This window comes from Brevibacillus centrosporus, from assembly GCF_046622605.1.
GTDB lineage: Bacteria > Bacillota > Bacilli > Brevibacillales > Brevibacillaceae > Brevibacillus > Brevibacillus centrosporus.
Genome location: NZ_CP176856.1, coordinates 3,427,955 through 3,889,327, shown reverse-complemented (window position 1 = coordinate 3,889,327; position 461,373 = coordinate 3,427,955). Strand labels below are relative to the sequence as shown.

452 protein-coding genes, 1 other RNA gene, 2 pseudogenes, 3 riboswitches and 2 other annotated features (1 of these 460 running past the window's edge) are annotated in these 461,373 nt (G+C 49.8%); of the genes and pseudogenes, 380 read left to right on the top strand and 75 right to left on the bottom strand.

Annotation, left to right across the window (positions count from 1 at the left end; genetic code table 11):
* Positions 1–445, top strand: the 3' end of a protein-coding gene (locus ACLIN2_RS19600) for a CapA family protein (RefSeq protein ID WP_411501885.1). Its footprint begins 854 nt before the window's first position; the window shows 445 of its 1,299 coding nt (coding positions 855–1,299); its start codon lies off the left edge, out of view; it ends in the stop codon at positions 443–445.
* Positions 446–470: 25 nt separating this feature from the next.
* Here ACLIN2_RS19600 and ACLIN2_RS19595 read toward each other — a convergent pair whose 3' ends face one another.
* Entirely contained in the window at positions 471–1,544 is a 1,074-nt protein-coding gene (locus tag ACLIN2_RS19595) for a coiled-coil domain-containing protein (protein ID WP_411504566.1), read from the bottom strand.
* Positions 1,545–1,674: 130 nt separating this feature from the next.
* Between ACLIN2_RS19595 and ACLIN2_RS19590 the strand changes: the two genes are divergently transcribed.
* Positions 1,675–2,808, top strand: a complete 1,134-nt coding sequence (locus ACLIN2_RS19590; protein WP_400587213.1) for a class I SAM-dependent methyltransferase — start codon at positions 1,675–1,677, stop codon at positions 2,806–2,808.
* Between the two features lie 44 nt (positions 2,809–2,852).
* On the opposite strand, the gene ACLIN2_RS19585 is transcribed toward ACLIN2_RS19590, so the two are convergent.
* Both ACLIN2_RS19585 and ACLIN2_RS19580 read right to left on the bottom strand, forming a co-directional pair.
* On the bottom strand, positions 2,853–3,119 hold the full coding sequence (locus ACLIN2_RS19585; RefSeq protein ID WP_055746684.1) for a DUF2626 family protein: 267 nt from the start codon (positions 3,117–3,119) through the stop codon (positions 2,853–2,855).
* A 133-nt stretch (positions 3,120–3,252) separates the two neighbouring features.
* Complete coding sequence (locus ACLIN2_RS19580; RefSeq protein ID WP_400587214.1) at positions 3,253–3,951, bottom strand: helix-turn-helix transcriptional regulator; 699 nt, start codon at positions 3,949–3,951, stop codon at positions 3,253–3,255.
* A 283-nt stretch (positions 3,952–4,234) separates the two neighbouring features.
* On the opposite strand from ACLIN2_RS19580, the gene ACLIN2_RS19575 reads away from it, so the two are divergent.
* The 3 genes from ACLIN2_RS19575 to ACLIN2_RS19565 all read left to right on the top strand — a co-directional run bounded on the left by ACLIN2_RS19575 (position 4,235) and on the right by ACLIN2_RS19565 (position 6,326).
* Positions 4,235–4,612, top strand: coding sequence for a Spx/MgsR family RNA polymerase-binding regulatory protein (locus ACLIN2_RS19575; RefSeq protein ID WP_092267736.1), 378 nt, complete (start codon positions 4,235–4,237; stop codon positions 4,610–4,612).
* Positions 4,613–4,779: 167 nt separating this feature from the next.
* A complete protein-coding gene (locus ACLIN2_RS19570) occupies positions 4,780–5,538 on the top strand; it encodes an enoyl-CoA hydratase/isomerase family protein (RefSeq protein WP_092267916.1) in 759 nt (252 codons plus the stop codon).
* Between the two features lie 143 nt (positions 5,539–5,681).
* Positions 5,682–6,326: an RsfA family transcriptional regulator gene (locus tag ACLIN2_RS19565; protein ID WP_092267737.1), complete on the top strand. Its 645-nt coding sequence runs from the start codon at positions 5,682–5,684 to the stop codon at positions 6,324–6,326.
* 72 nt (positions 6,327–6,398) lie between these two features.
* On the opposite strand, the gene ACLIN2_RS19560 is transcribed toward ACLIN2_RS19565, so the two are convergent.
* Entirely contained in the window at positions 6,399–6,866 is a 468-nt protein-coding gene (locus ACLIN2_RS19560) for an N-acetyltransferase (protein WP_092267738.1), read from the bottom strand.
* 275 nt (positions 6,867–7,141) lie between these two features.
* Here ACLIN2_RS19560 and ACLIN2_RS19555 point away from each other — a divergent pair, with 275 nt between their 5' ends.
* The 10 genes from ACLIN2_RS19555 to ACLIN2_RS19510 all read left to right on the top strand — a co-directional run bounded on the left by ACLIN2_RS19555 (position 7,142) and on the right by ACLIN2_RS19510 (position 17,255).
* Positions 7,142–8,488, top strand: coding sequence for an acetyl-CoA carboxylase biotin carboxylase subunit (locus ACLIN2_RS19555; RefSeq protein WP_411501884.1), 1,347 nt, complete (start codon positions 7,142–7,144; stop codon positions 8,486–8,488).
* 15 nt (positions 8,489–8,503) lie between these two features.
* Positions 8,504–8,716 carry an acetyl-CoA carboxylase biotin carboxyl carrier protein subunit gene (locus tag ACLIN2_RS19550; protein ID WP_092267740.1) on the top strand — a complete coding sequence of 71 codons (213 nt, stop codon included), beginning with the start codon at positions 8,504–8,506 and terminating at the stop codon, positions 8,714–8,716.
* Positions 8,717–8,767: 51 nt separating this feature from the next.
* Complete coding sequence (locus tag ACLIN2_RS19545) at positions 8,768–9,697, top strand: hydroxymethylglutaryl-CoA lyase (RefSeq protein WP_411501883.1); 930 nt, start codon at positions 8,768–8,770, stop codon at positions 9,695–9,697.
* Positions 9,694–10,467 (top strand): enoyl-CoA hydratase-related protein, encoded by a 774-nt coding sequence (locus tag ACLIN2_RS19540; protein WP_092267742.1) that lies wholly within the window; start codon positions 9,694–9,696, stop codon positions 10,465–10,467. Before ACLIN2_RS19545 ends, ACLIN2_RS19540 begins: the two co-directional genes overlap by 4 nt.
* A gap of 13 nt (positions 10,468–10,480) precedes the next feature.
* Positions 10,481–12,019 (top strand): acyl-CoA carboxylase subunit beta, encoded by a 1,539-nt coding sequence (locus ACLIN2_RS19535; protein ID WP_411501882.1) that lies wholly within the window; start codon positions 10,481–10,483, stop codon positions 12,017–12,019.
* Positions 12,020–12,299: 280 nt separating this feature from the next.
* A complete protein-coding gene (locus ACLIN2_RS19530; RefSeq protein WP_411501881.1) occupies positions 12,300–13,265 on the top strand; it encodes a ketopantoate reductase family protein in 966 nt (321 codons plus the stop codon).
* Entirely contained in the window at positions 13,262–13,660 is a 399-nt protein-coding gene (locus ACLIN2_RS19525) for a DUF3397 domain-containing protein (RefSeq protein ID WP_092267745.1), read from the top strand. Before ACLIN2_RS19530 ends, ACLIN2_RS19525 begins: the two co-directional genes overlap by 4 nt.
* A 52-nt stretch (positions 13,661–13,712) precedes the next feature.
* On the top strand, positions 13,713–14,270 hold the full coding sequence (locus ACLIN2_RS19520; protein ID WP_411501880.1) for a helix-turn-helix domain-containing protein: 558 nt from the start codon (positions 13,713–13,715) through the stop codon (positions 14,268–14,270).
* A gap of 115 nt (positions 14,271–14,385) precedes the next feature.
* On the top strand, positions 14,386–16,008 hold the full coding sequence (bshC, locus tag ACLIN2_RS19515) for a bacillithiol biosynthesis cysteine-adding enzyme BshC (RefSeq protein WP_411501879.1): 1,623 nt from the start codon (positions 14,386–14,388) through the stop codon (positions 16,006–16,008).
* A 188-nt stretch (positions 16,009–16,196) separates the two neighbouring features.
* Complete coding sequence (locus tag ACLIN2_RS19510) at positions 16,197–17,255, top strand: S-layer homology domain-containing protein (RefSeq protein ID WP_092267748.1); 1,059 nt, start codon at positions 16,197–16,199, stop codon at positions 17,253–17,255.
* Between the two features lie 47 nt (positions 17,256–17,302).
* Here the strand turns inward: ACLIN2_RS19510 and ACLIN2_RS19505 are convergent, their stop codons facing one another.
* The 3 genes from ACLIN2_RS19505 to ACLIN2_RS19495 all read right to left on the bottom strand — a co-directional run bounded on the left by ACLIN2_RS19505 (position 17,303) and on the right by ACLIN2_RS19495 (position 20,657).
* Positions 17,303–18,514 (bottom strand): CynX/NimT family MFS transporter, encoded by a 1,212-nt coding sequence (locus ACLIN2_RS19505; protein WP_411501878.1) that lies wholly within the window; start codon positions 18,512–18,514, stop codon positions 17,303–17,305.
* Positions 18,511–19,212 (bottom strand): FadR/GntR family transcriptional regulator, encoded by a 702-nt coding sequence (locus tag ACLIN2_RS19500; protein WP_411501877.1) that lies wholly within the window; start codon positions 19,210–19,212, stop codon positions 18,511–18,513. The genes ACLIN2_RS19505 and ACLIN2_RS19500 overlap by 4 nt, the downstream gene beginning before the upstream one ends.
* Positions 19,213–19,376: 164 nt before the next feature.
* Complete coding sequence (locus ACLIN2_RS19495; protein WP_411501876.1) at positions 19,377–20,657, bottom strand: APC family permease; 1,281 nt, start codon at positions 20,655–20,657, stop codon at positions 19,377–19,379.
* A 127-nt stretch (positions 20,658–20,784) separates the two neighbouring features.
* Here ACLIN2_RS19495 and ACLIN2_RS19490 point away from each other — a divergent pair, with 127 nt between their 5' ends.
* The 34 genes from ACLIN2_RS19490 to ACLIN2_RS19325 all read left to right on the top strand — a co-directional run bounded on the left by ACLIN2_RS19490 (position 20,785) and on the right by ACLIN2_RS19325 (position 57,499).
* Positions 20,785–21,699: a LysR family transcriptional regulator gene (locus ACLIN2_RS19490; protein WP_411501875.1), complete on the top strand. Its 915-nt coding sequence runs from the start codon at positions 20,785–20,787 to the stop codon at positions 21,697–21,699.
* Positions 21,700–21,837: 138 nt separating this feature from the next.
* Positions 21,838–23,097: an adenosylhomocysteinase gene (locus tag ACLIN2_RS19485; RefSeq protein ID WP_411501874.1), complete on the top strand. Its 1,260-nt coding sequence runs from the start codon at positions 21,838–21,840 to the stop codon at positions 23,095–23,097.
* A 148-nt stretch (positions 23,098–23,245) separates the two neighbouring features.
* Positions 23,246–23,677: a division/cell wall cluster transcriptional repressor MraZ gene (gene mraZ / locus ACLIN2_RS19480; RefSeq protein WP_092267754.1), complete on the top strand. Its 432-nt coding sequence runs from the start codon at positions 23,246–23,248 to the stop codon at positions 23,675–23,677.
* Between the two features lie 17 nt (positions 23,678–23,694).
* Positions 23,695–24,639, top strand: coding sequence for a 16S rRNA (cytosine(1402)-N(4))-methyltransferase RsmH (gene rsmH, locus ACLIN2_RS19475; protein WP_411501873.1), 945 nt, complete (start codon positions 23,695–23,697; stop codon positions 24,637–24,639).
* A gap of 42 nt (positions 24,640–24,681) precedes the next feature.
* Complete coding sequence (locus ACLIN2_RS19470) at positions 24,682–25,101, top strand: cell division protein FtsL (protein WP_411501872.1); 420 nt, start codon at positions 24,682–24,684, stop codon at positions 25,099–25,101.
* A gap of 189 nt (positions 25,102–25,290) precedes the next feature.
* Positions 25,291–27,729 (top strand): penicillin-binding protein, encoded by a 2,439-nt coding sequence (locus tag ACLIN2_RS19465; protein ID WP_411501871.1) that lies wholly within the window; start codon positions 25,291–25,293, stop codon positions 27,727–27,729.
* Positions 27,730–27,791: 62 nt separating this feature from the next.
* Positions 27,792–29,711: a stage V sporulation protein D gene (locus ACLIN2_RS19460; protein WP_400586745.1), complete on the top strand. Its 1,920-nt coding sequence runs from the start codon at positions 27,792–27,794 to the stop codon at positions 29,709–29,711.
* Positions 29,712–29,838: 127 nt separating this feature from the next.
* Positions 29,839–31,317, top strand: coding sequence for a UDP-N-acetylmuramoyl-L-alanyl-D-glutamate--2,6-diaminopimelate ligase (locus tag ACLIN2_RS19455; protein ID WP_411501870.1), 1,479 nt, complete (start codon positions 29,839–29,841; stop codon positions 31,315–31,317).
* A gap of 41 nt (positions 31,318–31,358) precedes the next feature.
* Entirely contained in the window at positions 31,359–32,330 is a 972-nt protein-coding gene (gene mraY / locus ACLIN2_RS19450; protein WP_122921818.1) for a phospho-N-acetylmuramoyl-pentapeptide-transferase, read from the top strand.
* Positions 32,327–33,676 (top strand): UDP-N-acetylmuramoyl-L-alanine--D-glutamate ligase, encoded by a 1,350-nt coding sequence (gene murD, locus ACLIN2_RS19445; protein ID WP_411501869.1) that lies wholly within the window; start codon positions 32,327–32,329, stop codon positions 33,674–33,676. The genes mraY and murD overlap by 4 nt, the downstream gene beginning before the upstream one ends.
* Positions 33,677–33,755: 79 nt before the next feature.
* Positions 33,756–34,850 (top strand): stage V sporulation protein E, encoded by a 1,095-nt coding sequence (spoVE, locus tag ACLIN2_RS19440; protein WP_411501868.1) that lies wholly within the window; start codon positions 33,756–33,758, stop codon positions 34,848–34,850.
* A 12-nt stretch (positions 34,851–34,862) separates the two neighbouring features.
* On the top strand, positions 34,863–35,966 hold the full coding sequence (murG, locus tag ACLIN2_RS19435) for an undecaprenyldiphospho-muramoylpentapeptide beta-N-acetylglucosaminyltransferase (RefSeq protein ID WP_092267763.1): 1,104 nt from the start codon (positions 34,863–34,865) through the stop codon (positions 35,964–35,966).
* Positions 35,967–36,069: 103 nt separating this feature from the next.
* Positions 36,070–36,975, top strand: a complete 906-nt coding sequence (gene murB / locus ACLIN2_RS19430; protein ID WP_411501867.1) for a UDP-N-acetylmuramate dehydrogenase — start codon at positions 36,070–36,072, stop codon at positions 36,973–36,975.
* A gap of 15 nt (positions 36,976–36,990) precedes the next feature.
* The gene (gene murA, locus ACLIN2_RS19425; protein WP_092267765.1) at positions 36,991–38,247 is read left to right on the top strand and encodes a UDP-N-acetylglucosamine 1-carboxyvinyltransferase; all 1,257 of its coding nucleotides are present in this window, start codon (positions 36,991–36,993) and stop codon (positions 38,245–38,247) included.
* A 147-nt stretch (positions 38,248–38,394) separates the two neighbouring features.
* Complete coding sequence (locus tag ACLIN2_RS19420) at positions 38,395–39,180, top strand: cell division protein FtsQ/DivIB (protein ID WP_092267766.1); 786 nt, start codon at positions 38,395–38,397, stop codon at positions 39,178–39,180.
* Between the two features lie 31 nt (positions 39,181–39,211).
* Positions 39,212–39,922, top strand: coding sequence for a DUF881 domain-containing protein (locus tag ACLIN2_RS19415; protein ID WP_092267767.1), 711 nt, complete (start codon positions 39,212–39,214; stop codon positions 39,920–39,922).
* Positions 39,923–39,941: 19 nt separating this feature from the next.
* On the top strand, positions 39,942–40,688 hold the full coding sequence (locus ACLIN2_RS19410; RefSeq protein WP_092267768.1) for a DUF881 domain-containing protein: 747 nt from the start codon (positions 39,942–39,944) through the stop codon (positions 40,686–40,688).
* A 2-nt stretch (positions 40,689–40,690) separates the two neighbouring features.
* Entirely contained in the window at positions 40,691–41,038 is a 348-nt protein-coding gene (locus tag ACLIN2_RS19405; protein WP_092267769.1) for a small basic family protein, read from the top strand.
* Positions 41,039–41,177: 139 nt separating this feature from the next.
* Positions 41,178–42,428 (top strand): cell division protein FtsA, encoded by a 1,251-nt coding sequence (ftsA, locus tag ACLIN2_RS19400; RefSeq protein ID WP_122959556.1) that lies wholly within the window; start codon positions 41,178–41,180, stop codon positions 42,426–42,428.
* A gap of 156 nt (positions 42,429–42,584) precedes the next feature.
* Positions 42,585–43,730 (top strand): cell division protein FtsZ, encoded by a 1,146-nt coding sequence (ftsZ, locus tag ACLIN2_RS19395; protein WP_092267771.1) that lies wholly within the window; start codon positions 42,585–42,587, stop codon positions 43,728–43,730.
* A 321-nt stretch (positions 43,731–44,051) separates the two neighbouring features.
* A complete protein-coding gene (gene spoIIGA / locus ACLIN2_RS19390; protein WP_122921809.1) occupies positions 44,052–45,014 on the top strand; it encodes a sigma-E processing peptidase SpoIIGA in 963 nt (320 codons plus the stop codon).
* A 2-nt stretch (positions 45,015–45,016) separates the two neighbouring features.
* A complete protein-coding gene (gene sigE, locus ACLIN2_RS19385) occupies positions 45,017–45,739 on the top strand; it encodes an RNA polymerase sporulation sigma factor SigE (RefSeq protein ID WP_092267773.1) in 723 nt (240 codons plus the stop codon).
* Positions 45,740–45,885: 146 nt separating this feature from the next.
* Positions 45,886–46,665 carry an RNA polymerase sporulation sigma factor SigG gene (gene sigG, locus ACLIN2_RS19380; RefSeq protein ID WP_092267774.1) on the top strand — a complete coding sequence of 260 codons (780 nt, stop codon included), beginning with the start codon at positions 45,886–45,888 and terminating at the stop codon, positions 46,663–46,665.
* A gap of 156 nt (positions 46,666–46,821) precedes the next feature.
* Positions 46,822–47,106 carry a YlmC/YmxH family sporulation protein gene (locus tag ACLIN2_RS19375; protein WP_092267775.1) on the top strand — a complete coding sequence of 95 codons (285 nt, stop codon included), beginning with the start codon at positions 46,822–46,824 and terminating at the stop codon, positions 47,104–47,106.
* A 92-nt stretch (positions 47,107–47,198) separates the two neighbouring features.
* Positions 47,199–48,047 (top strand): peptidoglycan editing factor PgeF, encoded by an 849-nt coding sequence (pgeF, locus tag ACLIN2_RS19370; RefSeq protein WP_411501866.1) that lies wholly within the window; start codon positions 47,199–47,201, stop codon positions 48,045–48,047.
* Entirely contained in the window at positions 48,044–48,739 is a 696-nt protein-coding gene (locus tag ACLIN2_RS19365) for a YggS family pyridoxal phosphate-dependent enzyme (RefSeq protein ID WP_327930765.1), read from the top strand. Before pgeF ends, ACLIN2_RS19365 begins: the two co-directional genes overlap by 4 nt.
* Before the next feature lie 55 nt (positions 48,740–48,794).
* The gene (locus ACLIN2_RS19360) at positions 48,795–49,214 is read left to right on the top strand and encodes a cell division protein SepF (protein WP_092267778.1); all 420 of its coding nucleotides are present in this window, start codon (positions 48,795–48,797) and stop codon (positions 49,212–49,214) included.
* Between the two features lie 29 nt (positions 49,215–49,243).
* Positions 49,244–49,510 (top strand): YggT family protein, encoded by a 267-nt coding sequence (locus ACLIN2_RS19355; RefSeq protein ID WP_092267779.1) that lies wholly within the window; start codon positions 49,244–49,246, stop codon positions 49,508–49,510.
* A gap of 26 nt (positions 49,511–49,536) precedes the next feature.
* Positions 49,537–50,310 carry an RNA-binding protein gene (locus tag ACLIN2_RS19350; RefSeq protein WP_411501865.1) on the top strand — a complete coding sequence of 258 codons (774 nt, stop codon included), beginning with the start codon at positions 49,537–49,539 and terminating at the stop codon, positions 50,308–50,310.
* A gap of 99 nt (positions 50,311–50,409) precedes the next feature.
* Positions 50,410–50,895 carry a DivIVA domain-containing protein gene (locus tag ACLIN2_RS19345; RefSeq protein WP_122921918.1) on the top strand — a complete coding sequence of 162 codons (486 nt, stop codon included), beginning with the start codon at positions 50,410–50,412 and terminating at the stop codon, positions 50,893–50,895.
* 56 nt (positions 50,896–50,951) lie between these two features.
* Positions 50,952–51,200: a binding site (T-box leader), on the top strand.
* 49 nt (positions 51,201–51,249) lie between these two features.
* Positions 51,250–54,033, top strand: coding sequence for an isoleucine--tRNA ligase (gene ileS, locus ACLIN2_RS19340; RefSeq protein WP_411501864.1), 2,784 nt, complete (start codon positions 51,250–51,252; stop codon positions 54,031–54,033).
* A 154-nt stretch (positions 54,034–54,187) separates the two neighbouring features.
* Positions 54,188–54,961: a TraR/DksA C4-type zinc finger protein gene (locus ACLIN2_RS19335; RefSeq protein WP_122959554.1), complete on the top strand. Its 774-nt coding sequence runs from the start codon at positions 54,188–54,190 to the stop codon at positions 54,959–54,961.
* A gap of 15 nt (positions 54,962–54,976) precedes the next feature.
* Positions 54,977–56,095, top strand: a complete 1,119-nt coding sequence (locus tag ACLIN2_RS19330; RefSeq protein ID WP_411501863.1) for a mandelate racemase/muconate lactonizing enzyme family protein — start codon at positions 54,977–54,979, stop codon at positions 56,093–56,095.
* 15 nt (positions 56,096–56,110) lie between these two features.
* Positions 56,111–57,499 carry an MFS transporter gene (locus ACLIN2_RS19325; protein WP_122959552.1) on the top strand — a complete coding sequence of 463 codons (1,389 nt, stop codon included), beginning with the start codon at positions 56,111–56,113 and terminating at the stop codon, positions 57,497–57,499.
* Positions 57,500–57,565: 66 nt separating this feature from the next.
* On the opposite strand, the gene ACLIN2_RS19320 is transcribed toward ACLIN2_RS19325, so the two are convergent.
* Positions 57,566–58,039 (bottom strand): NUDIX domain-containing protein, encoded by a 474-nt coding sequence (locus ACLIN2_RS19320; RefSeq protein ID WP_411501862.1) that lies wholly within the window; start codon positions 58,037–58,039, stop codon positions 57,566–57,568.
* Positions 58,040–58,067: 28 nt separating this feature from the next.
* Positions 58,068–58,985 carry an NAD(P)/FAD-dependent oxidoreductase gene (locus ACLIN2_RS19315; RefSeq protein ID WP_092267786.1) on the bottom strand — a complete coding sequence of 306 codons (918 nt, stop codon included), beginning with the start codon at positions 58,983–58,985 and terminating at the stop codon, positions 58,068–58,070.
* A gap of 221 nt (positions 58,986–59,206) precedes the next feature.
* Here ACLIN2_RS19315 and ACLIN2_RS19310 point away from each other — a divergent pair, with 221 nt between their 5' ends.
* Together ACLIN2_RS19310 and ACLIN2_RS19305 are read left to right on the top strand one after the other, a co-directional pair.
* Positions 59,207–60,604, top strand: a complete 1,398-nt coding sequence (locus tag ACLIN2_RS19310; RefSeq protein ID WP_411501861.1) for an LCP family protein — start codon at positions 59,207–59,209, stop codon at positions 60,602–60,604.
* A gap of 95 nt (positions 60,605–60,699) precedes the next feature.
* Entirely contained in the window at positions 60,700–61,314 is a 615-nt protein-coding gene (locus ACLIN2_RS19305; RefSeq protein ID WP_328211161.1) for an Hsp20/alpha crystallin family protein, read from the top strand.
* Positions 61,315–61,427: 113 nt separating this feature from the next.
* Here ACLIN2_RS19305 and ACLIN2_RS19300 read toward each other — a convergent pair whose 3' ends face one another.
* The 6 genes from ACLIN2_RS19300 to ACLIN2_RS19275 form a co-directional block, all read right to left on the bottom strand.
* The gene (locus tag ACLIN2_RS19300; protein ID WP_092267788.1) at positions 61,428–61,643 is read right to left on the bottom strand and encodes a spore germination protein; all 216 of its coding nucleotides are present in this window, start codon (positions 61,641–61,643) and stop codon (positions 61,428–61,430) included.
* 35 nt (positions 61,644–61,678) lie between these two features.
* Positions 61,679–62,053 (bottom strand): spore germination protein GerPE, encoded by a 375-nt coding sequence (locus tag ACLIN2_RS19295; protein ID WP_411501860.1) that lies wholly within the window; start codon positions 62,051–62,053, stop codon positions 61,679–61,681.
* Positions 62,054–62,145: 92 nt separating this feature from the next.
* Entirely contained in the window at positions 62,146–62,334 is a 189-nt protein-coding gene (locus tag ACLIN2_RS19290) for a spore gernimation protein (RefSeq protein WP_411501859.1), read from the bottom strand.
* Positions 62,324–62,965 (bottom strand): spore germination protein GerPC, encoded by a 642-nt coding sequence (gerPC, locus tag ACLIN2_RS19285; RefSeq protein WP_411501858.1) that lies wholly within the window; start codon positions 62,963–62,965, stop codon positions 62,324–62,326. The genes ACLIN2_RS19290 and gerPC overlap by 11 nt, the downstream gene beginning before the upstream one ends.
* A gap of 32 nt (positions 62,966–62,997) precedes the next feature.
* Entirely contained in the window at positions 62,998–63,240 is a 243-nt protein-coding gene (locus tag ACLIN2_RS19280; RefSeq protein WP_400586698.1) for a spore germination protein GerPB, read from the bottom strand.
* A complete protein-coding gene (locus ACLIN2_RS19275) occupies positions 63,237–63,488 on the bottom strand; it encodes a spore germination protein (protein WP_092267792.1) in 252 nt (83 codons plus the stop codon). Before ACLIN2_RS19275 ends, ACLIN2_RS19280 begins: the two co-directional genes overlap by 4 nt.
* A 160-nt stretch (positions 63,489–63,648) precedes the next feature.
* On the opposite strand from ACLIN2_RS19275, the gene ACLIN2_RS19270 reads away from it, so the two are divergent.
* Entirely contained in the window at positions 63,649–63,837 is a 189-nt protein-coding gene (locus tag ACLIN2_RS19270; protein WP_373863281.1) for a hypothetical protein, read from the top strand.
* On the opposite strand, the gene shc is transcribed toward ACLIN2_RS19270, so the two are convergent.
* Positions 63,828–65,738, bottom strand: a complete 1,911-nt coding sequence (shc, locus tag ACLIN2_RS19265) for a squalene--hopene cyclase (RefSeq protein ID WP_174769274.1) — start codon at positions 65,736–65,738, stop codon at positions 63,828–63,830. The genes ACLIN2_RS19270 and shc overlap by 10 nt on opposite strands.
* A gap of 50 nt (positions 65,739–65,788) precedes the next feature.
* Here shc and ACLIN2_RS19260 point away from each other — a divergent pair, with 50 nt between their 5' ends.
* From ACLIN2_RS19260 to ACLIN2_RS19090, 35 genes are all read left to right on the top strand, one after another.
* Complete coding sequence (locus ACLIN2_RS19260; protein WP_411501857.1) at positions 65,789–66,931, top strand: DUF2515 family protein; 1,143 nt, start codon at positions 65,789–65,791, stop codon at positions 66,929–66,931.
* Positions 66,932–67,055: 124 nt separating this feature from the next.
* The gene (locus tag ACLIN2_RS19255; RefSeq protein WP_328211163.1) at positions 67,056–69,206 is read left to right on the top strand and encodes a DNA topoisomerase III; all 2,151 of its coding nucleotides are present in this window, start codon (positions 67,056–67,058) and stop codon (positions 69,204–69,206) included.
* Between the two features lie 151 nt (positions 69,207–69,357).
* Complete coding sequence (locus ACLIN2_RS19250; protein WP_092267794.1) at positions 69,358–70,023, top strand: PspA/IM30 family protein; 666 nt, start codon at positions 69,358–69,360, stop codon at positions 70,021–70,023.
* A 95-nt stretch (positions 70,024–70,118) separates the two neighbouring features.
* A complete protein-coding gene (locus ACLIN2_RS19245) occupies positions 70,119–70,523 on the top strand; it encodes a DUF350 domain-containing protein (RefSeq protein WP_092267795.1) in 405 nt (134 codons plus the stop codon).
* Between the two features lie 24 nt (positions 70,524–70,547).
* Positions 70,548–71,054, top strand: coding sequence for a DUF4178 domain-containing protein (locus tag ACLIN2_RS19240; protein WP_411501856.1), 507 nt, complete (start codon positions 70,548–70,550; stop codon positions 71,052–71,054).
* A 12-nt stretch (positions 71,055–71,066) separates the two neighbouring features.
* Complete coding sequence (locus tag ACLIN2_RS19235) at positions 71,067–71,861, top strand: DUF4247 domain-containing protein (RefSeq protein WP_092267797.1); 795 nt, start codon at positions 71,067–71,069, stop codon at positions 71,859–71,861.
* Between the two features lie 149 nt (positions 71,862–72,010).
* Positions 72,011–73,603, top strand: coding sequence for a long-chain-fatty-acid--CoA ligase (locus tag ACLIN2_RS19230; protein ID WP_411501855.1), 1,593 nt, complete (start codon positions 72,011–72,013; stop codon positions 73,601–73,603).
* 391 nt (positions 73,604–73,994) lie between these two features.
* Positions 73,995–74,639, top strand: a complete 645-nt coding sequence (locus ACLIN2_RS19225) for a DUF4912 domain-containing protein (protein ID WP_328211164.1) — start codon at positions 73,995–73,997, stop codon at positions 74,637–74,639.
* A gap of 14 nt (positions 74,640–74,653) precedes the next feature.
* Positions 74,654–77,509 (top strand): 1,4-alpha-glucan branching protein domain-containing protein, encoded by a 2,856-nt coding sequence (locus ACLIN2_RS19220; protein ID WP_411501854.1) that lies wholly within the window; start codon positions 74,654–74,656, stop codon positions 77,507–77,509.
* 54 nt (positions 77,510–77,563) lie between these two features.
* Entirely contained in the window at positions 77,564–79,939 is a 2,376-nt protein-coding gene (locus tag ACLIN2_RS19215) for a sugar phosphate nucleotidyltransferase (protein WP_411501853.1), read from the top strand.
* Between the two features lie 13 nt (positions 79,940–79,952).
* Positions 79,953–81,914 carry a glycoside hydrolase family 15 protein gene (locus tag ACLIN2_RS19210; protein ID WP_411501852.1) on the top strand — a complete coding sequence of 654 codons (1,962 nt, stop codon included), beginning with the start codon at positions 79,953–79,955 and terminating at the stop codon, positions 81,912–81,914.
* A 16-nt stretch (positions 81,915–81,930) separates the two neighbouring features.
* Positions 81,931–83,358 carry a phosphoglucomutase/phosphomannomutase family protein gene (locus tag ACLIN2_RS19205; RefSeq protein ID WP_411501851.1) on the top strand — a complete coding sequence of 476 codons (1,428 nt, stop codon included), beginning with the start codon at positions 81,931–81,933 and terminating at the stop codon, positions 83,356–83,358.
* 109 nt (positions 83,359–83,467) lie between these two features.
* Positions 83,468–84,109: a serine/threonine protein kinase gene (locus tag ACLIN2_RS19200; protein WP_092267804.1), complete on the top strand. Its 642-nt coding sequence runs from the start codon at positions 83,468–83,470 to the stop codon at positions 84,107–84,109.
* A gap of 65 nt (positions 84,110–84,174) precedes the next feature.
* Positions 84,175–84,630, top strand: a complete 456-nt coding sequence (lspA, locus tag ACLIN2_RS19195) for a signal peptidase II (RefSeq protein ID WP_092267805.1) — start codon at positions 84,175–84,177, stop codon at positions 84,628–84,630.
* A gap of 83 nt (positions 84,631–84,713) precedes the next feature.
* Entirely contained in the window at positions 84,714–85,643 is a 930-nt protein-coding gene (locus ACLIN2_RS19190; protein ID WP_411501850.1) for an RluA family pseudouridine synthase, read from the top strand.
* Positions 85,644–85,657: 14 nt separating this feature from the next.
* Positions 85,658–86,059: a VOC family protein gene (locus ACLIN2_RS19185; protein ID WP_411501849.1), complete on the top strand. Its 402-nt coding sequence runs from the start codon at positions 85,658–85,660 to the stop codon at positions 86,057–86,059.
* Positions 86,060–86,160: 101 nt separating this feature from the next.
* Positions 86,161–87,525 carry a hypothetical protein gene (locus ACLIN2_RS19180; protein WP_411501848.1) on the top strand — a complete coding sequence of 455 codons (1,365 nt, stop codon included), beginning with the start codon at positions 86,161–86,163 and terminating at the stop codon, positions 87,523–87,525.
* Positions 87,526–87,821: 296 nt separating this feature from the next.
* The gene (gene pyrR / locus ACLIN2_RS19175) at positions 87,822–88,361 is read left to right on the top strand and encodes a bifunctional pyr operon transcriptional regulator/uracil phosphoribosyltransferase PyrR (protein WP_092267809.1); all 540 of its coding nucleotides are present in this window, start codon (positions 87,822–87,824) and stop codon (positions 88,359–88,361) included.
* Positions 88,362–88,621: 260 nt separating this feature from the next.
* Complete coding sequence (locus tag ACLIN2_RS19170) at positions 88,622–89,968, top strand: solute carrier family 23 protein (protein ID WP_400586674.1); 1,347 nt, start codon at positions 88,622–88,624, stop codon at positions 89,966–89,968.
* Positions 89,969–90,227: 259 nt separating this feature from the next.
* Positions 90,228–91,175: an aspartate carbamoyltransferase catalytic subunit gene (locus tag ACLIN2_RS19165; RefSeq protein WP_092267811.1), complete on the top strand. Its 948-nt coding sequence runs from the start codon at positions 90,228–90,230 to the stop codon at positions 91,173–91,175.
* On the top strand, positions 91,142–92,422 hold the full coding sequence (locus tag ACLIN2_RS19160; protein WP_411501847.1) for a dihydroorotase: 1,281 nt from the start codon (positions 91,142–91,144) through the stop codon (positions 92,420–92,422). The genes ACLIN2_RS19165 and ACLIN2_RS19160 overlap by 34 nt, the downstream gene beginning before the upstream one ends.
* 73 nt (positions 92,423–92,495) lie before the next feature.
* Complete coding sequence (locus ACLIN2_RS19155) at positions 92,496–93,593, top strand: carbamoyl phosphate synthase small subunit (RefSeq protein ID WP_411501846.1); 1,098 nt, start codon at positions 92,496–92,498, stop codon at positions 93,591–93,593.
* Entirely contained in the window at positions 93,577–96,789 is a 3,213-nt protein-coding gene (carB, locus tag ACLIN2_RS19150; protein WP_411501845.1) for a carbamoyl-phosphate synthase large subunit, read from the top strand. The genes ACLIN2_RS19155 and carB overlap by 17 nt, the downstream gene beginning before the upstream one ends.
* 47 nt (positions 96,790–96,836) lie before the next feature.
* Positions 96,837–97,574 carry an orotidine-5'-phosphate decarboxylase gene (gene pyrF / locus ACLIN2_RS19145; RefSeq protein WP_400586661.1) on the top strand — a complete coding sequence of 246 codons (738 nt, stop codon included), beginning with the start codon at positions 96,837–96,839 and terminating at the stop codon, positions 97,572–97,574.
* Positions 97,575–97,598: 24 nt separating this feature from the next.
* Positions 97,599–98,237: an orotate phosphoribosyltransferase gene (pyrE, locus tag ACLIN2_RS19140; RefSeq protein WP_301169258.1), complete on the top strand. Its 639-nt coding sequence runs from the start codon at positions 97,599–97,601 to the stop codon at positions 98,235–98,237.
* Between the two features lie 267 nt (positions 98,238–98,504).
* Positions 98,505–99,803 carry an MFS transporter gene (locus ACLIN2_RS19135; RefSeq protein WP_411501844.1) on the top strand — a complete coding sequence of 433 codons (1,299 nt, stop codon included), beginning with the start codon at positions 98,505–98,507 and terminating at the stop codon, positions 99,801–99,803.
* A gap of 565 nt (positions 99,804–100,368) precedes the next feature.
* The gene (gene ltrA, locus ACLIN2_RS19130; protein WP_411501843.1) at positions 100,369–101,667 is read left to right on the top strand and encodes a group II intron reverse transcriptase/maturase; all 1,299 of its coding nucleotides are present in this window, start codon (positions 100,369–100,371) and stop codon (positions 101,665–101,667) included.
* 204 nt (positions 101,668–101,871) lie between these two features.
* Positions 101,872–103,485, top strand: a complete 1,614-nt coding sequence (locus ACLIN2_RS19125; RefSeq protein WP_122921773.1) for a PucR family transcriptional regulator — start codon at positions 101,872–101,874, stop codon at positions 103,483–103,485.
* Between the two features lie 104 nt (positions 103,486–103,589).
* Positions 103,590–104,891: a M20 family metallo-hydrolase gene (locus tag ACLIN2_RS19120; RefSeq protein WP_301169256.1), complete on the top strand. Its 1,302-nt coding sequence runs from the start codon at positions 103,590–103,592 to the stop codon at positions 104,889–104,891.
* On the top strand, positions 104,888–105,673 hold the full coding sequence (locus ACLIN2_RS19115; protein ID WP_411501842.1) for a dihydroorotate dehydrogenase electron transfer subunit: 786 nt from the start codon (positions 104,888–104,890) through the stop codon (positions 105,671–105,673). Before ACLIN2_RS19120 ends, ACLIN2_RS19115 begins: the two co-directional genes overlap by 4 nt.
* Positions 105,670–106,608 carry a dihydroorotate dehydrogenase gene (locus ACLIN2_RS19110; RefSeq protein ID WP_411501841.1) on the top strand — a complete coding sequence of 313 codons (939 nt, stop codon included), beginning with the start codon at positions 105,670–105,672 and terminating at the stop codon, positions 106,606–106,608. The genes ACLIN2_RS19115 and ACLIN2_RS19110 overlap by 4 nt, the downstream gene beginning before the upstream one ends.
* Complete coding sequence (gene allB, locus ACLIN2_RS19105; RefSeq protein ID WP_411501840.1) at positions 106,609–108,009, top strand: allantoinase AllB; 1,401 nt, start codon at positions 106,609–106,611, stop codon at positions 108,007–108,009.
* Between the two features lie 48 nt (positions 108,010–108,057).
* A complete protein-coding gene (gene nfsA, locus ACLIN2_RS19100; RefSeq protein ID WP_122959539.1) occupies positions 108,058–108,798 on the top strand; it encodes an oxygen-insensitive NADPH nitroreductase in 741 nt (246 codons plus the stop codon).
* A 42-nt stretch (positions 108,799–108,840) separates the two neighbouring features.
* Entirely contained in the window at positions 108,841–110,142 is a 1,302-nt protein-coding gene (locus ACLIN2_RS19095) for a CapA family protein (protein ID WP_092267824.1), read from the top strand.
* Positions 110,143–110,307: 165 nt separating this feature from the next.
* Entirely contained in the window at positions 110,308–111,375 is a 1,068-nt protein-coding gene (locus ACLIN2_RS19090) for a peptidoglycan-binding domain-containing protein (RefSeq protein ID WP_411501839.1), read from the top strand.
* Positions 111,376–111,433: 58 nt separating this feature from the next.
* Here the strand turns inward: ACLIN2_RS19090 and ACLIN2_RS19085 are convergent, their stop codons facing one another.
* Positions 111,434–112,363, bottom strand: coding sequence for a bifunctional helix-turn-helix transcriptional regulator/GNAT family N-acetyltransferase (locus ACLIN2_RS19085; protein WP_411501838.1), 930 nt, complete (start codon positions 112,361–112,363; stop codon positions 111,434–111,436).
* A gap of 234 nt (positions 112,364–112,597) precedes the next feature.
* Between ACLIN2_RS19085 and ACLIN2_RS19080 the strand changes: the two genes are divergently transcribed.
* From ACLIN2_RS19080 to ACLIN2_RS19070, 3 genes are read left to right on the top strand one after another with little or no spacing between them, the layout of a single operon-like run.
* A complete protein-coding gene (locus tag ACLIN2_RS19080; protein ID WP_411501837.1) occupies positions 112,598–113,053 on the top strand; it encodes a hypothetical protein in 456 nt (151 codons plus the stop codon).
* Positions 113,034–113,921, top strand: a complete 888-nt coding sequence (locus ACLIN2_RS19075; RefSeq protein WP_411501836.1) for a tetratricopeptide repeat protein — start codon at positions 113,034–113,036, stop codon at positions 113,919–113,921. Before ACLIN2_RS19080 ends, ACLIN2_RS19075 begins: the two co-directional genes overlap by 20 nt.
* A 5-nt stretch (positions 113,922–113,926) precedes the next feature.
* Entirely contained in the window at positions 113,927–115,117 is a 1,191-nt protein-coding gene (locus ACLIN2_RS19070) for an ATP-binding protein (RefSeq protein WP_092267830.1), read from the top strand.
* 63 nt (positions 115,118–115,180) lie between these two features.
* Here ACLIN2_RS19070 and ACLIN2_RS19065 read toward each other — a convergent pair whose 3' ends face one another.
* Together ACLIN2_RS19065 and ACLIN2_RS19060 are read right to left on the bottom strand one after the other, a co-directional pair.
* Positions 115,181–116,383, bottom strand: coding sequence for a saccharopine dehydrogenase family protein (locus ACLIN2_RS19065; RefSeq protein ID WP_092267831.1), 1,203 nt, complete (start codon positions 116,381–116,383; stop codon positions 115,181–115,183).
* Between the two features lie 12 nt (positions 116,384–116,395).
* A complete protein-coding gene (locus ACLIN2_RS19060) occupies positions 116,396–116,524 on the bottom strand; it encodes a hypothetical protein (RefSeq protein ID WP_400586620.1) in 129 nt (42 codons plus the stop codon).
* Positions 116,525–116,827: 303 nt separating this feature from the next.
* On the opposite strand from ACLIN2_RS19060, the gene ACLIN2_RS19055 reads away from it, so the two are divergent.
* The 10 genes from ACLIN2_RS19055 (at position 116,828) to ACLIN2_RS19010 (ending at position 125,286) form a co-directional block, all read left to right on the top strand.
* Positions 116,828–116,971: a hypothetical protein gene (locus tag ACLIN2_RS19055; protein WP_411501835.1), complete on the top strand. Its 144-nt coding sequence runs from the start codon at positions 116,828–116,830 to the stop codon at positions 116,969–116,971.
* A gap of 12 nt (positions 116,972–116,983) precedes the next feature.
* Positions 116,984–117,349, top strand: coding sequence for a winged helix-turn-helix transcriptional regulator (locus tag ACLIN2_RS19050; protein ID WP_092267832.1), 366 nt, complete (start codon positions 116,984–116,986; stop codon positions 117,347–117,349).
* A 126-nt stretch (positions 117,350–117,475) separates the two neighbouring features.
* The gene (gene zwf, locus ACLIN2_RS19045) at positions 117,476–118,975 is read left to right on the top strand and encodes a glucose-6-phosphate dehydrogenase (RefSeq protein WP_411501834.1); all 1,500 of its coding nucleotides are present in this window, start codon (positions 117,476–117,478) and stop codon (positions 118,973–118,975) included.
* 34 nt (positions 118,976–119,009) lie between these two features.
* Positions 119,010–119,912 carry a phosphogluconate dehydrogenase (NAD(+)-dependent, decarboxylating) gene (gnd, locus tag ACLIN2_RS19040; RefSeq protein ID WP_411501833.1) on the top strand — a complete coding sequence of 301 codons (903 nt, stop codon included), beginning with the start codon at positions 119,010–119,012 and terminating at the stop codon, positions 119,910–119,912.
* Positions 119,913–119,928: 16 nt separating this feature from the next.
* Positions 119,929–120,924: a Gfo/Idh/MocA family protein gene (locus ACLIN2_RS19035; protein ID WP_122959534.1), complete on the top strand. Its 996-nt coding sequence runs from the start codon at positions 119,929–119,931 to the stop codon at positions 120,922–120,924.
* A 54-nt stretch (positions 120,925–120,978) separates the two neighbouring features.
* Positions 120,979–122,316, top strand: a complete 1,338-nt coding sequence (locus ACLIN2_RS19030; protein WP_411501832.1) for a glucose-6-phosphate isomerase — start codon at positions 120,979–120,981, stop codon at positions 122,314–122,316.
* 94 nt (positions 122,317–122,410) lie between these two features.
* A complete protein-coding gene (locus tag ACLIN2_RS19025) occupies positions 122,411–123,037 on the top strand; it encodes a cyclase family protein (RefSeq protein ID WP_411501831.1) in 627 nt (208 codons plus the stop codon).
* Positions 123,038–123,183: 146 nt separating this feature from the next.
* The gene (locus ACLIN2_RS19020; protein ID WP_411501830.1) at positions 123,184–123,426 is read left to right on the top strand and encodes a hypothetical protein; all 243 of its coding nucleotides are present in this window, start codon (positions 123,184–123,186) and stop codon (positions 123,424–123,426) included.
* A gap of 22 nt (positions 123,427–123,448) precedes the next feature.
* Complete coding sequence (locus ACLIN2_RS19015; RefSeq protein WP_411504565.1) at positions 123,449–124,732, top strand: ATP-binding protein; 1,284 nt, start codon at positions 123,449–123,451, stop codon at positions 124,730–124,732.
* Between the two features lie 38 nt (positions 124,733–124,770).
* The gene (locus ACLIN2_RS19010) at positions 124,771–125,286 is read left to right on the top strand and encodes a DinB family protein (protein ID WP_092267839.1); all 516 of its coding nucleotides are present in this window, start codon (positions 124,771–124,773) and stop codon (positions 125,284–125,286) included.
* Positions 125,287–125,348: 62 nt separating this feature from the next.
* On the opposite strand, the gene hxlB is transcribed toward ACLIN2_RS19010, so the two are convergent.
* Together hxlB and hxlA are read right to left on the bottom strand one after the other, a co-directional pair.
* Positions 125,349–125,906, bottom strand: a complete 558-nt coding sequence (hxlB, locus tag ACLIN2_RS19005) for a 6-phospho-3-hexuloisomerase (RefSeq protein WP_400586603.1) — start codon at positions 125,904–125,906, stop codon at positions 125,349–125,351.
* Positions 125,907–125,921: 15 nt separating this feature from the next.
* Positions 125,922–126,557, bottom strand: coding sequence for a 3-hexulose-6-phosphate synthase (gene hxlA / locus ACLIN2_RS19000; RefSeq protein ID WP_092267841.1), 636 nt, complete (start codon positions 126,555–126,557; stop codon positions 125,922–125,924).
* 416 nt (positions 126,558–126,973) lie between these two features.
* Positions 126,974–127,081: riboswitch (SAM riboswitch) on the top strand.
* 80 nt (positions 127,082–127,161) lie between these two features.
* A riboswitch (SAM riboswitch) is annotated at positions 127,162–127,271 on the top strand.
* An 81-nt stretch (positions 127,272–127,352) separates the two neighbouring features.
* Between hxlA and ACLIN2_RS18995 the strand changes: the two genes are divergently transcribed.
* Positions 127,353–128,621: a homoserine dehydrogenase gene (locus ACLIN2_RS18995; protein WP_411504564.1), complete on the top strand. Its 1,269-nt coding sequence runs from the start codon at positions 127,353–127,355 to the stop codon at positions 128,619–128,621.
* Between the two features lie 72 nt (positions 128,622–128,693).
* Here ACLIN2_RS18995 and ACLIN2_RS18990 read toward each other — a convergent pair whose 3' ends face one another.
* Both ACLIN2_RS18990 and ACLIN2_RS18985 read right to left on the bottom strand, forming a co-directional pair.
* Entirely contained in the window at positions 128,694–129,818 is a 1,125-nt protein-coding gene (locus tag ACLIN2_RS18990) for an aminotransferase (RefSeq protein WP_400586600.1), read from the bottom strand.
* Between the two features lie 30 nt (positions 129,819–129,848).
* Positions 129,849–130,904: an ornithine cyclodeaminase family protein gene (locus ACLIN2_RS18985; RefSeq protein WP_411501829.1), complete on the bottom strand. Its 1,056-nt coding sequence runs from the start codon at positions 130,902–130,904 to the stop codon at positions 129,849–129,851.
* A gap of 142 nt (positions 130,905–131,046) precedes the next feature.
* On the opposite strand from ACLIN2_RS18985, the gene ACLIN2_RS18980 reads away from it, so the two are divergent.
* The 4 genes from ACLIN2_RS18980 (at position 131,047) to ACLIN2_RS18965 (ending at position 135,740) form a co-directional block, all read left to right on the top strand.
* Positions 131,047–131,925 carry a LysR family transcriptional regulator gene (locus ACLIN2_RS18980; protein WP_411501828.1) on the top strand — a complete coding sequence of 293 codons (879 nt, stop codon included), beginning with the start codon at positions 131,047–131,049 and terminating at the stop codon, positions 131,923–131,925.
* Between the two features lie 198 nt (positions 131,926–132,123).
* Complete coding sequence (locus ACLIN2_RS18975) at positions 132,124–133,530, top strand: YfcC family protein (RefSeq protein WP_411501827.1); 1,407 nt, start codon at positions 132,124–132,126, stop codon at positions 133,528–133,530.
* A gap of 15 nt (positions 133,531–133,545) precedes the next feature.
* On the top strand, positions 133,546–134,700 hold the full coding sequence (locus ACLIN2_RS18970) for a M20 metallopeptidase family protein (protein ID WP_411501826.1): 1,155 nt from the start codon (positions 133,546–133,548) through the stop codon (positions 134,698–134,700).
* A 74-nt stretch (positions 134,701–134,774) separates the two neighbouring features.
* A complete protein-coding gene (locus ACLIN2_RS18965; RefSeq protein WP_092267847.1) occupies positions 134,775–135,740 on the top strand; it encodes a threonine ammonia-lyase in 966 nt (321 codons plus the stop codon).
* Positions 135,741–135,748: 8 nt separating this feature from the next.
* On the opposite strand, the gene ACLIN2_RS18960 is transcribed toward ACLIN2_RS18965, so the two are convergent.
* Positions 135,749–135,880 (bottom strand): hypothetical protein, encoded by a 132-nt coding sequence (locus tag ACLIN2_RS18960; RefSeq protein WP_258957656.1) that lies wholly within the window; start codon positions 135,878–135,880, stop codon positions 135,749–135,751.
* 57 nt (positions 135,881–135,937) lie between these two features.
* A complete protein-coding gene (locus tag ACLIN2_RS18955; protein WP_411501825.1) occupies positions 135,938–137,086 on the bottom strand; it encodes a CapA family protein in 1,149 nt (382 codons plus the stop codon).
* 137 nt (positions 137,087–137,223) lie between these two features.
* Here ACLIN2_RS18955 and ACLIN2_RS18950 point away from each other — a divergent pair, with 137 nt between their 5' ends.
* A complete protein-coding gene (locus ACLIN2_RS18950; protein WP_092267848.1) occupies positions 137,224–138,036 on the top strand; it encodes a VOC family protein in 813 nt (270 codons plus the stop codon).
* 352 nt (positions 138,037–138,388) lie between these two features.
* A pseudogene (locus tag ACLIN2_RS18945) lies at positions 138,389–139,387 on the top strand (FecCD family ABC transporter permease).
* Between the two features lie 56 nt (positions 139,388–139,443).
* On the opposite strand, the gene ACLIN2_RS18940 reads toward ACLIN2_RS18945, so the two are convergent.
* Together ACLIN2_RS18940 and ACLIN2_RS18935 are read right to left on the bottom strand one after the other, a co-directional pair.
* Positions 139,444–139,923 carry a CcdC family protein gene (locus tag ACLIN2_RS18940; protein ID WP_411501824.1) on the bottom strand — a complete coding sequence of 160 codons (480 nt, stop codon included), beginning with the start codon at positions 139,921–139,923 and terminating at the stop codon, positions 139,444–139,446.
* 100 nt (positions 139,924–140,023) lie between these two features.
* Positions 140,024–141,223 (bottom strand): MFS transporter, encoded by a 1,200-nt coding sequence (locus ACLIN2_RS18935; RefSeq protein WP_092267850.1) that lies wholly within the window; start codon positions 141,221–141,223, stop codon positions 140,024–140,026.
* Between the two features lie 193 nt (positions 141,224–141,416).
* On the opposite strand from ACLIN2_RS18935, the gene ACLIN2_RS18930 reads away from it, so the two are divergent.
* Both ACLIN2_RS18930 and ACLIN2_RS18925 read left to right on the top strand, forming a co-directional pair.
* Entirely contained in the window at positions 141,417–142,097 is a 681-nt protein-coding gene (locus tag ACLIN2_RS18930) for a CPBP family intramembrane glutamic endopeptidase (protein ID WP_411501823.1), read from the top strand.
* A gap of 23 nt (positions 142,098–142,120) precedes the next feature.
* Positions 142,121–142,684: an RNA 2'-phosphotransferase gene (locus ACLIN2_RS18925; RefSeq protein ID WP_411501822.1), complete on the top strand. Its 564-nt coding sequence runs from the start codon at positions 142,121–142,123 to the stop codon at positions 142,682–142,684.
* Positions 142,685–142,688: 4 nt separating this feature from the next.
* Here ACLIN2_RS18925 and ACLIN2_RS18920 read toward each other — a convergent pair whose 3' ends face one another.
* Complete coding sequence (locus ACLIN2_RS18920; protein ID WP_411501821.1) at positions 142,689–143,225, bottom strand: DUF309 domain-containing protein; 537 nt, start codon at positions 143,223–143,225, stop codon at positions 142,689–142,691.
* 89 nt (positions 143,226–143,314) lie between these two features.
* On the opposite strand from ACLIN2_RS18920, the gene ACLIN2_RS18915 reads away from it, so the two are divergent.
* Complete coding sequence (locus ACLIN2_RS18915) at positions 143,315–143,563, top strand: hypothetical protein (RefSeq protein ID WP_411501820.1); 249 nt, start codon at positions 143,315–143,317, stop codon at positions 143,561–143,563.
* 55 nt (positions 143,564–143,618) lie between these two features.
* On the opposite strand, the gene ACLIN2_RS18910 is transcribed toward ACLIN2_RS18915, so the two are convergent.
* Positions 143,619–143,789 (bottom strand): YjzC family protein, encoded by a 171-nt coding sequence (locus ACLIN2_RS18910; RefSeq protein ID WP_092267855.1) that lies wholly within the window; start codon positions 143,787–143,789, stop codon positions 143,619–143,621.
* A 141-nt stretch (positions 143,790–143,930) separates the two neighbouring features.
* On the opposite strand from ACLIN2_RS18910, the gene ACLIN2_RS18905 reads away from it, so the two are divergent.
* From ACLIN2_RS18905 to ACLIN2_RS18870, 8 genes are all read left to right on the top strand, one after another.
* Positions 143,931–144,878, top strand: a complete 948-nt coding sequence (locus ACLIN2_RS18905; RefSeq protein WP_301169223.1) for a GntR family transcriptional regulator — start codon at positions 143,931–143,933, stop codon at positions 144,876–144,878.
* A gap of 67 nt (positions 144,879–144,945) precedes the next feature.
* Positions 144,946–145,842, top strand: coding sequence for a DMT family transporter (locus ACLIN2_RS18900; RefSeq protein WP_411504563.1), 897 nt, complete (start codon positions 144,946–144,948; stop codon positions 145,840–145,842).
* A gap of 432 nt (positions 145,843–146,274) precedes the next feature.
* The gene (locus ACLIN2_RS18895) at positions 146,275–146,625 is read left to right on the top strand and encodes a DUF4870 domain-containing protein (RefSeq protein WP_092267857.1); all 351 of its coding nucleotides are present in this window, start codon (positions 146,275–146,277) and stop codon (positions 146,623–146,625) included.
* 139 nt (positions 146,626–146,764) lie between these two features.
* Positions 146,765–147,913 (top strand): CaiB/BaiF CoA transferase family protein, encoded by a 1,149-nt coding sequence (locus ACLIN2_RS18890; RefSeq protein ID WP_092267858.1) that lies wholly within the window; start codon positions 146,765–146,767, stop codon positions 147,911–147,913.
* A 20-nt stretch (positions 147,914–147,933) separates the two neighbouring features.
* Positions 147,934–148,701, top strand: coding sequence for an enoyl-CoA hydratase/isomerase family protein (locus ACLIN2_RS18885; RefSeq protein ID WP_411501819.1), 768 nt, complete (start codon positions 147,934–147,936; stop codon positions 148,699–148,701).
* Between the two features lie 82 nt (positions 148,702–148,783).
* A non-coding RNA gene (ssrS, locus tag ACLIN2_RS18880) (6S RNA) lies at positions 148,784–148,975 on the top strand.
* Between the two features lie 141 nt (positions 148,976–149,116).
* The gene (locus tag ACLIN2_RS18875) at positions 149,117–149,434 is read left to right on the top strand and encodes a helix-turn-helix domain-containing protein (RefSeq protein WP_122923884.1); all 318 of its coding nucleotides are present in this window, start codon (positions 149,117–149,119) and stop codon (positions 149,432–149,434) included.
* Positions 149,395–150,267, top strand: a complete 873-nt coding sequence (locus ACLIN2_RS18870) for an IS3 family transposase (RefSeq protein WP_411501818.1) — start codon at positions 149,395–149,397, stop codon at positions 150,265–150,267. The genes ACLIN2_RS18875 and ACLIN2_RS18870 overlap by 40 nt, the downstream gene beginning before the upstream one ends.
* Before the next feature lie 99 nt (positions 150,268–150,366).
* On the opposite strand, the gene ACLIN2_RS18865 is transcribed toward ACLIN2_RS18870, so the two are convergent.
* Genes ACLIN2_RS18865 through ACLIN2_RS18855 form a run of 3 tightly spaced genes read right to left on the bottom strand, consistent with a single transcriptional unit; the run spans position 150,367 to position 153,026 of the window.
* Positions 150,367–150,870: a hypothetical protein gene (locus ACLIN2_RS18865; RefSeq protein ID WP_411501817.1), complete on the bottom strand. Its 504-nt coding sequence runs from the start codon at positions 150,868–150,870 to the stop codon at positions 150,367–150,369.
* Positions 150,871–150,902: 32 nt separating this feature from the next.
* Positions 150,903–151,247, bottom strand: coding sequence for a DUF2512 family protein (locus ACLIN2_RS18860; protein WP_092267861.1), 345 nt, complete (start codon positions 151,245–151,247; stop codon positions 150,903–150,905).
* 48 nt (positions 151,248–151,295) lie between these two features.
* Entirely contained in the window at positions 151,296–153,026 is a 1,731-nt protein-coding gene (locus tag ACLIN2_RS18855) for an Rqc2 family fibronectin-binding protein (protein ID WP_411501816.1), read from the bottom strand.
* Positions 153,027–153,228: 202 nt separating this feature from the next.
* Here ACLIN2_RS18855 and ACLIN2_RS18850 point away from each other — a divergent pair, with 202 nt between their 5' ends.
* The 14 genes from ACLIN2_RS18850 (at position 153,229) to rpe (ending at position 167,365) form a co-directional block, all read left to right on the top strand.
* Positions 153,229–154,116 (top strand): YicC/YloC family endoribonuclease, encoded by an 888-nt coding sequence (locus ACLIN2_RS18850; RefSeq protein WP_411501815.1) that lies wholly within the window; start codon positions 153,229–153,231, stop codon positions 154,114–154,116.
* Between the two features lie 24 nt (positions 154,117–154,140).
* Positions 154,141–154,401, top strand: a complete 261-nt coding sequence (gene remA, locus ACLIN2_RS18845; protein WP_015891999.1) for an extracellular matrix/biofilm regulator RemA — start codon at positions 154,141–154,143, stop codon at positions 154,399–154,401.
* 16 nt (positions 154,402–154,417) lie between these two features.
* Complete coding sequence (gene gmk, locus ACLIN2_RS18840) at positions 154,418–155,038, top strand: guanylate kinase (protein ID WP_411501814.1); 621 nt, start codon at positions 154,418–154,420, stop codon at positions 155,036–155,038.
* 3 nt (positions 155,039–155,041) lie between these two features.
* Positions 155,042–155,248, top strand: a complete 207-nt coding sequence (gene rpoZ, locus ACLIN2_RS18835) for a DNA-directed RNA polymerase subunit omega (RefSeq protein ID WP_092267865.1) — start codon at positions 155,042–155,044, stop codon at positions 155,246–155,248.
* Positions 155,249–155,316: 68 nt separating this feature from the next.
* Positions 155,317–156,555: a bifunctional phosphopantothenoylcysteine decarboxylase/phosphopantothenate--cysteine ligase CoaBC gene (coaBC, locus tag ACLIN2_RS18830; protein WP_411501813.1), complete on the top strand. Its 1,239-nt coding sequence runs from the start codon at positions 155,317–155,319 to the stop codon at positions 156,553–156,555.
* On the top strand, positions 156,552–158,987 hold the full coding sequence (priA, locus tag ACLIN2_RS18825; protein ID WP_411501812.1) for a primosomal protein N': 2,436 nt from the start codon (positions 156,552–156,554) through the stop codon (positions 158,985–158,987). Before coaBC ends, priA begins: the two co-directional genes overlap by 4 nt.
* A 16-nt stretch (positions 158,988–159,003) precedes the next feature.
* Positions 159,004–159,480: a peptide deformylase gene (gene def / locus ACLIN2_RS18820; protein WP_092267868.1), complete on the top strand. Its 477-nt coding sequence runs from the start codon at positions 159,004–159,006 to the stop codon at positions 159,478–159,480.
* 6 nt (positions 159,481–159,486) lie between these two features.
* Positions 159,487–160,437 carry a methionyl-tRNA formyltransferase gene (fmt, locus tag ACLIN2_RS18815; protein WP_301169212.1) on the top strand — a complete coding sequence of 317 codons (951 nt, stop codon included), beginning with the start codon at positions 159,487–159,489 and terminating at the stop codon, positions 160,435–160,437.
* 3 nt (positions 160,438–160,440) lie between these two features.
* A complete protein-coding gene (rsmB, locus tag ACLIN2_RS18810; protein WP_411501811.1) occupies positions 160,441–161,787 on the top strand; it encodes a 16S rRNA (cytosine(967)-C(5))-methyltransferase RsmB in 1,347 nt (448 codons plus the stop codon).
* A 200-nt stretch (positions 161,788–161,987) separates the two neighbouring features.
* Complete coding sequence (rlmN, locus tag ACLIN2_RS18805; protein ID WP_122922138.1) at positions 161,988–163,058, top strand: 23S rRNA (adenine(2503)-C(2))-methyltransferase RlmN; 1,071 nt, start codon at positions 161,988–161,990, stop codon at positions 163,056–163,058.
* Positions 163,059–163,062: 4 nt separating this feature from the next.
* A complete protein-coding gene (locus ACLIN2_RS18800; RefSeq protein WP_301169210.1) occupies positions 163,063–163,818 on the top strand; it encodes a Stp1/IreP family PP2C-type Ser/Thr phosphatase in 756 nt (251 codons plus the stop codon).
* Between the two features lie 5 nt (positions 163,819–163,823).
* The gene (gene pknB, locus ACLIN2_RS18795; RefSeq protein ID WP_411501810.1) at positions 163,824–165,812 is read left to right on the top strand and encodes a Stk1 family PASTA domain-containing Ser/Thr kinase; all 1,989 of its coding nucleotides are present in this window, start codon (positions 163,824–163,826) and stop codon (positions 165,810–165,812) included.
* Positions 165,813–165,830: 18 nt separating this feature from the next.
* On the top strand, positions 165,831–166,724 hold the full coding sequence (rsgA, locus tag ACLIN2_RS18790) for a ribosome small subunit-dependent GTPase A (protein ID WP_092267874.1): 894 nt from the start codon (positions 165,831–165,833) through the stop codon (positions 166,722–166,724).
* Positions 166,718–167,365 (top strand): ribulose-phosphate 3-epimerase, encoded by a 648-nt coding sequence (rpe, locus tag ACLIN2_RS18785; RefSeq protein WP_411501809.1) that lies wholly within the window; start codon positions 166,718–166,720, stop codon positions 167,363–167,365. The genes rsgA and rpe overlap by 7 nt, the downstream gene beginning before the upstream one ends.
* Positions 167,366–167,426: 61 nt before the next feature.
* On the opposite strand, the gene ACLIN2_RS18780 is transcribed toward rpe, so the two are convergent.
* Both ACLIN2_RS18780 and ACLIN2_RS18775 read right to left on the bottom strand, forming a co-directional pair.
* A complete protein-coding gene (locus ACLIN2_RS18780) occupies positions 167,427–167,855 on the bottom strand; it encodes an RDD family protein (protein ID WP_092267925.1) in 429 nt (142 codons plus the stop codon).
* A gap of 108 nt (positions 167,856–167,963) precedes the next feature.
* Complete coding sequence (locus tag ACLIN2_RS18775) at positions 167,964–169,094, bottom strand: M20 family metallopeptidase (protein ID WP_122959521.1); 1,131 nt, start codon at positions 169,092–169,094, stop codon at positions 167,964–167,966.
* Positions 169,095–169,421: 327 nt separating this feature from the next.
* On the opposite strand from ACLIN2_RS18775, the gene ACLIN2_RS18770 reads away from it, so the two are divergent.
* The 6 genes from ACLIN2_RS18770 to spoVM all read left to right on the top strand — a co-directional run bounded on the left by ACLIN2_RS18770 (position 169,422) and on the right by spoVM (position 174,243).
* The gene (locus tag ACLIN2_RS18770; RefSeq protein WP_328211187.1) at positions 169,422–170,240 is read left to right on the top strand and encodes a transporter substrate-binding domain-containing protein; all 819 of its coding nucleotides are present in this window, start codon (positions 169,422–169,424) and stop codon (positions 170,238–170,240) included.
* A gap of 64 nt (positions 170,241–170,304) precedes the next feature.
* Positions 170,305–170,964, top strand: a complete 660-nt coding sequence (locus ACLIN2_RS18765) for an amino acid ABC transporter permease (protein WP_122922146.1) — start codon at positions 170,305–170,307, stop codon at positions 170,962–170,964.
* Complete coding sequence (locus ACLIN2_RS18760) at positions 170,957–171,679, top strand: amino acid ABC transporter ATP-binding protein (protein ID WP_092267879.1); 723 nt, start codon at positions 170,957–170,959, stop codon at positions 171,677–171,679. Before ACLIN2_RS18765 ends, ACLIN2_RS18760 begins: the two co-directional genes overlap by 8 nt.
* Positions 171,680–172,277: 598 nt before the next feature.
* Complete coding sequence (gene ltrA, locus ACLIN2_RS18755) at positions 172,278–173,540, top strand: group II intron reverse transcriptase/maturase (protein ID WP_411501590.1); 1,263 nt, start codon at positions 172,278–172,280, stop codon at positions 173,538–173,540.
* 422 nt (positions 173,541–173,962) lie between these two features.
* Entirely contained in the window at positions 173,963–174,139 is a 177-nt protein-coding gene (locus ACLIN2_RS18750; protein WP_170184276.1) for a hypothetical protein, read from the top strand.
* Positions 174,140–174,159: 20 nt separating this feature from the next.
* Entirely contained in the window at positions 174,160–174,243 is an 84-nt protein-coding gene (spoVM, locus tag ACLIN2_RS18745) for a stage V sporulation protein SpoVM (protein ID WP_055746831.1), read from the top strand.
* A 144-nt stretch (positions 174,244–174,387) separates the two neighbouring features.
* Here spoVM and rpmB read toward each other — a convergent pair whose 3' ends face one another.
* Positions 174,388–174,576: a 50S ribosomal protein L28 gene (rpmB, locus tag ACLIN2_RS18740; RefSeq protein WP_005831020.1), complete on the bottom strand. Its 189-nt coding sequence runs from the start codon at positions 174,574–174,576 to the stop codon at positions 174,388–174,390.
* Between the two features lie 244 nt (positions 174,577–174,820).
* Here rpmB and ACLIN2_RS18735 point away from each other — a divergent pair, with 244 nt between their 5' ends.
* The 8 genes from ACLIN2_RS18735 to ACLIN2_RS18700 all read left to right on the top strand — a co-directional run bounded on the left by ACLIN2_RS18735 (position 174,821) and on the right by ACLIN2_RS18700 (position 183,657).
* On the top strand, positions 174,821–175,186 hold the full coding sequence (locus ACLIN2_RS18735) for an Asp23/Gls24 family envelope stress response protein (protein ID WP_092267880.1): 366 nt from the start codon (positions 174,821–174,823) through the stop codon (positions 175,184–175,186).
* 17 nt (positions 175,187–175,203) lie between these two features.
* Positions 175,204–176,901 (top strand): DAK2 domain-containing protein, encoded by a 1,698-nt coding sequence (locus ACLIN2_RS18730; protein ID WP_092267881.1) that lies wholly within the window; start codon positions 175,204–175,206, stop codon positions 176,899–176,901.
* 21 nt (positions 176,902–176,922) lie between these two features.
* A complete protein-coding gene (locus ACLIN2_RS18725; protein WP_092267882.1) occupies positions 176,923–177,777 on the top strand; it encodes a DegV family protein in 855 nt (284 codons plus the stop codon).
* A gap of 31 nt (positions 177,778–177,808) precedes the next feature.
* Positions 177,809–178,114: a DUF3238 domain-containing protein gene (locus ACLIN2_RS18720; RefSeq protein WP_411501808.1), complete on the top strand. Its 306-nt coding sequence runs from the start codon at positions 177,809–177,811 to the stop codon at positions 178,112–178,114.
* A 145-nt stretch (positions 178,115–178,259) separates the two neighbouring features.
* Positions 178,260–178,925, top strand: coding sequence for an L-serine ammonia-lyase, iron-sulfur-dependent subunit beta (gene sdaAB, locus ACLIN2_RS18715; RefSeq protein WP_122922150.1), 666 nt, complete (start codon positions 178,260–178,262; stop codon positions 178,923–178,925).
* Between the two features lie 53 nt (positions 178,926–178,978).
* Positions 178,979–179,863, top strand: a complete 885-nt coding sequence (gene sdaAA / locus ACLIN2_RS18710; RefSeq protein WP_092267885.1) for an L-serine ammonia-lyase, iron-sulfur-dependent, subunit alpha — start codon at positions 178,979–178,981, stop codon at positions 179,861–179,863.
* Positions 179,863–181,917 (top strand): ATP-dependent DNA helicase RecG, encoded by a 2,055-nt coding sequence (gene recG, locus ACLIN2_RS18705; protein WP_092267886.1) that lies wholly within the window; start codon positions 179,863–179,865, stop codon positions 181,915–181,917. Before sdaAA ends, recG begins: the two co-directional genes overlap by 1 nt.
* 183 nt (positions 181,918–182,100) lie before the next feature.
* Positions 182,101–183,657 carry a hypothetical protein gene (locus ACLIN2_RS18700; RefSeq protein WP_411501807.1) on the top strand — a complete coding sequence of 519 codons (1,557 nt, stop codon included), beginning with the start codon at positions 182,101–182,103 and terminating at the stop codon, positions 183,655–183,657.
* 171 nt (positions 183,658–183,828) lie between these two features.
* On the opposite strand, the gene ACLIN2_RS18695 is transcribed toward ACLIN2_RS18700, so the two are convergent.
* Entirely contained in the window at positions 183,829–184,188 is a 360-nt protein-coding gene (locus ACLIN2_RS18695) for a VOC family protein (protein WP_092267888.1), read from the bottom strand.
* A gap of 203 nt (positions 184,189–184,391) precedes the next feature.
* Between ACLIN2_RS18695 and ACLIN2_RS18690 the strand changes: the two genes are divergently transcribed.
* From ACLIN2_RS18690 to ACLIN2_RS18645, 10 genes are all read left to right on the top strand, one after another.
* A complete protein-coding gene (locus tag ACLIN2_RS18690) occupies positions 184,392–185,633 on the top strand; it encodes a DNA polymerase IV (protein WP_092267889.1) in 1,242 nt (413 codons plus the stop codon).
* Positions 185,630–186,022, top strand: coding sequence for a hypothetical protein (locus ACLIN2_RS18685; protein ID WP_411501806.1), 393 nt, complete (start codon positions 185,630–185,632; stop codon positions 186,020–186,022). Before ACLIN2_RS18690 ends, ACLIN2_RS18685 begins: the two co-directional genes overlap by 4 nt.
* Entirely contained in the window at positions 186,019–186,369 is a 351-nt protein-coding gene (locus ACLIN2_RS18680) for a YolD-like family protein (protein ID WP_092267890.1), read from the top strand. Before ACLIN2_RS18685 ends, ACLIN2_RS18680 begins: the two co-directional genes overlap by 4 nt.
* 249 nt (positions 186,370–186,618) lie before the next feature.
* Positions 186,619–186,903, top strand: a complete 285-nt coding sequence (locus ACLIN2_RS18675; protein WP_092267891.1) for a hypothetical protein — start codon at positions 186,619–186,621, stop codon at positions 186,901–186,903.
* 195 nt (positions 186,904–187,098) lie between these two features.
* A complete protein-coding gene (locus ACLIN2_RS18670) occupies positions 187,099–187,350 on the top strand; it encodes a spore coat protein CotJB (RefSeq protein WP_092267892.1) in 252 nt (83 codons plus the stop codon).
* Between the two features lie 18 nt (positions 187,351–187,368).
* On the top strand, positions 187,369–187,959 hold the full coding sequence (locus ACLIN2_RS18665; protein WP_411501805.1) for a manganese catalase family protein: 591 nt from the start codon (positions 187,369–187,371) through the stop codon (positions 187,957–187,959).
* On the top strand, positions 187,956–188,294 hold the full coding sequence (locus ACLIN2_RS18660) for a hypothetical protein (protein WP_411501804.1): 339 nt from the start codon (positions 187,956–187,958) through the stop codon (positions 188,292–188,294). Before ACLIN2_RS18665 ends, ACLIN2_RS18660 begins: the two co-directional genes overlap by 4 nt.
* A gap of 151 nt (positions 188,295–188,445) precedes the next feature.
* Complete coding sequence (locus tag ACLIN2_RS18655) at positions 188,446–188,967, top strand: TetR/AcrR family transcriptional regulator (protein WP_400586536.1); 522 nt, start codon at positions 188,446–188,448, stop codon at positions 188,965–188,967.
* A gap of 110 nt (positions 188,968–189,077) precedes the next feature.
* Complete coding sequence (locus ACLIN2_RS18650) at positions 189,078–190,043, top strand: NAD-dependent epimerase/dehydratase family protein (protein ID WP_411501803.1); 966 nt, start codon at positions 189,078–189,080, stop codon at positions 190,041–190,043.
* A 111-nt stretch (positions 190,044–190,154) separates the two neighbouring features.
* The gene (locus tag ACLIN2_RS18645) at positions 190,155–190,652 is read left to right on the top strand and encodes a GNAT family N-acetyltransferase (protein ID WP_411501802.1); all 498 of its coding nucleotides are present in this window, start codon (positions 190,155–190,157) and stop codon (positions 190,650–190,652) included.
* Positions 190,653–190,688: 36 nt separating this feature from the next.
* On the opposite strand, the gene lgt (ACLIN2_RS18640) is transcribed toward ACLIN2_RS18645, so the two are convergent.
* The 4 genes from lgt (ACLIN2_RS18640) to ACLIN2_RS18625 form a co-directional block, all read right to left on the bottom strand.
* A complete protein-coding gene (gene lgt / locus ACLIN2_RS18640; protein WP_411501801.1) occupies positions 190,689–191,480 on the bottom strand; it encodes a prolipoprotein diacylglyceryl transferase in 792 nt (263 codons plus the stop codon).
* Positions 191,481–191,509: 29 nt separating this feature from the next.
* Positions 191,510–192,913 (bottom strand): MDR family MFS transporter, encoded by a 1,404-nt coding sequence (locus tag ACLIN2_RS18635; RefSeq protein ID WP_411501800.1) that lies wholly within the window; start codon positions 192,911–192,913, stop codon positions 191,510–191,512.
* A 6-nt stretch (positions 192,914–192,919) separates the two neighbouring features.
* Positions 192,920–193,363, bottom strand: a complete 444-nt coding sequence (locus ACLIN2_RS18630) for a MarR family winged helix-turn-helix transcriptional regulator (RefSeq protein ID WP_328211191.1) — start codon at positions 193,361–193,363, stop codon at positions 192,920–192,922.
* Positions 193,364–193,508: 145 nt separating this feature from the next.
* Complete coding sequence (locus ACLIN2_RS18625; RefSeq protein ID WP_411501799.1) at positions 193,509–194,228, bottom strand: 3-ketoacyl-ACP reductase; 720 nt, start codon at positions 194,226–194,228, stop codon at positions 193,509–193,511.
* 460 nt (positions 194,229–194,688) lie between these two features.
* Here ACLIN2_RS18625 and ACLIN2_RS18620 point away from each other — a divergent pair, with 460 nt between their 5' ends.
* Complete coding sequence (locus ACLIN2_RS18620) at positions 194,689–195,300, top strand: TetR/AcrR family transcriptional regulator (RefSeq protein ID WP_170184278.1); 612 nt, start codon at positions 194,689–194,691, stop codon at positions 195,298–195,300.
* Positions 195,301–195,393: 93 nt separating this feature from the next.
* Here the strand turns inward: ACLIN2_RS18620 and ACLIN2_RS18615 are convergent, their stop codons facing one another.
* A complete protein-coding gene (locus tag ACLIN2_RS18615) occupies positions 195,394–195,819 on the bottom strand; it encodes a NucA/NucB deoxyribonuclease domain-containing protein (RefSeq protein ID WP_411501798.1) in 426 nt (141 codons plus the stop codon).
* 337 nt (positions 195,820–196,156) lie between these two features.
* Between ACLIN2_RS18615 and ACLIN2_RS18610 the strand changes: the two genes are divergently transcribed.
* From ACLIN2_RS18610 to ACLIN2_RS18600, 3 genes are all read left to right on the top strand, one after another.
* Positions 196,157–197,266: a M48 family metallopeptidase gene (locus ACLIN2_RS18610; RefSeq protein ID WP_411501797.1), complete on the top strand. Its 1,110-nt coding sequence runs from the start codon at positions 196,157–196,159 to the stop codon at positions 197,264–197,266.
* A 119-nt stretch (positions 197,267–197,385) separates the two neighbouring features.
* Complete coding sequence (locus ACLIN2_RS18605; protein WP_411501796.1) at positions 197,386–197,907, top strand: NUDIX hydrolase; 522 nt, start codon at positions 197,386–197,388, stop codon at positions 197,905–197,907.
* Positions 197,894–198,544, top strand: coding sequence for a hypothetical protein (locus tag ACLIN2_RS18600; RefSeq protein WP_411501795.1), 651 nt, complete (start codon positions 197,894–197,896; stop codon positions 198,542–198,544). The genes ACLIN2_RS18605 and ACLIN2_RS18600 overlap by 14 nt, the downstream gene beginning before the upstream one ends.
* Positions 198,545–198,736: 192 nt before the next feature.
* On the opposite strand, the gene ACLIN2_RS18595 is transcribed toward ACLIN2_RS18600, so the two are convergent.
* Positions 198,737–200,044 carry an MFS transporter gene (locus ACLIN2_RS18595; RefSeq protein WP_411501794.1) on the bottom strand — a complete coding sequence of 436 codons (1,308 nt, stop codon included), beginning with the start codon at positions 200,042–200,044 and terminating at the stop codon, positions 198,737–198,739.
* A gap of 214 nt (positions 200,045–200,258) precedes the next feature.
* Here ACLIN2_RS18595 and ACLIN2_RS18590 point away from each other — a divergent pair, with 214 nt between their 5' ends.
* Complete coding sequence (locus ACLIN2_RS18590; protein WP_411501793.1) at positions 200,259–201,857, top strand: amidohydrolase; 1,599 nt, start codon at positions 200,259–200,261, stop codon at positions 201,855–201,857.
* A gap of 127 nt (positions 201,858–201,984) precedes the next feature.
* Here the strand turns inward: ACLIN2_RS18590 and ACLIN2_RS18585 are convergent, their stop codons facing one another.
* Together ACLIN2_RS18585 and ACLIN2_RS18580 are read right to left on the bottom strand one after the other, a co-directional pair.
* A complete protein-coding gene (locus ACLIN2_RS18585) occupies positions 201,985–204,696 on the bottom strand; it encodes a phosphoenolpyruvate synthase (RefSeq protein ID WP_411501792.1) in 2,712 nt (903 codons plus the stop codon).
* A gap of 132 nt (positions 204,697–204,828) precedes the next feature.
* The gene (locus ACLIN2_RS18580) at positions 204,829–205,728 is read right to left on the bottom strand and encodes a DMT family transporter (protein WP_411501791.1); all 900 of its coding nucleotides are present in this window, start codon (positions 205,726–205,728) and stop codon (positions 204,829–204,831) included.
* Positions 205,729–205,876: 148 nt separating this feature from the next.
* On the opposite strand from ACLIN2_RS18580, the gene ACLIN2_RS18575 reads away from it, so the two are divergent.
* Entirely contained in the window at positions 205,877–206,758 is an 882-nt protein-coding gene (locus tag ACLIN2_RS18575; RefSeq protein ID WP_400586500.1) for a LysR family transcriptional regulator, read from the top strand.
* 152 nt (positions 206,759–206,910) lie between these two features.
* On the opposite strand, the pseudogene ACLIN2_RS18570 reads toward ACLIN2_RS18575, so the two are convergent.
* Both ACLIN2_RS18570 and ACLIN2_RS18565 read right to left on the bottom strand, forming a co-directional pair.
* A pseudogene (locus ACLIN2_RS18570) lies at positions 206,911–207,003 on the bottom strand (NAD(P)-dependent oxidoreductase); the annotation flags it as partial.
* 156 nt (positions 207,004–207,159) lie between these two features.
* Positions 207,160–207,900, bottom strand: coding sequence for a TIGR02206 family membrane protein (locus ACLIN2_RS18565; RefSeq protein WP_411501790.1), 741 nt, complete (start codon positions 207,898–207,900; stop codon positions 207,160–207,162).
* Between the two features lie 123 nt (positions 207,901–208,023).
* Here ACLIN2_RS18565 and ACLIN2_RS18560 point away from each other — a divergent pair, with 123 nt between their 5' ends.
* Both ACLIN2_RS18560 and ACLIN2_RS18555 read left to right on the top strand, forming a co-directional pair.
* Positions 208,024–208,149, top strand: coding sequence for a hypothetical protein (locus tag ACLIN2_RS18560; protein WP_258957551.1), 126 nt, complete (start codon positions 208,024–208,026; stop codon positions 208,147–208,149).
* Between the two features lie 270 nt (positions 208,150–208,419).
* A complete protein-coding gene (locus tag ACLIN2_RS18555; protein ID WP_092266562.1) occupies positions 208,420–210,003 on the top strand; it encodes a PTS sugar transporter in 1,584 nt (527 codons plus the stop codon).
* Positions 210,004–210,060: 57 nt separating this feature from the next.
* Here ACLIN2_RS18555 and ACLIN2_RS18550 read toward each other — a convergent pair whose 3' ends face one another.
* The gene (locus ACLIN2_RS18550; protein ID WP_411501789.1) at positions 210,061–210,576 is read right to left on the bottom strand and encodes a Gmad2 immunoglobulin-like domain-containing protein; all 516 of its coding nucleotides are present in this window, start codon (positions 210,574–210,576) and stop codon (positions 210,061–210,063) included.
* A 159-nt stretch (positions 210,577–210,735) separates the two neighbouring features.
* Between ACLIN2_RS18550 and aspA the strand changes: the two genes are divergently transcribed.
* Entirely contained in the window at positions 210,736–212,160 is a 1,425-nt protein-coding gene (gene aspA / locus ACLIN2_RS18545) for an aspartate ammonia-lyase (protein WP_092266564.1), read from the top strand.
* Positions 212,161–212,225: 65 nt separating this feature from the next.
* Here the strand turns inward: aspA and pdaA are convergent, their stop codons facing one another.
* Positions 212,226–212,960 carry a delta-lactam-biosynthetic de-N-acetylase gene (pdaA, locus tag ACLIN2_RS18540; protein ID WP_328211279.1) on the bottom strand — a complete coding sequence of 245 codons (735 nt, stop codon included), beginning with the start codon at positions 212,958–212,960 and terminating at the stop codon, positions 212,226–212,228.
* Positions 212,961–213,281: 321 nt separating this feature from the next.
* On the opposite strand from pdaA, the gene ACLIN2_RS18535 reads away from it, so the two are divergent.
* The 4 genes from ACLIN2_RS18535 to ACLIN2_RS18520 all read left to right on the top strand — a co-directional run bounded on the left by ACLIN2_RS18535 (position 213,282) and on the right by ACLIN2_RS18520 (position 220,283).
* On the top strand, positions 213,282–213,488 hold the full coding sequence (locus tag ACLIN2_RS18535; RefSeq protein WP_092266565.1) for a hypothetical protein: 207 nt from the start codon (positions 213,282–213,284) through the stop codon (positions 213,486–213,488).
* Positions 213,489–213,631: 143 nt separating this feature from the next.
* Positions 213,632–216,913, top strand: coding sequence for an SNF2 helicase associated domain-containing protein (locus tag ACLIN2_RS18530; protein ID WP_411501788.1), 3,282 nt, complete (start codon positions 213,632–213,634; stop codon positions 216,911–216,913).
* Between the two features lie 213 nt (positions 216,914–217,126).
* Entirely contained in the window at positions 217,127–219,106 is a 1,980-nt protein-coding gene (locus ACLIN2_RS18525; protein ID WP_411501787.1) for a CotS family spore coat protein, read from the top strand.
* A 25-nt stretch (positions 219,107–219,131) separates the two neighbouring features.
* Complete coding sequence (locus tag ACLIN2_RS18520; RefSeq protein ID WP_411501786.1) at positions 219,132–220,283, top strand: glycosyltransferase family 4 protein; 1,152 nt, start codon at positions 219,132–219,134, stop codon at positions 220,281–220,283.
* Positions 220,284–220,504: 221 nt separating this feature from the next.
* Here the strand turns inward: ACLIN2_RS18520 and ACLIN2_RS18515 are convergent, their stop codons facing one another.
* Positions 220,505–221,131, bottom strand: coding sequence for a hypothetical protein (locus ACLIN2_RS18515; protein ID WP_411501785.1), 627 nt, complete (start codon positions 221,129–221,131; stop codon positions 220,505–220,507).
* Between the two features lie 226 nt (positions 221,132–221,357).
* Between ACLIN2_RS18515 and ACLIN2_RS18510 the strand changes: the two genes are divergently transcribed.
* From ACLIN2_RS18510 to ltrA (ACLIN2_RS18480), 7 genes are all read left to right on the top strand, one after another.
* The gene (locus ACLIN2_RS18510) at positions 221,358–222,455 is read left to right on the top strand and encodes a threonine aldolase family protein (RefSeq protein WP_411501784.1); all 1,098 of its coding nucleotides are present in this window, start codon (positions 221,358–221,360) and stop codon (positions 222,453–222,455) included.
* Positions 222,456–222,641: 186 nt separating this feature from the next.
* Positions 222,642–223,160, top strand: a complete 519-nt coding sequence (locus tag ACLIN2_RS18505) for a hypothetical protein (RefSeq protein WP_411501783.1) — start codon at positions 222,642–222,644, stop codon at positions 223,158–223,160.
* Entirely contained in the window at positions 223,150–224,220 is a 1,071-nt protein-coding gene (locus tag ACLIN2_RS18500) for a phosphodiester glycosidase family protein (RefSeq protein WP_411501782.1), read from the top strand. The genes ACLIN2_RS18505 and ACLIN2_RS18500 overlap by 11 nt, the downstream gene beginning before the upstream one ends.
* Positions 224,221–224,375: 155 nt before the next feature.
* Positions 224,376–226,406: a gamma-glutamyltransferase gene (gene ggt, locus ACLIN2_RS18495; RefSeq protein ID WP_411501781.1), complete on the top strand. Its 2,031-nt coding sequence runs from the start codon at positions 224,376–224,378 to the stop codon at positions 226,404–226,406.
* 18 nt (positions 226,407–226,424) lie between these two features.
* Positions 226,425–227,315, top strand: a complete 891-nt coding sequence (locus ACLIN2_RS18490; RefSeq protein WP_411501780.1) for an NAD-dependent dehydratase — start codon at positions 226,425–226,427, stop codon at positions 227,313–227,315.
* A gap of 80 nt (positions 227,316–227,395) precedes the next feature.
* Complete coding sequence (locus tag ACLIN2_RS18485; RefSeq protein ID WP_411501779.1) at positions 227,396–228,217, top strand: M15 family metallopeptidase; 822 nt, start codon at positions 227,396–227,398, stop codon at positions 228,215–228,217.
* A 602-nt stretch (positions 228,218–228,819) separates the two neighbouring features.
* Positions 228,820–230,082 carry a group II intron reverse transcriptase/maturase gene (gene ltrA, locus ACLIN2_RS18480; protein ID WP_411501590.1) on the top strand — a complete coding sequence of 421 codons (1,263 nt, stop codon included), beginning with the start codon at positions 228,820–228,822 and terminating at the stop codon, positions 230,080–230,082.
* Positions 230,083–230,169: 87 nt separating this feature from the next.
* Here the strand turns inward: ltrA (ACLIN2_RS18480) and lepB (ACLIN2_RS18475) are convergent, their stop codons facing one another.
* On the bottom strand, positions 230,170–230,730 hold the full coding sequence (lepB, locus tag ACLIN2_RS18475) for a signal peptidase I (protein WP_122922199.1): 561 nt from the start codon (positions 230,728–230,730) through the stop codon (positions 230,170–230,172).
* 402 nt (positions 230,731–231,132) lie between these two features.
* Between lepB (ACLIN2_RS18475) and ACLIN2_RS18470 the strand changes: the two genes are divergently transcribed.
* The 4 genes from ACLIN2_RS18470 (at position 231,133) to ACLIN2_RS18455 (ending at position 233,769) form a co-directional block, all read left to right on the top strand.
* Positions 231,133–231,561, top strand: coding sequence for a MarR family winged helix-turn-helix transcriptional regulator (locus ACLIN2_RS18470; RefSeq protein ID WP_092266578.1), 429 nt, complete (start codon positions 231,133–231,135; stop codon positions 231,559–231,561).
* A gap of 77 nt (positions 231,562–231,638) precedes the next feature.
* Positions 231,639–232,205, top strand: a complete 567-nt coding sequence (locus tag ACLIN2_RS18465) for a hypothetical protein (protein WP_328211211.1) — start codon at positions 231,639–231,641, stop codon at positions 232,203–232,205.
* Positions 232,206–232,338: 133 nt separating this feature from the next.
* Entirely contained in the window at positions 232,339–232,494 is a 156-nt protein-coding gene (locus ACLIN2_RS18460) for a DUF4025 domain-containing protein (RefSeq protein ID WP_411501778.1), read from the top strand.
* Positions 232,495–232,653: 159 nt separating this feature from the next.
* On the top strand, positions 232,654–233,769 hold the full coding sequence (locus tag ACLIN2_RS18455) for an aminopeptidase (protein ID WP_122922203.1): 1,116 nt from the start codon (positions 232,654–232,656) through the stop codon (positions 233,767–233,769).
* Positions 233,770–233,787: 18 nt separating this feature from the next.
* On the opposite strand, the gene ACLIN2_RS18450 is transcribed toward ACLIN2_RS18455, so the two are convergent.
* From ACLIN2_RS18450 to ACLIN2_RS18440, 3 genes are all read right to left on the bottom strand, one after another.
* Positions 233,788–234,069 (bottom strand): hypothetical protein, encoded by a 282-nt coding sequence (locus ACLIN2_RS18450; protein WP_246070789.1) that lies wholly within the window; start codon positions 234,067–234,069, stop codon positions 233,788–233,790.
* Positions 234,070–234,343: 274 nt separating this feature from the next.
* Positions 234,344–234,862 (bottom strand): isoprenylcysteine carboxyl methyltransferase family protein, encoded by a 519-nt coding sequence (locus ACLIN2_RS18445; RefSeq protein WP_092266581.1) that lies wholly within the window; start codon positions 234,860–234,862, stop codon positions 234,344–234,346.
* 4 nt (positions 234,863–234,866) lie between these two features.
* Positions 234,867–235,934, bottom strand: a complete 1,068-nt coding sequence (locus tag ACLIN2_RS18440) for a type III polyketide synthase (protein WP_411501777.1) — start codon at positions 235,932–235,934, stop codon at positions 234,867–234,869.
* A 328-nt stretch (positions 235,935–236,262) separates the two neighbouring features.
* Between ACLIN2_RS18440 and ACLIN2_RS18435 the strand changes: the two genes are divergently transcribed.
* From ACLIN2_RS18435 to ACLIN2_RS18425, 3 genes are all read left to right on the top strand, one after another.
* Complete coding sequence (locus ACLIN2_RS18435; RefSeq protein ID WP_411501776.1) at positions 236,263–236,907, top strand: GGDEF domain-containing protein; 645 nt, start codon at positions 236,263–236,265, stop codon at positions 236,905–236,907.
* Positions 236,908–237,116: 209 nt separating this feature from the next.
* On the top strand, positions 237,117–237,734 hold the full coding sequence (locus tag ACLIN2_RS18430) for a DUF47 domain-containing protein (protein ID WP_092266584.1): 618 nt from the start codon (positions 237,117–237,119) through the stop codon (positions 237,732–237,734).
* Entirely contained in the window at positions 237,727–238,746 is a 1,020-nt protein-coding gene (locus ACLIN2_RS18425; RefSeq protein ID WP_092266585.1) for an inorganic phosphate transporter, read from the top strand. The genes ACLIN2_RS18430 and ACLIN2_RS18425 overlap by 8 nt, the downstream gene beginning before the upstream one ends.
* Positions 238,747–238,854: 108 nt before the next feature.
* Here the strand turns inward: ACLIN2_RS18425 and ACLIN2_RS18420 are convergent, their stop codons facing one another.
* The 3 genes from ACLIN2_RS18420 to ligD form a co-directional block, all read right to left on the bottom strand.
* Positions 238,855–239,094 carry a hypothetical protein gene (locus tag ACLIN2_RS18420; protein WP_122922208.1) on the bottom strand — a complete coding sequence of 80 codons (240 nt, stop codon included), beginning with the start codon at positions 239,092–239,094 and terminating at the stop codon, positions 238,855–238,857.
* A gap of 117 nt (positions 239,095–239,211) precedes the next feature.
* Positions 239,212–240,009, bottom strand: a complete 798-nt coding sequence (lgt, locus tag ACLIN2_RS18415; protein WP_122959490.1) for a prolipoprotein diacylglyceryl transferase — start codon at positions 240,007–240,009, stop codon at positions 239,212–239,214.
* Positions 240,010–240,083: 74 nt separating this feature from the next.
* Positions 240,084–240,986, bottom strand: a complete 903-nt coding sequence (gene ligD / locus ACLIN2_RS18410) for a non-homologous end-joining DNA ligase (protein ID WP_411501775.1) — start codon at positions 240,984–240,986, stop codon at positions 240,084–240,086.
* A gap of 140 nt (positions 240,987–241,126) precedes the next feature.
* On the opposite strand from ligD, the gene ACLIN2_RS18405 reads away from it, so the two are divergent.
* The 6 genes from ACLIN2_RS18405 to ACLIN2_RS18380 all read left to right on the top strand — a co-directional run bounded on the left by ACLIN2_RS18405 (position 241,127) and on the right by ACLIN2_RS18380 (position 247,389).
* Positions 241,127–242,737, top strand: coding sequence for a spore germination protein (locus tag ACLIN2_RS18405; RefSeq protein ID WP_411501774.1), 1,611 nt, complete (start codon positions 241,127–241,129; stop codon positions 242,735–242,737).
* A gap of 5 nt (positions 242,738–242,742) precedes the next feature.
* Positions 242,743–243,891, top strand: coding sequence for a Ger(x)C family spore germination protein (locus ACLIN2_RS18400; RefSeq protein ID WP_411504562.1), 1,149 nt, complete (start codon positions 242,743–242,745; stop codon positions 243,889–243,891).
* A complete protein-coding gene (locus ACLIN2_RS18395) occupies positions 243,891–244,127 on the top strand; it encodes a hypothetical protein (protein WP_310239387.1) in 237 nt (78 codons plus the stop codon). Before ACLIN2_RS18400 ends, ACLIN2_RS18395 begins: the two co-directional genes overlap by 1 nt.
* Before the next feature lie 13 nt (positions 244,128–244,140).
* Positions 244,141–245,499 (top strand): GerAB/ArcD/ProY family transporter, encoded by a 1,359-nt coding sequence (locus ACLIN2_RS18390; protein ID WP_310239385.1) that lies wholly within the window; start codon positions 244,141–244,143, stop codon positions 245,497–245,499.
* Positions 245,500–245,678: 179 nt separating this feature from the next.
* On the top strand, positions 245,679–246,524 hold the full coding sequence (locus tag ACLIN2_RS18385) for a lipase family protein (RefSeq protein WP_411501773.1): 846 nt from the start codon (positions 245,679–245,681) through the stop codon (positions 246,522–246,524).
* 82 nt (positions 246,525–246,606) lie between these two features.
* Positions 246,607–247,389, top strand: a complete 783-nt coding sequence (locus ACLIN2_RS18380; protein WP_411504561.1) for a lipase family protein — start codon at positions 246,607–246,609, stop codon at positions 247,387–247,389.
* A gap of 17 nt (positions 247,390–247,406) precedes the next feature.
* On the opposite strand, the gene ACLIN2_RS18375 is transcribed toward ACLIN2_RS18380, so the two are convergent.
* Entirely contained in the window at positions 247,407–247,718 is a 312-nt protein-coding gene (locus tag ACLIN2_RS18375) for a hypothetical protein (protein ID WP_411504560.1), read from the bottom strand.
* A 159-nt stretch (positions 247,719–247,877) separates the two neighbouring features.
* Positions 247,878–249,229, bottom strand: a protein-coding gene (locus ACLIN2_RS18370; protein WP_411504510.1) for an IS1182 family transposase whose coding sequence is annotated in 2 segments (ribosomal slippage) — positions 247,878–248,662 and positions 248,662–249,229 — 1,353 coding nt in all. Because the reading frame shifts where the segments join, the coding sequence is not laid out codon by codon here.
* A gap of 174 nt (positions 249,230–249,403) precedes the next feature.
* Here ACLIN2_RS18370 and ACLIN2_RS18365 point away from each other — a divergent pair.
* From ACLIN2_RS18365 to ACLIN2_RS18320, 10 genes are all read left to right on the top strand, one after another.
* Positions 249,404–250,348: a DNA ligase gene (locus ACLIN2_RS18365; protein WP_411501772.1), complete on the top strand. Its 945-nt coding sequence runs from the start codon at positions 249,404–249,406 to the stop codon at positions 250,346–250,348.
* 670 nt (positions 250,349–251,018) lie between these two features.
* Positions 251,019–251,870: an exosporium leader peptide gene (locus ACLIN2_RS18360; protein WP_411501771.1), complete on the top strand. Its 852-nt coding sequence runs from the start codon at positions 251,019–251,021 to the stop codon at positions 251,868–251,870.
* Between the two features lie 649 nt (positions 251,871–252,519).
* On the top strand, positions 252,520–253,662 hold the full coding sequence (spoIIP, locus tag ACLIN2_RS18355; RefSeq protein ID WP_411501770.1) for a stage II sporulation protein P: 1,143 nt from the start codon (positions 252,520–252,522) through the stop codon (positions 253,660–253,662).
* A gap of 53 nt (positions 253,663–253,715) precedes the next feature.
* A complete protein-coding gene (locus ACLIN2_RS18350; RefSeq protein WP_170184280.1) occupies positions 253,716–253,874 on the top strand; it encodes a hypothetical protein in 159 nt (52 codons plus the stop codon).
* 299 nt (positions 253,875–254,173) lie between these two features.
* Complete coding sequence (locus ACLIN2_RS18345) at positions 254,174–254,503, top strand: DUF1904 family protein (RefSeq protein ID WP_092266595.1); 330 nt, start codon at positions 254,174–254,176, stop codon at positions 254,501–254,503.
* A 298-nt stretch (positions 254,504–254,801) separates the two neighbouring features.
* A complete protein-coding gene (locus ACLIN2_RS18340) occupies positions 254,802–256,250 on the top strand; it encodes a polysaccharide deacetylase family protein (protein WP_411501769.1) in 1,449 nt (482 codons plus the stop codon).
* Positions 256,251–256,278: 28 nt separating this feature from the next.
* Positions 256,279–257,592 (top strand): nucleotide sugar dehydrogenase, encoded by a 1,314-nt coding sequence (locus ACLIN2_RS18335; protein WP_411501768.1) that lies wholly within the window; start codon positions 256,279–256,281, stop codon positions 257,590–257,592.
* Positions 257,593–257,613: 21 nt separating this feature from the next.
* Complete coding sequence (locus tag ACLIN2_RS18330) at positions 257,614–259,488, top strand: glycosyltransferase (RefSeq protein ID WP_170184281.1); 1,875 nt, start codon at positions 257,614–257,616, stop codon at positions 259,486–259,488.
* A gap of 42 nt (positions 259,489–259,530) precedes the next feature.
* Positions 259,531–261,297: a polysaccharide deacetylase gene (locus ACLIN2_RS18325; protein WP_411501767.1), complete on the top strand. Its 1,767-nt coding sequence runs from the start codon at positions 259,531–259,533 to the stop codon at positions 261,295–261,297.
* 27 nt (positions 261,298–261,324) lie between these two features.
* On the top strand, positions 261,325–262,392 hold the full coding sequence (locus ACLIN2_RS18320) for a glycosyl hydrolase family 18 protein (protein ID WP_411501766.1): 1,068 nt from the start codon (positions 261,325–261,327) through the stop codon (positions 262,390–262,392).
* A gap of 73 nt (positions 262,393–262,465) precedes the next feature.
* On the opposite strand, the gene ACLIN2_RS18315 is transcribed toward ACLIN2_RS18320, so the two are convergent.
* On the bottom strand, positions 262,466–262,636 hold the full coding sequence (locus ACLIN2_RS18315) for a hypothetical protein (RefSeq protein ID WP_411501765.1): 171 nt from the start codon (positions 262,634–262,636) through the stop codon (positions 262,466–262,468).
* A 23-nt stretch (positions 262,637–262,659) separates the two neighbouring features.
* Positions 262,660–264,420 (bottom strand): phosphomethylpyrimidine synthase ThiC, encoded by a 1,761-nt coding sequence (gene thiC, locus ACLIN2_RS18310; protein ID WP_411501764.1) that lies wholly within the window; start codon positions 264,418–264,420, stop codon positions 262,660–262,662.
* Between the two features lie 151 nt (positions 264,421–264,571).
* Positions 264,572–264,683: riboswitch (TPP riboswitch) on the bottom strand.
* A 254-nt stretch (positions 264,684–264,937) separates the two neighbouring features.
* Here thiC and ACLIN2_RS18305 point away from each other — a divergent pair.
* Complete coding sequence (locus tag ACLIN2_RS18305) at positions 264,938–265,825, top strand: cation diffusion facilitator family transporter (RefSeq protein ID WP_411501763.1); 888 nt, start codon at positions 264,938–264,940, stop codon at positions 265,823–265,825.
* A 48-nt stretch (positions 265,826–265,873) separates the two neighbouring features.
* Here the strand turns inward: ACLIN2_RS18305 and ACLIN2_RS18300 are convergent, their stop codons facing one another.
* Positions 265,874–266,830: a Ku protein gene (locus tag ACLIN2_RS18300; protein WP_411501762.1), complete on the bottom strand. Its 957-nt coding sequence runs from the start codon at positions 266,828–266,830 to the stop codon at positions 265,874–265,876.
* A 131-nt stretch (positions 266,831–266,961) separates the two neighbouring features.
* A complete protein-coding gene (locus tag ACLIN2_RS18295) occupies positions 266,962–267,105 on the bottom strand; it encodes a hypothetical protein (protein ID WP_170184283.1) in 144 nt (47 codons plus the stop codon).
* A gap of 436 nt (positions 267,106–267,541) precedes the next feature.
* On the opposite strand from ACLIN2_RS18295, the gene rsmD reads away from it, so the two are divergent.
* Together rsmD and coaD are read left to right on the top strand one after the other, a co-directional pair.
* Positions 267,542–268,150 (top strand): 16S rRNA (guanine(966)-N(2))-methyltransferase RsmD, encoded by a 609-nt coding sequence (gene rsmD, locus ACLIN2_RS18290; RefSeq protein WP_411501761.1) that lies wholly within the window; start codon positions 267,542–267,544, stop codon positions 268,148–268,150.
* Positions 268,151–268,156: 6 nt separating this feature from the next.
* Positions 268,157–268,636: a pantetheine-phosphate adenylyltransferase gene (gene coaD, locus ACLIN2_RS18285; protein WP_411501760.1), complete on the top strand. Its 480-nt coding sequence runs from the start codon at positions 268,157–268,159 to the stop codon at positions 268,634–268,636.
* 3 nt (positions 268,637–268,639) lie between these two features.
* On the opposite strand, the gene ylbJ is transcribed toward coaD, so the two are convergent.
* The gene (gene ylbJ / locus ACLIN2_RS18280) at positions 268,640–269,869 is read right to left on the bottom strand and encodes a sporulation integral membrane protein YlbJ (RefSeq protein ID WP_400586021.1); all 1,230 of its coding nucleotides are present in this window, start codon (positions 269,867–269,869) and stop codon (positions 268,640–268,642) included.
* Between the two features lie 135 nt (positions 269,870–270,004).
* Between ylbJ and ACLIN2_RS18275 the strand changes: the two genes are divergently transcribed.
* The 29 genes from ACLIN2_RS18275 (at position 270,005) to ACLIN2_RS18135 (ending at position 295,692) form a co-directional block, all read left to right on the top strand.
* Positions 270,005–270,799 carry a patatin-like phospholipase family protein gene (locus ACLIN2_RS18275; RefSeq protein ID WP_411501759.1) on the top strand — a complete coding sequence of 265 codons (795 nt, stop codon included), beginning with the start codon at positions 270,005–270,007 and terminating at the stop codon, positions 270,797–270,799.
* Complete coding sequence (locus ACLIN2_RS18270) at positions 270,796–271,863, top strand: SepM family pheromone-processing serine protease (protein ID WP_411501758.1); 1,068 nt, start codon at positions 270,796–270,798, stop codon at positions 271,861–271,863. Before ACLIN2_RS18275 ends, ACLIN2_RS18270 begins: the two co-directional genes overlap by 4 nt.
* Before the next feature lie 83 nt (positions 271,864–271,946).
* Complete coding sequence (locus ACLIN2_RS18265) at positions 271,947–272,468, top strand: YceD family protein (RefSeq protein WP_400586015.1); 522 nt, start codon at positions 271,947–271,949, stop codon at positions 272,466–272,468.
* Positions 272,469–272,611: 143 nt separating this feature from the next.
* Positions 272,612–272,782, top strand: coding sequence for a 50S ribosomal protein L32 (gene rpmF, locus ACLIN2_RS18260; protein WP_005834357.1), 171 nt, complete (start codon positions 272,612–272,614; stop codon positions 272,780–272,782).
* 184 nt (positions 272,783–272,966) lie between these two features.
* Positions 272,967–273,737, top strand: coding sequence for a DeoR/GlpR family DNA-binding transcription regulator (locus tag ACLIN2_RS18255; RefSeq protein WP_411504559.1), 771 nt, complete (start codon positions 272,967–272,969; stop codon positions 273,735–273,737).
* A 257-nt stretch (positions 273,738–273,994) separates the two neighbouring features.
* Entirely contained in the window at positions 273,995–274,567 is a 573-nt protein-coding gene (fapR, locus tag ACLIN2_RS18250) for a transcription factor FapR (protein WP_122959585.1), read from the top strand.
* Positions 274,568–274,600: 33 nt separating this feature from the next.
* Positions 274,601–275,608, top strand: a complete 1,008-nt coding sequence (gene plsX / locus ACLIN2_RS18245) for a phosphate acyltransferase PlsX (RefSeq protein ID WP_122959481.1) — start codon at positions 274,601–274,603, stop codon at positions 275,606–275,608.
* A 5-nt stretch (positions 275,609–275,613) separates the two neighbouring features.
* Positions 275,614–276,633, top strand: a complete 1,020-nt coding sequence (locus ACLIN2_RS18240; protein WP_092266963.1) for a beta-ketoacyl-ACP synthase III — start codon at positions 275,614–275,616, stop codon at positions 276,631–276,633.
* Positions 276,633–277,577 (top strand): ACP S-malonyltransferase, encoded by a 945-nt coding sequence (gene fabD, locus ACLIN2_RS18235; protein ID WP_411501757.1) that lies wholly within the window; start codon positions 276,633–276,635, stop codon positions 277,575–277,577. Before ACLIN2_RS18240 ends, fabD begins: the two co-directional genes overlap by 1 nt.
* Positions 277,577–278,317: a 3-oxoacyl-[acyl-carrier-protein] reductase gene (gene fabG, locus ACLIN2_RS18230; protein ID WP_411501756.1), complete on the top strand. Its 741-nt coding sequence runs from the start codon at positions 277,577–277,579 to the stop codon at positions 278,315–278,317. Before fabD ends, fabG begins: the two co-directional genes overlap by 1 nt.
* 115 nt (positions 278,318–278,432) lie before the next feature.
* A complete protein-coding gene (acpP, locus tag ACLIN2_RS18225) occupies positions 278,433–278,666 on the top strand; it encodes an acyl carrier protein (protein ID WP_005834336.1) in 234 nt (77 codons plus the stop codon).
* 147 nt (positions 278,667–278,813) lie between these two features.
* A complete protein-coding gene (gene fabF, locus ACLIN2_RS18220; protein WP_327928738.1) occupies positions 278,814–280,055 on the top strand; it encodes a beta-ketoacyl-ACP synthase II in 1,242 nt (413 codons plus the stop codon).
* Positions 280,056–280,109: 54 nt separating this feature from the next.
* The gene (gene rnc / locus ACLIN2_RS18215; protein ID WP_281274546.1) at positions 280,110–280,796 is read left to right on the top strand and encodes a ribonuclease III; all 687 of its coding nucleotides are present in this window, start codon (positions 280,110–280,112) and stop codon (positions 280,794–280,796) included.
* Positions 280,797–281,054: 258 nt separating this feature from the next.
* Positions 281,055–284,627: a chromosome segregation protein SMC gene (gene smc / locus ACLIN2_RS18210; RefSeq protein ID WP_411501755.1), complete on the top strand. Its 3,573-nt coding sequence runs from the start codon at positions 281,055–281,057 to the stop codon at positions 284,625–284,627.
* Between the two features lie 42 nt (positions 284,628–284,669).
* Positions 284,670–285,677: a signal recognition particle-docking protein FtsY gene (ftsY, locus tag ACLIN2_RS18205; protein ID WP_092266617.1), complete on the top strand. Its 1,008-nt coding sequence runs from the start codon at positions 284,670–284,672 to the stop codon at positions 285,675–285,677.
* A gap of 143 nt (positions 285,678–285,820) precedes the next feature.
* Positions 285,821–286,159 (top strand): putative DNA-binding protein, encoded by a 339-nt coding sequence (locus tag ACLIN2_RS18200; RefSeq protein WP_327928741.1) that lies wholly within the window; start codon positions 285,821–285,823, stop codon positions 286,157–286,159.
* A gap of 10 nt (positions 286,160–286,169) precedes the next feature.
* Positions 286,170–287,585 carry a signal recognition particle protein gene (gene ffh, locus ACLIN2_RS18195; protein WP_411501754.1) on the top strand — a complete coding sequence of 472 codons (1,416 nt, stop codon included), beginning with the start codon at positions 286,170–286,172 and terminating at the stop codon, positions 287,583–287,585.
* Between the two features lie 112 nt (positions 287,586–287,697).
* Complete coding sequence (gene rpsP / locus ACLIN2_RS18190) at positions 287,698–287,970, top strand: 30S ribosomal protein S16 (protein WP_092266620.1); 273 nt, start codon at positions 287,698–287,700, stop codon at positions 287,968–287,970.
* 23 nt (positions 287,971–287,993) lie between these two features.
* Positions 287,994–288,221, top strand: a complete 228-nt coding sequence (locus ACLIN2_RS18185) for a KH domain-containing protein (RefSeq protein WP_055746934.1) — start codon at positions 287,994–287,996, stop codon at positions 288,219–288,221.
* An 84-nt stretch (positions 288,222–288,305) separates the two neighbouring features.
* On the top strand, positions 288,306–288,728 hold the full coding sequence (locus ACLIN2_RS18180) for a YlqD family protein (RefSeq protein ID WP_092266621.1): 423 nt from the start codon (positions 288,306–288,308) through the stop codon (positions 288,726–288,728).
* A 24-nt stretch (positions 288,729–288,752) separates the two neighbouring features.
* Entirely contained in the window at positions 288,753–289,268 is a 516-nt protein-coding gene (gene rimM, locus ACLIN2_RS18175; RefSeq protein ID WP_411501753.1) for a ribosome maturation factor RimM, read from the top strand.
* A 17-nt stretch (positions 289,269–289,285) separates the two neighbouring features.
* Positions 289,286–290,032, top strand: a complete 747-nt coding sequence (trmD, locus tag ACLIN2_RS18170) for a tRNA (guanosine(37)-N1)-methyltransferase TrmD (protein ID WP_092266623.1) — start codon at positions 289,286–289,288, stop codon at positions 290,030–290,032.
* A gap of 157 nt (positions 290,033–290,189) precedes the next feature.
* On the top strand, positions 290,190–290,537 hold the full coding sequence (gene rplS / locus ACLIN2_RS18165) for a 50S ribosomal protein L19 (RefSeq protein WP_055746938.1): 348 nt from the start codon (positions 290,190–290,192) through the stop codon (positions 290,535–290,537).
* A 138-nt stretch (positions 290,538–290,675) separates the two neighbouring features.
* Positions 290,676–291,239, top strand: coding sequence for a signal peptidase I (lepB, locus tag ACLIN2_RS18160; RefSeq protein ID WP_092266624.1), 564 nt, complete (start codon positions 290,676–290,678; stop codon positions 291,237–291,239).
* 43 nt (positions 291,240–291,282) lie between these two features.
* Complete coding sequence (ylqF, locus tag ACLIN2_RS18155) at positions 291,283–292,176, top strand: ribosome biogenesis GTPase YlqF (RefSeq protein WP_411501752.1); 894 nt, start codon at positions 291,283–291,285, stop codon at positions 292,174–292,176.
* Positions 292,177–292,315: 139 nt separating this feature from the next.
* Positions 292,316–293,092, top strand: a complete 777-nt coding sequence (locus ACLIN2_RS18150; RefSeq protein WP_092266626.1) for a ribonuclease HII — start codon at positions 292,316–292,318, stop codon at positions 293,090–293,092.
* 40 nt (positions 293,093–293,132) lie between these two features.
* Positions 293,133–295,034 carry a hypothetical protein gene (locus tag ACLIN2_RS18145; RefSeq protein WP_411501751.1) on the top strand — a complete coding sequence of 634 codons (1,902 nt, stop codon included), beginning with the start codon at positions 293,133–293,135 and terminating at the stop codon, positions 295,032–295,034.
* Positions 295,031–295,324, top strand: a complete 294-nt coding sequence (locus ACLIN2_RS18140; RefSeq protein WP_092266628.1) for an EscU/YscU/HrcU family type III secretion system export apparatus switch protein — start codon at positions 295,031–295,033, stop codon at positions 295,322–295,324. Before ACLIN2_RS18145 ends, ACLIN2_RS18140 begins: the two co-directional genes overlap by 4 nt.
* Positions 295,321–295,692 carry a YraN family protein gene (locus ACLIN2_RS18135; protein WP_411501750.1) on the top strand — a complete coding sequence of 124 codons (372 nt, stop codon included), beginning with the start codon at positions 295,321–295,323 and terminating at the stop codon, positions 295,690–295,692. Before ACLIN2_RS18140 ends, ACLIN2_RS18135 begins: the two co-directional genes overlap by 4 nt.
* A 205-nt stretch (positions 295,693–295,897) precedes the next feature.
* Here the strand turns inward: ACLIN2_RS18135 and ACLIN2_RS18130 are convergent, their stop codons facing one another.
* Positions 295,898–296,716: a methyl-accepting chemotaxis protein gene (locus ACLIN2_RS18130; protein WP_411501749.1), complete on the bottom strand. Its 819-nt coding sequence runs from the start codon at positions 296,714–296,716 to the stop codon at positions 295,898–295,900.
* A gap of 225 nt (positions 296,717–296,941) precedes the next feature.
* Here ACLIN2_RS18130 and ACLIN2_RS18125 point away from each other — a divergent pair, with 225 nt between their 5' ends.
* The 6 genes from ACLIN2_RS18125 (at position 296,942) to ACLIN2_RS18100 (ending at position 303,276) form a co-directional block, all read left to right on the top strand.
* Entirely contained in the window at positions 296,942–298,255 is a 1,314-nt protein-coding gene (locus tag ACLIN2_RS18125) for an Ig-like domain-containing protein (protein WP_411501748.1), read from the top strand.
* Positions 298,256–298,404: 149 nt separating this feature from the next.
* Positions 298,405–299,106 carry a hypothetical protein gene (locus tag ACLIN2_RS18120; protein WP_411501747.1) on the top strand — a complete coding sequence of 234 codons (702 nt, stop codon included), beginning with the start codon at positions 298,405–298,407 and terminating at the stop codon, positions 299,104–299,106.
* Between the two features lie 91 nt (positions 299,107–299,197).
* Positions 299,198–299,671, top strand: coding sequence for a signal peptidase II (gene lspA / locus ACLIN2_RS18115; protein ID WP_411501746.1), 474 nt, complete (start codon positions 299,198–299,200; stop codon positions 299,669–299,671).
* Positions 299,668–299,931 carry a hypothetical protein gene (locus tag ACLIN2_RS18110; protein WP_411501745.1) on the top strand — a complete coding sequence of 88 codons (264 nt, stop codon included), beginning with the start codon at positions 299,668–299,670 and terminating at the stop codon, positions 299,929–299,931. The genes lspA (ACLIN2_RS18115) and ACLIN2_RS18110 overlap by 4 nt, the downstream gene beginning before the upstream one ends.
* A 333-nt stretch (positions 299,932–300,264) precedes the next feature.
* Positions 300,265–301,662, top strand: a complete 1,398-nt coding sequence (locus ACLIN2_RS18105; protein WP_411501744.1) for an aldehyde dehydrogenase — start codon at positions 300,265–300,267, stop codon at positions 301,660–301,662.
* Between the two features lie 66 nt (positions 301,663–301,728).
* On the top strand, positions 301,729–303,276 hold the full coding sequence (locus tag ACLIN2_RS18100) for a YifB family Mg chelatase-like AAA ATPase (RefSeq protein WP_411501743.1): 1,548 nt from the start codon (positions 301,729–301,731) through the stop codon (positions 303,274–303,276).
* Between the two features lie 15 nt (positions 303,277–303,291).
* Here the strand turns inward: ACLIN2_RS18100 and ACLIN2_RS18095 are convergent, their stop codons facing one another.
* Positions 303,292–303,603 carry a protease inhibitor I42 family protein gene (locus tag ACLIN2_RS18095; protein ID WP_411501742.1) on the bottom strand — a complete coding sequence of 104 codons (312 nt, stop codon included), beginning with the start codon at positions 303,601–303,603 and terminating at the stop codon, positions 303,292–303,294.
* A 553-nt stretch (positions 303,604–304,156) separates the two neighbouring features.
* On the opposite strand from ACLIN2_RS18095, the gene ACLIN2_RS18090 reads away from it, so the two are divergent.
* From ACLIN2_RS18090 to ACLIN2_RS17530, 113 genes are all read left to right on the top strand, one after another.
* Positions 304,157–304,879 carry an EAL domain-containing protein gene (locus ACLIN2_RS18090; RefSeq protein WP_411501741.1) on the top strand — a complete coding sequence of 241 codons (723 nt, stop codon included), beginning with the start codon at positions 304,157–304,159 and terminating at the stop codon, positions 304,877–304,879.
* 30 nt (positions 304,880–304,909) lie between these two features.
* Complete coding sequence (locus ACLIN2_RS18085) at positions 304,910–305,266, top strand: hypothetical protein (protein ID WP_092266639.1); 357 nt, start codon at positions 304,910–304,912, stop codon at positions 305,264–305,266.
* Positions 305,263–306,069, top strand: coding sequence for a GGDEF domain-containing protein (locus tag ACLIN2_RS18080; RefSeq protein WP_411501740.1), 807 nt, complete (start codon positions 305,263–305,265; stop codon positions 306,067–306,069). Before ACLIN2_RS18085 ends, ACLIN2_RS18080 begins: the two co-directional genes overlap by 4 nt.
* A gap of 146 nt (positions 306,070–306,215) precedes the next feature.
* On the top strand, positions 306,216–306,530 hold the full coding sequence (locus ACLIN2_RS18075) for a YbjQ family protein (RefSeq protein WP_092266641.1): 315 nt from the start codon (positions 306,216–306,218) through the stop codon (positions 306,528–306,530).
* A gap of 95 nt (positions 306,531–306,625) precedes the next feature.
* Positions 306,626–306,958 (top strand): SCP2 sterol-binding domain-containing protein, encoded by a 333-nt coding sequence (locus tag ACLIN2_RS18070; protein ID WP_411501739.1) that lies wholly within the window; start codon positions 306,626–306,628, stop codon positions 306,956–306,958.
* Positions 306,959–307,042: 84 nt separating this feature from the next.
* The gene (locus ACLIN2_RS18065) at positions 307,043–307,936 is read left to right on the top strand and encodes an AlbA family DNA-binding domain-containing protein (RefSeq protein ID WP_092266643.1); all 894 of its coding nucleotides are present in this window, start codon (positions 307,043–307,045) and stop codon (positions 307,934–307,936) included.
* 39 nt (positions 307,937–307,975) lie between these two features.
* Complete coding sequence (locus ACLIN2_RS18060; RefSeq protein ID WP_411501738.1) at positions 307,976–309,034, top strand: hypothetical protein; 1,059 nt, start codon at positions 307,976–307,978, stop codon at positions 309,032–309,034.
* A 186-nt stretch (positions 309,035–309,220) separates the two neighbouring features.
* A complete protein-coding gene (gene sucC / locus ACLIN2_RS18055) occupies positions 309,221–310,381 on the top strand; it encodes an ADP-forming succinate--CoA ligase subunit beta (RefSeq protein ID WP_092266645.1) in 1,161 nt (386 codons plus the stop codon).
* A gap of 48 nt (positions 310,382–310,429) precedes the next feature.
* On the top strand, positions 310,430–311,332 hold the full coding sequence (gene sucD, locus ACLIN2_RS18050; protein ID WP_092266646.1) for a succinate--CoA ligase subunit alpha: 903 nt from the start codon (positions 310,430–310,432) through the stop codon (positions 311,330–311,332).
* A gap of 125 nt (positions 311,333–311,457) precedes the next feature.
* Entirely contained in the window at positions 311,458–312,561 is a 1,104-nt protein-coding gene (gene dprA, locus ACLIN2_RS18045) for a DNA-processing protein DprA (protein WP_411501737.1), read from the top strand.
* Positions 312,562–312,669: 108 nt separating this feature from the next.
* A complete protein-coding gene (gene topA / locus ACLIN2_RS18040; protein ID WP_310230353.1) occupies positions 312,670–314,748 on the top strand; it encodes a type I DNA topoisomerase in 2,079 nt (692 codons plus the stop codon).
* A gap of 30 nt (positions 314,749–314,778) precedes the next feature.
* Positions 314,779–316,092, top strand: a complete 1,314-nt coding sequence (gene trmFO / locus ACLIN2_RS18035; protein WP_092266648.1) for an FADH(2)-oxidizing methylenetetrahydrofolate--tRNA-(uracil(54)-C(5))-methyltransferase TrmFO — start codon at positions 314,779–314,781, stop codon at positions 316,090–316,092.
* 61 nt (positions 316,093–316,153) lie between these two features.
* Complete coding sequence (xerC, locus tag ACLIN2_RS18030; RefSeq protein WP_310230356.1) at positions 316,154–317,095, top strand: tyrosine recombinase XerC; 942 nt, start codon at positions 316,154–316,156, stop codon at positions 317,093–317,095.
* A 17-nt stretch (positions 317,096–317,112) separates the two neighbouring features.
* Entirely contained in the window at positions 317,113–317,655 is a 543-nt protein-coding gene (gene hslV, locus ACLIN2_RS18025) for an ATP-dependent protease subunit HslV (RefSeq protein WP_092266650.1), read from the top strand.
* Positions 317,656–317,675: 20 nt separating this feature from the next.
* Positions 317,676–319,073, top strand: coding sequence for an ATP-dependent protease ATPase subunit HslU (gene hslU, locus ACLIN2_RS18020; RefSeq protein ID WP_281274547.1), 1,398 nt, complete (start codon positions 317,676–317,678; stop codon positions 319,071–319,073).
* Positions 319,074–319,113: 40 nt separating this feature from the next.
* Positions 319,114–319,893 carry a GTP-sensing pleiotropic transcriptional regulator CodY gene (codY, locus tag ACLIN2_RS18015; protein ID WP_092266652.1) on the top strand — a complete coding sequence of 260 codons (780 nt, stop codon included), beginning with the start codon at positions 319,114–319,116 and terminating at the stop codon, positions 319,891–319,893.
* Between the two features lie 374 nt (positions 319,894–320,267).
* On the top strand, positions 320,268–320,681 hold the full coding sequence (gene flgB / locus ACLIN2_RS18010) for a flagellar basal body rod protein FlgB (RefSeq protein ID WP_092266653.1): 414 nt from the start codon (positions 320,268–320,270) through the stop codon (positions 320,679–320,681).
* Between the two features lie 3 nt (positions 320,682–320,684).
* Positions 320,685–321,143: a flagellar basal body rod protein FlgC gene (flgC, locus tag ACLIN2_RS18005; protein ID WP_092266654.1), complete on the top strand. Its 459-nt coding sequence runs from the start codon at positions 320,685–320,687 to the stop codon at positions 321,141–321,143.
* 18 nt (positions 321,144–321,161) lie between these two features.
* On the top strand, positions 321,162–321,461 hold the full coding sequence (gene fliE / locus ACLIN2_RS18000; RefSeq protein WP_092266655.1) for a flagellar hook-basal body complex protein FliE: 300 nt from the start codon (positions 321,162–321,164) through the stop codon (positions 321,459–321,461).
* Positions 321,462–321,492: 31 nt separating this feature from the next.
* Positions 321,493–323,076, top strand: a complete 1,584-nt coding sequence (gene fliF / locus ACLIN2_RS17995) for a flagellar basal-body MS-ring/collar protein FliF (protein ID WP_092266656.1) — start codon at positions 321,493–321,495, stop codon at positions 323,074–323,076.
* Positions 323,077–323,088: 12 nt separating this feature from the next.
* The gene (gene fliG, locus ACLIN2_RS17990) at positions 323,089–324,102 is read left to right on the top strand and encodes a flagellar motor switch protein FliG (protein WP_092266657.1); all 1,014 of its coding nucleotides are present in this window, start codon (positions 323,089–323,091) and stop codon (positions 324,100–324,102) included.
* Positions 324,086–324,904, top strand: coding sequence for a FliH/SctL family protein (locus ACLIN2_RS17985; protein ID WP_092266658.1), 819 nt, complete (start codon positions 324,086–324,088; stop codon positions 324,902–324,904). Before fliG ends, ACLIN2_RS17985 begins: the two co-directional genes overlap by 17 nt.
* Entirely contained in the window at positions 324,901–326,220 is a 1,320-nt protein-coding gene (gene fliI, locus ACLIN2_RS17980) for a flagellar protein export ATPase FliI (protein ID WP_411501736.1), read from the top strand. The genes ACLIN2_RS17985 and fliI overlap by 4 nt, the downstream gene beginning before the upstream one ends.
* A 1-nt stretch (position 326,221) precedes the next feature.
* Positions 326,222–326,668 carry a flagellar export protein FliJ gene (gene fliJ / locus ACLIN2_RS17975; protein WP_092266660.1) on the top strand — a complete coding sequence of 149 codons (447 nt, stop codon included), beginning with the start codon at positions 326,222–326,224 and terminating at the stop codon, positions 326,666–326,668.
* Positions 326,669–326,680: 12 nt separating this feature from the next.
* Entirely contained in the window at positions 326,681–327,592 is a 912-nt protein-coding gene (locus tag ACLIN2_RS17970; protein WP_310230371.1) for a MotE family protein, read from the top strand.
* A 66-nt stretch (positions 327,593–327,658) separates the two neighbouring features.
* Positions 327,659–328,879, top strand: coding sequence for a flagellar hook-length control protein FliK (locus ACLIN2_RS17965; RefSeq protein ID WP_411501735.1), 1,221 nt, complete (start codon positions 327,659–327,661; stop codon positions 328,877–328,879).
* Between the two features lie 24 nt (positions 328,880–328,903).
* Positions 328,904–329,299, top strand: a complete 396-nt coding sequence (locus ACLIN2_RS17960) for a TIGR02530 family flagellar biosynthesis protein (protein WP_092266663.1) — start codon at positions 328,904–328,906, stop codon at positions 329,297–329,299.
* A gap of 93 nt (positions 329,300–329,392) precedes the next feature.
* A complete protein-coding gene (gene flgG, locus ACLIN2_RS17955; RefSeq protein WP_092266664.1) occupies positions 329,393–330,211 on the top strand; it encodes a flagellar basal body rod protein FlgG in 819 nt (272 codons plus the stop codon).
* Between the two features lie 68 nt (positions 330,212–330,279).
* On the top strand, positions 330,280–330,501 hold the full coding sequence (locus ACLIN2_RS17950) for a flagellar FlbD family protein (protein ID WP_092266665.1): 222 nt from the start codon (positions 330,280–330,282) through the stop codon (positions 330,499–330,501).
* A 14-nt stretch (positions 330,502–330,515) separates the two neighbouring features.
* The gene (locus ACLIN2_RS17945) at positions 330,516–330,971 is read left to right on the top strand and encodes a flagellar basal body-associated FliL family protein (protein ID WP_327928772.1); all 456 of its coding nucleotides are present in this window, start codon (positions 330,516–330,518) and stop codon (positions 330,969–330,971) included.
* 40 nt (positions 330,972–331,011) lie between these two features.
* Positions 331,012–332,007 (top strand): flagellar motor switch protein FliM, encoded by a 996-nt coding sequence (fliM, locus tag ACLIN2_RS17940; RefSeq protein ID WP_092266667.1) that lies wholly within the window; start codon positions 331,012–331,014, stop codon positions 332,005–332,007.
* Positions 332,000–333,361 (top strand): flagellar motor switch phosphatase FliY, encoded by a 1,362-nt coding sequence (fliY, locus tag ACLIN2_RS17935; protein ID WP_310230378.1) that lies wholly within the window; start codon positions 332,000–332,002, stop codon positions 333,359–333,361. Before fliM ends, fliY begins: the two co-directional genes overlap by 8 nt.
* A gap of 35 nt (positions 333,362–333,396) precedes the next feature.
* Positions 333,397–333,759 carry a response regulator gene (locus tag ACLIN2_RS17930; protein WP_055746983.1) on the top strand — a complete coding sequence of 121 codons (363 nt, stop codon included), beginning with the start codon at positions 333,397–333,399 and terminating at the stop codon, positions 333,757–333,759.
* A 53-nt stretch (positions 333,760–333,812) separates the two neighbouring features.
* The gene (locus ACLIN2_RS17925; RefSeq protein ID WP_411501734.1) at positions 333,813–334,436 is read left to right on the top strand and encodes a flagellar biosynthetic protein FliO; all 624 of its coding nucleotides are present in this window, start codon (positions 333,813–333,815) and stop codon (positions 334,434–334,436) included.
* Positions 334,433–335,194: a flagellar type III secretion system pore protein FliP gene (fliP, locus tag ACLIN2_RS17920; protein ID WP_092266670.1), complete on the top strand. Its 762-nt coding sequence runs from the start codon at positions 334,433–334,435 to the stop codon at positions 335,192–335,194. Before ACLIN2_RS17925 ends, fliP begins: the two co-directional genes overlap by 4 nt.
* 30 nt (positions 335,195–335,224) lie before the next feature.
* A complete protein-coding gene (gene fliQ / locus ACLIN2_RS17915; RefSeq protein WP_092266671.1) occupies positions 335,225–335,494 on the top strand; it encodes a flagellar biosynthesis protein FliQ in 270 nt (89 codons plus the stop codon).
* Between the two features lie 3 nt (positions 335,495–335,497).
* Positions 335,498–336,283, top strand: coding sequence for a flagellar biosynthetic protein FliR (gene fliR / locus ACLIN2_RS17910; RefSeq protein ID WP_092266672.1), 786 nt, complete (start codon positions 335,498–335,500; stop codon positions 336,281–336,283).
* Positions 336,280–337,377 carry a flagellar biosynthesis protein FlhB gene (gene flhB / locus ACLIN2_RS17905; RefSeq protein WP_092266673.1) on the top strand — a complete coding sequence of 366 codons (1,098 nt, stop codon included), beginning with the start codon at positions 336,280–336,282 and terminating at the stop codon, positions 337,375–337,377. The genes fliR and flhB overlap by 4 nt, the downstream gene beginning before the upstream one ends.
* Before the next feature lie 18 nt (positions 337,378–337,395).
* On the top strand, positions 337,396–339,438 hold the full coding sequence (flhA, locus tag ACLIN2_RS17900) for a flagellar biosynthesis protein FlhA (RefSeq protein ID WP_411501733.1): 2,043 nt from the start codon (positions 337,396–337,398) through the stop codon (positions 339,436–339,438).
* The gene (gene flhF / locus ACLIN2_RS17895; RefSeq protein ID WP_411501732.1) at positions 339,435–340,772 is read left to right on the top strand and encodes a flagellar biosynthesis protein FlhF; all 1,338 of its coding nucleotides are present in this window, start codon (positions 339,435–339,437) and stop codon (positions 340,770–340,772) included. The genes flhA and flhF overlap by 4 nt, the downstream gene beginning before the upstream one ends.
* 4 nt (positions 340,773–340,776) lie before the next feature.
* The gene (locus ACLIN2_RS17890; protein ID WP_411501731.1) at positions 340,777–341,640 is read left to right on the top strand and encodes a MinD/ParA family protein; all 864 of its coding nucleotides are present in this window, start codon (positions 340,777–340,779) and stop codon (positions 341,638–341,640) included.
* Positions 341,641–341,673: 33 nt separating this feature from the next.
* Complete coding sequence (locus ACLIN2_RS17885; RefSeq protein WP_122959460.1) at positions 341,674–342,816, top strand: protein-glutamate methylesterase/protein-glutamine glutaminase; 1,143 nt, start codon at positions 341,674–341,676, stop codon at positions 342,814–342,816.
* Between the two features lie 21 nt (positions 342,817–342,837).
* The gene (locus tag ACLIN2_RS17880; RefSeq protein ID WP_328211236.1) at positions 342,838–344,880 is read left to right on the top strand and encodes a chemotaxis protein CheA; all 2,043 of its coding nucleotides are present in this window, start codon (positions 342,838–342,840) and stop codon (positions 344,878–344,880) included.
* A 39-nt stretch (positions 344,881–344,919) separates the two neighbouring features.
* Positions 344,920–345,396, top strand: coding sequence for a chemotaxis protein CheW (locus tag ACLIN2_RS17875; RefSeq protein WP_092266679.1), 477 nt, complete (start codon positions 344,920–344,922; stop codon positions 345,394–345,396).
* A gap of 5 nt (positions 345,397–345,401) precedes the next feature.
* The gene (locus ACLIN2_RS17870) at positions 345,402–346,028 is read left to right on the top strand and encodes a chemotaxis protein CheC (protein ID WP_092266680.1); all 627 of its coding nucleotides are present in this window, start codon (positions 345,402–345,404) and stop codon (positions 346,026–346,028) included.
* On the top strand, positions 346,015–346,500 hold the full coding sequence (locus tag ACLIN2_RS17865; RefSeq protein WP_092266681.1) for a chemotaxis protein CheD: 486 nt from the start codon (positions 346,015–346,017) through the stop codon (positions 346,498–346,500). Before ACLIN2_RS17870 ends, ACLIN2_RS17865 begins: the two co-directional genes overlap by 14 nt.
* A gap of 2 nt (positions 346,501–346,502) precedes the next feature.
* Positions 346,503–346,880: a hypothetical protein gene (locus ACLIN2_RS17860; protein WP_092266682.1), complete on the top strand. Its 378-nt coding sequence runs from the start codon at positions 346,503–346,505 to the stop codon at positions 346,878–346,880.
* Positions 346,881–346,897: 17 nt separating this feature from the next.
* Entirely contained in the window at positions 346,898–347,686 is a 789-nt protein-coding gene (locus tag ACLIN2_RS17855) for a FliA/WhiG family RNA polymerase sigma factor (RefSeq protein ID WP_122959458.1), read from the top strand.
* Between the two features lie 37 nt (positions 347,687–347,723).
* Complete coding sequence (locus ACLIN2_RS17850; protein WP_411501730.1) at positions 347,724–349,139, top strand: DUF342 domain-containing protein; 1,416 nt, start codon at positions 347,724–347,726, stop codon at positions 349,137–349,139.
* 45 nt (positions 349,140–349,184) lie between these two features.
* A complete protein-coding gene (locus ACLIN2_RS17845) occupies positions 349,185–349,523 on the top strand; it encodes a hypothetical protein (protein WP_092266685.1) in 339 nt (112 codons plus the stop codon).
* Between the two features lie 39 nt (positions 349,524–349,562).
* On the top strand, positions 349,563–350,087 hold the full coding sequence (locus ACLIN2_RS17840) for an RNA polymerase sigma factor (protein ID WP_092266686.1): 525 nt from the start codon (positions 349,563–349,565) through the stop codon (positions 350,085–350,087).
* On the top strand, positions 350,080–350,724 hold the full coding sequence (locus ACLIN2_RS17835) for a DNA polymerase III subunit gamma/tau (protein ID WP_411501729.1): 645 nt from the start codon (positions 350,080–350,082) through the stop codon (positions 350,722–350,724). The genes ACLIN2_RS17840 and ACLIN2_RS17835 overlap by 8 nt, the downstream gene beginning before the upstream one ends.
* A 279-nt stretch (positions 350,725–351,003) precedes the next feature.
* A complete protein-coding gene (gene rpsB / locus ACLIN2_RS17830) occupies positions 351,004–351,711 on the top strand; it encodes a 30S ribosomal protein S2 (protein WP_092266688.1) in 708 nt (235 codons plus the stop codon).
* Between the two features lie 116 nt (positions 351,712–351,827).
* Positions 351,828–352,715 carry a translation elongation factor Ts gene (gene tsf / locus ACLIN2_RS17825; protein ID WP_092266689.1) on the top strand — a complete coding sequence of 296 codons (888 nt, stop codon included), beginning with the start codon at positions 351,828–351,830 and terminating at the stop codon, positions 352,713–352,715.
* 158 nt (positions 352,716–352,873) lie between these two features.
* Positions 352,874–353,596 (top strand): UMP kinase, encoded by a 723-nt coding sequence (gene pyrH / locus ACLIN2_RS17820; protein ID WP_092266690.1) that lies wholly within the window; start codon positions 352,874–352,876, stop codon positions 353,594–353,596.
* A gap of 2 nt (positions 353,597–353,598) precedes the next feature.
* On the top strand, positions 353,599–354,156 hold the full coding sequence (gene frr / locus ACLIN2_RS17815) for a ribosome recycling factor (RefSeq protein WP_411501728.1): 558 nt from the start codon (positions 353,599–353,601) through the stop codon (positions 354,154–354,156).
* A gap of 68 nt (positions 354,157–354,224) precedes the next feature.
* Positions 354,225–354,995 (top strand): isoprenyl transferase, encoded by a 771-nt coding sequence (locus ACLIN2_RS17810; RefSeq protein WP_092266692.1) that lies wholly within the window; start codon positions 354,225–354,227, stop codon positions 354,993–354,995.
* A 17-nt stretch (positions 354,996–355,012) separates the two neighbouring features.
* Complete coding sequence (locus tag ACLIN2_RS17805; protein WP_411501727.1) at positions 355,013–355,798, top strand: phosphatidate cytidylyltransferase; 786 nt, start codon at positions 355,013–355,015, stop codon at positions 355,796–355,798.
* 37 nt (positions 355,799–355,835) lie between these two features.
* A complete protein-coding gene (locus ACLIN2_RS17800) occupies positions 355,836–356,996 on the top strand; it encodes a 1-deoxy-D-xylulose-5-phosphate reductoisomerase (protein WP_411501726.1) in 1,161 nt (386 codons plus the stop codon).
* Positions 356,997–357,022: 26 nt separating this feature from the next.
* Positions 357,023–358,294 carry an RIP metalloprotease RseP gene (gene rseP / locus ACLIN2_RS17795; RefSeq protein ID WP_122922292.1) on the top strand — a complete coding sequence of 424 codons (1,272 nt, stop codon included), beginning with the start codon at positions 357,023–357,025 and terminating at the stop codon, positions 358,292–358,294.
* Between the two features lie 49 nt (positions 358,295–358,343).
* Entirely contained in the window at positions 358,344–359,426 is a 1,083-nt protein-coding gene (gene ispG, locus ACLIN2_RS17790; RefSeq protein ID WP_092266696.1) for a flavodoxin-dependent (E)-4-hydroxy-3-methylbut-2-enyl-diphosphate synthase, read from the top strand.
* Between the two features lie 110 nt (positions 359,427–359,536).
* Entirely contained in the window at positions 359,537–361,282 is a 1,746-nt protein-coding gene (locus ACLIN2_RS17785) for a proline--tRNA ligase (protein WP_411504558.1), read from the top strand.
* 100 nt (positions 361,283–361,382) lie between these two features.
* A complete protein-coding gene (locus ACLIN2_RS17780; protein WP_411501725.1) occupies positions 361,383–365,687 on the top strand; it encodes a PolC-type DNA polymerase III in 4,305 nt (1,434 codons plus the stop codon).
* Between the two features lie 167 nt (positions 365,688–365,854).
* Positions 365,855–366,313, top strand: coding sequence for a ribosome maturation factor RimP (gene rimP, locus ACLIN2_RS17775; protein WP_092266699.1), 459 nt, complete (start codon positions 365,855–365,857; stop codon positions 366,311–366,313).
* Between the two features lie 42 nt (positions 366,314–366,355).
* Positions 366,356–367,447: a transcription termination factor NusA gene (gene nusA / locus ACLIN2_RS17770; RefSeq protein ID WP_411501724.1), complete on the top strand. Its 1,092-nt coding sequence runs from the start codon at positions 366,356–366,358 to the stop codon at positions 367,445–367,447.
* A gap of 2 nt (positions 367,448–367,449) precedes the next feature.
* Positions 367,450–367,740 (top strand): RNase P modulator RnpM, encoded by a 291-nt coding sequence (gene rnpM, locus ACLIN2_RS17765; RefSeq protein ID WP_400585899.1) that lies wholly within the window; start codon positions 367,450–367,452, stop codon positions 367,738–367,740.
* Positions 367,737–368,036 (top strand): YlxQ family RNA-binding protein, encoded by a 300-nt coding sequence (locus ACLIN2_RS17760; RefSeq protein ID WP_092266701.1) that lies wholly within the window; start codon positions 367,737–367,739, stop codon positions 368,034–368,036. Before rnpM ends, ACLIN2_RS17760 begins: the two co-directional genes overlap by 4 nt.
* Positions 368,037–368,058: 22 nt before the next feature.
* Entirely contained in the window at positions 368,059–370,602 is a 2,544-nt protein-coding gene (gene infB / locus ACLIN2_RS17755) for a translation initiation factor IF-2 (RefSeq protein WP_411501723.1), read from the top strand.
* Complete coding sequence (locus tag ACLIN2_RS17750) at positions 370,602–370,883, top strand: DUF503 domain-containing protein (RefSeq protein ID WP_092266703.1); 282 nt, start codon at positions 370,602–370,604, stop codon at positions 370,881–370,883. Before infB ends, ACLIN2_RS17750 begins: the two co-directional genes overlap by 1 nt.
* 23 nt (positions 370,884–370,906) lie before the next feature.
* Positions 370,907–371,278, top strand: coding sequence for a 30S ribosome-binding factor RbfA (gene rbfA / locus ACLIN2_RS17745; protein ID WP_092266704.1), 372 nt, complete (start codon positions 370,907–370,909; stop codon positions 371,276–371,278).
* Positions 371,262–372,257, top strand: a complete 996-nt coding sequence (locus ACLIN2_RS17740; protein WP_411501722.1) for a DHH family phosphoesterase — start codon at positions 371,262–371,264, stop codon at positions 372,255–372,257. The genes rbfA and ACLIN2_RS17740 overlap by 17 nt, the downstream gene beginning before the upstream one ends.
* Complete coding sequence (gene truB, locus ACLIN2_RS17735) at positions 372,250–373,176, top strand: tRNA pseudouridine(55) synthase TruB (RefSeq protein WP_092266706.1); 927 nt, start codon at positions 372,250–372,252, stop codon at positions 373,174–373,176. The genes ACLIN2_RS17740 and truB overlap by 8 nt, the downstream gene beginning before the upstream one ends.
* Before the next feature lie 2 nt (positions 373,177–373,178).
* Positions 373,179–374,123, top strand: coding sequence for a bifunctional riboflavin kinase/FAD synthetase (locus tag ACLIN2_RS17730; protein WP_411501721.1), 945 nt, complete (start codon positions 373,179–373,181; stop codon positions 374,121–374,123).
* Between the two features lie 133 nt (positions 374,124–374,256).
* Positions 374,257–374,526 carry a 30S ribosomal protein S15 gene (gene rpsO, locus ACLIN2_RS17725; RefSeq protein WP_049738821.1) on the top strand — a complete coding sequence of 90 codons (270 nt, stop codon included), beginning with the start codon at positions 374,257–374,259 and terminating at the stop codon, positions 374,524–374,526.
* 311 nt (positions 374,527–374,837) lie between these two features.
* Positions 374,838–376,985, top strand: a complete 2,148-nt coding sequence (pnp, locus tag ACLIN2_RS17720; protein WP_411501720.1) for a polyribonucleotide nucleotidyltransferase — start codon at positions 374,838–374,840, stop codon at positions 376,983–376,985.
* A gap of 135 nt (positions 376,986–377,120) precedes the next feature.
* Positions 377,121–378,098, top strand: coding sequence for a polysaccharide deacetylase family protein (locus ACLIN2_RS17715; RefSeq protein WP_411501719.1), 978 nt, complete (start codon positions 377,121–377,123; stop codon positions 378,096–378,098).
* 113 nt (positions 378,099–378,211) lie between these two features.
* A complete protein-coding gene (locus ACLIN2_RS17710; protein WP_411501718.1) occupies positions 378,212–379,465 on the top strand; it encodes a M16 family metallopeptidase in 1,254 nt (417 codons plus the stop codon).
* Positions 379,466–379,549: 84 nt separating this feature from the next.
* On the top strand, positions 379,550–379,810 hold the full coding sequence (locus ACLIN2_RS17705) for a YlmC/YmxH family sporulation protein (protein ID WP_092266711.1): 261 nt from the start codon (positions 379,550–379,552) through the stop codon (positions 379,808–379,810).
* A 137-nt stretch (positions 379,811–379,947) separates the two neighbouring features.
* Positions 379,948–380,847, top strand: a complete 900-nt coding sequence (gene dpsA, locus ACLIN2_RS17700; protein ID WP_092266712.1) for a dipicolinate synthase subunit DpsA — start codon at positions 379,948–379,950, stop codon at positions 380,845–380,847.
* Positions 380,844–381,440 (top strand): dipicolinate synthase subunit B, encoded by a 597-nt coding sequence (locus ACLIN2_RS17695; protein WP_092266713.1) that lies wholly within the window; start codon positions 380,844–380,846, stop codon positions 381,438–381,440. Before dpsA ends, ACLIN2_RS17695 begins: the two co-directional genes overlap by 4 nt.
* Before the next feature lie 66 nt (positions 381,441–381,506).
* Positions 381,507–382,547 carry an aspartate-semialdehyde dehydrogenase gene (locus ACLIN2_RS17690; RefSeq protein WP_400585878.1) on the top strand — a complete coding sequence of 347 codons (1,041 nt, stop codon included), beginning with the start codon at positions 381,507–381,509 and terminating at the stop codon, positions 382,545–382,547.
* 11 nt (positions 382,548–382,558) lie between these two features.
* Positions 382,559–383,785, top strand: a complete 1,227-nt coding sequence (gene dapG / locus ACLIN2_RS17685) for an aspartate kinase (RefSeq protein WP_411501717.1) — start codon at positions 382,559–382,561, stop codon at positions 383,783–383,785.
* 32 nt (positions 383,786–383,817) lie between these two features.
* Entirely contained in the window at positions 383,818–384,684 is an 867-nt protein-coding gene (dapA, locus tag ACLIN2_RS17680; protein WP_411501716.1) for a 4-hydroxy-tetrahydrodipicolinate synthase, read from the top strand.
* A gap of 227 nt (positions 384,685–384,911) precedes the next feature.
* Positions 384,912–386,588 carry a ribonuclease J gene (locus tag ACLIN2_RS17675; protein ID WP_411501715.1) on the top strand — a complete coding sequence of 559 codons (1,677 nt, stop codon included), beginning with the start codon at positions 384,912–384,914 and terminating at the stop codon, positions 386,586–386,588.
* A 130-nt stretch (positions 386,589–386,718) separates the two neighbouring features.
* Entirely contained in the window at positions 386,719–387,546 is an 828-nt protein-coding gene (locus tag ACLIN2_RS17670; protein WP_122922308.1) for a ClpP family protease, read from the top strand.
* Entirely contained in the window at positions 387,543–387,773 is a 231-nt protein-coding gene (locus tag ACLIN2_RS17665) for a YlzJ-like family protein (protein WP_411501714.1), read from the top strand. Before ACLIN2_RS17670 ends, ACLIN2_RS17665 begins: the two co-directional genes overlap by 4 nt.
* A 128-nt stretch (positions 387,774–387,901) precedes the next feature.
* Positions 387,902–390,277: an FtsK/SpoIIIE family DNA translocase gene (locus tag ACLIN2_RS17660; RefSeq protein ID WP_411504557.1), complete on the top strand. Its 2,376-nt coding sequence runs from the start codon at positions 387,902–387,904 to the stop codon at positions 390,275–390,277.
* Between the two features lie 223 nt (positions 390,278–390,500).
* Positions 390,501–391,226 carry a GntR family transcriptional regulator gene (locus ACLIN2_RS17655; RefSeq protein WP_092266721.1) on the top strand — a complete coding sequence of 242 codons (726 nt, stop codon included), beginning with the start codon at positions 390,501–390,503 and terminating at the stop codon, positions 391,224–391,226.
* 58 nt (positions 391,227–391,284) lie between these two features.
* Positions 391,285–392,340, top strand: coding sequence for a BMP family lipoprotein (locus ACLIN2_RS17650; RefSeq protein WP_092266722.1), 1,056 nt, complete (start codon positions 391,285–391,287; stop codon positions 392,338–392,340).
* Between the two features lie 120 nt (positions 392,341–392,460).
* Positions 392,461–393,975, top strand: a complete 1,515-nt coding sequence (locus tag ACLIN2_RS17645; RefSeq protein WP_400586066.1) for an ABC transporter ATP-binding protein — start codon at positions 392,461–392,463, stop codon at positions 393,973–393,975.
* Complete coding sequence (locus ACLIN2_RS17640) at positions 393,968–395,041, top strand: ABC transporter permease (RefSeq protein ID WP_301169054.1); 1,074 nt, start codon at positions 393,968–393,970, stop codon at positions 395,039–395,041. The genes ACLIN2_RS17645 and ACLIN2_RS17640 overlap by 8 nt, the downstream gene beginning before the upstream one ends.
* Positions 395,041–396,000: an ABC transporter permease gene (locus tag ACLIN2_RS17635; protein WP_092266725.1), complete on the top strand. Its 960-nt coding sequence runs from the start codon at positions 395,041–395,043 to the stop codon at positions 395,998–396,000. Before ACLIN2_RS17640 ends, ACLIN2_RS17635 begins: the two co-directional genes overlap by 1 nt.
* An 80-nt stretch (positions 396,001–396,080) precedes the next feature.
* The gene (locus ACLIN2_RS17630; RefSeq protein WP_411501713.1) at positions 396,081–397,274 is read left to right on the top strand and encodes a stalk domain-containing protein; all 1,194 of its coding nucleotides are present in this window, start codon (positions 396,081–396,083) and stop codon (positions 397,272–397,274) included.
* 48 nt (positions 397,275–397,322) lie between these two features.
* Complete coding sequence (locus ACLIN2_RS17625) at positions 397,323–397,478, top strand: hypothetical protein (RefSeq protein WP_170184285.1); 156 nt, start codon at positions 397,323–397,325, stop codon at positions 397,476–397,478.
* A 589-nt stretch (positions 397,479–398,067) separates the two neighbouring features.
* A complete protein-coding gene (gene ltrA / locus ACLIN2_RS17620) occupies positions 398,068–399,330 on the top strand; it encodes a group II intron reverse transcriptase/maturase (protein ID WP_411501590.1) in 1,263 nt (420 codons plus the stop codon).
* A 193-nt stretch (positions 399,331–399,523) separates the two neighbouring features.
* Entirely contained in the window at positions 399,524–400,819 is a 1,296-nt protein-coding gene (gene yfmF, locus ACLIN2_RS17615) for an EF-P 5-aminopentanol modification-associated protein YfmF (RefSeq protein WP_411504556.1), read from the top strand.
* A gap of 3 nt (positions 400,820–400,822) precedes the next feature.
* On the top strand, positions 400,823–402,115 hold the full coding sequence (gene yfmH / locus ACLIN2_RS17610; RefSeq protein WP_411501712.1) for an EF-P 5-aminopentanol modification-associated protein YfmH: 1,293 nt from the start codon (positions 400,823–400,825) through the stop codon (positions 402,113–402,115).
* 9 nt (positions 402,116–402,124) lie between these two features.
* On the top strand, positions 402,125–402,859 hold the full coding sequence (ymfI, locus tag ACLIN2_RS17605; RefSeq protein WP_092266728.1) for an elongation factor P 5-aminopentanone reductase: 735 nt from the start codon (positions 402,125–402,127) through the stop codon (positions 402,857–402,859).
* Positions 402,860–402,961: 102 nt separating this feature from the next.
* Positions 402,962–403,231 carry a DUF3243 domain-containing protein gene (locus ACLIN2_RS17600; protein ID WP_092266729.1) on the top strand — a complete coding sequence of 90 codons (270 nt, stop codon included), beginning with the start codon at positions 402,962–402,964 and terminating at the stop codon, positions 403,229–403,231.
* Between the two features lie 106 nt (positions 403,232–403,337).
* A complete protein-coding gene (locus ACLIN2_RS17595) occupies positions 403,338–404,117 on the top strand; it encodes a YmfK family protein (protein WP_092266730.1) in 780 nt (259 codons plus the stop codon).
* 12 nt (positions 404,118–404,129) lie between these two features.
* A complete protein-coding gene (locus ACLIN2_RS17590; protein ID WP_092266731.1) occupies positions 404,130–405,029 on the top strand; it encodes a helix-turn-helix domain-containing protein in 900 nt (299 codons plus the stop codon).
* Between the two features lie 111 nt (positions 405,030–405,140).
* Positions 405,141–406,487 (top strand): 30S ribosomal protein S12 methylthiotransferase RimO, encoded by a 1,347-nt coding sequence (rimO, locus tag ACLIN2_RS17585; protein WP_411501711.1) that lies wholly within the window; start codon positions 405,141–405,143, stop codon positions 406,485–406,487.
* A complete protein-coding gene (gene pgsA / locus ACLIN2_RS17580) occupies positions 406,488–407,063 on the top strand; it encodes a CDP-diacylglycerol--glycerol-3-phosphate 3-phosphatidyltransferase (protein ID WP_092266733.1) in 576 nt (191 codons plus the stop codon). It begins immediately after the preceding gene.
* A 107-nt stretch (positions 407,064–407,170) separates the two neighbouring features.
* Positions 407,171–408,415, top strand: coding sequence for a competence/damage-inducible protein A (locus tag ACLIN2_RS17575; RefSeq protein ID WP_411501710.1), 1,245 nt, complete (start codon positions 407,171–407,173; stop codon positions 408,413–408,415).
* 7 nt (positions 408,416–408,422) lie between these two features.
* Entirely contained in the window at positions 408,423–410,012 is a 1,590-nt protein-coding gene (locus ACLIN2_RS17570; RefSeq protein WP_092266735.1) for a DEAD/DEAH box helicase, read from the top strand.
* Between the two features lie 171 nt (positions 410,013–410,183).
* Complete coding sequence (gene recA / locus ACLIN2_RS17565; RefSeq protein ID WP_092266736.1) at positions 410,184–411,242, top strand: recombinase RecA; 1,059 nt, start codon at positions 410,184–410,186, stop codon at positions 411,240–411,242.
* A 107-nt stretch (positions 411,243–411,349) separates the two neighbouring features.
* A complete protein-coding gene (locus ACLIN2_RS17560) occupies positions 411,350–411,991 on the top strand; it encodes a RecX family transcriptional regulator (RefSeq protein ID WP_411501709.1) in 642 nt (213 codons plus the stop codon).
* A gap of 284 nt (positions 411,992–412,275) precedes the next feature.
* The gene (rny, locus tag ACLIN2_RS17555; RefSeq protein ID WP_092266738.1) at positions 412,276–413,817 is read left to right on the top strand and encodes a ribonuclease Y; all 1,542 of its coding nucleotides are present in this window, start codon (positions 412,276–412,278) and stop codon (positions 413,815–413,817) included.
* Between the two features lie 148 nt (positions 413,818–413,965).
* A complete protein-coding gene (locus ACLIN2_RS17550; protein WP_122959440.1) occupies positions 413,966–414,760 on the top strand; it encodes a TIGR00282 family metallophosphoesterase in 795 nt (264 codons plus the stop codon).
* Between the two features lie 117 nt (positions 414,761–414,877).
* Positions 414,878–415,138, top strand: a complete 261-nt coding sequence (gene spoVS, locus ACLIN2_RS17545; protein WP_003385776.1) for a stage V sporulation protein SpoVS — start codon at positions 414,878–414,880, stop codon at positions 415,136–415,138.
* Positions 415,139–415,248: 110 nt separating this feature from the next.
* Positions 415,249–416,187 (top strand): dipeptidase, encoded by a 939-nt coding sequence (locus ACLIN2_RS17540; protein WP_411501708.1) that lies wholly within the window; start codon positions 415,249–415,251, stop codon positions 416,185–416,187.
* A 182-nt stretch (positions 416,188–416,369) separates the two neighbouring features.
* Positions 416,370–418,148, top strand: a complete 1,779-nt coding sequence (locus ACLIN2_RS17535; RefSeq protein ID WP_092266741.1) for a 2-oxoacid:acceptor oxidoreductase subunit alpha — start codon at positions 416,370–416,372, stop codon at positions 418,146–418,148.
* The gene (locus tag ACLIN2_RS17530; protein ID WP_411501707.1) at positions 418,120–418,986 is read left to right on the top strand and encodes a 2-oxoacid:ferredoxin oxidoreductase subunit beta; all 867 of its coding nucleotides are present in this window, start codon (positions 418,120–418,122) and stop codon (positions 418,984–418,986) included. Before ACLIN2_RS17535 ends, ACLIN2_RS17530 begins: the two co-directional genes overlap by 29 nt.
* Positions 418,987–419,036: 50 nt before the next feature.
* Here the strand turns inward: ACLIN2_RS17530 and ACLIN2_RS17525 are convergent, their stop codons facing one another.
* The gene (locus ACLIN2_RS17525; protein ID WP_411501706.1) at positions 419,037–420,077 is read right to left on the bottom strand and encodes a YkvI family membrane protein; all 1,041 of its coding nucleotides are present in this window, start codon (positions 420,075–420,077) and stop codon (positions 419,037–419,039) included.
* A gap of 53 nt (positions 420,078–420,130) precedes the next feature.
* On the opposite strand from ACLIN2_RS17525, the gene ACLIN2_RS17520 reads away from it, so the two are divergent.
* The 3 genes from ACLIN2_RS17520 to ACLIN2_RS17510 all read left to right on the top strand — a co-directional run bounded on the left by ACLIN2_RS17520 (position 420,131) and on the right by ACLIN2_RS17510 (position 422,731).
* Positions 420,131–420,880: an MBL fold metallo-hydrolase gene (locus ACLIN2_RS17520; RefSeq protein ID WP_411501705.1), complete on the top strand. Its 750-nt coding sequence runs from the start codon at positions 420,131–420,133 to the stop codon at positions 420,878–420,880.
* A gap of 36 nt (positions 420,881–420,916) precedes the next feature.
* Positions 420,917–421,477 (top strand): tRNA (mnm(5)s(2)U34)-methyltransferase, encoded by a 561-nt coding sequence (locus ACLIN2_RS17515; protein ID WP_327928815.1) that lies wholly within the window; start codon positions 420,917–420,919, stop codon positions 421,475–421,477.
* 174 nt (positions 421,478–421,651) lie between these two features.
* Complete coding sequence (locus ACLIN2_RS17510; RefSeq protein WP_411501704.1) at positions 421,652–422,731, top strand: YheC/YheD family protein; 1,080 nt, start codon at positions 421,652–421,654, stop codon at positions 422,729–422,731.
* A 52-nt stretch (positions 422,732–422,783) separates the two neighbouring features.
* Here the strand turns inward: ACLIN2_RS17510 and cbpB are convergent, their stop codons facing one another.
* From cbpB to ACLIN2_RS17490, 4 genes are all read right to left on the bottom strand, one after another.
* Positions 422,784–423,260, bottom strand: coding sequence for a cyclic-di-AMP-binding protein CbpB (cbpB, locus tag ACLIN2_RS17505; RefSeq protein ID WP_092266747.1), 477 nt, complete (start codon positions 423,258–423,260; stop codon positions 422,784–422,786).
* 218 nt (positions 423,261–423,478) lie between these two features.
* The gene (locus ACLIN2_RS17500; protein ID WP_411501703.1) at positions 423,479–424,621 is read right to left on the bottom strand and encodes an acyltransferase; all 1,143 of its coding nucleotides are present in this window, start codon (positions 424,619–424,621) and stop codon (positions 423,479–423,481) included.
* Positions 424,622–424,673: 52 nt separating this feature from the next.
* A complete protein-coding gene (locus ACLIN2_RS17495) occupies positions 424,674–425,516 on the bottom strand; it encodes a lipoate--protein ligase family protein (protein ID WP_310237338.1) in 843 nt (280 codons plus the stop codon).
* Between the two features lie 233 nt (positions 425,517–425,749).
* Complete coding sequence (locus ACLIN2_RS17490; protein WP_310237335.1) at positions 425,750–426,982, bottom strand: S-layer homology domain-containing protein; 1,233 nt, start codon at positions 426,980–426,982, stop codon at positions 425,750–425,752.
* A gap of 413 nt (positions 426,983–427,395) precedes the next feature.
* On the opposite strand from ACLIN2_RS17490, the gene ACLIN2_RS17485 reads away from it, so the two are divergent.
* The 11 genes from ACLIN2_RS17485 (at position 427,396) to ltrA (ACLIN2_RS17435) (ending at position 440,628) form a co-directional block, all read left to right on the top strand.
* Positions 427,396–427,617 (top strand): DUF2642 domain-containing protein, encoded by a 222-nt coding sequence (locus ACLIN2_RS17485; RefSeq protein ID WP_092266751.1) that lies wholly within the window; start codon positions 427,396–427,398, stop codon positions 427,615–427,617.
* A 166-nt stretch (positions 427,618–427,783) separates the two neighbouring features.
* The gene (gene miaB, locus ACLIN2_RS17480; protein WP_411501702.1) at positions 427,784–429,295 is read left to right on the top strand and encodes a tRNA (N6-isopentenyl adenosine(37)-C2)-methylthiotransferase MiaB; all 1,512 of its coding nucleotides are present in this window, start codon (positions 427,784–427,786) and stop codon (positions 429,293–429,295) included.
* Between the two features lie 4 nt (positions 429,296–429,299).
* Positions 429,300–429,743 carry a RicAFT regulatory complex protein RicA family protein gene (locus ACLIN2_RS17475; protein WP_400585827.1) on the top strand — a complete coding sequence of 148 codons (444 nt, stop codon included), beginning with the start codon at positions 429,300–429,302 and terminating at the stop codon, positions 429,741–429,743.
* A gap of 115 nt (positions 429,744–429,858) precedes the next feature.
* Complete coding sequence (gene cotE, locus ACLIN2_RS17470) at positions 429,859–430,419, top strand: outer spore coat protein CotE (protein ID WP_092266754.1); 561 nt, start codon at positions 429,859–429,861, stop codon at positions 430,417–430,419.
* A gap of 123 nt (positions 430,420–430,542) precedes the next feature.
* Positions 430,543–431,811 carry a putative amidoligase domain-containing protein gene (locus ACLIN2_RS17465; protein WP_411501701.1) on the top strand — a complete coding sequence of 423 codons (1,269 nt, stop codon included), beginning with the start codon at positions 430,543–430,545 and terminating at the stop codon, positions 431,809–431,811.
* Positions 431,812–431,888: 77 nt separating this feature from the next.
* Positions 431,889–434,480 carry a DNA mismatch repair protein MutS gene (gene mutS, locus ACLIN2_RS17460; RefSeq protein ID WP_411501700.1) on the top strand — a complete coding sequence of 864 codons (2,592 nt, stop codon included), beginning with the start codon at positions 431,889–431,891 and terminating at the stop codon, positions 434,478–434,480.
* A 24-nt stretch (positions 434,481–434,504) separates the two neighbouring features.
* Positions 434,505–436,574, top strand: a complete 2,070-nt coding sequence (mutL, locus tag ACLIN2_RS17455) for a DNA mismatch repair endonuclease MutL (protein ID WP_411501699.1) — start codon at positions 434,505–434,507, stop codon at positions 436,572–436,574.
* 175 nt (positions 436,575–436,749) lie between these two features.
* Positions 436,750–437,535 carry a class I SAM-dependent methyltransferase gene (locus ACLIN2_RS17450; protein ID WP_411501698.1) on the top strand — a complete coding sequence of 262 codons (786 nt, stop codon included), beginning with the start codon at positions 436,750–436,752 and terminating at the stop codon, positions 437,533–437,535.
* A complete protein-coding gene (gene miaA / locus ACLIN2_RS17445; protein WP_411501697.1) occupies positions 437,532–438,491 on the top strand; it encodes a tRNA (adenosine(37)-N6)-dimethylallyltransferase MiaA in 960 nt (319 codons plus the stop codon). The genes ACLIN2_RS17450 and miaA overlap by 4 nt, the downstream gene beginning before the upstream one ends.
* 29 nt (positions 438,492–438,520) lie before the next feature.
* Positions 438,521–438,757: an RNA chaperone Hfq gene (gene hfq / locus ACLIN2_RS17440; RefSeq protein ID WP_092266759.1), complete on the top strand. Its 237-nt coding sequence runs from the start codon at positions 438,521–438,523 to the stop codon at positions 438,755–438,757.
* A gap of 608 nt (positions 438,758–439,365) precedes the next feature.
* A complete protein-coding gene (ltrA, locus tag ACLIN2_RS17435) occupies positions 439,366–440,628 on the top strand; it encodes a group II intron reverse transcriptase/maturase (protein WP_411501590.1) in 1,263 nt (420 codons plus the stop codon).
* 135 nt (positions 440,629–440,763) lie between these two features.
* Here ltrA (ACLIN2_RS17435) and ACLIN2_RS17430 read toward each other — a convergent pair whose 3' ends face one another.
* Together ACLIN2_RS17430 and ACLIN2_RS17425 are read right to left on the bottom strand one after the other, a co-directional pair.
* A complete protein-coding gene (locus tag ACLIN2_RS17430) occupies positions 440,764–441,987 on the bottom strand; it encodes a multidrug effflux MFS transporter (protein ID WP_411501696.1) in 1,224 nt (407 codons plus the stop codon).
* A 43-nt stretch (positions 441,988–442,030) separates the two neighbouring features.
* A complete protein-coding gene (locus ACLIN2_RS17425; protein ID WP_092266761.1) occupies positions 442,031–442,504 on the bottom strand; it encodes a MarR family winged helix-turn-helix transcriptional regulator in 474 nt (157 codons plus the stop codon).
* Between the two features lie 166 nt (positions 442,505–442,670).
* On the opposite strand from ACLIN2_RS17425, the gene infC reads away from it, so the two are divergent.
* From infC to ileS (ACLIN2_RS17375), 10 genes are all read left to right on the top strand, one after another.
* Complete coding sequence (gene infC / locus ACLIN2_RS17420; RefSeq protein ID WP_411504555.1) at positions 442,671–443,159, top strand: translation initiation factor IF-3; 489 nt, start codon at positions 442,671–442,673, stop codon at positions 443,157–443,159.
* Positions 443,160–443,268: 109 nt separating this feature from the next.
* The gene (locus tag ACLIN2_RS17415; RefSeq protein ID WP_411501695.1) at positions 443,269–444,027 is read left to right on the top strand and encodes a DUF4184 family protein; all 759 of its coding nucleotides are present in this window, start codon (positions 443,269–443,271) and stop codon (positions 444,025–444,027) included.
* Between the two features lie 179 nt (positions 444,028–444,206).
* A complete protein-coding gene (locus tag ACLIN2_RS17410) occupies positions 444,207–445,163 on the top strand; it encodes an AAA family ATPase (protein WP_411501694.1) in 957 nt (318 codons plus the stop codon).
* Between the two features lie 99 nt (positions 445,164–445,262).
* Positions 445,263–445,451 (top strand): alpha/beta-type small acid-soluble spore protein, encoded by a 189-nt coding sequence (locus ACLIN2_RS17405; protein ID WP_092266763.1) that lies wholly within the window; start codon positions 445,263–445,265, stop codon positions 445,449–445,451.
* A gap of 150 nt (positions 445,452–445,601) precedes the next feature.
* Positions 445,602–446,894, top strand: coding sequence for a GTPase HflX (hflX, locus tag ACLIN2_RS17400; protein ID WP_411501693.1), 1,293 nt, complete (start codon positions 445,602–445,604; stop codon positions 446,892–446,894).
* Positions 446,895–446,902: 8 nt separating this feature from the next.
* Positions 446,903–448,183, top strand: a complete 1,281-nt coding sequence (locus ACLIN2_RS17395; RefSeq protein ID WP_122959431.1) for an aminotransferase class I/II-fold pyridoxal phosphate-dependent enzyme — start codon at positions 446,903–446,905, stop codon at positions 448,181–448,183.
* Between the two features lie 203 nt (positions 448,184–448,386).
* Positions 448,387–448,797, top strand: coding sequence for a MerR family transcriptional regulator (locus ACLIN2_RS17390; RefSeq protein ID WP_411501692.1), 411 nt, complete (start codon positions 448,387–448,389; stop codon positions 448,795–448,797).
* A 35-nt stretch (positions 448,798–448,832) separates the two neighbouring features.
* Positions 448,833–450,167 (top strand): type I glutamate--ammonia ligase, encoded by a 1,335-nt coding sequence (gene glnA / locus ACLIN2_RS17385; RefSeq protein WP_092266767.1) that lies wholly within the window; start codon positions 448,833–448,835, stop codon positions 450,165–450,167.
* 168 nt (positions 450,168–450,335) lie between these two features.
* Complete coding sequence (locus tag ACLIN2_RS17380) at positions 450,336–450,878, top strand: hypothetical protein (RefSeq protein ID WP_092266768.1); 543 nt, start codon at positions 450,336–450,338, stop codon at positions 450,876–450,878.
* A gap of 74 nt (positions 450,879–450,952) precedes the next feature.
* Positions 450,953–451,208: a binding site (T-box leader), on the top strand.
* 71 nt (positions 451,209–451,279) lie between these two features.
* Entirely contained in the window at positions 451,280–454,357 is a 3,078-nt protein-coding gene (ileS, locus tag ACLIN2_RS17375) for an isoleucine--tRNA ligase (protein WP_411501691.1), read from the top strand.
* A 47-nt stretch (positions 454,358–454,404) separates the two neighbouring features.
* Here the strand turns inward: ileS (ACLIN2_RS17375) and ACLIN2_RS17370 are convergent, their stop codons facing one another.
* Complete coding sequence (locus ACLIN2_RS17370) at positions 454,405–455,001, bottom strand: DUF4269 domain-containing protein (protein WP_411501690.1); 597 nt, start codon at positions 454,999–455,001, stop codon at positions 454,405–454,407.
* A 142-nt stretch (positions 455,002–455,143) separates the two neighbouring features.
* Here ACLIN2_RS17370 and ACLIN2_RS17365 point away from each other — a divergent pair, with 142 nt between their 5' ends.
* Positions 455,144–455,629: a DUF456 domain-containing protein gene (locus ACLIN2_RS17365; protein ID WP_122959429.1), complete on the top strand. Its 486-nt coding sequence runs from the start codon at positions 455,144–455,146 to the stop codon at positions 455,627–455,629.
* A gap of 46 nt (positions 455,630–455,675) precedes the next feature.
* Here ACLIN2_RS17365 and lexA read toward each other — a convergent pair whose 3' ends face one another.
* Positions 455,676–456,299: a transcriptional repressor LexA gene (gene lexA, locus ACLIN2_RS17360; protein ID WP_055747083.1), complete on the bottom strand. Its 624-nt coding sequence runs from the start codon at positions 456,297–456,299 to the stop codon at positions 455,676–455,678.
* A gap of 158 nt (positions 456,300–456,457) precedes the next feature.
* Between lexA and ACLIN2_RS17355 the strand changes: the two genes are divergently transcribed.
* The 4 genes from ACLIN2_RS17355 to ACLIN2_RS17340 all read left to right on the top strand — a co-directional run bounded on the left by ACLIN2_RS17355 (position 456,458) and on the right by ACLIN2_RS17340 (position 459,818).
* A complete protein-coding gene (locus tag ACLIN2_RS17355; protein ID WP_411501689.1) occupies positions 456,458–456,808 on the top strand; it encodes a cell division suppressor protein YneA in 351 nt (116 codons plus the stop codon).
* A gap of 81 nt (positions 456,809–456,889) precedes the next feature.
* Positions 456,890–457,087, top strand: a complete 198-nt coding sequence (locus tag ACLIN2_RS17350; RefSeq protein ID WP_092266771.1) for a DUF896 domain-containing protein — start codon at positions 456,890–456,892, stop codon at positions 457,085–457,087.
* 85 nt (positions 457,088–457,172) lie between these two features.
* Entirely contained in the window at positions 457,173–457,538 is a 366-nt protein-coding gene (crcB, locus tag ACLIN2_RS17345) for a fluoride efflux transporter CrcB (RefSeq protein ID WP_411501688.1), read from the top strand.
* A gap of 36 nt (positions 457,539–457,574) precedes the next feature.
* A complete protein-coding gene (locus tag ACLIN2_RS17340; RefSeq protein ID WP_411501687.1) occupies positions 457,575–459,818 on the top strand; it encodes a HelD family protein in 2,244 nt (747 codons plus the stop codon).
* 62 nt (positions 459,819–459,880) lie between these two features.
* Here ACLIN2_RS17340 and ACLIN2_RS17335 read toward each other — a convergent pair whose 3' ends face one another.
* Positions 459,881–460,183, bottom strand: a complete 303-nt coding sequence (locus ACLIN2_RS17335) for a HesB/IscA family protein (protein ID WP_411501686.1) — start codon at positions 460,181–460,183, stop codon at positions 459,881–459,883.
* 113 nt (positions 460,184–460,296) lie between these two features.
* Between ACLIN2_RS17335 and ltaE the strand changes: the two genes are divergently transcribed.
* Complete coding sequence (gene ltaE / locus ACLIN2_RS17330) at positions 460,297–461,340, top strand: low-specificity L-threonine aldolase (RefSeq protein ID WP_411501685.1); 1,044 nt, start codon at positions 460,297–460,299, stop codon at positions 461,338–461,340.
* Positions 461,341–461,373 lie beyond the last annotated feature (33 nt).

The following is a 461,373-nucleotide window of genomic DNA, read 5'->3' as shown; positions in this document are numbered from 1 at the left end:
GGCGGAGCTGTGCATTCAGTACGGCGCGGATCTGATCCTGGGAGCCCATCCACACGTTGTACAGCCCTATGAATGGAAGACGGTAACCCTGGAGGATGGCAGAGAGCATAAAGGCCTGATTGCCTACTCTCTGGGCAATTTCATTTCTGCTCAGCGTTGGGATTACAAGGACGTGGGAGCAATTCTGCGCATGACGCTGCACAAAAGCGAGACAGGAGTAGCGTCCATCGAAAGCGCCGAGATGATTCCGACCTACGTGCATTTCTTTCGCAAGGCAGGGAAACGCAATTATGTCATTTATCCCGTTCCCCAGACGTTAGCCATGCTCGAAAAGGGAGAAAAATATCCGACCCTTACGAAAGACGCCATCGCGTATATGCAACGCCTGGATCAGGAAATGGCTGTGCATGTGAGTACAGTTGTATCAAAGAAAAAAGCCAGCTAAAGGGAGCTGGCCTTCTTTCTTTTTCCTATTTGCTGCCAAACCCGAAAGGCAGATTCAAGCGCAAATGAAGCTTTAGCTCCTCGTCTTGCATCGAGATGCCTTCCACTTGAATGTTCGGGGAAATCAATCCGGGGTAGAAGCCGAGATCATACATTTTTTCCATATCCGCAACAGTGGATGGTGGTAGGGCAAAACCATCAAAGTACAGCTCGGAGATATGGAACTTCAATTCAGAAGGAGAGACGAGCTCGTACGTGCCGACCAGCCGAAGCTGCATGTGATCGTAGGTACCGTCCACAATCAGTTTGTTGTCCTCAAAGGAAAAGTGGGATTGCTTGAACAGTTCGTCTTTATTCATCAGAAACTGGTTGAAATCATCCTGATTGATGACGAGTGTATGCGAGAGTAGTCCATCTGACTGAATGCGATCGGGCGTGGCGAGCTCAGGCACTTGCACCATGACATCAGCGAGAACGCCGAAAAACGTCTGAAACGCGGGCAGTCCCCGTTTTTGCCAATCAGCGATGAGACGATCCATCAGGGCTTCGACGGTTGTGGGGTCGTCCAGTTTTTGTACGTTTTTCTCTTTCTCAGCCTGAATGGCAAGCATCTCAGACAGCTGCGCTTCGTATTTTTGCCGCAGCTCCTTCAGCTGTGCGAGGCGGTTGTGCTCTTCTTCCTGCATGGTGACTAGCTTGGTTCGTTCCGTCTGATACATTTCCAGCCGCTGCATATCCCGGTCATAGAGAATTTGAATAAAATCAAACATCAATAAAAACTCGTTGAAATTTTCCGCATTGAGCAGCAGTGTCAGAAGATTGGCGCGCTCGCCTGTATAATAGGCCCTCGCCACTTCCCCTGCATGGCGATGCATGGCTTCGATAACCAGCTTCTGTCGTTTCAGATCAAGCTCGAGCTGAGCAATATCTCCTTGGGTCCGTGTCTCCTCTTTTTTGATGAGGGTGAGGGTACGCTCCAATTCTTTTTGAGTAAAATGCTGCTGCAAGATCAGCTGCTCCAAAGAAACGGGCTTCTCCTCCTCGGCGAATACCGTCAGCGGACATACAACTAGGAACAAGATGAGCAGAAATTTGCGCATGATTTCACCTTTTGTATCGTGATGGGAAGCGGTGTACGAGATGAATGCACCTATTCTCTCCACATTGTATGACTTCTTTTCGTATTATAGCCTTATCAGGTTGAATTTGAATAGCAGGAGAAGAGTCTATATGGATCTATATGCCGTCATTCACAGGGAAATTGAGAGTCGTTCCGAAAGGGCCATTCCCTTTGCGCGTTACATGGAGCTGGCTTTGTACCATCCGGTTTACGGATACTACATGTCGGACAAACCAAAGGTGGGAAAAGACGGCGACTTTTTTACAAGCGCCTCGGTCCATCCTGTGTTCGGAGAAACGCTGGCAGATGTAGTAGCGGATATGTGGCGTATTTCGCAGATGCAAGCACCTGTCCTCGTCGAGATTGGGGGAGGAACAGGAAGACAGTGCTGCAATATACTCGATCGGCTGCAGCAGGAAGCACCAGACCTGTATCAGGCGATGAAGGTCATCCTCATTGAAACGAGCCCGTATCATCGAAAGCTGCAGGAGGAAGCGCTCATCGCCCATCATGTGCCAAAGCACTGGTATTCGTCTCTCGCCGAAGCGGCTGACCAGCAGACGATTGAAGGGGTCATCCTCTCAAACGAATGGCTGGATGCTTTTCCGGTTCATATCGTGGAAAAATCAGCACGAGGCTGGCAGGAGGTGTGGGTGAAGAGTCAGGAATCGGGCTTTGGAGAGGAAAAGGGCGTGGTTACACCCGCATTGGCAGCTTTTTTAGATGAACAGGATTGGAGATTGCCAAATGGAATGCGTCTAGAGATCAATCTGGGCATGGAGGAGGCAGCGCGCGACGTATCGCGGCTCCTGAAACGAGGCTTTGTTGTGACCATCGACTACGGAGATCGCCAAGAGGATTTGTATCACCCTAGCCGAAAAAATGGAACGCTGATGTGCTACTATCGTCATCAGGCGCACGATAATCCTTTTGCGCATCCAGGAGAAGAGGATATAACGGCTCACGTGAATTTTTCAGCGTGGGGAGATTTCGGAGAGCGAGAGGGATTAAAGGAGATCGCCTATCTGCGGCAGGACAAGTTTTTGATCAGGAGCGGTCTGCTGCACAAGGCCGTGGCTCATCAGGACCGAGATCCGTTTACCAGCGTGGCGATGAAACGCAACCGGGCCATCCAGCAGCTGATCGATCCAGCAGGCTTGGGAGGCCGATTTCGCGTCATGGTTCAGTCCAAAGCGATCGAGAATCACACAGGCTTGCGTTTTCTCGAGGAAGTTTGGCGATAAAAAAACAAATAAAAAAGATGCTCTGTAGGGAGCATCTTTTTTCGTTACAGCATCATTTGAAGCATAGCGTGTTCTCCACCGCCAACTGGCATGATGAAGAATGTGTAGTACGTGAACCCTACAAAAGACAGGAACATAAATCCAAAGAAAATGTTCAGGTACACTCGCTCAGTCAAAGCCATGTAGCTCAGTGCTACGAAGAAGGCTGTCAGACCGAAGAAAATCAGCGCCATTGGGTACAAGCCGCCCCAGAAAGACATCAGCGCAATGACGATGGTCCAAAAACCGAGAACGCGATACATACGATCCATCTGTGTCCCCCCTTTTTGCATAGAACGGTAAGATTTACAAGATTCCTTCCTCATTATATAGGACGGGCGAAGGTGTGTAAACGGGAAGGTATGACGGTTTTTTGGCAGATAGGAAAATACAGGGTGTCCAATATCAGTATTGTATCACTGTATAATTACACGATTTGCATCCGCCAATCATGGATTCATCCTCACGTAATTCAATTTTCCCCAAGTACGATTCAAATATCCCCATTAAAAGAGCGTTATGCATTTGGCACACAGCGGTAGGGTGCTTCTTGGCTGTATCCGAGAACGTGCAATTGTTTACACGAAAACGAAGAATCCCATCCTGAAGCGCTTCAATATCCGGTTTCAATCCTTGGGCCACAACCAATCGCTGAATGTGGCTCAGTTTTTCTTCCATAGTAGCAGTCGCAAGCTTCAAACCACTTTTCGCTACCGCCCGTTTTGCCATCTCCGTGCCGATGCGATATCCCATTTTGATCAATGCGGCTTCGCCTGCTTCGCCGAGCGAAAGTAAGCTCTCAATCGCGATATCGGCTAGCAGCTGATAGTCACGCGGCGGAAACTGTAGGCTTACCACCTGATCGGACAACGAATACAATCGGCTGGGACGTCCTCCCTTACCGCTTTTGTCCGAAACGGCGGAAAGCAAGTGAACGTCCTCCAATTTCGTTAAGTGAAGCCGAGCCACGTTGGGGTGGATTGAAAAATGTTCGGCTACATCTGTAACAGTAATCGGTTCTTTGCTATAAGCAACATATTGGTAAATGGAAAAACGGGTGGGGTCAGCTAAAGCGCTGGTTAACTTTTGAGCGTCGCAATCCATGCCAGAACCCCCTTCATAAGCAAATCATCATAAGTGTATCCGATTTTCCTTAGATTGTTAAGGTTGTAGTGTGCAAGAGACGCATATCCGTGCAATTTTTTGCGTCTAGTTTTTAGATTAACTACTATTGACATAGTGTTAATAACACATTTATAATCCGTAGTAAGGAAGGTTTCTTTATTAGCTTACTTTTTGCAAGTAGTTGTTTCCATCAAATGGGAAGAACGAAAGAAATACTTGTTCGAAATGAACGAATTGCATAGATGAGATGGAGGGGTAACCGATGGCAGTTGCTGAACGTACACAGACAAGTAAATTAACGTTTTTCACGTATCCGAGCTGCACATCCTGTCGCAAGGCGAAAGCTTGGCTGGCAGAGAATGGTGTCAACTACGAAGAGCGTCATCTGTTTAAAAATCCACCGACAGCTGAAGAGCTGCTCGATATTATCAAAATGACGACGAACGGTTTGGATGAAATTCTGTCCACGAGAAGTCAACGCTTTAAAAACCTGGACGTAGACATCAACGACATGTCGGTAAAAGAGCTTTTGGAAATGCTGAGCGAAGAGCCGCAGCTGCTGAAACGTCCGATTTTGACTGATGGGGAAAACCTTATCGTGGGCTTTAACTCATCGGCAATGAAAAGCTTGCTGTCCTAAAACAGTCCTATAGGTATGGAAGAGGGGGGGGCTATGTGCCGCCTTCTTTTTTTGCGAATGATCCTGCACGGCACGATGAGCTTATGTTTTCTAATCTCCGTAGGATTTTGCGCTAACGGGAGGTAAAATAGAAGGTGGGAAACGTCGGAAAAGGATGGGAAACGATCATGGAAACATTACGTGTAGGGAAACAGGACGGTGTAGCTACCATTACACTGCATCGGCCAGAAGTACATAATGCGATCAGCATGGAGCTGGTGGATGAGCTAACTGCTGTGCTAAAGGATTGCGAAACGGATACCCAGGTAAAAGTATTGATTGTAACGGGAACGGGCAAAAGCTTTGTCTCCGGTGGGGACTTGAATCAGTTTATCGCTGTTCGTGGATATGAACAGTCGTTCCCACTCTTACACAAAGTAACGGGACTGCTCTCGGCTATCGACCATTTTCCTAAGCCGGTCATCGCTATGGTAAATGGAGCAGCCGTAGGTGGGGGCTGTGAATTTGCCGGTGCGTGCCATTTTCGATTTGCCAGTGATCAAGCGGTTTTTGGTTTCGTCCAAATCAGCATGCATATCACCACGGGCTGGGGCGGTGGAAGCCGCTTGCTGGACAAGCTGCCTGAATCCAAGGCCCTTGCCTTGCTTTTGACAGGCGAGCGGATGAGTGCCCTTGAAGCGAAAGGATACGGCTTTGTAGATGAAGTGTATCCTGTTGAAAAGCTTCAGGAGGAAGTGGAGAGGTTTGCACGGAAAATTGCTGCACAGCCATTGGTAGGGATCGAGGGCTATATGCGCATGCTGCACTGGAAGCGCGATGGGCTACCGCAAGAGGAGCGGATCCAAAAAGAAGTTAGCCAATGTGCGAGCATTTGGGGAACGGATGAACATGTAAGCGTCGTGCAAAAATTTCTGCGTAAACGTTAGGCTGCGAGAGGGTCAGGTTTCTTCCGTTTAAACATTTATTTGCTTGGACATACTTTTTCTAGTAGAAAGCGATTCTACAAGAGTAGGGAAAAGCATAGGATGAAACTACATCATCCTTTTTAAAGGTAACGGGAGGGACTCATATGGTAGCTTCCAGACAAGACGCATGGACCGAAGACGACGATCTAGTGTTGGCGGAAGTCACCTTGCGCCACATTCGCGAAGGCGGCACCCAATTAGCCGCATTTGAAGAAGTGGGTCAAAGGTTGGGAAGGACAGCTGCTGCATGCGGCTTCCGATGGAATAGCTGCGTCCGCAAACGATACGATGCCGCTATCTCTATTGCAAAAAGCCAGCGCCAGCAGTTAAAGAAAATGGGAAGAATCTCCGCACCAGCACCAGCTGTAGTAGCAGAGGTGGAAAGTGTCACTACCCCTCCAGCACGTCAAGCCCCAAGTCCGGTTGATTTCGACATGAGTGAGCTGGACGAAGAGCAGCAGATTGAATCCGTTATTCGTATGTTGGTCAATCAAAAAGAGTTGTCTCGTCGTGTCAAGCAACTGGAACGAGAATTAGAAGGAAAAGAATTGGAAATAAAAGAGTTGACAGAAGCAAACGAGCGTGCTAGGAAAGAGCTCGATCAAGTGCAAGGCGTGAACGAAGATTACCGGGCACTCGTACAGATCATGGATCGTGCACGCAAGCTTGCCTTTTTGCAAGAGGAAGATTCCAACAAGGCTATCTTTAAGATGGATGAGAATGGAAATCTGGAGCGTGTGGAGAAGTAAAGCGAGAGCGGATAACGAAATAAAAAAGAAGCGGGCTTCCACCGCTTCTTTTCTTTTTCCTATGAGGAAGAGCTAGTCTTGCAAGGCAACGTTCTCAGGCAACCATACATATGGATTTTCGCCACGGTCACGCATGAGATTGTATTTCACAGGGGTAAAGCCCATTTTCAACCAGAATTGATCAGCGCGACAACGGGAGTTTGTTTTTATCGGTGCACCAAAGCTTTTTGCATGGTTAACCAGAGCTGTTCCATAATCTTTGTCGCGGTAATCAGGCAAAACTTCAAGCTTCCACAGCTCGTAGTAATCTTGAGCAGGCTGGAAGTAACGATCATATTTTCCGTCGATTTTGTAGAGGCTCATCCGGGCAACCATCAGATCATTGTCGTAAATGCCATAAAAAGGAGACTCTGAATCGTTTTCCACGATGTTCGCCTCCAGGTCTTCCTTCATTGAAAGCTCCTCCAGGCCAAATTCGCGAAACTTCTGGAATTCCTCGAGTGTCTTGTAGTTGATTTGTAAACGTTTTACTTCAAACATTGCTCAGCCACTCCTCTCACAGCTCTTTACCTTCAGCCATTTGGCCATTGTCTTTATTATACACCAAGATACGGATAATCGTGGAGTTTTTCTTTCGTGAGGGGACTATTTGTCAGGAAATGATTTCGCTTCCTTGGAAATTTTTAAGAATTCAACCTAGATATATATCCACGCTCATGGCAAAATAGAAGGTAGTATCACAAGCTAACCCGGAATCGACATTGAAAACGCTTTCAGTCTGATCGGGATTAGCGAAAGAGGGGAGAGTTGCTTCCATGCTTAAGGTGTTGATTGCGAACCGCGGCGAAATCGCCAGGCGAATTATCCGCACATGCAAATCAGAGAAAGTGGCGACGGTAGCTGTGTACTCAGATGCCGATAAAAATATGCCATTTGTCAGAGAAGCTGATGAAGCAGTGCACATTGGGCCACCTCCTGTCCCTCACAGCTATTTGAATGTCGATGCGATTATCGACGCAGCGAAACGCACAGGAGCAGATGCGATCCATCCCGGCTACGGCTTGCTTTCGGAAAACGAGGGGTTTGCCCGCCGTGTGCAGGAGGAAGGGATCATCTTCATCGGGCCTGCACCGGAAGTCATCGGACAGATGGGCGACAAGCTGACAGCCCGCCGCATCATGCAGCAGGCAGGTGTTCCAGTCGTTCCGGGAAGCGAAAACTCGCTCGATACGGTAGACGACGCGGCAAGCGTAGCTGCGGACATCGGTTATCCAGTCATGTTGAAGGCGAGCGCTGGCGGCGGCGGCATCGGGATGCAGATCTGCCAGGATGAAGCGAGCCTGAGGCAGGCGTACCAGTCTTTGCGCGGACGTGCAAAGGCGTATTTCGGCAATGACTCCATGTTCGTGGAGAAGTATGTAGAACGTCCTCATCACATCGAGGTACAGATCGCAGGAGACCAGCACGGAAATGTCCTGCATTTGTTGGAGAGAGAGTGCTCCATCCAGCGACGCCATCAAAAGGTGCTGGAGGAAAGTCCATCTCCATTTCTGGACGAGAAAACCAGAGAGCTGCTTTGCCAGTCCGCTGTCCTAGCAGGAAAAGCGGTAGGGTACACAGGTGTGGGTACGGTAGAATTCATCGTAGACGAAAACAAAAATTTTTACTTTTTGGAAATGAATACACGCTTGCAGGTGGAGCATCCGGTAACAGAAGAAATGACAGGCTTGGACCTGGTTTCGATGCAGCTGGCTATTGCCAATGGGCTGCCAATCGCCATCGATCAGGATGAAGTAAAAGCATTGCGCCATGCGATCGAGCTGCGTGTATACGCGGAGGATCCCGTGACATTCCTGCCATCGCCAGGGACGATCACCCTGTATCAGCCGCCAGTCATGGAGCATGTACGCATCGATGATGGGGTCGAGAGCAATACGCAGGTCACTCCGTTTTACGATCCGATGATTGCCAAAGTGATCATCACGGGCACGACAAGGGAAGAGGCAATAGAAAGAGCGATCCATGCGATGCAGAACTTTCAGATTACCGGGATAAAAACAAACATTCCGTTTTTATTGGAAGTCTTGTCAGACGAGCGCTTCCGCGAAGGGAACTACACAACCTGGTTTGTCCAAGAGCGAGCAGCGAATCCAAAGAAATAAGGGAGAGAATGTGACATGAAACAAGTAGCAGCGAACATGGCAGGGACTGTTATCAATGTACTGGTACAAGTCGGAGATGAAATCAGTGCAGGGCAAGACGTCGTCGTATTGGAATCCATGAAGATGGAGGTTCCAGTCCAGGCGGAAGTAGCGGGCAAAGTAGTAGAAGTTAAAGCGAATATCGGCGATTTTGTAAACGAAGGCGATATCCTCGTATCCGTGGAGTAGTTTTTATATTAATTCTAATCTGAGCGCCCGCTTGGCGAGGGGAGGTGCAGGATGAAGATTCAAATCGTGGAAGTGGGTCCACGGGATGGGCTGCAGAATGAAAAAGAAATGGTTTCGACGTCAGCGAAAATTCAGCTGATCGACAAGCTGGCAGCAGCAGGCTTGAAACGAATAGAGGCAACTTCCTTTGTCAATCCGCGCTGGATCCCTCAGCTTGCCGATGCAGAAGACGTGCTGAAAGGGATCAAGCGGCAAAACGAGGTCACTTACAGTGCCCTCGTCCCGAATCTTCGCGGGATGGAGCGAGCGCGTGAAAGCGGGTTGACCGAAGTCGCGCTGTTCATGTCTGCCTCCGAGACGCATAACTTGAAAAACATCAACAAGTCCATAGAAGATACGTTTCCTGTTTTGCGGCAGGTGGCGCGAGAAGCTTTGGCTCTGGGCATGCGCGTGCGAGGGTACGTATCTACCGTGTTTGGCTGCCCCTACGAAGGCAATGTGCCCGTCGACAACAGCCGTCGGGTGACAAATGAGCTGCTCGAGATGGGGGTTTTCGAAGTATCCCTTGGTGATACGATCGGAGTGGCTACGCCAAAGCAAGTACGGGAAGTCATGGAAAAGCTTGTGAAAGACACTGCGAGCGATCGATTGGCAGGGCACTTTCATGACACCAGAGGAACGGGTTTGGCAAATGTCCTCGCTGCCTTAGACACGGGTATTCGGACATTTGACAGCTCGATCGGAGGGCTGGGTGGTTGCCCGTATGCGCCCGGTGCAGCAGGGAACATATCCACCGAGGACCTGGTGTATATGCTAAACGGCATGGAATATGAGACGGGAGTGGACCTGAATCTGCTCCTGGATGCCGGTGCATTTATTCAACAGGAACTGGGACGGGAGCTGCCGTCAAAAGTTTTAAAAGCGCATCTTGCAGCTCAATCCGCCTCATCATCCCATTCAAACCAGGAGGATGGAGCATGACCGTTACTTTGCAGAAAAAAGGCTGCGTCGGAGTTCTGACGTTGGAACGGCCAGAGGTCTTTAACTGCCTCAATATGGATACGCTCGCTGTCCTTCGCAAGCTCATCGCAGAAGTGGCGCAGGACCGTGAGATTCGCGTCGTGATCGTAACAGGCTCGGGTGAAAAGGCATTCTGCTCGGGAGCGGATCTGCATGAGCGCCGGACGATGTCAGAGGAACAGGTACAGGATTACATCCGGACCATTCGTGACACCTTTACGGAGCTGGAGAAACTGCCGAAGCCGGTCATTGCAGCCATCAATGGTTTGGCGCTGGGAGGCGGGACCGAGCTGGCCCTGGCTTGCGACCTGCGCATCATGAGTGAATCTGCTCAAATGGGGCTGACGGAGACTTCTTTAGGCATCATTCCGGGTGCGGGAGGTACACAGAGGCTTCCAAGGCTGGTCGGCAAAGGAATAGCCAAAGAGCTGATCTTCAGCGCACGTCGTGTCCGTCCGCCAGAAGCCTTGTCGATTGGCTTGGTGAATCGGGTAGTTCCAGCTGAGCAGCTGATGACGACGACCTTCTCGCTGGCAGAAGAAATTGCCGCCAACGCGCCATTGGCTCTGGCTCAAGCCAAATACGCCATGGATAGTGGGCTCGAGGTAGATTTGACCACAGGTTTGCAAATCGAAAGTGACGCCTATCAGCTGCTGATCGCCACCAAAGATCGACTGGAAGGACTGGCAGCCTTTCAACAAAAACGAAAACCGGTATATTGCGGAGAGTAAGAGGGGGACGCCTATGAGTAAGCACTTGGAAGAGACGCTGCGTGAAAAGATCGCCCAGGTAGAAAAAGGGGGCGATGCGAAATACCATGAGAAGCTGAAGGAGCAAAATAAGCTGTTTGTTCGCGACCGTCTGAAGCTGCTGTTCGATGGTGAATTCACCGTAGAAGACGGCTTGTTCGCGAATGTGATGGCGGGTGACCTGCCGGCCGATGGCGTCGTGACTGCCATCGGCAAGGTGCATGGACAAACCGTATGCGTGATGGCCAATGATTCGACGGTCAAAGCAGGGTCCTGGGGCTCCCGGACCGTGGAAAAGATCATCCGCATCCAGGAGACAGCAGAAAAAATGCGCGTTCCATTGATCTATCTGGTGGACTCGGCGGGTGCGCGAATTACCGACCAGCTCGAGATGTTCCCTGGACGGCGTGGAGCAGGCCGAATCTTCTATAATGAAGTCAAGCTGTCGGGAAAGATTCCGCAAATCTGCATTCTCTTTGGTCCATCCGCAGCAGGCGGTGCTTACATTCCTGCGTTTTGCGATATTGTCATCATGGTAGACAAAAACGCCAGCATGTACTTAGGCTCTCCGCGCATGGCCGAAATGGTAATCGGCGAGAAAGTATCCCTGGAGGAGCTGGGGGGAGCGCGCATGCACTGCACGGTTAGCGGATGCGGTGACGTCCTCGCAGCAAATGAAGAAGAAGCGATTCAGTCAGCTCGCACGTACATCAGCTTCTTCCCGCCGAATTATACGGTTGAACCACCGGAAGCTGCGGCAAAGCCTCCGGTCGAAACAGCCAAAGAGATCTCGGCGATCGTCCCGGAAAATCAGAACGCCGCTTTTAATATGCATGATTTGATTACCGCTCTGGTGGACGAGGGCTCTTTCTATGAAATCAAAAAGCTGTTCGCGCAGGAGCTGATCACGGGACTGGCTCGATTGAACGGGAAGCCTGTCGGCATTATTGCCAATCAGCCACGTGTAAAAGGGGGCGTCCTTTTCGTGGACTCAGCGGACAAAGCAGCACGCTTCATTACTTTGTGCGATGCGTTTCAAATTCCGCTGTTGTTCCTGGCAGACGTACCTGGCTTCATGATTGGTACGGCTGTTGAGCGGGCAGGCATTATCCGACACGGAGCGAAGATGATTTCCGCAATGGCAGAAGCCACAGTCCCTAAAATCTCGGTTATTGTTCGCAAAGCATATGGTGCAGGGCTGTATGCAATGGCAAGTGCAGCGTTTGAACCGGATGCATGCCTTGCGCTGCCAGGTGCGCAAATTGCCGTGATGGGTCCGGAAGCAGCTGTGAATGCGGTCTACAGCAACAAAATTCAGGCAATCGAAGATCCGCAGGAACGCCAAAGCTTCATCATGGAAAAACGCAAGGAGTACCAAGAGGATATCGATCTGTATTTGTTGGCGTCCAATCTGATCGTCGATGCCATCATTCCACCCAGCGACCTGCGTCAAGAGCTGATCAACCGCTACGACGTATATAAAGGAAAGAGACAAACGTTCTCCGATCGCAAACATCCTGTATACCCTGTCTAGTTTGCTGCACAGGCTGGCTTCCGCTTTGGAAGTCAGCCTTATCCAGTATAAGGGCAACTAAGGATCCACCAAAAGGCTTGGTGGAACCAAGTTTTTCTAATATCCGCTATATGTGCCGAAAGCTTCAAGGAAGCTTGGCAGAGCCCAGTTTCTCATGAAAGATTTGGAAAGCTGCTAAAAAATTTTTCGACAATTCCGATCTTTTTTGCGCCAATCAATTGAACAATCTCCTAAACTCTGTTATTCTTGAAAATAAGTATTGATTAATGTAGGTGAACAAATGCAGGCTAAAAAAGACAATTTGCAAATCGCTGTTGTTGGCGGTGGTTCTGTTGGGTTGCTGTACGCGGCTAGGCTTGCTCTCTATGGACAAGCAGTGACTGTCGTGACGCGCCGTTCACCCCAATCAAATCAGTTGATGCAAAATCGGCTCACCCTACAAGATTTGGATGGACAGAAAAAAATCGTCTCGGTAAATGCCCAGTCGATCGAGCATGGATTACCGCACGCCCACTTGTACTTGCTAGGCGTGAAGCAGACGGAGTTGCCAGACTTGCTGCCAATGCTGCAAAAGCTGCCTGCGGATGCGCGCGTCATCGCTTTGCAAAACGGTTTGGGGCACGAAGAGCAGCTGTCAAACGTTTTATCCGAAAGACAATGCTTTTTTGCCATCAATACAGAAGGGGCAAGAAGGCTATCGGCTACAGAAGTCGCCCATACAGGAAGCGGTCTTTTGCGGATTGGTCCATGGGTGAAAAGGGGAATAGCCGACCCGGTCATAAATTCGTTCATTGCTACAGCCATTTCAGCTGGCATGAACGTACAGCTAGAAGAATCCATCAAGCCATTTGCCTGGAAAAAGCTCATGGCGAATGCGCTGATAAATCCGTTAACGGCCTTGTTTGACATCCCGAATGGTGCCCTGCTGGACAGCCCGGATACGTTGAAGCTGATGCGCGAGCTCTTTGAAGAGGCCTCGGCAGTAGCTTTCGCAAACGGCCAGAAAATGGGGGAGACCGACTGGCAGGAAATTGTCACCATTTGCCGAAATACTTCCCGAAATCATTCCTCCATGTTGCAGGACGTAAAGAGGCAGAAGCGGACGGAAGTGGAATCGATCAACGGCTACCTCGTCGCTCGAGGGAAAGAGGCTGGGATCACCACTCCTTTGCATGAAGTGCTTTTGCGTTTAATCCTCTTAAAAACGGACATGGGTATGGAAAAGGAGGGAGGCGACATTAGATGACCATGTTGGCGAATGTCTGGGCCTATTTTTGGGGGACGCTGACGGTTGTGCCTTTTCTTGGATTTCCACTCGTTTATCTCGTAGTTTACGGATGGAAGCGGGACAAGAAGCTGGCGGGCCGTTGGGCGGTGAATATCACGAATTTTTTGTTGATTCGTTCTGTCGTTGCCGCGTATGGCATCATCTGGCCACAAGCTTTGTCGGCTTGGTGGTGGGTGGTTTGCTTTTTTCTGATCACGATCGCTTTACTCGGATGGGTACAAGTGAAGTTCAAAGGAAAGCTGTCCCTGAAAAAGGTTGGATTTTCCGCATGGCGTTTGTCGTTTCTCTGGTTTGGAATTGTCTACATAGTGCTGTTTACGACCGGTATAGTCAAGACGATGGGTGTCGTATAGAGCGCTGTTGATACATATCGTATTTATTCCGATAAGAAAGAAGGTTGGAACTATGCGACTTCCCATCGAGACCATCGGCCACAAGATTCGAATGATTCGGAAAGAGCGCGGCTTTACCTTGGAGATCATGGCGAGTAAAACCGGGCTCAGCAAAGGACTGCTCAGCCAAGTAGAACGTGGCATTTCTCAGCCGTCCCTGGACTCGCTGTGGAAAATCACGAAAGCACTCGAGTCACCCATCATTCACTTTTTTGAAGACATTGATCAAAAACAGGTGCATGTCACTCGTGTGCAAAAGCGACGTCAGCTGGTCTTTCCAGAATCGACGGGCACGTATTCCCTGCTCTCCATGGGGGGAAGCGCAAAGCTCGGAATGCTGGAGGTACGCCTTCTGCCAGGTGAAATGGTAGTGGACAAGTTCGTTCAGTCGGAAGGCGAAGAATGCTTTACCGTCATTGCGGGAAGTGTGACAACGCGATTTAACGATGAAGAACATGTCTTGGAGGCAGGCGACAGCATTGCGTTTGACAGCAGCAAAAACCATTCGGTTGAAAATACGGGGGACGAAGAAGCGGTGCTAATTTGGACCGTGACGCCGCCACAATTTTAACGAAAAAACTCGTCTCTACACTTTGACAACCCATAAAAATGGGTTGTCTTGTTTTTTGTAGCGAGGGAGCATGGTATAATTTGCAGTGACCATGGCCCAAGAAAGGTGAGCTTGCATGAACGTTGAATGTCTTACACTTCCGTTGGCTAATAGGCTGGCACAGGAGTATCAGCAAGGAAACGCTTCCGCCCTTCAGTTCTTTGCCTACCATCCTTATGAGAAAAAGGCGTATCAGGAACGGTTGGAGTGGCTTCGCGGACGTACTGATTACAACCGCGATCAGCTGGCGGAAGGCTTATATACTTTTAACAAAAAGATTGGGACGCACCAGGAGGCGCTGAACCAGATTGAGCTGCTCAGACGTCCGGATACGTTTGTCATCATTGGTGGTCAGCAGGCAGGCATATTGACGGGGCCGCTGTACACGATTCACAAAGCCGTTCATTTGATCCAGACGGCGAAAAGACTCTCGGCAGAGCTCGACGTCAATGTCGTCCCTGTTTTTTGGATTGCCGGAGAAGACCATGACATTGACGAGATTGACCATCTCTATTGGCTGGCAGACAGAGAGACGCGGCTGCACAAGGAACGGATGAATCTCAATAAAAAAGGCCGTGTGTCCGCTAGCAGCTTGCCTTTGGACGAGGAAGCATGTGAACAGTTTCTGACGCAATTTTTTCATGGGCATCCGGAAACGGAAGAAACGGCTGCGATTCGTGAACTGCTAAAATCGTCGGCATCCTCCTCCGAGAGTGTCGCCGAATGGTTTGCCCGTCTGATGGCGCATCTTTTTGGCAAGCATGGACTCATTTTGGTTGAATCCTCGCTTCCGTTTGTACGAGAGCTGGAGAGTCCGATCTTCCAGAATGTGATTGAACAAAATGAACAAGTTGCAGACCTGTTGCTAAAAGCAGCAGACCGCCTTACAACGGCAGGCTATCCACTACAGCTGCAAATTGAGGAGCATCAGGCCAATCTGTTCCTGTACGAAGGAAAAGACAGGCTCTTGCTGGAACGACACGGAGATCGCTTTGTCAATCGGCGAGCATCCTACAGCCGTGCAGAACTGAGTAAACTGGCGAAAGAGCACCCTGAGCGCTTTAGCTCGAATGTGGTGACGCGCGGTCTGATGCAGGAGCATCTATTCCCATCTCTCGCTTTTATTGGAGGACCGGGTGAGATTGCCTACTGGGCGTATTATCGGGAAGTTTTTGAACTGTTTGGGATGAGAATGCCAATCGTTCTGCCTCGTATGTCCATCACCTTGATGGAGGGAGCGCAAGAAAGACTGCTTGAAGGATTCGGCTTGACGGTTGAGGATGTTCTGACACGATTTGGAAAATGGAAAGAAGCGTGGTCGGAGCAGCAAGAGCCGCATCCCCTGCAGCGTCAATTTGCCGAAGCGAGAGCGTCTATTGAAGCGACCTACCGTCCACTGGTAGAAGAGGTTGTCCGCCTGGATCATGGACTGCGCCACCTGGCTGACAAGAATACCGAGTTGTTACTTGCTCAGGTAGCTTTTTTGGAGGAGCGGCTCGTGCGTTCCTTGCAGCAGCGAGATGATGTTGACTATAGACGTATTGCGCGGATCGAGGCATCTCTGTTACCTGAGGGGGGCTTGCAGGAGAGGAAGCTGTCTTTCTTCCCATTTGCCAACAAATATGGTTTGAGCCTTGTGGATCGTCTAGTGGAAGCGCCTTTTGCTCACGACGGAACTCATCAAATCTTTTACGTGTAACAGGAAAGGCGAAATTTATGTCGAAAGCCAAATGATCGGGAAGACAGCCGGTTGTTTGGCTTTTTGTCTGTTTCCTCCATCCGTTGTACAAGCTGGAAATCTTTACTTGCCTATATGACGAAACATTTCCGACAAATTTTGCGTCAAACGAATAAGTCATGGCTTCTGTAGAAAGGTGGTTACAAAGGATGCAGAACTTTCTGCGACAAATGGGGAAAAAGGCGACGGCGATGACGCTGTTGCTGTCCTTTGCCGTAACAGGCGTTGCCACCTGTGGTGTCGGCGTGGAGAAGGCTTTCGCTCGTGAAGATGTGGTCACTCGAGCAGGCATGTTTACGGATAGTACAGGGCACTGGGCGGCCAAGGATATAGAAGCAGCTGCAAAAAACGGATGGATACAAGGCTTCCCGGATGGAACCTTTCAACCGGAGCAAACGGTCACACAAGAGCAATTTCTCTCTCTGATCGAGCGGGTTCTCCCTAGTTTCACCGGACACGAACCGGATGCCTTCATACGCGATACGTATCTGAAGCAGGCAGAGGGACGTTGGTCTGAAAAAACATACACCCATCTGGCAGCAGCGGGAATATTGCCGACAGGTAAGCCAACGGACCCGATGAATCGTCTGGAAGCGACGCGAATCTTGCTCGCGGCATTGGGGCATCAGTCAGAAGGGGAAAAGTATCGAGGGACCAAAGCGAAGTTTTTCTCGGATCTTTCAACGGATGACGAAGCGCAAGTGATGATTGCCTATCCTGCCTACAAGATGGGAATTATGGCGGGCTATCCGGACGGAACCTTTCGCCCAGCTGAAAAAATCAGCCGAGCGCAGGCAGTCGTATTAGTAAACCGCTTGGAGCGTCAAATCCATGAGCTTTATCCAGGCACGGTTACAGATGTGGAAAAGCAAGGGATGACGAAAGCTGTTTCGGCTTTTGTCGGGATAGTAATGGATCAGGAACAGATTCGTCGCTACGATGATCTCGTCTCTTACGTCAAGAAGAATAAGCTGCCGGTTACCGAGTCATTTTTGCGGGAGCATTTTTCGTTTATGCAATACGAAGTCTACGACTACATTCGTTTTCCGCGCTTTAACGAGTTGACCTACTATGCGAAAATCGGGTTGGGCAAATATCGGATGACCGTACAGTATTACTCTGGGGAACTGGGAGGTAGCGTAGACAAGACGTTCTACCTGTCCTCGATGGATGGCAAAACATTTCGTTTGATCGGAAAAGACGAATAGAGCATAGAAAAGGCGCGCCGGTATGTGGCACGCCTTTTTATTTTGCATCAAACTGTTTTGTTACGTCCGGCACCTATGCCGAAAAAGAGCAGCACAAAACTTACAAAGACCAGCGTCCACAACGGATAGGTCCAGGAGTGGGTCAAATCAAACAAAAAGCCAATGAACATGGGGCCGATAGCCGAAAGCAGATACCCGACGGACTGAGCCATCCCCGACAATTTTGCCGCCTCCTGTACGCTGGACGAGCGTATGACAATCATCGTGAGAGCGAGGCTGATGAGTGCCCCTTGTGCGATTCCGAGCAGGATCAGACTGGTGAACAAGATAAACAGGTTTCCGTCAACCAGCAGTCCTGCAAAGCCGAACAAAGATAAGATGCTGACGATGACAGCCATCAGACGCTGATCTTTGATGCGCCCGGCGAGAACAGGAGTCAAAAAGCTCGCAGGCAAGCTGACGACCTGCACCAGAGACAGCAGCCAGCCAGCCGTACCAGGCTCCATGCCGTGATGCGCTAAAATAGCAGGCAGCCAAGAGATGGTGCTGTAGAAGAGAAACGACTGCAAGCCCATGAACAAAGTCACATGCCAAGCGAGCGTGGAGCTCCACACCTTGCGAGGAGCAGAGGGTGTCTGCTTGGCTGAAAAGGAAACGTCTTTTGCCCGAACCTGCGGCAACCAGCAGAGGAAGGCCACTACCGCGATAACTGTCCAAAAGGCGAGCGAGCCCTTCCAGCCAAGCTGTGCGCCATGAGCCAATGGGATGCTGACCCCGGAAGCTAAAGCCGCCATCGTAGACATGGACGTCGTATACACACTGGTCATTAATCCTGCCTTTGAAGGAAAACGCTGTTTCACCAGACTCGGCAGAAGGACGTTAAATACCGCAATGGCTGCTCCGATCAAGGCAGTTCCTGCGAACAGAGAAAAGATAAAGCCAGTAGAACGAAGCGGGATCCCGATCAGCAGGACCAGCAGTCCAAGCAAGAGCGTTCTCTCCACTCCGAAGCGTTGGCCGATCGAAGGAACGATCGGAGAGAAGAGTCCAAAAGCGAGTAAAGGAACGGTGGTCAGCATGCCGGATATTCCATTGGATAGCCCGAGCTCGCTGCGAATGTCTCCGACCAGTGGACCTACTGAGGTCAAGGGAGACCGCATCGTGAAAGACAGTATAATGATACCCGCCACGATCAGGAAAGGGTTGGGCGTGACAGGCTGCGCCTTTTCCTCTGTTGCGGCAAGTGCTTGGTTGCTCATAGCGGCAAATCTCCTTCCTGAATGAAAGAAGCCAAGGCAGCTTTGCTGGCTTCGATCACATTGCGTACAGCTGCTTCAGCCGCATCTGGGTCTTGAATAGAGATGGCTTCCACCAATTCCGCATGCGTTTTGAACTGGGTTTGTATATGGCCGGTTAGATCCACGGTGCTATTGACGGATAGGTGAAGCGACTCTGCCATATGCTTGTACAGATCGATCATCACACTGTTTTTCGTAGCTTCCGCGATGGCGATGTGAAAAGCGACGTCAGCACGTACATAGGCGTCAACATCCTGAAATACATGGTAGGCTTGCTCAAGCTTCTCGCGTATGTTCGCCAAATCACTGGTGGAGCGGCGCATGGCTGCCAGTCGGGCGATTTCTCGCTCAAGGCCATACCGGACCTCCAAAATTTCAAACACGGCCGAGCGCTGCAGTCTGCGCTGCATCGCCGCTCCAAACACACTGGAGGAGCGTACGTAAGTGCCATCTCCTTGACGGGCTTCCAGCATTCCTGTATGAATGAGTGCTTGAACCGCTTCTCGCAGCGTATTTCGGCTGACACCAAGCTGCTCTATAAGCTCAGGTTCTGGTGGGATGCGCTCCCCAACCTTCCAGACCCCGGCTTCTACGCGCTTGGCCAATTGCTCGACGATCTGCTTGACCAACGAGGAGCGAACCGTTTTTTGTAAAGACATTCTCCATACCTCCAAACATCCGATGATTGGTCGCGTGCGTATTGTAGCAGATGTTTTTTCGTCCTGGCAAGGGGAAAAGCTCCCAGCGGAGTTGGATGTGCAACTGCTTCCTACAAAAAACAGGCAGGACCCTTTCCCCTTAATGGGGGGTCACTGCCTGTTTTCTATGATTCTAGTGTCATCCTTTTTTTGCGGCGTTCCCAGAAAAGAGAGACAGCGACGATCGCAATCGGATACAGAGCGGACCATCCGAGGAACGGATACAGGCCAACTGTAAACAGGAGCGATACCCAGGAAGCGATCCGTCCAATACGGCTCTCGCGTAAAAGTCGTACACCCGCCAGACAACCACCGATATAGGTAGCGATAAAGGAGGCGTTCGGCAGTTCGATGAGGCGACTCAGATCAATCCATCCAAAATAGAGTACAGAGAGTACGATGGCAAAGCAGAGGGCCAGAAAAGCAAGGCCGCCAACCGGAGTGCCATACTTGGGATGCAAAGCGCCAAACCATTTCGGTGCAACCTGTTCCTTGGCAAGCGAATAGGCGATTCTGGATGCAGCTCCTACATAGGCGTTTGCTGCCGCGATACAGATGAACAAAGCCGTAATCGCAACGATCCAGCCGCCAACCGGTCCGAGCGATAGCTGGATCATAATACTCAGGGAGGCAGCAGATAGGCCATCGCCATAGCTATGTGTGGCAACTGTCATGAAAGCGACGGCAAAGTACAGCAAAGCTACGAGTCCTGCGCTCCAAAGAACGCCTCGGATCGCGTTTTTAGTAGGATCTACAAACTCCTCGGATAAATGAGTCACAGCCTCCCAGCCAATGAAGCACCAGAACAGCAAGCCGGCTGCCTGGATGACGCTAACCCAACCGCTCGGCGCAAACGGCACGAAGTTGGCGGCAGAGGCGTGCGGCAAGGAGGCGACGACGGCAAGGATCAAGATCGTAATAATCAAAGATACGACAATCGTCTGTACGCGGGCTGCGACGTTCATGCCGAGTACATTCATGGCCAGAACGGAGACGAGGATTAGTACGGCGGCTGCATACAGCTGTCCGTCACCCCAGTTTAACAGGACAGCGAGATAATTGGCCCCGGTTACACTGAGTATCGGAGCGCCCATTGGAACCGACAGGAGGAAAAACCAGCCGACCATATTGCCGAAGCGGTCCCCATAAGCGTTTCGTACAAAAGTAGACACACCGCCTGCACTTGGATATTTCGCGGAAAGAAGACCCATTGTGATCGCCATCGGAACCACTAGGATGGACATGACTAGCCAAGCCAGGATGGAGGCTGGGCCCGCTTTTTCAGCAGCTAAGCCGGGTATGAGCAAAATCCCTGAACCGATGACGGCACCCACATACAAAGCCACGATTTGTGGCAGGCCCAAAGTTTTTGCCAGTCCAGACGCATTGGAGGACGTTTTCCCCATGATGAAATCCCTCACTCTTCTCGATCAAAGATTTATATGGTCGTAGTGTAGCATAGACTTTGGAATCGGAGTTATCTATAATATTAGATAGAGTAAATCGGAAAAACCGATCGAATGGGGGAGAGGAATGGATACGCGCTATTTGCAGACGTTCCGAGAGGTAGCCAAGTGCCAGAGCTTTACTCGTGCCGCAGAGGTATTGGGCTACGCGCAGTCGAGCGTTACCATGCAGATTCAGAACCTGGAAAACGAGTTTGGGATCACGCTGTTCGAGCGATGGGGGAGAAAAATCAGGCTCACCCACGCAGGAGAGGCGCTGCTCGCCTATAGTGATCAGGTCATGGCCATTCTGGATGAAGCCCGGGGAAATCTGTCTGAGCAGGCACAAATAGCCGGGACGCTCAGTATAGGTACAGTAGAGTCACTCGCTGCTTTTTTCCTGCCCCCTTATTTGCAAAAATTTCGTCAGGAGCATTCGCGTATGCGACTCCTTTTGCACCCAGGCATCTGCCACGATTTGCGTCAGGGTGTAAAGGAAGGCAAGTACGATTTCGTCGTTGTTTTGGATTGGCTGCAGGAGCATCCCGAGCTGAACAATGTAAATCTCGGCGAGGAAAAGCTTGTTGTGATTGCGGCTCCAGGACACCGCCTCAGCGAAAAGAAGCAGATTGAAGCAAAGGATTTCGCTGGAGAAAACTGGATTTTCACAGAAGCAGGCTGCAGCTATCGCTCGATCATGGAAGCTGTCCTGAGGGATGCGGAGGCGCACATCGACATGACGATGGAGTTTGGCAGTCTGGAGGCGATCAAGCAATGCGTCGCTTACGATTTGGGCATCGCGCTGGTTCCCTATATTGCAGTAGCAGAGGAAGCGGAAAAAGGCACGCTCATCATTCTGCCTTTCTCTCATCCCGAGGTGCGTGTATACCGTCAGCTTGTTTATCATAAAAAGAAGTGGATGTCCCAGCCTATGCGTCATTTTCTGGAGTTACTTGCGAACGCCGAGGAGTCGCAGGAGCCGAAGTCAGCGAAAATGGGTTGATCAGGAAAAACAGATGATGATTGCATGTACTTGCGTATGATATGATTAGGGCTGAGTTGGTATCATTGTACTTTTCATACTACCGAGGCCCTAGCTCAGGTAGAGGTTTTCTTAATGATGAAGGAGGTCCATCCGTACATGAACATGGTTTCTGAAAGCATTGTAAAGGACATGGCGTTGGCTCACAATGGCCATCTGAAAATTGACTGGGTAAAAGAGCATATGCCCGTACTGAACCGCATCCGAGAGCGCTTTGAAAAAGAGCAGCCGTTTGCCGGTCTGAAAGTAGCGATCTCCCTTCACCTGGAAGCAAAGACAGCTTACCTCGCAAAAGTCGTGCAAGCTGGCGGCGCTGAGGTAACCATCACAGGCTCCAATCCTTTGTCTACACAAGATGACGTGTGCGCTGCTCTCGTGGAAGACGGCATTCGCGTTTTTGCCAAATACAATCCCGATCCAGCAGAATACAAAGAGCACCTGATCAAAACATTGGAAACACGCCCTGACCTGATCATCGATGACGGTGGCGATCTGGTAACCATCCTCCACAGCGAGCGTCGCGACCTGCTCTCCCAAGTGCGTGGTGGCGCAGAAGAAACGACAACAGGTATTCTTCGCCTGAAAGCATTGGAAAAAGAAGGCAAGCTGGAATTCCCGATGGTTGCCGTTAACGACGCATTCTGCAAATACTTGTTTGACAACCGCTATGGTACAGGCCAATCCGTTTGGGATGGAATCAACCGCACAACAAACCTTGTTGTAGCTGGAAAAACCGTTGTTGTAGTTGGTTACGGCTGGTGCGGAAAAGGTGTGGCGATGCGTGCAAAAGGTCTGGGTGCGAAAGTCATCGTAACCGAGATCGACGCGATCAAAGCAGTTGAAGCCTACATGGATGGCTTCGAAGTGATGCCGATGAGCGAAGCAGCAAAACACGGCGATTACTTCGTGACTGTTACGGGTAACCGCGATGTCATCCGCAAAGAACACTTTGAAGTGATGAAAGATGGCGCGATCCTCTCCAATGCAGGGCACTTTGATGTCGAAGTGAACAAAGTGGAGCTGGATGCTTTGTCGACTTCCCGCCGCATCGTTCGCAAGGATATCGAAGAATTTGTCATGGCAGATGGTCGAAAAGTGTATCTGCTCGCAGAAGGTCGTCTGGTAAACCTGGCAGCAGGTGACGGTCACCCAGCTGAAATCATGGATATGACATTCGCGCTGCAAGCTGTTTCCCTGGCTTACGTAAACGAGCAGTACAAAGCGATCGGCAAACAAGTACTGAATGTGCCTTATGAGCTGGACGCGATGGTCGCTCAATACAAATTGGAAGCACTCGGAATCGGTATCGACAAATTGACCGACGAGCAAAAATCCTATTTGGATAGCTGGGTCGAATAGACTGCGAAAACCGTCCTTTCCCGGCAAAAAAATAAACGAAAAAATCCTGCTTACAAATGCAGGATTTTTTTTTATAATAACAAGTAGGCAAAGTGGGGAAAAGTGGGGGAAAGTGGAGCCACTCGGTAGGAAAGTGGGGGACTAGGGCGTGTTCATGGGGGAATACCAGCATAGCATTGACGAAAAAGGCCGCCTGACCATCCCAGCCAAGTTCCGAGAAGGGCTAGGTACTACCTTCGTGATTACCCGCGGTTTGGACCAGTGTTTATTTGCCTACCCGATGGAAGAATGGAAGCAGCTCGAGGAACGACTGAAAACACTGCCCTTTACCAAAGCAGATGCGCGTGCTTTTACACGTTTCTTCTTTTCCGGTGCGACCGAATGCGAGTGGGACAAGCAGGGAAGGGTAAACATACCACAGAATCTGCGTGAACATGCTGGCATGCAAAAGGAATGTGTCGTCATCGGCGTATCCAATCGTGTAGAGGTATGGAGCAAGGAGCGCTGGGAGGATTACTTTGCCCAGTCCGAAAGCTCTTTTGGCGATATTGCCGAAAAGCTGGTTGACTTTCAATTGTAGCAGCAAGAAGAACGGGAGTGACGATCTTGTCGTTTCATCATGTAACCGTATTACGGGACGAAGCTGTCGCCGGACTGAACATTCGGCCAGGCGGTATTTATGTGGATTGTACGTTAGGGGGAGCAGGGCACAGCTGCCTGATCGCATCCCAACTGACAGAGGGTGGACGTCTGATTGCCATCGATCAGGACGATTGGGCACTGGATAACGCCAGGGAGCGTTTGTCTGCCTATATGGATCGAGTGACGCTGGTGAAGAGCAATTTTCGCCATATCAAGGATATAGTGAGCGATCTGGGCTTGGATGGAGTGGACGGTGTCCTGTTTGATCTGGGTGTCTCATCTCCACAGCTGGATGAGGGCGAACGCGGCTTCAGCTACAATGCCGATGCACCGCTGGACATGCGGATGGATCAGCAGGCAGCGCTGACCGCCTACGACATCATCAACGAGTGGGAAGAAGAGGAGATTGCCAAGGTCATCTGGGAGTATGGAGAAGAGAAATTTTCCCGGCGAATTGCCCGGCAAATCGTTCAATACCGCGCCAAACAGCCAGTTCAGACAACCGGTGAGCTCGTGGAGTTGATCAAGGAAGGGATCCCGGCAGCGGCTCGCCGCACAGGACCTCATCCGGCGAAACGCACGTTCCAGGCCATCCGGATCGCTGTAAATGACGAATTGAATGCCTTTAAAGAAGCAGTAGCTGACGCCATCAGTGTTCTTCGCCCAGAAGGCAGGGTGAGTGTCATCACGTTCCACTCCTTGGAGGATCGCATTTGCAAGCAAGTCTATCAGGAGCTGTCAAAAGGATGTACTTGCCCGCCATCCTTTCCGATTTGTGCATGCGGGAACAAAGCGACGGTCAAAGTCATTACTCGAAAGCCGATCCTGCCTTCTGCAGAAGAGCTGGAAGCGAATCCTCGTGCGCGCTCCGCAAAGCTGCGTGTTGCAGAAAAGCTGTAAGCGACTACCACTAACATCTACGGGAAAAGGAGAGAATGAGCAATGAGCTACTACCGCGGTAACCTGGCTGTGGAGCTAGAAAGACAGTCGCGCACAGTAACCAAAACCAAACGAACCATTCGCATTAAGCCAACGATACCGACAGGAGAAAAGCTGTTGTATCTCCTTTTTATCTCGATCACTGTGATCGGGCTGGGGCTGGTCGGTGTACGGTACTCGCAGATTTCGCAATACAATTACGACATTCAAAGCACCAAAAAAGAGAATCGTCTCCTGTCGGAAAAAAATGCCGCTGTCAAACTTCAAATTGAACAGCTGAGCAACCGCGACCGCATCCAAAATGAAGCGGAAAGACAGGGCATGATGTTTAATCCAGAAGCGGTGCATGTGATCGGCCAGTCAAAAAGCCAAGCGAAAGTACAGGCCAGCTCTCTTCCCGCAGCACAAACAGAGCAAAGGTAATCATAATGTTACTGTCGTTCATCGCAGTAACATTTTTTCTTAAGGATGATTGCTCAGCCGGTACGACTGTTTTCTTCAGGGATGAATAGATAGAGCCGATAAAAGTAGAGGGACGGGAACAAAGCTTGATGAATGGCAGGAAGTCGCCTATGGCAAGCGACGATCATTGTTTTGATGGAGTGAGGTAACGTGGAAGGAAAACGACGCGTAAATTGGCGGATATTAATGCTCGCTCTCTGCATGATCCTGGTATTCTCCGGTTTGAGTTTTCGTATTTGGTGGATCCAGACAGTAGATGCAGCGAAAATTATGGACTATGCGAGTGGTCAATGGGATTGGGAGAAGACCCTAAAGCCGAAGCGGGGCGCCATTATGGACCGGAATGGCGAGATCCTTGCCTACGAAGGGAAAGCCTACACGGTAAACGCCCGATTAAAGCCGCAGAACGAGAAGGACCAGGACTTCGTCAAGGATCCGTACTATACGGCACAGACTTTGGCCAAAATTTTGAATGCTCCGGTAGATCAGCTGTTAAAGCCGTTGACAAAGCCGAATTCCAAGGTCGTTTTGCTGGGGCGCTGGGGTAGCAAGATTACCGAAGAACAGAAAAAGATGATACAGAACGCGCAGTTCCCGAAGCTGCCCAGTGGTGAACAAGTAGAAACGAATCAGCTGCCAGGCATTTATTTGACAGAAACCACACGCCGTTTTTATCCGAACAACAGCTTCGCCGCCCATGTGCTCGGTTATCTTGATTTCGATGATCAGCCTAAAATGGGGATCGAGCTGCAGATGGATGAAGCGCTCCGCGGAGAAAAGGGCGAGATGGAGGTCATGACGGACGGAGCGGGTTACCAGCTTCCGGATGGTGAACGAAAGTACAAGCCTGCCAAAGACGGTGATAACGTCTACCTGACCATCGATCGCCAAATCCAGGATTACGTCGAGCAGGCACTGGACAAGGCAGAACGCGATTTCAAGCCAAAGGGACTCACCGTGGTGGTTTCCGACCCGCAGACCGGTGAAATTTTGGCGATGGGCAACCGCTCTCAGTTCAATCCAAACACGTATTATAACGGAATTACGAACTATACGAACCACGCGGTCACCACGATGTTTGAGCCGGGCTCGACTTTCAAGATTATCACCCTTGCGGCGGCGATCGAGGAAGGCTTGTTTAATCCAAACGATACCTATCAATCAGGTACATATACGATCAAAGGGCAAATTCCTATCCGTGACCATAACAACGGACAAGGGTGGGGGCGCATTAGTTACCTGGAAGGGGTACAGCGCTCCAGTAACGTGGTGTTTGTCATCCTCGGCTATGAAAAGCTGAAGCTGGAAAAGCTGAAGGACTACTTTGCCAAGTTCGGGATTGGTTCCATGACGGGAATCGAGCTTCCTTATGAGAAGAAGGGGAACTTGATCAACCTCGAAAAGCCGCAGTCTCCGCGTGACTGGGCTGTTACGACCTTTGGACAAGGGGTAACCGTTACAGCGGTTCAACAAATTGCAGCAGTTGGTGCGATTGCCAATGGCGGAGAGCTGTTAAAGCCGCATATTGTTAAAGAGCTGCGTGATCCGCATACAGGTGCAGTATTAAACCGATCGGAGCGCGAGGTAGTGCGCCGCGTCGTGAGTGCAGCGACTGCCAAGCAAACGCGAGATATTTTGGAGACAGTCGTCGAAGGGGATGCCGGGACAGGGAAAGCCTATCAGATTGAAGGCTACCATGTTGCGGGGAAAACCGGTACCGCTCAAAAATACGATCCGAATACAGGGAAGATCATGGAAGGGCATTACATCGCTTCCTTTATCGGATTTGCACCAAAAGACAATCCACGCCTGCTCGTTTATGTTGTGGTCGATGATCCGACTACAGACGAATGGTATGGTACATGGGGTAAAATGATCATTGCCCCGATTTTCAAATCCATCATGGAACGGAGCCTGCAGTATTTGCAGCAGCAACCCGATATTCAGGCAGCAAAAGCGGCTTCGTCGAAAACAGGGAAAGCAGAGACAGCCCCAGCCGCCCAGCCGCCTGTTCAGGAAGTGACGCTGCCGAAGTTTGTTGGGATGTCCAATACAGCCGCTCAGCTAAGAGCCAAGCAGGATCAGCTGACGGTCTCCGTGATCGGGACAGGTACCAAGGTAGTCGAGCAATATCCGGCGCCTTATGAGAAAGTGGTAACAGGGAGTCAGGTCGTTCTCGTCACCGATCGGGTCAAAGGCTCCAAAATGCCGGATTTCACGGGCAAATCCCTTAGAGATGTCATGGAATTCGGTTCATTGGTTAACATACCGGTAAAGGCGACCGGGGCAGGCTTCGTTGCCTCGCAGAGCATACCTCCGGGCACGGTTCTAGGTGGAACGGAGATGATTCAGGTCACTTTGCGTTCAGAGTCAGAACCGCCACCTGCGAATCCAAATACGCAAACCGGTGCGCCTGAAGGACAGGGAGTCGAAGACCAGTCTGGTACTGCAACCACGCCACCCGTCAACACGCAAGCAGGGACTGAGAGGGGCGCGACTGGAGGCACTCCACCGCCGTCCCATTCACAGGACTCTGCGAATAGCGATACGGGACAAACGGTAACCCCAGATACGAGTACAAGTCCATAGTTCTAAGTCGTCCCCCCGACGAATAGGGTAAATCAGACAACCTATTCGAGGGGGGACTCGCTTTGCGGGTATCCAATGCTACTGTACGCCGTCGCATTTTTGTTGCTTTGATCATCGGCATCGTGATGTATTGTGCGCTCATCACCCGATTAGGGTACGTACAATTGATAGAAGGACCAAAGCTGGCCCAAATGGCTGACGACCTGTTGGATCGTGAAATCAAGTTCAAACCAAATCGAGGGAAAATCTTGGATCGCGATGGTAACGAGCTGGTTACCAATGTGAGTGTACCGACTGTCGTGGCTGTTCCGGCACAGCTAAAGGATTCTCGTGAGACCGCCAAACAGCTCGCTGTCATTTTGGGGCAGCCGGAAGAGGCCGTTTTTCAAGCGATTACGAAAAAAGGGATGAGCAACGACCAAATCCCCGGTGGCAAAAAGCTGTCCCCGGATAAAGCCAAGAAGATTCAGGAGCTGAACCTGCCAGGGATTTATTTGGCGGGAGACACCAAGCGTTTTTATCCGAATGGAACTATGGCGGCACACATCCTCGGCTTTACAGGAATCGATAATCAGGGGCTGACAGGGCTGGAGAGAATCTATGATCCCTTTTTGAAAGGGACAGAAGGACATATCTCGTTTCCCTCTGATGCAAAAGGACGCGTAATGCCCGGGGGATCGGAGGAATACGTGGCACCGGTAGACGGGATGGACATGTACCTGACTCTCGATAGCAGTATTCAGTCGTTTATTGAACGGGAGCTTGATCAGGCTGTGGTAGCCTACCAGCCAGATGATGTCCTGGCGATTGCGATGAATCCGAAGACCGGGGAAATTCTAGGGATGGGCAGCAGACCTACCTTCCAGCCGGATCAGTACAGAGATTACCCGTCAGAAGTATACAACCGCAACCTGCCGATCTGGAAAACCTATGAGCCAGGATCGACCTTCAAGATCGTGACTCTGGCGGCAGCCCTCAATGAAGGGGTAGTCAATTTGAACGAGGGTTTCTATGATCCTGGCTACATTACGGTCGCAGGGAAGCGTCTGCGCTGCTGGAAGCGGCAAGGCCATGGCCAGGAGACCATGCTGGAAGTCGTGGAAAACTCCTGCAACCCCGGATTTGTGACAATGGGACAAAGGTTGCAAAAGGAAAGACTTTTTGACTACATCAAGAAGTTCGGGTTTGGGCAAAAGACAGGGGTTGACCTGATTGGAGAAGAAAATGGACTGCTCTTTAACCTCAATCGGGTAGGGCCAGTTGAACTGGGGACGACCTCTTTTGGGCAGGGTGTTTCCGTGACGCCTATCCAGCAAATGGCGGCTGTCTCTGCCACTATCAATGGCGGGAAGCTGATGAAGCCCTACGTCGCCAAGGAATGGCGGGATAGCGTAACGCACGATGTCATTGGCAGGACCCTGCCGACAGAGGTCAGACAGGTGATCACACCGGAGACATCCGCAAAAGTCCGCTATGCTCTGGAGAGTGTCGTTGCACAAGGGACAGGAAACAAGGCGTACATCGAAGGATACAGAGTAGGCGGTAAGACGGGGACGGCGCAAAAGGTTAAGGACGGTCGGTACATGGATGGCGAGTACATCGTATCCTTTATCGGCTTCGCCCCAGCTGACGACCCGCAGATTGTAGTATACTTTGCCGTCGACAATCCCAAAGCGCTTGCATTCGGTGGTTTGATCGCCGCTCCAAGCGTCAAGAGTATTATTGAATCCTCGCTGCAGCATATGGGAGTCCCGAAACGCAAAGATGGGATATCCAAAGAAATCAACAAGGCCTTGGGGGAGCGGGAACCGATCGAAGTTCCCAATATGGTCGGGCAAACCATGCAAGATGTCGTTACGACTTATGAGACGCTGCCACTGGTCGTCTCGGGCAAAGGAAAGTATGTCATCCAGCAATCTCCGGCACCCGGTGTAAAAATTGATGAGGGCGGAAAAATTCGTATCTATCTTGGTGACAAATGAACCAATTAGCTATAAAATGAGATTTCGAAGGCGGAGGGAGCGAGCTTTTTTCGAGCTCTCTACCTCTCGCCTTTGTAAAAATCGCCAAATTTTTGTCTATAATGTTGGAGAATGGGGTGCCTGTTTCATGTTTCTACGGGATCTGCTCATGCCGCTGCTGCCAGCTACGCTCGCAGGGGATGACAGTATGGAGATTACAGGTTTGACAGCAGACTCACGCCAGGTTCAGCCGGGCTATTTGTTTGTTTGTCTGACTGGATATACCGTGGATGGACATTTGTATGCGGCCCAAGCGGTTCAAAAAGGAGCCGTTGCCGTGCTATCCGAAAAAGATTTGGACGTGCCAGCGACTATTGTCAAAGTGCCGGATACACGGCGGGCAATGGCTATGCTGGCTGACCGTTTTTACGGCTCTCCCACGCGTGAGCTGAAGCTGATCGGTGTGACCGGGACGAACGGAAAGACGACGACGACACATTTGATCGACAAGATTTTACGCGACCAAAGCAAAGAGACCGGTTTGATCGGCACGATTCACATGCGGATCGGAGAGGTCACGGAAGAAGTGAAGAACACCACGCCAGATGCGCTGGACCTGCAGAAGAGCTTTCGCCGTATGCGGGATGTGAACACAGAGTACGCGATCATCGAGGTTTCTTCCCATGCTCTGGAGATGGGACGCGTCCGCGGCTGCAACGTGCATACCGCAGTCTTTACCAATTTGACTCAGGATCACCTGGATTACCACAAGACGATGGAAAACTATCGTTACGCAAAATCCCTGCTGTTTTCTCAATTGGGCAATAGCTATGACCCCGATCGATTGAAAACGGCTGTTTTGAATGCAGACGATGAGGCATCCGAGCTTTACGCTACTGTGACGCCGGCTCGTGTCATCACGTACGGAATCGATCGAGCGGCGGATGTTCATGCGACCGACATCGAAATCACCAGCAAAGGGACCTCCTTCACCGTTCAGACCTTCGCCGGGAGCGTGAGGATGGATCTGAAGCTGATGGGGAAATTCAATGTGTACAACGCTCTGGCTGCAACGGCAGTTGGACTGGCAGAAGGCGTTTCGCTCGAGGCTATCAAAGACAGCCTGGAAGCCGTTGCTGGCGTAAATGGGCGCTTTGAATCGGTGGATGCGGGACAGCCGTTTGCGGTTTTGGTCGATTATTCGCATACCCCAGACAGTCTGGAGAACGCACTGATTACCGTAAAGGAATTTGCCAAGCAGCAAATCTTTTGCATTGTCGGCTGCGGCGGGGACCGCGATCGCACCAAACGCCCGATTATGGCGCAAATTGCAACAAAGTATGCGGATCACACCGTCTTAACGTCTGATAACCCTCGCTCAGAGGAGCCGCAAGCGATCATCGACGACATGCTGGCCGGGCTAAGTGGAGTAGCCCAAGACCGCTACACGGCCGTAGCTGATCGGCGTGAAGCGATTCACTATGCTGTTTCACAGGCGAAGCCGGGCGACGTCATCCTGATTGCAGGAAAAGGACACGAAACGTATCAAATCATCAAAGATCAAGTACTGCCGTTTGACGACCGTGAAGTTGCGCGGGAAGCGATCGCCACGTACACCCAAGAATAGAGACAGATGCATTCGAAGCATCAGAGAAAGGAGGCTCGGGCATGTTCGCTGACAACGTACTTATCGTCACGATCGTCGCCGCGTTTCTCATCGCCGTACTCATCGGTCCACTGTTTATCCCGGTCCTTCGCCGCCTCAAATTCGGGCAGGCGATTCGGGAAGAAGGTCCTGATTCTCATCAAAAGAAGGCTGGAACCCCTACGATGGGCGGAACCATCATTCTTTTGGCACTCATTTTTACCGTGTTAAAGTTTGCCAATGCAAAAATGGAAATTTACTTCCTCTTACTGGTGACGCTTGGATACGGACTAATTGGATTTTTGGACGACTTCATTAAGATTAAAAAGAAACGCAATCTGGGCCTGACGGCGAGACAAAAGTTCGCAGGTCAAATTTTGCTGGCGGTAGGCGCGTATATCCTGCTGATTCTCATGGGGCATGATACATCCTTGCATTTGCCAGGAACTCCATGGAAGCTTGAGCTTGGCTATTTCTACTTCCCGTTCCTTTTGTTCCTGTTGGTGGGCACGACCAATGCCGTCAACCTGACAGATGGTTTGGACGGTCTTTTGGCAGGTACCGGGGCGATTGCGTTTGGCGCGTATGCGATCATCGCATGGTTTGGCCAAGATTACGACACAGCCATTTTCAGTGCAGCTGTCGTCGGGGCCGTTCTTGGATTCCTGGTTTTCAATGCGCATCCGGCACGGGTATTCATGGGGGATACGGGCTCTCTGGGATTGGGCGGCGCTCTTGCGGGTATTGCCATCATGACCAAAACAGAGCTGCTGCTCGCTATCATCGGTGGTGTCTTTGTAGTAGAAACCCTGTCGGTTATCATGCAGGTTGTTTCTTTCAAAACAAGAGGAAAACGCATCTTTCGGATGAGTCCGCTTCACCACCATTTTGAATTGACGGGCTGGTCGGAGTGGCGTGTCGTAGTAACGTTTTGGCTGGTGGGCATGTTCTTTGCCGGCCTGGGTGTATACCTCGAGGTGGTGACAATCCGATGAATCGTTATCAAAATCAAAGCGTTGTCGTGATAGGAATGGCGAAAAGCGGTGTGGCAGTGGCAAAACTGCTCCACCGCTTTGGTGCGAATGTCGTCGTGAACGATAAGAAAGCACGTGAAGAGGCGACAGGAGCAGAAGAGCTGGAGGAGCTCGGGATACCCGTAATTTGCGGCTATCATCCGGATGATCTGATTCATCCCGGCATCTCGTTGGTCGTGAAAAATCCGGGAATTCCTTATGAGGCTCCTCCTGTAGCAAAAGCAATGGAATTGGGTATTCCGGTGATCACCGAAGTCGAGCTGGCTTCTCAGATCGCGAAAGCCCCTATCATCGGCATCACAGGCTCCAACGGGAAAACGACGACTACCACGCTGGTGGGTCTCATTCTCAAGGAAGCTGGGATCGAGGCGATGGTCGGTGGAAACATCGGGACGGTCCTGTGCGGACTGGCAGAGGTGGCAGAGCCAGATCAATGGCTGGTCGCCGAGCTGAGCAGCTTTCAGTTGATGGGGACGAGAGAGTTTCGCCCTCACATCGGCGTCCTGTTAAATCTGTACCCGGCGCATCTGGATTACCACCACACGATGGAAGAATACCTCGCTGCGAAATGCAAGCTGTTTGCCAATCAAACGGCAGACGATGCGGCGATCTTGCCCTTTGACCAGCCTGAGGTGCGGGAAAAATGTGGGGAGCTGTCTGCCCGTAAGTACTTCTTCAGCAAAACGCAGGAGGTTCCTCGTGGAGCTTATGTCGATCAGGGGATGATCGTCTTTGTCGACGGTGAGGGTTCTCGGGAAGAAATCATTGCGGTGAAAGACATTACCGTGCCCCATGTGGACAATGCCTTGGCTGCCATTATCGTGACCAGACTGGCAGGTGCGGACAAGCAATCGATTGCCCAGGTTCTCTCTACTTTTCCAGGTGTCGAACACCGGATGGAGTTTGTCGCGACGAAGAATGGGGTAAAGTATTTTAACGATTCCAAGGCAACGAATCCGGAGGCGGCATCAAGGGCGCTGCAGGCGTGCAAGGAGCCGATCGTGTGGATCTGCGGGGGACTGGACCGGGGAATCGATTTCCGAGAGCTGGTTCCTGTCATCACGGGCCGTGTCAAAGCGGTCGTTGCACTTGGGCAAACCGCACCTATTTTGCTCGAACGGGCGCGTGAAGCAGGGATTAAGGAAGGAATCCGTGTCGATACTGTGGAGGCAGCCGTTCTTGCTGCTTCCAAGTTTGCAGATGCGGGTGATGTGGTATTGCTCAGCCCGGCGTGTGCGAGCTGGGACATGTTTCCTTCATTTGAAGTGAGGGGCAGCATGTTTAAGGACGGCGTGCATAGACTGTAAACAAGCCTAGCATATCGTCCCATGCACATTTGAAAAACTACCGAAGAGCGGGACGCGTGAGAAAGGATGACCTGGCACTATGAGCAAGGTACGCTCTGCTCCCGACTTCGTAATTATTTTTGCAACACTTTTTTTATTAGGAATTGGCATTGTGATGGTGTATAGTGCAAGTGCCATCGTAGCCCAAAAAGCACCGTTTAACGACCCGTATTTCTTCGCCAAGCGCCAGCTGATTTTTGCCCTGCTCGGCATTACAGCGATGTATGTCACCATGAACATTGATTACTGGGTGTGGAAGCAGTGGGCAAAGCCTGGCTTCTATGCGAGCATCGGCCTCTTGATCCTCGTGCTGATCGTGGGGATTGAGGTCAATGGATCGAAAAGCTGGCTCGGGTTTGGTGCATTCGGCATTCAGCCTGGTGAGTTTGCCAAGCTGGGTGTAGTTGCGTTTTTGGCGAGATGGCTCTCTGACAACCAGAAGCAAATCGTTCTTTTCCGAAAAGGCCTTGTACCAGCTCTTGCTATCCCGCTGGTCTGCTTCGCCTTGATTATGCTGCAGCCCGATTTGGGAACAGGTACGGTTTTGATGGGAACGGCAGTCGTCATGATTTTTGCGTCTGGCGCGAGAATCAGTCATTTTGCTGCACTGGGGATGGTTGGGGTAGCAGGCTTCATCGGATTGATCCTGTCGGCACCTTACCGGATCAAACGGATCACTTCCTTTCTCGATCCATGGTCAGACCCATTAAATACAGGTTATCAGATCATCCAGTCGCTGTATGCGATCGGTCCCGGGGGACTTCTGGGACTGGGGCTCGGCCAAAGCCGACAAAAGCATCTGTATTTGCCGGAGCCCTACAATGATTTCATCTTCTCCATCGTGGCAGAAGAATTGGGCTTTATTGGCGGAACACTTATATTGCTACTGTTTCTCCTACTGCTATGGAGGGGAATGCGGACAGCGATTACGGCACCAGATTTGTTCGGGAGCCTTTTGGCACTCGGAATCATCGGTATGATTGCCATTCAGGTCGTCATCAATATCGGCGTTGTGACAGGGATGTTTCCTGTAACGGGTATTACTCTGCCATTTTTAAGCTACGGGGGTTCTTCCCTTACGTTGATGCTGACAGGAGTGGGAGTCCTGTTGAACATTTCCCGTTTTTCTAGATAAGGATGTGATTGTATGCGCGTCGTCCTAACAGGCGGTGGCACAGGTGGACATATTTATCCGGCGCTTGCGGTGGCGAGGGAAGTTTCCCGCCAATATCCGCAGGCTGCCTTTTTGTATATCGGGAGTAAACACGGTTTGGAAGCGCAGCTGGTACCACGAACGGAGATTCCTTTTCAATCCGTTGAAATCAGTGGCTTGAAAAGAAAGCTCAGCTTCGACAATATAAAGACCATTTGGAAATTTATCCGGGCGGTTGCAGATGCCAAACGCATGCTGCGAGAATTCAAGCCGGATGTGGTCATTGGTACGGGTGGCTATGTTTGTGGTCCAGTCGTCTATGCGGCAGCCAAGCTGGGAATTCCTACACTCATTCATGAACAAAACGTGGTCCCAGGACTTACGAACAAGTTTCTCTCGCGTTCCGTAAGCAAGATCGCGGTATCGTTTTCCGAGTCGCTGTCCTTTTTCCCGCAAGCCAAAACGGTACTGACAGGGAACCCGCGAGCGACAGAGGTCATGCATGGAAATGCGGAAGCAGGACGCAAATTCATTGGTGTAGACGCCAGCAAAAAGATCGTGCTGATCTTTGGCGGAAGCCGTGGGGCACGGGCGATCAACGAAGCGGTGCTCTCCATGGTAAATCAACTGTCCAAGTTTCCCGATACCCATTTTGTCTATGTAACGGGGGATATTCACTTCGAAAAAATCTCTGCATCCCTCGGGGAAATGGGAAATCTTCCTGGCAACCTTTCCGTGCTCCCATTCGTCCACAATATGCCGGATGTTTTGGCGGCGACGCATGTGCTCGTTGGACGCGCAGGTGCATCGACTTTGGCAGAAGTGACAGCCTTGGGCGTCCCTTCTATTCTCATTCCGTCCCCGTACGTGACCAATAACCACCAGGAAAAGAATGCGCGCGGATTGGAGCGTGCAGGTGCGGCAGAGGTCATTGTCGAACGGGATTTGACGGGAGAAAGCTTGCTGAAATCGTTGGCAGAGCTGTTGAACGATCAGCCAAAATGGGAGCAGATGCGCGAGTGCTCCTTGTCCCTGGGAATGCCAAAGGCAGCCACAGATATCGTTGCACAGCTGCGTGCATTGGCTAGCAAAAAATGATCAGATGGGCGATTGTCACGCCGATCTGGGCGATCGCATAGTATGGAGCAAACACGTGATAAGAACTAGGTCCGACCTAGCATGTGTATCAGGAGGTTCACAGATGAAACAAATCGCAGAAGAGCTATTGCAGGCAGGAATCGAAAAAGTGTGGACCAATGAACCTCTCGCCAATCATACGACTTGGCGGATCGGGGGTCCTGCAGACTTGTTAATCCAGCCGAAGGACAAAGACTCCTTGCAGGCAGCTTTCCAGATTATCCATCGACATGAAATTCCTTGGAGTGCAATCGGGCGCGGCTCCAACCTTCTGGTGAGGGACAGAGGTATACGCGGTGCCGTGCTCAAAGTGGCTGAGGGTTTGAGTCACTGCGAATTCAGGGGCGAAGAGGTGTGTGTGGGTGCCGGATATTCCATGATCCGCCTAGCGATGGAAACGGGTAAGATGGGTTTGACAGGGATGGAGTTTGCAGGAGGAATTCCTGGTACCGTAGGCGGTGCCGTCTACATGAATGCAGGTGCACACGGATCTGATCTTTCACGTATTCTTATTGATGCCGAAATCCTCTTTGAAAACGGTGAAAGAAAAGTGTTGACGAACGAAGAATTGAGCTTCAGCTATCGGACTTCTCTTTTGCAACAGAGAAAAGGGATTGTAGTAGAGGCGCGGTTTCGCTTGCAACCCGGCGATCGCAAAGAGATTGCGGCTACGCTGGCTGCGAACAAGGAGCGGCGTCGATTGACACAGCCGTTGCAAATGCCGTGTGCCGGAAGCGTGTTTCGCAATCCGCCAGGTGATCATGCAGGCCGGTTGATCGAGGCGGCTGGGCTGAAAGGCTACCAAATTGGAGGAGCTCAAGTTTCGGAAAAACACTCGAATTTCATCGTCAATTGTGGAGGGGCCACGGCTACCGACGTCCTCACCTTGATCGATTACATTCGGAGCACGATCCAGAGCAAGTATGGGATTGATCTGCATCCGGAAGTCCTGGTGGTGGGCGAGGGGTAACACGGAGGTGAAAGTTTGGAGACTTTTGCGATCGAAGGCGGAAAACCTCTGTCCGGTTCGCTTCGGATCCAAGGTGCTAAGAATGCTGCTCTTCCCATACTTGCTGCGGCCATATTAGCGGAAGGGCAATTTTATATCTATGACGTCCCCTTTTTGAAAGATATCAAAGTGATGCTGGAAATCCTAGACTCGCTGGGGGCCAAAACGAAGTATCAGGATGGATGTGTGGATCTGGATACAACATCTGTCTGTGTTCCGCATATCCCCGACAACTTGATGAGCCAGATGCGATCCTCCATTTTTCTGGCAGGTCCTCTGCTAGCTAGGCTGGGTGAAGTTACGATTTCCAGACCGGGTGGCTGTGATATCGGGGAACGCAGGATTGACTTGCATTTATCCGGGTTAACGGCGCTGGGAGCCAAAATGGAAGAATCCGAGGGCTATATTACGTTTCGCGCGAAGCAATTACGCGGGACCAATATCTTTCTCTCCTTTCCCAGTGTGGGTGCGACCGAAAATATCATGATGGCGGCAGTGTTGGCGAAGGGCACGACACGCATCTGCAATGCAGCGAGAGAACCGGAAATCATTGATTTGCAAAACTTTTTGAATGCGATGGGCGCGCGAATCCGGGGAGCGGGTACGGATACGATCGAAATTACCGGTGTACCGAAATTACGCTCAGTCAGCTATCGCATTATTCCAGACCGGATCGTGACGGGGACATTCCTGCTTGCGGTCGGGGTGGCGCAGGGGCATGTGGAATTGACGAATACCCTGCCGGAGCATCTCACAGCATTGATTGAAGTGGCCCGTAGCTGCGGTGTTGAAATCAAGACCCGCCATGATATAATGGAAATCAAAAGTACATCGCGCCCGCGCGCCTATGACCGGATTATCACCTCGCCTTTTCCGGGATTTCCGACCGATTTACAGGCGCAGTTGATGGTGTTTTTGTCACAGGCTAGAGGTACGAGTGTTATCAAAGAGACGATCTTTGAGGCAAGATTCAAACATGTGAATGAATTGGCGCGGATGGGCGCCTCCATATACGTGGATCTGGGATCGGCGATTATCCGCGGCGTGAATAAGCTAACGGCGACCAGCGTGGAAGCGACAGATCTTCGAGCAGGTGCAGCGCTGGTACTCGCTGGGCTTGCTGCAGAAGGAACGACAACCGTAAACCAGATTCACCATATCGACAGGGGCTATGAGCGGTTAGAGCAACAGCTGAAGCAGCTGGGTGCGAACATATCGCGAGTGTCGGTATAACCGAAGGAGCGAAGCGGCATAGTGCTATGCCGCTTTCCCTGTTTTGTATCATTACATATATTCCAATCTGATCCAATTATTTCTATTGTGATCCAACTATTCCGGCAGGCGAAAAGTCCTGCACATGGATGGAGAAAGGATAGGGTCATGGCGGTATACGAGGAACGCATTCCGCAAGTCAAGCAGCAACGCCCCAAGCGAAGGGGAAACCGCAAACTGGTCTTTCTGCTCGTGCTGTTTTTTCTCATTGTACTCATCATCGTATTCATTCGCTCACCATACAGCAAAGTGCAGGAAATTCAGGTGTTCGGCAACGACATCTATCCCGCGGAACAGATTATCAATCAATCTGGCTTGAAGAAGGATATGCAGTTTCTGAATGTATGGGAGGGCAGTGTACAAAAAAACTTGCAGCCGCTCGAGGGCATTAAGGAAGTCACTGTCAGCCGATCGTTCCCGGGTGTCATCGCCCTGCATGTAACTGAGCAGAAAAGGGTAGCATTTTGGAGCGGACAAGACGGCACGCGCTATCCTTTGCTGGAAAATGGTATGGTGCTAAAGAAGGTCAACTTTGCCAATCGCGTAGTGGACAGGCCTCTGATCAGCTCATGGGCATCACCGGAGCTGCTGCCCAATCTTGCAAAATCTTTGTCCAAGCTAAACCCGTCCGTTTTGGGCGAGATCTCGGACATCACGCTGACACCAACGGTTTATGACAAGCAGCGGGTAACACTGTTTATGCGGGATGGCAACGAAGTGCGCAGCGTTGTGTACAAATTGGACAAGATGCTGAACTGGTACCCGTCGATCGTCAAGGAGCTACCGAAGGATACAAAAGGCGTTCTATCCCTCTTTGAACAGCCGTGGTTTGTGCCTTATGGAGCAGCGAACGAAGCGGTTCCACTTCAAAATACAACCGAACAGTCTCAATAGCCGCAGTAAAGGATAAAGGGGAAGGAAAACCATGAGTCGACGTCGCAAATTTCATCTCTATTTAACCGTCGTGACGTGCTGTACCGGGTTTCTGGTGGCAACCTCGATCGAGACCACGAAGCTGACGCGCAAAGAGCGCTACAACGACCAGCTGTTCCAACAGGAGACGCAGCTCAATGACCGGATCTTATCGGAAAAAGAGCAAAACAGACATTTGGAAGACCAACTGATCGACCTGCAGCGCCAGGTAGGAAAAGTGGAGGAGGCCATGGCAGAGCGCAAATCGGAAGCGGCGGATGCCTTGAGTCAACTGGAAGCGGCACGTATGCTGGCCGGTGTAGTGGCAGTAGAAGGTCCGGGCCTGGTCATCACGATGCAGGACAGCCAAAATGCGGCAAGCAATGCAGATATCGCCAACTACATCGTCCATGAGCAGGATGTCCGGCTGGTTGTAAACGAGCTGCGTGCAGCTGGAGCGGAAGCAATCAGCATTAACGGACAGCGTTTGGTCAGCAATTCATCCATTCGCTGTGTGGGGCCTACGATCATTGTAAACGGAATCAAGTCGGCTGCTCCTTTCGTCGTAACCGCCATCGGAGATCCGTCGATCATGGAGAGTGCATTGAATCTGCCAGGCGGCGTGTTACATTCCCTGCAGGATTTTGTCCAGATCGATGTTGCAAAGAAAGACCGCGTTCAGTTGCCTGCTTTTGTAGGTGACGCGAAAACCAAACACTCCTAGGTGAAGGATGCGTTTACCTATGTTACAAAAAAGCCGTAAAATCACGTTTATTCTTGCCATTATTAGTGCTATCATAGGTGTGATGTTGACAGTGCAGCTCAGAAGCAGTCTGCATCCCGTTCACAAAGAGTCGCGCAGTATTGCTGAGCTGCGTACGACCCTGCAAAAGGAACTGGAAAAGCATAAAAACCTTCTGGCTGACATCTCCAAGTACAATCAGCTGTACTACCAGTACGAAACCTCGTTAAGCGAGGATGAAAGTATCTCCGTCATGAAAGAGGAACTGGCTCGGAACCGCAGAATGGCAGGGATGGTTGCCGTAGAGGGAGAAGGTGTCGTACTGAAAGTAGTCGATGCCCAAATACCGGAGGAACCGATCCTGGATGAAAACATGACAGCACCTGTCGTTGGGGAGTACACGATCGATGACGAAGATTTACGGTGGCTGGTCAATATTTTGTTCGCCAACGGTGCACAGGCCATTTCCATCAACGGTCATCGGCTGATTTCCACGACTGCCATACGCAATGTCGGGGACACCATCCAGATCGATACGCGCACGATTCAGCCCCCATACGAGCTGAAAGCCTTGGGAGACCCGGAAGTTCTTCTGTCAGCCCTGAAGCTGGAGGGAGTCGAAGAAAACTTCCAGCTCGCAAACAAGAAAGTGCTCGCGGAAAAAATGGACAAGCTTATGATTTCTGCCAATAATGAAACCCGCACCATCCAATATATGAAACCTGTAAAAGAAAAAGGAGATTCGTAACCATGTGGCTCCCGCTTATCGGACTGATTGTCGGTCTCGCTGTCGGCTTCTTGCTGGATTGGCGTGTGCCCCAGGAATATAGCAGCTATCTTTCCATTGCCTTATTGGCCGGATTGGATACAATCTTTGGTGGGATTCGTTCGTTTCTGGAGCGTACATTTAATGTTCGGATCTTCTTGTCCGGATTCTTTTTCAATACGCTTTTCGCGGCTGGTCTCGCTTTTATCGGCGGATTTTTGGGGATTGACCTTTATTTGGCAGCGATCGTCGCATTTGGCGTACGCTTGTTCAATAATCTAGCAGTAATTAGGAGGATTGTTCTATCCCGTTGGATAAATCAACAGGACTAGATCAAAAGATGGGAAGATGGTCATATTTTTACAAAAATTAAAGATGAAAAAAAGGGAATGGTTGTCCTGTGTGGAATAATTTATGCAGGTGTTCTCACTTTAGCAAAATAAAAGTCGTAGCAGGGGAGGTGTCACAGGTTTGGTAAGCAACGAACTCATCGTCAGCCTAGATATTGGAACATCCAAAGTACGCGTAATGATCGGCGAAATCAACAATGGTTCCATCAACATCATCGGCGTCGGCCAATCGCACTCAGAGGGCATTAAAAAGGGCGTGATTGTCGACATCGACCAAACCGTGCATGCCATCCGGGAAGCGGTAGACCATGCAGAGCGCATGGTTGGCGTTTCGATCGAAGAAGTGTATGTCGGTATCACTGGGAATCATATTGAGCTGCATGAAACACAAGGGGTTGTCGCTGTATCCAGCGAAGACCGTGAGATACGAGAAGAAGACATCCAACGCGTTATTCAAGCAGCAAAGGTTGTTGCCATCCCGCCGGACCGGGAAATTATTGAGGTCGTTCCCAAAGAGTATATTGTCGATGGACAGGGTAGTATAAAAGACCCACGAGGAATGATTGGTGTACGGTTGGAAATGGAAGGAACCATTGTGACCGGTTTGAAAACGGTTGTACATAACATTGTTCGTTGCGCCCAAAGGACGAATCTGCGAGTTGCTGGAATTTTCTTGCAACCGCTTGCGGCCAGTACTGTCGCTCTTTCCAAGGATGACAAAAACATGGGTGTCGTTTTAGTCGACATCGGTGCGGGTTCTACCACGATCGGTGTATTTGAGCAAGGAAAATTGGCAGCTACCACCGTAATCGGCATCGGTGGCGACCACATCACCAGCGACATCTCGCTGGGACTTCGCACCCATACAGACGTTGCAGATCGCGTGAAAACGAAAAACGGCTGTGCATTGATCGACGAAGCATCGGAAGACGTGAAGTTCAAAGTAAACAGGATTGGCAGCGACGTTGAGAAGCAGTTTACGCAAGTCGATTTGGCAAACATTATTGAGCCGCGGGCTGCTGAGATTTTCCAATTAGTTGAGGATGCTGTTTACAAATTGGGCTTCCGTGACGAAATTGCAGGTGGGTATGTACTGACAGGTGGCACTGTAGCGATGCCAGGCATGCTGGAGCTGGCAAAGGAAGAGCTTGATGCGCCTGTACGTATTGCCATACCGGATTATATTGGAGTTCGGGATCCTGCCTACACCACTGGCGTAGGTTTGATTCAATATGCCTTGCAGTTGATGGAGCGCCGTAGCATCCGTGCGACCCCCTCTTTCAAAGGCACCCAGAAGCAAACCGTGTCTAAGCCGAAAGATGGCAACGGTCTGATGGAAAAAGTGAAAAACTGGTTCAGTGAATTTATTTAATAACGGCTGCTGCTGGTTACCTTGACGATGGCGAATATTGGAATGTTTCGTTTTACGAAAAAAGTGGTAAAAATCAACGGAATGTTACAATGTTTGTCCAGGGCCTTTTAAGCAGACACGGAGCTTTCTTATGTTGAATTGGGGAGGACTAGCAATATGCTGGAATTTGATATGGATTTGGAATCCTTTGCGCGAATTAAGGTCATTGGTTGTGGAGGCGGAGGCAGCAACGCCGTAAACCGCATGATCGCAGGCGGTGTGAGAGGGGTAGAATTCATTACCCTGAATACGGATGCACAAGCACTCCAACTATCTAGTGCTGACATTAAACTGCAAATCGGTGAAAAGCTGACACGTGGTCTCGGTGCAGGGGCTAACCCGGAAATCGGGAAAAAAGCTGCAGAAGAGAGCCGCGATCTTATTGAAAATGCATTGCGTGGAGCAGACATGGTATTCGTAACAGCCGGTATGGGTGGAGGTACGGGTACTGGTGCTGCGCCAGTGGTAGCAGAGATCGCAAAGGAATTGGGTGCTCTGACAGTTGGTGTCGTTACTCGTCCATTTTCGTTTGAGGGTCGCAAGCGTTCCCAGCACGGTGAAGCGGGTATTGCGGCCTTGAAAGAGAAAGTGGATACACTAATCGTCATTCCAAATGATCGCTTGCTGGAAATCGTCGATAAAAACACGCCAATGCTAGAAGCATTCCGTGAAGCAGACAACATCCTGCGTCAAGGTGTACAAGGGATCTCTGACCTGATTGCTGTTCCAGGTCTGATCAACCTCGACTTCGCTGACGTCAAAACCATTATGACAGAGCGTGGCTCTGCCCTGATGGGGATCGGGGTAGGGAGCGGTGAAAACAGAGCGGCAGAAGCGGCGCGTCGTGCCATTTCCAGCCCTCTCTTGGAAACGTCGATTGATGGTGCTCGCGGTGTTCTGATGAACATCACTGGCGGTACCAACCTGAGCCTGTATGAGGTCAACGAAGCGGCGGACATCGTTTCCTCTGCAGCTGACCCTGATGTAAACATGATCTTTGGTGCTGTTATCAACGAAGATCTGAAAAATGAACTCGTTGTTACAGTGATCGCGACAGGCTTTGAACATTCGCAAAGACCGGAAATACCTCGCCGCCCACAGCAACAGGTAAATCCGGCAAGTAACCGACCAACCCCTGTATCGAACACGAACACGGCTCGTCCGAAAGAAGAAGAGGATGACAAGTCCTTCTTCTCGATGAGCAATCTGGATAATCTGGATATTCCAGCGTTCCTGCGCAACCGCCGCCGCAATAAAAAGTAGGATCAAACCCGCATAGAGAAGACCTTGTTCCCATGAAAGGAACGAGGTCTTTTTTTGTACAGTAAGAATTCATAAGATTCTTAGCAGTATAAGTGCAACTAAGGCTCCGCCACAAAGTTTGGCGGAGCCAAGTTTTTTAATTTGGTTACATCTGTCTATAATTAAAAATAGTAGAGTCAAACTGAAAAAAATCTTCTACAAAATATCCAAAAATACATCGTCAAGAATTGACAGATTTTACATACACATTGATATATACTGCATTTACTGGCAAGTGAAAGACGCACAGAGAGCGCGACGTGTCGGGGGGTGAGAGAGCAGATGGTTGTGTATCTTGATATCATTCTACTCCTGAACATGGCTATTGATACCTTGTTGCTATGGTTCACCGCTTATTTTCGAAAAGAACGCGTAGTTTGGTGGAGAATACTCGTGGCTTCCTTGTTTGGCTGTACATACCTTGCCTTCTTTTTCTTCCCGGCGTTTTCTTCGATGTATCAGTGGTCGATCAAGCTTCTCTTTTCCATTCTCATGCTCTGGATTGCCTTCGGTAATAGAAGGCTGCTAACCTTCACCCAGAACTTGATCATTTTTTACTTTGTCGCCTTTGTTTTTGGCGGAGGTGTTTTTGGCCTCCAATACTTTCTCGCCCCGCGAAACGAAATAGTGAACGGCCTGATCGTGACACACAACGATGGCTTTGGCGTCGGTTTCAAGCCCACATTGCTGATCCTCCTTGCTGGGTTTGCCATGATGTACTTCATCGGGAGGAAGAGCTATCGGGCGATACAAGAGCCGCGCAAGCTAAATGCCTTTCTCGTCGATGTCGTCGTGACGCTGGCGGGAGAAAAGGTGATCTGTCGAGGTCTCGTAGATACGGGCAACCAGCTGCACGAGCCGATCACTCGTATACCTGTCATGATCATGGAAAGTCGTATGCTGGCACATCTGCTTCCGCCGCCGCTTCTCCGACAAACCGATGATAACGGTGGAGTGTGGGAGAAGCTGGACGGATCCTGGGAGGATCTTCCTGTAGAGTGGCAGTCGCGAGTCAGACTGATTCCGTATCGCAGCGTCTCGCGAGGAATGGACTTTTTACTGGCGGTGAAACCAGACCATGTCATCGTTTTGCAAGGCAGTACCCGTTATGAGACCCACAAGGTGCTGATCGGCCTCAACCCTATTCCGTTGGCCGCAGACGGGCATTATCAGGCCATCGTGCATCCCGCAATGATGGAGACCTATTCTCAAGAATCGACCTTTATTCTCGAACAGGAGGGCTAATCATGTACGTAAAACTTCGCCTGCAACTACAATTGACCTGGTATCGTTTTTTGCTATGGATTGGAGCACGCGCTGAAGAAGTCTATTACATCGGCGGGAGTGAAGCCTTGCCTCCACCATTGACCAGGGAAGAAGAGGAGATCTTGCTAGGACGTCTTCCTTCAGGGGATCCAGCTGTGCGGGGAATGCTGATCGAGAGAAACCTGCGTCTGGTTGTCTACATCGCACGCAAGTTTGAAAACACAGGAATCAATATCGAGGACTTGGTCAGCATCGGTACGATTGGTTTGATTAAAGCGGTGAATACCTTTGATCCAGACAAAAATATCAAGCTGGCGACGTATGCATCACGCTGTATCGAAAACGAAATTTTGATGTATTTGCGCCGGAATAATAAAATCCGTTCCGAGGTGTCGTTTGACGAGCCACTCAACATCGATTGGGATGGCAATGAGCTTTTGCTCTCCGATGTATTGGGGACTGAGAATGACACGATTTATAAAAACATCGAGGACCAGGTCGACCGCAAGCTCCTGAAAAAGGCACTCGATAAGCTATCCGAGCGCGAACGAATTATTATGGAGCTGCGCTTTGGGCTAGCAGGGGAAGAAGAGAAGACGCAGAAGGATGTCGCGGATCTATTGGGGATCTCGCAGTCTTATATTTCCCGGTTGGAAAAGCGAATTATAAAACGGTTGCGAAAAGAATTCAACAAGATGGTCTAACGCATATTTTCCCAGTCGAGGGAGATACTGTTCCTAAACCGAAACAGAGGTAGCTTTTGCTACTGTCTGATCGGCTACGCGTCAGTACGCGGCCTTTCAAGACAACCGGGTTAGGGACTTTTTTCTTGCTTCGAGGAGGGAAAGACGTGACGCGCAATAAGGTAGAGATATGCGGGGTAGATACCTCCAAGCTTCCTGTGCTGACCAACAAAGAGATGAGAGAGCTGTTCGAGCGCCTACAGAGCGGCGAGTTGGCAGCCCGTGAAAAGCTGGTCAATGGCAATCTGCGGCTGGTACTAAGTGTCATCCAGCGCTTCAACAACCGCGGAGAGTACGTTGACGATCTGTTTCAGGTAGGCTGCATCGGATTGATGAAGGCCATTGACAACTTTGATCTTGGGCAAAACGTGAAGTTTTCTACGTACGCTGTGCCGATGATCATTGGGGAGATCCGGCGCTATTTGCGGGACAACAATCCGATTCGCGTGTCCAGATCCTTGCGCGATATTGCTTACAAGGCACTGCAGGTACGCGACAATTTGACCAACAAACATTCGCGGGAGCCCACTATCACAGAAATCTCTCAGGAATTAAACGTAGCGAAGGAAGATGTCGTGTTCGCTCTCGATGCGATTCAGGATCCTGTTTCCTTGTTCGAACCGATTTATCAGGACGGTGGGGACCCGATCTACGTCATGGATCAAATCAGCGACGAAAAGAACAAGGACGTGACGTGGGTAGAAGAGATCGCTTTGCGGGAAGGCATGCAGCGTTTGGGTGACAGGGAAAAGATGATTTTGTCGATGCGCTTCTACGAGGGAAAAACCCAGATGGAAGTGGCCGAGGAAATCGGGATCTCGCAAGCGCAGGTGTCTCGACTGGAGAAAGCAGCAATCGCCCATATGCAAAAACACGTGCAATCGTAATGCCAATCTTATATAGGAAACCCGAAGGCGCATCGTCGTCTGCTCGGGTTTTTTTTCATTTGCACACCGAATCGACAGGATTTCAGAAGAGAGAGGACATATTCCAATCTCCACTCATATACTACAAGTAACGGAATCAAAAGTGGGTGAGGGAGAATGGTAAAAATCTCTGACTTCCAGACCAAAGAAGTAGTCAATATTTTGGACGGGAAGCGGCTTGGGCAAATTTCCGATCTGGAAATTGACTTGCGCCATGGACGGGTAGAGGCCATTGTCGTACCGGGACCGGGTAAATTTCTAGGCTTTTTTTCATCAGGGAACGATTTCGTGATACCATGGCGAAATATTGTCAAAATCGGTAAAGATGTTGTACTCGTGCGGGTAGAAGAAACGCTCCGAGTAGATACGAGAACCTCAGGTGGAGAGGATTTCAGGGAATAAAGGGAAGCGTGTATAGGCATGACTTTGACTCCGCCAAGCCTTGGCGGAGTCAAGTTTTATGGTATGATAAGCCATATGAGGAAGGTGACAGCATGAGAGAACCGTTTGTCATGGCTGGAGAAAAGCCGTTGTTGCAACTACAGGAATGGGAAAAACGCTTTCCCGGTTTAGTGGCGGGGTTTACGATTCGCACGGGCGGGGTAAGTGAACAACCGTATGGATCTTTTAATATGGGTTTACATGTAGGAGATGAGCCTGCCCATGTGGTAGCAAACCGGCAGATGCTCGCCGAACAGCTTGAGCTTCCTTTCGAGACATGGACCTGCGCGGATCAAGTACACGGAAATCGTGTTTGCCAAGTAACGGCCGCAGGAGCAGGCAGAGAGAGTCTCGACAATGTGATCCAGGCTACGGATGGACTGTACACGGAAAAGACAGAGGTGCTGTTGGCTTCCTTCTATGCGGATTGCGTGCCGTTGTTTTTCCTTGACCCTGCATCTGGAGCGATTGGGCTGGCTCACGCAGGCTGGAAGGGAACGGTTGGACGTATTGCCGAGGAAATGGTGAAAGCGCTGGAAAAACAGTATCAGACCAAACGTGAGGACCTGCTGGTTGCGATCGGACCATCCATTGGCGGCTGCTGCTATGAGGTGGATGAAAGAATCATGGAGCGTGTCCGTGAAAGCACGTCGCAGTGGGAAGGATCAGTCTCACCATCTGAAAACGGACGCTATATGCTTGATTTGCGCAAGCTGAATACGGAAATCCTGCTGGAGGCCGGCGTTTCCTCTACGAATATCGCAGCAACGGATTGGTGTACAAGCTGCCGTACTGATCTGTTTTTCTCACACCGCAAGGAAGCGCCAGTAGCGGGAACGACAGGGCGGATGGCCTCGTTTATCGGATGGAAAAGCATGAAGGGAGAAGGGAGTACGTCATGAGTATGGATATGGAATTGCTAAAACAACGCATGCAGTCAATCGAAGAAAGAATTCAAGCTGCGTGCGACAGAGCGAACCGGAAGCGGGAAGAAGTGAAGATCATCGCGGTCACCAAATACGTCGATGCCGAAGCTATCCGCGATTTGCTTGATGCGGGAATCGAGCATATCGGGGAAAACCGCGTTCAGGATGGGGTACCGAAGTACGAGCAGTATGGGGATCGTGGCACCTGGCATTTCATCGGTCATTTGCAAACGAACAAAGCGAAAGAAGTCGTAGGACGTTTTCCGTATATCCACTCTTTGGATCGTCTATCCTTGGCAGAAGAGCTGAACAAACGCGGAGAAGCGTTGAATCAAGTCGTATTTTGCTTTTTACAGCTGAATATTTCGGGTGAAGAGACAAAATTTGGGCTTAGTCCCAATGATGTATTGGCTTTTTTACGCGAAACCAGTAATATGAGACATATAAAGATCATTGGATTAATGACCATGGCGCCTGTTGTCGAAAATACGGAAGACGCACGACCTGTTTTCCGTGGCCTCTATGAGTGGAAAGATCGCATCAATGAATGGGCATTCCCTCACGCACACGTGGAAGAGCTATCCATGGGCATGTCAAGTGATTTTGAAGTGGCAATTGAAGAAGGAGCTACATATATTCGACTGGGTTCCGTACTGGTCAAGCCATAAATCGGAAACCAGCCTTGCGATTTGGGTAACAGCGCAGAGAGGAGGAGTAAAGGGCATGGGTGTAATGAACAAGCTGATGGGGTTCCTGGGATTGGAAAACGAAGAGTACGTCGAAGAAACAATCGAAGAAGAACAGGAGGAACACGATTCTTCCAATAAGCGGCAACTTGCCAGCAGAGCGAACAACGTGGTTCCTTTTCAAGCACGGGAAAAGGAGGGCATTCGTTTGATCCTCTGTGAGCCTCGTCACTACAGTGATGCACAAGACATCGCAGATAATCTTCGGCATCGCAGACCTGTCGTGGTGAATTTGCACCGCGTGGAAAAGGATCAAGCGAAACGGATTATTGACTTTTTAAGTGGAACGGTCTACGCGCTGAACGGCGATATTCAAAAAGTGGGAGATACCATTTTTGTTTGCACGCCTGACCATGTAGACATCCAGGGTACAATTTCCAGCGTAATGGAAGAATAGGAACCAACGACGATAAAAAGGGTGAGGGAATGGGTTACCTTCTGACGATTTTGGATTTTGCTTTCACGGTTTATCAATACATGATTATTGCGTACATCCTGATGTCCTGGGTACCGCAAATGCGCGAGACAGGAATCGGACAGCTTCTGGAGCGATTGGTTGAACCCTATTTGGCTCCATTCCGTCGCTTTATTCCTTCACTGGGATTCATCGACATTTCGCCGATTGTGGCTTTGATCGCCTTGCGATTTGCTTCATACGGACTGTTCTCGATCCTGACAAAACTTGCATACTAACTAAAATAGCTTAGGCGAGTGAATGTATGAGTATATTTGATCACTTTGGAAAAGAAGAACGTCCCTTTGTAGAACGGGCGCTGGAAATGCTGACGCTGGTAGAGCGGAAGCAGGCCATGCGCCTTACTGATTTTCTGGATCCAAGGCAAGTACAAATCTTTCAAAGCCTCTCCTCGCAGGTACAGGATGTCTCTGTGACACCTCATGGCGGCTATGAGGATGCAGAGAGGGTGCGGGTAATCATCCACCCGGATTACATGCCCGTGGAGATGGAAGACTATCGTCTGACTTTGCTGCGAATTGTTGCGGATCAGCGCTTTCACGTCTTTGAGCACCGCGATGTGATGGGTGCGCTGCTCAATGCGGGAATGAAGCGGGAAAAGTTCGGGGACATGCTGACAGATGCGGCAGGCAGCTACGCGATTGTCGCGGAAGAGGTAGCTGACTACGTTTGCACACAGGTGACACAGATTCACAGGACCTCTGTGCAGTTTGAACGAGTCTCCTGGGAGGACTTCACCCCGCCTGCGCCGCGGTTTACCGAGAAAACAATCACGGTTCCATCCCCGCGACTGGATGCGATCATTGGGGAAGTACACCATTTGTCCCGAGCGAAAGCATTGGTTCCCATCCGGGGTGGAAAAGTAAAAGTGAATTGGAAAGTCCTCGAGGACCCATCCTATGCGTTGAAGGCGGGCGATATGGTCTCTATGGCAGGATTTGGGCGATTTAAAATACTGGAAGTAGCTGGCCCGACACGCAGCGGCAGGATTCGCATGATTGTGGGACTGGTCACATAAGCTGTAGGAGACCACAAAAATTTGCAAAATACGGCAGGATATACAGCTGATCCTGTCGAAATGAATGGCTATGATTATCGGGAAAAGTGGGGGGTTCATGTGCCTTTAACGCCGTTGGATATACACAATAAAGAATTCAGTACTGGCTTTCGCGGATACAACATTGACGAAGTAAATGAATTTTTGGATCAGGTCATTAAGGATTTTGAACTCCTGATTAAAGAAAAGAAAGAAATGGAAGAGCGCATCGCTATTCTCAACGAGCGTGTGGATCATTATAAGAGCTTGGAAGAAAACCTGAGCAAATCGATTCTGGTAGCCCAAGAAACGGCAGAAGACGTCAAGTCGAATGCTCGTAAGGAAGCACAGCTGATCCTGAAGGAAGCCGAGAAAAATGCGGACAGGATCGTAAATGAAGCCTTGGCTAAGTCTAGAAAAATCGCAATCGAAATCGAAGAATTGAAAAAACGTGCGTCTGTTTACCGCATGCGTTTTCGCACTTTGCTGGAAGCTCAGCTGGAGATGCTGGAAAACGGAGCATGGGATGATATCGAGCATGCTGATTCAGCGGTTGCTGTTGAATAAAACATTGACGTTCTGTTGATGATGGTACTATAATGAAAAACAACTTTGTCATAGTGATAGCGACGATGATCGGGACGAGTATGTGAGCATTGCACTGCCTAGCGAGTCAGGGATAGGTGAGAGCCTGACGAGATGCACCCACAGAAAATCACCCGGGAGTTCAATAGCCGAAATCTTGCCAGGGAAATGACAGGCAGGGGAGTAAGTGCGCGCGTCATTCCCGTTACGAATGATACAAGTGGAACGATCTTTATTACGATCGTTCAATCTGGGTGGTACCACGGGAGCCTTCTCTCGTCCCTTTTTTGGGGGATGAGTGAAGGCTTTTTATATTTTTAAGGAGTGAATGTAGCCATGGATTTCAGCAAAACCTTATCGCTGCCAAAAACGGACTTCCCGATGCGCGGCAACTTGCCAAACCGGGAGCCGCAAATGCAGTCTGCCTGGGAAGAGATGGATATTTACAAACTTGTACAGGAACGTACCGCTGGACGTCCTTCTTTTGTTTTGCATGATGGCCCTCCATATGCAAACGGGGATATCCATATTGGACATGCGCTCAATAAAATCCTTAAAGACTTTATCGTTCGCTACAAATCGATGGCGGGCTTTTATGCACCGTATATTCCAGGCTGGGATACACATGGACTCCCAATCGAGCAGGCTATTGTCAATGCACAAGGTCTGGATCGCCGCAGCATTGAAGTAAACGACTTCCGCAAACGCTGTGAAGAGTATGCTTGGTCTTACATCAACAAGCAGCGCGATCAGTTCAAACGTCTGGGAATTCGCGGCGATTGGGAAAATCCTTATGTAACGCTGCTGCCTGAATACGAATCAAACCAAATCCGCGTGTTTGGGGAAATGGCGAAAAAAGGCTACATTTACAAAGGTCTGCGCTGTGTGTACTGGTCTCCTTCTTCCGAGACCGCTTTGGCAGATGCAGAGATTGAATACAAAGACAAACGCTCTCCTTCCATCTACGTCAGCTTCCAGGTAGTGGATGGCAAAGGTCATCTGGATTCAGATACAGGCGTTGTCATCTGGACGACTACACCTTGGACCATTCCGGCAAACCTGGCGATCACGCTGCACCCTGAGCTGGAGTACAGCGTAGTGAAAGCAGATGGCCGCAAATTCCTGGTGGCGAGCGGACTGATTGAAAACGCGAGCAAGGAAATCGGTTGGGAGAGTGTGGAAGTGCTCTCCACCCACAAAGGCCAAGACCTCGAAGGTGTCGTGACACAGCATCCGATCTATGACCGTACGTCCCCACTCATCTTGGGCGAGCACGTAACGCTCGATGCGGGTACCGGTTGCGTTCATACCGCTCCAGGACACGGGGAAGACGACTTTAACGTCGGTCAAAAATACAACCTCGGCGTGCTTTGCCCGGTTGACCACGAAGGAAAAATGACCAGCGAAGCTCCGGGCTTTGAAGGTCTCTTCTACGAAGATGCGAACAAAGTGATCACCGAAAAGCTGAAAGAAAACAATGCTCTGCTCAAGCTCAGCTTCTTTACTCACTCTTATCCGCATGACTGGCGCACGAAAAAGCCGGTGATCTACCGTGCGACTGAGCAATGGTTCGCGTCCATCGACGGTTTCCGCGAGCAAATGCTGGAAGCGATCAAGCAAGTGAAGTGGATTCCGCATTGGGGTGAAACCCGCCTGGCTAACATGATCGCTGATCGTGGAGACTGGTGCATCTCCCGTCAACGCGTATGGGGAGTTCCTATCCCGATCTTCTATTGCAAATCCTGCAACGAGCCGATCATCAACGATACGACGATCAATCATATTGCAGACCTGTTCCGCAAAGAAGGCTCTTCCGTTTGGTTTGCTCGTGAAGCCAATGAGCTCGTACCAGAAGGTCTGTCTTGCACAAAATGCGATTGCAAAGACTTCCGCAAAGAAACAGACATCATGGACGTGTGGTTCGACTCCGGTTCCAGCCACGTATCTGTCCTGAAAGAGCGCGGCATTAGCTGGCCTGCTGATCTGTATCTGGAAGGCTCCGACCAATACCGGGGATGGTTCAACTCTTCGCTTTCCACGAGTGTTGCGGTATTTGGCACTGCACCGTATAAAGGCGTGCTGAGCCACGGATTTACCCTAGATGGAGAAGGACGCAAAATGTCCAAGTCCCTGGGGAACACCATCGTTCCACAAGAAGTCATCAACAGTCTGGGTGCCGATATTTTGCGCCTGTGGGTCGCATCTGTAGACTATCAAGCTGACCAACGTATTTCCGATGCGATTTTGAGCCAGATCGCAGAGGTTTACCGTAAAATCCGCAACACCTTCCGCTTCCTGCTCGGAAACCTGGATGGATTTGATCCGGCAAAAGACCGCGTTGCTTATGAGCAGCTGGGTGAACTGGATCGCTATGTTCTGGCAAAAGCAGCGAAAATGGTCAAACGCGTACGCAAAGCCTATGACGAGTACCAGTTCCATACGGTATTCCATTCCGTTCGCAATTTCTGCGTAATCGATCTGTCCGCTTTCTATCTGGACATTTGTAAAGATCGTCTCTACGTAGAAGCGCCGGATAGCCTCAAACGCCGCGCTGCGCAAACAGTGATGTACGATTGCCTGTTGAATCTGGTGAAGCTGGTAGCACCACTGCTGCCGCATACAGCAGATGAAGTATGGGGCTTTGTCCCAGGCGTGGATGAGAAAAGTGTGCAGCTGACAGACATGCCAGAAGCGGATGAAAAGCATTTGAGCTTCTCTGCTGACGACGAAAGCAAATGGGACGCTTTCCTTAACGTCCGAGATGAAGTGCTGAAAGCAATGGAAGAAGCGCGTCGCAACAAAGTGTTTGGGAACTCTGTCGATGCAAAGCTCGCCCTCTACCCACAAACAGAGGAAGTGGCGAAAACCTTGGCGGCGATGGACGATCTGGCAGATCTGTTCATCGTGGCAGATGTGGAACTGCACCCACAAGGAACTGCAGCACCAGCTGAAGCAGCACAGCTGGAAGGCATTGCCGCTGTGGTATCTGCAGCAAGTGGTGTCAAATGCGAGCGCTGCCGCGTCGTGAAGCTTGATGTGGGTGTAAACCCATCCCTGCCAACGATCTGCGGACGCTGCGCGGGCATTGTGGAGGAGCACTACGCACACGTTGGAGAATAAGTGATACGAAAAGCTTCGACCTGTCATTCCTTGTAGGGAATGGCAGGTTTTTTTATTTCAGCAAGGTCTTTAGTCAACTTATGGGGATAGTCGTGAAATCGGTTAATTCCGTGCAAGCCAAGACATACTACCACGTGAGGAAACCAAACCAAAGGTGGTGTCTGGCGTGGACCAAGACAAGCTGACACTTTTTCGAGTTAAGCTGCTGGAGCAGAAAAAAGAGCTGGAAGATCGCGTGCAGGACCATTACGGCATGAGAGAACCGATGACGACTTCTTTGCAGGAGTTTGCCATGTACGATAACCATCCCGCTGATATTGGCAGTGAACTGTTCGAGCGGGAAAAGGATTTGGCGTTGGATAGCCTGGACAGGGAGACACTGAAGGAAATTGATCAGGCGCTGACACGAATGGATGAAGGGACATACGGGACTTGTACCGTTTGTGGAGCGGCTATTTCTGAGGAGCGTCTCGAGGCACTGCCGCAGGCACAGACCTGCAAGGAACACGCACCAGCGCCTACGATCAACGAATCCCGTCCTATAGAAGAGGAGTTTTTGATGCCTCCTTTTGGGCGCACCTCGCTTGACGAAAAGGAAGGGCAAAACGGCTTTGATGGGGAAGATGCGTGGCAAATTGTAGAGGCATGGGGTACTTCGAGCACTCCGTTTTCATACGTGGATAACGACAAGACCGATTACAAGGAAATGTACATCGAAAGTGATGAGCCAGATGGTTTTGTAGAAGATGTAGAGGAAATCGGGTACACCGACATCGATGGCTATCACGGTCAGGACAGCGTTCACTTTATGCGGAGCGGCACCTACGAGGAGTATATGCGAAAAGGCGAGGGGAAAGGGAATTACCTGAACTACGACGACTACGAAGATGAGCGGGCAGAGAGGGAAGGCAGAAACGATTTGATGTAGCCAGGAGGACCACAAATGCAAATCGAGCGTGTAGAGACGTACCCGCTGCTCTATAAGCTTCCACAAGCGTATGGCGACGCAAATGGTTACAAACGGTACCGCACATGCTTTCTGATTCGCGTGATTACCAAATCGGGAATAGACGGTTGGGGGGAAATTATCGATTGGCTCCCTACGCTTCAGTCAGGCTTCCGAGAGCGAATCATTCCCTATTTGCTCGGTAAGATGGCAACAGATCGACTCGCGCTGACAGATGTCATCAGCAAATGGCATCAGCGCTCGGCAGCGGGAGTGAGCATGGCTTTGACGGAAATCGTTGCGAAAAGCGCGGGGTTGTCTGTCTGTGATTTGTGGGGTGGCAAATTTCATCAGCAAATACCGGTTTACGCTTCTTTTCAATCCTACTGGGAAGCCAGTGACTGGAGGGAGCGCTCGATTGAAAAGGTCCTGCAGGAGGTTGCAGCTGGGCATAAACAGGTGAAAGTAAAAATCGGAGGGCGCTCATTGCAAGAGGATTTTGCCCATATCAGGCGTCTCATGCAAACACTGCCAGAGGATGTTCTTGTCGCCTTGGATGCTAACCAGAGCTACGATACGTCTCATGCACGTAAGTGGGAGAGGGTATTTTCCCAGTTTCCCAATTGGCTGTGGCTAGAGGAGCCGATGCCGCTGGACCGCGCGCAGGAGTATGGAATGCTGCGGGCAGCTATCCAGGTACCCATTGCGGGCGGAGAGAATCTGGTTCAGTGCGCTCAGTTTTTACCGCTGTACCAATCTGGGGCGTTGGATATAGCGCAGCCTGATTTGCTGCACACAGAGGGGATCGAAGCTTACCGGACACACTTGCAGCTGGCAAGGCAGTATGGTTATCGGGTATCCCCTCATTCTTTTGATGGCAGTCTGGCTCGGCTGTATACCTTATTTGCTCAGGCTTGTCTTCCGGCATGGTCAAAAATGGATGCCGATCCCATCGAGCCCGTTGAGTGGGATGCAATGGAGAATCCGTTCACACAGTTGTTTCCGTTAGCTCCGGTGCAAGGCAAGGTCACCATCCCGGAAGGAGTCGGAATTGGAGTTTTGCCGGACTGGGAGCTTATTAACGCGATGCGCTGGGATGGCAGCGTTTATGCGTAGAAGAAGGAGTCTCTTATGGCGCAAAATGCAAAAAACTTGATTGGCTTAACGGGTATCCCTCTGGTCATGGTGTTGGGAAATTCCATGCTTATTCCTGTATTGCCAACCATGAAAGCCAAAATGGATCTCACCTCTTTGCAGACGAGCTTGCTCATTACTGCCTTTTCCATAGCAGCTGGCATTGTCATCCCATTTGCCGGGTATCTTTCAGACCGATTCGGCAGGAAAATCGTGATCATCCTCTCCCTTGTCGTGTATGGTGCTGGAGGGCTTTTGGCAGGACTTGCCGCATTATGGTGGGATGATCCGTACTCGCTCATCATGGTAGGGCGAGTTTTGCAGGGGATCGGTGCGGCGGGTACCGCACCCATAGCCATGGCGCTGGCAGGGGATTTGTTTAATGGTGCGTCGGAGAGCAGGGCTTTGGGGCTCATGGAAACGTCAAACGGCCTTGGCAAGGTACTAAGCCCGATTTTTGGCTCACTGCTTGCCCTGATCTCCTGGTACATGGTGTTTCTGGCCTTTCCGATTATCTGCGGCGTCGTGCTGCTGTTGTTTTTATTCCTGACGAAAGAAAAGAAGCAAGAAAAACAGCCCATACCGGTGAAGCAATACCTTCACTCTATCGGGCAGGTTTTTAAGCAGCATGGGAAATGGCTGATTCCCGCCTTCTTTATCGGGAGCATTTGCTTATTCACTCTGTTTGGCGTGCTGTTCTACTTGTCAGACCTGTTGGAGGAAAAATACAAGATTGATGGCGTGATCAAGGGTGGCTTTCTAGCCATTCCACTGCTGGTCATGAGTATCGCTGCATATGTGACGGGCCTGATCATTAAAAAGAAGCTTGGGCTCATGCGGTGGTTTGTCATCGTGGGGATGTTCCTGCTCTCCGCTTCTTACGTTCTTGCCAGCTTTGTAAAAGGGGCATATCCGCTGATCGGTATCCTAGTAATTGGTAGCGCTGGTACGGGGCTCATTTTGCCCTGCTTAAACAGTATGATTGTCGGAGCGGTGCAAAAAGCGGAGCGGGGGATGATCACTTCTTTGTACAGTGGTGTCCGCTTCATCGGGGTTGCGATCGGCCCCCCCATCTTCACGTGGCTTTTGGACATTTCACGGACGGTCATGTTTTGGTCGATTGCGGGACTATCCCTCGTTTTTGGAGTCGTGGCGATCTTCTTGCTAAAGCCCAAACAGGCACAGCAGCAAACACAGGCTGGCGGCGAACAGGATCAGAAAGCTGCCGAGACTAAAGGATGGAGACAGGTATCTGAGCTGCTCGGGATCGAGCCGGCTACACCCGATGAAAAGAGAAAGGAAACAGCAGTGGAAAAGTACGGGTTTGACCCGGATGAGCTTCTAAAGCGAATTTTGTCAGGGCAGAAAGAAAAAGAAAAAAATTAACAGGCATCTCCCAATCAGTCTCACCCCGTAAAAGGGGAGGGGCCGATTCGGGCAGTGCCTGTTTCGTCAGAATTGAGCAAATCGATGAGTCAATGCGCGAGCCAGAGCAAGCGGATAGACGTCATCGTAAAGCAGGCGGCTAAATTGCGGATCGCCTTTAACATCGGTAGGGAAGTGTGAAAAAATAACGGTTTCGGCTACATCACTACCGGAGGGGAGGCTGGCGTATTCCAGGACACGGGCTATGTAAATATCTTTTCGCATCGAATGGTCGACTGTGTACTGTCCGATTCGTTCTATTCCATCCAAAACGGCTCCCGTTTCCTCGTACACTTCTCGTACAGCAGCTGCCAGACTGTTCTCCCCGGGCTCTACTTTACCGCCGGGCAATTCGATCCCGCGAGTTCGATGGCGGGTGAACAGAAGCTTCCCATGCCAAAACGGAAAAATAAGAACATGCCGTGCCTCGTGGTTGCTGTATTCCTCGTGTTCAAAAGTCAACTCGACTGGCAAGCCGAAGTCATCTAGAAAAGCGTGCATGACGAGATCTCCTTTGCTAATCTGTGCTTCATGGCTGTTGGATTTGCAGCGAAATGTGTTTGACGGCTTTCATCGCTTGACCGACAGCAAGAGAAAGGCTAGCGTAGGGTGCGCCATTGCTGACGTCACCTAGCGCGTATATCCACTCAGATGCGGATGTACGCTGAAATTCATCTGTTTTCAGGTAAGCATCTCCGAAGGTAGCCAGTGGAGAAAATACGCTGCTGTTTCCGTGTACACCAATTCGCGGAAGGATCCAGTCCACGACAATTTCAGCAGGCTGGCTATTGCTAGCAGATCGAAGCCTCAGTGCGATTCGATCCTGCCTGGCTTCGTAGGACTCTATTTCCGTTTCCCAGAAAACGCGAAGGTTTGGCAGCTTCTCCAGCCGAGCAATCCACTCGGAGCGGGCCCGCAAATGATCACTCCGGACGAGAAGATCTACATGCCGGGCAAATCTGCTGATATTGGAGGCACTCTCGAGAGCGCGGTCTCCGCCGCCGATGACAGCAACATCCTGAGCCGACAGCATGTCTGCCTGAGCCGTCGTGGAGAAAGAAGTCGTCAGCACCTTCTTGCAGCCTGAAAGAGCAGGAATCTCATTGGGACTTGCACCCGTTGCGGCAATGAAAAAGTCTACGCGATAGTCCGATTTCGTCGTTTTCACCATGCGAGTTGAAACATCAATGGAAATGATGGCTTCTTCCAGTCGCGGCTGCACGGCATCAATGGCGGGATGTCTCAATAGATCATCCAGCAGAGCTGAACCATTGGCGTAAACGCGGGGAGGAAGGTCCACGATTTCGTTGCGGATTTGCAGCAGTTGTCCGCCGAGATGATCTGCTTTTTCCACCAGAAGACAGGATAATCCTAATCGTTGGCACCAAATGGCCGCGGACAGTCCTCCGATGCCGCCGCCTGCGATCAGCACCTGTACGTGTTCCACTCTTTTGTCCCCCCGATTTTTTCTTACGTACCAAATATACCTAGTTTTAGACTACCTGTTTCGTATCCAGAGTGCAAGAATGTTCCGAGCTGCAACGTGGGAGCAGGTTCCTTCGTCATACAAAATGCCGGGAGGATGTGGTAAAATGGGACAAGAATTGCCAAAATCTTGGGAAACTTATCCGCGATTGTGCAAAATTCGACGAAAAGGGAGTGACCAACGTGCCCGCAAAAATGGAAAAACCTCAGACTCCTTCCAACCAGGCAAGCAAGAAAAAACGGCGTGGACGGCGAAGCAAAAAAATGTATGTGCTTCTGCTTTGCTGCCTGTTCTTTTGTCTGGTAGCTGCCGGAGCTGGCTATGCTCTCAGTCAGTGGAACAAGACGTTGGAGGTCGTCACCGAGGATCCGTATCAGCTCCCTGATCAGCCAAAAGTAGAGCAGCCCTACGAAGAAAAGGAATCGCTTTCCTTTGTGATCGTTGGCCTGGATACTCGGCAAAATATCGGGATGCTCAACACCGACGTACTGGTAGTGGCCGTCGCCAATCCCGTAACCAAAAAACTTACGATGGTTTCCCTGCCACGGGACACTCGTGTAGAAATCCCGGGCTATCCTGGGTATCACAAAATAAACGAAGTCTTTGCTTTGGGAGAAGAAATCAAAAAGCGCGCAGAAAGCAAAGGGCAGACAGTTACGGAAAATGGGATGACCTTGCTAAAGAAAACCTTGGAAAGCATGCTTGGCGTAAACGTAGGCCACTATGTCCAGCTTGACTTTGAGGGCTTCACAGCTGTAATCGACAAGCTAGGCGGTGTTAAGGTCGATGTCGACAAAGACCTGGTTTATGAGCTTCCGCAAGAAGGCGTTTATCGGAGCCTGAAAAAAGGAACACAGGTATTGAATGGAGAGCAGGCGCTTGGTTTTGTACGTCATCGCTTGGATAAGCGGGGTTCTGCCTACAATTCCAGTGACTTTGACCGGAACAGACGACAACAGCAGGTGATCAAGGCTGTTGCAGACAAAGTGGCTTCCGTCGATGGTATTTCGAGCCTGACCGCTGTCTTGGAAACGGTAGGCAAGCATATTCGGACCGATTTGTCCAAGGATCAAATCAATGGATTGGCGATGGATTTTGGCACCATCTCCTCTGAAAGAATGACGTCACTGGATAATGGTGCGGTTTGGATTTCTCCGTACACTCTTTGGCCAAAGGAGAATATGGGGGCGATTCGCACAACCCTCCAGGCAGAGATGGCATCGGAGAAAAAGGGTGATTTGGTAAAATTAAGTGATGCGGCCGTCGTAGAGGTGGCACAGGCCGAAATCAAGAATCAGCCAAAACCGGCATCGAAGCCAGCGGCAACAGTACAGACTGCTTCTCCTGCGACCCCTGCTAAAGAGCCTGACAAAAAGCCAAATTCAACGAAGCCGACAACGCCTGCAAACAGCGATGTCGATCCGACGAATCTGGTTCCAGATGGGACGTCAGATGGACCAGGAAACGGCCAGGAAGGCACAGAAGAGCAGCCGTACTCCCCTGACATGCCACCGCCTGATATTTTAGCTCCGCCTGCCCCCGTTGAAAGCGGAGAAGGAGCGTCTCAAGGCGGGGTGTAGCACCTTCCTTAGGCAATCGTACATATACTGCAGGAGTGACCGATCGCTTCATTGGATTTCCTGACCTGCTGATGGGAAGGAGGGGTGTGCGCGTCATGAAAAACCTGCAGGAGACCATGAAACAATTGCAAAGAACATCTGAAAGTCTGTCCAAACTAAGCATGAACCAGGAGAATCCTTGGCAGGCATTAAGCCAGATGAATCAGCTATTGGACACGAACTTTTGGGAAAACCTCGTAAACCTGACGGGGCAGTCCACGGCTCAGGCGACTACGCAGGTGAGCGAGGCAGTCCCCACCATTTCGAAAACGAGGAAAAAGCAAAAAGAGAAGCAGAGGGAAAAGGAACAGCCGCCTGTGATCATGTATCAGAGCGATCACGATGCTTTTCCGGTTACCGATATTTATCAAACGGAGCAGCTCGTGATTGTCTGCTGCGAATTGCCCGGATTTGCCCGAGACAGCTTGGAGGTCACGCTCACGGAGCAGCGGACATTGGAGATAAAAGGGACGATCAAGCGACATCCGCAGGCACAGTTCTGCATTCAGCAGGAAAGGGTATACGGCACCTTCAACCGTCAAATCGAGCTGCCGGTTTCGGTCAGTGCAAAAGGGATGAAGGCACACTATCAGGATGGCTTATTGGAGCTGTATTTGCCAAGGGATGGCTCACCTCATGACAGAAAAGCGACGTTTCGGGCGAATTTATAATCTGTACCAGGCTGCCAGTTTCCCTTGGCAGCCTTTTTTCTACTATCTGCAGCTATTGTAGGCTCGTACACAATCAGACAAAAACAGTGCTAATGCTAGCCATTAACACTGCTTTAAATATTCCCGACGAGAGGTTGGTCCACCACGCTGGGATCGAGCGTGTTTGTAGAGCTTGCCCCGTTTACAGTGTTGACGAGGTTGCCGGTATTGCCACCGCCAGAACCGGAAAACGTCTTGGTCGCACTCTTAGGAGATATGTTGAGGGTGTCTCCAAAGTTGACGGTTCCCGAGTTACTGTTGATATTGACTGCACCGATGATGGAAGGCAACGATATCTCCTCCTTTCACGTTCGCCACCCTCTACCTAGCGCTTGTTCCGTACCAAATGCCGTATATTTTTAACGCGCGTTTCCATTTCTACACATTCGCTCGAACCGATGTGAATAACCGCGGATGCGGCGGCGAAGCTGACATTCACTTTATCTACCCGGATCGAAGGATTTTCATGAAAGGTACTAGTCGTAATGGGTTCGCAATCGCTAGGTAAAGGAAATGGCTCACAGAAAGCGACATAGTCCCGAAACAGAAACTCGTTTTCAAAAAAGATGACTTTATCCCGCTGTACGGCAAGGATGTACGATTGGGCCTCCACCTTTTGGGAATCGCCGATCTGCAGGACGGAGGACGAGTCGATGGAAATGTTGGTTAAGGAATGGACATGGCTCGTTCTGCTGTTCATGATCCACATTCTCCTTTTTCCTGAAGCCATAGGATAAGAGAGGAGGCGGGCTGTCATCCCCATGCAGTCTTCGGATTTTCGCTTGGCTATTCTTATGGCGTCGGTTCTGGCGTCTCCTCTGGCTGTGTCACGCCTACAATGTAGCTCTCCGGCGGGGTCTCATTGATGGTTTTCAGGACAATAGAGTTGCAGTCACCGATAAACAAAGAGGCTGCAGAGGCAAGGTTGATGATATTTACAGCTCCGACGCGGATTTCGCCATTGATCACTTTATAGATCATGACCGCCGTCAATCCCTCCACGCGGCAAATTTTTAATAAAGGACTCACAAGTTCGTTCGATATCGCGCTTGACCTTTTGAATCGTTCGTTGGCAGACAGCGTCGATATGCTCGGGCTCCCAGCCTTCCGCTTCGGACTGCTTCAAATAGTAGCGAATGCGGGGATCAATCTGTTTTTTGATGTCATCCATGATAAAGGCGCGATACGTGTCATCGAGGGGAAAACCGGCTTCTTCCTCGATACGTTGGAGTACCTGGTACGCGTCATGCCCAAGAAAATCGTATATTTCCTGCTGGACGCGATGAAAAGCGGGAGTGTCCGCTGTTCCGGCAGTGGGTCGTTCCTCTGGCGATTGGCCAGGAATGGACAGTTCCCCCATGCCAGCATCGGCACCTTTTGGATTCAAACCGATATTTAAGGTGCCTTCCAGACGTTCGACCTTTAGCAGATCAAATTTGTATTCATTTCTTATGACGGGAGGAACCTGTTTTTCCTTAAGCTCGTTAATGTCCTGGTTCAGTTTTTCAATCAGCTTTTTCATCGCTTCCATATGCTTGTTTTGTGCTTGCAAATATTCGTGAAGCTGCTGAAAGTACTGCATCATTTCTGGACCCATATACATACCGATCATCCTTACCTATCTTCTGACAAATGTAACGAAACTCACCTGGGCTCCACTAAGGGGATGAGCGGGACAAACATATCGGGACGGGGGCGTTCACGTTCCATTTCTTCCCCCGGCTCGATGGTTGCTTCCGGTGCTCGCTCCGTAAAACCGCCTGAGTTGTATAGTTGTGATAAAGGTTTAATGACACCCGCACTCCCGATTTGAAAGACGGACGAGTTGGTAAGACCATCGATTTTCAGAGTGTGGATCGTAATGTTTTGATGGACAATAAAATTCATGGGCAATCCCGTCCCTTGGGCGCTGGCTCACGCAAATCTTGGACAAATGCAGGCCAATCATCGTTATTCGTATCATTCACATAAACGACACTGCGTGGAATTCTCACGTTCAATGTCGTTCCGGAATTAAAAGAACCTCCACCAGCAAAGGTTTTGGCATAGCTTACAGGAGAAATTTTGCGGACATCCCCGACGTTGAAGACACCACTGATACTGTTGACATTGATGACTCCCACGATTGCAGGCACAAGTACCTCACCCCTCTGGAGAAATCCTTTTTGTATTGTATGTGAATGTCTAGTGGGTGTTCATATCTGTTTTTGCCACCTCTTGATGGGCGTAGGCATAAGCTGAATGAGGCACACCGCTGAACGTGCTCATTCCCTATGAAGAAGAGGAGATAAAGAGATGGAACTGAAAATGACCGTCCATAACAAAAAAATAGAGGTCGGGGAGTTTGACTGCGATGGCGTTTCCCAATCCTCCATCGTCCTGATTGGGGATACGGAGGAAATCATCAGCTCAACGGTATTTGATACACCTGCAGACTCCTTGATCATCAGCAAGCAGCTGCCCATTCGCAAACATTACGAATAAGGTTGATTTGTCCCGTATTTGTCACGGTAATGACTGAGTGCCAACAGCGGCCAAATCCACCGGTAGCTGTGGTAAGCAAAATAAATGCCCCCAGGTCTTCCTCCGCCGGTCGGATAGGCAGTCGTCCAATCATGGCGATCCTTGGATTGAAGGAGAAACTGAATGCCTCGCTCCACAGCAGGCGGAGGCTTGGGAAAAACAGAGATGAGGGCATCTACGGCCCAGGCGGTTTGGGAGGGGGTGCTCACACCTAGGGCCACATACGATTTTTTCTCGTCACTCTTGCAAGACTCTCCCCATCCGCCGTCGTCATTTTGCTGTCGAATCAGCCAGTTCACGGCTTTTTGCACGGCCTCGCTGTCTGCAGGCACACCTACTGCCATCATGCCGGTTAGTGCTGCCCACGTCCCGTACAGAAAAGCGATTCCCCATCTGCCGTACCAGGAGCCATCGGGTCGCTGCTCGCTCAGGAGCCAGTGAACTGCCTTTTGCACCTGCGGATGGTTCATGCGAATCCCCGCATAATTGCCGAGAAACTCCAGTGTGCGGCCCGTCAGATCCGCGGAGGAGGGGTCAGTGCTCACTGTATCTGAGCCCTCGATCGGCAACTGCGAAATGACAGCTGAGTTCGTATTCTTTTCAAATGCAGGCCATCCACCGTCGTCGTTTTGCATGGTCATGAGCCAATCCAGGCCTCGTTTCCAGGCAGCAGCTGTGGCTTGGTCTGCTTTTGCTTGCGCGAAAATGGCGCGCAGGGCAGCTGTCGTGTCGTCGATATCGGGATTCATCGTATTCTGATCTGAAAAGCCCCAGCCTCCAGGAGAAGCGTGCGGGTTGCGAATTTTCCAGTCGCCATAAGTTGTCTGCTGCTTTCCTAGCAGGTACTTAAGGGAGCGTTGGAGGGATGGGTGGGAGGACTCAATCCCGGACTGCTGCAGGGCATAAGTGAGCAGTGCCGTATCCCAGACTGCTGAGGTAGCGAGCTGGAGATGAGCGTCTTCACTCGTGCGGTAAACCGCAGCCAGCAAACCCTGCATGGCGTGCGTGATCTTGGGATGCTGAAGAGGGTAGCCCTGTGCCAGCAAGGCAAAAATCATCAAAAAAGTAGAAGTCGAATACGTGTACAAAGTTCCGTCCGGTTCGATCCGCTCCAGGATGTACGTTTCCAGACGGCGCAAAGAGACCTCGCGGAGCACACTCGGGAGAAATGGCAGCGTACGTACAAAGCTGTGAATAGACGCGAGGAAGCCTTGCGCATCCTTGGCGAACTGCTCTATGCGGCGATGAGGATAAATACCAGGCGAGATGGCAGGACCGACGTACAGGTCGGATAAATCCGGAGTAGCTGGATTGTGGAAGACGTATTTCCGATCGGCAAAGATCATCATCGGTGCCAGATGGACGCGAGCGTAGCCTACAAAATCGTAGAAGCTCAGGGGAGAGGTGGGCGGGAGCAAGGTCAGTTCGACGGGCACCATAAAATGCTGAGGCCACTGATACTGACCTGTCAAGGCTGCCGATATTTTCGTCAGCATATTGGCTTCGTTCAGCCCTCCGTTGGCGCGGATGAAGGACTTGGCCATTTCCATACGGGGATCTGTTTTTTTCAAATAGCCGGAAAACAGCAGGGCGAAGTACGAGTCGATCGTGGCAGAGAGATTTCCATCGGCTTCATCCGTGTACAGCTTCCACGCTCCGTTCGGCTGCTGTTTGCCTGCGATCCGGTTGGCCAGTCCCAGCATCAACTCTTCATCATGAATCCCTAAAGTGCGCAATAGGATGATCATGTGAGTGTCCGTCAGTGTACCGCTTTCCAGACAAAACCGCCAAGAACCGTCTTGTGCTTGCTTTTGAAGCAAGATCGTTTGCATGCGCTGGATTTCTGCAGATACTTCACGCAACTGTTTCACCTCCAGATGCTTGGGGACATGAGGAGAGAGGAGGGACTGCTTTGAACTGGTCTTGGATGGTCGATCCACCTCTTTTGTCCCTTGCCAAAGAAATCAAACAGGTCATCGCCAGAAAAAAGGACATGTCAAAAGCCGCTGACCTGTCCGCCAGTGAAAAACAGCTAGTGAGGGACATATGGGAGCAGACAAACGTGCGAAACGTGGACAATGTCGAAAGAACCCGCGCGTACCTGGACTATTACCAGAAGCATACCGAGATTCACTGGGCGCTCTTGGCTCATCTGGTTTCCAGAAACGCAGGCTGGAGCATGACGGATTTAAGCGGGGAGCTGCTCCCGCGTTTGCTTTCGGTCAAGGAACAGCGGGACTATTTTTTCTTTCTTGAACGCGGAAACTGGCTGATTTTTCGAGACGTTTACCCTCAGTTGTTACTGTATGAAGAAAGTGTGCGCAGACAGACCAACCTTTTTCACCTCTTGCCCCAATTTCAGGTCTCTGTGTTTACCCAAGCTCTCTGGAATCACTTCTGGAAAGCAGGAGACTGTGAGCTTCTGGCAGCTGGTCTGATCGTAAACGAGCAGCAGCATTTAGAGGTGCAGGTCATGCAGAACGAGTCTTACAAAAAAACGGTTCTCGACACGCTGCCCTTTACCTTTCAGGAGCTGCTTTCTCTCAACCAAATACTGTTTCCGTGCCAAGGAGACAAAAGGCCGCTGCGATTGGTTGGAGAAAGTGTGTCGCATTTCGCGTCATTGCTTGAACGCATATCGCTGGGCAAGCGATTGTATGTCCTTTTGTTTCGTGAAGAAAAGAATCTCGCGTCTGTTCTTGCTTGGGCGTCCAGGCAGCCTCACACAGGATCGAGAAAAGACTTCTGGCCGCATCTGTTTCACGATATAAAGGAGGGACTTCCAGGAAAGCCGCATCAGAGGAGGGTGGAAAACTGCCAGCTGAGGAGCAAAATGAGCCCGCTCTACTCCCCCCAGCTACAGCAGGCATGGAAGCAGGTTGAACACGCTGAGCCAATGGAGAAGGACTGGTACCGTAGCCATGATGTCCTCTCATTGCTGCGATTGCCGTCTCTGCCAGAAGAAGAGCAGGTTTCCATGGGCGAAGTCTACTGCCGCACGCTGGAAAAAATAGAGCTTGCGGTCATCGCACGGGGAAAAATCTTTGGCACATAAGCAAGGATAAGGAAATGATTTCCTCTTCTTTCGGCGAGTGTTGTAGTAAAATAGGAAAGGGAACGAATGTTTTGTGACCACCGCAATCACAGAAATACTTGCAACAGTAGGGAGTAGGAAGTTTATGAAAGTCGTCATTGCAGAAAAACCGGACCAGGCCATGAAGCTCGCCAGTCCGTTTCCACATAGAAAACAACAGGGCTATCTCGAAGTGCATCCAAACCGGCTTTTTCCAAAAGGCGCCTTTTTCACTTGGGCAGTCGGACACATCTGTGAGCTGGTTCCTCCGGAGGCGTACAATCCGGCTTGGAAAAAATGGTCGATCCAAACGCTGCCGCTCATCCCGGAATCCTTTCGCCATCAGGTGATGGGCTCCAAAGCCAAGCAGTTCGGGATCATCAAGCAGCTGCTCAGGCGCTCCGAAGTAAAAGGCATCATTCACGCGGGCGATGCCGGGCGTGAGGGAGAGCTGATCATTCGGACGATCGTGGAGCAGAGCGGTGTCCATAAACCGATGAAACGCCTGTGGATCTCATCTTTGACGGAAAAGGCAGTGACGGCGGGATTTGAATCGCTGCTCGATGAGACAGAGACCCGCAATCTGTATTACGAAGCCTACAGCCGCTCCTGTGCGGATTGGCTCGTCGGGATGAATGCTTCACGAGTCTACACCATTTTGTTGAAGCAAAAAGGGATCAGCGATGTGTTCTCTGCGGGCCGCGTACAGACTCCCACCTTGGCATTGGTGGTCAAGCGAGAGAAGGAAATCGCCTCCTTTAAGCCAGAGCCGTTCTGGGAGGTAAAGGCCACCTTTGAAGTGGACAAGAAGCGCTATGATGGGGTCTGGCACAACGAGGGGGAATCGCGCATCAACGATCCGGCATTGGCAGAGCGGATCGCTGCTTTTTGCAAGGACAAGCCTGCTCAGGTGCATGAGGTAGAGACCGAGCGAAAGGAATTTTTGCCGCCTTATTTATTCAATCTCTCCTCGCTGCAGGCAACTGCGAACAAGCTGTTTAAATACTCGCCGCAAAAGACGCTCGAGATCGCGCAAAAGCTGTACGTGAAAGGCATGCTGTCGTATCCTCGCTCGGACTCCGCTTTCGTCACAGCAGAGGAAGCCAAGACGTTTCCGGAAATCTTGTCCAAGCTGTCCAAGCAGCCGGATTACCAGGCTAGCTTTCCGACACCAAAGACATCAATCGCGCAGGATCGTCGCTACGTCAACCAGAAAAAGGTCACGGACCACTATGCCATCATCCCGACAGAGCAGGTGCCGAATATTTCCAGGCTGCCGGATGACGAGCGGAAAATATACGACCTCGTCGCCCGTCGCCTCATCGCTGCTCACTATGAAAGCGCCTTGTTTGACTACACAACGCTGACGACTTTGGTCGATGGACGAGCCGTTTTTATCAGCAAAGGGAAGGTGCAGATCCGCGCTGGCTGGCGGGAAGTGCTCTTTGATGAGGATAAAGAAGACAAAGAGTCGATCCTGCCACCTCTGGCAAAAGGTGATACGGGAAAGGTACGCAAGGTCGAAGCAAAGGAAAGCAAGACCCAGCCGCCCAAACGCTACACGGAAGGCCAGTTGATTACGCTGATGAAAACAGCCGGCAAGCATCTGGACAATCAGGAGCTGGAAAAAGTCCTGATGAAGACAGAGGGACTCGGTACGGAAGCTACGCGTGCAGGGATCATCAACATGCTCAAAGAACGCAAATACATCGAGGTGCGCAAAAACCAAGTGTTTGCCACCCAAAAAGGCACGCTTCTCATCGATGTCATTGGCGACAAGATTTTGGCTTCACCGGAGATGACGGCTCGCTGGGAACAAAGACTTGGCCAGATCGGTCAAGGGGAGGCGTCCGCGCAAGCTTTCATGGAGCAGGTCCGCAAGCTGTCCCACAAAATCGTTGAGGATGCCGTGGAGCAGTCTCGCGAGTGGAAGCTGGAGAGCTACGACGTATCCTCGATGCCCAAGCAAGCCTCCAAGTTTACCCTGGGCTCGAAAGTGGCTACCTGCAAAGCGTGCGGCGGTGATCTCGTCGACAAAGGCGATTTTTACGGCTGTGCCAATTACAAGAAGAGCCAATGCAGTGTGACCGTCTCCAAAACGATCATGGGTAAGAAAATCTCTGCCGCCATGATCAAAAAAGTGATGGAAACCGGCAAGAGTAATTTGATCAAGGGCTTTCAGAAGGGCAAAGACAAATTTGATGCCTATCTGATCTGGGATGAGCAGGAGAAAAAGGCAAAGGTCCACCGGGAATGACAGCAGGTGGGTCTGTTGCCAAAGTATTTTTCTATTTTGAGCGTGCAATCTTGAAACTTACTTGAATAACTATCGTAGATACATGTATAGAGAAGTTCGGCTACCGACAATAGCCGTACTATCCAGTGAAGGTACTGAAGGAGGAAATACCATGTCCATTTTTAAAAGACTGCGTGATTTGACGATGTCCAATCTGTATGCCCTCATCGAAAAGGCAGAAGATCCCATTAAAATGACCGACCAATATCTGCGTGATATGCAGGAAGACCTGGAAGAGGCAGAAAAAGCGGTCGCAGCCCAAATTGCTTTGGAAAAGAAATTCAAGGTGCTGTATGAAGAGCAGGAAGCTTTGGTGAAAAAGCGCGACGAACAGGCGCACATCGCCGCTCAGGCGAAGAATATTGAGCTGGCACGCCGAGCGCTGGAAGAGAAAAAATCAACTGAGCAAAAAATGAACGAATACAAGGATGCTTACGAGAAAAACAAGGCAGCAGCTGATGCGTTGCGCGACAAGCTGGCTGAGATGAAGAAACAGGTGACTGAGCTTAAAAACAAACGCGAGACGCTGGTTGCTCGCGTGAATGCAGCAAAAGCGCAAAAGACCATCAACCAGGCGATGGCAGGCTTCGATTCCAACTCTGCGATGTCAGGCCTCAAACGCATGGAAGACAAAGCGCTGCAGCTCGAGGCAGAGGCAGAGGCCAGTGGAGAAATCTACAAAAAAGGCAAATCCTTGGATGAGGAGATTGCGGAGCTGAACAAGGATCAGCAGGTCGAGGACGAACTCGCAGCGTTGATGAAAAAATACGAGGGGTAAGCCGCTCTTAGCGGTTCCCCCTTTTTTTCGCCAAAGTTGGCTCGATAATGACGACGTTTGAAGAAACGGATTGTTTATGTGGGGGGAATGACACGGTGACGTGGGTAGAAGTATTAGCCATGCTGGTATGGACGGGCGCAGGAGCGATCTTGCTGTTTGTGCTGATGTGGGTCGATTCCTTGTTTACAAAGTACAAGGATATGACCGAGATGAAAAACGGAAATATCGCAGTGACGACCCGCTTTGTGATGAAGCTGTTCGCGCAAGGATATATCTTGTCTCAATCGATTCTCAACTCCAATGACTTGTGGACCGCCTTGCTGGCATCTGTGGTATCATTCATCATTTTGTTCCTTTTGGAGAGGATCGTGGAAATCGTGTTTCGCATCGGGGCAGGATTCGATCTGGAGGAAGGGGTCAAGCAAGGAAAAGTGGCACATGCACTGCTCGCAGGGGCCTTCCATATCGTGGGTGCCCTGATCCTGGCAGCATGCCTGTAATTTCAGGCAGGAGGGAGTACAACCATGAGTTTGTTCAAACGGATTCAAAATATATTCGCCAAGCCTGAGCCGCTCGTACAGGAAAAAAGCATCCTGACAGTGGGTCCGTCAGATGTGGTCGAAGTATCGCTCGTGACCTACCAGGTGACGGGAAAAGCGCAAAACCACAGTCGCAAGGCAACGATGCTCACCCTGCAAGACGGAAACACCATTCGCTACCTGTATATCGAAGAGCGGGAGCGCACTATTTTCCACCTCTACAGTGTCATTGATGGCCGCCTGGAATCGGTAGAGGAAGTGCCGAGCACCATTGAAATGGACGACATCAGCTATCACTTGGAGGAGCAGTATACGGGCAGGATCAATGTCGTAGGGAAAACGCCGTTCCAGGCTTCCGGAGAGCAGTACATCTGGCAATTTCAATCAGATGGACGTCAACTGCTGCGGATTGAATGGCAGGACGGCAGGTTTATGCTGTACGAGGGAGAGTCCGTTCTTCCAGCGGACGTGCAGGTCTTACGCGGGACGTAAGGAGGTGTGGGAATGCCACAAAAATGGATGAAATCAATCAAGCTCATGCTGCTTCCCGCCTTGTTCCTGCTTACGCTTGCCGGGTGTGGAAGTCCGTCCGTAGGAGACACGTACCCGCTTGAATCGGTATCCTCCAAGGACCAGGGACAAACTTCGCGCGTCTATCGTGCAGAAAACAAGTCGGTACCGGTAGTGGCGAAAGAGCTTGCCGATCAAAATACGCCGGATGAAATATCCAAAGAAGACTCGCAGCACATGTTCCTCATTTACCCGAATGAAGTCTATCACCTTCAGCAGGATGCAGCGAAGCCATCCGATACGCTGATTGAGATTGATACGAAGGAATACGTGCGCAACAACTACGATTCTTCTTTCTTGCAGGGCTACATTTTAGCCAGCGTCCTCGATGATCTGTTCGATGGGCACAAAAAGAGCTATAAGGGCAGCTATCGAGGCTATTCGAGCAAGGATATCTACAAGCCATCTGGAACGTATCACGTACCAACAGCCGAAGAGAAAAAAGCAGCTCCACCTGTCACGACTTCTGGCAAAGGAAGCATCATCAAGCGGGGAAGCACCGCGAAAAATTCAGATTCCTCGGTTGGGTCTGACGGAAATATCCTCAAGAAGCAAGTCGAGCCGTCGAAAAGCAGTTCAGGTAAAATTATTCGAAACTCCAGCAGCTCTTCATCGAGCTCCAGCAGCTCCGTCGCACCTAAGCGCTCTTCTATCTTTTCTTCCCCGAAGAGCAATTCACCCCCGCGTACGAAAACGGGTGGATTTGGACGGATCACGAAACGGAGATAGAAACAGAGAAGACACGTTACAGGCGAGTGAATCCTTGACGTGTCTTTTTTGTGGATTCTATTATCTGTTAATTCAGAAAAGTGAATTGACTTTTATCCAGTTGGCTTGCTAGTCTATGGGTAAAGTACCAAATGAAGGGATCGATTCTTATGCATGTTGCTTTGCGGATGGATGATACCTTGCGCCGTGCCGCCCTGCTTTACCCGGAGGTAGAATCGGTCATAGAAGGCGAGCGCAGCTGGACGTATCGGCAATTTCAGGAGGAAGTGCATCAGCTTGCCCGTGTCATGACTCGGATGGGCGTGGAGAAGGGGGATCGCGTAGCGGTTCTATCTCCCAATACAGCGGCGATGCTGCAGCTGTTTTATGCTTGCTTTCAACTCGGGGCGGTTGTCGTTCCCTTAAATATCAGACTGCTGCCACACGACTATTTGTACATCATCGAGCATGCAGAGGCGAAGCTGTTTTTTGCAGACGATGAGCTGATTCCGCTGGTGGAGCCGATTGTTGAGTCGCTAACGACCGTGACATCCTTCGTAGTCATGCCTGTAGATGGACGACCAGCCACACGTGATGGGTGGGAGTCTTATTCAGACCTGCTCGCCGCAGAGAGCACAGAGCCGTGCATAAACGAAATCGCAGAAACCGATCTCGCCACGATCCTCTACACCAGTGGCACGACTGGCAAGCCAAAAGGGGTCATGCACTCGCACCGGACGCTGTACTTCAATATGCAGAATACGATGTTCCATCTAGGGGCAAATGATAGTGATGTTCTTTTGCATACGCTGCCAATCTTTCATGTGAACGGGTGGGGAACTCCCTTTTCGTTTACCGCAGTAGGGGCCAAGCACGTCATGCTGCGCAAGATCGATCCGCCGCTGATCCACTCCATGATGAAAAAAGAAGGAGTGACGGTCGCCTGCATGGCTCCGACCGTCCTGAACATGCTGATCAATGAACCACGCTTTGTGGAAGACAAAATCACTGGACCGATGCGAGTAGTCATCGCTGGCTCAGCTCCGCCTACAGCTTTTGTACGTACGGTTGAACAGCAGCTGGGTTGGGAGTTTTTGCAGGTCTACGGAATGACAGAATGTGCTCCTCTGATCACCGTATCTCCGATCAAGCATCACTTGCTCCAAGAGAGCGAGGAAAAGCGTTTCCGCATGAAAGCAAAGGCCGGGATTCCCATGCACAATGTAGAGATTCGCGTCGTGGACGATGAGGATCGGGATGTGCCCAAAGACGGAGAGAGTATCGGGGAGGTTATCGCACGAGGGAACATGGTCATGGAGGGCTATTGGAAGCAGTCCGAGGCAACGGCCGCCGCGATCGTGAACGGCTGGTACCATACGGGTGACATGGCGACGGTTGACGCAGAAGGCTACATCGATATCGTCGACCGTAAAAAGGATATTATCATCAGTGGAGGGGAGAACATTTCCTCCATCGAGGTGGAAGGTTTGCTGTACGAGCATCCGGGAATATTGGAAGCGGCGGTTATTTCTGTGCCACATGAAAAATGGGGGGAAGTCCCGTACGCTATCGTTGTCCTTAGGCCAGGGACCATTCTCGATGGCGACGAGTTGGATCGTTTTTGCCGGGAGAAGATGGCTGCCTTCAAATGCCCAAAAGGCTTCAGCATCGTAAATGAACTTCCGAAGACCGCCTCGGGTAAAATACGAAAAGTCGAGCTCAGACAGCCATTCTGGCAGGAAAAAGGCAAACTGGTCAATTGAAAAGTCCACAAAAGGCAAAGTCGATGCTCCCATTTGGGGGATCGGCTTTTTTGTGTGCGAAAGGAGCTAGAAAAAATAGAGAGCGCTTGCATTCATGGTCACTTTGAAAGCAGCCAACATGTATTTCATAAAGGAATGAATCTATCGGTTAGGGAGTTTGTAAGATGAAAATAGACGAATGTTCGACGTGTGAAAGCGATTACCATTCGATTCGCCTCGAGATTTGGACTTCGTTGACGAAAACATGATCGTTTATCGACAAAAGAAGAAGGGATATGCACCCAGTATTCGACAGTTTTTGTTGCGGGCATTGGCTATGATGACATTGTGCTTACGCAAAAGGCAATGGCCAGCAGGCAGATAGGAAAATGGCGGAAGGGAGTGCTCAGCGATGCTGGAAAAAATACTCGAACTACGGTCGCAATCCAAGTCGATTGCGCAGATTGCAGCAGAATGCGGGTTAACCATCGGACAGGTCAAGTACCAGCTGCAAAAGGAAAGAGCTAAACCGACAGAAACCAGCGCCCAAAAACCGACGCCGAAAGAGTCTTTGCATCGACAGGAGCGGGAGTGGCGTCTCCCGACATTTTACGGGCGTGATCTCGTCAAGGTTATGGCACAAGGGCCAACGGTATTATTTGTGTATTGGGAAATTACGTGGCCTCGCATGAGAATGGTCGCCTCCTATTTGCAGGCTGATTACCGCCACATTCAAAAAGGCCTTCGCATCTACGATGTAACGGACCGGATCTTTACCGGACAAAACGCCCATTCCATTCAGGATGTGCACGTCCAGGAGGATGCACAATCCTGGTACGTACGCGATGTGAACCCTGGCCGCACGTATCTGGTAGATTTCGGTTTGTACGATCATGGACGATTTTGTCCCATCCTTCGCTCAGAACCGGTGGAAACACCGCGAAATACAAAAGCCACTTGGGGTGAGCCACTGATTGAACCAGCCCCGGAAGGGAACACCCCGTCGTGGTTTGAGAACTTCTCCTCTTATTCCCTCTATATGAAATCAAACAAATAAGTGAGGTGTCATCGGTGAACAACGGTTATCTCTCCCTCGTGTTGCATGCTCATCTGCCCTATGTAAGACACGGGGAGCGGGACGATTACCTGGAAGAGCGCTGGGTATACGAAGCCATGCTGGAAACCTATCTCCCCTTGCTCATGGTGTTCGACAAGCTGCTCGCAGACGGAATCGATTTTCGCATGACCCTTGCTGTTTCCCCCACGCTATTATCCATGATTGATGATGAACTGATTCAGTCCCGATTTCAAACGCATCTCGCCAAGACTGTTGAACTGGCTGGCAAAGAAGTAAAGCGAACCATGAATGCTCCTAGGGAGAACCGTGTCGCAAAGATGTACCTCGAACGGTTTCGTGAGATCGCCACTTACTGCCGCAAGCTAGACTTTCAACTGATTTCCGGACTCAAGCGCGCGCAGGAGAGCGGCTGCCTCGAGCTGATCACTTGCGCGGCCACCCACGCCTTCCTTCCCTATGTAGAAACAGAAGAAGCCATACGCGCCCAGCTCTTGGCGGGGATCGAAACACATGAACGAATCCTCGGAAAACGGCCAAACGGGATATGGCTGCCAGAGTGCGGGTTTACTCCAGGACTGGATCGTTTGCTGAAAGAGGTGGGACTCCATTACTTCTTCGTCGATAGTCACACGATTTCGCACGCTACACCTACTCCGATGAGAGGACTGTACGCGCCGCTGCAGACTCCTTATGATGTCGCTGCCTTTGCCAGAGATGAACAGGCTTCCCGGCAAGTGTGGAGCTCGTTTGACGGCTATCCGGGCGACTACGACTATCGGGAGTATTACCGCGATATCGGTTTCGACCGGGAAATGGATTACATCGCTCCCTATATTCATCCAGAGAGGATCCGCGTAAATACAGGGCTGAAATATTACCGGATCACCGGGAAAACAGGGCAGAAGGATTGGTATGAGCCGGATTGGGCGCGGGAAAAGGCAGCATCGCATGCAGGTCACTTCCTCTACCATCGGGAGAGACAGGTAGAAGAAGCATCTTCCTGGCTGGATCGTGAGCCGCTTGTGGTAGCTACCTATGATGCAGAGCTTTTCGGTCATTGGTGGTATGAAGGTCCGCTGTTCCTCGACTTTTTGCTGCGAAAAACCGTATGCGACTCACAGCACGTGCAATTGATTACCCCTTCCGAATATTTGGCAAAATACCCTGCGCAGGATCGAGCACGCTTGCCTATGTCCACATGGGGACGAAATGGCTATGGTGAGGTCTGGCTGAACGAGAAAAACGGCTGGATGTACCGTCATTTGCATCAGGCAGAACGAGATCTGATTGCAGCTGTACATAGTTGCGAAATCGCAAAAGGACAGAACGTCAAAAAGGACGCATGGGTCAGTCGTTGCCTGAAGCAGGCAGCGCGGGAATTGATGCTGGCACAGAGTAGTGACTGGGCATTTATCCTCGATGGACAGACGGTAGTGGATTATGCTGTGCGACGCTTTCACGATCATTTGGTCAGGCTGCGAGAGTTGTTGGACATGATTCATACGGATCAACAAAATGACGCCAGACTCGTTGAAATGGAGAAGGCTTATCCCATCTTTCCGACAATGGATGAGTCGTACTATCTGCCATTTCGTTCGCATAGAGTGAGCGTATCGCATCAAATGGTGGCGGCAACGGATTATCAGCAAGCGGAGCGAAAGGTATTGATGCTCAGCTGGGAATTTCCTCCTCATGTCGTAGGTGGTCTGGGAAGGGCTGTGTTTGACTTGGCCCGTGAACTCGTGCGGCAGGGAACCGAGGTCCATGTGCTGACAGCAGCAGCTCACGCAGAGACCGGACAGGAGATGGTGGATGGCATTTACGTCCATCGCTTAAACGGCTACGCAGGATCCGAGCAAGGCGACTTTTTGCAGTGGGTGTTCCAGTTGAATCTGGCCATGGTCGATAAAGCAGAGCAACTCAGCAGGGAAGGACTGTGTGTCGACATCGTTCACGGGCATGATTGGCTGGTTAGCTGGGCTGCAATGGAAATAAAGGAGCGAATGGCGATTCCGCTGATTACGACGATCCACGCGCTGGAGCATGGGCGTCATCAAGGAATCCACACGCCGCTTCAGCAGCGGATTCACGAGAGTGAGCACGCGCTTGTGAGCGTGTCGGATCACGTCATTGTATGCAGTCACTACATGATGGGAGAAGTCCAGAAGCTGTTTGGCGTCCCCGATGAAAAGATCCAAGTCATTTACAACGGCGTAGAGCTTCCGGAAGACACGTCTGTACAAACGGCAGAGCTTCGACAGGAGCTTTCCCTAGGAGAGGGTCCGATCCTGTTTTTCGTGGGGCGGCTGGTACGTGAAAAAGGTGTGCACTTGCTTCTGGAGGCCGTATCCCGTTTGGCTTGGGAGTTTCCAGATGTGCGAGTCGTCATAGCAGGAAAAGGCCCGAGCGCAGCTGAGCTCATGAGCCTGTCGGAGCAATTGCACATAGTTGACAAAGTGCGCTTTCTCGGCTTTGTCCACGACGAGCGGAGGAATCAGCTGTTCCGTATGGCAGATGTAGCTGTGTTCCCTAGTCTGTATGAGCCTTTCGGGATTGTGGCACTCGAAGCGATGGCATTTGGGACGCCATTGCTTGTGGCTGACACGGGCGGCCTACGGGAGATTGTCAGACATGGGGAGAATGGCGCGATGATGTATGCCGGGCATGTCGATTCGTTAGTGGATCAACTACGCTGGCTGTTGAGCGACCCTGACATGCGTCACAAACTGGCACAAAGAGCCAAAGCAGACGTCCAGCAAAACTACGACTGGGCGAAGCTAGCCGCACAAACAGCGGAATTGTATCGCCAATTTACTATCGCTTCAAAGTGGACGGCAACTGCGACATAAAAAGACCCAAGAGGGCACCGAGATGTCAGCACCCAAGAAGGAGAGGAATTATCGATGAAAGCAGTGATCATGGCTGGCGGGAGGGGAACCCGTCTACGTCCGTTAACATCTCACACTCCAAAACCAATGGTGCCATTACTTAATCGCCCATGCATGGAGTACACCATCGATTTACTGAAAAAGCATGGAATCACGGAAATTGCCGTAACCTTGCAATTTTTGCCGGATGCGATCCGAAATTATTTTGGTGACGGTTCTGCGTATGGGGTATCTCTGGTTTATTTTGAAGAGACGACTCCACTCGGTACGGCAGGCAGTGTAAAAAACTGCGCCGACTTTCTCGATGAGCGCTTTATCGTCATCAGCGGCGATACGTTAACCGATATGGATTTGTCTGCGGCGATCTCCTTTCATGAAGAAAAAGAAGCATTGGCTACGCTGGTTCTGACACAGGTCGAGACGCCTTTGGAATTCGGAGTTGTGATGACCGATGAAAGCGGACGGATTATTCGTTTCCTGGAAAAGCCGACGTGGGCAGAGGTGTTCAGCGACACGGTGAACACGGGTATCTACGTATGCGAGCCTGAGGTGCTTTCTTATATTGAAGACAACCGGGAAGTCGATTTTAGCAAGGAAGTCTTCCCAACCTTTTTAAGTGAAGGAAAACCGATGTACGGTTATTCGGCGGACGGATATTGGTCCGACATCGGTTCGCTGGCGGTCTATCGCCAGGCACAGTTTGACATGTTGGATGGAAAAGTCGATCTCGAAATCAAGGCACAAGAAATCGCCCCACGTATTTACTTCGAAAATCATGTGCGGATTGATTCCTCCGTACGACTGGAAGGTCCCGTTTTCATCGGGGAAAACGTTCATCTGCAGGCAGGTGCCTCGATCGGTGCCTACTCCGTGCTGGGAAGCAACACGGTGGTCGCCACAGGAGCTCAGCTTTCCCGTGCCATCATTTGGGAAAACACACTGGTCGGGAAGAAGACGGAGATGACGGGAGCGACGATTTGCCGGAATGTACAGATTGCCCAGTCGGTGCTGATGGGAGAAGGGGCCGTGATCGGGGATAATTGCCATCTCGCTGCCAAATCTGTCGTGAAGGCAGGCGTGAAAATCTGGCCGGACAAAGAGGTCGGCGAGAGCGCAACTGTCAGCACATCCTTGATCTACGGTGCGAAGCAGACGAAAAATCTGTTTGGCACGAATGGCATCAAAGGAATCGGAAACGTCGAGATCACGCCTGAGTTTGTCACACGTCTGGCAGCATCGTACGCCTATTTGCTGAAAGCGGGAAGCCGAATTGCGCTCTCTGCTTGCACGCATCCGTTTGCCCAGCTGCTCAAGCACAGCATCATGACCAGCCTTTGCTCATCCGGGATCGACACGATTGATTTCGGGATCGGCAATGCTCCCTTGATGCGATATGGGGTGCGTGGCTTGCAATGCGTCGGCGGGATTCACGTCTACATGGCCGAACCCGTAGAGGAAAAGGAGATCGTCATTCAATTTGTCGATCAGGATGGACTACCCGTTTCACGAGATATGGAAAGAAAAATCGAAAATGCATACTGGCAGGAGACGTATGTGCGCACCCTGCATCATCTGGGTGAGCTGCATGTGGAGCATCAAGTGCAGCAGGCGTATTTGCGCGCTCTGATGGAAAGAATCGATTTGGCAAGTATCCAGCGTCAGCGCTTCCGGCTGCTGGTCGAGTGCGAACCGCGGTTCATGCCTACCTTCTTGGCCCCATTATTCGAATCGCTCGGTGTAACGGTACAGTACGGATCGATCCAGTCAGGGGTGAGCAAGCAAGGGGCAGACCTCGGAGTCCGGCTGGATAAAAATGGCGAGCAGATAGCGCTGTTCTCCGACCGTGGAGAAAAGCTCTCGGCCGAACAGCTGATCGCGCTGCAGCTTTTAGCATGCAGTGGTCAGCACAGCAAAATCGGGCTGCCTGTCAGCGCGCCGATGGAGCTGGAGCATCTCGCACAGCTGCTGCAGCTAAAGGTCGTACGCACCAAGGTCACGCCGAGAGCCATGATGGAAGTCGCACCAGAGGAACGCTTCCACCCGATGTTCGACGCGGTGTATAGCCTGATGCGGACCCTCTCGTATCTGGCAAAGGAAGAAAAACCACTCAGCTTGCTGCTCGAGCTTTTACCTGCGTGCCACATGGAAAAAAAGACCGTGTTTTGCCCATGGGCTTCCAAAGGAAAAGTAATGCGCAAAATGCTGGAGGAAAACAAAGGGAAGCCGCTGGAGCTTGTGGACGGGATCAAAGTTTACGATTCCAATGGCTGGGTCCTGATCCTGCCGGACACAGAAGATTCTCACGTCAAAGTCATTTCCCAAGGCGCAACAGCAGAGACAGCCGCGACATTGGCGTCCTCCTATGCAAGACGCATCGCGGAATACCAATAAAGGAAGTGAGTGCATGCCGAGACCCCTCGTGGTCGGAAACGGAAGACTGCTGATCAATTTTGACGACAGGCTTCACATGCGCGATCTCTACTATCCCTATGTAGGGCAGCTGAATCATGTGGGTGGGCACTTCAGCAAGCTGGGCGTTTGGGTACAGGGACGGTTTTCCTGGCTGGATGAGGATGGCTGGCAGCGTACTCTTGGTTACGGCAAGGAATCGCTCGTGACCGACGTCCATGCCCAGCACGAGCATTTGGGGCTTTCACTGCGGATCGCAGACGGCGTGCATCAGCGGGATCCGATCTATTTGAAGAGAATTCACGTGCGCAATCTCACCAGTGAGGCGCGGGAGGTACGGCTGTTTTTCAACCACGATTTCAGCATCAATGAGACAGAAGTCGGGGATACGGCCGTGTACGACCCTGTGCAGCGCACCGTGTATCACTATAAACGAAATGTGTACATCATGGTCAACGGCAGGACGTCAGAGAGCGGAATTGAGCAATTCAGCGTCGGAATCAAACGCTTCAACTATGCGGAAGGGACCTGGCGGGATGCAGAGGATGGCATTCTGTCAGGCAATCCAATCGCCCAAGGCTCCGTGGACAGCACGATTTCCTTTTGCTTGATGCTTGCGCCGCATGAGGAAAAAACGCTCGATTACTGGATGTGTATCGGCGATTCCTACGAGGCAGTGAAAACGCTCAATCAGTACGTTCTCGAGAGTGATCCGGAGCGCCTCTTGAATCGGGTCGCCGTCTACTGGCAGCGTTGGGTGAACAAAGAGGAACGGGATTTCGCCGACCTGCCAGAGAGTGTTGTCAATCTGTACAAGACCAGTCTGCTATTGGTACGAACGCAGATTGACAACAACGGCGCCATTCTCGCAGCCAATGATTCCGATATTTTGCAATACAATCGCGACCACTACAGCTACATGTGGCCGCGTGACGGAGCCCTGATTGCTTGCGCTATGGCAAAGGCAGGCTACACCGGCACAGTCGCTCCTTTCTTCCGTTTTTGTGCCGATGCTCTCAATGAGGATGGCTATCTGCTGCACAAGTACAATCCGGACGGGTCGGTAGGCTCCAGCTGGCATCCGTATATTGTGGATGGAGAAATTCAGCTGCCGATTCAGGAGGACGAGACAGCGCTGGTCCTGCATGCCCTGTGGGAGCAATACAAAAGCGGCAAGCAGCTGGAGGATTGTCAGGCCTTGTACCCGACTCTCGTCCGACCGGCAGCACGCTTTTTACTCCAGTACATCGAGCCAGCTTACCAGCTTCCCAAACCGAGCTACGACTTGTGGGAGGAGCGCAGAGGCATCTTTACGTTTACCAGCGCAACTGTTTTTGCTGGTCTCAAAGCAGCGGCCAGATTCGCGCAGCTGTTCGGGGATGATCGCCGCTACAAACGCTACGACGAGGGAGCAGAGCGCATTCGCGAAGCCATGCTGAAGCATCTGTACGATGCGGACCTCGGCAGGTTCCTGCGAGGAATCTACCTGCGCCAGGATGGGCGTGTCGAGAAGGATTTTACGGTGGAAAGCAGCTTGTTCTCCATCTTTGCTCTTGGCGTGCTCCCGGCGGACGATCCCCGTGTAGCAAGCACGATGGAAGCCGTGAAGCGCAGCTTGCGGGTGGATACAGAGGTCGGGGGATTTGCCCGCTATCAGGGAGACTACTATTTTAAAAAATCGCATGATACAGCGAAGGTTCCGGGCAATCCGTGGATCATTTGCACGCTGTGGGTCGCCGATTGGGAGATCGCCAAGGCTCGGACGCTGGAAGAACTAGAGGAGCCCAAAAAGCGCCTATCCTGGGTCGTGAGCCATGCCCTGCAAAGTGGTGTGCTATCCGAACAGCTCGATCCCTATACAGGTGCGCCCGTGTCCGTAGCCCCGCTCACCTGGTCTCATGCTACCTATGTCGCAACGGTACTTCGCTATTTGGAAAAAGTAAACGAGCTGCGGTAATGAGAGGAGAGAGAAGATGAAAAGAGCGATTCGCTTCGGTACAGATGGATGGCGTGCAATCGTAGCTGATGAATTTACGGTGGAAAACGTGCGCATTGTCGCCCAGGCGATTGCCCGCTATACAATAGAGATGGGGCAGCAGGAACAGCCGATCCTCGTCGGTCACGACACCCGATTTTTGGGGCGCAGGTTTGCGGAGGAAGTCGTTAGCGTCCTTACTGCCAACCAGATTCGCACCTATCTGGTAAACGAAGCAGCACCGACACCAGCTGTTGCCTTTGGGGTCAAACACTTCGCGGCGAGTGGAGCCATCATGATCACCGCCAGCCACAATCCGCCCGAGTACAACGGGATGAAGTACATTCCGCATTACGCAGGTCCAGCTACTCCTGTCATCACGAAAAGGCTGGAAGAATGGATCTCGGTCATCCAGGAGACGGGAGAAGTGAAAACGATCTCGCTCGCAGAGGCAAAGGCTGACAAAAGACTCCAGGTGATCGTCTTGCGCCCGCACTATGAATCGCATTTGCGCAGATTGGTGCAGATGGATGCGCTGAGAAGCTCCTCTCTGGAGGTCGTCGTGGATGCCATGCACGGAGCAGGGATGGGATATGTGACAGGTCTTTTGACAGAGGCAGGTGTGAAAAATGTAGGGATTCGGGAGACGCCGGACGCGGCATTCGGCGGAGATTTGCCGGAGCCCAATGACAAGCATTTAAGCCTGCTGAAAACAGAAGTGGTCAGCCGAGGAGCGTCTCTCGGTCTTGCAAATGACGGAGATGCGGATCGCTTCGGAGCAGTGGACCGCTACGGACAGTACATTTCTCCAAATGGCGTGCTTGTGCTGCTCACCTATCATCTCGTCAAAAACCGCAAGCTTACTGGAAAAATCGTCCGAACAGTAGCGACGACACATCTGCTGGATCGCATGGCAGAAAGCTACGGACTGGAGCTTGTGGAGACGCCCGTCGGTTTTAAATACATCGGGGAGCATATGCTGAAGGGCGATGTCCTGATCGGGGGCGAAGAGAGCGGGGGAGCGAGCATTCTCGGACACATACCGGAAAAGGATGGCGTCCTGATCAACTTGCTTTTGGCGGAAATGTGCGCCGTGGAAGGCAAAGGCATCGACCAAATCCTCCGAGACGTATACGACCACTTTGGCGAATTGTTCCACACGCGACTGGATATCCGGCTGCCGGAAAAAGACGAATGGATTCGCGAAATGGTTTCGTCCCCTCCGCGGCAGGTCGGACCTTTTGCGGTCAAAGCGATCAATCGGATGGATGGCATCAAGCTTCTTCTAGATGAAGGGAATTGGGTCTTGATTCGCCCCTCTGGTACAGAGCCGCTTGTGCGCATCTATTGTGAAGCTACGAGCATGGTCGCCCTGGAAAAGTTGAAAGAATCGATCCGCGATTGGTTTTTGGAGGTTAATGTGTGAGAAAGGAAGCAGAACCCGCTTAAATCAGCGTGGTTCTTTCTTTTTTTAGACCTCTCCTTTTGCTAGAATCAAAGAGTAGAAGTCACTGAAAAAGTAGAGATGAGGTCCTATGCGTATTGATCATCACGTTTTGCAAAGTTTTTTACAGGAAGTGAAACTGGAAAGCCAGTCACCCGACGATCCCGTAGTCGTCCTGCATACCCCTTATCCGTGGGAGCTGGTTGGTACGGGCAATTATGCGGCTGTGTTCGGCCACCCCGACTATCCGGGTGTCGTGATCAAGCTGTATGCGCCAGGGCGTCCAGGCTGGGAGCAGGAAGTGGATGTCTACCGCAGGCTGGGAGAGACACGTTCCTTTCCCGTTTGTTATCATGCTGAGCCAGGATACTTGGTCTTAAAGCGGATCAATGGCATTTCCTTGTTTGACTGTGTCCGCTTTGGGATTCCGATTCTGCCGCAAGTGATCGAGGACGTGGAGGAAGCATTGATTGAGGCCAGGAAGAAAGGACTTTTCCCCCATGATGTCCACGGAAAAAACGTGCTGATGGATCAAGGGCGAGGGTATTTGATTGACGTCTCGGATTATTACAAAAACATCCCGGACAGCAAGTGGAAAGATTTGCGCAAGGCGTATTACCGCATTTACCTTCCTTTTATGAAGGATCGCGGCTGGAAAATCCCGCTCTGGGTGCTGGATGCCATACGCAAAGGCTACCGGCTGTATAAAAAAGGGAAGCGCTTGTTCAAGTAATTCTGCTGTGGTAAAATGTACATTTGACATGCTGCTAGGCTGACCTGAGTCAGACGAAGGAGGACATCCCATTGTACTATCTCATTGCTGTAATCATTATCGCGCTTGATCAGTGGACCAAGCAGCTGGTATTAAAACATATGGAACGAGGAGAATCGATCCCGCTGATCGCGGACGTCTTTCATCTCACGTCCCATCGAAACATGGGGGCTGCGTTCGGTATTTTGCAAAACCAACGTTGGCTGTTTATTATCATTACACTTGCGGTTGTCGTCGGGATCATCTACTCCCTGATCCGAATCGGCAAAAAGCAGCCGCGCGTGTCCCTTGCCTTATCTCTCGTTTTGGGAGGCGCAGTCGGCAACTTCATCGATCGCGCAACAACAGGCCAGGTAGTGGATTTCCTGGACTTCACGCTGATCAATTTCCCGATTTTCAACGTTGCAGATATGGCGATCACCATCGGAGTCGTCGTTTTGCTCCTGGATGTACTTCTTGAGGGAAGAAAGAACGGTCGGTAATGGAAAGCATCTTTTTCGAGGATAATAGCGTTAGTATGGACAACGAGTGTTTATCTGGATAGTAATGGAATGAGGAGACATACATGAACGACACGCAATTATTTGAACGTTACGATTGGACGGCAGATTCTACAGACAACAGTGAACGGATCGACAAATACATCACCCTGCAAAATGAGGACTGGTCCCGTTCGCAGGTACAGGCTTGGATTAAAGAGGGACGCGTCACTGTAAATGGAGAGGCGGTCAAGAACAATTACAAGCTGCAAACGGACGATGAAATTACGCTGCGCGTTCCACCGCCAAAGGAAATGGCGATTCAACCGGAATCCATGCCGCTGGACATCGTGTATGAAGATTCGGACGTGGTGGTTGTCAACAAGCCGCGTGGACTCGTCGTGCACCCAGCCCCTGGTCATTACTCCGGGACACTGGTGAATGGACTTCTGGCGCATTGCAAGGATTTGTCCGGGATCAACGGGGTTCTGCGTCCCGGGATTGTACACCGCATTGATAAGGACACCTCAGGTTTATTGATGGTGGCGAAAAACGACAAGGCGCATATGGGACTTGCGGAACAGTTAAAAGAGCATACCGTCAATCGCACGTACGTTGCCATCGTCCATGGAGTGATCCAGCATGAGATGGGAACCATCGATGCCCCGATCGGTCGCGATCCGAAAAATCGTCAGCAAATGGCTGTTGTGTTTGAAAACAGCAAGCCTGCCGTGACTCATTTCATCGTGCTGGAGCGGTTCAAGGAATTTACCTTGGTCGAGCTCAAGCTGGAGACAGGGAGAACGCACCAGATCCGTGTTCACATGAAGTACATCGGCTATCCGCTGGCGGGAGACCCCAAATACGGACCGAAGAATACACTGGAGCTGGATGGTCAAGCGCTTCATGCCAAGACTTTGGGCTTTACGCATCCACGTACGGGAGAGCATTTGGAATTTGAAGCTGATCTGCCGCAAGATTTGACAGACATTATTGCATTCCTCAAACAAGCATAAAGCGAGGGGATCGGATGCTTACGAAACTGGCGCATGTGACGCTGTATGTGCGTGACTGTGAAGAAGCTCTGCAGTTTTATACGGAAAAGCTTGGCTTTGAAAAGCGCATGGACTCTCGGATGGACAACGGCTCTCGTTGGCTGACCATTGGTTTGCCTAATCAAGAGGTGGAAATCGTCTTGCACGATCCGACACACTGGCATCGTGAGGAAGTGGCGGAGCAAATGCTTGCCCTGGTAGGGAAAAACCCGATGTGGGTATGGCAAACTGAGGACTTTGCAGGAACGTATGAAGCTTTCCGGCAAAAAGGCGTTCCCTTTCTCACAGAGCCACATGATGTCATGTACGGAACCGAAGCGGTATTTACGGACCTCTACGGAAATCAATATTTGCTGCTTCAGACTGCTTCTGTCTAGTTACATAAACAGCTGCGGAAAGGAAAACGCTAGGGAAGATTGGTCGTCCATCATCCTTGGCGTTTTTTTGTACCGGATGAAAAAAGGAGGAGGAATTCAGAATGCGGAAAAAATGGCTCGCGTGGATGAGCATAGCGAGTCTGGTTGGGATGCTTGCGGCGGGTGCTGGACCAGCGATGGCGCAAGAGCAGTCTGTGCTGCCTGTACGGGTGAGTCAGGAAACAGTAGCAGCCAAACTCGCTTTCACCAACCAGGACCATCTGTGGCTGCTGGATGCCCGAGAGAGAGGATCATCTCCAAAGCAAGTGACTGTGGATGGAGCAGCTCAAATCGTAGGCTGGTCAGCAGATGGTGAGTGGCTGCTGTTTTTGAAATACAAAGGAAGCGACACGTATTCCACACCCGGCTACTTATGGGCGGTAAAAGCAGATGGCACGGGAGCGGTCCAATTGGATGACAGACCCGTAATGGACCAGCCGAAATGGTCGCCGACGGGGTTGCAGGTTGCCTTCTTCGTGAACGGGGGAAGTGCGGAAAACCCGCAGTCGATGTTTTTAATAAAAGAATGGAAAAACGGAGCCGTAAGCGAAGTCTACAGCGAGAAGAACGTAGATTTTGTGGACTTCTCCTGGATGCCAGATGGGAAGCAGCTCCTGGTGTCGACCCCTGCGACGAAGGATCGGGGGATGACTCTTCAGCTGCGTGAGCTCACGGGAAAAACCACAGCAAGCTACCCGATTGCACCACCTCCTAATATGGAGGAAGGGATCTGGCCATGGGCAGCGAGGGCGTTGGCCATTTCCTCGGATGGAGTGCATGTGGGATACTACCTCCAATACAATTCCGCGTCTCTGTCCGCCGATGGGGTGCCCATCCAGCTTTTTGATCGGAGTCAGCCCAAAAAGAAGCCTGTGGATCTGGGCACGGGACTGATTCACACGCAATGGCTCCGCTGGTCCCCGGATGGCAAGCAGCTTGCTTTTATCGACGGAACAGATCGGATGGCGACCTCCCACAAGCATCTGAAGTTCGCTGACACGAACGGCAAAGTCGTGTCAGATAGCCCGGAAGGAAACGTAGATACGCTGCCTGTATGGACCTTGGGTGCACCGTATTCGGTATTCTTCTCCCGTGGGGAAGCAGCGGAATACCACTACGATCCGAATAAAGTGATGGTTCCGGGCCAGCGGATTTGGCAGCAGGCTGTAGGGGAAAAAGCCCAGCAAGTGACAAAAGGAACGAATGCAACAGCTGATTATTACCCAGCTCCATCGCCCGATGGCAAGCAGCTGCTGTTCGTGAGGCTAGACAATGCGCTTCACGGATCCGTGTTCCTGTCATGGCAGGGAAAAGAAACGGAATTGCTGAGAAACGTCACGGGGGATATTGGCTACTACGGCAATTATCTACCTGAGTGGGTCAGTGTCTATTGGGAGAGAGAAACAGCACCAAAGCCAGGAGCCTAATAGGTATTTAACAATTGAATTTTAGTGAAAGTAAAAATCGAGTGGATGGAAATGTGATTTTCTTAAATAAAATGTCCGAAAAGCCATTGACAGTCGTCCCGATTCATGACATAATCCTACATGACGAATGGAACCTTTAAATGCAGTCCAGAGAGGCTGACAAGGGCACGGAATCGACAAAACGGTGCAAGCGGACATGCTGATGTCTTCTTCTGCCGTCGCGTCCAGTGGCTTCTTGTCTCCTGACAAGAAGCCTTTTTTCTTACGTCCACAGTTCCCGTCAGGGGGGTAAGTAGATGATCAGTAAAAGCATCATTATGGATGAAGCGGCTATCCGCCGCGCGCTGACTCGGATCGCTCACGAAATCATTGAGCGAAACAAAGGTGTGGAAGATTGCATCATCGTGGGCATCAAGACGAGAGGGATTTACCTCGCACAGCGCTTGGTCGAACGGATCGAAATGATCGAGAATGTAAAGGTGCCAGTCGGTGAGCTGGACATTACGTTCTATCGCGACGATCTGCAGCACAAGTCAGAAGACGCCGTTCTGCACGGTTCGCAGCTGCCGGCACAAATTACAGGCAAAACCGTGATTCTGGTTGACGATGTGCTCTACACGGGACGTACGGTACGCGCTGCACTGGATGCGCTGATCGACAGCGGACGTCCGCGCATGATTCAGCTGGCCGTACTCGTTGACCGCGGACACCGGGAGCTGCCGATCCGTCCGGACTTTGTAGGGAAAAATGTACCGACAGCAAGAACGGAAATTGTCGATGTACAACTAGACGAAGTAGACATGATGGACATTGTATCCATCCGACAACTACTGTAAGACAACTGAATAACTCCTCTTTAAAAACGATCCCGTGAGGTCGGCAAGAGGCAGATATCTTCCCATGTTTGTGGAGAAGCTGACCTCTTTGTGCCCGCACGAAGAGGTTTTTCTTTTGTACAGTAAGAATTTGTAAGATTCTTAGCAAGTATACGTGCAACTAAGGCTTCACCTAAAAGCTTTGCGGAGGCAAGTTTTCTAATACAGAGCGAGCAAAAAGATAAAGGAAAGAAAAAGAAATGCAGGGGGAACCTATCGGTATGAGCCAGAAAAATTACATTGATGTTAACGAAACACCTGAACTGAAAAAACTGCTGCCACTGTCTATCCAGCACTTGTTCGCCATGTTTGGCTCGACGGTTCTCGTACCGATCCTGACAGGCTTGGATCCGGCGACGGCGCTTTTTACAAGCGGTATCGGTACGCTGCTCTTCCTGTTGATCACGAAAGGAAAAATCCCGAACTACCTGGGTTCTTCCTTTGCCTTCATCGGACCGATCATCGCGGTCACAGCTTCTCACGGAGTAGGTACGGCGCTGCTCGGATGCTTCCTCTCCGGTCTGGTGTACATCATCGTTGCCGCCATTGTCCAAAAGGCAGGCGTCAAATGGATTGACAAAGTTCTCCCGCCAGTCGTCATCGCATCTGTCATCGTGGTCATCGGTTTGAGCCTTGCAGGTGTGGCAGTCGACATGGCAACAAAGGTAACAGTAGACGGACAATCGCAAATGTCCCTGACATCGATCGAAATTTCCTTGGTAACGACGATTGTAACGATCTTGGCAGCAGTTCTCCTTCGCGGATTCTTGGGTCTGATCCCGATTCTGATTGGTATCATCGTAGGCTATGTCTACACACTCTTGCGTCACCCGGACCTGATCGACTTGCAAAAAATCGCGGATGCACCTTGGGTTGTAAGCATCCCTGAAATGTTCACCACTCACTTCAAATTCGGTGAAGTCGCAGCAGCGATGGGCAACCCATCCGCTTGGATCGCAGCACTGGTTATCGCACCAGTCGCATTCGTAACACTGGCCGAGCATCTGGGGCATCTTCTGGTAACGAGCAAAGTTATGGACCGCGATCTGATGAAAGACCCTGGTCTGCACCGCAGCTTGCTGGGTGACGGTATCGCAACTTCGCTTGCAGCGTTCATCGGTGGACCTCCTGCAACAACCTATGGCGAAAATATCGGCGTACTCGCGATTACCCGCGTATTCAGCAAAATGGTGATCGGCCTCGCAGCAGTTCTAGCGATCCTGTTCGCCTTCATCGGCAAGATCAGCACACTTTTGATGAGCATCCCAACTCCAGTGCTGGGCGGCGTATCCATCATCCTGTTCGGGATCATCGCAGCACAAGGCTTGCGGATGTACGTAGATAACAAGATTGATTTCTCCAACAAACGCAACATGGTACTGGCAGCAGCGATCCTTGTCACGGGTATCGGCGGCTATAAAATCAGCTTTGCAGGAACAGGCGTCGCTTTCCTGAGCGACCTGACCATCGACAATATCGCTTTCGCCACCTTCCTCGGAATCATCCTGCATGTGGTTTTGCCAGGGAAAGAGTCTGCAATGGGTGACGTGCAAAGCGAAAAAGAATAAGAAGAAAACGTTCCCCATTCCTTTAATCCAGTCCAGAGAGGCTGACAAGGCATAGAACGCTGTTTCCCCTGCGCAAAAAGGGAGAGCATAGCAGCTTCTTGTCTCGCCAGCCACAAAGGCTAATGGCGAAGGCAAGAAGCTTTTTTGTACAGATAAGGATTTATAGGAATCTTATCCAGTATAAGCGCAACTAAGACTCCGCCCAAAAGCTTGGCGTAGCGAAGTTTTCGAATACACCAGATAAACGGAGGGATTCACGATGAACAACACGGGTCACTTGATTGGCGTAAAAGATATGACGAAAGAACAGCTTGTACAGCTGCTGACGAGAGCGGCTTACTGGGCGGAGCGCCCGGGCGAGCAGGCAAACGTCCTGCACGGACGATTTGTCGCCAACCTGTTCTTCGAGGCCAGCACGCGGACGCGCTTTTCCTTTGAGGTAGCTCAAAAGCGTCTGGGCGCACACGTGTTAAACTTCATTCCTGAAACCTCCTCAGCAGTGAAGGGCGAGACGGTCTACGACACGATCAAGACATTGGAAGCGATGGGCGTAGAAGCGGCAGTCATCCGGACGAAAAAGGAAGGTCTCTTGCAGGAGCTCGCGACAAGCGTTGACCTGCAGCTGATCAATGCAGGGGATGGAACAAACGAACATCCTACCCAATGCCTGCTTGACCTCTTGACCATGAAACAACAGTTCGGACGACTGGATGGACTGACTGTTGCCATCATCGGTGACCTGCGCCACAGCCGTGTACTCGGCTCGCACCTGCATGCGATGCCGAAGCTCGGAATCAAGCTCTTGCTGTCCGGTCCGACAAGCATGATGCCGCAGCCGGCTCAAATCCCGAACGGAGTGAGAATCGTCGGGATGGACGAAGCGGTGCAGACGGCAGATGTCGTCATGATGCTGCGTGTGCAGCTGGAGCGTCATACCGAGTCGCTGTACATTTCCAAGGAAGAGTATCATCAGGCACACGGTTTGACACTGGAGCGTGCGAAGTCGATGAAACCAGGGGCGGTCATCATGCATCCGGCTCCAGTCAACCGGGGAGTGGAAATTCACACAGATCTGGTTGAATCGGGGGCCTCCTTGATTCAAAAGCAAGTAACGAATGGAGTAGCAGCACGAATGGCGGTACTAGAAACTCTGCTGAAAGGGAGCGAATTAAAATGGGAACCATCCTTGGTAACGGCAAACTATTAAATCATGAGGGAGTATTAATCCCGGTTGAAGTACTGGTGGAGGACGGACGCATCGTCGCGATGGGCGAGTCTATCCCCCGTGACAATCACGAATGGGTCGATTGCAAAGGCGGCTTGATCAGCGCAGGACTCATCGATGTACACGTACATTTGCGCGAGCCTGGCTTTGAACATAAAGAAACGATTGAAACAGGAGCGAAGGCAGCAGCACGCGGCGGCTTCACGACCATTTGCTGCATGCCAAACACGCGTCCTTCCATTGATAGCGTCGAGACAGTTACCTACATTCTCGACAAAGCACGTGAAGCGGGAATGGCACGAGTGATTCCATACGGAGCGATTACGGTAAGGCAGCTGGGAAAAGAGCTCACGGACTTCGCGGGCTTGAAGGAAGCAGGGATCTTTGCCCTGACAGATGACGGTGTAGGCGTACAGTCTACAGCCATGATGAAAAAAGCCATGCAAGCGGCAAAAGAGCTGGGCGTTTCGATCGTCGCTCACTGCGAGGATGACGATCTCTTGATCCCGGGAGCGGCTTTGCACGATGGAGAGGTGGCAAAGCGTCACGGACTTCCAGGTATTCCATCGGAGTCTGAATCCATCCATGTAGGGCGCGACATCCTGCTGGCTGAACAAACGGGTGTCCACTATCACGTCTGCCACATCAGTGCGAAGGAATCGGTCCGATTGGTTCGCGATGGCAAACGAGCAGGAGTCAACGTGACTTGCGAGGTAACCCCTCACCACCTGCTGTTGTGTGACGAAGACATTCCAGAAAATCTGGATACGAACTGGAAAATGAATCCGCCGCTGCGCTCCCGCGAAGATCGTGCCGCGCTGATCGCAGGTCTGAAGGACGGAACAATCGACATGATCGCAACCGACCACGCGCCGCACACGGCAGAAGAAAAAGCAAACGGCATCAACCGAGCTCCATTTGGAATCGTTGGTTCGGAAACAGCTTTCCCGCTGCTTTACACTCACTTCGTGCAAACAGGTGAGCTCACGTTGAAAGAACTGGTCGACCTGCTGACCATCAAGCCTGCTGTAGCGTTCGGCCTGCCGTACGGTCGCCTGGAAGTAGGCGCGACAGCTGACCTGACTGTCATCGATCTGGAAACTGAAAAGAAAATTGACCCTGCGGCCTTTGCGAGCAAGGGTGCGAATACACCATTCGCTGGATGGGCGTGCAAAGGTTGGCCGATCCTAACCTTGGTAGATGGCAAGATCGTACATCAAGAGGTGTAATGAGAAACCCCTGTATGACAACAAGATAAAAGCTTCTGGGGGATTGGGCGAGACATAGAAGGAGGAGCGAAAGATGCGAGCAAGACTGATCTTGGAAGACGGAACAGAGTTTATCGGAAAAGCGTTTGGCGCAACAAATGAGACGTACGGAGAAGTGGTGTTCAACACCGGACTGACGGGCTATCAAGAGGTCCTGTCTGACCCGTCCTACTGCGGGCAGATTGTGACCATGACATACCCGTTGATCGGGAACTATGGAATCAACCGCGATGACTTTGAGGCGGTAAGACCTTACATCCACGGCTTTGTCGTACGCGAGCATTGCGACATGCCAAGCAACTGGCGCAACACCAATACGCTCGATGAACTGCTGAAAACGTATGACATCCCGGGAATCAGCGGCGTGGATACGCGGATGCTGACGAGAAAAATCCGTTATCACGGCACGATGAAGGGCATGATCACCACAAGTGAAGCACCGCTTGCAGAGCTGGTTGCTGCTCTCCAAACCACCACGCTCATGACCGATCAAGTATCCCGCGTATCCACCAAGAGCGTTTTTTCCTGCCCGGGTACCGGACATCGGGTGGTGCTGGTCGATTTCGGCTCCAAGCACGGCATTTTGCGCGAGCTGACCAAGCGCGGCTGCGATGTCGTGGTGGTACCTTACAACGTGACGGCAGAAGAGATTCGCCGGATTCAACCGGACGGCATCCTTTTGTCCAACGGCCCTGGGGATCCGAAAGACGTACCGCAAGGGATCGAAATGATCAAAGGCATTCTGGGTGAGTACCCCCTCTTCGGAATTTGCTTGGGTCACCAGCTGTTCGCTCTGGCGTCTGGCGCGGATACCATGAAAATGAAATTTGGCCATCGCGGCGGAAATCACCCGGTGAAAGAGCTGCCGACTGGACGCACATACATCACTTCGCAAAACCACAGCTATGCAGTGAAAGAAGAATCGCTCGAAGGCACTGAGCTGGAAATCACCCATATCGCCTTGAACGACGGTACGGTAGAAGGGCTTCGCAACACCGCGAAGCGAGCATTCTCCGTACAGTACCACCCGGAAGCGGCGCCTGGCCCGTATGACTCCGGTTACTTGTTCGACCAATTCCTAGAGATGCTTGAAACCGCTAAGGAGGAGAAAACTTATGCCAAAACACGCTAACCTCAAAAAAATCCTCGTGATCGGTTCCGGTCCTATCGTGATCGGGCAAGCTGCAGAGTTTGACTACGCAGGTACGCAAGCTTGCGAAGCGTTGAAAGAAGAGGGCATGGAGGTTGTTCTGATCAACTCCAACCCTGCGACCATCATGACAGATACGAACATGGCAGATAAAGTATACATCGAGCCCATCACGCCAGAATTCGTATCCCGCGTGATCCGTCAGGAAAAACCGGATGGCCTCTTGCCAACGCTCGGCGGACAAACTGGACTGAACATGGCGGTAGCACTGGCAGAGCTAGGCGTACTGGAGCAAGAAAATGTGAAGCTGCTCGGTACCAAGCTGGAATCCATCAAACAAGCAGAAGACCGCGAGCTGTTCCGCGCCCTGATGAACGAGCTGGGCGAGCCCGTACCGGAATCCGTGATTGTCAGCAAGATCGAAGAAGCGGTTGACTTTGCAAATGAAATTGGCTACCCGATCATCGTGCGTCCCGCCTACACACTTGGCGGTACAGGCGGCGGAATTTGCGACGACGAAGAGAGTCTGCGCGAGATCGTAGCGAGCGGTTTGAAGTACTCTCCGATCACCCAATGCTTGATCGAGAAGAGCATCGCGGGTATGAAAGAGATCGAGTACGAAGTGATGCGCGATGCCAACGACAACTGCATCGTGGTATGTAACATGGAAAACATCGATCCGGTTGGTGTGCACACAGGAGACTCCATCGTAGTAGCTCCGAGCCAAACCCTCTCGGATCGCGAATACCAAATGCTGCGCTCCTCTGCACTGAACATCATCCGTGCACTGGGTATCGAGGGTGGCTGCAACGTGCAGTACGCGCTTGACCCGCATAGCTTCCAATACTACGTGATCGAAGTAAACCCTCGTGTGAGCCGCTCTTCTGCACTGGCTTCCAAAGCGACTGGCTACCCGATCGCGAAGATGGCTGCCAAAATCGCCATCGGCTATACCTTGGACGAATTGAAAAATCCGGTAACGGGACAAACATACGCTTGCTTCGAGCCAACTCTCGACTACGTGGTAAGCAAAATTCCACGCTGGCCGTTTGATAAGTTCCAATCGGCAAACCGCAAGCTGGGTACACAAATGAAGGCGACTGGTGAAGTCATGGCGATCGGACGTACGTTTGAAGAGTCCATCATGAAAGCCATTCGCTCCCTAGAGATCGGTTCCTATCATATGGAGATCAATGGAGCTTCCGAGATCGGTACGGATGAGCTGAAAGCACGTCTAGTAGCAGCAGATGACGAGCGCCTGTTCCTGCTGGCAGAGGCTCTGCGCCGCGGCTGGACGATCGACGAGCTGCATGAACTGACGAAAATCGATCTGTTCTTCCTGCATAAATTCCACAAGATGGTTGCCTTTGAAGGCGAACTCGCGAAGGGCTTGACGACAGAAAAGCTGTATGAAGCCAAGCGTCTCGGTTTTACAGATCGCAAAATCGCGGAGCTTTCCGGTCAAACGGAAGACGCTGTTCGCGAAGAACGCAAAAAGAACGGCTTGATCCCGGTATACAAAATGGTAGATACGTGCGCTGCCGAGTTTGAGGCGCAAACACCGTACTACTACTCCAGCTACGAAACAGAGGATGAGCGTATCGAGACGGGCAAAAAACGAGTGGTCGTACTCGGCTCCGGTCCTATCCGTATCGGTCAGGGGATCGAGTTTGACTACGCTACCGTGCACGCAGTCTGGGCACTGAAAGAAGCAGGCTATGAAGCGATCATCATCAACAACAATCCAGAAACAGTATCGACCGACTTCAACACCTCGGATCGCCTGTATTTCGAGCCGCTCTACATCGAAGACGTGATGAACATCCTGGATGCGGAAAAACCGGAGGGCGTCATCGTACAGTTCGGCGGTCAAACAGCGATCAATCTGGCTGACAAGCTGGAAGCGCGCGGTATCAAGATCCTCGGAACGAGCCTGGAAAACATCGATGCAGCCGAAAACCGCGAGAAGTTCGAAGCCCTGCTGCGCAGTCTCTCCATCGCACAGCCTCCTGGCAAAACAGTAACATCCGTAGAACAAGCGGTGGTAGCGGCTGAAGGCCTGGGCTTCCCGGTGCTGGTACGCCCGTCCTACGTACTGGGTGGACGTGCGATGGAAATCGTCTACAACGAGCCTGAGCTTTTGGAATACATGGAGAAGGCTGTGAAAGTAAATCCAGATCATCCGGTTCTCGTCGACCGCTACATGGTTGGGGTCGAGGCAGAAGTCGATGCGATCTGCGACGGTGAAAACGTCCTGATCCCGGGTATCATGGAGCATATCGAACGCGCAGGGGTTCACTCCGGTGACTCGATCGCGGTGTATCCGCCACAATCGCTGTCTCAAGCGATCAAGGAAGAGCTGATCGAAATGACAACCAAGCTGGCACGTGCGCTGCAAATCAAGGGACTGCTGAACATCCAGTTTGTCATCTACAAAGACCGTCCCTATGTCATCGAGGTCAACCCGCGCTCGTCCCGTACCGTCCCATTCCTCTCCAAAGTGACAGGAATTCCGATGGCGAACATCGCGACGAAAGCCATTCTCGGTCACTCGATCATCGACCAAGGCTTCACACCTGGATGCCATCCAGAAGAAAAAGTGGTCTCCGTCAAGGTTCCGGTGTTCTCCTTCGCCAAGCTGCGTCGCGTAGACATCACGCTTGGACCAGAAATGAAATCGACGGGGGAAGTCATGGGGCGTGAAAGCACGCTGGCAAAGGCTCTGTACAAAGGACTGGTCGCAGCGGGCATGAACATCCCGACGAAAGGTGCGCTCCTCGTCACTGTGGCAGACAAAGACAAGGAAGAGGCACTGGTTATCGTGAAACGCTTCCGTCAGCTGGGCTTCAAGCTCTTGGCTACGTCCGGAACGGCAGATTATCTGGAAAAAGCAGGCTTGCCCGTAACTCGTGTAAACAAGCTGTCGGAAGGTACGCCAAACCTGCTGGACATGATCCACAAAGGCGAAGCCAACATCGTATTGAACACCTTGACCAAAGGCAAAACGCCACAGCGTGACGGCTTCCGCATCCGCCGCGAAGCAGTGGAGAACGGTGCGGTATGCTTGACCTCGCTGGATACAGCGTCTGCACTGCTGCACGTACTGGAGACCATCACATTCTCTACGGAAGCAATGCCGGCGCAACGCTCCGGGGCTAAAGTGGCTGTGACGGTGTAAAGCACAACGAGAAAAATTGAGATCGGGATAGAAAAGAGGAGAGAAGTGTGCAAGCTCAATCCATTGATGTTAGAGAACGCATGATCGTGGCGCTCGACTTTTCCACACTGGAAGAAATCAAACAGTGCCTGGTACCATTGGAAGATCGAATCCGTTATGTGAAGGTCGGTATGGAGCTTTCCTACGCGGAAGGACCTGCGATCGTCCACTATTTGAAAGAACGGGGACTGAAGGTCTTTCTTGACCTGAAGGTGCACGACATCCCGAATACAGCCAAAGGCGCAATGAAAAGCCTGGCTCGACTGGGTGCAGACATGGTGAACGTTCATGCTGCAGGCGGAGTGGCGATGATGGAGGCAGCACGGGAAGGATTGGAACAGGGGACGGCAGCAGGCTCTCCCCGTCCGATTCTGATCGGGGTCACCATGCTCACCTCGACTAGTGTGCAAACGATGAACGAACAGCTGGCCATCCCAGGCTCGGTAGAAGACGTAGTGGTACACTACGCGAAAATGACCAAGCAAGCAGGACTGGACGGAGTGGTGGCCTCTCCGCTCGAGGTACCGATGATTAAGAAAGCAGCAGGAGAGAGCTTTTTGACCGTAACGCCAGGTATTCGTCCTCTAGGATCGGATAAAGGGGATCAAACCCGCATTACAACACCTGAGCAGGCTTTCCAGCTAGGAAGCGATTATCTCGTGATCGGTCGCGCGATTACCGCGGCAAAGGATCCGGCTGCAACCTGGGAGAGCATTGTGGCTGCTGTTGAAGCAGACCGCAGGTAATATACGAATCTGGAGGGAATTACAATGATGACGATGACAACTGCCAAAGAAATTGCTGCGAGCTTGCTTGAGATTGGTGCCGTGCACCTGCGTCCTGAACAGCCATTTACATGGACGTCCGGGATCAAGTCTCCGATCTACTGCGACAACCGGATTACGATGTCCCACCCACAGGTGCGCCGTCAGATAGCTCGTACATTTGCTGAGACGATCCGCGCTCAGTTTCCGGAAGCGCAAGTCGTAGCAGGAACGGCAACAGCGGGCATTCCGCATGCGGCATGGGTAGCAGAGCTTCTGGACCTGCCGATGATCTACGTGCGTGACAAGGCAAAAGGCCATGGCCGCCAAAATCAAATCGAGGGTGCCCTCACAGCCGGACAGAAAGTAGTCGTTATCGAAGATTTGATCTCTACCGGAGGAAGCTCTCTGAAAGCAGCACAGGCTGTGCAGGCAGAAGGTGGAGAAGTGCTGGGGGTAGTAGCCATCTTCAGCTACCAGTTCCCGGATGCAGAAGCACTTTTCGCAGATGCGGGCATTCGATGCACAACCCTTTCCCAATATACAGCTTTGCTTGAGGCTGCATCAGAAAAAGGGGTCATCACGTCTGAGCAAGAGAAAATCCTGGGGGAATGGCGCAAATCTCCTCGGACATTCTTTGAATAAGAGTGGTTGAGCTTTGATTATAGGAGTAGAAGACGGCTTCCACACCGTTTTCTCTCCTATCTTTTGTGTAAATGTAAGAAAACCTTACACAAAGAGGATGAATGTAAGGCTTTTCAAATGGCGATGTTGTGCGGTTTTTGTCGATTAGAACAAATCATGAATATCAATATAGTCTATAGGGACAAAGGTATTCACCCAACATTCACATAAATCTTAGTAATGGAATAATTCAAATTTTCCTGTACACGATCAAGGGGGAATGCTTTCGTGCAACATTCGATTACGCCTCACGGAAAAGTGGAAGAGAGCAAATCTACACAGGTCAAAACGCTTGTCGGCTCCATTTTGGGGTACGCAGCTGACGGGTTGGACATGCTGCTTTTGTCCTTCGTACTCGTCTTCATCATCAAAGAATTTGGACTCTCTCCTGCAGAGGCAGGAAACTTGACGCTGGTGACTACGATTGGTACGTTGATTGGTTCGTATCTATTTGGCTTCTTGGCCGACATGTACGGGCGCATCAAAATCTTTACGCTGACGATCTTGCTCTACTCCGTTGGTACTGCTCTTATCTATTTTGCAAGCGACTATTCGCATTTGGCCATTCTACGTTTTATCGTCGGTCTTGGTGTAGGTGGGGAGTTCGGGATTGGGATGGCGGTAGTAACAGAAACCTGGTCGAAGAAAAAACGGGCAAAAGCTACTTCCGGTGTTGCACTCGGCTGGCAGCTGGGCGTTCTCGGTGCCTCTGTACTCGCTGCACTCGTCGTTCCTGTCATGGGCTGGAGAACGGTATTCCTGTTTGGTCTGCTTCCGGCGCTTTTGGCAGCCTATGTACGTTTTGGCCTGAAAGAGCCTGAGATCTGGAAAAGCAAAAATGCGTACAAAAAGCATTTGCTAGAAAAGGAAAAGCAGGGAACGCTGACAGAGGAAGAGCGCGCTTCCCTCAAAAGCATGACAGGCTTTCCTTTGGGCAAGCTGTTCGCAAACAAAAAGCTGACTATTGCCACGATCGGTTTGACCATCATGTCCTTTATTCAAAACTTCGGCTACTACGGTATTTTCTCCTGGATGCCGACAGTTCTCTCGGAAAAATACGGCTATAGCCTGGCAAAGGCAAGCGGCTGGATGCTGATCTCGACCGTCGGCATGCTTATCGGGATCATGGTATTCGGGATTTTGGCTGACAAGATCGGTCGTAAAAAGACCTTCGCTATTTACTACGTCGGCGGTACGATCGCGTGTATTCTCTATTTCTTCGTCTTTACGGATCAAAACGTGCTGCTCTGGGGCAGCGCAATGCTCGGATTTTTCGTAAACGGCATGATGGGCGGCTTCGGCGCAGTACTGGCCGAGAACTATCCATCGGAGGCACGCTCTACTGCGGAAAACTTTATTTTTGGTACAGGGCGCGGACTTGCCGGTTTTGGACCTGCGATCATCGGGATGCTGAGTGTAGGCGGCAACATTATGGGTGCGATGTCCCTGGTCTTCCTCGTCTATCCGATTGGCCTTCTGGTCATGCTGACGATGGTACCGGAGACAAAGGATGTAGAACTGGATTAATAAAGAGGGGAAAAGGCTGCGAATGCGTTCGTGGCCTTTTTCATTTTTGCGCGCCCAGCAAGCCGTTAATTGCTAGTCGGTGAAAGTCCGACCGAGGTAAGAGCCAAGTCGCCTCGTAGCTGACAGGCAACTGGTGGAGAGATCCTAAGGTTGAAGCCCTGTGACAAAGTAACTCCGACAGGAGTGCGAGCAAATCAGCAGACCGTAACATAAAGTGAATCCTGCCGCTTCGTTAAAAGAGACCATCGGAAGATGGACAAGGGGGAGACGAGCCTTGGGATATTGGGCGAAGTCCATGGAAGGTGTGTAGCACTTGGAATGCAGCACCCAGGAACCTCCCGGAGTATGGGGAGCGGTATGTTGAGAAAGTAGCTAACGGAACTGGGGAGACCCTCCCCTGCACGCTCCGTTGGAGCGTAAAGCGGAATCCTATAACCGAAAGGGAAATGGAGGACGGCAGGAAGGGAGTCGGAGGGGTTCATAGTACCGATGAAGTAGAGACAACAAAACTCTATGGAGAGAAGGAGCCCTGCTTTGTTCAAGAGTTGAAAGGAGGTAAGAGTGAGTGAATGCAAGTAAACTTGCTAACTACACCGATGCAAAAGCTCGACAACTTTGGACAACTCTATATCTTTGTGCCAAGGAAAAGCCAAAACGGCGGTTTCATGCTCTGTACGACAAAGTATACAGACCAGACATTCTTGCAGAAGCTTGGCGTAGAGTACGAGCCAATAAAGGAAGTGGCGGAGTGGATGGTCAAACGATAGATAAGATTGTGCATGAGTATGGAGAGAGTAAATTCCTTAATGAAATTTATCTCGACCTAAAGAGAAATCAGTATCATCCAGCACCGGTACGGCGTACTTACATTCCGAAAGCGGATGGGAAACAAAGACCACTCGGAATCCCAACTATTCGAGACAGGGTTGTTCAGATGGCGACAAAGATGGTCATTGAGCCAGTCTTTGAAGCGGACTTTAAAGATTGCTCATACGGATTTCGCCCAAAACGTAACGCTCATCAAGCGATTGCACAAATCAGGAAAGCAAGTAAAAATGCTTACTGGGTGGTTGATGCAGACATCAAAGGGTACTTTGACAACATCAATCAGGAGAAGCTGATGAAGTTAGTTGAGCAGAGGATTTCTGACCGTAGGGTACTAAAGCTGATTCGGAACTGGCTACAAGCAGGCGTGATGGAAGATGTACAGTTTCATGACACCGAATTGGGTACTCCGCAAGGAGGAGTCATTTCCCCACTGTTAGCCAACATCTATCTCAACTACATGGATACGGTATGGGGAAAGCAATTTGCCCATTTGGGAAAACTGATTCGATATGCCGATGACTTCGTCATCATGTGCAAAACGAAAAAGGATGCCATGGAAAGTATTCAGGTCATTAAAGCTATTATGGACAAATTGGATCTTGCACTTAGTAAGGACAAGTCTCGACTGGTCAACATCTGGGATAATACTTCGGGCTTTGATTTCCTTGGTCTACATCACCGGAAATTTCCGGTCCTTAACAAGGGCGGATCGAAGGTGTTTGTCATGTCCCATATTCCGAGTAAGAAAGCTATGAAGGAAATGCGCCGGAAAATAAAAGTGTATACCGAACCTCGCAGCAAGTTGTATTGGTCGTTAACGGAGTTAGTACAGGGGCTAAATCGAAAACTTCAAGGCTTCAAGAACTACTACTCGCTATCGCCAATAGCTGCAAGATGGTTAAATCGGATTGACTGGTATGTTATTGAAAGGCTTACCCTTTTCGTTAACAAGAAAAGGAATGTGCGAAAGAAACACTCGTGGGAAGGAAAAGTCATTAAAGATACTCAAGGAATACTTGTGAAACTTGCCGGATAAGCAGTGCCGAATGCCAAAGAAAGAAGAACATCGGAAAGCCGTATGAGGGAAAACCTCACGTACGGTTTGATGAGGGGGAGCTGAAACAAGTAAGGCGACCTCAAGGTCGCCCGAAAGTTTCAGTTTTCTACTCTACAAGTGGGCAGTCTGTTCGCGAACCTGTACAATGACTGGTAACACCTGCGAAAAAGGAAGGTGAGGATCATGCCCATTACGATGAGGCAGCTAATGCGCGTAGGAGGACTCCGTGATTGTCGAGTGGTGGCAGGCCATAGGGGACTGGATCGGCTGGTGAAATACGTGACCATCATGGAGGTTCCGGATATCGCCAAATGGCTGAAAGGCGATGAACTGATCCTCTCCAGCCTCTATGCGATCAAGGATGATGCAGAGGCGCAAAAAGAGCTGATTCGCCAGCTGCATGAACAAGGCACGGTCGCATTGGCGATCAAACCGCACCGTTTTGTCGACGAGATTCCCCAGTCCTTGCTGGAGGAAGCCAATACGTATGATTTTCCTGTCATCGAAATTCCGGAGAAGATCAGCTACCTGGAGATTTTGCCTCCAGTGAGTCACGCTATTTTTGATCGGAAAGTCGTTTTGCAGGAGGATCTCGAGCAAGCGAGCAAAGTGCTGAATGAGATTTCTCTGAATGAACAAGGGATGGAATCGTTGATTGAAACGCTCGGCATGCTCACGAAAAATACGATTACAGTCGAAAGCATGCTTTCCTATATGCAGGTGCCGCCGCTGCCGTTTGCATGTGAGCCGCTTAGCTCTGAGCAAATCCGCGAGCTTGCGATCATCAAACGTCCTGTTCATTTGACGCGAACCTGCGAGCGGGGAGAGATGGAGTGCATCGTGGCGCCGATTTTACTGGATGGCCATGTGTATGGCAACATTACCTGCTGGGCGTTTGAGAGGGATCATCTGGAAATGGACCTCGCGATTCTCGAAAAAGCCTCTACACTGCTTGCCCTGGAGTTTTTGCGCTTGAAAGTGCGCTTTGACACCGAGCAGCAATACAAGAATGAGTTTTTGCGGGATGTATTTGTCAACGAGCATCTGATTTTGGAGGATGTGCGGGAAAGAGGACTCCCTTATGGATTTACACTGGACGAGCCGTATATCTGTATGGTGATCCGAGCTGAAGGAGAGGAAAAAAGGGAAAATCCATTTGACTTGGCGGATCGGACAGAGAGGCTGCTTCGGGTCTCGACGCAGCGAGTGATTACCGGATTCTTCCGGCAGATGGTTGTTTGCCTGTGCCCGGTAGAAAATGGCATTGCCAGTGAGGAACTCAAGCAGCGAGCAGAGAAGCTGGCGGAACAGCTGAAGAAGCAGACCGCCTCAAAGGGAAGCTTTCGCGTCGGGATTGGCAGAGATCATGGAGCGGGAATTAGCGGGCTTAGAGAAAGCTTTCGAGAAGCCCAGCAGTCGATTTTGTTGGGCAGTGCCATGAACAACAGGGGGACCGTCATTCATTACAATGACCTTGGCATTTACCGTTTGCTGGCACAATTTCAGGACCGGGCTGAAATGCACAGTTTTTTCGAAGAGACGGCGGGCAAGCTGTTCGAGCATGATCGAAACAGTGATCTGCAGCTGGTAAAAACGCTTCGGCTGTACTTTTTGCACGATGAAAAGCTGACAGAAACAGCGGCTGCTCTGTTCCTGCATGTGAATACCTTGAAGTATCGTTTGCGGCGAATCGAAAAATTGACGGGCTATAGTCTGCAGCAGTCGGAAGGGAAGCTGATGCTGCATATTGGCTTGAAGCTGGCTGACTTGATGGGAGACGATTATCGTTATCGATAATGCACCGTCTCTTTTTTTTGTCTGTTCGGACAAAGGTTTTTCGATCATGATCCAAGAATCCTCATACTACACCTTTAGTGATAGTAGGAAATGTGGGGGTTGCGATGAATCTGGAGCGATTGGAACAGACGTGGCGCGAATTGAATCAAATTGGCTATTCGGACAAAGGCGTTATGAGGCTCGCCTATACGCCGCAGGAGCGACAGGCCGTTCGTCGGTTAGCGATGATGTGTGAAGCGCGTGGGATGAGTGTTCGTATGGACGCCAGCGGCAATCTGATTGCGAGAAGAGAGGGGCAGGAGCCCCATTTGCCTGCGGTTGCGAGCGGTTCCCACCTGGATGCTGTTTTCGAGGGAGGCTCCTACGACGGGATCATCGGCGTGGTTGCTGCATTCGAAGCGATCTGCTCCTTGGATGATCAGGGGATTGTGACTAGGCATCCTATCGAGATCATTTGCTTTGCCTGCGAGGAGTCTTCTCGGTTTGGCGTCTCTACAGTAGGGAGTAAAGCGATGATCGGCGAGCTGGACATAGATGGCGTATCAGGTCTGTTAGATCATGATGGAAAGACGTTTCGCGATGCGTTGTCTGAATGTTCGTTGAATGGATGGCCGCTGACTGAAGCTGCAAGGGCTGCCGAGGATCTGAAGGTATTTCTGGAGATGCACATCGAGCAGGGGCCTGTTTTGGAAAAAGCGGAAATTCAGGTAGGGATTGTTCATGGCATAGCAGCTCCGACCAGGCTGCAGGTCCGTATTCAGGGGAAAGCCTCCCATACAGGGACGACGCCGATGGATCAGCGTCAGGATGCCTTTTTGGCTGCGGCAGAAATCGGGCTCATCCTCGAAGCGGCTGCCCTCGCTGAGAAAGAGCACGGTACAGTTGGGACGGTTGGTGTGTGTGTCGTCAAACCGGGAGCCATGAATGTCGTGCCAGATACGGCGGAGCTGAAGATCGATATCCGCGGCACCCATGTGCATTCCAAAAAGACGGTCCTAAACAAGCTGTACGCTGGATTCCGCCATGTAGAGGAGAAGCGCGGCGTGAAAGTCGAGTGGACGATGCTCAGCGACGAGCAACCCGTTCTCCTGAGCGAAGAAGTGACACAGTCGCTGGAAGAGAGCTGCCGGGATTTGGGAATATCGTATTTGAAAATGGCAAGTGGCGCTGGCCACGACGCGATGAACATGGCGAGACGCTGGCCGACTGGGCTGATTTTCGTCCCATCCAGAGACGGTGTGAGCCACCATCGGGAGGAGTATACCTCTTGGGAGCAGATCGGCGTCGGTGCCCGTCTATTGGAGCAAGAAATCAAAAAGTGGGCCGTTGTTTTGGATGCGAACGGTCAACCGCAGCGAGAAGAGCGAGAGAAAACCCAGCCTGAGCAGATGGGGGAGAGTGCATGAAGCCGATTCAGATGAAAATATGCTCCAATCAGCAGGTGAGCCAGCGGTATTGGCACATGAAGGTGGATGCCAGCGAGCTGACTGAACCCGTAATGCCTGGTCAGTTTTTCCAGCTGCGCTGCGGTCATGATCTGAATCCGTTTTTGCGCCGTCCGTTCAGCATCTATCGGATCAACCGGGAAGAGAAAACGCTGGAATTTTTATATCTGGTCAAAGGGGCTGGCACGCAAAGGCTCACGCTGATGCAGGCAGGAGACTCGGTGGATGTATTTGGTCCGCTGGGCACGCCTTTTGTACTGGAAGATGATTGGAAAACGATTTTGCTGCTGGCTCGCGGAGTAGGGATCGCAACGCTTGCTGCACTTGCTCAGGATGCGGCAGAAAAAGGGGTTCAGGCGGTTGCGATACTCAGTGCACGCTCGCGAAATGATCTGCTGGCCGCAGAGACATTGCAAGGCTTTGGAGCCAAAGTGCTTTTCGTAACAGACGAGGAGCAGACGAGCGGGGTGGACTCGGTTCGGGCACAGATCGAGAGTCTATTGGCCGAGCATCCGATCCAAGCAGCGTTCACTTGCGGCTCCAAGCGGCTGTCGCGATTGCTGCAGGAGATCACAGCCCAGCACGGTATTCCCGGGCAGATCGCGCTGGAGGAGCACATGGGCTGTGCGATGGGAGTCTGCTTTGCCTGCGTCTGTGATGTGCGTGATGGAGAGTATTTGAAAACGGTTCGGGTATGCAAGGAAGGCCCGGTGTTCCCGTTGGAGAAGGTGGTGCTGGGATGACGACGGAGCTGAAATTGTCTGTGAACATCGGTAGTCTTACGCTCACAAACCCCATCATGCCTGCTTCCGGAGCTTTCGGGGAAGACATGGAAGGAATCATCGACTTTAACCAGCTTGGTGCCGTAGTGCCGAAAAGCATTACGAAGCATCCGCGAAAGGGCAATGCGACTCCGCGCGTATGCGAGACGCCTGCCGGAATGATCAACTCCATCGGTATTCAGAGCAAGGGCATCGATTACTACATGGAAAATGTCATTCCGTACTATGGTCGCTATCAAACTCCTCTGATTTCGAGCATTTCGGCAGACTCGATCGACGAATTCGCGGAAATGGCTTCGATCATCGCCGGGACAAAGGAAGTGGCGGCGCTAGAGCTGAACATTTCCTGCCCGAATCTGAAAGGAAATGGCGCAGCGTTCGGGATGGATGCCAAGCTGACCCGCGAGCTGATCAGCGAGGTGCGCAAGGTAACGGAAAAACCGCTCATCGCCAAACTGACACCGAATGTGACCAGTATCCAGGAAATCGCGCTGGCCGCCGAAGCAGGCGGGGCGGACGGCTTGAATGTGGCAAATACGCTGCTGGCGATGGCGATCGATGTCCACACACGCCGGCCACGAATCGGGAATGTTCTCGGAGGGTTGTCAGGTCCGGCCGTCAAGCCGATCATCGTTCGCATGATATATCAGGTCCATCAGGTCACAAATCTGCCGATCATCGGCTGCGGAGGCGTGATGAATGGTGAGGATGCACTCGAAATGATTCTGGCGGGAGCGAGCGCCGTGCAGGTGGGGACTGCGAGCTTTGTCCAACCGACAGCGATGCTCGATATTTTGGAGGAAATCAAGCAGTACATGGTGCAATACGGGATAACCGATATCAATTCGCTCGTCGGGCAGGTCGCGGCGGGCAAACACACCACGGAGGGATGCTAAATGGTTTGGGATCACGTGATTCGAAATGGACAAATTGTTACCCCGCATGAAAGCTACGAAGGGGATATTTACATTCAGGCTGGGAAAATTGCAGCCATTACGAAAGAGCAGCTGCCAGGAGAGATAAAAGAAGAGACAGATGCAAGTGGCTTTCACATTCTTCCAGGTTTAATCGACGTTCACGTTCATTCGCGCGACCCCGGAGCCACCTACAAGGAGGACTTCGCTCACTCCAGCATGGCAGCGGCAGCAGGCGGGATCACGACCATTTTCGAGATGCCGAATACCAATCCTCCGATCAACAACGTGGAAAATCTGCAAAAGCAGATTCAAAATTTGAAGCCAAAAGCACACGTTGACTACGGAATCTGGGCGATCTGCCTGGGCAATCTCAATCTGGAGGATTTGCACCCCCTGCACGATGCGGGCGTGATCGGATTCAAGTTTTTCTGGGGGTATGCCGTACATAGCCAGACGTTCCAGCTGATGTACAACTACAAGGACGGCGAAGAAAACGTCATTCCGCCATTTAAGGACGGGGAAGTGCTCGACATGTTCCGTCAGGTGGCGAAAACGGGTCAAGTGTTTGCCATCCATGCGGAAAGCAATGACTTGATCCAGCATTTGACCAAAAAAGTCGAAGAGAGTGGCCGCCGCGATTATGAAGCCTTGCTGGAAGGACGCCCGAATCTGGCGGAGATCGTGACCGTTCAGACAGGGATTGCGTTTGCGAAAGAAACAGGAGCCCGTCTGCACATCCTGCACGTGAGCACGGGTGAAGCGGTGGACCTGATTTCGCAAGCACAGGCTGAAGGCTATCCCATTACGGCAGAGACTTGCCCGCACTACCTGTTCCTGAGCAACGAAGACTTCGAGACAGTTGGACCGGCCATGAAGGTGTATCCGCCGGTGAAATACAAGAAGGACCAAGAGCGTCTGTGGAAGGGGATTGCAGATGGTGTCGTAACCATCGTCTGCTCAGATCACGCGCCTCATACAGAGCAAGAGAAAGACGGCGATCTGTGGTCGATTCCAGCTGGGATGTGCGGCGTAGAGACATTGGCACCGCTCATGCTGAATGCGGTCTCGCAAAATCGACTGACATTGCAGCAGGTCGCAGCTGTCCTTTCGGAAAATCCGGCGAAGCAATTCGGGATCTTCCCGCAAAAAGGCTCTCTGCAGGTTGGGACGGATGCCGATTTGACGATCGTAGACATGAAGCGTCCATTCGTTATTAAACGCGAAGAGCTGCACAGCAAGAGCAAGGTAACTGCCTATGATGGCTGGAGGGGAGTAGGCAGTCCAGTTGCGACGATTGTCCGCGGGCAAACCGTGATGAAGGATGGAGAAATCGTGAGCGGTCCGAATGGGGAATGGATTCGCCCTGTCAAAAAGGCGTAAAGAAAAGGGCATGCTGATAGAGAACATCCATGATCAGGGAGGCGTGACATGTCAACAGAAGTAACTCGTTTAATTCAATCTCACCGCTCCATCCGCAAGTATCAGGATCAGCCCATCCCGGAGGAGCTCCTGCAAGACATTTTGAGCTGCGCACAGTGGGCGCCGTCCTCGCATAATGTGCAAGCCTATAGCGTAATCGTCGTACGGTCGAGCGATACAAAACAAAAGCTGTCTGCGTTCTGTGGAAATCAGCGCTGGGTAGTTGAGTGTCCTGTGTTCCTGGTTTTTTGTGCTGATTACTACAGGCTGCAAAAAGCTTGCGAGATGCATGGGGAAACGCTGGCAGCAGATGAAGTGGAGAGCCTGCTCGTTGGTGCTGTCGATACGGCGTTGGCTGCAGAAAACGTGTTGCTGGCAGCGCGGTCGCATGGCCTGGGAGGCGTCATGATCGGTGGTATCCGCAACAACCCGCGGGAAGTGGCAGACGTTCTTGGCCTTCCAGCTTTGACGGTGCCGATCATGGGCATGTGCCTGGGTTATCCTGCCCAGGACGTTCAGCAAAAGCCTCGGCTGCCACAGCGAGCGGTCATCCACGAGGAGCGGTATCAGGAAGAGCTGATCGCAGGCGCATTGGAGGAGTACGAGCAAACCTCCTCGGAGTACTACAGCCAGCGCAGCAACGGTACACGTACAGATGGCTGGACAAAACAGATGGCAGACTATGTCAACAAGCCGCGTCGGGCGCACGTGACGCAATTTATCAAAGAACAAGGAATGCGACTGACCTAAGAGAGAGACGCATCAGGAGAAGAGATGCAGGAGGGGGCGCGAATGGGAAGCAGCATGACGTTCGTCGCGACCGGAGACAGCTTTATTACGCGACGTCTACCGGATCGATCGTCGGAGTCGTTTCGTTCGATCGCAAATCTGATCGGGGAAGCAGAATTTCGTTTCACGAATCTGGAAGTGACCACCCATCGTTTGGAGGGGTTTCCCTTTGCTTTTAGCGGCGGGACCTGGGCGATGGCGCAGCCGGAAGTGCTGGCGGATTTGCAGGCTTATGGCTTCAACATCATGGCATGGGCGAATAATCATACGATGGACTACGCTTACGGCGGGCTGGAAGCAACTCGGAAGTATCTGGACGAATACGGGATCAGCCATGCAGGAGTCGGCTTGAATCTCGCGGAGGCGAGCCAGCCAGTTTATCTGGATTGCCCTTCTGGCCGCGTGGCATTAGTAGCGGCTACATCCACTTTCCACGAATCATGGATTGCCGGGGAGCAGCGGCCAGACATGCCAGGACGTCCTGGCGTAAATCCTTTGCGCTATGAGACGACCTACACCTTGCCGCAGGAGGATTTCGCTCATCTTGACCGGATCAGCCGTTTGATTCCGATCAATGCGTCCTACAATCTGGATGTCAAGGAAGGCTTTGCGGTCCCAAGCAATGGTACCTCGATTCGCTTCGGCGCGCATCGCTTTGTCGCAGGGGAAGCGGCAGCATGCACGACTGTGCCGGTCGATGCCGACAAGCAACGCATGCTGCGATCCATTTCAGAAGCAAAGCGTCAAGCAGACTACGTCATCGTGAGTATCCATTCCCACGAGATGGAAGGCGAGAACAAGGCAGCTTCGGCAGCTTTTTTCGAGTCGATGGCACGAGCTTGCATCGATGGCGGAGCAGATGCTGTCCTTGGACACGGTCCGCACATCTTGCGTGGAATTGAAATCTATCGCAATCGTCCCATCTTTTACAGCTTGGGCAATTTCATTTTTCAAAACGAAACGGTGCATCGATTGCCGGCTGATTTTTATGAGAAGTACAGCTTGGGCCATGAAGCGACGGTAGCAGACGCATTTGATACTCGTACCGACCACAACAAGAAAGGTTTGGGGGTCAATCCATACGTGTGGGAATCCGTTATTCCTTACTGGCGAATGGAAGACGGTCGCTTGAAAGAGCTGCTGCTCTATCCCATTGAGTTGGGATATGGGACTTTGCGCTATCAGAGAGGATGGCCAACGCTTTCCAAGCAGAAAAAGATCCTGGAGCATCTTCAGGAGTTGAGCGAGCCATATGGTACGAAAATCGAGTGGGAGAATGGCGTAGGAAAAGTCTTGATCGACTGATTGGAACGCCTGCAATCGCGAGGTTTTTCGCAATGAGGAAGCGACGTAGGTCGCTTCTTTTTTTTTCGGAAATCCCTGTGAAAAGGACGTAATCAATTGGCGAAGTTGGGAATAGTAAGGGGGGTTTACCACTACATATGACCTTTGAAGGAAGGTGTCTGTTGCATGATTAAGGGAAAGAGCATTTTTGCGTCAAAGGAACAAAAAACGGATTTAAGAAAGGGATTCATCCGGAAGGTGAGTGCAGGACTCCTCGTACTCACGCTCACATTGTCCTTGCCAAGTGGCAGCTTAGCGGTAGGGAAAGGAGCGCATGGACCAGACATCTTCGTTCTGCAAGGTATGCTGAAGTCACTGGGTAGCTACGCTGGAACCATAAACGGTTACTACGACGATGTAACTGTTCGTGGCGTGAAGCATTATCAGAAAAAACACGGAATCCCTGTTACAGGGTCTGTAGATGAGAGAACCTTTCAATCGATTGTGTACTCCTATGAGCATGTAAAAGCCCCAAGAGTACGCGGGAAAGGCGGCGCAGCAGGCCAAGGAGGCGGAGCAGGTCAAGGCGGTGGCTTTGGCGGCGGAGCAGGCCAAGGAGGCGGAGCGGGCCAAGGCGGTGGCTTTGGCGGTGGAGCCGGTAAAGGAGGCGGAGCGGGTCAAGGCGGTGGCTTTGGCGGCGGAGCAGGCCAAGGAGGCGGAGCGGGCCAAGGAGGCGGAGCGGGCCAAGGCGGTGGCTTTGGCGGTGGAGCAGGCCAAGGAGGCGGAGCAGGTCAAGGCCGCGGTATGGGTGAAGGCCAAGGCACTGGCGAAGGAAAAGGCCGCGGTATGGGTGAAGGCCAAGGCACAGGCGAAGGAAAAGGTCGCGGTATGGGTGAAGGCCAAGGCACAGGCGAAGGAAAAGGCCGCGGTATGGGTGAAGGCCAAGGCACGGGCGAAGGAAAAGGCCGCGGTATGGGTGAAGGCCAAGGCACGGGCGAAGGAAAAGGCCGCGGTATGGGTGAAGGCCAAGGCACGGGCGAAGGAAAAGGCCGCGGAACGGGTGAAGGCGAAGGAAATGGCAGCAAAAATGGTGGAAACGGCGGTACTAGTCCGGGTAACAACGGAAATAATGGAAACAACGGTGGAAATGGAAAGGATAAGGGAGGAAATAACGGCAACAACGGCAACAACGGAGCAGACAAAGGGAAATACAATGGAGATTCCGGCGAAGACGACGGCAACGGAAACGACTAAACAGCCTTCATGGCAAAACGCTTCTTCTTAAAATGAGAAGAAGCGTTTTCCTGTGTTGTTAGGGAGTGGTCGTCAAATCGAGATCCCAACGTTCCTCGATCATTTGCCTACCGCTCCACTCGTCGTTTGGTTTTTCTTCCGTTCGTACAAATTGATATTTCGTGTAAAGGGATCGAGCAGCGGCCAGCGAGGATACGGTCCATAAGTACACATGCTTGTAATTTTGCTCCACGCAGAAGCGAAGGGCCGTTTCCATGAGCTTTTTCCCCAAACCAATGCCTTGAAAGGGTTCATCTAAAATGAACCAGCGCAGCTGGGCGACTGTGTCCTCAGCCTTCGTAATGGCGATTGAGCCAGCGATCTGACCATTCACTTCCGCAATCCAGAGCTGTCCTTTCTCCGAATCGTAAAGGAATTCGGTCAGGCCTTTCATGACGTAATACTCAAATATTTTTCCGAACTGATAGTTTTGGCTGTAGTATCTTCCGTGCAAATAGGCGACGTAGCCAACATCTCCATGCTGAAAAGGACGAATGGTTACGGTCACAGGCGACGCCTGTTCTTTCGTATAAATAGTGACTATCGTCTCCATGGAGGAGACGAGCTTTGTCAAATCCGTTTCTGGGATGTTCTGAATCATTTTGTCGACACCGCGATTGGCGCGATCCACCAGCTCCTCGAAAACGCCAGTTCCCTTTTCCGTGAGAAAGAGGGCATATTGCCGTTTGTCTTCGAGGGACTGCTTTTTGAGAATCAGCTGTTCCTCTTCGAAGCGCTGAAGGATTCGACTCATGTAGCCCCGGTCTACCCCCAGCTTTTCACGAATTTCTGTTGCTGTGCAGCCAGGACTATAGTGAATTTCGGTAATGACCCTTGCTTCCGTGAGCGGAAAAGACGGATTGTAAATTTCTTGATCAATTTTCCCGAGTACGTTCGCATAATAACGGTTGAACTTCCTTATTTTTTCGACATAGTGAATGGACTCCATATAGTCCCCTCCCTCAAGGTAGGAAAGATTTGCTACCAAAAGTATACGCCTGTTAGTTGACGTGGTCAACTATAAAATTGACTCAGTCAACTAACTTGCAAATTGACTCTATCGTCCAGGTACTGGCTCAAAGCTCACTATCTTTTCTTGTTTGAATTTCCATATTCTTCTTGCTCGTTGTTTGTTTTATAATGGAATGGTTGGGGTTGTACATATTGGAAAGGGGCAGAAGAAGTGATTGAGCAATGGCTGTACCCCTCCCTCAGGTATGGGGGAGTCAAGGAAACCAGATCCTATCGCATAAGCTCGTTTCTCTACGTAGGTTTCTTTGGTGGCTTGTTACCCGTTCTCGTTTTGGGCACAATGAACGGCCATTGGCTGCGTGTCTCAAAAAGAACGACTCTTGGAATGCTTCTGGTCGGTCTGATCCTTTTGGCGTCGACTTTTTTCTATACATGGATGACAGGATCTATGCTGGACGCGCTGCTTTTTTCGCGAGTGACCGCGGCGGGGCTTGGGCTTGGCTATCGCTGCGTTTTGAAAAAACGGTTTCGCCTTCATTCTGTCGTGCAGGGAGAGTACAGGCCTTTGACGAAGCAAGCCATCCTGCTGTCGATCGTCTCGCTCCCCCTGGAATTCCTGCTTCTGCGCACGGGGGAGGTCTATTTCTATGGCGATGTGGTCCGCTAAAGAGATCGTCCTATGGCAAGAAGCTGTTTACTATTACGAGCTCGGAAAGTACGAACAAGCGAAACGTAAATTTCTTGAGGTGCTATCTCACGAGCCAGCTGATGAGATCGCGTTGTATTACGCAGCCTCATGCGCCTTTTACCTGGAAGAGATTGAGGAAGCAGAGATGTACGCAAAGGCAGCGGTGAAATCCGGCACACAAAAAGAAATCTGCTTTGCTTTGCTCGGGGCAATCTGCATCGAGAAAAAGGCGTATGTAGAAGCCGAAGAGTGGCTGCTGGCAACGTTGCATGAGAATCCCCGAAATGCAGGAGTTATGGCGCAATACGCTTACTTGATGCTTCAGACCGGTTACGAAGAAAAAGCGAAACACCTCCTTGCGCATGCCCAATATCTGGGGCATGATGATGAGACAGTCCTGCATTATCAATACTTTTTTCAGCGGGCATACGAACAGCCGATGGAGCAGGAAGAAACGATTCGCAGTTACGTCAGAGTAGCGGGCAATCGGGTAGACAAGCTGGTGAAGCTCGGACTTCTGGCATTGGATAAGGAGGCGTATCGGGAAGCGCGGGCCTATTTTACCCAAGCCTATCGAATGAACCCGTTGGATGAGCATTTGGTTCAAGTATTAGAGAGGCTGGATAAGCTCATTCATCCCATGAATTGGCCAGAGCGCATCCTGCTAAAAACGGGAGGACCGTCTGTCTGGTGGATCATGCTGATTCTTTGCCTATATATCCTGGCAAAGCTGCATTGGTACTCCAGTCTCATGGCCGTCGGGATATTTGCCATACTAGTATGCGGCTACTTTTGGTTCTCACCTTTTCTGTACAAATGGACATGCAAAATGGCACGCAGAGGATGAAACAAATGAAGATAGACATTTTGAAAAATATGATCGGCAACGAACCGAAGAATGCGTCAGCGTGGTTCTTGCTGGGATTGGAATATACAGAGCAGGGGGAGAGGGGAGAGGCACTGCTCGCCTTTACACAGGCGTTGGCTTACGGGGACGAGGGTCTAAAGGATCAGATCGTGATCGAGCTAAACAAGCTGAGTACACAAATGCCAAAGCGCAGCTCGGGAAAAGCCAATGACGGTGGAGCAAGTACACAGGCGCCTGTAAAATCCAACGTCACCATGCGAGTCATTGAGGGGGGAAAAAATAAAAAGGGAGAGAGTCAAGTCACCGTGCTCGACAAAGCGGTTCGCTTCATGGATGTAGGAGGGCTGCACGATGTGAAGGAAGCCATCCGAATGAAAATGGTTCAGCCTTTTCTGACACCAGAATTATACGACCGGTACGGGATTCGTGCAGGTGGCGGAGTCCTGCTATACGGCCCCCCTGGTTGTGGGAAGACTTTTTTGGGAAAAGCAACCGCAGGTGAATGTCAGGCAAAGCTGTTTCACGTACAAGTGGCAGATATCTTGCATACGCACGTGGGTGCGAGCGAACAGAACATCCGAGCCCTGTTTGATTCAGCACGGCAGCAGAAGCCAGCGGTGCTCTTTTTGGACGAGATGGATGCCATCGGGTACCATCGTGGGAAAGCATCGTCACCATGGATGAGAGGGATCATCGATCAGCTCTTGTCTGAGATGGATAGAGCGAGCATGCGTGCAGATCGGCTCTTGGTGATGGGGGCAACCAACATGCCATGGGATGTAGATCCTGCGTTTCATCGTCCGGGCCGCTTTGAGAAAATGGTGTTCGTCGGACCGCCTGACAGAGCAGCGCGGGAGACGATCTTCCAGCTTAAGCTGGATGGCAGACCGGTAGAGCCTCTGGATTATGCCCAGCTGGCGGCATGGACTGAGCTGTACTCTGGAGCAGATATCGAGTATGTCGTGGAGCTCGCAACGGAGCAAGTGCTGCATGACATCCTGGCAAAAGGAACCGAGCGTCCCATCCGTATGAGCGATCTGCGGGAGTCCATAGCCGCCACTCGTCCTACGACAATCGAATGGCTGCGCACGGCGAAAAACTATGTAAAATACGCCAATGACGAAGGGCTCTACGATGGAGTCGAGCATTTTTTGGCGGAGCAAAAAAGAATATAGCAATGGTAAAAACCGTTCAGGAGGAAATTTTCCCGAACGGTTTTTGTATATGAACTTTACGTCTTAGAGCATGTGCAAAAGAGGGGAGGTCTTCTCGATGACGTCCCAGGACATCCCGCGTGCTTTCAGTTTGGTCAAAAAGGGGATGGGATCAATCAGCTCAGGCGGAATGCAGCCTGTAGTTGTCAACTGTCCTTCCGCTATCATATCTACGGCCACGACAGGGGGGATACCGGTCTGCCAGATCGTCGCTTGGAACTCCGTTTTGTAAAAGACCTCATCGTGATTGGCGATCGTGTAGACGTAAATATCTTTTCGCTTGTTATCCTTCTTTCCTTTGACAAGAGCTCCGACACTGGAGTAACCGTGTATTTTGCCAGCGAGATCAACTGGCTTGGGCATCGAAGTCACGACGACATCTCGCGGGGCCACCCTCACGCCTTTGACTTCAATCTCCTCGTCACTATCTAGACCCAAGTAACGCAGCACTTGCAAGGTATTCACAAAGTCAGGATGCAGGGCGTACTTGAAATCAACATACTTGCAGCCCTTGGCGCGGCCGATGGTCTCACCGAGTGTGGTCGCCTCTTCATGCTCCACATGGTAGCAGTCAAGCCAGCCGATGGGTTCTGGAAATTCAAATTCTTCCTTGTTGGCAAATAGGGTCGGCAAATACTGCTCGCCCTTTGCCGCTGTCCAGTAGTTCGGTTTGGCCAAACATTCCTGGATGGCTGTTTGCGGACTAAAATAGGAGCAAAAGCCGTCATAGTCCACCACAGAATTATCTCCATCACGAATGAGAATCGCGTCCACTTCATCCAGTTGATCCACGGCATACCGAGCAGCGATATTGGAAAAGCCTGGATCGCAGCCCAATCCCATGACGCCGAGAATACCTGCAGCACGAAACTGGTCATTCCACGCCAGTTGCTTCCGCAGCCACTGCGGTCCAGAGGAAGCGGTGTCGATATAATGCGTTCGTGTGTTTAAGCAGGCTTTCATGACATCAAAGTTGTTTTCTGGCAAACCGATATGAAGCAAGACATCAATGCCGTTCAAAATGGCTTGCACGCTGGAAATATCGCGGGCATCCACACGTTTCACTTCAATTTCTATGTCTGTCTCCCGGCGAAGCTCAACGGCCAGTTCCTCTGCAGGCCCGATGGAGATATCTGCAAGGACCAGCTTTTTCACATGAGAAGATTTAATGAGTTCACAGGCACTTACTTGTCCTACACCGCCGACACCCAAGATTGCGACTCGCATAGAGTCCTCCTTCTAATTTGGATTGCACGATCTTCGCATTCGAAAGAGCCATTTTTGCAAAAATAAATCAATGGTCGCAAGGTAAACCTGTACTTCTGCCACACTGTCGATCGGCTCCCGGGGACGCAGCCTCAATCGCATGTCCAAACTCCTCCTTATAGTCAAATGCAAATGGCTCGATTCGAGTGGCAAAAAGGCTCCACTCGTACATGTATATGAGACCTCCCGGAAGTCCCATGCGCCGCGTTGGTGAAAAGGTCTGCTTTTTTGGAGGGGGTATGGAGGAAGTAACTATGTAACAAAAAGGTAACTATCTGAATGAAAAGTACGTACTTCCCACTTGTGCTGATATGTTACATAATGACGCTATCCCCACTGATGATACGTTGTTGAAAAACAACTTAAATAATAGAAACGTACGCTTGAGAAAGGAGAGGGATAATCATGATTCATGCGGATTCGATATTTCGGCGCGTGTGTGAGGAATGCTTGTCGATCACGACCGAAAAGAATTGTCCAGTATGTGGTCACGGTCAAACGAGAGAGATCGTGATCAATGTCCAATCTGGAAAACGAATCAGAAAATGAGGAGGGAAAGAGATGGGACGTATTCAAAACAGAACATTTAACTGCGAAAAAGAGCTGACCCTGACAGTCATTGGGGGAAAATGGAAAATGTTGATCATGTGGTATTTAGGCAAGGAAGGGACTAAACGTTTTGGCGAGCTGAGAACGCTCATCCCAGACATTACGCAAAAAATGCTGGTGAATCAACTAAGAGAGCTGGAAGAGGATCAAATCGTTCGGCGTGTCGTTTATCCGGTCGTTCCACCAAAAGTCGAGTATTCGTTGACGGCGCAAGGTCAAAGCCTGATGCCTATTCTGGATTCGATGTATCAGTGGGGGAGAAACTACATGGATACCGTCTTGAATCAAGAAGAAGACAGGACCTTAATCGTGAAATAGTCACCTTTTTCACACTAAGTTTGATCAAAGTTAGTACTTGATTACGCACATGGTTTACTCTAATAATAACGATGTAAACATGAATAACCACCTCAGAAAAAATACAGGAAGGGGGCGGGATCGCACATGGAATCGATGACTTTTGTGTTGTTTGGTGCTACAGGAGATTTGGCAAAGCGTAAAATTTACCCTGCCTTGTACAATTTATATCTCGACAAAAAGATGCCTTCCACTTTTTCCATTATAGGAGTAGGCAGAAGAGACTGGTCAGACGAAGAGTTTCAAGCAAGTATCGAGAAGTCGGTACGTACATTTTCTCGCCGTTCCCAGATAGATGCACAGCAAATGGACGAGTTTGTCGCAGCGTTTCGCTATTGTGCAGTCGATGTGACGGATCCGCAAGCCTTTTTTCCTCTGCTGGAAACTGTGAAACAACGTGAAGCAGCCTTGCAAATACCGGAAAACCGGATGTTTTACTTGTCTGTGGCACCCGAATTTTTCGACGTGATTACCTCGAATATAAAGACAAGCGGACTCGGTACGACGAAGGGCTGGAAGCGACTGATTATCGAAAAACCATTTGGGAATGATCTGAAATCTGCCCAACAATTAAATGAAAAACTCAGTACCGCATTTGAGGAAGAAGAAATTTACCGGATCGATCACTATTTGGGCAAGCCGATGGTGCAAAATCTGGAGGCATTGGAATTTGCCAATCCGGTTTTCCAGGCTCTTTGGAACAACCAATATATCGCCAATGTGCAGATCACGGCCGGCGAAACCGTAGGGGTAGAAGAGCGGGCAGGATATTACGACCATGTAGGAGCCATTCGAGATATGGTGCAAAACCATATGCTGCAAATGTTGATGATGACTGCCATGCATCTGCCAAAACGAATCACGGCTAATGATATTCGAGCACAGAAGCGCCAAGTGATGGAAGCCGTACGACCTTTACAAAAGGAAGAAATAAGCCAGCAAGTGGTCCGTGGCCAGTACGGGGCGGGAGAAATTTTGGACAAGCACGTAGTTGGTTACCGGGCCGAGCCAGGGGTTCAACCTTACTCGATGACGGATACATTTGTAGCGGCTCGTGTCTGGATTGATGATCCGTTCTGGAAGGGCGTCCCGTTCTATATTCGTACAGGCAAGCGGATGAAGGAAAAATCGACGAGAATCGTTATTGAATTCAAAAATCCGTTGGAACAGCTATACCAACATCAACAGGAGAAACCGGCACCGAATTTGCTAATTATCAGCGTGAATCCAGATGAGGGTATCGCCCTGCAAGTGAATAGTAAGAATCCATCCAATAGCGGAAAGATTGAGCCTGTCACCGTTGACTTTTCGGCGGGAACGAAAGATGTACCCGAAGCGTATGAACTGTTGCTGTTCGATGCATTGAGAGGAGATTCCACGTACTTTGCTCACTGGAAAGAGGTAGAGCTATCATGGATGTGGGTCGAGCCGATTCTAGAGGCTTTCCGGGAAAATCTCGTTCCTTTGCATACGTATCGGGCAGGTTCGTACGGTCCTGATGCTTCGGAGGAATTATTGCTAGCAGACGGTTTTCAATGGTGGCTGGATAAAGCGCCGGAGCGTGAACCGATCCCGAGTCATTCATAAAGACACGAGAAGGAACAGACAGGAGGGAACGAGAATGAAAGTCGGTCTTATCGGTTTAGGAAAAATGGGCTTGAACTTGGGACAAAATTTACTCGACCATCAGCATGAGGTAGTAGCTTTTGATGTCAATGCCCAAGCAGTAGAAGCGATGAAAGGGTACGGGGCGAAAGGTGTCTCTGACTTGCAGGAATTAGTCTCTTCTTTGGAGACTCCACGCGTGCTCTGGATCATGGTGCCGCACGCCATCGTTGATTCCGTGCTTGAGGAATTGACTCCGTTGTTGCAGGCAGGTGATATCGTTGTCGAAGCAGGAAATTCACACTACAAAGAGTCCATCCGTCGTTACCATCAAATGAAGGAAGCAGGCGTACATTATATGGATGCGGGGACGTCTGGTGGCATGGAGGGGGCTCGACACGGTGCCTGCTACATGGTTGGAGGAGACCCGGAAGCATGGTTAGTCGTCGAGCCTGTTTTTCGCGACACAGCGGTAGCAAATGGTTTTTTGTACGCTGGAAAAGCCGGCAGTGGTCATTTTCTGAAGATGGTGCACAATGGCATCGAGTACGGGATGATGGCTGCGATTGGTGAGGGTTTTGAGGTCTTGGAAAAAAGCGACTTTTCATTTGACTTTGAACAAGTGGCACGGGTATGGAACAATGGCTCCGTCATTCGTTCGTGGCTCATGGAGCTGACAGAACGAGCCTTTTCCAAAGACGCCAATCTGGATGAGCTAAAAGGGGTTATGCACTCGTCTGGCGAAGGGAAATGGACGGTCGAAACGGCTTTGGACCTACAAGCAGCCACTCCGGTTATTGCGATGTCTCTCCTGATGCGCTATCGCTCGATGGAGACTGATACGTTTACAGGAAAGGTAGTAGCGGCACTCCGAAATGAGTTTGGAGGACATGCCGTGGAAAAGGCAGAAAAAAACTAGAGGAGAGCGATCCGCGATGCGATTTGGCGTAATTGGAACGAACTGGATCACTGAAGAGTTCATTCGTTCAGGTAAAGAAGTAGAAGGTTTCTCTCTGACAGCTGTTTATTCACGTACAGAAGAACGCGCCAGATCTTTCGCGCAGACGCATGATGCTCCCTATGTTTTTACGGACGTCGAGACGATGGCAAAAAGCAAGGTGCTTGATGCCGTGTATATCGCCAGTCCAAATTCTTTTCATGCCAAGCAAGCCATCCTATGCATGGAGAATGGGCTGCACGTACTATGTGAAAAGCCTGTAGCGTCCAATGCTGCAGAGGCAAAAGCCATGATGCTGGCAGCGAAACAAAACGGTGTACTGCTTATGGAAGCCGTGAAATCTACGTTGGCACCTAATTTCCAGGCGATTCAGGAGAACATTCACAAGCTAGGGATCATTCGGCGGTATTTTGCAGGGAACTGCCAATATTCTTCTCGCTATGATGCGTATAAAGAAGGAACGGTCCTCAATGCGTTTGACCCTGCTTTTTCAAACGGCGCCATGATGGATATCGGCATCTATTGTTTGTACCCGATGGTGGTCTTGTTCGGAAAACCTTCCTCGGTCAAGGCGGAGGCGATCATGCTCGATTCAGGAGTCGACGGAGAAGGAAGTATCCTGATGAAGTACGAGGACAAAGAAGCGGTAGTGATCTACTCGAAAATTACGGACTCGTATTTGCCAGCAGAAATTCAGGGCGAGAACGCTACGATGGTCATCGATAAAATCAATCATTTGAAAAAGATAGAAATACGGTACCGGGATGGACGGGTAGAAGATGTCACGAGGCCCCAGACTCCAAAGCTGATGCATTACGAAATACGGGAATTTATGGAGCTGGTGCAGCAGGGAGCGCTGGAATCAGCCACGAACACCCATGCGAATTCGCTGATCACGATGGAGATTATGGATGAGGCGAGAAAGCAGTTAGGACTCGTATATCCAGCGGATCGATCAGATGCCGACTTGTAACGACTGTACTGCACACAGACAACGAGAAGGGAACATAGGTAAGGAGGAATAGAAATGGCATTGTCTTTTGATTATTCTAATGCGTTGGGCTTTCTGGCAAAACGGGAAGTCGATTACTTGAGTGAGTTCGTCAAGGTAGCTCATCACTTTCTACATGCAAAGAAAGGCCCCGGCTCTGATTATCTGGGCTGGGTGGACTTGCCCATCCTTTATGATCGAGCAGAATTCGAGCGGATCAAGCAGGCTGCCACACGGATCCGTAAAAATTCGCAGGCGCTCGTCGTAATTGGAATTGGGGGCTCGTACCTCGGTGCTCGATCCGCTATCGAAGCCTTGTCCCATTCGTTTCATAATCAGGTGGAAGGTTATACGGAGGTATACTTTGCCGGGCACAATATGAGCTCCACCTATCTGAACCATCTGCTCGAGGTGCTAGAGGGAAAAGATATTTCCGTCAACGTCATTTCGAAATCCGGAACGACGACAGAACCTGCTATCGCTTTCAGAATTTTCAGAGAATATATGGAGGAAAAGTACGGCAAAGAGGGAGCGAGAGGGCGCATTTATGCGACTACCGATCAAGCAAAGGGAGCATTGAAAAAACTGGCGGAAGAGGAAGGGTACGAGACGTTCGTCATTCCAGATGACGTAGGTGGTCGTTATTCCATCTTGACGGCAGTTGGTCTCTTACCTATGGCCGTAGCCGGGATCAATATTGATCGAATCATGGAAGGGGCAGAAGCTGCCTACCACAAATACAGCGTTCCTGACCTGGAGAAAAACGAGAGCTACCAGTACGCTGCAGTGCGCAATGTGTTGTATCGCAAAGGCAAGTCCATCGAGCTTTTGGTCAATTACGAGCCTTCCTTACATTATGTAGCGGAATGGTGGAAGCAGTTGTTCGGTGAGAGCGAAGGAAAAGATCAGAAAGGACTGTTCCCTGCATCTGTCGATTTTTCTACTGATCTGCATTCGATGGGACAATATGTGCAGGAAGGCCGTCGTGATCTGATCGAAACCGTCCTTCACGTGAAAAAGCCACAGGAACAGCTGACCATCAAGGCCGATCCAGAGAATCTCGATGGATTGAACTACTTGGCGGACAAAACGTTACATGAAGTCAATCAAAAAGCTTTTCAAGGTACCTTGCTCGCACACGTCGATGGAGGAGTACCCAACCTCGTTATCGAAATGGATGAGATGAATGAATATACGTTCGGAGAGCTAGTGGTCTTTTTCGAAAAGGCTTGCGGAATCAGCGGACATCTTCTGGGTGTCAACCCGTTTGATCAGCCAGGGGTGGAGGCGTATAAAACAAATATGTTTGCCTTACTGGTAAAGCCTGGCTACGAAAAAGAACGGAAACTGCTCGAGCAGCGTTTGGCTAGATAAGATGACGATGACTCAAGAGGTTCATGCAGTCCCATGATGCGACTGTATGAACTTTTTGGTCCGATCAACCATCGATTTGGGGAGGCGAAATGCGATGAAGATCTATGACGTAACCGGTGCAATTTTTGAAGGAATGACGGTGTACAAAAACAAACCGGAGAAACAACCCAGGATCAAGCCTGTCACGAACGGCTATGTCACAGAGTCACGGATCGAACTAGATGTTCATACGGGCACGCATGTGGATGCCCCACTTCACATGGTGACAGATGGGGAAAGATTTGAAACGATTGCTCTGGACAAGCTGGTGGGGAATTGCAAAGTACTCGACCTCACGCATGCGGAGGACCGAATCACCCGTGCAGACCTGGAGTCATTTGACATTGGACCCGATGATTTTCTGTTGTTCAAAACGAAGAATTCGTGGGACGAGGCGTTTTCCTTTGAATTCGTGTATTTGGCACAGGACGGGGCCGAATACTTGTCAAGCATCGGAGTACGTGGCGTGGGAACAGACGCTTTGGGGATTGAGCGCAGTCAGGTGGGGCACCCCACGCATAAAGCGCTGTTTGCCAGTCAAGTCATTATCATCGAGGGCTTGCGATTGAAGGATGTACCCCAAGGGGAATTCTTCATGGTGGCTGCACCCTTAAAACTGATCGGGACTGACGCTGCACCTGCCAGAGTCTTGCTGTTTGATGGGGTCAACATCTCGCAATAAGTTCGCACTGATTATGGAAAAGAACCTTACCACGTAAGGTTCTTTTTATCGTAGATCTGATTGATTGCAGCAGTGGTCGCGTTCTGCCGATCAAACCAAAGGTCTATCCTGGCTATCAGAGATACCTTTCGCGGAGGCCATTCGTCGTGAGTCTGGAGTGGCTACTGCTGCTATCGGCTGATAACGACCGGGATACATGCGGAGGAAATTTTGCAAAACGGGTAAGCTCGCTGATAAGACACTTCCACCTGATTGGCAGAGGTGCTTTTTTGATCCTGCAAAAATATGCACGAAGGCTGCATTTCCATTTTGAAGGATTCCTAAAAAAAGTATCGAATGAAAAACATAACCATATCATGCCGTCAAGACACATGGTTAGCCAAAAATGAAGACGAAGAGGCGATCCTGGTGATGATTATCAAGCACGTGATGCTGCAGCTCTTCTTCGCTCTTTTACCATTTATCCTATTTAATGTCTACTATCGAGATAAACTTCAAAACTACAGCAAAAAATTTATCATCATCACGAGCTCACTATCGCTGTTTTTGGCTATGACATTCTCTTGCAATCTGAATTCTGGTTTTTATTTTGATGTTCGCCATATCATCATGTATTTTGGAGTGATTTTTGGCGGTTTGCAGACGGGATGTATTCTCCTGATTGAATTTTTTGTGTATCGACTATACATAGGGGGAGACGGCATATGGACGGGATCCAGCGTTTTTCTGTGCACGTTTTTCTTGTCTTTATTCTTTAATCAGATTTATAAAAGCACACACAGAATGACACTCGTCACGTGCATGGCAGGGATCGTTTTATCCATTCATCCTACTCTTATTCTGTATCTGAACCAACCACACTTGGTCACCAATTACCTCTTCGAACATATGGTTGTCTTTCCTCTTCAATACTTGATCGGGATTTGGCTGCTGACGACGTTGTTTCATAAGGCTGCTTCCGACAAAGCCCTGTTTATCAACTGCTCTCAAAATGAAAAGTTTGAAGCAATCAGTCACGTCGCTGCTTCTCTTGCTCATGAGGTGCGCAATCCGCTTACCGCTGTAAAGGGATTTTTAAAGCTGATAAGGTATAGCTCGTTGGAGCAAGGAAAGATAGAGCAGTACATCGACATCAGCCTCATGGAAATTGATCGAACCGAGTCTGTGTTATCTGAATATCTCTCCATCGCCAAGCCACCAAGCAAGCAAAAGGGCAAAACAAACCTCTCGCACCAAGTGCAGGTCATCATCGATGTCATGGCGTCATATGCCATCATGAGCAACGTCGAGATTGAGCTGGAGCACAAGCCTGTTGTGCCCGTTTGGATCATCGCGAATGGGGATGAAGTCATGCAGGTACTCGTGAATTTTATGAAAAATGCCATTGAAGCCTGTGTGGAAATTCCGCAGGCGAAGGTGTCCCTGAGTCTGAATCTGGTGGACAGAAATGTATTGCTGATTATCAAGGATAATGGAGTCGGAATGAGTGCTGACCAGATCAGTCGATTGGGGTCGATTTATTACTCTACGAAATCAAGCGGTACGGGTCTCGGGTTGACCTACTCTTTTCAAGTGATTCGCGCCATGGGTGGCTCTATCGCCGTTCAAAGTGAGCCGAGAGAAGGGACGCGCTTTACGATTTCGATCCCGCTTCTCGACTACGGGCAGGAGACACCTGCCACCCGAATTAGCTAAAGATTCGAATTGCGATAAACAATAGGGGGAAATAGGAGATGACTAACCGTCCAACGAAAGACGAATACAACGATTACTACGGGAAATATATGGATCTGGTTCCAGAAGGGGATCTGCTGCATTCGTTATCCCAGCAGCTGGAGGAAACCACAAAGAAGTTTTCTGGTCTTACGGAAGAACAAGAAACTCATCGATATGCCCCCGGAAAATGGTCCGTGAAGGAGGTGCTTGGTCATATCATCGATACGGAACGAATCATGTGCTACCGTTTGCTGAGGTTTGCCAGAGGTGACGAGACTCCTTTATCTGGCTATGAAGATGAAGCCTACGTGAGGGAGGGTTCCTTTGACTCCCGGCGGATGTCTGATCTGCTGGAGGAGTACAGGGCGGTGCGAGGATCCACTCTTGCTTTGTTCAAGGGGGTACCGGTGGATGCTTGGACGCGAAAGGGAATGGCTAACAACAGCGAATGCTCAGCTAGGGCATTGGCGTATATCATTGCCGGACATGAGCTCCATCATGGCAAGATTCTCGAGGAAAGATATCACGTATAGCAAAAAACTCCGCCTCGATTACGGCGGAGTTTTTCACATGTAGGAAGGGTAGCACAAACAGTCTATTCCAAATTGGCGTGTAAGCCATACATCGTTTCTGAATCCATGCCGCGAATTTCCATCAATCGTAAAATGGCGGCATCGTAGAATACGATGAGTGTCTGCTCAAAGAGGGAGCCCATCGGCTGTATCGTTTGGTAATCACCGTTAGCCTTGTCCTTTGGGGAACCTGGCAAGGGAATCACAACATCCGCCAGCTTGCCGATGGTTGACTCCGGAAAGATCGTGACCAGAGCCAATTTCGTTCCGATCAATGTTGCTTTTTGAGCCATGGAGACCAAGCTCTTGGTTTCACCTGATCCAGAGCCGATGATAAACAAGTCACCTTTTTGAACACCAGGTGTTACGGTTTCACCGACGACATACGCTTCAAAGCCAAGGTGAACTAAGCGCATGGCAAAGGCTTTGATCATCAGTCCTGATCTTCCTGCACCTGCAACAAAGATTCTTTTCGCCTGCAAAATTTCATTGACGAAATATTCCGTTTCTATTTCGGGCAACAATCCAACAGTTCGGTTGAGTTCTTTTACAATTTCAGCTGCATATTGGTTTGTTTGCATAGCGAAACCTACCTGTTACGCGCCTTGATTGAGCTGATTTCTGATTTCGCGAGCAACCGAACGAGGGTCTTCTTGTGTCGCAATCCCGCCACCCACGATTACCAGGTCAGGTTGTGCTTGGATCGCTGCTGGGAGAGTCGCCAGCTTAATACCACCCGCAACGGCTGTTTTCGCATGTTTTACTACGCGTTTGATGGTTTGCAGCTCTTCAAAAGAATCTTTTCCTACTGCTTGCAGGTCATAGCCTGTGTGGACGCAGATGTAGTCAACGCCGAGAGCATCGACTTCTTGCGCACGTTGTTCAATATTTTTGACGTTGATCATATCGACCATGATGCTTTTTCCTTGTTTTCTTGCTTCTTCTACAGCACCCTTGATGGTGAGGTCGTCAGTTGCACCGAGTACAGTGATAATGTCTGCACCAGCCTCGGATGCTTTCATGATCTCGTATCCGCCTGCATCCATAATTTTCAGGTCAGCCAGTACTTGCAAGGAAGGAAAAGCTTCTTTCATTGCTTTCACTGCATGCAGACCTTCATTGATGATGACAGGGGTACCGATTTCTACGATATCTACATATTCTTCGACTTGTTTCACCAGTTCGATTGCTTCTGGGATATTAACAAGGTCTAATGCCAATTGAAGTTTCATGATTGGGATCACTCCTCATGTTGTTTGTGTTGTTTTGTGCTACAAGACGTATTCTACATGAGCTTGTTTCGTTACGTAAGTACGCACTATTCTCACACGTAGTATGGAAAAGGATACTCGAGTATCGTAAAAGTAACTAGGTAACGAAGAAGTGACTACGGCTAGGAGGAGAAAGAAAGGTCCAACAAACACAAAAAACCCGCACAAATGTGTGCAGTAGAGGATAAGAAAAGGCTCTACATGAGGGCATCGGGCCTACAGTTCTCGGTTGGTCGCTTTCTCGCCCCAGTAACTTTCATTCTATCGGAGTGGGTGCCGCCGATGGGAGGAGAAACCCCTTCTTCGGTAAATAGAGTGAATTTTGTGTTGACGGATGAGGTGGAATTTCTTAGAATAGTCCTCAATAGCATAAAACGTTCTTATCCAGAGAGGTGGAGGGTCTGGCCCTATGAAGCCCGGCAACCGTCATGCAACAGATGACAAGGTGCCAATTCCTGCGAGACGATGGTCTCGATAGATAAGAAGCGGGTCATTCGTATACGACTTGTGCGAACCTTCTTCTTATCGAGGAAGGTTTTTTATTTTTTGAACTACATAGGATGTTTTCTTATCCAGAGAGGTGGAGGGACTGGCCCGATGAAGCCCGGCAACCGTCATGCAGCAGATGACAAGGTGCCAATTCCTGCAGGATGTCTACATCCTGCGAGATAAGAAGAAGGGATCGACCAACCAACCTTCTTCTTAACCGAAGAAGGTTTTTTCTTGTTCGGCACTACTACGGATGGGGTGAATGAGATGAGTACAGGTGTCGTAAGAGTAGGTTTGTTGGGTTTGGGAACAGTTGGGGGCGGTGTCATTAAAACCATTCGTTCGCAGCAGGAGAAGCTGGCGTCTCGTCTGGGGAAACGAATCGAGATCGTCAAAGCGCTGGTGCGTGACTCGGAAAAGGAGAGAGCCGTATATTTGGACCGCTCTGTTTTGACCACGGATTTTGAAGACGTGTTGAAAAGCGATGTCGATATTATCGTTGAAGTCATGGGTGGTATTGAGCCTACGTACGATTATGTGCGTGCGCTGATCGAGAAAGGCTGTCATGTGGTCACAGCCAATAAAGAGCTGCTCGCAAAAAGAGGAACTGAGCTGGTGGACTTGGCGAACAGGCACCAGGTGCATCTGGCCTATGAAGCGAGCGTAGCAGGGGGAATCCCGATTCTGGGGGTCTTGCGCCAATTCCTGCGCACCAATGACATTAGCGGCGTTCGAGGTATCCTCAATGGAACGACCAACTTCATTCTGACAAAAATGGAGCAAGAGCAGCTCTCGTATCAAGAGGTATTGAAGCAGGCTCAGGAGCTCGGCTATGCCGAAGCAGACCCGCGCTCAGATGTGGAGGGCTTCGATGCGATGTACAAATTGTACATACTCGCGCAATTGGTATATGGCGAATCACTCCCGCTGGCAGAAGTAAACCGCAAAGGGATAGCTGATTTGACGGCTGGGCAGATTCGCATCGCAAGTGAGCTCGGCTACCGGATCAAGCTGATTGCACAAGCAGAGCAAACAGAAGAAGGTATCCGTCTTTCCGTGGAGCCAACCATGCTGCCCCTCAGTCATCCTTTGGCACAAATTCAGGATGCGTTTAACGCAGTTCAGCTGTCTGGAAATATTGTCGGGGATCTGCTGTTTACGGGGAGAGGAGCAGGCGAGCTGCCGACAGCGAGTGCAGTCGTGGAAGATTTAGCGTATTTGCTGACCCAGCCATTTACCCCGCATCCTGCATGGAGGGAAAGAGAAGGGGGCGCGGAAACGACGCAAGAGACGGAAGCGAAGTCCTTTTGCTATGTGGAAGGGACTGGACCTGCAGCTACTCCAGATCGGGTACTTCACTTCTTGCGCTTGGTAGGTGTGGAAGTGCACAAGCTGAAAGTTCAGTTCGACTTGGGGGGAGTCCTGCGCGCTGGCTTGATTACAACGGGCCTCACGGATGAGCATTCCGACCTGCTGCGGTCCGACTTTGGGTTACAGGTGCGATGTTTCCCATTGCTTGGCTCATCAGCAGAATAAGATTATCTTCACTTCATGCAAAAAAGGGCTGTGGAGATCGCCTCCACAGCCCTTTGCAACCAATCCGAAAGCTTATCGCTTGGAACGGATGTATTCCGAAAGCTTCTGCAAGCCTTCGCGCAGCATTTCTGTCTCGCATGCATAGCCAATTCGCAGATAGCCTTCCATGTCGAAGCAAATACCAGGGGTCAGGAAGGCACCTGTTTCCTTCAACAATCCTTCGCAGAAATCGACGGAGGAGATCGGCAAGTCATATCCTAGCATCGCGGTTGTACCTGCGCGTGGCTTGACGTACGTAATCGCAGGCTCATTCGCTACCCATTCATCCAGGATTGCCAGATTGTCTTTAATAATTTTTCGATTGCGGGTTAAAATCCGGTCGTAGTTTTTCATGGCATGGACAGCCAAAAGATCATCCAGCATCCCTACGCTGATCGTAGTGTAATCCCGATGCTTGATGCACTCCTCAATCACTTCTTTCGGAGCTGCGATCCAGCCCAAGCGCAACCCAGCCAAGGAAAGCGCCTTTGACATGCTGGATGTACTGATCCCTTTTTCGTACAGGTCGGCGATAGAAGGGACGATGAGATCATCATCCTGCAGCAGATTGCGGTAGACCTCGTCGCAGAGTAGGTAAGCGCCGCAGGAGCGGGCGATTTCCACGATTTTCTCCAAGGTATCTCGCTCCATGAGGGAGCCGCTCGGGTTGTTCGGGTTGTTGATGCAGATCAGCTTCGTATTTTCCCGCACGAGCGAGCGTAGTTCATCCAGATCGGGCAGGAAGCCGTTTTCTTCCTTCAAATGCAGCAGATCGACGGTGGCACCAAATGATTTTGGTACATCATAGATTTGCTGATAGGTAGGATGGACGGAAATAACATGGTCGCCAGGCTTTACGAGCGAGTAAAAGACCAGGAAGTTGGCCGCGATCCCGCCATTCATGACGAGCACCTGATGCGGGTCAACGGTCGTGTACAGCTGGGAAACCAGTGTGCGGAATTCCGGCGAGCCTTCAATGTGTCCATACGTCAGTTTTTTGGAAGCGAGGGAACGGAAAAAGTCTTCTGGATTCGTTCCATCTATCGAAATGAGTTCCTCAACCGTCAAGGAATCGACGCAAGTCTCCGCGATATTGTACGTCGCGCTCATCTCGTATTTGTTCATCCAATCCTCTACTGCAAAAAGCTTGATATCCACAATCCTTCCTCCTTTATCTCATTTGACTGATTAAAGCTGTGCAATTGTTCCGATGCCTTGCTCCTCCGCTTTTTTGAGGACGTAATCCGCTGTGATCAAATCCTGCAAGGCAATCCCAGTGCTGTCGTAAATGGTGATATCTTGATCGGACAAGCGGCCAGGTGTCTTGCCGAGGATGACGCTGCCGATTTCCGAGATGATGTCGTCTTTGGTGATGAGCCCTTTTTGGACAGCGACTTTGGTTTCGCCGACGTTGATGGCTTGTGTCACGTCATCTACGAAAACGCGAGCGGATGAAAAGAGATTCTCATCGATTTCCTGTTTTCCTGCCATATCTGCGCCAACGCAGGAGAAATGTGTGCCAGGCTTGACCCATTCCTTCATGATGATCGGCTTGTGGGAAGGAGTAGCGGTAATGATGATATCTGCTTCTTCTGTGGCTGCACGGATGTTGTCGGTTGCGACGTACTCGATGTCGATGCGGTCCAGAAGCGTCTGATAAAGCTCCTGATCATTTTGATAAGGTGGAAGAAACATATTTTTCAGCTTGTCTTTTGCCGTCGCACAAAAGGCTGCTGCTCTCTCATAGGAGTTTGCATTGTATACCGTCACTTTTTTGATGTGCTCCATGGTGGAAAGGGTAGCCATGATTTCATATGGAGCCAGATGTCCGCTGCCTACCAGCAGCAAGTTCTCGGATTCTGGTCTTGCGAAATACTTGGCACCGATTCCGCCGGCCGCACCTGTACGCATCAAGGTTACTGGTTCGCCGCTCATCATGCCTTTCGGAACGCCGGTATCGCTGTCGAGAACCATGACAAAACCGACGAGTGCGGGAAGCTCTTTGGACGGGTTATCCCCGAACCAGGAGACCAGCTTCAGTCCGAATATATGAGCTCCCTTAAGATGACCGGATTTGATATCCATGTCAGCTTTCCCTGGAGCAAATTCGTGGAATACCATTGGGAACAGTGATGCTTCTTTTTGCTCCTTGAGCGTGTAGGCTCGCTCAACCAGCTCGATGACGTTTTTCATGTCCAGCAGCTTTCTCACGCTTGCTTCATCGATTACTCGAAATGGAAACATGATAGATCCCCCTCTCCCTCTTTTTGACTCTTTGGATGATATGGCTTTGACTTTAGCATAGAATAAAATAATAATGAAATTAGTGTATTCAATAGTAACCATAGGAATCTCAGAGAGACCTTCTAAGCTTGGGGGGAGCAGGATGGAGCTTCGCACGTTAAAAACATTTCAAGTAGTAGCAGACCAGCTTAACTTAACCAAAGCTGCCGAAATGCTCGGCTATACACAACCGACGATTACACTGCAAATCCAGACGCTGGAAAAAGAGATTGGACATCCGCTGTTCAATCGGGTCGGGAAAAAAACGTTTCTGACACCGGCCGGGAAGATGATGAAAGAGTATGTGGACAAGCTGTTCGCAGTCGTCTCCCAAATGGATAAGGCGATAAAAATGCTGGACGGACCTTACGGAACACTGGTAGTGGCGGCACCGGAATATTACTGGACCCATTATCTCAGCCAGTTGATCCGTTCTTATATCCATCATCATCCGCAGGTCAAGCTAAAGCTCGTTTCGTGCAACAGTGCGGATGCCGTAAACATGATCACTTCCAATGAGGCAGACATCGGCATCATCGCAGGGGTGAGTGGCAAGCCGGAAGTGGAGAGCAGACTTTTGGAACAGGAAAAGCTGCTGGTCGTCACGTCCAGAGAAATCTATGAAAAGCATGACCGGAGCTACATCATGGAGCATTTCCCTTTTATCTATAAAGAGAGCTACAATCTTGAGGGTCTCCATAGCCAGTCGATTACGGAGCTAGACTATCATCCGGCAGCTGCGATCGAAAGCAGCAGCGAGGAAGCCATCAAAATAGCGGCCTTGAATCATACGGGTGTCGCGTTAATCAGTGCAAATTTGATTCGCGAGGAGTTGGCATCCGGGTTGCTCGTTCCTTTGCACCAGCTCGAGCAACGTTTGGATACCCATCTTATTTTTTTGAAGGATCGATCCGAGGAGACGACGATTCGGTCATTCGCAGAGCTGGTGATAGAAGGCTGGCCGGAAGCGACAGGTCGATAGAGAATAAAAAAGCAGGATAGGGTGAGGCGGATCCTCTGCGGAGGCGATCGGCCTTTTCGGCGTGCCGACAGAGTTCTTGAACCGATAGAATTGAATCTCTCAATGGTTACCATAGGCATTCCTTATTAGATGGTTCTAAGAGAGTATGCTACCATTTGGAGACAGAAAATTTAGATAAGAAGGAGGTCGAACTGCTCGATGGCACAAACGAATGTTTCAGCCCCTGCACCATTGAACAGAAAGCCTAGGGAAATTAATGTTTTCGTGCTGTTGTTGATCGTACTGGTCATCGCATCTCTTGCAACGTATGTTCTGCCAGCTGGCGAATACACGCGGACCGAGGTGAATGGTCGCAGCATTGTCGTACCTGACACCTACAAAGGAATCGAATCGTCTCCCGTGAGTCTGATGGGCGTGATCGGTTCGATTCACACAGGAATGGTAGAAGCTTCGTCCATTATCTTTTTCGTCCTTATTATTGGTGGTACTTTTGGTATTTTAACAGCGACAGGCACGATTGAAGCACTCATTTCTACGCTTTCTCGCAAGCTGGCGAATCAGGAAAAATGGCTGATCCCGATCATGATGCTTTTCTTTGCTATGGGTGGAGCTCTGATGGGGATGGCAGAGGAAACGCTCGCTTATCTGGGGATCATGATTCCCCTCGCGATTGCCTTGGGCTTTGATGTCATTACTGGGACCGCGATCGTGCTGGTAGGGGCGTCCATCGGGTTTACCACAGCGGTCATGAATCCATTTACCGTGGGGATTGCGCAGAGTATTGCAGAGCTGCCGCCATTTTCGGGGATGGGCTACCGGATCATACTGTTCGTGATTATGTACGCGGTATCGGTCTATTTTGTCTACCGTTATGCGATGAAAGTGAAGCGCGACCGCGGCTACGGTTTTTTCGCAGAGGGGAAATACGATAACCTCGAGTCCAAGGATGTGAAGCTGGAGACGAGACACAAAATCGTGTTGACCTGCTTCCTGCTCAACTTTGCCTTGCTGGCTTACGGGGTCGTTAAATACGAATGGTTTATCACGGAGATTGCAGGTCTGTTTACCGTATTGGGCATTATCATCGCGATCGTCGGCAGGCTGTCTGCAGGAGAAACGGTCAATGCGTTTATGAAAGGGGCAGCAGGTCTGATCTCAGGCGCCCTGATTATTGGTGTGGCGCGTGCGATCGTCGTGATTTTGACGGACGGGCATGTGATCGATACGATTCTGTTCCACGCAGCATCGGCGATTCACCACTTGCCTCCTGCACTGAGCGTAGTGGGTATGTACTTGCTGCAAGCGATCATCCACTTGATCGTTCCATCTGGCAGTGGACAAGCAGCGCTGACCATGCCGATCATGGCGCCTCTGGCCGATCTGGTAGGAGTGACTCGACAAACTGCCGTACTCAGCTTTTCGATGGCAGACGGGATCGGCAACATTATCTTCCCGACATCAGGCTATTTCATGGCAGGTCTGGCGATTGCCGGTATTCCATGGGGACGTTGGGCGAAATGGATCATGCCTCTGATTTTGACGCAGTACGCCATCGGTTTGGTAGCCGTTATCGTAGCACAGCTCATTGGCTACGGACCGTTTTAAAGGAGGGCACCGTTCATGCAAGCATTGGTTTCTACGGCACTTGGCGAATGGGCCGTACAGCATCGTCGACATTTGCATCAGTATCCAGAGCTGTCAGGGGAAGAGCATCTGACCCATGCCTATATCAAGAGACAGCTGGAAGAGCTGAGTATTCCCATTTTGGACTTTGCCGCACCGAGTGTCGTAGGGCTGGTGCGAGGGACGGAAGGAAGCAAAACCATTGCACTGCGTGCCGACATTGATGCACTGCCTGTGATGGAGGAAGGACAGAAAGTCTATCAATCGAAAGTTCCAGGGGTGTCACACGCCTGCGGACATGATGGACATACAGCTGTCTTGCTGGCAGTCGCGAAATGGCTCGCGGAAAACAGGAGTGACGTGAAAGCGAACGTCCTGTTGATTTTTCAATCCTCGGAAGAGCGCGATCCAAGCGGGGCGACCGCTTTAATCAATCAAGGCGTACTCGATGGCGTCGATGCGATTTTCGGGATTCACCTCTGGCAGCCGTTGGAAAAGGGGAAGATCGGTGTCTGCCACGGCTCGATGATGGGGGCTTGCGATGAGTTCACGATCACGATAGAAGGAAAAGGGGGACATGGTGCCATGCCACATGATGCCGTCGACCCCATCTTCATCGCGGGTCAAATCGTCAGTGGACTGCAATCCGTCGTCAGCAGAGCGATCAGCCCTTTGCAGCCAGCTGTCCTGACAGTCGGCAAGGTTGAAGCTGGCAGTACGTACAACATCATTCCCAACGAGGCTGTCATGCTGGGTACGACGCGCAGCCTAACCCAAGAGACCAGACAGCGAATCTTTACGCAAATGCAAAGAATCGTGGAAGGTGTCTCTGCGAGCTTTGGCGCGGTGGGCACAATCGAGTACAGCTGGGGACCGCCTCCCTTGGTCAATGACCGGGTGCAAAGTCGCTATGTAGAGCGAGTCGTCGTTGAGGCATTCGGTGAATCCTTCTACGCGGCTGACATGGAGCCGACTATGGCTGCCGAAGACTTTGCCTATTATTTGGAGCATTGTCCAGGAGCGTTTGTCTTTGTGGGCATGGGCGGGGAGAGAAGTGCATATCCTCACCATCATCCGCGCTTTGATATCGACGAAGATGCGATTCCGACCGCGATCGAGCTGTTTATCCAGCTCATCCGTCGCTTTTCCTGAAAAATGGGTCAGGGATCGGCACGGTGCACAGCTTCACAGACAGAATAGAAAAAAGCTTCAGGAGGTACGAAAGAATGCTGAATGTTTCCATGCTAAGTGTATTGCAAGCAAAAAAACGTATCGAGCACGAAATCGTAAAGACGCCGTTGATGAAATCAGATGCGCTTTCCTTGCATGTGGGTTCTGAAGTATGGCTCAAGCTGGAGAACCTGCAGAAGACGGGTTCGTTCAAGCTGCGCGGCGCTTTGAACAAAATCTCTTCTTTATCCAAAGAGGAACTGGGACGAGGGGTCATTACGGCATCGGCAGGAAATCACGCACAGGGCGTGGCGTACGCGGCATCGCTCACAGGGGTATCAGCCTTGATCGTCGTACCAAAGACGGCTCCGGAAACGAAGCGGGCTGGCATTCAGCGGTATGGGGCTGAACTGGTGGTGCACGGTGACAATTACGATGAAGCAGAGGCGTACGCGTATCGGCTAGCAGAAGAAACTGGGCGGACCTTCGTCCATGCGTTCGAGGATAACGAGATTATCGCAGGACAAGGGACAGTCGCACTGGAAGCGCTGCTCGAGCAGCCGGACTTTGATGCGATTGTGGTTCCAGCAGGTGGCGGAGGACTTATTTGCGGAATCGCCGTCGCTGCCAAGGCGCTCAATCCAGCCATTGAAGTGATCGGGATTCAGACGCACGCGTCGCCACCTTGGTACTATTCGTTCAAGGAGCGCAGACTGGCTGATGTGACGTACAGCGACTCGCTTGCTGACGGCTTGCATGGAGGGATTTCCCAAGGCAATCTGGATCTGGCGCTTACCATTGTCGACCAATTTGTGCTGGTCGAGGAAGAGCAAGTTGCCCATGCGATGTACTGGCTGGCGAAAGAGCATCACTACATGGTGGAAGGCTCCGGTGCAGTCGGCGTTGCCGCTTTGTTGCACGGGCATTTGCCCCATTTGAAAGGCAAAAAAGTATTGAACATCGTCAGCGGCAGCAATGTAGATGCAGCCAAGCTGGGTAAGATTATCAACAGCTATACCTAAGCGCAAGTTTATTTCTGATTGGGCTTTGACTCTCCGTTTTGCTGGTTGCCTGGGAAGACGACCTTTTCCCACTTCGTCAGGAAATACCCGGAGACAGCAAAGATCCCAAATGCGCCCAGGGCGATGAGCAATCCTGTCATAGCAGACCCTCCTTTCGCATGCTTCTCTAGGTATTACGTGACGCGGAAGAAAATGTTTCATTCCAAACGACCATTTGGGTGAATGGTAACGGAATTGGACAGCGATTGGATCCGCTCCAGCAAAAGCCTGCCGTCTGCCTCATTCATCGGGACAGCCTGACCTAGCTTTGCGTGGTAGGGAAGCATCGTCAGTTCACAGCTGCCTTGCTTGGTACACTCGGCTTGAAGCACCATGCTCTCCCATGTCTTGGGCTCGGAAGCTCGTGTGAAAATAAAGTTGCCCAAGCTGTATGCAATCCATTTGTCCTGGTATTTTTCAAAGCCTTGCAAAACATGTGGATGTCCTCCGATCACCAGATCTGCCCCTGCATCGATGAATGTGCGGGCAAGAGTCGTTTGGTGCTCGATCGGGTCATCCACTTTTTCTTTTCCCCAATGGGCGATAACTATGACCACATCTGCCCCAGCTTGTGCCTCCTGGATCGCTTGGACGGCGAGGGCAGGGTCGTAGGTGGCGGCTAACCCCGGCTTGTTTTTTCCGGCGTACCAGCTGTATTCGGGAATGACTCGACTAAAGCCGAGCAGGGCCACGCGAATCCCGTTTTTTTCGATGTACACAGGAGCATAGGCCCGGGCATCATCTTTTCCTGCACCTACGTAATCAATCTGATGGTTTTCGAGTGCAGCCAGCGTGTCGAGCAACCCTTCTGTTCCTTGATCGAGCGTATGATTGTTTGCCAGATTGACGGCATCAATCCCCGCCTGCTTCATGGCTGGCACCGCGAGCGGAGAGGATTTGTACACGAAGGCTTTATTGTCAGAGGGAGTCCCTCGTTCGGTGATCGGCGTCTCCAGATTGACGATCGTGTAGTCATCCGCGAGAAAGAGAGGGGACACGTGCGAAAAAGCATAGTCATACCCTTTTTCCTGCAAAGTTTTCTCGACGTTCCCTGACATCATGACATCGCCAGCAAAGCTAAGTGAAATCGTGGGCTCTTTTTCAGGAGCTGCTTCGCTCTCTTGGTGGGATGGAGGAGTTGGTTGTGCAGATCCTTCCTGTCCCGTGCTTGAAATCCGCTCATACAAGACGTAACCACCGACCGCGAGAATGGCGAACAAACTGAAAAGCAGTGTTCGTTGCCCGGCCTGGCGCCACTTGGTGATCGTTTTTCTGCGTCTTGTTACGGTTCGACTCGTTCGGCTCATGATTCCTCCTGTCGAATAAGACATCGTTTGTCGAAACATTCGTCCATTATACCATGCTTCCTCCTGTCTTTCCTTTTCATGGGAGAAGAAGTACAATGAACAAAATGTTTTTCAGGAGAGGACAGAGGTGAGAGCGCGTGGATTTAGCTTTGGATCACATTGTTCATTTTGTGCATCGCGCCCCTGCGGAGGCAACAGAACAATTTCGGGCAAAAGGGTACCATGCCGTAGCGGGAGGCAGGCATGCAATGTGGGGCACCTGGAATAGCTTGAGCTACTTTGGGCTGACGTATGTGGAGTTTTTAGCTGTCGAGCGGCAAGCCTTGGCGAAGGAGTCCGAGAATCCGCTGATTCGGCAGCTGGTAGCTGATCAGAAGCGGGGAGAGGGGCTTGGGCAGATTGCGCTTCGCACACGGCAAATGGATGAATGGGCGAACCGGCTGCGTCAAACAGGATTGAAAGTCACTGGACCAGTGGCAGGAAGCCGAATGCGGGAAGATGGTTCTACGATTCGCTGGAGAATGCTGTTCCTCGACGATCCCGATAGCGCTCTGCAGCCGCCGTTTCTCATCGAGTGGGAAGAGTCGGATGAGGAACGGGTGAAAGACTTGACGAGTCGAGGGGTCATAGCCCCGCATGCCAACGGAGCCAAGTCGATCCAGTCCGTTTGCTATGCCGTATCTGATCTGGAGGAAGCTGTGGGCAGGTGGCAGCTTTGGTTTGGCTGGGAGAGCAGCGAGGTTTTTACAGATGAACAACTGGGAGCAAAATGCCGGCAGCTGGAGATACTCGGAAGCTCGATTACGCTATGTCAGCCGGTCGGTTCAGGGCAGGCGAGCAACGCTCTGCAAGCTAGAGGGGAGCGGCCATTTGCCGTGAAGGTATGCACAGAGAGCAAGGAAGCCCAAGATGTCGTACTTGGCGGAATGTACACGCTTCTTCCATGCTAGGCAAGTAGTCAAGGCGAGTATGGACCAGGTCCGTCTATTTGGGACGAGCTGGGCCATACCCTCCTTTTTTTGCATTCACTTGCGTTTGTATAAAAAGAATTTGAGAATGTGCATTGTCGTACAGATGATTTCGGCATATGATCATATTTAGCAATTATTGAGAATGAGAATCATTTTTATGATCTAGCAGAAATCATTAGGTACAGGAGAGGGTAAGATCATGGTCCGTAATGTTCAAAAAAGAGCGTGGAAAGGTCTAGCAGCAGCTATGGTAGCGATGCTGGCATTGACTGGCTGCGGAGGAGCGGCACAACAGGCACAGCCTCTGTAGGAAGGGGTAAGTAAGGAAGAGATCAAGTTCCCTTCCCGCCCTTGGGCAGCTGCAGCCATTTTGTTCGGGGGGATTATCGCGCTTTTCTTCGGGATGGTCCTATCGATCTCATTCGGCGCGGCAGACATTCAGTTCTCGGTTATTTGGGACGCTATTTTTCATTTTAATCCGGATGTGACCCAGCATCAGATCATTCAAGAGGTTCGTTTGCCGCGCTTGCTGGGTGGTGCGATGGTAGGAGCGAGTTTGGTGGTGGCAGGTGCCATCATGCAGGGGATGACACTGAATCCATTGGCAGATTCCAGTATTTTGGGTCTGAATTCAGGGGCAGGCTTTGCACTGGCGCTTTGCTTTGCTTTTTCCCCGGGCCTGCCATTTATGTATTTGATTCTGTACAGCTTTTTGGGAGCAGGTCTCGGTGCGGCGTTAAGTGGCATGCTGTCTGCGCTGAGTGATGGGATCGCCCTCTACTTCAAGGTTGGTCAAGATATGGCTTTCTGGTATGCGGGTGGTGTAGCTGGGACTATCTGGTTGGGTGGATTATCGTTGGGTCATTCCGTGCTCGGCTGTATTGGGCAGCTTGCTGGTCGTTTTTGCTGACTTGGCGGCACGGATGGTAAATCCGCAGTTCGAAACTCCGATGGGGGCGCTGATTGCGCTGATCGGGGTTCCGTTTTTCCTCTACCTTGCGCGCAAACAGGGAAGGGGTTGTAAGCGATGCAGCAAACGACAGCATGAATTCCGGCTGCCGCTGTAGGCTTGGCGGCTTCGTGCGTGGCTGTCAGCGAAGGCATCGGGTTTGTAGGTCTGATTGGGCCGCATTTGGCACGTCGTTTGGTTGGCCCTCGTCACGAGGTTTTGTTGCCGGCAGCAGCCCTTTGTGGAGCCTTGCTGGTGATTACGGCAGATACGCTTGGGCGCTGGATCTTACAGCCTTCCGAGATTCCTACGGGGATCGTCGTCGCGATTATCGGTGCTCCGTATTTCTTGTATTTGCTGGCCAAGGCCAAAGATTTATAGAAAAAGCGAGGGTTCCCAGATGTGGAGACCTCGCTTTTTGTCTTCTCGTTCAGTTGTTACGTACCATATGTTTTCTTCGTCAATTGGCGGTACATGTACAGCATCGCGATTCGCCACGGCACCAGCATTCCAAAAGCGAGCAGGAAGAACAGGCCGCCTGTTTGGATGGGCGTAAACGAATCGTTAATCACCAGCTTGATGATCAGGCGGATGATCAGAAGCCCCATCAAGATAATAAAAAACGCTTTAGAGCGCTTCAGATAAACATCCTGCCCGACGATCTCGAAGCGGGAGGTCATGATCAGGGGAACGGAAAATACTACACCCACGAGAAAGGCGGTAAAGTCGTACATCGGGGGAGTTGCCGCTTCTGGAAAGAAAAACATTGCAAAGCCAGTAGCCATAAAAAAGGGCGGCAAGATGATGCTTCTTGCGGACACGGGCTTTTTTTGCCGGCGCATGCGCAAAAAGATGACCACCGTGGCCATGATGAGAGGCACCAGGATACCCAGTGCCGTCGATGACAGTATTTGCATGGAAGAATCCCTCCAACAATTTTCGAGCTGATACTCATATCATACACTATTGTCGGAATGTAGGTAAAGGATCTTACATGCTTTCCCTTTTTCTAGGTTTTCAAGCTGCGGCTTCATCATGTGCGCGTACATCCAGCTTGTGCTTTTTGCTGTACCAATACGTACCTACTCCGAAGAGAATGGTCAGTGTGCCGATGCAAAGCAAGTAGCCAGATATGCCCATGAGGTCGAGGCCAACGCCGGTGACGCCGAGGGCGATCAGGAAAAAGCTGCGGTCGAGCATGCTTTTAAAGGAAAAGAATCGACCCTGCTGATGCTCGGGCAGCCGCTTTTGAAAAATCGTAGCGGTAACAGGGAAAAAGAATGCGACGATGAAGCCGAATACGGCGAACGAAGCGAGGATCATGACTTTTTGTGAAGCAAAGGACATACCGTACTGCGAGATTCCGAAAAAGATGAGCATCAAAGTCGAGGATGCCATCAGATTTTTGTTGCCGATCCAACGCTTGGCGAGCAAGCCGCCGACGAAAATGCTAAACCCTTCTGCCATGTAGATCCATCCCATGAGCTGTGGTTCATTCTGAAGGGTACTTAGATTCAGAATCATCAGGTTGACTCCACCAAGGAACAGAGTGACAAGTCCATTATTGATCAGCCCGACGAAGAGAGCGGGATCTTGCCGGGAGATGGTCAGAACCTCGCGAAATTCCACCTTTTCTTTCATACGGCGGGAAGTGATCGGAGGAATACGCAAAAACAGGGTCACCACAGCCAGGACAGCATACGCGATGATCGAACAGACATAGAGCATGGACAGATCCATCGAAACGACCAGAACACCCCCGATTGCGGTACCTCCGATCCGGGACAGGGTAGAGATGTTTAGATAGATACTGTTTGCTTTCAGAAGCTCGTCTTTAGACAGGATGGCGGGCAGTGACGCTTGCACGGTGGGAAAATAAAAGGCAGCGGAGCACTGCATGACGATGAGGGAGACGATCATCCAGACGAGCGAATCATTCGCGAGCGCTGGAAACATAAAGACCGGGCTGAGACAGCGAATCAGACTGGCCAGCATCATGATCTTGCCTTTGTCGTACATGTCGATGATCACGCCAGCTTTTGGTGAGAGCAAGATGCTGACGACCAATCCACACATCAGAACCAGGGCCTTTACCGTCTCGGAAGGGATCAAGCTCTGCATGAACTGCAGATTGGCGATGATGGAAATCCACATACCTGCGCCAGCGACTACCTCACCTGTCATTAGCAATAGGAAAGTTCGGTTTCGCCACAACATGAGGGCCTCCATTTAAAAAAATTTTGCCAAACGGGCATCCCACAGTATAGCATTTACGGAATCATTTGTATATTCACGGTGATAAGTGGTATGCAGGCAGCGGGAGAGGGGGAAGCTAAACCGATTACAGACGGCAGGTTGTGATGAACCCGGCATGCGTTTTCTTCCACTCGGGAAAAGGGGGCTAGTCTTTTTGGCGTATAAACGGTCGTTACTGCTACTGATCGGTTACGGATTTACTGCCACCTTGACGATTTTTTACGGATTAGTGGAAAAACAAAGCTTGTTTGTTACTTTTGTCTGCTTTCATTTGGTCGTGTGCCTGTGCATTCCAGTCCTGCATGGCTGGTGGGAGGGCAGTTTGCAAGAAAGCTGGCAATTTGCCTGGGGGCAGATGGAGCACAGGGGCGTTCTTTTCGGAGTGACCAGCGGGGTCGTGCTGATGCTGGGAGCTTCTGTAGGCATCTGGGTGCTGCTGCGAACCGAAGGGCGAACGGAAACCGTACGCCAGGTTTTGGAGCTATGGGGACTCAACAGCCGCTGGATTTGGTGGTTTTCGCTGTATCTTGTGGTCGTGAATTCTTTATTGGAGGAACTCTTTTGGCGTGGATTTGTCCTGCAGCGCTTCCTGGTCGTCATGTCGAGGGTCGTAGGGATCCTGCTGTCGAGCTTTTTTTATTGTCTGTACCATCTCGTAGTTTCGACGGTCCTGTTCGGTTTCCGGTGGGGATGCTTGATGACTCTGCTGGTTTTTGGGGTTGGGTGCTTCTGGGGGTGGATGAAAGGGAGGTTTCCCTCTGTCTATCCAACCTGGTTCAGCCATTTGCTGGCAGATCTAGGACTTGTCATTCCGGTATTATGGTGGATATTTTGAGTGGCTTGCGAGGGGGATCGGATATGCTTACGAGTCACGAACAAACGCGTCTTCGGAAACGGCTGCTGAGTATACTGCGGCAGAACAGCGAGTATCACCAGCTTTATTATGATACATACGGATATACTCCGGTCGGGGCATTGCTTGGTTACCTGCAAACGCTGAAAGGAATGGAGACGGTGACACGAGCAGATATCAGAGAGGTCGTGGAAAATGACCCTGCTCGTCAATTGGAGTGGGATCAAGGCGTGCTGATCCGGGCTACACATGGATTTATGCCGACAAAGACGAAAGGCAGGCTGGCGGAAGTAGCCCCACCGGAGATCCTTTACTACGGTACCCATCGCAGGCTGATTGATCAAGTAAAGGCCAGTGGGCTTTTGCCGATCGCCAGCGAATACGTCCAACTGGCAGACACAGGGGAGGCGATCGGAGCACCGGGTGATACGTTATCGCTTTTCGAAGTGCAAGCCGAAGCGGCGTATCAAGCAGGCGTTCGCTTCTTCCGCCTTTGCGTGCCGTATTCTCATTCCGATCCCTTTTACTTTGCCGAAGCCATACCGCCTGACTATCTTCATCTCCAATAGCCGATTAACTGCCAGGCTCGCTGCGCTGACGTTCACGAAGCTGAAGCTGGCGCTCTCTCTCAGCAAATACTTCGCTGCGATCGCGAAGAGTGTGTTTGTTTAAAAGATAGTGATCGTTCAAATCGCTTTCTCGGGTCACAGGAACATCTCGAAGCGCGCAGGCACGCTCATAGGCTTCACGCAGGTCAGCTGCAAGAATGGGCAGAGACATGCTGTGATAAGAAAGCCCTTTGTTCAACTCTTCCAGGCGCTGTTCCAGCAGAAGCATGAGCGCAGCATGATCTAGGCCAAGTCGCCGGATGTCTTCTGGGTGATGCTCGAGAATAGAGTGCGCACTTGTGAGCATTTTCTTCGCTCCGTTCATGTTGCCGCGGCGTTGATGGTAGAGGCCTACTGCAATCTGAATGAGGCCGACCCAGACGACCTGCCGCTGCTCCTGTGGCACGCTTTTCCAATACTCTTCAAGGATTTCATGGCATTCAAAATAGTCACGCTCGACGTGAAATTGTACCAGGTAATCCAGATAGGGTTGGGGGTACATCGGTGAACCACCTCGCTGCTTGGTTTTCAACTGTTTGGTTATGTACTATTATATAGGAAAGTGAGTAGAAAACGAGGTGCGAACATATCATGACCGCAGAAGAATTGATGGCAGTCTTGGAAAAAAAGAAGATGACGGACATTATAGAGTTGATTGAAGATGCGCAAACAGGTGATCTGGAGGAGCTGGAGCTGGTAGAAAGCCTCGGCTTGCTCATGGATCAGGAGCTGAATCGGGAAGTCTTGCAGCTTTTAGAAAGTCTGGGTGTCACTATTATTTACGTGAGTGGCGAGGATGACGAAGAAGAGGAAGACGACGAGGAAGACGAACAAGTGTGAAACACAAGAACCAACCGATCCTTGGGGAAAGGTTGGTTCTTTCCATTTCACTCGTTTATTTCTGTGTCCATACCCGGTTCTTGTTGCGCGTAGCCGGGAACTTTTCGCCGCGGCTTAATTCGATAATCATCGGGTCCTGAACACTGGAACCAGACTCACCGATTTCCATGTAAACGGCATTCTTGGGTGATTTTTCACCTTCACGAAAACGACTGTGTTCTCCCATGAGGTCACCTTCCTTCGGGTGTAGTTATATCTTCACGTGCCTTAGTATTTCCGCAGTCAGTGCCTTCATCCTGCGGGATCTATTGACGTTACAATCTGAATTCATATACGATTATTTCAGTAGCTAAGGAGAGGTGAATTCATGATCAAATTGATACTCCAAAAGGATTCCAATGTTTCGTACCACGAACAATTGTATCAACAGATTGCTGCTTTGATTCGGAGTGGCGAATTGCCGCCGAACGAACAGCTCCCGACCGTACGAGAACTGGCTGCGCAGCTGAAAATCAACTACAATACCGTACGGAGTGTGTACCTGCGTCTCCAGCAGGAAGGCATGGTCGATTCCAGGCAAGGTCGGGGAACGATTGTGAGCAATGTGGTAAATGATCCTCTCCTGACCCGGAATCCTGCCCACTTGGCGCTTTTAGCCAAAGAAACGTTGCACAAAGTAAAGGCCATGGGTTATTCCATGGACGAGTTTACCCGTGTGCTGTCTTCCGTCATGCAAGAGATCAATCAGTTTCCCGTTCTCTTTCTCCGGTTTACCGAGCTGGAGCTGGCAGAATACCTGCGTCTCGTGCAATACCATCTGCCAAGCGCGATGGTGGAAGGACGTACATTTGAAGACTTTATCGAAAGGCTGGAGCGGGATCCGAGCTTCCTGCAGCAGTATAAAGCGATTGTGACGCACCCTTCTGTAAACCTGCGCATGATGAAGCAGACGCTGCCAAAAGAGTCGCCTCCTCTCGTCAGTCTCGATTTTATCCCGGATCCAACGACGGTGATTCCAGCGATGGAAGCTTATCCGCGGCATACGAAAGTCGGCTTGATCTGTGCCACAATCCGTGGTGCAGCAGGAATGATCAATGATTTGTATAACGCGGGTATTACCCATTTGGATTTGCGGACAATCGAAGCGAATCACCCAGATGTGTTTGAGTTGATCTCGAATTGTGATGTCGTATATATTTCCAAGCCAGGCTATATGACCAGACCGCATTTGCTGACACTTCCAAAGGTAAAAGAGTATCAGGAAATCCCCGATCATCATGGGATTAACGAGCTGCGCAAGATTGTCACACAGTAAGACGAGTCCTTATTTTTTCTTTTAACCGGTTATTAGGAGAAGGATTATTTTGAATCGAGCTCACCTGATGCTGATCAGTGCTGTCTTTTTATGGGGCCTCACTGTTGTTCCGATGAAATGGACCTTAGATACGGTTCAGCCCTTTACCTTGATGTTTTTTCGGCTTTTACTCGCGGGTCTGCTGCTTTTACCGCTGGTCTGGTTGCGCAGAGGCAGAGTGTCAGGAAAGGCTGTGGCGATCCCGTGGATGCGCCTTGCGATGCTTTCCTTTACCGGTGTTGCCGGTTATTTTTTGATGAATACATATGGCATTTCGCTGACCAGTGGAGTCAATGCCAGCATTATATCAGCTACACTGCCGTTGTTTACTCTCTTGCTGGCTGCTTTGTACTTAAAAGAACAGATCCTGCTCACGCAATGGGTCGGTCTGGTGCTCGGGATCGGCGGTGTCTTGATGGTGACGATTCAGCCGCAATCTTTGCAGCAGGCGCATTCCTTGTGGGGAGATTTCTTGGTACTGGCTTCGCAATTTATTTGGACGGTGTACGTCGTCCAGCTGAAGCGCCCCAAAGGGGAAGAAAAGCTTTCCAGTGAGCTGTTCACCGCGTTGACCTTCTTGCTCGGCAGTGCGATGCTCCTGCCTTTTGCCGCATGGGAGACATGGCATTACGGGCTGCCTTCTGCATCAGGGAAATCCGTGATGAGCTTTTTGTTCTTGGTTCTCTGCTGCACGATGCTCGCTTACCTGATGTGGAACAAGGCTTTAGAGCGTATACCTGCCGCCAAAGCGGGCATTTATTTAAACGCCATACCACTACTGAATGTGCTGACATCCATCCTGCTCTTAAGCGAGCAAATGAGCTGGAGAACCATCGTGGGAGGGCTCCTGGTACTCGTGGGAGTGGCGTGGGCGGAAAGGCGTAAACATGCCCGAGGCTTAGTCAGGGCTAAGCTGGATGCGTAGTTTGCCTGCTGCTGCCAAGACGGGACAAAAGCTGATTTTCTAAACGCACTAGACAGGTGTCCATGCCAATGCCTCATTACCTACATACCTTGTAGATGTACCGATTAAGAGGGGGTGAAGGTAATGGGTTGCGGATGCAGAAGGTCTTCTCATTGTAAATGTCACGTTCGGAAATGCTGCAAGAAGAAATACTACAAGAAACACTGCTACTATAAGCCTGTTTACAAAACGGAGTGCAGAAGTAGCTATGGTAGCTGTGGCCACCATGGTGGAAGCTGCGGGCACGACGGTTATGGTTCCTCTTCGGGTTATGGCCACGGCGGCAAATATTAATCAAAAACGAAAAGCGCCTTTTGGGCGCTTTTTCGTTTTTTCGCAAGTTTGGGCGGAATCCATCGTAGACTAAACTATCCGAAAATAGGAGGAGTCATGATGAATCAGCAGTATGGCAAAGATGAACGGATGTGGGCCATGATTGTCCACCTATCCGCACTGGTCGGGTTTATCATTCCGCTCGGAAACGTTCTAGGGCCCCTGATTATCTGGTTAATTAAAAAAGACACCAGTCCGTTCATTAACACGCATGGAAAGGAAGCACTTAATTTCAGCATCACCGTTACGATCTACGCGGCTATTTCTTATTTATTGCTCATTGTCTTTATCGGTGCACTGCTCTTAATCGCACTGTTTTTGTTCTGGGCTATATTCCTGATCATGGCTGCAGTCAAAGCAAACGAGGGCAACGATTTCCGTTACCCGCTCACCTTTCGTTTTGTCAAATAGGGTGGCACGACGTGGGGCTGTTCCGAGAGGGAGCAGCCCTTTTGTTGAGGTGATTTTGAATTTTCTCAATAAAGAAGGAGGGGATATAACCTTTCGCGAAAAATTAAAGAGTGTATATCGCGGAAAGGGGTGTCCAGGTATGCTGACAGGGGTTACGGTTATCGATTTTTCACGCCATCTTCCCGGACCGGTCTGCACGATGCGGCTGGCTGATCTGGGTGCTGAGGTTATCGAGATCAATTCGTTTCCTGCCCATGATCCCGGACCCTCGACGCATGCTGTCAACTGGGAAGCCAGGGAGACGGGAGCATTTTACCTGCGTTCCCATCGCAATCACAAAAGTATTTCACTGAATCTGCGTACGGAAGACGGGAAGGCGCTCGCGTTTGCTCTGGCGAGTCAGGCAGACGTCGTAGTGGAGAGCTACCGCGCTGGGGTGCTCCGGCATCTGGGGCTCGATTACGACAGTCTGTGGGCAGTTCATCCCTCCCTCATCTATTGCTCGGTCACAGGCTACGGCCAGAGCGGGGAGATGAATCAGCTCGGCGGGAATGACCTGAATATTCAGGCGGTTAGCGGGTTTTTATCGGCGCTGCGCGATGGAGAAGGAAAGCCGGTCATTGCGGATATACCCATCGCTGACTATGCGGTGGGCTTGTATGCGAGCGAACAGATCTGCGCAGCGCTTGTCCAGCGTGCGCGTACGGGACGAGGAGCCTATTTGGACGTGGCGTCCGGAGATCTTCTTTCCTCCTGGATGGGGCTGCATGCGATCCTCGGGAGATGCCGATCGTCACAGGAGTACAGCTCAGCGCGCCATGAGCGCCTCGCCTATCAGGTGTATGAGACCTCAGATGGTCAGTATGTTGCTCTTGCCGCAGTAGAGGAGAAGTTCTGGCTGAATTTTTGCCGCGCGGTTGGCCGCGACGATTGGGAGAGCGCATACCAGGCCACTGTTTCAGAACAGCCCGAGGTTTACGAGGACTTGAAAGCGCTCTTCTCTTCCCGAACACAGGCGGAATGGAGCGAGCTCGGCATGGAAGTGGACTGCTGCCTGACCGCTGTCGAAGATATGGAAAACTGGGCAAACAGCTTGTATGTTACGAGCAGGGAGATCGCGTATACGCTGCCTTATCTAGAAAAGAGAACATCATCCGCCGGTGGCAGCAAGTGGGCTGCCTGGTACACCGATCATACACACGAGCTGCTGAGAAAAAAGCTGCGCTTAGCTGAAAGCGAACTTGGCCGGCTGCAAAAGCTCGGAGTCATCCCCGCTATCCCCACCTAAGAGAGGAGAATCACTCAAGCATGGAACAAGGACAAAAGCCGGATGTTTGGTCAGCATGCGAAAATGGCGTGTGGACGATCACTCTCAACCGTCCACAGGTATTGAACGCTTTGACCATCGAGATGTTTTACCAGCTTCGCGAAGAGATCGAGCAAGCGGAAAGGGCTGAAAATGCAGATGTAGTCGTGCTGAGGGGGGCAGGGGGAAACTTTTGCTCGGGGGCTGACTTGAGTGTCCTTGCCGTTTTACGGGAAGATACGCAAGCAGACGAAGCCCTCAGCGTGATTAACGAGTTTTTGACCAGGCTGCACCGAATGCCAAAGCCAGTGATTTCCGTCATCGAAGGTGCTGCGGTAGGCGCAGGCCTGAACTTGGCTTTGCATGCGGACTTTGTCATCGCAACGAACAACGCTCTTTTACAGGAGCCGTTTGTCCATCTCGGTTTGACAACCGACTTCGGTGGAACGTACTTGCTGCCCAGGCTCGTAGGACTCGCGCAGGCCAAACGATTGGCATTGCTGGGAGAGCGGCTATCAGGGCAAGAGGCAGAGCGGATTGGATTCATTTATAAAGCGGTGGACGCAGAGAGGCTGGCTGAAGAAGTCGAGAAGCTGATCATGACTGTACGGCGAGTTCCGAAACAAGCGTATGCCGTCACCAAGGAAGGATTGGGACGGTCGCAGGGGATGGAGCTGGAGCAGACTCTGGAATGGGAAAAGGAGCAGCAGCCTCGTTTGATCGCTCATCCAGATTTCCTTTCGCTGATCGCAGCAAAGCGCAAGAAATAAAGAGGTTTGGGCGCTGATTTGCCCGACTGAGGAAAGAATATCCGTTGAGCGTTAAAGGAATCTGTGGTAAAGTAAACGTATCAAGATCCTGCGATGTACGTAAGGCCGTAAATGTTTCTAACCTTATACGTGTTTTTCGGGAGACGGAATTTCGTAATGGAAGTCAGGCCCACCTCCTTTTTGGATGCATGGGAAGGCAGAAGTTCGAAGGGGTCACCCACCTGTGTGAGCGCAGGTTATAGAAACATGAGGTCAACGGCAGAGCGGGGACTTGGCCTGTTTATAAACAAGCTCTCGGGCAAATGATAGAGTGCGAAACAAAAAACCACTTGGAACATGATGAAGTGCACCCCTTAGAATAGACATTGGAAAAACCCCTAGGGAAATCCGATGTAATTCTAGGGGGTGTATTTTTATGGCAATGAAAGGTCAGAAGTATAAGTCGTATCCTGAATCCATGAAAATGGAGGCGATTCGTTTACATCTCGAGGAAAAGTGGACTTATCGGCAGATCACCGAGCACTTTGGTATTCAAGATAAAGACCGCGTAAAGAAATGGATGAAAAAGTATAAACAACTTGGAGAGTTTGGCTTTCTCGATCAGCGAGGTCGACGCCAGGCGTATATCGACCAGGATCGATATGTTCAACAATTGAGGCGGGAGAATCACATGCTAAAAAAGTGTTGGGAAATTTGGATGCGGGAGGTGCAGCACAGAAGTACTCCATCATAAAAGCAGCAGTTGGCGAGTACAGCGTCACGGAACTTTGCAAGCTGTTTGGCGTTTCAAGAAGTGGATACTATGCGTATGTAAAGCGACAGAATGTTGATCGAGACAGACCGGTGAGAGATCTCATCCAGAGTGTGTATACGAAGTATGATGGGAAATATGGATATCGACAAATCCAATTGTTTTTGCTGCACGATCATGGAGTGTGGATCAATCATAAGAAGGTTCTGCGTTTGATGCAAGAAATGGGACTCCGTTCTCGAATTCGTCGCAAGCATCGTAATCATTATGCTTCATCTGAAGGAGGACGAGTTGCTGAGAATGTACTGCAGCGTGATTTCAGAGCACAGGCTCCCAATCAAAAGTGGGTAACCGATATCACGCAGTACCGTGTGAAAGATACTTGGCTGTACGTATCGGCCATTAAAGATTTATTCAATAACGAGATCGTGGCTTATCACATGGACGTTAAAAATGACAGACAACTCGTCCTTCAAACCTTTACGAAAGCCTTTGAAAAGACGAAAGACGTGACTGGACTGATCGTTCATAGCGACCAAGGATGCCAGTACACGTCCTACGATTACCACGACATGCTGCCTACGGTTGGCGCCCAAATCAGCATGTCGAGGAGAGGCAATTGTTACGATAATGCCTCTATGGAGAGCTTCTTCTCGCATCTCAAAACGGAAGGACTCTACCCTTATGATATCCGAAATCTGGATGAGGCACAAAGACGAATTGAAGAATATATCCAATTTTATAACGAAAGTCGGCCGCAACGAAAACTGAAAAAGCTGACGCCGGTAGAGTACCGACGCCAGCATACTGCCTAGGGCTTTTTTCAATGTCCACTAAATGGGGTCTTGACCATGATGTTCTAGGTGGTTTTTTGTCGTGAAGGAAGTCAGTTGTAAGGAGCGCTGAGGGATGCATCAATGGGTGGTTTTGTTTTGCTTGCCGGCCCCTTGACCCTTGTCCTGTCCGCCTCCGCTGTGGCGCTGCTGTCCTTGTCCTTGGCCGTCCTGCTGATCTCCTTGATTCACGATGGTCAACGTTTGCTGCAAGGATTGTGCGTCTTGCGCATCCTGCAGGATTTGGTACATTTGCAGGAAGTTCGCTTTCTGTCCTTCGGGGATGCCCTTGATGCGAACGGTCATCTCCTGCGGGCCGTTTTGTTGCTGTTGTTGCTGCCCGCCACCACCACCACCGTCGCCTCCGTTACCGTTTCCTTCCTGACTGCTCGGCTGCTCGTCCAAGAAGCTCAGGAACATGGAATCATCAGAGTTGCTGTCCTGCTGATTTTGTTTTCCCTGCCCGCCGCCTTTTGATTGCTGTCCTTGATCCTGCCCTTGTCCACCTTGCCCGCCTCCCTGTGGTTGGTCGAACAAGACGCTGAATTCATTTAAGTCGGTTTGGATGATGCCAATGACGTTCATCCCGATCCCCCTTCCAATGATTGTAGTATGCCTCAGCCCGGATGTTTGGAGTGATGCACGCCATGATGCTGCAGGTAACTATGGAAAAAGTACTCAGCTACGGTAATCACGAAGGCTGTGAGCAAGATCCCCGGTAGATGATAGGGTTGGGCAAATACGTAACTGCTTATCCAAAACAAAGCAAAAACCATGATAAAATCAGCTGTGGTTGCAAAGGTATTATTGGTCTTGGGCAGGATGAGGGCATCCCCCAAAGCGTACGCAATCAAACTTACGACAATGCTGGTCAAGACCGCGAATGTCAGTGATGTTCCCGACCACCAAAGCCCTGGAACCGCAATGATACCGTTTACCAAGAGCTTGATTAAGATGTTCAAGAACGAACACCTCCTTTCATGCTCTTAGTATGAACGGTCCTCCCTTCGCTATGCGTTGCGGGAGGCGTTCGTTTTTAGCTGCCGAATCAGCGCGCTGTCTGGCGTTACGTACAAGGTGCGCTGCTGTTCGTAGATCACGTAGCCAGGTTTGGAACCGCTTGGTTTTTTTACATGTCTGATCAGGGTGTAGTCCACCGGTACCTGGCTTCCCTGCTGGGCGCGGCTGAAGTAGGCTGCCAGATTGGCGGCTTCCAGCAAAGTCTGATCGGAAAACTCTCGAGCGCGGATGACGACGTGAGAGCCAGGGATATCTTTGGTATGCAGCCACGTTTCGTAAGGAGCAGCCAGCTTGTTGGTTAGATATTCGTTCTGCTTGTTATTTTTTCCAACAAGGATATCCGTGCCATCTGTTGATTGATAGGCTTCCAGTTCAGGGCGAACGTCTTTCTTTTTGCGTGGGCCACGCTTTTTACGATCGCGCATGTAGCCTTGCTCGACCAGTTCTTCCCGAATTTCCTCGGCATCCTTGAGGGTAGCATGAGCCAGCTGTACGAGAAGTCCATCCAAATAGCTGATTTCCGTTTGGGCTTGTTCGATTTGCTCCCCGACAACTTGCATGCTGTTTTTCGCCTTGTTGTAACGCTTGTAATACGACTGCAAATTTTCCGAAGGGGTCTTGAGCGGATCGAGTGGAATGGTGATCATGGCACCTGCTTCGTCGTACCAATTGACTGTGACGAGCTCGGTATCTCCTCGCTTCATTTGATGCATGTTGGCCGTGATCAGCTCACCGTATAGGCGGAACAGATCAGCGTCTTTTGCTTCCCGCAGCGTATTTTCAAGCTTCTCGATTTTTTTCTCGTTCTTATTTTTCTCCCCTGTCACGAAGCGGATCAGATCATGCGCACGCTGCTTGACGGTATCACGCAGAGCTTTCCCTTCATAAAAGGCTTGCAGGCAGGCTTGAACAGAGGCAAAGCTCGTAGTGGACACACGATCTGTGAGATGTGTGAGAGCTACGACATGAAAGTTCGCTTTGTCTGCCGTTTCCACTATTTCTGGAGCGTACTTGTCCTGCAAAATATCCTGCATGATCTCGGAATACGCTTTCCAGAGAGAGTCACGATTGGCTAGGCCAGCGCGGTAAACGATCTCTTTTGCCAAAAGGGGGCTGATGCCCGTATAGGCCTCAACGATTTGCTTGTCCAGTCTGCCGCTGTTCCAATCGATCGAGGACAGAAACGACTGCTCCGTTGCTGTCAGGGGGTCCTCTTTGTCCTGGCTCGGTGGGGAGACGTAGTTTTTACCGGGTACGACTTGGCGGTATTGGCTGATCGCCATCGTGACATGCAGAGCACTGTCGAGGATCATGCCGGACTGTGGGTCCATGAGGATGATATTGCTGTGTTTCCCCATGATCTCCATGATAATACGCCGTGAGACAGTATCGCCGAGCTCATCCCGTGTTCGAACGTCGATGTGGATGATGCGCTCCATTCCTACCTGCTGGACAGACTCGATCACGCCGCCTTCGCAATGCTTGCGCAAAAGCATGCAAAACATCGGAGCCTCCAAGGGGTTGATAAACTCCTCCGTCGTCAAATGAATGCGCGGATAAGTCGGGTTGGCGGAAAGGAGAAGCTTCACGTTTTCTCCTTGGCAGCGAATCTGCATAACAATATCCGTATGATGGGGCTGGTGCACCTTGGAAATGCGTCCGCCCACGAGTTTATGTAGCTCCCGTACGACAGCACGGGTTACAACGCCGTCAAATGCCACTATGGCTCACCTCAATCAAAGAAAGTACATGAAAAAATCGGGCATGGTGAAGAGCTGCCAGTCACAGTGTAGCACAAAGGCACGTGGGGAGGAACTTTGTTGTCAGCCCGTATTCGGGTCTTTGCTGCCAACAAAGTTGACACTGCCAAGAGTTGTCTCCTATAATTAATTAATTGATTTTACGTCTGTGGAAGTGAAAACAATGGTTCGAAGTATGACAGGGTATGGACGAAAAGACGACATGAAGGGCTCTTTGCGGTTGACGGTGGAGCTTCGTGCCGTCAATCACCGGTTCCAAGAGATACTGGTGCGGTTGCCCAAAAACATGAGCATGCTGGAGGATCAAGTCCGCAAGCTCGTTGCACAGTATGTACGACGAGGGCGTGTGGACGTGACGATTTCCTTGGAAGGAAGCGCGACGATCTCGCCTACGGTTGCCATTGATTGGAGCATTGCCGAACAATTCCTGAAGCTGTCGCGCGAGATGGACCAGCGCTTTTCACTGGAGACGCCACTCACCGCCAAGGATTTATTGCTTTTTCCCGGCGTGATACATACCAAAGAAACTGAGGAAGCAGAGCGCGACGAATTGACGAGCTGGCTGCTTTCCGAGGTCGACACTGCGGCAAGGGATCTGCTTTCCATGAAAATGGTCGAGGGGGAACGGCTCCATGCCGATCTGACCCAACGGCTGCTTTCAGTCAACAAGTGGTTAGAAGACATCATTCTGTTGGTTCCTTCCAGTACGCAGGAATACCACAATCGCCTGCACCAGCGCCTGAGCGAGTGGGCCGAGCAAGCGCCATTCGAATTGGATCAGCAACGCTTGGCACAGGAAGTCGTTTTCTTCACGGAGAAAAGTGATATCAGTGAAGAAATTACTCGCCTCAAGAGTCATTGCCACCAGTTCAAGCAACAGCTGGAAAAGCAAGAGGCGGTTGGGCGCAAGCTGGATTTTCTGCTGCAGGAGATGAACCGAGAGGCAAATACGATTGCCTCCAAAGCCAATCATTTGCAAATCCAGCATCTGGCGGTCGAGATCAAGACCGAGCTGGAGAAGATGAGAGAGCAAGTTCAGAATGTTGAGTAGGATGAAAGGATGGGCTGGGCCGTCATGGCAATCAAGCTAATCAATATTGGATTTGGTAATATTGTAAACGCGAATCGCATTATTTCGATCGTAAGTCCTGAGTCGGCTCCAATCAAACGGATCATTCAGGAAGCGCGTGACCGCAATATGCTGGTAGACGCGACTTATGGCAGACGGACACGTGCGGTGATTATTACGGACAGCGATCACGTGATTTTGTCAGCCGTTCAGCCAGAGACAGTAGCGCAACGGCTGACGACGAAAGATGACGAATCGGATGAATAAGTAGGAGTTGTAAATCATGACCATGGTTGATCGCGGTCTCCTTTTGATTCTTTCTGGACCTGCGGGAGTGGGGAAAGGAACGGTCTGCAAAGCTTTGCGCGAGCGTATGCCTGAGCTTGTGTATTCCGTTTCTGCTACCACTCGTTCTCCGCGTCCAGGAGAAGTGGATGGAGTCAATTACTTTTTTAAGTCCAAGGAAGAGTTTCAGCGCATGATTGAACAGGATGAACTGCTGGAGTGGGCTGAATACGTAGGAAATTTCTACGGAACTCCACGTCAGTTCGTGGATGAAATGCTTTCTCTTGGAAAAGATGTTATTCTGGAGATTGAAGTGCAGGGCGCTCTGCAGGTAAAAGACCGTTTTCCACAAGGAACGTTTTTGTTCCTGGCTCCTCCTGATCTAAATGAACTGGAGAACCGCATTGTGGGACGTGGCACCGAGACAGAAGAGGTCATTCGCAAGCGGATGGAAGTCGCCCGTGCGGAGATCGAGCTGATGGATCACTACGATTATGTGGTGGTCAATGACGTGATCGAGTCGGCATGTGATCGGATCCAAGCGATCATTACCGCTGAGCATCTGAAAAAAGAGCGTCAGGTTCACAAGTATCGTAAATGGTTAAAGGAGGTCGAATAATTCATGTTGTACCCATCTATTGATGAATTGACCGCAAAGGCAGAAAGCAAATACATCCTCGTAACGGTAGCGTCCAAACGCGCACGTCAGCTGAGAGAAAACAGCGAGCTGCAAGTAGTAAGACCAAAATCCAAAAAGTTTGTCGGGCAAGCTTTGGAAGAATTTATTTCCGACGAGCTGGTTCACGAATTTTTGGACGGACGCAAATAAGGTGACCCCACTAAAAACAACCTCATGCAGGTTGTTTTTTTCGGATAGGGACGAGAGGAGAGAGACGGATGCCCACGCTTGCAGGAAAACGAATTGTATTAGGCGTATCAGGCGGAATCGCTGCGTACAAGGCAGCGGCGCTTACGAGCAAGCTGACACAGGCTGGCGCGATTGTTCATGTCATTTTGACCGAGAATGCGCAGAAGTTCGTGCAGCCGGTGACATTTCAAGCTTTATCTCATCAGCCTGTTCATACGGATACATTTAACGAGCCGGATCCTCATGTGATTAGTCATATCGATTTGGCAGACAAGGCAGATTTGGTGCTGGTGGCACCCGCGACGGCAAATATCATCGGGAAAATCGCGAATGGAATTGCGGATGATATGCTCACGACCACACTGCTTGCGACAAAAGCGCCTGTCATGGTAGCGCCTGCGATGAACGTGAACATGTACGGTCATCCTGCCGTGCAAGCCAATATGGAGAAGCTGGTGCAGTACGGCTATCGCTTTGTGGAGCCGGGGGTAGGGCTTCTGGCATGTGGCTGGATTGGCAAAGGCCGCTTGGCTGAGCCGGAAGAAATCGTGGAGGCAGTCGCCGCTTTTTTTGCGGAGCAGAATCAGCCGCGGCCGCAGGATTTGCAGGACAAGCTCGTGCTGGTTACAGCCGGACCTACGCGCGAAAAGATTGACCCCGTTCGCTATATTACCAACCATGCCTCAGGAAAGATGGGCTATGCCATTGCAGAGGCGGCGCGGGATCGCGGAGCGCGGGTCGTACTCGTCAGTGGACCTACCGCTTTGCCAAAACCGACAGGCGTCCAGTTTGTCGCGGTCGAATCCGTACAGGAAATGTTCGATGCAGTTATGGAGTATTTGCCTGAGAGCGACATCGTGATCAAATCGGCTGCGGTTTCTGACTACCGGCCTAAAACGGTTCAAGAGCACAAGATGAAAAAAGGGGACGGTCCGCTGGTGCTTGCGCTGGACAAGGCGCCTGATATTTTACGGACGGTCGGGGAGAGAAAGACGAAGCAGTTTGTCGTTGGATTTGCTGCGGAGACACAGGACGTGATGAAGTACGCACAGGACAAGCTGGAGAAAAAGAACCTCGACATGATCGTTGCAAACAACGTGCTGGCTGAAGGAGCGGGCATGGGAAGTGACACGAATATCGTCACTTTGCTCACACGGGCCGGAGAGATTGTGGAGCTGGACAAGCTGAGCAAGCGCGATGTGGCGGACAAGCTGCTCGATGCCGTAGTGCTGAAGCTCGCAAAACGTCCGCTGTCTGAGCTGTCATGATTGCCCAAATCATCGTGGACGTGCCGGTCAATCGGACAAACCGGCCATTCGATTACCGGGTTCCTGCGTGGCTAGCTCCTCTCATTCGGGTAGGCAGCCGCGTTGTTGTTCCTTTTGGTCCACGTAAATTGCAAGGATATGTGACCGGCATCACAGATGAAGGTACTGACTTTACGGATCACACCCGGTTAAAAGAGGTGGAGCAAGTCCTGGACGATACGCCCCCTCTCACCAAAGAACTGCTCGATATGAGCGAGTGGATGTCGAAGCAATATTTGTGTCCTTGGGTTACGGCTGTTCAGGCGATGCTGCCAGCCGTTCTGAAAGGCAAATCGGAAAAATGGCTGACGGCTACAGACGATCTCGATGAGGATACATGCGGAAACTCAGGACTGCTTTGGGAGCTTTCTCGCAAGCGGCAGCTTCCTTTGGCAGAGGTGGAAAAGCAGTTTCCCGAAGAGTATTTGCTCGTGCCAGGATGGATTCACAGCGGGCTTTTAGCGACGGAATATCAGGTGAAGGATCGCATCACGCGCAAGCACCAGTCCTTTGTTCGATGCTTGCTAAGTCCAGAGCAGCTGGCAGAAGCGATAGCTTCGCTGCCGGCAAGGGCTGAACAGATGCGCCGCGTACTTACGCTGTTCTCCCAGCATGCTGACCAGTCGTTTTCCATGCAAATGCTGCGAGACGAGTGGGGGATCACACGCTCTCCGCTTAAAAGCCTGGAGGCGAAAGGCTGGTTGGTGATGGAACAGGTCGAGGTCTATCGCGATCCCTACGCCAATCGGAAGTTTTCGGATAAAGCGAAGCCGGAATTTACGCCTCTGCAAAAGCAAGTGCTGGCTCCGGTCCTGTCGTCCATCCAAAGTCAGCAGTACGCGGCCTATTTGCTCCATGGGGTGACGGGAAGCGGAAAGACCGAGGTCTATCTGGAAGCGATCGAAAAGACGCTGGAAAAAGGGCAGGAAGCGATCTTCCTCGTGCCTGAAATCTCGTTGACGCCGCAGATGGTAGAGCGGTTCAAAGCGCGTTTTGGAGCCGATGTCGCCGTTTTGCACAGCGGCTTGTCGCAGGGCGAGAAGTTTGATGAATGGCGAAAAATTATCCGCAAGCAGGTAAAGGTAGTAGTCGGAGCGCGATCTGCCATTTTTGCTCCTTTTGAAAATGTCGGGCTGATCGTCATCGACGAAGAGCACGAGAGCTCGTACAAGCAGGAAGAAACGCCACGCTATCACGCGCGTGAGGTAGCTTTGTGGAGAGCGAAGCGCAACCATGCCGTGCTGATGATGGGAAGTGCGACTCCTGCCTTGGAGACGTATGCACTGGCGACACGTGGGCGGTATACGCTGCTGGAAATGCCAGAGCGGGTAGGGAATCGTCCGATGCCGGCTGTTCATGTAGTCGACATGCGTGAAGAGCTGCAGGCAGAGAACCGTTCCATGTTTAGCCGCAAGCTGCATGAAATGATTGCGGATCGTTTGGAAAAGCAGGAGCAGATGGTGATCTTCCTGAACCGCAGGGGATTTTCCACGTTTGTCATGTGCCGCTCCTGTGGCTATACGATGCGCTGCATTCATTGCGATATTTCATTGACCTATCATAAAACGAATCATACGGCACGCTGCCACTACTGTGGCTATACGATTGCACAGCCTGCGCATTGTCCGGAATGCCAGAGTGAGCATATTCGCTTCTTCGGGACAGGCACGCAAAAAGTGGAGGCAGAGCTCGCCAAGCTGTTCCCGGGCATTCGCGTGATTCGTATGGACGTGGATACGACCTCCCGAAAAGGCGCACATGAGGAATTGCTGAGCCAGTTCCGGAAGGGCCAAGGGGATGTTCTCCTCGGGACGCAAATGATCGCAAAAGGGCTTGATTTTCCTCGGGTAACGCTCGCAGGAATCATCGCCGCAGACACTTCGCTGCATATACCGGATTTCCGCGCTGCCGAGAAGACCTTCCAGCTGCTGACGCAAGTAGGGGGACGTGCTGGCAGGCATGAGCTGGACGGCGACGTTGTCATTCAGACCTATACGCCTGAGCATTACAGCATTCAGCATGCGACCCGGCATGATTACCGGTCCTTTTATGAGGATGAGATGCTCCAGCGCAGACGAACAGGCTATCCGCCCTATTTTCGACTGGTGCTGCTGACGTTCAGCCACGAGGATGTCCCCGTGGTGATCCGCAGCGCCCACACGATGGCGGATTATTTGCGGCAGCGACTGGCGGAGACGACGATATTATTAGGCCCGGTCGCTTCGCCTATTGCGAGAGTGAAGGATAGATTTCGTTTTCAGATCATGCTAAAATATCGTGATGAACCGCAATTGTCTGCCTTGCTCGCACAGGCGACAGCTGCGTTTGATGAGTGGAACAAACAGCAGAAGGTACTTATGACAATCGATGTTGATCCGTACGTACTGCTTTAGGGAGGATATCAACCAAATGGCTATTCGCACAATTGTAAAACACCCAGATCCGATCCTTCGTGAAAAAGCGATGGTGGTCACAAAATTCAATTCCAACCTGCACAAGCTGCTGGATGATATGGCTGATACGATGTACGACGCTGACGGGGTAGGACTGGCAGCTCCGCAAGTAGGTATTTCCAAACGCGTCATTGTCATGGATTGCGGTGAAGGGCTGATCGAGATCGTCAATCCAGAAATCGTGGATTTCAAAGGAGAGCAATTCGACTATCCGGAAGGCTGCCTAAGCATTCCAGGACTGCGCGGAGATGTGCGCCGCCACATGTGGATCAAGCTGCGCGGGCAAGACCGCAACGGGAATCCAATCGAGCTGGAAGCGGACGACCTTTTGTCCCGCTGCTCCCAGCATGAGATCGATCACTTGAACGGCGTTCTGTTCATCGACGTGGCAGACAAGGTGTATCAGATCAGCCCGGATGAGGAAGGGGAATAATTCATTTTGAAAGAGGCTCGCGTATTATTCATGGGTACGCCTGACTTTGCAGTCGCAAGCTTGGAGGCGCTGCTCACGGAAGGGTACAACGTGGTCGGTGTGGTTACCCAGCCCGATCGCCCGGTAGGACGCAAGCAGGTCATGACGCCGCCGCCCGTCAAGGAGGCGGCTTTACGTCATGGTCTTTTGGTCCTGCAGCCGGAAAAAATCAAAGCGGAAGCAGCGCTAGATGAAGTGATTGCCCTTGCCCCTGATCTGATTGTAACGGCGGCCTATGGGCAAATCTTGCCGAAGCGACTGCTTGACGTACCACGCTTTGGGTGTATCAATGTCCATGCTTCCTTACTTCCCAAATACCGCGGCGGTGCTCCTATTCATAAATGCATCGTAGAAGGGGAAAAAGAGTCTGGAGTCACTATTATGTATATGGTGGAGGCCCTCGATGCAGGGGACATGCTCTCCAAAGTGGTGGTTCCAATCGAAGAGCGTGATACCGTCGGAACCTTGCACGACAAGCTGGCGGCAGCAGGCTCCTCGCTGTTGATCGAAACCGTGCCTCGCCTGTTGGCAGGGGAGCTGCAAGCAGAAGCTCAGGATCACGAGGCTGCTACGTTTGCTCCGAATATAAAACGCACCGATGAACGGATTGACTGGTCCCGCACCTCCGAACAGATCTACAACCAGGTGCGCGGTCTGAATCCGTGGCCTGTCGCTTTCACGACACATGGAGGCAAGGTGTGGAAAATCTGGTGGGTTGAAAAGCATTCCGCGGACAGCAAGGGTCAGGAAGCGGGCACCATCATCGCCCGCGAAGAGGATGGTCTGGTCGTCGCTTGCGGAAGCGGCACTGTAAAAATCACCGAGCTGCAGCCAGAGGGGAAAAAACGCATGAGTGCCCTCGACTTTTTGCGTGGAGCGGGCAACAGCATTGAAATCGGCACAAAGGTAGGAGAATAGCCCGTGGCAAAAAAAGGTGCTCGTGACATCGCCCTCGATGTATTGAATCGGGTCGACGAACACAAGTCTTACAGCAATCTGGAACTTCGCAATGTCCTGGATCGCTCGGAAATCAGCTCGGCAGATGCGGGGCTGGTGACGGAGCTCGTATATGGAACCATTCAGCGCAAGCTTACGCTGGAATTTGTACTGTCCCATTTTGTAGGGGGGAAAAAGGTACAGACCTGGGTACGCAATCTGATGCTGCTCAGCCTGTATCAGATTCGCTTTCTTGACCGGATTCCCGACCGTGCTGCGGTGCATGAAGCCGTAGAGATTGCGAAACGTCGCGGACATCAGGGGATTGCCTCGATGGTCAACGGCGTGCTGCGAAACGTTTTGCGTCAGCCAGACGTATGGGACCGACTGCCAAAAGGCGATGCCGTGAAGCAAATCGCGGTTACGCATTCTCACCCGGAGTGGTTGATTCGCGAGTGGATCAAGCTCTACGGAGAGGAAAATACGAAGGCGATCTGTGACGCAAACAATCGGGCTCCCCATACGTCCATCCGAGTGAATCCGTTGAAAACATCTCGAGACGAGCTGCTGGCCAAGCTGAGAGAAGATGGCAGTGAGGCAGTGGCTTCGGTCTTGAGCGATCAGGGGATTATCCTGGACGGTGGGCACGCTGCAGGTACTCGCTGGTTTAAAGAAGGCTACTACACGCTGCAGGATGAAAGCTCCATGCTGGTAGCATCCGCGGTAGCGCCGCAGCCGGGCATGCGTGTGCTCGATGCCTGCGCAGCTCCTGGCGGCAAGACCTCTCATCTAGCGGAAAAAATGGACAATCGCGGTGAGATTATCGCCAACGACGTGCATCCACACAAGCGCGAGCTGATCGCGGGGACCGCGAAGCGTCTGGGCATTTCCATCATGGAGTCGATGGTCAGCGATGCGCTCGATCTTCCGGAAAAAGGTCTGGGCTTGTTCGACAGAGTCCTGCTCGATGCCCCGTGCACTGGCTTTGGGGTAATACGACGCAAACCTGATCTGAAATGGAACAAGTCGAAGGAAGATGTGCGCTCTATCGCGCAATTGCAGTATCAGCTGCTCGCGGGTCTGTCTACGATGGTAGCTCCCGGAGGTACGTTGGTGTACAGCACGTGTACGATGGAGCCGATGGAAAATCAGGATATTGTCCGCCGTTTTGTAGACAAGCATCCGGAGTTTGTTTTGGACGAGACTTTGCGGGACGATTTACCTGCCGTGGTCCGTGACAAGATGGACGAATCCGGTGCTTTCGTACAAATTTTGCCGCATCATTTTGATAGTGATGGGTTCTTTATCGCCCGTTTGCGACGAAAAGATTAGAAAAAAGTGGAGTGGCGCGCCTTTTGAGATGGTGCCACTCCTTTCCCTTTGTTTGCAGCGGTGCGGATTGGTTTACACTAGGAAAAGTGACGCATTTCTAAACTGGATGCCAAAACCGTTTGAAGCGCGGACCAATGCGAGGTACAATGATAAAATGACTGAAATTGCTTAGCAATGAATTTGAGGATGTGAAAACAGCAATGCCGATTACCACATTTACTAGCGCCAAGCCACTTATTTACAGCCTGACTCAAGACGAGATGAAGCAGTGGCTGGTAGACGCTGGAGATAAAGCGTTTCGTGCACAGCAAATTTTTGACTGGCTGTACGTGAAACGCGTGACCTCTTTTGAAGAGATGAGCAATCTGTCCAAGGACTTGCGCCAAAAGCTGGCTGATACGTTTCGGATGGATCCTCTAAAAGAAATCACGCATCAGGAATCGCAGGACGGAACCATCAAGTTTCTGTTCCAGTTAGTGGATGGACACGCGATCGAGACCGTTATCATGCGTCATAACTACGGAAACAGCATCTGCGTGACGACACAGGTAGGCTGCCGAATCGGATGCACATTTTGTGCCTCTACGCTCGGCGGGCTGAAGCGTAACCTCGATGCGGGCGAAATCGTATCTCAAGTATTGATGGCCCAGCGCAAGCTCGATGCGGATGGCGAACGTGTCAGCCATGTCGTCGTGATGGGAATCGGGGAACCGTTTGAGAACTTCGAGAGCCTGATGGGCTTTTTGACCGTGATAAACGATAACCGCGGACTGAATATCGGCGCTCGTCACATCACAGTCTCCACCAGTGGGATCGTGCCGAAGATTTACGAGTTTGCGGAAAGAGGCGGACAAGTCAACCTGGCCATTTCCCTGCATGCTCCGAATACCGAGCTGAGAAGCCAGCTGATGCCGATTAACCGCGGGTTCCCTCTTGCACAGCTGATGGAAGCTTGCCGTCACTATATCAACAAGACAGGCCGCCGCATCAGCTTTGAATACGGTTTGTTCGGCGGGAAAAACGATCAGCCGCAGCACGCGGAAGAGCTGGCAGAGCTGATTGGCGATATGCTGTGCCACGTCAACTTGATTCCGGTTAACTACGTACCGGAGCGGGATTATGTACGCACACCGCGTAACGAGATTTTCCAATTCAAACGCATTTTAGAGGACAAAGGAATCAATGTGACCATCAGAAGGGAGCACGGCAGTGACATCGCTGCTGCTTGCGGTCAGCTGAGGGCACAACACGCTAAAGAAACCGTGGGGTGATACCATGGAAATTGCAATGAAATCCCATGTGGGCCACGTCCGTTCCGTGAATGAGGACTACTTTGCCACGGAGGCAGATGTGAACGGACGCGCCCTCGCTGTTCTGGCCGATGGTATGGGCGGACATGAGGCGGGCGAGATTGCCAGCCGCCTTGCTGTTGAGCGAATAGTAAAAGAACTGCGTCACCTTGCTGCTGATGTAGTGGGAGAGGATGCTCGTGAGCACCTGATGAACGCTGTGCTGCTCGCGAACAAGGAAGTGTACGAATACGCGCAGGAACACCCGGAATGCAATGGGATGGGGACAACTACGATCGCGGCTTTGTTTGGGGCAAGCACGGTCATGACGGCGCATATCGGAGACAGCCGCCTTTACAAATACGGGTCCGACGGTTTGGTGATGAAGACAGAAGATCATTCGCTGGTCAATGAGCTGGTGAAAAATGGGCAGATTACCGCCGAAGAAGCGGCTGTCCATCCGCATCGGAATGTCATCATGCGATCGTTGGGGACGGAGCCGGATGTCCTGATCGACCTGGACGAGTTTGAATGGGCACCTGGGGATGTCGTCTTGATTTGCTCGGACGGATTAAGCGATAAAGTGCCAGCTTCTATGATGGAAGAATGGCTACAGAAAGAGACTTCTCTGCAGGAGAAGGTAGACGGCCTGGTGCAGGAAGCACTGGCCGCTGGTGGGCAGGACAATATCACGCTCGTTGCCGTGCGCAACATGCCCGTAGCCAGTGAGAAAGAGGGGTGAGAGAGATGGATGGTCAACGGCTTGGAGGGCGGTACCAGCTAGAAGCCCGCGTAGGCGGCGGAGGAATGGCGATCGTTTACAAGGCCAAGGATTTGATTTTAAATCGTCCCGTTGCGGTGAAGGTATTGCGTTCACAGTTCGGGGGAGACGAAGACTTCGTGAACCGGTTCAGACGGGAAGCGCAGGCAGTTGCAAGCCTGTCTCACCCCAATGTGGTCGGGGTTTACGATGTTGGGCAGGACGGCGACACCCATTACATGGTGATGGAATACATAGAAGGCTATACGCTGAAGGAAGTTATCATTCAGCGAGGCGCTCTTCCTGTGGAAGAAGCTGTGAGAATCGCGGAACAAATTTGTGACGCACTCGATCATGCCCATCAAAATCAGATCATTCACAGAGATATTAAGCCGCACAACATCATGATCGGCAAAAATGGGCGAGTAAAGGTGACGGACTTCGGGATTGCCCGTGCAGTTACCTCAACAACCATTACCCATACGAATGCGATGCTGGGCTCCGTCCACTATTTCTCGCCTGAACAAGCGAGAGGCGGTATCACTGGGGAAAAATCGGATATTTATTCATTGGGAATTGTGCTCTACGAAATGGTGACAGGAGAACTGCCGTTTTCCGGAGACTCGCCGATTTCTGTGGCGCTAAAGCATTTGCAGGAGCCGTTGCCAGAGCCGCGGCAAGTAAATCCGGCGATTCCGCAAAGCGTCGAGAACGTCATTCTCAAGGCTTTGGTGAAGGATCCGTTTCTGCGCTATTCGTCTGCGCGTGAAATGCTAGAAGATTTGGAGACCTGCCTGTTTCCCGAGCGCTTAAACGAGGAAAAGCTGACGTTCCCGATTGACGAGGAAATGACACGGGTGGTTCCGATCATTACACAGGACATGCTCGATCAGCACGCAAACGGCCGGACAGGTGTTGGCCAAAGAAGCGGTCGGTACGAGCAGCAGCTCGAGGACGACGAGGAACAGAAGCCGCAGAAAAAATGGTGGGTCAAAACCTTGCTTTGGGTAGCGGGAATCGGTTTGTTTCTCGTGCTAGGCTTCTTCGGATTCAACTTCCTGCTCAATGTGTTCCCTTCCGTACCTGAGGCACCGGTTCCTTATGTAGAAGGGATCGAGGTAACTTTGGCGCAGAAGAAGATTGAGGAAGCCAATCTCGTGGCGAAAGTCGTGGAGGAAGCAAACGATACGATAGAGAAGGGCTTGGTCATCAGACAGGACCCGGCTCCGCCCATGCGGTTAAAAGAAAAAGCAATTGTCACGCTCTATGTGAGCAAAGGACAGCAGGCTGTTCCTATGCCAAATCTCGTTTCCTTATCCCGATCGGTTGCTGAGGATATGCTAAAGCAGCTGGGCTTCAAGACAAATGCCATCACGTTTGAGGAAGTCGAGGATGACAACGCAGAAGCAGGCATTGTGATCGGTCAGTCGCCGGATGCAAACGCGTCGGTTTACCCGACGAAGGACACGGTCCGCGTCACTGTCAGCAAGGGCAAATCGTTTGTGAAAATGCCAAATGTCGTCGGAAAATCGGTGGAGCAGGCTCAGGTAGAGCTGTTCAAGCTCGGACTCGAAGTCGGTGAAACGAAGGAAGAGCCGTCGTATACGACAGACAAGGCAGGCGTCGTCCTCTCCACTCACCCGTATGATGCAGGGATGCAGGTGCAAAAAGGAGTTAAGGTACCGCTCACGGTAAGCAACGGTCAGTACCCGGCGGACGCCAAACTGGCAAACGCACCTGTGTATGTGGAAGTCGTACCGGGCGAAACTGCGGAGATCAAGATCGAAGTGAGTGACTCCCGCGGTGATGGGCAGCAAGTGTACAAGGAGACGATCACGGAGAGCAGGGAGTACGATGTTCCAGTCGTTCTGTCTCCACAAAAAGATGCCGTGATTAAAGTGTTCAAAAAAGATCCGACGAAAAATGAGTATGTGGAATACCAGACCATACCCATTTCGTACAGCAGCTTGCCATAAGCATGTGGAGGGACATGAATGCCAGAAGGACGCATTGTAAAAGCTTTGAGCGGATTTTACTACGTTGCCGATGGGGACCGTGTTTTTAGTTGTCGAGCACGTGGGCTATTCAAGAAAAAGGGTGCAAAGGTAAATCCGCTCGTGGGCGACTGGGTAGTCTACGATGCAATCAATGAAGAAGAAGGGTATGTGATGGAGGTGGGTGAGCGGACCAGTGAACTGGTTCGACCGCCCATTTCCAATGTGGATCAGGCCGTGCTGGTCTTTTCCATGTTCAAACCTGCCTTCAGCGCGTTATTACTGGACAAGTTTCTGGTCCATACCGAGCATGCTGGCATTGATTCCATCATTATCCTGTCAAAGGCAGATCAAGTGCCGGAAGAAGAGGTAAGAGCCATCACCGAGAAATACGAGGCGATCGGCTATACGGTCATTCCAACCTCGACAAAACAGGAGACACGTGGATTGCAGGAAGTGCGAGAAGTCCTGCATGATCGGATTTCCGTTTTTGCTGGTCAGTCAGGCGTAGGAAAATCGTCGCTGATCAACGCGTTGTTCCCGGGGGTAAGCCTGCAAACGGGAGATGTGAGTGAAAAGCTGGGGCGCGGGAAGCACACGACCCGTCATGTCGAGCTGATTCCTCTCGAGGGAGGCGGCTATGTCGCAGATACGCCGGGCTTCAGTTCCTTGGAATTTATGGATTTGGACGAGCTCGACTTGGCAGAGGCATTCCGGGATTTTGCAGAGCGTTCACCCGATTGCAAGTTTCGGGGCTGCCTGCATGTGACAGAGCCATCCTGCGCCGTCCAGGAAGGTGTAGCCTCAGGGGAACTGAGCAAAGAGCGCTACGAGAATTACCTGCAATTCCGCGAAGAGCTGAAAGAATATCAACGGAGGAATAAACCATGGTAAAAATAGCACCTTCTATCCTGTCTGCGGACTTTGCCAGATTGGGTGAGGAAATTCAGGACGTCGAACGGGGAGGCGCAGACTGGATTCACGTAGATGTCATGGATGGACATTTTGTTCCGAATATCACGATTGGACCTTTGATCGTGGATGCCATCCGCCCAGTGACAAAGCTTCCGCTCGATGTGCATCTCATGATCGAGGAACCAGATCGCTACATTCCTCAGTTCGCCAAGAGCGGTGCAGACTGGATTACCGTTCATCAGGAAGCAAGCCGCCATTTGCACCGTACGCTCGCACTAATCAAAGAGCAAGGGGTGAAAGCAGGCGTCGTACTGAATCCCGCAACGCCAGTGTCTACGATCGAGCACGTGCTTACGGATCTGGACATGGTGCTCTTCATGACTGTCAACCCAGGCTTTGGCGGGCAAAAATTCATTCACAATGTGGTTCCGAAGATCAAACAGCTGCGTCAAATGCTGGATGAGCGCGGCCTTGGTCACGTTGAGATCGAGATCGACGGTGGCGTGAATACCGAGACAGCCCGTTTATGCGAAGCGGCAGGGGCGACCGTACTCGTTGCCGGAAGCGCCGTATTCAATCAAAAAGACCGTGCGCAAGCTATCGCAGCGATTCGCGGATAAAAGCGTACGTACAAACGGCAAAAAGCCATCTCTTTCACGTGGAAGGGATGGCTTTTTCGTTTTATTCAGGGCGATCGGAAGTCACATACGTTCCCGCAATCAAATCGTGAATAGCACGTTTGTCTTCACGGACACCGACCATGATCGCGCTGATGATCGCACCTATGCCCAGTGTTACGGTATAGATCAGCCAGCAGCCTACTACGATGCGCAGGAGCATCGTTCCTATGCCAACAGGACTCCCATCCATTTTTACGATGCGAATGCCCACGATTCTTTTTCCGACCGTATAGCCGTACCAGAAAACCGGCAGCAAGAGACTGTAGAGAATGGACACCAGATTCGTGAACAGATTGCCTTTTGTCTCACCCGTGATCAAATAAGAGAGAAGTGCCAGTGGTACCCCGATGATCAGGCCATCGAGCAAGCTTGCTCCAAACCGCCGCCAAAATCCAACCGCGTGGCTCTGCAAAGACTTTTCGTTTTCCACGATCCCAGCTCCTTTCCTTTCAATAGGAATGTATATGAGCTGGCAGCCGAAAGTAGAGCGAAAGAAAAACTCTGCCATTGAATCAGGCAAAGGGACAGACAGCTTTCTTTACAGGCTGGTAAACAGCCGAAGCAGGACAGCGATCCGGCCCGGAATAGCCTCGATGACTACGTGTTCATGGGAGGCATGTGCGCCATCGCCTACTGGACCCAAGCCGTCGAGCGTAGGCGTGCCTTCATCAGCAGTAAAGTTGCCATCGCTCGTACCACCTACCCCGCGCTCTGTAAGTGTGAAGCCTTCCAGGAGGGCTTGCTCCTGTGCGTGCAAAAACAGCTGCTCAGTGGCTGCGGTTCTTTCCATAGGAGGTTTGGTTATGCCGCCCTCCACAATAAGCTGCGCACCTGGCAGAACGGGCTTGAGCTGATGCATGAGGGTGGTAATACGGTCAGCTTCACTGCTGGCGCTGATACGCACGTCGATATCGGCCTCAGCGTAATCGGGAACGACGTTGGAGACGGTACCGCCGCGGATTGTTCCCACAGACAGGGTAGTGCCCGCGTCGTAGTCGGTGAAGCCTTGAATGGCGATGACATGGTGGGCGAGCTCCTCGATGGCATTTACGCCTAGGGCGTGATCATTTCCTGCGTGTGCGGCTCGCCCCTTGACCTTGAGGATGAAGTCTCCGCCGCCCTTTCGGCTGGTTTTAAGAGAGCCATCTCCTGCCGCTGGCTCAATAACGAGAGCGAATTTGCTTCGTTTCGCTTCCTCGCGTATCCATTTTTCAGAAGAGACGCTGCCGATTTCCTCATCAGTATTCCAGAAAAAAACGAGCTTGCTTTGAAGGGGAATCTGCTGCTCGATGATTGTTTTCAAGGCAAAATAGCTGAAGATGATCCCTGCTTTCATGTCGTAGGTTCCAGGACCATATACCCGACCATCCTCGATTTTCCAGGGCTCTTGCACAAGCGTCCCCAACTCTTTCACCGTGTCAAAATGACCGAGGACCATGATCTGCTCGGGGCCGTCTCCGTATTCGATGCGGAGCTGATCACCGTATGTAGGCTGGTAGAGCGTGTCTATTTTGCAGCCGAGCGCACGGAAGCGATCTGCGATCAAATGCCCTAATTGATCCACAGCTTGTTTGTTGTGAGTGGGTGTTTCTATTTCTACGTACGTACGCAATTCCTCGAGAATTTCGGGGAGCTGCTGCTGAAAATGGTCTGTCCATTTGCTGGTCATTCGTTATCCTCCTTACAGGTGATTTCATTAGCACTATAAGTCTTTGGCCGCATTTTCGCCAGTGAAAAGAACAAACGGGGCTTGGTCGCAAAAAAAGGGACATACTACAAACGCACCTGTCCAAAAGCCTCTCTATAAATTGTGAATAGTATTCTGTAAATTGGCTATTTAAATTATGGCTAAAAAAACATTGAATTTGTTCATCTAATGATTAAAATAGTCATTATCCTGTATAAATATAAGCCGTCAATTCATATCGCTTCCCTGAACCTGACAGCTATATTTCCAACTTGATTTCATACACAATCCTAATGGGGGTATACCATCATGAAAAAACAGATGTTTTCAATCGCTCTTACATCACTATTGGCAGCGGCTGTTATGGCAGGCTGCGGGACAGGCACAAGCCAGCCGCCGGCACAGCCGCAGAATGGACAAGAGCAAGCTGGACAGCCAAGCGGAGAGAAAAAGACTCTGACGATGGCTACATCAGCAGACTACAAGCCCTATGAATTCCACGACCTGACCAGCGGCAAAGACGAGATCGTGGGCTTCGATGTGGATATCGCCAAATACATTGGGGAACAGCTGGGTTACGAAGTGCAAGTAAATGACATGAACTTCGACGGTTTGGTTCCTGCGCTGCAAACCAACCGTGCCGATTTTGTTATGGCAGGGATGACACCAACCCCTGAACGCCAGAAGAACGTCGACTTCTCGGAAATTTACTACGACGCGAAAAACACAATTGTCTCAAAGAAAGAGAGCAATGTGACAAAACCTGACCAGCTGGCAGGGAAAAAAGTAGCGGTACAGCTTGGCTCCATTCAAGAATCTGCAGCAAAAGAGCTGGCGAAAACGGCAACTGGACTGCAAATCACTTCTTTGAACAAAACGGGTGAAATCATCGAGGAAGTAAAAACCGGCCGTGTGGATGCAGCGATCCTGGAAGATACCGTGGCGAAGGGCTTTGTGGAAAGCAACCCAGGCCTGCAGTACACCACGATTGAGACAGAAGAGGTAAATGGTTCAGCGATTGCTTTCCCGAAAGGCTCCAAGCATGTGGATGAATTTAATCAGGTCATCAAAAAAATGCAGGAAAACGGCGAGATGGACAAGCTGATCAAAAAGTGGTTCGGTCAATAATGCAAAGCGGGGCGGTTGTCCCCTTCGATTCATATCATGAAGATAGCAAGGAGTGGGAAAGGGCATGAATTTGGATTTTCCACAGATTGTGCCCTATATCCCTTTTATTTTACAAGGGATAAAGGTCACATTACTCGTCACACTCATTTCAGTCGTCCTCGGCTTCATTTGGGGCTCGATCCTGGCACTTATCAAAATTTCCAAATTCGGTCCGCTGAATTGGCTGGCAGTTGCCTATACGTCCATCTTTCGGGGAACACCTCTGATCCTGCAGCTGACGTTTGTCTACTTTGCTACGCCTCAGCTCACGGGGTATAACATCTCTCAGCTGGAAGCGGCTGTCTTGACGTTTACGCTGAATTCGGGTGCTTACATATCCGAGACGATCCGCGGTGGGATTCTCGCCGTGGACAAAGGCCAGTGGGAAGCTGCCAAGTCGCTCGGCGTTCCGTATCGCCGCATGATGATGGACATCATTTTACCGCAGGGGATTAAAAACATCCTGCCAGCGCTGGTAAATGAAACGATCGCCCTTTTGAAAGAATCAGCACTCGTCTCCACGATCGGACTTGCAGACATCCTGCAAAACGCAAACGTCGTGAAGGGAACCATCTTCCGGTACTTTGAGCCGTACATCATCGCCGGGGTCCTCTACTATGTCATGGTCATGATCTTGACCTGGTTTGCGCGCGTGCTGGAGAGGAGGATGAGACGCAGTGATTAAAATTGACAACATCACCAAGTCATTTGGGCAGCTTGAAGTCTTGAAGGGGATTTCGACGGAGATAAAAAAGGGAGAGGTCGTGGCGATCATCGGGCCTTCGGGGTCTGGGAAATCGACTCTCCTGCGCTGCATGAATTTGCTCGAGATACCGACGACAGGAAAGATCGTTATTGATGGACAGGACATTACTGCTCCAAAGGCAGACGTTCTGAAGGTCCGTCAAAAGATCGGAATGGTTTTTCAGCATTTTCACCTGTTCCCTCACATGACCGTGCTGGGCAACCTCACATATGCTCCCCTCAAGGTCAAAGGCATGTCCAAAGCAGAAGCAGAAGGAAAGGCTAGAGAGCTCTTGAAGCGCGTTGGTCTGTCGGACAAGGCTGACGTGTATCCGTCCCGTCTGTCTGGCGGTCAAAAACAACGTGTCGCGATCGCGCGTTCTCTCGTGATGGAGCCGGAGATTATGCTTTTCGACGAACCGACCTCTGCCTTGGACCCCGAGATGGTAAAAGAAGTGCTAGAGGTTATGAAGGGCCTGGCCCATACCGGCATGACGATGGCCATCGTGACACACGAAATGAGATTTGCTGAAGAGGTGTCGGATCGGATCCTGTTTATCGACCATGGACAATTGATCGAAGAAACGGCGCCTACAGAGTTTTTTGCGCGTCCGAAGAGCGAGCGCGCCCAGCAGTTTTTGGAGAAAGTACGTTAATATCTAGGCAGAGTCACAGCCCTCGTTGGTTGTGACTCTTTTTTGGTGCGCCCAGCATGGGCGATAGCTCTAGGGTGTAAGTCCCGAACGGGGGTTGGCTGTACCAACCGTTAGCCCAAGGCAAGGGTGTCCACCGCGAGGTGGAATCTGAAGGAAGCCGGCGGCAAAGTCCCGACCTGAGGTACACGAACCCAATTTGAGGCTGTTGTATTCGGGTGAGTCTGCCAAACAAGACGAAGCCCCATACAGCCAAGGAATACAGCAGTAAACTTGGGCAGGTACATGGGATGAAAGTTATCGCTCTTACCTGGGGAGGTCTGCATGAAGTGCCTTCAAATGTTGGTAACCGTCTTCGTAAGGAGACGCTGAACATGCAGAAGTCAGCAGAAGCCATAGTACCCAAGTAAAGGACGCTTGAACGGGGAAGGGCTGAACATTAAGTCAACACATCCGCTAATCACTTTCGTGATAATACTGTGAAGCAGAATTCTGTAAGGAACTACTCTTGGAGAAAATGGGTGAAGCCCTGAGGGTACAAGAGAGGGCTGAGTATTGTCCGGCAAGACTAGAAGGATGCGTGCGGAGGAAGGGTATCGTCATGGAGCTGTTGGAGAAAGTCCTGTCACGAGAAAATCTATTAGTGGCACTCGAAAGAGTGGAAAGAAACAAAGGATCGGCGGGAATCGACGGTGTTTCAACCGAACAACTGCGCGATTATATCCGTGAACACTGGTTGACCACTAAAAAGCAGATTATGAAAGGGACCTACAAACCTTCCCCTGTCCGCAGAGTCGAAATCCCGAAATCTGACGGAGGAGTAAGGTTATTAGGTATTCCTACCGTGATAGATCGCTTTATTCAACAAGCCATCCTCCAAGTTCTTACTCCTATATTTGACCCCCACTTCTCAGAATCCAGTTTCGGATTCCGACCGAACCGTGGTGCGCATGACGCCATGAGACAAGCACAATTTTATATTTCCGAAGGATATCGCTTTGTCGTGGATATGGACTTAGAGAAATTCTTCGACCGGGTTAATCACGATATTTTAATGAGTCGGGTTGCTCGAAAAGTAAAAGATAAAGCTTTGTTGAAACTTGTTCGCGCATATCTACAAGCAGGCATCATGGTCAATGGCATCTGCCTTTCGGCAGTAGAGGGCACACCACAAGGTGGTCCACTTAGTCCGTTATTGGCGAACATCTTGCTCGACGATTTGGATAAAGAACTGGAAAAGAGGGGACATCGCTTTTGTCGATACGCAGACGATAGCAATATCTACGTGAGAACAAAGCGGGCGGGAGAACGGGTAAAAGAAAGTATCCAAAGCTACTTGGAGAAGGTACTTAAGCTTAAAGTAAATGAGCAGAAGAGCGCAGTGGATCGACCTTGGAAGCGTAAGTTCCTCGGTTTCGGTTTCACTAATGCAAAACAAGCAAGGATTCGGCTTCATCCAAAATCACTTCTGAAGTTGAAAGAGAAAATCCGCTTCATCACTAATCCGGTATGGAGCATCTCTATGGATGAAAGGATTCGGAAGCTAAACCAGTACCTCATGGGTTGGATCGGATATTTTGCCCTTGCGGATGCAAAGAAAATCCTTCAATCTATCGACGAATGGATACGACGTAGACTTCGACTTTGCTTGTGGTCTCAGTGGAAGCGAGTACGAACCCGATATCGAGAACTTCGCTCTCTGGGTTTATCGCACGTCCAAGCAATAGAAATTGCAAACACCAGAAAGGGTGCATGGCGTACCACAAAGACTCCTCAAATGCACAAAGCCCTCGGAGTTGCATATTGGCAACAACAAGGGCTGAAAAGCTTATTACAACGATATTCTGTCATTCGTCAAGCTTGATGAACCGCCGTATACCGAACGGTACGTACGGTGGTGTGAGAGGACGGGAGTTAGTCGCTCCCTCCTACTCGATTACAGTAAGAATTTATAAGATTCTTAGCCAGTATAAGTGCAACTAAGGCTCCACCGCAAAGCTTGGCGGAGCCAAGTTTTCTAATATATCGGGCTTTTGCTGCCCATATATGTGTTTTCGCTGGGAGAAGGCAGAGGGACACGCATATTGCCCTTGGCTGATGCATAATGTATTCAGGCAGCCTGTGTATTTCCGACATTATTCTCATGATTATCGCGTTGCAATGGGTTTGCGAGCAGTCAACGGTACTCTTCTACTTTTTTCAGAAGGCAGGATACATGTTTATCCGACAGCAGAATATGATGTAATATGCACGTTTGGGAGAACACCTGAAGGAGGTGCAGTATAAATGGGATTGCGCTCCTATCGCCTGCGACAGGGGGGCGCCTTGCGACGTGTTCTCGGGGTAGCGTTGGCTGTCGGGGGTATCACCATTTTCCTGTACATCGCACCTCCGTGGGTTTGGTATAGCCTGTTGTCGTTGGCTCTCGTGGGGGCGGGCTGGTATTTGTATCACGTGAAGTAATTTCGGTGAGGAGGGGTAGCATGCGGTTTTACACCATCAAGTTGCCGAAGTTCCTGGGTGGCATGGTTCGCGGCATCATAGAGGCATTCAACAAGAAAAAATGACGGCGTGGCCTCGGCCTCCTGAGGGACCTCGGCCATCCGAGGGACCATGGCTTCCCGTGGGACCACGGCCTCCCGTGGGAATAAGTAAACGCCTGAAATGCAAAAAAGCACCTCGAGGGTGCTTTTTTTCGCGTAGTAGAAAGACTACACGCGAGTTACGAGTCCGGATTTCAGTGCTCGAGTACTTACATAAACGCGCTTTGGTTTACCATTTACCAGAATGCGCACTTTTTGTACGTTAACACCCCAAGTGCGGCGAGTTGCGCGCATGGAGTGGGAGCGAGCGTTTCCTGCTTTAGCAGATTTACCTGTTACAAAGCAACGACGTGCCATTACGATCCACCTCCTTGTTGCATCTAAACGGAATTCCCTCGAAAGGGAACACAAATACTCAACTATAGTAGCACACGAGCCCTGTCAATTGCAATACTTGACATGAGGAAAAGCCCTGTCTTCCTTGTTTCCCTCTCGATTCGACAAAACGCTTCATTTCTTCAATATGTTAGTGTAAAATTATATGAAGCATGTTTACGCTTACCAAAGCGATCAAGCTGTTGAAAAGAGGAGGAGTCCTTGCATGACAGTGGAAATGAGCACATCTATGGGAAAAATAGATGTTACGGAAGAAGTGATCGCTCGGATTGCTGGAGGCGCCGCTATGGAAGTTTTCGGGCTCGTGGGGATGTCGCCACGAAAAGCGCTGAAGGACGGTATTGCCGAGCTTCTGGGACGAGATAACCTGAGCAAAGGGGTTGTCGTTCACAACCAGAACAGCGAAGTAACTTTAGACATGCATATCATCGTCAGCTATGGCGTTAAAATTTCCGAGGTGGCCGGCAATGTACAGCGCCGCGTTCGCTATACCTTGGAGCAAACAGTTGGAATCGATGTCACTGCGGTAAATATTTTCGTTCAGGGTGTACGCACTGACAGGGATACATAATTAAGGAGGAACAACAGTTGGTACATACGCGTCTTGATGGCGTCCTTTTTAGCCGGATGGTTTACCTGGGGGCAAACCTTTTGTCTGAAAACGTCAAAGTGGTGGATGGATTGAACGTCTTTCCCGTACCGGATGGAGATACTGGGACGAATATGAATTTGACGCTTACCTCAGGTGTGGAGGAATTGTCCCGCAAGGAATCTCCTCTCATCACAGAAGCGGCTTCTGCACTTGCCAAAGGCTTGTTGATGGGAGCCCGTGGCAACTCTGGAGTCATTTTATCCCAATTGTTCCGTGGCTTTAGCAAAGCTGTGAACGGGAAAGAGGTCGTGAACACTCGCCAATTTGCGGAGGCACTTAAATCCGGAGTGGACTCAGCCTATCAAGCAGTCATGAAACCGGTCGAGGGGACCATTCTTACCGTTGCTCGCGAGGCAGCAGAAATGGCTGTACGTGCAGCACGCACGTCTGACGATCTGGTCGTGGTCATGGAAAAAACGTATGAGCAGGCGCAGACAACACTGCTGCGCACACCTGAGATGCTGCCTGTGCTAAAAGAGGTTGGCGTCGTCGATTCAGGTGGACAAGGCCTGTTGTTTATTTACGAAGGATTTTTGCGTGTGCTGCGCGGGGAAGCCGCCGAGGATGTACAGAAAAGATCTCAGCCTGTCATGAGCGACGCTGAGCTGAACAAGCTGGTAGACGCACAGCACGCGCAGATTCATATGAAAACGGAAGACATCGTTTACGGCTACTGCACGGAGTTTATGGTGCATATCGCAAACAGTACCGAGCCAGATAAAAAACCGTTCTCGGAAGGCCTGTTCCGCAGTCAACTGGACAAGATGGGGGATTCCCTCCTGGTTGTGTCCGACGATGAGGTCGTCAAGGTGCACATACACGCAGAGCATCCGGGCAGTGTCCTGCAATACGCGCAGCAATTTGGAAGTCTGCATCGACTAAAAATTGAGAACATGCGTGAGCAGCATGCCAACATCCTCAAAGCAGAAGAGAGCAAGGCTCCGGCAGCAGCCGTTGCCACGCGAGAATTGGAAGCCCTTTCCTATGGCCTGATCGCAGTTGCAGCAGGTGAGGGGATCGCCAAGATTTTGCGCAGCATGGGTGTACATGTTGTCGTGGAAGGCGGACAGACGATGAATCCGAGCACGGAGGATTTCATGAACGCTATTTCGGGTCTGCACGCCAATGAAATCATTATCCTGCCAAACAACAGCAATATCGTCATGGCGGCTCAGCAAGCGGCGGAGCTTTCCGAGACTCCGGTATCCGTGGTTCCGAGCAAGAGCATCCCTCAAGGCATGGCTGCACTGGTCGCCTTCAACAGGGATGCAGGCATTGAAGCGAATACGGTTGCCATGAACAAAGCCATTGCTTCTGTGAAAACGGGAATGGTCACGCATGCCGTCCGGGATACGCGCATGGGCGATGTCGAGATCAAAGAAGGCGACTATATCGGAATTGCAGAAAAAGAAATCGTCACGGCTGGACCGGATTTGTTGCAAAGCGCACAGACTCTCCTGCTGGATCTAGTGGACGAGGATGCAGAAATCGTCACGATGTTCCTGGGAGAAGGAGCGACGCAAGAAATGGCAGAAGCGTTAGAGGCAGCATTGGCAGATGCCTATCCGGATGTCGAAGTGGAAATTCAGGATGGCGGACAACCATTGTATCCGTTTATCTTTTCTGTGGAGTAATTGGGAGAGGGGCTCTCGTGAATGCCAATCGTAATTCTTACTGACAGTGCTTCGGATATTGATGCGTCTGTTCGGGAATCGTTGGGGATTGTGGCTGTACCGTTGAAAGTGATGTTCGGACCGGAAACCTATCAGGACGGTGTCACGATCTCCTCCACTGCTTTTTTTGAAAAACTGAGCCAGTCGAGCGTTTTACCGACTACCTCTCAGCCCTCTCCTCTGGAGTTTGCAGAAGCGTACAAGGCGATTTACGAGAAGTACGGCAAGGATGTGCAGATTATTGCGATCATGCTGTCCGCTGCCTTGTCCGGGACGTATCAGTCTGCGATGATCGCCAAATCGATGCTGGAAGAGAGCATCGATATTACCGTCATCGATTCCCGCAAAGCTTCCTACGTGCACGGCATGATCTGTGTCGATGCAGCCAAGGCAGCACAGGAAGGCAAGAGCAAGCAGCAGATTCTCGATATGATCGACCGCTATCTGGATGAAGTGCAGGTCTATTTTATCGTGGATACGCTGGAGTTTTTGCAAAAAGGCGGGCGGATCGGTCGTGCGGCAGCTGTGATTGGCTCGCTTTTAAACATCAAGCCAATCTTGACCTTGGACCCTGTAGGCTACGTGTCGGCTTTCGACAAAGTGAGAGGTACCAAAAAGGCGCTGAACCGCGTGCTGGAAGCATTGCAGGAGTACTCGCAGGGAAAACCGGTGAAGGTTGCCGTCCTGCATAGCTCCGTACCGGATCAGGCAGCTGAAATATTGGAGCGGATCAAGCAAGAGTTTCAAGTGACTGACTCTCATTTGGAAGAGATCGGACCTGTGATTGGGACTCATACCGGGCCTGGCCTGCTAGGGATCGTCATGGTAAAAGCGTGATGGAAAAAAGACATTCTCGATTGTTTCGGGGGTGTCTTTTTTTGCCAAGAGGAGATTGTCCGTCTTTGCCGGCACAGGCGTAACGGTCCTCAAAATGACGGACGCAAATGGTAATGTGCAGTACAAAGAAGGGAAAGCTTCTACGGAAGGGATCGTCGTCGAGGACGAACGCTGGGGACAGTCGGAGGTAACCTTTGTGATGAAAGCCAGTGCTAAGAACCCGCTGCATCTGGAAGCACCGACGGTAGACTATTTGCTGCAAGTGAAGGTGCAAGTGGACGGCAGCATCAAAGTGAAAGGCTCGCACGATGGCTGGAGAAATGGAATACCATTTTGAAAAAAAGCGCTAGTGTCTGCGCTATCTTTCTGCTCTAACGGCGGACTGTAGCCTGCTCGTGAAACCTGTAGCGCTTTGGGAATCGGTAGGATACAATGAGAGTGAATCTTGTTGAACCCCTTGTGATATCAGGAGGAGAAGGCGGTTGAAGTACAAAAGCGTATTTGATATTATCGGTCCCATTATGGTAGGACCGTCGAGTTCCCATACAGCAGGTGCGGCGCGCATCGGCAGGGTGGCGCGTAAGCTGTTTGGCAAAGAGCCAAAGCGTGCAAAGATCACCTTCTACGGCTCGTTTGCAAAGACGTATCAAGGGCATGGCTCTGACGTGGCAACGGTTGCGGGGATTCTCGATTTTGACACATCAGACTTGCGCTTGAAAAATTCGCTTCTGATTGCTGAAAAAGCAGGGATGGAAGTGGATTTGACTACGTCGGAAGTCTTGACGGAGCATCCCAACACCGCTCGTATCAAGTTGTCAGACGACCAGGAGTCAATCGAGGTTGTCGGCGTTTCGATCGGTGGGGGGAAAATTGAAGTGCTGGAGATTAACGGCTTTACGCTGCAGCTGGGCTTTGACAGCCCGACGATGCTGGTATTGCATGAAGACCGCTTCGGGATGATTGCGGCTGTCGCCAAAATCCTGACGCAGCACAAAATCAATGTAGGGCTGATGGAGGTTTCTCGTCACGATCGCGGGGCGCGTGCTTTAATGGCAATTGAGACGGATGCTCCTGTTTCCGCAGAGGTGCTGGAGGAAATCCGGCAGATTCCTTACGTATTTGACGTTTCCTTGCTTTCGTTGAACTAGCGCAGATGATCATGGGCACAAGACAGCAGGGAATAGAGGAGTGAACAAACAAGATGTTTCGGAATGTGGCTGAGCTGGTTGAATTGGCAGAATCACAAGGAAAGAAAATCTCTGAAGTGATGATCGAAGCAGAGATGGAAGTATCCCAGCGTAGTCGGGATGCCATCATGCAGGATATGTACGCCAATCTGGACGTTATGGAAAAAGCAGTTCGTCGCGGCCTCACAGAGGACATCCGCTCGCATAGCGGGCTGACAGGCGGCGATGCCAAAAAGCTGCAAGAATATATGAAGAACAAGACCTTCTTATCGGGACCCACACTTTTGAATGCGGTTTCGATGTCTGTCGCGGTCAACGAAGTCAATGCGGCTATGGGAACCATCGTCGCGACTCCTACCGCTGGGGCTTGCGGCATTGTTCCAGGTACCCTGTTTGCAGTATCAGACAAGCTCCAGCCGACACGGGATGAGATGGTGAACTACTTGTTTACTGCTGGCGCAATCGGTTATTGTATCGCGAACAACGCGTTTATTTCCGGTGCAGCTGGAGGCTGCCAGGCAGAAGTCGGTTCGGCGACCGCGATGGCAGCTGCGGCAATCGTAGAGATCGCGGGCGGCACGCCGGAGGAATCGGCGCAAGCGGTAGCGATTGCTTTGAAAAACATGCTTGGTCTGGTCTGTGACCCCGTGGCTGGACTGGTGGAAGTACCTTGTGTCAAGCGCAATGCGATGGGGGCTGCGATCGCTACGGTGGCGGCAGACATGGCGATGGCGGGCATCAAGAGCGTCATTCCGACAGATGAAGTCATCGAAGCGATGTACCGGATCGGTTGCGCAATGCCGACAACACTGAAAGAGACGGCTCAGGGCGGACTGGCCGCGACTCAGACAGGGCGCCAAATCGAAGCGAAGATTTTTGGCGTACGGATGGAGAAGTAATGACGACGGCTTATCAAGCTCCCGTCTCCCAGCTTCACGGGGTAGGGGAAGAGCGGGCAAAAGCTTTTGGCGGTTTGGGGATTCACAGCGTAGGAGATCTGCTGGAGTACTTCCCGACCCGTTATGAAGACTACCGTGTTCGCGATTTGACAGAGGTCAAAGACGGAGAGAGGGTCACGCTGGCAGGTACGGTATACGGCGAACCCTCTGTTCGTTTTTATGGCAAGGGCAAATCGCGCATTTCCGTCAAGGTAGTCATGGACCGGGTGGTGGTTACGGCTGTTTGGTTCAACCAGACGTTTGTGAAAAGCAGGCTGTCGCCGGGCAAAGAAATTCTCATCACGGGAAAATGGGACAAGCACAAGCTGCAGGTCACGGTGAATGAGATGACGGAGGCGGATTCCGACCGCGCTGCCAAGCGTGGAGAGCTGGCTCCCGTTTATCCGCTGGGCGGGGATGTCACGCATAACCTGCTGCGGAAAACGATCCAGCAGGCTTTGCGAGAGTACGGTCAGGAGATACCGGAAATTCTGCCGCCCTACATCGTCGAGCGCTATCGGCTGATGCCGCGGGTCGATGCCATTCATTCGATTCACTTTCCTGTCAATGCCGAAAATGGGCGCCAAGCGCGGCGGCGAATCATGTTCGAGGAGCTCTTTTTATTCCAGTTAAAAATTCAGGCGCTGCGCCGGGTGAATCGTCAGCAAACCGAAGGCATGGCGCTCACGATTCCGATGGATGAGGTTCGGCAGTTCATTTCTTCTCTGCCCTTCCCGCTGACGGATGCGCAAAAACGGGTCGTCAAAGAAATTTTGGATGACATGCGCTCTCCCCATTCGATGAATCGCTTGCTGCAAGGGGACGTAGGTTCCGGAAAGACGGTCGTAGCTGCCATCGCGCTGATCGCGGCTGTCAAGGCAGGTTTCCAAGGGGCGCTGATGGTGCCGACGGAAATTTTGGCGGAGCAGCACGTTCAGTCCCTCACGGCTTTACTTTCGCCATACGGGATCGAGGTCGCGCTGCTCTCCGGCTCGCTGACGGCCAAGCGCAGACGTGAAGTCATCGGCTCTCTGCAGATGGGGCTTATCGATGTCATCGTCGGTACACACGCCTTGATTCAGGAGGATGTGTTTTTTTCACGACTGGGCTTGGTCATTACGGATGAGCAGCATCGCTTTGGGGTTGAGCAGCGGCGGATTTTGCGCAACAAAGGCCTGACTCCCGATGTCCTGTTCATGACGGCGACACCGATTCCACGGACGCTGGCGATCACCGCATTTGGCGATATGGATGTCTCTACCATCGACCAGATGCCTGCCGGCCGCAAGCCGATTGAGACGACGTGGAAAAAGCACGATCAGTTCCCTGCGGTTTTGGAGCAAATGCGTGACGAGCTGCGCAAAGGAAGACAGGCCTATGTCATTTGTCCGTTGATCGAAGAATCGGAAAAGCTGGACGTGCAAAATGCGATTGATGTTCACGCGCAGCTGACGCATGTATTTCCTGAGTTTGGCGTAGGCTTGATGCACGGGCGTCTGCCTGCCAAGGAAAAGGATGCGGTGATGCAGGCTTTTCTCGCTGGAGAGCATGCGGTGCTCGTCTCCACAACGGTTGTTGAGGTAGGGGTAAATGTGCCGAATGCTACCTACATGATCATTTACGATGCCGAGCGCTTTGGTCTCGCACAGCTGCATCAGCTGCGGGGACGTGTCGGCCGTGGCTCGGAGCAGTCCTACTGCGTGCTGATTGCTGATCCCAAGTCGGAGATCGGAAAAGAGCGGATGCGCGTTATGTGTGAGACAACAGACGGGTTTGAGCTGTCGCAGCGAGACTTGGAGCTGCGCGGGCCTGGTGATTTTTTCGGAACCAAGCAAAGCGGGGTCCCAGAGTTTAAAGTGGCGGATCTCTTGAGTGATTACAAAGCACTGGAGGTCGCCAGACAGGAAACCGCCAGACTGGTAGCGGAGAGGTCCTTTTGGCATGACGCCCAGTACCATTGGCTGAGGGAGTACTTAAAGCGCGAGGGTGTACTGGACGGAATCGTGTTCGACTAAATGCAAAAGCAGGTATTGGTGGAGAGTCTTCTCTGTGAGAACAGGGGAGGCTCTTTTTGGTATGCGAACAGCGGGGGAGAACGAACAAAATTTACCCTAATCGTTTGAAACGATTCCAGCTTTCGTAGCGTCAATATCCATATTAAGGAAAATGACAAGAATCCATAGAGAGGCGGTTCTTTCATGCGTTTGCTTCGCTTCATACCTTGGGGATGGTTGTTTTTGGCCGTCGTTTTGTCTGCTGCTGCATGCAGCCCTGGACCGGTGAGCACAGGACCCGGAGGAATCGAGTCACCCTCGGTCCCTCATGTGCCGCCGCCAGCAAATGCCGTGCCTCCTCTTTCCCAGCCTGCTGCTCCTGCAGAGTGGCACCCAGAGGAAGTCATTTTCGTCTACGATGAGATGAAAGAGGATGTGCGCATACAGCTGGACGAGGAGCCGCAGCTTCACTCTCCTATCCGTACGGTTGTCGGGAATACACCGCAGTCGTACAGCTTCTTTTTCCGTGAACCGATGGATCGCGCCAGTGTAGAAGCCGTTGTTCGGCAGCACGCCAAAGACACCTCCCAGATTCATTATGTGGAGCCGTCACTTGCGTTTCACTGGGTTCATGACAGGCAGCTGCGTTTGCTGGTGACCTTGGCCCGGCAGCCAAATTTGAATCAAGCCAGCCCTGAGTACTGGCTGAATGCAGCAGGTGCCAAAACGCAAAAAGGAAGAGTGATTGCAGACAATCTCGATTTTCGAGCGGTAGCTGTCGTCCCTAGTCAGATTTGGCAGGTCTCGCTGGATGGAGCACAGCTAAAAAAGGTCTCTGGCTTTCCTGCTCCTTATATGGTTTCGACCATTTTGGACAATGAACGGCGATATGTACTGATGTACCGTTACAAGCAATACTGCGAGTGCGACGCGCATCATATTCCTTTGTATGCGATCTATGACCTGGACAAAAACTCACTGACTCGCTACCCCTTTGAGCTGACCGTGAACTATCGAGGAGAAGGGACCTTTGTGGCAGATCGGCGCGGATTTTTCTACGCCCAGCCGCAAGAGGGTGTGTCCGTACCAGAAAACGAGTGGGCGGTTCCTATCAAAGTAAATGGGTTCGTGCATGGGGCGAGCTTCAGCCATAACCGTCACTATGTTTTATTGGCGACAGGCCCCACGCAGCAAAAACAGGATCTGGATCTCTTGCTGGTCAACCTAGAAACGGGTGCGCAGACGCGTCTGCCCGGTGCTGTGAAAGGCACGATCCCGACGAGCGAGGCGGACGGCTTGACGCTGCCAGTCACGTTTATGGACGATGGAAGGTATGCGACTTTTATCATGCGAAAGAGCGCAGACAGCCTGCTTGAAATCCGGCAGCGCTATGACTGGAAAACCGAGAAGGTCATCCCTTGGAATCCTCCTGTTGCCGAGGACTCGTGGGCGGGCTACGATCAGTCGGATGACGGGAAATATCAGATGTACTTTAATGGCGGACTGTACCAAGGGAAGGACAAAGTAGGGGAATTGGATCGTTCGGGGGTCTGGGTGCCCGGTACGCATCTTTTGGCGTATGTAAATTGGCAGGAGGGGAAAGCGGACAGCCCAGCAACTCAATCGCTGCATATCTTTGATGCGGACCTGCGGCAGGAGAGCGTCATTTTGGAAGGGCTGTCTATTGGGTTTGGTGTGATAGGGGCAAGTCAGGACGGGAAGTGGCTTCTCGTGCATAGTGAGCGGGATCTTGCCAATTAGCTGTCCGCTGCTTTGAGGCATTTGCGCAGCCTTTGCTTTTTCTGCGATGGTGATGCGTGTGCGTTCCATCGAATCATGAGGTTGGGCCAACCCGGCGAGGATGACGGATCCGGCAGGTTGGCCTGTTTCTGTTTTTCCGCGATCAAATGCGCAAGATCTGGATGGGGCCATTTAGCATTTGCAGACCATCAGTACGTTGCGATCCGGGTCGCGAAAGGTAAACCAGTGCCCGTTTTCGATGCCGCTTACCAGTTCTACGTCAAGCTCCTGCATATGTTGGTAAGCCGCTTCGATATCCTGAGTGTTGAAGTGAAACAGAGGAGCATCGCTAGGCGTTTTTTTCGGGAAAATCTTGCTGTCTAAAATCAGGGTGACGCCCTTTTGCAGTGGGATGCAGTACAGATGCCCGAACAAGATGTCCTGATCGGCGTCAATTCCGAGGATGCGGCAATACCAGTCGCGGGCTTCCTCTATGTGCTGTACCGGAACAAATACTGCGCCAACTTCAGAAAGCAGGGGAGAAGCTTTCATGGAGATCTCCTTCTTTCGTAGAGAATCGCTGAGCTATTTGCATACAGGAACTGGATTCGCCCAGGTGCCACTTTTCCCCTCTGTGCCCAGAAAAAATTACCAAAAAATTTCTTGTGGCGAAAAGGTATAAAAGCGAACGTTTGTTTGCTATACTAAGAACAAGAAGATAACGAACACTTGTTCTTGTTTAAGGAGATGGCGATATGGCCAATGCGAACAAACGCATCGTTTTTTTGGTCGATATGCAGAGCTTTTATGCCAGTATCGAGAAGGCGGCCAATCCGCAGCTGCGAAACCAGCCGATCGTAGTCGCGGGAGATCCGGAGCGGCGAAGCGGGGTGGTTCTGGCAGCATGCCCGATTGCCAAATCGTACGGCGTCGTCACGGCAGAAGCTTTGTGGCAGGCGCAGCAAAAGTGCCGCAACCTCGTCGTTGTTCGCCCGCGGATGGAAATGTACATCCGCATCTCGATGCAGATTACCCAGATTTTCGAGTCCTTTACAGATAAGGTAGAGCCGTATTCCATTGACGAACAATTTCTCGATGTGACCGGGAGCGTGCACTTGTTTGGCGATGTGCTGCAGATGGCTGCGCAAATCCGGCAGCGCGTGTGGATGGAGACCGGGATTAACTGCCGTGTGGGAATCGGCGAGAATAAAGTGCTGGCGAAAATGGCTTGTGACAACTTCGCCAAGAAGCAGGAGCAGGGTGTTTTTTGGCTCAAGCGCGAGGAGCTGGCAGACACGCTTTGGAAGCTGCCGATTGAAAAGCTGTTCGGCGTAGGCTCGCGAATGAAGCGGCATTTTCATCGGATGGGGGTTTACCAGATCCGGCAGCTGGCGGACATGGCTCCGAACGTGCTCATGCGTCGTTTCGGGGTGAATGGCGAGGTGCTGTGGCGAACCGCCAGAGGTCTGGATGACTCGCCTGTCTCCCTGAATACGTACGATACGCAAAAAGGGATCGGCCATCATATGACGCTGCCACGGGACTATCATACGGGAGCGGAGATCAAGGTCGTGCTGCTGGAGCTGTGCGAGGAGGTGTGCCGACGGGCGCGGAGCAAAGAGCTGATGGGGTCTGTGCTGTCTGTCGGCTGCCGCGGCGCCGATCTCGATGCGCTGAACGGGTTTGGCAGGCAGATGAAGCTGGAGGAGCAGACCAACGACGTGATGACGCTGTATGAGGCGGCATGCTGTCTCTTTGACCGGCACTGGCAAAAGACTCCCGTGCGCAGCATCGGTGTGACGCTGAGCAAGCTGGTGCCAGACAACGTTCTGCAGCTCAATCTGTTTACGGATAATCACAAGCGCCGTTCGCTCGCCCATGCGATGGATGACATTCGCACCCGCTATGGTCAGGATGCGATCCTGCGGGCGGCGTCCCTTTTGGGGGCTGGTCAGGCCAAAGAGCGTGCCCGCAAGATCGGGGGCCACTACAAGTGACCGAGCAGCAGGCGGGAGTACCAGAGGGTGAGCAGGAGATGATGCGCTTGTACATTCTGTTTGGCATCCTGTTTCGTGTTGTCATGGTAGATTTGGGGAAGGTCCGGGTCGTGCCGCTGAAGCTGTCCTACCAGGCTGTTTATGACTGGCTGTTTCCAGAGATTTCCCGCTGGGCCGAGCGGCAGCATCATCAGCTGCGCCGTCAGCTGCGGCAGCAAGGCTGTGTAGTGGTCAGCTACCAAAGACAGGGGCATGTCTACGTGGTGCACTACCGGCAGCGCGGATATTTGCGAGAAGCGATCTATTCGATCGAAATCCTGCGGGCGGAATGTCAGGAGCTCGTCGGCCAATGGATTGCCCACTATCAACGAGGAGAGAAGACGCCATGAGGGAGACACGTGTATCCAAAAAAGAGAATCTGTTTGCATCCAGCCGGTTCGTGCTGCCTGAGCATCGGGAGTGGTATGCGCGAATCAAGGAAGAGGAGCGCCGCTACGTGCCGCCACAGCTCGATCAGGAACAGCTGGGGGAGCTGAGCGAGCTGGTATGGCAGGCTTTTCAGATGGGAAGTCCGCTTACGGTGACCTACTATGACGGGCAGCAGCCTCGCCGGTTGTCGGCTCACGTCGCACACATTGATCAGGAAAAACGGCGCATCAAGCTGCGGGCAGAAAGCGACATTCACTGGATTCCATTTGCCCGGCTGCTCCAGGTAGAGCTGGCTGCCAGTTTTTGAGCAGAATCATTCAAGAAATTGACAAACTTAGGCCATTTGCAAAAACGCAAGCGGCAAAAAAACGAGTCTGAATGATCTAATGGCGTGCGCAGTGGCGAGGCGCGATTCCTGAAACGAAAAGCGGTCGAAAACAACCGTTTTTCGCGATTTTTTGGCCACTTTGGATTTTGCCAGAACAGGAGGTTTCCCTGTATTGTAAGGATATCTTGTAAATCAGATATCTGAGGGATCGAACAAAGGGGACTGGAAATGTTAGCACAGGAAATGGGTGTCATGTTCACCAAGCATGCGGATCAGATTACTTCCAAGCGTTGGGGTGAATTTATTCAACAGCTGGAGGAAAAAGGCCTGTACGTGCTCATCGAGACAGATACGATCGGAAGAGTGATGAGTCCATTAGGCGGTTTGATGCCAATGCCTTGTAAAAGTGAGACGCTCCATATTGTGACCGCCGCTGAGCTGGAACAACGGGGTTTGCCGCTTGGTCACCACATTGTTACCAAGAGCAGAGAAAAAGCAGCGACCCAGCAATAACAAAAAAAGAGAAGCAGAGCAGCCTTTCCTGTCGGGAACGATCCCGAACGGAAAGGTTTTTTTGTTAAGGAGTCGCCAAAAGGCTTGGCGGATCTAATAGGAAGTCAAAGTCACCCGTTCACGGGAAGGGACCGTCATCTGCCTACGTGCATACGGTGGTAACAAGAGGGAAGAGCGACAGGAGGAGAGCCTGCTATGGAATACGGCAGTACGCTGAGAAAATTGCAGGAAATCCAGTTTGCGCTTGTGGAGCTGCAGCTGTATTTGGATATGAACCCGGATGATCAGCGTGCCGTCAAGCAGTACAAAGAACTGACCGTGCAGCTTGTGCAGCAAAAGCAAGCGTATGAAAAGGAGCGAGGGCCGGTGATGCAGTACGGTCATTCCTCGACGCCGGATCGCTGGACGTGGCACAAGACTCCGTGGCCTTGGGAAATTGAGTATTGAGGAAAGGTGACCAGTGGTATGTGGATCTATGAAAAGACATTGGAAATTCCAGTACGAGTAAGCAAGCCGGATCTGCAGATGGCCAAATTCCTCTTGACACAGTACGGCGGGCCTGACGGAGAGCTGTCTTCCGCATTGCGTTATTTGAACCAGCGCTATACGATGCCGAATAAGCGCATCAAGGCGTTGTTGACCGATATTGGAACGGAAGAGCTCGGGCATATGGAAGTGATCGCTACCCTAGTCTACAAGCTGGTGAAGGACGCGACTCCGATGCAGATGAGAGAAGCAGGCTTGGGCGCCCACTACGCCGATCACGACAAGGCCCTTTTCTATGCGGATGCGAATGGTGTGCCATGGACAGCCGCTTATATCCAGACCAAAGGAGACCCGATCGCTGACCTTGCGGATAATATCGCAACTGAGGAGAAGGCGCGGGCGACCTATCAGTGGCTGATCAATCTCACCGACGATCCAGACGTGAGCCAGGTGTTGAAATATTTGCGCGGAAGAGAAATTGTGCATTCCCAACGATTCCGTGAGGCGCTTTTTATGCTAGAGGAAGAAAATCGTGCGAGCAAAGCACAGAAAGAGGATGACGACTTGTGAACCGATGGCCGCATGCCTACTATGACCCACGGTACGGCTATCCGTGGGTCTATCCTCCGCAACAGCTTCAAAAGGACTCAAAAGTACGAGGGCGGCGCCCAACCAACCAAAGCACAGCAGATCTGCATCCGATTGCCCCGATCCATCCCTTCCCACCCGACCCCTATATCAATCAGTTCAGGCCATCCGAAGCGCTGCAGACGGGAACGCTGTTCATGTGGCTTCATGCATCAGAGAAGAACGGGCAAGAAAGCAGCGAAAAGGAAGACAGTGAAACAGAAGATCTCGAAACGAGTGCGGCAGAGGAAAGCTCTCCTAAAGGGGGCGCAGAGTGAACAAACCGGGCTGGAGTAAGGAAGCCCCGTCTCTTAGCAGCAATGGAGACGGGGTTTGTCTGTTTCACATTTACAATACGGAGGAACATACGTTACACTCAAAAGGAATTGATGAATCACTCAATACTCACACAGAAAAGGAGTGAGCGTCATGCCCAAAAAAGAGGCGACCTCAGTCAACCGCAGAACGGAGATCATTTCGGCAGCGATCGAAGTGTTTGCAGAAAACGGGTATTACCGGGCAACAACCGCTCACGTCGCAGAGCGCGCCAGCATTTCTCAGCCGTATGTTTTTCGTTTCTTTAAAACCAAGGAGGCTCTGCTGCTGAGCGCACTGGAAGTATCGTGGACGAGAATCACGGAAGCCTTCCGCCAAGTTGTGGCCGCCTCCTCATCCGAGCAGCTGGAATCCGATTTGATCCGGACCTACGAGAAAATTTTAGAGCAGCATAAAAATGAGACGCTGCTTCAGATGCAGGCACAAACCATTCAGGAGGAAGCCATCCAGGAAGCGATGCGCAACGGATTTCGCGAGGTACGGCGTATTGTTCTGGAAGCATTTGAAAAAGCGGGGATGACCGATGCCAAAGAGCGGACGATGCTCTTTTTGGCGAGAGGAATGCTATGCAATATCGGGATGGCATTGAATATGCCGGAAATCATGGAGGTGTAAGGTGGCGAAACAAGCCATGCAAATTAGTTATTGACTAATCACTAACAGTAGATTATGCTCAGATTAAGTTAGTGATTGATCAATTACAAAGAGAAATGGAGATGAGGGTCATGAAACGGGCAATGGTAGTAGGGGCAACAGGAGGTACAGGAGCAGCCGTCACGGAGGAGCTCATTCGGCAAGGCATCGAGACGATCGCATTTGGACGTTCCGGGCAGAAGCTGGAGCTGCTTGCAAAGAATCTGGGAAATCCAGCACAGCTCACCTTGGCGGTAGGGGATGCTTTTCGTCCCGAAGACATTGCGGGTGCTTCAGGAAATGCCGACGTGCTCTTCCATTGTGCAAACGTCCCGTACCATGAGATGGCTACTAGGCTCCTTCCCTTGGGCGAAGCCGTTATGGCGGCAGCCCAGAAGAAAGGGATGAAAGTCGTCGCAGTCGATGGCATTTATCCCTACGGCAAAAGACAGATGGATTTGGTAACCGAGGAGCATCCTCTAGAGCCACACACCAAAAAGGGCAAGACGCGGTTGGCATTCACGCAGATGTTGTTTAGCAAGCAGTGGAGCGAGGTGGATACGATGATTGTCCGCCTGCCTGACTACTATGGTCCATCGGCAAATGAGGCGTCCTACCTGGGCTCGACACTAGAGGCGATCGCAGCAGGCAAACCGGCTATTTTCATCGGTAACATGCACGTTCCTCGCGAGTATGTGTACCTGCCAGATGCTGCGCAGATGATCGTAAAGCTCGCCAAAGTGGATCACTGCTTTTCGCAGAGCTGGAATATTCCTGGTGCTGGTACGATCTCGGGAAACAGGATTGTGGAAATCGCTAGAAAGGCGAGTGGGCAGACGAAGCCAGTCATTTCGCTGGGGAGGGCTGGTCTTGCTTTACTCGGTCTCTTCGTTCCTGTGATGAAAGAGGTAGTCGAGATGCTGTACTTGACAGAGGAGCCACTGATACTATGTGGAGAAAAAGTAAAAGCCCATATTGGCTCGCTTGTACAAACCCCCTTTGAGGAAGGAATCGCTGCAACGATTCGAGCATTGCAGGAAAAAGCGACCCGTATATAGTTTTGTTAGTAATTGATCAATAATGGAGTGATCAGAGTAAAAGTATGGTATGGTTTTGAAAAAGCCATGGCTCTGAGTAAGAACCATTCGAGAGAAGCAGGAGGCCCGCCAATGATTATCAGAGGGTTTCGCGAGACAGACGATTATCCTTTCATTTCCCAATATCAGCTACCACAAGAACAGGCGATTTATACCTCCACTCCAATCGAGGTCATCAAAACCTTCCGCGCCGATCCGAATCAAAAGCCTTATGTGATCTATACAGGTGATCAGTTGATCGGATGCTTTGTGTTGAACGGACATCGGTCCGCGAATATCTACACCGACGAGAGGGGCTCCCTAGTATTCAAGTCATTCTCGATCGATGCTCGCTTTCAAAAAAGAGGGTATGCTTACGAGGCATTGCGGGCTCTACCGGAGATTGCGAAGCAGGAGTACCCTGGAAAAACGCAAATCCTATTAACTGTCCACCACACCAACACACCTGCGATCAGCTTGTACCAAAAAGCAGGCTTTGAAGACAAAGGCTACAGGTACGCGGGGACGCATGGGGAAGAGCTCATCTTCCATCTGCTTGTAAAGGAAGAGGAGAAAATCAAAAGCCGGTAGCCTGATTCATACGAGGCTAGCCGGCTTTTCTTCTAGTTAATAAGCACTATCTTTCAACTGCGGCGAACGAAAATGCAAGTAGACTTCAGCCGCCAAGGAAAGAAGAATCACAGAAACAGACGTCCACTGAGCGGCTGTCCAATGAAACAGGTAACGAGGAGAGTCACCGCGCAAGAGCTCTAGAAGAAAGCGCCCGAGGTTGTACAAAATGTTGTAGGCGAGAAAAAGATAGCCGCGCTTGAGCTGCTTGCGCATGAGGATCAGCAGCAGGGCAAAAATGATGATGTCCATCTGGCCTTCCCAAACTTCGGCGGGCCATAAAGGTTGATCTCCAAAGGTCGCGCGGGCATTTGTCCCTTCTGGATAGAGAATGCCAAAATTGCCGCCCGTAGGATCGCCGAAGGCATCACCGTTCATCAGGTTGGCATCTCGACCGATGCTTTGGCCCAGGATCAGCCCTGGCGTGCATAAATCCGCCAGCTCCCAGAAGGACAGCTTATGCTTGCGGACGTACCAGATGCCGACCAGGATCGCACCGACGATGCCGCCTTGGATCGATAGGCCGCCATGCCAGATGGCAATGATTTCTTCGGGATGCTTCGAGTAGAATTCCCAGTCGAAGAAAAAGACAGCCCAAAACCGCGAGCCAATAATCGCGCCAACCATCATAGGGACGAGCAGATTCATGAGATGATTGCCAAGCTCCTCTTTCTTTTGGAGCTTTGCCAAAGTGAGGGTCACTCCTACACCCAAGGCAATCGCCAGGACAAAAATCAAGCTGTAGGATCGAATGGGGAACGACCCAATGTGTGCAAGGTATTGATGCAATTCAAATTCCCTCTTTCTCTAGCAAGTTACTACGACTCGGCAGGTTCAGGCTGCGGCTTCTTTTTGGGAAGCCAGAAAGTAATAGCGAGGCAGATGACTGCCAGGACGGCAACGATATTAAAGTTCTGGTGGATACCCGCAGCGAGAACCTCGGGAGGAACTTGGGCGTTGCTGTCCGCATGGCTTCCGATCTGATGGTTTAAAAACGTTCCCAGCACGGCTACGCCCAAGGTTTGTCCCAACGTCCGCAAAAACGTGTTGGACGAGGTAGCCACTCCGCGCAGGCTCCAGTCGACAGCAGATTGGACAACAATGGTGAAAATAGTGATGGAGAAACCAAAACCAAGCCCGAGGATGAAGACCATTCCGAGAATCATCCACGGAGGAGTTGCCATCGTAATCAGCGTCAAGCAGAAGGTCCCGATGACAAGCAGGAAGATGCCGAGAAGCGAAATAGGCTTGGCACCGTATCGTACGAGTAAACGACTGCCAACCGTAGCCCCAATCGGCCAGCCAATCGACATAGGCATCAGGATCATTCCGGAAAAGATGGCGCCTTCTTTCAGAACACCTTGGATCCACAAAGGCAAGTAGGCCGTGACACCGATGAGGATTGCGCTGGCGAGAAACGAGATCAGATTGGGCACGGACACTTCCCGAATATGAAAGAGCTTGATCGGAATCATCGGCTCGGGATGGCGCTTTTGAATGGCAAAAAATGAAACCAGAAACACAACCGTCACGATCAAAAGAAGGTACATCGTGGCCGAATTCCAATCGTATTCGTTGCCGCCGGTCAACAGGGCATAGAGCAAGGCCGTCGTACCAATCGTAAATGTAATAGCGCCGCCGTAATCGATTTTGCGGGCGCGTTTTTCCAGCTTCTCATGCAGGTTTTTCGAGATCAGCCAAATTGAGAGAAGACCAAAGGGGATATTGATGTAAAAGATCCAGTGCCAGCTGACATAGTCAACAAAGAATCCACCGACGAGCGGACCGAAGATTCCTGCAACTCCCCAAATGGAGGCAAAAAGTCCTTGGACCCGCGCACGTTCCTCGAATGTAAAAATATCGCCGATGATCGTAAAGGTGATAGGAACGACGGCGCCAGCCCCAATTCCTTGAATCGCGCGGAACAGGATGAGCTGCTCCATGCTCTGGGAGAGACCGCAAAGCATCGACCCGATCAAAAAGAGGGAGCATCCGAAGAGGAAAACCTTTTTCCTTCCGAACAAGTCGGCGATTTTTCCGAATATGGGAGTGGTAACGGCAGAGGTCAGCAGGTAGACAGCGTATACCCAGCTGATGAGCTCCAGTCCACCCAATTTATTGACGATCGTAGGCATGGCCGTACTGACGATGGTCACCTCAATCGCCGAGAGAAACGTAGCGATCATGAGGGCGATCGTAATTTTGCGCTGATAGGCAGTCATGCTTTGTTACTCCTTTCCATCTAGCTGAAGACGAAGAGATCGGGAAAGCCGCTCGAGCATCTCGTTCATCATCTCCAGTTCCTCTTCGTGAAAGTCCTGAAACGTCTCGGTATTGCTTGCATCCGCACGGGGCTGCATCATGGCGAATACTTCTCTGCCTTTCTCGGTGATCTTCACGCGGGTAATCCGCTTATCAGAAGGGTCACTCCAGGTCGAGACCCAACCGCCATTTTGCATACGCTCAATAAGACCCGTCATGTTTTGTTTGGTGACCAGGATCTCATGGCTTAGCTTGCCCAAGGTGATGCCTTCATTTCGAGCGATGATGCCCAGCAGCTGCCATTGCTGCACGCTCGAAAGCCCGGTTCCTTCAACGAGTCTTAGTCCCATACGGTTAATTTGGGCAGCCAGACGCAGGACATGCAGAATGATGCTTACTTTTCCATCCACGTAAAAGCCGTCTCCTTTTCAAATGGTCAACATATGGACTATCTTAAAGAAACCCTTGTATTCCGTCAATCGATACAGCTTTGGAAAGTGTACGTAAAAAACAAGACGACGCGCTGCCGAAAAATCGGAGAGCGCGCCAAAAAAGTCATTGTGGATTCGTTGTCCAGATGCCAGCGGTTTTGACAAACACACGATCTGGCAATTGCAGCGCAGCGAGTGCAAGCTCGGCCACATCCTCTGGCTGCAGCATGCGATGCTCCTCGCCGATCTTCAAGCCGGCATTGACAGCAAGCTCGGTGTTCACGGTACTGGGAGTCAGGGCGGTCACCCGAATGTTGTGCTTCCGAACCTCTTGCAGGACGGACTCGGTAAAGCCAAGTACCGCAAATTTGGATGCACAATAAGCAGAGCCGGTAGCAAAACCGCGTTCGCCTGCGGTAGAAGCGATGTTGATGATGGAGCCGTGATTTTGCTGAATCATGTCAGGCAGGGCGTAGTAGGTCATGTGGTAGGTCCCGAACAGATTGACCTGAATCATGCGCTCCCACTCGTCTGGCGGCATTTCCGTCACGGTGCCGAAGCTTGCAATTCCAGCGTTGTTAATCAAAATATCCAGCGGTCCCAGATCGTGCTTGATCTGATTGTACGCGGCCTCAGCTTCGTTTCGCTTCGATACGTCCGCTGTCGCGTAAATGGCCCGCGTATCGTATTGAGAGGAGATCGTCGAGGCAAGCTGCTCCAGATCACCAGAAGAGCGGGAGACGAGACCCACGCGAACGCCTGCCTTTGCGAGTCCGAGAGCAATGGCTCGTCCAATTCCTTTGCCTGCACCCGTAATCAGTGCATTTTTTCCTTTCAGATCCATCGATGTTCCTCCGTTCCTGATGGGGGTTTTCTGGTTTCTTTTGGTTCGTTACGTAGATAAGGTAACCAGTTGGAAAGAACGCCATTCAAATGGGAAGGGTAATGCTACGGAATAGCAGCTAAATAAATGGCAATTAAGTTTCTGAAGTCAGCAGACCGGGGGTATGTCCTGGAAAATGGAGAGATCAGCTTCCACGATACAGCAGAAAATTTACGGTCTCAGGACCGAATTAAAAAAGCTTACTTGGGTCATTAAAAAAGGCGTCAGAACAAGCTCTTCTCCAAGGAGGAGGGCTTTTTTGTGCGCGAAAAGCACGCTGGGCACGACACTTGGAATCGGCGGAATATTTCCTTTTTAGTAGCGCAACGGGATTACTTCCCGTATACTAAAAGACTGAAGAATCTATCGAGAGACTTTAGGGCAAAAATAGACTTCAGTTCGAACTGGATTGAGGTGGAAAGTGAGTGATCGATCAGTGGAAGTAGTGGGGAGACAAGAGCGGAAGAGACTGGCGACGCGAAAGAGCATTTTCGACTCAGCCATCCATCTGTTTCGAGAAAAAGGGTACCAGGCGACAACTGTCGAAGAAATTGCTGCAAAAGCAGATGTCGCTAAAGCGACTTTTTTTAAACATTTTCCCAAGAAGTACGAGCTGATCGAGGAAATGATCAAGCAGCGCAGAGACAAAATCGAGTTGGCAGCGGTAGATGAGCAGGTAGGACAATTGGCGATCCGCGACCAGGTCCGGTATTTGATGACCGTCCTCTGCCAATCGATTGAGACGGATCGGGCTTTGGCGATCATCGCGTTGAATGAATATCTGTGCTCAGGGGAAATGCTCAAGGATGAATCGCCAATGATTGAGCTCTTTCACCAGACGCTGGAGCGAGGAAAACGAGGCGGTGAGCTGCGGCCGGACGTATCCACCCGTGTTGTTGCACGGATGCTTTGGTCGTACTACCTGGAGTCGTACATTGCTTGGTCACGCGACGAACAAGGACAATCGCTGGAGTCGATGATTTTAGAGGGAGTAGAGGTCATATTCCGGGGGATCGAGGATGCCGGAACCTAAAATGAAACTCACTGTGGATCGACGTGAGGAACAGACATGTTGTTATTGCTTTTGACAAACCCGCCAAGGATCAATCCGAGGCGGGTTTGGTTTTTATTTGATGACAATTTTTACGCGAGTCCCATCGGGGTAGTCCTCTACCTGATTGGCAATCCAGGAGCCAGCCCCGCGATTGTCGGATGGAGAGATGTAGGCAATATCTGCACCACTGCCACCTTCCTGGCACATCGCCATTGGCCATTCATCTCGGTCGTAACGAGGCTTTGTGGGAACGCCTTTGAGGGATTGCTCCCTGTTTTCATCTGCCCCTTTTCGGTCGATGGTACACACGGCGGAATGTCCTTTCGCGATGGCAGAACGGATATGCTCGGCCGTCTGCGGGTATTTGCTGCTCGGGAATACCAGCACGTAGTCCGCTTCTGTGTTGCTCGTCTGCGTCTGCGGGCTCTTCTGCTCGAAGAAATAGGAGCCGATCGCAAACAAGACAGCGAGAAGGAACAGGATCATTTTTTTCTGCATGACGGTTTCTCCTTGGTATTTTCTCTGTGGTGTTTATCTCCTAGATAATTATACCAATAGGTGGGGGAGGTGCACCTGTCAAAATTCTTATTTGGAAGTCTAATAAATTCCAAATTATCCTCTTACAAACAAAAGCATCGTGTTAAAATACTTTCAGACAGCACCCTATCTTTCTAAGGGTGTGTAGGAGGGGAAATTTGTGAAGCCATGTCCTTCTTGTGGAACGGAAATTGTATTAAACGAGGGGTACCCGTTATGGTGTGAAAACTGTGACTGGAATCTCCCTATGCCAAAGAACGAACGATCATAAACGGTATGGAAACGGATGGAGAGGCACATGCGTTTTTCGTATGGCCAGGCTCTGTTCAAAGAGCTTCAGGAGCATCCTGAAAATTTAACCAAAAAGGGGTTAAGCGAAAAAGCCGCATCCGTCTATTCACTTGTGATCATTGGCAGTTCAATAGCAGGTTTTCTTTTTTCCGTATATGGACTTATTTCTTGGTATCAGAGCCCCTTCATTCTTATTGGTTGTGTGCTTATTCTCCTAGTAGCCTGGCTGTCGCGCCCTCGGCCAAATAGGTTGCCGAAAAAGGTAATGACTTTGAATTCTGCCCAGCATCCCAATACAATGAAGATGTTGGAAACGATCAAAGAAAAAATGGGAATTGAAAAAGATATTCAGTTTGCTCTTTCTCCTCACTATGAAGCGTATACAACCGAATACGGGTGGAATCGAAGACGAATCGTTGTGATTGGATATCCCCTGTTATTTGCCTATGCACCCGGTGAATTGACAGCTTTGATCGCTCATGAGCTTGCTCATTGCTGCAATAACGATGTGCGACGGAGTCTTCTGGTTGCGCATGCACATCGGATCCTTCTCAATTGGTGTGATTTGTTAGATCCAATACGAGATGATGATGAATATTATTTTTCATTCGTCGCGACGATTAGCAGAGGGATTATGCGTATTCTCTTTTGGATTCCCTACCGTTTATTATTTATTCTCACTCAGCTTTTTTGGAATCAGAGTCAACGGGCTGAATATGAGGCAGATCGTATGGCCGTTAAGCTTGCAGGTACCCAAAATCTCACTTCCATGCTGCAGATCGCACATATGGGGGATGTGGTTGATTCGTTAATTGGAAGACACGCCATACAGAAGCAAAGCATGACACTAGGGGAGCAGCTTCGGGAGATCTTTGCCAAGCTTCCTATGAAAGAGAAAGCCGGCGTTCAGAAAGTGCTGGAGAGAAGCCAAGGTAGCATGGACACGACACACCCAGCCACTCATCTGCGAATCGCGATGGTGCAGGGGAAAGAAGTTGCCCCAGCTTTCCAGATTTCAGAGGAGGAGTATAACAGAGTTCATCAGGAAATCCTTGAACAGGTACAAGAAAAAATGGAGCATCGTATTCTAGACGAATATCGAGCAAAGATATCCTAATTACTCAGGGGGGCTGAAAGTTTTTTTCGCAATCATGCCCTTTTCAAAATTTGACTACCCATGAGCTTTGCATTTCCAAAATTTTGTAATAAAATCAGACTCCTAACAAATGTAAGGGAGTGATTCGTATCTCTCAAACGCAAAAATACAGAGCGTCTTCCCTCTGTATCATTTGGAAAGAGGATTCTATTTTGCTGGAACAATTTCCGGAAGAGGAGGGTGTCATTACCTTTCGCCCAGTAGGGGGTACTATCGAATACGGGGAAGACAGCAAGTCAGCATTGATTCGCGAAGTAAAGGAAGAAATCAATCAGGATCTAACAGATGTAAAGCTATTGGGAATCATCGAGAACATTTACGACTATTACGGCGATGGTGGGCACGAATTCGATTTTATCTATGAAGCAAAGCTGTGCGCAAGCGATCTCTACAATCGGGAGTACATCGAAGGATACGAAGGAGAAAAGAATTTTATAGCCGTTTGGATGCCCGTGACTGCTTTTCGGGATAATCCCGCGCGAATGCTGGTTCCAGATGGGCTTTTTGAGCTGTTGACGGGTCAAGGAGCTTCAGAATGTGTCCATACGATCAAACATTTGAGTACAAAGGACATCGTGGAGGGCGCAAATGGCGGTCATTAGCATAGAAGGTGCAAGTGCAGCCGGTAAGACAACAACATCATGTGAGTTGGCGGCGAAGTTCGATGGCTATCATATTCCTGAAGTGAATGCTTGGTGGGAGCCTCCAGACTCCGTATATCCAGAATGGTTTTTTGAACGTCAAGTTGATCGGTGGCAGATCGCAGAGGAGAAAAGTCAGAATCATCCTTTTGTTGTAATCGATATCGATCTATTTCAGCCATTATGGTACAATTGGGCATTTGACTTTACTTTGTTCGGAGGGCAGTCACTCGACTTTGTTGAGGAGTTCTACCGCAAACATTTGCTCGCAAAGAAAATCGGTTTTCCAGATAAGTATTATCTCCTTAGTACGAGTGAAAAAGAGTTGAGAAGCAGAAAGGAAGGAGATCGATCTAGAAGGAGAAGGGGGTTTGAAATGAATCTAAGGTTCATTGAGCCTCAGAAACGCTACTTCCAGGAAATGCACTCGTTTAACCCAAATTTGGTTTGTTTTATTGAAGCCGTGACGATTGAAGATAATGTGAAGAGAATTTTAGAGACAATGCCTTCTACAGCAAAAGACCATACCTATTCCATTGAATTGCTCGAGTTCATGGTAAGCTGGCTGCGAAGGAATAAAGCATCTGATTTTTATTAAGCCGAAAAGAATGAGATGGCTTGCGCTTGTAAAGAATTGCGACGAAACAGAAGTCTTTTTAATGAACGTGTTGACTATACGCAACAAGAAAGGAACGAAAAACTACGTTTATGGAGTGTAGACGAGGAGGAGTGGAAAAAGCGGGACAGGTCGATAGTACTCAACTCTCGAATACAGTCCCGCTAGTTTGCGCTACTTCCCATCCCTTTTCCCGCCACCCGCATCCACGCTTACCCGCGCAAATACTTTCCTCATACAATACCAAGCAATCAAAGGACCCAAGCCAATCAAGAAAACCAACCAGTTTAACGCAATGGGCGAGGTGCTAAAGGACGTCACCATGAGAAAGACGAGAATCCCCACCATACGTCCTGCATCCAATCCAAATTCCCTCAGCACGACAAACTCGACGCGGTTCTTTGCGCTCTCTTCATTGGAGCCGATCAGATCAAAAACCGTGGAGATCATCGGAACCGAAAAAAGTGGATAGGCCAGGCCCACTGCCACTCCAAAAATGAGCAGCGTAACATAGCTGACCTGCCAGAAAAACAGGGTGACGATGCCGCTCATCACGAGTGCTCCGCAAAGCATGACCCACTGGCGGTTTTGCGGCTTGAACCATTTGCCCACCGCATAGTAGCTGACCAGACCAACTGCCGAGGTAATCAGCCAGTAATTGCCCAACGTCATTTCACTCTTGGTTGCGATGTAGACCATGAGACCGATGATAAAGCCAAAAACGCCTTCTCGCAGTCCTTGACCGGCCAAAGCGCCAAAAGCCCAGCGCCAGTTGGCATCCTGTCGCAGACTGTGAAAAGCAAAGCTCCAGGAGTAATCTCCCTCGGACTGCCGCTTTTTCAGGAAAAAGCTGATGATAACGCCCACGACGAACAGGATCAACGAGAGGGTAAAGATCAGCGCATATCCTTTGGTGCTTGTCATGCGCGAGATCAGATAGCCGGAGATCCAGGGAGCAATCATGCCGCCGCCAGAAGCGAGCAGTCCAGCCCAGCCGTTGAAAAGGTCCCGATTGTCTGGTCCTGTAATCTCAAAATACACGACATTGAAAGCGAGCCAGAAAAAGCCGACCGCCATGCCTTGGACGAGTCCCAGGGCGGCCGCATACGATACGACGTTCGTTCCCAGGACGAGCACCAGCAGATAGAAGAGGGCGGACATCGCCATCCCCAGCCGGAGTGCATTCATTTTGTTAAAACGCTTCACCCAAGCGCCAGCCAGCCAAAAGGTAAGGGCTCCAGCTAGGTGCGTGCAAAACGTAAACCACGCGATGGGGGCGAACTGGCTTTTCACTTTCCATAAGTAGACGTTGACGAACGTCCCGGATAAAGCGCCTGCGGTGATGAAGAGAACGTTGACGAATAGCAGGAGCTTGGATTGGTTGTCGAGCTGTCCGTTCCCATGCGCAGAAGATTCCTCCTGATTCGAATGCCACAGCTTTTGAAGGGTGGCGGGGAAGCCGGATTTCGTCTTTTGGTGCATTTGTCTGCCCCTCCCATCGGATGTAAGTGGAATGGTCTTCGTTCATAACCTGCCCGATTGAGACAGGGAATAGACGGTAAACCGGCATTTTCCATGTCCTTGGCGTTGTTTTCATTAAATAGAAAAAACAAAAATCTTTGACAACAGGAAGGAAAAGGGCAACCCGTTACCCAAATAAGGAGAAGGTGAAAAGCTAAAACAAAGGAGCAATGACATGGCCACCACAATTTTTACCAATGGACGCATTTATACGGGGGACCCGAAGCACCTGTTCGTAGAAGCGATTGTTGTCAAAGATGGGATTGTGCATGATCTGGGCACACATGCGGATATGACACTCCAATGGGGTCGAAGCGATGTACATATTGTCGATCTTCAGGGCAAAACCGCAACACCGGGGCTGATCGATAGCCATCTTCATCTCGGCTGGCTAGGGTTGACCTTTCAACAGCTCGATCTGAGCAAAGCGACGTCCAAGGACGAGATGCTTTTCCTGATTAAACAAAAAGCGGAGCAAACCGCTCCGGATGAATGGATACAAGGATTTGGCTGGGATGAAAACCTGTTCGTCGGTGGCGGGGGAATTCCTACGATCGACGAGCTGGATCTGGTAGCGCCACACTGTCCGCTTCTTTTGTCGCGCATTTGCGGGCATGCCAATCTCGTGAACAGCAAAGCGATGGAGCTGAGCAACTACCATCCTGACATGGCTGTTCCGGCAGGTGGCGTGATTGTGCATGATCCGGCTACGGGGAAGCCGACAGGTATGCTGCTCGAAACAGCGTCCAACCTCATTACGCCGCACATCCCAAAACCGAGCTATGAAGCCTTGAAGAATGCTTTGCGTGGTTCGGTTCGTTATGCGCTTGCGCATGGATTGACAGGTGCACATACGGAAGACTGTCGGGATTTGGGTGGCCTCATCCAGACCTATCGTCTGTACGATGAGCTGATCAATGGGGAAAATCTCGCGCTGCGCTGCAACCTGCTCGTTTATTACACGAGTCTCCCTGAGCTCCGTGAAACGCAGATGCGGGCAGGCTACGGGAATCATCATGTGAATATTGGCGCTGTCAAAATCTTTGCAGATGGTGCACTGGGGCGTCGAACCGCGTATTTGTCGGCACCGTATGCGGATGATGCAACGACTAGCGGCTATCCGGTACATGAGCAGGAGGCTTTGACAGAGCTGGTACGTCAAGCCCGTGAGCTCGAAATGCCGATCGCTGTCCATACAATTGGAGACAAGGCATTGGAAATGGTTTTAGACAGTCTGGATCAATTCTCTCCTGTCGCCTATCGGGATCGGCTCATCCATACACAGATCCTGCGGCCGGATTTGCTGGATCGTCTGGCACTCCCTCACCGCATTGCCGATATACAGCCACGCTTTTTAGCGGGTGACTTCCCTTGGGTCATTGATCGGGTAGGCGAGGAGCGCATTCAATATTCGTACATCTGGAAAACGATGATGGAAAAAGGAATCATTTGCGCGGCTGGATCCGACACCCCGGTAGAACCAATCGACCCGCTGCTTGGTATTCATGCAGCTGTCACACGAAAAGCGCCAGGGGATACTCATAGTGGCTATCTCCCGCATGAAAAGCTGACCATGCAGGAAGCCATCCATCTGTTTACACTCGGAAGCGCCACAGTCACGGGTGAAGACCACCTGAAAGGTACACTGACGCGCGGAAAGTTTGCAGATATGACGGTATACTCTCATGATCTGTTCTCGATGGAACCGGATGAGCTCTTGGAGACCAAAATTGAAATGACGGTTATTGGAGGACAGGTTTGCTATGCTCGATAGACGGGAATGGGAGGTTAGCAGCCCAGCCGAAGCCTATGACCGATTTTAGCTAGGAAGCATGAAAGAGAAAGCGGGTAACAGAACGCCAAGCGCTTTGGCATCGGTTACCCGCTCTTTTTCCTTTTTGTCATTGGGTGGGTGTGGAGGTTTCCTGCTGCTCTCCTTGGTCTTGCTGTTTCGGTTCTTCGGTTACAAGCACGTAGCCCTGCGTTCCATCTAAACGAATCCATTGTCCATCCTTGATCTCGCGAGTCGCACCATCGATTCCCGCGACCGCCGGGATTCCATATTCCCGGGCTACGACAGCACCATGTGTCATCATTCCGCCAACCTCCATCACGAGACCTTTTGCTTGATGGAACAATGGCGTCCAGCCCGGGTCTGTGAAGGGAGCGATCAGGATTTCGCCCGGCTGTAGAGAAGCGCTTTCCGGTTTCAAGACGATTTTCGCGTATCCCTCCACGACACCCGGCGAAACAGGCGTACCGACGAGGGCACCTTCCGGGAACGAGGAAAGATCCCTCTTGCCGACGATGATTTCTCCCTCGCTGGTCATGACCCGAGGAGGCGTGAGCTTTTGATAATGCTCATAGGCCTGCTTGCGCGACTGAATCAAAGCAGACAGATCGCCTGAAAAGGTATGGTCCAATACCTCTTTCAGCTCGCCTAGGCTCAAGAAAAAGACATCCTTTTCATCCGCAAGCGTCTCAATCTCCACGAGGCCTTTTGCTTCTTCCAGTATGGCTTTTTTGTAGAGATCAAAATGGAGGACGATGACAAACTTGTGATTTTCCCGCAAGCCGCCAATGTTGCGATACAGCGTAAGCAGCCGCTTGAAAAAGGAGTGCTTGAATTCGCCATCAGGTGTATCCTTGACACGTTCGAGAATACGCTTGATGGTTTCTTCGGCTTTGGCAGCTCCTTGCTTAAATCGTTCACGGTGCTCGCCGTGCTCGACGGTCCGCAAATGTCCCAAGATGGAAGACAGCAGCATGGAGGGATCTTCTCGCCAACGCGGTTTTGCCAGATCGATTTCTCCTGGGCAGCGGGCACCGAAGTTGTCCAGAAATTTATCAAGCTCCAAGCGAAAGACGTCTCCACCCTCGACCTGTTCCAGACCTTGGTAAAAATCCTGCTTCTTGTCCTGCTGCTGCAAATACGCAATCAGCTTGGGATAAGGTCGTGCAGCGTCAGCCAAATCCCCTAAGCGCAGTCCCATTTCCGCGGTAACGTTATGAGGCAACGACTTTTGCAGAGGCTGCAAATCCTCCGGTGGATCCAGCCACCAGGCTGAAAACAGCTGAATCAACTGAAACGCCAGCATGCCTGTAACGAAGTAATGAATATCATGGGCAAACAGATCCATCATGAGATGACTTGCATTCTCTTCAAGCGCCTTGATTTTTTCAGCACCGTGAACGGAGGCTAGCTTTTCGCGAGTCCCGCGTAAACGTTTGCGCATGAACTCCAAAATATGGCTGTATACATGCTCACTGTCTTCTCTCATGAAGTCTTTCAACAGAATCGTAACGAGGGGGCCAGCAGCCTGAAACAATTGCTGCTTCATCGGCTCCATGGAAACGGTCTTGTGAAAATGATCGCGCTTTAAAACGTCTGAAAGCGCCATGCTCATCAGTTCATCCATGGATCCCATCATCTTGGGGAAAAACTTTTGCGCGAAATCGTATTGCAGCATCTCTGTCGGATCGATAAAGAGCCGGCCCCCTGCCTCCACAAACGTCCGGCGACGCTTTACTCCTCCAATGCCAGCGCCAGCAGGCATGAGCTGTTTCCATAGAGAGATCGCCATGGGAGACATCGCTTCTGTCATCATTTGCTGGTGGCCAAACGACAGAAAGACGTGAAACTGATTATCTGACGTATCGGGGATGGGAAAGAGGGAGGTAATCGGACGAGCTTGGAGAATATAGAGCTTTCCTTCAGCAAATGCCCACTCGATGTCTTGTTCGGTTCCGTAGTGGCTCTCAATTTTTCTGCCCAGATCCGCCAGCTCCCCTATGCGATCATCAGGCAAAGCTTGCTTCATTTGCTCGGAAAAAGGGATGTCGGACTTGACCGTTCCGCCTTGAGCCAATCCGTAAATCGCCACTTTTTTCGCGGCAATGTGTCTATCGATGATCTCGTTATCTTTCAGCTGATAACGGTCTGGAGATACCAGGCCGGAGACGAGAGCTTCTCCCAAGCCAAGGCTTGCCTCGATGGTGATCACACCGCGATGCCCACTGACTGGATCGGCGGTAAACATAATGCCGGACACATCAGGGAAAACCATCTGCTGCACGATGATCGACAAGAGAACCTCGCGATGATCAAACCCATTGTTCATCCGATAAACAATGGCGCGATCCGAAAAAAGAGAAGCCCAGCAGCCGCGAATGGCCGAGATAAGCTGGAGCTCACCTTTTACATTGAGATAGGTTTCCTGCTGTCCCGCGAAGGAGGCGGTAGGCAGGTCTTCTGCGGTCGCGCTGGAACGTACGGCGTAGGCATGCATGGTTCCTAGGCTAGTCCAATGCGCCAAAACAGCAGACAAAATTTCTTCAGGGATGACGAGGGATTCGATATGTAGACGAAGCTCTTTTCCAATTTTACGGACCCCCTCCAGATCAGCAGGCTCCAGCTCATCGAGAGAAGCTAGGTACGATTGCAGGTCATTGCTTGTTTCCATCAGCGTTTGAAAAGCTGCTGTCGTAATACAAAAGCCCCCGGGCACAGGAAGGCCCGCTTTCGTCAGTTCACCAAGGTTGGCGCCTTTTCCACCGACAAGCGAGAGAGAGTCTTTATCGATAGCTTCAAAGGGAAGGACGTATGGGCTCAAAGGAATTACCTCCGTCATGCGCTAGAAATGAGCGTAGAAACCATAAAAAGTATGCCCTGAGCTTGTGAGTTTATGAGGGAGAAGAGAGGATCAAGTAGGAAACAGGAAAAAGGAAAAAGGAAAGACCTCCCGTTACAGTGGGAGGTCTTGCTTGGACAGCGAGCTTCTTTTTCCAGTCAGCCATCGCTTGAAGTCGATTTCCGCAATGAGCACGCTTATAAGAACAAGGGCTGCGCCGATATAGCCTCTGACCGTGAGCGTTTCACCCGATATCAGGAAGGCGAAGAGAGCCGCGAAGACGGGTTCTAACGAAAAAATCAGTCCGGTATGCGTCGGGGACGTGTATTTTTGCGCGACGGTCTGCACGACGAATCCGATGGCACTGCACAGGATGCTGAGGGCTAGAACGGCGAGCCAAGCCTTCGGGGTAGAGGGAAGCTTCGGTGTTTCCACGAGGTAAGACAGGAGAAATCCAAAAAGTCCGGCAAACCCTAGCTGATAAATGCCAAGCAGGATCGCATCCGTTTGAGGAGCCAATCTGCCTGTGAGGATGATATGTGTCGCGTAGAAAACGGCGGTCGCCATGCACAAGGCATCTCCTTGGGTAATGTGCAGCTCCTTGGTTAGTGTCAAAAGGCCGATCCCGATCAACGCAATACCCGCACCGAAAAATACACGGGTCTCTGGCCTGTTCTTCAGCAAGATGGAGAGCAACGGAACGAGAATGACCGTGAGACTGACCAGGAAGCCTGCTTGCGAAGCCGTCGTCGTTTTCACTCCCTCGGTTACGGTTGCAAAGACACCGAACAGGATCGCACCCATAATGAAGGCGTGGAAAATGGTTTTTCGCGTCGTTTTTAGCAGCCGTTTATGAAAAAACAGTGCGGCGATCACAAAGGCGATCCCAAACCGCAGGCTAATCAGGTTAAATGTCTGCAGGTCGGTCAGGCCCATTTGCATAAACAAGTAAGAGGAACCCCAAAAAAGAGTAACGAGCAGCATGGCGAGATCAGCCTTTACTTGAGGCTTCATGGTGAAACGTCCCCCTAGAACCCCGGACAGCGATTGTATCTGAACCGGATATGGTATGGATTCAAGTATACTTGTATCGTATAAATAAATAAAATGAATGTTTATCATCGTTTGCATGAGAAGAATTGATAGAAAGGGGGCCACGAGAATGAGCCTCAGCAAGTTTGAAGTCGTTGTCACCGTGATGGAGTCCGGAAGTCTGACGAAAGCAGGGGAAGTACTAGGGCTGACACAGTCTGCGATCAGCCACGCAATCGCCAGTCTGGAAAGGGAGTACGGTTTTTCTATTTTGACGCGAGGAAGAACAGGAGTCAGCTTGACGAGCAACGGGGAGCGGCTGCTCAAATACATGAGAGAAATCCTGAAGTGGAACGATCAGATGATGCAGGAGGTTTCTGCGATCAATGGCATCGAAGTGGGAACCGTGCGCATAGGCACCTTTACCAGTGTCTCCACGCAGTGGCTGCCGGGAATCCTCAAGCAGTTTCAGGATCAATACCCGGAGATTGAAATCAAGCTTCATGAAGGCTACTACGATGACATCGAACATTGGGCTCTGACAGGGGCTATCGATTTTGGATTCGTTTCGGTTCCTACTTTAGAAGGACTAGAAACGATCCCCCTACATCGGGATCGCATGTATGTTCTCCTGCACGAGGACCACCCGCTGGCCAGGCAAGAGACTCTCTCCCTAAACGATTTGCAGCAGGAAATCTTCATCATGCCGAAACCAGGCTGTGACAACGATATCCAGCGTATTTTCAAACAGTATGCGTTTACGCCGCAAGTAAAGTACGAGCTAGGCGACGACCACGCCATTATCGCGATGGTGCAAAACGGCCTCGGCATCAGTATTCTCCCGGAGATGATTCTATTTCGGCTGCCCTCCAGTATTCGGGCGATTCCGCTACAAGGGGAGCACTTTCGGACGCTTGGAATGGCAGTTCTTTCCTTGGAACAGATGTCACCGGCGTCACGACGGTTCTTGACAGCCGTAACGGAGTGGATAAAGGAGCATGTGGCAGTATGAATGAAACCAAGCAAGGCCCCTTACCGTATAGAAGGTAAGGAGCTAGTCGCTTCGGTGAAATTGGGTGGACAGCAGCACCAGGAATCATCTTTAAGTTTCTGTCATGATGTTGGTGCGAAACGTATCCTCCAGCTGCTGCTTACTGATCCCCAACCTTCTTTTGCAAAGGCCACTGCCACAGAACGCCCGATCACACTGTCTCTGCCGGTGATGATGGCCACTTTGTTCTTTAGCTTTCCATCCCCGGCTGGCGGTCCTGATGCTGGGCTGGAAATGAAATAGGCTGCTCCTCGTACGAAGTCTTATAGCTGTAACACGGGTACATCGGATACAAGTCAGATCCCTCCAAAGATCGATGGATATGGGCATGATATTCGCCCAGATGAGGGAAGGATCCGATGCTAGGCACCCAGTGACTGTCGCGCAGCCCGGCGTTTTTGAATCCAAAATGGCAGATACAGCAAGCAGAACAAACCGAGTGCGACTCCTTCTAGCGATAGGATATACCAAGGATAAGGACCGAGATAATCCATTAGTGTTGGCTGAAAAGGCTTATGAGTGACGAACAAATAGTTTCCACCTGTAAACCGATTCACGATAAGAGCAATCAAGAGCAATGAATTCAGCATGACCATGCTTTTCCCTATGGACGCAACCGTAGGACGGCATTCCTTTACCCAGGTCATGTACAAGCACGCGAGCACGATGCAGGCGTGTGCGAGGAAAAAGTGAAAGAAGCGAAAATGGGGAAATGGGTAAAAAAGCTCTGGGGTGATCAGCGCCTGACCTGCGCCAATCAAGCCGGCAAAAAACGTGATCTCGTACAGGCGGTAGCTGTTGTAAACAAGCATGAATACGGAAAAGATTAACATGACGCTGCACAGCTGCAAGGGAAGAGCTTCTGATTGTGTCCACGAATGGGTCAAAACGAGCCAAAGCTGAAACCCAACTTCGGTTAAGACGAGCAAGCTGGCGAGAGCGAGCCGGCAAAAAGCATCTGTATGTGGGGGCTGAAAACGGCGGCGGAACCGATAAAGAAGAGCAGCAGCGGCGAAGACGAGCAGGACACAGCTCACGTGACTGGCCGAAAATAACTGAAAAGGCTCCGTGGTGATCTCGGCTGAAAGAAAAGATGAGGTCATGGCTACCTCCGTATGGAATAAAAAGTTAATTGAAAGAATTCACGAAATTTTAACACAAAACCATATAAAGCATCGGTTATAATAAAAATGAACCAACGTACATCAATGAGAGGAGATATAATTGTGAACTTGGTATTAACGGAAAAACAATGCAAATCCTGCCAGGCTCGCTTGACAGAGTATGAAATCGAGAACAATGGCGCTCTGTGCATGGAATGCTTCAAAGAAGAACAAGACGAGCAAAAGTAACAACATGATTTCGGGCACCTAAGCGTCCCACACCATATAACTTACTTGCCTGTCATAACCCTCTTCCTTTGCGAAGAGGGTTATGACTTTTCAGACAATAAACAAGGAAACAACGGCCTTCATTATACCATGTATTCCCAGTTCGGTACTTTCCCTCGATAAAAAGACAGAAAGTATTGAAATTCTCTTTTCGCTTCACTAAAGTAAAGCTATAATTATCTACCAGAGCAACGCTTTACCAAAGTGAAAAATGAGGGGACTAAAAACAAGATGAAACGAATTGCAATCATTGGGAGCAGTGGAGGGAATCTTTACAATCTGGGAGGAGCAGATCCACAAAAGCTTCTGTCCGAGATACGTATACAGGCAGACTCAGCGGGAGTGGAGATAGCGGCTATACAGTTTATTGCAGCCCAGTCTTCCATGGACGGAGCGGGCAAGGATACACCTGCAGCTGTTTATAGCTGGGATGCCTCATCGAGTACGCCAGTTGTCCGCTTTACCGGAACATTGGAAGAATGCAACCAGTACGCGAAGGAGTCAGACGAATCTATCGCGGATGCCTTACGCAGCGGCCAAGTGGATGGGATTGTCAGCATGAGCGCGGATCCGAATGGAGCAAATCAGCTGACCGTTCAGGCTGCGGTAGAGAAGCATATTCCTATTGTGGGGACGGGTGGGACATCCATGGCGCTGATCAGTGCAAAAGGCGCCAAGGTAATCCTCACCTCCGGCACGACAGGAACGACGAACCGGACGCGCGCGATCAGCTTCCTTACCGCTTTTTCCAAGCATTGGGGAATATCGTATCGCCCGTTGATCGGAGATACCGGCTCGGGAAGCATTTCGAACAGCCCATGGAAACGAATCAACATACGCGGGATCATGATGTCATCTCTCCCAGGGTTTATCGCGCTGGCTTTGGTCTTGGCTGTAAGTAAAATACCCGGACTGGACATGCTCAGCGGCGTTTTCGATGTCCTGATCAAGGCTTTGCCTGTCGTCATTGCGGCGGTAGCTGCCAAACAAGTGTCGGACATGGAGGAGGTATCCGTCGTAGCCGGTGTACTGGCAGGGATCCTGTCGATGGATGGCGGCATTATCGGTGGTATGATCGGCGGGATTGGCGCAGGGCTTCTCGTGAATGTGCTGTTCCGCAAATGCGTAGAATGGAAATTTCCGACCACAACGGTCAACATTATCGCGGGTGGCGTATCCGGTTTGATCGCAGGGTTGATTGTGTATTACTTGCTGGCTCCTATCGCCCTGCAGGCAGGGGAGTGGGTCAAAGTATTGATCGAGGGAGCTGTCGCGTACAGCCCGATTCTGGCAGGGCTTATTGCAGGCTTGCTGATCTGGCCTGCCATCATCGGGGGAGTGTACCACGCTGCGATTCTCCCCATCGTACTCTTGGAGATGGAGAAGACCGGGAACAGCTTTCTGGGCGCAGTCGACATGGTGGGTCTGGTCATGGTTTCGGCTGGAATTACACTAGCCAACATTCTTTTGCCCCGAGACAAGAGTGAGGCGACCGTCGCAACCCCTGGCTTCCTGATTAACATGGGCTTTGGTACGTTCGTAGAAGCGGCATATCCGTTTATGTTCTCGAACAAGCTGGTCTTCGCGGGAGCCATCGTGTCTTCCGGGATCGCCGGAATGATGGTGGGTGTGTTTGATGTACGTGGGACAGCGTATGTACCGTCCGTGATGGCGCCGTTACTCTCCAACAACATGATGGGCTTTATCGTAGCGATGGCGAGTGGACTTGCTTGCTCCTTGATCATTACCTTGATCGCAAACCAGATCGCCAAAAAGAAAAGCATGCAAGCGATCGATGAAAAGATGAGCGCATAAACCAACCCCTGACGATCTCTTACTGAGAAGGAGTCAGGGGGTTTTTGCTATCGGATTCTATTTTTCCGGGAGTGGAAGAATCAGCTCCATGCGCCGGCTTCCGTCCTTCATGCTTGTTTCAAACAGGATCAGCGTAAGGGTTGTGTTCGGCTCTGCTTTTTTCACCTGAATCGTGTGGGAAAACTCTCCCCATTCAGGAGCCCCCGCAGATGTCTGAATAGAGCCTTCGGTAAGCTCATTGTGTCCATCCTCTACTACATAGCTGACGACACCCTCAAAGACGCGGGCTTTCCCTTTGACTTCAAACGTATCGGTTCCGGTTTCTTTGACCGTGACTTCTTGGAATATCTCGTTGGCATAAGCAGAAGGTGTCGGCTCTGTTTTCGGCTCCTCTTCCTTTGGTGCAGGTGGATTCTCAGGCTGCGGGGATGCGGGAGGCTGCGCAGGCGTTTCAGACGGTACGGTCACTGACGGCTTTTCAGGAGCAGGCGGAGTCGCAGGTTCTCCCTGTCCTTCACTCGTGCACCCCTGCAGGAGAAAGAAGGTCAACAGGAGGATCCAAACCATTTTCATGAAATCCCTCTCTTCTGTCGAGATTATAGTGAGACTTCTCACATACTAAGACGTGAAAACAAGCGTGAGTGTTCCAAGGAAAACGTCCACAACGGGATTTCTATGTTAGAATGGTGAGGAAGCAATATCCACTATCCGCAGAAAGCTGGTCGAAAAAGAATGGCTGAACAAACGCATCGAATCGAGAAAGATTTTCTCGGAGAAAAAGAAATCCCTGTACATGCCTATTATGGTGTACAAACTATGCGTGCAACGGAAAACTTCCCGATCACCGGTTACCGCCTGCACTCTTCCTTGATTAACGCGATGGCTATGGTAAAAAAAGCAGCAGCGATTGCCAACATGGAAGTATCTCGTTTGAACCCAAAATTGGGAAATGCGATCGTGGCAGCTGCGCAGGAAATCATCGAAGGAAAATGGCATGACCAGTTCATCGTAGACCCGATTCAGGGTGGAGCGGGAACTTCCATTAACATGAATGCCAATGAAGTCATCGCAAACAGAGGGTTGGAAATTCTGGGAGAGAAAAAGGGAGATTACTTCCATCTCAGTCCGAACACTCATGTAAATATGTCCCAGTCCACCAATGACGCATTCCCAACCGCGATCCACATCGCAACGCTGGATCTTTTGGAAAAGCTCTTGGTGACAATGGAAGAAATGCACGATGTTTTTGGTCAAAAAGCAACGGAATTTGATGACGTCATCAAAATGGGACGCACACATTTGCAGGATGCCGTACCGATCCGTTTGGGACAAGAATTCGAAGCCTACCGTCGTGTGCTGGAGCGCGATATGAAACGCATCAAGCAATCCCGTCAGCACCTGTACGAAGTAAACATGGGGGCAACGGCAGTAGGAACAGGGCTGAATGCAGATCCAAAATACATCACGACTGTTGTGAAGCAGCTGGCTGAAATCACAGGCTTCCCGCTGACGGGTGCCGAGCATCTCGTAGATGCAACCCAAAACACGGATGCGTACACAGAAGTTTCGGCTGCGTTGAAAGTATGCATGATGAACATGTCCAAAATGGCGAACGATCTTCGTCTGATGGCATCTGGTCCTCGTGCAGGTCTCGGAGAAATTTCCTTGCCAGCACGTCAGCCGGGTTCCTCCATCATGCCAGGTAAAGTCAATCCGGTAATGGCAGAAGTGATCAACCAAGTGGCATTCCAAGTCATCGGGAACGACCATACCATTTGTTTGGCTTCCGAAGCGGGTCAGCTGGAGCTAAACGTAATGGAACCGGTATTGGTGTTCAATCTGCTGCAATCAATCAGCATCATGGACAATGCGTTCCGTGTGTTTACACAGCACTGCCTGTCTGGCATCGAAGCAAACCGCGAGCGGATGAAAGAATACGTAGAGAAAAGCGTAGGCGTCATCACGGCAGTTAACCCGCATCTGGGCTATGAAACGGCTGCCCGCATCGCGCGTGAAGCGATTTTGACAGGAAAATCCGTCCGTGATCTGTGCCTCCAGCACAATGTGTTGACCGAAGAAGAACTGGATCTGATCCTCGATCCGTTCGAAATGACTCACCCTGGAATCGCAGGTGCATCTTTGCTCGATCGAGACTAGGAACGATAAAAAACAAGAACTCCCGCGATCAGCCGAGTGCTGGTTGGCGGGAGTTTTTCTTTTGTTCAGCGAGGGGGAAGTTGATCCAGAGATTTGAATTCATATCCTTGCTTTCGAGCCTCGTCGATGATTGCCCCCAAGGCATCGGCATTGTCCTTGGAGACCGAGTGCAGAAGGATGACCGCCCCGGGATGGAGCTGTGCCATTACGTTGTCGTAGGCGAATTTCCATCCGCGAATCACCTTGGTGTCCCAATCGCGATAGGCAACCGACCAGAATACATTGGTATAGCCAAGCTCTTTGGATACGGCCAGCGTCCGGTCACTGAAAATGCCTCGTGGGGGACGCAGATAGCGCATCTCCTTTTGGCCTGCAACTTGGGCAACAGCATCTTTTACTTTTGTGAGCTCTTCCTTTACTTTCGCGTTCGGGATCGTCGTCATATCCGGATGACTCCACGAATGGTTCCCGATGAGATGGCCTTCTGCAGCCATCCGTTTTAGCAATTCCGGCTGGTCTTTCACGTAGTGTCCGGTCACAAAGAAGATCGCAGGGACCTTACGAGCAAGGAGGGTATCCAAGATGGATGCGGTGTACCCATTCTCATACCCGTTGTCGAAGGTCAGATACAATTCCTTTTTGCTCGTATCTCCTAAAAAGACAGCCCCGTGACGATCGACTATTCCCTTAAAACCTTCTTCGTTGATCGATGGCAGCTGCCCATTTTTACTCTTCTTGAACCCAAAATGATACGGATGATCCGAGCTGGCAAGAGCCGTTTGAATGGGCATGATCAACATTAGAAGGCTCAAGCAAATGAAGGTCCATGGAGTTATCCACTTCCTTCGCTCAGGTCGCGTTGCGTCCAGCATGTCCATAACCGTGATCCACATCCTTTCTTGGGCGAACGTATTGACACTTCCATGAAAGTTTGTCCACTCTCCTATCAATTATGTAAGGACGCAGACAGCAATTCGTTGAGGAAGAATGGGTGCGAAACGAGTAGAAAAGAGGGACAACTGCTCATACAAGAAGGGATCTTGCTTCATATAGTATCTAAGTCAACGTATAATTCGCTGACGAGTCAATGTGAATTCATCCAGTACCAGGAGGTGTCAGATATGGGACTTAAGTGGTTGAAGTATTTGAAGGATGAAGTAGTCGGCGCAGAAGATGGGATTGAAGAAGTGGAAGTAAAGATCGAATACAGAGATGGTACCAAACGGAAATGGACTTTTGTTGGCGATAACGAGCCTATTATTGAAGATGGCGAAGATGAAGAAGACGACGAAGACGACGAAGATGGTTCGGAAGACGAGGATCAATAAGAGCCGCAAGCTCAAACTGATTGGAAATGAGGTGCGTCATAGGCGCATCTTTTTTCTTTTCCCATGGGGCAATGACAATCTGGTATCATGAGTACGACAGAAAGATGGCGAAACGATTCACTGGGGAAGAGAGGATTTTGGCAATGAGCTTTCAGCTGACCCATCGATTTATACAGTCTCAATGCGGCAATCTTTCCTACGAAAAAGGAAAAGCCTACCACCGGACAGGAAAGGTGACATTTACTGCCTACTACCCCGAAAAACCAAGCTACGAGGCAATCGTAAAAGGAAATGGGGTGGAAAAGGTAAGCGTTGCCTTTGAAAAGGATACGATTGAGGCGAGCTGTACATGTCCTTCTCTGGATTCGTACGATCTGGATTGTCAGCACGTTGCCGCCGTTTTACTGGAGATACTGGAGATGCAGCTGGACGGCAGAACCCCGGTCATCGAACAGTCGGGCGATTACCAATCCGGACGAACGGACGCTATGGAGGCGGCACCTTATTCGGCAGTGGAAAAGCAGTTAACCTCGCAGGTGCTCGGCTTGTTTACGGACACGTCCGTCAAGCCAAGCCGAATGCGTTTTGATGTCAGGCAGCCGCTCGAGGTTGAGTTTGTCTGCCGCGTGGTGCCCTTCGGTTATCAAAAGTACATGTTTGGCATCGAACTTCGGGTAGGTGTAAAACGAAGATACATCGTAAAGAAAATAAAGGAGTTCCTGGAGCGTGTCGAGCAGGGCATGCCGTATGAATTCTCTTCGCATTTTACCTATGAACCCAGTCAGCATTGCTTTCAAAAAGAAGATGCGGCCGTTCTCCAACAGCTGAACCAGATTTATCGGAACGAACAGCTGTATCGGGAAACGTCTTATCGCTCTTCTGGGTCTTCACGTGAGCAGGAGACGCGGGTGCTCCTGGTGCCTCCTTTGATGTGGGAGCAGCTTCAGAAGGCGCTTACGATGGTTCCCCTCGCTGTATTGGATTGGAACAACAAGACGTACGAGGGGATCGTCAGTGCTGCCGAGGGGCTTCCACTGCGCTTTGCATTTGCAGAGGGGCAGTCGGCTCATTATCAGATGGAGATAGAAGGATTGGAGCAGGTAACCATCATGGATTCCTACGGCTTGGCCATTGCCGAAGGGAAGCTGTACAGCCTCTCGAGCGACATGTGTCATCGCCTGTTTCAATTGAAGAAACTGCTCATCTCCTCGCGTAAGGGCACGATCCAAATTGGCCAGGAGCATATGGAGGCATTCATAGTGCAAGTCGTCCCCGAGCTGAAAAAAGTGGGGAACGTCATGATCGCACCTACCGTTTCCTCTCGATTGGTCCGCACACAGCTGCAGGCCAAGCTGTATCTGGATCGGATCAGAGATCGGCTTCTGGCAGGTCTGGAGTTCCAGTACGGAGACATTGTGTTGAATCCTTTGGAAGAGACGGGAAACAGCCGCGGGTCGGATCTGATCGTCGTCCGAGATATGGAGCGGGAACGACAGATCATCGAGCTGATGGATCAAAGTGGTTTTACCAAAACGGAGTCGGGCTACTATTTGGAGGATGAAGAAGCAGAGTTTGATTTCCTGTACCAAATGGTTCCTCAGCTAGAAAAGCTGCTCAAGGTGTATGCGACTTCAGCGGTCAAAATCAGGCTCCACGCAGGCTCTACACCACCAAAGGTCAGGGTGGGCGTAGACGAGAGGACAAATTGGCTGGAATGCAAGTTTGATATCGCCGGAATCCCGGAGGCTGAGATACGGGGGCTGCTGCATGCGTTGGAAGACAAGCGGAAGTATTACCGACTGCCGGGTGGTTCTCTTGTGCCGCTTGCCAGTAGCGAGTTTCAGGATATTCGTGGATTTATGGAGGAAATGGGCATTAAGGGTGAAGACATACATCAAATGCAGCTGCGTCTGCCTATCGTGCGCGGTCTGACACTGCTCGATCCGGACAGCAAAAGCAGGTCAGCGATTCATATGGAAAAAGCATTCCGAAGGCTTTTGGAGAATATGCGCAATCCCGATAATCTGGACTATCCGGTGCCGAGCAGCCTAGCAGCTATCCTGCGGGACTATCAGATTTACGGGTATCAGTGGCTCAAGACGCTTGCCCACTATCAGTTTGGGGGAATCTTGGCAGATGATATGGGGCTTGGGAAAACGGTTCAGAGCATTGCTTTTCTGGTGTCCGTACTCTCGGAAATCAGAGAACAGAAGCAGCCTGCGCTGATTGTCTCGCCGGCATCGCTGATCTACAACTGGCGCAATGAGTTGAAGAAGTTCGCCCCCGAAATCCGAGTGGTGCTTGCGGACGGAACCAAAAGCGAGCGCAATCAAATCCTGCGTGAATACGAGGAGGCAGACGTGGTAATTACCTCGTATCCTCTATTGCGCAGGGACTTCGCCAGCTATGCGGAAAAATCGTTCCATACACTTATTTTGGATGAGGCACAGGCATTCAAGAACCATACCACGCAGACGGCCCACGCTGTGAAAGGAATCCAGGCACGTCATCGTTTCGCACTTACGGGTACTCCAATCGAAAATGGTTTGGACGAATTGTGGTCGATCAGCGAAGCCGTATTCCCCGGACTGTTCCCTGCTAGAAAAGGGTTCAACGAGCTATCCAGACAGCAGATCGCGAAACGAATTCGACCATTCCTGCTGCGTCGTGTGAAAACAGATGTTTTGCAGGAGCTGCCTGAAAAGATCGAGACCTTGCAAAGCACAGAGTTGCACCCAGAGCAGAAAAAGCTGTACGTTGCCTACCTGGCAAAGCTGCGCGAAGAAACGTTGAAGCATCTGGACAAAGAGACCTTCGACAAAAACAAGATCAAGATTTTGGCAGGCTTGACGAGGCTACGACAGCTGTGCTGCCATCCCGCATTGTTTGTGGAAGACTACGCGGGAAGCTCGGCCAAGTTTGAACAGCTGCTGGATATTCTGGAGGAGTGTCGCCAAGCAGGAAGGCGTGTCCTTGTCTTCTCGCAATTTACCCAAATGCTTGGCTTGATTGGAAGAGAGCTCGGATACGCGGGAGTACCTTTTTTCTACCTGGATGGAAATACACCAGCTGCGGAGAGAGTCGAGCTGTGCAACCGTTTCAATGAAGGAGAGGGAAATCTCTTCCTGCTATCGCTCAAGGCTGGCGGAACGGGGCTGAATCTGACAGGGGCCGATACGGTGATCCTGTACGATCTGTGGTGGAATCCGGCAGTCGAGGAGCAAGCAGCAGACCGCGCCCATCGTATCGGACAAAAAAACGTCGTTCAAGTGATCCGGTTGGTAGCCGAAGATACCGTCGAAGAAAAAATGTACGAGCTTCAGCAGAAAAAGAAAAATCTGATCGAAGAAGTGATTCAGCCTGGGCAGGAGTCATTGTCTAGGCTGACGGAAGAAGATATAAAAGAAATTCTGATGCTTGGCTGATCCGAAAATGGAAGTCTTGTCCCGCTATTTCTGCAGGACAAGACTTTTTTGCTTGGATTCGCGAGAGCCGGATGATATCCCCACGAACACTGGGATACGAGTCTTCTTAATTGGCTTTCTTCCATGGATATTTGTCCGTTTCCGGTTTAAAGACGAGCGAATAGTTTATTAAGAATTCGTGTGGATTTCCAAATGGATTGCGGGGGGAATGGAATGGAACAGTATCTGATTGTACCGTGGGATACCCGGTCTGGTTCAGAACCGACTCCTGTGGACTGGGATATGCAAGTGCCTCCGGAGATAGATGCGATAGCGGAGCTGGTCATGAAACAATACGATATGACCGTCAGTTCCAGAACTCTGATCACTTCAAAACCAGACAAAGGTGGGGCCATCTGGCGCATAGAGACCAATAAGGGACCGCGTAGCTTAAAGCTTTTACATCGCACCCCCGAGCGCAGCTTGTTTAGTGTGGGCTTGCAGGAGTACGTTGTTCAGCAGGGTGCGAGGGTCCCCGCTTTAATCCCGGCAAAGGACGGAAAACTTTTCGTGGAAATGGGCGGGAAGCTTTGGATCGTCACGGATTGGATCGCGCTGACGCCCGCGACGAAAGTAGACCTGGTAGGAGCGCAGGAGCTGTGCTACGGATTAGGGGAATTTCATCGGCATTCGAAAGGGTATGTCCCTCCGTTTGGCGCGAAAAACTCCTCACGTTTGTATCGGTGGCCAAATTACTATCAAAAGATCGCAAAGAAAATTGGCTGGATGAGGGAAATGGCCAAAGCGTATCGGGATACCGTGGCTAGCGCGTCCATCCTGGCTGTGGTCGATCAGTACGAAAAGCAAGCGATTGAGTCACTGGAAAGGCTAAAGGCGTCCGCGTATCCAAGAATGGCGTCGATGGGTGAGCCGTACTGGGGGTTGGTTCACCAGGACTACGGCTGGTCAAACGGACAGAATGGTCCGGGCGGTCTGTGGGTTATCGACTTGGATGGCGTGTCGTATGATTTGCCATTTCGTGACTTGCGAAAGCTGATCACGAGCACGATGGATGATATGGGCGTCTGGGATACGACCTGGATGCGGGGAATGATCGAAGCCTACCATCAGGCCAACCCTCTGGATGCGGAGTCCTTTGAGGTGCTGCTGATCGATATGGCAGTACCGAATGAATTTTACAAGCATTTGAAAGAGATGTTCTTCGACCCCATTACCTTCCTGAATACCGAAGCGGAAGCGATCCTGCAGCGGGTCGTGGCTACAGATCAATCCAAAGCGCAGGCGTTGGCAGATCTTGCGAAAGACATGTCCAAATACAAGCCAGGAAGCTACGAACCCAAGCCAGTGGCAGTGGAAGCAACAAGAGTTCCATCTGAGACCAAGGCCTGGGATCAAAAGAGTTGGGGATTGCAGCCACAGCAAAAGCAAAGGAGCGAAAGTGTCGCTTCTGCCGTTTCCGAAGAAAACACGGAAAGCATGGCTGGGGCGTTTTCCAAAGAGAAAAAGGCAGAAAGCTTCAAGGTAGTGAAGAAAAAGGCAAAGCAAGAGGCAAAGCAAGAGACAAAGCAAGAGACAAAGCAAGAGGCCAAGCAAGAGGCAAAGCAAGAGGCCAAGGCTGCGGACAAAAAGGGCAAAAAGGAAAAGCAGGAACAGGAAGCCCAATCTGTCGTGAAGCCAGCTAAGCGCGTGGCAGTTGAAGTCTCCGACAGGAAGAAAGAGGAGAAGGAGAAAGCAGAAAGTCCTCAAAAAGCAGGCCGTCGGAAAGGGACAGCTTCGAATGTCATACAGCCCCAGACTTCTGGTAAGGCTCCGTCAAACAAAGCGAAACAAACGGTTGCCCCCGCCAAGAAAAAAGCTGCCACTGTGGCGAAGGCGAAACCAAATTCTTGGAAAAAGAGCGGAGCTGGAGCTAGTAAAGCAGTCGCGAAATCGGCAGCTTTACCCAACACGAAAGGAAAAGCAGTCAAACCCGCTGTGAAAAAAGCAGTCAAACCCGCTGTGAAAAAACCGGTCAAGCAAACACCAAAAGTGGCAACAGGTGTGTCGCCAGCAGGAAATAAGACAAAGAGAGCGGCTCAATCGAAAAGTAAACATTCCTTCAAGAAGGTTGCAGCACCTAGCAAGAAAATGAACAATGCAGTCAGCAGCAAGCCGAATGCGAAAAAAGGGGTAAAAACCAAAGGAGTGCGATGAGCCGTACGAGGAAAGGAGAATTCGGATGAAGGTAGTCATGATCTGTACAGAAAAATTGCCCGTCCCTCCAGTCCGCGGCGGCGCTATACAAACGTATATAGCAGGTATCGTCGATTTTCTCAGTCAACATCATGATGTCACTGTATTGGGAACGACAGACCCTTCCCTTCCGCTGGACGAGAGGGTACGCAACGTTCGATACGTGAGGGTGGACGGCCAGGGTGTATTTGAGACGTACGCAGAGCAGGTCATAGAGTATTTGCGTACGCAATCCTATGACATCATCCATGTGTTCAATCGCCCCAGACTGGTTCCGCTGATCCGGGAAGTATGCCCGAATGCGCGAATCATGCTCAGCATGCACAATGACATGTTCGACCCTGGAAAAATTGAACCGCAGGATGCTGTCAAAACGATCGCAGAGACTGAGACGATCGTCACCATCAGTGATTACGTGGGACGCGTGATTCACTCGCTTTATCCTGAGGCCGAAGGGAAGCTCCGTACGATCTATTCAGGCGTCAGCCTGCAGACGTTTGTTCCATGGGAAAAATCGCAGCAAGCGCGTCAGGTCAGGCAGGAGCTCAGGGCGATGCACAATCTGGGCAACCGGCAGGTGATCCTGTTTGTGGGGAGACTGACCCCGAAAAAGGGTGCAGACATTTTGGTAAGAGCGATGAACGAACTTCATTCGCAGCACTCCAACATTGCGCTCGTACTGGTAGGGGGATCGTGGTACGGTGTGGATAAAATCAGTGACTATGTCGCTTATGTTCGTTCATTGGCCGATCGATCGCCGATTCCCGTAATTACAACCGGTTTTGTCAACGCGGAACAGATCCATCACTGGTTTTGGGCAGGAGACATTTTTGTATGCCCATCGCAATGGGAGGAGCCTCTTGCCAGAGTTCATTACGAAGCGATGGCAGCAGGATTGCCTTTTGTGACAACCAAGCGTGGAGGGAACGCCGAAGTGATCATCGGTGGAAATGGACTTTTGGTTGAGGAGCCGGAAAATCCGCAATCCTTTAGCACTCAGCTCAGCAAGCTCCTCTCCAGCAGAGAGCTTCAGCGGAGAATGGGGAGCGTAGGAAGGCAGCTCGCAGAGGAAAGATTTACATGGGATCGGGTAGCCAGAGAAGTTCTCGATGTGTGGAATGGCTCGTCCCGTATATAGGGAGGCTCCAGAGTCAATGACCCGCTTTCTCAACCATCCATTGGGAAAGTGGGCAATTGACTTGGTTCTGTCTAGCAGTCGTATTCAATAACCCCTCATCAACGTAAAAAAGCGGACAAGCTGAATGAAGAGCAGACAGCTTGTCCACACATGCAAAAACAAGAGGCGATGGTAGGGGGACATTCACCAGAAATGGCAGCGAATCCCCCTTGCCTGGGTCATTAGCCAGATGCGAGCTCCTGATCATCCTCTTCTCTTGCAATCTCATTCCATTCCAAAGAGATGGTTTCGCTTTCCTCTGCGAATCCCTCTTCCTCAGAGGTCTCCATTTCCTCTGCGATCACTAGGTCGGGGATGAGCGCTGCAATTCGATTGAGTGGAATCAGAATTCTTGCTGCCTTTGGATGAAGTGAAGGGATCGTTTGGAGCTCCAGGATTCCTTCGTCGACGCGTACGAGGTTCCCTACTCGATAGGGCCGGTTTTCGGGTCCCCAATCTGAAGTCAACAGCAGCTCGATGGTTTGGTTTTTCTTCATGCACTTGGTCAGTTCCTTGCGAATCCCTTGCAGACTGATTTCGTCGGCCGACTCTTCTGGTTCGACCTCTACATGGACGATGGGTGCGGGAATGACGATTGGCTTGGGAGCCTGAATATTCACAGCGGGCGCTTCCACTTGAACCGTTGGTGCTGCGGGTGCCACCGTAACCAGAGGCGCTGGCGTAGTGACATGAACCTTTGGAGCACGCACGTGGACGCGAAGGGGGCGACGTGCACTTACAACCGAGCGACGAGCAGCAGGAGTGTTGCGGGCTCGTGCCCCTTTTTTGGCAGTCTTCCCTTTTCTCATGACAGGTCACCTCCCTCTAACATGCTTTATCATATTCCGAATAGGAAGCTCTGTAATGGACAAATACCCCGCTCCGGAAAAATGGGGCATGGAACAGGGGCAGTTCAGAAGGTTTGTACTAGGTAGGATTGTCTGAAAAGGTGTATAGTCAATGATAGGGCTGATCCACGAAAGGCGATCTCGACGTGGAGGCGGAGATGGGCAAAAAGGAAAGGGGAAGATAAGGGTGAGCGCAACAAAGCAATTGGCAGAGGCATTCAAAAAGAGCCGCTATCAGATTCCAGGGCATGGGCCGCGAAATATTCAAGTGCTGAAGCATGCATTGGCAGAGCGCGACGGAAGTCTGGAGAGTGACATTTATGGGAAGGGAGCGGTCATCGAGGAGTTCGAGAAAAAAATAGCGGCTGTCTTGGGCAAGGAAAGTGCGGTATTTTTCCCGAGCGGGACGATGGCACAGCAAATCGCTCTGCGCATCTGGTGTGATCAAAAGTCTTTGAGCAAAGTGGCGTATCATCCGCTCTCACACCTTGAAATACACGAAGAGGATGGGCTGAAGAAGCTGCATCTCATCGAATCGGTATTGCTCGCGGATAAAACCAGAGTGATTCGACTGGAAGACGTCCAAAACATGGATACAGAGGTCGCGTGCTTACTGCTGGAGCTGCCCCAACGCGAGATCGGAGGACAACTGCCAGAATTCGATGAGCTGGTTGCGATCTCCGCCTACTGCAGAGAAAAAGGAATCAAATTGCAGCTGGATGGTGCTCGTCTGTTTGAGATTCTCCCTTATTACCAAAAGACGGCAGCGGAAGTCTGCTCTCTTTTTGATAGCGTATATGTCTCTTTTTATAAAGGAATCGGAGGACTTGCGGGCTCGATCCTTGCCGGAGACGAAGCCTTTACGCAGGAGTCAAAGATTTGGAAGCGGCGCCACGGCGGAGACCTGATCAGTCTGTATCCGTACATCCTCAGTGCGGATTACTACTTCGAGAAAAGAAAAGATCGCTTCCCATCGTATTACGAGCAGGCAAAGGAGCTGGCGTCTTTCTACAACAGCTGCCACGGTATCAAGACCGTACCAGCTGAGCCGGTTTCCAACATGTTTCACGTTCATTTTCCGTTGCCAAAGGAACAGATGGAGCCGGTATTTCTTTCTGCTTGCGAAGAAACAGGGATCGGGTTCGCTGCATCGATTCTGGTCGTCGACGAAGCAAACAGCTACATAGAAGTGAGCGTCGGCGATAATTACGCAGGCATTCCCGCTGAAGCTTTGCAACAGGCTTTCCGCCTGCTCGATCAAAAATTGCAGGAAGTCTTGCGTTGATGATCTCGATGAACGAGTAAAATTATGCATATCCGACAAGCTCCCTAGGGAAGTCCCCGAGGGAGTTGTTTTTGTATTCGGATCAGCGCGTTTTTAATTTTTCTAATATTTCGCCTAAGGCTGGGTGAAAAATGTTCTATGGTATAATGGGGCTTACTCTTCGTCAAAGAAAGGAGGGAGTAGCCGATGAGCGATAAATATTTGAATGCTCAATCGCCAACGTCATCCACACTGCAGCTCCCCGCAAACGGAGGGCAGGAGGGGAAAAGGAAACGGCCAGGAGCTTTTCGGAGCTTGTTTCGGGCGATGGTCCCTTCACAGACAGAGGCCAATCGATCCCCGTGGCCGTTCATTTTGACCATCGTGGTCTGGGTAGGGCTCGCTTACGCAGGATACGCCTTTGCTGTCCATACTTTGGACAAGCAGCAACAATATGTGAACGAACGATTCGAACAAGTACAAGAAGAAAACCAGAAGCAAATGGTCGCGCTTGGAGAACAGCTGACACAAGTACAGGATGAGATGAAGACTGTTCAGGACGGCTTGTCAAATCTCGAGGAAGATCTGCAGCTGACTGGCGAAACGATTGGCGGAACGAACAAAACCAAAGAGGCGCTCCAGGATCGGATTGATCAGCTGAACAAGCAGCTCGTCGATCTGAAGGCTTCGTTGAAAAAACTGGAGGACGCAGCACGTGCTTGGTAAAGTAAATAAGTTTTTCGCGTTCTTGCTGGCGCCGGCGCTCGGTTATTTGGTTGCTTTTTCCTGGGCCAATCCGGTGGACAAGCTCCAGATGGAAGCATTGAAACTGCCAGTTGAGCAGTCAAATGAGCAGGCGACAGCCCTGCGCGAAAAGCTGGACGAGACCAAAGACCAAATCAGCCATGCGGAAGAGTTGATCGACGATATTCGTGATCGAACCGAGAAGGAACAGAAGGATCTCGAGAAACAGAATAAGCATATCGACAACCTGCTTGCTGCAAGTAAATCGCAAACCCAAAAGTCTGCAGATGTACTGGATACGATTTTATCGAATATGCTGGGGAATCCGATTGGACAATCTTTCGGCAAAAATTCGACGGTCAAAGTATATTCGCTCGAGGAAGCGGGTTACCGGGGCTATATGGCAAAGGTGCGGCTGAACAATCCCCAAGCCCTGAAAATGGTGCTGGCAAACAACTCCGTAAAAAGCAAAGGGGAAACAACCAGTCATGCAGGAAAGCGGACAGGTGCGATTCTCGCTGTCAACGCGGGGGGCTTCATGGCCGACAAGAGCGGGTACTTGACTCCGCTGGGGATTACCGTTGTGGATGGAAAGATTCGGACGTTCTCGAATAATTCCAATCTAAGCTTTGTCGGGTTTAACAACAAAGGCCATCTCGTCGGAACCAAAATTACGACCCAGCAGCAAATTTCGCAGCAGGGGATTTTGCAAGGGGCGAGCTTCCTGCCGCGGCTCCTTCAGGATGGCAAACGCCTGGCGATTCCTCGCGACTGGGCAAATGCGCGCCAGCCACGTACTCTGATTGGTCACTTTGACAACGGGGATTTGCTGGTCATCGTGATCGACGGTAGAAGAGAAGGCTGGAGCAATGGCGTCACGCTCGAGGAAGCACAAAGAAAGCTGCAGGAGTTCCATGTCGTCGATGCCTACAATCTGGATGGCGGCGGCTCCAGCGCTTTCTATTACAAAGGCAAACTGATGAACAAGCCATCAGGAGGCAAAGAACGCGCTGTGGTCAGCAATCTGGTCATCATGCCGTAAATAGCGCTGTACACACACCCGATTAGGTGAATCCGAGACATGGATACACTTGAATCGGGTGTTTTTTTCAGAAAGGACCATAGACATGTTGACCAATAAAAATGCAGAAAATTATAATATTAATAGAAGAAGAAAAAATTGTCAGGGGGGATCACATGAAGAAGGCGAAGTTGACAGCCCTATCGCTTCTGACGGTGGTAGCGTTTACATTACCGGCCCAGGCAAAAGTGCCAGGTGTGCCTGAAGGGGTAGACGGTGCTACGAAAGGAATTGTAGCCGTATCTCACCCAGCGGCAGCTCAAGTAGGCAAAGACATTTTGGCTCAGGGCGGCAATGCGGTGGACGCAGCGGCGGCGATCCAGCTGGCGTTAAACGTAGCAGAGCCGTACATGTCAGGACTTGGCGGCGGCGGCTTCATGATGATTTACCTCAAAGAGCAAAACAAGGTAACGGTAATTGACAGTCGGGAGGTTGCTCCAGCAAAAGTCAGACCCGACATGTTCCTGCAGGCAGACGGGAAGCCTGTCCCCTTTGAGGAGAGACACACGAACGGACTGGCGGTAGGAATCCCGGGAACGCTGCTCGGGGTGGAAAAAGCATTGGAAAGTTACGGGACGATGGAACTTGCGGATGTGATCGAACCCGCGATCGAACTCGCTTCAGAGGGTGTACCTGTCAACTGGGTGACCGCTGACAGCATCGAGAATTCGCTAGATAAATTGAAAAAGCACGAGACCGCAGCAAAGGTATTTGCGCCGGGTGGAGAGCCGCTAAAAGAGGGGGAACTCCTGGTGCAGCCAGATTTGGCGAAGACGCTCCAGCTGATTCATGACAAAGGTACGAGCGTGTTTTACAAAGGGGAAATTGCCCAGGCACTTGTCAAGGAGGTGGAGGAGACAGGAGGAGTCATGACTGCGCAGGATTTGCAAGCTTATCGCGTCAAGGAAAGAGAGCCGGTTCGCGGCACGTTCCGTGGATACGAGGTCGTCACGATGGGGCCGCCCAGCTCTGGGGGCTTGACGATGCTGCAAATCCTGAAGCTGATGGAAGGCTACGACAATCAAAAGGATGGGTTTGGCTCTGTCCCTTATTTGCATCACTTGATCGAGGCGAATCATCTCGCCTATGCCGACCGCGCAGCATACATGGCTGATGAGGATGTCTATCCCGTTCCCAAGCAGGGGCTGATCGACGAGCGATACATCGAAGAGCGGAGAAAGGCGATTCGCGAGGACAAGGCGAATACGGACGTACAGGCCGGAGACGCTTGGAAGTACGATCCTGGCAAAAAGCCTGTCGTGGCCATGAATCTAAACGATGCCTCTATGGTAAAGCAAACCACTCATTTTTCCGTAATGGATCAGTGGGGCAATCTCGTTTCCTATACGACGACGATCGAGGATGTATTCGGGAGCGGGATCATGGTTCCTGGCTACGGCTTTATGCTGAACAATGAGCTTACCGATTTTGATGCTGTTCCCGGTGGAGTCAATCAGGTCGAGCCCGGTAAGCGCCCTCGGTCAAGCATGACTCCCACCATCGTGCTGAAGGATGGCAAGCCGTTTTTGGCGCTGGGTTCGCCAGGAGGATCGACCATTATCGCTTCCGTTTCCCAAACGCTCTTGAATGTGATCGACCACGGAATGTCCATACAGGATGCGATTTTGGCTCCGCGGATCTTCACAAGCAGCTACCCATCCGTAACCTGGGAGGCAGGCTTGGATCAGGACGTCATTCTCCAGCTGATGGCGATGGGACACGCATTTGAACCACATTCGTCCAACATCGGAAATGTTCAGGCCATCCTGTACGACCTGGAGACGGGAAAAATGTACGGTGGCGCAGATGATACCCGTGAAGGGACTGTCTTAGGTGTGGACGCAGTTGCCTTTAAAACAGCGGAGCAGGAAGCTCCTCAGGAGGAGCCTGCGGGTGCCTTTGTCCTTCAAGTAAACGGCATCGTGTATCCGTACAAAGCAGATCAGAAACGGATGGTGGACGGTGTAGCCTATATCCAGGCGGATAAGCTGCTGCTTGGATTGAATGCAGAGTTCGCTGAATTTAGGCAAAAGGCAGTTGCCATTGATGGAAAAGGATTTTTGCCGGTGAAAAAGGTCGCGGAAGCTTTGGGGTATCAGGTGGAATGGAATGCGGAAGAAAGAACGCTCCATTTGCTGAAACAATAGACTAGGGAGGAATTTGACATGACAAAAGTTCTCGTACTGGGTGGAACACGCTTTTTCGGCAAAAGACTCGTTCAATTGCTTGTGGCAGCAGGAGCTGATGTAACCGTTGCAACTAGAGGGCTTACGGAAGTTGACCTCCCCCCGCAGGTCAAACGTCTGACGCTCGATCGCGATGAGAAGGACCCACTGGCTATAGCAGGCGAGCAGGAATGGGATATCGTTTACGACAACATTTGTTACTCCTCCCAAAACGCCAAGGATGCGTGCGACGTTTTTGCAGGCAAAGTAGGCAAATACGTGCTCACCTCGACCTTATCCGTCTACGATTTTTCCGAGGATTTTCTGAAAGAAGAGGCATTTGATCCCGACAGTTACGAGATCCGGCTGTTACCGCGAGACAAGGTTACCTATCAGGAAGGGAAGCGTCAAGCGGAGGCAGTCTTTTTCCAAGAGGCATCGTTTCCGGTTGCAGCAGTCCGGTTCCCCATCGTTTTGGCGGAGGATGACTACACCAGACGACTCCATTTTCACGTCGAGCACATTTTAGAGGAGCGCCCGATTGGTATCGCAAATCCCGAGGCCGTCATGTGTTTCATCCATGCAGGGGAGGCAGCCCAGTTTTTACAGTGGCTTGGCAGCTCCAGCATGACTGGACCAGTAAATGCTTGCTCACATGGGACGATTCGTCAGCAAAGCTTGATGGAAAATATATCTGATATTGTCGGGAAACCCGTTCAACTTGTAAAAGAAAAGGATGCCGCTGATTATTCGCCGTTCGCCTTTCCAGCTTCCTTCTTTATGGATAATCAAAAGGCGGAGCAGGCTGGCTTTGCCTTCTGGCAGCTAAATGACTGGCTCCCTGATTTGATTCAGACTCTTTCCACAACGATTTTGAAACAAAAAGTGTGACGATCTGCGCTTTTTTTCTGTCTAACTCCGTGGTAAGGTAGAGCAGAACGTATGTGTCTGTACAATCGGGAGGACAGGTCATGAACAGAAATCGCACTACTGGTCTTGCTATCGTCGCAGCATTATCAGCCGCACTTCTAGGTGGGTGTGAAGCACCATCACTTGGTCAATTGTTTTCAGGAGAAAAAACACAAGCTTCTACGGAAGTATCCGGGCAAAAGCCACAGCAAGAAGAAGAAACAAACGTGGTCAAAAAGAAACAGCCTTCTTTGGAAGAGACCATTCAAATGGTGGATGGCGTACCTACGGTGACCAATCCGGCTGAGCTTACAGTGGTGGTAAACAAAAAGCGGGCATTGCCAGCTGACTATATCCCATCTGATCTCGTAGAACCGAATGTCCCATTTCCTTTCGATGAAAAAGTCGAAAAACGTATGATGCGTGCAGAAGCAGCAGGTGCACTGGAAAAGCTGTTTGCCATGGCGAAAGAGCAGGGGATTGAGCTCTACGCGGTTTCGGGCTACCGTTCTTATCGAACACAGAAGTCGCTTTTTGATACGTATGTCCAAACACAGGGAGCAGAGCATGCGGCAGCATACAGTGCTGTTCCAGGAAAAAGCGAGCATCAGACGGGTCTTGCTATGGACGTATCGGGAGCTGACGCTCAGACCAGGCTGGAGGAGTCTTTTGCTTCCACGCCTGAAGGGCAATGGCTTGCAGCGAACTGCGCAAAGGCAGGGTTTATTATCCGCTACGTGCAAGGAAAAGAAGACATTACGGGATATGCATACGAGCCTTGGCACCTGCGCTACGTAGGTACAGATATCGCCGAAGAAATTATGAGCAAGGGCATTACGCTGGAGGATTATTTTCAGCAAGCAGAAACAGCTCAAAAACAGTAGCATCCCCGAATGGGAAAAGGCCGCTCACGAGGAGCGGCCTTTGTCTTTGGTGCGCCCAGCATGGGCGATAGCTCTAGGGTGTAAGTCCCGAACGGGGGTTGGCTGTACCAACCGTTAGCCCAAGGCAAGGGTGTCCACCGCGAGGTGGAATCTGAAGGAAGCCGGCGGCAAAGTCCCGACCTGAGGTACACGAACCCAATTTGAGGCTGTTGTATTCGGGTGAGTCTGCCAAACAAGACGAAGCCCCATACAGCCAAGGAATACAGCAGTAAACTTGGGCAGGTACATGGGATGAAAGTTATCGCTCTTACCTGGGGAGGTCTGCATGAAGTGCCTTCAAATGTTGGTAACCGTCTTCGTAAGGAGACGCTGAACATGCAGAAGTCAGCAGAAGCCATAGTACCCAAGTAAAGGACGCTTGAACGGGGAAGGGCTGAACATTAAGTCAACACATCCGCTAATCACTTTCGTGATAATACTGTGAAGCAGAATTCTGTAAGGAACTACTCTTGGAGAAAATGGGTGAAGCCCTGAGGGTACAAGAGAGGGCTGAGTATTGTCCGGCAAGACTAGAAGGATGCGTGCGGAGGAAGGGTATCGTCATGGAGCTGTTGGAGAAAGTCCTGTCACGAGAAAATCTATTAGTGGCACTCGAAAGAGTGGAAAGAAACAAAGGATCGGCGGGAATCGACGGTGTTTCAACCGAACAACTGCGCGATTATATCCGTGAACACTGGTTGACCACTAAAAAGCAGATTATGAAAGGGACCTACAAACCTTCCCCTGTCCGCAGAGTCGAAATCCCGAAATCTGACGGAGGAGTAAGGTTATTAGGTATTCCTACCGTGATAGATCGCTTTATTCAACAAGCCATCCTCCAAGTTCTTACTCCTATATTTGACCCCCACTTCTCAGAATCCAGTTTCGGATTCCGACCGAACCGTGGTGCGCATGACGCCATGAGACAAGCACAATTTTATATTTCCGAAGGATATCGCTTTGTCGTGGATATGGACTTAGAGAAATTCTTCGACCGGGTTAATCACGATATTTTAATGAGTCGGGTTGCTCGAAAAGTAAAAGATAAAGCTTTGTTGAAACTTGTTCGCGCATATCTACAAGCAGGCATCATGGTCAATGGCATCTGCCTTTCGGCAGTAGAGGGCACACCACAAGGTGGTCCACTTAGTCCGTTATTGGCGAACATCTTGCTCGACGATTTGGATAAAGAACTGGAAAAGAGGGGACATCGCTTTTGTCGATACGCAGACGATAGCAATATCTACGTGAGAACAAAGCGGGCGGGAGAACGGGTAAAAGAAAGTATCCAAAGCTACTTGGAGAAGGTACTTAAGCTTAAAGTAAATGAGCAGAAGAGCGCAGTGGATCGACCTTGGAAGCGTAAGTTCCTCGGTTTCGGTTTCACTAATGCAAAACAAGCAAGGATTCGGCTTCATCCAAAATCACTTCTGAAGTTGAAAGAGAAAATCCGCTTCATCACTAATCCGGTATGGAGCATCTCTATGGATGAAAGGATTCGGAAGCTAAACCAGTACCTCATGGGTTGGATCGGATATTTTGCCCTTGCGGATGCAAAGAAAATCCTTCAATCTATCGACGAATGGATACGACGTAGACTTCGACTTTGCTTGTGGTCTCAGTGGAAGCGAGTACGAACCCGATATCGAGAACTTCGCTCTCTGGGTTTATCGCACGTCCAAGCAATAGAAATTGCAAACACCAGAAAGGGTGCATGGCGTACCACAAAGACTCCTCAAATGCACAAAGCCCTCGGAGTTGCATATTGGCAACAACAAGGGCTGAAAAGCTTATTACAACGATATTCTGTCATTCGTCAAGCTTGATGAACCGCCGTATACCGAACGGTACGTACGGTGGTGTGAGAGGACGGGAGTTAGTCGCTCCCTCCTACTCGATTCGTATTCGATTGGTTAACGAGGAAGGCGAACGTCTGCGAGCGGCCAGTAAACCACTTCAGCTCGTCCTACGACATGATCCAGTTTGACAGGACCGATGACGCGGCTATCCATACTGTTGTTGCGATTGTCTCCCATCACGAACACGCTGCCGTCTGGGATCTTGATCGGGCCAAAGTCTTCTGTCAGTGTAACACCAGCAGCTGAGGCTTTCAGCTTGTTGTTGGTCAAATACTCTTCACTGAGGGGCTGGCCATTCACGTACAGTTGGTCATCCTTTGCTTCCACGGTATCACCCGCGACTGCCACAACGCGCTTGATCCAGTTATCGCCGCTCGCATCCGGGTGAATAATCACAATATCACCTGGCTGAGGGTCTTTCAGATAGTAGACAGCTTTGTTGACGATGACTCGCTCGCGGTCATGCAAGGTACTTTCCATGGAGCGGCCTTGCACCACGTATGGCGCCATGATAAACACGTAAATAAATACGGTCAAACCACCAATCAATAAGAATGATTTTAGCCAATCAAACAATTCCACTTTCCATTTTGTCGCACTATTCGTTTGTTCCATAGATCTGATCTCCTATGTAAGTGGTTTTCGGGTTGATGTGTGCAGATAGCCAATCATGCCCTTTCATTATACATGCTTTACGTTTGAAAGCGGAAGAAGATTCAAGGAAAAGCTTGGAAGGAAAAAGTGCAGGAGGTGCTGTCACGATTTTGCCATTTTCCTGTATTGTCAGATTTTCCTGTTTGAGGTAAGATAATGTTGTAATCAGTTTTACAGTAAAAATATTGTTTTGTAAACAAATTAAGCTGTAAACCATTTAAGTCGTAAACACATTGTTGCGGTTCGCATCCATTCCTATTCAGAAAAAATTTATTTGAAGAGTAGCCCTTGCTCTTCGCTTACTTACACTATATAGTTTTATAGTAAAAGTATCGTTATAAATTTCTGAAAATAGGTGATGATGTGAGCGAAATGTCCCGCGCCAGTAGAATTGAAGAATTGGATCGAGTATTTGTCGAGATGGCTCGCTATTTTCTCAGCCAATGGCTAGAGGAAGAAGAGCAGATCAGCCCCAAGCAATTCATTTTGCTGCGGGTGCTTCATCAACGGGGACGAAGCACGGTATCCGAGCTGGCGAGTATACTTAAGCAGTCCAATAGCGCTACAACGATTGCGCTCAATAGACTGGTGAAGGCCGGTTATGTTGATCGAATCAGGGACGAACAGGACCGACGAGTAGTATGGGTGGCTCTATCAGATACGGCTATGCCTTTGATGGAAAAACTCTTGGCTCGTCGTCGTGTGCTACTAGGTAAGCTGTTGGAAAACCTGAGCGACGAAGAAATAAAACAGTTTACACATTTTCTGGTGAAAATGAAACAGTGTTTGTAGCAAGCCGTCAGGTTAGCGGGTGGGGGACATTTCAGTGGACGATGTTGTGTACGACACCAACGGGGAGTGTACACAAGATGAGAAAGAGCAGCACAGTAATGATGGGTACCATGGTTTTGGGAGCAGCATTGTTCGCACAGGCAGCCTGTGCGCAGGAGCCTGCCGAGGCTCCAGTAGCAGCTACGGCTGCGGTACAAGCTCCAAGCGCTACTCAAGTTCCACAAGGCGGCTGGGAAGTAAGACCGGTTGAAGGTCAATCCGTGATGCCTGTACAAGGTCAAGTCACATCAAGCTCTGCAGGCTGGGTGGCGATGCCGAAAGAGGACGAGTATGTGATCGTAAACGGCTCGCAGGGGAATGGTGTAGGAACGAGCTGGGTCGTTTCCCCTGTAGAAGACGAATACGTTATTCAAGGCAAACAAGCGCCTGTTGACGCACCAGCTGCTGGTTGGGTAGCTGCACCTGCAGAAAACGAATATGTCATCGTAAATCCAGAAGATGGTACAACCATCCCGACAGCTGCTGGCTGGGTAGTAGCTCCTGCCGAGGATCAAAGCATCATTATCAACGCCGATTCTTTCCAAAATACAGGCAGTGGCAGTGGTTGGAGTCTGACTGCACCTGAGTCTGACAACGATAAATAAAGAAAATCGTTTGTGAATCGGACGCTTTGCTTGTTAATCGAGCAAGGCGTCTTTGCGTTGTACACTGCGCCGGGTAATCAGGGAGATTCCGGTACACACTAAGTCGGAATCGAACGATGAGGAGGAGCGGCGAATGGACAAACAACAATCGAGCACCACGAATGCATGGAATCAGAATGAGGCAGCCAATCACGAGAACCAGAATCACGAGGGAATGGCCGAGACGCATGAACAAGTAAGCGATATGTATAAGATGGGCACGATCGAAGACAGAGGAAGTACGAGGTAGTAAAAAAAGAATAGGCCAGCTTGGGTGTGACGAGCTGGCCATCTTTTCTTCCCAGAGGCTTACGTAACAGCTGCTAATAAAATATATTTTATTGACTTATCTGCATTTATCGTTAAAAATACAAGTGGAATCAGAAAATTGGGAAAGGGTGTTTGATTTATGAGAGACCCACGTCTTGAGCAGCTGGCTTATAACCTCGTCAATTATTCTGTTCGTGTACAGCCAGGAGAAAACATTCTCATCAACTCCAAAGGCGAAACACCAGATTTGGTCGCAGCACTCGTGCGGGAAATCTACAAGGCAAAAGGAAATCCATACGTTCAATTGATCAACCCAGCTGTGAGCCGTGAGCTGGCGATGCACTGCAACGAAGAGCAGCTAGCTGTCATGGCTGAACATGAAGTGAAGCTGATGGAAAAAATGGACGGATACATAGGAATTCGCGCGGGCAGCAATATCAACGAAATGGCGGATGTTCCGGGCGACAAGCTGGGCTTGTATTCCCGTTTGTATGAATTGCCGGTTATGAACGTCCGAGTCCCACACACAAAATGGGTAGTTCTTCGCTATCCGAACCCATCGATGGCGCAGCTGGCCAATATGTCGACTGCTGCTTTTGAAGACTTCTACTTCCAGGTGTGCAATCTGGACTACGGAAAAATGGACAAAGCCATGGACAGCTTGGTCGAACTGATGAATCGCACCGATCAAGTGCGTCTGGTAGGACCAGGCACCGATCTGACTTTCTCCATCAAAGATATTCCTGCTGTGAAATGTGCGGGTCTGCGCAACATTCCGGATGGAGAAGTGTACACGGCTCCAGTGAAGGACTCCGTAAACGGTACGATTACACACAATGCGCCAACACCTTATCATGGCTTTGTGTTTGAAAATGTAAAGCTGACTTTTGAAAACGGCAAAATTGTGGAAGCTACGGCGAACGATACCAAGCGGATTAACGAGATTCTCGATACCGACGAAGGAGCACGTTTCATTGGTGAATTTGCTATCGGGGTAAACCCATTTATCCGCAATCCGATGAAAGACATCCTGTTCGACGAGAAAATCGACGGAAGCTTCCACTTCACTCCAGGCCAATGCTACGACGAGGCCTACAACGGCAACAAATCCTCGGTACACTGGGACATGGTATCTATCCAACGCCCCGAGTGGGGGGGAGGAGAAATCTGGTTTGACGGAGTGCTGATCCGGAAAGACGGCATTTTTGTCATTCCTGAACTTGAGTGCTTGAATCCAGAGAATCTAAAGGCGTAAAGATTTCGGCGCAGGGAATCATCGCTGCGTATATTTACGGATACGCTCGTTCGCCAGCTCCAGATCCATATCTACCTGAAAGAGCATGTAGAGATTGCTGGATGTAAGGACGCTCCTTCTGGCGGCATGATACAGGATGGGCTTGCACGCTTTAACGATGGTCATGATTTCTACGGCCGGAGGCACCACCTGTTTAATCCGTAGAACCCCTTGCAGATACCGAAGAAATTTTTGGATGGTCTCCGAATCATCCCGGTTGGGTATGGTATCGATCAAGTCAAAAAATTCTCGAACGATCATGCGTTTCGTCTCCAGAGGTTCAAATATGCTTGTTCGGTTCACGAGTGTCACCTCACGGGGAAAAGTAGAGTACTCTATCTTCTACCTCCAGACGTGCAAAAGTAAACCTATCTGAAAGAAAAAAGTCTCCGTCACATTCGTATGACGGAGACTTTTTTTGAACGTATAAGAATTTATAAGCGTAATGCTTATGAATTCTGGAACGCATGAAAACTTTCCGCTAAAACGTGGTCGCCCCTCCATGAATAAGCCTCGGTAAAGGGTTTCTTAGCGATCAATCCTCAGTACGGTGGACAGCCTTCTCTTCCATAGGAATTCGGATGCGCAGAAGCAGCCAGGCGTTCAGGAGCGAAAAAGTCAGAGCGGTGAAGTAGGCACCGAAGCTGATTGGCAGGCTGACAAGCTCGATCGCGACGACGAGGTAGTTGGGATGCCGGAGATACCGATAAGGTCCACGACGCACAGGAGGCGTGTCGGGCAAAATCAAAATGCGGGTATTCCACCGGCTTCCCAGGCTCCACATGCACCAGTAGCGAAGAACCTGCGCTGCCAAAAAAACAGCAAACGTCATGGGCCACCAGCTGGGAAGCGTAAACGGTGCGGGTGAAAGCTGGACCTCGCAAATGAGACTTGTGATAAAGAGAACATGCAGAGTCACGAGATAGCGGTAATGCTCCGCACCGACTTCATATCCCCCGAGAGAACGAATGATTCGTGCGTTTCTCGCTGCGAAAAAAAGTTCGCACGTACGCTGCAGCACCAAAATAGTCAGAGTGAGCCAGAAAAATAGCATACGTTCACCTCGCTTCCAGCAAGAGCATCTCGGAGCTGAATCCCGGACCAAGGGCAGCCAACAGACCTAGATCCCCTGCCTCCCACGTTTGCTCCATACTTTTTTCCAAGACGAAAAGGACGGTGGGAGAGGACATGTTCCCAAAGTCGGAGAGGACCTCTGCAGACAAACGAGTGGCCTCTGGTGAGATTCCCAGCGAGCGCTGGTAGGCTGTAAGCACCTTGGCACCACCAGGGTGGAAAATAAAATGACGTAGACGATCAACAGAAGTGCCATGAGGCGAGAGAAAGCTGTCCACGTTTTCCTTCATCGTTTGGCGGATGATACTCGGAATGTCTCGGGAAAAAACAACCTTCAAGCCAGGCTCGGTCAGCTCCCAGCCCATCACATCTAGGGTATCAGGCCAAGTAGTCGTCCGCGCGCCACAAAAACGAAGGCGTGGAGAGCCAGAGTCTGCAAGCTGTACCTCATCGCCTTCGACCAGAGCTGCGGCAGCCCCATCTCCAAACAGGCAAGTTGCAACCAGATTGCTTTTGGACATATCTTGCCTGATGAAGGTCAGACCGCACAATTCGACGCTTATGAGCAGCACACGGCGCTGCGGGTAGGCACGGGCGTATTCAAAGGCACGAGAAAGACCCATGGCACCACCTGCGCAGCCTAAGCCCCATAGAGGCACTCTGGTGACATCTGAGCGCAGCCCCAGTCTGTTCACCAAGCGTGAATCGAGACTCGGAGTAGCGATGCCAGTACTGGAGACGAACATCAGGCAGTCGATAGAGGCAGGGGAGAGATTGGCTTTCTCCAAACATTTGTGAGCGGCAATAGTGGCGAGTGATTCGGCATTTTCTACATAGAGCTTGTTTTTCTCGGCAAAATGGCGATCGTCTTCATACCAATCTACAGGCATGCAAAGGTGGCGTTTTTTAATTTGGCTGTTTCCGAAAACCCCAAGAAGCCTGTCGATGTCCGGGAAGGCATCGTGAAAGAAACGGCGAGCCAAATTCATCGAATCTTCCTGTGTGATCTCGTAGGGGGGAACGGCTGTAGCGACGGATTCAATACGGGGCATCGAATGGTTCACTCCCGTCTAATAGTAGGTACCTATCAGTTTCCCCTTTCCAGTTCGTTCCAATTCATACGTTATAGCAGGTATGAATAGAAAAAAACATGGTGGAAAACAAGTGAATAGGGAAATCGCGCGCCAGATCAGAGTTTTCAGCTGTCCCATCAAGAAAAAATGGGTCCAGCAAGCGGGACTTTTTTCTTGAACTACACAAAAAACATAGGTAAAATATTCCTAACAATATGAATTAAGTCCTATGTTTTATTTGGTAAGTAGGTCTTATGCATCATGTAGGTCGTGTTTTTTTGCTGCATGGACCGGAGGGGGATTGTTTTTGGATTTTCGCTGGGTCGGCTTAGGAGTATCCTGTCTGATGATTGGAGTTTGGCTGGTGGCGTTTGGATTGCCTATTGAGGAGAAAAGTATCGTGAGTGTAGCAAGTGCATCTATCGTTCAGCTAGCAATCGGCTATCAAATAGGACGATATATCCAGATGCTGCGGCAAATGGCCTATCATGACTCGTTGACGGGTGTTCTAGTCAATCGGCGATTTGTTACGAGATTGAAACAAGAGATCGATACGGCGAGGCGAGTACATTCCCCAGTAACTTTATTGTTTATTGATTTGGACAATTTTAAAAAATACAATGATCGCTATGGCCACTTGGAAGGCGACAAGCTTTTGTGCAGCTTTGCCTCGATGCTGAAGTCATGTGTACGAAGCGAGGATGCCGTCGGACGTTGGGGAGGAGAGGAGTTTGTCGTGCTTCTTCCTCATACCGATACAAAAAGGGGGATGGCTATCGGGGAGCGCATTCAAAAAGCGGCCCGTGAAGAGCTGGGGGGCGTAACTGTCAGCATCGGTGTAGCGTCATTCCCTTTGCATGCCGCTGATGCCATGCAGCTGACCGAAAAAGCGGACATGTTAATGTATGAGGCGAAGAAACAGAAAGACTGTATGCTGGCCGCAACGAATTAAACTAGATAGCGTATGGCTACACTAACACTCGTACCTGTTTCTTGCGAAGCGAGTGTTTTTCTTTTGAAATGTAAAGGAGATTTACAAAAACTTAATATTTATTTAAAGAAAAAAACACACACTTTCCCTTGTTTTTAAATTTACGTCCACAATAATGTTCGATATAATCGTCTAGGTGTGATTTTTCCAAAGGAGTGACTACAGAAAGTATGTTTAAATCAAACAAGTATGTCTTCTTCGACCTGTTCGAACAGCAGATTGCCACGGTCCACAAAGGAACTCATCTCTTCTACGAGATGATAGGCAACTATCAAGATCTAGAAGCGAAAGTAAAGGCAATCAAAGCTGTTGAAAAAGAAGGGGATGAAATCGTTCGCCGCATCATGAACGAGCTGAACTCCACTTTTATCACTCCGCTTGAGCGCGAAGATATCCATCAATTGGCACACACAATGGACTCGATGATTGATTATATCGATGGTGTGGCAGATCGTATGTATCTCTATCAGGTTCGTCAACCAGACCCACGCGTTCTTGCCCAAGCTAATATTCTCGTAAAATGCTCTGCAAAACTGATTGAACTGATTCGCACGCTTCGCAAGCTGGACCATCAGGTGGTAAGTAAAATCGCACGGGAAATCAAAGACCTGGAGCATGAGTCTGACTCCAACTACCGCAAAATGGTTTCCGATCTTCTGAATGCCCCTGATGCCAATCCGATTGAAGCGATCAAGCTGAAAGAGATCTATGACAAGCTGGAAGACTGTGCGGACTTTGCAGAGGATGTATCCAACCTGGTAGAAGGGATCGTGTTAAAGAATGCCTGATCTTTCGCCAGAGGTGATTATTCTCGTTCTCGTCGTCATCATGGCGCTAAGCTTTGACTTTATTAATGGCTTTCATGACACAGCCAACGCGATTGCTACTTCCGTATCCACAAGAGCCTTGAGTCCACGGACTGCCATCATTATTGCCTCTATTTTCAACCTGGTGGGTGCGCTTACCTATACTGGGGTCGCGAAAACGATTGGTGGTAAGATTACAGACCCATTCAAGCTCGAAAACGGATTGGTCGTCGTGCTTGCAGCACTTACCGCCGCCATTCTGTGGAATTTGATCACGTGGTGGTTCGGAATTCCGAGTTCTTCCTCTCATGCAATTATCGGCGGAGTCGCCGGTGCTGCGGTAGGTGCTGCAGGATTCGGTTCCATCAACATGGAAGGCTTCCTGGATATCGTCAAAGCGCTGATCATTTCTCCGATCGTCGCTTTTGTCATCGGTTTCATTGTCATCAAGATCGTATCCAGACTGGTAGCGAATACTGCCTACCATAAAACGAATCGTTCTTTCCGCTTTTTGCAGGTGCTTTCGGCTTCCTGGCAGTCTTTCAGCCATGGCGCGAACGACGCTCAGAAAACGATGGGGGTTATCACGCTCGCGCTGCTTTCCGGAGGATTTTTGCATCAAGCGCCAGGGGAGTTCATCATTCCGCTGTGGGTAAAGCTGTCTGCAGCGCTGGCGATGGCGCTCGGAACTTCTGTTGGTGGGTGGCGGATCATTAAGACGATGGGCGGCAAGATTATGAAAATCAAGCCAATCAGCGGTTTCTCAGCTGACCTGTCTTCTGCCTTGATTATCACCATTTTTACCATGCTCAAGCTTCCTGTAAGTACCACACATGTGATTACCTCCTCGATCCTCGGGGTAGGTGCCTCCCAGAAACTGAACGCAGTGAAGTGGGGATTGGCAGGACGAATCCTGGTAACATGGGTGATCACGCTGCCTGTTACTGCATTGCTCGCAGCAGCCTGTTATGTCGTTTTTGACGTCTTTCTGTAAATAAAGACTAGATACATAAAAAAGACACCTGACATCGGACAAGCCGAAAATAGGGTGTCTTTTTTTCGATCTGCTGCTACGTACACACCTGCCACCACACGTACAAGCTTAGGCGGAGCCGGTCAACCGCGCCCAGAGCCCTGGCTTTGGACGGATTTGCACGAGTCGTATCGATGAAAAAGGGATGTAGTCCAGCGAACCATCACTTTCTTCCAGTAGGATGCCAGACGGATTGTAGTCGTACAGCTTTCCGTCTACGTAGGGAGAAAGTCCGGCGCCTATCATTCCCGGAGCAAAGTGGATGCGAACCGCGCGATCCAGATAATCTTCCAGCATCTCATCATCCATTGCACATCCTCCTGTGTTCGTTTCTTTCCTCTCTCTTAGTTTATCCAGCATTATGAGTATTCAGACAAACCCCTATGAAAAAAGCCCCTACCACAGAGGATAGGGACTCTCCATTCATTATTCTGCCGTGTTGTGCGATTCCCGGGATTGCTTGCCTTTGCGTGCAAACACGAGGAAGAGTATCAAGCCGATGGCAATCAGACTCAGGCTGACAAGCTGAGCGACACGCAGTGTGTCAGCAATGAGCAAACTGTCCGTACGCATGCCTTCAATAAAGAAACGCCCGATCGAATACAGAATCATGTAGCTGAACAGAATCTGCCCGTCGAATTTTTTGAAACGGTACAGCATGAGCAAAAGGATACCGAAGACGACCAAATTCCACAACGATTCGTATAAGAATGTCGGGTGATAGTACTGTCCTCCGATATACATCTGATCACGGATAAACGCGGGGAACTTCGCCATAAACTCGGCTGTGGCAGGACCGCCATGCGCTTCCTGGTTAATAAAGTTTCCCCACCGCCCAATTGCTTGACCTAAAATCACACTGGGCATCATCACATCAGCGAGCTTGAGGAAAGGAAGGTTGTGTTTACGGATATACCAGCTGCCGGCCAAAACTCCGCCGATCAGACCTCCGTGAATGGCGAGACCACCTTTCCAGACGGCGATGATGTCCATCAGGTTGCCCTTATATTGATCCCATTCAAAGATTACATAGTAGAGGCGGGCACAGATAATCGCTGCCGGGATGATCCATACGACCATATTCAAAACGTGATCGGGATCGATTCCTGAACGTTTTGAATTGCGCCGAGCGAGGTAAGTGCCTAGAAAAAAAGCAAGTCCCATAATGATGCCGTACCAGTGAATCTTTAAGGGCCCGATGGCAATTGCTATCGGATCAATCATGAATGTTCCTCCTTGCCTCTAAATGTCTCTGCACAGTATAGCATAAACCGAAGCAAGGATTCAAAAATTCACCATCACCTCGACTGCAAAAAGGAGAGGATCGAATCAAGGCTTGCTCGTTGGGAAGGAGACGACACGGCAGCAAACAAGTCGCCCTTGGTTTGAAGCCGCTGCGGGACGTTGTGGACGGTAAAATCAGTTGGGTGAATATGGGCAACTTCCTCCCACAAAAGAGGCGTCGAGACAGTTGCACCTGCTCTTGCTCGTGTTGAATACGGAGCCGGGAGAGTTTTGCCTCGCCAATGCTGCAAGTAATCGATGTATAGCTTGCTCCCTCGATTTTTCACCAATCTCTCTACGGTAACCAAATTTGGATGCTTGCTGACCAAATAAGAGGCAAGAAACTGTCCTACCTCCCGCGTTTGCTCAAACGAATACCGAAGCTCGATCGGAACATAGATTTGCAGGCCGCTCGCACCAGAGGTTTTCGGCGTAGAGGGGAGGTGCAGTTCATCGAGCAGCTCCTTTAACAGCAGGGCGGACTCGATGACGACCGAAAAATCCTCTGTGGAAGGATCCAGATCAAAGACCAGCTCGGTCGGGATTTCATCCTGCGCTTGATGGAAGGAGACATGCCACTCGAGTGCTGCTTGGTTCGCCATCCAAATCAAGGTAGCTTGATTGTTGCAAAGGACATATCGCGTATTTTCCCACAGACTGGTGGAGATCCAATCAGGAGAGTAGTCAGGGGCGTTTTTTTGATAAAAGTGCTTGTCGCCGATTCCATGCGGATAGCGGATGACAGTCAGCAGACGATCTTTGGCATAGGCGAGAAGAGGCTGTGAAACTTGCAGCAAATAACGAATGTAGTCCAGCTTGGTCACATTGGCGTCTGGCCACAACGATTTGTAAGGGTTGGTGATCATCATGGAGTGACCATCCAGTGTCAGCTCGTATTCTTTGGCAGCAACCGCCATTTGGATCCCTTCTTCCCAGTTACGTTGCCCCTACTTTCTCCAGTTGATCGAGCAATATTCGAGGAAATACCTGCCTCCATACATACAAACTAGCAAAGGTAACCATAATACGGTTATCTTGGCATTGGTTGGTGAAAGTGATGAAGTTTCCCCGTAAAGAAAAAGACCGGATACAAGAACTCATTGACACGATCGATGCCTGCAGTTTGACCGAGCTGGAAGGCATTCCGCTTTTTCCTGAATTAGAAGATAACGTAACCTTTCTCAAGCATTTGTTCTCGGATTGCTCTGATTTCGTCATCCGGGAATTTAAACAAAAAAACAGCGTGCACGCCATTGCCATATTCGTGGATGGTTTGATTGATACAAAGGAAGTAAACCAGGCATTGAAAGCTTTAATGATCCTCGAGGATGGCGATGACAGTATAGAAGTCATCGAGGAAGACCTGCTCCCTGTCTCACAAATCGCCAAGGTGGACGATTACAAGAAGCTGCTGCAGGCAGTTCTTAGCGGCGACACAGGGATATTGGTGGATGGAAACACGGAGGCGCTTACGCTAGGGATTCGGGGTGCTGAAAAACGGTCCGTAAACGAACCGGAAGGCGAAGCTGTCATTCGTGGACCGCGGGAAGGCTTCATCGAAAACATTCGTACCAATACATCGATGCTGAGGCGAAAACTCAAAACGCCACGGCTGAAAATGAAGTCCATTGTCGTTGGCCGAGAATCCAATACGAATGTCGTTGTAGCTTTTTTAGAAGGGATCACGGATCCGCAGCTTGTGGAAGAGGTCTCCTCGCGTATTGCGAAGATTGACATCGATGCTGTCTTGGAAAGTGGATATATTGAAGAATTGATTCAGGACAGTATGTACTCGCCATTTCCGCAGGTCAAATACTCCGAGCGGCCGGACACGGTTGCCGGGGCCTTGCTGGAAGGGCGAGTGGCTATTTTCGTAGACGGAACCCCGATGGTACTGCTGGCACCTGCGACGTTCTGGATGATGATGCAGGCGAACGAAGACTACTACGAGCGGTTTCAAATGTCGACGCTGGTTCGCTGGCTGAGGTACCTATTCGTGTTCATCTCGCTGCTCACGCCAGGAGTTTACGTAGCGATTACTACCTTTCATCAGCAAATGATACCGACAACCTTGCTGCTCAGCATTGCGGCAGCTCGGGAATCCATTCCCTTTCCAGCGATCGTGGAAGCGCTGCTGATGGAGATTGCCTTTGAAGCGCTTCGCGAAGCAGGTATTCGCTTGCCGAAGACCGTGGGCCAGGCAGTAAGCATTTTAGGCGCTCTTGTTGTGGGCCAAGCAGCCGTACAGGCGGGTATTGTTTCCGCCCCGATGGTCATTGTTGTTTCCATCACAGGGATCGCTTCTTTTACGATCCCTCATTTTAATGCAGCAATCGCCTTGCGCATGTTACGCTTTCCGATCATGATCGCTGCTTCCATCCTCGGTATATACGGTATTTTGGTGGTGTTGCTCATTATCATCGGGCATATGGCGAACCTGCGATCGTTTGGAATACCGTATCTATCTCCTCTTGCTCCGTTGTCTGTCGGTGATCTAAAAGACGTTCTGATACGATCTCCGTGGGCCGAACTCCAAAAACGGCCGAGCTTTATGGGAATCCAAAACGCACGCAGGATGGATGCTGGCTTTGCTGGTGGAATCGAGAGAGACAAAGGACAAGAGGGGGTTCAAGGAAACAAGCATTCAAACGAGGAGGGGAGCTCGTGAAACGTATGGCGCTCGTTTTCACAGTGGTACTCTCCATGCTGACTGTTGTCGGTTGCTGGGATCGTCGGGAAGTGAACGACATTGCGCTCGTTATCGCTATGGCGATCGATAAAGAACCGAACGGCTTGTATCGGTTGTCGGTTCAGGTTCCTTTGGTCAGTAGTCTGGGAGGAGCTTCAGGTGGCGGGGGTGGCACTAGCGGAGACAAATCCTATTACGTAGACTCGGCGGTAGGAGAGACGATCCGTGTCGCCAACAACAAGATCCAGGCGAGAATGTCGAGGCATTTGTACTACGCACACCATCGGGTTGTGATCATCGGAGAGCAATTGGCGAAAGAGGGCTTCAGCGAGCCTTTGGACATCATCTCCCGTTTTCCCGAAAACCGTTTGACTGCCTACATCGTGATGACAAAGGGAAAGGCGATTAGCCTGCTGGAGGCCCAGCCGCAGTTCGAACGTTTCTCTGGTGAAGCCATTCGCGAAATGGTAAAGGCCATCACCATTCCCGTGACAATCAAAGATATCTCGCAAATGCTGAATACGCCAGGAGTCGATGCCTTTTTGCCGATCTTTGAGGCTATCGATTCTCAGCCAAAAGGTAAAAGCAAAGAGATCGGAGCTACAGGAATCGGTATTTTCAGAGGGGATAAGCTCGTTGGGAAATACACCTCTCAAGAGGTTGGCGGCTTGCATTGGTTTCAGCGTACCTTTGATTCCTTTTCCACCCTGCTGGATTTGGGAAGAGGACAGCGTTTCAGTGTCAGCTTCCAAAAAGGGAAGGCAAATATTGAGCCCGCCATCAAAAATGGCAGAATCCATTATAACATCAGGGTCTATACAACAGTTGGCGTCGTGGAAAACATGAGTACCTATGACTTGTCAGAGCGAAAAGTGAACCTGATGATCGAGAAAAAGCTGGAAAAAGATATTACGGAAAGCATCCAAAAGATCATCAATAAAACGAAGGAGACACGCTCCGATACGATCGGATTGGGAATTATCCTGGCGAGGAACTACCCGATTGAATGGAAAAGAAAGTACCGGGATCATTGGAATGATGAGCTGCCGCATATCACCAGCTCAATCGAAAGTCATGTACAGGTCTCCAATGTAGGACAGACCACCACCAATATCACGAAGGAAGATCCGTAATGAACCGACTCTTTCTGTTGTTTTTTTGCACTGTCTTTATCGTCAAGCTGATCAGTTTTCTGTGGACTCGCAAACGAATGCCCGGAAAACAACAAGCGGTTCTGTTTACGCTGTACGGGCTAACCATTTTTCTATTTGTCATCTTGCAGTTTCAACAAACGCAGCTGCTTCCTGTTGGACATTTGTTGAACATCCTGTCTCCGCACATCAAGATGTGGGTGGATCAACTGCTGTAGAGGAGGGACCCCAATGATTCATAAACAAGTGATAAATCATAGGCAAACAGCATGGCTGGTCGGGAATGTACTTCTGACTGGCATGCTGATTTCTTTTTTTCACTCACTGGCCGGAGTGGCGAAGATGGATGCGTGGTTTTCGCAAGTCGTCCCTGTTGGCTATGCGATACTGGTTGCCTTTGTCCTCGCTGAGATGACCCGGGCATATCCAGGGAAAAACATGTTCGAAATTGTGTTTATCATTTTTGGCAAGTGGTTTGGCGGAATCGTAAATATCGTGATCCTGCTTTATATTTGGCTGATCATCTGCCTCGATATAAAGGGAGCAAGCAAATTTTTTCACGCAACCCTGCTGCCGCAGACTCCGATCGAAATAACGCTGATCGTTCTTGTTTTGCTGATTATGTACTATGGCAAAACGAGCTTGGAGATTGCGGCGCGGGTCAATGAGATGTATTTCCCTGTCTTCTTTCTTTTATCGATGTGCATGTATGTGCTGCTGGGAAATGAGTACAGCTTAGAACGGCTCGAACCGATCCTCAGCACTAGTATGAATCGACTGCTTGTCAGCAATATACTACCGGTCGGCATTTACGGCGATATCTTTTTGTTTGGGGCCTTTTTGCATGCATCGATACATCCGCGCTTGTTTTTCTCTGCCATGAAGCATGGCATACTCATTGTGGGCTTCACGGCCACGATGCTGTTGCTGATTTTGCTCGGTGTGATGGGGCACTCGATTGCAAGCCGTCTGAATTTCCCCATGTTTATCCTCGTCCAACAAATCCATGTGACCGACTTTTTAGACCGTGTCGAAATCGTGATGTTCAGTCTGTGGTTTCCGGCCTTTGCCATTAAGGTCGTCGTGGCGTATTTGGCCTTTCTAGTCGGAATTGGTTCCTTTGGGGGACAAGCGCACTATCCCATCTATAACTTTCCAGCGGGCTGGATGATTGCGGTCACATCCATCCTAATTTTTCAAAGAATACCTGATCTCGATATGTTCCTGAGCTACAGCTTGCCTTTGGTCGTTTTGATCCTGCAGCTTCCCCTGATCACGATCTTTTACATAAAGTCACGGATGAATCGGAAAATGGAGGAGCAGGTGAGCATACCAGAGGGAACGAAGCTGTACCGCTTCTTTCGCTACAGTGTTTGGGTAGGAGCGATCGCCATGCTAGGCTGCGTCCTAACGATTTTAGCGGGGCAATTTTTCCTCGATAAGTCCGAGCTGGGGGGGATCGTCACGGGAATTAGCTTCACCGTGCTGTTTTTTATCGCACTGCTGGCCAGCTACGCGGAGATGCAGGCGCTGAATCACGGCAAACAAAAGACAGCGAGAAAAAAAGCTTCGGGAGCCTTCAGACAGTAAATTCTTAACGAGATGGTGGAGATACAGTCTGTCCCCTCGTGTTTTAAATCCATGGAGGAGGTCTGATCAGACTTCCTCTTTTTGCTAATAAAGCGCCGTGGGAAAAGCACGCTGTAGTCCTTCTGGGCATAGGCTCATTAAGGAGAGACTCTGACCTTGCTCCGAAAGGATTCGTGTACATGGATTACGTAAATAAATTGAATTTGTTTAACAGGAAAGACGCTATCTTGCTCGCAGGCATGTGCTATCAAGCGTATCCGTTGTTTTATGAAGGAAAGCTAACCTTGCCACAAGGTTATAAACTGAGATCGATCATTCGCGCGCTTGCAGACGTGGAAAATCCTACGGAAGTCGTGATCGGGTTTGTAGCGGAGTCAAAAGATCAAATCGTAGTTGCCTTTCGGGGGTACGCTGCGTATCCTGCTGATCTTTTAGCAGCGTATGACATCCTCCAAATTCCCTTTCCGTTTGTTCAAGATGCGGGCAAAACATCTCGCGGGTTTACATGCCTTTACCGTTCCACAAGGGATGAGCTGATCAGAAAAATAAATCATTTCTCAGGAGCGAAAAGGCTGCTTATTGCGGGACACAATTATGGGGGAGCGATAGCGGTGATGGCTGCCTTGGATATTGCCGTGAACACAAAGTTCGATCAGCCATTTGTGTATACGTATGGAAGTCCGCGTATCGGAGACCCTGCATTTGCGCGCCGATTCAATCAAACGATTGAAAATAGCTTTCGGATTGTCAATATCCACGATCCGTATTCGACTTTCCCTGATCCCAAATATCCGCCACCTTTCACAGCGGAGGGGATTGTTTATCAGCATGTGAGCACCAAATTTCCGATTGCTTTTCAATTAGAGAATACACCTCGAAATGATGCGATTGCTTGTTATTTCAAAAGTCTTCGCCAACTGAATCCGATGTTCACCCAATCATTATGCACGCAAAACCCAGGCTTTTGTCCTGATACGGAAATGTGTATGCCATTTGAAGGAGTATGTAAGCCTGAGAAGACATAGATCGTTGGGAGGAGAAGTCGAGTTGGATGGCACGAGAAAGAGTAAAATGACGTACGTGGAAGAGTCGATTTTTCTTGCAGCGATGATCCATCAGGCGTACCAGCTTTTTGAAAGGGAAACCATTGTAATGCCAAAGGGGTTCAGCCTTCGCTATATCGTGAAAGCCTTGGCGGGCGTAGAGGAACCGAAATCGGAGATATTTGGTTTCATCGCAGAATCAAAAGAGCATATCGTTGTAACCTTTCGGGGAACGCGCACATTTAACGACAACGAGTCTGACCAGGATTTATATCAAGTCCCTTATCCGTTCGCCAAGAAGGCGGGAAAAACGCATCGGGGGTTTACTTGTATCTATCAGTCGGCCAGAAATGAATTCATCAGAGAAGTAAGCAAGCTCTCAAAATTAAAGCGGCTTTTCGTTGCGGGACACAGTCTTGGAGGAGGTATCGCCGTCCTTGCAGGGCTGGATATAGCGGTCAACACCAAGTTTAAAAATCCATTTGTCTATACGTATGGCAGCCCGCGCGTGGCCGACCCTGTTTTTGCGACTCGCTTCAACCAAACGGTGAAGAATAGTTTTCGAATTGCCAATGTTCATGATATTATCCCAACCTTACCGGCAAAAGCTTATCCACCCCCGTTTACAAAGAGTGGATTATTTTACCGGCATGTCAATTCTAAATACCTTTTGTCATTCCAGCTGAACAGTTTAGCTGTCCGCAATCACGAGATCGTCTGCTACTTCAAATTTCTCAGTGAGGGGAACTCTGCTTATGCGAGCACTTTATGTGAGCAGAATCCAGGCTTTTGTCCGGATACGGCAGGATGTGTTCCCTATACAGGCATATGCAGCGAGGTACCATAGAGCTTGGTTTTGCCGAATCATCCATTTTGAGAAAACGTGCAATCAAGCAATGATGCATTCACAATCGCTTGAATCGTAGGGTGCCGCATGGTGAGCCCAGTGGTCCACTCCATAAACTGAACTTTCATGACGAGCTTTGGCTTGATCCATATCGCATCCTTTCCCCGTTCTGGTTGATTATGAAATGGCCTATTGGTAGTTACGAGTGGTTTTATGGTTTCCGTCAAAGCTCGCCAATCTTGGTTCGTTAATTTTCCCCCTCCCGCATGGCCGATATAGATGAAGTTTCCCGATTCATCATAGAGCCCGAGGAGTACAGCATTTACGATGCAATCCCGAAGTGTTACGCCGCCTACGACTGCCAGAAGATCATGGAAGATCTTCAGATTGTTGAGAAAGCCTTGCTTTTAAGCAGGGCTTTCTTGCTTCTAGTTGGTTCAGTGGAAAAAAGTTACTTTGTTCTTGAGAAAAAAGGATTGCCCTCCATTTTACCCCTGCTTCGCAAGGTGGAGGGCAATCTTTTTCATGTTCTGTACCGCTGCGGTCATCAGTGCCTGTTCACTGACGTTGTGCAACCCTCGCAAACGGCAATAGCGAAACCCGTGGAGCTGTTTGGCATCCGCGAAGCTTCGCTCAATCGTTTCTCTTCTTCTTTTGTAGAGCTTTTTCCCTGATTTACTTAGTCGGTTTGTACGCACCCAATCCTTGCTGTCTTCCCAGACATGTCTAGTGACCACTTTGCGGTGGTTCTTCGATCGGGTGCATTTCGAGAGGAAAGGGCAGGTTTTACAAACCTCCGGGTTTGATTTGTAATGACGGTACCCTTTGCGGTCCGTAGTGCTGTATGGCAGTTCATGATTCTGAGGGCACAAATAACTATTCGTTTCGGAGTTGTATGTAAACTGCCACTTGTGAAATAAGCCTTGAGTCGGATGGTACCTACGGTGTGCAATAACGGCAAAAATGTTTTTCTCTTTTAACTTGTTGCAAATCGGGTTTGTTAAATAGCCAGAATCTAAAGCAACAGCTTCTACTTTAAAGCCAAACCGCTCGGTTTGGCGTTCTAGGCGATCAAGATAAGGGATCGAATCATGTACGTTTCCTGGTGTAACATAGACATCCGTTATGAGATTGTATTTTGCATCCACTGTGCGATGATCCAGATAAAAAAATCCTTCGGGCTTACCCTCTCTCACCATATAACCGCTATCTGGATCTGTTGTGCTCACTTTTACTTCTTTTTGTTCAACCACTTCTTTCTCAGGTTTTAGAGCTTTTTTCCGTTGTTCTTCCGATCGATTTCCACAGCAGCATTCAGTTCATCCATATAGCTTTTGGTGTTTTGTAATACCTGCTCTTTCGTGTATTTATTCTTGTTTGCGTTGGCTTTTACATGCGTAGAGTCAGAAATAAGCATCCGCCCTCCCACCATTCTGTGACCAATGGCTTGAAGAACGATTTCATCAAAAATGTCTTGAAAGATAGTGGAATCTTTAAAGCGAACACGACGGTTTAAACTGATGGTACTGTGATCAGGCACCCGGTCCGTCAAACCCAATCCAAGAAACCAACGATAGGCCACATTGGTTTGGATTTCTTGCTCAAGACGCCTTTCCGAGCGAATGCCGTAAAAGTATCCCAAAAAGATCATTTTAAATAAAACCAATGGATCAATGGCAGGGCGCCCATTATCCTCGCAATAATAGGGCCGAACTTTTTCAAGGATAAATGAAAAGTCGATGTATTTATCTATTTTACGGAGCATGTGGTCTTGGGGGACGAGTTGCTCAATCGAAACAAATTCGTATGCGGTTTGTTTATCTTTATTTGAACGTAACATTACGATCACCTACAGTTATAGTATACTTATATTATAACACATTAACGCGGAGTCGTATTGAAATTTTTAGGTATTAAGAAAGGCTGCCGACTTTATCGACAGCCTGAGGAGCACATGATTGTGCTCCTATTCATATTTTGTGGCATGGTAGACAAGACTATGTAATAAAAAGGAATGTTGAATGTGGAACCGATAGTACCGTTCGAGCCAATTAGTACAGAACATATTCCGGAAGGCGTGACCTGGGCTGGGCAGGTCAAATGGGATGGGGTTCGCGTATTGACTTATTATGATGGTCACGAAGTACGGCTATTTAATCGGAAGTTTAACGAGCGAACTTTTCATTATCCTGAGCTAATAGACATCTCAGCATATTGTGCAGCAGATTCCGTCATCTTGGATGGAGAGATTATTGCCCTAAAAGATGGAAAGCCCTCTTTTTATGAGGTAATGAAAAGGGACGGAATTAAAAAGCAAAGTAATGTAGATGTGGTTAGAAAGAACGTTCCTATTACATATATGATTTTTGACATTCTGTTTTTGAATGACCAATGGGTAACTTCCTCCCCCCTTTCCGAGAGACAGAAGATGTTACGTGAGGTAATAAAGCCGACGGACTATGTTCAATTGGTGGACAACTTTGATGCAAAAGCTTTGTACGAAGTTATCAAAATTCAAGAGATGGAAGGAGTTATTATTAAGGACCTTACTAGCACTTACTTAATAAACGGTAAAGATTCTAGATGGCAAAAGAAAAAATTTTATAGAGACTTAATAGCTGTAGTTGGTGGTGTGACCCTTAGAGACAACATTGTGAATTCACTCCTCCTAGGCCTTTACGATCATGATGGTCAATTCAGGTATATTGGACATGCAGGGACAGGAAGGCTATCCCAAAACGACTGGAGGAACCTTACAAAATTGATTAGACCACTCGTACAAAAAAATATGCCATTTGTTAATAAACCACCAAGGACCACAAATACGACTTGGCTTCAACCAAAAATCACTGTTAAGATTAAATTTGCAGAGTGGGTAGATGGACATTCGCTAAGACAACCGAGTATACAGGGATTTGTTGATGTTCCTGCTCATCGATGCGTCATTGAAGCCAATTAGTAAATGAGTTCTTCACTGGTCGTTTCCTAAATTTTTTCGGAGCTTAACGCTTAAGGTATGGCAGGGATATCGCCCAACATTTTATAAGTCATGCCTCTGCTTTCTGTTTATGGCGTGGGCTTTTACATTACTCGCCCCTGTAAGGAGCATCTAAAAAGGATGAAGCCAGAGGTTTACCTGATTCCATCAATCATGATGACCAGTCATTTCGGCTGGTTTTTCTAATTACACATTTTCTTTTGCTATCCCGCGAAGCCATGCCTTTCCTCCTATTTAAGGTACCTCTCCAGAAGCCTATGCCCAACGGTTATCGACAACTACTCCAGCCTAAAATGTAATAATTAGGCCAATAAGATTGCCCGATATTTACACCACGATGGCTCGACAGAATATATTGTCTAAGAATAATTTCTTAGTTAATAGGGGGTTTGATACTCCGATGTACAATCATTGCTGGAGACATCCGCCACGTGGTTGTCAGGACATTTTCCCACCAAGATGCACATGTCCCCCCGGGCCGCCTGGGCCGCCTGGACCACAAGGCCTTCCAGGTCCCGCTGGACCACCTGGGCCAGGTTGTATAGACCCTCCACCAACAGCGACCCGGATTGTCAATGTAAATAAAGGTGGTAATGATCTTACAGGCGATGGTACTGAATGCAACCCATTCTTGACCGTTACACGAGCAATGGCATTTATCGTGGATTCTTCGCCAGCTAAACGTTATGCAATCTATATTGGCCCTGGTACGTACTCTGAACCACTGATTCATCTGAAAGCCAACGTTCAATTAGTAGGAACAAGTACATTATTAACCAGACTAGATATACCATTCGATATCGATGATCCATCATGGAATGGCAACCTAAACGTGGACAATCGTTCAGGTTTTGTAGATTTAGCTTTATTGACTGGGCCACTTGATTTTGACTTCACAAAAAATACCACCACCCCCTCCACGGGTAGATTATTTTTTGTAAGCGTAAATATTACTCCAACACCAGTCTTCACTGGAAATAGTACTTTTCTTAGTCAAATTAATATTCGTGATTCTCAATTATTTGGGGGTTATACGCAAAACGGTGCTAATGTAACCATGTTCGCTTCCTATGTGGGAGGAATACCACTTCCTTTACCACAACCAGTCATAACAATAAATTCCATCGCTCCATACGATACTCAAGTTCATCTGATCGGCGGTGGGACAGATGGCGATGTAGTCGTGAACGTGAATGCTGGTGACGTTCCGATCGATCCTTTCGACCTCTTAAGCTTTGCAATAAAAGGAAATTTAACTGTTAACGGTGTAAATAGCGTGATCACGAGAATACGGGCTACAGTTGATTCTATACCTGTGCGTAGCAGAGTGACTTTAGGAGGAAATACTAGTATAGAAAAGTTGAATGATGCAGCTGGCTTAGGATATACCCCTTCGGTTCCAGCCAACTGGTCATTGGGGCCCGTCCCGACAACAGTACAAGAAGCATTAGATAGAATTGCTGCTAAAATAGCCCCAGTTTAGAGGAAAGTTAAAAAAACAACGTATCTGCTCCATACACATTCGAATATTGCATCGTGCAGCTTAACCTATTACGAAATGGAGACAGTTTTCAGGGGAGAATTCTCTTTTGAACAAAATTGGTAATACATTATCGTAGATGAGTAAATAATTTAAGATACCTTGAGAACCCAGGCTGTCCCAAAAGTCATTTTTTGATTTGATCCCCACTTAGAACAGATATTCTTCGAGAAAAAGGACCTCAGCCTCCACGTTGTAGTGGAATTTGAGGTCCTTCCGTTTGGGAGTTGGGACGTTCTTATGTAAATCCTCGGATGTTTTTTTATTGATACTATGTAGAAATATATACAAAGTAAAAACGCATATTTTTAGCTTGTTATTAAATAATGCTCTTGATAAAGGCTCTGCGACCCAGTTGTCCCCAGTCGGAAGGGATTCGGTAAGGATTGGTTCAAAAGGAGTGATGGGTTCAATTTTCATGAGACCTCCGCATTTTGAGCTTGAAAGAAATCAAGCCGTGTTATTCATGCCTTCATTATCTCACCGGTGCAGAACGCATAAACCTGTGACACAAGCATACCCGGGTGCTAGCTCGTACATTTGCAGCATACCTTAGGGAGAGACGGCTTATCCGCAAGAAGGGGGAGCAAAGATGGTTGGGCATCTGCACCGTCTGTTTGTCATCCTTGCACTGATTACGGCCCTGTTGTTCAATTTGACAGGGTTGATTTCCTATAACCTTTTTCCGAAAACCGCTCAAGTACCGGTGCTTCAGCTCGTGGCATCGAAGCTATCTGGCGATGTGCTTCTAGAAGGTATGGGGACCGTGATTCCGTATTTGACACATACCGTACAAGCCAGCAGCAAGCAGCCAAAGCCGCCGCTTACCGACCGTTTGATTCAGTCCGTGACGGGTTTGATGCCGGGGGACCCTCTGAGCCTCTTTGGCAAAGAGCTGCCCGGAATACTCGCCTATGAACAGGAAGCACAAAAAAAGGAATGGGACGACCACGACCTCGCACTGAGAATGGAATCAGCGGCTCCTCTGCAAAGCGTCGCAGCTTCTGTCCCCCCAGCTGTACCGAAGCAGCCTGAGAATACGGCACCGACGGATCACAAAGAGCAAGCAGCATCGACGAAAGAAACCAAGGAACAGGTAAGGGAGGTCCTCGTATATAACACGCACAACCGTGAGTCATGGCTGAACGTGACGAGTCCACTTCCAGACACTCTTTCAGTAGACCATAAGACGAAAAACATTTCATTAGTAAGCAAGCGTTTGGCCGAGCTTCTGAATGATCGCGGAATCAAAGCAGAGTTTCTGAACAGAGACATTTATCAGGAGCTGCTTGACCAAAACAAAAGCTACCCGTACTCGTACGCGCAATCTTTGAAGGCCATTACGGCTGCAGCAGAAAAGAACCGGAAGCTGCATTACTTCTTCGACCTTCATCGCGACGACTCTCCACGGGAAAGAACTACGGCAACGATCAAAGGAAAAACCTATGCGCGGATGATGATTGTGATCGGAAAAGGAAATCCGAACTACAAGGAAAATCTCAAGATAGCCACTGAGCTGACAGAGCTGCTAAACAAGAAATATCCTGGCATCACACGAGGGGTAGACGACAAAGGGGAAAATGAAGGAAACGGAGAGTACAACCAGCATGTATCTTCTGGCAGCTTGTTGATCGAAGTGGGCGGTACGGGAAATACATTGGAAGAATGCTATCAGACGGTAGAGGCTTTTGCAGACATATTTGCTGAATATTTCTGGCAGGCAGAGCGTGCCTAATCGAAAGAATATCCTGTGAGGATGCGAGAATCATGAAAAAGGGATGTTAGCATATGGGGAAATACGTAGAGGCATACAACTGGTTACTGATTACGATTTCATCCACACTGCTTTCGTTTGTATGGCTGAGCCTTGCTTGGACGCTATCCTTTTTTATCTCAGGGATGGTAATGACGACGATGGCGCTGGTCAAAGCGTCTCTAAAAGAGTGAGGAAATGGCTTGAAAAGATTGGAATTTTACGAAACTTTTTAATTGATTAAGTATTAATTCTCGGGTTATACTAACAGTAATCCTTGGGCTATATCTGGCTGAATCACTCCCGTCTTTGTGGTACGTCCACCACACCTTTTGACGTCGGATCCGATTCTCTGATATAGCCCTCCTTAGTGCCCGGTTGGCTGTATTCACAGATTTTTATTTGATCAGTAAAGAGAATGATGTTTATAATTACTATAGAAATTATTTTATGGACATGCTTGCGATCATGTTCAGGGAAAGAAGGAATTGTCTTGCCGTTTCTTCGATTTAAAGGGTTTGAAAAGGAGTGGCTGCAAGGGGTTTCTCCTGAGATTGTCGAGGAGTTTGCCCGCATTGCAGAAATCGCGAAGGAAAAAGTAAAAATCGAGTTGCTTCAGGTGGAGCAAATTACGAACAGTCCGCTTTCGGTAGAAATTCTTATGTTTGAGCGGGAACAGAAAAAACATGATGCGATCGCCAGAATGATCCATGACGTTCTCAGGCCACATGGCTTTGAGAATACCCATATCTTTTTTATGCTGTTGTCTCCTTCTCTCTATTATAAAGAAGGCATGCCGCTGCAGACAAAATCTATTCGGTAGGAAAAAGAGGCGAAGAGTCCGCTTTGGGTTCTCGCCTTTTTTATTGGAAGATAATGTCGAAAAATATTTAATTATAGGTACTAAAGACCTAATATAATGGCGTTTTTTAGAAAAAATTGTCGAAATAAGTCTGTACACGTAGGTGTTTTCTCCTATACAATATTTGCAAATAGATAAGGGATCTTGGCAGCAGCAGGCTTGTATGGATTTGTCAGTAGTACAACACATGCAACAGCAAGTAGTATGGGGAAGGTAAGTTCGGAAATGATCGGATAACGGTTTCGAAGAGGGGAAAAAAATGATAGAACGAACCGGGAAAATCAGGAGAAAGCTCTTGCTCTGGGTCGTATGGACGATGTGTTTGTCGGTGATCCCGGCAGGCTGTACGTCAGATGCACAAACGATTGGGTATAACGCTCCAAAAGCCAGAGTTGCACAAAAGGCGATTCGGTTCACTGGTGAAGAGAGTAAAGCCATCCCTTATGTGTATACAACCCAGAGAGAACTCTCGCTGACTTTCAATGGCATGGCGGACAGTGCAACGATGAAGCAGCTTCTGGATGAATTGGAAAAGTATCACCTGAAGGCGACCTTCTTTTTGCCAGGGATGAGAGTGGCGGAAGAACCCGAGCTGGCGAGAGAGATCGCTTCACGTGGCCATGAAATCGAAAACAACACGTTAAATCAGCTGGATCTGACCAAGCTTCCCTATGAGGAGATCGATTCTGAAATCAAGCTTGGCAAAGAGGTTATTCAAAAAAAGCTGGGAATCACAACACGTTATGTCCGTTCCAAATCGGGAGAGTTTACGGATGATATCCGATTGGCAGCCTCGGAAAACGGGCAGAGTGCCGTGATCTCATACAGTCTTTTTCTCCACAACTGGCAATCCGAATCGGAGTCGCAAAAAAGTCATTACCTACGCAAGTACATCAATCGCGGTGGGATTATTGCGATGGATACGGAAGAAAATAAGCAGCTTCTGGGAAATATTGCTCTCCTCGCTCGATTGGCGGAAGATGTCGGGTACCAGTTCGTTCCGTTGCAGAAGCTGATGGAGAATGGAGACGAGCGTAAACCACTGCAAGAGATTGCTGGCTTTGATGCAGCGAAAGTAAACACGGACTATCGCCACGCCACATATAGGGTATTTACCAAGCAAGAGACGAATAAAAAGCAAGTGGCGCTGTCCTTTGACGATTGGGGAACCGATAAGACGATAACAAAAATCCTGGACATTCTGGACAAGTATCATGTGCAGGCGACTTTTTTCCTGCGGGCGGACGGAGTAGAGAAAAACCCCAATTTGGCTAGGGCCATCGCGGAAGCCGGACATGATGTAGCGAATCACAGCTATTCGCATCCGGTCGTTACACAAGTTTCCCCTGAGCAGCTGCAGCAAGAGATCGTCAAAGCTCATCAAATTATTACGGAAGCTATTCAAGAGAAGCCCACGATGTATTTTCGTCCCCCAACCGGGGTGTTTGATGCAAATACACTGCAGGTGATCGGTGCTACGGGATATCATACCGTGACCGATTTTGACGTTGATCCTTCCGATTATTTGAAGACCACGACGCCAGATGAGATCGTCCAAGCGATTTTGGAGCAAACGCAAAACGGAAGTGTCATATTGCTGCATTTGTTAGATGACATTCACACGATCGAAGCTCTGCCCATCGTGATCGATAAGCTGAGAAGCAGAGGCTACACCTTCGTGAAAATGAGCGAAATGTTTGGTCCATAATCGAACAGGCAAGAAAGAAGGGTTCGGGATGAAGCTGTATGAAGCAATTGTAGACCGCCAAGAGAAAATTGCGGTATTGGGTCTCGGGTACGTGGGATTGCCGGTGGCAGTAGCACTGGCGCAAAAAGTGGATGTCATCGGCTTTGATGTGAATCAGCAGAAGATCCAAGCTTTAGAGCAGGGAATCTGTACCGATGGGAGTATAGAGGACGAGCGTCTGCGTGCGAGTGCGATTGACTTTACGTATGACGAGACGAAGCTTGCACATGCACGGTTTTTCATTGTCGCTGTTCCTACCCCCATCAAAAGCGGCAACATTCCCGATCTGTACTACGTGCAGGAAGCGACCCGTACCGTGGCAAGACAAATGCCTAAGGGGTCTGTCGTCGTTTTTGAATCGACAGTCTATCCAGGTGTGACGGAAGAAGTATGCATCCCTATTCTGGAGAGCATCTCCGGTATGAAATGCGGAAGCGACTTCAAAGTAGGCTATTCCCCGGAACGAATCAATCCGGGCGATCAGGTGCACCGCTTCGAAAACATCATGAAAATCGTTTCCGGAATCGATGAAGAGACGACAGATACGGTTGCAAAAGTATACAGTCTAGCAGTAGAAGCAGGAGTGTATCGTGCGGAGAGCATTAAAGTGGCGGAAGCGGCCAAGGTCATTGAAAATGCCCAGCGGGATATCAATATCGCCTTTATGAATGAACTTGCGATGCTGTTTCATCAGATGGGAATCAACACCAAGGCAGTTTTGGAAGCAGCTGGCACGAAGTGGAACTTCCTCAAGTTCACACCTGGGCTGGTTGGCGGACATTGCATCGGTATCGATCCCTATTACTTGACCTACAAGGCAGAGGACAGCGGGTACCGCTCGAAAATCATCCTCGCCGGCAGGCATATCAACGACGGGATGGGTAAATACATTGCGGAGCAGATCATCAAGACGGTCGTCCGTTTGAAGCTGGACTTTGAAAATGTGAAGATCGGCATTTTAGGACTGGCATATAAGGAAAACTGTGCGGACATCCGCAACACGAAAGTGACCGACATTATTGATGAGCTGCAGGAATACGGGATGGCAACGCTTGTCGTCGATCCGTTAGTCGATCCAGTGCTCGCATACAAAGAATATGGGATTGAGCTGTCTGCTCTGGATGCCCTTTGCGATATGGATGTCGTAGTAGTAGCTGTCCCGCACACGATATTCGAAAACTTGCAAATCGAGGATTACGAACGAATCTTTGGAAGCAAGAAGAAAAAAGTGATGATTGATGTCAAAGGCATCTATTCCAGAGACGCTTTCGAGAACAGAGGATATCATTACTGGAGCTTGTAAGAGGGATTGGAGAGGGCGACAGTGATAGGGAAGAAGAAAAAGAAGAAGGTGGAAGAGGTTTTAACGGTTTCACGTTCGGACCGAAGACTTCTATCCAATGTTCCTGACCCGGAAAAAATTCGAAGTATATCGGACCGAAGAGGAGTCAAAGAAAGCACGGCAGCCAGTGTGAACGAAGCAGATCCCGAATACTTGGACAAGCTGCGTCTTCTCAGCTTGCGATACGTGGCAAACTTTCCTGTGTTGGTCTACACGCGCCGCAGTCAAAAAAAGGATGCGATCAAAGGCAAAGCCATTGATATTTCTTCCACGGGGATACTCGTGGAATTTGGTCCCGCTTCAGAGGAGCGGCTTCGCTTGGGACAAGTGGTGAGTATTCACTGCAGCATTCCTCCTGGTACGATGCCGGAAGGATTTGAATCATCCGTACAGATGGATGGAAGAGTCGTCCGCGCTTTTTCCGACGAAGAAGACGGTCAAGTAAAGTGGCTGGTGGCTTTTGAGTTTGCCAAGCCGCTTACCGAATACTTTCAAAAAAAGCGCTGGGGCTATGCCATTTATACCTCGAGTGCGTTGCTGCTGGTAGCGTCACTCTTTATCATGCTGATGAGAGCAGAGAGCATTATTTATTTTAAGTACAATATTTTGCTGTATTTGTATAGCTTGATTGCTGCGGCCTTTTTGCTGACGCGCTATTTTTTCGGCGCCTTATATCGGGATGTCCCTGTTAATCACGACTTTACGCCAGGCGTATCCATTATCATTCCATGTTTTAATGAAGAGCAGTGGATTCATCGTACGATATTAAGCTGTGTAAATCAGAACTATCCCATCGACAAAGTGGAAGTGATCGTAGTCGATGACCGTTCCACGGATCGATCCGTCGAGCAGATCGAAAAAGTCATTTCGCTGATCCATAGTGAGGCAGAGCGCTTTATGACCAAAGAACGTGTGCGCATGTTTGTGCTCCCTGAAAATGGCGGGAAGCGGGTCGCTCTCGTCAAAGGAGTGGAAATGGCGAAGCATGATTTAGTCGTGTTCGTTGATTCAGATAGTTTCTTGGAGCCAACTGCCATTCGTCATCTGGTACAGCCTTTTCAGGATCCGAAAATGGGAGGGGTGGCTGGCCGCACAGACGTGGAGAACAAATTCACGAATGCCATCACCAAGCTGCAAACTGTCCGTTACTACATAGCCTTTCGCATTATGAAGGCAGCAGAAGCGTGGTTTGACAGTGTAACCTGCTTGTCTGGTCCGCTTTCGTGCTATCGAAAGGATTTGGTGATGCAGCATTCCGAGGCATGGCTTACACAAAAGTTTCTCGGGCAGCCAGCCACTTTCGGGGATGACCGCAGTATGACCAATTTTATATTAAAGACCCATCGGACCTCGTACCAGGATGCAGCGATTTGTTCGACGATTGTTCCTTCTGACATGAGCGTGTTTTTAAAGCAGCAAATGCGTTGGAAGCGATCCTGGCTGCGGGAATCCCTGCGCGCGAGTATGTTTATTTGGAAGAAGGAGCCCTTTATGGCCTTGTTCTTCTATATTGGTCTGATCGTGCCGATTGCCGCACCGGTCATTGTCTTGTACAACCTCGTCTACGTGCCGATCGTACATCGCGTATTTCCCGGAACATTTCTCATGGGGCTGTTTCTCATGGCTTTGCTGATGAGTCTGGCGCACCTGCTGTATCGCCGAAGCAAGCTGTGGGTATTCGGGTTGGTCTTTTGCATTTTCTATGAATTTGTATTGCTGTGGCAGATGCCAGTCGCATGGGTGACCTTTTGGAAGTCGACCTGGGGGACGCGGGAGACACCACAAGATATCGAGGCACGGCAAAGAAAAGAAGCGCGCAAACAAAGAAAGAAAAAGGGAATGGGATTGCCCTTTTAGCCGTCGCACGGTTAGATTCAAGGAATGAGGGTGCCAGAGAAGATGAGAAGAAAACGGGAATCCGCCCTTGACTATCACCAGAAAAATCGCAGAAAGGTGAAACGTACGATTGTTCAATTCGTGATTTTGCTGGCCGTGGGCATTTTGCTTTATCAGGCTGTGTTTGATACAAAAAGCTATGCGGAAGCAGATTATCGCACATGGCAGAATGACAAAGGCTTTATCGCTATTTCCTATTTCGGTGTCGGTCGATCAGGAACGCCAAAGCTCATTGCCAAAGCCCATCTGGATGAACAGCTGCAAGCGCTGCGAAACCAAGGATACGTGACGATATCACAGCAGGATATCCTTGATTTTTACAATGAGAAAAAGCCGCTTCCTGAAAAGGCATTGTTCCTGTCTTTTGAAGATGGGCGCAACGACTCGCATCTGTTTGCACAGCCTCTTTTGGAGAAGTACAATTTCAAAGCGACAGCCCTGTCGTATGCCAACAAGATGGGCAACAGCGACAACAAGTTTCTGCAACCCAAGGACTTGCTGAACATGCAGGAAGGTGGCTTCTGGGAGCTGGGTACGAATGGCTATCGTTTGACGTATATCAATATTTTTGATCGACAAGGTAACTTCATTGGTGTACGAGATGAAAACGAATTGCCGACCAAAAATCATGTGGAGTACTACAACCACTATCTCATGGACTTCATTCGTGACAGTAATATGATTCCGATTGAGGATCGTTCGATGATGGAGGCCCGGATCACAAAGGATTACGATCAAATGAGGGAGATCTATACGGATACATTGGGATTTGTCCCGAAAGTGTATATGATCATGCACGCCAATACCCTGTATGGTGGGATGAACCGGCTTGTTTCCGACGTCAATGATGCCAATATTCGCAAGACCTTTGCGATGCACTTCAACCGGGAAGGGACTGCGTACAATTCCAACAAGGACAGCCTTTACGATCTGACAAGGCTCCAGCCTGATCCGTACTGGTACACGAACCACCTTCTGATGAAAATCCAAAGGGATACCCAGCAGAAAATGAAGTTCGTTCATGGTGACGAGCAGTTGGCACAGCAGTGGAGATTGGAGAGCGGCGCGGAGGAATTCAAGGGAAACAAGATTGTGCTGACTTCCCCGCCAGCGGAAGAAGGCAGACTGTTCCTGGATAATTCTTCTGGCAGCCAAGATCTGCGTATTTCTGCAAAGCTGGAAGGCAATGTCGTCGGGAAGCAGTCGATCTACCTTCGTGATGACCGAGAAAAAGGCTCGTTTGTCCGTGTGACTTTGCATGATAATACATTGAACGTCGAGCAGAAAAAAGCGGGTCAGGAGCCAGTAGAGCTTTATTCCGCGAAGCTGAGTGAAGTGCTGTGGCAGCCAGAGGATTTGGCGTACGACAAAGCGACGGTCTATACAAAATCACAAACAGAAGCAGGAGCTCTGGAAGAAGACGAAGGATATCCCGTCAACATTCAAAATACACGACAGATGGATATCGTGATCCAAGGGGACAAGCTGAGCGTTTCGGTGGACAATGCGGTCAAAGTCAATCAACAAGCGATTGACAGCGCGATTGCCAGCGGAGGAGTAGCATTGGGGTCCGCGTACAGTGAAAAGAACAAACAAGACGATATTTACGATGGGGTCTTTACAGATGTGAAGATATCCTCGATACAAAATGACGCAAGAGACCAAGAGCAAATTTTGTTCCGCAATTCTTACACAGGGATGGAAAAAGCGGTTAACAGGATGAAAGACGCCTTTACCACCACAGTGGACTGGGTGATGGAAACGTTCTAATCGGGTGGAGAAGGGGGCGCAGGCAAGTTGAGAAGATTGGCTAGAAAGAAGCTTTGGATCGTTCGCTTCCTTTATATGAGCCTATTCACAGCGCTTGTGACTGGCTGTGGGATCGGTGGCGTATCCGATGCAGAGAAATCGGTGTCTGCGGCAGAGGTGCCATTGAAGAAAAGTGCCTGGGTCGTGGATTGGCAGTGGGAATCTGGTGCGGATGATCTGCAGGGCATGACAAATGGACTGACGAATGTACAAATGTTTGCTGCTTACTTTGATGAGGCGGACAACCTGTTTTTCACGGAATCCTTTCAAAAAGGACTCCCAAAAGTCCAAGAGATCTCGCGAAGAAGCAGTCTCGTGCATGTCGATTTGACGATCGTCAATGACCAGAAGCGCAAGGATGGTACCGATATTCAAAAGGACCCAGCGCTTATCACAAGGCTGATGGCGACCGAGGAAAGTCGGAGCAAGCACATCGACCAGATCATGAAAGCCGTGGAAGAGTATCAGTTTCATGGGGTAGAAATCGACTACGAGCGCATCGAGGAAAAGGATTGGGGAAATCTGCTAGCGTTCTTCAAGGAGCTTTATCTGCGGCTGCAGGAGCAGGATAAAACGCTGCGGATCGTGCTGGAACCACGGACGCCGATTGAAACTCTTTCGCTGCCAGAGGGGCCGGTCTATGTCATGATGGCCTACAATCTGCACGGCTTGCAAAGTGATCCTGGACCAAAGGCTGACCGCTCCTTTATTACGGAGCTTACGACTCGGATGAAGGTGGTTCCGGGCGATAAAGTGATTGCTTTATCAGCGGGTGGCTTCGACTGGGCTGAAAATGGAGAGGCTGCTGCTGTAACGGAAAAGCAGGCTGCCGAGCTCGCGAAGTCCAGTCTGGAAATGCCGCGAAGAGATAACGCCAGCGGCAGTATCCACTTTCAGTATGTCGACCAGAACAAACAAAAGCATACGGTCTGGTACGCAGATGAAACCACTCTCCAGACATGGGCAGAGATCGTATCCGGTGAAGGCTATCGCAGCATCGCGTTGTGGCGGCTGGGTGACCTGGGAAGCAAAAGCGTTCGGTTTATGAACGAGTGATGGACAAAGCAAGGTAACGATTAGACCGAAGAGAGCTGCTCTTCGGTCTTTTTACTGTCTATTTTATTCCCTATTAATAGTAGAGACTCTCCGTCAAAAGACACTTCACGCACGTGCGGGACAGTGCTGTCTCCTGAAACTGGTGGGCACAATTTTTTTGCAAAGCAAGGAGCTTACGCTGGTACTCACGGGTGAGCTCCTGCAAACGCTGGATTTCATCGCGGAGCAGGATAGCCTGATCCATAGAAACGTACCTCCTTTTTGGTGCTAGGTATACAGCCGATTTCCTTGGGAGCGAAACTGCTCGGCTTTTTCCTTCATCCCGATTTCCAGTGCGATTTCATCCTTCAGTTGCTTTTCTTGCGCATAGGCCCGGATATCCTGTGTAATTTTCATGCTGCAAAATTTGGGACCGCACATAGAGCAAAAATGCGCAGATTTCGCCCCCTCAAAGGGAAGCGTTTCATCATGGTACTCCCTGGCACGCTCAGGGTCGAGAGAGAGGTTGAACTGATCGACCCAGCGAAATTCAAAGCGGGCCTTGGACAAGGCGTCATCTCGCTCTTTGGCTCGCGGATGGCCCTTCGCCAGATCAGCAGCGTGGGCGGCGATTTTGTACGCGATCAGCCCGTTTCGCACGTCCTCCTTGTTTGGCAGCCCCAGATGTTCTTTCGGGGTGACGTAGCACAGCATGGCTGTACCAAACCAACCGATCATGGCAGCGCCGATAGCCGATGTGATGTGGTCATAGCCAGGTGCGATATCTGTCGTCAAAGGCCCTAATGTGTAGAAGGGAGCTTCGTGGCATAGCGTCAGCTGCTTTTCCATGTTCTCCTTGATTTGATGCATAGGGACGTGGCCGGGGCCTTCAATCATCACCTGAACATCGTATTTCCATGCGATTCGAGTCAGCTCTCCTAAGGTTTCCAGCTCTGCAAACTGCGCTTCGTCATTAGCGTCGGCGATGGAGCCTGGGCGCAGCCCGTCTCCTAACGAAACAGCGATATCGTATGCCTGCAGGATCTGGCAAATTTCTTCAAAGTGCGTATAGAGAAAATTCTCTTCGTGGTGAGCGAGGCACCAGGCAGCGAGGATGGAGCCCCCTCGAGAAACGATGCCGGTTACACGCTTGGCAGTAAGCGGGATATAGCGCAGCAGCACCCCGGCGTGGATCGTAAAGTAGTCCACCCCTTGCTCAGCCTGTTCGATCAAGGTATCCCGATAGATCTCCCAGGTAAGATCCTCCGCTTTTCCCTTTACCTTCTCCAGAGCCTGATAGATCGGAACCGTCCCGACTGGTACCGGGCAGTTGCGGATGATCCATTCACGGGTCGTATGAATGTGAGAGCCGGTTGACAGATCCATGATCGTATCAGCGCCCCAGCGTACCGACCAAATCATTTTTTCCACTTCCTCTCCGATGGAAGAAGTGACTGCGGAGGTGCCGATGTTTGCATTCACCTTCACATGGAAGCTGCGGCCAATGATCATGGGTTCACTTTCAGGGTGATTGATGTTGACGGGAAGAATGGCACGTCCACGGGCAATCTCTTCACGCACAAACTCGGGATCGACTCCTTCGCGAAGGGCAACGAACTCCATTTCGGGTGTTACAATCCCATCCCTCGCATATCGAAGCTGCGTGACGATACGACCCGGACGAGCGCGTAACGGCAACTGTTTCTCTCGGGGGAAGCTGTCGTGCTTGTAGTTGTCGTCCGATGGCTGCAGAGGACGTCCCTGATAAGCTTCTGTATCCTGGCGGGATTGAACCCAAGCGGCACGGATACGCGGGAGTCCTTTTTGGATATCCGGATTATAACCATCAGCTGTATAAGGACCACTGGTGTCATAGACAGGGACGGGTGGATTGAGAGTTTCTGTGTGGACGCCTTTCGTAGGATGCTGGGAAATCTCCCTCATGGGAACGAGAATGTCAGGGGTGCTGCCTTGTAAATAAATTTTGCGGCTTCCAGGTAAAGCTGGTACGGGGGAGATGGAGAAGGGTGATTTGCTGGTTCTGGACATAATAAAACCTCCTTGTCGTGGTTGCATGCAGCGCGAACCCGGGAGGCGGAAAGAATCTCTGCTCCACGAAAAAGCGCCGCATGAGTGCATGCGACGCCAGACGCGAGAGAAGAAAAGATACGGGTATCCTAAAGATACTCGATATCTAATCGTGTCGTTTATGACAATTCCTCCGCTGGCATTACCCAGTTCAGGTTCAACGGTCGATGGCACAATAGCCATCCTCTCAGCCTGGTAACTCCCAAGCTCCCGTGCTGTTATTCATTTTGGTTTTTGGTTGCAAGGACAGCATACCTGTTTTTGGATGCTTGTGCAAGTGTGAACAGGGAAAAAAAGATTGCGGCTGCGCAACACATTTTCCCCCTCCCTATAGTCGTGCCTTGGACTAAAACTGTTTCTGTAGACCCACACGAAGTGCGTCTGATACGATGAAGTTCGGAAAAAGCTAGCAAGTGTACTTGTTCTTCTTATTCCTATCCGATGTAGTCGACAACAGAGATTTTAGAGGTGATGGCGTGTGGATGTGTATTCGAATATTAAACAAGGGGAACGCGGGGCGTGGGTCAGTATTTTTGCCTATATTTTTTGCTCCGTTTTAAAGATAGCGATTGCTGTCATGGCTGGCTCCGAAGCTCTGATGGCTGACGGGTTGAACAACTCAACCGATGTCGTGGCATCCATCGCGGTACTGATTGGCTTGAAAATTTCCCGCAAACCACCTGACCAGGATCATCCCTATGGCCATTTCCGGGCAGAGACGATTTCCGCACTTGTCGCATCATTTATTATGCTATTCGTTGGGATCCAGGTGGTTACGGACGCGGTTCCCACCTTCCTCGACCCGAATCACTCCGCTCCTAGCATGCTGGCGGGCTGGACAGCTCTTTTCACAGCGGTCATTATGTTTGGTGTTTATCGTTACAACCGGTCATTGGCTGAGAGAACGAACAGCCAGGCGCTGATGGCGGCCGCCGCCGATAATCGCTCGGACGCGTTGGTCAGCATTGGGACGTTCGTTGGTGTAGCAGGTGCCCAATTTCATTTGAACTGGCTGGATCCTTTGGCGGCGTTTGTTGTTGGGCTGATCATCCTGAAAACGGCTTGGGACATCTTCCGTGATTGTACACATCGGTTGACGGATGGCTTCGATCAGGATCTGCTGGAACAACTGCGCGAGACAATCTCCGGGATTACCGGGGTTGAAGATATCGGGGACATCAAAGCCCGTTACTTGGGAAGCAGTGTACTTGTCGATGTCGTGATTCACGTCGATCCGGACTTGAATGTCGTAGAGAGCCATTCCATTACGGAGAAGATCGAGGAGCGTATGAAAAAGGTCCACAAGATCAATACCGTCCACATCCACATTGAGCCGATCATGCAGCAAAAGCTCGTACAGAGATAGCCAAAAAACCTGTCCGTAGGAGGACAGGTTTTTTTGTGCAGATGGCAGTCATACAGTCGTTTTCTTCCGACGCAGCGTCTTCGTAGTCGAGCCAGAGGCTGGGCTTTCTCCAGCTGCCTGTTTGATTGGGGTGGAGGCTTCCTTGGTGTTCGTCGCGGTTCGTTTCCGCCCGGTTTTTTGCTGCGCTCTTTCCGGTGTGGGCTCTGCTTCCAGTTTGATTGGGGCTCCACCATTGCTGGCGGTAACCTCGAGGCTTTCCTTTAGAGCCTGCATCAAGTCGATAACATTCGTGCGAGGAACGGCAGGTGAGGTCGCGATCTCCTGTCCCTCGAGCTTTTTCTCGATCATGGCTTGCAGCTCGGATCGATATTCATCGGTGTACTTGCTCGGATCAAAGGGAACGCTCATATTGTTAATCAGCTCAGTTGCCATTTTTAGTTCATTCTCTGCTAAAGCGATACCCGTATCGGGAAGGGCAGGGACTTGATGGACAGGTCGCACCTCATCGGGATAGTAAATCGTCTCCAGCATGATGCAATGCTCGTACAACCGGACGACCGCCAGACTTTGACGGTTGCGCATGGTGACTTGCGCGATGGCGATCTTGCCCGTTTGCTCCATAGCAGCACGGAGTAGGGCGTAAGCTTTGTCACCCGTCTCTTGCGGAGACAGGAAGTAGCTTTTATCAAAGTAAATGGGGTCGATCTCCGTTAAGTCGACGAAATCGAGAATTTCTATGGCACGGCGTGTTTCGGGCGTGATGGCTTCCAGGTCAGCGTCATCGATAATGACAAAGTGGCCCTTTTCGTATTCATAGCCCCGAACAATCTCGCTCGGTTCGATTTCCCGTTCGCAGTGGGGACACATCTTGGCGTATTTGATGGGGGTGTTGCAATCCTTATGCAGCTGCCGAAAGCGGATATCACGCTCTTCGGTTGCCGTGAACATGCGGACAGGTATGTTTACCAAGCCAAAGCTGATGGATCCTTTCCAAACCGTATGCATAGCATTCCTCCAGTCTGCGCCATAAGAATAGTATTTGCTAACGCGCAGCAGTGAGCAGAGGGAAATGCAGTCATTCGCGCATACGAAAAGCCAGCCGTCAGGAGAGCAGCTGGCTTATGCCAATTACGGGACTATTGTCCATGCTTGATAATATCCGATTGATCAGCAGCGGATTGCATCTGCCTCGCTTGTTCCACGCCTTCCCCAGTACGATCTGCCATGGATTGGACCTCGGATGCTTTCAGCTTTTGCTTGGATGGTTGCTTTTCTGCCAAGATAGCTCACTCCCTTACGCGGAAAGGTTCGTTGGATGGCGGTACATCCTAAGGAGTATTTTGTCCGAAAGCAAAAAAAATACCCCATCACCACGAGGCGACGAGGCAGCTGTTCAACTCCTCCCGCGTGGGGAGAGATGGCACGGAATGCTCCTATCAGACACGCCGTGCGCCAAAGTGAACCGCCTTTCAATTATGGGAGAGGAGAAACCGGAGGAAGAGCTTATGGGGAAACGTAAGTCTTCTCCGCGGTTGTCAGCGACAACGTTGCGTCGCTATCCATAAGCTTTTCCCAAATGTTTGCAGGGTATACATCCGGGTAAGCATAAATTTACCACTTGCAATTTTACGCGTTCTTTGAGTTGTGTTAGTATGAAATCATTCTTGAGAAAAGCACAAGTAATCTACATCATTCATGGACTGACAGGTGAAAAAAATGCGCGTCATCGCGGGTGAACACAAAGGACGTAGGCTCGCGGCAGTCCCCGGAAAAGGGACCCGCCCTACAACGGACAAAGTGAAAGAATCGATTTTTAACATGATTGGCCCTTATTTTGATGGAGGCTGGGCATTGGACCTTTACGCAGGAACGGGCGGACTAGGGATTGAAGCATTGAGCAGGGGCATTGAGCGTGCCGTTTTTGTGGAGAGGGATGCCAAAGCTTTTGCTGTTGTGAAACAGAACCTCGCAACGTGCAGGCTGGAAGGACAAGCCGAGCTGTATCGTATCGATGCAGACAGAGCCATCCGTACGCTGGCAACACGCAAGCAAGCGTTCGATTTGGTGTTTCTTGACCCTCCGTACGCTCACCAGAAAATCGCAGAGGAAATTCGCTTGTTTCAAGAGCTTGGACTTTTGGCTGACGGAGCCTGGATTGTCGCTGAGCATGACATCGGAGTCGAGCTTCCGGAAGAGATTGGCGCATGTGTTTTGGATCGTGCCTCTACCTATGGAGAGACGGCAGTCACCTTGTATTATTACGAGGGTGATCGCAGCGAAACAGATGATCTCGTAGAGGAAGCAACGAAGTTTGAGGAAGGATGATGAACTGTGAACATTGCCGTTTGTTCCGGAAGTTTTGATCCTGTTACCTATGGTCATCTCGATATTATTACACGTGGGGCAAAAATCTTTGACAAGGTGATTGTGGCGGTACTGATCAATGCAAAGAAAAAGTCATTGTTCAGTGTGGAGGAACGGCTGGATTTATTGCGCCAAGTGACGGCAGAGATGGACAATGTCGAAGTGGACTCGTTCGACGGGCTGTTGATCGATTACATGAAAAAGCGCAACGCCCAGGTGATTATCCGGGGATTGCGCGCTGTCTCTGATTTTGAATACGAAATGCAGGTCGCCTCCATGAATAAAAAGCTGAACGAAAATGTGGAGACGTTTTTCATGATGACCAGCCATCAATATTCGTATCTAAGCTCCAGTATTGTAAAAGAGGTAGCGAGCTATAAAGCGAGCGTGAAAGACTTGGTTCCCCCAGCTGTCGAGCAGGCTTTGCTGGCCAAAATGAACGGCTAAAGCTTACCGAACTCGACCACTTCGCAGCTGGCGAACCAACCCGCTGACCAAGAGCAAGAAAGCGCCGACTCCTAAAGCGAGCAGGCCGGAGTGCCAGAATGTCTCCCACCAGCTAAATACCGGGATTCCGGATGAAGTGGGAAGAAAGACGGGAAGGCTCTTATCTGCAAACCAGGCGCTGGTGCGCAGTGGCTCCCAGACGATAAAGGTCAGGATAGCTGCCAGCAGGGCATGGAGCGAGCGTGCAAGTAAATAAGGAGCAACTCGAATATCCGTTTCACTTAAAATGCTGGCTACCTGCGCATGTACACTCAGGCCGCCCCAGGACAGAACAGCGCTTGCGATCGCTGCCTTCCAGACCATGGAGACGCCTTCGGGGACGACGCTGGCTGCTTGGGCGCCCAATGTCACCTCGAACAATCCTGCTACGATCGCATGCGAGAAGGCAGGGGGAAAGCCGAATGGCCCGAGAAAGACAGAGAGTAGTGTGCTGATCACATGTGTCAGGTGGATGGCTGAAAATAGCTGGATCAAAACCGAAAAGACAATGATGAAACCGCCGATCATAAACAGCGTGTTTAGCGCAGATTGGACGGCGTCACCCATCAGCTTTCCGAATGGACGCGCATCTCGTACGCGTGCCCGATGCATGGCTTGCAGGGCGCGAAGCGGGAGAGGCAGATTGGTCTTTTCCAGAGGATTGCTGACTGTGGCAAAGGGTGCGTGAAAGCGGTAGAACAGCCCCATGATAAGTGCCGATACGTAATGGGTGAAGGCGAGAATCAGCCCCATTTGCTCACTGTGAAAGAACCCGATGGCTACAGCTCCCATGACAAAGAGGGGGTCGCCAGTGGTGGTAAAGGATACAAGCCTTTCTCCTTCCGCTTGGGTCAAGCTCCCTTGCTGACGTAAGCGAGTGGTTAGTTTGGCCGCGACGGGATAGCCAGAGGAGAACCCCATGGCAAGCACGAATCCACCAGTGCCGGGTACGTTAAACAGTGGACGCATCAAAGGCTCCAGCAAGACCCCGACAAAATGTACGACACCGAGACCCATTAAAATCTCCGAGAGGACAATGAATGGCAGGGTAGAGGGGAAGACCACTTCCCACCATATCTTCAAGCCGCGAACAGCAGCCTCAAAAGAGATTTGCGAATAGGCAACCAGCGTGAGCACGAGGGCAATCGTCGATAGGGCGAACAACAGGGTGAGAATCGGAGAGTGGCGTGACATGGATTCCTCCTGAGCCGAATACAAGAATAGTACATGTCTACGTCACGAACTGACAAACTATGCTCGGACATCCGACTTCGAGTGTGATTGGACCTGTGACTCCCCACATACGCTTTCTACAGGGGGAATGTGATCATGGTAGCGAAACGTAAACCGGTAATCGGTGTAGCTTTGGGGTCAGGAGGAGCGCGCGGGTTTGCCCATATCGGTGTGCTCAAAGCATTGGAGAGTCATGGAATCCATGTCGATATGCTTGCGGGAAGCAGCATGGGGAGCTTGATCGCAGCCGTGTATGCGAATGGGATCGAGCCTCATATGATGGGAAAGCTGGCTTTGAATTTAAAGCGCAAGCATTGGCTTGACTTAACCGTTCCGAGTCTCGGCTTTGTATCTGGAGAGAAGATCAAACAGCTGATTCGCTTGCTCACCCATGGAAAGCGAATCGAGGAATTGAACAAGCCGCTTGCCATTGTGGCCACGGATATTGAATCGGGGGAGCGCGTCGTTTTCCGCGAGGGACCTATAGATCAGGCAGTTCGAGCAAGCATTTCCATACCGGGTATTTTTGTTCCGGAAAGAGTAGGAAATCGGCTGCTCGTGGATGGTGGGGTGATCGACCGCGTGCCAGTTACCGTCATCAAGGAGATGGGGGCGGATATCGTCATTGCTGTGGACGTAGCGCAAGTGGACACCCCGATGAAAGTCTCTACGATTTTCGATGTAATTGCACAGACGATCGACGTCATGGAGCGGGAAATCCTCCGGCACAGGATTCTGGCAGCTGATCTCGTAATCCGACCGGATGTTGGACACTATAGCAGTATTGCCTATACCGGCGTAGAAGAAATTATTGAGCTGGGTGAACAAGCTGGACGCGAACATGTTCAGCGCATTCAGGAAATGATCGAGAATTGGGAGGCAGTAGAATGAGTGAGGATCGGCTTATCTCCAATCAGAGAAGGGCAAAGAGTACTAAGGGCTTCAGCTGGGTACTTGCTCTGGCTTCAGTTGCGCTGGGCCTCTCTTTTTTTGTCCCAACAAATTATTACATCACGCGTCCTGGATCAGCTATTGATCTGGCCCCGATGATTGAGGTGGAAGGCGGCAAGAAAGATGAAACGGGCACGTTCATGTTAACAACCGTACGCATGGGAGAAGCCAATCTCGCTTGGTACGTATATGCACAGGTTTCTCCGGATGCGGAGCTGATGCAAAAGGAGCTCGTGGTCAGTCAGGGAGAGAGCAACGAAGACTTCGTCAAACGCGAGCAGGCCGTCATGGACAATTCGCAAAAGCTGGCGGAAGCCGTTGCATTCAAATTGGCGGGCTATGATGTCAAAGTGGAAAAGCAGGGCGTCTGGGTTATGGGCACCATCGATGGATATCCAGCGAAAAAGGAACTGAAAATCGGCGATGTGATCACCTCCGTAGATGGTATACCGACTCCAGAGGCCAAAGACCTGCTCCAGATCCTTTCTAAAAAGAAAGCCGGAGATACTGTCTCACTTGCTTATGTAAGAGATGGACAAGAAGCCAAAACGATGTTAACCTTGGTAACACTGCCTGAATCAAAATCGGTGGGAATCGGCGTTCGTCCGGACAATAAACAAAATATCGTGATCCCGAAAAAGGTCAACATTGCGTCTCAAGGTATCGGTGGTCCATCTGCTGGATTGATGATGACGCTGGAGATTTACGACCAGCTGAAGACCGATGCTGACATGACGAAAGGCTACAGGATTGCCGGAACGGGTACGATTGCTTTGGACGGCACCGTAGGCAGGATAGGCGGGATCAATCACAAGGTTGTCGCGGCGGACAAGGCAGGTGCAGACATCTTTTTCGCCCCACAGGACACGCCAGGCGCCGATTCGAATTACGAAGAGGCTTTGGCAACAGCCAAGCGCATCGGGACCAAAATGCGAATCGTGCCGGTTAAGACTGTAAATGACGCGGTTGCTTACCTAAATGAGCAGCCGAAGAAACCTTCCTGACGAACAAAGCTGTCAAGGGAAAATGGTTGACAAAGCTTTGGGCAGGGTCTATAATCATCCTTGTTGTGCATGAGGTGAAAGCTATGAATATCAAGTTGACAGAGTTAGAGCATCGAAAAGGAGAGCCGTTGCCGTTTCAGTTGACGCTGGATGCGACAGAGCTGAAAAATCGCCATGACGAAATCAGAGGAATCTCTCCGGTAGAAGCGAAGGGCGAAGCAGTGCAGCTAGGCAATCTCTATTACGTAAAAGGTGATTTGAAAGCAGATGTGGATTTTGTTTGTGCCCGCTGTCTCACTCCTTTTACACACCATGCGAAAGTGGCATTTTCCGAAACCTTTGCACCTGAAGATGATCCCATTCTTCAGGAGGATGAGGATAGTGACATTCTTCCCTTGGAAGGCGATGAAATCAAGTTGGACGCGCTCCTCCAAGAGGATTTTTTACTCGCCATGCCGACCTTCCCACTTTGTGAGGAAGATTGCAAAGGGCTTTGCCCGTCATGCGGTGTCAATCGCAACGAGGTAGCCTGCAGCTGCAAGAACGAACGGATTGACCCGCGACTCGCTGGGCTCGCTGATTTGTTCAAGGACAGCAACAAGTAGTCGTTCCTATTGTTTTCAAGATGGGACGCCAATCCACCCGATTGGAACGTCTCATTTTTGAAGGATAGCATAAGCATCTTGCCTATACTGTCCACCCAAATAGAGCTTCTTAGCATTTGTCAGTTGAAGGAGGTGTAAGGAAGATGGCAGTACCTCAACGGAGAACTTCCAAAACCCGTAAAAGAATGCGTCGTACGCACTTCAAATTAGAGATTCCAGGCATGATCAAATGCGATAATTGCAGCGAATACAAGCTTGCGCATCGCGTTTGCCCAAGCTGCGGTCACTACAAAGGTGTGAAAGTAGCGAAGTAAGATCCGCTGCTCAAAAGCAAGGTGAGAAATCACCTTGCTTTTTTTATGCGCAAAAACGAAGACTACTTTTCGATCTAATACTTATATTTACTTACAAATACTTAAAACAACTTGCGTATCTACCCGGAATCACTTAAAATGAAGTCGAAGGAAGACCGTCGCACATGGATGGAGTGAAATGTGGATGTATCAAGAGGAGCGGCTGGCAGCCATCCTGCAGTATTTACAAGACCATCAGCGGATCAGCGTCCAGGATGTTGTGGAGCAGTTCGGAGTATCCCGGGATACAGCGAGGCGAGATATCGTGAAGCTCGAGGAGCAAGGGGAAATTCTTCGTACGCGAGGCGGAGCCATTTTGCCAACGCTCAGCAAGAAAAGCTACTCGTATCAAGAGCGCATGCAGCTGGATCAGACCGGCAAGCGGCGAATTGCGGAACGTGCAGCAGAGCTGATCAAGGACGGTGACTTCTTGATGCTGGATGCGTCTACGACTGTTTTGCTGACGATGGATTACTGGAAGACCACTGATCATGTCGTCATTACGAGCTCACTCGCAGCTGCTGCTGGCTTCGCAGGTAAAGCCGGTATACAGGTAAAGCTGCTTGGGGGCGATGTCCATCCAGAAGACCAGTATGCGTATGGATCGCGGACGATTGAAAATTTAGCTGATTACCATGTAGATAAGCTCCTGATTGGCGCATGCGGAATTTCTCCGAATGGTCTGGTTTCCCCTTCAGAAGAGTCCGGGCATTTGATCAGGGAAATGATGAAACGGGCAGACCAGATTATCCTGCTAGCCGATCATTCGAAGTTTGGCAAATCCATGCTTTACAGGGTAGCAGGGCTTCAACAGCTGGACATCATCGTGACGGACCAAAAGCCGAGTGCGGAGATGGCGGAAGCGTTGGCTCAGCATGAAGTAGAGCTGCTCCTAGCAGAGGACACACAAGAATAAGCGGGTAAACTTCACTCGACTGGCGTGATGGGTTTGGTCAGCGTGACAGCGAGTGGATTTATCAGGAAAGCCCTTCGAAAAAGAAGGGCTTTCTCTACTTTTCTGGAATGGTTAAGGTACTTGCAGCTTGCGACCATGGGGCCATTTTCGTCATCTTTGCTTGTAATTCGGGGAAACCTCCCGTATACTTTGTTTGGTACCAGGTATTAAAAACTGATCGCAATTATATGTCGGTGGATTTGAAAATTGCTGGGGGGGTGTCGAGCATCGCCCGCTTGCCGAAAAAAGATCGCCAGACTCGTTTGGTGCAGTCCTTACAAGATAATCCTTTTGCGACAGATGAGGATCTGGCAGAGTTATTTCACGTCAGTATTCAAACAATACGCTTAGATCGCTTGGAGCTAGGCATACCTGAGCTGCGAGAACGCATCAAATCAGTGGCTGAAAAAAGCTTGGACCCGGTGAAGTCACTTGGGATCGAGGAAGTCATCGGAGAAATTATCGACTTGCAGCTTGATTCCCAGGCTATTTCTGTTTTGGAGATCAAGGAAGAGCATGTTTTTTCACGGACGCAAATAGCCCGTGGACACTACATATTTGCCCAAGCCAACTCATTGGCAGTGGCAGTCATCAATGCGGATGTGGCGCTGACAGCAACGGCGAGGATTCGCTTCGTACGTCCTGTGCGGGCGGGGGAGAAGCTGGTTGCCAAGGCACAAGTGCGCAGTCGCAACGGCGATGAGTGCAAAGTGCGTGTGGAGACGAAAGTTCAAGGAGAGCTGGTCTTCACGGCAACGTTTCGCGTAGTTGGAATGTCAGCGGTCATGTAAACGTTATGGTTGAGAACTAAGGAGGAGTCACGGTTGCGAATTGCAGTGGATGCGATGGGCGGCGACAACGCACCGCGCAGTACGGTGCAGGGAGCATTGGCTGCCGTCAAGGAAAACCCATCTCTAACGATTGTATTGGTGGGGGATGAACAAGGCATTCGGAGCCAGCTGTCGGGAGAAATACCGGCAAACATAGAGATTGTACCTACTACGGAAGTGATCGATCCAGATGATGAGCCGGTAAAGGCCGTACGCAGGAAGAAAAACTCTTCCCTTGTCGTGGCTGTGCAGATGGCTCGTGAGAATCTGGTCGACGCTGCAATCTCAGCAGGTAATACGGGCGCACTTATGACGGCCGGACTTTTGTATGCAGGTCGCATGGAAGGAATCGAGCGTCCAGCTCTTGCTACATTTATTCCGAATATCAAAGGCCGTGTCACTCTTACGCTGGACGTAGGGGCCAACATGGACGCAAAACCTCATCACTTGCTGCAATACGCAGTTATGGGGAGCTTGTACGCGGAGCGTGTTCTGGGATTTGAAAAACCGACCGTTGGCTTGCTCAACGTAGGAACTGAAGAAGGCAAAGGCAATGAACTGACAAAAGCCGTCTTCCCTCTGCTGACCAATGCCGACTTAAACTTTGTAGGGAACGTAGAGGCTCGAGATGTCCTGGAAGGGGCATGCGATGTCCTTGTATGCGACGGATTTGTAGGGAACGTTTTGCTGAAAGCTGTCGAAGGAGCTGCTGCTACAATCTTTTCACAGCTCAAGCAGGAGTTTACTTCCAGCCTGATTAATAAGGTAGGAGCGGCAATTCTGAAGCCAGGGTTGATGCGCTTTCGGAAACGGATGGATTATGCGGAATACGGGGGAGCACCGTTGCTCGGTTTGCGCAGCCCTGTGATCAAGGCTCATGGTTCCTCGGATGCCAAAGCCGTGAAGAATGCAATCGCTAGTGCAGCTACCTTCGTCCAGCAAGATGTAAACGAAATTATTCAGAAGGAACTACAGAAAAATATGACGGGAGAAAGCGAGTGAGGCAGATGAATGGCAAACGTTCAGTAGGTATTTTGGCAACAGGTTCATACACCCCTGATCGGGTGTTGTCCAACTTTGATCTGGAAAAAATGGTGGATACGTCGGACGAATGGATCGTCTCTCGCACCGGTATTCGCGAACGCCGCATCAGCTCTGCAGATCAAGCTTCTTCCGACCTTGCCTATGAAGCAGCGAAGAAGGCATTGGAAAGTGCGAAGCTAAGCCCGGAACAGCTGGATCTGATTATCGTGGCAACGGTGACCCCTGACACGATGTTCCCTTCGACTGCGTGCATTTTGCAAGAGAAACTGGGTGCGAAACGTGCGGCAGCGATGGATTTGTCCGCGGCTTGCACAGGCTTTTTGTACGGAGTTACGACAGCGACCCAGTTTATCTCCAATGGACTTTATAAATACGTTCTCGTTGTTGGTGTCGAGAGCCTTTCCAAAATTACGAACTACAAAGACCGCAATACCTGCGTGCTCTTCGGAGACGGGGCGGGCGCAGCTGTAATCGGGGAAGTGCAAGACGGCTATGGCTTCCAATCCTTTGAGCTCGGCGCTGATGGATCGGGCGGCCCACTGCTTTGCCAGCCAGCTGGCGGATCGCGTATTCCTGCCTCCAGCGAATCCGTTGAAAACAACCTGCACTACTTGTCGATGGCGGGTGGAGAAGTATTCAAATTTGCTGTGCGCGTCATGAATTCTGCGACAGAGGCGGTCTTGACGAAAGCAGGCTTGACGAAGGACGACATCGATCTGTTGGTCCCGCATCAAGCCAACAAACGCATCATTGACTCTGCCGTACAGCGCTTCGGTTTGAGCGAGGATAAAGTAGTCATCAACCTGGACCGTTTCGGAAACATGTCTTCGGCTTCTATTCCAGTTGCGCTGGATGAGGCAGTTCAAACAGGTCGTGTAAAAGAAGGAGACCACTTGGTGCTGGTTGGCTTTGGTGGCGGTCTGACATGGGGAGCAACCCTGTTGAAATGGTCCACAACCCCTGCTGAAGGGAGCGAGAAGTAATGGGTAAGGTAGCATTTGTTTTTCCGGGGCAAGGCTCGCAGTTCGTAGGCATGGGCAAGGCACTGTCTGAACAATCGGAAGCAGCTCGCAACGTCTTTCAGCAAGCAGATGAGGCACTTGGTTTTGCCTTGTCTGGGCTTTGCTTTGAAGGTCCGGAAGAGGAGCTGCGTCTGACCGCAAATACACAGCCGGCGATTTTGACGATGAGCGTTGCCGTTTTGGCAGCCTTCCAGGAAAAGCAGCCGGATTTTCAGCCTGACTTTGTGGCAGGTCACAGCTTGGGTGAATACTCCGCGCTGGTGGCGGCAAATGCGCTTCGCTTTTTCGATGCAGTCAAAACCGTTCGCGCTCGCGGTCAATTCATGGAGGAAGCGGTTCCTGCTGGTCAGGGAGCGATGTCTGCTGTACTGAACATGGATCGTGCTGCTCTTTCTGCAATATGTGAAGAAGTGACGGCATCGGGTCATCCCGTACAGCTGGCTAATATGAACTGCGCGGGACAGATCGTCATCTCCGGTTCGGCAGAGGGTGTCAAGCTGGCTGGCGAGAAAGCAAAAGAAGCGGGAGCAAAACGCGTTCTTCCGCTAAATGTGAGTGGTCCTTTCCACTCCAGCCTGATGCAGCCGGCTGCTGACAAACTGCACGCAGTACTAGCAGAGGTTTCTGTGGCCGATGCGAAAATTCCTGTGGTTGCCAATGTATCTGCGCGTCCAGTAACAGAAGCTCGGGCAATCGTTGACAGTCTCGTGAAGCAGGTTTCTGCTCCAGTCCTGTGGGAAGACTCCGTGCAATGGATGGTAGAGCAAGGCGTGACGACTTTCGTGGAAATTGGACCGGGTAAAGTTTTGGCAGGCTTGGTGAAAAAGATTGCTCCAGCCGATACGAAAATTATCTCCGTGCAGGATATGGAATCGTTGACGGAGCTTTTGAACGGAGGGTTATGATGCTAGCAGGAAAAACAGCTTTGGTTACAGGAGCATCTCGCGGGATTGGCCGTGCCATCGCGTTGAAGCTGGCTGAAGCAGGTGCCAATGTGGTAGTAAACTACGCAGGCAGCGAGACAGCTGCAGCAGAAACGGTCGCTTTGATCAAAGAAAAAGGCCGCGATGCCATCATGGTACGCGCGAACGTTTCGCAGACAGAAGAAGTCAATGAAATGTTCAAAGCGGCTCTGGATCATTTCGGAGCGATTGATATTCTCGTGAACAACGCGGGGATTACTCGCGACAATCTTCTGATGCGCATGAAGGAAGACGAGTGGGACGACGTGATTGCCACCAACCTGAAGGGTGTGTTCAATTGTCTGAAAGCGGCTACCCGTCCCATGATGAAGCAGCGCTCCGGAAAAATTATCAACATCACCTCAGTGGTGGGCGTTCTCGGCAACCCTGGTCAGGCAAACTACGTAGCCGCAAAAGCAGGCGTGATCGGTTTGACGAAGACAGCTGCACGTGAGCTGGCTACCCGCGGCATCACTGTGAATGCGGTAGCACCCGGTTTTATCGATACAGAAATGACTTCTGTCCTCTCTGAAGACGTGAAAGCTTCCATGATGGGGCAGATTCCTTTGGGCAGATTGGGGCATACAGACGACATCGCTTCCGTCGTCCTGTTCCTGGCATCGGATGCAGCCAACTATATGACTGGCCAAACCCTTCATGTAGACGGCGGTATGTACATGTAGCCATAAGCATTTGGGGTGGCTTTCAGACGAGGTTTATCGCAGATGGCAGCTGTTATCTCTAAACTGGTTTTTTGGAAGCTCATCCACTATAATACGGGAGAGGGGGTGAAGCAAGATGGCAGATACATTGGAACGTGTGAAGAAAATCATCGTCGATCGTCTGGGTGTAGATGAGTCCAAGATTACTTTGGAAGCTTCTTTCAAAGAAGACCTGGGCGCTGACTCCCTGGATGTGGTAGAACTCGTAATGGAACTCGAAGATGAGTTTGATTTAGAGATTTCTGACGAAGATGCTGAAAAGATCACTTCTGTAGGTGAGGTTGTTAAATACATAGAATCTCACAAGTAGATCCATCAGTTGGAAGTCCCGTAAGCGTACGGGACTTCTCCTTCATTACCAACTGTACATAACTGCAACGGTTTTGTGGAAAGAACAAACTATCACTTGAAGTAAAATAGTAGCAGAATGCTGACTTTCATATAGAGGTGATCGTTAATGAAACGAAGAGTGGTGATTACTGGCGTCGGAGTCATCTCCCCAGTGGGGAACGATGCGCAGACCTTCTGGAACAGCTTGTTGGAAGGGAAATCAGGGATTGATCGCCTGACTGCATTTGACGCCTCTGACTATCCAACGCAAATCGCGGGGGAAGTGAAAGATTTTAACCCTGAGCTTTACATGGATAAAAAAGAAGTTCGACGTACAGACCGATTCGTTCAATTCGGATTAGCTGCTGCAAAAATGGCAATTGAAGATGCCAAGCTGGAGATCACAGCTGAAAATGCAGAGCGAGTGGGTGTATACATCGGATCCGGCATTGGGGGTCTGTCCACGTGGGAGGAGCAGCATACCGTACTGCTGGAAAAGGGTCCACGTCGCGTAAGTCCTTTCTTCATTCCTATGTTGATTGCGAACATGGCATCGGGTGCCGTTTCCATCCAATATGGTGCGAAGGGCCCGACCTCTAGCGCGATTACCGCGTGTGCGACCGGTACGAATGCGATTGGCGACGCACTTCGCTTGATCCAGTTTGATCATGCCGATGTGATGATTGCAGGCGGAGCAGAAGCAACCGTGCGTCCGATGGCGTTTGCTGGTTTTTGCTCGGCGAAAGCCATGTCGACCCGCAACGACGAGCCGCAAAAAGCAAGTCGTCCGTTTGACGTAGACCGTGATGGTTTTGTCATGGGCGAGGGCGCAGGTGTTGTGATCCTCGAAGAGCTGGAGCACGCGAAAAAACGCGGAGCTACGATCCTCGCAGAAGTCATCGGGTATGGCATGAGTGCAGACGCGCATCATATCACATCCCCATCTCCTGGTGGTGAGGGCGCAGCCCGTTGCATGACGAATGCGTTGAAGGACGCAGGCATCGATCCGACAGAAGTCGATTACATCAATGCGCATGGTACGTCCACGGACCAAGGCGACATCGCGGAGACGCAAGCGATCAAAGCAGTATTTGGAGAGCATGCCTACAAGCTGGCTGTCAGCTCGACCAAATCGATGACTGGTCACTTGCTCGGCGCAACTGGCGGGATCGAAGCGATCGCGTCTGCGTTTGCTCTGCGCGATCAGATTTTGCCGCCTACCATCAACCTGGAAAATCAGGATCCGGAATGTGATCTGGATTACGTGCCAAATCACGCGCGAAAAGCAAATGTCAATGTGGCTGTTTCCAACACCTTTGGGTTCGGTGGCCACAACGCGACAGTGGTCTTGAAACGATACGAAGCATAAATGAGTCCTACTGATAGAATGAGTAGGAAGTCTCCTGGAATGGTGGTGAGGGTGATGAGTTTCGCAGAGCTGCAAGAGAGAATAGGCGTACGCTTTCACGATGAGAGCGTGCTGCGGCAGGCATTCACCCATTCTTCCTACGTGAACGAGCAACGCGGAAAGCGGATACAAGACAATGAACGGCTGGAGTTTTTGGGGGATGCAGTTCTCGAGCTGACCGTTTCCCAGTTTTTATACAAGACGTTCCCCAAGATGAGTGAAGGGGAAATGACAAAGCTTCGTGCTGCCATTGTCTGTGAACCGTCTCTGGTGAAGTTTGCTGAACTACTGAATTTCGGCGATCTCGTTCTGCTGGGAAAAGGGGAAGAGTTGACGGGAGGACGTCAGCGACCTGCCTTGCTAGCGGACGTATTTGAAGCATTTGTTGGCGCCCTTTATTTGGATCAAGGCGTGGATGCAGTATTTACCTTTATGGAGAAATACGTCTATCCTCGGGTAGATAAGGGAGAGTTTGCCCAGGTAACCGACTTCAAGAGCCAGTTGCAGGAATTTGTTCAACAAGACAATCTGGGAGACATCCAGTATCGCATCGTAGAAGAAAAAGGACCGGCTCATAACAGAGAGTTTGTATCAGAGGTACTGTTAAACAATCGTTCGTTGGGAGTTGGCTCGGGACGCTCCAAGAAGGAAGCGGAACAGCAAGCTGCTGCACGTGCATTGGTTAAGCTGGGAGATAAATAATACGCTGTGAACAGAAGGCTGCACCAACTCGATTCGGGTGGTGCGGCTTTCTCTTTTCCCCCTGTAAACATTGGGAAATTACTGCGAGAGGAACTCTTCTATGGTACACTTATGTCGATATGACGAAGTAGCTGATTGTAGGTAAGCTCCTGTCTGTTTTGCAGGAGCTTCTTTTCGAGCAAGTCGCTTGCCTTCATGAAAGGGAGGGACTTGTTTCATGCCTTCATTCGAAAGAGGCTGTGAAGGAGGACCGTCAGTATGTATTTAAAACGCCTGGAACTGGCAGGGTTTAAGTCCTTTGCCGACCGGACGGAGCTGGAATTTGTACCTGGAGTAACGGCGGTAGTCGGCCCAAATGGAAGCGGAAAAAGCAATGTCTCCGATTCCATCCGTTGGGTGTTGGGTGAGCAGAGCGCCAAGTCGCTTCGCGGAGCAAAAATGGAGGATATCATTTTTGCCGGCAGTGACACGCGAAAGCCCGTCAATTTTGCCGAAGTGACCCTTACGTTGGACAATACGGACCGTTCCCTCGATGTAGAGTACTCCGAGGTGTCGGTGACCCGCAGAGTATATCGCTCCGGCGACAGTGAGTATTACATAAACAACAGATCCTGCCGTCTGAAGGACATTATGGAGCTGTTCATGGATACCGGCTTGGGAAAAGAAGCGTATTCGATTATCGGGCAAGGGAAGATCGAGGAAATCCTCAGTACAAAATCCGAAGATCGACGCGGTATTTTTGAAGAAGCGGCCGGGATCGTGAAGTATAAAACGAGAAAACGTGAAGCGGAAAAGAAGCTGGATGAAACCGAGCAAAATCTCGTCCGTATTCATGACATAGTCAGTGAAATTTCCGAGCAAATTGGACCTTTGAAGGAACAAGCCGATACAGCTCGTACTTACAAAGAGCTTCATCGCAAGCTGGTGGAGCACGAGGTAGCCCTCTACGTGCAGCAAATCGAAGCGGCCCATGCCAAATGGGAAGCCGCTACCCAGCGTGTGCAGGAGCTGCAGGAGCAGCTGGTCGGTCAATCTACAGCGGCATCGCAGCAAGAAGCAGAGCTTGAGCAAGCGCGCTTTCACGTGACGCAAATTGACCAGTCTATCGAAGAGCTGCAGCAAGTGCTTTTGACAGTAAGCGAAGAAGCGGAGAAGGTAGAAGGCCAACGTGAAGTATTGCGGGAGCGGATGCGCAACCTGAATGCCAACCGGCAGCAGACGATGGAGCAAATGCACCGGATCACGGAAAAGCAGCACGCCGTGGAAGCGGAGCTGGCGGAGGAGCAGGAACGCGCACAGGAAGCCAGTCGCCGCATGACAGAAGCCAATACCTCTCTGCAAGAGGCAGAGGGACAGTTTTTCTCGATGGTCCAATCGCTGACTGACGATGTAGAGCGCTTGAAAGGCGATTATTTTGAAAAGCTGAATGAAATGGCCAATCTTCGCAATGAAATGCGCCATCAGCAGCAGCTGGTGCAAACGAGCCAAGCGCGCCTCGACCGTCAGCTTGCAGGAAAAGAGCAGCTGGATCAGGAAGAGCAGCAGCGTTTGTCCAAGCTCTCCGCTTTTAAAGAACAGCTAGAGACAATCGATCAAACGATTCAAGAGACTGTCGCAGGGTATAAGTCGTTGATGGACAAGGTTCGCGAGGGACAAGCTCGTTTGGAGACGGCACGTCGCGAGCTGCGCGGCTGGGAGCAAAAGAAGGAAGCAGCCAAATCGCGTCTGGATCTATTGAAAGAAATGCAATCGGAGTTCGCCGGGTTTCAACAAGGGGTAAAAGAAATCTTGAAGGCCCGCGAACGCGGCTTTGCAGGGATTCACGGTGCAGTAGCTGAGCTGGTCGTCGTACCACAGCAGTACGAAACAGCATTGGAAGTCGCACTGGGTGGTGCCCTGCAAAACGTTGTCGTGGACAATGAAAGCGCCGGACGTGCTGCTATTGCCCACTTGAAAAAGCACAATGCAGGTCGAGCGACGTTTTTGCCGTTGGATGTCATTCGGCCCCGTCAGCTCTCGGCTGAGGACAAACGACAGCTGGCAAAAGAGTCCGGCGTCGTAGGGATCGCAAGTGAACTTGTTTCGTTTGAAGAGACGTATCGCCCGATTCTGGAGTCGATGCTCGGCAATGTAATCGTCACAGAAACGCTTGAGCAGGCCAACCGGGTTGCCCGCACGTTAAGCTATCGCTATCGCGTGGTCACACTCGAAGGGGATATTGTCAATGCAGGCGGCTCCATGACAGGGGGCGCTCTGAAAAAGAACAGCTCCAACCTGCTCGGCCGAAACCGTCAAGCGGAAGAGCTGGAAGGCCAAATGGTCGAGATCGATCAGGCAATTTCTGGGCATGCTACGCATATGGATCAACTGGTGAAAGAGCTTCGCCAGATGGAGCAGGAACAGGAAGCGCTACGCAGTCAGGGAGAAGCTCTGCGTTTGAAGGAGCAGGAGGTCAAAGGCCTGTACCAGCAAACCGAAGCAGAAGGAAGGTCCTTGGGCGAGCGGACGAAGCTGGTTGAACAAGACATCGCTGGCTACCGCAAAGAGATGGAAGACGCTCTTCGCAAGCAGGAGGAGCTGCAAGCGTCTCTGGCTGCGATGGATGCACAGGAAAAAGAGCTGGCTGCCCAGATTGCAGCAGCAGAAGCCAAGCGCCAGGAGCAGCTGGAATCCAAGGAAGAGATGAATCAGAAAATCACCAGTCTCAAAGTGCTAAATGCGCAGGTTATGCAGGAGCATCAGTCTCGCTTGGAGCAGACAGAGCGTTTGCTGGAGCAAAAAAGCACGCTGCAAAAAGAATGGGAAGAGCAAAACGAGGCGCTTGCCTCTCTCGATGAGCTGGAGAGAACCAACGAGTCCTCTGGATCTGAGCTGGATGAAAAAATTGCGGAGATGCGCCAGGACAAAGACCGGGTAGCCGGTTTAATCCAGGAGCGCCGCAGTGAGAGAGCTACGCTGTTCTACAAGCAAGAGCAGGTTGAGCAGCAAGTGAAAGAGCTTCGCAGGGAGGTCAAATCCCTCGAAGATAAGCTGCATCAAGAAGAGGTTAAGGTGAACCGCAACGAGGTCGAGCTGGATCACCTGTTGAATAAACTCTCCGAAGAATACGAAATGAGCTACGATCTGGCGAAGCAAAAGTACCCGGCTCGCGGTGAGATCACAGAAGAAATACAAATTGTAAGCCGCCTCAAAAAGCAGATTGGCGCTTTAGGCACCGTGAATCTGGGCGCGATTGAGGAATACGAGCGTCTGTCTGAACGCCAGCAGTTTTTAAGCACACAGGAAGCCGACCTGAATGAAGCGAAAGATATGCTCTATCAGGTCATTCAGGAAATGGACACGGAGATGTCGCGCAGGTTCAAAGAGACGTTTGATGCCATTTCCGAGCAGTTCCGCGACGTGTTTGTCAAACTGTTCGGTGGAGGACGTGCAGACCTGCTCCTCTCCAATCCGGACAATCTGCTGGAAACAGGGATCGATATCGTGGCACAGCCTCCGGGCAAGAAGCTGCAAAACCTGGCTCTGCTCTCTGGTGGGGAGCGTGCTTTGACAGCGATGGCGCTGCTGTTTGCGATCCTGCGCGTGAAGCCGGTACCGTTCTGTGTCCTCGATGAGGTCGAGGCAGCGCTTGATGAGGCAAACGTCAACCGCTTTGCCGAGTACATGCACCATTTCAGCAACCAGACCCAGTTTATTTGTGTCACTCACCGCAAAGGGACGATGGAGAGCGCGGATGTGCTCTACGGGATCACGATGCAGGAGGGCGGCGTTTCCAAACTGGTATCTGTGAAGCTGGAGGACAGCGACAAATTTATCGAATCCGCTTCGTAATCTTAGCGGCTGAATCATTATTACCCGCAAAGGAAGATGAAAATGAGCTTTTTTAAGCGCCTACGTGACGCGATCGTACAAAAATCAGAGGAGGTCACTCAGAAGTTTACGGATGGACTGGCGAAAACGCGTGATCTCCTTGTGGAAAAGGTAGAGGATCTCGTCCGCCGCTACAAAAAAATCGATGATGATTTCTTCGATGAGCTCGAGGAAATTTTGATTACCTCCGATGTCGGCGTCAACACCGTCATGGAGCTGATTGACGATCTGCGGGGCGAAGTACGAAAGCAAAAAATCGAGAATGCCATCGATCTGCAGCCGATTCTCTCAGAGAAGCTGGTTGCTCTCTTGAAAAATGACGAGGTGGCAGATACAGAGCTGAACGTGCAGGATGGCCGTCTGAACGTGATCCTGTTCGTAGGGGTCAACGGAGTAGGGAAGACGACAACTATCGGGAAAATGGCTCACATGTTCAAGCAGCAGGGCAAAAAGGTTTTGCTTGCAGCAGGAGATACGTTCCGTGCCGCGGCGATTGAGCAGCTGGAAGTGTGGGGTGAGCGCGTAGGTGTAGACGTCATCAAGCAGCAGCAAGGCTCCGATCCTGCAGCTGTCATCTACGATGCGATCCAGGCAGCGAAATCCCGTCAGGTAGACGTGCTCTTGTGCGATACGGCTGGACGCCTGCAAAACAAGGTCAATCTGATGGAGGAGCTGGCAAAGGTTCACCGCGTCCTGCAGCGTGAGCTTCCAGGGGCACCTCATGAAGTATTGCTCGTACTGGATGCTACGACAGGGCAAAATGCTCTTTCCCAAGCAAAGACATTCGGGCAGTCAGCGGGCGTAAGTGGTCTTGTTCTGACCAAGCTCGACGGTACCGCAAAGGGAGGGATCGTCATCGCGATCCGCAACGAATTGAACATCCCTGTGAAGTACGTAGGACTGGGTGAGAAAATGGACGACTTGCAACGCTTTGATCCAGAGCAGTTCGTTCATGCGCTGTTCGCTGGCCTGATCCAACAGGAAGTAAATGAGGAACAAAAAGAGGCGTAAAATCGTTCTACCAAATCAATAAAAAATGATGTCAATAAAAAACCTTGACACTGGGTGTGGAATTGGGTACTATAATCTACGTGCTGTAAAGAAAAAGTCTTTACAGTTTGCACCGAGTACCTCATAGCAAAGGATTGGTTGTCATGTTGGAAAAAACCAATCAAGTCAATCTCTTGTTTGATTTCTACGCGCCGCTACTCAAGGGCAAGCAGCGTGAATATCTGGAGCTGTACTATCTGGATGATTTGTCGCTCGGAGAGATCGCCGAGATGCATGAGGTCAGTCGCCAAGCTGTTTATGATCACATCAAGCGGGCCGAAAAGCAGCTGTTCGAATACGATCAGAAGCTTCATCTCGCGGACAGGCATGAACAACGCATGGATGCACTGAACCGAATGAAAGAGCTTGTGAATGAGCTTGCGGATAGCGATACAAGAGACGAACTGAACACTTTGCTCCACCAACTGTCAGAGATGGATTAGGAGGGCTCGCATGGCGTTTGAGAGCTTAGCCAATCGGCTGCAGAACGCGTTTGACAAACTGCGAGGCAGAGGCAAAATCGATGAAACCGTCGTGAACGAAGCGATGCGTGAAGTACGACTTGCCCTGTTGGAAGCAGATGTTAACTTTAAAGTAGTAAAAGACTTCGTTGCTCGCGTTAAGGAGCGCGCAGTCGGTCAGGATGTCATGAAAAGCCTGACACCTGGCCAGATGGTTATCAAGATCGTGAACGAAGAGCTGGTCGAGCTGATGGGTGGCAGTGTCGCTCCATTGACGATGGCTCACCGCCCGCCGACTGTCATCATGATGGCAGGTTTGCAGGGGGCAGGGAAAACGACCACGACTGGTAAGCTGGCCAAGCATTTGCAAAAACAAAACCGCAAGCCGCTTCTCGTAGCAGGCGACATTTACCGCCCAGCAGCGATCAAGCAGCTTCAAGTTTTGGGTGAGCAGCTCGGAGTACCCGTCTTTACTCTCGGAGATCAAGTCAGTCCGGTAGACATTGCACGACAAGCGATTGAGCATGCCAAAGCAAATCATCTCGATGTGGTTATCATCGATACGGCAGGTCGACTGCACATCGATGAAGCACTGATGGATGAGCTGAAGCAGATTCGCGAGGTTGCGAGGCCCGATGAAATCCTGCTCGTCGTCGATGCGATGACTGGACAAGATGCCGTCAATGTAGCAGAGAGCTTTAACAGTCAGCTGGAGCTGACCGGTGTGGTTCTCACCAAGCTCGATGGCGACACCCGAGGCGGTGCAGCGTTATCTGTCAAAGCAGTCACCGGCAAGCCGATCAAGTTCGCGGCGATAGGTGAGAAGCTCGACGCACTGGAGCCGTTTCATCCGGACCGTATGGCATCCCGTATCTTGGGTATGGGTGACGTGCTCAGCCTGATTGAAAAGGCGCAGGCAAACGTTGACGAAGAAAAGGCGCGGGACATGGAACGTCAGATGCGTCAAGGTGAGTTTACCTTCGACATGTTCCTTGACTCTATGCAGCAGCTGCGCAACATGGGTCCTTTTGAAGATATTCTCGGCATGCTGCCAGGAATGAACAAGATGAAGGGCAAAATGAACGTCGATGAGAAGCAGATTGCCCGTGTAGAAGCAATCGCCAAGTCCATGACGAAAGCGGAGCGAGCCAATCCTGATTTGCTCAATGCCAACCGCCGCAAGCGTATCGCAAACGGCAGTGGAACCAGCATTCAGGAAGTGAACCGATTCATCAAGCAATTCGATGAAATGAAGAAGATGATGAAGCAGTTCTCTGGCGCCGCCGACAAGATGATGAAGAAGTCCAAGAAAAAGGGCGGACTCGGACTCCCGTTTATGGGGAAGGGCGGAGGCAAAAACCAGGGTGGCATGAACTTCCCGTTTAATTTCAAACCGCCGTTCAAATGATGGAGCATGAACTCTCTTCGCGGCACTGACTTGTCAGCTGACGCGATGGTTCAGATATAGTAGCACCAACGCGAAGGAATATCGCGTTGATTTATACAGGAGGTGACACAACATGGCAGTTAAAATCCGTCTGAAGCGTATGGGTTCCAAGAAAGCTCCTTTCTACCGTGTAGTAGTAGCTGACTCTCGTTCCCCTCGTGATGGCCGTTTCATTGAAGAAATCGGTTACTACAATCCGGTTGCACAACCGGCAGTGGTGAAAATTGATACCGAAAAAGCGGTACAATGGATCCTGAATGGTGCAGCTCCAACTGATACCGTTCGTAACCTTCTCTCCAAAGAAGGCGTTATGGCTAAAGTACACGAAACCAAATACGGCAAATAAGCCGTTCATCTGGAGGTCTGATGATGAAAGCGCTGGTCGAAACGATCGCAAAAGCTCTCGTCGATCATCCGAATGAGGTTCGTGTGAATGCAGTGGAAAAAGAGCGTACTCTCGTCTTTGAATTGTCGGTCCACCCTGATGATATGGGGAAGATCATTGGCAAGCAGGGACGGATCGCGAAAGCACTGCGCACGGTCGTGATGGCGGCATCCGTGGAAACGGACAAGCGTGTCACGGTTGAAATTGTTTGAGTGAAAAGGCTGGGAGCATTCCCAGTCTTTTTTCTTCATGTTTTCGAATGAGCGATTCTGGGCGAGTCGAGGGGAGTGGCACAAATGCTCACTATTTTTCGTTCGGTACAGGTCAAGATCATCATGACGGAAGCCTCCCGCGCTGCACTGGTTGAACAATATGCAAGACAGATCCGCCAGCAACGCGACTCATGGGAGCAGTGGCAGTTTCAAACGAAAAAGATACTCGCTGACGCAAAGAAAAAGTCAGCGGATACATACGCACTCGCACAAGAGAAAGTGGCACGGGAAGAAAAGCAGCGCAAAGAGAAAATGGAGATTCTTCAGTTTCAGCTGAGGCAGGCAGAGAATTTGCCTGAGGGCAGCGAAATGGACTATCAAACGGTACAAAGCCCCGTAACGGTGCAAATCGGTGATGTTTGGGATGAAATCATAGCGGGAACGGAAATCCTGATAAAAGATGGTCAGGTACATGAGATTCGCGGGCGAGCATCAGAACAAAGGTAAGCGTTCATAGGAGGATGGGATCGATTGGAAAAGCGTTACTATGGAGTGGGGAAGCTGGTCAATACACACGGCTTGCGTGGAGAAGTGCGAATCATTCCGACGACTGATTTCCCTGATCAGCGTTTTCGTAAAGGGAACGAGCTGTTATTGTTCCACCCGACACTTGCAGAACCACTGAAACTAAAGATTGCAACTCGCAGGCCGCACAAAGGGTTTGAGATATTGAGCTTTCATGGCTATTCAAATATTAACGATATCGAGAAGTACAAGGGCGGAGAGCTGAAAATACCAGAAGAGTCCCTGATGGAGCTGGAAGAAGACGAGTTTTACATCCATCAGTTGATCGGGTGTGAAGTGGTTACGGACCAAGGGGAAGAGCTGGGGAAAATCGTCGATGTGATGCAGCCAGGAGCAAACGATGTTTGGGTCGTAAAAGGCAAACGTGGCGAAATCCTGCTGCCCTACATCGACGATTGCATCAAAGAAGTGGATGTCAAAGGCAAACGCGTGGTCTGCCATCTGATGGAAGGCTTGCTGTAGGGAGGATTCGTATTCACATGCGCATTGATATACTCACCCTGTTTCCCGAGATGTTTGCGGGGGTTTTATCTAGCAGCATTTTAGGAAAAGCGCGTGAAAAAGAGATCGTGGACTTTCACGTAACGAACTTTCGCGACTTCTCAGAGAGCAAGCATGGCACTGTAGACGATACCCCATATGGCGGCGGAGGAGGCATGGTGCTCAAGCCGGAGCCGTTGTTTCGGGCGGTTGAATCCATGGCAGGCGAGAAGAAGCCTCGTGTGATCCTCATGTGTCCACAGGGAGTCCCCTACAATCAGAAGCTTGCAGAGGAGCTGGCAAAGGAAGAGCATCTCGTATTTGTTTGCGGTCACTACGAAGGCTATGATGAGCGTATCCGCGAGCATTTGGTCACGGATGAGATTTCTATCGGCGATTACGTTTTGACGGGCGGAGAGCTGGCAGCGATGGTCGTGATCGACAGTGTTGTTCGGCTTCAGCCTGGAGCACTGGGCAATCAGACGTCCGCTGTAGAGGATTCCTTTTCAACGGGTCTCCTGGAGTACCCCCACTATACGAGACCGGCTGAATTTCGCGGCTGGAGGGTACCTGACGTCCTTCTTTCCGGACATCATGCCAACATCGTGAAATGGCGCCTGAAGGAGTCCCTGAGACGTACCAGTGAGCGCAGGCCGGATCTGCTGAAGAGACTCGAGTTGACGGCTGAAATGAAGAAGCTCCTAGCAGAACTGGAAGCAGAGAAAAAAATTACAGACAAACCGTAAAAACATCCTTGTAGTCTCACGCCCAGTGTGCTAATATATTTCTTGTGGCAATTTTGCCCGCTGACTAAGGCGGTCCGCTACTCGTATCTCAGGCATATGCGCTGAGCCAGCTATTGGTAGACGAGTAAGAACGTCTGATCGGAAGGAGGGAATTCAAATGAACCAAGTAATCCGTGAATTGGAAAAAGAGCAATTGAAACAGGACATTCCTGCGTTCCGACCTGGTGACACCGTTCGTGTACACGTTAAGGTAATCGAGGGTCAGCGTGAGCGTATTCAGCTCTTCGAAGGCGTTTGCATCCGCCGTCGTGGTACTGGTATCAGCGAAACTTTCACTGCTCGTAAGATTTCTTACGGTGTAGGTGTTGAGCGTACCTTCCCATTGCACACGCCTAAGATCGACAAGATCGAGATCGTGCGTCATGGTAAAGTACGTCGTGCGAAACTGTACTATCTGCGTGATCGCGTAGGTAAAGCAGCTCGTATTAAAGAAATCCGTCGATAAGCGTTTGCTAAAGCATAGGAAAGAGGACTGGTCTGCTAGCCAGGCCTCTTTTTTCCATTTAGGGCAAGAATGGCAAGTAGACATGGCTGCACCAAGGATCAAAACAAAGCACAAGCCAACTGTTCGGAGGGTCGGATCATGAACGAAGAAGTTACTTCCACCCGCGCCAAGAAAAACGAACTATGGGAATGGACCCGCGCGCTGGTTATTGCGATTATCCTAGCGTTTCTCATCCGGACCTTCCTATTCGCCCCTTTTATCGTAGAGGGCGAGTCCATGGAAACCACCTTACATAACAATGAAAAATTGGTTGTAAACAAAGCCATTTACTATATGGAGGACCCGAAGCCGGGAGATATTATCGTGTTTCATGCAGAAAAAACACGGGATTATATCAAGCGGGTGATCGCGGTCGCGGGAGATACGGTGGAAGTCAAAAACGATCAGCTTTTTATAAATGGGAAGCTGGTAGAAGAGCCATATCTTGCACAACATAAAGAAGAGGCAAAAAAACAGGGAGAACTCGTTTTCACACATGATTTCCCTTTGGTAAAAATCCCTGCCAATCACATCTTCGTCATGGGAGACAACCGTTTAAACAGCACGGATAGCCGGATTATCGGACCTGTGGCTGTCAGTACGGTTGTTGGTCGCGCTGAATTTACGTTTTGGCCGATCGGCGATATCCGTATGACAAGATAAGGTGGGAATATGTAAGAACAGCAGCAAGGTAGGTGAGACATACATGACCATTCAATGGTTTCCGGGGCACATGGCGAAAGCGCGCCGGCAAGTGACGGAGAAGCTCAAGCTGATTGATGTGGTCATCGAGTTGCTGGATGCACGGCTTCCTTTATCCAGCCGCAACCCGATGATTGATGAAATTGTCGGCGATATGCCCAGACTGATTTTATTGAACAAGGCTGATTTAGCGGACGAAAAAGCAACCGATCAATGGATGTCCTATTTCCGCGGGCTAGGGATCCGCACGCTTCCGATTGACGCATTAAGTGGTAAGGGTGTGGGTAAGCTGCCTGAGCTATGCAAAGAGCTAGCTGGCGATATGCTGGCGAAGCGAGCAGAAAAGGGTATGCAAGGACGTGCGATCCGCATTATGATTTTGGGAATCCCAAACGTCGGCAAGTCGTCTCTGATCAATCGACTGTCCAAGCGCTCTGTTGCCCAGACCGGTGATCGCCCAGCTGTGACAAAAGCGCAGCAGTGGGTGAAGATGGGGGATACACTCGAGCTTTTAGATACACCAGGTATTTTGTGGCCGAAGTTCGAGGACCAAATGGTTGGCTTGCGGCTAGCAGCAAGTGGCGCGATCAAGGACGAGCTCATTGACTTTACAGAAGTTGCTCTGTTTGTGATCAGCTACATGATGCACTACTACCCAGAGAGATTGGTAGAGCGCTTCAAGCTGAAGGAATTGCCCGACGATCGAGTGAAAATGCTTGAGGAGATCGGAAAAAAGCGAGGCTGTCTCGTTTCAGGGGGAAACATTGACTACGACAAGGCGGCAGAAATCTTCTTGCGAGAGCTGCGATCCGGTAAGCTGGGTCAAGTATCTGTAGAGCGCCCGATCGATTGGGAAATGGACGAACCGATTGGCAAACCACTCTCGTTATCTGAATGAATGAATGAGCGTTGAAAAACCTGTCTATCCCTCATGGTAGGCGGTTTTTTTATTCGGATCGGGATGGAAAAAGCTTGGAGTAGCCAGGTATTCTAAATGAAGAGAAGCTATTTATCCGTACATAAGGAGAAAGCAGTCAATGAATATGGCAGAACTGTCGATAAAGGAAATAAGAGAATGGGTCGAAAAATTGGACGAGGTACCCAAAGATTTTTTACAATTGTTAAAGGATGACAAGCGGGCAGGGGTTCAAGAAATTGCCCGCAAAGCTGAGGCAGCAATAGCACGTAGAGAGAAGCTGGCGGCACAGTGGACAGAAATGACGCAGTACGAGCGTTCTTTACGCGAGAGTGGGCACGTGCATTTGTTTGGGATCGATGAAGTGGGACGGGGTCCTTTGGCAGGGCCAGTAGTTGCTGCGGCAGTTTGTTTGCCAGCAGACTTCTATTTGCCGGGCTTGAATGATTCGAAGAAAGTGCCAATTGCGACTCGTGAGGCTTTTTATGAGATCATCATGCGTGATGCGACGGCTGTTGGCATCGGAATCGTAGACGCCTTTCGTATCGACGCTATCAATATTCTGAATGCAACGAAAGAAGCGATGCTCCTCGCTATTCAAAATGCTTCCATCGCACCTGATGCGTGTCTGATCGATGCTGTTCAGCTTGCAGGGCTCAGCTGCAAACAGGTCCCGATCATTGGTGGAGATGGCAAAAGTGTATCCATTGCAGCCGCATCGATCGTGGCAAAAGTCACACGAGACCGCATGATGGTTGACTACGGACGTGAATTTCCTGAGTACGGATTTGAAAAACACGCAGGTTACGGGACAGCAGAGCATTTGTCTGCGATTGAGCGCTTTGGAGCGACTCCGATTCATCGGAAGACGTTTACCGGCGTAAAAGAGCAAGCATAATGAAGCTGTTGTTTTGGGCCTAGCAGGAGGTGTGAGTACCATGTTTTCTCCATCACAGCTGATTCAATCGCTGGTGCAGCGCGCACCTGCTTCTACGCCCAAACCGGTCGAACTGACGCCAGGGCAAGTGTTTAAAGGAACCGTGATCAAGCAATACCCGGATAATATGGCTCTCGTTCAAATAGGCGGGACGCAAGTGCAGGCAAAGCTGGAGACCAAGCTAGAACAAGGACAAAAGGCATGGCTCCAAGTCCAGCCATCCTCTGATGTCGTTACCTTGAAGGTGTTGGATACGCAACCAGCGGGCGGAGGGAAAGAAGCCTCCCTGGAGGGACTGATCAAATCACTCGGGCTGCCTGAAACTAAGGAAAGCAGAGCGATCGTAACTGCTCTGATGAATGCCAACCTACCCGTCTCGAAAGAAACCGTTCAGGCTTTCACGGCAGTCGCTGCTCGTCTCGGAACGAGTGACGCCACAGTGGAGGCATTCATGATGGCAGTAAAGAGAAACCTGCCGCTTACTCCAGATACCGTATCGGGATTAAAAGCGTTTCTTTCCGAAAAGCCTGTCAGTGTCGGCATACAGAACTTTCTGCTGCAAGCGACAAAGTTTCTGGAGGATGCGACAGCTGCATCCGCAGCGAATGGGGGAAATACCCCGAAAACAGAAGGTCATACGACGCTAGCTGACACAGGGCTGCGGCAAGTGGTCGCCATGCTCAAAGAAAAAGTGGGAGCTCTGCCATTAGCCCTTTCCAACCAGGCTGAGATAGAGCCACAGAATGCGATCCCAGCAAGTTCTACTACTGCCCAAGGCCGCACACAAACAGACGCTCAGATAGCCCAGAGCTCAGGCAAGGCATCGATCACTGCAGCAGGCTCAGAGGTTCTCGTCCAGAGCACAGACAGGAAGAGCGGAGAAGCAGGAAGCATTCAGCTGGCAAGAGAGCAGGGGAATCATCCAAAAGAAGCGGCAACGCCTCCGCCTGTCCGCCTCGCTCAAGCTCAAGGAGAGAGTCAACCTGGACAGAACCTTCTCCCGCCGAAAGCAAGCGGTCAGGCTCTGGCTGCAGGGGTAGCTGTTAGCTCAGTAGAGAACCCTCAGCTCGATTCGACTCAACAACCAAAGGGAACGGGAAGCGGATCTGTCCAGCCAGCTGCGCAGCAAACAACGGAAGAGAGTCTTGTTGCAGTTAACCCACGGACACCTGGAGAGGCAGCCTCTGCGATCCGCGGCCATGCGGATACTCCCGTGCAGCAGCTAACGGGTAAGAATACGGATGCAGCTGGAAAGAACCCCATCCAGGAATTGTTCCGGCAGATGGGTATGGCCCACGAGCGGGAATTAATGGGGCAAACATTATCGGGAGCAGTGTCCGATGGGGCGCTTCACAAGCAGCTAGAGTCGGTCAAATCCTTGCTCATGCAAATTACACAGTCACCCAATCATACCGTGCCTGCTGGATTGCGGGATGCAGCCGATCAGCTGCTGCAGCAAGTCACCGGACAGCAATTGATGATGCTTCAGCCAACGAACCAAGCCTTATCCCAGATCGTGCTGCAAATTCCGATCCGCTCGGCACAAGGCGAAGACACGGCCTATGTGCAGATCGAATCCAAGAAAAAAGACGGCGGGCAGCTCGATGCTGATAATTGTCGGCTCTTTTTCCACCTTGAGCTGAAAGAGATGGGAACGACGATGATCGATGTAGGCATCGTAAATCGAATCATTAATCTGCAAATTTTTAATAATGCGCCTTGGGTCGACGAGCTCGTACAGGGCATGAAAGAAGGCTTTGCCCAGCAGCTGCAGGAAGTTGGATTTCAGCTATCAGCCGTACGTGTGCAGGACATACCGAAGCAAAAAAATAGCACCTTAATGACAACGGGAGCAAAGGGCGCGATCCTCTCTGATTACAAAGGAGTGGACCTGCGGATATGAGTCAGTCCCAATCTTCCGATAGCAAACGGATACAAGCCGTCGCCTTAAAATATCAGGCGGGTTCGATGGAAGCTCCAAAGGTCGTGGCAAAAGGAAAGGGATACGTAGCTGAGAACATGCTGAAAACGGCAAAGGAACACGATATCCCCGTGCAGGAGGATCCATCGCTGGTGGAAGTGCTAGGGAAGCTCGATTTAGATCAGCAGATCCCACCGGAGCTGTACCAGGTGGTTGCAGAAATCCTGGCCTTTGTCTACCGATTGGATAAGGGAGGAGCCGAGAAGCGATGAGTCAGCAGCGGAGGGCTTTGGGGCAAGCAGGGGAGCAGGCTGCAGAGATCTTCCTGCGGCAAAAAGGTTACAAAATTCTCGGACGTAATGTGAGAACCCGGCGAGGGGAGATTGATTTGATCGCGTCCATCGGAGAAACGCTTGTTTTCGTTGAAGTGCGCACGAGGAGCAGCGGGCGACATGGTACTGCTGCCGAATCAATCACCTGGAGAAAACAGCAGAAGCTAAGAGAGCTGGCCATGGACTACCTGCAAAGCAGCACTGGCTTTGTCCCTGCCTTTCGTTTTGATGTGATCGCCATACAAGGACAAGGCATGAGTGGGATAGACATGGAGGCAAGCATCGAGCACATTGAGCATGCCTTTTAAAATCGGGCTCAGAAAAGCACTGCGATTGGGGATATGTCTACATCAACCGCCTGTGAATCAGCGTACTATGTACTGTACTCGACGCGATGAAACTCCTCCAAGCATCAACATGAGCTTTCCAGCGTATCAGCTGGGAAGCATTTTTTTGTGAGAAAACAAAAACCCTGCCTGATCGGACAAGCAGGGTACATGAGAAAAAGGTTAATTACTTTCGAATCTGATCGTTTAATTCGGTTGCCGTGCCGGCTATGTGATCGAAGGCTGCCCGGAGCTCTTGAAGGCTGGCAGCATGGTTTTGTGATTCTGAACTGACGGATTGAATAGAGACGTTCATTTTTTGAATAGAGCTTTCAATGAATTTCAGCTGCTTTTGAATTTCTTCCGAAGCGTCCTTGCTTTGGGTAGCCATTTTGCGGATCTCGTTCGCCACAATGCTAAACCCACGCCCATGCTCTCCAGCTCGAGCTGCCTCAATCGCCGCATTCAACCCGAGCATGTGGGATTGCGATGCCATATCGTTTACAAAGGATAGGACTTTAAAAATCTTTTCAATTTCCGCTGTCACAAATTGAGATTCACTTGAGACCGTAAGAATTTGTTCATTGACATGTATAGAAGCAGCAGCGACTTGATCTGCTGTTGCCGTCATTTCCTCTACGGTAGCTGCGAGCGAAGAGGAGACGGTGCGGATGTTTTCAATCTTCGTATTGGCAGTCAAAATCGTGAGGCACCCGACGAGCTTTCCATCTTCAAAAATGGGGGTAGCAGAAGAGATATAGGGGACCCCGCAAACTTCTGGTCCCTGTTCCTGCGTCATTTTCTTTCCACTGTGCAGCGCCTTCTCCGTTATGGTGCCCTTGATCTCGCCTATTAAGGTTCCAGGCTTTGTTTCCATGGATAGTGTATTACTTTTTAAAAAGGCTAAGTATTTTTCCGTATCCGTCAAGGCTACACATGCGTCTTCTGCTTGACTCGCCTTGATTTCCTCCAGGCATGCTAGCAATGCTTCTAATTTTGGCGACATGAAGTAAATTCCCCCTGTATATTCTCTCATCTAAAACGGAATCAAAAGATCAATCATGGTGTGTGGAAATCTATTCTTACTTGCATCGGCAAAAACGAAGAAAAGTGTGAATAGACAAAAGTAATTAAAAATAACAAATGTTTTTCAAAAAAAGCGCCCGAGATAATGTGACATTTTTCCACATCCTACGTCAAATGATATAGGAAAACAATTAGGAGGTAAATCATGAATCAAATGAAGAGAAAGATTTTTCAAACACTGACGCTAGCTTTGGCTACGACGTGTGCAGTCCATTTCGGGTTACCAACGAGTACATATGCCCAAACAACAGTACAGGCGCAAGCCGAGGGATTAAAAGCGAATGTCAATGTAGTCAATTTGAAGACAGGTAAAACGGCTACAGTGAAGTTGACGTATAATGGGCAGGCGCTAGATGCATCTCGAGCGACTTGGAGTGTAAACAACACAGGCATCGCTACTGTAAACAAGGGTGTTGTAACTGCGAAGAGCCCCGGAATGACCTATCTATATGCAAAGTACAATGGTAAAACTGTGAGTATCAAAGTGAGTGTATCGGATCCAGACAAATTAACGTCCAGTGAAACCAAAGTAACGATGAAAAAGGGAAAAGAACAAACCATTACTTTACGATACAATGGGAAGGCTTTGGAATCAAAAAAAGGAACGTGGACCACTTCCAATAGCTCAGTAGCCACTGTGTCTAAGGGAGTTATCACTGCCAAATCAAATGGTACTGCAATCATTCGTGCTACGTATGCCGGCTTGACAGTATCAATCGAAGTAACTGTGGATGGCACCTCTTCCGGGAAGCTAGAGGCAAATGAGTCCGAATTAAACCTGGATAAAGGCGATAAGAAAACTATCAAGCTGCGCTATGATGACGAAAGTCTTGCAGGTTCCAAAGCAACTTGGTCCACCTCCAAGTCCTCTGTAGCTACCGTGGATGACGGTGTCGTAACGGCAAAAGGAAAAGGTACAGCGATCATCACAGCAAAATACAAAGGCTACGAGGTCGAAATTGAAGTAAATGTCGACGGAAGCAGCTCCGGAAAACTGGAAGTGAAAGATGACGAAATTTCCTTGAAAAAGGGAGAAAAAGAAACCATCAAATTGACGTATGACGGAAAAAGTGTTTCCGCATCTAGTGCAACCTGGTCGACATCCAAATCTTCCGTAGCTACTGTGAGTAAAGGTGTAGTTACCGCGAAGGGAAAAGGTAGTGCCATCATCACGGCAAAGTACAAAGGGTACGAGGTTGAAGTTGAGGTTACTGTCAAAGATTCCAATCAATTGGAAGTAGATGACACTTCGATCACCATCAAAAAAGGCAAGAAAGAAACGATCGATCTGTACTACGACGATAAATTCTTGACGGCTAGCAAAGCAACATGGAGCACCTCCAATTCTTCCGTAGCAACAGTAAATAAGGGTGTGGTCACTGCCAAGAAAAAAGGAACGGCGACGATCACTGCAAAATATAAAGATGAATCGGTTAAAATCAAAGTAACTGTAAATTAATCTAAGAACATCTCAGAAGCCCACGAAATCCTAGAGTCTAGGAACGTGGGTTTTTTTCAAAAGGAAGACATGTAAATATTGGAAGATAAAAATAATAATGGTAATATAGATAAATGGGAAAATTTGCGAAAGATAGTGAGGAGGTTCACATGAAATCATTTTTCAAAATCATGCTTGCGCTGGTGATGGCTTTTGGTTTTTCCGTAGCTAGTGTAGCTGCTGCAGACGAGACAAATTCTACTGATCTAACGGCAGAATCACCATCCAAGGTCAAACCAGTATTTCAAGGTTTACCAAGCTCGTTGGAGGTAGGCAAGAAGTACAAATTAACAGTCAACACAGAATACGTGGGGGAATTAGTTGATCAAGGTAAGTTTTTCTTTCTAATTTCCAATGGAGAAAAAGTAGAAAGTGTAAAAACCACAGCAGATCGTTCCAAGAAAAAATATACGACGACAGGCTATTTTACTCCAAAGGCTGAAGGAACCTACATATTACTTTTTGGGATCAAGCAAAAAAGTGCTTCTGGAGAAATCATTGAAGGAAATGCCGAAACAAGCTTCAAACCGATTGACAAAAACAAAATAAACTTGACCGTGTCTCCTAACCAAATTACAGCAAAGCTTGGTGAAGAGATCCCTGTCCTGGTGACGTACAACAGCAACGTGACTACCAAACTTGAGTTTAACCAAAAAGTGACGGAACTCGGGTCCAGTAGAAAAAGCGGGGTTTACCGTAAAGTATTCCTGTGGAAACCAGAGAAAAAAGGCGAATACACGCTGAAAGTGAAAGCGAGTCAAACCAGATACGACCGCATAGAAACAAAAGAGATCAAGATTGTGGTAGAATAATGGTATCGCCAGACCCTCTCCTTGTGTCACGATAGGAAGAGGGTCTTTTCATACCCACTTCCACGCGGAACATGAGAAAGAAGGTAGTCCTATGGCATTCTATTCGGCTGCGCTGTTCACATTGGTGGCGGATCAGCTGTCCAAATACATCGTACGACTCACCATGTCTGTTGGAGAAACGATCTATATCAGCTCCATTCAGCTCACCCATTATGAAAATGCAGGAATGGCCTTTAGCCTGTTTCAAGGGTATGCGCGCTTGTTTGCTGTGGCGGCGATCTTGTTTGTCATTGGAGTACTCTACTACCGCAAGCATGAAGCGCCGAAAGGAACCATGATCAATGCCGGATTAGGTTTTCTGGTGGGTGGCGCTGCTGGGAACGGAATCGATCGAATCCTTTTCGGGAAAGTAACTGATTTCTTAGTGTCGCGTTCTGGAGATGGTATCCTCAACTTAGCCGATCATGCGATTAACGTGGGCATACTATTGCTCCTGATTCAAGGCATTTATACATTTGTAGTCGACAAATGGGTGAAGTACGCAAGAAGGAAGAATGTACGGTGATGACGGCACAGGCACGAAATAAGGATGCTGGGCAGCTTGCACGTCTAAAAACGTCTGTCCCCCATACATTAATGGAAAGGGAGAATAGCGGGGAGGACGAGTCTATGACGATGAGAAGGGCATTTGGCATGCTGTCAATCGCTGCTGGCGCGATCTGCCTGATTCAAACAAGTGGGAAAATGCCGATCAGTTTTAATATCATCCTGATTGTACTCACGGTAGCTTTGGTTATACTCGGGATGCATTTGTTAGAACGTTGACCAGCAGATAGCTGGTTTTTCTTTTGACTTGATAGGGGTATATAGTAAGCCCTTACAAATTGACAGGAAAAATAAAAGAGTATACATTATGTTTAAGTGTTTAAACGCTTAAGTTTTTAAACTCTTTTATCAAGCGCGATTCGATGGCCGTTTCGCATCATCTTAAATTATTACGTCAGCAAGGCTTGATTCAAGTTCAGCAAAAAGGGACGCAGCGATTTTATTCTCCTTCTTTACAAGATGCCATTCATTTACTAAAAGAGCTGACGAATCATTTAGAAGAAGATGTAGTAAATAGTCCTTCAATTATGAAGTAAGAGGATGATTTATCCTATGAAGCGTAAGGAAATAACACCAGAATATGTTACAGATATTTTAAAAGAGCATGGTCGTTTCTTTCATACCAACCAAACAAAAGACTTGCATTTTCGTTTGCAGCAATTACAAATATTAAAAGAAACAATCAGTAAGTACGAATCGAAAATTACGGAAGCCCTTCAAGCGGATTTAGGAAAGCATCCTTTTGAATCCTACACTTCAGAAATTGGATTCGTGCTAAATAGTATTACGCATACAATGAAGCGCTTAAAAAAATGGGCAAAGCCAAAAAAAGTAAAAACACCACTAACCTTGTTTCCGTCAAAAAGCATGATTAGATACGAACCATATGGCACAGTATTGATTATCGGTCCATTCAATTATCCGTTTCAGCTTCTGATCGAACCGCTTATTGGGGCTATCGCAGCGGGTAACTGCGTAGTTCTCAAACCATCTGAATTGGTTCCTAATGTCTCAGCTGTCATTACAGAAATGATGGAAACTACTTTTGACCGTTCATATATTCGTTCGGTCGAAGGCGGAATGGAAACGAACACGTCCCTTATTCATGCACCTTTTGATTATTTTTTCTTCACGGGAAGTGTTTCGGTGGGGAAAATTGTGATGGAGGCGGCAGCCAAGAATCTTGTGCCCGTTACACTGGAGCTAGGTGGAAAAAGCCCTGTTCTTGTAGATAAAAGTGCGGATGTAAAAGCCGCAGCAAAACGTATCCTCTGGGGCAAAACGTTAAACTCGGGACAAACTTGTGTTGCCCCAGATTACCTTATGGTACACGAAGATATTAAAAACGATCTGATTGATGAAATGAAGCAAAACCTTTTCACCTTCTATGGACCAAAAATTGAAGATAGCAAGGATTATGGCCGCATTGTAAATGATCGACATTTTACTCGATTAAACACCATTCTTGAAAAAGAGAAGGATCAAATCATTTTCGGAGGAGCAGCGAATCCGAATACTCGTTTTATGGAGCCCACGCTGATCGAAGCGACGTGGACATCTCCTTCCATGGAAGACGAGATCTTTGGCCCGCTTCTCCCATTATTAACGTACAGTGATTTAGATGAGGCGATCAAATCGATTAACAAACTTTCGAAACCGCTCGCACTATATCTGTTTACCTCTGACAAACAAGTGGAAGAAAAAGTGCTAACAGAAATTTCCTCAGGTGGGGTATGCATCAATAATACCGTAACGCATTTGGCAAACCCTGATCTGCCCTTTGGCGGAGTTGGTAGCTCTGGCATGGGAGCTTATCATGGTGAGAATAGCTTTATTACTTTTTCACACAAAAAAAGCGTTCTTAAAACCAGCACGAAAATAAATATGCCGCTGCTGTTCCCGCCATACAATGAGAAAAACTTCAAACGGGTTCGTCGTTTTTTGAAATAGAATCAAAATAATTATTTGCCCACCCCCACAGACTTTTTCTACCCTACCAATAGGGGGGATTGCACGATGTATGCATGCAGTTATTCAGGCACGGTTTTTGGTATCGATGGGATGGTTGTGACGGTAGAGACGGATATCGCAAATGGACTGCCGCAGTTTGATCTGGTCGGTCTTGGTGGTTCAGCGGTGAAAGAGGCCCGGGACCGTGTCCGGGCAGCACTCCGCAATGCTGGCTACGATTACCCGATGCAGCGTATTACCGTCAATCTCGCGCCTGCCGACCACCGAAAGGAAGGCTCAGGATTTGATCTCGCCATTGCCTTTGGGATTTTGCTTTCGTCGAAACAAATAACCTCCCGTCCCGAACGCATCCTCATTTTAGGTGAGCTTGCACTGGACGGGACCCTGCGTCCTGTCACAGGGGTTTTACCCATCCTCCTAGAAGCCAAACGCACCGGCTTTACTCACGTTATTCTCCCTGTACAAAATGCCCCAGAGGCTAGGCTCGTCGATCTTGTCGTACTCCCAGCATCCGATTTGACTGCAGCTGTTCACTATTGGAAGCATGATTTACAGCCAGATCAGACGAGCCTCAATGATCGCATGACTACCACACACCCGCCCTCCAAAAATGACTGCGAGACCCCTGATTTCGCCAATGTATATGGCCAGCAATTCGTCAAACGCGGCCTGGAAATAGCAGCGGCAGGCTTTCACAACGTTTTGCTGGTTGGTCCTCCTGGATCCGGAAAAACGCTATTGGCAACGTGCTTACCCGGCATCATGCCGCAAATGACCATGGATGAATCCTATGAAGTGACAAAAATATATAGCATTGCAGGACAGCTAACTCGGACAAGCGGATTGATTCAGAAGCGGCCATTCCGCTCGCCGCACCATACGATTACGGCTACAGCGCTAATTGGAGGGGGCGCCCAAATTCCCCGGCCAGGAGAGTGCAGCTTGTCGCATGGCGGGATTCTCTTTCTCGACGAAATGCCCGAATTTTCCAGGCATGTACTGGAAGTTCTTCGACAGCCGCTAGAAGCTGGCATCGTGACAATTGGAAGAGCGAAGCAAGTATTTACGTTCCCAGCTCGCTTCCTGTTGATTGGTTCGTGCAATCCTTGTCCATGCGGCTTCTATGGCAGTCGTGACCAGCAAGCATGTACGTGTACACATCAGCAAATCCAAAAATATCGGTCTAAGCTGTCGGGACCTCTATTAGATCGGATTGACCTGCATCTGGAAGTACCCCGAGTACCTGTCCAATACTTGAATAAGCGAACGAGAGAAGAATCGTCCGCTGACATTTTGTATCGAGTGGAGCAAGCACGAGTGATTCAGGGAGAGAGGTACATCAAAAGGCAGAGCACCCCTTTTAACAGTGCGATGAGTGGGAGTGAGCTTCGGAAATTTGCTTCTTTAGATAAAGAAAGCCAGGAGATGTTGCAGGTTGCCTTTGAAACGCTTGGCTTGAGTGCACGAGCCTATGACCGCATCGTGAAAGTCGCGCGAACGATTGCTGACCTGGAAGGAAAAGTACAGATAGAGTCTACACATGTTGCGGAAGCCATTCGTTATCGTGCACTAGATCGGGGAATCTCATTTTGAACAGAGTGTATATAGCTACCCGGAAATTTGGACGATTGTGAATGAAAAGTGGGCACAATCACCGTCATCCCAGGGACGGCAGTATTTTAACGCGATAGAGGTCATTCCAGGACGCAATGGCTGAAAGGTTAACTGTTGATGGCCGCCTTGCCCGATAAGCCCTGAAGTTGCAGGTGGGATATACTCATTTGAAAGCAAGGTTAAGAAGCGGCCGTCCAAAGGGTTCGACAGCATCCATTGATAACCGGTAGTCGGGTTGGCATCGAGAGTCAGGGCAAAGGCATGACCAGCTAATACACGAAGCGTACGGGTAGTGGAGTCTACCACACGAACTCATCCTTTCTTTTTGCGATCCATCTCTTTTATTAGGATATGATTGATCCGCAAATAGGTGAGTGGCCTGTAATAGCCATAAACGAATCCACCATACCCTCTTTACAATTTCGTGACGAAAAGGAATTGTCCCGAATTTTTGCGGGTATTTTGAGTGAATTGGAAAGGATTATGAAAAATATTGACGAATAAATAGGAATAAAGACATAAAATGTCGAATAAATCACTGGTTTCTCTGCTCTATATTTCCTAGAGTCGTGATTGGGAAGCAGACATCACGAGCATCTCCAACTAATTATTATTGTCAAAGCAATGATATGTCTTTCCTTCTTAGATCGCTTCCCGAACTTCCAAAAGAATGAGTTGACCGATTTTGCTCCTCTCAATTGGGAGAAGCTTTTTCTTTGTACTTTCGTAATAGCATAATTTCAGTAGCGATAAAGGATGACAGCATAAAGGAAATCAAGGCTCCGTCAGCACGTTATGACGTAGCCTCATTTTCTGATAATCATCTTTTGCTAGAAATGGGAAAGGGAAAGGAAAACTGATGAAAAGCATTGAGAAGTTATTTAAAGAGAAGGAATACTACCACGCATTTCAACCGATTTGCAGTATTCCAGGGAAAGAGCGAATTGCGTACGAGGCCTTACTGCGAAGCAAAGAAAATGGGAATCCCGAAGTATTGTTTCAATTAGTAAAAGAAACAAATGCCTTGTTAGAGCTGGACACACAGTCTCTTTATTATGCGATCCTCACTTTCTTTCGATCCTCTGATCGTGAGGGAGGAGAGCTATTATTTGTGAATATTTTCCCTTCCACAATCGTTGAAGCTACATTTCCGGCCTTTATTCAAGAGGTCGTGCGTGATTTTGAACCTTACTTAAACCAGATCGTACTTGAAATCAACGAATCGATTATGGAAGGGAAAATATGGAATGAGCCGATCTTCTTGCAAAGAATCATGGATTTGCGAGATATCGGTTTTCTAATCGCTTTGGACGATGTAGGGGAAGGGACGACAACCTTCCGAAAAATTATTGAGATTGCACCGGACTTTATTAAAATGGATCGCTTTTTCTCCCAGGATCTGTCTGTATCCCATGATAAACAAAAAGTAGTAAGGCTGTTTGTAGAGTATTGCCGTGATGCGTCCCAGTTGATTCTGGAGGGAGTAGAAGAAGAAGCGGATCTGGCCTGCGCTGCCTCTATAGGGGTAACGATCGGTCAAGGGTATTTGTTCGGAAAGCCTGGTGCACTGCTGGGCAAGTAAGCAATACCCGGATGGAATGGAGGAATACATATGATTGGCGAAAGCAATGCGATTACGCGGAAAGCTACCTTGACGCTGAATATATCTGAATTTGACGTACCCCCGATGCAGGATATGCTCATTGTGGGCAGAAAAGCGCCTATTGGACCGGAAGCTGTAAGGAGAATGGCAGAAGCATTGTCTCCTGAACAGTTCACCCTCATAAAAATGGAGCACCCCAAAATAGAAGCAGTGTTGCTGCGCAGCTCTCTTCTGCAAATGATCGACGAGAAGCTGCTGATGTCGATCATTTTGGAAGAGGCTGAACGCATGATAAGCGAATCGATGGTTCTGCGTTCCGAATTGAAAATAGCGATGTCGGTGAAACGAGAGGTGGATCTGCTATGAATATCTCCGAAATCATGACAACGACAGTCAGCACCATTACCTCTGACAAAAGCGTTTCTTTCGCGGCAGAGAAAATGAATGCGTACAGTACTGATGCTCTTGTTGTCGTGGACCACGGAGAGTTGATGGGAGTCGTGACTTCTCGGCAATTGCGCTCTACTCATCCCAATCGCATTGTAGCGGATGCTATGAACGTACTGCCGATCCGCATTTCACCGGAAGATGATGTTTGGGAGACACACGCTCTCTTGAAGGAACACGACGATGAACTGCTCCTGGTCATGAACGAAGAAGAACTGGTTGGGGTCGTAACGAGAGAGGATGTCCAATTAAAGGTAGCGGAATTTATCGATCCGCTGACTGGCTTGTACCGGGCACCGTATATTCAATATATGGGGGAAAAGCTTCTTCGCGAAGGGAAGCCTTTTCATATGCTTTTTATCGACGTGAACGATTTTGGAAAGATCAATAAACAGTATGGCCACCCCTTTGGAGATGATGTCATTCGCATGTTCTCTGTAGCTCTGTCTGAATGGCAGTCCAATGGTGACACTTACTTGTGCCGCTATGCCGGAGATGAATTCGTCATGATCACGACCGCCTCTGACGAGTGGGTAAAAGAATGCATGGAGACCATAGACAAACCTACTCCTATCAATGATGTCATGGTTTCGGCAGCGGTAGGACATCTCGATGGATTTCGAGAGCCCGATTTCTTCGACAAGCCCCTTCGTGAGCACATTGCGCGTGCCAGTTTGCTCTCGACGAAAGCCAAGATGAATAAGGAGTCCATGCAGCTGTAAGAGAAATCTGGGAATAGCTGCTGTGCTTCGGGCATACACTGTTTGATGACGATAAAGGAGCATTCGATAGAAAAAATGTAACTTCGCTGTATTTTCTTCGTATAACGAAGAGAAGCAAATGACTGAGTAAACAGGAGGCATTTTACATGATCGTTTCTACGACGAGTACATTACAAGGAAAAGAAATCGAAGCCTATCTGGACATCGTTTCCGGTGAAGTTATTATGGGTGCAAACGTGGTACGTGACTTTTTGGCAGGAATCACGGACATTATCGGGGGAAGAAGCGGGTCGTATGAAAGTAAGCTGGCAGAAGGACGTGAGCTTGCAATTCGTGAGATGAAGGACAAAGCAAAATCGCTCGGTGCGAATGCAGTGATAGGGGTAGACCTCGATTTTGAGACTCTGCGCGAAGGAATGATGATGGTCATTGCTACTGGAACTGCTGTTCGTGTAAAGTAAGCCGGGAAAACCGGCTTTTCTTTTTTTCGTAGACGAAAAAGGACGAAACGATTGTGAAAAAGGAAAAGTAGTTAGTAGAAAGAGGAGAGGGAAGCATGTCGGTAGAACAAACCTTAAGGAACCTGGAAGAAAAGATAAATGCCAATCCCCATGCTGTAAATGGTTTTCACGCAGTGTACCATTTTTTGATAAGCGGAGTGGAAAGTGGCAATTATCAAGTGACATTCGCAGGCAATCAGGCCTCTTATGTCAAAGGAACGCCAGACGAAGCAAAATGTACGCTGGAGCTCTCTGACGAAAATTTCATTAAACTGGTGGAAGGAACTCTGAATCCAACGGTCGCATTTATGATGGGCAAAGTAAAAATTAAAGGCGAACTCGGTTACTCTTTAAAGCTGCAAACGATTCTGAATGCATACCAATCGTAGAAAAAACTAGGCAATGAGCAAAGGATTCCTGTAAAATATGACCAACGAACTACGGTTTGCTAAATCAAAAGAACGAGGGAAAATATGCGCCATAATTGTTCATTTGTAGCGGTCGTAACTCACTTTGATGAAGAATTCGTTCAATTTGACTTCTACCAGGAAACGAAGCGAGAACAAGTGGAGCGCGGCTTGCTCAAGCAGGAAGCTAAACTGCCTCAACATTATTTCGACTATCTGCTTCATTCAGGCGTGCTGGAGGTAGAGAGTGATCCACCCTACTGTTCAGCTGACGTAAAGCCTGCTGCAATTGGAATGAACATACGTTCACTAGGAACAACCGTATTATTTGACATGTGTTTCGCTCCGCAAACGTATAAATTGTGGCAGAATACTGACGCGGTTCTGGAAGAACTGTCATTGCCAGCTGATATTTTTGAAGAGTATGTATATCGATTGGGGGCGATCAGTAGATTCCGTTATTTGGGCAGAGTAGATGATCCCGTCGTGGCTACCCAGTTAGGGGAAAATGACATGATTGAATTCAAACGCGACTTTCTGTTGTCAAAAAATGGGATCATAAAGACGATTGTGGCGTTTGCAAATTCAAACAATGGAAACCTGTTTCTCGGTATCACCGATGAAGGGATTATAACAGGGATCAATCATGAGATCGAACAATATGGAGACCCTGATAAGTACCTGCTGGCGATAACGCAATACATCCAGGATAAGACATCACCGTTGTTGTCTCCATTTCCCAAAATCTCGTTGAAAAAGGTTCAAGACCAGTATGTTGTTGCCATTTTTGTGGAGGTAGCTTCGGAATTAATCTGCGGCTTGGACAAAAACGGCGAGAAGTACGTTGTGATACGCACAAATAACCGTTCCGTCATGGTGAAAGATCCTCATCAGATCGGAGAAATCTACGTAAAAAGAAAGCTTGGCAGTGAAATCAGCCGTCGATTAGGACTTCTGTAGCACGATCTGACAGATGTATACATGAAGGAGGATTGCTGCATGAAATCGTCTATACGTGCCTATTTGCTATCATTCGTGGTGGCATGCACAGTAATGACTGGTTGTGCGCAGGATACCCGCGTAATGGATGCCGACATGAGGGATCGAATTGAAACAGAGCTGGGGACGGTAGAACGAGTAACGGTGATGTCCACCGATGGTCAAGAAGTGATGTTAGACTTGCCTGCTTTTCTGAACGAGCTACAAACACAAGGAAAAGATTTGCAGTTGTCCAATGATCCCCTGAAGCAAGAAGAAGTTCTCTTTACCCTAGTTCTGTACCGCAAGCAGCTTGCGCCGTTGGTTGTCACGGTAGGGGAGCGGGCAAGTCAGTTTGGAGAGAGCACGTATCGTGGACCTGGGGCGGTTGCCTTTTATGAGTGGGTGCATCGCTTAACAGGAAATGGGCTTTTGAAGCAAGGGAAAAACAACATGGTATTGAGCGCAGAGGATCTGTCACAGTCCTTGGCATTGGCAGAGAAAGACACAGTGTACATACAAAAGGTACTGAGCGAAGCGGTTCCAGAAAATGAAAAAAACTTGCAGAAGTATCCACTTTATCCAAACTACCGACTGCGCATTGATTCAGAAGAACGACCGCTGGATGTAACCGTACTGACACCGACACTCATTTCCATCCCGTTTGGCAGGGACACTCATTTCTACCATGTAGATGGAAAGCTGTTTTCACAACTGACCGAATATTTAGTCCCAAAAGAAATGGCCATTCAGCCGTTTGATAAGCTGTTTAAAGCAACCGCTGTAAGATTTGAAAAAACGGGTCAAATGGCTGTGGATAATCTGGATCTGGACGTTACGCAGAGCACGGTCGAGCAAGGCTTGGCACAGCAAGCGGTCCGCATGCTCAAGACAGCGGCCCCGATAGAAAAGCAGCCGGATCACGTCGGGGCAGAAGAGTATCGTGTTCATTTTAAGGTCAACGGAGAAGAGCATTCGGTGATCTTTTATTCTCTGCATTTTCAAATCGATGACAAGTGGTATTTGCATAATCAATTACAAAAAGCGATTTGGGATTTATTGAAACCTTCGAGAAAATAAGGAACTCGACATGAATCCAAACAATTATGGTCACGATAAAGAGAACAATTTGACTACCACTTTTGCAATTTTTGTCGTAGAATAGTTACTGTTGCACTGATAGTGGCGGTTAGGACTGGAACAGAACTTTGTTTATGTATCAGTTATTTAACCAGCCGATCTTTATCTGCCATAGGAGGATGGAGAATGAACATTCATGAGTATCAAGGTAAAGAGATACTTAAGCAGTACGGTGTGAAAGTTCCGGAAGGTCGCGTTGCTTTCACAGTTGAAGAAGCAGTAGAAGCTGCAAAAGAGCTCGGCACACAAGTAGTTGTAGTAAAAGCACAAATTCACGCAGGTGGCCGCGGTAAAGCGGGTGGCGTGAAAGTAGCAAAAAATCTGGATGAAGCTCGTACATATGCTCAGGAAATTCTTGGCAAAGTACTGGTTACTCACCAAACTGGTCCAGAAGGAAAAGAAGTAAAACGCCTTCTGATCGAACAAGGCTGCGACATCAAGAAAGAATACTACGTGGGTGTAGTTGTAGACCGTGCTACAGGCAGCGTAGTTATGATGGCATCTGAAGAGGGCGGTACTGAGATCGAAGAAGTAGCTGCTCACTCTCCAGAAAAAATCTTCAAAGAAATTATCGATCCAGTTACTGGCTTGAACGCTTTCCAAGCTCGCCGACTGGCTTATGCAATCAATATCCCGAAAGAGCTGATCAACAAAGCGGCGAAGTTCATGATGAGCTTGTACCAAGCGTTTGTTGACAAAGACGCTTCTATCGCTGAAATTAACCCACTCGTTGTTACTGGCGACGGTGAAGTAATGGCACTGGATGCGAAACTGAACTTCGACAGCAACGCTCTCTACCGTCACCCTGACATCGTGGCTCTGCGCGATCTGGATGAAGAAGACGAGAAAGAAATCGAAGCTTCCAAATTTGACCTGTCCTACATCGCTCTCGATGGTAACATCGGTTGCATGGTAAACGGTGCTGGTCTGGCGATGGCTACTATGGACATCGTGAAATTCTACGGTGGAGATCCTGCTAACTTCCTCGACGTTGGGGGCGGAGCTACTGAAGAGAAAGTAACCGAAGCGTTCAAAATCATTCTGCGCGACGAAAAAGTTAAAGGGATCTTCGTTAACATTTTCGGCGGTATCATGAAGTGCGACGTTATTGCAAATGGCGTTGTGAACGCAGCGAAACAAATCAAATTGGACAAACCATTGGTTGTTCGCCTTGAAGGTACGAACGTAGACCTTGGTAAGAAAATCCTCAACGAGTCCGGTTTGAACATCGTTGCTGCTGAATCCATGGCAGATGGCGCTGAAAAAATAGTAGCTTTGGTGAAGTAATCTTTTTAGGCAGTTAGATACGTCAAAAAAAGGTGGGAATAATACGCGATGAGTATTCTCGTTAATAAAAATACAAAAGTCATTACACAAGGGATTACGGGTGCAACTGGTCTGTTCCACACTCGCGGAGCCGTTGAGTACGGTACACAGATGGTGGGCGGTGTAACACCTGGTAAAGGTGGCACAGAAGTTGACGGTATTCCAATTTTCAACACAGTAGCAGAAGCAGTAGAAAAAACTGGTGCAAATGCATCCGTTATCTACGTTGCTCCTCCATTTGCGGCTGACGCGATCATGGAAGCGGTAGACGCTGAGCTGGACCTGGTTATCTGCATCACAGAAGGTATCCCAGTTCTGGACATGGTAAAAGTAAAACGCTACATGGAAGGTAAGAAAACCCTCCTCGTAGGTCCAAACTGCCCTGGCGTTATCACACCAGGCGAGTGCAAAATCGGTATCATGCCTGGTTACATCCATACTCCAGGTAAAGTGGGTATCGTTTCCCGCTCCGGTACCTTGACGTATGAAGCAGTACACCAAACTTCCACTCGCGGCATTGGTCAATCGACTGCTGTTGGTATCGGTGGAGACCCTGTAAAAGGGATGGAATTCATCGATGTACTGAAAATGTTCAACGAAGATCCAGACACAGAAGCCGTTATCATGATTGGTGAAATCGGTGGTACTGCAGAAGAAGAAGCTGCTGAGTGGATCGCTGCGAACATGAAAAAACCAGTAGTAGGCTTCATCGGTGGACAAACTGCACCTCCAGGAAAACGCATGGGCCACGCTGGTGCGATCATTTCCGGTGGTAAAGGTACAGCAGCTGAAAAAATCGCGAAACTCGAAGAATGCGGCGTTCGCGTAGCAAAAACTCCAGCTGTGATCGGTGAAACACTTGTTGAGCTGCTGACTGAAAAAGGCATGCTCGATAAAGTATTGAACAAATAAGCTTGTTGAGACAAAAAGGCGGACAAGTTACGACTTGTCTGTCTTTTTCTTTTTTGAACCGCCTTCTGTCTTTGGATACAATAGCTCTCGAAGCGACTGATCCGTACGTGGGGAGCGTGTTGATGATGGGAGAGATTCAAGAAAGAGATTGGCTGTACGCGTTGTTGCTGGTCGCAGGACTTGGCAGAAAGCGAATACGTGTCCTTTACGACGTTTATGGATCGGTGTCGGAAGCGGTGAAAAACTGGGAGGCGGCCGATGCATTTCTGAAGCTGCCGGTAAAGGTATCACAGGCAGTGCGTGAACATATAAAGGAAGAAAAAGTTTTATCCTTGCTGCAGGCTAGAGGGAAGGGAAATGTCCAATATCTTTGTTTTTTGGATCAAGATTTTCCGGAGCAATTACGGCATATCCCTGATTCACCTCTTGCTCTTTTCTGCAAAGGAGACACCTCTTTGCTACATCAGCCGTCGATTGGTGTTGTCGGATCGCGTAGACCGACTCCCTATGGCAAAGCGTGCTGCTCGACTCTGGTAAAGGAGCTGTCAGAGCAAGGCTTAGTGATTGTGTCAGGGCTTGCGTATGGCATTGATGGAGAAGCGCATTTGGCAACGCTTCAGTCTGCTGGGAAAACGATAGGTGTTCTTGGGTGTGGAATCGATCAAATCTATCCGTCCAGACACCGCGAATTATACAGAAAGATTGAGTCTTTCGGCCTGTTGATTTCTGAATATCCTCCGGGAACGCCACCTTTACCAGGTCTTTTTCCAGAGAGAAATCGTATCATTAGCGGACTGTGTCTGGGGATATTAGTGGTAGAGGGTGCCGAAAAAAGTGGCTCGTTGGTAACGGCTGACTGTGCTCTCGAGCAGGGAAGGGATGTTTTTGCGGTTCCTGGATCAATTTTTTCATTAGTAAGCGCCGGACCGCATAACTTGATCAAACAAGGAGCAAAGCTAGTAACATCAAGTGCAGATGTGCTGGAGGAATGGACTCATATTTTTTCGCCATTACAGTCAACAAACAGGCAGCAGGAGGGAGCAATTCCGCCTCTCGACGAGCATGAAAAGGCGGTTCTGCGCTTCTTGTCATATGACGGGACTCATGTGGATGAATTGATTTCTCAGCTCACGCCCGAAGCAAAACAAAAAGTTCATCGAAGTCTCCTGCAATTGGAAACCAAAGGAAAGATTGTCAGCCTTCCAGGAGGGTTTTTCGCGAGGCGATAAAGTGATTTCTTGTTTCCTCCTTCTCCCCTATGCCTTGCAAGTGTTTGACAAATCGGATAAGCATATTTAATAATAGGGAAGATTCCTTACTAAAAGGGGAGGAAAAAAATGGCTGACACGCTCGTAATCGTAGAATCCCCTGCGAAAGCGAAAACCATTGGAAAATATCTGGGTAGCAAATATATCGTAAAAGCTTCTATGGGCCATGTACGCGATCTCCCAAAGAGTCAAACGGGTGTCGACGTTTCAAATGGCTTTGAACCCAAATACATAACCATTCGCGGTAAAGGCGACGTATTGAAGGCTCTGAAGGATGCTGCCAAAAAAGTAAAGAAAGTCTATCTGGCGGCTGACCCGGATCGCGAAGGGGAAGCAATTGCGTGGCATCTGGCACAATACTTGGGACTGGATTTGACCCAGCCGCTCCGTGTTGTATTTAATGAAATTACGAAGGATGCCATCAAGGAAGCTTTCAAACACCCTCGTCACATCAATATGGATTTGGTGAACGCCCAGCAGGCACGCCGCATTTTGGACAGATTGGTCGGTTATAATATCAGTCCGATTTTGTGGAAAAAAGTACGCAAAGGCCTGAGTGCAGGTCGTGTACAATCCGTAACAGTAAAACTAATCATGGATCGGGAACGGGAGATTCAACAGTTCATACCGGAAGAGTATTGGACCATTGCAAGTAAGCTAATTAGCAATGGCAAAGAGTTTGAAGCCAAATTTTATGGCTATGGCGATGAAAAGGTTGAGTTGCAGACAGAAGCTGATGTACAGGAAGTTTACAAGCGGATGGCTGATCAGCCGTATGTCGTACAGAAGGTAACGAAACGGGAGCGCAAACGCAATCCAGCACCTCCGTTCATCACAAGTTCCTTGCAGCAGGAGGCAGCACGAAAGCTCAATTTCCGCACAGCAAAGACTATGCGGATTGCGCAAGAGCTGTATGAAGGGATTGACGTGGGCAACAAAGAAGGCGCTGTCGGTTTAATTACATACATGCGTACGGATTCCACTCGTATTTCTGTAACAGCGCAAGAGGAAGCAAAAGAATACATACTGGAAAAGTTCGGTGCCGAGTACGTTTTGGCTGAACAGCGCACCCAAGCCAAGAACGAGAATGCTCAGGATGCCCATGAAGCGATTCGTCCAACAGCCGTTATGCGTACGCCTGATGAGATCAAAGAGTTTTTATCGCGTGATCAGCTTCGCCTTTACAGGCTGATCTGGGAGCGTTTCCTCGCGAGTCAGATGTCTTCTGCCGTTTTGGATACGATGAGTGTGGACATTGCTGCAGGCGATGTGACTTTCCGTGCGACTGGCTCCAAAGTTAAGTTTCCTGGCTTTATGAAGGTATATATTGAAGGAAACGATGACGGCACAGAAGAGGAGAGCTTCCTGCCTCCGATTGAAGAAGGACAAACGCTTGTGCAAAAAGAGATCGAACCTAGCCAGCACTTTACACAGCCGCCTCCTCGTTACTCGGAAGCACGTCTGGTAAAGACGCTCGAGGAAAGAGGGATCGGTCGTCCATCTACATACGCCCCGACCCTGGAAACGGTTCAAAAGCGCGGCTATGTCGCCCTCGAGGAAAAGCGCTTCATTCCTACCGAATTGGGAGAAATCGTCATCACGCTGATGGAAGAGTTCTTCCCGGAGATTCTCGATGTGGAATTTACCGCTCATATGGAGAACGGTTTGGATAGTATCGAAGAAGGCATCGCCAATTGGGTGGAGGTACTGGATGCGTTCTACGGAGACTTCGCCAAACGTGTATCCTTTGCCGAAGAGGAAATGAAGGAAGTCGAATTAAAAGATGAAGAATCCGATGAAACATGTGAGCTTTGCGGTCGCGTCATGGTATACAAGCTAGGACGCTTCGGTAAGTTTCTGGCTTGCTCAGGCTTCCCGGATTGCCGCAATACGAAGCCGATCGTAAAAGAAATCGGGGTAAAATGCCCGCAATGTGAAACCGGAGAGATCATCGAACGTAAATCTAAGAAGAGCCGCATTTTTTACGGCTGCAATCAATACCCGGAGTGCGATTTTGTCTCATGGGACAAACCGATCTCGCGTCCTTGCCCGAAGTGTGCAAGCATGCTGGTTGAAAAGAAACGCAAAAAGCAGGGTGTGAGTGTCGCTTGCACCAAATGCGATTATCAAGAAGAAGCTGATTCCTAAAGAGATATATAAGCTTGGAGGATTATCATCATGACACAACCGACTATCACCGTCGTGGGTGCAGGCCTGGCAGGAAGTGAGGCTGCTTGGCAGATCGCCCAGGCTGGTGTGCCAGTGAAACTATATGAAATGAGACCGAAAACGCAAACGCCAGCTCACCATACTGACAAGTTTGCTGAGCTGGTTTGCAGCAACTCTCTACGGGCGAACTCGCTCACGAATGCAGTAGGTGTATTAAAGGAAGAAATGCGTCGTCTCGGCTCTGTCATCATTAGTGCGGCAGATCGCTGCGCGGTGCCAGCTGGTGGAGCGCTCGCCGTGGACCGACATGAATTTGCAGAGTACGTAACGGATGCTGTTCGCAACCACCCACTCGTGGAGGTTATTTCGGAAGAGATCACAGAAATTCCAGAAGGGGTGGTCGTGATTGCGACTGGCCCATTAACTTCGCCAGCTCTGTCCGAGCAGCTCAGAGGGCTGACAGGAGAAGATTATCTCTACTTTTACGACGCGGCAGCGCCTATTTTAGAAAAAGACTCCATTGATATGGAGAAGGTCTTTGTCGCTTCCCGTTACGACAAAGGTGAGGCTGCCTACCTGAATTGTCCGATGTCCGAGGAAGAGTTTAATCGATTTTACGACGAATTGATTGCAGCCGAGGCCGTACCGCTTAAAGAATTCGAGAAAGAAGTTTTCTTTGAAGGCTGCATGCCCATTGAAGTAATGGCAAAGCGTGGACGTCAAACGATGCTGTTTGGCCCGTTAAAGCCTGTAGGACTGACTGATCCGCGAACAGGCAAAAAGCCCTATGCGGTTGTGCAGCTTCGCCAGGACAATGGGGCTGCAACCTTATATAACATCGTAGGCTTTCAGACACATTTGAAATGGCCGGAACAAAAACGAGTATTTTCCATGATTCCTGGTCTCGAAAACTGCGAGATTGTACGCTACGGTGTTATGCATCGAAATACTTTTATTAACTCGCCTAAACTGCTGAAACCAACGTATCAATATAAAGAGCGCGATACCTTGTTCTTTGCTGGCCAAATGACGGGGGTGGAAGGATATGTCGAATCGGCAGCTTCCGGACTGCTCGCGGGGCTTAATGCAGCTCGTCTAGTAAAAGGCGAAGAACTGATTGTCCTTCCACCTGAGACAGTAATGGGAAGTATGGCACGGTATATTACAACCGCAGATTCGAAGCATTTTCAGCCAATGAATGCGAATTTCGGACTTGTTCCGGAGTTACCTGAAAGGATTCGAAATAAGCGAGAAAAGAACGAAAAGCTTGCTGAGCGGGCGCTAGATACAATTCAGAATTTTACACAAGAACGACACAATTAAAGTTGTAATCCGAATTTCGACTGTGGTACTATATAGATGCTTTGAGGAGGGTGCATCCCACATGGACATTTCGCAACAAAACTCTGCGGACATTGCGATGTTTACCCGATATTTGCAAGTTGAAAAGAACGCCTCTCCTCACACGGTGAAGCAGTATGTGGCAGATATCTGCGAATTTGTCGCTTTTATGGAACAGCACCAAATCACCGTATTTGCTGCTGTTTCTTATTTGCACGGACGCTCCTTTCTCGCGCATCTAGCGAAAAGAGGTCTCTCCAGGCGAAGCATGGCTCGTAAGCTGTCAAGCTTGCGAAGCTTGTATCGTTTTTTGCTGCGTGAAGGTCAACTAGAACAGAATCCATTCCAACTCGTTTCGACTCCGAAAATGGAGAAAAAACTTCCTACTTTTATGTATCCACAAGAAGTTCAAACTTTCTTTGATCTACCTGACATGACGACTCCTCTAGGAATGAGAGATCGACTGATTTTTGAACTGCTGTACGCAAGCGGCATTCGAGTAACGGAGCTGGTTACGCTGTCTCTTGAGGCGATTAATCCGAGCATCGGTGTCGCGCTCGTTTTTGGAAAAGGGGCAAAAGAGCGTTATGTGCCAGTAGGAAGTTATGCGTGCGACGTTCTTCGGCAATACCTAGATGAGGGCAGGCCGAAATTGCTAGCTGGTCATAATGAGCATGGATATCTTCTAGTCAACTACCGTGGTGAGCCGTTATCGGATCGTAGCGTTCGCCGCGTGATAGACAAATACGTTGAGAAGTACGCTCTCCATCTACGCGTGTCCCCACATACGTTTCGTCATACATTTGCTACCCATATGCTGAATGGCGGTGCGGATCTTCGTACCGTTCAGGAATTGCTGGGGCATGTGAACGTTTCGACGACGCAAGTGTACACGCATGTAACCAAGGAGAGACTTCGCCATGTATATGACACCGCACATCCGCGTGCCAATACGCGCGATACCGGTTCCGCCAATCGTACCTAAAACGGGAGGAATCTGACATGGGACAGTTTCATGCCACTACGATTTTTGCCATACAACATAATGGATCCGTAGCGATGGCCGGAGATGGTCAAGTCACCTTTGGCAACAGCATGGTCATGAAGCACGGTGCAAAAAAAGTGAGACGGCTCTACCACGGAGAAGTCTTGGCTGGCTTCGCTGGGTCCGTCGCAGACGCCATTACATTATTCGAGAAATTTGAAGGCAAGCTGGAGGAGTATCACGGCAATCTTCAGAGAGCTGCCGTTGAAATGGCAAAAGAATGGCGAATGGACAAAGTCCTACAACGCCTCGAAGCAATGATGATTGTTCTCAACAAAGACAGCTTGCTACTGATCTCTGGTAACGGTGAGATTATTGAACCGGATGATGGCATCTTGGCAATCGGCTCTGGTGGCAGCTTTGCACTGGCTGCTGGACGGGCACTGAAAAAGTATGCACCTCATCTGAGTGCTCGAGAAATAGCAGAAGCTTCTCTTCTTACGGCTGCGGAAATATGCGTATTCACAAATACCAACCTAGTTGTCGATGAATTGAATTGAACATAAGGGAGGACGATTACGTGTTGAATCTTGAGCAATTAACCCCGCGTAAGATTGTAGAGCATTTGGACAAATACATCGTCGGGCAAGCACAAGCCAAGAAAGCCATAGCCGTGGCCTTGCGCAACCGTTATCGCCGCAGTCGCTTGCCGGAACAAATCATTGAGGAAGTCGTGCCGAAAAATATTTTGATGATCGGACCGACTGGTGTTGGTAAGACGGAAATCGCTCGTCGTATTGCCAAATTGACGGGGGCTCCCTTTATTAAGGTAGAAGCAACAAAATTTACAGAAGTGGGCTACGTAGGCAGAGACGTAGAGTCCATGGTTCGGGATTTAGTTGAAGCGTCCATTCGCACCGTAAAACAGGAAAAGATGGAATCCGTAAAAGAAAAAGCGGAAAATCTGGCGAATGAAGCGATCGTAAACGTGCTTGTTCCTAGTCGCAAGCCTCAAAATTCGTTTAAAAATCCCCTGGAGATGTTCTTTGGCGGACAACAGCAACAACAAACATCCAATCATGACGCAGAAGACGCATCGATCGAGCAACAGCGCAGACAGGTGGCTTGGCAGCTGGCCAATGGACAGCTAGAAGAGCAGATGATCGAGATCGATGTGGAAGATCAGTCGCCTAACATGTTTGATATGTTCCAGGTTCCGGGTACAGAACAAATGGGGATGCAAATGCAGGATATGTTAGGTAGCCTGATGCCGAAACGAACGAAGAAACGAAAATTGCGAATAAAAGAAGCGCGAAAGGTATTAATTCAGCAAGAAGCGCAAAAACTGGTGGATATGGATGAAGTCACGCAGGAGTCCATTCGTCGAGCTGAGAATCATGGGATCATCTTCATTGACGAAATTGACAAGATCGCGGGAAAGGATGGACGTGGTCCAGACGTATCTCGTGAAGGCGTTCAGCGCGATATACTGCCAATCGTAGAAGGTTCGACCGTTATGACCAAGTACGGTCCGGTCAAGACTGACTACGTGCTGTTTATTGCAGCGGGTGCCTTTCACATGGCGAAACCATCTGATCTGATTCCGGAACTACAAGGACGCTTCCCCATCCGGGTTGAGCTGACCAGTCTGCGTGTAGAAGATTTTGTGCGAATTTTGACGGAGCCGAAAAATGCGCTGTTGAAACAGTACGTCGCACTCTTGGAAACGGAAGGTGTACGAGTAGAATTTACGCCGGAAGCGATTCAAGAGCTGGCGCGTCTTGCAGCAGAAGTCAACCAAAGTACAGATAACATTGGTGCGAGACGTCTACACACGATTTTGGAGAAGCTCTTAGAGGATCTATCCTTTGAAGCACCTGACATCCACCTGGAAGTTGTTCAAATCACGCCTGAGTACGTCCAGCAAAAGCTGGGTACCATCGCAGGCAACAAGGATCTTAGCCGATATATCCTGTAAAGAATCGAATAGCATCACCATACATTGGGAGGAAATAGAGATGGATCTACTGTCAAAAACTAGAAGAATTAACCGCATGCTGCAGAAGTCTGCTGGTCATGCCGTCAACTTCAATGAGATGGCGCAAGTATTGAGCGATGTGATTGAAGCAAATACGTTCGTAGTTAGCCGCAAAGGTAAACTGCTCGGTTTTGCTATCCATCAAGAAATGGACAATGCACGTATTCGTAAAATGTTGGAAGATCGCCGTTTTCCAGAAGACTACAGCCAAGGTTTGCTGAAAGTAGAAGAAACCTCTGCTAACCTGGATGTGGAGAGTCCGTATACCATTTTCCCAGTAGAAATGAAAGAAGTATTCCGCGCTGGTTGGACGACACTGGTTCCAATCATGGGTGGAGGCGATCGCTTGGGAACACTGATTCTGGGCCGCATTAACGATCAATTCGTAGATGATGACCTGATTTTGGCTGAAGTAGGGGCAACAGTGGTTGGGATGGAAATCTTGCGCGAGCGTTCTGAAGCGATTGAAGAAGAAGCACGCAGCAAAGCTGTCGTACAAATGGCTATCGGTTCCCTCTCTTACAGTGAACTGGAAGCGGTTGAACATATTTTTGAAGAGCTCGAAGGTAAAGAAGGCTTGCTGGTTGCCTCCAAAATTGCAGACCGTGTGGGAATCACTCGCTCGGTGATTGTAAACGCGCTTCGTAAACTGGAAAGTGCGGGTGTCATCGAATCTCGCTCTCTCGGTATGAAGGGTACATTCATTAAAGTGTTGAATGAAAAGCTCTTGCCAGAGTTGGAGAAGTTGAAAACCTCTTAAACACATATGGCTCAAAAGTTATAGTCTATTGAACAAAAGGTGTAGCTCAACATGGTGCTACACCTTTTTTCATGGGTAATTATACCTAATCCCAACAATTTCCGACAGAATCTTTAGAATCTAAAATACGAAAATATGAACATATTACCTTTCAAATATATGGGATTTTCCCATTTGCATTTGTAAAAAGTAGTAAAAAATCAGGAATTATCAGGGATTTAGTGCCATTGAATCATTTTGAAAATCGTCATGAAAAGGGGCTTTTTTCAGTATTACAGTTTTGCTATGATTGTTACGTATCTCAGATGTCGAATCTGGAAGAAATATAGCGTATCAGAGAAATGAAATGGAAACAGATGGGGGAGTAAGAAACGATGCTGGGAAGTTATCACCTGCAGGTCCTGGAGCGATCGATGGATGCTGCCAACTTACGACACAGAACGATCGCGAACAATCTAGCGAACATAGATACCCCACAATTTAAGAGCCAGCAAGTCGTTTTCGAAAATTACCTGCAGCAGGAATTAAGTGGCACTCTTGGTGGTCAAAACCTGGAAGCCTATCGGACCAGCTCAAAGCACATTCCTTTTGCAAATGCGGGGAGCTTTGCTCGACCGCAAATCGTTTCTAATCCGAACAACAACGTGCAAAACAACGGGAACGATGTCGATATGGAATCCGAACAGACCGAGCTGGCGAAAAACTACATTTGGTATAGCGGTCTAACTCAATTAACAACAGGTTCACTGCAAAAAATACGAAGCGTAATTGACGGCGGAGGGAAATAGGTTATGAATCTCTTTCAGGGAATCAACACGAGTGCTTCAGCGCTAACAGCCAATCGGCTGCGCCTGGACACAGTGGCTTCCAACGTTGCAAACGCAGAGACAACAAGAGCAAACTTCGTGAATGGCGTATGGCAACCTTACAAGCGTAAAATGGTAGAGCTTTCCCCCAAGTCCAGTGAGTCGTTCGACAATTTGCTGCAAGCGGCTGTTGGGAACATCGCCGGAAAAAATGGGGATAACGGTGTCAGAGTAACAGCGATCAAGGAAGACGAAACACCGTTTAAACGTGTGTTCGATCCCGAGCATCCGGATGCCGACCAAGATGGGTACGTACTCATGCCGAATGTGGACATGATGAAGGAAATGGTAGATATGATTTCTGCTTCCCGATCGTACGAGGCGAATCTCACGGTATTGAATGTATCGAAAAGCATGATGATGAAAGCCTTGGAAATCAGGTAGAAGGGGAGCATGTAATCGATGGATATTCAGTCACTTTCTCAAGTTAGTCCGATTCAGACGGCAAGCGTGAACAAGCTGCAAACGCCAGCTCAGGTAACCAAAGATTTCGGATCCTTCTTATCGGATGCGTTGAATCAAGTCAATCAAGCACAAGTAGATTCCGCCATTTTGGGTGACAAGTTTGCGGCTGGAGAAATCGAAAGTATTGATCAGGTTACGGTAGCGGGTTTAAAAGCTACGAACATGTTGCAGATGACCTTACAGGTACGTAACAAGGTGATCGAGTCCTATCAAGAAATCATGCGCATGTCGATATGATTTGTTGTTGGTATCCTGTGAGAGGTGAATCATGAACGAACGTATGGCAGTACTCAGAGAACAGCTTACGTCAAAATGGACGCAGTTTTCCAAAAAGCAAAAATGGATGATCGCAGGAATCTCGCTGTTTCTGCTCATCTCACTTGGTCTATACATATACATAGCTTCACAGCCGGTGTACACACCACTATACAACCAGCGACTGAGTGAACAAGAAATAGGAACAATCAAACAGGAATTAGAAAGCCAAAAAATTCCTTACAGAATTACGGGAAATGGAACAGGCATTGAGGTTCCAGAGAAAATGGCGCAGGATGTCATCGTGGATCTGGCCGCTCAGGGAATCCCGAGCGAAGCGGGGATCAATTCGGAGATCTTCTCCAATACGTTGGGGGTTACTGATCGACAGTTCGATGTCATGAAAAAAGAAGCCTTGCAACAAGAGCTGCGCAAGATGCTGGAACGGGTGAAAGGTGTACGAGCTGCACAAGTCATGATTACTCTACCGCAAGAGAGTGTCTGGGTGACGGAAACACCTGAAACAGCAACGGCTTCTGTCATCGTAGATGTAGAACCTGGTACGACACTCGATCAAAAGCAAATTAACTCGCTGTATCTGCTTGTTTCGCGAAGTGTTCCCAAGCTCCCGATGGATGCAATCGCCATTACGGACCAATATTCCAATCCTTTAGAACGAGCGGAAGCAAATGAAAACGAAGGAACGCTCAGTGGTTTTAAACAGCAGGAACAGATTAAAGCTGAAGTAGAAAAAACCATGCAGCAAAACTTGTACAACCTGCTCGGCACGATCATGGGTAGAGACAAGGTGATTGTCCACACGTTTATCAAAATGAATTTTGACAAGGAAAATCGTGTAGAGAATCTGGTAGAAGCACCTGATAAAGAAAACAACGAAGGCCTTATTATTTCCTCGCAAAAATTATCCAAAACATTTTCCGGACAAGGCGCACCTCCGGGGGGAGTTGCAGGAACGGGAGCAAGTGCTGTTCCAAGCTATCCTGCTAGTACGCCAACAGGCAGCAATAGTGATTACGAAGAGTTGAATGATACCATTAACCGGGAAGTCAACCGGATTACTCGAAATGTAACGATGAGTCCTTACAAAATCGAGGACGTAACGATTAACGTAGGTGTTGAGCCGCCAGCAGGTGGCACGTTGGATGATGCAACGATCGAGAGCATCAAACAGGTTTTGCGAAATGTCGTTCGTGTGACCTTGAGCAATCAAGGTGTTGAATTGACAGAAGAAGAGTTGGACAAGCATATTTCAGTCCTGCCACGTCAATTCTCTGGAAAAGTAGCTGTTGAAGACTCCAATTCTCTGAGCCCAGCTGTCCTTTGGACTGTCGGCGGTATTGCTGTATTGGCACTCGCAGCTGTTGCATTCCTCGTACTGCGCAGACGCAAACAAGCTAGACAGCAAGAAGAAGAAGTCTCAGATCTCTTATCGCCTTCCCAACCTTCGGAAATCCCGGATCTGATTTACCAAGAAGATGGAGATCAAGTCGTCGTCAGGAAGCAGTTGGAAAAATTGGCGCGAAGCAAACCGGATGAGTTTGTTGTCCTGCTTCGTACATGGCTAGCAGAAGATTAAGGAGTGAAAGGTATGGCTCGCGGCGCAAAAGAGTTGACTGGACGACAGAAGGCGGCTATCCTTCTCATCTCACTCGGGCCGGAAATCTCCGCCCAGGTGTTTAAGCACTTGCGTGAAGATGAGATCGAGCAGCTGACATTGGAAATTGCCAATGTACGAAAAGTAGATACGGACGAAAAAGATAAAATCTTATCTGAATTTCATCAAATAGCAGTTGCAAAAGAAGTCATCGCACAAGGCGGGATCACGTACGCCAAAGAAATTTTGCAAAAAGCACTTGGCGAGACGAAAGCGATGGATATTATCAATCGCCTTACAGCCAACCTACAAGTCAGACCGTTCGATTTTGCCAGAAAAGCAGACCCTGGTCAAATTCTAAATTTCATCCAGAATGAACATCCGCAGACTATTGCTTTAGTACTGTCATACTTGGAAGCTCAACAGGCTGCCATGATCTTGTCAGCATTACCACAAGAACGTCAGGCAGAGGTGGCAAAACGTATTGCCATGATGGACAGTACATCTCCGGAAGTAATCGCACAAGTGGAGCAAGTACTGGAGCAAAAGCTATCCGCTACCGTTACTCAAGATTACACGCAGGCCGGCGGTATCGAAGCAATTGTTGCAGTTCTCAATGGTGTAGACCGAGGTACCGAGCGCACGATCCTGGATTCCTTGGAGATTCAAGATCCCGAGTTGGCAGAAGAAATCAAGAAGCGTATGTTCGTGTTCGAGGACATTGCTACTTTGGACAACCGTTCCATCCAACGGGTTATCCGGGATGTGGAAAACGCCGATCTCCAGCTTTCGCTCAAAGTGGCGAGCGAGGAAGTGCGGGAAGTCATTTTCCGGAACATGTCCAAACGGATGGCAGATACGTTCAAAGAAGAAATGGAATTCATGGGGCCCGTTCGACTTCGCGACGTCGAAGAAGCACAATCTCGTATCGTGGCCATTATCCGTCGCTTAGAGGAGGCTGGTGAGATCATCATCGCTCGCGGTGGAGGAGATGATATCATTGTCTAGGATCATCAAGGCCTCTTTTTATCAGCCTTCTGACGATTCTGTCCTCCTTGCGGTAACGCCTGCACCCCTAAAGACGGAATCAGATCCAGAAAGGTTGCAAGAAAATCAAAAAATTTTAAATCATGCTGAGGCAGAAGCGCAAATCATCATACAGGACGCGGAAGAAACCGCTCAAAAAATATTGCAGCAAGCAGCAGAACAAGCCGAACAAACGAAGCAGCAGGCCCTGACTGAGATTGAGCAATGGTGGGAGCAAAAAAGGATGGAGGCAGCAGCCTTATTCCAGGAAGTTCACGAGCAGGCGTCTCGTGAAGGGCATGACAGCGGATATGAAACGGGAAAGCAGATCGCACGCGAAGAAGAGACAGAAGCTGTCGGACAAGCTCGCAAGGTGCTAGAGCAAGCATTCTCCCAAAAGCAGCAGATTATCGCGGAGGCGGAACCGTTTTTAGTAGAGCTTAGCATGGAAGTTGCCAAGAAAGTCATTACGACCGAGCTGCAGCAGTCGCCTGATCATGTGCTGGAGATAGCAAAAAAAGTTCTTCGCCGCTCTCGGGTTCACGGACACATTACCGTTTGTGTAAACCACAAACACTTCGATTATTTGCAGGAGCATCGTGCGCAAATGCTCGAGCTGCTGGATGGTCAAGCGGAATTGTCCGTCTATCCCGATTACACCGTTCAGGACGGTGGATGCGTGATTCGAACGCCACTCGGAAGTGTAGATGCACGAATCGATACCCAACTGACAGAGATCAAGCAGGCGTTGCTTGAAATTGCTCGAGGAAGTGAAGCGCCATGAGTATTCTCGACTTATCGAAGTACAGACAAGCGCTCGTCGGAATCGATCCGATGCGAGTGAACGGAAAAGTGACACAAGTAGTCGGGCTCACTATCGAGTCGCAAGGGCCAGAAGTAAAGCTCGGCGAAATCTGTCATTTGTACCCAAGCAATAGTCAGGAGCCTATTATCGCAGAGGTTGTGGGCTTTCGAGAAAACAAGGTACTGCTGATGCCGTTAGGGGAACTTACTGCGATTGGTCCTGGCTGCGATGTTGTTGCCACGGGTCGCTCTTTGGAAGTGAAGGTAGGGCCGGAGATTTTGGGGTCGATCCTAGATGGCCTCGGACGTCCGTTTCAAGGCTCGCTCCCCTTTGGACTTTCCACGTACCCGACAAACAACATGCCGCCCAATCCCATTCTGCGTCCACGAATTAAGGAAGCACTTAGTGTAGGGGTCAGAGCGATTGACGGACTACTTACGATCGGGAAAGGTCAGCGTGTGGGGATCTTCGCAGGATCCGGTGTAGGGAAAAGTACCCTGATGGGGATGATTGCGAGAAATACAACGGCTGATATCAATGTCATCGGACTGATCGGGGAACGTGGACGCGAGGTTATGGAGTTTATTGAACGAGACCTCGGGGAAGAAGGACTAGAGAAGTCGGTAGTAGTGGTAGCCACTTCTGATCAGCCTGCGATGATCAGGATCAAGGGAGCGATGATTGCAACGTCGATTGCAGAATACTTCCGGGACCGGGGCATGAACGTCATGTTGATGATGGACTCCGTTACACGATTTGCCATGGCGCAGCGTGAAGTCGGGCTTGCAATCGGTGAGCCGCCGGCAACGCGTGGTTACACCCCTTCCGTTTTTGCCATGCTGCCAAAGCTGATGGAGCGGGCAGGAACAGCAGATCGCGGAAGCATTACCGCATTTTACACCGTTCTCGTAGATTCAGATGATATGAATGATCCGATAGCAGATGCTGCGCGCGGTATTTTGGATGGACACATCGTACTGGATCGTAAAATCGCACAAAAAGGGCATTTCCCTGCGATTGATGTACTCGCCAGCGTAAGTCGGGTCATGACAGAGATCGTCAGTGACGACCATATGGAAGCTGCCAGACAGCTGAAAAGACATTTGGCCACCTACAGTGATGCGGAAGACTTGATCAATATCGGTGCGTACAAACCAGGAACCAATCGAGAAATCGATGCTGCGATACGCTACCGGGATATTATCCGCGATTTTACGGCACAGGGGACTCACGAGCCATCCACGATTCAGAGTGCCATCAAAGCATTGACCGCACATTTCGGAGGAGTGAACTAGCGTGAAAGTGTTTCAGTTTCATCTCCAAAAAGTTCTGGATCTGAAGGAAAAGGAGAAGGAGCAGGCGGAGTGGGCATTCGGGAAATCGGTTCAGCGGAAAAACGAAGAAGAAGGGAAGCTGTACCGATTGCATGAGCACCACGATGAAATGTCACTGCTTCTTCAGGAAGCACAGACGCAAACCTGCAGCGCTGCGCAGCTCATCGAGATTACGCATTACAAGCAAGCCGTTGAGCGCTCCATCACCAATCAGCAACGGACCTTGCATGGATGTGAGCAGGATGTAGAGCGCTGCCAGTCACGATTAACAGAGAGAATGAAAGAAACGCAGCTGTGGCAGCGTCTGCGAGAAAAATCCCTCATTCAATATATGGATGCGGAAAAGATGAGGGAGCAAAAAGAGTTGGATGAGATCGGCACCCAGCTCTATCTGCGGCGAAGCAACTGAGGGAGGTACCAGATGGAAGAAATCCAAGAAGAACGGGAGTACGGCAAGTGGGAATGGTTTTTTTACATGATTGTCATTCCTGCGCTGTTTGCTAGCCTCCTTGGCGGTGTGCTTCTCAGCTTGCTGGGGGTCAACGTGCTGGGGAATGTTCTCCATTGGGCCAAATCCGTACCGTACGTGGAAAAGCTAGTCCCGGACGAATATGCAGCGGCTCCCGGCTCTGATCCCAAAGAAGAGTTAACCAAGCAGGTTTCCACTCTGCAAACGGATCAGGTGAAAAGTCAGCAAGCTGTTTCTTCATTAAAGGAAGAAACAGCGAAGAAAGATTCGACAATCCAAGCATTGGAAAAGCAAGTCGATGATCTGAAAAAGATGATGGAAAGCAAACGAGCCACAGAAGAGGAACGTCAGCAGCAGTTTGCAGACTTGGCAAAAGTGTATACGACGATGTCTGCGAAAAATGCAGCAGCCATTATCGAAAACCTTAGCGTAGAGGAAGCAGTCACTGTGATGACCAAAATGAAGGCTGCACAGCGTGCCGATATTTTGGCGAAGATGGAACCAAAGAAAGCGGCGGACATTTCCATCATGCTCAAAGATTCTGTAGTCAACAAGGACGCGGATATCGCAGCACTGCAAGAGAGAGTGCAAGTCCTGACACAAGCTTTGAGCGCTACCAAAAATGAGTCTTCGAATAACGCGGGGACAAAAGAATCATTGATCAATTCATTTGCTCAAATGCCTCCGGCTGATTCAGCTGCTGTGATTCGCTCGCTCATGCAGACGAATAAATCGAGAGCCATTTCGATTTTGTCCGAGATGCCTGAGGATAAACGGGCACAAACACTTGCGGCGATTGCTCAGGAAGACAAGAAAAAAGATGACAACCTAGCAGCCCGCATTACTGAGGAGTTGCTTCGATAATAGACAGGTAACACTGCTCGATTATCGTTTCTATAGCAACAAACCAAAATAGGGGAGGTGAATGAGATGAATGTAGCAAGTGTGACGACTCCAATAGGAGCTTCCGGTACAGTGACTGCGACGACAGGAGCAGCTACAGGAAGTGCAGGGATCGGTGAGCTGTTCTCCATGCAAATGGTACAGGCCCTGCAAAATATGCCGGCAGCAGAGGAGCTTGCATTGGCGCCTGAGGGCCTGAGTGAGGAAGACATGGATGCGCTGCAAGAATTAATGGCACTGCTCGCCCAAATGCTAGCTTCCGGTCAGCATTCCCAAGAAGAGCTTGAGCCGAAGCTGGAAGAAAAAGCAGGAGCGATTGATCAGCTTTTGCAAAAAGCACAAGGCCAACTGCCGCAAATTCCTGAGAACTGGAAGCAGCTGCTCGCGAAGCTGACTGAAGGCGAACCAGCATCTGCTGAACTGGAGAAATTAACTGCTCTGCTGGCAGACCTGAAAGCTCAAAAAAGCGATCAGGATTCAGGGAAAAAAAGTCCGTTGCTCACTCGCTCTGATGTAGTTACGAGCAGTAGCAACGCACAGCAGGATGTAAATAAAAACATCCAGCCATTGCGCTTCCATCAAGGTCTTTCTGCTTATAAAGCAGAAGCCGGCATTCAGTCTCAAACCGTACAGTCTGCAGCGCAAGGCTCGAACCTGACGAATCAGGACGGAAATGAGGATGGCGGACTGCCGTTTACAACAGCACAAGGTCCGGTGACAACTGCAAACCAATTGCAATCGAACCAGACCATTGGGCAACCATCTGTACCTACGCATCATGTTCATGCCAATCAGTTAACCCAGCAAGTAACGCAAATTTTTGTAAAGCAAATGCAGCTGACACAAATGAATGGCGTTCATGAAGCGAAGCTGATCTTGAATCCGCAGTCTTTGGGACAAGTTGATGTAACGATTACCTCCCATAACGGGGTCATCACTGCTCACTTCTCTGCTGAGACCCAGGCAGGCAAAGATATGCTCGACAACCAGCTGTCACAGCTGCGTGCAGCTTTGACTCAACAGGGATTGCAAGTAGACCGCTTGGAAGTGAACCAACAGCAGGAAACAGCCTTTAGCTTCCAGCAGCAACGAGAGCAGGCAAGACAACAGCAGAATAACAGCAACCAGCAGGAAGAGCAGGAAGAGCAGGAATTCGCCTTAGATGCTCTGGTAGACAACAATGAATCGACAGAATCGTTATGGAATCGCCTCCGTGAATCCGCACGAGGCATCGACGATATCGTCTAGGAATGGAATAAAGGAGGAAGCGCGATGAATCCCTTTCATGTATCGCAGACCTATTTCCCTCCGAAAACGAATCACGTCACCAAACCCACTGCCCAGATCGCTCAGGGAAGCGGCAAATCGTTTCAGCAGTTTTTGACGGAGTCGCTGGGGTCGCAAGCCAAAACGCAGCCCCTAGGCATTAGCCAGCACGCTGTTAATCGACTGAAGGAACGGGGGATAACGCTCGATGCCCCTCAAATGGAACGTCTGGAAACAGCCGTACAAAAGGCGGCTTCCAAAGGAGCCAAAGAATCTCTCATTCTGATGGATAATGTGGCCTACGTCGTGAGCATCGTAAATCGGAAGATCATTACCGCTGTCGACGATGGAAGCATGAAGGACAATGTGTTTACCAATATCGATAGTGCTATCTTCGTGTAGTGATGGCAGCAATGGGCTGGACCTCACGCGAGGAAGCCCAAAGGTTACTGACCGACTGAGGTAACCGAACTTATGTAGAGGAGGAAACAGATTATGCTTCGTTCCATGTACTCGGGTATTTCTGGCTTGCGTGGCTTCCAAACAAAAATGGACGTAATCGGAAATAACATCGCAAACGTGAATACCGTCGGCTTTAAAAAAGGCCGTGTTATGTTTCAAGATATTTTGAGCCAAAACATCCAGGGTGCGGGTGCACCAACGGATGACGGAAAAGGCGGAACCAACCCGACGCAAATTGGTCTGGGTGCTTCCATTGGCTCGATTGACACTGTATTTTCCGCTGGTAGCCCAATGACGACCAACCTCCCAACGGATTTGTCCATTGAGGGTGACGCGTTCTTCATGGTAAGCCCTGATGACGGTGCAACCATGTACTACACGCGTGCGGGTAACTTCACGCGCGATGCGCAAGGGTTCCTGGTGAACTCCCAAGGCATGAAGCTGATGAACTCCGATGGGGCGGCTATCCAGATCAGCCAAGCGGACGGAATCGTTTCCTATTCGATCGGGAAAGACGGCGTAATTACCACGGTGGACGATACAGGTGCTCTTGCTTCTGATAACACTGTCGGCCTGATGACGTTCAACAACCCAGGCGGTCTGAAGAAGGTTGGAAACTCGCTTTATGAAAACACCGTAAACGCAGGTGCCCGTGATGACGATCCACTGACTCCTACTACGGCTACAGATGCAAGAGTGAGTGTGATCGCAGGTCAGCTGGAAATGTCCAATGTGGATTTGTCTGAAGAGTTCACCGAGATGATCGTGGCACAGCGTGGCTTCCAAGCAAACTCGCGGATCATCACGACTTCTGACACGCTGTTGGAAGAACTGGTTAACCTGAAACGATAATTGGTTCTAAAGGATGAGTGAGGGAAGGAATCGTTCTTTCCCTCCTCCCTACCCGAAAGGAGCAGCCAATGATCAAATTAACTCGTTTTAACGGGAACACTTTTTATCTCAATATCACTCATATCGAGACGGTAGAGGCTACTCCCGATACGGTGATTACTCTGTTCAACGACAGGAAGTACATCGTCAAAGATTCGGCAGAGTCAATCGCTGAACGTGTCCAAGCCTTTTATCAAAACGTTCATCCGGTAAGCAGTGCACCTAAAATGCCGGACGATGTAAATGAATAGCGGGAGGCTTTGCGATGTTTCAAAATCGGTTGTTTAACATGGCTCTAATTATTATCATCGCGATATCGCTTCTGGGAGTTATCTCTTTCGTGCTCTGGCAGACGTATCTCTCCCCAGCGGCACAAACGACTAGCGGAGCAGAGAAGCAATTAGAACCGTTGTCAGCAAAGGAAATGCAGGAATACTCGGTGGATACAGGTGAAATTACCACGAACCTGCTGACGAATAATTACATGATTGTTCGCTTCACAATTACCGCAGACAATTCCGATGCCAAAGAGGAACTGGAACAGCGCATGCCGCAGATCAATCAGGTCATCATTAAAACATTGGCAGGTTTAAGTCCAGAAGATATCAAAGGCACTGAAGGCGTCAACAAGCTGGAAGCCAAAATTATGAATGAAATCAGCTCCCTGATGCAAGAAGGTAAAATCGTCCAAGTCGTGACGACCAAACGCGTCTTGTCCTAAGGAAGCGATGCAGGTATACATAGCAAGGAGGTGACGATATATGGCCGAGGTTCTCTCACAAAGTGAGATTGATGCCTTGTTGGCGGCACTCTCATCAGGAGAAATGGATGCCAACGAGCTGAAAAAAGAAGAGACTGAGCGCAAAGTAAAAGTATATGACTTTAAACGAGCTCTGCGTTTTTCCAAAGATCAAATCCGTGGCTTGACCCGGATTCATGAAAACTACGCCCGATTGTTGACGACGTATTTTTCCGCTCAGCTCCGTACCTTCGTGCAAATTACGGTTGCCTCCGTCGATCAATTGCCGTACGACGAGTTTATTCGTTCCATTCCCAAAATGACCATTCTCAACATCTTTGAAGCACCGCCGCTGGAAGGTCGTATGGTCCTGGAAGTGAACCCAAACATCGCTTATACCATGCTCGATCGTCTCCTTGGGGGGCAGGGCGCGATCCCGGAAAAAATGGGGGCTCTTACGGAAATTGAAACAACGGTGATGGAGCGTGTGTTTGGCAAAGCGCTAGATACATTCCACGAGGCATGGAAACAGATTATTGAGCTGGATCCGTATCAGGAAGGGCTTGAGATGAACCCGCAGTTCATGCAGATCGTCTCACCAAACGAGATTGTGGTGGTCATTTCGTTCAGTACCAAAATCGGCGATACCACGGGCATGATCAACCTTTGCTTGCCACACGTGGTACTCGAACCAATCATGACCAAGCTGTCTGGACAGTACTGGTTCTCGAAGCAGAAAAAGACACGTGATGAGGAAGAACGGTTGCGTGTTGAGGAACGTGTGAAGACTGCAAAGCTGCCGATTATCGCAGAGATGGGAACGGCTTCGATTTCGGTACACGATTTCCTGCAGCTGCAGACAGGCGATGTGATTCAGTTGGATCAATCCTTGGATAGCAAGCTGAAGATCAAGATCGGCAATACGCTGAAATTCCTCGGACAGCCAGGAACCATGAAAGGGAAAGTGGCTGTTCAGATTGATGAAGTCATAGAGGAGGGGGAGGAACACAATGAGTAGAGACATGCTTTCTCAGGACGAGATTGACGCGCTGCTTCGCGCGAACAACTTGGTTGAGGATGAAGAGGAAGCGATTTCGGCTGTGACACAGGATGTTGCCGAATATCTTTCCCCATTTGAACAGGACGCGCTTGGGGAGATCGGAAATATTTCCTTCGGTAGTGCAGCCACGGCACTCTCCACTTTGCTGAGCCAGAAAGTGGATATCACAACCCCGACCGTTTCGGTCGTCAACGTGAACGAGCTGGAAGGCGAATTTCCAATTCCACATGTAGCTGTGCACGTGGAATATACAGACGGCTTTAAAGGAATAAACCTGTTGGTCATTCGCATGGAGGATGCAGCCGTCATCGCCGATTTGATGATGGGTGGAGAAGGACGACCTGAAAATACGGATCTTTCCGAGCTCCACATCAGTGCGGTGCAAGAGGCAATGAACCAAATGATGGGCTCGGCAGCGACCTCGATGTCGACGATCTTTAACCAGTTCATCAATATTACTCCTCCTGGCATTGACGTGATGGATCTGGCGCAAGGAAAAGGTGGCGACAGCTTCAGCGAAGATGACAGCCCGCTTGTGAAAGTCTCTTTCCGCTTGAAAGTGGGCGAGCATGGAGAACTCATCGATTCAAACATTATGCAGCTCTTGCCACTGTCTTTTGCGAAAAAGATGATCGACAAACTAGTTGGCGGAACAGATGAAGAGGTAGCAGCGGCTGCGGCTGCGATCGAGATGCCAAGCGCACAGACGATCACACATGCTGCAGCAGCTGCGTCGATAGCAGCCGCTCCTACCCAACCAGAACCGGCCTATGTGCCTCCAGCAGCGCCACAGCAGCCTATGTATGAGCAGCCGCCAATGGGCTATGCACCACCACCCATGTACGCGCAACCAATGGGGTATCCAGGACAACCGCCCGTATACCCGGATCCGTACGCACAGCACGCAGGATACGCGGCGTACCCGCCTGCTTATCCACCAACGCCAGTAGCGCCGACACCTCAGCATTTTGGTAGCCCTGCTGCCAACCATGCAAACGTGAAACCAGCGCAGTTTGCGCCACTTGGAGGTGCCCCAATGGCATCGGGTGAAGAGCAAAATCTGAACCTGCTGCTCGATATTCCTCTGCAAGTGACAGTCGAACTCGGACGCACCAAGAAATTAATCAGAGAAATCCTTGACTTGTCCGCTGGATCAATTATACAGTTGGACAAGCTGGCAGGTGAGCATGTCGACATTTTGGTAAACAACAAGTTGATTGCCAAAGGGGAAGTAGTCGTTATTGACGAAAACTTCGGTGTTCGTGTCACAGATATCATCAGTCAGTTCGATCGTGTACAAAAATTACAATAACGAAATCAACAGTGAAGCATTGGGAGGAGCCTATCATGTCAAACAAAGTATTAATCGTGGATGATGCAGCGTTCATGCGTATGATGATCAAGGAGATTCTGTCGAAAAATGGCTACAGCGTAGTTGGGGAAGCAAGTGACGGCGCTCAAGCAATTGAAAAATACAAAGAGCTCGGTCCTGACCTGGTTACCATGGACATCACGATGCCTGAAATGGATGGGATCGCTGCGTTGAAGGAAATCAAGAAGCTCGATCCGAACGCGCGTGTCATCATGTGCTCCGCAATGGGTCAGCAAGCCATGGTTATTGATGCGATTCAGGCGGGCGCAAAAGACTTTATCGTGAAGCCATTCCAGGCAGATCGCGTGCTGGAAGCGATCAAAAAGACCTTGAGCTAATGAGGACCATCCGGAATGCAGGGACAAGGCTTATATGGGTTTGTTGTCTCATCATGCTGCTTGTCGCCTCGCTTCCTGTTGTAGCATCGGCTGAAGGTACTGTAGCGGATTCCTACAATCAGGGGAATGCACCAAAGAGCAATGCGTCCGCCGGCGGCGAACAGCCGGCGGCCATTCCGGGCAGTGGAAATACGAGTATGTGGGGATATTTGATTCAGGTCATATTCTCGCTTGGATTTATCGCTGTGCTCATTTACTTCTTGCTCCGCTTTTTGGGCAAAAGACAAATCGGACAAAATCATGGGCCAATCAAGGTCATATCTGCAGCTGCATTGGGAAATGGGAAGACGATGCAAGTCGTGATGATTGGCGAGTCTTTGTACATCGTCGGAGTTGGCGATAATGTGCAATTGCTCCGAATGATTGAACCAGGCGAAGAAGTAGATCTTATCCTGTCAGACGCAGAGATTAAGCCGCTTGCAACTTCCTTTTCTCTCCCATGGCTGAGATTCGGGAAAAAGAAGCAGGTGGACGAAGAAATTCTTTATACATCAGAAGTGGACGGTCAAACATTTCAAGACCTGCTGAATGGTCAGTGGAACCAGGTGAATAAACGGCCGGTCCAATCAGATGTATGGACCAAAGAGGACGCTCAGGACAGAGGGGACCTAAAATGAAACATGTATGGCAGGTGCTCGTGATTGCCGCAGTGCTGCTCGCTTTACCGCAAATCGTGCTGGCAGCTCCCGCGGGAACACCGCTTGTTCCGAGCATTGATCTGAAGATTGGCGGCGGAGCGGGAACGCCTCAAGAAACATCCTCGGCGATTCAACTCTTGCTGATTTTGACGGTATTATCGGTAGCACCCGCAATCTTGCTGCTGATGACAAGCTTTACTCGGATTGTCATTGTGTTGTCCTTTGTTCGCAATGCGCTAGCAACGCAGCAAATGCCCCCCAATCAGGTGCTGATAGCTCTGGCTCTGTTTATGACCTTCTTTATCATGGCGCCTACGCTGGGGAAAGTGAACGAGACGGCTGTACAGCCTTTCATGCAGGGGAAACTCACCCAGCAGCAAGCGTTTGATACAGCGGTCGTGCCTTTTAAGGAGTTCATGGCAAAGCAGACGAGGGAAAAGGACTTGGCGCTCTTTATGGAATATACCAAGACTGAACGCCCCAAGACGATCCAAGACATACCGCTGAGCGCACTGGTGCCAGCATACGCGATCAGTGAGCTGAAGACAGCCTTTCAAATTGGATTTATGATCTTTATTCCGTTTCTTGTGATTGACATGGTTATCTCCAGTATTTTGATGGGGATGGGGATGATGATGCTTCCGCCAGTCATGATTTCCTTGCCATTTAAAATCTTGCTCTTCATTATGGTGGATGGCTGGTATCTGGTTGTGAAATCACTTTTGATCAGTTTTTAGGAAATCCCAAAGGGTTCGAGGAGGTAGAGCATGACACAAGAATTATTGATGCAGGTTGCCCAAAGCTCGGTATATACCATCCTGCTGCTTGCTGCGCCCGCCCTGGGGGTTGCCTTGCTGGTCGGCTTGCTCGTCAGCGTCTTTCAGGCAACGACGCAAATTCAGGAACAGACGCTAGCCTTTATCCCCAAAATCTTGGCAGTGTTCATTACACTGCTGGCTGTAGGGCCATGGATGCTTCGGGTCATGCTGGATTTCACAACAGGGATCTTTGGAAACCTCCATCGATTTGTCGGGTAGCCCATGAATCTTTTTTTCACGTACCTTCCCATCTTTTTATTGGTTTTTGTAAGAATGAGCGCCTTTTTCGTAGCGGCTCCCTTCTTTTCCATCAAAGGAGTACCGAATCAGTTCAAGATCGCACTAGCCTTTCTCATGGCTGTCATCAGCTTTCAGTTCATTCCCGTACAGGGGCAGCAGGTCGCAATGGATCTTACCTTCCTCCTACATGTTTGTAAAGAAGCGCTGGTAGGAGTGATCCTCGGATACATTTGCGAAATGATGTTTGTCGCGATTCAAGTGGCTGGTGGACTTATGGATATGCAGATGGGATTGGCGATGGCAAACGTCATTGATCCGAAAACAGGTGCCTACATACCTATCACAGGTAATTTCAAGAACATACTGGCTGTACTATACTTTTTCAGCATCAATGGTCACCACATGCTGATCCGCGGAATCATCAAAAGCTACGAAGCCATCCCGATAGAAGCGACCTGGGCGGCATTTGGCAGCGAGCAGGTAATGATGACCGCCGTAAAAGTCTTTTCCAACATGTTTCTGAGTGCGTTTATGATGGCAGCACCTATTGTCGTCGCCTTGTTTCTCGTAGACGTCTCTCTTGGAATTATCGCCAAATCGGTACCACAATTTAATATTTTTGTCGTTGGTTTGCCACTTAAATTGCTTGCAGGATTTTTGTTGTTGATCGTGGTGATGCCCGCCTTTTTGCTGACATTAAACGGATTATTTGAGAGTATGTTCCGGGCACTCGCAGAAATGATGAAATTGCTCGGAGGCACACCATGAAAAGGATCAGCTTTCGTTATTCGGTAGACTTGCAGTTTTTTAACGGGGAAAAAACGGAAAAAGCGACCCCGAAGAAAAAGGATGATGCTCGGAAAAAAGGACAAGTGGCAAAGAGCCAGGATTTGTCCCCGGCCATCGCTTTGACAGCTTTTTTCTTTCTCTTAATCATGCTGGGCTCGAGCATGTTGACGATCTTTCAAAACATCATGAAAGAGTCACTGATCACGTACACGGGCTGGCAGTTAAATGAAGAGAATCTGAAAATCATGGTTTCCCAGCTAGCATTTGAAGCCATCAAGATCGTAGGTCCTGTCCTGGGTGTATCGATGCTGGTCGCTTTTACAGTGAACTTTATGCAGGTGGGCTGGTTAATCTCTACGGAACCACTTCAGATGAAACTGGAAAAGCTGAATCCCATTGAGGGTGCAAAACGGATTTTTTCATTGCGATCAATCGTAGAGCTGTTGAAATCATTATTAAAAATCGGTGCCGGTATCTATGTAGCATACTCGATTTTATGGAGCACCAAAGAGCAGGTGGTGCAGCTTTCTCTGAAGTCTTTGGGCACGGTACTGTCCTTTACGGCAGGAGAGGTCGCCAAGCTCGGAATCTACCTAGGGCTCTTGTTGTTCGTTTTAGCAATTTTGGACTATGCCTATCAACGCTATGAGTACGAAAAGAATCTGCGGATGTCCAAGCAAGACTTAAAAGACGAACATAAGCAGGCTGAAGGGGACCCGCTGATTAAAGGGAAGATTCGTGAGCGTCAACGCAGCATGGCCATCCGGCGCATGATGCAAGAGCTGCCGAAAGCGGATGTCATTATTACCAACCCGACGCACTTTGCCGTTGCCATCCGTTATGATGCGAGTGCGATGAGTGCTCCTACGGTGGTAGCCAAAGGGCAAGACTACCTTGCTTTAAAAATCAGAGAAGTGGCAAAAAAACACCGGATCGTTACGATGGAAAACAAGCCCTTGGCCAGGGCTCTCTATAGTCAGGTTGAAATCGGACAACAAATTCCCGAAGATTTGTTTAAAGCGGTAGCGGAGGTTCTCGCGTACGTGTACAAGCTGCAGGGGAAATTGAAATAAGAGAAAGGAGGATGAACCGTGGGATTCAAATTCAAAGAGATAGGTACGATTCTTTTCGTCATAAGCATTGTAGTCATGATGGTGATCCCACTCCCTTCTGGACTGCTTGACTTGCTCTTGATTCTAAATATCTCCCTTGCGTTGACCATTTTGCTCGTGTCCATGTACACCAAGGAAACGCTTGAGTTTTCCATTTTCCCCACAGTCCTGCTCATTACTACGCTGTTTCGTTTGGCACTGAATGTCTCCACAACGAGGAACATTCTCTCTCATGGAGAAGGCGGCAAGGTGATTGAAACCTTTGGGGATTTTGTCGTTGGTGGTAATCAAGTCGTAGGTTTCGTCGTTTTCCTGATCCTCATCATTATCCAGTTCATCGTTATTACCAAAGGTTCCGAACGTGTGGCAGAGGTTGCGGCGCGCTTTACGTTGGATGCCATGCCCGGTAAGCAAATGAGTATTGACGCGGATTTGAATGCAGGGATGATTACTGAAGCAGATGCACGAGCTAGAAGGAAAAAAATTGAAAATGAAGCAGACTTTTACGGAGCGATGGATGGTGCCAGCAAATTCGTAAAAGGGGACGCCATTGCGGGAATCATCATCTTTATCGTTAATATTATCGGCGGCTTCATCATCGGGATGCTCGTTCATGATATGGACTTTGCCGAATCTGCTTCCAAATTTACGCAGATGTCGGTCGGGGATGCGCTTGTAAGCCAGATTCCGGCTCTGCTGATTTCGACTGCTGCAGGTATCATCGTGACCCGTTCTACTTCCGGAGAGGGCTTGGGCGATGACATCGTCAAGCAGATGTTCAGCTTCCCACGATTGCTGTACATCGTTTCCGGCTGCATATTCCTTTTGGGATTGTTTACGCCAATCGGTTTGCTGCCAGTCCTGCCCGTTGCAGGGATCATGGGGTTTGCCGGGTGGAAATTGAACAAAAAACAAAAGATGGATCTGCTCGAAACGCAAGACAAAGTGGAAGAGCAGCAGATCGAGGAAGTACGCAGTCCAGAAAGCGTTGTCAACCTGCTGCAGGTGGACCCGATCGAATTCGAATTTGGTTACGGACTCATCCCATTGGCAGATGTGAAACAGGGCGGTGACCTGCTCGATCGCGTCATCATGATTCGAAGGCAGATTGCCTTGGAAATGGGAATCGTGGTTCCGGTCATCCGCATTCGCGACAACATCCAGTTGAGACCGAACGAATACATGATCAAAATCAAAGGCAATCAAGTAGCGAAAGGGGAAATCATGCTGGATCACTACCTGGCAATGAGCCCCGGCTTTGAAGATGATTCCGTCGTGGGGATTGAAACCGTGGAACCTGCGTTTGGATTGCCTGCATTATGGGTAACAGAAGAGAATAAGGAGATTGCCGAGCTCTCTGGATACACGGTAGTCGACCCGCCTTCTGTAGTGGCTACTCACTTGACCGAAATCATCAAACGTCATGCGCACGAACTGCTGGGCCGTCAGGAAACGCGTGCGTTGATCGACAATGTGAGGGAAACCGCTCCCGTATTGGTGGATGAGCTGGTCCCAGGATCGCTTTCGATTGGGGATATACAAAAGGTATTGCAAAAGCTGTTGCGGGAAAAAGTATCCGTGCGCAACCTGAATATTATCCTCGAAGCTTTGGCAGACCACGCTCTTTATACCAAAGACACAGATATTTTGACCGAATACGTCAGACAAGCGATGTCGAGACAAATTACGCTTCAGTATACGGAGCCTGGACAGCCTTTGCGTGTACTGACTGCCGGAGCCGGTTTGGAAAAAGTCATCTCGGAGCGTGTCGAACAATCAGAGCAAGGCAGCTATCTGGCGATGGATCCAGAGACATCGCAAAGAATTTACCAAACGATGTCGGCAGAGGTAGGAAAGATGATCAACTCCGGACAACAGCCGATCCTCCTTTCTTCTCCAGCTACACGTATGTACTTGCGTCAATTGCTCGATCGGATGATGCCGGATGTTCCCGTTTTGTCATACAGCGAGCTGGAGCCACATGTTGAAGTGCAAAGCGTAGGGATGGTGAATATTTCGTGAGAGTGAAACGTTACATAGTCGATTCAATGCCGGAAGCTCTAGAAAAAATCAGAGTGGACTTGGGCAAGGATGCTGTCATTTTAAATTCCAAGTCTGTGAAAACAGGCGGCCTGTTTGGAATGTTTGGCAAGATGAAAATAGAAGTGATTGCCGCAGTAGATGAAAAAGCCTCTTCTAATGAAGCAAGTCAGGGGCCGGCTATGAATCGACAAATGGACGCTGCACCTCGCGCGCAATTCGGTACAGGCGCATATACCGCCAAGCAAGCGTATCGAAAAGCTTTACCGAAAGCAGAAAATGCTGTTGCCGTACAAGAACGCGAGCCGTCTCCATCAGAGTCTCCAGAGGTGCTGGTGCAGCGAGAGACAAAGCCAGCCGCCGCCGTCATGGATGCGATCAAGCAGCAGCCGTATCCGAGCTTGCCAGTCACCCAGCCAATGGAAACGGTATCGGCAAGTACGGCTGGTGCAGATGCCCTTGCGAGTGAAGTGCGTGATATGCGCCAAATGTTTCAGAAGCTGCTCGTGAATGATTTGAGTCAGCAGCTTCCTGTGGCCATCCAAAATATACGGAGCAGGCTGCTGGAACAAGGGGTAACAGAAGATGTCACCGCCACCATACTTGCTAAGCTGATGGAGGGTGTGCCAACTGCCAGTGAATGGCATGAGGCAGATGCACGCATCGCAGCTCGTGAGATCGTGTCTGGTATAGTGGCAGCGAATCAGCAGCTACCATTGAAGCTGGAGAGAACGGTGAAGTACGCATTTTTCTTTGGTCCAACAGGTGTCGGTAAAACGACGACCATCGCAAAGCTCGCCGCCGATAGCATGCTTAAAGAAAAGCGAAAGATTGGGTTTATCACAGCGGATACGTATCGTATGGCTGCTGTAGAGCAGCTCAAAACATACGCAAATATTTTGAACGTACCACTGGAAGTCGTGTTTCAGCCAAAAGAAATGGCTGCGGCGATGGAGCGTTTGAGTGATTGCGACCTGATTTTTGTAGATACGGCTGGACGCAACTTCCGCAACGATGAATATGTACAGGGCATTAGGCAGCTTGTCGATCATGGAACGAACAGCGTTAATTACCTGGTGCTCAGCCTGACGTCAAAGTATCAGGACATGAAAGCAATTGTTCAAAATTTCGTGGATGTGCCGAACAAGCAAGTGATCTTTACGAAAGCAGACGAAACGCAAAGCTTTGGTAACATGTTGAATGTGTCTCAGGAGATGAAGCTCCCATTCTCCTACATCACGACAGGACAAAATGTGCCAGATGATATTGTAGTGGCGACTCCTTCGCTCGTTTCATCCATGGTAGTAGGAGATTGAGTCGATGCGCGATCAAGCCGAACAACTTCGACAACGAATACAGCAGAGCACACAGAAGCGCCCGACGAAGCTGGTTACGGTCACGAGCGGTAAAGGCGGAGTAGGGAAGTCGAATTTCAGTCTCAATTTTGGTCTCGGATTGATTGAGAGAGGACATAAGGCCGTTTTATTCGATGTCGATCTAGGTCTGGCCAATTTGGATGTATTGATGGGTATTTCGCCTAAAAAGCATCTGTTCCATCTGCTCGAACCGGATACGACCGTGTGGGACATTATGGAAATGGGCCCGGGCCATTTGGAATTTATTGCAGGCGGATCAGGTTTTACCCAGATCATGCAGCTGGATGATGAAAAGCTGGACTTGCTCTTCAACCGCCTTGAACCGCTTCAAGGGTATGCCGATACCATCATTTTCGATACAGGAGCGGGTTTATCCAAAGAGTCCTTGCATTTTATGCTCTCTTCGGATGAAGTCATTGTCGTTACCACACCAGAGCCTCCCGCGATTACGGATGCCTACGCGGTGATTAAGATGCTGCATTCCCGAAATCCTGCTGTCAGGATCCGCTTGGTCATCAATCGAGTGGTCAATGAGCGAGAAGGGAAAATGACTGCTGACAAGTTAGCGATGGTAGCCAAGCGTTTTCTAAATCTGGAGATTCAAGCGCTAGGATTTGTATCGGATGATTCGCATGTTACCAAAGCAGTAAAGCAGCAGCGTCCTTTTCTACTTACATATCCGCAATCGCATGCCTCGCGGAGCATTCGGAGGTTGGTTGGGCAGTATCTGCAAAGCTCAGCACAATCAGATACCCCGGCGAATGGTCTAAAAGGATTTTTTGCGAAGCTGAAACACTTCATACGATAGAGCAACAGGGTGTAGGAAAGGAGCGTTCTTGCATTGAGTAAAATTCGAGTTCTTGTCACAGATGATTCTGCATTCATGAGAAAAGTTATAACAGATATTTTGTCTTCAGACCCTGAAATTGAAGTCATTGATCGAGCGAGGAATGGACTCGAGTGTATTGAAAAATGCAAACAGCTGAATCCAGATGTGCTTACGCTGGACATCGAAATGCCTGTGATGAACGGTCTGGACGCTTTGAAGTCATTGATGAGTGATCATCCTTTGCCGATTGTAATGCTGAGCAGTTTGACGCGTGAGGGCGCAGAGGCTACGATCGAGGCTTTGGAACTGGGCGCATTCGATTTTGTGACCAAACCGTCAGGGCCTATCTCACTCGACATACATAAGGTTGGAGATCGTTTGATTGAGCGGGTTAAAGCGGCAAGTATGGCAAAAGCCAGATGGAAGCGTGCTGTGCCAAGGCCAAGCATCTTTAAGAAATTGGAAACGAAGCCAGCCTCTGTCCAAACGCCACCACCGCTTTCGACAGCAACCGTGCCGATCGTGACACCGAGTACGCCAAACGAAATAATAAAGCCGCCCATCAGAAAGAATCTTGGGACAAGGCCAAGATTGGTAGCGCTGGGTACATCGACGGGGGGACCGAAAGCTCTGCAAGTGGTCTTGACGGCGATACCGGCAGATTTTCCCGCTCCTATCGCGATTGTTCAGCATATGCCAGCCGGTTTTACGAAATCGTTGGCGCAGCGGTTGAATACGTTGTCCCAGATACGGGTGACGGAAGTGGTGGATGGAGAGATTTTGGAGCCAGGAACAGCATACATTGCGCCTGGCGGATACCATTTTGAAGTCCGTCATGTCAATGGAAGACTGCAGGCCCATTTACATCAGGAAGAGCCTCGAGGCGGTCATCGACCATCTGTGGACACATTATTTGAATCAGTCAGTCGATTGACAAATGTAGACAAATGGGCAATTATCATGACAGGCATGGGAAATGATGGGACAAAAGGTCTAAAAATGATGAAGGAGCTCGATTCTGTTACGAGTATTGTCGAAGATGAGTCGACATGTGTCGTTTATGGAATGCCTCGTTCAGCAGCATTAGCGGGGTTGGCTGATCATGTAGCACCCGTTGATAAAATACCTGAGCTGTTGTGCAAGCTCGTGCACTGATTTTTGGGAGGTGGATCACCGATGGATATGAATCAGTATTTGGACATGTTTATCGAAGAATCGAAAGAACATCTGCAAGCAATCAATGCCAATCTGCTCTTGCTGGAGAATGATCCAGGGAACATTACACACGTAAAGGAAATCTTTCGCTCTGCTCATACCTTGAAAGGGATGTCGGCGACCATGGGCTTTGAGGACATGGCAAATTTGACGCATGAGGCAGAAAATGTACTGGATCTCATCCGCAACCAGAAGCTGATGATCACAAGCGACATTATGGATGTAATTTTCCAGAGTGTGGATTTGATCGAGGGCATGGTGATCGACATTACGGAAGGCGGAGATGGCTCCGCAGATGTATCCGGACCCGTGAAAAAGCTGAGGGCGATCGTGGCAGGTGAATTCACAGCGGAAAGTGAAGTTGCTGCCGCATCAGCTGTTGCCATTGAGGAAGAGGCTCCAGCCGAAGAGCAAATCGTGGCAGGTGAGCAGGACCTGGACGACTACGCTTTGATGGTGTTGAAACAGTCAAAAGAATTGGGCAACAACCTCATGTGGATCACAGTAACTTTGAACGACAACTGCCTGCTGAAAGCAGCCCGTTCCTATATGGTCTTCGATCAGCTGGAGTCCCTCGGTGAAGTCATTAAGACGAAGCCGACTGTGGAAGACATAGAAAACGAACGATTCGAGACTTCTTTTGAGATTGCTTATGTCACGATGCACCCTGCCGATAAAATTCGCAGTGCGATCCTAAACATCTCAGAAATCCAAGACGTCAAAATTGACCCGATCGGACTGAAGGAAGCACAGTTGCCTGTACCTGCGGTTGTGGAGAAGGTAGAAACAGCTGCTCCTGTGAAAAAAGAGCCAGATGCACAACAAGCACCTGTGCGCAAACAAGCGGCTGGTGGAAAAACCATCCGCGTTGATATCGAACGACTGGATATTCTCATGAATTTGTTCAGCGAGCTGGTCATTGACCGCGGAAGGCTGGAGCAGCTGGCGCGCGAGATCGGGAAAAGCGAGCTCCAAGAGACGGTTGAGCACATGAGCCGAATCAGCGGTGATTTGCAGAACATCATTCTAACGATGCGCATGGTACCGGTGGAGCAAGTATTCAATCGTTTCCCGCGTATGATTCGCGATTTGCAGAAAGATTTGAACAAGAAGGTCAATCTGGAGATTATCGGAGCGGAAACAGAGCTGGACCGAACCGTAATCGACGAAATCGGCGATCCGCTGAATCACTTGCTGAGAAACTCGCTGGACCATGGAATCGAGTCGCCAGCCGACCGTAAAAATGCAGGGAAGCCCGAAGAAGGAACGATCGTTCTGCGTGCATTCCATAGCGGTAATCACGTATTTATCGAAGTAAAAGATGACGGCGCTGGGATCAACAAGGATCGAGTGCTGAAGAAAGCGATCGAGCGCGGTATTGTGAATCCTGCGGCAGCAGATAGTTTAACAGACAAGCAAATTCACGAGCTGCTGTTCGCTGCCGGATTCAGTACTGCAGAGGTGATCTCGGATATTTCGGGTAGGGGTGTAGGACTCGACGTTGTAAAATCCAAGATCGAATCTCTTGGCGGCAGTGTTGGCGTAGAGTCTGTTCGCGGACAAGGCACGACATTCCTGATCCAGTTGCCGCTCACTCTCTCCATTATTTCTGCGATGCTCGTTCAAGTGCAGGATGAGAAATATGCGGTTCCGCTCAGCTCGATCATCGAGACAGCAGTATTTAGAAAAGATCAGATCATGATGGCGCATCGCCAGAAGGTGATCGATTTCCGTGGACGCGTCGTTCCGCTGGTATCTCTGCAGGATATTTTCCAAGTACCTGCGAGCGACTCGGTTCAAGATGATGAAGAAGTAGCCGTAATCATCGTGCGCAAAGGCGAAAAGATGGCGGGACTTGTGGTCGATTCCTTTATCGGACAACAAGAAATCGTACTGAAATCTTTGGGCAAGTATCTGGTGAATGTTTTTGCCATTTCAGGTGCAACGATCTTAGGAGATGGACAAGTAGCTCTCATTATTGATTGCAACACACTGATCAAGTAGGAGCGTAAATTCTTACACGTAAAAGGGAGGGGAAGCCACATGCTCGAGCACAAAGAAATCGTTGGCGAAGTGAAAGTGATTGTCTTCCGCTTGAAAGATGAAGAGTACGGGGTAGAAGTGGGCCAAGTCAAATCCATTGAAAAATTGGAGCACATCACACGAGTGCCTCGGACACCGAAGTTTGTTAAAGGGGTCATCAATCTCCGCGGGGTCGTAACGCCTATCATCGATTTGCGCAACCGTTTTGAGCTGGAGGAAAGTGTCTACTCGGAATCTACTCGCATCATTATCGTAGCGGTAGGAGAGCTGGAGGTTGGACTGATTGTCGATGCTGCAAATGATGTTATTGACATCGCAGTGGATGCAATCGAGCCTCCACCAGAAGTTGTCGGTGGTGTCGAAGCGGCGTATCTGCGAGGTGTCGCCAAGTTGGATAAGCGTCTCTTGATCCTGCTGAACCTCGACAAAGTGTTGAGCACAGAGGAAATCAAGCAGCTGGACGCTATTGAGGGGTAAGGAAAATGGCGTATTTTACGAAGTTTGGAGATTTCCAGTTTGACGTCCTGCGGGAAATTGGAAATATCGGTGCAGGGCATGCAGCTACTGCCCTCTCTAAGCTGATGAGCAAAGAAATCGATATGAAAGTACCTCAAGTGAGTATCATTCCTTTTGATGAGGTCGCTGATTGCGTAGGAGGAGCCGAGAACGTCGTCGTGACGGTCTTCCTCCGCGTAGAAGGTGACTGTCCAGGAAACATGTTCTTCATTCTTGATCTGGACTCGGCCAAACATTTGCTGCAGCAGATCACGGGGATTGAAAAGGATGTGTATGAGTGGGAAGAGTTCGAGATTTCAGCTTTGCATGAAATCGGCAACATCCTGACAGGCTCCTATCTATCGTCATTGGCTGATTTTACGCACCTGAATCTTCAGCCATCTGTTCCTGCACTTGCTGTGGACATGGCAGGGGCGATTCTGAGCTACGGATTGATTGAGCTTGGACAAGCAGGAGACTTTGCATTGACGATTGACACCGCCTTTTTTGAGGGTAACGAATTGGTGAAAGGGAACTTCTTTTTAATCCCTGACCCTGACTCCCTTCCCATTTTATTTCGTTCACTAGGAGTTCCTTTCGATGGAGATTATTAAGATCGGTATGGCCGACCTCGGTGTGGCAAAGCCACCGAGTCGCTTACGTACTACTGGACTCGGCTCGTGCGTAGGGGTTGTCCTCTACGACAGCAACCACAAAATTGCGGGAATGGCACATGTCATGCTACCAGAATCATCTCTAGCAAAAAATGGGGAGCTGACAGTAGGAAAGTACGCGGATACGGCAATCCCTTATTTGATCAAACAGATGGAGCGAGCGGGTGCATCAACCCGGAATATGGTGGCGAAATTGGCGGGTGGCGCACAAATGTTCGCATTTCTAGGCAAGAATGATACGATGCGAATCGGACCGAGAAACGTGGAAGCATGCAAACAGGCTTTGAAGGACGCACAGATAAAGATCGTGGCAGAAGACACAGGGGGTAACTGCGGTCGGACGATAGAATTAGATGCCACAAACGGCGTGCTTCAAATCCGAACAGTAAATCAAGGTGTGAAGGAAGTATAGGAATGAAGGGAACTTTGTGGATTAATTCTGGCTTGGGAATACTCGCGTTTGTCGTCACGCTGGCGACGGCTTGGGCAAGTAACGTCTGGCTCGTTTCACTAGAGCGGGCAGGCGTCGCATTTATCCTATTTTTCCTCGTCGCTTTTCCTGTCCGTTGGATAATCAGCAAGGTGACACAACCCCTGGCTCTCTCGACGATGGAAGAAGAGGATGCGCTGCAGAATGGTGCAGCTTCTCCCGTGAGAGAGACAGAGGATCAACAGTCAGAAGCGAGCGAGGAGTCATTTGCTCCTCTCGCTGTTTCCCAGATGGAGAGAATTCGTCCCATTGAGGATCCCACTACTGTCGCAGAGGTCGTTAGGCGCTTAACAGATGAGTAAAGGCTGGTGAGTAATTCGTGGCACGGCTAACCATACAAGAGAAGGCAAAAGAATTCGATAAATGGGTCATGTGGAAACAAGAGGGCAGTCGCGAAGCAGAAATCGATTTGATCACACGCTTTTTGCCGCTCGTAGACAAAGTAGCCAACCGTTTGGCGATCAACTTGCCAGCTAACGTGGACAAAGATGATCTGGTCAGCTACGGTCGCTTTGGGCTGTTGGACGCATTGGCCAAATTCGATCACACACGCGGTTTGCAGTTCGAAACGTATGCGATGTGGCGTATTCGTGGGGCGATGATTGACGGTTTGCGCGAAAATGACTGGATCCCTCGTACTGTTCGCGACAAGGCCAAAAAAATCGAAGAAGCGTATACAACTTTGGAACAGCAAATGCTGCGAATGCCTACAGACCTGGAAGTAGCGGAATACTTGGGGATTAGTGAAAAGGACCTTCAGCAAGTGTTTTTTGAAACTTCTCTCGCGACAATGGTCTCCATCGACGAAGCAGTCGGCGAGGAAGACGAGCAGAAAACGGCAAGACACTCCTACATCGTGGATGATATGACGCCACGGCCTGAAAATGTGGCAGAAGCCACGAGTCTGAAGGAAGTTCTTGTCACCGTAATTGACAAGCTGCCTGAGAAAGAAAGACTGGTCGTTTCCTTGTTCTATTTTGAAGAAATGACACTGTCTGAAATTGCTGAGATCATGAGCTTATCTCCTTCACGTATCTCTCAGCTTCATTCCAAGGCGCTGTTCCGTCTTCGTTCTGCGTTGTCCCGATGGAAGTCTCAGTTAATGTAGATAGAAAGTACCCAAAGGCTTGAGGGGGTTGGAAGTGATGGAAGGGATCGCGAAGTATCGATTAGAGGTAAATATTTCGCCGGATAAATTGGAGGCGGGGATCCTACTTCGAGTAGATGAGGAGGATCTCGATACCCTTTTGTTGTCAGAAGGCGATATTTACAAAGAGCTCGAAAAGAAAAAAATCAAGGTCGGCATTTTAGACAATGTAGTTCGGGATTTGTGTGCACTTCCGAGAAAGTACGCAAATTCGCAGGTTACCATCGCTCGGGGCGTCGCTCCTGTTCAGGGAGTGGATGGATCCTTGGAGTATCCATACTTGGATTCCGTGGTCGAGGGGAACGGCCCAAAGGAATTGGAAGACGGACGAGTAGACTACTACAATGTAACATCGATTCCAAACGTCGCCAAAGGCCAGCTATTAGCACGAAAGATTCCAGCTGGTCAAGGAACGGCAGGTACAACCGTTACCGGAGAGACCATCGCTCCCAAAGCTGGCAAAGATGTAGTGATCAAGCCAGGTAAAAACGTGGTGCAAAATCAGGAAAGAACGATGATTTACGCCGCGATTGATGGACAAGTATCGTTTACCGACAACGACAAAATGAACGTCTTTCCGGTATTTGAAGTAAACGGAGATGTGGACTTCGGAGTCGGTAACATCGATTTCGTGGGAACGGTGGTCATTCGCGGGAACGTCTTAAATGGTTTTCGTGTAAAAGCATCGGGGGATATTCGGGTGCTGGGAAGCGTCGAAGGTGCTGAATTGCACGCTGAAGGATCTATCGAAATTAAAAGCGGGATTGTCGCACAGGATAAGGGTCATATCATAGCAGGTCAAAACATTCGGACTTCATTTATACAAAATGCTAATGTAACAGCAGGAAACCAAGTGATTGTCTCCCAGAGCATCATGTTTTCAACCGTGCGCGCAGGCAAAGAGATCATTTGCAAGGGCGCAAAAGGAATCATCATTGGTGGTGTCTTGCAGGCGGGCGAGAAGATCGCTGCGCGGGTATTTGGAAATACGAGTGCAACCCCGACGATTTTGGAGGTGGGGGTAAAGCCTGAGCTGCGTCAGGAACTGGTACAAATTCAAAAGGAACTGCAGGTGGTATACGAAAACCTGCGTAAAACGGATCAAGGTTTGAGTGTGATGAATCAGATCCTGCAAGTCAGCGGGGAGCTTCCCCCAGATAAACGCATGCTGCAAATTAAACTCACCAACACCAGACTCGTCCTGGAAAAGGAATGCAAATCGCTGGAAGCTCGGAAAAAAGATGTTGAAACCGAGTTGAAAGGCGAAGGGCCTGCTGCGATCGAGGCGTATCATGTGATGTATCCTGGTATTAAGATGACGTTTGGCAAGCTGGTGCATTTTATCAAACATGAATACGCGCGAACTCGGTTTGTCGTATTGGATGGCGAGATCAGCACAGCTACGCTCATTTGACTTCCGTTTGGTGTACCATAGGCAGTGTAAGGGAGCTGTGTCTCGATGAGCTTGAAGAATGTGGAACTGCAAGTTGCCTTGCCACGTACGCTCGAAGTCACACGGATTCAGGATCAGCTGCTTCAACGGGGCGTCCACGAGCAGCAATCCCTCATGGAGGAGCGTAGCCAGCTCGACCAACAGATGAGACAGCGCCCGACAGATGTTGCGCATACCGAAAAAAACAGGATTCGTGAGCGCGAGCAAAAGTCAAAGAATAAGCAGCAAGACCCCAATATGTCTTCCGCAAGTCCAGAGGGAGAAGGAGCGGACGACGACGTAAAAAGGAAGCAAGTATCCATGCGTGACCCATTGCGCGGTCGCTTTATCGATATATCATTATAAGGATAGAAGTATAAAAAGCCAGAAACAAAGGTGGCCATCATGGACGTAGTGTATCTCATCTTGATCGGAGTCGGGTTTGTCTGTATTCTCATTTCCTTCTTTATAAAAGGAAAACAAACGAATGAATCCGATTCTTTTGAACTGACACGTCGCACGGCGGACAAGGCAGAGGTCGATAAAAAATGGCAGTTGCTTGGAAAGCAGATCAAACAGGACAAGGACTACCTGTTTTCTCAGATTGAGATCGTGCAGGGAGAGCTGCTTGGAGAAATTCATGTGTTGCGGAAGCGAATCGAACAATTGGAAAGCCAGGAAGTGTCAGCAAAGGCACTCCAAGCTCCAACGATAGACGTGTTGGACTCTCCTCTCATGAATAATGAAACGCAACAAATGAACGAAGTAGACATGCTGGCTTTGCGAGAGAGATATCGCAGAGTCTTTGAGCTGCACAGGGAAGGGCTGTCTTTGGATGAGATTGCCAAACGCATGGGAGCAGGAAGAGGAGAAATCGACCTGATCTTTGCCTTGGCTGCGCGTAAAGAAAGAGGGACAGCCGATGCGTAAACGAGAGCTGTTACTTGGCTTTGGTGCCGGCATGATTGTGGCTGCAGCGGTGACAGGCTGGTTTCAGACCAAGCAGATGCCTTCCGCGCAGAATGCACTTTCGTCTGTGCAGATCAAAAAGGCTGCCGAAGAATTGAAAATGGTCGTTTTGAGCAAGGAAGAGTACGAGCAGTGGCAGCAAGAGAAAAAAGTCAATGTGAAGCCTGCTCCCGAAGCACCGAAAGCTCCTGTGACACCTCAAGCGGGCCAGACGGTCAAGCCGCAAAGTCCAACTTCTACACAGCCGGTATCACCTAATCCGCCTGCTTCTGGTGTGCAGAAGTCGATTCCACAAACAACGAGTCCGACTAATGTGTCGACCAGCCCGGCTGAGCAGATGAAAAAACCGGTTCAGCCGAATGTGGAAACGCCTGTGGTTAAAAAGCAGATTTCCTTTACGGTTCCATACAAAGCGACGGCAGAGGGTGTGGCCAAAAAGCTCGTAGCGGAAGGCATCCTGCCGCCTGACAATACGCTGGTGGAAGAGCTCCGAAGCCAGGACAAGCTGAATCGGATCCGTGTGGGAACCTATCAGATTACTACCCCTGCGACGGCAGCAGATATCGTCAAACTTATTACGACTCCGCCCCAGAAATGAGGCGGTATTTTTTTTACAGATAGGAAGTATAAGATTCCTATCCAGTACAAGTGCAACTAAGGCTCCGCCAAAAGATATGGCGCAGCCAAGTTTTCTAGTGCGAAAATAATGGAATCTGTTTGTTGCAATTGAAAGTCTCATGTGATATATTCATTTACGGTGTTGAAATCGCACGTCCACCAATTCCAGCAACGGTGCTGCCTCAGGCAGTTTTGCTTGGAAGATGCGGTGTGGCGGAGGTAGCATCACAAAAAAACCACTTTTAAGGAGGTGTGAAATATGGCAGTAATTTCGATGAAACAACTCCTCGAGGCTGGTGTTCACTTTGGTCACCAAACTCGTCGTTGGAACCCGAAAATGGCTCGCTATATCTTCACCGAACGTAACGGAATCTACATTATCGACCTGCAAAAAACCGTAAAAAAAGTTGAGGAAGCGTACAACTTTGTACGTGAAGTCGCTCAAAACGGTGGTAAAGTGCTCTTCGTAGGTACGAAGAAACAAGCACAAGAATCCGTTAAAGAAGAAGCAGAACGTACAGGTCACTACTTCATCAACCAACGTTGGTTGGGTGGTACCTTGACTAACTTCACTACCATCAAAAAACGTACAGCTCGCCTTGCTGAGCTGAAGCGTATGGAACAAGATGGTACGTTCGAAGTATTGCCGAAGAAAGAAGTTATCGTTCTTCGCAAAGAAATGGATCGCCTGGAGAAATTCCTCGGCGGTATCGCTCACATGGATCAACTGCCGGACGCACTGTTCGTCATCGACCCACGTAAAGAGCGCATCGCTGTTGCAGAAGCTCGCAAACTGGGTATCCCAATCGTTGCAATCGTAGATACTAACTGCGATCCAGACGAGATCGACTACGTAATCCCAGGTAACGACGACGCAATTCGCGCTGTTAAACTGCTGACTGCGAAAATGGCAGATGCCCTGCAAGAAGGCAACCAAGGCGGAGAACAAGCCACAACAACTGCGTAAGCAAGTGTATGAGGGTGGACTGAGGGTGTCAGAACCCCGTCCATCCTTTTTTAACAAATGAGCACAATGTAACCAACCCTATACTTAGAACGTAACAATCCAAGGAGGTTAACTCAATGGCAATTAGTGCACAAACAGTTAAAGAACTTCGTGAGCGTACAGGTGCAGGTATGATGGATTGCAAACGCGCGCTGGAAGAAACTAACGGCGACATGGAAAAAGCAATTGACTTGCTCCGTGAACGCGGTATCGCGAAAGCAGCGAAAAAATCCGGCCGTATTGCTGCAGAAGGTTTGACTGCAACTGCAGTTGAGGGTAACGTAGCAGCTGTTGTCGAAGTAAACTGCGAAACAGACTTCGTAGCGAAAAACCCTGAGTTCCAAACACTCGTAAAAGACATCGCTGAGCACGTTGTATCCCAGCGTCCTGCAACGGTTGAAGAAGCTTTGGAGCAACCTTTCAAGGGCGCAGGCGAAACACTGGCTCACGTAATCAATGAGAAAATCTCCACAATCGGAGAAAACATCTCCTTCCGTCGTTTCTTCCTTTCCGAGAAATCCGACAACGGCGTCTTCGGTGCTTACCTGCACATGGGCGGTCGTATCGGCGTTCTGGTTACATTGGAAGGCACGCAAAACGAAACACTGGCAAAAGACCTGGGCATGCATGCAGCAGCGTCTAACCCACGCTTTGCAAACCGCGATGAAGTTTCCCAAGACGAGATCGATCGCGAGCGCGAGGTTCTGAAAAACCAAGCATTGGCTGAAGGCAAGCCAGCGAATATCGTTGAAAAAATGGTTGAAGGTCGTCTCTCCAAGTACTTCGAAGAGTACGTACTGGTCGAACAGCCATTCGTTAAAGACCCAGACAAGAAAGTATCTGCTCTGCTGAAAGAAGCAGGTGCTACCTTGAAAGAATTCGCTCGTTTCCAAGTGGGCGAAGGTATCGAGAAAAAACAAGAAGACTTCGCTGCTGAAGTAATGGCGCAAGTAAATAAGCAATAATAAGGATATAGGGAACACCTCCGTGTTCCCTATTTTCAAAACGAGAGTTTCACTAAAAGTGAAACTCTCATGCACGTAAAAAGCAATGTGCAGATATAGTGTCAGAAGGAATGCTGACGATGCACAGAGAATGATTCATGAATGGAGGCCGTTTTCACATGCCACTTCCTGCCTATAAACGGGTTGTGTTAAAGTTGAGTGGGGAAGCACTGGCGGGAGACTTAGGATATGGGATTGATCCGAAGGTCATTTTTTCCGTAGCGAACCAGATCAAGGAAATCGTAGAATTGGGAGTACAAGTTGCAGTAGTCGTCGGTGGAGGCAATATCTGGCGCGGACTTTCCGGTAGCTCCAAAGGGATGGATCGTGCAACTGCCGATTACATGGGCATGCTGGCCACGATCATGAACTCACTCGCCTTGCAGGATGGGTTGGAGCAAGTGAACGTCCCGACTCGTGTACAAACATCGATTGAGATGAGACAAGTGGCAGAGCCATACATACGCCGCCGCGCGATTCGCCATTTGGAAAAAATGCGTGTCGTTATCTTCGCTGCTGGTACTGGAAACCCTTATTTCTCTACGGATACAACTGCTGCCTTGCGCGCAGCCGAGATTGAAGCTGAAGTTATCCTGATGGCAAAAAATAAAGTGGACGGCGTTTATTCTGCAGACCCGAGCTTGGATCCGAATGCGGAGAAATACGATCGTTTGACTTTCCTGGAAGTCCTGAACAAAGGACTGGGTGTCATGGATTCCACAGCATCGAGTCTGTGCATGGACAACAATATTCCGCTGATCGTCTTTAACATTTCCGAAGAAGGCAATATTCGCCGGGCAGTGATGGGCGATAAGATCGGTACTCTGGTGAAGGGGGAATAATTATGGCACAATCCGTGATCAAAGACATGGAAGATCGCATGAACAAAGCGATTTCGAATCTGAAAAGAGACCTGTCCACTCTGCGTGCAGGACGTGCAAACCCTGCGATGCTGGATCGTGTGATGGTTGACTATTATGGTACGCCGACGCCGATTAGCCAGTTGGCTAACGTGAGTGTCCCTGAACCTCGCATGCTCACCATTCAGCCTTGGGACAAAACGGCTTTGAAAGAAATTGATCGAGCTCTGCAGCAATCGGACTTGGGTATTTCGCCAAGCAACGACGGTGTGACCATTCGTTTGATCATCCCGCCACTGACAGAAGAACGTCGCAAAGACTTGGTGAAATTGGCTGGCAAGAGCGGTGAGGAAACCAAAGTAGCGATTCGCAACATTCGCCGCGACGCTAACGATGAGATCAAGAAGCTTGAAAAAGCAGCAACCATTTCCGAAGATGAATCTCGTCGCTATCAAGAAACGGTACAAAAAACGACGGATAAATTTATTGCAGAAGTCGACAAAGTCGTTAAGGATAAAGAGAAAGACATCTTGGAAGTGTAATTCAAGGGAATCCCCCTCTCACTTGAGGGGGATGTACGTCTATATCTCTCATTACGGGGGAACACTTTATGTTAGAACATCTAGCGCGCAAATGGACCCGCAAGGAAAAACAAACCGTGCAGGAAGAACTGGACCTCTCCGGCAAAATCCCGGAGCATGTCGCAGTGATCATGGACGGGAATGGAAGATGGGCCAACATGCGCAGTTTACCCCGGGTCGCCGGGCATCGAGCAGGAATGAAAACGGTAAAGGAAGTCGTCAAAGCTGCTGACGAGATCGGTGTACGCTATATGACGATGTACGCTTTTTCTACCGAGAACTGGAAGCGACCGCGGGACGAAGTGGATTTTCTCATGAAGCTTCCGCAGGAATTTTTGTCGACAGAATTGGATGAATTGATTGAACGAGATGTTCGCATCCGCATGTTGGGAAGCAAGGATGAACTGCCTTCTCACACATTAAAGGCATTGCTTGAAGCGGAAGAGAAAACACGTGACAACCGTGGACTACAGCTGAATTTTGCTTTGAACTACGGTGGACGTGATGAGATTGTCAAAGCATTTTCGGTGATTGCAGCACAAGTGAAAGCGGGGGAACTTGACCCGCAGGAATTGGATGAGGAAGTCATTTCCCGTTACCTGTATACAAGCGAAATCCCCGATCCAGACCTCTTGATTCGCACAAGTGGAGAGATTCGTTTGAGCAACTTTATGCTCTGGCAATTGGCGTACACTGAAATGTGGTTTACGGATGTGCTTTGGCCGGATTTTTCCCGTGAACACTTTTATCAAGCGATAGTGGAGTACCAAGGTCGAGCTCGTCGCTACGGGGCGGTATAGCCGAGAGGTGGAATCTGTTGAAGCAACGTATAATAACAGGCTTGATTGGTGGGGCCGCTTTTCTCCTTTTGATCTATTTGGGAGGAAGCTGGTACTCATTATTGGTATTGCTTTTGGCCGTGATTGGCCATTTTGAATTTATGAGGATGGCGGGCCTCCAGCCATGGAACGTCGCAAGCATACTCGGATACATTTTGATGATCAGCATTCTTTGGCCGTCCCTTACTTTTTCCACCTGGCTTACCATCAGCACGCCGGATCTGATGATAGCAGTTCTTCTGCTTTTATTGATTTACTCCGTTTTGCGGAAAAATCAGTTTCATATCGAACACATCGCCCTTACATTGGTGGGGGCGTTATACATAGGCTTTGGTTTTACTTATATGGCAGCTACCCGCAATCTTCCGGACGGATTGATGCTAACGGTACTCGTCATTCTCGGAATTTGGTCGACGGATTCCGGGGCTTATTTTGTAGGAAAAGCGATCGGGAAACGAAAGCTGTGGCCAGAAATTAGCCCAAACAAAACGATCGAGGGCTCCTTGGGGGGACTTTTGGCTTCCATTGTCGTGGTACTTGCAGTGAACGCCATCTTTGGCGGCTTGGATACGCTTCAAGCATTTCTGATTGCAGTGGTAGCAGGGATCATCGGACAGCTGGGAGACTTGGTGGAATCCGGCTTAAAGCGTCATTTTGGTGTGAAGGATTCCGGTCAGCTGATCCCTGGGCACGGCGGTGTGCTTGATCGGTTTGACAGCTTCCTGCTCGTCTTTCCGGTTTTGCATCTACTAGGAATCGTCTGAGACCTGACGCATAAAGAATTATAGAGGGTGAATTAAAGTGAAACAAATAGCACTCTTGGGGTCCACTGGTTCTGTCGGCACGAGCACCCTGGATGTTGTCGAACAGCATCCAGGGAAATTCTCAGTGGTAGCGATGGCGGCAGGAACGAATGTGGACTTGCTGGCTCGGCAGGTGAAAAGATTCCAGCCAGAGCTGGTCTCTGTGGCCCATGCTGAAGCTGCTGCAGCGCTAGCGGAACGTCTCGGAGGATCAGCTATGCCTGAGATCGTTTATGGAGCAGAAGGGCTCGAGCAGGTGGCTCGGCATGAGTCGGCAAACTTCGTGATGACGGCTGTTGTCGGTAGTGTCGGAGTTTCCCCTACCTTAGCTGCGATTGAAGCGGGAAAAACGATTGGCCTCGCGAACAAGGAGACACTGGTTAGCGCAGGTCCCGTCGTGATGAAGGTAGCGAAGGAAAAAGGGGTGACCATTATTCCTGTCGACAGCGAGCATTCAGCCGTTTATCAATGCTTGCAGGGAGAGCGCAGGGAAGATGTTTCCCGCATCATCTTGACCGCTTCAGGAGGGTCTTTTCGTCATGTCAGCCGCCAGGAATTGGAGAATGTGACTGTCGCTGAAGCGCTCGCGCATCCAAACTGGAGCATGGGGGCGAAAATTACCATCGATTCGGCTACCATGATGAACAAAGGTTTTGAAGTAATCGAAGCGCATTGGTTGTTTGATTTGCCGTATGAACAGATCGACACCATCCTGCACTATGAAAGCATCATTCACTCTATGGTAGAATACAAGGACAGGGCAGTCATGGCCCAGCTGGGAACGCCTGATATGAGAGTTCCCATTCAGTACGCGCTCAGCTATCCGGAGAGAATGAATTTGGATTCGGAGCCACTCGATCTCGTAAAGCTCGGCACTCTTCACTTTGCTGCCATGGATTTTGAGCGCTATCCTCTGCTACAATTGGCATATGACTGTGGAAAAGCTGGCGGCACACATCCGGCTGTCTTGAATGCAGCCAACGAAGTAGCCGTTGACCTGTTTTTGAAAGGCGCAATCCGGTTTCTCGAGATTGAAACCATTGTCAGAAAAACCTGCGAAGCTCACCAGGGAGTTAACCATCCGACATTGGAAGAGATTTTTGCAGCAGATCGTTGGGCGCGCTCTTTCGCGTCGGATTTGTATACGGTAGGGCTTTAGATACTGAATGAAAGGTGGCTGTTCAATTGCCTCTTCCCAATCTGGATTCCGTTGGATCAATTCTCGCGATAGTAATCGTTTTTGGGGTACTCGTCTTTGTGCATGAACTTGGACATTTCCTGCTCGCAAAAAGAGCGGGAATACTTTGCCGTGAATTTGCACTCGGCATGGGACCCAAAATTTTCCGTGTTAAGCGGGGAGAAACGGAATACACGCTTCGCCTTTTGCCAATCGGTGGACTCGTCCGTATGGCAGGTGAAGACCCTGAGATGGATATGTTGAAACCGCATATGGAAATCGGTGTGGAGCGAGATGCGGTGGGAAAGGTAACACATATCCTCTTGGATGGGCCAGGCACCGGCTCAGCACGAGCGATTTCCGGTACAGTAGTAAGCTTTGATCTGGAACATGCATTGAACCTGACGCTTGATATCGGCGGGGAGCAGCGTACGTTTTCCGTGCATCCACAAGCTCAACTGGTGAAGGATGGACAAGAGGTTCAGATTGCCCCACTGAATAGACAGTTTAAAGGAAAGACGGTATCTCAGCGCTTTTGGGCCATTTTCGCAGGTCCAGCTGCCAACTTTATTCTGGCCTTTCTGTTATTTGTCGCCATTGGACTGATTTACGGAGTTCCGAAAGACGTTCCTTATCTCGGCGAAGTGAGAGCGGGCGGTCCTGCTGCCCAAGCTGGTTTGCTTCAAGGCGACAAAGTGATCTCTATTGAAGGAAAGCCAGTTGCTTCCTGGAAAGAGATCGTGGAGATCGTCAGTCAATCTCCCGGGAAGGAATTGACCTTCGAATACGAGCGTAGTGGCCAGCGCCATACAGTTCCGGTGAAGGTAGGGAAAGATGAGAATAACGTTGGGAAAATCATGGTGACAAACTCGTTGACATACGCTCCAGGGGAAGTCTTGAAGTACGGAGCTTCATCTACCTATGACTTTACGATGATGATCCTGAAAAGCCTGGGAATGCTCTTTACGGGTTCGGTAGGAATTAATGATTTGAGTGGACCTGTCGGCATCTTTAAGATGACGGGTGAGTTTGCGCAGCAAGGAATCGCGATTTTGATGAAATGGGCGGCTGTCCTCAGCATCAACCTGGGATTGTTCAACCTGCTCCCGCTTCCTGCATTGGATGGTGGACGTCTGGCGTTCCTGGCTGTGGAAGCTCTGCGTGGCCGTCCGATCGATCCGCATAAGGAAGGGATGGTACACTTCCTTGGATTTGCGTTCTTGATGCTCTTGATTTTGGTGGTAACATGGAATGACCTGCAACGGTTTTTCTTTCAATAACGTACTCACTTACTAGAACGAATACAGACAAAATGAAGGATGGTGCAAAATGTACAAGCGCGAGGAGACGAAACCGGTATTTGTCGGAGGCGTACAAATCGGGGGTCAGAAGAGCGTAGTCATTCAATCCATGACCACTGCGGATACGCGGGATGTGGAGAAAACGTTGGCCGAGATCCAGAGATTGCACGATGTAGGGTGCCAGATCGTTCGTCTGGCCGTCATTAACGAGGACGCTGCACGTGCGATTAAAAAGATCAAGGAGCGGTCTCCGCTGCCGCTCGTTGCGGATATTCACTTTGACCATAAGCTCGCACTGATTGCACTTGAGAGCGGAATCGACAAGATCCGGATCAACCCGGGGAACATCGGTTCCAAGGAAAAGACGAAAAGAGTAGTGGAAGCATGCCGCGAGCGCAATGTACCGATCCGAATTGGTGTCAACTCGGGTTCTGTAGAAAAGCGACTGCTTGAAAAATACGGCTATCCTTCGCCTGAAGCGATTGTAGAGAGCGCGATGGACCACGTGGAAATTCTCGAAGACTTGAACTACGACAACATCGTCATTTCGCTGAAGTCTTCCGATGTCCCAACAATGATCCAAACGTATTCCCTGATGGCACAAAAACGCAACTACCCATTGCATGTCGGTGTTACTGAGGCGGGAACGCAATTCTCTGGCAGTATCAAATCGGCTGTGGGTATTGGTACCGTCCTGTCGATGGGAATTGGCGATACGATCCGTGTATCCTTGACGGCTGACCCTGTAGAAGAAATCAAAGTGGCCAAACAAATCCTGCGCAGCTTGGACATCGTGAACAACGATCCCGTAGTCATTGCTTGCCCTTCCTGCGGACGCTGCGCGATTGACCTGATCGGGCTGGCTACCAAAGTAGAGGATGCGATTTCTACCTTGAAGGTTCCTTTGAAAGTAGCTGTGATGGGCTGCGCCGTAAACGGGCCAGGTGAAGCACGCGAGGCTGATGTAGGCGTTGCGGGTGGTAATGGAGAAGGATTGATCTTCCGCAATGGCGAAATTGTTCGGAAAGTGAAAGAAACCGAACTGTTTGAAGAGTTGATGAAAGAAATCAACGAAATGGTCGGCGAACAAAAGCCTACACATGTAGGGTAAGTAGATCGCTTCTAATCTACACGAGTATGAGCGAAGTGAAACTTTCCGCTACTGATGGTCACAGGCCGCGGTAGAGGGTTTTTATAAGCATTAAGGAGGACACGCACGTGTTGAAGCAAAGCCAAATGTTGATTCCTACCCTGCGGGAAGTGCCTGCTGATGCGGAGATTGCCAGCCACAAGCTGCTGCTCCGTGCCGGTATGGCCCGCCAGCTGGCATCCGGTATTTATACCTACCTGCCGCTCGCACTCCGCACCCTGCACAAAATCCAAGCCATCGTGCGTGAAGAGATGAACAACGCTGGCGGTCAGGAGCTTTTAATGCCAGCTATGCAGCCAGCAGAGCTGTGGCATCAAACCGGTCGTTGGGATGTGTATGGACCAGAGCTGGTTCGTCTGCGCGATCGTCATGACCGTTCCTTTGCGTTGGGGCCGACCCACGAGGAAGTCATCACCAGCCTTGTGCGTGATGAAATCAACTCGTACAAAAAGCTGCCAATCAACCTTTACCAGATCCAAACCAAGTTCCGTGATGAGGTTCGCCCTCGCTTCGGGTTGATCCGCTGCCGTGAGTTTATCATGAAGGATGCGTATTCCTTTGATACGACTCAGGAAGGCTTGGATCGCAACTTCCGAGCGATGTACGATGCCTATACCAACATCTTCACTCGCGTTGGGTTAAACTTCCGCGCTGTTGAAGCAGATGCTGGTGCCATCGGCGGTAAAGGTACGTATGAATTCATGGCTCTGTGTGATATCGGTGAAGACACTATTGCTTACTCCGAAGAAGGCGATTTTGCCGCGAACCTGGAGAAAGCAGAAGTCGTTTACCAGCCAGCAGCGAAGCCTGCGACTGAAACTTCGGCGCCTGAAAAACTGCATACCCCTGGTGTCAAAACGATCGAGCAATTGACAAAAGCGCTTCAGATCGAAGCGAAGCAAATTGTCAAAAGCCTGCTCTATCGGGTAGACGACAAACTGGTCATGGTACTCGTTCGTGGAGATCACGAGCTCAACGAAGTAAAGCTGAAAAATCTGTACGATGCAACCATCGTTGGATTGGCGACAGAAGCGGATATCTTGTCCGTAACAGGTGCTCCAGCAGGCTTTGTTGGACCCGTTGGCCTTGACAGCGAAAAAGTGGAAATCATCGCGGACAACAACGTTCAAGACGTTTTCGATGGTGTAGTAGGGGCTAACGAAACAGATTACCATATTCAACATGTTCAACCAGGTCGTGATTACATGGTATCCCGCTATGCTGACCTTCGCAATATTACGGAAGAAGACGTTTGCCCACGTACTGGCGGAGCGATCAAGTTTGCCCGCGGTGTAGAAGTCGGCCATGTCTTTAAGCTCGGAACGAAATACTCGACAGCGCTGGGGGCTACCTTCCTCGATGAAAATGGAAGAAGCCAGCCAATGATCATGGGCTGCTACGGCATCGGGGTATCCCGTACGATTGCAGCAGTCATCGAGCAAAACAACGATGAAAATGGGATCATTTGGCCAGTAGCTGTAGCACCTTTCCACGTGCATGTCATTCCGGTCAATGTTAAAGTAGAAGAGCAACGTCAGACCAGTGAACAAATCACAGAAGCATTGCGCAAAGCAGGCGTGGAAGTATTGTTTGACGACCGCCCTGAGCGCGCAGGTGTGAAGTTCAAGGATGCTGACCTGATCGGATTGCCGCTGCGCATTACGGTTTCCGACAAGGCTGCAGAGGAAGGCACTGTAGAAATTCGCGTACGGAAAACCGGAGAGACCGTTCATGTCAAGCTGGACGAAATCGCGAGCGAAGTCAAAGCTTTGCTGGCCCGTGTTGACCGCACGGGAGCCGAACTGTTCGGAGTGTAATTGACAGCAGGAATAAAGAGGGATTTTGTCGAAATTTACGGGGTACTCCCCTGATGCAACGGGAGTGCCTCTTTTTCTTGTTTTAGGGGGTGGGAAAGCCGTGGACCGTACACAAGAGCAAAAGCAACGGTTCGCCCTGCTGGTGAAGCAAATGGAGCTTCCCGCAGAATGGGTGGAACGTTTTTTTCAGGACGGACAGATTGATAAGCTGGAGCTGTACAAGCAAAATCGTGAGTGGGTATTTCGTTTTACGCTTCCCAGGATGCTGCCTGCGGAGGTCTTTCATGCGTTCACACAGAGGCTGACGCAGACCTTTTCCCATCTGGCGAAAGTAGATGCCAGTTTTCGATATGGGCAGAAACCACCTTTGGAGCAAATCGTAAATGAGTACTGGGATGTTGTGCTTGCACGTGTCGAGCCGGCCTTGAATTCACTGGCTGTCACGATGCGTACAGCGAAAAAAGAGGTCGCGCAGCAAGAAGTAAAAATCTACTTGCCTACCGATATGACGGTAGAAGTGGCCAAAAGAAAAAAAGCGGACAGCGAACTGCTCGCCGTTTTTCAGAAGACGACCGACACTTCTCCGCGTTTTACGTTCCATCAGGAAGAGAGTGATGAAGCGTACAAGGCTTTCGTTGAACAGCGCAGCGAGGAAGAGAGAGCGCTGGTCGAGGTCGTCATGACTGCCGCTGCGCAGGAGGCCAAGTCTGCTGATAAGACAGAGGCCATTACGACTCTGATGATGGGGTATGAAATTAAGGATGCCCCTATTCCGATCTGTGAGATCCAGGATGAGGAGCGCCGGATAGTCATCCAAGGTGCCGTGTTCAACGTGGAAGTAAAAGAGCTGCGAAGCGGTCGCCATTTGCTTACCTTTAACATCTCTGACTACACAGATTCGCTTACCGTCAAAATGTTTTCCCGCGATAAGGAAGACGTCAAGATGCTGGAGGCTCTGAAGGATGGTATGTGGGTCAGGGTGCGAGGAAGCGTACAGCATGATACGTTCATTCGCGATCTGGTGATGAATGCGAACGATCTCAATCAGATCGAGCAAGTCGTACGCCGAGATACGGCAGAAGAAAAACGTGTTGAGCTGCATTGCCATACACCTATGAGTGCTCTGGATGCGGTAGCGTCCGTAAAATCGCTCGTTTCTACAGCGGCGAAATGGGGACACCCGGCGATTGCCATTACTGACCACGGAGTCGTACAGGCATTTCCGGAGGCTTATTCAGTGGCAAAGAAAAATAACATCAAGTGCATTTTGGGGATGGAAGCTTACGTCATCGAGGACGGGATTGATATCGTCTACAATTTGACGGCAGATAACAACATTCCGATTGATGAGAATACGGAATACGTCGTCTTTGACACGGAGACGACCGGCTTGAACGCAGCTGAGCATACCATTATCGAAATCGCTGCGGTGAAGATGAAAGGGAGCGAGATTGTCGCAGAGTGGACGGAGCTGATCGACCCGCAGCTGGAGATTGGACCGAAAACAACCGAGATCACGGGGATTACTAATGAGATGCTGCGCGGCAAGGACACCTTGGATGTCGTGCTTCGCCAGTTTAAGGAATTCACGGGAGATGCAATTCTCGTTGCACACAATGCCGAATTTGATAAAGCGTTCATCAATGCGTGCGCCAAGCGGATTGGAATGGAGCCGTGGAACAATCCGTTCCTGGATACGCTGCCTCTCGCGCGGATGATGTACAAAGGTATGCGCAACTATCGGTTGGGCAGTCTCGCAAAAAAATTTAATGTAGAGCTGATCAATGCTCACCGCGCGTTGGATGATACAGTTGCGCTGGCGCATGTCTTCCAGCAGATGCTCAAAGACATCAAGGAAGCGCAGATCAAGACGTTGGCGCAGTTGAATGAACAGAGCAATGCAGAAGCGGACTATAAAAGCGGTCGTCCATTCCATGCGACGATCCTCGTGAAAAACAAAGAGGGATTGAAAAACCTCTACAAGCTGGTGAGTCGCTCTCACGTCGAGACCTTCTATAGATGGCCACGGATCCAGCGCAGTCAGCTGACGAAGTATAGGGACGGTCTACTGATCGGTACGGCGTGCAAGGACGGCGAGCTGATGCAGGCCATTTTGCGCGGGAAATCGCCGGAGGAGCTGAAGGAAGTAGCTTCGTTCTACGATTACCTGGAGCTGCAGCCGATCGCCCATTACTCGCCATTGCTGCGCAACGAGGAAATCCCAAGCCTCGAGACGATGAAAGGGTACCACCGAAACATCGTTCAGATGGGAAAGGAGCTCGGCAAGCTCGTAGTCGCTACGGGGGACGTGCATTTCCTCAACCCGCAGGATGAAATCTTCCGAGATGTCTTTTTGCTTTCCAAAGGGGACCCAACTGCTGGAAACCAGCCACCACTATATTTGTATACGACAGATGAGATGCTGGAGGCGTTCTCTTTCCTCGGGGAAGAGACTGCACACGAAGTCGTTATAAAAAATACGAATGCGATCGCAGATATGATCGAGGATGTAAGTCCGATTCCAGACAAGCTCTACACACCCGTCATCGAGGGAGCCGATGATGAGCTGCGGCAAATGTGCTATGACAAAGCAAAAAGGCTCTATGGCGATCCGCTGCCTGAGTTGGTAGAACATCGACTGGAAAAAGAGTTAACTAGTATCATCAAGCACGGGTTCGGCGTTATCTATTTGATTTCCCAGCGCTTGGTGACAAAGTCGTTGCGAGACGGCTATCTGGTAGGTTCACGGGGATCGGTAGGTTCCTCCTTTGTCGCGACCATGTCCGACATTACCGAGGTAAATCCACTGCCACCGCATTATCGTTGTCCGAACTGCAAGCATAGTGAATTTATCACGGATGGATCGATTGCTTCCGGATTCGACTTGCCAGACAAAGAATGTCCGTCTTGTAGCACAAGCTACGAAAAAGATGGGCAGGACATCCCGTTCGAAACGTTCCTGGGCTTTAAAGGAGACAAGGTACCGGATATTGACTTGAACTTCTCTGGTGACTACCAGCCGCGAGCGCATAAGTACACGCAGGAGCTTTTCGGAGCCGATTATGTCTATCGTGCAGGAACGATTGGTACGGTCGCAGAGAAGACAGCTTACGGCTATGTGCGAAAGTACGCCGATGAGCGCAAGATGACACTGCGAAATGCAGAGGTCTCAAGGATCGTGAACGGCTGCACAGGTGTAAAAAGAACGACAGGTCAGCACCCGGGCGGGATCATTGTAGTGCCTGACTACATGGAAATTGAAGATTTCTGTCCGATCCAGTTTCCGGCTGATGACAATGAATCGGAATGGCGCACGACGCATTTCGACTTCCACTCCATTCATGACAACTTGCTCAAACTCGATATTCTGGGACACGACGATCCGACAGTCATCCGAATGCTGCAAGACTTGACGGGCATGGATCCAAAAACGATCCCGCTCGATGACAAGAAGACGATGTCGATCTTTAGCTCCACGGAAGCATTGGGTGTGGCACCTGAGCAAATCGGTACGAATATGGGGACTTTGGGAATTCCAGAGTTCGGTACCAAATTCGTACGTCAGATGCTTGAGGATACGAAGCCGACCACGTTCGCCGAGCTGGTTCAGATTTCGGGACTGTCACACGGAACGGACGTTTGGCTGAACAATGCACAGGATTTGATTCGCAATGGAACATGTAAGCTTCCTGATGTAATTGGTTGTCGTGACGACATCATGGTATATTTGATCTACAAAGGTCTGGAGCCTTCCCGTGCCTTCAAGATCATGGAGTCGGTGCGGAAAGGAAAAGGCGTGCCGGAGGAAGATCAGGAAGAGATGCGCAATAACAACGTTCCTGAATGGTACATCCAGTCTTGCCAACGGATTAAATACATGTTCCCGAAAGCCCACGCGACTGCCTACGTCATGATGGCGGTACGGATCGCGTACTTTAAGGTGCATCGCCCGCTGGAGTTTTACGCGACCTACTTCACGGTACGGGCGGATGACTTCGATATCCCGTTGATGGTTAAAGGCTCTGCGGCTATTCGCCAGAAGATCGAAGAGATCGAGGGCAAAGGACACGACGCTCAGCCGAAAGAGAAGGCGCTGCTGACCGTATTGGAGATGGCCCTGGAGATGGTCGAGCGCGGCTTCCGTTTTGCCAATGTGGATCTGTACGCCTCTGACGCGACACGCTTCCTGATCGACGGAGATTCGCTCATTGCTCCGTTTAATGCGTTGCCAGGTCTGGGTACCAACGCTGCGCTCAGTATCGTGGAAGCACGGCAGCAAGGAGAGTTCCTCTCCAAGGAGGATTTGCTGTCTCGTTCCAAGATCTCCAAGACTATTTTGGAGTATTTGGAGGAGCAAGGAGCTCTCAAAGGCTTGCCTGAATCTAACCAGCTATCCTTGTTCTAATCAGGTGTCAAGAGGGGTGCCCTCATCCAAAGGTTGTCAGGGAAGGGCGCTTATGCTATAATTTTTTTGGAAATACTGGTTTTATACGCATGACAGATCGAGAGTGGGGAAACCCACTCTTTCTTTCTGGTTACACCTCAGGGTTCATACGAGAAGGAGGTACTTGCTTGAGCAAGGTAACGGACATCGTCACCGAACTGGTCACGCCCATTGTTGACGAATTGGGTCTGGAACTAGTTGATATTGAGTACAAGAAGGAAGGCAGCAACTGGTTTCTGCGCGTGTTTATCGACAATGAAACTGGCAACATCGACATCGATGACTGCGCCCTTGTCAGCGAGAAGCTTAGCCAAATATTAGATGAAGTGGATCCGATCCCTACTGCATATTTCTTGGAAGTTTCTTCGCCTGGTGCAGAACGCCCGCTCCGAAAAGACAAAGATTTCGAGAAGGCTGTCGGTCGACACGTTCACATCACAACAAAAGAGCCAATAGAAGGAGCAAGCGTGTTCGAGGGCGAACTCATATCCTTTGAGGACGGTAAGTTGACAGTTAAGGAAGCGAAAAAGACGTACGTGATTACACAGGAGCAGATTGACACGGCCCGTATGGCAATCGTCTTTTAATAGTCTGGCCGGTGGTAAGTAAAGGAGGAGGCAACGAAAGTCATGAACGGCGATTTTATCGAGGCTCTAGAAGCCATTGAAAGAGAGAAAGGCATCACCAAAGACGTACTGATTGAGGCAATCGAAGCAGCACTGATCTCTGGATACAAAAGAAATTTTAATTCAGCCCAAAACGTACGGGTGGATGTAAATCGTCATTCGGGAACCGTGCGCGTGTATGCGCGGAAAAATGTAGTGGAAGAGGTACTGGATCCACGCCTCGAGATTTCTCAGGAAGCAGCACAAGAAATAGATCCGAATTTCCGTCTTGAGGATATTGTTGAAATTGAAGTAACTCCTCGTGATTTCGGGCGAATTGCTGCTCAAACGGCAAAGCAAGTCGTGACACAGCGCATTCGCGAAGCAGAGCGCGGATTGATTTATAGCGAGTTTATCGAGCGCGAAGACGATATCGTAACAGGTGTTGTTCAGCGTATGGATGCACGCAATTACTATATCGATCTGGGTAAAGCGGAAGCGGTTATGCCGATCACGGAAAAAATGCCATCCGAAGAGTTCAAGTCACAAGACCGCGTGAAGGCATATATCATCAAGGTAGAAAAAACAACCAAGGGACCGCAAATCGTCGTTTCTCGTACACATCCGGGTTTGCTGAAGCGACTGTTTGAGCTCGAGGTTCCTGAAATTTACGATGGTGTCGTGGAGATTAAATCTGTCGCTCGTGAAGCGGGAGACCGTTCCAAGATTGCCGTCCATTCCATCAATGCAGACGTTGACCCAGTCGGAGCGTGCGTAGGCCCAAAAGGTATGCGCGTACAGACGATCGTAACCGAGCTTAAAGGTGAGAAGATCGACATCGTTCGTTGGTCCGAGGATCCGGCTGAATATGTGGCAAACGCACTTAGCCCTGCAAAAGTTCTCCACGTAGAAGTGAACGCGGCTGAGAAAGTGACCCGTGTCATTGTACCTGATTACCAATTGTCCTTGGCGATTGGCAAGCGCGGTCAAAATGCACGTCTGGCAGCCAAGCTCACTGGATGGAAAATCGATATCAAGAGTGAGTCCCAGGCAGACCAAGAAGGCATCGCTTATCCAAAAGCATTAGAGGGCGATGAAGGGGCGGACATCGAATAATCATGAAGCAAAAAAAAATCCCTTTACGCAAGTGCATCGTTTGCCAAGGAATGTTTCCGAAGAAGGAATTGATCCGAGTGGTTCGGACGCCTGAAGAGGAGATCGTGATTGATCTGACTGGAAAGGCCGCTGGACGCGGGACTTATGTCTGCCGTCAGGATAGCTGTCTGAAACCAGATGCGTTCGCCTCGGGGAAATGGAAAAAAGTGCTGGAGCGTGCACTGAATATGTCCATTACTCAGGAGAAATACGATGCATTTCGTGAAAAATGGCTGGAGATGATTGGGCAATGATTCCCAAAGCTGCGCAATTGCTCGGACTTGCCATGCGAGCAAGAAAAGTAATTACTGGTGAGGAGCAGGTACTAGCTGCCATACGCAGCGGTCAGGCCCATCTGGTATTGCTCGCGGCTGATGCATCTGACAATACTGCCAAAAAAATGAGAGATAAATGTTCCTATTACGGTGTTTCGTGTGTTACCACTGGGGACCGACATGAGCTGGGCCGTGCCATTGGGAAAGATGGACGGGTCACAGTGGCGGTAACTGATGGGAAGTTGGCTGAAAGCATTCAGCGTCTGCTCACCTAACTTAGGAAAGGGTGAAGTCCATTTGAAGACACGTGTGTATGAATATGCCAAACAACACAACATGAGCAGTAAGGAAATCCTCAATTTGCTAAAGCGCTTGAATATAGAAGTTGCAAATCATATGAGTATCATGGAAGAAGGCACGATCAAAAAGATCGAGGATCACATGGCAAAGCTGCGTGCTGGCGGTTCCAAGCCAGAACAACAACGCTCCGCGCCAAGTGAGGCAAGACCGAAACAAGCAGACGATCAACGTCGCCAGAATGAAGCCAGAGGACAATCCCGTCCCCAGTCGCAGCCAGGGCAGCAAGCACAAGCTGAACGCCCGGCCGACCGTGATCGCGGTGGTAACAGCCTGGGCAACAATCGTCCAGCTGGAAACAGGCCCGATCAGCAGAGTCCTCAAAATGGAAAAAATCAGGGGAAGAATCAGGAGAGAAGACCAAACAATATGAGAAGTCAACCCGCAAAGCCGAATGACCGTAAACCACAGCCGCAAAATCAACAGCAACGACCGCCAAGACCGCAACAAAATCAGCAACGTCCACAAAATCAGGCTGCAAATGCAGGTGCAAATACTGCAAATGCACAGCCTGAAGCTCGCGCCGGAGAAGACTTTGAAGATAAAGTGAAACTCCCAACCAACGTAGGTATTGAAAAACGCGAGAAGATCAAAAAAGGTCCACAAACGCAAAAAACGTTTGAAGACAACAAGAAGAATCAGCCTTTCCGCGGAGGAAACAATCGTAACCAGAACAACCGCAGAGGCAACAACCACCGTGCACCACAAAAACAACAGCGTCCAGTGCTGGAACCACCAACAAAAATCACGTTCACAGATTCTTTGACAGTGAACGAGCTGGCGCTAAAACTGCGCAAGGAACCTGCGGAAATCATCAAAAAGTTGTTTAATTTGGGTATCATGGCTACGATTAACCAATACCTGGAGAAAGATGCCATCGAGCTCATTTGCGCTGAGTACAACATAGAAGTGGAAGAAAAAATCATCATCGACGAGACCAACTTCGAAACACTGGAAGAAGTAGATGCTCCTGAAACCTTGATGGAGCGCCCGCCAGTTGTTACGATCATGGGTCACGTTGACCACGGGAAAACAACGTTGCTGGATGCGATCCGCTCTACAAACGTAGTAGCCGGTGAAGCTGGCGGTATTACCCAGCATATTGGTGCTTACCAGGTTGAGATCAAAGGGAAGAAAATCACATTCTTGGACACTCCTGGTCACGCAGCCTTTACTACCATGCGTGCTCGCGGTGCCCAAATTACAGATATTACGATTCTCGTAGTGGCAGCTGACGACGGTGTGATGCCACAAACCATCGAGGCGATCAGCCACGCGAAAGCAGCGAATGTACCGATCATCGTTGCTGTGAATAAAGTGGATAAACCAGAGGCGAACATCGATCGCATCAAGCAAGAGCTGACGGAGTACGAACTGGTTGCCGAGGAATGGGGCGGCGACACGATCTTCTCCCCATTGTCTGCGAAACAGCGTACAGGTATCGAGGAACTGCTGGAGTACATCCTGCTGGTATCCGAAGTACAAGAGCTCAAAGCGAATCCAGACAAACGTGCCCGCGGTACGGTTGTGGAAGCTGAGCTGGATAAAGGCCGCGGACCAGTTGCGACCATCCTGGTTCAACAAGGGACGCTGCGTGTAGGGGATCCAATCGTAGTAGGTTCTGCGTATGGCCGTGTACGTGCCATGGTGAACGACAAAGGTCGTCGTCTGAAAGAAGCAGGCCCATCTACTCCAGTAGAAATCACTGGTTTGAACGATGTTCCTCAAGCAGGAGATCAATTCCGCGTCTTCGAAGACGAGAAAAAAGCTCGTGCAATCGGGGAAGCTCGTGCATCGAAGCAGCGTGAATCCGAGCGTCGTGAAAGTGCACGCGTATCTCTGGACGACCTGTTCCAACAAATTCAGGAAGGCGACATCAAAGAGCTGAACCTGATTGTGAAAGCAGACGTACAAGGTTCTGTTGAGGCTCTCCGTGGTGCTTTGGAAAAGATCGATGTAAACGGTACGCGTGTGAAAATCATTCACACAGGTGCAGGTGCCATTACCGAGTCCGACGTGACCTTGGCAAATGCATCCAACGCGATCATCATCGGCTTCAACGTTCGTCCTGAGCCAAATGCGCGCAACATGGCCGAACAAGAGAAGATCGACATTCGCTTGCACCGTGTCATCTATACCGTAATCGAAGAGATCGAGCAAGCTCTGAAAGGGATGCTGGATCCTGTTTACAAAGAGAACATCATCGGTCAAGCTGAGATTCGCGAAGTATTCAAAGTATCCAAAGTCGGTAACATCGCTGGTTGCTACGTTACAGAAGGCAAGCTGAGCCGCGATGCAGGTGCTCGCCTGATCCGTGAAGGCATCGTGATTTACGAAGGCAAGCTGGATACACTGAAACGCTTCAAGGATGATGCGAAGGATGTTGCCGCAGGTTACGAGTGCGGTCTGACACTGGAGCGCTTCCAGGATCTCAAAGTGGGCGACGTCGTCGAAGCCTTCGTGATGGTGGAAGTGAAACAATAATGATTGCGAGTGTGCAGATCGAACTGTTTCTGCCCGCTTGTCAAAATTTGAAAGAGAAAAGGGCCATCGTCAAGAGCTTGATTGGAAAGATGCGGAACCGCTTCAATGTCTCCGCATCTGAGATGGCTTACCCCGAGCAGTGGCAGCGTACCATTTTGGGTATCGCTGCCGTTGCTAATGAGATGTCCTTTTTGCAAAAAGAGGTTCAGACCGTGATCCGCTTCGTGGAAAACCATCCTGATGTGGAGTTGATTCAAGCGGATACGGAATACTACGATTAGTACAGCCAGCGGAGGTGAAGAACATGAACAAGACACGGATGAGCCGAGTAGGGGAAGAGATCAAGAAAGAGCTGAGCATGCTTTTGCAGCGAGGCCTCAAAGATCCGCGCATCGGCTTTGTTACCGTTACAGATGTAGAAGTGAGCAGCGACCTGCAGTTGGCGAAGGTATATGTCAGCATCTTTGGAAGTGAAGAGCAGCGCAAAGCATCTTTGGCCGGATTGCAAAAAGCAAAAGGCTACCTGCGAACCGAAATCGGCAAGCGCGTGAAGCTGCGCCACATTCCTGATTTTACATTTAAACTGGACGAGTCAATTGACTACGGCAGTAAAATAGAATCAATCCTGCGGGAAATCTCCACTGAAGAGGGAAAACAGGATGAAGCCAAATCTTAATACTGTGGAGGAAGCGGCACGATTCATGCAATCGCATGACCGCTTCCTGGTTCTTTCTCACGTCAATCCAGACGGGGACGCGACAGGCTCTGCACTTGGAGTTGTCATGATTCTCGAGCAGTTAGGTAAAGAATACGTGGTTGTAAACGAAGGGGAAACACCGGTGAAGTTTAACTTTTTACCGCGTTTTGAACAGCTGCGAAACCTTTCGACGCAGCCACTGGATGAAACATTTGAGGCCGTGATCGCCGTAGACTGTGCTGATGAGTCTCGGATGGGCGATGTACGGTCTTTATTTGGTTCGGAAGCTGCCTTGCTCAATATCGATCACCACCCGACGAATGATGGCTTTGGCAGCATTAACCTGATTCGTACGGATGCGGCAGCTACTGCAGAAATTTTGTATGATGTGGCTGTGGCAGCAGGTGTCAGCTTCAATGAAGAACTGGCTCTGTGCATTTACACGGGTCTTTTGACGGATACGGGTGGCTTTCGCTATTCCAATACGTCTCCTCATGTAATGGAAATTGCGTCGCAGCTGCTGCGTTACGGAGTCAAGCCGGGTGAGGTCGCGGAGCGCTGCTTGGAAGAAATCACGCTGGCTCACGTAAAAATGTTGAGACTTGCTCTGCAATCGCTGGAAATGTCTCACGAAAACCTGGTGGCTTCCATTACGGTGCATTTTGAAGACTTCGCACAGGCGGGGGCTAGTCGTGACGACACAGGAGGGCTGGTCAACTACTGCCGGAACATCGAAGGCGTAGAAGTAGGCGTCTCCTTTGTAGAGTCTGAGGTAGGCGCCGTGAAAGTGAGTCTGCGTGCACGTGATCGCGTGGATGTATCGGCGATCGCCAAGCAGCTGGGCGGCGGCGGTCATGCCAAAGCAGCAGGATGCACGATTCGGGGCTCCTTGCAGGACGCAAAAGGAAAAGTATGGCTTGCATTGGGAGAAGCATTAGGAGTGAACAGCAATGAGTAACGTAAACGGTGTGCTTGTGGTGGACAAGCCGGCCGGAATGACCTCGCATGATTGCGTTTCGCGAATCCGCCGACTTTACGGAACCAAGAAAGTAGGGCACACAGGGACTCTCGATCCGGATGTGACGGGAGTGCTACCGATCTGCCTGGGGCAGGCTACGCGGCTTGTCGAGTATTTGCAGGAGCTTCCCAAACGTTACGATGTGGTCATGCGCATTGGCTCCTCTACGACCACAGAAGATGCTTCCGGTGAAGTCATTGAGCAGAAAGAAGTCGATATCGCTTCGATTACAAAAGAACGAGTAGAAGAGCTCTTTCAATCCTTTCTGGGTGAGATCGATCAAGTGCCGCCGATGTACTCCGCAGTCAAAGTCAACGGGGTTCGACTGTATGATTTGGCGAGGGAAGGCACAGTAATTGAGCGTCAATCCCGAAAAGTGACCATCTATGAGCTGACTCTTCACGATATTTCGGCAGGCGATGGTGTTGTGGACGTTTCGTTTACCTGCACCTGCTCGAAAGGCACCTACATGCGTACCTTATGTGTTGACCTCGGGCGCGTACTGGGGTATCCTGCCCATATGAAGCTGCTGCGGCGAATAAAAAGCGGCCCGTTTACAGAAGGGGAAGCAATCCCTCTCCAGGTACTGGAGGAGCAGACTGCAAACGGGGAAGACCTTTCCCGTCATTTAGTCTCGATCCCACAAGCCATGTCGTTCATGCCAGCTTTTCAGGTCAAGCCGGAGCGCGTTCGGGCAGTGCGAAATGGGTTGGTTACGGCGCTGCCAGGTGTCAACGTTGAAGAAGGCAGCCTGATTTGCCTCTTTTCAGAGAACGAGCTGCTCGGGATTCACCGCGTCTGCCGTGGGGAAAAAGGCCTCTTTGCCAAAGCAGAAAAAGTCTTTCCTTCCGAGGTGTAACCGTGAAAACGATCTCCCTGACATATCCATTGTCGACAGAATTACAGTCACAGCCTTGCGCCATCGCCCTCGGGTACTTTGATGGTGTACATATTGGTCACAGGCGGGTCATTCAAAAAGCGATTGATACAGCAAAAGCAAATGGCTGGCAGAGTACGGTTCTGACATTTGATCCTCATCCGCGCGAGGTTTTGGGGCAAAGTGGCTATACCCGTTATTTGACTCCACTCGCTGACAAGCTGGAGCAATTCGAAAAAATGGGTGTGGACACCGCCTACGTGATGAGCTTCGATATCGGCTTTGCCGCAGTGTATCCGGAAGATTTCGTTTCAGAGTGCCTGTTGCCCCTGAATTGTCGCCATGTCGTCGTTGGTTTTGACTATACATTCGGGCATCGCGGGATGGGAACAGCGCAAACTCTCCAGGAGATGAGCGAGGGTCGTTATGGGCTGGATATTGTCGGGCCTGTAAATCGTTTGGGTGAGAAGGTCAGCAGCACGATCATTCGAGAGTACCTGTACGATGGTGATGTGGATCAAGTCCATCTGCTGCTGGGTCGGCCCTATAAAGTGCGTGGAACGGTTGTTCATGGCGACAAGCGTGGGCGTACGATCGGCTTTCCGACGGCGAACGTCAAGGTAGCTGCCCCTTATCTGATCGGGAAAAACGGTGTCTACGGCGTCCGTTTTACGGTCGATACGAAAAGCTACTACGGCGTGATGAATGTCGGGATCAAGCCGACCTTTGAGCTAGAAAAGAAAGAAAAATCGCTAGAAGTACACATTTTTGAGTTCTCGGGCGAAATATATGGCAAAGATGTAGAAGTAGAGTTTCTTTTTTACATTCGCGAGGAGCAGAAATTTGCTGGTGTGGATGCCCTGATCGCGCAAATTCAGCGTGACGTGGATATGGCAAAGCAAAAAATAGAAGAGTACTCTCGTAATTGAGGAAACTCCTTTGCTTTTCGCAAAATGGTATGCTATAATTCAAAACGTTGTACAGATAACCGCAGCTTGGCTGACCGAGGCTCACCGACGGCAGACTCGGCTAACGGTATAAAAAATGAGGAGGTGAGTCATGATGGCATTGACTCAAGAACGTAAAACTCAACTGATCCAAGAGTTCCGTACTCATGAGAACGACACCGGTTCGCCGGAAGTGCAAATCGCTATCCTGACCGAAAACATTAACAACCTGAACGGACACTTGCGTACTCACAAGAAAGATCACCACAGCCGTCGTGGTCTTCTGAAAATGGTAGGTCAACGTCGTAACCTGCTGACATACCTGCGTGAATCCGACGTTCAACGTTACCGTTCTGTAGTAGACCGTCTGGGTCTGCGTCGCTAATTAGCGTCTTGTAAAAAGCGGGTTCTTCCCGCTTTTTCTAACGTGTAGGAGTGTGCAGAGCTGTTTGGGTCTGCACTCTCTGAAACGTTCAATAGGAGCTTTTTTTAACGAGTAGGAATGTAAAAGCCGATTGCTTTTATATTCTGTAGCGCAAAAGCGCCTCATGAATAAGCCTCGACAGAGGTTTTTTTATTATCCAGGAAGACTGCCAAGCGTAACCATTTAATTTTGTGTGTGGCAGGAAATAATACATATAGGTAGAAAACAAAGTGTAGATATGCACATTGTCGTGAAGGAGGACTGCTAGTAACATGGAGCAACAATTCCGTACATTTGATTTCGAACTGGCAGGCCGTAAGCTGACCCTGGAATTTGGTAAAATGGCCAAACAGGCAAATGGCTCGGTCCTGGTTCGGTACGGCGATACGGCAATCCTGTCTGCAGTGACGGTCTCGAAGGAACCAAAAGCTCTTGATTTCTTCCCGCTAACTGTCAACTACGAGGAACGTCTCTACGCAGTCGGGAAAATCCCCGGCGGCTTTATTAAAAGAGAAGGTCGTCCTAGTGAAAAGGCGATTCTGGCAAGTCGTTTGATTGACCGCCCGGTTCGTCCACTTTTCGCAGAAGGTTTCCGTAATGACGTACAAATCGTAAATACTGTTCTGTCTGTTGATCAAGATTGCTCGCCTGAGATTGCTGCCATGATTGGTACATCTGCAGCGCTCTGCGTTTCTGAAATTCCTTTCGAAGGGCCAATCGCGGGTGTCATCGTAGGCCGTGTAGACGGACAATTCATCATTAACCCTACTGTAGCTCAAGCGGAAAAGAGCGATATCCACTTGGTCGTTGCGGGAACGCATAAAGCGATCAACATGGTGGAAGCTGGCGCAAACCAGGTTCCAGAATCGGTCATGCTGGAAGCGATCATGACGGGTCATGATGAAATCAGGAAAATTATTGAGTTCCAAAACCAGATCATTGCGGAGATCGGCAAGGAAAAAATGCAGGTGATCCTGCATGAAGTAGATCCTGAAATCGATCAAGCAGTGCGCGGCTTTGCCGAAGCGCGTTTGAAAGAAGCAGTACGCATTGAAGAAAAGCAAGCTCGCTACGATGCGATTGATAATATTAAAGCGGAAACCAAGGAGCATTTTGCTGCTTTGAATCCGGAGACGTTTGAAGAGCAGGAAAAAATGATTGGCGAAGTGCTAGGCAACATCGTAAAAGATGAAGTCCGCCGCCTGATCACCGAGGAAAAAGTTCGCCCGGATGGACGAGCTCTCGATGAGATTCGCCCGCTCTCCAGTGAAGTTGACATTTTGGCACGTACACATGGTTCTGCTATGTTTACACGTGGTCAAACCCAAGCATTGAGTGTGGCTACTCTGGGTGCACTGGGTGATGTTCAAATCCTGGATGGTCTGGGACTGGAAGAATCCAAGCGCTTCATGCACCATTACAATTTCCCGCCGTACAGCGTAGGGGAAGCACGCCCGCTTCGTCCTCCTGGTCGCCGTGAAATTGGTCACGGAGCATTGGGTGAACGTGCGATCGAGCCGATCATTCCTTCCGAGGTGGAGTTCCCTTACACGATCCGATTGGTTTCTGAGGTTATCGAATCCAACGGTTCCACATCGCAGGCATCGATTTGCGCAAGCGTTCTTGCCTTGATGGATGCAGGGGTGCCGATCAAAGCTCCAGTAGCAGGTATCGCAATGGGACTGATCATGGGCAAGGACGAGAAATCGTTCTCGATCCTGACAGACATCCAAGGCATGGAAGATCACCTGGGTGATATGGACTTTAAAGTGGCAGGTACCGAAGCAGGGGTTACCGCGATCCAAATGGACATCAAGATTTCCGGCATTAACCGCGAGATTTTGGAAATGGCATTGGAACAGGCACGCATCGGACGACTGCACATCTTAAAGCACATGATGAGCACGATCTCTGCTCCGCGTGAGACTTTGTCTCCATACGCACCGAAAATCATGACGATGACCATCAATCCGGAAAAAATCCGCGATGTTATTGGTCCTCAAGGCCGTGTCATCAACAAAATTATCGAAGAGACTGGTGTCAAAATCGATATTGAGCAAGATGGCCGTGTCTTCATCGCTTCGATCAACCACGAAGCAAACCTGCGAGCCAAACAAATCATCGAAGACCTCGTGCGTGAAGTCGCTGTTGGACAGACTTACCTCGGAACTGTCAAGCGCGTAGAGAAATACGGTGCATTCGTCGAGCTGTTTGCAGGGAAAGAAGGACTGTGCCACATCTCCCAATTGGCAGAAGAGCGAGTAGCCAAAACCGAAGATGTAGTCGCCGTAGGAGATAAGATACAAGTTAAAGTAACGGAGATCGACGACCAAGGTCGTGTCAATCTCTCCCGCAAGGCTGTATTGAAGGAGCAGGCAGCTGCTCAGCAAGCAGACTCTGCACCAGCAACAGCTGAATAAACAACAAGCAAAAGGCTTCGTCACTCGAAGAAATTCGCGTACGGAAGCTTTTTTCTTTTTTCGTCTAACTCCTCCCCCGGATTCATACATTGGACAAAGAGAGACTTGTACGAACGGGAGGAGGCGCGTGCCCCAATGACGGCAGCGAAGAGGAGGTTTGTGTTTACAATCAGCTGCGCAGTTCTGTTTATGCTGCTGCTCAATTACAAGCCCATCCATCAATACATAGATGTGATGAAGAGTCAAAAGGCAATAACGGCGGATGGGCAGCTGGATGAGAGGGAGCGGCTGCGAAGCTTGATCGAGCAGTGGAAAGCCGGAGTGGAAGAGCTGCCCATCGACGCCGTTTACGATAAAAGCTGGAAGTCTGCAATTCCAGGCTACAACGGACGTATTGTAGATGTAGAGGCCTCCATTCATAAAATGACCGCTACGGGTATTGTGAGTCCTGATTCGTTGGTGTACAAGGAGGTCCCGCCTGCTGTTTCACTCGAACAGGTTGGGGTTTTACCTATTTACCGGGGAAATCCGAACAAGCCAGCGATATCGTTTATGATCAACGTAGCGTGGGGAAACGAGTACCTCGATTCCATGCTGAATACGTTAGACAAACACGGAGTGAAGACGACGTTCTTTTTAGATGGCTCCTGGGTAAAACGTTACCCGGAGGAGGCGAAAAAGATCGCCGCGAGAGGACATGAAATAGGGAATCATGCTTATTCGCACCCAGATATGAAAACGTTAGGTACACAGCGGATACAGCAGGAGATCGGCAAAACGCAAGAAGTCATTCAGAAGACGATTGGGGTGAAACCGACGCTCTTTGCACCGCCGTCCGGTTCATTCGATCAGAGGGTTGTGCAAATCGCCCAGTCCTCGTTCCAAATGAAGACGATTTTGTGGACAGCCGACACGGTGGATTGGCAAAAGCCTTCGCCAAGCTGGGTTGTGCGCAAGATCAGCCGGTTGATGGGGAATGGTGTACTCGTGCTCATGCACCCGACAGCAGCTTCGGAAGCGAGTCTCGATCAGCTATTGACGATTGCGAAGCAGAAAGGATTGGTCCCTACCACTGTTTCAGAAGTGATCTCTGCGAACCGTCTCCAGAAGTAAGTAAGCGTGATCATTTCTTGTGGAGACCAGGGAAGTTTGCTATAGTTAGACGTGTTTACAAGATTTCCCCCTAGAAAAGTGGATAGAGAGATGATCAACCGAGGAGGATTTGTGTGATACAACGTCATACGTGTGATAACGGTCTTAGAATCGTGACGGAAAGGATTCCGTCAGTTCGCTCTGTTGCGCTTGGCATCTGGGTCGGGACCGGTTCGAAATATGAAAGCGATGTAAATAACGGCATTTCACACTTTTTGGAGCACATGTTCTTCAAAGGAACGGCAACTCGCTCGGCAAAGGAAATTGCGGAAACCTTTGACGAAATTGGGGGCAATGTGAACGCCTTTACATCTAAAGAGTACACCTGCTACTACGCACGAGTGCTTGATCAGCATGCGCCGATTGCTTTGGACGTGCTCTCTGATATGTATTTCCACTCCGTCTTCGATGCAGAAGAGCTGGAGAAAGAAAAAAATGTAGTGATTGAGGAAATCAGCATGTATGAGGATACGCCAGACGACCTTGTCCATGATTTGATCGCAAAAGCTTCCTATGGGAATCATCCACTGGGCTACACTATCTTAGGTACAGAGGATGTCCTGAGAAGCCTGAAGCGGGACGATTTGCAACGATATGTGGATCATCGTTATCTACCGTCGAACACGGTGATCACGGTTGCAGGGAATTTTGAGGACAGCTTGATCGAGGACATTCAAAAGCGCTTCTCTGTATTCCAGCGTTCTTCGACTTTCCCAACCCTTACGACTCCCGATTTCGCAGCCGATGTCATCTTCCAGCAGAAAAAGACAGAGCAGGCACATATGTGCATTTCGCTTCCAGGTTTTAAAGTAGGGCATAAGGATACCTATTCGCTGATTCTGCTGAACAATGTACTGGGTGGAAGTATGAGCTCCCGCCTCTTCCAGGAAATCCGCGAAGAGCGTGGTCTAGCTTACTCCGTATACTCGTATCATTCTTCCTATAAAGAAGCAGGGACTTTTACTGTATACACGGGTACGGCTCAAGAGCAGGTCGGGCAAGTCTTTGACATCGTCTCCCAAGTGCTTAGAGATGTTGCGGATCACGGGATTACCGATAAAGAGCTCAATAAAGGAAAAGAACAATTAAAAGGAAGCCTCATGCTGAGCTTGGAGAGCACGAACAGCCGCATGAGCAGACTGGGGAAAAATGAACTGCTCCTGGAACGTCACCTCAACTTAGATGAGGTTTTGGCAAAAATCGATTCGGTAACGCACGAAACGGTATTGTCTGTAGCCCAGCAGCTCTTCCGCTCCAAATTGGCGATGGCAATGGTAAGCCCGTTGGAGGGATTCCCTTCCAATATAAAAAACGACATTCTACTATAGAAACAAATTGTACAAGAAAAATCCGGCATAGGCCGGATTTTTTTGCGTATATCAACATGTAATCAGGACAAAGGGGTGAGCAGCATGCGGCTCAGCGATTTGGGAGGGAAAGAAATCATTGGTCTGGATACAGGCGAAAAAATGGGGGTGATCAGCGACTCAGATCTCGTCATCCACCCGGAGAGTGGACAAATCCAGTCGATTATCCTTCCAGGGGGCAGTTTTTTCGGGTTCGGGAAGAAGCGTGAGGATATTGTCATCCCCTGGAGCTCCATCGTAAAGATCGGACCAGACATGGTCATTATTCAATTAAATCAACAGGAAATACAAGTTTCTCAAAAGTAGGCCACCTGTCACCGAACCAGGGGGAAGAGAATAGGATGGGGGTAGACCGCATCGTTTTTCGTCAACTTTTTCACATGGAAAAACCTTTGCGTTTCGATCATTTAATGCAGTAAAATGTGTGGAAAGGGGAACGCAGCATGCTAACGGGCATACATGTTGCCTTCATCGGCGGAGACGCTCGCCAGTTGGAAGTAATCAAGCGTTGCATACAACTGGATGCTAGCGTCACGTTAGTTGGCTTCGACAACCTGGAAAGCAATTTCACAGGGGCAACGAAGAAACCATTAACATGCGATGTGTTGAAAGACGTGGACGCCCTCATCCTTCCAATCGTTGGGACAGATGACCAAGGCTTCGTGGAAAGTATTTTTTGCTCCAAACAATTGCAGCTGCAAGATGAGCACGTATCGAGCTTACCTAAGCACTGCGTGGTATACACGGGAATGGCAAAGCCCTATTTAAGAAGACTGCTCGATCCCAAGAAGATTCCACTGGTGGAGCTCTTGGAACGTGATGAAGTCGCAATCTACAACTCCATCCCTACTGTGGAGGGAGCATTGATGATGGCGATTCAAAATACGGACATCACCATTCATGGATCGCAGTCAATTGTGTTGGGACTAGGCAGAACCGGTATATCCATGGCTCGAGGACTGCATGCATTGGGAGCACGCGTCAGAGTGGGGGCTCGGCGTCAGGAACACTTGGCACGCATTTATGAGATGGGAATGACTCCCTTCCATATAAGCGAACTTAGGCAACAGGTCACAAATGCTGATTTTATTTTTAATACCGTCCCGCAATTATTGCTCACTGCTGAAGTGATCGCTCAAATGCCCCAGTCGGCGTTTATTCTTGACCTGGCTTCCAAGCCGGGCGGCACAGATTTTCGCTACGCCGAAAGACGAGGCATCAAAGCGCTTCTCGCTCCCGGATTACCTGGAATCGTTGCACCTAAAACCGCAGGACAAATTCTCGCTCAAACTTTGTCTCGTCTCATTGCGGAGCAATCGAAAACCAGGAGGGAATCATCATGAGTAAGCTTCAAGGGAAGACCATCGGATTTGGGTTGTCAGGATCACATTGCACATTTGAGGAAACCATGCCTCAGATCAAGCGATTCATCGATGCTGGAGCACGTGTGATCCCGATTGTTTCCAATACCATCATGACGACAGATACGCGATTTGGCACATCGGCTAGCTGGCAGCAGCAGCTAAAAGAACTTACAGGAGAAGAGCTGATCTCCACAATTCCCCAGGCGGAACCGTTAGGGCCTTCAAAATTGCTGGACGTGATGCTCATTGCACCTTGCACCGGCAGCACAACCAGTCGTTTGGCAAATGCCATTACAGACAGTGCAGTGCTGATGGCAGCAAAAGCGACTATGCGTAATCTACGCCCACTGGTTATCGCTATTTCAACAAACGATGGTTTGGGATTAAATGCGGCCAATATTGCCAAGCTGTTGGCTGCCAAAAACATCTATTTTGTGCCATTCGGACAGGATGCTCCGGATAAAAAGCCTAATTCGCTTGTCGCTCGCATGGACTTACTGTTGGAGACATGTGAGGCTTCCTTGGAAGGGCGACAATTGCAACCCTTGCTCATCGAACGATTCAACTATTAATTCCAACACTACAGAAAAACAAAAATCAACCAACCTGTTTTCTCGCGATTAGGAGGAGAGTAAGAGATGGCTAACCAACTGACTTTTAATGTCGCTGTAGTAGGCGCAACTGGCGCAGTCGGACAACAAATGATTCGACTTTTAGAAGAGCGCGATTTTCCAATTAAACAGCTGAAGCTGCTTGCTTCTGGGCGTTCCGCCGGTAAGACCGTAACGTTCAAGGGACAAGAAATTGTTCTGGAGGAAGCAACGCCAGAGAGCTTTGTTGGGGTCGACTTCGCTTTGTTTAGTGCAGGTGGAGGAGTAAGTAAGGAATTGGCTCCTCATGCTGTGCGCCACGGAGCTGTTGTCATCGACAACACCAGTGCTTATCGGATGGATCCAGAAGTTCCATTGGTCGTTCCGGAAGTAAACATGGAAGCTGCGCTCGCGAATAAAGGAATCATTGCGAATCCGAATTGCTCCACGATTCAGATGGTTGCTGCTCTGAAACCCTTGTATGATCGTTTTGGCATAGACCGTATTATCGTTTCTACTTATCAAGCGGTTTCCGGCGCCGGACAATCCGCTATCAACGAATTGCAAACCCAAAGCCGTGACATTTTGGATGGCAAAGAGCCAGAATGCAACGTGCTGCCAGTAGGTAAACTGCCTGTTCACCATCAAATTGCGTATAACGCGATTCCGCAAATTGATGTATTTACAGATAACGGTTTTACTTATGAAGAAATGAAAATGGTGAACGAGACCAAAAAAATCTTCGGTGATGATACAGTATTGGTGTCGGCCACATGCGTTCGCATTCCGGTCGTTTACGGACACAGCGAATCTGTCTACGTAGAGCTGAAGCAGGATTTCGATCTGGAAGAAGTAAAATCTCTGCTTGAGAATGCTCCTGGAGTCGTTCTCGTAGACGTACCGGAAGAGCAGCGCTATCCGCTTGCTACCGATGCTACAGGCAAACTGGATATCTTTGTTGGCCGTGTGCGTCGTGATCTCCATCACCCGCGGGGACTGCATATGTGGATCGTTTCTGACAACCTTCTCAAAGGTGCGGCATGGAATACAGTACAAATTGCTGAAGAACTCATCAAAGCAAGAGCATAGGGGAGAGGTTAGTGAAGATTCTCGTCCAAAAGTTCGGTGGTTCTTCCTTGACGACGGAGGATTGCCGAAACCGGGCAATCTACCATATAGAAAAAGCGATCGATGAGGGCTATGCCCTCGTCGTTGTCGTATCGGCGATGGGACGTAAGGGTGATCCTTATGCTACCGATACACTTCTGCAATTGGTTCGCAATAATGGAAACCAATTGCCAAGTCGGGAAATGGATATGCTGATGCATACGGGGGAAATCATTTCGGCTACGGTCATGTGCAGCATGCTAAACGCACGTGGCATCAAAGCCACTATTCTCACGGGCGGTCAAGCGAACATCATTACCAGCGATGATTTCAGCAATGCGCAGATCCTGACAATCGATCCCGCTCGAATCCACAAGGAACTGAAGGCAGGAAATGTCGTCATCGTACCGGGCTTTCAGGGCAGGACGGAAGAGTGGGAGATTACAACGCTGGGACGCGGTGGCAGTGATACGACCGCAACAGCGCTTGGGGTCGCCCTATCGGCGGAAATGGTGGATATTTTCACCGATGTGGAAGGAATCATGACAGCTGATCCGCGCATCGTACAGGAAGCACAGCCGCTGGCGATGGTGACGTATACCGAAATTTGCAATATGGCTCATCTGGGAGCAAAAGTGATCCATCCTCGTGCAGTGGAGATTGCGATGCAGGCAAACGTGCCGATTCGCGTACGCTCCACATTTTCGGACGACCCCGGGACATTGGTCACGACCATGCTCGAAATAGGGAAGATGGGTTATACTGTTCACGACCGACTTGTCATGGGGATTGCTCACGTACCCAATATAACGCAAGTGAAGGTGGCAAATCGGGAAGGTCATTACGACACCCAGCTGCAAGTGTTTAAAACCATGGCAACCAACAATATCAGTGTAGATTTCATCAATGTGAATCCTTTAGGTGTTGCCTATACGGTTCACGATGAAATGGGTGAAAAAGCTGCGCGGTTGCTCATGGACTTGGGCTATGAACCACAGCTGTTGCCGCATTGTGCCAAAGTATCGGTCATCGGTGCGGGAATGACTGGAGTCCCTGGTGTCATGGCACAAATAGTAGAAGCGCTGACCCATGAAGATATTCAAATTCTGCAATCAGCTGATTCCCATACGACGATTTGGGTGCTGGTACACGAAATGGATATGGTCAGAGCAGTTCGAGCACTCCACCAACAATTCAATCTGCACGCACATCATATGTAAGACTGACAAAGAGTAGAGGAGTTGGAAAGGCAGTGGCACGTTTTGGCCGATTGGTAACCGCCATGGTCACACCGTTTAACGAAAAACTGGAAGTTGACTACGGAAAAACGGAACGCCTCATTGACCATCTTCTGGCAACAGGCACTGAAGGGATTGTAGTCAGCGGAACTACAGGCGAGTCACCCACTTTGTCTCGCGCGGAAAAGCTGGATTTGTTCAAGCATGTAGTCTCTTATGCAAAAGGCAAGTGTCATATCATTGCAGGTACGGGCAGTAACGATACCGCATCTTCTGTCGAGTTTACACAAGCTGTACAGTCAGTAGGTGTCGACGCGGTAATGGTTGTGGCGCCGTACTATAGCCGACCCTCACAGGAAGGGCTATACGGGCATTTCAAGACAGTAGCGGAAGCATCAGAGCTGCCAGTTATGCTGTACAACGTACCAGGAAGAACAGCGGTGAACATGGCTGCAGAGACGACATTGCGCCTGGCAGAGCTGCCCAATGTGGTTTGCATCAAGGAAGCCTCTGGCAACCTGTCACAAATGGCGAAGATCATTGAACACGCTCCGGGGGGCTTTGAGCTGTACAGTGGGGATGACAGCTTGACGCTCCCGACGCTTTCGATTGGCGGCGTGGGGATTGTAAGTGTAGCGAGTCATGTTGTAGGCCGCCAAATGACGGAAATGATTCAGTCATTTCTCGAAGGCGACCATACAGCTGCTGCCAGCCTGCACAGAAGGCTAATGCCCGTATTCGAAGGACTGTTTACCTACCCGAGCCCCGGACCGACGAAGGTGGCTCTGGAGAAGCTGGGTGTCGAGGCCGGCGGAGTGCGTTTGCCTTTGGTTGAGTTAAATGAGCAGGAAAAATCTTTTGTGCATTCCTTGCTTGAATAGTGATTGGAGACATTGTGGTGCCAAGATGGCAGGTGTAGTCTTGGCTGTACTTATACCGGATAGGAATGGCAGCATTCCTATCTGCAGAACAAAGAAAAAGAGCTGTTCCCTCGGGAATGGCTCTTTTTCCTTGTGTTCATGTTTTCACTTCGGGTATAATGATAACAAGTGATTTGGGGCGGTTTAATTGAGTGGACATGACAACTAAATATAGGAGGTTACACGTTTTGGCAAAGTCGAATCACTCTGTTCTCATTTTCGCCCTGGGCGGAGTCGGCGAAATTGGGAAGAACATGTACGTGGTACAAACCGAGGAAGACATCGTAGTGATTGATGCCGGTTTAAAATTCCCTGAAGAGGAAATGCTGGGAATTGATATGGTTATTCCGGATATCTCTTACCTCGAGGAGCATCGCGACAAGGTTCGGGGGATTATTGTAACGCACGGACACGAAGACCATATCGGTGGCCTCAGTTATGTACTGAAGCACCTGAATGTACCAGTCTATGCTACAAAACTTACCCTGGGACTTATTGATGCAAAATTGAAAGAAGCGGGCATCCTAAATGACACCAAGCGCGTTTTGATCAACGGTGAATCGGAGATCGTTCTCGGCAAGGTAAAAGCAACCTTTTTCCGGGTAAATCACAGCATTCCTGACTGTGTCGGGGTTTGCTTGGAAACACCGGAAGGGTATGTGGTCCACACGGGGGACTTCAAATTTGATCAAACGCCGGTTAACAATCAGACAGCCGATCTCGCAAAAATGGCGATGATTGGGGACCGTGGTGTGCTCTGTCTTCTTTCTGACAGTACGAATGCCGAGCGGCCCGGTTTTACCGGATCGGAACGTTCCGTCGGCATCGCGTTAAAAGATGTATTCAGTAAAGCTACTGGACGCATTATCATTTCTACCTTTGCATCCAACGTACATCGAATTCAGCAAGTCGTGGATGCAGCTGTTCAATTCAATCGAAAACTGACGGTTGTCGGTAGAAGTATGCAAAATGTCATCAACATCAGCCGTGATTTAGGCTATCTGCACGTTCCTGAAGGGCTCATTGTTGATACAGATGAAATTAATAAATTGAATGCTGAACAAGTGGCTATTTTGTCAACTGGAAGCCAAGGAGAGCCCATGTCTGCGCTCACTCGAATGGCCCGATCCGCCCATCGGAAAATTGACATCCTTCCAGGTGACACCGTCATTATCGCTGCTACACCCATTCCTGGGAATGAGAAATATGTGGCGAGAACAATTGATCAACTATCTCGCATCGGTGCCGAAGTCATTTACGGCGGCCATGGACCAAACGGAACCGTCCACGTCTCCGGTCATGGCAGCCAGGAAGAACTGCGTCTGATGCTCAACTTGATGAAGCCGAAGTACTTCATCCCTATTCATGGCGAGTATCGTATGCTGAAGACCCATTCGCTCTTGGCGGAGCAGGTCGGTGTACCAGAGGATAACATTTTCTTGCTGGACAACGGCGATACGGTAGAAATCTCTGGCGGCAGAGCTCGTTACGGACCAAAGGTGCAAGCGGGGAATGTCCTCATTGACGGTTTGGGTGTAGGGGATGTAGGAAACATCGTACTCAGAGACCGTAAGCTACTCTCTCAAGATGGAATTCTGGTAGTTGTCGTTACACTCAGTAAACAAAATGGCACGATTTTGTCTGGTCCTGATATCATTTCACGCGGATTTGTTTACGTTCGTGAATCCGAGGAATTGCTGGATGAGGCAAATCGCATAGTGACCCAAACACTTGTCAAATGCATGGAAGAAAACGTAAATGAGTGGTCATCACTTAAAAATAATGTCAAGGAAGCATTAGGGCGTTATTTGTACGAACAAACGCGTCGTCGTCCGATGATCCTGCCCATTATCATGGAAGTGTAAGAAAACAGAATCACGGAGCCGAGAACCCTCGATGTATAGGGGATCTCGGCTTTTTTCATTTTGCTGCCAAAGGTGCATTATTTTCCCTCACCCAAACCATACTACAGAAGAAAGTGAGGGAGGATCATTCATGTCAAAGCAACAATTTACGGATTATTTGAATCGGCCGCCTTTTGCAAGTGCCATGACGAAAATGCAAAGTTCTCCGCCGCCATCTCCTGCGGAGGAGCAAGAGCCGAATCCCGCCCCGCCTGCAGAAGCGCCAGGGCCTGAAGATCCTAAGAAAAAACTGCTTGACTCCATCACGCAGTTGGGGCAAACGAACGTCCCACAGCTGGAAAGCAATATCTATTGTATGAGTATTATCGGGCAAGTAGAAGGTCACATCCAATTACCACCACAAAATAAGACAACCAAATATGAGCATCTCATCCCGCAGCTTGTCGCAGCCGAACAAAACAGCAAGATTGAGGGTGTGCTTGTCATTCTTAACACGGTAGGCGGTGATGTGGAGGCGGGCTTGGCGATTGCCGAGATGGTGTCTTCGCTCTCAAAGCCGGTGGTAACCTTGGTGCTCGGTGGCGGACACAGCATCGGTGTGCCGATCGCAGTAGCGGGTACATACTCATTTATTGCCGAAACGGCAACGATGACGATTCACCCTATTCGCTTGACGGGGCTCGTGATCAGCGTGCCGCAAACCTTTGAGTATCTGGATAAAATGCAAGATCGCGTAGTCAGCTTCATCGCCCGGCACTCCAAAATCTCTGAGCAGCAATTCCGCGAATTGATGACACGAACAGGCGAACTGACCCGTGATATCGGGACCAATGTCATCGGCGCAGATGCAGTCAAGTACGGACTGATTGATGAAGTAGGTGGGCTTGGCAGCGCATTAAAAAAGCTCAATGAGCTGATGGAAAACGCACGTAAAGGCAAAGATGAGGTGCTGCAATGATCCTGCATTCCGTGATGCCTTCCGAAACGGTATTTGCCAACATGGATCTGGTCGAGAAGCAAGAGCTCAAGGAAGTAACATTCGGGCATGCCACGATGCTGGTGGAGCAGACAGGTCCTTTCGAAGGAAAGATCGTCAGGCTCATTAGCCCAGACCCGCAGGACTACCTGAAACCTCGCTTTGCACCAGGCCAGACTGTTCAATTCCAGCCAGAGTGGAACTCCTAAGAAGTCCTGTATTTCTATGAATTTCCTGTGTTATACTAGATGTGTACGAACAGCAGCCGAACAGCGGACGGCTGCCTTTTTACCATTTGGTGTACATATCAGAAATATAGGAAAAGGAGGCGTGCCATCTGAGTAGAAGAAAAAGGGAGCAGTCGCAAGCGGCATTGGCCTCGGTCGTCAAAATAGAACTGCTCGGGCTGATCATTATTGTCCTATCTTTGATCGGGCTGTTGGAAAGCGGATGGCTGGGGAAAAACATCCTCGCATTCCTCTTCCGTTTCATAGCTGGGTCTTGGGATTTTCTCATTCCAGTTCTTCTGATTGGAATGGCGCTCCACATGATGTTTACGAGGAAGGCGCCACGGTTGACCTATCGCGTGCTAGGCATCGTTCTGATCGCCATGGCAATTTGCACATGGGATCATATGATTCTCTACAAGCAAGTCACGGCGGACGGTAAGTTTGCAGAGCAGAGCATCCTCCGCATCACGTGGGACAGGCTCTGGCTGGATCATAATCAGAAGGTATCCACTACCGGCGTTGGCGGAGGGATGCTGGGGGGGATCGTCTTTGCGATCAGCAATGGGCTGGTAGGAACGATCGGTACCGGGTTGATTATTGTTTTTCTGTTTTTGGTCGGCGTTATGTTCTTATTCAACCTGTCGTACGTGAATATTCTCATGTTCCTGCGCGACAAAATGGCACAAATGTACGGAAAAGCAAAGGATACCGTAAAGGATTCGGTTCAGCTCCTGCAGGAGGAAAGTGACAAGCGCAAGCAAGAAGCGAAGGAAGCGCGAGAGGCACGAAAGGTGAAACAGGAAGCCGAGACAGATGCTGCGATCGTGGTTCCCATCATTCACGATATTCACAAACAAGAAGCCAAGCAGCCTCAAGGAATGTCCGAGGATGGCTCCACAGCGATCGCACCAGTCATTAAGGATTTCACAGATCGAATCGCGATGGAGGAAGAGGGAGACGCAGATCCACAGCCAAGTCGCGCAGCGAGCAAGAAAACAGCAAAGCAGGAAATTACTTTCTCCCTGGAAGGGGAGGAAGAGATATTTGGCACACTGGACACAGACGAGTCACAGCCTGCAGTGCCTTATGAGCTGCCAAGTCTGCAAATGCTTTCCCGTCCCAAGGCAAGCGGGGTAGGAAAAGAGGTGGACCACACTTCCAATGCGAACAAGCTCGTCCAAACCTTGAAAAGCTTTGGCGTGAGTGCGACTGTCTCCGAAGTGCATCGGGGACCGGCCGTAACGCGTTATGAAGTGCAGCCAGCAGTAGGCGTAAAAGTCAGCCGGATTGTCAGCTTGACGGACGACCTGGCACTGGCATTGGCGGCAAAGGATATTCGGATTGAAGCTCCCATTCCAGGAAAATCAGCGATCGGGATTGAAGTGCCGAATTCGGAGGTCGCCGTCGTGTCCCTGCGCGAGGTGCTCGAGTCATCCGAGTATCAGGATGCACCTGGGAAGCTCACGGTGGCGCTGGGAAGAGATATTTCAGGCGAACCGATCGTGGCAGACCTGACAAAAATGCCTCACTTGCTGGTAGCTGGTGCGACCGGTAGTGGTAAATCCGTATGTATCAACGGGTTGATTATAAGCATTTTGTTCAAGGCAAAGCCGGAGGAAGTCAAGCTCATGATGGTTGACCCCAAAATGGTTGAGCTCAACGTCTACAATGGCATCCCGCACTTGCTGGCTCCGGTAGTTACGGACCCGCGCCGGGCTTCTGTTGCCTTGAAAAAGGTAGTAGCAGAGATGGAACGCCGCTACAATCTGTTTGCCAAAACGGGCAGCCGAAATATTGAGATGTACAATGCGCAGGTAGAAGGGGCTCCGCTGCCGTACATTGTCGTAATCGTCGATGAGTTGGCCGACTTGATGATGGTCGCACCGGGAGAAGTCGAGGACGCGATCTGCCGACTGGCCCAAATGGCGCGTGCATCCGGCATACATCTGATCATTGCTACACAGCGTCCTTCGGTAGACGTGATTACAGGGGTCATCAAGGCGAACATTCCGTCCCGCATTGCTTTTGGTGTTTCTTCGATGGCGGATTCCCGAACCATTTTGGACATGGGGGGAGCAGAAAAGCTGTTGGGCAGAGGAGATATGCTCTCACTGCCGATGGGTGCTTCCAAACCGGTACGTGTCCAAGGGGCGTTCGTATCCGATAAGGAAGTGGAGGAAGTCGTTCGCTTCGTGAAAGAGCAACAAGAGGTGCGCTATAACGAGGAAATGATTCCGGGTGACGTGCAGGAAGAGCAGCAGCCTGTGGTTGATGATGAACTGTACGACCAGGCTGTGCAAATAGTCTCGGAAGCGCAGACTGCCTCCGCATCGCTGCTGCAGCGTCGATTGCGTGTGGGATATACGCGTGCAGCACGGCTGATTGACATGATGGAGGCACAAGGTGTGGTGGGGCCTTATGAAGGCAGTAAACCACGGGAAGTCAGACTTCCAAGGCCTTCCATCGAAAGTAATATCTCTTGATAGGCGAATAGGCTTGGGTACGTATTCAGAATAATGGGCGTGTAGTCGCACAAATCTTTATGTTTCTGCACATTTATTCATAAATATTTGGCTTGCATGATACACGCCCCTAGGTTAAAATTTTTACGAGATTGAAGGAAATTGTTGTATCGTTTCCCATACGAATCAGAGGTCTGACGTCCTACCTGTTGGGATGGCTAATGGACAGCAGGAGTGAATGACAATGAGCATCAAAGGCAATGTTCGATCGCTTTGTCTCTTGGTAATGGACAAAATCAAGGGAGATATCGAGTCAGGGGACTTGCGCCCAGGTGAACGACTCCCTTCCGAGGCAGAACTGTCAAAACAGTTAGGCGTTAGCAGGGCGACTCTTCGAGAAGCACTGCGTCTTCTAGAAGAAGAGAAGATTGTCATTCGTCGGCATGGAGTTGGCACCTTTATCAATGCAAAACCTGTTTTTTCAGGCGGAATTGGGGAACTCTTTAGTGTGACGGATGCGATTGAGCGTCAGGGGTATGCAGCGGGCACGATGATCCTGAAAACATCCTTTGGCGAGTCTGCTGAAGAAGAGCGGAAAAAACTGTCACTGAATCCGGGCGAAGGCGTGCTGATTGTGGAGCGCATTCGTACGGCTGATGGGGAGCCTGTGGTCTATTGTGTTGACCGCATTCCCGCACACCTGGTTCCAGAAGGCTACACAGCTGTAGGAGAGTCTATCTTTAAATGGCTCGAGAGTGCGACGGGGCTTCGTATCGCTTATGCTGTAGCTGAGATTGAACCTATGGGCTACAATGAAAAGGTTTCCAATCTGCTACATTGTGACAAGTCTACACCGCTTCTCTTGCTCAAACAGATTCATTACGACGAAAGCGAGCGGCCTGTTCTCTACTCCCATAACTACTTCAGGGCCGACAAGATTCACTTTCACGTCGTACGGAGACGGTTGTAACCGTGGGGGCGACCTCACTCAACAATTTCATTCGACTAAAAACAGGGGGTATTCTCAGATGAAGAAAGTTCTTTCTGTGCTGTCTGTGACAGCTCTCAGCCTGTCTCTCGTTCTGGCTGGGTGTGGTAGCAAACCAGAAGCACAACCACAAGGTCAAGCAGGTGGGGCAACTGGCGGAGCAGCAGGTGGTGCAGCACCAACCGTAAAAATCGGTATGGTAACCGACGTTGGCGGGGTAAACGACAACTCCTTCAACCAAAGCGCATGGGAAGGTCTGCAAAAACTGCAAACTGACCTGAACCTGCCGAAAGACAACATAAACTATCTTCAATCCACTAGCGATGCTGATTATGTACCAAACCTGACTCAATTTGTTAAAGACAAATGGGATCTGACTTGGGGTATCGGCTTCCTGATGGGAGACCACCTGAAAAAAGTGGCAGATGAAAACAAAGATGCAAAACTCGCGATCATTGACGCAGAAGTAGACGCTCCAAACGTGGAATCCGTTCTATTTAAAGAGCATGAAGGTTCCTTCTTGGCTGGGGTAGTTGCAGCGAAAATGACCAAAACCAAAACAGTTGGTTTTGTAGGCGGAGTTGAGATCCCAGTAATCAAGCGTTTCGAACTCGGCTTTGAAGCTGGGGTAAAAGCAGTAGATCCAAGCGTAAAAGTATTGAAAGTATACACAGGTGCATTTGACAAACCAGACCTCGGCAAATCCACTGCATCCCAAATGTACGGTCAAGGCGCTGATATCATCTTCCACGCTTCCGGCGGAACTGGTGACGGTGTGTTTAACGAAGCAAAAGACCGCAAAGCAAAAGGCGAAAATGTATGGGTAATCGGTGTTGACAAAGACCAATCCCTGACTTTCGGTGATGAAGTTACTCTGACTTCCATGGTTAAACGTGTTGACGAGGCAGTTTACCGCGTTTCCAAAGACCTGATCGACGGTAAATTCCAAGGTGGTATCAAATGGCTGGGTCTGGCTGAAGACGGCGTTGGTCTCGCATCCACTTCCAACAAAAACGTTCCTGAAGACGTTTTGAAGCTGGTTGATGAGTACAAGCAAAAAATCGTTAAAGGCGAAATCACAGTACCTGAAAAATAATTACATTGAAGCTGCAAACGGACAAGGCTAGTTCGAGCAACTAGCCTTGTTCTTTACCTTCAAACTAGACCCACAAAAACGGGGGGAACATGGTTGAATCCGGTAAAGAGTGTTGTTGAGATGCGAGGAATTACCAAACGTTTCCCAGGAATCATTGCGAACGATAGCATCACGCTGTCTGTTAAGCAAGGGGAAATCCACGCCCTTCTCGGGGAGAATGGGGCAGGCAAGTCTACACTAATGAATATTTTATTTGGTCTTTATCAACCTGATGAAGGCGAAATCCTTATCAATGAAACACCGGTAAAAATCACAAACCCCAATAAAGCAAACGAGCTTGGCATTGGAATGGTGCATCAGCATTTCATGTTGGTTGAAACTTTCACGGTAACAGAAAACATTGTATTAGGAAATGAACCGAAAAACGGGTTGAAGATAGATATCAAAACCGCCGAAAGGGCTGTGGAGCAGCTATCCGATCAATATGGATTAAAAGTAGACCCACGAGCCAAGATCCAGGACATTTCCGTAGGGATGCAGCAGCGGGTCGAGATTTTGAAAACGCTGTATCGGGGTGCAGATATCCTGATTTTCGATGAACCGACTGCCGTTTTGACTCCTCAGGAAATCAATGAGCTGATCGAAATCATGCATAATTTGGTCAAAGAAGGAAAGACCATTATTCTCATTACACACAAGCTGAAAGAAATCATGGCCGTGTGTGATGCGTGTACAATCATTCGCAGAGGGAAAGTCATTGACTCTGTTCTGGTCAAAGAGACGAATCCGGATGAATTGGCAGCAAAGATGGTAGGTCGCGAGGTCAACTTCCGAGTAGACAAGCAGGCGGCGCAACCAAAAGAGACTATTCTGGCAGTAGAAAACTTGACTGCTCTCGGAAATCGTGGGGTCAACGCCCTGAACAATCTCAGTTTGGAAGTTCGGGCGGGAGAGATTCTCGGCATTGCTGGGGTTGATGGCAATGGTCAAAGTGAGCTGATCGAAGTTTTGACCGGACTTCGGAGGGCTTCAAGCGGTCGTGTACTTCTGAATGGGAAAGAAATAACGAATCAGACACCGCGCAGTATTTCGGAATCAGGCTTGTCCCACATTCCAGAAGACAGACATAAGCGCGGATTGATCCTGGATTTCACTATGAGCGAGAACATGGTAATGGAAACGTACTTCCATCCGACTTTTAACAAGAACGGATTTCTCGATTATGGCGCCATTGACAAGCACGCGGCAAAACTCATTGAAGAATTTGACGTTCGTACACCGAGCATTTACACACCTGCGCGTGCCCTGTCTGGTGGGAACCAGCAAAAGGCGATTATCGCTCGCGAGGTTGACAAAAATCCAGATCTTTTGATTGCTGCCCAGCCAACACGCGGTTTGGACGTAGGCGCGATCGAGTTCATTCATCGCCGTTTGATCGAACAACGTGACAAAGGAAAGGCAGTTTTGCTGCTCTCGCTTGAGCTGGATGAGGTTATCAATGTTTCTGATCGCATTGCTGTTATTTATGAAGGAAACATCGTAGGGATCGTCGATGCGAAAGCGACAACAGAGCAAGAGCTTGGCCTGTTGATGTCCGGCGGAAAACGGATGCAAGGAGGGGGAAACGATGAATAGAGTCATTGCCGTTTTTACAAAAGAGTCGTTTCTCGTCCCGCTTGTTGCGATTATTCTCGGACTGCTGACGGGAGCGATCGCAATGCTGGCTGGGGGATTCAATCCGATTAAGGCTTACATGTCGCTCCTTGAAAAAGTATTCGGTAACGCATATAACTTTGGGGAAACGATCCGTCAGATAACCCCATTGATTTTTACGGGACTTTCCGTGGCATTCGCCTTTCGTACCGGATTGTTCAATATCGGTGCAGAGGGTCAATTCATTGTCGGGATGATCGCCTCCACAGCAGTTGGTGTTTCCTTGGATCTGCCTGCTTACATCCACGCTCCTCTCGCGATTATTGCAGGGGCCGTTGCGGGTGGCTTGTGGGGCTCCATTGCGGGTTATTTGAAAGCGGCCCGCGGCGTAAATGAAGTCATTACAAGCATCATGCTGAACTGGGTAGCTCTCTACCTGGCAAACTGGGTGATGAATGCGTTTTTCGTACCATCTGGGCAGCAACGTTCAGAGATGATCCACGACTCAGCGGTCATTACGATTGGCTGGCTGTCCACGATGTTTGACAGTGCGCGTTTGCACTGGGGAACCTTGATTGCGGTGCTTGCTGCCATTTTCTTTTACGTTATCCTTTGGAAAACGAAATCCGGCTACGAACTGCGTGCAGTTGGGTTGAACCCGCATGCGTCTGAGTACGCAGGTATGAACGTCAATCGCAACGTCGTGAAAGCGATGTTCATTGGCGGGATGTTTGCTGGGATTGGTGGAGCTTGCGAGATACTGGGTGTATTTCACTATCAAGCCATCATGACAGCTCAACCAGGATATGGCTTCGACGGTATCGCCGTTGCCCTGATTGGTGGTAACACACCTCTTGGCGTCGTACTAGGAGCTATTCTGTTTGGTATTCTGACATTCGGGGCAGCAGGTATGAAGTTCGGAGCGGGTGTACCAGTTGAACTGATTCGTGTCGTGATCGCATCTGTCATTTTCTTCGTGGCAGCGCACGGCATCGTGAAGATTTTTGTGAAACCTATCATGAAGAAGAAAAAGGAAGGTGGAAACTGATGGATTGGGGATTAATTGCAAGTAACCTCGTTCATGATACCATCGTGTTTTCCACTGCCTTGATTTTTGCGTCGTTGGGTGGCCTTTACTCAGAGCGATCGGGTGTTGTGAACATCGCTTTGGAGGGGATGATGATTATCGGGGCGTTTACCGGTGCTGTCATCACCTATGCCTTTCAGGACTCCTTTGCAGGGGGAGCCCCTTGGATTGGATTTTTAGCTGCAGGAATTGCCGGTGCAATTTTTGCACTCCCTCATGCTGTGGCATCCGTGACCTTCAAAGCTGACCAAACGGTGAGTGGGGTAGCGCTCAACTTCCTAGCAGCGGGATTGTCCGTTTATTTGACAAAGATCATCTTTAACGGAGCAGGTCAAACGACTACGCTGTCCAGCGTTTTTGGCAAGTGGAGCATTCCTGTACTGCACGATATTCCTTACTTGGGGCATGCCATTTTTGAAGCGTATCCGACGAGCTACTTGGCGTTTATCATGGTGTTTTTCACATGGTATCTCGTATTTAAGACGCCATTTGGTCTGCGGTTGCGTGCAGTGGGTGAACATCCACGGGCGGCAGATACGGTCGGGATCAATGTGAAAAAGATGCGCTACATGGCTGTCATGATTAGCGGAGCTTTGGCTGCTTGGGGAGGAGCGACAATCTCTCTGACAACTACCTCCAACTTTTCTCACAACACTGTATCGGGCCAAGGTTTTATTGCGATTGCGGCGTTGATTTTCGGGAAGTGGCATCCAGCCGGTGCGATGGGAGCAGCGCTGTTCTTTGGTGTGGCTCAGGCGATCAAGTCGCTGGTGCAAATCTTTGGATTGACGAAGTACGTGCCAACGGAGTTTATCTTCATGCTGCCGTATGTATTGACAATCCTCGTGATGGCAGGACTGGTTGGCCGATCCAATGCGCCTGCGGCACTGGGTAAACCATACGATACAGGCTCTCGTTAGTTGACATAATTTGCGTCTAGAACCGTGTTCTATCCCTGTGAGATAATGCTCCATGTAGCATTGCGCGGGGAGGGATTTAGATGAACCGCTGTTTACATAAAAACAGCATTCGTCTGTGGACAAAGGTTCTAGGCGCTTTTTTTATTTGTCTAGGACTGGGTATAACTGTTCCAAATACAGCGGGACCTGCTTTTGCAGCAGAGCCCGGACCTGTCATTTCGCTGGTGATTGACGGGAAAGGAATAAGCACAGACGTACAGCCGATCCGTCAAAATGGTCGGATGCTTGTACCGATTCGAGTGATCGCAGAAAAAACGGGTGCAAATGTAACCTATGAAGCGGATGCACGTCAGGTGACTGTTACCGAAAAAGGAAAGCGAGTGGTCTTGCTTCTAGACAGTCGGACAGCGTATGTCGATGGGAAACGGGTTACACTCGATGCTCCTCCTATGGTCGTCAATAAGCGAACAGTAGTCCCGATCCGCTTTGTCAGTGAGGCCATGGGGTATCAGGTTTATTGGGATAACAAGTCGCAAGTGGCGATGATTCAAACAAAACCTGTCGAGGATACGGCAGCAGTGATTGAATATGCAAAGAATCCTTACGTCGTGCAGGCAGGGGACACAATAATCGAAATTGCAAATAGTCAAGACACCACCGTAGAAGAGGTGAAAAAGAACAACTATTTGTCTACGGACTTTTTGACCATTAAGCAACTGCTGTTTTTGCCGGAAGGTTCGAGCAAAGCTGCCCATCCGTTATCAAAAGAAGTAGGCGACAGTCGGCTGCTCGATGAAAAGTACTACTTTCCTTTTTCAGAGGCAAGCTGGTACGAGCCTTATGGGGACAGCTTCGGTTCTGATCGGGAATGGACAGAGAGCAACAACGGGAGTGTACGTAATCACGAGGGCATCGACATCATGGCCCCTAAGGGAACACCCGTATATTCGGTATCAAACGGGACAATCAATCGAGTAGGCTGGAATACGTATGGGGGATGGCGAGTCAATATTACGGATGAAGACGGTCGTTTCCGGATGTATTATGCACACTTGAGCGCATACGTTCCTGGCTTAAAGGTCGGGGGCACCGTGCGAGCGGGCCAGCTCATTGGATTTGTGGGGGATACTGGCTACGGTGGACCGGGCACAGCTGGGATGTTTGATTCGCATCTCCACTTCGGACTTTATCAAAACAGCAACGGAAAAGCAGTCGATCCTTATTACTATTTGCGCTACTGGGAACAAAATAAATTGGAGGATTCCATCTCGTAACGGGACAAACTAACAGCGTAATCCTTTTTTAGATGAGGAGGGCTCTGCATGTGGGTTTGCCCGTATTGTGGGGGAAATCACGGACTTCCCTTTCATGATGAACATCTGGATGGTATGCTTTGTCTTTCCGATGATTGCGGACGATTTGTAGAAGAGGCGTCCATCGAGGACGAGCGGACGGAATGGGACTATAGTGATTTGTGAGAAAAAGGAGCGATGATGCTCCTTTTTCTTTTTTTGGTGCGCCCAGCATGGGCGATAGCTCTAGGGTGTAAGTCCCGAACGGGGGTTGGCTGTACCAACCGTTAGCCCAAGGCAAGGGTGTCCACCGCGAGGTGGAATCTGAAGGAAGCCGGCGGCAAAGTCCCGACCTGAGGTACACGAACCCAATTTGAGGCTGTTGTATTCGGGTGAGTCTGCCAAACAAGACGAAGCCCCATACAGCCAAGGAATACAGCAGTAAACTTGGGCAGGTACATGGGATGAAAGTTATCGCTCTTACCTGGGGAGGTCTGCATGAAGTGCCTTCAAATGTTGGTAACCGTCTTCGTAAGGAGACGCTGAACATGCAGAAGTCAGCAGAAGCCATAGTACCCAAGTAAAGGACGCTTGAACGGGGAAGGGCTGAACATTAAGTCAACACATCCGCTAATCACTTTCGTGATAATACTGTGAAGCAGAATTCTGTAAGGAACTACTCTTGGAGAAAATGGGTGAAGCCCTGAGGGTACAAGAGAGGGCTGAGTATTGTCCGGCAAGACTAGAAGGATGCGTGCGGAGGAAGGGTATCGTCATGGAGCTGTTGGAGAAAGTCCTGTCACGAGAAAATCTATTAGTGGCACTCGAAAGAGTGGAAAGAAACAAAGGATCGGCGGGAATCGACGGTGTTTCAACCGAACAACTGCGCGATTATATCCGTGAACACTGGTTGACCACTAAAAAGCAGATTATGAAAGGGACCTACAAACCTTCCCCTGTCCGCAGAGTCGAAATCCCGAAATCTGACGGAGGAGTAAGGTTATTAGGTATTCCTACCGTGATAGATCGCTTTATTCAACAAGCCATCCTCCAAGTTCTTACTCCTATATTTGACCCCCACTTCTCAGAATCCAGTTTCGGATTCCGACCGAACCGTGGTGCGCATGACGCCATGAGACAAGCACAATTTTATATTTCCGAAGGATATCGCTTTGTCGTGGATATGGACTTAGAGAAATTCTTCGACCGGGTTAATCACGATATTTTAATGAGTCGGGTTGCTCGAAAAGTAAAAGATAAAGCTTTGTTGAAACTTGTTCGCGCATATCTACAAGCAGGCATCATGGTCAATGGCATCTGCCTTTCGGCAGTAGAGGGCACACCACAAGGTGGTCCACTTAGTCCGTTATTGGCGAACATCTTGCTCGACGATTTGGATAAAGAACTGGAAAAGAGGGGACATCGCTTTTGTCGATACGCAGACGATAGCAATATCTACGTGAGAACAAAGCGGGCGGGAGAACGGGTAAAAGAAAGTATCCAAAGCTACTTGGAGAAGGTACTTAAGCTTAAAGTAAATGAGCAGAAGAGCGCAGTGGATCGACCTTGGAAGCGTAAGTTCCTCGGTTTCGGTTTCACTAATGCAAAACAAGCAAGGATTCGGCTTCATCCAAAATCACTTCTGAAGTTGAAAGAGAAAATCCGCTTCATCACTAATCCGGTATGGAGCATCTCTATGGATGAAAGGATTCGGAAGCTAAACCAGTACCTCATGGGTTGGATCGGATATTTTGCCCTTGCGGATGCAAAGAAAATCCTTCAATCTATCGACGAATGGATACGACGTAGACTTCGACTTTGCTTGTGGTCTCAGTGGAAGCGAGTACGAACCCGATATCGAGAACTTCGCTCTCTGGGTTTATCGCACGTCCAAGCAATAGAAATTGCAAACACCAGAAAGGGTGCATGGCGTACCACAAAGACTCCTCAAATGCACAAAGCCCTCGGAGTTGCATATTGGCAACAACAAGGGCTGAAAAGCTTATTACAACGATATTCTGTCATTCGTCAAGCTTGATGAACCGCCGTATACCGAACGGTACGTACGGTGGTGTGAGAGGACGGGAGTTAGTCGCTCCCTCCTACTCGATTTGCATAAATTGCAAAATAGGACGATAAAATGCACTTCGCGATGAAGTTTCGCATGCTTGATGGCCTGTCAATTGGTTACAATAGAGGAGAGTACGCTGATGGAGAAGGGAGATAGAGCAATGGCTGCGAACATAACGGATATCGCGTTTCAAAGTACCCAGATTCATGGGATGAATGTACATATTTTGCCAACGGGCAAATTCAAAACCACAACGATTGTGACCATGATCGAACAGGCTTTATCGGAGGAGACGGTAACAAAAACGGCGCTGCTTGCTATGGTCATGAAGCGGGCGAGTGCTCGTTTTCCTGAGACGAAGCTGCTGCGTGCTCACCTCGATTTTCTGTATGGAGCGATCTTTGATGTAGACGTTACGAAAAAGGGAGAACGGCAAATCCTGCAGATTTACATGGAAGTGCCGAACGAAAAGTATTTGTCCAAGGAGGATTCGCTCCTGGAGCAAGCGATCCAGTTCGTGGGCGATATGTTGACCAGACCTCATGTAGAGAACGGCGCATTCTTGGAAAAGTACGTCGCGCAGGAAAAAGAAACGCTTCGCAAGCGCGTGGAAAGCCTGATTGATGACAAAATGAAGTATGCGAACCAGCGGATCACCGAGGAAATGTGCAAGGGAGAGCCTTTTTCCTTGCTGATCCAGGGCAGAGTGAAGGATCTTCCTGCCATTACAGGGCAAGAGCTCTACACCTATTTCAAGCAAATCACCACAACAAACCCCATTAACATGTTTGTCGTAGGAGACGTTGCGCCACAAGAGGTGGAGCAAGCGATCCAGAAGCATATTCCGCTGGAAAGATCACAGGTTGGGGCGCTCGAGATCAGTCAAGCTGCCGTAAAGGTGGCCGACGAGCGGGAAGTAATCGACCGCTTGGATGTCAACCAGGCCAAGTTGAACATCGGCTGCCGCACGCATATCACCTATAAAGACGAAGACTATCCGGCCTTGCTCTTATACAATGGCGTTCTTGGCGGTTTCCCTCACTCCAAGCTGTTTGTAAATGTACGGGAAAAGGAGAGCCTTGCCTACTATGCGGTCTCTCGTCTGGAAAGCCATAAAGGGATCATGATGATCATGTCAGGGATCGATGTAAACAAATATCAACGGGCTGTAGAGATTATCAAGCAGCAGATGGACTCTATGCGCCAGGGGAAAATCTCAGAAGAAGAAATGAGTCAGACAAGAGCGACCCTGTCCAACCAGTTCCGCGAGCTGCTCGACAGTGCGCGTGGAATGATCGAGTTTACTTACAACGGGCTGGTTAGCGGACGCAAGCGTCGTTTGGACGAATTGCTCAAAGGGATTGAAACCACAACGATTGAAGACATCAAAAAAGTAGCGGAGAAAGTGGAAATCGATACGATTTATCTGCTGCGCGACAAGAAGGGAGAGGCGTAAGCGATGCAGACCACCAAATTTGAACAGGTCAACGAAACCGTTTACAACGAGACATTGCCAAACGGGCTCCAGGTCTATCTTGTGCCAAAGCAGGGCTTTAGTAAGACCTATGCCGTTTTTACGACGAGATATGGCTCCATCGATAGTCACTTCCGCACCAGAAATGGTGAGGAAATCAACGTTCCGGATGGCATTGCCCATTTTCTCGAGCACAAGATGTTTGAGAAAAAAGATCGCGATGTCATGCATGAGTTCAGTAAAAACGGAGCATCGTGCAATGCGTTCACAAGCTTTAATCGGACGGCGTATCTCTTCTCGTGCACGGACAAATTGGATGACAACCTGAATCTGCTCTTGGACTACGTACAGGAGCCGTATTTTACGGATGCCAGCGTAGAGAAAGAGAAAGGGATCATCGGTCAGGAAATTACCATGTACGACGACAATCCTGACTGGAAAGTCTACATGAATCTCCTGAAAGCCATGTACAAGGACTATCCGATCAATATTGAAATAGCGGGGACGATCGAAACGATTTCCCACATCACCAAAGAATACTTGTATCAATGCTACGAAACGTTTTATCATCCAGCCAACATGCTGCTGCTTGTAGTGGGTTCCTTTGAGCCAGAAGCGATCATGAAGCTGATTCGAGACAACCAATCGTCGAAAGAGTTTTCACCTGCACCACAGATCACACGGCTCTTTCCGACAGAGCAGCCAGAGCCTGCCCAAGCAAAGATTGAGGCATCCTTGGCGGTCGGTTTGCCGAAGTGCATGATTGGCATTAAGGAAAGAGAGCAGGGCTTGACGAAGGAAGCCTTGTTAAAACGGGATTTGACTACCAAACTGTTATTGGACATTGCGTTTGGCACCAGCTCCACTGTGTACGAAAGACTGTACGACAGCGAGCTGATTACGGAAAGCTTTGATTTTGACTACAGCAGCGAACAGGATTATGCGTATACCATCATGGGCGGCGATACGCCGGATCCTGAAAAGCTGGTGCAAACAATCCAGGCAGAGATAGAGCAGCTGAAGCAAAAAGGAATCGACCAGGATGACTTCGAAAGAGCCAAGCGGAAGAAGATCGGAAATTTCTTGCGATCGCTCAACTCTGTTGAGTTCATCGCAAATCAGTTTACGAGCTTTAAGTTCAACGGGAACGATCTCTTTACCGTAGTGCCGACGCTCGAGTCGATCACACGCGAAGACGTGGAAAAACGCTTGCACGAGCATTTTATCAGCGGGCAGATGGCCGTATCCATTGTGCGTTCCGCTTCGCCACAGGAGTAGTGAATTCAGATGAATCAACAGACGCCATGGGCGTTAGTGACGGGAGCTTCCGGTGAGCTCGGGCAGGCGATCGCTGCTTGTCTGGCTCATGCGGGAGTCCCGCTTTATTTGCATTACTATCAATCGGAGCACAAGCTGAATGGACTCGTTCAGCTTTGCCAGCAGCTTGGCATCCCTTTTGTCAAAGTGCAGGCAGATTTGCGTGACCCGCATCAAATTACGGTCATGTTTCAGCAGATGGCGATTGCGCCACTGCTCATTGTCAACAACGCTTCTGCGGATCATATCGGGCTTTTTTCCGATGTCTCGGTTGCTCAGTTCGATGAGCTGGTGGCTGCCAATGTTCGTTCCGCTTTTCTCGTTACTCAAGCCGCTCTGTCAGCCATGCTTCGTGAAAGGTATGGGCGTATCGTAAATATATCCTCCATATGGGGCATGACGGGCGGTTCCTGTGAAGTCCTGTATTCTCTGACAAAAGGCGCTGTTAATACATTTACGAAGGCTCTGGCAAAAGAGCTGGCGCCCAATGGAATTACGGTCAATGCAGTGGCTCCGGGTGCTATTTCTGGAGGCATGATGGAGCGCTTCTCCCCGGATGAGCTGGAAATGATCGCAGAAGAAATTCCAGCGAACCGACTGGGTCAGCCAGCGGAAGTAGCGGCTGTCGTCCGCTTTCTGCTGTCTAGGGAAGCGAGCTATGTAACAGGTCAGATCATCAGTCCGAATGGCGGCTGGTACACGTAAGCGGTAAGTATTTTATGGTCTGCATAATTCGTGAGTATGAGTGGAATTCTACATCTGTGTGGGCAGCAACCTGTTCACAACGTACTTAAGGAGGGAATTCCTATGTCAGTTCTTGACAATTTTCGCGACTGGAAAGAGTTTCTCGGTGATCGCGTAGAGCAAGCGAAGCAAGCAGGTATGGAAAGTGATACCCTGCAAAATGTTGCTTACCAAATCGGCGGCTATCTCTCGGAACAAGTGGATCCGAAGAACGACCAGGAGCGTCTGCTCAAGCAGCTTTGGGATGCTGGAGACCAACAGCAACAGCAAGCTCTGGCGTCTTTGATGGTAAAGCTTGTACAAAATCCAGAAAACATTAATCGTGGCAGTTAACCTTTAAATCCCCTATTTTGGGGATTTTTCTTTTCCCGGATTGTCGATTGATGGGAAAGTGATATACTACATAAGAAGAGAATCTGTATGTCGGAGAGGAATGCATATGGAAGCAATAAAAGAATGGTATATGGAGTATGAGATCGCTCGCAACCGACCTGGTTTGCTCGGGGACGTCGCTTCTATTCTGGGGATGTTGAACATTAACATCGTGACCATCAATGGTGTAGATACTATGCGAAGAGGCATGCTACTGCTGACGGACGACGATGAAAAAATTGAGGTATTGCGCAACGTTGTACAAAAAATGGACAACATAACCATAACGAGGCTGCGTCCGCCAACCATGCTTGACCGCTTGGCTGTTCGTCATGGTCGATATATCGAGCGCGACAGCGAGGACAAAAAAACGTTTCGCTTTGTTCGCGAAGAACTGGGTCTGCTGGTTGACTTTATGTCGGAAATTTTGAAAAGAGAAGGCCATCAATTGATTGGGATTCGGGGAATGCCTCGCGTTGGAAAGACAGAATCTATGATCGCAGCCAGCGTCTCCGCAAACAAGAGATGGACGTTTATTTCCTCTACTCTTCTGCGGCAAACGGTAAGAAGTTCTCTTGCCATTGATGAAATGTCTACCGATCATGTATATTTGATAGATGGCATTGTGTCGACGCTTCGTTCTACGGAAAAGCACTACACTTTGCTTCGGGAAATCATGAATTTCCCAGCCGCGAAAATTATTGAGCACCCGGATATTTTTGTGAGAGAGTCGGAGTATGAGCTGTCCGATTTCCATTACATTATTGAGCTTCGCCATCATCCGGACGAGGAAATTACCTACGAATTAATCAATAATCGCGGCTTTGATAATTTTGAAATGAATTAAGGAGGGGCAGCTGTGTCTGAGCTTGGTCAAGTACTACAAAGGGCCCGCGAAGAAAAAGGAATCACGCTCGACGACATCCAACGTATCACAAAGATACAGAGACGTTATCTGGAAGCCATTGAGAGGGGTCATTTTCACGTACTTCCTGGCCACTTTTACGCGCGTGCGTTCATAAAGAGTTACGCGGAAGCTGTTGGTCTCGATCCGAATCACATCATGAGTCACTTCCAGTCCGATTTGCCTGCCCAGCCACCTACCGAACAGGTAGAAAGACTGCGCCGCAGACGAGTCGCATCGACCAACAGTCCATTGCAGGCTGGCAGATGGGTAACCAAGACACTTCTCGTGTTGTTCATCGCCTTGATCATTGGCGTCATCTACATAGCTGCAGTGAATAACGGTGGCACAATGACACAGCCAGTCCCAGGTGGCACGGTCAACCCTGGTGCGGAGATCGTCACTCCTGGCAATGGTGGCGGTGGAGCAGCTACTTCGCCGATCGCTCAAACACCACAACCCCCAAGCAATGTCACACCGACCACGGATCCAGGAACGGTCACAACAGACCCCGTCACGGAAACCCCCAAGACGACGATTACATTCGAGTCTCAGCAAGGTTCCATGTACAATTACGCTGTTCAAGGTGAAGAGAAAATGACGGTCAAGCTGAAGGTAAAGGATGACCGCAGTTGGTTTGGCGTTTCAGAAGGGAAGGGCAAGAAGTACGTAGAAGAAGGCGAAATGAAAAAGGGCGAAGAAAAGACGATCGAGCTGGGTAAATCCGCCTATGTGCGTCTGGGTAAGCCTATGATGGTAGAGTTGACGGTGAATGGAGTCGTCGTGGATACTTCCAAAATGAAATCCATGCCGTCGAATATCACACTGAAAATGAAAGAGACTGCAGCTCAGTAGGCAAGCAAATGCTTGCCTTTCATTCTTTTGTCTCTTTTGACACTTCCTTTAAGCTTATATTATACTGTATAGGTGTAATATGGGCTGGTGTGACCAATTGGAGGAAAAATGATGGCAGAGAAGGTAGGCTCGCGAGAAAAAGTAGCGATTGTAACATTGGGCTGTGAGAAGAATCTCGTGGATTCGGACATGATGGCCCATCTGATAGATGAAAAAGGCTATGAACTGGTTGATAATCCTGAGGAAGCAACCGTAGTCATTGTCAATACCTGTGGTTTCATTGATGCAGCCAAGGAAGAATCGGTGAACAAGATTCTCGAAATGGGTGAATTGAAGGAATCAGGCAAGCTCAAATCGCTTGTAGTGGCAGGCTGTCTTACTCAGCGCTACAAAGAGGATATCTTGAACGAGATTCCTGAAGTAGACGGCATTGTCGGCACAGGCGATTTTATGTCGATTACAGGGATCATCGAAGAGTCATTAGCCGGGAAGCGCCCGATTTTTGTGGGCAATCCCATTTTCACCTATGAAGATGTAGTGAAGAGGAAAGTGAAGGAAGGCACCTATTCTGCATACATTAAGATTGCAGAGGGCTGCGACAATGCTTGTACTTTTTGCAGTATTCCTTTGATGCGCGGAGGATTTCGCAGTCGGACCATCGAATCCATTCTAGATGAGGCTCGTCATCTAGCTGCACAAGGGATCGTCGAGATTAGCTTGATTGCGCAGGATTCCACCAACTACGGTACAGACATCTACGATGGAAAACTCATGCTTCCAGAACTGTTGAACCGCTTGTCTGAGGTGGACGGAATCCAGTGGATCCGTCTTCATTATGCGTATCCTGGATTTTTTACGGATGAGTTGATTCACGCATTCGCAACAAATCCAAAAGTGTGCAAATATGTGGATATGCCTCTGCAGCACTCGGAGGATCACATTCTGAAAAGGATGCGCCGTCCTGGCCGCCAGACTGATATTCGAAAACTGGTCGCGAAAATTCGTGAGCAAGTACCGGATGTTGCTCTGCGCACATCGTTGATCGTTGGTTTTCCAGGTGAAACGGAAGAAGACTTTGCCCGTCTGAGCGAGTTTGTCAAAGATATTCGTTTTGATCGACTGGGTGTATTTACTTATTCGAACGAAGACGATACACCTGCGTCCAGATTGCCTGACCATGTGGACGAGGACGTCAAAGAAAAGCGCGCCAACCAGCTGATGGAAATCCAGCGGGAAGTGGCGGGCGATAGGAACAGTCGCTTTGTTGGGCAGGTTCTGGATGTCTTGATCGAACGGTATGAAGGTCGTAATGACATTTACGTGGGGCGTACGCAATACGATGCTCCGGAAATTGACGGTGAAGTGTTCGTCTCCGGCTTTAAGGGGGAACTGGGCTCAATCGCAAAGGTCAAGATCACGCACTCCTTTGAATACGATTTAGCTGGGGAGGTAGTCTAGGTGAATCTCGCCAACCGCATCACCCTCGCCAGGATTTTCCTGGTGCCAGTACTTATGTTTTTTTTGCTGGTGCGTTACAACATCGGGACTTTTACGATTGGCAGCCTGACGATGACGTATAACGAGCTGATTGCGGCTTTGGTGTTTATCCTAGCAGCCAGTACGGACGGACTCGACGGATACATTGCCCGTAAACGGAAAATCGTAACGAACTTTGGCAAGTTCTTGGACCCACTCGCCGATAAGCTGCTCATCTCGGCTGCATTGATTTCGTTGGTAGAAATGCAACGGCTAGAAGCGTGGATTGCCATTGTCATCATCAGCAGAGAGTTTGCGGTGACAGGTCTGCGATTGATCGCAGCAGCTGAAGGGCAGGTTATCGCTGCCAGTGCGCTGGGTAAAATAAAGACATGGGTACAGATTGTTGCGATTACAGCGGTAATGATTCGCAATTTCCCATTCGAATTCCTCGGCATTCCGTTCGATGAAGTAGCTACATGGGCAATGGTGATCATCACGATTTACTCCGGGTACGACTACTTTGCGAAGAATCGCAACGTTATCCAATACTCGTAATGCGGGTATTGGTCTCTTTTTTCACAAGGCTCTTCTCCAATACGGTTGTCGATGATAGACTGTTAGTTCAGAGGCTTTTCTATTCTGGGTAAGAATGGGTGAGGAAGATGAGAGCGGAGATTATCGCGGTAGGGACGGAGCTGCTTCTAGGGCAAATCGCCAACACAAACGCACAGTTTCTTTCTCAAAAGCTGGCGCAGATTGGTGTCGGGGTCTATTTTCATACGGTAGTGGGAGATAATTCGGAGCGGCTGCTGCAAGTTATTCGCCTGGCAGCAGAACGCTCCGATCTGGTTATCTTCTCTGGAGGGCTTGGACCGACGCAGGACGATCTGACCAAAGAGACAGTAGCTGCATACGTTGGTGTAGATTTGGTTACGGATGCAAACGCCATGAAGTACATCGAGGATTTCTTTACACAACGTGGCATTGTCATGACGGAGAACAACCGAAAGCAGGCTCTCGTTTTGGCTGGGAGCCATGTCCTTCCCAACGATTTCGGAATGGCGCCGGGTATGGCGATCCGTCATGACAGTACTACGTTCGTATTGCTTCCTGGTCCGCCAAGCGAATTGTATCCGATGGTTGATCGCTATGTAATGCCCTATCTGATCGATTTGCTGCCTGAAAAACAGGTGTTTCACTCGCGCGTATTCCGTTTTTACGGGATTGGGGAATCAGCTTTGGAAGAACGCCTGCTGGACTTGATTGAAAAGCAGGACAACCCGACCATCGCTCCGTATGCCAAGGAGTTTGAAGTGACTCTGCGCGTTACAGCGAGAGCGGCGACTGCTGAAGCAGGGGAAGCGCTCATATTGCCTGTTGAAAAAGAGATCAGGGATCGTGTGGGACAGTACATTTACGGCACGGGGGAGGATTCCTCCCTGCATGAGGTGCTGATAAATGAACTTAGGAAAAGAGGGGAGAGCATTGCTTGTGCGGAAAGCTGCACAGGTGGTACCGTTGCTTCTTTGATTACCTCTGTTCCGGGGAGTTCCTCTGTCTTTCGCGGTGGGATTGTCTGCTACACCAACGAAGTGAAGAATCAAGTGCTTGGAGTATCAGAAGAAGTGCTGGCAACAGAGGGAGCCGTCAGCGAACAAACGGCGAAGCTGCTGGCAGAAAATGTACGTGAAAAGCTGGGAACCACTTATGGGGTCTCGGTAACGGGCGTAGCTGGCCCGGATTCCTCGGAAGGAAAGCCTGTCGGGCTGGTCTACGTAGGAATTGCGGCGGAAGGCTTGCCTACGGTGGTGAAAGAGCTGCGACTGGCGGGAAGAAGGCAGGCTATCGTTGGCCGTGCTGCCAAATTCGCGCTGTTCTACGCGCTTCAAATGCAAAAAGAAAGGTGACGTATTCATGACGATTTTTTCAGATTTTCCTTTACATAAATCCATTCTTCAAGCCATCCACGATATGGGCTTTGAAGAGCCATCGCCGATCCAGGCGGCTTGCATTCCGAAAGTGCTCGAGGGAGGCGACCTGATTGGTCAAGCTCAAACGGGTACAGGTAAAACGGCAGCATTCGGGATTCCTTTGATTGAGAAAGTGACTCCGGCGAACCGTGTTCAGGCGATTATCCTGACACCTACCCGCGAGCTGGCGATTCAAGTAGCAGGTGAGCTTCTGCGCATTTCCAAGTACAATAAAGTGCGCACACTCCCAATCTACGGTGGTCAATCCATCGGTCATCAAATTCGCGCACTGCGCCAAGGCGTTCAAGTAGTTGTAGGTACGCCAGGACGCGTCATGGACCATCTGCGCCGCAAAACGCTGAAGCTGGATCATGTACACACCCTCGTTCTGGATGAAGCAGACGAGATGCTGGACATGGGCTTTATCGAGGATATCGAAACCATCATCACCCAGATGCCAGAAGAGCGTCAGACACTGTTGTTCTCCGCTACGATGCCATCTGAAATCAAGCGTTTGGCGACCCGTTATATGAAACAGCCGCAAACAATCGCAGTGAGCCGTGAAGAAGTGACAGCTCCTCTGATTGAGCAAGTGTATTACAAAGTGTTTGACCGCAATAAAGTAGAGAGCCTCTGTCGTATTCTGGACAGTGAAGATGTCGAGCTCGGAATTATCTTCTGCCGTACCAAGCGTGGGGTAGATGAGTTGACAGAAGTGCTGCAATCCCGTGGTTACCTGGCTGACGGTCTGCATGGCGACTTGTCCCAAGCGCAGCGTGACAAAGTCATGAATGCATTCCGCGAAGGCTCTATCGAGTTCCTGATTGCTACAGACGTAGCCGCGCGCGGTATTGACGTTGGCAACGTATCTCACGTAATCAACTACGATATTCCACAGGATTCCGAGAGCTACGTTCACCGCATTGGCCGTACAGGTCGTGCAGGTCGTAAAGGAATCGCGATGACACTGGTTACTCCGCGTGAAGTCAGACAAATGATGTTCATCCAAAAGCAGACGAAAGCGCAAGTGCTTTCCCGCAACGTTCCTTCCCTCGAAGAAGTGGCGGAGCGCAAGCAAGAGCAGCTGCGTGAGCAATTGACCAGTCTCTTGGAGAGCGACGCGATTGCTGATATGTATCAAAAAGTAGCGGATTCTCTGGTGGGTCAATACCCAGCCGAGAAAGTAGCTGCTGCAGCCCTGCACCTTGCATTCCACAGCGAAGCGGGACAAACGCAGGAAGCAGAAGCATACAACTTTGGTGAAACCGGTGCTGCCAAAGGTATGGTACGCTTCTTCCTGAATGTGGGACGCAATGCGAACATGAAACCGCAAGATCTCGTACGCGAGATTTCCGAATCCGTAGGAATCCCTGGAAAAGCGGTTGGCCGTATCGACATCTTTGAGAACTTCACGTTTGTAGAAGTGCCAGAAGAAGTAGCGGCGTTCGTGTATGAGTCCCTGCGCCAGACTCGCATCAACGGAAAACGGATCAACCTGGAGCCAGCGAAGCCACGTGGAGCCAAGCGTTCCTAGTAGCTCGCAGCTATTTGGTAAAAGACAGTCATTTTGCCTCGTCGAAGGGCAAATGGCTGTCTTTTTATGATGCGAATATTTGTTCGTAAAAAACACTTGGCAAACCATTCTGTCTCGAGGTATGATGGAAACAAGCAAAACAGAAGCGAAATGTGAAAGGGTGTGTACCATTTGTCAGATCGTCGCGCAGCTTTGGAAAGTGCTTTGCGTCAAATAGAGAAACAGTTCGGAAAAGGGTCCATTATGAAGTTGGGAGAGGTATCCAACGTTCAAATTTCCACTACCTCCAGTGGTGCGCTTGCGCTTGATATCGCACTTGGGGTTGGCGGCTTCCCACGTGGCCGTATTGTTGAAATCTACGGTCCAGAGTCTTCCGGTAAAACAACCGTAGCACTCCACGCTATTGCGGAAGTACAAAAGCAGGGTGGACAAGCTGCGTTTATCGATGCGGAGCACGCATTGGATCCTGTATACGCTGCTAAGCTGGGAGTCAATATCGATGAGCTCCTGCTGTCTCAGCCTGACACAGGTGAGCAAGCACTGGAAATCGCAGAAGCATTGGTGCGCTCTGGCGCTGTAGATATTATCGTAGTAGACTCAGTAGCTGCATTGGTACCGAAAGCAGAGATCGAGGGCGAGATGGGAGATTCCCACGTTGGTTTGCAGGCTCGTCTGATGTCTCAGGCTCTGCGCAAACTGTCCGGTGCGATCAACAAGTCCAAAACGATTGCCATCTTCATTAACCAGCTGCGTGAAAAAGTGGGCGTCATGTTCGGTAACCCGGAGACAACTCCAGGTGGACGTGCCCTCAAGTTCTACGCGAGCGTGCGTCTGGATGTGCGTAAAGCTGAGTCCATCAAGGTAGGCAACGATATCCTTGGTAGCAAAACGAAGATCAAGGTCGTAAAAAATAAAGTAGCTCCTCCGTTCAAGGTAGCGGAAGTAGACATCATGTACGGTGAAGGTATCTCCAGAGAGGGCAGCATCCTCGACATTGGCTCGGAAATCGATGTGGTACAGAAGAGCGGGGCTTGGTACTCCTTTAACGAAGAGCGTCTCGGCCAAGGCCGTGAAAATTCAAAGATCTACTTGAAAGAAAATCCACATGTTGCTGCTCAAATCGAAACAAAAGTGCGTGAGTATTTCAGTCTCAATCCAGGTTCCATTCCGGAAGCGGAAGCAGTCATCGATCCTGAGCAAGAGGAAGAACCAGCTTTTGATTTAGAGTAAGCAAGTGATTCAGAAACAGCCTGTCCATGCGACAGGCTGTTTTGTTCACGTAACAGAAAGAGTAGCTAGAGCAGCACTTGGGAGAAGTGGAGAAGGGAGGGACAGCGATGAAAAGTGGCACGATTACTGCCGTTCATCGGGACAACAAGCAGAAGCAGCGCTACCATATAGATTTAAATGAGGAGTATGCATTCTCTGTACATGAGGATATATTGGTAAAGTACAATCTTTTTAAAGGGACAGAGGTCGACGAGGCCTTTTTTCATGAAGTGCTGGTAGCGGAGGAAAAGCATCGTGCCTATCTGGGAGCTTTGCGTTACCTAGGATTTCGTCCACGGACAAAAAGTCAGCTGAACTCCTATTTGGTTGAAAAGGGCTTTCTACCTTCTATAGCAGAGGAAGTTTGCGAGCGGTGCCAGGAGCAAGGGTACATAGACGACGAGGCATTTGCCCGCCAGTGGGTGGACGAGAGGCTGCGCTTAAAGCCGAGAAGTCCCTATATGCTGCGTATGGAGCTACAGCAAAGGGGAGTAGAGCGAGGGATCGTGGAGGATGCCGTACGAGCCGTTTCTCGTGAAGATGAGCTCATTGCGGCGAGAGCATTGATAGAAAAGAAAGCAAAGAGACTCGAGGGAGCACCGAATCCCGACGAAGAGCGGAAATTGCTGTCGATGCTGATGAGAAAAGGGTTTTCTCATGGCGTCATTCAACAGATTCGAGGCGAATTGCGTCAACGCACAGAGGAATAGGATGCCCCTTTTTGCATGATCTTGACAATTCTTGTTCACAAATAATAAAATAGATTTGTATTTACTTGGTGTATCATAACTTTTTGCTGGTTTTCTTACTCGTTGCCTGTGGAAACAACTGAAGACCCGTGCGACGAGTGCGGATTCAGCGGACCGAGTCGAATCGGTCTTGTTTTTTAGTCGAATGTCCGATAGTTGATCAAAACGACAGCGGCACTCCATGAAAAACGAATGCTTGGAAAGCGGGGAGATGTCTTACAATAAGGAGGTGAAATGAAAAACCTATGGATCCTATTCTAACTGTAGTCATTGTGCTCATCGCTCTGCTCATCGGTGCGGGTGCCGGCTACTTCACACGCAAATCCATTGCGGAAGCGAAGATCTCTAGCGCGGAAGAAGCTGCTAGACAAATCGTAGAAGAAGCGAAACGGGACGCCGAAGCCGTAAAGAAAGAAAAGGTACTCGAAGCGAAAGACGAAGTTTTCAAGCTTCGATCGGAAGCGGAAACCGAACTGCGCGAGCGGCGCAACGAGATACAACGTCAGGAACGTCGAATCCTGCAAAAAGAAGAATCGTTGGACCGCAAGATGGAGCAGCTGGAACGCAAAGAAGAAGAACTCTCTGAGCGTGACCGCGCCATCGCAGAACTGCAAAGCAAGGTAGAGCACTTATATAAAGAACAAGTTTCTGAGTTGGAACGTATTTCCGGTCTGACGCAGGATGAGGCGAAAAATATCATTCTGACAGATGTTGAAAATACGGTTCGCCATGAAATGGCCGTGATGATCAAAGAGATTGAAACACAGGCCAAAGAAGAGGCGGATAAGAAAGCTCGCGAAATCATTACGACCTCCATTCAGCGTTGTGCGGCTGATCACGTTGCAGAGACGACTGTATCTGTCGTGACCCTGCCAAACGACGAGATGAAAGGCCGGATCATCGGTCGTGAAGGACGAAACATTCGTGCGCTGGAAACGTTGACGGGTATTGACCTCATCATTGACGATACTCCGGAAGCTGTGATCCTGTCTGGTTTTGATCCGATTCGTCGGGAAATCGCGAAGACGGCTCTGGACAAGCTGGTTGCTGACGGGCGCATCCACCCAGCCCGCATTGAGGAAATGGTGGAGAAAGCGCGTCGGGAAGTGGACGAGCGAATCCGTGAGTATGGTGAACAGGCAACGTTTGAAACAGGCGTACACGGTTTGCACCCAGATCTGATCAAGATCCTTGGTCGTTTGCGTTATCGTACGAGCTATGGACAAAACGTACTGAAGCACTCGATGGAAGTGGCTCACCTGGCTGGATTGATGGCAGCCGAGCTGAAAGAGGACGTTAAACTGGCGAAACGCGCAGGTCTTCTTCACGATATCGGTAAAGCGATCGACCATGAGGTGGAAGGCTCCCACGTGGAAATCGGTGTGGAATTGGCCAAGAAGTACAATGAGCATCAAGTGGTTGTGAACAGTATTGCATCGCACCATGGCGATACAGAGCCAACCTCCGTTATTGCTATGTTGGTAGGAGCTGCGGATGCATTGTCTGCTGCTCGCCCAGGCGCTCGTCGTGAGACACTGGAAACCTATATCAGACGATTAGAGAAACTGGAAGAGATCTCTGAGTCGTTCGATGGCGTAGAGAAGTCTTATGCGATTCAAGCAGGACGCGAAATCCGCGTAATGGTTCAGCCTGAAAAGATTGATGATGCAGAAGCAACACGCTTGGCACGTGATATCACGAAACGAATCGAAAATGAACTTGACTATCCGGGTCACATCAAAGTAACGGTAATCCGTGAAACACGGGCAGTTGAGTATGCAAAGTAAAGTGGCGATTATGCCACTTTACTTTTTTTCTAAGGAAAGAAAACCGACATAGAGCGTTTAGAAATTCGTGATCGTGCCATAGGACTCGGCACTTGCGAAATTTCTAATCTCGCTGCGGTTGTGTATACTAGCATTGAGGTGATTGAGTATGAAGTTATTGTTTATCGGGGATATCATGGGTTCGCCCGGCAGAGATATGGTGAAGACCTACCTGCCCCTGTTAAAAAGAAAATACCAGCCCACTTTCATTGTCGCAAATGGGGAAAACGCCGCGCATGGAAGAGGGATCACGGAAAAGATTACGAAAGAGTTGTTCGAGTTTGGCGTTCATGCCATTACGCTCGGTAATCATACATGGGATCAAAAAGAGATTTTCGATTTTATTGATGACGAACCGCGAATGATTCGACCAGCCAACTTCCCCGAAGGTGCTCCCGGGAAAGGGATAACGTATATAAAGCAATCAGAGGGAGAACTGGCCGTTATCAACTTACAGGGCCGGACGTTCCTGCCGCCACTGGATTGTCCTTTTAAAATGGCTGACAAACTGGTGGAGCAAGCGAGAAAACGTACCAAATACATTTTTGTGGACTTTCATGCAGAAGTCACCTCCGAAAAGCAAGCGATGGCTTGGTACCTGGATGGGAGAGTCAGTGCAGTCGTAGGTACGCACACGCACGTTCAAACCGCTGACGAGCGTGTTTTGCCACAGGGAACAGGTTTTCTGTGTGATGTCGGAATGTGTGGACCCAGCAACGGTATTCTCGGGATGGAAAGAGAAGCAGTCATTAAGAAGTTCCTGACGCAGCTGCCTGTTCGCTTTGAAGTAGCTCCAGATCCAGCGCAATTAAACGCTGTGATCATCACACTTGATAAAGCTACAGGTAACGCGAAAAAATTGGAGCGAATCCGAATTGACGCCGACCATCCGTTTATGGAATAATATGAACAAGATTAGAATTTTTTGAATCTTTCATGACAGTTAGCAGGAATTTTTAGGGGTTATGCGAATATCATTCTAATGATGACAGGATTCCTATCAGACGGGAGGTTCAAAAGGATGGAAGTATTAAAAGTTTCAGCAAAGTCTAACCCCAATTCCGTTGCTGGTGCCCTTGCCGGCGTTCTTCGTGAACGCGGGGCGGCTGAAATTCAAGCCATTGGTGCTGGGGCGCTTAATCAAGCAGTGAAGGCAGTAGCTATCGCACGAGGGTTCGTAGCGCCGAGTGGAGTTGACCTCATTTGTATTCCAGCCTTTACCGACATCGTGATTGATGGAGAAGAACGTACTGCAATCAAACTTATCGTAGAACCCAGATAACAAAACTGAACACCGTTTGGCCCGCCTGTTTGTTCGACGAATGAACAGGTTTTTTCGTTTGTTTACATAGCAATACAGGCTTGCAGACACGATGCTAAGGAGAGAGCGAGATGAAAATTTTTGATGCGCACTGCGATGTATTGGGGAAACTATGGCAGAATCCACAGATTGATTATTATCAGGGAGACAAGCAGTTGCATGTAGGTTTTCCCGATCTCGAGAAAGGGAATGTAGATATACAGGTGCTTGCCTGTTTTGTTCCGACGCATGTGCCTTTTGGAAGGCGCTTTCATACCGTACTAGAAATGATTGATGTTTTTTATGAGCGGGTTGCAAGTGAGCAGTTTCGCATGATTACCACCAAGGCGGATTTGCAGGATTGCGTATTAAAGGGACGTAAAGGGGCTATTCTGTTTGTAGAAGGAGCACATGCGCTGGAAGAGAGTCTCGTTCAGCTGCGGACGTGGTATCGTCTGGGTGTTCGCGGAATGACTTTGACGTGGAATCACGGCAATGCTGTGGCGGATGGCAGCGGCGAGCCAAATCCAGGAGGCGTAACTGCCTTCGGGAGACAAGTCGTGGCAGAGATGAATCGCTTAGGAATGATCATCGATGTATCCCACCTCTCGGATCCCGGATTCTGGGATATCATGGAGCTATCCCAGGCACCCGTTATCGCGTCACATTCCAATTCACGAAAGCTCTGCAACCATCCTCGCAATCTGACGGATGAGCAGATCAAAGCCTTGATTGCCAAGGATGGCGTCATGGGTCTCACATTCGTTGACTTCTTTACAGTAGAGGAAAAACGAAAGGTATGGATTGACGACATCTTGAGACACCTCGATCACGTTTGTGCACTCGGTGGAGAAGATCATGTGGCGTTTGGCTCTGATTTTGACGGCATTTCGCAGACATACGGGGACCTGACATGCGCGGGTGATTATCCACTTTTACTAGAAGCTTTGCTAAAACGTTATAAAGAAGATGAAGTAATGAAATTTGTGCAAGGAAACTGGTTGCGTGTTTTCGGAAACGTGCTACAATGATAAATGAAGATATATTAATGAACCAAGTTCAACATTAAAATTCAGGTCAAAAGTAAGTTGAGTAAAAGCACTTGCAATTTTACATGGACAGGACTACAATTACTACTGTCTATGCACAAAATTGTCACATCTTATGTAAGATGGGCAGCTTTTCTCACAGTCACTGAAAGGGTGGAATCTGAATGATTAGTCAACTTTCTTGGAAAGTTGGAGGACAGCAAGGGGAGGGCATCGAGAGTACTGGTGAGATCTTCTCGATGGCGATGAACCGGATGGGTTACCATCTGTACAGCTATCGTCACTTCTCTTCCCGTATTAAGGGTGGACACACGAACAACAAAATCCGCGTGAGCACTACACCTATGCGCGCGATTTCCGACGATCTGGACATCCTCGTAGCTTTCGACCAGGAGACGATCGATTTCAATGCGCACGAGCTGCGCGAAGGCGGCATTATCATCGCAGATGCCAAATTCAATCCAAAATTGCCAGACGGTTTGAAGGAAGTTCGCTTCTTGACCGTACCACTTACTGAAATTGCAGATGAACTGGGAACTTCCCTGATGAAAAACATGGTGTCGATCGGTGCTTCCAGCGCAATCCTGGGTATCCCAGTAGAAAGCTACCGCGTCATCGTTGAAGATATGTTCCTCCGCAAAGGCGAAAAAGTGGTTGAGAAGAACATGGACGCTATTCGCCGCGGTTTCGAGTATGTAAGCGAATTAACAGGTGGTCAACTGCCTGAGTTCCAACTCGATAAAGCAGACCCACAAAAACAATTGTTCCTGATCGGTAACGATGCGATCGCTCTCGGTGCAGTAGCTGCAGGATGCCGTTTCATGCCTGCTTACCCAATTACTCCTGCTTCCGAAGTAATGGAATACCTCATTAAAAAGCTGCCTAAATTGGGTGGTACGGTTATCCAAACAGAAGACGAAATCGCTGCGATCACCATGGCAATCGGTGCTAACTTCGCTGGTGCACGTTCCTTGACCGCATCTGCAGGTCCTGGTCTGTCCCTGATGATGGAAGCAATCGGTCTGGCTGGTATTACCGAGACTCCAGTAGTTATCGTAGATACGCAACGTGGTGGTCCATCTACTGGTATGCCAACCAAAATCGAGCAATCCGACGTAAACGCAATGATCTATGGTACTCATGGTGACATTCCGAAAGTCGTAATCGCTCCTAGCACAGTGGAAGAATGCTTCTATGATACAGTTGAAGCTTTCAACCTGGCTGAAGAATATCAACTCCCAGTTATCGTGGTAACTGACTTGACTCTGTCCTTGGGTAAACAAACCGTTGTACCTTTCGACTACAACCAAGTGGAAATCCGCCGCGGTAAACTGCTTGCTGGACAAGAATTGCCTGAGAAAGAGCAAAACGACCTGTTCAAACGTTATGAAGTAACCGAAGACGGCGTTTCTCCTCGTGTTATTCCTGGGCAAAAATACGGTTTGCACCACGTTACCGGTGTAGAGCATGACCAAACTGGTCGTCCTTCCGAGAACGCAGCTAACCGTAAAGCTCAAATGGAAAAACGTATGCGCAAGCTGGACGGCGTGCTGAAAAACTTCAAAAATGCTGTAACCGCTGACGCACCTCATGCAGATGCTGATGTTCTGGTTGTTGGTATCAACTCCACAATTGGTACCATCCAAGAAGCAAAAGTTCGTCTGGAGCAAGAGGGTGTGAAGGTTAACCATGCCCAAATTCGCCTGTTGCACCCATTCCCGGCTGAGGAAATGGCAGCACTTGTAGCAAAAGCGAAAAAGGTTGTTGTCGTAGAACACAACATCCAAGGACAAGTTACAAACCTTCTCAAACAGCACGTAGGCAACGCAGAGAAGATCGAATCCGTGCTGAAATATGACGGAAATCCGTTCTTGCCAAAAGAAATTTATGCTGAAGTGAAGGAGCTGGTAAAACATGGCGACTATGAAAGAGTTTCGAAATAACGTTAAGCCAAACTGGTGCCCAGGCTGTGGTGACTTCTCCATTCAAGCAGCGATTCAACGTGCTGCAGCGAATGTAGGCTTGGAGCCTGAAAATCTGGCACTTATCTCTGGTATCGGTTGTTCCGGTCGTATTTCCGGCTACATCAACTGCTATGGTCTCCACGGTATTCACGGACGTTCCTTGCCAATCGCACAAGGTGTGAAAATGGCGAACCGTGAGCTGACTGTACTTGCTGCAGGTGGCGACGGTGACGGTTTCGCAATCGGTATGGGTCACACTGTACATGCTATCCGTCGTAACATGAACATCACGTACATCGTAATGGATAACCAAATCTATGGTCTGACAAAAGGTCAAACCTCTCCGCGTTCCGCGACTGGTTTCGTGACCAAGTCTACACCAGGTGGTTCCATCGAGTCTTCCATTTCTCCAGTGGAACTGGCGCTGTCCGTTGGCGCAACCTTTGTTGCCCAATCGTTCTCCAGCGATCTGAAAGGCTTGACTGAGCTGATCGAAAAAGGTATCCAACACGAAGGCTTCTCCCTGATCAACGTATTCAGCCCTTGTGTAACTTACAACAAAGTGAACACTTACGATTGGTTCAAAGAGAACATCGTACCAGTTGATACAATCGAAGGCTACGATCCTCATGACCGAATCAAAGCAATGTCCACTTCTATGCAATACAAAGGCCTGATCACTGGTCTGATCTACCAAAACACCGAGCAAAAATCTTACGAGTCCCTCGTAAAAGGATTCAAAGAAGAAGGCTTGGCAAACCAAGACATTCGCTTGTCTGAAGATGACTTCGCGAAACTGGTTGCAGAATTTGCATAAGGTTTCGATGAAAAACCTCTCCTTTCCGGGAGAGGTTTTTTGTGTTCTTGTTAAGGAAGTGTTTTGCCGCGCCATTGTCGGTAAAAGAGCATCACGAGGAAAAAGACGACGAGCTGTCCAAATAGCGGGTAGAGGAAGCGGAGAAGGGAGCTGAAGCCAACAAAGCTGATGAAATAGCTGATCGCGAGGATTCCTAGAAGAATAGTCGGTCCTCGCAGACGAGTCACAAGTCGAAGCTGTTCCGCCAGACCGAAGACGTTGGCAACGAGAGTAGAGAAAATTTCCGCGTATACCAGCAAGGAAAAGAGTAGAGGAATGCCGCGCCCTACACCTTGCAGCAAGGCAATCATCGGCATTTCCGCGTGTTGTATGCCCGGCATTCTCGATGATAAAGAAGCAAAAGCGAGGATGAGCAAGAGGCCAATTCCAAGCCCCCCAATGATCCCACCTGCCACTAGCGGCTTCCCACTTGAACTTTGACGTCCAATCGGTACAAGTACTGCTTGTGTAAGTGTTACGTTTAAGGCAACATAATAAAAGGGAGAGCTTAACCAGGCAAATGGCCGAGTCGATTCTGCGATCATAATTGGGTCTGCCCATGGTTTCGTGTAAAGAAATACGAGAAAGGTGAAAGCGATCAGCGTCGGTACGAAAATACTGTTTACTCGATGAATGGCAAAAAGCCCTTTGCGGGTGACGAAGAAAATCATCAGCATACTGATCCAGATGCCGACCTGCGAAGGAAGCTGAAACGATTCCCAGAAGATCGCTCCTGTCGCGGCAAGCATGACAGATGTCGTTCCAAACAATACGGTTAATAGCAAGCTGTTAAAGACCGTTCCAAATGGATGCCCAAATAAATACGTACTCACATCCTGGTAGGAATTGGCCTGAATTCGGTAGGAAATCAACATAACACGTATACCAGCCCATATGAAAAGGGCGGTCGCGAGCAAGATTCCAACCAGGCCTTGTGTTCCATATTGAACAAAGAATTCTACGATTTCCCTGCCAGAGGCAAAACCGGCTCCCACGACGGTCCCGATGTACGTAAAAGCGATCTGCCATGCGGTTCTCCATGATCCTTGCATCTCAGACCTCCTGTCCCACCTTATTCCATCCTATGAATAGGAGTGATCCGAATATGCGCGTTACTGTCTTGGGTTATCAATCTCCTTATCCCGGACCTGGAGGGGCTACTCCTGGGTACCTCGTTGAAACCGACCAGCTGCGAATTCTGCTTGACTGCGGAAGCGGCGTGCTGGCCAATCTCGGGAGGCATTACCCGATCTATGAGCTGGATGCGTTGTTCCTCTCTCATTATCATCACGATCATGTTGCCGATTTGGGTGTGCTTCAATATGGATTGATGGTTCATCAGCTGTTTGGAGAAAGAGACCCTCAAAAGCCTTTGCCTATCTACGCACCGAATACGCCTGTCCAAAATGTACAGTCGCTGACATACCGGGCAGCCACAGCATTTCAGCCAATTGACGAGCAAGCATCTGTGACGCTGGGAGATCTTCACGTGCGATTTTTGAGAACCGATCATGGCGATGGTGACCCGTGCTACGCTATGCGTCTGGAGTGTGGAGGAAAGGTTCTTGTCTATGGGGCAGACAGTGGTCCTGGCACGCCGTGGGGAGCGTTTCTCGAAGAAGCGAATTTGTTTATAGGGGAAGGTACCTATTTGGACCACAATTTGCCACAAAAACCGAACGGACATTTATCCGTACGCCAGGCAGCGGAGGTAGCAGAAAGTCACCGCTGCGGTTCGCTCTTGCTCACCCATCTCTACCATGGGTATGATCCTGCGGAGGTCCGCCGTCAAGCGGCAGGCTATACAGCAGGGACTTGCCATGTTGCCGAGATCGGGATGCAAATTCATTTGTAGTTCAAGCTGAAACCACATAGTAAGGAGAATGCCGAGATGTTTCCAAATGTATTGGAGGTAGCGCGAGCATTAATAAAAGAGAGGGTTCGCGCAGGAGAAACGGTCATTGATGCAACGATGGGAAACGGCAATGACACGCTGTTTCTCGCCCAGCTCGTTCAAGAGAGCGGCAGAGTCATCGCTTTTGATATTCAGCCGTTGGCGATGGAAAAAACGAAAGAGCGCCTGGTTCGCGAGGGAGTGGCTGATCGCGTAGAAATGCGGCTTGTCAGTCACGAAGAGATTCAGTCTTTGCAAGAGCGAGTAGGAGCCATCATGTTCAATCTGGGATATCTGCCAGGTGGGGATAAGGAAATCACGACGCAAGCGGCAAGTACGATTCGGGCCATCGAATCTGGTCTGAAGCTGCTGCGTCCCGGTGGCATCATGACAGTCATGATCTATTGGGGACACTCCGCAGGACAGGTGGAAAAGGACGCAGTTGAATCCTTTTGTCAAACGCTGAGTCAGATGGACTATTTGGTGTTGAAATACCAGTACATAAACCAACAGAATCAGGCGCCTTTCTTGCTCGCGGTTGAGCGTAGGGGAGAATAGGAAAAGTTAGGCTCTTTTCCCGGGCAAGCGCAGATTGCGACAGAGAAATCAAGAGAACCAAGAATTCTGTCAGAATCAGCGATGCCAACGAAGGCTAGTCGCGTGAAAAATAGGCACGCCCCAAGGGTTCAAGGCACATACCTTATGTTGAGGAACGCAGCAAGGGGGATCTATGTGAAGAGAATCGGCATTATGTTGGATTGGGGCATCATGCAGAAAGGAATCAAAGGAGACAAGTCATACGAGCGTTTGCCTTATTATGTCGAAATCGGAAAAGAACTGGACATGGAACCAGTCTTCTTTCATCCGTTTCATGTGCTGGCTGGAGATGAAAAAGTACATGGGTATTTTTGGAATGGGAATCGGCTAGTCCCCCGTCTGGTTCAGATCCCACGTGTCATTCACAATCGCGTCTTAACAGGAGACGGCCGCGCACGAGCAGTGATTCAGCGGTTAAGTCGAAAGAAGACCGTTTTTAATGGCCTGGTCGTGCGGGATAAACGCAAGGTTCATCAGATGCTGTGGAAAAATCCGAGCATCCGCAAATATTTGCCCCACACCGTGCCTTACTCGGCGGAGCAGCTCCGTCTGTTTCTGGAGAAATACCGAATCGTTTATGTAAAGCCGTCCATCGGTTCAGTAGGGATCGGTGTGGCGCGCATTGAAAAGCACGGAAACGAGTATCATTTTATTGCCTCGAAGAAAAGAAGCACGATGGCGTTGCCAAAGCTATTGCGCACGGTTCGCAAATGGGTGGCAGGAAGGCGATTCCTCATTCAGCAAGGCATTCATTTGGCGAGATATGAAGGAAAGACCTTTGACATTCGGGTATCGGTCCAGAAAAATGGAGAGCGGGAATGGACGGTTAGCGGAATGGTCGCAAAGGTTGCCAATCAGAAAAACAAGCTGAGCAACCTGTCTCGTGGAGGCAGGGCCGTTCCATTAACCACCGCGATCGCAGCGACATTTACCGCAGATGAACAGCTAGAGACGATGGAGCGCATCACGGAGGCCGCTATCGAGATTGCCAAACAGTACGGCCAGCATTTTCCCTCTCTGGCGGACTTAGGCATGGATATGGGGATTGATGACAAAGGGAATCCGTTTCTGATCGAGGTAAACGTCAGAGATCAGCGTTACTCCTTTTACAAAGCGGGGGAGAAGGCCATGTTCAAGAGGACATACCGGCACCCCATGGAATACGCGCACACCTTGATCCATGAAGGGAAGAAAGGGAAGCAGCAGCTTGCTTGATAAAACAGGAACTAAAAAAGAACGGGAGCAAATGCATCCGTTCTTTTTGCTGTTATTCTGCAGGAGAGGTCGGCTGATGGTCGGCCAGTGTCGTGAAGGGCAGGTTGCGGAAATGGCGATAAGCGAGTGCCAAGATCGATTTCCGTGTAAGGATACCTTGGAAATAGTGCTCATCATCTTCAATGCAGATAAACGGGTGATTGATGGAGACCTCCAAAGCCCTTAGAAAATCATCCGTGTACTTCAACCGGGCGATCTTGGTTTCCATGACTTCATCTACCGTATGTTCGGACATTTTTTCCGTTTCAAATCGTTCTAAACCTAATGCTTTATTCATGATCATGTTTGTGCTGATTAAACCGTGCAAACGATACTGGAGATCCAATACGGGAATAGCGGAGTAGCCTGACTTGATGAGCACGAGCAAGGCATGCTCAAGAGAGTTGCCCAATTGTACGTGAGCGACTTTTGTGGAAGCAATGATGAGATCTTTAATGGGTGTATGTAACAATGGGATATCCTGGTTCATCTGGATCCACCACCTCTTCTTTCGTCTATGGCAGTAACGCTGCCAGTGGTTCTCTTCTATGATACCGTAAGCAGCTTGCCAGTGGTAGGGCTGAAAAAAGAAAAAGCCCGGCAGTTTTGCCGGGTAATGAATCGAGGTGTGGAACAATTGTCCCTATTAGTAGTATGCAAGATCACTTGCCTTTTTACATTAGGAGTTTGAAGGAAAGGGGGCTAGTTCTACGCCTTGTGAGCTTCCACACGGTAGACGGCCTTGGATTTTGGTTTCGGTCTACCTCCGCGAGTCCAGTGAGAGATCAATGTGTGCTCGTACAAGAAGATGCACAAGGGCGGTGTAATGACGAACATCGCCAGCATCAGGATCGGAGTCGACCAATCCAGACGGAAAATCACGTAGCTCTCCAGCAAGAACAGGATCAAGGGATGGACAATGTAGATGGCCATATTTTGCTTTGCTAAGCGGGATAGCCACGCTCCAAGAGTAGGCAAAGACCCAAGATAGCGGGAAAGCGAGTAAAAGGCAACCAAGAAGCTCAGTGTGTAGATCAAGTACAGAGGATCAAAGATGTTGAGACTCTCTGCATAGCTCTTGGAGCCATTTAAATACTTCGTCATGATCACTGCACCCGATACAATGGTTACGACGTAGGCAACCAAGCGTAGGCGGGTAGTCCAGGCACGCCATTCCTCCACATGCAGACCCGCATAAGCGCCGAGTGCAAACGTGAAAATGTACATGTAGAAGTAGTTTTGCCCGGCAACATAGCTGTGCTGGATCATTTCGAGAAATGCGTTGGCGGACCAGTCAATCGCCCACAAGGAATCGACAAAGAGGGCCTGATACAGCATGTAAAGACCGATTTGTCCTAGGAACAGCACGCCGAGCATTTTCAAGGATAAATAGCGTTCTATCCATGGCTTCGTCAAGAAAAACAGCAGGTTTAGCTGCAAATACAACGGAATATAGTACAGGTGGTAAAAGGAGCTGCCTGTAAACAAGCTGTGAAAGAACGGACCTGCCAATTCAACGGGATTTATCGTCTGCAGCTGAAAACCAGTAAAAATCGCTGTCCAAATGATGTAAGGAAGAACAATGACACGCCAGCGCTTTCGCCAAAAGGCTGCCCAGTCCATCTGCTTTTTTTGGTGCCAGTAAAACAGGAGCATCCCCGTTGCAAAGATAAACAAGGATCGTCCAAAGCGCAATAAAATCAAGGATATCGCTTCAATGTCACCATTCCAAGGGTAATCGGTTTGATTCTCAACGAAAAATCCCAGGATGTGAATGATCAAGACCGTACATGCCCCGAAAGCAAAAAGGGCATTCAGATCCTGAAACGTCCCCTTTCGATTGGTATTCATATGACCTCCAGTATTCTCACCGAAAGCATCTAAAATCAGTTGAATCGAGCCATTATTTTGGCAACACCCAATCTGATGCAGTCAGTTCTTTTGCTGTAAACGAAAACAAATGCAAACGCTGCGAGAGATGCTCATGGGCATCCTGATGCAGATCGTTTTGCAAAGTAAACGGAGTAGGGGTTACAGGCCACTCCGTACGAATCGTGGAAAGCAGGCGTGCCTTCACATCTTCTACGGATACAAGCTTCCCAGTCAAACCGGCGATGCTGCCTACCGTCGACCCATCGATGCGCGGAATGGGCTTGTGGTTCTCCATTTCGTCTAATCCAGCAATTTGATAAAAACGTTCCATCCATTCGCCGCGTGGTCTTTCATCTACATTAATGCAAAGCTGTAGAATCGAGCCAAACCGCGTCCGACGTTGGGCCATTCCACCAATTTTTTTTCCTTTGAGTGAGAAATCGTATTCCCCCGCACAGTAAGAGCCGGCTACTTCGCCAAATTGAAGGGTTCCAAAATCGCGCAGCCCCACTTGCAGCAGTTGGGCAACGAAAGAAAAGAACGAATCAATCGAGATCGTCGTATCCGGCAATAAACAGGCAACATTCAGTACACCTGCATCCAATGGCACACAGGCCCCTCCAGAAGAGCGCAGCACACAGCCAAAGCCTGCCTTGCCAAATTGGCGCAAAGCCTTCTCCAGGTGCGGTAATTTCGCGTCTCGACGCCCCAGATACAGCGCTTGATCATATACCCAAAGGTGAATGACACCAGATGCGTTCGGATTGCGTAAACTCGCGGCCAACGCTTCATCTCGAACTAGCGGTTCAAGTGGACTTTCCTGATAAGTCCCGGAATCCATCCAGTGAAACGGCTGATTGACAGAAATGGACATAAGAAACCCCTCATCGAACAAGAATAGCTACCATTATACAACTGAACGGAGTACATTTCTAGGTTTTGACGCCCTTTTTTTATCGTGGTAAAAGATGCATTCGATAAAGATTATGTAAAAAATCGGTAAAGAACGGACGAACTTCGGAGTGACTGGAGCTGCTGTGAAATGATTCATGGTGAAAAAATGCCCGACACCATCAAGCTGTAGTGTCGGGCGGGGCACTCATGAAATTACTTCACTTCTTTAAAGGAGAAGTTGTCGAGGTACGTCAGTTTGCTTGGTGTCTCCTTCGTTGCGGCGCGCTGCAGGTACAGACCGATCTTCGTACCTTCTTGGTTTACCTGCTGCTGTCCGAACAGGAATTGTCCGTTCATGTAAATCGACACAGAAGAACCGTCCACAACGACCTTCAATCGGTTGCTCGACTTCAGTTTGTAGGAGCCAGAAGCGATCCAATCGATGTTCTCATTGTTCACATCGTTTACTTTGCCAAGAACGACACGATCTTTTTGCACGAAGACGACGTTTGCTTTGCCGTCTTTGCCATTAAAGAACAGGCCGCCTAATCCTTGAGTACCAGAAATGTTGACGTCTGCAGTAAGTTCGTAATGGGTTACTTTGTTCGACTCTTCCCATTTAACAGGGAGGAAGAAGTGATCGAGATTTTTATCCGTCGTAATGGCTGTTAGCTGTTTGTTGATGACACCCCATGTGCCTTTTGCATTGTCGGTATCCCATTTTTTCATGCTGGTGTCAGAGAAATCATCTGTGATGCTAATGGGTGTCGGCTTTGGTTCCTCTGGCGTAGGGAAAACCACCTTGACTTCATCGTCGTCATTGCGATCGATCAGAGCACGGTAGAGCAGGGATGCCGCTTCCGCACGGGTAATTGGATCTTGCGGACGGAAGTAATTGTTGGAACCTTGCATCAGATTGGTCTGAATGGCGATTGCGATGTAGTTGCGCAGGGCTGGAGAAATATCGTCGTCATCGCGGAACTTTTTCAGCTGGTTCAGATCCGCTTTGTATTTTTTGTCGTAGCCAAGCAGGCGAACCAGGGCAACGGCGATATCTTCACGAACGGCAGCGTCATTTGGTTTGTACGTGTAAGTGGAACCGGACTTGTATCCAGTCAGATAAGGCTTGGCGTACTCTACATAGTAGAACGCCCAGTGGGATTTCGGAACATCCTTAAAGGTTTGCGAAATGGAGCGCTTGTCAATGTCAACATCCGCGGCGGCAATCATGATTTTTGCAAACTCTGCACGAGTTACCTTGTTGTTTGGACGGAATGTTCGGTCGTCGTACCCGGCGATAATCCCTTTTTCAGCCATCTCCGTAATTTCCTTGTATGCCCAGTGACTGCGCGGGACATCGGAAAAAGAGGAGTTAGCTGCACTCACAAAGGGAACGACAGTCAAGAACATCATCACCGATAAAAATAGGGCTAGTGCTCTTTTCATGTTGAACCTCCTCAAATTGGATTGTGTTTTTGCGTCTGGCTGTTATTCTGACGCGGGGTGGGTAGGGAATGTTGCAAGAGATAAAAAGTTTTTTGGGAAAAATGGGTAAAAGGTCTTTGGAGAGTGGCTGGAAAACAGGAGGAGCTACCTAGAATAATGGTCCTGCAAGGTCTTTCGGAGTAAAATGGAGAAATCGCCACTAGCAAACGTACAGACGAGCTCTTTTTGATTGGTATAGGATAAAACAAGCAGGTTTATAGGTACATCGCCGTAGGTGGATATATCGTTTCAGGAACACTGACTCGTGTGGGGAACGATTACTTGTACCTGGCACCGAACAAGGTTCCTTTTGCAAACATACTCTATATAGAAGAGGTATCGTAGCCTTAGTCTAAGCAGAAGAGGTGAAGCACGTGGCCAGTATTTCCCCCAACAATCAGCTTCCATTTCCAGGCTCCCCTTTGTATCAATTGCTGACGAAGCACATCGGAGAAAACATTACAGTCTTCACGATGAATGGAGAAATCACGGGAGAGCTGTCGGGAGTAAATACGGGGTACATCACCGTCACAAAGGATACGTTCTCCGAAGTGCACATCGTCTTCGGGACCGTCATCAGCTTCTCGTTTCACTAAAAGAGCACTTGCCCAGTGCTCTTTTTTGCTGCTCTTTACATGGCTTGCGATTGAAAAGGGCCATTGTTCCGATTTCGCCTCATTATGCATTAGCGATGTATCGCCCAAAATGCTATAATTCTGTATTGGTGACTACTGACAATTATTCTAGTTGAGGTGATACATGATGAAGGATACGAAAGAGGCGACTGGGGACTTAAAATCCACTAAGTCTCCGAAGACCACGGCAGACTTTGCAAAATTCTTTCAAGCCCCATCCTTAAAGGATGCGAAGCAGCGGGGTAAAGAAGAAATCCAGGTACACTACGACTTTACGATCGCGGAAGACATGCGGGAAATCGGGAAAGGCAAGAGCTATCATGTGCGCACCTATGGCTGCCAAATGAACGAGCACGATTCCGAGACGATCTCCGGAATTTTGGAGCAGATGGGCTACACGGCTTCCGAGGAAATCGAAAATGCCGATGTCATTCTGTTCAATACCTGTGCGATCCGGGAAAATGCGGAGGACAAGGTATTCGGTGAGCTGGGGCACATGAAGCGCCTGAAGAACAACAACCCGAACCTCATTCTCGGCGTATGCGGCTGTATGTCGCAAGAAGAGAAGGTCGTAAACAAAATCCTCAAGAGCTACCAGCAAGTCGACCTGATCTTCGGGACACACAATATTCATCGCCTGCCTGAGCTCATGCGCGATGCCATGTTCAGCAAGGAAATGGTCATCGAGGTATGGTCCAAAGAAGGCGATATCGTCGAAAACATGCCAAAAATCCGTGAAGGCAACACGAAGGCATGGGTCAACATCATGTACGGCTGTGATAAGTTCTGTACGTACTGTATCGTACCGTACACTCGCGGCAAAGAGCGCAGCCGCCGTCCCGAAGACGTCATCGCAGAAGTGCGGGATCTGGCACGACAAGGCTTTAAGGAAATCATGCTGCTGGGGCAAAATGTGAACGCGTACGGAAAGGACTTCGAAGATATCCAATACGGTTTCGGCGATCTCCTGGACGAAATCCGCAAGATTGATATCCCGCGTATCCGTTTTACCACAAGCCACCCGAGAGATTTCGACGATCATTTGATCGAGGTATTGGCAAAAGGCGGCAATCTGGTTGAGCAGATTCACTTGCCAGTGCAATCGGGCTCGAGTGAGGTTCTGAAACGGATGGCACGCAAGTACACGCGCGAACACTACCTGGAGCTCGTGCGCAAAATCAAAGCGGCTACCCCGAATGTATCCCTTTCGTCGGATATCATCGTTGGCTTCCCGGGAGAAACCGATGAGCAATTCGAAGAGACCATTTCTATGGTAGAAGAGGTCCGCTACGATTTTGCGTATACCTTCATTTACTCTCCACGGGAAGGCACTCCTGCTGCGGTCATGGAGGACAACGTACCGATGGAAGTGAAGAAAGCCCGCCTGTACCGTCTAAACGAGGTGCTGGCGAAAATCGGTCTGGAGCAAAATAAAAAGCTGCAGGACCAAGTGCTGGAGGTTCTAGTTGAGGGCGAGTCGAAAACCAACGCTGAGGTGTTGGCTGGCCGCACACGCACCAATAAGCTGGTTCACTTCAAAGGCGATCATTCTTTGATTGGTCAATATGTGCATGTAAAAATTACAGACGCGAAAACGTGGACACTCCACGGAGAAATCGTTACTACAGTCGAGGTGTAAAGAGATGGAACAAACCAACGTATATACACAAAAAGAAATTTTAGACAAAGCGCGTGAACTGGCAGCGATGATCTCACGTACAAATGAAGTAGACTTTTTCAAACGAGCAGAATTGCAAATCAAGCACAATGAGCGCGTACAAGAGCTGATCGATTCCTTGAAGCAAAAGCAGAAGCAAATGGTGATGTTTGAGTCCATCAACAAGCCTGAGCTGGTGAAAAAAGTGGAAGACGAGTTCAATTCGATGCAGGATGAACTCGATTCGATTCCGATCGTCACCGAGTTCAAGCAATCGCAAGTGGATGTAAACGACTTGCTGCAAATGGTAACGAACGTGATCACAAACACGGTTTCCGAGCGAATCATTTTGGATACCGGCGGCAATCCGCTGACGGGAGAAACCGGCGGAGGTCCTGAGAAAAAACACGATGGCGGCTGCTGCTCCTAATCCGAGCGGCGATGGGCTTTCCAACGACTTTCTCTAAAATAAGGTGGGTGTTTGCACCCTAGCCGAATGCCCTGCATACAAATGTACAGAAACGTTGTATGGAGGAGGTAACGAAATGTCGGGTACAGACAAAGATCTACAGTGCCGGGAACTCATCGCGAAAGCTGTCTGCGGTAAAGGCCATAAATTCTCTACTACCACCCACACCATCATACCGTCGCAAACTCCTTCGACGATCCTCGGATGCTGGATTATAAACACGAACTTCCAGGCAGAGAAAGTCGGAGACGCGGTTGAAGTATCTGGTACGTATGATGTCAACCTGTGGTTCTCGTTTGCAAATAACACGCAAACCGAAGTCAAGCGGGAAACTGTCAAGTTCTCCGTACTCGTTCCGCTAACGTTCTTCGACAAAAACTGCAGAGGCGATCTTGAAATCGTCGCTCGAGCCGTGGAACAACCGAAGTGCGTAAAAGCAGAGTTGAGTCCTGGAGGAACGATTACAGTCAAGGTTGAAAGCGAGTTTGCGGTAGAGATCATCGGTGAAACAAAAGTCTGCGTTGTTGTCTGCAATAACTGCGATGAAAAAGACTTCCATGTACTTGGTGACTACGAAGAAAACAGCGACGAATTCGATGACTTTGATTCCGCCACATTGCTCGATGAGCTTGACTAAAGAGGAGATCCTTATCTCCTCTTTTTTCTTTTTCTATAGGAAGAAACGCAAGGTAGCTTCGAGACTCACTCTTTTCTGGGCGCATACATAGGATAATGCAGAAGAACGAGGGGGAGTGATGGCATGCCTGCACGCAAACATCAGGGAGAACAAGTGCTGCCACAGATGACAGCGAATGCCAAGGAAGCCGTCGAATTCTTGAAGCGTCCGGAAGTTGGTCGATGGCTGCTGCGTCTGGCAGGTATTCCCGTAACAACAGGCAAAAGCTCCCTGCCAGGCTGGCGCACCTATCAGGTCTGCCTGTATCAGGAGCATGTGCTGGATATGGTTCGCAGTTCGGAGAGTCCGCACTGGCTATTGCAAAAGCTTGCTGATCCCGAGCTGGAAACAGTCGTTCTCCCCTCGGCGGAACCCGAGATCAATCTCGTAAAGAGTGTTGCTGCGCGAAGTCTGTATGCTGCAGGAATTGATGCGGGTCAAGTGACGATCATGGCCGCATCGGCTCATCGCGTAAAGGTCGTTCGTGTTGACCCGGATTGGCCATTGAAATCCGTGGATCTATTTGTTGAGAAAGCGGAGAAGTGGTGGGATTCAAAAATGGCAGCGCAACCCCAAGAGCTTTCGGCAATGGGGGCGGACCCCGAGTTTGCTTTGCGCAAGCCTGAAGGTAGTATGGCGCTTGCCTCCGACTTTCTAAAGGTAAATGGAATCGTCGGCTGTGATACAACAAGATACAGGGAAGAGCTAGCCATGCATCAGCATCCTGTGGCAGAGCTGCGGCCTGCTCCATCTGAAGATCCGGATGAGCTGTTCTTTCATGTGCACGACGCCTTAAAGCTGGCTGGCAAAAAAATAAACAATCGACATATTGAATGGCTAGCTGGGGGAATGCCTTTTCCAGGCTATCCAATTGGCGGGCATATTCACTTTGGCGGCCTGACTCCAACCTTTTCCCTGCGCCGAAAGCTCGACGCTTATCTAGCGATTCCGCTGGTTCTGATCGAGGACAGTGGATGTCGACAACGGAGGAAGCGGTACGGATTTCTGGGAGATGTTCGGGAGAAAGAATACGGCTTTGAGTATCGTACATTGCCAAGCTGGCTGGTGCACCCGGATGTGACCAGGGGAGTGCTGCATCTGGCGCATTTGGTTGTGACGTGCCAGCATGAGCTGAAGGCAGCTCCACATCTTCAGCTTCCAGTCATTAAAGCATACTATCGCGGGGATAAAAACTACCTGATCGAATACGTGCTTAAAATTTGGAAGGAGCTAAAAACGCTGCCCGGGTACACGCTTTCCCGAACTCATCTGGATCGCTATTTTACGTATTTGCTCTCCACAGAATTCTGGCCGGCAACGGAAGACTTGCGGAAGTCATGGGGGTTTGTCTAGGTGCCCGACACAGTTCAACATTGGATGGAAAACATGATATAATAGCAGACGAGATTGGTAGCTAGGAGAAGAAAACAATGACTGCATATACACCGATGATTCAACAGTATCTGGCGATCAAAAAAGATTATCCGGATACTTTCTTATTTTTTCGCTTAGGCGACTTTTATGAACTGTTCTTTGATGATGCTGTTTTGGCTTCCCGCGAGCTGGAGATTACACTTACAGGTCGTGAAGGCGGCGGTACAGAGCGTATTCCGATGTGTGGCGTACCTCATCATGCGGCCGACACCTATATTGCCGAGCTGTTGAAAAAGGGCTATAAAATTGCGGTTTGCGAACAAGTAGAGGACCCGAAGGAAGCAAAGGGCGTGGTCAGACGAGAAGTGACTCGTGTGGTCACGCCTGGAACGATGATGGAAGGCAAGTGGCTGACGGACAAGGAAAACAACTACATGGCCGCTGTCGCAGAGCTGGACGGACGTACGGGAATCGCTGCGTGCGATATGAGTACGGGAGAGATGTATGTGACGTCGCTTGTGGGTCATGGCGAGTCCGTGATCGACGAAGCGCTGCAGTATCGTCCAAAAGAACTGGTTTTTTGCGGCCTGGCTACGATCCCCAAGACAGCCCTGCCCCATACTGTACTGGATAGAAACGAGATCGATGCCTTTGCGGTAGATGTCCAGTACCAGGAGCAGGCAAAAGAGCTTGACGCCGTGATGCGTACAGCAGTCAACGCCCTGCTAGGTTACATAGGCACGACGCAAAAACGCAGTCTTGCTCACATGCGGCTGATCAAACGCTACGATGCCAGACAGTACTTGCAGATGGACGGCTTTTCTCGGCGCAATCTGGAGCTGACCGAAACCATCCGGGACAAGTCCAAAAAAGGATCGTTGCTTTGGCTGCTGGATCGTACGGAGACGGCGATGGGAGGCCGGCTGTTGCGAAGATGGATCGAGAGGCCACTCCTTCGAGCGAACGAGCTGCAGGCACGACTGGACGCAGTGGAAGCTTTGAAAGGCGATTTGCTGCTTCGCTCCGATGTCCGAAGCTGCCTGGACAGGGTATATGATCTGGAGCGTCTCGCAGGACGCATTTCCTATGGAAACGCCAATGCCCGCGACCTCATTCAGCTGCGCTATTCACTCGAAGCTGTTCCAGAGCTGAAGCTTCTATTGAAGGAAACGAAGTCACCGGTGCTTGCGGATTTGGCAGCTGGAATGGATAATTGTGCAGATATCGTTCAATTCCTGCAAAGTGCATTGGTCGATGATCCCCCCATTTCCGTACGTGAAGGTGGGATGATCCGAACCGGCTACGATGAATACTTGGACAAGCTTCATTCGGCAAGTCGAGACGGAAAAACGTGGATTGCTCAGCTGGAACAGGGGGAGCGCGAAGCTACCGGAATTCGTTCCTTGAAGGTGGGCTTTAATAAAGTCTTTGGGTACTACATCGAAGTTTCCAAATCCAATATTGCCAATGTTCCTGCGGGACGCTATGAGCGCAAGCAGACGCTGGCAAATGCGGAGCGGTATATCACACCTGAGCTGAAAGAACGAGAGGCATTGATTCTTGAAGCGGAAGAAAAGATGATCGAGCTGGAATATCAATTGTTTTCCGCGGTTCGATCCGAGGTGGCGCAGCACATTCCGCGCTTGCAAGGGCTGGCTGAACGAATCGCCTCCGTCGATGTTCTGCAGTCATTTGCCACTGTCAGTGACGAGCGTGGTTACGTGCGCCCCGAGCTGACGGAGACGGGTGAGTACGTCATTACCGAAGGACGACATCCCGTTGTTGAAGCCGTGCTGGAGCGGGAGAAGTACGTTGCCAATGACGCGCGAATGGATCAGCAGCAGCGGCAGGTTCTTTTGATTACAGGTCCCAATATGGCGGGGAAGAGCACGTACATGCGGCAAATTGCGCTGATTACCGTGATGGCGCAGGTCGGTTGCTTCGTACCAGCCAAGTCAGCCAAGCTGGCACTCGTAGATCAGATCTTTACCCGCATTGGCGCAGCTGATGATCTGGCAGGCGGACACAGTACGTTCATGGTCGAAATGCTGGAGACGAAGCATGCTCTGCAAAAGGCGACGTCCCAAAGTCTGATTTTGCTCGATGAGATCGGTCGAGGCACTTCTACCTACGATGGTATGGCGCTGGCGCAAGCAGTGATCGAGTACATCTGCCAAAAGATCGGGGCAAAAACGCTGTTTTCCACGCATTATCACGAATTGACGAGTCTGGAAGAGACCATGAGCGGGGTCGTAAACGTGCACGCTCGCTGCGAGGAACGAGATGGAAAGCTTCTGTTCCTGCATAAAATTGAGGAAGGTCGAGCCGATAAAAGCTACGGGATTCATGTGGCAGAGCTGGCGGAGATGCCTGTTTGGGTCATCGAGCGGGCGCGGAGCATTCTCACAGGATTGGAAGCTGGCAGTACAAGTGCAGCGGCAGCGGATATGCAAATGTCGCTCGACATGCTCTGGACAGCACCTGCACCTGTACCAGCTGCGGTAGTCAAGGAAGAGCCGCCCCCCCTGCTCACTGCAGAAGAAGAAGCGATCCTGGCAGATCTTCGTGAGCTGGACCTGAATCAGACAACCCCGATGGACGCCATGCTGAAGCTGTTTGCTTGGAAGCAACAGCTGAAAAAAGGATAGGAAACAGGCGGAAGGGAGGAGCCCATGGGAAAAATTCAAGTGCTGGATGAACATCTGGCGAACATGATCGCAGCTGGCGAGGTAGTAGAGCGTCCAGCTTCCGTCGTAAAGGAATTGGTTGAGAATGCGATTGATGCGCAGGCGACAACCATCGAGGTCCATGTCGAGGAAGGCGGGCTGGAGTTGATCCGCATCGTCGATAATGGTCAAGGAATGGATCGGGAGGATTGCCGTCTCGCATTTGAACGCCATGCGACAAGCAAAATCCAATCTGCACGTGACTTGTTTCGGATCCGTACGCTCGGTTTTCGCGGGGAGGCTTTGCCCAGTATCGCGGCAGTATCCCGCATGGAGCTCACCAGCAGCCTTTCCAGCAGTCAGGTCGGAACACGCGTGATCAATGAGGGTGGGCATCTCGGTGAGCTTACCGATGTGGCATCAGTAAAAGGAACGGAAATTTGTGTACGCAGCCTGTTTTTCAATACACCTGCGCGCTTGAAATACATGAAGTCGATTGCGACAGAAGTCGGGCATATTTCCGACTACGTCAATCGTCTCGCATTGACCCATCCGCAGATCGCTTTTACTTTGACTCATAATGGCAAGAGCTTGCTGCAAACATCTGGCGATGGCAAGCTTTTGCATGTAATGGCCGCGATCTACGGGGTACAGGTCGCCAAGCTGCTGTTGCCCGTCTCGGGGGAAACGCTCGATTTTCGCTGGAGCGGCTTTGTCTCCAAAACGGAAGTGACACGGGCGAATCGTTCGTACCTGTCTACACTAGTGAATGGAAGATACGTTCGCAGCTTCGCATTGAACAATGCGATTATGCGCGGCTACCATACGCTTTTGCCGATAGGCAGGTTTCCCATCGTCGCTCTCCAGATCGAGATGGATCCTACGCTTGTGGATGTCAATGTGCATCCTGCAAAACTAGAGGCGCGTTTCAGTAAGGAAGATGAGCTGTGCCTGGCGATCGAGCAGTCTGTGAGAGGAACCTTGCGGCAAGGACTTGGAATCGTCAGACCGATGGTAACGGCTCCAAAAGCTAAGGTAGTCACACAGGTTGTACAGCCTCAGTTTGATCTACAGCTTCCAAAGCCAGCCGTATCGCTTTCACCCACTTTGGAAGCAAGCCCGCGTTTGCAGGAATGGATGGCAAAGCAAAGCCAGCAGCGAGAACGTTTGCCAGAAGTGCCGCCTGTAGCAGGCCAGACAGCCGCGATAAAGGAAGCGCTGGCAGGCTATGATAACAACGAGCAACGAGTGGAACAAGATACACTGTGGGAAGTAAAATCGAAGCAGCCCTCGTCACCTCCCGTAACAAACCTAGCTCCCGTCTCATTTGCTGAGAGGGAAGGACAAAACGGAGAGCTGACTTCCGCTGCTTTATCTGCTGAAGGAAGCGTACAGGAGCTTTCCCTTCAAGAGGATACTGATCAAACCATCCAGCCGCGCAAGGAAGAGCTCACGAAGAGTGAAAGCATGGACAGCGAGGAATCGGCAGTACCTTTGCTATATCCGGTCGGGCAGGTCCACGGGACTTACATCGTTGCGCAAAACGACGAAGGGATGTACTTGATCGATCAGCACGCGGCGCAGGAGAGGATATTTTACGAATACTTTATGGCCAAGCTGGAAGAGGAAGGCATCTCCAGTCAGATCATGCTGTTTCCCCACACGTTGGAGGTAACGACAGCGGAAGCGAACAAGCTGGAAAAAAGGCTGCCTCTATTGCAATCGTTTGGCTTGGAAATGGAGTCTTTTGGCGGACGCACGTACATCGTGAGAGCACACCCGCATTGGTTCCCCGAGGGCGCAGAGATAGAAGTGATCGAGGAGTTGATTCAGTTCGTACTCGAAACAGGGGAGAGCATGCAGGCAAATGTCGTGCAAATGCGCGAAAAAGCAGCGATCCTGATGTCTTGCAAGGCTTCTATTAAAGCGAACCGCTATTTGACTCATGCAGAGATGGAAAGCCTCTTGAATCAGCTGCGGAAAACGAGCAGTCCTTTTACCTGTCCGCATGGCCGCCCGATTGTGATTCATTTCTCCGGCTATGACCTGGAAAAAATGTTCAAGCGGGTTATGTAAAATCGCAAGGAAATCAGCCTTTTTATCATCCTCAGGACCCATATCCTGGGGATTTTTCAAACCGGGGAAGCCGACAGTTTAGAAAAGAATTTGTTTGACTCTCCAATTTAATCCTGCGTACAATAAAAGAGTTTCCGTCCACCTGGGACGAACATTTGAGGAGTAGAAACGACACATGATTGTAACCACCGGGCTTGCGCCTTGTTTGGAAACCCTGCACCATGCAGCAAAACTGGCAGAGCGGTTTGGCCTAACGATTACCAAGCGTGGTGATTTATCGCTAAACGAGCTGCGAAGACGAAGTGGAGACGATGAAGTTCTTGTCGTGTCGGCGCTAGGTGCGCGTCTGGAAGTGCCGGGGAAAAAGCCATTCTTTTTTCATCCGAACACTTCTGCTTTTCGTATAAAGCGGCTGGTGCGAGGCGATACTGATACTATGCTTGCTGCTTGCCAAATTCAACCAGGCGACCGTATCCTAGATGCCACCTTGGGTCTGGGAGCTGATGCCATTGTATTTGCACATGCTACGGGTGTGGAGGGACAAGTCGTGGGCATCGAGTCAGAGCGGGTTCTGGCCATCTTAGTAGAAGATGGTTTCCAGCACTGGTCGTCTGACGATCGGGCATTGGAAGAAGCGATGCGACGCATTGAAGTTCAATGTGGAAACCATCTGGATGTTCTGAAGGGACTGCCCAATGGCTCGTTTGATGTCGTCTATTTCGACCCGATGTTTGAGAGGACAGTCCACAGCTCCACGGGAATTGCCGGGATTCGCGAGTACGCGAATGCGGAGATGCTGCGTGAGGAGGCGATCTCCGAAGCGCTGCGTGTAGCCAAAAAACGAGTGGTAGTAAAGGAAGGCAAAACAGGGCGATTGTACGAGCGGTTTGGCTTTACCCCATTTCGCTCACGCGGCCAGCAGGTCGTGTACAGCTACAAAGAGATAGGTGGAGGGGAGTGACCTTGCACAAGAGAGAAAAGCTTGTTGTCATTATTGGCCCGACAGCCGTTGGCAAAACGGATCTCAGTCTGGAGCTGGCCGAACAGTTTGACGGAGAGATTATTTCCGGTGACTCCATGCAGGTCTACCGCGAAATGGATATCGGCACAGCAAAAGCGTCGCCACATGAGCTGGCACGTGTGCCTCATCATTTGATCGATATTATTTCTCCGCGTGATGAATATTCTGTTGCCCAATTTCAGGAAAGTGCCACACGATTGATCACCGAGATCAATCAGCGCGGACATTTGCCATTTATCGTGGGTGGAACGGGTCTGTACATAGAATCGGTAACCCATCGCTTTCAATTCTCACAAACCTCGCAGGATCCAGAGTTTCGCGATCGCCTGCAAAGACTGGCTGACACGGAAGGCGTGGAAGCGCTTCATGCCAGGCTTGCACAGGTGGACCCGATCACTGCACAGAGACTTCATCCGAATGACGTCAAGCGAGTAATTCGCGCTCTCGAAATCTACGAGAGCAGCGGGTACAAAATGTCCGATTTTCAATTGCGGGCGCAGCACTCGCCGTATGATTTAGTCTTCATCGGCCTGACGATGGATCGGGATGTCCTTTATCAACGAATTAACCATCGGGTGGATCTGATGATCGACGCAGGGCTGGTTGAAGAGGTCAGGGGCTTGCTCGATCGCGGATACGAAGCTTCTCTTGTCTCGATGCAAGGATTGGGATACAAAGAGCTGGTTCCGTATTTGTATGGTGAAATTACGTTGGAAAAAGCGGTAAATGACATCAAGCAGCGAACTCGACATTTTGCAAAGCGGCAGCTTTCTTGGTTCCGGCGCATGTCTGAAATTCAGTGGTTTGATATGACGGACCCGGCGCAGAGGCCAAACAACGTGCAAACTATCAAGCAGATATTGGCAGGAAAGTTTCAACAATTGCCGAATATATAACATACAAGTCCTTTTAGGGGGTAATGTACATGAAACAGACGATCAATATTCAAGATACGTTCTTGAATCATTTGCGGAAAGAAAACATCGCGGTCACCATTTATCTGGTGAACGGATTTCAATTACGTGGGTACATTAAAGCGTTCGATAATTTCACAATTGTGATTGATAGCGAAGGCAAGCAGCAACTGGTTTACAAGCATGCAATTTCTACTTTCACACCGCAACGCCCGGTTTCTCTGATGTCTCAAGAGAACAACCAATAAAAACGAACGGTAATTCCGAAAGCCTGGATCTGATCAGTCCAGGCTTTTTTTCTTGGTGCGCCCAGCATGGGCGATAGCTCTAGGGTGTAAGTCCCGAACGGGGGTTGGCTGTACCAACCGTTAGCCCAAGGCAAGGGTGTCCACCGCGAGGTGGAATCTGAAGGAAGCCGGCGGCAAAGTCCCGACCTGAGGTACACGAACCCAATTTGAGGCTGTTGTATTCGGGTGAGTCTGCCAAACAAGACGAAGCCCCATACAGCCAAGGAATACAGCAGTAAACTTGGGCAGGTACATGGGATGAAAGTTATCGCTCTTACCTGGGGAGGTCTGCATGAAGTGCCTTCAAATGTTGGTAACCGTCTTCGTAAGGAGACGCTGAACATGCAGAAGTCAGCAGAAGCCATAGTACCCAAGTAAAGGACGCTTGAACGGGGAAGGGCTGAACATTAAGTCAACACATCCGCTAATCACTTTCGTGATAATACTGTGAAGCAGAATTCTGTAAGGAACTACTCTTGGAGAAAATGGGTGAAGCCCTGAGGGTACAAGAGAGGGCTGAGTATTGTCCGGCAAGACTAGAAGGATGCGTGCGGAGGAAGGGTATCGTCATGGAGCTGTTGGAGAAAGTCCTGTCACGAGAAAATCTATTAGTGGCACTCGAAAGAGTGGAAAGAAACAAAGGATCGGCGGGAATCGACGGTGTTTCAACCGAACAACTGCGCGATTATATCCGTGAACACTGGTTGACCACTAAAAAGCAGATTATGAAAGGGACCTACAAACCTTCCCCTGTCCGCAGAGTCGAAATCCCGAAATCTGACGGAGGAGTAAGGTTATTAGGTATTCCTACCGTGATAGATCGCTTTATTCAACAAGCCATCCTCCAAGTTCTTACTCCTATATTTGACCCCCACTTCTCAGAATCCAGTTTCGGATTCCGACCGAACCGTGGTGCGCATGACGCCATGAGACAAGCACAATTTTATATTTCCGAAGGATATCGCTTTGTCGTGGATATGGACTTAGAGAAATTCTTCGACCGGGTTAATCACGATATTTTAATGAGTCGGGTTGCTCGAAAAGTAAAAGATAAAGCTTTGTTGAAACTTGTTCGCGCATATCTACAAGCAGGCATCATGGTCAATGGCATCTGCCTTTCGGCAGTAGAGGGCACACCACAAGGTGGTCCACTTAGTCCGTTATTGGCGAACATCTTGCTCGACGATTTGGATAAAGAACTGGAAAAGAGGGGACATCGCTTTTGTCGATACGCAGACGATAGCAATATCTACGTGAGAACAAAGCGGGCGGGAGAACGGGTAAAAGAAAGTATCCAAAGCTACTTGGAGAAGGTACTTAAGCTTAAAGTAAATGAGCAGAAGAGCGCAGTGGATCGACCTTGGAAGCGTAAGTTCCTCGGTTTCGGTTTCACTAATGCAAAACAAGCAAGGATTCGGCTTCATCCAAAATCACTTCTGAAGTTGAAAGAGAAAATCCGCTTCATCACTAATCCGGTATGGAGCATCTCTATGGATGAAAGGATTCGGAAGCTAAACCAGTACCTCATGGGTTGGATCGGATATTTTGCCCTTGCGGATGCAAAGAAAATCCTTCAATCTATCGACGAATGGATACGACGTAGACTTCGACTTTGCTTGTGGTCTCAGTGGAAGCGAGTACGAACCCGATATCGAGAACTTCGCTCTCTGGGTTTATCGCACGTCCAAGCAATAGAAATTGCAAACACCAGAAAGGGTGCATGGCGTACCACAAAGACTCCTCAAATGCACAAAGCCCTCGGAGTTGCATATTGGCAACAACAAGGGCTGAAAAGCTTATTACAACGATATTCTGTCATTCGTCAAGCTTGATGAACCGCCGTATACCGAACGGTACGTACGGTGGTGTGAGAGGACGGGAGTTAGTCGCTCCCTCCTACTCGATCCAAAAAAGCGGACACAGGATTCTCATCCTTGCCCGCTCTAAAGCAATAGGGAGAGCTATCTTCAAGCTTTGCGACGAATCATGAACACGTAGCAGAGAGTCGCGCCGATTGTCGTGGCTGCAATCACAAGGCCCATCGGAACCGCTGTGCTGCTTCCACCTAATCCTACGAGTGGGGCAACGATTCCACCGCCGATAAACGAAATCAAGCCCTGGAGTGCGGATGCGCTGCCTGCCGCTTTGCTCTGATTGGCCATGGCCAGCGAGAAGCCAGTCGCACCGACGATTCCTACGCATGAGACAGTGAAGAACAATGGTACCAGTACGGCAAACAATCCTGCTCCGAGGAGGATCATCGTCAGCAAAGTGATCCCAGCAATTGCAGCGATGGAAATGCCCGTGACGAATAGCTTCGTTTCTTTAACTTTCCCTGCCAGCTTGCCGGTAATTTGGCTCGCAATGATGATCCCAATGCCATTGACGGCGAAGATCACGCTGAACATTTGCGGAGATACTCCGAAAATCTCCTGGAAGACAAACGGAGAACCGGAAATATAGGCAAACATCGCAGCAGTCACCAGTCCCTGGGAGAGAGCATAGCCCATGAACGTACGATCCTTCAGAAGGTTCTTAAATGTCGTCAACGTATTGCCCAAACCGCCTTTGGAGCGCTTTTCCGCAGGGAGTGTTTCCGGCAATCCAAACATGACGGTGAAGAACATGATCACACCGATCAAAGCAAGCACGACGAAAACCCCGTGCCAGGATGTCACCTGGAGCAGCTGCCCGCCAACAATCGGAGCTGCGATCGGAGCGATCCCATTGATCAGCATCAGCAGGGCAAAGAATTTGGTCAGTTCTGTCCCAGCATACATATCGCGGACGGTAGCGCGTGCAATCACGATACCTGCTGATCCTGCCATTCCTTGAACGAGGCGCAGCAAGAGGAATGTCCAAATCGATGGAGCAACGGCGCAAAGAAAGGAAGACAGCGCGTATAATACCAGTCCGAACAATAAGGGCTTGCGACGTCCTTGGACATCACTCAGTGGTCCTGCAAACAACTGGCCGACCGACAAACCGATCAGGCAGGCAGTCAAGCTCATCTGTGCCATAGAGGTTGTTGTCTGTAAATCCGTCTCGAGCATAGGCAGTGCAGGCAAGTACATATCCAGCGATAAAGGGCCAAATGCGGAAAGCGAACCGAGAATGGCCGCAATCCCCAGTCTTCGCGATCGACTGACAGAAGATTCCGGTGTTTCCAAGCTTTTAGCGAGATTGTTCAAGTAATTGTTCAAACCTTTCTGTTATAAATTGCGCCGGCTTGCTTCATTCTTGTGCATCACCTGATCGCTTTTCACTGTACTCAAGCTGGAAGGCCTCCAAATCAGTGTGCAGACGTGTAAGCATATTCCGTAACAGGGCGGTTTCCTCGTCTGTGAAATTCTCAAAACATCGCGTCTCGAGCAGCTGCAAAGCTTCCTTCACGGCTCTCGTCGCTACTTTGCCTTTTTCCGTCAAGTACACTCTCGACACACGTTGATCGTTTGGGTCTGCTTGGCGAGTGACAAGGCCCGACTTCTCCATTCGGTTAATCATCACAGTCAATGTGGCAGGCTGAACGTTCATGCTGCGTGCCAAATCCTTTTGCATCATGCCGCCATGACGGTAAAGGCGCATAAGCAAAGGAGGCTGTCCTGGATAGACATCGTATTTTTGAATGAGTAGGTCAAGATTGTGTCGATGCAGCTTCATAACATGACCCATGATATGGGTTAAGGCATTTACGTAATCAAATTCCAAGACGATTCCTCCAGTTACTTAGCTGGCTAACTAAGCGTAATGTAAATGATTCTCATTGGCATGTCAAGAGGTAAGCAAGCAGTGGAAAGCTTGCTTCATACATCCTTCCGCAAATGGTACAATCATCATTATAGTGGACATCAGGAAGGACCGGGTGAAATAAATGTTGATTATGAATGAAAAGATTAAAGCTTCTGAAGTAGCGCTCACGGGTGTAAATGGAGAGGATTTGGGGATCATGTCGACAAAAGACGCATTGCTGCTAGCGAAGGAGCAGAAGGTAGATCTGGTATGCCTTTCCCTGGCGAGCAGTCCCCCTCCGTGCCAATTGGTTGGTCGGACTGATTTCAAGCAACAGGCAATCAAGGAAAGCGCGAAAAGCCGCAAAGCAGAAAAGGGGCCGAAGCTTAAGGAAATTCGCTTGAGCGCATTTATTGAGGAGCATGATTACGATACCAAGAAGCGCCAGGCAGAGCGCATTCTGACTTCGGGTGACGCGGTGCAGTTGCTCGTTCGGTTGGAGAAAAAAGAGAGTCAGGAAGCCAAGCAATTGATTGAGCAGCTTGTGCGGGAGTTAAAGCATTGTGGGGTACAGGAGAAAGGCATACAAGTAAGCGGCAAGCAAGTAATCGCTTTATTGGTGCCAACCGCTTAAAGGAAGCAGCACTCGATTGAGGCTATGGAGCCTTTGTCGAGTGTTTTTTCATAACCGTATCCAATCCTCATACTTGAGCGTCCTTATTTAAAAAAAGGTGAGGTTTCTCATGCCATTTACGTTTGCTCATCCAGCGATTGTCCTTCCTTTGCGTCACTCCCGATATTTTCACTTTCCTGCGTTAGTCGCAGGCAGCATGGCGCCGGACTTTGAATATTTCTTTCGCATGCAGGCTTTTAGCACATACAGCCACACACTGCTCGGCATCTTTGTTTTTGATCTGCCGCTAGTGATGGCTCTGTGCCTGGTGTTTCGTCATGTGGTAGAAGCCCCGCTTTTTACGTGCCTTCCCAGGGGTGTCCAGATGCGGCTCCAAAAGAGAGAGGCGTACCAAAGCAAACACCCCTTGTGGATTAGCGGGCTGATCTTTGTGTACTCCGCACTGCTCGGCATCGTAAGTCATTTGCTCTGGGATTCTTTCACGCATCAAGGAGCTTGGGCAGTCACTTCCTTTCCGCTGCTTCTGTCTCTGATTGAGGTGGGAGAGGTTGCTTTTCCGGTGTATAAATGGCTTCAGCATGGCAGTACCCTCTTCGGAGCAACGGCGATAGCGCTAGCTGTATGGCGAGTAAAGGAGGTAAGTACCGCTTTCCCTGAAGGAAGCGAGGTTTCGCTTTCGACCAAAGCCTGGTATTGGCTGAGTATTGTGCTGGCAGGGGGTGCTGCTGCTTCTATACATTTGCTGACCTTCGCCGAGCCGCTTAGCGGGAAGCAGCTTTTGTCTGGTGTCGTACCGTTTCTATCAGGCAGTCTGCTTGGGTTGGTCGTTGTCTCCTGGGTGTTTAACAGGCTGGCATGGAAAAAATAGGGCAGGTTTACCTGAATCATGAGTATACTAATGTATGACGGGGAGGCGGGCGAACAGGGGGTGAAAGCTTGGATACCCCAGCTTCGCGCTGCTCCAACCAGGACGAATCAGGCTGCCCCTGAAAAGAAGGCATAGTCCGACAACTACACTCAATCTAGAGCGATTGGTGGGTGATAAAATTGAAGCAATTGGAGAATAACGTGATCTTTGAGTCAAGCTCAGCCACAAGCACGGCAAATCGCATTCAGGTTGTATTCAAAAGGGAAATCCCTCAGACGACTTCGACATCGCCCACTTTGCAGGAGAGTATCAGTGCTTCGGCTCCTACCGAGCTGCAGAATCTGTTTGATGAGCTGGAAGGATTAATCGGCCTACAAGAAGCGAAGAAAACCATATACGAGATTTACGCGTTGCTTAAAATCAACAAGGAGCGGGAAAGACAAAATCTGAAGACAGAAAAGCAAGTGTTTCACATGGTGTTTAAAGGAAATCCGGGGACAGGCAAGACAACGGTGGCACGCATCTTCGGAAAGATCCTGCGTGAGATGGGAATATTGAGCAAGGGCCATCTGACCGAGGTAGAGCGTGCAGATTTAGTGGGAGAATTTATTGGACACACCGCCCAGAAAACGCGGGACTTGGTGAAAAAAGCGATGGGTGGGATCCTCTTTATCGATGAGGCCTATTCGCTGGCGCGTGGCGGTGAAAAGGATTTTGGAAAAGAAGCTGTGGATTGCTTGACAAAAGCGCTTGAAGATTCCAACAAGGATTTTATTTGCATCATTGCGGGCTATACCGATGAGATGGATAGTTTTTTAGAATTAAACCCGGGCCTGCCGTCCCGTTTCCCCATTCACATCAATTTTGCCGACTACACGGTTGACGAACTGTTAGAGATCGCGAATCTGATGGCAAAGAACAAAGATTTTGAGCTGACCAGAGGAGCGGTGGAAAAAATCAGGAGATCGATCATGGGGATTATAACCGACCCTTTCCAGATGAATTTCAGCAATGCCCGCTATATTCGTAATTGCATTGAAAAAGCGATTCGAGTCCAGGCGATCCGATTGCTGCGGAACAATGAATTTCGCCGCGAAGACTTGATGAAATTAAAGCCTGAGGACTTTTCCCTTTAGTCTTCAGGTTTTCCAATTGATGAGGAAAAAGAGTTCATAATGGCTCTACTTCATGAACATACTAACTTCAGAACCAAACACAACCAAGAGGTGAATATCATGGCACGTTCTAACCGTCTCATCAATCAGCAAGCGGAAGCGGTTCTTGACCAGCTCAAAAACGACATCGCACAAGGGTTTGGAGTTTCACTGGGTGGAGAGACATCTTCACGTCAAAATGGATCTGTAGGCGGCGAAATGACCAAGAGATTAGTTCAATACGGTGAGCAGCATATCTCTCGTGTATAAAGAGCAAGATTTCCATAGCGGGCAGGTAGGAGAGAACCAACCATTAGATATCAGGTTGGTTCTTTTGTATTCGTGATGATTAGGAAGGGTGTACCTCGTCACGAGCAAGGGGAAAATGTGGTATGATAGGGGAAGAAAGGGCGTGAATCGGTGAACGAAATAATCAAAACAAAGGAAACCGCCATCCTGGTGGGGTGCCTTATCGATAACCGTGATGAGGAACGGATGCGTCTCTCGATGGAAGAGCTGGCGGAGCTGGCTGATACGGCAGGCGTAGAAGTGCTGGATGTCATCACGCAAAACAGGGATAGAATCGATCCGGCCTGGTACTTGGGTACGGGGAAAATCGATGAACTCGCGCAGCGGGCAGAAGAGCTCGATGTCGATGTCGTTATTTTCAACGACGAGCTTTCTCCGAGCCAGACGCGAAATCTTGACCGGATTTTTGACTGCAAGGTGATTGATCGTACGCAGCTGATTTTGGACATTTTCGCCGGACGGGCGCAATCTCGCGAAGGGAAAATTCAGGTCGAGCTTGCCCAATACAACTATCTGCTCCCTCGATTAGCAGGGCAAGGCAAGCAGCTCTCCCGTCTGGGTGGGGGAATTGGTACGAGAGGTCCAGGTGAATCAAAGCTGGAGAGCGACCGTCGTCACATCCGCAGAAGGATTACAGAGCTGAAGCAGCAAATGGAAGATACGGTTCGCACCAGACAGCTGCATCGGGAACGCCGCAAGAAAAACAACGTCTTTCAGGTGGCGCTGGTGGGCTATACCAATGCTGGCAAGTCCACGATTCTCAATCAGTTGACCAACGCAGGTACCCTACAGGAAGATAAACTGTTTGCAACGCTCGATCCAACGACTCGCCAGTTGGAGCTTCCGAGCGGCATGGAGGTTTTGCTGACGGACACGGTTGGCTTTATTCAAGATTTGCCGACGAGCTTGGTCGCCGCTTTTCGCTCCACCCTGGAGGGGGTAAAGGAAGCCGATTTGATCTTGCATGTCGTCGATAGCCATCATCCTGATTTGCAAATTCACATGCAAGTGGTCGATCGGATCTTGCGTGAGCTGAAGGCGGAGGAGATTCCGCAGCTGGTTGTTTTCAACAAGGCAGATGCCATGGCAGAAGGCACGTATTTGCCACCCGCGGATGAGTGGATTTTGATCTCCGCGATGCGCCAGGATGATTTGAAACGGCTGTTAAAACGAATTGAATCCTATGCCCTCGAGTCTTTTAACGAGATGACACTGAAAGTACCGGTCTCGCGTGGGGATATCCTGTCGCTGCTCCATCGGGAAGGTGTCGAGATGCAGCAGCATTTTGATGAAGAGGAAGAAGCGTATCAGATTACGGTTCGGGTTAATCGAGCCAATCCAATCTACGGCAAGATTGCCCCTTTTCTCCTCGATAAACCAGAGACTGTTGAAGAAAGTTGGTAAGATAACAGATGTTCCAATATTTTTCCCATGGCGAGAAGCTGCGTCCTCTCGTCGCTGAGGTAGAAGCAACCATTTCCGAAAGGCATAGACAGATCGCAGCCCTTGTCGATACGAATCAACTCAAGGTGCTTCGTTCTTTTCAAAAGCATGAAGTAAACGAATTTCACTTTTCTCCTTCAACCGGCTATGGCTACGATGACTCAGGTCGAGCTACACTGGAATCCATCTATGCCGATGTATTTGGCGGGGAAGCTGCACTGGTTCGACCTCATATCATCTCGGGCACGCACGCGATCGCCATTTCGCTGTTCGGGATTTTACGTCCAGGCGATGACCTGCTTTACATGACAGGCAAACCCTACGATACCCTCGAAGAAGTCGTCGGCGTGAGGGGAGAAGGGCAAGGCTCCCTGAAGGACTACGGAATCGGCTACAGCTATGTCCCGTTGACTGCAGAGGGCGAGATTGATTTTATGGCCGTGGCAGATGCCATTACGCCGAAAACAAAAGTAATCGGTATTCAGCGCTCGCGTGGTTACGCAGATCGTCCGTCGTTTACCATTGCAAAGATTCAAGAAATGATTCGGCTGGTCAAAGAAATGAAGCCAGATGTGGTCGTCTTCGTGGATAACTGCTATGGAGAATTCACGGAGGAACAAGAGCCGCTCCATGTTGGTGCAGATATCATGGCGGGCTCGCTGATCAAAAATCCAGGGGGCGGTCTGGTAAAAACAGGCGGGTACATCGTTGGCCGTCAAGACCTCGTGCAGCTCGCCTCTTACAGAATGGCTGCCCCGGGCATTGGCGCTGAAGGTGGGGCTTCTCTGTATTCTTTGCTTGAAATGTTCCAAGGGTTTTTCCTTGCCCCGCACGTCGTCGGTGAGGCTTTGAAAGGCGCCGTGTTTTCTTCCGCTATGCTAGAGAGATTGGGCTTCAAAACGAACCCACTCTGGCATGAGCCGCGTACGGATTTGATCCAGTCCGTGGAGTTTGGCTCCGCAGAAAGACTGATTGCTTTTTGCCAAGGGATTCAGAAGGCTGCACCCGTAGATTCGCACGTCACGCCGTATCCCAGTGAAATGCCGGGATATGCGGACCCTGTGATCATGGCAGCTGGAACCTTTATTCAGGGAGCGAGCATTGAGTTCTCAGCAGACGGTCCGATTCGCCCTCCGTACCTGGGCTTTGTCCAGGGCGGGCTGACATATTCTCACGTCAAGGTGGGGATTCTGACAGCACTGAACGGATTGTTGGAAAAGGATTTGCTCGAATTGCCAACTATAGAATAAGCCAGATCGCGATACGCCAAGCTAATCGAGTGGCGTATCGCGATTTTTGTGTATGAGGCAGGTTTTCACGTAATCAACTGACTGGAGAAATCGTTTTCAAATTTGCCATAACTTGTTGTGTAACTTTCCCTAACATCTGTTGACAGGATTTATGAACTTGCATAGAATAGGGGTAAGGAATAACAAGTGAGGAGGGACAAGTCATGAGTGATGACATTCGTCGAAATATGGCCCTCTTTCCCATTGGGATCGTCATGAAATTGACGGATCTTACTGCGAGGCAAATTCGCTATTATGAACAAAACGAGCTCATTCAGCCAGCCCGCACCGAAGGGAAACAGCGCCTTTTCTCTTTCAATGATGTGGATCGATTGCTGGAAGTGAAAGCACTGATTGAAAAAGGTTTGAACATTGCTGGCATCAAGCAAGTATTGCAGATGCAAGTGCCTATTGAGAAGTCATCTGAAATTACGGTGACCTCAGAGGCGAAGCGCAAGGAAATGACGGAAAAAGACTTGCATCAGCTTTTGAAACAGCAAATCATGTATCGCAATGCTTCTCGTCACGGCGAGGATGCATTGATACGTGGGGAGCTTTCCCGCTTCTTCCACTGATATAGAGCTTTACCTAGAGACAGGAGGAGAGAAATGTGAGCAAGTACACAAGAGAAGACATTATGCGTTTGGCTCAAGAAGAAGATGTAAGGTACATCCGCCTGCAGTTTACCGACCTGATGGGGGTAATCAAAAACGTAGAAATCCCTCTGTCCCAGCTGCCTAAGGCACTCGACAACAAAATGATGTTCGACGGATCTTCCATCGAAGGTTTTGTTCGTATCGAGGAATCCGATATGTACCTGGTACCAGATCTGGATACTTGGGTCGTATTCCCTTGGGGCAATGAGCACGGTAAAATCGCTCGCCTGATCTGTGATATCTTCAATCCTGATGGTACTCCATTTGAGGGAGACCCGCGCTACATCCTGAAGCGCGCTCTGAAAGAAGCGGAAGAAATGGGCTTCAGTGCGTTTAACGTCGGCCCAGAACCTGAGTTTTTCCTGTTCAAACTGGATGAAAAAGGCGAACCAACTCTCGATCTGAATGACCAAGGTGGATACTTCGACTTTGCTCCACTCGATTCCGGTGAAAACTGCCGCCGCGATATCGTACTGACGTTGGAGAAAATGGGCTATGAAGTAGAAGCTTCTCACCATGAAGTAGCTCCAGGTCAACATGAGATCGACTTCAAATACGCAAATGCTCTGCAAGCAGCAGACCAAATCCTGACCTTCAAGCTCGTTGTAAAAACCATTGCGCAAAAGCATGGTCTGCACGCGACCTTCATGCCAAAACCTCTGTACGGGGTAGCTGGTTCCGGTATGCACGCCAACCAATCTCTCTTCCGTGGAAACCAAAATGCTTTCTACGATGAGACTGATGAAATGGGCCTGAGCCAAACCGCGAAACACTATCTGGCTGGTATTTTGAACCACGCTCGCGGATTTACTGCGATCACAAACCCGCTGGTAAACTCCTACAAACGTCTGGTTCCGGGCTACGAAGCTCCTTGCTATGTTGCGTGGTCTGCGAAAAACCGTTCTCCGCTGATTCGTATTCCAGCATCCCGTGGAATGGGTACTCGTATCGAAGTACGCAGCCCAGACCCAGCAACCAACCCTTACCTCGCTTTGGCTGTGATGCTGAAAGCAGGTCTGGATGGAATCAAGAACAAGGTAGAGGTACCACCAGCGATTGATCGCAATATCTACGTGATGAACGAGCAAGAGCGCGAAGAAAACGGTATTTCTAACCTGCCTGCTACTTTGAAAGAAGCGATCGAGTGCCTGAAATCTGATCCAGTGATTTGCGAAGCGCTGGGTGAGCATGCTCTGCTGCACTTCATCGAAGCAAAAGAAATCGAGTGGGATATGTTCCGCACACGCGTTCACGCATGGGAGCGCGAGCAGTACATGAGCACTTATTAATTAGCCAAACCCCTTGTGCCACTAGGTGCGAGGGGTTTTTCTCTCTGTTTGGGGAATTAACTCCCTCGTTGCATATAGGTTAACTTTCGATAGCAGACAGCCATTTGCAATTGGCTTAGTATGAAAATGCCCATTGTAAGAGCTTGTCTTGTTCGTTGGTGGAACGCCGTGTGCGATGAAAGTCGCCCGCATGGTGTAGGCTCGTCCGAAAACCGCACAAGGTTAGGCGAGAATAGCGAAGATGAAGAAGCTCCTTCTTTAACAGATGACGTGGAGGTGAGCATTCGCCCAGGTGGCAATGCCGTTCAGATTACGGCGAGCTTTAACGAGGACATAAAAGGATTCCGACTGCAGTACGTCAGCTTGAGCGACGGAGTTTACAATGATTTTGACATCACAGATTTGGATGTTGGAATCGGCACGTACAAGTGGACAGAAGACGGTGACGATCACGTGACTTCAACGGTGACCAAGGATACGGAGCCGAATGGCAGATTTGAAATTTACAAATTCGAACGGCCAGATGGATCATTTTACGAATTATGGCTAGACAATCAGGGAAGCACCATCTCCATCATTTTCAGTACGCCATATGGCCTCGAGGATGACACATTCCGTTCTTATGTTGAGATGCTGATTGCCGATTTTTCCACCCACTTGATGGTAACAGATGAGGCTGGCAATACCTCGAGCGATCTGCTGCACGAATAGTAGACGAGACTTTCAAAAAGAAATTTGACAACGAATAAAAAGTGTTGTAAAAATGATGTAACCAATTGAACGAATCAAATTCATTGACGAGAAAGAGTAAGCTATTTCCTTGTTCCCCAGAGAGTTGGCCATGTGCTGAAAGCCAACGTTCAAGATATAGCCGAAAATCCTCTCCGAGAAGGAAGGCTGAAGCGTGCAAGTAAGCTGACCCGGGATCCCGCCGTTAAAAGGGACGCGTATGATGGTACGTAGTAGAGTGCTGAAAAGTCATGGCTGCCATGATCTTTTTGGAACAAGGGTGGTAACGCGAGAGTAAATCTCGTCCCTTAGGGGGCGGGATTTTTTTGTTTTTTTCGGGCCCATCTTCCATCACATTTCATTTAGGAAAGGATGGCCGTCAGATGAAAAGTGTTGATGTGAAAGAAAAAGCGAGGGCTCGTGAGCTCAGGGTTTTGCACCAATGGAGGCAGGAAAATACCTTCCAAAAATCAATCGAAAATCGGGCGGGGAAACCCAATTTTGTATTCTACGAAGGTCCGCCAACAGCCAATGGACAGCCACACATCGGTCATGTCCTTGGTCGGGTCATCAAGGATTTCATCGGTCGATATAAAACGATGGCAGGGTATCGGGTTGTCCGTAAAGCTGGCTGGGATACGCATGGACTGCCCGTAGAACTTGGGGTGGAAAAGCAGCTGGGCATTTCGGGTAAACAGGAGATCGAAAACTACGGAGTAGAGAAGTTCGTAGAAAAATGCAAGAGCAGTGTATTTGAATACGAAAGGCAATGGCGCGAGCTGACAGAGGGGATTGCGTACTGGACGGATATGGATAATCCCTACATTACGCTAACCAATTCCTACATCGAGAGTGTTTGGCAAATCCTGTCCGAGATCCACAAAAAGGATCTGCTGTATAAAGGACATCGCGTGAGCCCCTATTGCCCGGATTGTCAGACGACGCTAAGCTCGCATGAAGTAGCACAAGGCTATGAAGACGTGAAAGACCTGAGTGCGACCGTGAAGTTCCGCAGTAAAAAGAATAGTGACATCTTTCTTGCGTGGACGACGACACCTTGGACACTTCCCGCAAATGTGGCTTTGGCGATCAACAAAGATCTCGACTATGTACGTGCACAGAAAAATGGCGAAGTGTACGTGGTAGCCAAAAATCTGGTGGAGTCCGTCATGAAGGATGATTTCGTCATCTTGTCTACGCATAAAGGTGCAGAATTCATTGGGACTCCGTACGAACCACCGTTTGCCTATATCCATGTGGATAAAGGCCATATGGTAGTGGATGCAGACTACGTCAGTGATAAAAGCGGTACGGGTATTGTCCATACGGCCCCAGCTCATGGGGAAGACGATTACCGGACAACACGCCAGCATGACCTGGATTTTGTCAATGTGGTTAACCTGGCTGGACGTTATACCGATCAAGTCACAGATTTTGCTGGACGCTTTGTCAAAGAGTGTGACGTAGACATCGTGAAAGACTTGGCTCATCGTGGCTTGCTATTTTCAAAGGAGCGCTATGAGCACAGTTACCCGTTTTGCTGGCGCTGCAAATCTCCGTTGCTCTATTACGCGATGGAGAGCTGGTTCATTAAGACGACGGCAATTAAAGAACAGTTGATCGAAAATAACCGAAAAATAGAGTGGTATCCGGGGCATTTACGAGACGGCCGATTCGGCAAATTTCTTGAGGAACTGGTAGACTGGAACATCAGTCGCAACCGTTATTGGGGAACCCCGCTCAACATCTGGCTCTGCCAGGATTGCGGATGTGAGTATGCACCCGGAAGTATAGACGAACTGCGCCAGAGGGCAATCGAACCGGTCGATGAGAGCATAGAGCTGCATAAGCCTTTTGTGGATGCGGTAAAGCTGCGCTGTTCCTGCGGTGGTACGATGGAAAGAACGCCAGAGGTCATTGATGTGTGGTTCGACAGTGGGTCGATGCCTTTTGCTCAGCACCATCATCCGTTTGGCAATGAAAAAGACTTTCAGGAGCAGTATCCGGCTGACATGATTTCGGAAGGGATTGACCAGACGAGAGGATGGTTTTTCAGTCTGCTGGCGGTATCCACGCTCTACAATGGCAAGGCACCTTACAAAGCTGTCATTTCAACCGGTCATGTACTGGATGAGAACGGTCAGAAGATGTCCAAAAGCAAAGGGAATGGGATCGATCCGTGGGAAGTAATCGATGAGTTCGGTGCGGATGCGTTTCGCTGGGCTCTCTTGTCAGACAGCGCTCCTTGGAGCAGCAAGCGGTTTTCCAAACGCATTGTGGCGGAGGCGAAGTCAAAAGTCATCGATACGATCCAAAACATCCACGCCTTTTATGCCATGTACGCCTTGCTGGATCAATATACTCCCGCGCCTGATCAGCAGGCAGTCACTAACGAATTGGACCGCTGGGTGCTATCCCGATTGAATTCTACCTTGCTGCAGGTGAAGAAAGGTCTTGAGACGTACGATTTTATGAACCCGGCAAAAGAGATAGAAGCGTTTGTGGATGACCTGAGCAACTGGTACATCAGACGTTCCCGTGATCGTTTCTGGGGCACCGAGATGACGGAAGACAAACGATCTGCCTACCAAACCCTGCATCAAGTTCTTGTGACCCTAGCCCAGATGATTGCTCCGTACACGCCTCTGATTGCAGATGATATCTATGGCAACCTGGAAGGAGAGCAGAGCGTCCATTTGTCCGACTATCCAAAGGCGAACACGTCTGCTATCGATACGAACCTGGAGCAGGAGATGGAAATGGCACGGCAGGTTGTCGAGCTTGCGCGAAACATCCGAAATGAAACGGGGATCAAGACACGCCAGCCATTGGCAGAGCTTTTGCTGACCACGGAACGGGTGTTTCCGCTCGATCGCTTTGCTCCCATCATCAAAGAGGAAGTCAATGTGAAAGAGGTAAGAATGGAAAAAAGCGAGGCTGGCTTTGTTTCCTATCACTTCAAGCTGAATCTAAAACAGGCAGGGAAAAAATACGGCAAGCTCGTAGCGCCGATCCAGGAATTATTGAAGGGACTGACTGATACAGAGGCTGCGCAGGTAATGGCAGAAGGAGGTGTGAACCTCACTGCAGAGGGAGAGAAGGTGCGAATTCCTTTGGATGAATTGCTGGTCGAAAAGCAAGGGAAGCGAGGATTTGCATCGGCTTCGGGCTATCAGCTGCAAGTCGCTTTAAATACGACGCTTACAGAGGAACTAAAACAAGAGGGTCTCGTCCGGGAAGTGATTCGTGTGATCCAGGACTATCGCAAGAAGCTCGATTTACCGATCGAAAAAAGGGTGTCCCTCACACTGGATGCAGATGAGCTAGTGAGAGAAGCGATCGAGCGATTCAAGCAAGTGCTTTGGAAAAGTGTATTGCTTGCTGAATTACGCTATGGGAATGAGCAGGATATGGAAACATTCTCGTTAGGTAATACCAGCGTACGTTTGCGTATCGAATAGTAGAGGAAGCTATATCGAATCAAAAGCGACAAGCCGAGCTCACGCTTCTAACGGATGAGATCGGCTTGTCGCTTTCTTGCCTTGCTGCCAAACATGCGGAACAGTTCTTCTTGAGAGTAAGGCTCTAATTGGAAGAGGGCTAGATAAGGATCAGCACCCGCAATCCCAAAGTAAAGGGCAAAGGCAGGCTCTGTCTTGATGCCTTGCTGCTTGAGCTTGCGAATCTCTTGATAAGCGTTTGGACCGCCCATTTCCAGGAGTCTCGCTTCAATAACCATGTGACGATATGCATTTTGCTGTTCAACGGCAACTGATTGCGCAAAGATCTCAAAGAGAAAGCTTTCCGCAGAAAAACGGATAACGCTGGTAGGGACTCTGTTTACCAGGAGGCGAGTCTCCTGATATCCATCCCATTCTCCATAGAATGCCCGGACACTGGCATCAAACTGTTCGAGATCGTCGCTCGTACAAATAATATCGAGGTCGCTCTCCGCAATGTCGATGTCCAAGGGAATGGTGCCGGCAAGGACGGGATCGTAGGCTTTCAGGTTCTCCATGACACGTGTTGAAGTGAGCGCATCCCAAGCAGCGCGTTGCTTTGATGTGCCTGTCTGTAAATAAGAAAGATCACGCCAATTTTTCATGAGTTGCCTCCATTTTGCATCCATCTGCACATTTTGGGTAACGATCGTAGGGAAGGGCAGTTCTTTCATTGTAGTAGGGAGCGAAACAGAGTGCAACGGAAATGAAAATCACACGTATACCTTACAGAGAGGAGTGGGAGCTGTGGATATACTGCTATGGATTGTCGTAGTAGCCTTGTTTGTACTGAGCATTGCGGGGATCTTCCTGCCGGTTTTGCCTGATACGATTCTGCTGTGGGTAGGCTTTCTGCTCTATCACTTTTTTATTGCAGATCCAGGAGCAGGACTGCCTTCATCCTTCTGGTGGGGGATGGTTGCCCTCAGCGTGCTTTTATACGGAGCGGATCTTTTAACCAACATGTACTTCGTGAAAAAATACGGGGGCTCCAAATGGTCATCCGTAGCTGCTGTCGTGGGGATTCTAGCGGGGATCTTCCTGTTCCCTCCATTCGGAATGATCATCTTGCCATTCGTTTTCGTCGTTCTCGTGGAGCTTCTTATCCAAAACCAAACACTGGAGAGAGCGGTCAAAGCGGGCTTTGGTTCGTTGATTGGTTTTTTGGGAAGTGCAGTCGTGAAAGTCGTCTTGCAAGTGGCGATGATCATCTGGTTTTTCATCGCGAGATAACAACAGAAAAAGACAGCCGCGGCTGTCTTTTTTCTTTTTTTGCGTATTAATGAATCAAGCGATAGACGCCGATGACTTTTCCCAAAATAGAGACAGCATCCAAAATGATTGGCTCCATCGTCGCGTTCTCTGGCTGGAGGCGGAAGTGATTCTTTTCTTTGAAGAAGCGTTTGACAGTAGCCTCATCTTCTTCTGTCATGGCGACTACGATATCCCCGTTGTTGGCGACGTGCTGTTGACGAACGATGACGTAATCGCCGTCGAGAATCCCTGCATCGATCATACTGTTTCCGGAAACGCGCAGCATGTACACCTTGTCCGATGTAACGATATTCTCAGGCAGCGGGAAGTACTCTTCCACGTCTTCAATTGCCGTAATGGGCTGTCCGGCAGTTACTTTCCCGATAACTGGGACACGAACAACGGAATCTTCAAAATCATCTTGAAAGCGATCTTCCTCAGACAGAAGCTCAATCGCGCGAGGCTTGGTAGGGTCGCGGCGGATGAGGCCTTTTTTCTCTAGGCGAGCTAAGTGTCCGTGGACAGTAGAGCTGGAGGCAAGACCAACTGCTTCACCGATTTCACGCACGGAAGGGGGATATCCTTTATCGCGCACTTCTTTACGGATGAAATCGATGATGGCTTGCTGTCGATTGGATAGTTTTGACATAGAAGACACCTCTATTTTCTCGAACATATTTTCCTATATTATACCATGGGATCTTGCGTTCGACAAACATAAGTTCGATTTTTTATTGACATGAACGTATGTTCCCATGTATGATGATAACAAGAAAACAGAACGTACGTTTGCAGGAGGGAATTATGATGTCTGTTGTGACTGTACATAATCGATTTGCGAAAAAGGAAACGCGCCGAGCAAGGGTGGGTATTACGCGCGGACAGGCTATTATGTTTGTAGTGAGCTTCTCTCTCTTTTTTTACTTGTTGACCGAACTAGTGTTTGCTTCTGATGCGAATGCAGTCCTCCCTGTAAAGGAAGTAACCGTCCGTGAGGGAGACAGCCTGTGGAAGCTGGCGATTCGTTATCAGGAAGAGGCGCAGATGGAAGTAAATGAGCTGATCCTCGCGATCCAAGAGGTAAATGAACTGGAGAGTGTCATCATTTATCCTGGACAGACCTTGAAGATCCCCGTTACATCCGAGCAAGGATTGTGAAAGCTTGGTTGATCTGCTTGCGTAGTGTCCTTGTTATGGTATAATGGAGCGGCATTACTTACAGGTGGGGAGGAACCAGTAGTGGTATCTGACGCAGAAATCAAACGCATCAACGAATTGGTGAAAAAGTCCAAGGAAGTTGGGCTGACCGATGAGGAAAAACTCGAACAAAAAGCCCTTCGTCAAAAATACATCGATGCCGTAAAAATGTCGCTGCGTGCGAATTTGGACTCGATCCGTTATGTGGAAGACCTTGAAGAAAATGGACGAAAACAGTAAGATAACATGTATTGATAGCACAGACATCCTCGCTTGAAGCTGGGGTGTCTTTTTATTCCGAATTGAGGTAAAGGAGAGCGGAAAAATGACGTGGCTGGCAGTAGCGATTGGAGGAGCTGTTGGTTCAGTTATGCGTTATGGACTATCGCTATTGGCGAATCTACCAGGATGGCCGCTGGGGACATGGCTTGCGAACATACTTGGATCTTGCCTGATCGGAATCCTCTCTGTTTGGGGGAAAGAAAAAGGAGTCCTTTCTCCGGAGCTCTATTTGTTGTTCACAACAGGTGTGATGGGCGGATTTACGACCTTTTCTACTTTTTCTCTGGAAGTCGTTACTTTCTGGGGAGAAGGACAAGTGATTCGTGGAATCCTTTATGTATTGCTAAGTGTTGGAGTCGGATTAATATCTTGTTTAGCTGGTATTTGGCTGGCGAGACAGTGGACGTAACGCTTTTGGATGAGACGAATGAGAGGGGGGATGGGTATGAGTACCCAGCACCGGGAATATGAACAGGAACAAAAGAAGTTGGATGATACCATCGCGATAATTGACAGTGAAATCACACAATTACGCGAGGACATTCGCGAAGCAACGGATGATTATGTCAAACAGGTTGTCAATTCAAAGAAAGCTAAAGAATTGCGCTACCTGGAAGACCACGGACGTGAAAAGCCTTATTTCGGGCGTGTTGATTTCCTGAAGGATGAAGTATACGAGCTGGACCAGGTCTATATCGGCAAACGGGGGATCGTCCGTGGTGACACCTTTGATTCTGTCGTCGTTGACTGGAGGGCACCGATTGCGAGTCTTTATTATTCCGGTGAGAGCAAGGAAGCCTTCTACCGGATGGGTCGTGAGATTGTGCGGGGAGAAGTCACTTTGAAGCGCAATTTTGCGATGGAAGACGGCAAAATTACCGGTATTTACGATGGGGCTGTCAAAGAAACCATTCATCGAGAAATGGGAGATCCGGATGACTTCCTGCAAGAGGGATTCATCGATGAGTTTTTGGCAGCGAATCTCAATCAGGCAAACGACAGTCGTCTGAAAGACATCGTCGCGACGATTCAATCAGAACAAAATGACATTATCCGGGCAGAAAAAGAACGTCCAATAGTCGTGCAAGGGGTCGCCGGTAGTGGAAAGACAACGATTGCTTTACATAGACTTTCTTATCTGATTTACAATTATCAGGACACGATGCTTTCGAAAAAATTCATGGTGTTCGCTCCGAACCGGATGTTCCTAACCTATATATCCGACGTCCTCCCAGAGCTCGGAGTTGATGATGTCCAGCAATCGACATTCGTTGACTGGGCTGCACGACTTGTCAAACCGCTTCTCCCGAAAGGCTGGAGAATTACTAGCCCGGATAAACCACTACAGCTGTTCTTTGAGGATGGTCAGGATGAGCGCGAACAGGAGCTTGCCCGAAATCGTCTGCGCTTTAAAGGCTCGCTTGCATGTAGGAATGCACTAGAACAATACATTCGCTTCGTGATTGAAACGAGGATCCCCTTTAAGAAGCTAAGCTTCCAGTACAACAAGACCAAACAGGTCTTTACGATCAGCGGGGAGTTCATCCGCCAAAGCTTCCTCGAGCAATTTGCCAATTTGCCGTATCAGCGCCGGCTCGATGCATTGCGCAAGCATCTGAAGCAGGAGATGAATAAGCAGATGTTCGCCCACCTCCGCGAGCTGAAAATAGATCTAGATAAACAGGGTCTTGCGAAGTTCGAAAAAATGCTGGAGCAGATTTTGGAAACGTACATGACTTCTTTTCCGCAGCTCGATGTCTTCGCGTCGTACAAGGAGATGGTTACGGATGAAAGTCTCCTTCGGAAGCTGGTAACGGCTGAGGTAGATGACCAAGTTTTGCAGGATGTCTGCCAATCCTCTCGCAATCTGTTCGCCGATGAACGGCTGGAGGCGGAGGATATTGCTCCGTTGCTGTATTTGCAGCACATTGTTGAGGGAATGAACAAGGCTGAGCATTTCGATCACACCGTCATCGACGAAGCACAGGACCTGAGTGCGTTGGAGATTGCCGTTGTGTCTTTGGCTACCAAAAATCAATCCCTCACGATCGTGGGAGATATAGCCCAAGGGATCCATTCCTATCGCGGTATTCACGCGTGGGAGGAGCTTACCCAAGGAATTTTTCAAAAGCTTCGCCCTTCCTACTACACGCTGTCGCAAAGCTATCGATCCACGATCGAGATCATGAAGTGCGCAAACGAGGTGCTGATCCAAATTGACCTGCCAGAGACTGTACTCGCAAAACCGGTACTACGGCATGGAGACAAACCGATAATGGTAAGTCCAGCCACGAGAGAAAAGCTGTGGGAGGATGTTGCCAAACGAGTAGCGGAATACCGCGCCCAAGGCTTTCAAACCATTGCCATCGTGACGAAAACGATCGGAGCCAGCAAAAAGGCGCAGAAAGGCTTGCAGGGCAAAATCGAGGATATGACGCTGCTGAGCAGTAAAGATAATCAGTTTCCCGGTGGTGTCACTGTCATGCCGGCTTATTTGACAAAGGGCTTGCAGTTTGATGTGGTTATCCTGTTGGACGTGGATCAATATACGAACTCGGAATGGGATGCCAAGCTGTTGTACGTAGCGATGACCCGCCCTGTTCACCGACTGGTTATGACCCACGTCGAGGGCAGTGTGCCACCGCTTTTGTGTGAGATGCCCGCAGCGTTATACGATCGGGCAGAATAAGTGCAAATAAAAAATCCCCCTGCAATGTCTGTAGGGGGATTGCTGTCTTGAAGTCGTGCTGATTAGTGATCGCCCGTGTTTCCTTTAGAAGGGTTTGTGATCACAAAGCCTTCTTGTGGCAGGTACAGGTAGTCCAGAATGATTCCGTCCAAGAGGGGCTCATCTTTTTTCACAATGACATCGATTTCTTTGTCCGTTTCGATTACTTCGTCTTCTTCCGTCGGCTTGTCCAGCGCGAGACCGTAGTGCGCATGGTCACTATGTGCGTGTGTGATATAGACGCGAAGCTTCAGATCCTTGTCTTCCTCTTGGTCGATGATGGTTTTTAATTGTTTCGCTGCATTGCGCGTAATTTTCACTTTCATCGGGCAGGACTCCTAACCTTTTATGTATGTTTCCATTCCATATTAGCAAAGAGGGAATTCCCTATGCAATGTTGAAAGTTCAGTGAACAAGGAAAGCAAAAGGGAGAGAAAACATGAAAAAGATTGATTTGCGAAGTGACACTGTAACGAAACCGACCGAAGCCATGATTCGAGCGATGGCGGAAGCGGAAGTGGGAGACGATGTATACCGGGAAGATCCAACCGTCAATCGCCTGGAGGAAATCGCAGCGGAGCGGCTGGGGAAAGAAGCAGCGCTGTTTGTCACAAGCGGCACCCAAGGCAACCAGGTAGGTGTTTTGACACACTGCGTAAATGGAGACGAAGTGATCGTCGAAGCCGAATCTCATATTTTTTATTACGAAGGCGGCGCGATGTCCGCACTAGCGGGTGTCCAGACCCGGACAGTACCAGGAGTGCGTGGTGCCCTGCGAGGCGAGGATGTCGAGAAAGCGATTCGTTCGACTACGAATATTCATTTTCCCCGTACAAAGCTGATTTGTCTGGAGAATACCCATAATCGCGCTGGCGGAGCGGTTATGACCCCTGAACAAATGAAGAGCGTGTACGAAGTGGCACAAAAGCATGGAATACCATTGCATTTGGACGGGGCACGTCTTTTCAATGCGGCAGTTGCACTCGGTGTAGACGTTCAGGAATTTAGCCGGTATACCGACACGGTACAAATTTGCTTGTCCAAGGGGCTTAGCGCGCCAGTGGGTTCCATCATTGCCGGGGATCGGGCCTTTATCGAAGAAGCGAGATGGTGGAGAAAGAAATTGGGCGGGGGGCTGCGTCAAGTCGGTTATTTGGCTGCACCTGGTATCCTCGCTTTAACGGAAATGACGGATCGTTTAGTCGAAGATCACGACCGCGCCAAACAGCTCGCGGAAGGATTCAGCAAGCTCTCTTTGGAAGTCGCTCCCGTCGATACGAACATCGTCCTGGTCAAAACCGACTCGATCCGCGTCCCTGCTGTTGAATTCCTCAAGCTGCTCAGCGACAGAGGGGTGTACGCCGTTGACTTTGATGAATACATGATCCGGTTTACGACGCACCGCCATATCACGGAGAATGATATCCAGTATGTGTTAGAAGTCGTGGAATCTTTGATCGCTGGTGTATCTACAGCGCAATAGCAAAAGCGGGGCAGCTCCGATCTGACCATTTGG

Excerpts from the sequence above, each read along its gene's own strand:
- ACLIN2_RS19035 (WP_122959534.1), top strand. The coding sequence starts at position 119,929 with ATGCGATTTGGCGTAATTGGAACGAACTGGATCACTGAAGAGTTCATT.
- mraY (WP_122921818.1), top strand. The coding sequence starts at position 31,359 with ATGTTCGCTGACAACGTACTTATCGTCACGATCGTCGCCGCGTTTCTC.
- ACLIN2_RS17705 (WP_092266711.1), top strand. The coding sequence starts at position 379,550 with ATGCGGCTCAGCGATTTGGGAGGGAAAGAAATCATTGGTCTGGATACA.
- bshC (WP_411501879.1), top strand. The coding sequence starts at position 14,386 with ATGAACGTTGAATGTCTTACACTTCCGTTGGCTAATAGGCTGGCACAG.
- ACLIN2_RS18580 (WP_411501791.1), bottom strand. The coding sequence starts at position 205,728 with ATGAAGCCTCAAGTAAAGGCTGATCTCGCCATGCTGCTCGTTACTCTT.
- fliY (WP_310230378.1), top strand. The coding sequence starts at position 332,000 with ATGAGTAGAGACATGCTTTCTCAGGACGAGATTGACGCGCTGCTTCGC.
- rsgA (WP_092267874.1), top strand. The coding sequence starts at position 165,831 with ATGCCAGAAGGACGCATTGTAAAAGCTTTGAGCGGATTTTACTACGTT.
- ACLIN2_RS18445 (WP_092266581.1), bottom strand. The coding sequence starts at position 234,862 with ATGCTATTTTTCTGGCTCACTCTGACTATTTTGGTGCTGCAGCGTACG.
- ACLIN2_RS19270 (WP_373863281.1), top strand. The coding sequence starts at position 63,649 with ATGGAACTGAAAATGACCGTCCATAACAAAAAAATAGAGGTCGGGGAG.
- ACLIN2_RS18085 (WP_092266639.1), top strand. The coding sequence starts at position 304,910 with ATGATTGGCGAAAGCAATGCGATTACGCGGAAAGCTACCTTGACGCTG.
- ACLIN2_RS18070 (WP_411501739.1), top strand. The coding sequence starts at position 306,626 with ATGTCGGTAGAACAAACCTTAAGGAACCTGGAAGAAAAGATAAATGCC.
- ACLIN2_RS19155 (WP_411501846.1), top strand. The coding sequence starts at position 92,496 with ATGCGAGCAAGACTGATCTTGGAAGACGGAACAGAGTTTATCGGAAAA.
- rpe (WP_411501809.1), top strand. The coding sequence starts at position 166,718 with ATGGTAAAAATAGCACCTTCTATCCTGTCTGCGGACTTTGCCAGATTG.
- hxlB (WP_400586603.1), bottom strand. The coding sequence starts at position 125,906 with ATGCAAACAAACCAATATGCAGCTGAAATTGTAAAAGAACTCAACCGA.
- ACLIN2_RS18335 (WP_411501768.1), top strand. The coding sequence starts at position 256,279 with ATGAAGCTGTATGAAGCAATTGTAGACCGCCAAGAGAAAATTGCGGTA.
- ACLIN2_RS19060 (WP_400586620.1), bottom strand. The coding sequence starts at position 116,524 with ATGCGATTGAGGCTGCGTCCCCGGGAGCCGATCGACAGTGTGGCAGAA.
- acpP (WP_005834336.1), top strand. The coding sequence starts at position 278,433 with ATGGCAGATACATTGGAACGTGTGAAGAAAATCATCGTCGATCGTCTG.
- rpmF (WP_005834357.1), top strand. The coding sequence starts at position 272,612 with ATGGCAGTACCTCAACGGAGAACTTCCAAAACCCGTAAAAGAATGCGT.
- ACLIN2_RS19495 (WP_411501876.1), bottom strand. The coding sequence starts at position 20,657 with ATGGGGAAAACGTCCTCCAATGCGTCTGGACTGGCAAAAACTTTGGGC.
- ACLIN2_RS19360 (WP_092267778.1), top strand. The coding sequence starts at position 48,795 with ATGGGTGTAATGAACAAGCTGATGGGGTTCCTGGGATTGGAAAACGAA.
- ACLIN2_RS17370 (WP_411501690.1), bottom strand. The coding sequence starts at position 455,001 with ATGAAAAATTGGCGTGATCTTTCTTATTTACAGACAGGCACATCAAAG.
- pyrR (WP_092267809.1), top strand. The coding sequence starts at position 87,822 with ATGATCAGTAAAAGCATCATTATGGATGAAGCGGCTATCCGCCGCGCG.
- ACLIN2_RS17515 (WP_327928815.1), top strand. The coding sequence starts at position 420,917 with ATGTTTCCAAATGTATTGGAGGTAGCGCGAGCATTAATAAAAGAGAGG.
- ymfI (WP_092266728.1), top strand. The coding sequence starts at position 402,125 with ATGAATCAACAGACGCCATGGGCGTTAGTGACGGGAGCTTCCGGTGAG.
- fliR (WP_092266672.1), top strand. The coding sequence starts at position 335,498 with ATGAATCTTTTTTTCACGTACCTTCCCATCTTTTTATTGGTTTTTGTA.
- ACLIN2_RS18965 (WP_092267847.1), top strand. The coding sequence starts at position 134,775 with ATGCTGAATGTTTCCATGCTAAGTGTATTGCAAGCAAAAAAACGTATC.
- ACLIN2_RS18920 (WP_411501821.1), bottom strand. The coding sequence starts at position 143,225 with ATGTACCCCCAACCCTATCTGGATTACCTGGTACAATTTCACGTCGAG.
- ACLIN2_RS18565 (WP_411501790.1), bottom strand. The coding sequence starts at position 207,900 with ATGACCTCATCTTTTCTTTCAGCCGAGATCACCACGGAGCCTTTTCAG.
- ACLIN2_RS18575 (WP_400586500.1), top strand. The coding sequence starts at position 205,877 with ATGAGCCTCAGCAAGTTTGAAGTCGTTGTCACCGTGATGGAGTCCGGA.
- ACLIN2_RS17865 (WP_092266681.1), top strand. The coding sequence starts at position 346,015 with ATGGAGATTATTAAGATCGGTATGGCCGACCTCGGTGTGGCAAAGCCA.
- pgeF (WP_411501866.1), top strand. The coding sequence starts at position 47,199 with ATGAGAGAACCGTTTGTCATGGCTGGAGAAAAGCCGTTGTTGCAACTA.
- ltrA (WP_411501590.1), top strand. The coding sequence starts at position 172,278 with ATGGAGCTGTTGGAGAAAGTCCTGTCACGAGAAAATCTATTAGTGGCA.
- ACLIN2_RS18180 (WP_092266621.1), top strand. The coding sequence starts at position 288,306 with ATGCTCACTATTTTTCGTTCGGTACAGGTCAAGATCATCATGACGGAA.
- ACLIN2_RS19420 (WP_092267766.1), top strand. The coding sequence starts at position 38,395 with ATGGCGGTATACGAGGAACGCATTCCGCAAGTCAAGCAGCAACGCCCC.
- ACLIN2_RS18130 (WP_411501749.1), bottom strand. The coding sequence starts at position 296,716 with ATGTCGCCAAAATTAGAAGCATTGCTAGCATGCCTGGAGGAAATCAAG.
- sdaAA (WP_092267885.1), top strand. The coding sequence starts at position 178,979 with ATGTTTCGGAATGTGGCTGAGCTGGTTGAATTGGCAGAATCACAAGGA.
- rnc (WP_281274546.1), top strand. The coding sequence starts at position 280,110 with ATGAGTTTCGCAGAGCTGCAAGAGAGAATAGGCGTACGCTTTCACGAT.
- ACLIN2_RS17750 (WP_092266703.1), top strand. The coding sequence starts at position 370,602 with ATGATTGCGAGTGTGCAGATCGAACTGTTTCTGCCCGCTTGTCAAAAT.
- ACLIN2_RS18185 (WP_055746934.1), top strand. The coding sequence starts at position 287,994 with ATGAAAGCGCTGGTCGAAACGATCGCAAAAGCTCTCGTCGATCATCCG.
- ACLIN2_RS19575 (WP_092267736.1), top strand. The coding sequence starts at position 4,235 with ATGGCAGTTGCTGAACGTACACAGACAAGTAAATTAACGTTTTTCACG.
- dprA (WP_411501737.1), top strand. The coding sequence starts at position 311,458 with ATGGGAGAGATTCAAGAAAGAGATTGGCTGTACGCGTTGTTGCTGGTC.
- frr (WP_411501728.1), top strand. The coding sequence starts at position 353,599 with ATGGCACAATCCGTGATCAAAGACATGGAAGATCGCATGAACAAAGCG.
- ACLIN2_RS18430 (WP_092266584.1), top strand. The coding sequence starts at position 237,117 with ATGTTTAAATCAAACAAGTATGTCTTCTTCGACCTGTTCGAACAGCAG.
- ACLIN2_RS17640 (WP_301169054.1), top strand. The coding sequence starts at position 393,968 with ATGAATAGAGTCATTGCCGTTTTTACAAAAGAGTCGTTTCTCGTCCCG.
- dpsA (WP_092266712.1), top strand. The coding sequence starts at position 379,948 with ATGCTAACGGGCATACATGTTGCCTTCATCGGCGGAGACGCTCGCCAG.
- flgG (WP_092266664.1), top strand. The coding sequence starts at position 329,393 with ATGCTTCGTTCCATGTACTCGGGTATTTCTGGCTTGCGTGGCTTCCAA.
- pyrH (WP_092266690.1), top strand. The coding sequence starts at position 352,874 with ATGCCACTTCCTGCCTATAAACGGGTTGTGTTAAAGTTGAGTGGGGAA.
- ACLIN2_RS18530 (WP_411501788.1), top strand. The coding sequence starts at position 213,632 with ATGAGCTTTCAGCTGACCCATCGATTTATACAGTCTCAATGCGGCAAT.
- ACLIN2_RS18955 (WP_411501825.1), bottom strand. The coding sequence starts at position 137,086 with ATGAGCCGAACGAGTCGAACCGTAACAAGACGCAGAAAAACGATCACC.
- ltaE (WP_411501685.1), top strand. The coding sequence starts at position 460,297 with ATGAAAAAGATTGATTTGCGAAGTGACACTGTAACGAAACCGACCGAA.
- ACLIN2_RS17835 (WP_411501729.1), top strand. The coding sequence starts at position 350,080 with ATGCGTAAACGAGAGCTGTTACTTGGCTTTGGTGCCGGCATGATTGTG.
- ACLIN2_RS17475 (WP_400585827.1), top strand. The coding sequence starts at position 429,300 with ATGGAACAAACCAACGTATATACACAAAAAGAAATTTTAGACAAAGCG.
- ACLIN2_RS17490 (WP_310237335.1), bottom strand. The coding sequence starts at position 426,982 with ATGAAAAGAGCACTAGCCCTATTTTTATCGGTGATGATGTTCTTGACT.
- ACLIN2_RS19585 (WP_055746684.1), bottom strand. The coding sequence starts at position 3,119 with ATGGATCGTATGTATCGCGTTCTCGGTTTTTGGACCATCGTCATTGCG.
- pdaA (WP_328211279.1), bottom strand. The coding sequence starts at position 212,960 with ATGTTGATCATGCCCATTCAAACGGCTCTTGCCAGCTCGGATCATCCG.
- spoVM (WP_055746831.1), top strand. The coding sequence starts at position 174,160 with ATGCGGTTTTACACCATCAAGTTGCCGAAGTTCCTGGGTGGCATGGTT.
- ACLIN2_RS19225 (WP_328211164.1), top strand. The coding sequence starts at position 73,995 with ATGCTGGAAAAAATACTCGAACTACGGTCGCAATCCAAGTCGATTGCG.
- ACLIN2_RS17810 (WP_092266692.1), top strand. The coding sequence starts at position 354,225 with ATGTTAGAACATCTAGCGCGCAAATGGACCCGCAAGGAAAAACAAACC.
- flgC (WP_092266654.1), top strand. The coding sequence starts at position 320,685 with ATGAATCTCTTTCAGGGAATCAACACGAGTGCTTCAGCGCTAACAGCC.
- ACLIN2_RS17415 (WP_411501695.1), top strand. The coding sequence starts at position 443,269 with ATGCCATTTACGTTTGCTCATCCAGCGATTGTCCTTCCTTTGCGTCAC.
- ACLIN2_RS18985 (WP_411501829.1), bottom strand. The coding sequence starts at position 130,904 with ATGTTTCCATTTCGAGTAATCGATGAAGCAAGCGTGAGAAAGCTGCTG.
- smc (WP_411501755.1), top strand. The coding sequence starts at position 281,055 with ATGTATTTAAAACGCCTGGAACTGGCAGGGTTTAAGTCCTTTGCCGAC.
- ACLIN2_RS18420 (WP_122922208.1), bottom strand. The coding sequence starts at position 239,094 with ATGGATGATGAGATGCTGGAAGATTATCTGGATCGCGCGGTTCGCATC.
- ACLIN2_RS18105 (WP_411501744.1), top strand. The coding sequence starts at position 300,265 with ATGAAGCGTAAGGAAATAACACCAGAATATGTTACAGATATTTTAAAA.
- ACLIN2_RS18135 (WP_411501750.1), top strand. The coding sequence starts at position 295,321 with ATGAGTCAGCAGCGGAGGGCTTTGGGGCAAGCAGGGGAGCAGGCTGCA.
- spoIIGA (WP_122921809.1), top strand. The coding sequence starts at position 44,052 with ATGGTTGTGTATCTTGATATCATTCTACTCCTGAACATGGCTATTGAT.
- rny (WP_092266738.1), top strand. The coding sequence starts at position 412,276 with ATGGATCCTATTCTAACTGTAGTCATTGTGCTCATCGCTCTGCTCATC.
- ACLIN2_RS18910 (WP_092267855.1), bottom strand. The coding sequence starts at position 143,789 with ATGGGAGAACACAGTCGTTTTCGTGAAGGTGAAAAATCACCCAAGAAT.
- ltrA (WP_411501590.1), top strand. The coding sequence starts at position 398,068 with ATGGAGCTGTTGGAGAAAGTCCTGTCACGAGAAAATCTATTAGTGGCA.
- ACLIN2_RS17715 (WP_411501719.1), top strand. The coding sequence starts at position 377,121 with ATGACGGCAGCGAAGAGGAGGTTTGTGTTTACAATCAGCTGCGCAGTT.
- murG (WP_092267763.1), top strand. The coding sequence starts at position 34,863 with ATGCGCGTCGTCCTAACAGGCGGTGGCACAGGTGGACATATTTATCCG.
- ACLIN2_RS18770 (WP_328211187.1), top strand. The coding sequence starts at position 169,422 with ATGAAAAAACAGATGTTTTCAATCGCTCTTACATCACTATTGGCAGCG.
- ACLIN2_RS19205 (WP_411501851.1), top strand. The coding sequence starts at position 81,931 with ATGAAAAGAGCGATTCGCTTCGGTACAGATGGATGGCGTGCAATCGTA.
- ACLIN2_RS19010 (WP_092267839.1), top strand. The coding sequence starts at position 124,771 with ATGACTAACCGTCCAACGAAAGACGAATACAACGATTACTACGGGAAA.
- fabF (WP_327928738.1), top strand. The coding sequence starts at position 278,814 with ATGAAACGAAGAGTGGTGATTACTGGCGTCGGAGTCATCTCCCCAGTG.
- ACLIN2_RS17665 (WP_411501714.1), top strand. The coding sequence starts at position 387,543 with ATGATCCTGCATTCCGTGATGCCTTCCGAAACGGTATTTGCCAACATG.
- ltrA (WP_411501590.1), top strand. The coding sequence starts at position 439,366 with ATGGAGCTGTTGGAGAAAGTCCTGTCACGAGAAAATCTATTAGTGGCA.
- ACLIN2_RS19055 (WP_411501835.1), top strand. The coding sequence starts at position 116,828 with ATGATTCATGCGGATTCGATATTTCGGCGCGTGTGTGAGGAATGCTTG.
- ACLIN2_RS17530 (WP_411501707.1), top strand. The coding sequence starts at position 418,120 with ATGGCGACTATGAAAGAGTTTCGAAATAACGTTAAGCCAAACTGGTGC.
- ACLIN2_RS17870 (WP_092266680.1), top strand. The coding sequence starts at position 345,402 with ATGGCGTATTTTACGAAGTTTGGAGATTTCCAGTTTGACGTCCTGCGG.
- ACLIN2_RS17635 (WP_092266725.1), top strand. The coding sequence starts at position 395,041 with ATGGATTGGGGATTAATTGCAAGTAACCTCGTTCATGATACCATCGTG.
- ACLIN2_RS17930 (WP_055746983.1), top strand. The coding sequence starts at position 333,397 with ATGTCAAACAAAGTATTAATCGTGGATGATGCAGCGTTCATGCGTATG.
- ACLIN2_RS18440 (WP_411501777.1), bottom strand. The coding sequence starts at position 235,934 with ATGCCCCGTATTGAATCCGTCGCTACAGCCGTTCCCCCCTACGAGATC.
- ACLIN2_RS18515 (WP_411501785.1), bottom strand. The coding sequence starts at position 221,131 with ATGAGAAAAGGGAAGACTGCCAAAAAAGGGGCACGAGCCCGCAACACT.
- ACLIN2_RS17960 (WP_092266663.1), top strand. The coding sequence starts at position 328,904 with ATGAATCCCTTTCATGTATCGCAGACCTATTTCCCTCCGAAAACGAAT.
- ACLIN2_RS17650 (WP_092266722.1), top strand. The coding sequence starts at position 391,285 with ATGAAGAAAGTTCTTTCTGTGCTGTCTGTGACAGCTCTCAGCCTGTCT.
- ACLIN2_RS19210 (WP_411501852.1), top strand. The coding sequence starts at position 79,953 with ATGCCGAGACCCCTCGTGGTCGGAAACGGAAGACTGCTGATCAATTTT.
- fliG (WP_092266657.1), top strand. The coding sequence starts at position 323,089 with ATGGCTCGCGGCGCAAAAGAGTTGACTGGACGACAGAAGGCGGCTATC.
- ACLIN2_RS18550 (WP_411501789.1), bottom strand. The coding sequence starts at position 210,576 with ATGAAAATGGTTTGGATCCTCCTGTTGACCTTCTTTCTCCTGCAGGGG.
- ACLIN2_RS19500 (WP_411501877.1), bottom strand. The coding sequence starts at position 19,212 with ATGTCTTTACAAAAAACGGTTCGCTCCTCGTTGGTCAAGCAGATCGTC.
- ACLIN2_RS17450 (WP_411501698.1), top strand. The coding sequence starts at position 436,750 with ATGATTGTAACCACCGGGCTTGCGCCTTGTTTGGAAACCCTGCACCAT.
- ACLIN2_RS18645 (WP_411501802.1), top strand. The coding sequence starts at position 190,155 with ATGATTATCAGAGGGTTTCGCGAGACAGACGATTATCCTTTCATTTCC.
- remA (WP_015891999.1), top strand. The coding sequence starts at position 154,141 with ATGGCAATCAAGCTAATCAATATTGGATTTGGTAATATTGTAAACGCG.
- ACLIN2_RS18460 (WP_411501778.1), top strand. The coding sequence starts at position 232,339 with ATGGACAAACAACAATCGAGCACCACGAATGCATGGAATCAGAATGAG.
- lgt (WP_122959490.1), bottom strand. The coding sequence starts at position 240,009 with ATGATTGATCCGATAGCAATTGCCATCGGGCCCTTAAAGATTCACTGG.
- miaB (WP_411501702.1), top strand. The coding sequence starts at position 427,784 with ATGAAGGATACGAAAGAGGCGACTGGGGACTTAAAATCCACTAAGTCT.
- ACLIN2_RS18120 (WP_411501747.1), top strand. The coding sequence starts at position 298,405 with ATGAAATCATTTTTCAAAATCATGCTTGCGCTGGTGATGGCTTTTGGT.
- pknB (WP_411501810.1), top strand. The coding sequence starts at position 163,824 with ATGGATGGTCAACGGCTTGGAGGGCGGTACCAGCTAGAAGCCCGCGTA.
- ACLIN2_RS19365 (WP_327930765.1), top strand. The coding sequence starts at position 48,044 with ATGAGTATGGATATGGAATTGCTAAAACAACGCATGCAGTCAATCGAA.
- ACLIN2_RS18080 (WP_411501740.1), top strand. The coding sequence starts at position 305,263 with ATGAATATCTCCGAAATCATGACAACGACAGTCAGCACCATTACCTCT.
- ACLIN2_RS19470 (WP_411501872.1), top strand. The coding sequence starts at position 24,682 with ATGAGCTACTACCGCGGTAACCTGGCTGTGGAGCTAGAAAGACAGTCG.
- rpsP (WP_092266620.1), top strand. The coding sequence starts at position 287,698 with ATGGCAGTTAAAATCCGTCTGAAGCGTATGGGTTCCAAGAAAGCTCCT.
- ACLIN2_RS19410 (WP_092267768.1), top strand. The coding sequence starts at position 39,942 with ATGTTACAAAAAAGCCGTAAAATCACGTTTATTCTTGCCATTATTAGT.
- ACLIN2_RS18505 (WP_411501783.1), top strand. The coding sequence starts at position 222,642 with ATGAGCGATAAATATTTGAATGCTCAATCGCCAACGTCATCCACACTG.
- ACLIN2_RS19015 (WP_411504565.1), top strand. The coding sequence starts at position 123,449 with ATGATTATCAAGCACGTGATGCTGCAGCTCTTCTTCGCTCTTTTACCA.
- ACLIN2_RS18875 (WP_122923884.1), top strand. The coding sequence starts at position 149,117 with ATGGCAATGAAAGGTCAGAAGTATAAGTCGTATCCTGAATCCATGAAA.
- ACLIN2_RS17740 (WP_411501722.1), top strand. The coding sequence starts at position 371,262 with ATGAAGCCAAATCTTAATACTGTGGAGGAAGCGGCACGATTCATGCAA.
- ACLIN2_RS17550 (WP_122959440.1), top strand. The coding sequence starts at position 413,966 with ATGAAGTTATTGTTTATCGGGGATATCATGGGTTCGCCCGGCAGAGAT.
- ACLIN2_RS17965 (WP_411501735.1), top strand. The coding sequence starts at position 327,659 with ATGAATGTAGCAAGTGTGACGACTCCAATAGGAGCTTCCGGTACAGTG.
- ACLIN2_RS18315 (WP_411501765.1), bottom strand. The coding sequence starts at position 262,636 with ATGGATCAGGCTATCCTGCTCCGCGATGAAATCCAGCGTTTGCAGGAG.
- ACLIN2_RS18455 (WP_122922203.1), top strand. The coding sequence starts at position 232,654 with ATGAGAGACCCACGTCTTGAGCAGCTGGCTTATAACCTCGTCAATTAT.
- ACLIN2_RS19540 (WP_092267742.1), top strand. The coding sequence starts at position 9,694 with ATGACCGTTACTTTGCAGAAAAAAGGCTGCGTCGGAGTTCTGACGTTG.
- ggt (WP_411501781.1), top strand. The coding sequence starts at position 224,376 with ATGAAGAAGGCGAAGTTGACAGCCCTATCGCTTCTGACGGTGGTAGCG.
- ACLIN2_RS19455 (WP_411501870.1), top strand. The coding sequence starts at position 29,839 with ATGTTTCTACGGGATCTGCTCATGCCGCTGCTGCCAGCTACGCTCGCA.
- hxlA (WP_092267841.1), bottom strand. The coding sequence starts at position 126,557 with ATGAAACTTCAATTGGCATTAGACCTTGTTAATATCCCAGAAGCAATC.
- ACLIN2_RS19030 (WP_411501832.1), top strand. The coding sequence starts at position 120,979 with ATGGCATTGTCTTTTGATTATTCTAATGCGTTGGGCTTTCTGGCAAAA.
- ACLIN2_RS18450 (WP_246070789.1), bottom strand. The coding sequence starts at position 234,069 with ATGATCGTTCGAGAATTTTTTGACTTGATCGATACCATACCCAACCGG.
- ACLIN2_RS18425 (WP_092266585.1), top strand. The coding sequence starts at position 237,727 with ATGCCTGATCTTTCGCCAGAGGTGATTATTCTCGTTCTCGTCGTCATC.
- ACLIN2_RS19375 (WP_092267775.1), top strand. The coding sequence starts at position 46,822 with ATGGTAAAAATCTCTGACTTCCAGACCAAAGAAGTAGTCAATATTTTG.
- ACLIN2_RS18255 (WP_411504559.1), top strand. The coding sequence starts at position 272,967 with ATGTATCAAGAGGAGCGGCTGGCAGCCATCCTGCAGTATTTACAAGAC.
- ACLIN2_RS19075 (WP_411501836.1), top strand. The coding sequence starts at position 113,034 with ATGGCGATGTGGTCCGCTAAAGAGATCGTCCTATGGCAAGAAGCTGTT.
- ACLIN2_RS18385 (WP_411501773.1), top strand. The coding sequence starts at position 245,679 with ATGGATTACGTAAATAAATTGAATTTGTTTAACAGGAAAGACGCTATC.
- ACLIN2_RS19325 (WP_122959552.1), top strand. The coding sequence starts at position 56,111 with ATGGCGCAAAATGCAAAAAACTTGATTGGCTTAACGGGTATCCCTCTG.
- cotE (WP_092266754.1), top strand. The coding sequence starts at position 429,859 with ATGTCGGGTACAGACAAAGATCTACAGTGCCGGGAACTCATCGCGAAA.
- lspA (WP_411501746.1), top strand. The coding sequence starts at position 299,198 with ATGGCATTCTATTCGGCTGCGCTGTTCACATTGGTGGCGGATCAGCTG.
- ACLIN2_RS18735 (WP_092267880.1), top strand. The coding sequence starts at position 174,821 with ATGACAGTGGAAATGAGCACATCTATGGGAAAAATAGATGTTACGGAA.
- ACLIN2_RS18405 (WP_411501774.1), top strand. The coding sequence starts at position 241,127 with ATGAAGTTTCCCCGTAAAGAAAAAGACCGGATACAAGAACTCATTGAC.
- ACLIN2_RS19525 (WP_092267745.1), top strand. The coding sequence starts at position 13,262 with ATGACCATGTTGGCGAATGTCTGGGCCTATTTTTGGGGGACGCTGACG.
- ACLIN2_RS17520 (WP_411501705.1), top strand. The coding sequence starts at position 420,131 with ATGCGCGTTACTGTCTTGGGTTATCAATCTCCTTATCCCGGACCTGGA.
- ACLIN2_RS18850 (WP_411501815.1), top strand. The coding sequence starts at position 153,229 with ATGGTTCGAAGTATGACAGGGTATGGACGAAAAGACGACATGAAGGGC.
- ACLIN2_RS18995 (WP_411504564.1), top strand. The coding sequence starts at position 127,353 with ATGAGTACAGGTGTCGTAAGAGTAGGTTTGTTGGGTTTGGGAACAGTT.
- tsf (WP_092266689.1), top strand. The coding sequence starts at position 351,828 with ATGGCAATTAGTGCACAAACAGTTAAAGAACTTCGTGAGCGTACAGGT.
- ACLIN2_RS18725 (WP_092267882.1), top strand. The coding sequence starts at position 176,923 with ATGCCAATCGTAATTCTTACTGACAGTGCTTCGGATATTGATGCGTCT.
- fabG (WP_411501756.1), top strand. The coding sequence starts at position 277,577 with ATGCTAGCAGGAAAAACAGCTTTGGTTACAGGAGCATCTCGCGGGATT.
- sigE (WP_092267773.1), top strand. The coding sequence starts at position 45,017 with ATGTACGTAAAACTTCGCCTGCAACTACAATTGACCTGGTATCGTTTT.
- ACLIN2_RS17570 (WP_092266735.1), top strand. The coding sequence starts at position 408,423 with ATGACGATTTTTTCAGATTTTCCTTTACATAAATCCATTCTTCAAGCC.
- ACLIN2_RS18520 (WP_411501786.1), top strand. The coding sequence starts at position 219,132 with ATGAAGGTAGTCATGATCTGTACAGAAAAATTGCCCGTCCCTCCAGTC.
- mutL (WP_411501699.1), top strand. The coding sequence starts at position 434,505 with ATGGGAAAAATTCAAGTGCTGGATGAACATCTGGCGAACATGATCGCA.
- ACLIN2_RS18765 (WP_122922146.1), top strand. The coding sequence starts at position 170,305 with ATGAATTTGGATTTTCCACAGATTGTGCCCTATATCCCTTTTATTTTA.
- ACLIN2_RS18665 (WP_411501805.1), top strand. The coding sequence starts at position 187,369 with ATGTGGATCTATGAAAAGACATTGGAAATTCCAGTACGAGTAAGCAAG.
- ACLIN2_RS18395 (WP_310239387.1), top strand. The coding sequence starts at position 243,891 with ATGAACCGACTCTTTCTGTTGTTTTTTTGCACTGTCTTTATCGTCAAG.
- fliP (WP_092266670.1), top strand. The coding sequence starts at position 334,433 with ATGAAACATGTATGGCAGGTGCTCGTGATTGCCGCAGTGCTGCTCGCT.
- ACLIN2_RS17355 (WP_411501689.1), top strand. The coding sequence starts at position 456,458 with ATGTCTGTTGTGACTGTACATAATCGATTTGCGAAAAAGGAAACGCGC.
- ACLIN2_RS19250 (WP_092267794.1), top strand. The coding sequence starts at position 69,358 with ATGTCCATTTTTAAAAGACTGCGTGATTTGACGATGTCCAATCTGTAT.
- ACLIN2_RS18555 (WP_092266562.1), top strand. The coding sequence starts at position 208,420 with ATGAAACGAATTGCAATCATTGGGAGCAGTGGAGGGAATCTTTACAAT.
- ACLIN2_RS18925 (WP_411501822.1), top strand. The coding sequence starts at position 142,121 with ATGCTTACGAGTCACGAACAAACGCGTCTTCGGAAACGGCTGCTGAGT.
- gmk (WP_411501814.1), top strand. The coding sequence starts at position 154,418 with ATGACCATGGTTGATCGCGGTCTCCTTTTGATTCTTTCTGGACCTGCG.
- murB (WP_411501867.1), top strand. The coding sequence starts at position 36,070 with ATGAAACAAATCGCAGAAGAGCTATTGCAGGCAGGAATCGAAAAAGTG.
- ACLIN2_RS18970 (WP_411501826.1), top strand. The coding sequence starts at position 133,546 with ATGCAAGCATTGGTTTCTACGGCACTTGGCGAATGGGCCGTACAGCAT.
- rpsB (WP_092266688.1), top strand. The coding sequence starts at position 351,004 with ATGGCAGTAATTTCGATGAAACAACTCCTCGAGGCTGGTGTTCACTTT.
- ltrA (WP_411501590.1), top strand. The coding sequence starts at position 228,820 with ATGGAGCTGTTGGAGAAAGTCCTGTCACGAGAAAATCTATTAGTGGCA.
- rimO (WP_411501711.1), top strand. The coding sequence starts at position 405,141 with ATGGCAGAGAAGGTAGGCTCGCGAGAAAAAGTAGCGATTGTAACATTG.
- ACLIN2_RS19025 (WP_411501831.1), top strand. The coding sequence starts at position 122,411 with ATGAAGATCTATGACGTAACCGGTGCAATTTTTGAAGGAATGACGGTG.
- ACLIN2_RS18690 (WP_092267889.1), top strand. The coding sequence starts at position 184,392 with ATGGCCAATGCGAACAAACGCATCGTTTTTTTGGTCGATATGCAGAGC.
- ACLIN2_RS19415 (WP_092267767.1), top strand. The coding sequence starts at position 39,212 with ATGAGTCGACGTCGCAAATTTCATCTCTATTTAACCGTCGTGACGTGC.
- ileS (WP_411501864.1), top strand. The coding sequence starts at position 51,250 with ATGGATTTCAGCAAAACCTTATCGCTGCCAAAAACGGACTTCCCGATG.
- ACLIN2_RS18670 (WP_092267892.1), top strand. The coding sequence starts at position 187,099 with ATGGAATACGGCAGTACGCTGAGAAAATTGCAGGAAATCCAGTTTGCG.
- ffh (WP_411501754.1), top strand. The coding sequence starts at position 286,170 with ATGGCGTTTGAGAGCTTAGCCAATCGGCTGCAGAACGCGTTTGACAAA.
- ACLIN2_RS17335 (WP_411501686.1), bottom strand. The coding sequence starts at position 460,183 with ATGAAAGTGAAAATTACGCGCAATGCAGCGAAACAATTAAAAACCATC.
- truB (WP_092266706.1), top strand. The coding sequence starts at position 372,250 with ATGAGTAACGTAAACGGTGTGCTTGTGGTGGACAAGCCGGCCGGAATG.
- ACLIN2_RS18655 (WP_400586536.1), top strand. The coding sequence starts at position 188,446 with ATGCCCAAAAAAGAGGCGACCTCAGTCAACCGCAGAACGGAGATCATT.
- ACLIN2_RS17655 (WP_092266721.1), top strand. The coding sequence starts at position 390,501 with ATGAGCATCAAAGGCAATGTTCGATCGCTTTGTCTCTTGGTAATGGAC.
- rsmD (WP_411501761.1), top strand. The coding sequence starts at position 267,542 with ATGCGCGTCATCGCGGGTGAACACAAAGGACGTAGGCTCGCGGCAGTC.
- ACLIN2_RS18060 (WP_411501738.1), top strand. The coding sequence starts at position 307,976 with ATGAAATCGTCTATACGTGCCTATTTGCTATCATTCGTGGTGGCATGC.
- mutS (WP_411501700.1), top strand. The coding sequence starts at position 431,889 with ATGACTGCATATACACCGATGATTCAACAGTATCTGGCGATCAAAAAA.
- ACLIN2_RS18075 (WP_092266641.1), top strand. The coding sequence starts at position 306,216 with ATGATCGTTTCTACGACGAGTACATTACAAGGAAAAGAAATCGAAGCC.
- ftsY (WP_092266617.1), top strand. The coding sequence starts at position 284,670 with ATGAGCTTTTTTAAGCGCCTACGTGACGCGATCGTACAAAAATCAGAG.
- ACLIN2_RS19520 (WP_411501880.1), top strand. The coding sequence starts at position 13,713 with ATGCGACTTCCCATCGAGACCATCGGCCACAAGATTCGAATGATTCGG.
- ACLIN2_RS17575 (WP_411501710.1), top strand. The coding sequence starts at position 407,171 with ATGAGAGCGGAGATTATCGCGGTAGGGACGGAGCTGCTTCTAGGGCAA.
- ACLIN2_RS19120 (WP_301169256.1), top strand. The coding sequence starts at position 103,590 with ATGAATCTGGAGCGATTGGAACAGACGTGGCGCGAATTGAATCAAATT.
- ACLIN2_RS19050 (WP_092267832.1), top strand. The coding sequence starts at position 116,984 with ATGGGACGTATTCAAAACAGAACATTTAACTGCGAAAAAGAGCTGACC.
- def (WP_092267868.1), top strand. The coding sequence starts at position 159,004 with ATGGCTATTCGCACAATTGTAAAACACCCAGATCCGATCCTTCGTGAA.
- rnpM (WP_400585899.1), top strand. The coding sequence starts at position 367,450 with ATGAAGCAAAAAAAAATCCCTTTACGCAAGTGCATCGTTTGCCAAGGA.
- gnd (WP_411501833.1), top strand. The coding sequence starts at position 119,010 with ATGAAAGTCGGTCTTATCGGTTTAGGAAAAATGGGCTTGAACTTGGGA.
- ACLIN2_RS17645 (WP_400586066.1), top strand. The coding sequence starts at position 392,461 with ATGCGAGGAATTACCAAACGTTTCCCAGGAATCATTGCGAACGATAGC.
- ACLIN2_RS19110 (WP_411501841.1), top strand. The coding sequence starts at position 105,670 with ATGACGACGGAGCTGAAATTGTCTGTGAACATCGGTAGTCTTACGCTC.
- ACLIN2_RS17875 (WP_092266679.1), top strand. The coding sequence starts at position 344,920 with ATGCTCGAGCACAAAGAAATCGTTGGCGAAGTGAAAGTGATTGTCTTC.
- rbfA (WP_092266704.1), top strand. The coding sequence starts at position 370,907 with ATGAACAAGACACGGATGAGCCGAGTAGGGGAAGAGATCAAGAAAGAG.
- ACLIN2_RS17850 (WP_411501730.1), top strand. The coding sequence starts at position 347,724 with ATGGAAGGGATCGCGAAGTATCGATTAGAGGTAAATATTTCGCCGGAT.
- ACLIN2_RS17925 (WP_411501734.1), top strand. The coding sequence starts at position 333,813 with ATGCTGCTTGTCGCCTCGCTTCCTGTTGTAGCATCGGCTGAAGGTACT.
- ACLIN2_RS19580 (WP_400587214.1), bottom strand. The coding sequence starts at position 3,951 with ATGGATTGCGACGCTCAAAAGTTAACCAGCGCTTTAGCTGACCCCACC.
- ylqF (WP_411501752.1), top strand. The coding sequence starts at position 291,283 with ATGACCATTCAATGGTTTCCGGGGCACATGGCGAAAGCGCGCCGGCAA.
- lepB (WP_092266624.1), top strand. The coding sequence starts at position 290,676 with ATGAACGAAGAAGTTACTTCCACCCGCGCCAAGAAAAACGAACTATGG.
- ACLIN2_RS19330 (WP_411501863.1), top strand. The coding sequence starts at position 54,977 with ATGCAAATCGAGCGTGTAGAGACGTACCCGCTGCTCTATAAGCTTCCA.
- ACLIN2_RS18065 (WP_092266643.1), top strand. The coding sequence starts at position 307,043 with ATGCGCCATAATTGTTCATTTGTAGCGGTCGTAACTCACTTTGATGAA.
- ACLIN2_RS19230 (WP_411501855.1), top strand. The coding sequence starts at position 72,011 with ATGCATGTTGCTTTGCGGATGGATGATACCTTGCGCCGTGCCGCCCTG.
- ACLIN2_RS17595 (WP_092266730.1), top strand. The coding sequence starts at position 403,338 with ATGGAAGCAATAAAAGAATGGTATATGGAGTATGAGATCGCTCGCAAC.
- rpmB (WP_005831020.1), bottom strand. The coding sequence starts at position 174,576 with ATGGCACGTCGTTGCTTTGTAACAGGTAAATCTGCTAAAGCAGGAAAC.
- spoVE (WP_411501868.1), top strand. The coding sequence starts at position 33,756 with ATGAGCAAGGTACGCTCTGCTCCCGACTTCGTAATTATTTTTGCAACA.
- ACLIN2_RS19115 (WP_411501842.1), top strand. The coding sequence starts at position 104,888 with ATGAAGCCGATTCAGATGAAAATATGCTCCAATCAGCAGGTGAGCCAG.
- ACLIN2_RS19255 (WP_328211163.1), top strand. The coding sequence starts at position 67,056 with ATGAAAGTCGTCATTGCAGAAAAACCGGACCAGGCCATGAAGCTCGCC.
- ACLIN2_RS19170 (WP_400586674.1), top strand. The coding sequence starts at position 88,622 with ATGAGCCAGAAAAATTACATTGATGTTAACGAAACACCTGAACTGAAA.
- ACLIN2_RS17630 (WP_411501713.1), top strand. The coding sequence starts at position 396,081 with ATGAACCGCTGTTTACATAAAAACAGCATTCGTCTGTGGACAAAGGTT.
- ACLIN2_RS18590 (WP_411501793.1), top strand. The coding sequence starts at position 200,259 with ATGGCCACCACAATTTTTACCAATGGACGCATTTATACGGGGGACCCG.
- ACLIN2_RS18615 (WP_411501798.1), bottom strand. The coding sequence starts at position 195,819 with ATGCAGAAAAAAATGATCCTGTTCCTTCTCGCTGTCTTGTTTGCGATC.
- ACLIN2_RS19355 (WP_092267779.1), top strand. The coding sequence starts at position 49,244 with ATGGGTTACCTTCTGACGATTTTGGATTTTGCTTTCACGGTTTATCAA.
- ACLIN2_RS17985 (WP_092266658.1), top strand. The coding sequence starts at position 324,086 with ATGATATCATTGTCTAGGATCATCAAGGCCTCTTTTTATCAGCCTTCT.
- ACLIN2_RS18145 (WP_411501751.1), top strand. The coding sequence starts at position 293,133 with ATGTTTTCTCCATCACAGCTGATTCAATCGCTGGTGCAGCGCGCACCT.
- ACLIN2_RS19290 (WP_411501859.1), bottom strand. The coding sequence starts at position 62,334 with ATGATCTATAAAGTGATCAATGGCGAAATCCGCGTCGGAGCTGTAAAT.
- murD (WP_411501869.1), top strand. The coding sequence starts at position 32,327 with ATGAATCGTTATCAAAATCAAAGCGTTGTCGTGATAGGAATGGCGAAA.
- lepB (WP_122922199.1), bottom strand. The coding sequence starts at position 230,730 with ATGGAACAAACGAATAGTGCGACAAAATGGAAAGTGGAATTGTTTGAT.
- ACLIN2_RS17670 (WP_122922308.1), top strand. The coding sequence starts at position 386,719 with ATGTCAAAGCAACAATTTACGGATTATTTGAATCGGCCGCCTTTTGCA.
- ACLIN2_RS17500 (WP_411501703.1), bottom strand. The coding sequence starts at position 424,621 with ATGAATACCAATCGAAAGGGGACGTTTCAGGATCTGAATGCCCTTTTT.
- ACLIN2_RS18390 (WP_310239385.1), top strand. The coding sequence starts at position 244,141 with ATGATTCATAAACAAGTGATAAATCATAGGCAAACAGCATGGCTGGTC.
- cbpB (WP_092266747.1), bottom strand. The coding sequence starts at position 423,260 with ATGAACCAGGATATCCCATTGTTACATACACCCATTAAAGATCTCATC.
- codY (WP_092266652.1), top strand. The coding sequence starts at position 319,114 with ATGGATCTACTGTCAAAAACTAGAAGAATTAACCGCATGCTGCAGAAG.
- ACLIN2_RS19240 (WP_411501856.1), top strand. The coding sequence starts at position 70,548 with ATGAGTTTGTTCAAACGGATTCAAAATATATTCGCCAAGCCTGAGCCG.
- ACLIN2_RS19530 (WP_411501881.1), top strand. The coding sequence starts at position 12,300 with ATGCAGGCTAAAAAAGACAATTTGCAAATCGCTGTTGTTGGCGGTGGT.
- ACLIN2_RS17525 (WP_411501706.1), bottom strand. The coding sequence starts at position 420,077 with ATGCAAGGATCATGGAGAACCGCATGGCAGATCGCTTTTACGTACATC.
- ACLIN2_RS17560 (WP_411501709.1), top strand. The coding sequence starts at position 411,350 with ATGAAAAGTGGCACGATTACTGCCGTTCATCGGGACAACAAGCAGAAG.
- ACLIN2_RS19535 (WP_411501882.1), top strand. The coding sequence starts at position 10,481 with ATGAGTAAGCACTTGGAAGAGACGCTGCGTGAAAAGATCGCCCAGGTA.
- ACLIN2_RS19490 (WP_411501875.1), top strand. The coding sequence starts at position 20,785 with ATGGATACGCGCTATTTGCAGACGTTCCGAGAGGTAGCCAAGTGCCAG.
- ACLIN2_RS19595 (WP_411504566.1), bottom strand. The coding sequence starts at position 1,544 with ATGCGCAAATTTCTGCTCATCTTGTTCCTAGTTGTATGTCCGCTGACG.
- ACLIN2_RS18365 (WP_411501772.1), top strand. The coding sequence starts at position 249,404 with ATGTTGAATGTGGAACCGATAGTACCGTTCGAGCCAATTAGTACAGAA.
- ACLIN2_RS17600 (WP_092266729.1), top strand. The coding sequence starts at position 402,962 with ATGTCAGTTCTTGACAATTTTCGCGACTGGAAAGAGTTTCTCGGTGAT.
- ACLIN2_RS17760 (WP_092266701.1), top strand. The coding sequence starts at position 367,737 with ATGATTCCCAAAGCTGCGCAATTGCTCGGACTTGCCATGCGAGCAAGA.
- ACLIN2_RS17950 (WP_092266665.1), top strand. The coding sequence starts at position 330,280 with ATGATCAAATTAACTCGTTTTAACGGGAACACTTTTTATCTCAATATC.
- ACLIN2_RS19565 (WP_092267737.1), top strand. The coding sequence starts at position 5,682 with ATGGTAGCTTCCAGACAAGACGCATGGACCGAAGACGACGATCTAGTG.
- ACLIN2_RS19065 (WP_092267831.1), bottom strand. The coding sequence starts at position 116,383 with ATGCGAGTCGCAATCTTGGGTGTCGGCGGTGTAGGACAAGTAAGTGCC.
- ACLIN2_RS18980 (WP_411501828.1), top strand. The coding sequence starts at position 131,047 with ATGGAGCTTCGCACGTTAAAAACATTTCAAGTAGTAGCAGACCAGCTT.
- fliE (WP_092266655.1), top strand. The coding sequence starts at position 321,162 with ATGGATATTCAGTCACTTTCTCAAGTTAGTCCGATTCAGACGGCAAGC.
- ylbJ (WP_400586021.1), bottom strand. The coding sequence starts at position 269,869 with ATGTCACGCCACTCTCCGATTCTCACCCTGTTGTTCGCCCTATCGACG.
- carB (WP_411501845.1), top strand. The coding sequence starts at position 93,577 with ATGCCAAAACACGCTAACCTCAAAAAAATCCTCGTGATCGGTTCCGGT.
- trmFO (WP_092266648.1), top strand. The coding sequence starts at position 314,779 with ATGACACAACCGACTATCACCGTCGTGGGTGCAGGCCTGGCAGGAAGT.
- sucC (WP_092266645.1), top strand. The coding sequence starts at position 309,221 with ATGAACATTCATGAGTATCAAGGTAAAGAGATACTTAAGCAGTACGGT.
- recG (WP_092267886.1), top strand. The coding sequence starts at position 179,863 with ATGACGACGGCTTATCAAGCTCCCGTCTCCCAGCTTCACGGGGTAGGG.
- ACLIN2_RS18775 (WP_122959521.1), bottom strand. The coding sequence starts at position 169,094 with ATGACCAGCAAATGGACAGACCATTTTCAGCAGCAGCTCCCCGAAATT.
- ACLIN2_RS17890 (WP_411501731.1), top strand. The coding sequence starts at position 340,777 with ATGCGCGATCAAGCCGAACAACTTCGACAACGAATACAGCAGAGCACA.
- ACLIN2_RS19505 (WP_411501878.1), bottom strand. The coding sequence starts at position 18,514 with ATGAGCAACCAAGCACTTGCCGCAACAGAGGAAAAGGCGCAGCCTGTC.
- ACLIN2_RS18340 (WP_411501769.1), top strand. The coding sequence starts at position 254,802 with ATGATAGAACGAACCGGGAAAATCAGGAGAAAGCTCTTGCTCTGGGTC.
- ACLIN2_RS18380 (WP_411504561.1), top strand. The coding sequence starts at position 246,607 with ATGATCCATCAGGCGTACCAGCTTTTTGAAAGGGAAACCATTGTAATG.
- yfmH (WP_411501712.1), top strand. The coding sequence starts at position 400,823 with ATGCAGACCACCAAATTTGAACAGGTCAACGAAACCGTTTACAACGAG.
- ACLIN2_RS19350 (WP_411501865.1), top strand. The coding sequence starts at position 49,537 with ATGAGTATATTTGATCACTTTGGAAAAGAAGAACGTCCCTTTGTAGAA.
- topA (WP_310230353.1), top strand. The coding sequence starts at position 312,670 with ATGGCTGACACGCTCGTAATCGTAGAATCCCCTGCGAAAGCGAAAACC.
- ACLIN2_RS19160 (WP_411501847.1), top strand. The coding sequence starts at position 91,142 with ATGGGAACCATCCTTGGTAACGGCAAACTATTAAATCATGAGGGAGTA.
- ACLIN2_RS18270 (WP_411501758.1), top strand. The coding sequence starts at position 270,796 with ATGAGTGAGGATCGGCTTATCTCCAATCAGAGAAGGGCAAAGAGTACT.
- ACLIN2_RS19405 (WP_092267769.1), top strand. The coding sequence starts at position 40,691 with ATGTGGCTCCCGCTTATCGGACTGATTGTCGGTCTCGCTGTCGGCTTC.
- xerC (WP_310230356.1), top strand. The coding sequence starts at position 316,154 with ATGGACATTTCGCAACAAAACTCTGCGGACATTGCGATGTTTACCCGA.
- ACLIN2_RS18675 (WP_092267891.1), top strand. The coding sequence starts at position 186,619 with ATGTTAGCACAGGAAATGGGTGTCATGTTCACCAAGCATGCGGATCAG.
- ACLIN2_RS17970 (WP_310230371.1), top strand. The coding sequence starts at position 326,681 with ATGGAAGAAATCCAAGAAGAACGGGAGTACGGCAAGTGGGAATGGTTT.
- rlmN (WP_122922138.1), top strand. The coding sequence starts at position 161,988 with ATGCCGATTACCACATTTACTAGCGCCAAGCCACTTATTTACAGCCTG.
- ACLIN2_RS19280 (WP_400586698.1), bottom strand. The coding sequence starts at position 63,240 with ATGAATTTTATTGTCCATCAAAACATTACGATCCACACTCTGAAAATC.
- ACLIN2_RS18680 (WP_092267890.1), top strand. The coding sequence starts at position 186,019 with ATGAGGGAGACACGTGTATCCAAAAAAGAGAATCTGTTTGCATCCAGC.
- flgB (WP_092266653.1), top strand. The coding sequence starts at position 320,268 with ATGCTGGGAAGTTATCACCTGCAGGTCCTGGAGCGATCGATGGATGCT.
- ACLIN2_RS18490 (WP_411501780.1), top strand. The coding sequence starts at position 226,425 with ATGACAAAAGTTCTCGTACTGGGTGGAACACGCTTTTTCGGCAAAAGA.
- fliI (WP_411501736.1), top strand. The coding sequence starts at position 324,901 with ATGAGTATTCTCGACTTATCGAAGTACAGACAAGCGCTCGTCGGAATC.
- ftsZ (WP_092267771.1), top strand. The coding sequence starts at position 42,585 with ATGCTGGAATTTGATATGGATTTGGAATCCTTTGCGCGAATTAAGGTC.
- pnp (WP_411501720.1), top strand. The coding sequence starts at position 374,838 with ATGGAGCAACAATTCCGTACATTTGATTTCGAACTGGCAGGCCGTAAG.
- ACLIN2_RS17405 (WP_092266763.1), top strand. The coding sequence starts at position 445,263 with ATGGCACGTTCTAACCGTCTCATCAATCAGCAAGCGGAAGCGGTTCTT.
- ACLIN2_RS17395 (WP_122959431.1), top strand. The coding sequence starts at position 446,903 with ATGTTCCAATATTTTTCCCATGGCGAGAAGCTGCGTCCTCTCGTCGCT.
- ACLIN2_RS18900 (WP_411504563.1), top strand. The coding sequence starts at position 144,946 with ATGCTGATCAGTGCTGTCTTTTTATGGGGCCTCACTGTTGTTCCGATG.
- nusA (WP_411501724.1), top strand. The coding sequence starts at position 366,356 with ATGAACGGCGATTTTATCGAGGCTCTAGAAGCCATTGAAAGAGAGAAA.
- ACLIN2_RS18915 (WP_411501820.1), top strand. The coding sequence starts at position 143,315 with ATGACCGCAGAAGAATTGATGGCAGTCTTGGAAAAAAAGAAGATGACG.
- ACLIN2_RS18600 (WP_411501795.1), top strand. The coding sequence starts at position 197,894 with ATGGCGGTCATTAGCATAGAAGGTGCAAGTGCAGCCGGTAAGACAACA.
- priA (WP_411501812.1), top strand. The coding sequence starts at position 156,552 with ATGATTGCCCAAATCATCGTGGACGTGCCGGTCAATCGGACAAACCGG.
- ACLIN2_RS19070 (WP_092267830.1), top strand. The coding sequence starts at position 113,927 with ATGAAGATAGACATTTTGAAAAATATGATCGGCAACGAACCGAAGAAT.
- sucD (WP_092266646.1), top strand. The coding sequence starts at position 310,430 with ATGAGTATTCTCGTTAATAAAAATACAAAAGTCATTACACAAGGGATT.
- ACLIN2_RS17390 (WP_411501692.1), top strand. The coding sequence starts at position 448,387 with ATGAGTGATGACATTCGTCGAAATATGGCCCTCTTTCCCATTGGGATC.
- ACLIN2_RS17860 (WP_092266682.1), top strand. The coding sequence starts at position 346,503 with ATGAAGGGAACTTTGTGGATTAATTCTGGCTTGGGAATACTCGCGTTT.
- ACLIN2_RS17540 (WP_411501708.1), top strand. The coding sequence starts at position 415,249 with ATGAAAATTTTTGATGCGCACTGCGATGTATTGGGGAAACTATGGCAG.
- rpoZ (WP_092267865.1), top strand. The coding sequence starts at position 155,042 with ATGTTGTACCCATCTATTGATGAATTGACCGCAAAGGCAGAAAGCAAA.
- ACLIN2_RS19555 (WP_411501884.1), top strand. The coding sequence starts at position 7,142 with ATGCTTAAGGTGTTGATTGCGAACCGCGGCGAAATCGCCAGGCGAATT.
- ACLIN2_RS19305 (WP_328211161.1), top strand. The coding sequence starts at position 60,700 with ATGAAAAACCTGCAGGAGACCATGAAACAATTGCAAAGAACATCTGAA.
- gerPC (WP_411501858.1), bottom strand. The coding sequence starts at position 62,965 with ATGATCGGTATGTATATGGGTCCAGAAATGATGCAGTACTTTCAGCAG.
- ACLIN2_RS18700 (WP_411501807.1), top strand. The coding sequence starts at position 182,101 with ATGCGTTTGCTTCGCTTCATACCTTGGGGATGGTTGTTTTTGGCCGTC.
- fliQ (WP_092266671.1), top strand. The coding sequence starts at position 335,225 with ATGACACAAGAATTATTGATGCAGGTTGCCCAAAGCTCGGTATATACC.
- ACLIN2_RS18610 (WP_411501797.1), top strand. The coding sequence starts at position 196,157 with ATGCGTTTTTCGTATGGCCAGGCTCTGTTCAAAGAGCTTCAGGAGCAT.
- ACLIN2_RS17495 (WP_310237338.1), bottom strand. The coding sequence starts at position 425,516 with ATGTCCATTTCTGTCAATCAGCCGTTTCACTGGATGGATTCCGGGACT.
- ACLIN2_RS18535 (WP_092266565.1), top strand. The coding sequence starts at position 213,282 with ATGGGACTTAAGTGGTTGAAGTATTTGAAGGATGAAGTAGTCGGCGCA.
- ACLIN2_RS19295 (WP_411501860.1), bottom strand. The coding sequence starts at position 62,053 with ATGAACAGCAGAACGAGCCATGTCCATTCCTTAACCAACATTTCCATC.
- ACLIN2_RS18265 (WP_400586015.1), top strand. The coding sequence starts at position 271,947 with ATGAATATCAAGTTGACAGAGTTAGAGCATCGAAAAGGAGAGCCGTTG.
- ACLIN2_RS18100 (WP_411501743.1), top strand. The coding sequence starts at position 301,729 with ATGTATGCATGCAGTTATTCAGGCACGGTTTTTGGTATCGATGGGATG.
- ACLIN2_RS19485 (WP_411501874.1), top strand. The coding sequence starts at position 21,838 with ATGAACATGGTTTCTGAAAGCATTGTAAAGGACATGGCGTTGGCTCAC.
- lexA (WP_055747083.1), bottom strand. The coding sequence starts at position 456,299 with ATGTCAAAACTATCCAATCGACAGCAAGCCATCATCGATTTCATCCGT.
- fliF (WP_092266656.1), top strand. The coding sequence starts at position 321,493 with ATGAACGAACGTATGGCAGTACTCAGAGAACAGCTTACGTCAAAATGG.
- aspA (WP_092266564.1), top strand. The coding sequence starts at position 210,736 with ATGGCTGAACAAACGCATCGAATCGAGAAAGATTTTCTCGGAGAAAAA.
- ACLIN2_RS18485 (WP_411501779.1), top strand. The coding sequence starts at position 227,396 with ATGAACAGAAATCGCACTACTGGTCTTGCTATCGTCGCAGCATTATCA.
- ACLIN2_RS18150 (WP_092266626.1), top strand. The coding sequence starts at position 292,316 with ATGAATATGGCAGAACTGTCGATAAAGGAAATAAGAGAATGGGTCGAA.
- rpsO (WP_049738821.1), top strand. The coding sequence starts at position 374,257 with ATGGCATTGACTCAAGAACGTAAAACTCAACTGATCCAAGAGTTCCGT.
- ACLIN2_RS19510 (WP_092267748.1), top strand. The coding sequence starts at position 16,197 with ATGCAGAACTTTCTGCGACAAATGGGGAAAAAGGCGACGGCGATGACG.
- ACLIN2_RS19125 (WP_122921773.1), top strand. The coding sequence starts at position 101,872 with ATGCCCATTACGATGAGGCAGCTAATGCGCGTAGGAGGACTCCGTGAT.
- ACLIN2_RS17945 (WP_327928772.1), top strand. The coding sequence starts at position 330,516 with ATGTTTCAAAATCGGTTGTTTAACATGGCTCTAATTATTATCATCGCG.
- ACLIN2_RS19550 (WP_092267740.1), top strand. The coding sequence starts at position 8,504 with ATGAAACAAGTAGCAGCGAACATGGCAGGGACTGTTATCAATGTACTG.
- ACLIN2_RS18525 (WP_411501787.1), top strand. The coding sequence starts at position 217,127 with ATGGAACAGTATCTGATTGTACCGTGGGATACCCGGTCTGGTTCAGAA.
- ACLIN2_RS18750 (WP_170184276.1), top strand. The coding sequence starts at position 173,963 with ATGGGATTGCGCTCCTATCGCCTGCGACAGGGGGGCGCCTTGCGACGT.
- ACLIN2_RS18200 (WP_327928741.1), top strand. The coding sequence starts at position 285,821 with ATGTTGGAAAAAACCAATCAAGTCAATCTCTTGTTTGATTTCTACGCG.
- ACLIN2_RS18800 (WP_301169210.1), top strand. The coding sequence starts at position 163,063 with ATGGAAATTGCAATGAAATCCCATGTGGGCCACGTCCGTTCCGTGAAT.
- ACLIN2_RS19560 (WP_092267738.1), bottom strand. The coding sequence starts at position 6,866 with ATGTTTGAAGTAAAACGTTTACAAATCAACTACAAGACACTCGAGGAA.
- pyrE (WP_301169258.1), top strand. The coding sequence starts at position 97,599 with ATGATGACGATGACAACTGCCAAAGAAATTGCTGCGAGCTTGCTTGAG.
- ACLIN2_RS18240 (WP_092266963.1), top strand. The coding sequence starts at position 275,614 with ATGAATGGCAAACGTTCAGTAGGTATTTTGGCAACAGGTTCATACACC.
- ACLIN2_RS18595 (WP_411501794.1), bottom strand. The coding sequence starts at position 200,044 with ATGCACCAAAAGACGAAATCCGGCTTCCCCGCCACCCTTCAAAAGCTG.
- allB (WP_411501840.1), top strand. The coding sequence starts at position 106,609 with ATGGTTTGGGATCACGTGATTCGAAATGGACAAATTGTTACCCCGCAT.
- ACLIN2_RS17690 (WP_400585878.1), top strand. The coding sequence starts at position 381,507 with ATGGCTAACCAACTGACTTTTAATGTCGCTGTAGTAGGCGCAACTGGC.
- ACLIN2_RS17845 (WP_092266685.1), top strand. The coding sequence starts at position 349,185 with ATGAGCTTGAAGAATGTGGAACTGCAAGTTGCCTTGCCACGTACGCTC.
- ACLIN2_RS19190 (WP_411501850.1), top strand. The coding sequence starts at position 84,714 with ATGAACGACACGCAATTATTTGAACGTTACGATTGGACGGCAGATTCT.
- ACLIN2_RS18650 (WP_411501803.1), top strand. The coding sequence starts at position 189,078 with ATGAAACGGGCAATGGTAGTAGGGGCAACAGGAGGTACAGGAGCAGCC.
- ACLIN2_RS18275 (WP_411501759.1), top strand. The coding sequence starts at position 270,005 with ATGGTAGCGAAACGTAAACCGGTAATCGGTGTAGCTTTGGGGTCAGGA.
- ACLIN2_RS17695 (WP_092266713.1), top strand. The coding sequence starts at position 380,844 with ATGAGTAAGCTTCAAGGGAAGACCATCGGATTTGGGTTGTCAGGATCA.
- spoVS (WP_003385776.1), top strand. The coding sequence starts at position 414,878 with ATGGAAGTATTAAAAGTTTCAGCAAAGTCTAACCCCAATTCCGTTGCT.
- ACLIN2_RS18695 (WP_092267888.1), bottom strand. The coding sequence starts at position 184,188 with ATGAAAGCTTCTCCCCTGCTTTCTGAAGTTGGCGCAGTATTTGTTCCG.
- ACLIN2_RS17340 (WP_411501687.1), top strand. The coding sequence starts at position 457,575 with ATGAGTACCCAGCACCGGGAATATGAACAGGAACAAAAGAAGTTGGAT.
- ACLIN2_RS17625 (WP_170184285.1), top strand. The coding sequence starts at position 397,323 with ATGTGGGTTTGCCCGTATTGTGGGGGAAATCACGGACTTCCCTTTCAT.
- yfmF (WP_411504556.1), top strand. The coding sequence starts at position 399,524 with ATGGCTGCGAACATAACGGATATCGCGTTTCAAAGTACCCAGATTCAT.
- fliM (WP_092266667.1), top strand. The coding sequence starts at position 331,012 with ATGGCCGAGGTTCTCTCACAAAGTGAGATTGATGCCTTGTTGGCGGCA.
- spoIIP (WP_411501770.1), top strand. The coding sequence starts at position 252,520 with ATGGTTGGGCATCTGCACCGTCTGTTTGTCATCCTTGCACTGATTACG.
- ACLIN2_RS18895 (WP_092267857.1), top strand. The coding sequence starts at position 146,275 with ATGAATCAGCAGTATGGCAAAGATGAACGGATGTGGGCCATGATTGTC.
- ACLIN2_RS19090 (WP_411501839.1), top strand. The coding sequence starts at position 110,308 with ATGATTAAGGGAAAGAGCATTTTTGCGTCAAAGGAACAAAAAACGGAT.
- ACLIN2_RS18865 (WP_411501817.1), bottom strand. The coding sequence starts at position 150,870 with ATGAACGTCATTGGCATCATCCAAACCGACTTAAATGAATTCAGCGTC.
- ACLIN2_RS19185 (WP_411501849.1), top strand. The coding sequence starts at position 85,658 with ATGCTTACGAAACTGGCGCATGTGACGCTGTATGTGCGTGACTGTGAA.
- hfq (WP_092266759.1), top strand. The coding sequence starts at position 438,521 with ATGAAACAGACGATCAATATTCAAGATACGTTCTTGAATCATTTGCGG.
- ACLIN2_RS19180 (WP_411501848.1), top strand. The coding sequence starts at position 86,161 with ATGCGGAAAAAATGGCTCGCGTGGATGAGCATAGCGAGTCTGGTTGGG.
- zwf (WP_411501834.1), top strand. The coding sequence starts at position 117,476 with ATGGAATCGATGACTTTTGTGTTGTTTGGTGCTACAGGAGATTTGGCA.
- rplS (WP_055746938.1), top strand. The coding sequence starts at position 290,190 with ATGAACCAAGTAATCCGTGAATTGGAAAAAGAGCAATTGAAACAGGAC.
- flhB (WP_092266673.1), top strand. The coding sequence starts at position 336,280 with ATGAAAAGGATCAGCTTTCGTTATTCGGTAGACTTGCAGTTTTTTAAC.
- ACLIN2_RS17465 (WP_411501701.1), top strand. The coding sequence starts at position 430,543 with ATGCCTGCACGCAAACATCAGGGAGAACAAGTGCTGCCACAGATGACA.
- ACLIN2_RS19590 (WP_400587213.1), top strand. The coding sequence starts at position 1,675 with ATGGATCTATATGCCGTCATTCACAGGGAAATTGAGAGTCGTTCCGAA.
- ACLIN2_RS19320 (WP_411501862.1), bottom strand. The coding sequence starts at position 58,039 with ATGCACGCTTTTCTAGATGACTTCGGCTTGCCAGTCGAGTTGACTTTT.
- thiC (WP_411501764.1), bottom strand. The coding sequence starts at position 264,420 with ATGTCCAGAACCAGCAAATCACCCTTCTCCATCTCCCCCGTACCAGCT.
- ACLIN2_RS18905 (WP_301169223.1), top strand. The coding sequence starts at position 143,931 with ATGATCAAATTGATACTCCAAAAGGATTCCAATGTTTCGTACCACGAA.
- ACLIN2_RS19095 (WP_092267824.1), top strand. The coding sequence starts at position 108,841 with ATGGGAAGCAGCATGACGTTCGTCGCGACCGGAGACAGCTTTATTACG.
- ACLIN2_RS17840 (WP_092266686.1), top strand. The coding sequence starts at position 349,563 with ATGGACGTAGTGTATCTCATCTTGATCGGAGTCGGGTTTGTCTGTATT.
- ileS (WP_411501691.1), top strand. The coding sequence starts at position 451,280 with ATGAAAAGTGTTGATGTGAAAGAAAAAGCGAGGGCTCGTGAGCTCAGG.
- ACLIN2_RS18885 (WP_411501819.1), top strand. The coding sequence starts at position 147,934 with ATGGAACAAGGACAAAAGCCGGATGTTTGGTCAGCATGCGAAAATGGC.
- ACLIN2_RS18465 (WP_328211211.1), top strand. The coding sequence starts at position 231,639 with ATGAGAAAGAGCAGCACAGTAATGATGGGTACCATGGTTTTGGGAGCA.
- ACLIN2_RS19085 (WP_411501838.1), bottom strand. The coding sequence starts at position 112,363 with ATGGAGTCCATTCACTATGTCGAAAAAATAAGGAAGTTCAACCGTTAT.
- ACLIN2_RS18350 (WP_170184280.1), top strand. The coding sequence starts at position 253,716 with ATGGGGAAATACGTAGAGGCATACAACTGGTTACTGATTACGATTTCA.
- ACLIN2_RS19235 (WP_092267797.1), top strand. The coding sequence starts at position 71,067 with ATGCCACAAAAATGGATGAAATCAATCAAGCTCATGCTGCTTCCCGCC.
- coaBC (WP_411501813.1), top strand. The coding sequence starts at position 155,317 with ATGCCCACGCTTGCAGGAAAACGAATTGTATTAGGCGTATCAGGCGGA.
- ACLIN2_RS18300 (WP_411501762.1), bottom strand. The coding sequence starts at position 266,830 with ATGCATACGGTTTGGAAAGGATCCATCAGCTTTGGCTTGGTAAACATA.
- ispG (WP_092266696.1), top strand. The coding sequence starts at position 358,344 with ATGTACAAGCGCGAGGAGACGAAACCGGTATTTGTCGGAGGCGTACAA.
- ACLIN2_RS18325 (WP_411501767.1), top strand. The coding sequence starts at position 259,531 with ATGAGAAGAAAACGGGAATCCGCCCTTGACTATCACCAGAAAAATCGC.
- ACLIN2_RS18090 (WP_411501741.1), top strand. The coding sequence starts at position 304,157 with ATGAAAAGCATTGAGAAGTTATTTAAAGAGAAGGAATACTACCACGCA.
- ACLIN2_RS18625 (WP_411501799.1), bottom strand. The coding sequence starts at position 194,228 with ATGGATCTGAAAGGAAAAAATGCACTGATTACGGGTGCAGGCAAAGGA.
- ACLIN2_RS18635 (WP_411501800.1), bottom strand. The coding sequence starts at position 192,913 with ATGACTGCCTATCAGCGCAAAATTACGATCGCCCTCATGATCGCTACG.
- hslV (WP_092266650.1), top strand. The coding sequence starts at position 317,113 with ATGGGACAGTTTCATGCCACTACGATTTTTGCCATACAACATAATGGA.
- ACLIN2_RS18125 (WP_411501748.1), top strand. The coding sequence starts at position 296,942 with ATGAATCAAATGAAGAGAAAGATTTTTCAAACACTGACGCTAGCTTTG.
- fabD (WP_411501757.1), top strand. The coding sequence starts at position 276,633 with ATGGGTAAGGTAGCATTTGTTTTTCCGGGGCAAGGCTCGCAGTTCGTA.
- ACLIN2_RS18960 (WP_258957656.1), bottom strand. The coding sequence starts at position 135,880 with ATGACAGGATTGCTCATCGCCCTGGGCGCATTTGGGATCTTTGCTGTC.
- ACLIN2_RS19165 (WP_092267811.1), top strand. The coding sequence starts at position 90,228 with ATGAACAACACGGGTCACTTGATTGGCGTAAAAGATATGACGAAAGAA.
- ACLIN2_RS18975 (WP_411501827.1), top strand. The coding sequence starts at position 132,124 with ATGGCACAAACGAATGTTTCAGCCCCTGCACCATTGAACAGAAAGCCT.
- trmD (WP_092266623.1), top strand. The coding sequence starts at position 289,286 with ATGCGCATTGATATACTCACCCTGTTTCCCGAGATGTTTGCGGGGGTT.
- ACLIN2_RS17535 (WP_092266741.1), top strand. The coding sequence starts at position 416,370 with ATGATTAGTCAACTTTCTTGGAAAGTTGGAGGACAGCAAGGGGAGGGC.
- ACLIN2_RS17880 (WP_328211236.1), top strand. The coding sequence starts at position 342,838 with ATGGATATGAATCAGTATTTGGACATGTTTATCGAAGAATCGAAAGAA.
- ACLIN2_RS18400 (WP_411504562.1), top strand. The coding sequence starts at position 242,743 with ATGGCGCTCGTTTTCACAGTGGTACTCTCCATGCTGACTGTTGTCGGT.
- ACLIN2_RS19215 (WP_411501853.1), top strand. The coding sequence starts at position 77,564 with ATGAAAGCAGTGATCATGGCTGGCGGGAGGGGAACCCGTCTACGTCCG.
- ACLIN2_RS18890 (WP_092267858.1), top strand. The coding sequence starts at position 146,765 with ATGCTGACAGGGGTTACGGTTATCGATTTTTCACGCCATCTTCCCGGA.
- ACLIN2_RS19200 (WP_092267804.1), top strand. The coding sequence starts at position 83,468 with ATGCGTATTGATCATCACGTTTTGCAAAGTTTTTTACAGGAAGTGAAA.
- ACLIN2_RS18940 (WP_411501824.1), bottom strand. The coding sequence starts at position 139,923 with ATGCAAATACTGTCATCGACGGCACTGGGTATCCTGGTGCCTCTCATC.
- ACLIN2_RS18140 (WP_092266628.1), top strand. The coding sequence starts at position 295,031 with ATGAGTCAGTCCCAATCTTCCGATAGCAAACGGATACAAGCCGTCGCC.
- crcB (WP_411501688.1), top strand. The coding sequence starts at position 457,173 with ATGACGTGGCTGGCAGTAGCGATTGGAGGAGCTGTTGGTTCAGTTATG.
- ACLIN2_RS19545 (WP_411501883.1), top strand. The coding sequence starts at position 8,768 with ATGAAGATTCAAATCGTGGAAGTGGGTCCACGGGATGGGCTGCAGAAT.
- ACLIN2_RS19570 (WP_092267916.1), top strand. The coding sequence starts at position 4,780 with ATGGAAACATTACGTGTAGGGAAACAGGACGGTGTAGCTACCATTACA.
- ACLIN2_RS18935 (WP_092267850.1), bottom strand. The coding sequence starts at position 141,223 with ATGTTGTGGCGAAACCGAACTTTCCTATTGCTAATGACAGGTGAGGTA.
- nfsA (WP_122959539.1), top strand. The coding sequence starts at position 108,058 with ATGTCAACAGAAGTAACTCGTTTAATTCAATCTCACCGCTCCATCCGC.
- ligD (WP_411501775.1), bottom strand. The coding sequence starts at position 240,986 with ATGGCGGTTGCTGCCAAAGAATACGAGCTGACACTGGATGGTCACTCC.